Raw genomic sequence first — 447,820 nt, 5'->3', positions numbered from 1 at the left:
CGTGAAGACCATGGCGATCGGGTCGGCGCCGAGCCGCCGGGCGGTGAACAGCAGCGCGTCCAGCGAGGCGCTGTCGAGCCACTGCGCGTCGTCCACCAGGCATGCCAGCGGCCGGTCGGCGACCAGCTCGGACAGCAGGGTGAGGGTGGCGGCGCCGATCAGGAAGCGGTCCCCGGCCGGCCCGGCGGCGAGACCGAACGCGGACCGCAGCGCCGCCGCCTGCCGCTCGGGCAGCGCGTCGAACCGGTCGCGGTACGGATGCAACATGAGGTGCAGCCCGCCGAACGCGAGCTCGCTCTCCGACTCGACGCCGGTGCCGCGAATGATCTGCATGTCCCCGGCGTCCGCCGTGATCCGACCGAGCAGCGCGGTCTTGCCGATCCCCGCCTCGCCCCGGATCACCACCGTCCGGCTGCGCCCGGAACGAGCGTCCCCGAGAATCCCGGCGACACGCTCTATCTCGCGATCCCGCCCCATGAACACGCCGAAAACCCTACAAGCCGGACCACCGGCTCACCGGCCAGTGCGTCTATGAAGCTTCGAAGACAAGGTGAGGCCCCGGGGGATGGTGCTCCCCGGGGCCTCGGTGGTTGCTCTCAGAGCGTCAGATGGTGCGCGGGATTGTTACTGGTTGTCCCGCGCCTGCTGCACCTGCGCCTTGATCTCGTTCTTGCTCTGACCGGCGTTCACCGTCGTGATCGTGTGGTGGTTGCCGGGGCCGTTGAAGCCCGTCTGAACGTCGACCTGCCGGGTCGGCGATTGCTCCGCAGCCTCCTTGAGGACTTGCGCGTTCTCGTCCGGGTCCTTGTACGGTTGGTCGAAGCGCTCTTCGTTCTTCGGCATATCAGGTTCCTCTTCGTTGGCGCGTCGGGTGACCTCCGTGCTGCCACCCCTGCGGGTGATCGTTCCCGGGGGACGCCGCCGATGTCAAGGTTCGCCATTGGGATCAGGTTCCCGAGCGCGGCAGGGATCGACCAGGTGCGGGTAGGTCCTGCGAGGGGCCGGTGCGGAGCGACCAAGCGGCCGGCTCCGCGATCTCGATGCGCCTACGTACGGCCGGCGGGTGCGCTGCGGGCAACGCCACGACCAGTTCGTCCCGCCATACCGGAATCAGTTCGAGTCCCGGGCTCTGCCCTGCTCCGCGGACGAACGCGGCGTCCAGGTCACCGTCGCGCACCCGCTTCACTCGGAGCGCTCTGCGGTTCCATGTGATGCAGGCCAGCGGCGCGGTTGGACACGAGGAACACGGCGACACGGCCGACATCGGTAGCGCCGCGGCGCGCTTGAGGAGGGTGGGATGACGGCCTAGTCGCCGTGGATCGAGACCTGGCCGACCTTCTTGCCGCCCGCGATGATGTCGAAGACAAGGTGAGGCCCCGGGGGATGGTGCTCCCCGGGGCCTCGGTGGTTGCTCTCAGAGCGTCAGATGGTGCGCGGGATTGTTACTGGTTGTCCCGCGCCTCCTGCACCTGCGCCTTGATCTCGTTCTTGCTCTGACCGGCGTTCACCGTCGTGATCGTGTGGTGGTTGCCGGCGCCGTTGCTGCCGGACTGAACGTCGACCTGCCGGGTCGGCGAGTTGTCTGCGGCGTTCTTGAGGACTGCCGCGTTCGCGTCCGGGTCCACGTGCGGTTGGTCGAAGCGCTCTTCGTTCCTGGGCATATCAGGTTCCTCTTCGTTGGCGCGTCGGGTGACCTCCGTGCGGCCACCCCTGTGGGTGATCGTTCCCTGGGGGCGCCACCGATGTCAAGGTCCACTCTTGAGGTCAGGGTTGCTGGGTGCGGCAGGCGGCCAGGAGGGGGGCCAGGCGTCGGGCGGAGGCGGCCGGGCGGACGGCAAGGTAGGTCTGCAGGGCGGGTTCGGGCGGGGCGAAAGGGCGGAAGACGGTGCGGGTGCTGGGCAGGGTCGCGGCCTTGGAGGCGTAGAACACGCTCCAGGTGGGCTTTCCGCTGCCGATGGCCGCGAGGGTGTCCTGGTCCGTCGTGAAGGCGGGGCCCATGACGGGCTCGAAGCCCGCGGCCCGGCAGGCGTGGATGATCAGATCGACCAGATGCGGGTTGGCCCTGCGAGGCGCGATGCGGAGCGGCAAAGCGGCCAGTTCCGCGATCTCGATGCGCTCGTGTGCGGCCAGCGGGTGTGATGCGGGCAAGGCCACGACCAGTTCGTCCCGCCATACCGGAATCAGTTCGAGCCCCTGGCTCTGACCGGCCCCGCGGACGAATGCGGCGTCCAGGTCGCCGTCGCGTACCCGCTTCAGCCGGAGCGCGGCCGGAGCGCTGTGCAGTTCCACGTCGATCTCCGGCGCCCGTTCCGCCAGGTCCGCAAGCAGGCGCTCCAACCGCGCGCCGAGACCGGCGCTGGTGCCAAGGCGCAGCGTCGCCACCTGGCCGGAGCGGAACTCCGCCATCGCTTCCAGCGCCGCTTCCTCGGCCGCCGCGATGGCCCTGGCACGTGGCAGGAACGCCTGCCCTGCGGCGGTCAGGGTCACGGTGCGGGTGGTCCGATCGAAAAGGGGCAGGCCGAACTCGCGTTCCAGCCTGCGGACCTGCTGGCTGACGGTCGGCTGGACGATGCGCAGTCGCTCGGCGGCCCGTCCGAAGTGCAGCTCCTCGGCGACTGCCAGGAAATACCTGACCTGCCGCAGCTCCATCCCTCGCTCCTCCGCTCATCACGATCCGTGATGAGTCTATGAGCGTAGTGCGCCTTGGCCGCCGCAGTTCAAAGCGGTGGACTGGTCCTACACCACGGCGCGAGCCGTAAAGGATTAGGAGGCAGCCATGCCCGCAGTGACCGTCCAGCAGGGCCCCCGCGACGTCGAGCTCAAGCGTGAGCTGATCAAGAAGATCACCGACGCCTTCGTCGAGACCTACCGGATCCCGCCCGAGACGGTGATGGTCTTCATCGAGGAGACCCCCACCGACAGCTTCGGCGTCGCAGGCAGACTCGCCGCCGACTAGAAGACCACACCCGTTGGCTGGCGCGGGTAGGGCACACATGCGTCGCCAGCGGAGAATGCGAGGGCGCGGCCGGGGGGCCGCGCTCTCTCCCACGTCTCGGGGCTGTACTCGGGGTCCACGGGCTCGGGGTCCGTCACCATGTACCAGGCCTCTCACGTGTGGACGGCCGCCGGCAATGGACTGATCATGCCCCGCAGAAGTTCGGTCGCCTCGCCCTGGTCGCCGCTCTGTCGTGCCTTCCGGCACGTGGTCACGTCCACCGAGCAACCGCCCGTCGCTCGGCGCAGAGCGCGTCCGCCCAGGCGGACCATGTGTGCTTGTTGCCGAAGATCCTCGCCTGCACCCGCACACCCGCGTCGATCTCGAACAGGCGCGCCATCGAGGACCGATGGATGTCCGCCGACCATGTGGCGTCGACGAGGGAGGTCCGGTCGGCCTCCCACAGCACGCAGTGCCGCCGGCGTCTGCCGCCCGTGTACAGGACGTTCTCCAGCAGCAGGAGCCTCTGCCCGGTCATCAGCAGGAAGGCGCCGGCGTCTTCGAACCAGAGGCCGTCGAGCGCGACCGACGCCCACGCCGCTTGCTCGATCACCTCACCGCGGCGCATCACGGCCAATGCCCGGTCCGTGAACTCGTCCAGGTGATGGAACCCGGTGCCGTGCTCGGCCTCCCGCAACGCGCCGTTCAGAGCCACCCTGATGTTCAGCTCGGCGGCCCGCACCTCGTCGGGATCGGCGTCGCTCCAATCCGTCAGCTCGTACGACACGACCGGTTTCGGCCGCGCCGGCGGTGGAGGCGGCGGCGTGACGTCGGGCTTCCGCGATGCGGGACGTCTCCTGAACACAGCGACTTCCTCCAGTACGGCCACGGCATCGGCGGTTGAACAAACAATTGTGTTTGTTTGATAGCCCCGGTGGTCTACGGTCTCAGTGTGGCTCAGGATCTCGGGCGGTTGTTGCTCGGACGGTACCGGCTCATGAGTCCGCTGGGCCGCGGCGGCATGGGGACGGTCTGGCGCGCACAAGACGAGCGGCTCGGCCGCGAGGTGGCGGTCAAGGAGCTGCGCCTCCCCGAGGACCTGGACGCCGAGCAGCGCGCCGCGTTGACCGCACGCCTCGACCGGGAGGCACGTGCGGCGGCCCGGCTCCGGCACCCCGGCATCATCACCGTCCACGACCTCGTGACCGGCGAGGACGGGCAGCCCTGGATCATCATGGAGCTGGTGCCCGGCCGGTCCCTGGCCGACCTGCTCGCCGAGCAGGGGCCCCTTCCGCCCGAGCGTGCCGCCGCTCTCGGCCTGCGGATCTTGGACGCGCTGCGCGCCGCCCACCGAGCGGGCATCGTCCATCGCGACATCAAGCCGGCCAACGTCCTGCTGGAAGGCGACCGGGTCGTGCTGACCGACTTCGGCATCGCCGCGGTCGACGGGGACGCGACCTTGACGCGTTCGGGCGCGCTTCTCGGAACTCCGGCGTACATGTCCCCTGAGCAGGTCCGCGGCCTGCCCGCCACCGCGGAGTCGGACCTGTGGCCGCTGGGGGCGACGCTGCAGACCGCGGTGGAGGGCCGTCCGCCCTTCGCCGGTCCGAGCGCCGGGGCCGTCTTCGTCGCCATCGCGACTCAGGAGCCGGCCCCCGTCCAGAACGCGGGTCCCCTGGAACCCGTCCTGCGCGGCCTGCTGCGCAAGAGCCCGTCCGAGCGGACGACCCTCGACCAGGCGCAGCAGATGCTGGCCTCGCTCCTACCGCCCCAGGCCGCCCCCGCTCCCGCACCGCCTGGACAAACCCCACCAGACGCGCCGCACCCGCCGGTCGGTCCCGCACCGCAGCGACCGGCCGCCGGAGGCCACTGGCCGCCCCCGCACGAACCGGCTACACGAACGCAGCCTCAACGGTGGCTGGGGTTCGCCATCGCGGGCGCTGCCGCGTTGCTGCTGGTCGCGGCGCTGCTGCCGTGGCAGAAGGTGTCCGCCTCCGTTCCGGGCTTGTCCAGCGCTCGTGACCTGACGACCACCTCCACCGGCCTCGGTTCCGGCTGGGGCTGGGTGACGCTGCTGTGCGCGGTTCTGGCGGCGGCCCTCGGCCTGCTCGGCGGCATCCTGAACAAGCTCGCGGCGGCGGCGAGTGCGGCGGCCCCGGCGCTGCTCGCCCTGCTGATGCTGCTCGCCGTCGCCGTCCTGCCGCAGATCAAGACGCCGACGCTCCCGAACACGAGAACACTGCCCCCGGCCCTGGCCGCCACCGTGAACAGTCACACGAAGGCGACCCTGGAGGCCGGCTGGTACGCCGCGGTGCCCCTCACACTCCTGATCATCGCCCTGAGCCTCGCCGCCCTAGCCCTGACCCTCCGCACCCGTACTAGGCCTTGAGGTCATTGGGGACGGCCCGTGCCCCCTGCCCTCGGTCCCGCCGAGGCGGCGTACGAGGCGGACCAGGGCGGCGCGCTGGCCGTCGGGATCGCCGGTGAGGTCGGGCATCAGCATGGGCTGGAGTTGAGGGGTGGCGAACCACCAGCCGGCCAAGGCGATGACGGCGTAGAGCAGATCCTGGGGCGGCACGTCCGGGTTGAGACGCCCCGCCTGCTGGGCCTTGGCCAGGGCAGCGATCTTGTCGGCGTAGTGCGTGGTGCGTCCGGCCAGTGCCGCGACCGGTTCACCGTCGACGGCGTGCAGCCCCTCCCAGTGCAGCAGCCGGATGAAGTGCGGGTGCGCACGGTGGTAGTCGAAGACACGCCCGGCGTATTCACCCAGGTCGGAGGCGACCTGCTCGTCCAGGGGGACCGCCCGGGCCAGGCGCTCCAGCTCCTTGGTGAGCACGACGGCGAACATCTTCTCCTTGTTGCCGAAGTAGGAGTAGATGCGTTCCTTGTTCACCCCGGCGGTCGTGGCGATGCGGTCCATCCGGGCGGCCTGGGGGCCGTGGGTGGCGAACTCGTTGACCGCGGCGTCCAGGATGAGCCGCTTCGTCCGGTCCGTGTCCCATGCCATGAGCTGAGCATACGTCAATCTCCAACTCACGGGTTGGAGTTTTTGGATCATCCGTGCCAAACTCCAACCCACGAGTTGGAAATGGGTTCTCCCCTCCGGCGTTCAAGGAGATGTCATGGCAAAGATCCACGCCCAGACCCCCTGCCAGGCCGCCGCCCCCACGGCGCCGACCACCGCTCCTTCGATCCACCTGCGCGCGGTGTTCACCTGGCTGGCCGTCTACGTGATGATCACGGCCACCCAACTACTGCTGGCCCCCGTGCTCGCGTCACTCTCGCCGCCACTCCGGACCTTGGTGATCACAGCCATCGTCGTCCCCGCCGTGGTCTACGTCCTGGTCCCGGCAATCCTCCGAACCCACACCGCCCTACGCCGCCGTCTCTCCTCCTGAGGACGTGGCCTTGACACGAGCCTTCGCCGGGGGCGCTAGGGATTGAGGTCGTCGAGGACGGCGCGGAAGGTGTGGGGTGTTAGGAAGAGCTTGGGGCCGTCGGGGTCTTTGGAGTCGCGGACGGCCACGCCCCTTGGCGGGCCGGCCGGCGCACGGAGCTGGGCCGGGGCTGTCACGTCCGTGACGTCGGCGAGGTCGTAGTCGGGGAAGCGGATATCGTTCGACACTTTAGCTACCGGCGACCAAGGAGTTCGGGCATGGCGGAGGTCGTAGTGTTCCATCACGTGCAGGGGCTGACCCCCGGAGTCGCCGCTTTCGCCGGCGAACTCCGTGTGGCCGGCCACACCGTCCACACGCCTGACCTCTTCGACGGGCGCATCTTCGGCTCCTTCGAGGAGGGCCTCGGCTATGTCGAGCAGACCGGCTTCGGCGAGCTCACCGAGCGCGGTGTCCGCGCGGCCGAACCGCTGCCGCGGGATGCCTTTTACGTTGGCTTCTCGCTCGGTGTGCTGCCCGCCCAGAAGCTGGCACAGACGCGGACGGGCGCGCGGGGCGCGCTCCTGATCCACGCCTGCATCCCCGTGTCGGAGTTCGGTGCGGCATGGCCTGACCGTGTGCCGGTGCAGGTGCATGCGAAGGAAAACGATCCGTTCTTCGCCGAGGACATCGGCGCCGCCCGCGTCCTCGTCTCCGACTGCACCGATGCGGAGATGTTCCTGTATCCCGGAGACCAGCACCTGTTCGCGGACAATTCGCTGCCGTCCCACGACCCGGACGCCGCCAAGCTACTGACCCAGCGAGCGGTCGAGTTCCTCGACTCGCGGTAGTCGTCCAGCGGATCATGCGCAAAGCGGGCCAGGTGCGCGCCTTCCGCTACTTGATCAAGTCCACCGGGTGGCCTTTAGTGCTTGAGGTCGTGAAGGATGGCGCGGAAGGCGCTGGGGGTGAGGTGGAGTTTGGGGCCGTCGGGGTCTTTGGAGTCCCGGACGGCCACAGCCCCAGGGAGCCGTGCCAATTCCACGCACGCATCACCCTGGTCGCCGCTCTGGTGTGCCTTCCGCCACTTGATCACGTCCACCGGACGACCCTTAGTGTCTGAGGTTGTCAAGGAGGATCTGGAAGGTGTGGGGGGTGAGGACGAGTTTGGGGCCGTCAGGGTCTTTGGAGTCGCGGATGGCCACGGCTTCGGAGAACCGTGCCAGCTCCACGCATGCACCGCCCTGGCCGTCGCTTCGACTAGCCTTCCGCCACTTGATCACGTCCACCGAACAACCGCCTTCCTAAGGGACTCGCGGGAGTCGTCCACGCTCAGGACGCGCGCCTGCAACGCCGAAAAAGCGCCGACAATGTGCAAGATATCCTCTTGGTCGTTCGTTGTGAGCCCGCCACTGGCGGCAGGCATGTGGAGCAACTCATCGCCGCTCGGCTGAGTGGCGAGGTTGAAGGGTCCCTCAAGACCCCGGTAGTAGCCGGTTGGGGCGACCTGGAGGGTGACGTTGCTCCATTCGGAGACGGCTAGCAGGTGTTCGCACTGCTCCTTCATAACTTCGGCGCCGCCCATGCACGTCCAGAGGACGTGTTCGAGCAGGACGATGCTGAGCATCGGCGGGTTCTCGCGCTTGAGCACCTCCTGGCGGCGGAGACGGCCTTCGATCGCGGTGTCGTCCACCAGCAGAGCGCGGATGTAGGCCGGGGTCTGGAAGAGGCCATAGACGAACATCGTCTCGAAGGCGCGCAGTAGGGACGCGGTGCCCTCGGCCAGTGGGTAGTCGGCGAACCAGGGCGGGTAGCGGCTGGACTTGAGGAGGTCGTCCCAGGCGTTCGCCATGTCGCTTCCGCTTTGCAGGGCCTTGTCGAGTTCGGTCGCGAACTCCCTGGTGCAGCGGGTGGCGCCGTTCTCCACCTGGCCGACATAACTCCGGGTCACCGGTATCCGGTTTGCCAGTTCGAGTCGGGAAAGTCCGGCATCTTCGCGGAGTCGAGCCAGCTCGATGCCGAAGGCGATCGTCTGTGGGGTGGGCTTTCTCGACCGCATGGGCGTTCACCTTTCGGAAAATGCCTGCAAGCAGACGCAAGCACTCGTGCTGCGTTGCCGTGCTTTGCTGTCCATATTACTCCACGTGGTCGACTCTTTGCGTTAAGTCACGACGGAATGCGGAGGCGATCGGTGGACGAGCCGGCGACGATTGTGATCAAGGCGGACGTGAGAGCGATCCGGGAGGCTCGGGATTTCGTCGGGCTGGTGTTCGGTGCGTGGGGGCTGGAGGACTACGTCGCGCGGACGGTCGTCAGCGAGCTGGCGGCGAACGCGATCCTGCACGGTTCGCGTGACGGGGACCTGGTGGTCGTGCGGGCCCACCGGCGGGAGGACGGGTTCCCTGTGGTGGAGGCGTGGGATCGCTCCGATGTAGTGCCGGTGGTTCGTCCCGTCGACTACGCCGCCGAGAGCGGGCGCGGACTGCTGCTGATGGAGGCGCTCGTGCGGAGATGGGGGACGCGGCCGCTGAACGGGGGCGGGAAGGTCGTCTGGGCCGAAATCGAACCTGTGCCCGCGTGACCTAGGCCGTCGAGATCACCAGGACGCCCAGGAGTGAGATCAGGACGCCGGCCTGTTGCGGCCGCGCCAAGCGCTCTTGGAGGAAGACGCGGGCCAAGGCCAGCGTGACGACCGTGTGCAGGGAGCCCAGGACGGCGACCACGCCGACGAGGCCGTGGGTCGAGGCCGCCGTGTACATCGTGTCGGCGGCCACGATCAGGAAGCCCATGCCCGCGATCACGGGCAGGTTCGCCCGGCGGGGGGTCATGGGCGGACGGCGCATCGCCACCGATACGGCGATCAGAGTCAGCGCGGTCATGCGGGCGCCCAGCAGGGCCCAGGGGACGCTGGTGTCCCCGGAACGGTCCATGAAGGAGAAGAACGCCCCGAAGCCCGCTGCGGCCAGCACCCCGTACCCGATGCTCGGGCCGACTGCGGCGCGGGGCGTGTTCCCGTCCGGGGCGGCCGGGAAGGAGGCGACCACGATCCCGATGACGGCGAGGGCGATGCCGGCCCCCTGCACGGGCCCGGGCACCTCACCGACGACAAGCCCCGCCAGCAGCGGGACGACGGGAGCGGTCGCCGCGCAGGGAGCCACGATGCTCATCGTCCCGACGGCCAGGCCGCGGTAGAGCGCGGCGATGCCGATGACCTCGCTGGTCCCGGCCAGAGCGGCGGGCGCGAGCGCGGCGGTCGCGGGCGGGCCCGCGCCCCGGAAGGCCACCAGGGCCACGACAGCGACAAGGGCCGTGACCTGCGAGATGAGCAGGACCTGAAGGAGGGGGACCGTCCGGCTCTTCAGCCCGCCCAGGAAGTCGGAACTCCCCCAGCCGAGTGCCGCTCCGAGCGCGAGCGCGATGGCGAGCATGCCCGATCATCGACTGATGCGGGGGCGGGCGGCCAGTGCTCGTCCGGACGTGGCCTCCGGCCGTGGTCAGCGGGCCCGGCCGTGGTTGTGCGTCCAGGTGTTCAGGAGGCGTTTGGCGGAGCCGCCGATCGGGCCCACCGCGTCGGCGAGGGTCGCCTTGTCGGGGAGATGGGCGCCTGCGATTGCCTTCACCGCGTTCGCGGCGTCGTCGATCGTGGACGAGCAGACCGAGAGCAGGTAGTCGGGGACGCTCAACGCGGGGTCGACGCATCCGACCACCGGGGTTCCGACCGCGGCGACGAGTGGGAACACCGTGCCCGGGATGCCGATCGCGGCCTCCGCGCGTGCCGACGCCTGGACGGACGGCACGTCGCTGATCTCGTACTGCTGCCACAGCTTGCGGGCCTCGCGAGGGTGCAGCCCGACCAGGATCCGTCTGCCCGATTCGCGGAGGGCCTTCGCCGCCGCGAGCAGCAGTTCGGTCCCGGGCGCCGCGTCGCCCGTCTGGTCCGGGTGCGTGACGCTGGTGAGCACGAGCACCAGACCCGCCTCCGGCTTGCGGGCCGGCAGGTCGTCGGTCTGGGGCGAGCCGACCACCCGGATGTGCCGCCGGGTGCCCAGGTAACCGGCGAACGCCCTGCCCTCGGCGGGAGAGGAGGAGGTGATGCCGCGCAACCGCCGCCGCAGCCGCGCCGCCCCCGGGGCCTCCTGCGGTCCCAGGTAGGCGAGTGAACTGGCCATCAGCGGCAGCTTCCCGAACCGTGCCGCGCACTCCAGCGGCCAGTCTCCGGCGCCGGTCACCACGAGCAGGTCGGCGCGCGGCGCGTCGTCCGGCGTCGCCACCGGCACCGGGTCGCCCGGCGTGATCTTCGTGAGGTCCGGCACGAGCTGGGTGAGCCGCACGCCCTGGCGCTCGGCCTCGGCGAGCAGCGGCTTGACGTGGTAGGTGCCCCACGGCTCGTTCGTCGCGATCAGCACCCGCCGCCGAGACGAGGCCTCCGCAGGACTGCCCGTGCCCAGGACTGCGGCGCCAAGCGCGCTCGCCAGCACACCGCCGACCACCTGGCGCCGCGACAATTCAAGATCGTTTCTCATTCCGCGCACCTTACGTGCGGGTCCTGGCCGATGTGTGAACGTCCCGCGAACCCTCGGGAGATCACGGGACCAGACCGTCAGGCGTCCAGGAGCCGCCGGGCGAGGATGGTCGCGCCTTTCACGGCCGCCTGGTCGTCCAGTTCCGTGAGCAGCATGCGGGGTGGGGCGCGGAACTTCAGGCGGGTCGCGAGGCGCGATTCCAAGGGCTTCAGGAGCGCGTCGCCGGCCTTGGCCAGGCCGCCGCCTATGACGAGGAGGGCCGGGTCCAGGAGGAGGGTCGTGGCGGCCAGGCCGTCCGCGAGGGTGTCCAGGGCGTCCGACCAGACCCCGGCAGCGCGTTCCTCGTTCTTTCCGGCTCGGGCTATCACCTCTTCGGCCGGGACGGAATCGCCGTAGCGGCGGGAGATGGCGGCGGCGGACGCGTAGGTTTCCAGGCAGCCCTTGTTGCCGCAGGCGCAGTCCTCGCCCTTCGGGCGGACCACCACATGGCCTATTTCTCCGCTCCAGCCGACGGTGCCGGGGTAGGGCGTGCCGTTCAGGATCAGGGCGGCGGCTATGCCTGTTCCTATCGCCATGAAGACGAAGTCGCCCGCGTCGCGGCCCGCGCCGAGAACTGCTTCGGCCAGGCCGCCGGTGCGGACGTCGTGGCCTATCGCGACCGGGATGCCGAGGTGTTCGCCCGCCAGGTGCAGAATCGGGACGTCGCGCCAGCCGAGATTGGCGGAATGGACGGCCGTGCCCGTCGCCTCGTCCACGATTCCGGGCAGCGCTATACCGGCTGCGCGGGCGGGCGAGCCCAGCGAGGCGGCACGGGACGAGAGGTGGGCGGCGAAGTCCAGGATGCCGCCCACCGGGTCGGTGCGGTCGGTGGGCCGGGATTCGGTCGCGAGTACTTCGGAACCGTCGACCAGCGCGGCCTTCATCGTCGTGCCGCCGACGTCCAGGCCGATCAGGGTCATTTGACCGAGCCCGCGGTCAGGCCGCCGATGAGGTAGCGCTCGATGAAGACGAACAGGATGACGACGGGGACGATCGCGATCAGGGACGTGGCGAAAAGGTACTGCCAGTGCGCCTGGTACTGGGTCACGAAGGACGGAATGCCGACCGTCAGCGGGCGCCGGTCGGGGGACGCGGTGACCGTCAGGGCGACGATGTACTCGTTCCACGCCGAGATGAACGTGTAGACGACCGCGGTGACGACACCCGGCATGGAAATGGGCAGGGTGACGCGGGTGAGGGCGCCGACGCGGCCCGCGCCGTCCAGGAACGCGGCCTCTTCCAGTTCCTTCGGGATGCTGGAGAAGTAGCCGTGCAGGATCCAGACGCAGAACGGCAGGTTGAACGCCGCGTTCACCAGGATCAGCGACATCAGGGTGTCGGTCAGATTGAGCGCGACCATTTCCCGGTAGATGCCGATCACCAGGGCGGTCGGCGCGAACATCTGCGTGACGAGGACGAGCAGCAGGAACGCGCCGCGTCCCCGGAAACGGTTGCGGGCCGTGTAGTAGGCGGCGGGCATCGCGCAGGCGAGCGTGACCACGGTGGCGGCGGCCGCGACGGTGAGGGAGACCCGCATGTACGTCCAGACCGGCGCCGCCGACCAGACGTCCACGAAGTTCGACCACGTCCAGTGCGACGGCAGGTAGGTGCCCGGCGACTTGGTGAGTTCGCGCTCGGGTTTGAGCGCGGTGACGAACATCTGCAGGTAGGGCAGCAGGAACGCCAGGGCGACCAGCCAGCCGACGCCCGCGAGGACGATCCGGCGCGTCATCGGACCCTTCCCTTGCTTCGCCGCGGTCATCGGACCTCCTCCCGCCAGCGGGCGGCGCGCAGATACAGCAGCACCATGACGAGGATCAGGACGAAGTTGACGACCGCCATCGCGCCGGACTCGCCGACGTTCTGGTCGTAGAAGGCCAGTTTGTACATGAAGGTGGTGGTGGTGTCGGTCCTGTGGCCGGGGCCGCCGCCGGTCATCGCCCAGATGATCGGGAACGAGTTGAACACGTTGATCACGTTGATGATGGACGCGATCAGCACGGCCGGGCGCAGCAGCGGCAGCGTGATGCGGAAGTAGGTGCGCAGGGTCCCGGCGCCGTCCACGCGGGCCGCCTCGTAGACGTCGGCCGGGATCGTCTGGAGCCCGGCGAGGATCACGAACGAGGTGAACGGGAGCGAGACGAACACCGCGACCCCCATCATCCACAGCATCGCCTGGGTGGGATGGGCCAGCCAGTTCACCGGCTCGTCGATCATGTGCAGGTCCAGCAGCACGCGGTTGACCAGGCCGGAGTAGTTGTCCAGCATCCACTTCCAGATCAGCGCCGTCATCAGCACCGACGCCGCCCACGGGACGACGACGGCCCAGCGGACGACGCGGCGGCCGGGGAAGCGGGCGTTCAGCAGCTGCCCGAGGGCCAGCGACAGCGCCATCGTGACGACGACGACGCCGATGACCCACAGGAGCGTCCGCAGCACGACGGGGATCAGGTCGTCCTCGCCGAACAGGTCGGTGTAGTTCCCGCCGCCGCGGTAGCCGAGCGTGACACCGGACGAGCTGATCTTCTGCAGGGACGTGCGGACCATCTCGATCACGGGCCACAGCACCACGACCGCGATGAGCGCGAGGGACGGGCCGAGCCACAGCAGCGGCGTCAGCGCGCGCCCGAGCCGCCGGAGGAAGGAGGGGCGGGGGGCCGGGGTGGTGCCGGCCCCCCGCTCCCTGGCCTTGAGGTCGTGCACTCAGCCGGCCTTCTCCGCCGTCTCCTGGATCTTGTCCAGGACCTTCTTCGGGTCTTCGTTCGCGACGGAGGAGCCGAGATCCTGCTTGACGGCTCCCGCGACCGCGGACCACGCCGGGTTGGACGTGGGGGCGAACTTCGACGTCGGAAGCGCGTCCACGAACTGCTTCATGTACGGGTCGGAGCTCAGCGCGTCACCGGCCGACTTCGTCACCGGCAGGAAGCCCTCGGTGCTCAGGAACTTGGAGGTGTTCTCCTTCTGGTAGAAGAAGTCGAGGAACTTCTTGATGGCCTCCTTGTTCTTGCCGTCGTCCTTCTTGAACGCGGCGAGAACGTCCATGACGCCGAGCGTGTTGTGCTCGGTACCGCTCTTGCTCGGCAGCGGCGCGACGCCGAAGTTCAGGTTCTTGTTCACCGGGTCGATGAATCCGGCCTTGGTGAACGGGCCGCCGATCGCCATGCCGATCTTGCCCTGCGCGAACTGGTTGAACACCGTCTTGCGGTCGGTGGTCTCCGGGTTCGGCTGGGTCAGCCCGGACTTGTTGAGGTCCTTCAGGAAGGCGAGCGTGTCGACGTTGGCCTTCTGGTTGATGGCCCATTTCCCGGACGCGTCGACCCAGCCGCCGCCGTTGTTCATCGCCCACGAGTAGAACTCGGCCTGCGACTCCTCCGGGCCGAGCGGCAGCCCGTAGCCGGTGGTGCCCGCCTTCTTGATCTTCTGCGCGTCGGCCTTGACCTCGTCCCAGGTGGCGGGCGGGTCGGTGATGCCGGCCTTCTTGAACAGGTCCTTGTTGTAGAAGAGCAGGCGGGCGCTGGAGATGAACGGCAGGCCGTACTGCGCGCCGTCGTACTGCGCCTGCTGGACGAAGGTCGGGGTGAAGTCGCTGAGCGTGCCCGGCGACACCACGTCCGAGGCCTTGTAGATGAGGCCGTCGCGGGCGAAGTCGGAGAAGGCGTTGTAGTTGAGGATGTCGGGAACCTGCTTTGTCTGGACGTAGGTCTTGACCTTTGCGTCCATCTGAGTCCAGTCGACCATCTCCAGGTTGACCTTGTAGCCCGAGTTCTTCGCCTCGAAGTCCTTGATCAGGGCGTCCCAGTAGGGCTTGGTGTTGTCGTCGTAAATCGCGGCGACGAACTTGATGGTCTTTCCGTCGGAGTCGCCACCCGACGAGCTGCCCTTGCCGCATCCGCTGACGCCGAGGGCCACGGTCAGGCCCGCGGCGACGACGCCCATGAGGTGCCGTTTCATCTGTCTCCGCCTTCTCCGGCTTTCGCGCGTGAAAAATAGTGCGCGGTGCGATAGGCCACCGAGCACAAACGCGCGTGGTGGGGACGAAGATAAACACTGGTCCGTACCAGTTCAAGAGCCCCATTGAGCACGACTCTCAACCGTTATGCGAGGTAGCCGGGACGCCGGTCTGGTCCGGTGTCCACGCTGGACTGGTCTGGTCGTCCGACAGCAGCGTCCCGGTGTTCACTCTGAGCGCAGCAGTGCCGCCGTCCTGATCCGGCCGGCGGTGCCGCCGACCTCGTTCCTCGTTGACGGCGGTTTTGTCCCAACTTGACCGGGTAATTCGGCGCCGTACGCGAACCAGACGACGAGGTGGGCAGGACATGAACTTCCGGACCGGACTGGCGGTGGGCGCCGGCGGCGCCCTGGCGGCGCTCTCGGCCCGCCGCCTGGGACGCCGGATGCTGGACGGCCTCGCGACCCGGTTCGAGCGCCGCCTGGACCGGGAGGTCCGGCGGCTCACCGAGAAGGCCGAGCAGGCGGGTCCGCTCGCCAAGGCCGCGCTGGCCGGGATCAACGCGCTGCGCGAGGGCAGGTCCCCGTTCCGCGCGCTGATGAACTTCGGCTGGACGGCGTTGAAGGAGACGCTCGCCCGCATCTTCGGGCGGGGACGAAGGGGGCGGCCGACCAACATCGTCGAACGGACCGACGTGGGTGCGCCGCGCCGCCTCGTGTACGACCAGTGGACGCGGTTCCAGGACTACCCGTCCTTCATGAAGAAGGTCGTCAGCGTCGACCAGGCGTCCGGCACGAAGCTGAACTGGAAGGCGAAGGTCTTCTGGTCCATCCGGACGTGGGAGTCGACGATCGTCGAGCAGGTCCCGGACGAGCACATCGTGTGGCGCTCGAAGGGATCCAAGGGGCACGTGAACGGGACGGTCAGCTTCCACGAAGTGACCCCCGACCTGACCCGCGTCCTGCTCGTCCTGGAGTACCACCCGCAGGGCCTCATGGAGAGGACCGGGAACCTCTGGCGCGCCCAGGGCCGCCGGGCCCGCCTCGAACTGAAGCACTTCCGCCGTCACGTGATGACGCGCTCGCTCATCCGCCCGGACGAGGTGGAGGGCTGGCGCGGCGAGATCCACGACGGCGGGATCGTCACAACCCCCAAGTGAGGAAGCAGACCATGGCACGCGGAAGCCTGATGGGCGGCTCGCCCATCGGACAGATCACCAAACGGCTGCCGGTCGGCCGGCGCAAGCGCGGTCCCGACCTGAGCGCCATCACCAAGAGCCTCCCGAAGTCACTGCCGGGCGGGCGGGCACTCGGCACCGCCGGCGGCGTCCTGCTCGGCGCGGGAGCGGCCGTGGCGGCGAGCCGGGTTCTGGGCGGCCGTCGCGGAGACGGCGGCTCGTCCGGCCCGAGCGACCAGGAGAAGGACGCGAAGCCGGAGCAGACCGACGAGAAGGACGAGCAGCCCACGGCCGAGGAGCAGGGCCAGGGCGTGCTCGGTCGGATCAAGGACACCGTCGGCAGCGCCAAGGACACCGTCGGCGGCGCCCTCCCGGGCGGTGGGCCCAAGAAGAGCGGTGGCGGCGGCGGAAAGAAGGTGAAGGTCACCAACATCGCGGAGCACATCGACATCGGTGCGCCGCGCCGCCTCGTGTACGACCAGTGGACGCGGTTCCAGGACTACCCGTCCTTCATGAAGAAGGTCGTCAGCGTCGACCAGGCCGATGACACGAAGCTGAACTGGAAGGCGAAGATCTTCTGGTCCAGCCGGACGTGGGAGTCGACGATCGTCGAGCAGGTCCCGGACGAGCACATCGTGTGGCGCTCCAAGGGACCCAAGGGGCACGTGGACGGCACGGTCAGCTTCCACAAGCTCTCCCCGAACCTGACCCGCGTCCTCGTCGTGCTGGAGTACCACCCGCAGGGCCTCATGGAGCGGACCGGGAACCTCTGGCGCGCCCAGGGCCGCCGGGCCCGCCTCGAACTGAAGCACTTCCACCGGTACGTGATGACGCAGTCGCTCACGCATCCGGACGACGTCGAGGGGTGGCGCGGCGAGATCCACGACAGCGAGGTCGTCCGGACGCACGAGGAGGCGCTGGACGAGGAGGAACGCGACCGCAAGGAGCGCGAGCAGGAGTACGAGGACGCCCGCTGACGGAGCCGAAAGGGATCGGCGCGGTGGCCGGTCAGCGCGTGACGGTCGCCCTGACCAGCCGGAAGTAGTCGAACGGCCGCAGCGCGTCCGTGCGCCGCCACAGGTGGGCGGGAACGGCGTCGCGCACGCTCACGTTCTCGCCTACCTCGAACCCGCGGTCCTTCAGCAGCGCGTCGATCTCGTCAGGCGCGAACGCGGACCGCCGGGGCTCGCCGCCGTCCCGGACGACCTGCTCGGCGATCTCCGCGTACGCGTCGCCCTCGGCGTCCCGCAGGCCCTCCGGGAGCGCGTAGTCCAGGACGAGTTCGCTGCCGGGCGCCAGCCGGGCGATCTCGCCCAGGGTCTTCGCGACGGTGTCCCGGGTGAGGTAGAAGCTGACGCCCAGCCAGCCGACGAGCGCGGGCCGGCCGAGGTCGAATCCGCCGTCCGCGAGCCGTGCCACCGGATCCTCGGTCTCGAAGTCGACGGGAACGAGGACGACGTTCTCCGGAACCGGGATTCCGGCCGCCTCCAGCAGCCCCTTCTTCCATTCCTGGGTGGCCGGGTGATCGACCTCGAAGACGCGGACGCCGGGGTCGCCGCGGTATCCGTAGCTGTCGAGCCCGGCGCCGAGGACCACGTACTGGTCGTGCCCGGCGATCCGCGCCTCCGTGTACCGGCTCCGGACGGTCGTGACGGCCCTCGTCCCGGCCAGGATGATGTGCTCGCCGCGGGTGCGGTGATAGCCGATCATCTCGTCGGCGAGGCCGCCGGTCAGCCGGGCCGCGAGCGTGTCCTCGAACACCTTCGGCGTTCCGTCCGCGACCAGATGCGCCGCCCGCGCCGCTGCCGAAGAAAGCGCCGTCGAACTGGGTTCTCCGTCGTTCATAAGTAGGCTCCCTTTCCTTCGAAAAGGGAGCCTACAATGCCTTTTATTCAGCATATCAGAGCAAAATAAATTACCGATGAACGTGTCGTCACATTTTCGCTGTCAGCGGTCTGACAGCGATCTGCCAGGGCGTCTCCCGAGACTCGGACCGGAGAAGGGAGAACATCATGATCGACGTCCTCGTCATCGGTGCCGGCCCCGCCGGCCTCACCCTCGCGGTCGACCTCGCCCGGCGCGGTATCCGCCACCGGATCATCGACCCGGGCATCGGCGCCGGGTCGCGCGGGAAGGGGCTGCAGCCCCGCACGCTGGAGGTCTTCGACGACCTCGGGGTGGCCGGCGCGATCCTCGAAGCGGGCGCCCTGTACCCGGCCATCCGTGCGTACGCAGGCGCGGACGTCGTGTGGGAGGGGCGGATGAGTGAACCGAAGACGCCGTCCGCCGACGTCCCGTACCCGAACGTCCTGATGGTCCCGCAGTGGCGGACCGAGCAGATCCTGCGCGACCGCCTGACCGAACTGGGCGGCGAAGTCGAACGGGGAGAGCTGGTCTCTTTCACCCAGGACGCCGGCGGAGTGACCGCCACGCTGGCCGACGGGACGACCATCCGCGCCGCCTATCTCGTCGGCACGGACGGCGGCAGAAGTGTCGTCCGCAAAAACCTCGGCATCGATTTCGCGGGCGAGACGCGCGAAGAAGAGCGCATGCTCATCGGCGACGTCCGGACCGCCGATCTGGACCGCGAGCACTGGCACACCTGGGCGGACATGCGGACTCAGACGCTCCGCATCGGGCTGGTCCCGCTTCCGGGCACCGAGGACTTCCAGTTCACGGCCCCCCTCCAGCCGGGCGAGAAGCCGGACCTCGCCCTCGCCACCTATCAGAAGACCCTGGAGGAGGGCACCGGCCGCACCGACATCCGGCTGACGGAGCTCACCTGGAGCTCGATATACCGGGTCAACATCCGGATGGCCGAACGATTCCGGGACGGCCGCGTCTTCATCGCCGGCGACGCGGCGCACGTCCACTCGCCCGCCGGCGGCCAGGGACTCAACACCGGCGTCCAGGACGCCTACAACCTCGGATGGAAACTGGCCACCGTCATCAAGGGCGGTCCCGCTGCTCTGCTCGACACCTACGAGGAGGAGCGGCTCCCCGTGGCGGCCGGAGTCCTGGGCATCAGCACGAAGCTGTACGAGAAGGCCGTCGAGGGCCAGGCCGACGCCCACCAGCGCGGCGAGGAGACACAGCAGCTCCTCCTCGCCTACCCCGACAGCTCACTCTCCGACGGTCCGCTCGGCGGAACCCGCGCCCCCGACGCCGTCCTTCATGACAGGACGGGCGCCCGGGTACGTCTGCACGACCTGCTGCGAGGCCCCCACACCACCCTGCTGGCCTTCGGCACGCCGGTGAACATCGAGCACCCGGACGTCCGCGTGGTCGCGATCGGCGAATCCGGCGACCACACCGATCCCGGCGGCCAGGCCCGAGCCGCCTACGCAGGCTCCGCCCTGGTCCTGATCCGGCCGGACGGCTACGTCGCCTGCACTGGCGACGCGACCGCGATCCGGACCCACCTGGCCCGTCTCACGCGCGCGGCATAGGCGCCCGGTGCGCCCCGCCCCGCGGGTGCGGTTGGATCTGTCTCGTGTTCTTCGAGGCCGGGAGTCCGGGCCGGTCGGCCGAGGCGGTGCCGGGGCCGCGGGTCGCGCGGGTGATCGTCGGGCTGGTGATGGTCGCCTTCGCCGGGGTGTACGTGCTGGCGGCGCCTTCGCGGACGGAGGGCGCCGCCCGGGCCGCCGCCGCGGCGGTCCTCGCGGTGACGGTCCTGCTGGCGCAGCTCGTCCGGGTCGTGCCGCGCCTGGAGAGGTGGCGCGGCGGCTGGACCGTCCTCGTCCAGGGGGCGGCCGCGTACACGGGCGTGATCGCCTTCGGGACGTCCGTCGGGATCCTCGGCTTCGTCGCCGGGTCGCTGCTGCTCACGAGGGCCTGGCCGCTCGCCGCGGGGGTCGTCGCGAGCGCGGCGCTCATCGACCACCTGCGGAACGGCGCGAGCGCCGACGTCACGATCACCTGCCTGCTGACCGCCCTCGTGGTGTACGGGCTGGTGCGGCTGGCGGACCGGGTGGACGACACGGCGGCGGCCCGGCTGCCGCTCACCCTGGCGGCGGCCGAGAGGGAGCGGCTGCGGATCGCGGCGGAGCTGAACCGGGCCCTCGGGGACGGGCTCCAGGCGATCGCGGCGGGCAGCAGGCGCGCGGTCGGGCGGCCCGAGGAGATCGGCGGCGTGCTGGCGGTGGCCCGGGGGACGCTGAACGACGCGCGGGCCGCGGCGGCGGACTTCCGCAGCATGTCGCTCGCGCCGGAGGTGACGGCGGCGCGGGCCCTGCTGGACGCGGCGGGTGTCGAGGCCGAGGTGCGCGGCGGGCACCGGGAGCCGCTCGGCCCGGCCGGGGCGCTGCTGGCGATGGTCCTGCGGGAGGCGGTCACCGATGTGGTCCGCGCGGAGACGGCGCGGACCTGCGTGATCGAGACGTCGGAGGACGGCGGCCTGGTCAGGCTGCGGGTGGTCAACGACGGTGTCCGCACGGCCGAGCAGGGCGCGGGCGGGCTGGTGGAGGCGGCCGCGCGGGTCCGCGCCGCGGGCGGGGCCTTCTCCGCGGGGCTGGGGAACGACGGCCGGTTCGTGGTGGAGGCGGCCGTCGCGGCGGGGGAGCGCCCGGTGAGCCTGCCCGACCGTGCGGCGTACCGGCTGTCACTGGCGTTGCTGGCCGCGGTGCTGGCCGGGTTCTCCGTCAAGGGGCTGCTGGCGGTCCCGTGGGGACCGGGGTGGCCGGCCGCCGCCGCACTGCTGCTTCTGGCCTCGGCGACGCAGCTGTTCTGGGCCGGTCGCGGGCGTCCGGGATGGTGGCCCCTGATCCTGGCGGTGCTCAGCTTCGCGCCCGTCCCGGTGTTCGGGCAGGCATGGCTCGGCGTCGCCGGGTTCCTCGCCGGGACCTTCCTGGTCGGCCTGCCGAGACGGGCGTCCGTCCCGCTGGTCGCGGTGACCATGGCCTCGGTCGGGACGGGCGCGCGGATGCTGGGGCTCGGGACGGCGGCCGTCGTCAACTACGTGGTCAGCACGCTGGTGACGGGTCTGGTCGTGTACGGGCTCGTCCGGCTGGCGCGGCTCGTGCGGGATCTGCAGGCTGCGGGGGAGGAACTGGCCAGGGCGGCCACCGTCCAGGAGCGGCTGCGGGCGGCGCGGGACCTGCACGATCTGCTCGGGCACAGCCTGGCGGCGATCCTGCTCAAGTGCGAGCTGGCGAGACGGCTGGCCGACGTGGATCCCGCTCGGTCCCGCAAGGAGCTCGCCGAGATCGTCGACATGGCCGACCAGGCCCGCGGGGACCTGCGCACCGCGACCGGCGGGGACACCGAGCTCTCCCTCGAAGGGGAGGTCGCGTCGGCGCGGTCCGTGCTCACGGCGGCCGGCGTCGAGGTCGAGGTCGAGCCCGGACTGGAGCACCCGGATCTGGACGGCAGGGTGTCGGCGGTGCTCGGGACCGTCCTGCGGGAGGCGGTGACCAATGTGCTGCGGCACAGCGCCGCCACCCGGTGCACCATCCAGACCGGGCGGGACGGCGACGCCGTCCGGCTGGTCGTGGAGAACGACGGGCTCGACCCGGACGCGCCCAGGACTCCGCCGGGCGCGGGCATCGGGAACCTGACCACGCGGCTGGCCTCGTTCGGCGGGACGCTCAGCGCGCGCGCCGACGGTGCGGGGCACTTCCGGCTGGAGGCGAGGATCGGCTAGAGCCAGCCGGCCTCGCGGGCGATGCGGGCGGCGTCGGTGCGGTTGCGGGCGTTGAGCTTGGTGACGGCGGCGGTCAGGTAGTTGCGCACCGTCCCCGCGGACAGGTGGAGGCGTCCGGCGATCTCCGGCGCGTCGGCCCCGTCCGCGGCCAGCCGCAGGACGTCGGTCTCGCGCGGCGTGAGCGGGTTGTCGGCCAGATCCCACGCGGTCAGGGCGAGCTTCGGATCGAGGACGCGTTCGCCGGCGGCGACCTTCCTGATGCCGGCCGCCAACTCGTCCGGGGGCGCGGTCTTCAGCAGGAAACCGCGGACGCCGGCCGTGAGGGCGCGGCGCAGGTGCCCGGGCTTGCCGTGCCCGGTGAGGATCAGGACCGCGATGTCCGGGAGGGCGGCGTGCAGGGCGGCGGCCGCGGCGAGGCCGTCCATGACGGGCATGTCGATGTCCAGCACGGCCACGTCAGGACGGGCGGAACGGGCCGCGGCCTGCACCTCGTCCCCGCGCTCCACCTCGGCGACCACGGTCAGGTCGGGCTCCAGCGCGAGCAGTGCGGCGAGAGCGCCGCGCACGACGTGGTGGTCGTCGGCCAGCAGCACCTTGATCACTCCTCATGTCTACCAGCGACGCCGTCACGCCCGGACCCATGACGAGATCACGGGTGACCGGTGTTCACGTCTCTGGTCCGTGAATCTCCAGGTCAGAAGACTTGTCGTCATGAACGACGCGGTGCGCATGGAGAAGGTCAGCAAGGTCTACGGACGCGGCAGAGGCGCGGTCGCGGCGCTGCGGGAGGTGACGGCGACGATCCCGAAGGGGCTGTTCACTGCGGTGATGGGGCCGTCGGGCTCGGGCAAGAGCACGTTCCTGCACTGCGCCGCCGGCCTCGACACCCCGACGTCCGGCACGGTGCGGCTTGGCGACACGGAACTGTCCGCGATGAACGAGACGAGACTGACCGAGCTGCGGAGGCGGCGGGTCGGCTTCGTGTTCCAGGCGTTCAACCTGATCCCGTCGCTGACCGTGGAGCAGAACATCACCCTGCCGCTGCGCCTGTCACGGGCCCCTGTGGACAAGGCGTGGCTGAAGGAGGTGGTGGCCCGGGTCGGTCTGGCCGAGCGCGCGGGGCACCGGCCCTCGCAACTGTCCGGCGGGCAGCAGCAGCGGGTCGCGATAGCGCGAGCCCTGGTCACCCGTCCGGACGTGGTGTTCGGGGACGAGCCGACCGGCGCGCTGGACACGATGACGGCCCGCGAGGTGCTGACCCTACTGAGGGAGACGGTCGACGGGATGGGCCAGACGGTCGTGATGGTCACCCATGATCCGGTCGCCGCCTCGTACGCCGACACGGTGCTGTTCCTGGCCGACGGACGGATCGCCGACTCGCTGGAGGCCCCGTCCAGCGACAAGGTCGCCGCCCGCATGACCCGTCTGGGGGCGTGGAAGTGATGCTGTGGATCGTCGTCAGCACGTTGCGGCACCGCAAGGCCGGGTTCGCGGGAGCGTTCGCCGCCCTCTTCTGCGCGGCCGCCCTGGTCTGCGCGTGCGGTGTCCTGCTCGACACCGGCCTGCGCGGCTCGATCGCCCCCGAACGGTACGCGGGTTCGCCGGTCATCGTCACCGGAGACCAGTTCGTCCACCAGACGATCGTCAAGAAGAAGGGGAAGAGGAAGCACAAGGCCAAGGCGATCGCCGAGCGTGCGTGGCTGCCCGCCTCCGTCGCGGGCAGGCTCCGGGCGGCGGAGGACGTCCGGGACGTGGTGACGGAGGTGTCCTTCCCGGCCGAGATCGGCCGCGCCGACGGAGGCCGCGAATCGTGGGGGCACGGGTGGGAGTCGGCGGCGCTCACTCCGTTCACCCTCCGAGAGGGACACGCCCCCACCGCTGGCGACGAGATCGTCATCGACGCGGCGACGGCCCGCACGCGGGGGCTCCGCCCAGGCGCGACCGTGAAGGTCGCGTCGGCCGTCCCTGGCACCTACCGCGTCGTCGGCGTGACGAAGCAGTCCCTTGAGCACCAGACCGCCGTCTTCTTCTCGACCGCCGAGGCGGCGCGGCTGTCCGGGCGGGACGGGAAGATCACCGCCATCGGCGCCCGCGGCTCGGAGAGGGCGATCGAGGACGCCCTGCGCGGCACGAACGCCACCGTCCACCTCGGGAAGGACCGGGGCAGGGCGGAGTTCCTCGGCGCGGAGAAGTCCCGGATCAAGCTGATCAGCATGGGCGGCGCGCTCGGCGGGACCGCCCTGCTCGTCGCGATCCTCGTCGTGTCCGGCACGTTCGCGCTGTCGGTGCGGCAGCGGGAACGGGAGATCGCGCTGCTGCGGGCGGTCGCCGCGACGCCGCGGCAGATCCGCCGCATGATCGGGCGCGAGGCGCTGCTGGTCGGCCTCGTCGCCGGCCCGCCGGGCGCGGCGGCCGGGCTGCCGGTGGCGTTCTGGCTGCGGGACCGGTTCCGCGGGCTCGGCGCGCTGCCGCCCAACCTCGATCTCGTGCTGAGCCCGTTCCCGCCGCTCGCCGCCACCCTCGCCGCCGCCGTCGCGGCCTTCGCCGCCGCCCGGATCACGGCGCGGCGGACGGCGCGGATCCGGCCCGTCGAAGCGCTCGGCGACACCGCCCTGGACCGCGGCGGATCCGGCGCCGTCAGGGTCCTTGCCGGACTCGCCGTCACCGCCGGGGCCGCAGCCCTGACGGTCGTGCTGTCGAACCTCCACACGGAGGCGGCGTCCAGCCCGGTCACCGTGCTGACCGCGCTCGTCTGGACGGTCGCGGCCGCCCTCCTCGGCCCGGTGATCGTGCGTGCGGCGGTCGCCGTGCTCACCGTCCCGCTACGGCTCTCGCCGGTCGGCGGGCGGCTCGCGGCCGCGAACCTCGGCACGGGAGCGCGGCGGTATGCGGCCGTCGTCGTCCCGCTCACGCTGATGACCGCTCTGACCTCGACGATCCTGTTCGCTCAGACGACCACGGGCCACGCGGTGACCCGGCAGGCGGGCGACGGCGTCATCGCGGCGCACGTCGCGGGGCCGAAGGTCGCGCACACCACGGCCGTGGAGGCCCGCCGGTCGCCCGGGGTGACGGCCGTGACGGAGATCCTGCGGAGCACCGTCCGGGTGGGGCTGGAGAACTACGGCGTCCAGGGCGTCACGCCGGACGGACTGGACCGCACGATGGACCTGGACGTCCGGGCGGGCTCGCTCACGAACCTGAACCCGTCCACCATCGCGGTGAGCACGACGGCCGCGGACCGCCTCGGCGTCCGGCTGGGTGATCGGCTGCGGCTCACGCTCGGCGACGGCACCCCCGTCGCGCCCACGGTGATCGCCGTCTACGCGCGCGGTCTCGGCTTCGGTGATCTGACCGTCGCCCACGACCTGCTGTCCGCGCATGTGGACGACCCGCGCGGCACCCTCCTGATCGCGGGCAGGGCCCCCGCCGGGCTCCCGACCTCGGATCCCGCCACGGTCGCGGGGGACACGGCGTCCGCCAACGCCGAGGTCAACTACGTCGCCATGGCCCTGATCATCGCCTTCACGGCGATCGCCGTGGTGAACACCCTCGCGATGTCCACCGCCGGCCGCGGCAGGGAGTTCGCCCTGCTGCGCCTGACCGGGGCGACCCGGCGGCAGGTCATGCGGATGCTCGGCTGGGAGACCCTGGCCGTCGTCGCCACCGCCGCCGTCCTCGGCACCGCGATCGCCGTGGCGACGCTCACCGCGTTCGGTGCCGGGATGACGGGCGGTGCCCCGTACATCCCGCCGCTCGGTCAGCTGGGCGTCCTCGGCTGGGCCGCCGTCCTCGCCGTGGTCGCCACCGCCCTGCCCGCCCGGCTGGCCATGGCCGCCCGACCCGCCGACACGATCTCCGCCCGGGAATGATCAGGCGCGGGTCCTGGTGGTGCCGCCGGTGATCTGGAGGACCTGGCCGACGAGCGTGGGGAGCCGCTCGTCGGCCAGGAACGCGATCGCGGCCGCGACCTCCTCGGGCGTCGCGATCCGGCCGAGCGGCGCCCGCGCGGCGTACCGGGCGCGGATCTCCGCGACCGTCACGCCGGCGGCCGCCGCGTCCACCTCCAGCCGGGGGGTGTCGATCGCGCTCGGCGCGACGGCGTTCACCGCGATGCCGAGCGGGGCCAGCTCCCGGCCGAGCGACTTCGTGAGCGCGATGATCCCGGCCTTGGCCGCGGAGTAGGCGGTCGCGTCCGGCCATCCGATCAGCCCCCACTCGGACGCGACGAACACCATCCGGCCGCCGCCGCGGTCCACCATTCCCGGCAGCACGGCCTGCACGCACGCGAACGTCCCGCCGAGGTCGACGTCGATCGTCCGCCACCAGTCGGCGAGGTCGTGCCGGGCGAACGGGGCCATCGCCATCCGGGCCGCGCCGGTGACGAGAAGGCCGACCTGCTCGCCCGTCCGGGCCTCGACCTCCTCGACCATCGTGGTCACCGCGTCGGGATCGGCGACGTCCGCCGGCGCGGCGACCCCGCCCAGCTCTGCGGCGAGGCCGGTCACGTCCCGGCCGGGGCGGTCGTTGACGGCGACGAGGTACCCGTCGGACGCGAGCCGCCGCGCGACCGCCGTGCCGAGCCCGCCGGCCGCCCCGGTGATCAGCGCGACGGTCATCAGATCACCGCCCCGGCGTTCGGGGAGAGGATCTCGCCGATGCAGTACGTGCCGTCCTCGACCAGATAGGCGGCGGTCAGCGCGACCTCCTCCGCGGACGTCAGCCGCCCGGTCGGCAGGGTCTGCAGGTAGGACGGCCTGCGCCAGGGGGAGTCGGGCGGCAGCAGCGGCGTGTCGGTCGGGCCGGGCGCCACCCCGTTCACCCGCACCCCGGACGGCGCCAGCTCGACGGCCAGCGACCGGACGAGCCCGATCATCGCGCCCTTGGCCGCCGCGTAGTGCGCCTCGGCGTACCCGCCGCCGACGGCCAGATCGGACGTGATCGCGACCACGGCGCCCCGGCCCCGCTCCACCATCCCCGGCGTCACGGCCTTGCACACGTTCACCGTGCCGCCGAGATGCACCCGCAGCATCCGCCGCCAGTCGGCCCAGCCGATGTCGGACACCGGGACGATCGCGTAGTGCCCGGCCGCGCACAGCGCCGCCTCGACCGGTCCCATCTCCCGCTCGATCCGCCGGACTGTGGCGCACACCTGCGCCTGGTCCGCGACGTCCAGGCTCACCGAGTGGTCGGCGTCCGCGGCCGGGCGCAGGTCGAGCCCCGCCGTGCGCCAGCCCCGCCCGGACAGCTCGCGCACCATCGCGGCGCCGATGCCGCCGGCGGCACCGGTGACGAGCGCGATCCGACTGCGCATCCGCTCACCTCGAAACCTCGGAAGGCTCCAGGCAAACCCGGCATAACCGCTGGTGACAAGGGCCGTGGGGGATTCTTGGCCGAACGCACCGCGGCATGCCCGGCCTTTCGTGCCGTTCTCCAAAAAACCCGGTCACGGGCCCGGACCACCGCTTCGCGGGGGTGAGATGGTGAGGATGTGACCAGCGATCCCGAGGTGCAGCGCCTCACCGTCCGGCGGCTCATCGAGGTGCCGCGCTTCCGGCTGCGCCTGGTCGCCGGCGAGGACGGCCTCGACCGCCCGATCAGCTGGGCGCACTCCACCGAGCTGCTCGACCCCGCCCCCTACCTGCGCGGCCACGAGATCGTCCTGACGGTCGGCGCGGCCCTGCGGGACGCGGGCACCTGCACCGCGTTCGCCGACTCGGTCAAGGCCGGCCGCGGCAGCGCGATCGGCTTCGGCGTCGGGGACGTCGCCGACGCCGCGCCGGAGGCGCTGCGCATGGCCTGCGACCGCAACGGCCTCCCGCTGGTGGAGGTGCCGCCCGAGGTGCCGTTCCTCGGCTTCACCGAGTGGTTCGCCGAGCGGCTCGCGTCCACCTGGGACGAACGGCACGAACGGGAGGAGACCGGGCGGCTGCTGCGCATGGTGCAGGACGGCCTCGCGTCCGCCGAGGCGCTCCGCCCGCGGATCGACGACGCCGGGCTCGACCCCGCCTCGCTGCTGGTGATCGCGATGGACGGCGCCGAGGAGGAATTGCCCGGCGTCCTCGGCGTGGACGGCGACACGTCGCTTCTCATCACCAACGACGCGCACGCCTGGACCGAGCCCGCCGGCGTCGGCAGCGCCGGCTCGCTGGAGCATCTGCCGATGTCCATCAGCGAGAGTCTCGCCGCGCTGGACACCGCCCGCCGCACCGGCGGGGTCGTCCACGTCTCCGACCTCGCCACGTTCCAGGCCCTGCTCGGCCGGCTCGACCAGGACCAGCTGGCCCCGTTCCTGGAGCAGATCGCCCGGCCGCTCAACGACTACGACAGCGCGCACGGGACCCGGCTCGTCGCGACGCTCCGCACCTTCCTGGACATGGGCGGCGCGGTCGGCGCGACGTCCCGCGCCCTGTTCCTGCACCCGAACACCCTTCGCCACCGGCTCTCCCGGATCGAGGCGCTCACCGGCCGCAATCCGCTGCGTTTCGAGGACCGGGTGGCGCTGGCGATAGCGATCTGGGCGAGCCGCTGACGGCGCCCCGCCCGCCGAGTGCGCTTTCCGGGCCGGACCGACGAATAACCAGGAACGGGACAATGAACAACGGACGCGCGGTCAGTGAAATGTCGGAAGAGTCGGATAACAAAATGTCTGGCCTCCGAGTCCGATCGTCGTGCCGCGGGGACAGCGCACCGTGGCCGCCCCGTTAGTGATCGATCCGGTCTGGCCCGCCCGTGCGCGCCCCGGAGATTCGCCACCCGGCCAACACGCATCCCATCAGGCGCGCCCGTCACGTCAACCTCGGAGTCCTGCCCACTCTGCGTATTCATTAATGTCCTGAATTGAAATACGGACAGACCCGTATTTCGCATTTCTGGCCCGCCCCATGGCGCCCGGTCTAGGTTTGCGGGAGATGCCCGCCCTTACCGCTGAAGGAGCGTCGGACCGATGACGGATACCGCCCCCGGCCCGGAACACGGACCGGACAGCAAGATCAATACTGATGTTCCGCAGTCGGCCCGGATCTGGAACTACTGGCTCGGCGGAACCGACAACTACGAGATCGACCGGGTCGCCGGCGACCAGTACGTCGCGCTGTACCCGGGAATCGTGGACATCGCCCGCGCCGGCCGCTACTTCATGGACCGCGCGATCCGGCTCCTCGCCCGCGACCGCGGGATCCGCCAGTTCATGGACTGCGGGACCGGCCTGCCCACCGTCGACAACACCCACGAGATGGCCCGGCGCGCCGCCCCCGACGCCAAGGTCGTCTACGTCGACAACGACCCGCTCGTCCTCGCGCACGCCCGCGCCCTGATGAACGAGGGCCGTACCGCCTACATCGACTGCGACCTGCACGACCCCAAGACGATCATGGAAGCGGCGTCCGGGCTGCTGGACCTGTCCCAGCCGGTCGGGCTGATGATCATCGGCGTGATGGGGCACATCGTCGACCCCGACGAGGCGTACGGCGTCGTCCGCGGGCTGATGGAGCCGCTGGCGTCCGGCAGCCACCTCATCCTGCACGACTCCACCGACCAGAACGACGCGTTCAACGCGGCCCAGCGCGCCTACGACGAGACCGGCGCCATCCCGTTCCGGCTGCGCAGCCCCGAGTTCATCCGCGGCTACTTCGACGGCCTCGACATCGTCGAGCCGGGGCTGGTGACGAGCGGCGCGTGGCGCCCGGAGGTGGAGTCGATCGAGATCGAAGACCTCCCGACCCTGTGCGCCGTGGCCCGCAAACCCTGACACGTCACCCCGGGTACCACCCGCAGGTCCCCCTGCCTGGCGTGAAGGCTACGTCGCGCACGGTCTCCTTCCCGGCGCACAGCGTGAAGCTATAGTGAGAGCGGTCGTTCACGCCGTCCTCCGACGAGGAGTCCCCCTTGGCCTCCGTCACGATCACCGGCAGCAGGGAATCATCCACGGCACGCGCGCGATCGGTCCATGCCGCCCGGGCGCAGGGCGACCCGCTCGTACCGCGGATGCTGCTGGGCAAGCGCCTCCGCGAGCTGCGGGAGGCGGCGCGGCTGTCCCGGCGGGACGCCGGACGCGCGATCGACGGCTCCGAGTCCAAGATCACCCGGCTGGAGCTGGGCCGCACCCGCGTCCGGAGCGGCGAGGTCGCCCGGCTGCTCGACCGCTACGGCGCGGACGCCGCCGAGCGCACCACCCTGCTCGCCCTCGCCGAGCAGTCCGGCGCGCGGGCCTGGTGGTACGACGACGGCGACATCGTCCCGTCCTGGGTCCGCGACTATCTCAGCGCCGAGCAGGCGGCCAGGCTGGTCCGCACCTTCGAGGCGCAGTTCGTCCCGGGCCTGCTGCAGACCGAGGACTACGCCCGCGCGCTGATCCGCCGCGCCGGTCCCGACCCGGAGACCGAGCGGCGCGTCGAGTTCCGGATGCGGCGGCAGTACGTGCTGCGCCGCCGGCCGCGTCCGCTGAACCTGTGGATCGTCGTGGACGAGGCGGCGCTGTGGCGTCCCATCGGCTCGCCGGAGACGATGCGCGGCCAGATCCGGCACATCGCCGAGATGTGCAGGCGGCCGAACGTGACCGTCCAGGTCGCGCCGTTCGGCGTCTCCGGCCGGGTGGCCGGCGACGGGCCGCTCACCCTCGTCCGGTTCCCGCAGCAGGGCCTTCAGGACATGGTCTACCTGGAGCGGCCCGGCGGCGCCGGCTACCCCGTGCGCCGGGCGGAGATCGAGCGGCACTGGCACGTCTTCAACACGCTGGTGACCGAGGCCGCGCCGCCCGAGCGGACACCGCACATCCTCGCCGGGATTCTCACCACCTACTGACCGTCCGCCGCGGGGGACGATCACATATTCCCGCCTGACCACTTCCGGCCTATATCCATAAATGACGGAAATTCGGGAGGGTTAGCGCGGCGGTTCGGGGACGTACGCCACATGGGCCCCCTCGATGGCCATGTTTACCGGGTGAACGCCCGGTTATCGGGCATCGGTGTAGGTCCCCGCGCCGCCGCCTCCGAAGGAACGTCATGTCCGTCAGCGAGCGTTTGTGGAACGCCACCGAGGAACGCCGCACGAGGATCGAACTGCAGTCCAGGGAGAACTTCCCGGTCGCCACACGCCTTCTCCCCGCGCGCCACCGCGAACATCTGCTGAACGTGTACGGCTACGCCCGGCTGGTGGACGACATCGGCGACGAGGCGCCGCCGGGCGAGCGGGCGGACCTGCTCGACCTGGTCGAACGCGATCTCGACCGCGTCTACGCGGCCGCCGGGCCGGAGCTCCCCGTGCTGCGCGACCTCGCCCGCACGATCGTCGCCTGCCGCATCCCGGCGGAGCCGTTCCGCCGCCTCATCGAGGCCAACCGCCGGGACCAGGCCGTCACCCGGTACGGGACGTTCGACGACCTGGTCGAGTACTGCACGCTCTCCGCCGACCCGGTCGGGCACATCGTCCTGCACGTGTTCGGCGCCGCCACCCCGGGGCGGCTCCGGCTCTCGGACCGGGTCTGCACCGCTCTGCAGATCGTCGAGCACTGCCAGGACGTCGGCGAGGACTACCGGAACGGGCGGATCTACCTGCCGGGCGACGACCTGCGGCGGTTCGGCTGCGCCGAGGACGACCTCGCCGCCGTGGTCACGCCGACGAGGCTGCGCGGCGTCGTCGCCCTCCAGGCCAAGCGGGCGCGGCGGATGCTGGACGAGGGCTCCGCCCTCACCGGCGGGCTCCAAGGATTCGCGCGGGTCGCCGTCGCCGGATACGTCGCGGGCGGTCTCGCCGCGCTCGCGGCGCTGGAGCGCGGCGCCTACGACGTCCTCGCGGGCCCGTCACGGCCGGGACGAGTGCGGCTGCTCGCCGAGTGGTCGCGGACCATGGGAAGGAGATGAGGAGATGGACGCACCCAGTGCCTACCGGCACTGCGAGAGGGTCGTGCGTTCACAGGCGCGCAACTTCTCGTACGGGATCCGGCTGCTTCCCCCGCCGAAACGGCGCGCGCTGAGCGCGGTCTACGCGTTCGCCCGGCGGATCGACGACATCGGCGACGACCACGGCGCACCGCCCGCGACCCGGCTGGCGAAGCTGGCGGACGAGCGCGCCCGCCTCGCCGACGTGGACGCCCACCCGTCCGACCCGGTGCTGGTGGCGCTGGCGGACGCGGCCCGCCGGTACCCGATCCCGCTCGGCGCGTTCGGCGAGCTGATCGACGGCTGCGAGGCCGACGTCCGCGGCGGGACCTACGACACCTTCGACGACCTGCTCTGGTACTGCCGCTGCGTCGCCGGCGCCGTCGGCCGGCTGTCGCTCGGCGTGTTCGGGACGCCCGACCCGGAGACGGCGTTACCGCGCGCCGACGCGCTCGGCGTCGCGCTGCAGCTGACCAACATCCTGCGGGACGTCCGGGAGGACGGCCTGAACGGCCGCGTCTACTTACCGGCCAAGGACCTCGCCCGCTTCGGATGCACGCTCGAACGCGACGCGTCCGGCCGGCTCGCCGACGACCCCGGGCGGCTGGCGGGCCTCATCCGGTTCGAGGCGGACCGGGCGGCCGGGTGGTACGACACCGGCCTGGCCCTGCTGCCCATGCTCGACCGGCGCAGCGCCGCGTGCGCGGGGGCGATGGCGGGCATCTACCGGCACGTCCTGCGCCGCATCACGGCCGACCCGTCGGCCGCGCTGGAGACCCGCACCTCCCTCCCGGCCTGGGAGAAGGCCACCGTGTCCGTCATGGCGATGGCCGGGATCCACCGATGACGCCCGGCGCGGGCGACGCGGCCGAGGTGGCGGTCGTCGGGGGTGGACTCGCCGGCATCACCACGGCGCTGGCCCTCCAGGAGGCCGGGGTGCGGGCGACGATCTACGAGGCGCGGCCCCGGCTCGGCGGCGCCACTCACTCCTTCTCCCGGGACGGCCTTACGGTCGACAACGGGCAGCACATCTTCCTGAAGTGCTGCTCGGCGTACCAGGGCCTGCTGGCCAGGCTGGGCGCGCTGGACCGCGTCCGCGTCCAGGACCGGTTCGACGTCCGCGTCCTGACCCCAGACGGCGCGGCCGGACGGCTGCGCCGCGCGAAGGCGCCCGGCCCGCTGCACCTGCTGCCGGCACTCGCCGGGTACCGGCTGCTCTCGCCGTCCGACCGGCTCCGCGCGGTCGGCGCCTCGCTGGCGCTCGACCGCCTCGACACCGGCGACCCGTCCCTCGACCGGTCGACCATGGGCGCCTGGCTCGCCGGGCACGGCCAGCGGCCGCGGGCGCGCGAGGCCCTCTGGGAACTGTTCGTCAAGGCTGCGCTCAACATGCGGCTGGACGACGCCGCGCTCGGACCGGCCGCGTTCGTGTGCCAGACCGCGCTGCTCGGCCGCTCCGACGCCGCCGACATCGGCGTGCCCACCGTCCCGCTCGGCGACCTGCACGGCGCGATCCCGGCGGCGCGGATCGAGCGGGGCGGGGGCCGGATCCGGCTGAACGCGAAGGTGTCCGCGATCGAGGCCGGGCCCAAGCTCGTCGTGGACGGATCCCCGGTGAGCGCCGACGCGGTCGTCGTCGCGGTGCCGCACCGGGCGGCGGCCGCGCTCGTCCCCGAGGCGGCGTCCCCGGACCGGGAGAAGTGGGAGGGCCTCGGCTCCAGCCCGATCGTCAACGTCCACGTCGTCTACGACCGGCCCGTCCTGCGGGTGGACGGCGGGGACGAGCCGTTCGCCGCCGCGGTCGGCTCGCCCGTCCAGTGGGTGTTCGACCGCACCGCGGTGAGCGGCCTCACCGGCGGCGGCCAGTACCTCGCGGTCTCGGTCTCGGCGGCCGGCCGCTGGATCGGCACGCCTGCCGCCGAGCTGCGCGAGGTGTACCTCCCCGCGCTGGAGCGGCTGTTCCCGGCCGCTCGCCGCGCCCGCGTCACCGACTTCTTCGTGACGCGGGAACGGCACGCCACATTCCGTCAGAGCCCCGGCAGCGGCGCGCTGCGTCCCGCGTCCGCGACCCGGCTGCCGTGGCTGTTCCTCGCCGGCGCGTGGACGGACACGGGCTGGCCAGACACGATGGAGGGAGCCGTGCGCAGCGGCCTCACCGCCGCCCGTCTCGTCCGGCGGCACCTGCAGCAGGTGGACACCGGCGAGGTGGACGGCCGATGACCACCGTCCCGACCTCGATCACCGACGGGCGCGCCCTGGTCGACCAGGCGATGCGCGCCTCGGCGGAGCGGCTCGACCCGTGGACCCGCCGCGTCGTCGCCTACCACCTCGGCTGGACCGACGAGGACGGCAGGCCGGCCGCGGCCGGCGGGAAGGCGCTGCGCCCCGCGCTGGCGCTGCTGTCCGCGCGGGCCGCCGGGACGTCCTACGAGACGGCGCTGCCCGGCGCGGTCGCCGTCGAGTTCGTGCACGCGTTCTCGCTGCTGCACGACGACATCATGGACGGCGACCGGACCCGCCGGCACCGTCCCGCCGCGTGGACGGTCTTCGGCCCGTCCGCCGCGATCCTCGGCGGCGACGCGCTGCTGGCGCTGTCGGAGAACCTGCTGCTGGACCAGCACACGCGGGGCGCCCACTGGGCGGCGCGCGCGCTGACCGCCGCCACGCAGCGGCTCATCTCGGGCCAGGCGCTCGACATCGGGTTCGAGTCGCGCGACGACGTGACGCTCGACGAGTGCCTGACCATGGCGGCGGACAAGACCGGCGCGCTGCTCGCCTGCGCCTGCTCGATCGGGGCGATGCTCGGCGAGGGCCCCACCCGCCTCGTCACCGACCTGACCGGGTTCGGCGCAGAGATGGGACTCGCGTTCCAGCTCGTGGACGACCTGCTCGGCATCTGGGGCAGCCCGGACGCGACCGGGAAGCCGGTCCTGTCGGATCTGCGGGCCCGCAAGAAGTCGCTGCCGGTGGTGTACGCGCTGACCTCCGGGAGGCCGGAGTCGGAGCGGCTCGCCGAACTGTACGCCCACCCGGAGCCGCCGTCGGAGGACGCCCTGCGGGAGATGGCGCGGCTCGTCGAGACGGCCGGCGGCCGGGACTGGGCCGCGGCCGAGGCGGACCGCCGCGTCGCCGCCGCCGGTCGCCACCTCGACGACTCGGGCATGGACGATGCCGTGGCCGCCGAGTTCCGCGACATCGCGCTCTTCGTCACCTCCCGGGACCACTGACCCCCGACGCGCGGACGAGAAGGGAAGCGCCGAATGACCACGACCGAAGAGGCACCGGGACTCACCGGCGCCGCCTCCGCCGCCGTCGCGGCCGCCCGCGACCACCTGCTCGGCCTCCAGTCGCCCGAGGGCTGGTGGAAGGCGGAGCTGCAGACGAACGTGACGATGGACGCCGAGGACCTGCTGCTCCGCCGGTTCCTCGGCATCCATTCCGACGCCGACACCGCGGAGGCGGCGCGCTGGATCCGGTCCCAGCAGCGGGACGACGGCACCTGGGCGAACTTCCACGGCGGCCCGGCCGACCTGTCCACGACGATCGAGGCGTACGTGGCGCTGCGGCTCGCGGGCGACCCGGTGGACGCCGGGCACATGCGCAGGGCCGCCGCGTACGCACGGGAGGCGGGCGGCATCGAGGGCAGCCGCGTGTTCACCCGGATCTGGCTGGCGCTGTTCGGGCAGTGGTCGTGGGACGACCTGCCCGTCATGCCGCCGGAGCTGATGTTCCTGCCGAGCCGCGTCCCGCTGAACGTCTACGACTGGGCGTGCTGGGCGCGGCAGACGATCGTCCCGCTGACGATCCTCGGGTCGCTGCGTCCCGTCCGTGCCCTGCCGTTCGACCTGGAGGAGCTGCGCGGCGGCGTCACCCCGGCGAAGGACGCGACGGGCTGGGGCCGCGCGTTCAACGCGCTCGACCGCGTCCTGCACGTCTACGAGAAGCGGCCGGTGCGTCCGCTGCGGGCGGCGGCGATGCGCCGCGCGGCCGACTGGATCATCGCCCGGCAGGAGGCCGACGGCTGCTGGGGCGGGATCCAGCCGCCGTGGGTGTATTCCCTGATGGCGCTGCACGAGATCGGCTACGGCCTCGACCATCCGGTCATCCGGCGCGGGCTGGACGGGCTCGAACGGTTCACGATCCGGGACGAGAAGGGCCGCCGGCTGGAGGCGTGCCAGTCGCCGGTCTGGGACACGGTGCTGGCCATGAACGCCCTGGCCGACGCCGGCGTGTCCGCCGCCGACCCGGCGCTGCTGCGCGCGGCCCGGTGGGTCGTCGGCGAGGAGGTCCGCGGGCCGGGGGACTGGGCGGTGCGCCGGCCGGACACCCCGCCGGGCGGCTGGGCGTTCGAGTTCGACAACGACTGCTACCCCGACACCGACGACACCGCCGAGGCGATCCTGGCGCTGCGCAGGGTGGCCTACCGGGAGGCGGAGGAGCCGATCGGGCGGGCCGTCCGCTGGCTGAACGGGATGGCCTCGCGCGACGGCGGCTACGGCGCCTTTGACGCCGACAACACCCGCGAGCTGTGCACCAAGCTGCCCTTCTGCGACTTCGGCGCCGTCATCGACCCGCCGTCCGCGGACGTGACCGCGCACGTCGTCGAAGCGCTCGCCAAGGAGGGGCTCGCGGAGTCGGCGGTGGTCAAGCGGGCCGTCGTGTGGCTGCTGAAGGCGCAGGAGGCGGACGGCTCGTGGTTCGGACGCTGGGGAGCGAACCACGTCTACGGGACGGGCGGCGTCGTGCCCGCGCTCATCGCCGCCGGCGTCCGCCCGGGCAAGCCCGCGATCCGGCGCGCCGTGGCGTGGCTGGAGGCGCATCAGAACGAGGACGGCGGATGGGGCGAGGACCTGCGCTCCTACGACGACCCCGTGTGGATCGGCCGGGGCGAGTCGACGGCGTCCCAGACGGCGTGGGCGCTGCTGGCGCTCCTCGCCGCCGGCGAGCGCTCCGAGGCGGTGGACGCCGGCGTCCGGTGGCTCGTCGACGACCAGCGGCCCGACGGCAACTGGGACGAGGAGCACTTCACCGGCACCGGCTTCCCCGGCGACTTCTACATCAACTACCACCTGTACCGGCTGGTGTTCCCGGTCAGCGCCCTGGGCCGCTACCTGGAGGCCGCCGAGTCCACCCTGCCCGAGGAGGTCCGGACACCATGAGCATGCCGCTTCGCCAGAGCCTTCGCATCGGGGGCTACATCCTCCGGAACAAGCTGCGGGGCAGGGAGAAGTTCCCGCTGATCGTCGAACTGGAACCGCTGTTCGCGTGCAACCTCGCCTGCGCGGGCTGCGGGAAGATCCAGCACCCGCACGACGTCCTCAAGAGGCGCATGCCGGTCGAGCAGGCCGTCGCCGCCATCGAGGAGTGCGGCGCCCCGATGGTCTCCATCGCCGGCGGCGAACCGCTCATGCATCCGCAGATCGACGAGCTCGTGGGCGAGCTCATCAAGCGCAAGAAGTTCGTGTTCCTGTGCACGAACGCGCTGCTGATCCCGAAGAAGCTCGACAAGTTCAAGCCGTCGCCCTACTTCGCCTGGGCCGTGCACATCGACGGCCTCCGCGAGCGCCACGACGAATCCGTCTGCAAGGAGGGCGTCTTCGACGACGCCGTCGCCGCCATCAAGGAATGCAAGCGGCGCGGCTTCCGCGTCACCACCAACACGACGATCTTCAACACCGACACACCGCGGACGGTCATCGACGTCCTCAACTACCTCAACGACGACCTCGCGGTCGACGAGATGATGATCTCGCCCGGCTACGCCTACGACAAAGCCCCGGACCAGGAGCACTTCCTCGGCGTCCAGGAGACGCGGGAGCTGTTCAAGAAGGCCTTCGCGGACGGCAACCGCAAGCGCTGGCGCTTCAACCACTCGCCGCTCTTCCTGGACTTCCTGGAAGGCAAGGTCGACTTCCCCTGCACGGCCTGGGCCATCCCGTCCTACTCCCTCTTCGGCTGGCAGCGCCCCTGCTACCTGATGTCGGACGGCTACGCGCAGACCTACCGGGAACTCCTGGACGAGACCGACTGGGACTCCTACGGCCGGGGCCGCGATCCGCGCTGCGCCAACTGCATGGCGCACTGCGGCTACGAGCCGACGGCGGTCTTCACGACCCTCGGCTCCCTGAAGGAGTCCCTCCGGGCCGTCCGCTCCGTCTGATCAGGGCGCGGCGAGCGGACGGCCGGCGCGCAGGGCGGCGTCGGTCCAGCGGGTGATCTGGATCGCGCCGTCGCGGAGCGCGCCGAGGCCGCCGGGTGGCGGGGTGCCCTTCCTGTACCACTGGTACCGCACCTGGGTCAGGAGGTTGCGGGTGCGGAGGATCGCGACCGCGGCGTGGTCGCGGGCCTGCGCCTCCCCGGTGGTCTCGACGTAGACGATCGCATCGTCGCCGATGCCGGGGAGGGGCAGCGGGGCGCTGCGGTAGTGCCCTGGCAGCGCGCCTGTCGCGGCGTCATGCCGCAGCCGGGCGAAGTCGTCGCGGGCGGGTCTCATCGGGTCGCCGGATGGGCCCGCCTTGGCCGGCTGGGTGACGATGTCCGCGATGTAGCCGCTGCTGATCGCGCTCCGCTCGGCCCACTCGCAGGTCTCGGTCGCGGGCGCGTACCGGTGGAAGTACTCCGGCGGATCCTCCGTCAGGGCGCCGGTCACCCCGGCCTTGGGGACCAGGCGGTTCATCTGCGTCACGCTGATCAGCCCGCACAGCGAAGGCACCGACGCGATCGGGATGGGGCCGCTCGCCCGCCGTCCGGACCGGTCGTCCTTCAGCAGGGCGTATCCGGTCGCCGCGGCTCCCACCAGGCAGGCGAGGACGGCGAGGGCGATCGCGGTGTTCCGGCTCGACTTCGGCCGGACGCTCGCGGGTCGGGTGCTGGGGCCTGGGTCTTCGATCACCTCGCCGCTCTGCGCGATTCCGGCGGACTCGGCCAGCTCGCGGCGCACCTGGTCGGCGGTGGGCCGGGCGTCCGGGTCCTTGGCGAGCAGCCGGAGCAGCAGGCCGGCCAGCGGACCCGCCCGCCGCGGCGCGGCCGGTTCGTCGGCCAGGACCGCGCCCAGCACGCCCATCGGCGTCGACCGGGCGAACGGCGTCCGGCCCTCCACCAGCGCGTAGAGGGTGGCGCCCAGGGACCAGAGGTCGGAGGGCGGCCCGCCGGGCTCGCCGCGGATCCGTTCGGGCGCCATGTAGGCGGGCGAGCCGATCAGCGCGCCGGGCCGGGTCAGCGGGACGTCGCCGGCCAGCGAGGCGATCCCGAAGTCGGTGAGCACCGCGCGGCCGTCGTCGCGCAGGAACACGTTGGCGGGCTTCACGTCGCGGTGCAGGACGCCGTGCTCGTGCGCGGTGCTCAGGGCGTCCAGCATCTCGATCCCGAGCGCGGCGACGCGGCGCGGATCCAGCGGCCCGTCGTCCTTGACGATCCGGTCCAGGGACCGGCCGGACAGCAGCTCCATCACGATCCATGGCCGCCCGTCGGCGAGGACCACGTCGTGCACGGTGATGATGCTGGGATGCCGGAGTCGCGCAGCGGCGCGGGCCTCCCGCAGCGCACGCTGGACCGCCAGCTCGCGGCGCGCCTCGCTCGTCTCGCGCGGCAGGACGAGTTCCTTGACCGCCACGTCGCGGTTCAGTGTCTCGTCGCGGGCCCGCCACACCGTGCCCATGCCGCCGCGGCCGAGCTCGCCGGACGGCCGGTAGCGCCCGGCCAGGGATTCGCCGTCGTTCATCCGCGGTTCTCCAGGTGCGCGAGCGTCGCGGCGACCGCCAGGGCGGCGCGCCGGGCGCCGGCGGCGGCCGAGCCCGGCCCGGTCCGCGGGCCGCTCCACTGGAGGGTGAGGACGACATTGCCCTGGCGCAGGGTCACGTTCACCCTGTCGTACGGCGCCGAGCCGCGTTCCGTGTGGACCATGGCCTCGTCCGCGACACCCGCCAGATCCGCGAGATCGGTGGTGGAGGCGACGCGCACCTTCGTTCTGGGAAAGCCCGGGTACGTCCAGTTCCACGTGCTGTCGGGAGGGAAGTTCTTCAGCGACTGCAGGTAGCCGGCCACTTCGTTCCGCTTGATCGCCATCTGGTCGCGGCCGGCGCTGAACGAGGCGGCCACCGCGTCGGGCTTGAGGACGGTCAGCACGGCGGGGACCTTCGGGGCGAGCCAGGAGCAGTCGCCGTCGTCCGGCACGCCGCGCCGGCGCACGGCCCCGTCCAGCAGGCCGCGCGCCTGCTCATCGGTGATCAGGGCGCACGGATCGACCGACGCCACGGGCCGCGGCCCCGCCGATGCGGTGGAGTGCGCGGCCGGGGGGTCGTCGCCGTGCCCGCGAGTGAGGCCCACCCCCGCCGCCGCGACCACGACGACCGCCACGCCTCCGCCCAGCAGAATCGCCCGCCGTCCTCTCCGGACCCACCCCGCTCCCGGACTCGTCGCGGTAGGTGCGGACAGGCCGGAGGCGCCGCCTTCCGCGACGCGGTGGAGTGCGGACAGGGCGTCCGCCGCGCTGATGCGCGTCGCGGGGTCCTTGTCGAGCATGCGCGCGAGCACCGGCGCCAGGGCCCCGGCCCGTCCGGCCGGTGGGGCCGCCTCGGTGAGGACCGCGCCGAGAGCGGCCAGCGGGGTCTCCCGGTCGAACGGCGCCCGGCCCTCGACGGCGGTGTACAGGGTGGCGCCCAGCGACCACAGGTCCGACGCCGGCCCGGCCGGGTCGTCGCGCAGCCGCTCGGGCGCGATGAAGCCGGGCGAGCCGGCCAGCGCACCGGTCCGGGTGAGCGCGGGGTCGCCGTCGAGCGTGGCGATGCCGAAGTCGGTCAGGATGGTCCGGCCGTCCTCGGCCAGCAGCACGTTCGCGGGCTTGACGTCCCGGTGCAGGAGCCCCCTGCCGTGCGCGGCGGTCAGCGCGTCCAGCAGCCGGGCGCCGAGTCCGGCGACCCGGTGCGGCGGGAGCGGGCCGTCGGCGTCCAGCACCCGGTCGAGGCTGCGGCCCTCGACCAGTTCCATGACGATCCAGGGCCGGCCGTCCGGCTCCACGACGTCGTGGACGGTGATGACGCCCGGGTGGTCGAGCAGGGCCGCGGCCCGCGCCTCGCGGGCCGCCCGCGCGCGGAGCATCGCGCGCTCGTCCGGCGGGGCGTCCTCGGCGACCTCGATCCGCTTGATCGCGACGTCCCGGCCGAGCACCTCGTCGTAGGCGCGCCAGACCGTCCCCATGCCGCCCGCGCCCAGCGGTGCCACCAGCCGGTAGCGCTCGACGAGACGACGGCCGGGCATCACCGCTCCGCGACGACGTGATTTCAGGGGGCCACCGGAACTCTAACGGCTCCGCCCCGTCCGCGCCCCTCGCGCGACGGCGGCCGCGTGACGTGATTCATAGATATCATGCATAACAATCGCAGGAACTCTTGACGCGGGGGAGTCGCGCGGTATTGCATGACACCACGTCAGGGAGCGGCCCCCCGCCCCACCCTCAGCAGGAGGTTCCTATGCGGAGATGCGTGACGCTGGCGGCTGTGGCCGGATTGGCGGGCCTGTCGTTGACGGCGTGCGGGGGCGGTTCCTCCGCGGCGGACAAGGGGACGATCACCCTCGCCGTGCCGGCGGCGCCGAAGAAGTGGGACCCCTACACCTTCGACTGGGGGCCGATGGCGCAGGCCGAGCAGGCGGTGTACGACACCCTCATCCACACCAACACGGACGGGACCCCGGCGCCCGGGCTCGCCACGTCGTGGAAGTACACCGACCCGACGCACTTCGAGATGAAGCTCCGGGCGGGCGTGAAGTTCAGCGACGGCGAGGCGCTCGACGCGGCGGCCGTCAAGAAGAACCTCGACCGCGCGAAGAAGGTCGTCGGGCCGAAGACCGACCAGCTCGACGCGGTCAAGAGCGTCGAGGCCGCCGGCACGGACACGGTGAAGATCACGCTCAAGGAGCCCTACCCGTCGCTGCCGGCCGCCTTCCAGCAGGTCATGGGCATGGTCGCCAGCCCGAAGGCGCTCGACAACCCCGAGTCCCTGGACCAGGACCCGGTCGGCGCCGGGCCGTACACGCTGGACAAGTCCAAGACCGTCCCCGGGGACCACTACACCTACAAGAAGAACCCGCAGTACTGGGACGCCAAGTCCGTCGGCGTCGACACGCTCGTGCTGAAGGTGATCCCGGACATGACGGCCGCGCTCAGCGCGCTGCGCTCCGGCCAGATCGACGCGACGCTCGGCAGCGTCAGCCAGCTGGACACCGCGAAGACGCTGCCGAACGTCAAGGTCCTGTCGCAGCCGAGCTTCTTCGCCTCGCTCAACCTGCAGGACCGCAACGGCACCCAGGTCAAGGCGCTGAAGGACGTCCGCGTCCGGCAGGCGATCCAGTACGCCGTCGACCGCGCCGCCCTGCAGAAGGTGCTGGGGCCGGGGCAGCCCTCGACGCAGCTCTTCCTGCCGGGGACCCCCGGATACGACGCGTCCCTGAACAACGCCTATCCGCACGACCCGGCCAAGGCCAAGCAGCTCCTCGCCGCCGCCGGCTACCCGGACGGCTTCGACCTGCCGCTGGTCAACACCGACTACAGCAACTGGACCGACTACGTGCAGGCCGTGTCGAGCCAGCTCAAGGAGGTCGGGATCAACGTGAAGATCAAGAACCTGCCGCTGCCCACCTACCTGGAAGCGAAGTTCAAGACCGACAACCCCGCCTACGCGTGGTTCTACAACGCCTCCGACAACTACTTCGACGTCCAGTACGCGCTGCTGAAGGACTCCAAGTACAACCCGTACAAGGTCGAGTCGCCCGCCATCGAGAAGCTCGCGGCGAAGGCCGCGTCCGAGCAGGGCGAGCCGCAGGCGGCCACGCTGAAGCAGCTGTCGAAGCAGTTCGTGACCGAGTCGCCGATGGTCGTCACGAACGTCGTCGACGTCTTCTACTTCTACGACACCAAGAAGATCAAGAAGATGGAGATGACGGCGCTGCAGCCGCTGCCCTCCGTCGACGCCCTGCAGCCGGCCGGCTGAGCGGGGCCGGGAGCCGCAATCGCCATGCTCAAGATCGTCGGCAAGCGCATCCTCGTCGTCGTCCCCATGATGTGGGCGATCGCGACGATCGCCTTCTACCTCGTCAACCTGATCCCCGGGACGCCGGGCCGCACCATCCTCGGCGACGCGGCGTCCCAGGGACAGGTCGACGCGCTCAACCACGAACTCGGCTACGACCGCCCGCTCCTCGTCCAGTACGGCGACTGGCTGGCGGGCGCGGTGCGCGGCGACTTCGGGGACTCGCTGCAGTCCGGCCGGGCCGCGGTGACGGACGTTGCGGCGCGGCTTCCGATCACCCTGTCGGTCGCCATCGCCGCCACCGTCCTCAGCGTCGTCGTCGGCGTGACCGTGGGCGTGACCGCGGCCAACGGCGGGCGGTGGCTCGACCGGCTCCTGCAGAGCGGGTCCAGCGTGGCCATGGCCGTCCCGAGCTTCTGGCTGGGCGTGCTCCTCGTGTTCGTCTTCGCGCTCGGCCTCAAGTGGTTCCCCGCGATCGGCTACGTGCCGTTCTCCGAGGACCCGGCGGAATGGCTGAAATCCATCGTGCTGCCCAGCGTGTCCGTCGCCATGATCGGGACGGCGACGATCAGCCGGCAGACCCGTGCCGCGCTCATCCACGAACTCGGCCAGGACTACGTCCGCACGCTCTACGCGACCGGGGTCCCGTCGCGGTCGATCGTTCTCAAGCACGCGCTGCGGAACGCCTCGACGCCCATCGCGACCAGCGTCGGATTCCAGTTCATCGGCCTGCTGGGCAGCACCGTCATCGTGGAGCAGGTCTTCGGCATCAACGGGCTCGGGCAGCTCGTCCTCAACGCCGTCACGAGCAAGGACCTGCCCCTGCTGCTCACGATCATCATCTTCACGACGGCCCTGGTCATCGCGGTGAACCTGATCGTGGACCTGCTGACCGTCTGGCTCAACCCCAAGGCGAGGCGCGTATGAAGCCCGACCCCCGGTCGCGCGGCTACCTCTACCGGGTCGTCACGTCGCCCCGCGGCCTGCTCAGTCTCGGCTGGATCGCGGTCGTCGTGATCGGCAGCTTCCTCGCGCCGTGGCTCGCGCCGTACGACCCCCTCGATCAGGACATCGACCACGCCTACGCGCTGCCGTCGGGGGCGCACTGGGCCGGCACCGACTCGCTCGGCCGCGACCTCCTCAGCCGCATCATGCACGGCGGCTCGGTCAGCCTGCTCGGCGCCGGCGAGGCCCTGCTGGTCGCCGTCGCGATCGGGGTGCCGCTCGGCATGCTGGCCGGCTACCGGGGCGGCGTCGTCGACGCCGTCCTCAGCCGGATCGCCGAGGTCGTGATGTCGCTGCCCGTCATCGTGGTCCTGCTGGCGGTGGTCGCCGTCTACGGCAGGGCCTTCACCATCACGATGGGCGCGCTCGGCGTCATCCTCTCCGCGTCCTTCCTGCGCCTGGCCCGCGCCACCACCGAGGGCAAGCGCAACGAGCTGTACGTGGACGCCGCCCGCGTCTCCGGGCTCGGCCATCTGCGCATCGCCGTCCGGCACATCCTCCCGAACATCACCGCGCCGCTGCTGATCCAGAGCACGCTCGCGCTGAGCTCCGCGCTGCTCATCCAGTCCGGACTGGGGTTCCTCGGCCTCGGACCGGAGCCGCCCGCCCCGAGCTGGGGATCGGGCATCGCCGACGCCGCCAAGTACGTCAACCGCGACGGCTGGCTGATGGTGCCGACCGGCGCCGTCCTCATCCTGACCGTGCTGGCGTTCAACAGCCTCGGCGACACGCTCCGGGACGCCACCGGCCACGCGACCCGCTCGGTGGAGCGGCGCCGCCGGATCACGGCCGCCGCGGTGACCCGCAGCGACCCGGGGCACCTCCTGGAGGTGGACGGCCTGCGCGTCGAGTACCCGGGGCAGCGGGTCATCGACGGCGTGACCCTGCACGTGGACGCCGGCGAGGTGCTGGCGCTGGTCGGGGAGTCCGGCTCGGGCAAGACCCAGACGGCCTTCTCCATCCTCGGCCTGCTCGCCCCCGGCGGCCGGATCACCGGGGGCGGCGTCCACCTGGACGGCACCGACCTTCTCGCCCTGCCCGACAAGAAGATCGCGGCTCTGCGCGGGACACGGATGGCGTACATCCCGCAGGAGCCGATGAGCAACCTCGACCCGTGCTTCACCATCGGGTCCCAGATGGTCGAGCCGCTCGTCGCCAACCTGCGCATCGGCCGCGCCGAGGCCAGGAAACGGGCGCGGGAGCTGCTCGCCCGGGTCGGCATCGACGACCCGGTCCGCGTCCTGCGCAGCTATCCGCACGAGATATCCGGCGGGATGGCGCAGCGGGTCCTCATCGCCCGCGCCGTCTCCTGCGAGCCGTCCCTGCTCATCGCGGACGAGCCGACCACCGCCCTCGACGTGACCGTCCAGGCCGAGGTCCTGGACCTCATGCGCGACCTGCAACGGGAGAGGCGGATGGGGATCGTCCTGGTGACGCACGACTTCGGGGTCGTCGCCGACATCGCGGACCGGGTCGCCGTGATGCAGAACGGCCGGCTCGTCGAGGAGGGCCCGGTCGACGAGCTCTTCGCCTCCCCCGCCCATCCCTACACACGGATGCTGCTCGACTCGTCCCTGGAGGGACGGGAGCCGCGCAAGGAGCTGCGCCATGTCTGAGGTGCTGCGGGTCAGTGACCTGCACGTCGAGTTCGGCCGGCGCGGCCTGTTCGGCAAGGCCGTCGAGGTCCTGCACGGCATCTCCTTCGAGATCGCCGCAGGGGAGACGTTCGGCCTGGTCGGCGAGTCCGGGTCGGGCAAGACCACGATCGGGCGGGCGGTGCTCGGCCTGGTCGCCCCGTCCGCCGGGACGATCGCCCTGGACGGCCGGCGCATCGACGGCCTCCGCCGCCGGCGGCACCTGGCGCGCGAGGTCCAGGTCGTCTTCCAGGACCCCTACACCTCGCTGAATCCCGCGATGACCATCGAGGACATCCTCAGCGAGCCGCTGCGGGTGCACGGCATGTCCCGTGCCGCCGCGGCGAGCCGCGTCACCGACCTGCTCGACAAGGTGGCCCTCCCCGCCGGCGCGGGCAGGCGCTACCCGCGCGAGTTCTCCGGCGGCCAGCGCCAGCGCATCGCCATCGCCCGCGCCCTCTCCCTGGAGCCGCGGCTCATCGTCTGCGACGAGCCGGTGTCCGCGCTCGACCTGTCGACACAGGCGAGGATCCTCGACCTGCTGATCGACCTCCAGGACACCCTCGGCGTCGCCTACCTGTTCATCTCCCACGACCTCGCCGTCGTCCGCCACATCAGCCACCGCGTGGCCGTCATCCACAAGGGCGTCTTCGTGGAGACCGGCACCGCCGAACAGGTCAGCGAGAACCCTGCCGACCCCTACACGCGCCGCCTCCTGATGGCGGCCCCCGTCCCGGACCCGGCCCGCCAGCGCGAGCGCCGCGCCGAACGCCACCGCCTCGCCGACACCGCCTCCCCCTGATGAGTGGTGGCCGGGGCTGTCGCCGCTAGACCATAATGATGGTTGTCATTGATACAAGGGAGGCAACAGCGTGGCGCAGCCGCATGTCAGGCGGGGGGTGAAGGTCAGCGAGGCGATCGCGCAGGACATCGTCCGCAAGATCGGCGCAGAGGGGCTGCGGCCGGGCACGCCGCTGCCTTCCGAGGCCCAGATGATCGAGGACTACGGGGTCGGGCGCGGCTCGCTCCGCGAGGCGCTGCGCATTCTCGAGGTGCACGGGCTGATCTCCATCAAGCCCGGTCCCCGCGGCGGCCCGATCGTCGCCGAGGTCAGCGCGGCCGCCTTCGGCCAGATGGCGACGCTGTACTTCCAGGCGAGCCGGATGACCTTCCGCGAGCTGATGGAGGCCCGGCTGGTGATGGAGCCGGTCATGGCCAGGCTCGCGGCCGAGCGGAGGGACGCCGACATGGCGAAGAAGCTCGGCGGCATCGCCGAGGACACGCCCCTGGACGACGACGGCGGCTACCTGAACTACAGCGGCGACTTCCACCGGCTGGTGGCCTCGATGTCGGGCAACGGCATGCTCGACCTGTTCAGCGGCGCGCTCGGGCACATCTTCCACGAGCGCGTCAGCGGCCTGTTCTTCCCCAAGGCCCGCCGTGCCAAGGTCAGGCAGGCGCACGCCGAGATCGCCAAGGCGATCGAGGCCGGTGACGCCGACCGGGCCGAGTCGCTGATGCGCGAGCACATGCAGGAGTACGCCACCTACGTCAAGCGCCGCCAGCCCGCCCTGATGAACGAGGTCGTCGGCTGGCGGTGAGCCCGCCCGCCGGCCGCCGGTTCAGGAGGCGGTCCAGCGCGGGGCGCGCTTCTCGACGAACGCCAGCGCGCCCTCCCTGGCGTCGGCGGAGCGCCTGACCGGGTCGACGATCTCCTCCTGGCGGTCGAACTGCTCGTCCAGCGGCCAGTCCGCGGACCGCACCAGCACCTTCTTGGACGCCTCCAGCGCCAGCGGCGCGTTCGCGGCGACCTCGGCGGCCAGTTCCAGCGCCCCGGCGAGGGCCTCTCCCGGGGCGGTCAGCCGGTTGACGAGGTGGACGTCCGCGGCGTCGGCGGCGGACCACATGCGCCCGGTGAGGACGAGTTCCATCGCCAGGTGGTAGGGGATGCGCCGCTGGAGCCGGAGCAGTCCTCCGGCCGCCGCGGTGAGGCCCCGCTTCGTCTCCGGCAGCCCGAACCTCGCCTCCCGGGAGGCCACCACGAGGTCGCAGGCCAGCACGATCTCGAAGCCGCCGGCCAGCGCGTAGCCCTCCACGGCGGCGATGAGCGGCTTGCGCGGCGGGCGGCGGACGAGACCGGCGAAGCCGCGCCCCTCGACGATCGGGATCTCGCCGCGGGCGAACCCCTTCAGGTCCATGCCCGCGCAGAAGGTGCCGCCCGCACCGGTGATGACGCCCGCGGCGAGGTCGGAACGCGAGTCCAGCGCGTCGAGCGCGTCCGCGATCCGGTGCGCGAGGTCCCGCGACATGGCGTTGCGCGCGGCCGGGCGGTTCATGGTCAGGACGAGGACCCGGCCGTGCTCCTCGACGACGAGTTCTGGCTCGCTCATGCTCGGCTCTCTCCTCCGGGGTGTCAGCGGGCCGCCATGCGCATGGCGCCGTCCAGGCGGATCGTCTCGCCGTTCAGCATCCGGTTCTCGATGATCTGCAGGGCCAGCCCGGCGTACTCGCCGGGGACGCCGAGCCGGTTCGGGTGCGGGACCGTCCTGCCGAGCGACTCGCGCACCTCCTCCGGGAGCCGGGCGAGGATCGGGGTGTCGAACAGGCCGGGGGCGATCGTGGTCACCCGGATCAGCCTGGAGGCCAGGTCCCGGGCGGCGACCAGCGTCATCCCGACGACGCCCGCCTTCGCGGAGGCGTAGGGGATCTGGCCGATCTGCCCCTCGTAGGCGGCGACCGAGGCGGTCAGCACGCAGACGCCGCGCTCGCCGCCGACGGGCTCGTTGCGGGCCATCCGCGCGGCGGCGAGCCGCAGCATGTTGAAGCTGCCGATCAGGTTGATCCGGACGATCCGCTCGTAGGTCTCCAGCGAGCCCGGCGCTCCGTCCCGGCCGACCAGCCGGACCGGGCCGCCCCGCCCGGCGCAGTGCACGAGCGCGCGGAGCGGAGCCGCGGCCTCCGCGGCGTCCAGCGCCGACTCCACCGTGTCCGGGTCGGTGACGTCGGCGGGCGCGAAGGTTCCGCCGAGGTCGGCGGCGACGGCCTCGCCCGCCGACTCCGGCAGGTCCAGCACGACCACGTGCGCGCCGCGCTCGGCGAGCAGGGCGGCGGTGGCGGCACCGAGACCGGACGCGCCGCCGGTGACGACGACCGATGTTCCGTTGACGTCCATGTGAGTGTCCTCCGTGCGGTCTAGAGGCGTTCGATGACGGTCGCGTTCGCCATGCCGCCGGCCTCGCACATCAGCTGCAGTCCGTAGCGGCCGCCGCCGTCCTCCAGGGCGTGCAGCATCGTCGTCGCGAGCCGCGCGCCGGACGCGCCGAGCGGGTGGCCGAGGGCGATGGCGCCGCCGCGCGGGTTGACCCGCGCCGGGTCTGCCCCCGGGAACTCGGCGAGCCAGGCCAGCGGGACGGACGCGAACGCCTCGTTGATCTCGATGTGGGCGATCCGGTCCAGGGACAGTCCGGAGCGGTCGAGGATCCGGTGCGTGGCCGGGATGGGGGCGGTCAGCATCAGCAGGGGGTCGTCGCCGCACACGGCCATGGAGTGCACCCGCGCCCGCGGCGTCAGGCCCAGGTCCGCGCACCTGGCGGCGCTCATCAGCAGCAGGGCGGCGGCTCCGTCGGTGATCTGCGAGGAGTTCCCCGCCGTGACGTGCCATCCGATCTCGGGGAAGCGCGCCGCGACGTCGTCCCGCTCGAACGCCGGCTTGAGGGCGGCCAGCGTGGCGGCGGTGCTGCCGGGACGGATCGTCTCGTCCGTGCGGAACCGGCCCGCCGGTGTCTCGACGGGGACGATCTCGCGGTCGAACCGGCCGGAGTCGCGCGCCTCGGCGGCGAGCCGGTGCGAGCGGGCCGCGTACTCGTCGAGCTCGGTCCGGCCGAGCTTCCAGCGGGCGGCGACCAGTTCCGCCGCGACGCCCTGCGACACCAGCCCGGGCGCGTACCGCCGCGCCACCCCGGAGCCGTACGGGTCGGCGTCCATCCGGGCCGATCCCATCCGAACTCTGCTCATGGATTCGACGCCCGCGGCGATCACCACATCGTGGCAGCCGGACATGATCGCCTGTGCGGCGAAGTGCAGCGCCTGCTGGCCCGACCCGCATTTGCGGTCGATGGTCGCGGCCGGCACGTGCGGCGGCAGGCCGGCGCCGAGCCAGGCCATCCGGCCGGGTGTCGCCGACTGCTCGCCGACCTGTGAGACGCAGCCGACCAGCACGTCGTCGACGATGCCGGGGTCGAAGTCGTGCCGGTCGAGCAGCCCGCGCAGGGTGCCGGCCAGCAGGTCGACCGGGTGGACGCCGGCGAGGGCGCCGCTGGGCCGGCCGCGGCCCGCGGCGGTGCGCACCGCGTCCACGATGACGACCTCGGCGGTGCCCTGTTCTGGAAGCATGGCTATTGATTATCATGATATGCATCTTAAAGTCCACGGTCGGTGCTCCCCCGGAGCGCGCACGAACGAGAAGGCGGGATCCATGACCGCACTTGCCGAGCATCACGAGATCCGCGAGCTGGCGGCCACGGTGGCGGCCGAGATGTTCGCGCCCCGCGCCGCCGAGATGGACGCGACCAGGACGCCGGTGTCGCCCGCGCAGCGCGCCGCCCTGGGGGACCTCGGCTTCCTCGGCATCGCGCTGCCCGAACGGTTCGGCGGGTCGGGCGCCCCGCTGCCGCAGGCGCTCGCGGTGATCGAGGAGTTCGCCAAGGTCTGCCGGCCCGCCGCGTTCCAGATCTTCGAGGCCAACACCGGCCCGGCGCAGGTCATCGGCCGCCTCGCGACCGAGGGGCAGCGCGCCCGCTGGCTGCCGGACATCATCCGCGGCGCGACGACCATGGCGGTCGCGATCTCCGAACCGGACGCGGGCTCGGCCGCCACCGACATGCGCACCCGTGCCGAGCGCGCCCCCGGCGGCTACGTCGTCAACGGCGTCAAGCGCTGGATCTCCAACGGCGGCGAGGCCGACCAGTACCTGCTGTACTGCCGGCTGAGCGACGCCCCGGGCGCCAAGGGGATCGGCGCGGTCGTCGTGGAGAAGGGCATGCCGGGCCTCGGCTTCGGCGCGCCCGAACGCCTGATGGGCTTCCGCGGCATCCCGTCGGCGGACCTGATCCTCGACGGCGTCCGGGTGCCCGAAGAGAACGTCGTGGTGCCGGCCGGCGACTTCGGCAAGCTCTTCGGGGTCTTCTCGATCGAGCGGCTCGGCAACTCCACGATGAGCCTGGCGATCGGCCAGGCCGCGCTCGACGCCGCTCGGCGGTACGTCCAGGAGCGCGAGCAGTTCGGCAAGCCGCTGGTGGAGTTCCAGACCGTGCAGGTGACCCTGGCCGACATGCTGCTGCAGGTCGAGTCGGCGCGGTTGCTGGTGGAGCGGGCCGCCGCGGGCGCCGGGACCGGGCTGCCCGACCCGCTGCAGACCTCGCTGGCCAAGTGCGCGGCCAACGAGATGGCGAAGCGCGTCACCGACCTCGCCATGCAGCTGCACGGCGGCAACGGCTACACCGAGGAGTACGGGATCGAGCGCATGCACCGCGACGCGCACGGCTGGGCCATCGCGGGCGGTACTCCCACCATGCAGCGCGTCCGCATCGTCTCCGAGCTGCTCGGCCGCAGGTTCGACCAGCGCCGATGACCCCGCACCCGTCCCCAGAGGAGGTCCGCATCGTGGAAGAGGCTCCGGCGTTCGATCTGAGCGCGCGTCACCGCGAAGTCCAGGAGACCGCGCGCGCGGTCGGTGCCGCGGTGGAGGAGTTCGCCGCCGAGGCCGACGAGAGCACGACCGTGCACGCCGGCGTGCTGGAGGCCCTGCGCGCCGCGGGTCTGGCCCGCCATGTCGTGCCCGCCGCGTTCGGCGGTGCGAGCGAGACCCTGGACCCGCTGACCATCGCGGTCGTCCGGGAGGCGCTGATGTACTCGTCGGCGCACCTGGACTCGCTGTTCGGCATGCAGGGCGTCGGCAGCTACTCCCTCGCCGTCGGCGGGACGGACGAGCTGCGCGAGGAGTGGCTGCCCCGCGTGGCCGCCCTGGAGGCGATCGCGGGGCTCGCGCTCACCGAGCCCGACGTCGGCTCCGACCTGCGCGCCGTCACGACGGTGATCGAAGGCGTTCCGGGCGGCCTGCGCGTCACCGGGCGCAAGTCGTTCATCACCAACGGCGGCGTGGCCGACTTCTACTGCGTGCTCGGCCGGGAAGGGGACGGGTACTCGATGGTGCTGGTCCCGGCCGGCTCGCCGGGGCTGACGATCAGCCGGGGGCGCGACCTCATCGCGCCGCACATCCTGGGAGAGCTGGACTTCGGCGGCGTCGTCGTCCCGGAGGCCAACCGGCTCGGCGTGCCGCGCAAGGCCTTCTCGCTGATGCTGGCGACGCTCGCGGTGTTCCGCGTGTCGGTGGCCGGGTCCGCCGTCGGCCTCGCCCAGGCGGCGCTCGACGAGGCGCTGCGCCACGCCACCACCCGCGAGCAGTTCGGCAGCCCCCTCATCGGCCTCGGCGCGGTGTCGCAGCAGCTGGCCCTCTCCTGGACGGAGGTGGAGTCGGCGCGGGCGCTCACCTACCGGGCCGCCGCTCTCGCCCGGCGCGACCCGCTCGGGCGGCTGGACCTGTCCTCGATCGCGAAGGTGAGCGCCACCGAGGCGGCCGGCCGGGTCGTCGACCGGTCCGTGCAGGTCATGGGCCGGTTCGGGCTGGTGCGCGGCGCGAAGATCGAACGTCTGTACCGCAACGCCCGGCCGCTGCGCGTCTACGAGGGCGCCACCGAGGTGCTCCTGGACTCGCTGGCGCGCCGGCTGGCGAAGGGAGCCTCCTGATGGACCTGGAACTGAAGGACACCGTCGTCCTGGTCACCGGCGCCAGCCGCGGCCTCGGCGCCGCGATTGCGCTGCGCCTTGCGGAGGAGGGTGCGCACGTTGTCGCCGCGGCTCGCTCGAAGCGGAGCCTGGACGAGGTTGCGGAGCGGGGCGGCGGCCGCGTCTCGGTGATCGAGGCCGACATGCGGGACGAGGAGGCCGTGGCGGGGCTCGCCGACCGCGTCGTCGAGCGGCACGGCCGCATCGACGCCCTGGTCAACAACGCCGGGATCGCGCCCGCCGGCCGGTTCGCCGGCCAGGACCCCGCCGTGTGGAAGGAGACGATGGCCGTCAACGTCCTCGCGCCGATGCTGCTGACCCAGGCCGCGGGCCGCCACATGATCGCCCAGGGCGGCGGCCGCGTCGTGAACGTCGCCTCCACCACCGGCGTCCGCGGCAAGCCGCACCTGGTCGGCTACTCCACCTCCAAGGGCGCGGTGGTGCGGTTCACCGAGGCGCTCGCCGCCGAGTGGGCGGGCAAGAACGTCCAGGTCAACTGCATCGCGCCGGGCGCGTTCCGGACGGACGCGCAGCGGGCCGTCCTCGACTCGCCCGACCTGCTGCAGCGGCGGATCGCCAAGATCCCCGCCGGCCGGATCGCCGATCCGGCCGAGCTGGTGCCGCTGGCCTGCCTGCTCGTGTCCCCGCTGTCCTCGTTCACCACGGGCGCGATCTTCGTGGTGGACGGCGGCGAGTCCGGAAAGCTGTGAGGTGACCATGATCATCGACGCGCACAGTCACGTCTGGCCCGACAAGATCGCCGCCGCCGCGCTCGGCGGCAACCGGGTGCCCGGCCTCAAGGCGCGCGGGGACGGCACCGTGAGCGGCCTGACCGCGACGATGGACCGGGCCGGCGTCGGCATCGGCTGCTGCCTCGGCATCGCCAACGAGGCCCGGCACGTCGACCGGGTCAACGCCTTCGTGGCCGGGCTCGCGTCCGAGCGCCGCATCGGCTTCGGCACCGTCCACGTCGATCTGCCCGTCGGGGAGAACCTCGCGAGCCTGCGGAGACACGGCGTGACGGCCGTCAAGGTGCACCCGCTGTTCCAGAACTTCGCGCTGGACGACCGCCGGCTGTGGGAGATCTTCGAGGCGTTCGGCGACGAGATCGCCGTCATCACCCATGTGGGAGAGGGCGGCGACGCCCGGACCAACGCGCTCTCCAACCCCGGGATGATCGCCGACATCGCCCGGACGTTCCCCGCCCTGCGCCTCGTGGCCTGCCACTTCGGCGGCTACCGGATCCTCGACGAGGCCGAGGAGACGCTCCGCGGCGTGGACGTGGTGCTGGAGACCTCGTGGCCGCCGAGCCTGCGGCTGCTACGGCCGGAACGCGTCCGCCGCCTCATCCGCGATCACGGGGCGGAGCGGATCGTGTTCGGCTCGGACTGGCCGATGACCGACCCCGGGGAGGAGATCGCCGCCATCGAGGCGCTCGGGCTCGGCGACGACGAGACCAAGTCCGTGCTCGGCGGCACCATGGCCAGGATCCTCGGCATCGAGTCTCCCTGGACCCGGTGACTCCCCGGTCACTGCGGGCCGCCCCACACGATCGGCGCCGCCAGGACGTCGGGGAACTTGCGCTCGGCGTAGCGGACGTACTCGTCGATGTGCGCGGTCATCGCCTCGGCGGAGGCCGCCGGGTCGCGCGACGCGATCGCCTCGTAGATCCGCAGATGGGCGCGGTGGACGGCCGTCCGCCGCACCTTCGGGTAGTCGATGCCGATCGCCGAGCCGTCCAGGATGCCGAGCAGCGCGTCGACCATGTGCCCGAACAGGGCGTTGCCGGAGCCGTGCGCGATCACGTCGTGGAAGCGCTTGTTCTCCTCCAGGAAGACGGCCTGGTCGTCCAGGCCGTCGCCCATCGCGTCGACGCTGGACCGCAGATCGGCCAGCTCCCCGGGCGCCATCCGCTCGGCGGCCAGCCGCGCCATCATCGGCTCCAGGCCGGAGCGGGCCTCGGCGATCGTCCTGAACGGCGCGCCGCCGAACTGCAGCAGCAGCGTGAGCGCGGTGGCGAGGTTGCCCGCGTCCGGCCGCTGGACGACCGGCCCGCCGCCCGGACCCGGTCGCAGCGCGATGATCCCCTGCAGCTCGAGGAAGCGGAGCGCCTCGCGGAGCGTCCCCCGCCCGACGCCGTAGTTCACCAGCATCTCCCGTTCGGGCGGCAGCCGGTCGCCCACGGTGTTGCCCCGCCGGTCGATGTCGGTGACGATCCGCTGGGCGAGCAGCTCAGCGGTCTTCTTCGGCCGCACCCCGGCCGAGACCGGCTTCCGTACCCGCCGCTCCGGTGCTTTGGCCGTGCGGTCGCCGAGAGCCTCGGCGACCGCGGAGGTGAGCTCCGGCAGCGCGTCGCGCGTGGCCCCCACGGCGCCGGTGAGCCGGAAGAACCCGTGCCCCAGGCCCGCGTACTCGCGCAGGGACACCGGGACACCCGCATTGCGGAGCCGCTCCGCATAGGCGGCCCCCTCGTCGCGCAGCGGGTCGTGCCCGGCCAGCACCACGTGCGCGGGCGGCAGCCCGGCGAGGCTCACCGCGCGCAGCGGCGAGAGCGCCGGATCGTCCCGGACGGCGGGGTCGGGTGCGTAGCGGTCCCAGAACCAGCGCATCGCCTCGGCCCCGATCGGAAACGCGTCGGCTTCGCGCACGTAGGACGGACGCGTGAAGTCGTGATCGGTGACCGGATAGACGAGGAGCTGAAACGCCAGCCGGGGGCCGTGGTCGCGGGCGCGCAGGGCACAGGCGGCGGCCAGGTTGGCGCCCGCGCTGTCGCCTCCCACCGCCAGGCGGCCTCCTGCCGCGACCGCGTCGGCGGCCCACACCAGCGAGGCGTAGGCGTCGGCGAGGGGCACGGGGAACGGATGCTCGGGCGCGAGCCGGTACTCCACGCTCACGACCGCGCATCCGGCGTCGTGCGCCAGGTGCCTGCACAGCTCGTCGGAATACTCCAGGTCGCCGGTCACCCACCCGCCGCCGTGGAAGTAGACCATCGTGCACGGGGGAGTACCTGGAACGGGCCGGTAGATGCGCGCTGGGATGACGGCGCCGTCCACGGGAACCGTGACGTCCTCGACGGAGTGAAGCCTGGGCCCGCCCGAACAGAGCGCGTCTCCCCTGCGGACGCGTTCCCGCGCCTCCTCCGGCGTGATCAGGTGCAGTGGGGCGGCGCCCGAGGACGCCGCGTCCGCGGCGAGCCGCGCGAGCTCGGCGTCCATGCCTAGGCTCCCTGCGGTGCGCTGATCACGCCCGCGGCGGCCAGCTCGGTGAGCCGGTCGGCGGTCAGCTCCAGCTCCCCGGCCAGCACCTCGCCCGTGTGCTGGCCGACGGCGGGCACTCCGTCGTACACCGGCCCCGCGTAGTCCTTCACATGCAGGACGGGCCCCGGCATCACGGCGTCGCCGAGCACGGTGCCGGCCAGCCCGACGAGGGAGCGCTCGATGAAGTGCGGGTCGAGGCTGATGTCGCGCGCGTCGTTGACCGGCGCCGCGACGACCTCGTGCTCGTCCAGGACGGCGAGGATCTCGTCACGCGGCTTGGACCGCACCCAGTCCGCCACGATCTTCTGCAGGGCCTCGTTGTTGGCCATCCGCGCCCGGTTGGTCGCGTACCGCTCGTCTGCACACAGGTCGGAACGGTCCATGGCGTGGAACAGCCGCATGGCGATCGTCTGGTTCGAGGCCGCGATGGACAGCCAGCCGCCGTCGCCCGCCTCGTAGATGCCGCGGGGGGAGGCCGCGCCGGACGCGTTCCCGTGCCGCCGCATGACCTCTCCCGACGACGTGTAGTTCAGCACCGCGTCGCCCAGAATGAACATCAGCGGCTCGTACAGCGCGACGTCGATCTCCCCGCCGCATCCGTGGACGCCCCGCCGGTACAGGGCCATCGCCGTCCCGAACGCGGCGGAGATCCCGGCGATCGAGTCGGCGAAACCGAACGGCGGTGCGGTCGGCGGCGTGTGCGGCCAGCCGTTGAGGAAGGCGTACCCGCTCGCGGTCTCGGCGACGGTGCCGAAGCCCGGCCGCTCCCGGTACGGGCCGGTCTGGCCGAATCCGCTCACCCGCGTCATCACCAGGCCGGGGTTGTCCTGCGAGAGCTCCTTGTATCCCATGCCCCACGCCTCCATGCGGCCGGGCCGGAAGTTCTCGATGAGGACGTCGGCCTCCCGTGCCAGCCGCCTGACGATCTCGCGCCCGGCCGCCTGCCGCAGGTCGATGCCCACCGACCGCTTCCCCGCGTTGAGCCGGGAGAAGCCGATCGCCAGCCCCTGGTGCGCGGGCTGCCACTGCCGGGCGAAGTCGCCCGCGGCCGGGTCCTCGATCTTGACCACGTCCGCGCCGAAGTCGCGGAGCATCCGCCCGGCCGTCGGCGCGGCGTACATCGAGCCCAGCTCGATGACGCGGACGCCGGCGAGGGGACCGGCACCGGGGGGAGAACTCTCGTCGCTCACGCGCCGAACCTCCAGTAGAAGACATTCACGTGACAGGACCTCGGGGCTCCGGCGGCGGGATCAGCGCGTCTCGAAGCCGTCGTACTGCCGCGCGGCGACGTCCGCGCAGATCTGCCGGTAGCGGCCGACACCACCGACGTAGGGCATGAAGACCCGCGGCTTGCCCGGCACGTTGGCTCCCAGATACCAGGAGTTGCCGAGCGGGTAGAGGGTCGCGTTCGCGACCTCGTTGACGTGGTCGACCCAGGCGTCCTCCTTCGCCAGGACGGCTTCGGAACGCGTCAGCCCGTTCTTGCGCAGGTACTCCAGGTGATCGGTGACCCACTCGACGTGCTGTTCGATGGAGACCAGCACATTGCTGATCACCGAGGGGCTGCCCGGCCCGGCCATGAAGAACAGGTTGGGGAAGCCGTGCGTGGACAGCCCGAGGTAGGTGCGGGGGCCCGCGGCCCACTTGTCCCGGAGCGGCAGCCCGTCCCGGCCCCGGATGTCGATCTTCAGGACGGCGCCGGTCAGCGCGTCGAACCCGGTGGCGAAGATCAGCACGTCGAGCCGGTGCAGCTCCGGGCGTTCCCCGCCGGTGCGGACGCCGCCGGCCTCGACGCGCTCGATGGGGGCGGCCCGGACGTCCACGAGGCGGACGTTGTCGCGGTTGAACGTGTCGTAGTAGCCGATCTCCAGCACCAGGCGCTTGCTGCCGAACGGGTAGCCGCGCGGGCTGAGCCGCTCGGCCGTCTCCGGGTCGCGCACCAGCTCGCGGATCTTCGAGCGGACGAAGTCGGCGGCCTTCTCGTTGGCGGCCAGGTCGCGGGTGAGATCCCGGTAGGACGCCTGGATGTCGGGTCCGCCGCGGCGCCAGTACTCCTCGAACGTCTCCTGGAGCTCCTGGGGGCCGGCGTCCACGGCCAGTTGCTCGCGCAGGACGCGGTGCGTGCCGCCCGGGTGGTTGCGGGCCTGCTCGCGGTACTCCTCGAAACGGGTCTTGAGGTCGGCGGCGTACGCCTGGTCGAGCGGCCGGTTCACGGCGGGGACCACGAAGTGCGGGGTGCGCTGGAACACGGTGAGATGGCCGGCCCGCTCGGCGATCCGCGGGATCGCCTGCACGCCGGACGAGCCGGTGCCGATGACGCCGACCCGGCGGCCGTCGAGGTCGACGCCCCCGCGCGGCCAGTCGCCGGTGTGGTGGTGCTCGCCCGCGAAGTCCGCGATGCCGTCGATCTCGGGCGGCTTGGCCACCGACAGCTGGCCGGTCGCCATGATCACGTGCCGGGCGGTCACCCGGTCGCCGTGCTCGGTCGCGGCGGTCCAGGCGTCCGCGGCCTCGTCGAAGGCCAGGGCGGTGACGCGGGTGCGGAACGTGATCGCCGCGCGGAGGCCGAAGCGGTCCGCCACGTGGTTGACGTACCGGAGGATCTCCGGCTGGGACGGATAGCGCTCCGTCCAGTCCCATTCCTGGACGAGCTCGTCGGAGAAGGAGTAGCAGTAGTCGACGCTCTCGATGTCGCAGCGCGCCCCCGGATACCGGTTCCAGTACCAGACACCGCCCACGTCGCCCGCCGCCTCGACCGCGTGGACGCGATGGCCGAGCTCCCGCAGCCGGTGCAGCGCGTAGAGACCGGCGAAGCCCGCCCCCACGACCAGTACGTCGAGCTCGGCGGGCGGCGGTCCGGGGCGCGTGCGCGGTTCGGTCTGGCTGGTCACGGCCGGCGGCTCCACAACTCTAAATCCTGATAATGAAACGAATGTATTGGTAGCTCCGGCGAACGTCAAGCACTCTTCCTCCTTGCGGGAAGGCGGAACCTGCGGCTTGACCCTGCGCACAATCTAGGCGCATGATAAGCCTGAATTGTTCATCGTTACCGGAGTACGCCATGGCACTCGGCGGGATGCTCGTGCTCGCCGTCCGTCCGCGCGCGGCCGCCTGAGGCGCGCGCTCCGATCACGCCGCCCGGCGCGCGCCGCCGGGCCCGGGGAGGTGCCGAAGTGCTGAGGTTCGGGTTGGCCGTCATGAACGACTTCCCGCCGGGGGTCGTGCCGGCGGACCGCATCGCGCCGATGCGCGAGCAGGTGCGGGCGGCCCGCGAGTCGGGGATCTCCTCCGTCTGGGTGCTGCAGCACTACCTCGGGGGCATGCCGACCCTGCAGCCGGTCCCGCTGCTGGCCGCGCTGGCGGCCGACGCGGGCGACATGGTCCTCGGCACCAACATGTTCATCCTGCCGCTGCGGCATCCGGTCGCGGTGGCGGAGGAGTTCTCCACCCTCGACCACCTGACCGGCGGCCGCGCGATCGCCGGATTCGGGATGGGCTACCGGGAGAACGAGTTCGCCTCCTTCGGCATCCCGATGGAGGACCGGCGCGGGCGCTACGAGGAGGCCGTCGAGCTCGTCCGGCGGCTCTGGACGGGTGAGCCGACCACCTTCGACGGCGCCCATTTCCAGGTCCACGACCAGCGCATCAGCCTCCCGCCGGTGCGGCCCGGCGGCCCCCCGATCTGGATCGGCGCGGGCCCGCACCGGACCGGGGCGCTGCGCGCCGCCCGGCTGGGTGACGCGTGGATCGTCCCGCCGCACGTCCCCCCGGACCGGCTGCGGACCGTCCTCGGCCACTACCGGGAGGAGCGGGCCAGGCTCGGCCGCGGACCGTCCGAGCTCGTCGTGCGCCGGGAGCTCGTGCTGGACCGCGACCGGGAACGGGCGCGGGCCGTCGGCATCACGGCGCGGAGCGCCCTGACCCGCAAGTACGCGGAGTACAACGCCCCGCAGCAGGGGGATGCCTACCGACACCTGGCCGGTGGCAAGGCCGCCGAGGAGGTCGCGGACGCCTCGTACCTGTTCACCGACCCGGCCGGCGCCATCGCCGCCCTCAAGGACCTGGAGGCGGGCGGCCTGACCTACGTCATCCTGCGCGCCCAGTGGTACGAACTGGGCCAGGAACAGGTGCTGAAGACGCTGGAGCTCTTCAGAGACGAGGTGCTGCCGGCGTTCCGGTGAACCCGCCGATCACGATCGGGCCCATCCCTTCGCCAGGTCGGTGCCCATGTGGATCTCGATGGTCTTGTCGGTGAACAGCGCCGCCTCCCCCTCGACCCGCAGCCGGTCGGCGTAGGTGCCCCAGCCGATCACCGAGCCGTCGCCGCGCGCGGTGAAGAGGAAGTACGAGGCGATCTCCACGACGCCCGGCCCCGCCCAGGTCGTGCTGGGGCTGACGATGAAGTGCCGCTTCTCGGACGGGTCGGCGCCGAGCCGGTCCCGGTAGAACCCCGCGATGGCCTCGCGTCCCGCGAACTCGCCCAGCCGGGTGCGCAGGACGCCGTCCTCGGTGAACAGCGCCGCGACCGCCTCGGGCGTGGGCGCGTCGAGCGTCGCGGCGTACCGGTGGAGGTGGTTGCGCGCCGCCTCCATGTCCTCCAGCCGCCGCAGCCGCCGCAGCACGGCGGCCAGGTCCGGTTCGTTCTCCATGGGCGTTCCTCCTGTGGTCGTCGGCGGTCTATTCCCAGGTCAGCGTAGGGTTCGATAGGTGGGGGCCCTGCGCCGGCGAGGACGATCGCGCCCGTTCCGCAAGCGCGCGTCCTTGACCCTCTCGTTGGAAATACCCTATGTTTCATTATCATAGTTAGTGCCATCGCGGAGACATCTGACCAGGATCGGAGTACGGGATGATGCCTGGGCCGGGGAGCGAATATCCAGAGCTGTTCGTCGGGGGACGGCGCGTCCCGCCGCGGGACGGCCGCACGGTCCGGGTGCGCAACCCCGCGACCGGCGCGCACGTCGGCAGCGCGGCGCTGGCCTCGCCCGCCGACATCGACGACGCGGTCGGGGCCGCGCGCTCGTCCTTCGACGCGGGGGTCTGGGCGGGCACCGCTCCCGCGCGGCGCGCGGAGGTGCTGCGAGCCGCCGCCGACCTGCTGGACAAGCGGGCGCCCGAACTGGCCCGGAGCATCACGGCCGAACTGGGTTGCCCGATCTGGTTCAGCGAGCGCGCGCACGTCCCCAACCCGATCCGCCACCTGCGCTACTACGCGGAGATGGCGGAGCGGTTCGACTATGACGAGCACCGCTCCGACGGCACCAACACCAGCATCGTCACGCAGGAACCGGTCGGTGTCGTCGCCGCGATCACGCCGTGGAACGGTCCGCTCAGCACCCCCGCGCTGAAGGTCGCGCCCGCGCTGGCCGCCGGCTGCTCGGTCGTGCTGAAACCGCCGCCGGAGACCCCGCTGACGGTCCAGGCCCTGGCCGACGCGCTGGCCGAGGCCGGGCTTCCCGAGGGCGTGCTCAGCGTCGTCCCCGGGGACCGCGAGGCGGGGGCGCACCTGGTCGCGCACCCCGGCGTCGACAAGATCGCCTTCACCGGCAGCAGCGCCGCCGGAAAGAAGATCATGGCGGTGGCGGCGGACCGGATCGCACGCGTCACCCTGGAACTCGGCGGCAAGTCCGCCGCGATCATCTGCGACGACGCCGACCTCGACGCCGTCGTCCCCGCGCTGCTGCCCATGGCCCTCATGGTCAACGGGCAGGCGTGCATCGCGCAGACACGGGTGCTGGTGCCGCGGCACCGCCGCGCGGAGATCGTCGACGCGCTGGCCGGCGCGCTGCGCGGCCAGCGGGTGGGCGACCCCGCCGACCCGGAGACGACGGTCGGGCCGATGGTGAGCGAGCGCCAGCGCGACCGGGTCGCCGGGTACGTCGAGACCGGCCGCTCCGAAGGCGCGCGCGTCGTCGTGGGCGGGGAGCGGCTCGATCTCCCGGGCGACCTCGCGGGCGGCTGGTTCGTCCCGCCGACGCTGCTCGCGGACGTCCGCAACGGCATGCGCGTCGCCCAGGAGGAGATCTTCGGACCGGTGCTCGCGGTCATCGAGTACGACGGCGACGACGAGGCGGTGGCCGTCGCGAACGACTCCCGCTACGGGCTGTCGGGGTCGGTCTGGAGCCGCGACGAGGCGCGGGCCCTCGCCATCGCGCGGCGGGTCCGCACCGGCATGGTCGGCCTGAACGGGCGCCCGCAGGCGTTCGGCACCCCGTTCGGCGGCTACAAGGAGTCGGGCGTGGGCCGCGAGATGGGCCCGGAGGGCTTCCGCTCGTACCTGGAGACCAAGTCCATCGCCGTCGGGTCGTGAAGGCCGGCGGGAGTCGAGGAGGGGCATGTCCGGACGGCTGGCCGGGAAGGTCGCGGTCATCACCGGCGGCGCGAGCGGGATCGGCGAGGGCACCGCGCGCCGCTTCCACGCCGAAGGCGCCTGCGTGGTCATCGCGGACGTCCAGGAGGGCCCCGGCGCGGCCCTCGCCGCGGAACTCGGGGACGGTGCGCTGTTCCGGCGGACCGACGTCACCCGCGAGGAGGACGTGGCCGCGCTGGTCGACACGGCCGTCGAGGTGTTCGGCGGGCTCGACGTCATGTTCAACAACGCCGGCGTGATGGGCGCGCTCGGTCCCATCGACCGGACGAGGCTGGCCGACGCCGACCTCACCATCGCGGTCGACCTGCGCGGCGTGCTGTGCGGGATGAAGCACGCCGCCCGGGTGATGAAGCCGCGCCGCTCGGGATCGATCATCTCCACGTCGAGCCCGGCCGGCGTCCTCGGCGGGGTGGGCCCGCACGTCTACAGCGCTGTCAAGGCCGGGATCATCGGCCTGTCCAACTCGGTCGCCGCAGAGCTGCGGCGCTTCGGCGTCCGGTGCAACGTGATCGTGCCGGGCGCCGTCGTGTCCCCGATGACCGCCGAGCTGGTGGCGGAAGGGGCCGCCGACCTCGCCGGGGCGCAGACCGCGCTCAGCGGCACCGCCTACATGGACCGTCCGCTGCGTCCCGCCGACATCGCGGCGGGCGCGCTCTACCTGGCGAGCGACGACGCCGCGCTCGTCACCGGGACCGTGCTGCCGGTCGACGCCGGGATGACCGGCGCCGGCGGGCCGTCCCCGTTCGCCACCGGCCGGTACGAGGAGCCCGCCGGGCTGCTCGAAGCCGGCCGCCGGACGGACGCATCGACATGAGCGCCGGAGACCACCGCGACCTGAGGAGGCCGACGTGCTGACCGACAAGCGCGTGCTCGTGACCGGCGGCGGCGCCGGCATGGGGCGCGGGATCGCCGTGGAGGCGGCCCGCCGGGGCGCCGCCTTCGTCGGCGTGGCCGACATCGACGGATCCGCGGCCGAGCAGACCGCCGAGGCGGTGCGGAGCGAGGGCGCCGCGGCCCGGGCGATCAAGGTCGACCTCGCCGACTCCGCCGGGATCCCGGCCATGATCGACGCGGTCGTGGCGGCGGCGGGCGGACTGGACACGCTGGTCAACAACGCGGGCGTGCTGGACGGCGCCGTCGCCCCCGGCGCCACGTTCCTGACGCTGCCCGAGGACGCCTGGGACCGGGTGTACGCGATCAACGTCAAGGCCGTCTGGCTGGCGACGAAGGCGGCGGCCCCGCATCTGCTCGCCTCGGACCGCGGGCCCTCGGTGGTGAACGCCGCGTCCGTCGCCGGGATGACCGGCTATCCGTCGGCCGCGTACCCGTCGAGCAAGGGCGCCGTCGTCCAGCTCACCCGGTCCGCCGCCGTCGAGCTGGCGCCGCGGGTGCGGTGCAACGCCTACTGCCCCGGGTCCATCGAGACGCCGATGAGCCGTGCGCACCTGGCCGCCGCGAAGGACGAGAAGGAGGCGGAGGCCAGGATCCGGGCGATGACGGGCACGCACCTGATCCCGCGGTTCGGCCGCGTGGACGAGGTCGCCAAGGTCGTGTGCTTCCTGGCCTCCGACGACGCCTCCTTCCTCACCGGCGCCGTCGTCCCCGTGGACGGCGGCACGACCGCCTGGCGCGGCGTGCGCTCCGAATGATCATGTGCTCCGAGTGACAGGGAGTTTCCACCGATGACCGAGATGATGCGGGGCTGTCCCGTCAGCCACACCGAGTACGGCGAGGACTCCGCGCTCTTCGAGCACTACGCGCTGCTCGACGCCGAGCGCGAGGCGGCCCGGTTCCACTTCAACGACACGCGTCCGCGCGGATTCTGGATGCTGCAGCGCTACGAGGACGTGCTGGAGGGATTCCAGAAGCACGCCGAGTGGACGACGCGGGCCCGCAGCGCGCTCAACCCCGAGCCGGGGATCGCGCTGCTTCCGCAGGACCTGAACGGCCAGGAGCACGCGAAGCTGCGGCGCGTCCTCAACCCGTTCTTCTCGCCGGCGGCGGTCAAGCGGATGGAGGACCTGGCCCACGAGCGGTGCGTCGAACTGGTCGAGGAGGTCAGGCCCAAGGGCGGCTGCGACTTCGTCGCCGAGTTCGCGATCCGCTACCCGACCGACCTGTTCCTGGCCACGCTCGGCCTGCCGGTGAGCGACGGGGAGTTCTTCCTGCCCTGGTCGGAGACGCTGTTCGCCGGCTTCTTCGGCGGCGACCCGGCCGAGGCGGCCGCCGCCAAGCGCAAGATCCTCGACTATTTCGACACCGCGGTGAACGAGCGGCGCGCCGCGCCCCTCGACCCGAAATGGGACATGGTGTCCCGGCTGACCGAGGCGCGCATCGACGGGGAGCCCCTCGCGCAGGACGACATCCTCACGATCTGCATGACGCTCATGCTCGCGGGCCTGGACACCACCCGCAGCGCGCTCGGCTTCATGTTCACCCACCTCGCTACCCACGAGGAGGACCGGCGGCGGATCAGCACGGAACCCGAGGTGATCCCGGCGGCCGTCGAGGAGTTCCTGCGCCTCTACCCGCTGGTGTTCCAGGCGGGCCGCGAGGTGCAGGAACCCGGCGAATTCCATGATCTGGACCTGGAGAAGGGCGACATCGTCTGGCTCGGGATCGCCTCCGCCAACCGAGACCCTCGCAAGTACCCCGATCCCGACGAGTTCGTCATCGGGCGCAAGGGCGTCAACCAGAACCTGGCGTTCGGCGCCGGTCCGCACCGCTGCCTCGGCATGCACCTCGCCCGCCTGGAGCTGGCGGTGGTGCTGCGCGAATGGCACGAGCGGATCCCGGACTACCGGATCCCCCCGGGTACGACCCTGACAGAGCGCGGCGGTCAGCTGACCATGCCGAGCCTTCCCCTCGAATGGACGGTGTGAACGATGTTCCTGTCGATCGACGCGGACAAGTGCATGGGGCACGGCCGCTGCTACATGTCGGCCCCCGGCCTGCTCTCCGACGACGAGGAGGGCTTCGTCGCCCAGCGCGGGCAGACGGTCGAGGTCCCCGAAGGAATGCGGGAAGAGGCGCAGGAGGCGGCGGACGCCTGCCCCGAGGGCGCCATCTCGCTGCGGGTCGCCGCCGATACCGATGCTTGAGCATCTGCGCGTCCTGGACCTGACCGACGAGCGCGGGCTGCTCTGCGGCCGGCTGCTCGCCGATCTCGGCGCCGACGTGGTGCAGGTCGAACCGCCTGGAGGCTCGCCGGCGCGGTCCGCGCCGCCGGTCGCGGACGGCGGCGGGCACCCCTCGATGTTCTGGGAGACCTACGCGGCGGGCAAGCGGAGCCTGGTGGCGGACCTGGACGAAGAGTCCGGTCTCGCGCTGGTCCGCGAGCTGGCGGCGGGCGCGGACGTCTTCGTCACGTCCTACCCGGTGGACTGGCTGCGGGAGCGCGGGCTCGACCACGAGGCACTGAGAGCGCGGCACCCGTCGCTGGTCTACACGATGATCAGCGCGTTCGGGACGTCCGGCCCCAAGGCCGGCTACGCCGACTGCGACCTGGTCGTATGGGCCGCGGGCGGCCCGCTCGACCCGCACCGCGACGACGGCCGGCCACCGCTGCGGATCAGCGTGCCGCAGGCCTTCCTGCATGCCGGGGCGGACGCTGCGGCGGGCACGCTGCTCGCCGTCCTCGCCAGGGGCGGCACCGGCGCGGGCCAGGTCGTGGACGTCTCGGCGCAGGCGAGCCTCGGGGTCGCGACGCTCGCCCGCGTGCTCGCCCACGCCGTCGGCGACGAGAACCCCGAGTGGCACCAGCAGCCCGCCGAGAGCTCCGACCAGAGCGGCAGCGGCGCCGCGACCCCCAACGCCCTGAAGAAGTGGCACGTCAAGGACGGGATGGTCGAGCTGCACCTGTCGATGGGCCCGGCCGCCGGCGCGTTCACCAACAATCTCTTCGGCTGGCTCAGGGCAGAAGGCGCGGTCGGCGAGCGCATCGCGTCCTGGGACTGGAGGGCCCTCCCCGGCCTGGTCTCCGACGGCACGGTGAGCACCGCCGATCTCGAGGACGCGCGCGCCGCCGTCCGGGCGTTCCTGCGGGCCAAGACCAAGGCCGAGGTGCTCGACGCGGCGATCGAGCATCGCCTGCTGTGCGTGCCGATCTTCGACATGGCGGACGTCGCCGGCGGCACGCACCTCGCCGCGCGCGGCTTCTGGGACGAGGTCGAGGTGGACGGCCGGACGGTGCGCGTTCCCGGCCGGATCGCCCAGGTCAGGGGCGGCGACGGGCCGCGCGTCCGAGGCCGCGCCCCTCGGGCCGGTGAGCACACCGGCGAGGTCATCCGCGACTGGACGGCCCAGGAAGGGCGGGCGACCGCCTCGCCGCGCAGCGCGCCCCGCCCGGCGTCCGCGCTGGCCGGGCTGAAGGTGCTCGACCTGTCCTGGGTCGTGGCCGGCCCGCTCATCGGGCGCGCGCTCGCCGACTTCGGAGCGCGGGTCGTCCGGGCCGAGTCCAGTACCCGCATCGAGACCGCGCGGCTCATGCAGCCCTTCTACGGCGGCGTCCCGGGAACGGAGAACTCGGCGCTCTTCGGAAACTGCAACGCCGGCAAGCTCGGCCTGACGGTCGACCTGAAGAGCGAGGAGGGCCGGGCCGTCGTCCGCGACCTCGCCCGCTGGGCGGACGTGGTCGTCGAATCGTTCTCCCCGGGACTCCTGGCGCGATGGGGCCTGGACTACCCGGCGCTGGCGGCGGACAACCCGTCCCTGATCATGCTGAGCACGAGCATCGCCGGCCAGACCGGGCCGTGGACGCGGCTCGCCGGGTACGGCAACGTCGGTTCCTCCCTCAGCGGTTTCCAGGGACTCGTCGGCTGGGAGGACCGCCTCCCGATGGGACCGTTCGGCCCGTACACCGACTACGTCGGCCCGCGGCTGGCCCTCGCCACGCTGCTGGCGGCGATCGAGGACCGCCGGCGGACGGGCCGGGGCCGCTACATCGACGTGGCGCAGATCGAGGCCGGGGTGTTCTTCCTGTCGCCTCAGATCGCGCACAACGGATTCGACGGCACGGTCGCGCGGCGGAACGGCAACCGCGACGAGGCACTGGCCCCGCACGGCGTCTACGCGTGCCTGCCGGAGGACGGCCGCGAGCGGTTCGCCGCCGTCGCGGCGCGCACCGAAGGGGAATGGCGGCGGCTGGCCGAGGCCGTCGGCCGCGCCGATCTGGCCGGCCGGGCGGACCTCGCCACCGCCGCCGGGCGCGCGGCGGCCGAGGCCGAGATCGACGCGGCCATCGCGGCCTGGACGGCCGAACGGCACGCCCGCGACGTCGAAGGGACCCTGCAGGACGCGGGCGTCCCCGCGCACCTGTCCCAGTCGAGCGCGGACTTCGCCGCCGACCCGCAGCTCGCGCATCGCGGCCACATCGTGGCCCTCGACCATCCGCTGCACGGCACCGCCTACGTCGAGGGCCCGCGGTACCTGCTGTCGGAGACGCCCGGCGTCGTGGAGCGTCCTGCCCCGACCCTGGGCCAGGACAACGAGACCGTCCTGCGGGACGTCCTCGGCTACCCGGACGCGCGGGTTCGTGAACTGCAACAGGGAGGAGCGCTTCGTTGACCTCGGACACGACCGAGACCGACTGGAAGGCCGGCTGGCAGCCGGTGGTCGACGCCGTCGGCCGGGATTTCTCCGACGGGGAGACGATCTGGGGCGCCGATCCGGTCGAGCGCGGAGCGATCCGCCGCTACCTGGAGCCGCTGGAGTTCGACTGCGCGCTGCACACCGACCCGGACGTGGCGCTGCGGGCCGGCTACGACGATGTGACGATGCCGTACACGGGAGCGATGTCGTGGACCCTGCCGCCGATGTGGACGCCGGGGGAGACGCTGTTCGACAGCGACGACCGGGACGCCCAGCCGGTGCGCAGCGCCATCAACAACCAGGACATGCCGATCGGCCCGCGGACGACGGGCTTCTTCGGCACCGACATCGAGGTGGAGTTCCTGCGCCCGGTGGTGGCCGGCGAGCGGATCGGCCGCCGAGGGCGGCGGCTCGTGTCCTGCGCGCCCAAGGAGACCGCGGTCGGACGCGGTGCCTTCATGACCTGGGAGAGCGAGATCGTGACCGAGCCCGGCGAGATCGTCGCGCGGATCCGCATCGGCACCTACGCCTACGTGCCCAAGACCGGCGAGGGCGAGGAGCAGGCATGAGTGAGATGGCGCCGGCCCTGGAGGGGCGCCGGTTCGAGGACGTCACGGTGGGGGAGGCGCTGCCCGTCGTGGCGTACCCCCTGACCGTGTACCGGCTGGTGATGGCCGCGGGCGCCAACCGCGACTTCAACTCCATCCACCACAACACCCGGTACGCCCAGAAGACCGGCGCGCCGGAGATGTACGCCAACACCCAGTTCCTGCTGACGGCCTGGGAACGCTGCGTCCGCGACTGGATGGGCCTGGCCGGGACGATCCGGGCCGTCCGCGGCTTCCGGATGCGGTCGTTCAACGTCGTCGGCGACACCATGCGCGTCCTCGCCGAGGTCAAGGACGCCAGGGTCGAGGACGGACACGGCGTCGTGGAGATCGCGATCCGCTGCGAGAACTCCACCGGCGTCACGGTCGGACCGGGCGTCGTCGAGGTCGTCCTGCCCCGCCGCGGGGAGGGAGACCGATGAGGACGGACCGCACGGCGGTCATCGCCGGTCTGGGCCTGACCGGGTTCGGGCGGATCTACGGGCGCACCCCCGCCGGCTTCGCCATCGAGGCGATCGCGCGGGCCGCCGAGGACGCCGGACTGGACCTGCCCGACATCGACGGCCTGCTCGTCAACCCCGGCGTCGGCAACGACATCGATCTGCGGCTCCAGTCCGCCCTGCAGATGCGCGACACCCGCGTCCTCGCGACCATTCAGGGCTTCGGGTCGTCGGCGGGCCAGATGGTGCAGTACGCCTCGATGGCGATCGCCGCGGGGATGGCGGACGTCGTCGCCTGCGTCTACGCCGACGCTCCGCTGAAGGAGGGCAAGAGCGCGGGCGCGTCCTATGCGGGACAGAAGCGGGCGATGCGCGGTGTCGGCGCGCTGCCCGCCGCCGCCGGGCTCAAGGCGGCGCCCGAGCGGTACGCGGTCGCGGCCCGCCGCCACATGAACGCCTATGGCACGACCGGCGAGCAGCTCGGCGCGGTCGCCGTCGCGGCGCGCCAGTGGGCGGCGATGAACCCGCACGCCCAGATGCGCGACCCGATCACGCTGGACGACCACCGGAGCTCACGCATGATCGCCGACCCGCTGCGGCTGCTGGACTGCTGCCTGGTCAGCAACGGCGGCGTCGCGGTGATCCTGACGAGCGCGGAGCGGGCGGCGGGGCTGCGCCGCCCGCCGGTGCACGTCTGGGGCTGGGGGCAGGCGCATCCCGGCTACGTCAACCGGCGCGGCAGCGAGTTCGGCCTGGTCACCGGTGCTGCGCGGTCGGGTGCGGAGGCGCTGAAGATGGCCGGAGTCGGGGTGGACGACATCGACGTCCGGGAGATCTACGACTGCTTCACCTACACGACGCTCGTCACGCTCGAAGACTACGGATTCTGCGCGAAGGGCGAGGGCGGGGAGTTCGTGGCGAGCGGTGCGATCGCGCCCGGCGGAAGCCATCCCACCAACACCGGCGGCGGCGAGCTGTCCTCGTACTACATGTGGGGCATGACGCCGCTGTCCGAGGCGATCATCCAGGCCCGGGGGGACGGCGGGGAGCGCCAGGTGCCCGAGCACGACCTGATCATGGTGAGCGGGAACGGGGGAGTGCTGGACTTCCACTCCACCCTGATCCTGAGCCCGCACCCGAAGTCCGAATAGACGGCAGCAGAGGAGGCGCAGGGATGACACTGATCCCCGTGGTCCGGGACGAGCACTCGGCCCCGTTCTTCGACGGCGCGGCCGAGGGCAGGCTCATGCTCCGCTACTCGCCGAGCAGCGGCGAGTGGTCCGAGCCCGCCGCGCTCGTTTGCTCGGTCACCCAGGCCCGCGATCTGGAGTGGCGAGCCGCCGCGGGCACTGGCGAACTGGTGAGCTGGACGATCAAGCCGGGGCGTCGCGGCGAGGACGGCCGGAGGGCTCCGGACCAGGTCATCGGCATCGTCGAGCTGGCCGAGGGGCCATGGTTGACCCTGCGGCTGGTGGACGCCGAGGGCCCCGAGCTGAGGGCCGGCCTGGCCGTCCGGGTGGGCTTCGCCCGTCCCGAGGGCGGCGAGGCCATGCCGGTCGGCCACGTCGCCGGCTAGCCCCCGGAGCGCCGGCCCCGATGGTTGATTTATGATTATGAAAAGCATAGATTGCAGCCATCGAAAGTGGTGCGAACGCCGCTCGGACGACGAGGAGGGTGCCCGTGACGGCCGTCGAAGTGGAGCGCCGCGGTCCGGTCGTCTGGATCCGGATCGCCCGGCCGGACCGCCGCAACGCCTACGACCTCGACATGGCCAGGACGATGATCTCGGCCGTTGAGGACGCCGCGGGGGCCGACGCCGTCGTGCTGACCGGGACCGGCGGGGCCTTCTGCGCGGGCGGCGCCCTCGACCAGCTCGGCGACCCCGATCCGGTGGCCCTGCGGGCGCTCTTCACCGCGTCCCACCGGCTCGTGCACGCGATCCGCGCCTGCCCCCGGCCGGTGCTCGCCGCGGTCGACGGCGCCGCGGCGGGCGGCGGCAACGAGCTGGTCGTGGCCTGCGACTTCGCGATCGCGACGCGGCGCTCGACGTTCGGCCAGACCGGCCCGAAGGTGGGCTCGGCCGGGGTGCTCGGCGCGACCAACCTGCTCGCGGTCCAGATCGGCGAGAAGCGGGCGAAGGAGATGGCGATGCTGTGCCGCCGCTACACCGCCGAGCAGGCGCTCGCCCTCGGCCTGGTGAACGAGGTCGTCGACGACGGCGCACTGGACGAGGCCGTCGGCCGCTGGCTCGCCGAGATCCACCGGCTGAGCCCCCGCTACCTGGAGATAGCCAAGATCAGCTCCAACCAGTGGTGGCACCAGTCGGCCGACAACATGAGCTCCGGCCTCGGCATGCTCCTGCAGGCGGTCGGCAGCGAGGACATGCGCGAGGGCGCTCAGGCGTTCCTGGAGAAACGCGCGCCCGATTTCCGCGGTGGCCGCTGTGCCGCCGCGGCGGACGAAGGGGCCGAGCAGTGACGTTCCGGTACTACCGCGACCTGCGTTCGGTGTTCGAGGACCGCGGGGACTGGGCGCTCCCGGCCATCTTGCGCCACCACGCCGCGCAACGCCCCGGCGCCGTCTGGCTGGAGGCGCCCGAAGAGGGGGCGACCTGGACGTTCGCGCAGGCGCTGGCGGACGCCGAGGCGGTCGGCACCTCGATGCTGGCGTCGGGCGTCCAGCCCGGCGACCGGGTGGTCATCGTGGCGGCGAACTCGTCCCGGTTCGTGCGGACCTGGCTCGGCACCGCGGTCGCCGGCCTGGTCGAAGTGCCGATCAACACCGCCTACGAGCGCGACTTCCTGGCCCACCAGGTGCGCACGGTCGAGGCGACGGCCGCGGTCATCGACGACGTCTACGCCGAGCGGTTCGTCGCCGTCGCCGAGGCCGCCGCCGGCATCCGCAGGTTCTGGGTGATCGACACCGGGCGGCAGGCCGAGGCCGTCGCGGCGCTGCGCGCCGCCGGCTGGGAGGCGGCGCCGTGGGACGAGCTGCTGGAGGCCGGGGAGGCAGAGCTGCCGGCCGTCGGACCCCGTGACCTGGCGTCGGTGTTCTTCACCTCCGGGACGACCGGCCCGTCCAAGGGCGTGGCGATGCCGCACGCGCAGATGTACTTCTTTGCGCAGGAATGCGTCTGCCTCACCCGCCTCACGGCCGAGGACGCCTGGATGGCCGTCACGCCGCTCTTCCACGGCAACGCCCAGTTCATGGCCGCCTATCCCACCCTCGTCGCGGGCGCCCGCTTCGTCGTGCGCAGCCGTTTCAGCGCGAGCCGCTGGATCGAGCAGATCCGTGAAAGCCGCGTGACGGTCACCAATTTCATCGGCGTGATGATGGACTTCATCTGGAAGCAGGAGCGCCGTCCCGATGACGCGGACAACCTCCTGCGGTGCGTGTTCGCCGCGCCGACCGCGTCCTCGATCCTCGCGCCGATGAAGGAGCGCTTCGGGATCGAGGCGTTCGTGGAGGTGTTCGGGCTCACCGAGACCTCCGCGCCGATCCTCTCCCCCTACGGCGAGGACCGCCCGGCGGGGGCGGCGGGGCTCGCCGCCGACGAGTGGTTCGACGTCGCGCTCGTCGACCCCGAGACCGACGAGGAGGTCCCGGTCGGCTCGATCGGCGAACTCGTCGTCCGGCCGAAGGTGCCGTTCATCTCCAGCAACGGGTACTTCAACATGCCCGACCGGACCGTCGAGGCCTGGCGCAATCTCTGGTTCCACACCGGGGACGCGCTGCGGCGCGACGAGGACGGCTGGTTCTACTTCGTCGACCGGTTCAAGGACGCCCTGCGCCGGCGCGGCGAGAACATCAGCTCCTACGAGGTCGAGACCGCCGTGCTCAGCCACCCCGCCGTGGCCGAATGCGCCGTCATCGCGGTCCCCGCCGGCACGGAGGCCGGTGAGGACGAGGTCATGGCCTACCTGGTCACCCGCGAGGAGACGACGCCCGCGAGCGTGTGGGAGTGGTGCGAGAGCCGGATCCCCGCGTTCGCCGTCCCCCGCTACCTGCGCTTCGTCGACTCCCTGCCGAAGACGCCCTCCCAGCGCGTGCAGAAGGCCAAACTGCGCGCGGCGGGGGTCACACCGGACACGCACGACCGCCGCTGAGAGGTCCCCATGCATCCCTACCGCTCGGTGCTGTTCGTCCCCGGCCACAAGCCGGCCTGGGCGCACAAGGCGCTCGCCTCCGGCGCGGACGCCATCGTGCTCGACCTGGAGGACTCCGTCCCGGACGAGCTGAAACGCGAGAGCCGCGCGACCGTCCGGGCGACCCTCGCCGAGCTGCGCGCCCGGTCGCCGTTCGCGGGGCTGTTCGTCCGCCCGAACGCGCTGGACACCCGGCTCGCGGGCGGGGACCTGGAGGAGGTGGTGTGCCCGGAGCTCACCGGCCTGTTCACCCCCAAGATCCGGGACGCGGCGGACGTGCTGCGCTGGGAGACGCTCACCGACTGGTTCGAGACGCGCAACGGCGCGTCCGGGCTGGAGATGATCGTCCCCGTCGAGACGGTCGACGCCATCGCGAACTGCGGCGAGATCGCCGGGGCGTCCCCCCGGGTTGGAGCGATGATCGGTCCGACGTCCCGGCACGCCGACATCGCGCGGGCCGTCGGGTTCCGCTGGTCCCCCGAGGGCAGCGAGTCGCTCTACCTGCGCAGCCGCATCCTGCTGGCATGCCGGCAGTACGGACTGCATGCCCTGACCGCGCTCTGGGAGGACCTCGCCGACCTGGCCGGCCTCCGCGCCTTCGCCGACTACGGGCTCCAGCTCGGCTTCCGCGGGCAGATCGTGATCCATCCGTCGCACGTCCCCGTCGTGAACGAGGTGTTCACGCCCACAGACGACGAGGTCGACTATCACGAGAAACTGGTCGCCGCCGTGGAGGAGTCCACCGCGGCCGGCCACGGCGCCGTTCGCTTCCAGGGGCAGCACGTGGATCTCGCTCACGCCGACAAGGCCCGCGACTGGCTCGCCCACGCCCACCGCGTCCGCAACTTCGCGCGACCCTAGGCCCCCGGGCCTCACACTCTGCGCCCCGGCCGCCTACGACGCGGGTGGGAGCGGCGTGCTCCAGTCCAGCTGGCCGAGCATTTCATCGTCGGTCGGGGGAGCGGGATGGCCGGAGAGGTGGGCCGGGACGTCGGCGCCGCTCATCCGCGCGCTGGCGGCGATGTTGGCCTGCGTGCGGGGGCGGCGCAGCGATTCGTAGCGGGTCAGCGCCTGGTGGAGGCCGGTGGTGTCGCGGACGGCCTTGGCCAGCACGACCGCGTCCTCCAGCGCCATGGAAGCGCCCTGCCCGGTGGCGGGCGAGGCGGTGTGCGCCGCGTCCCCGATGATGACGATGCGGTCGGTGTGCCAGCGCGGGACGTCCGGAAGGTCATGGGCGTCGGTCACCATCAGCCGGTCGCCGGTGGCGGCGACGATGCCGGCGGCGGGCGTGGCGTCACCGCGCAGCTGGGGGAGCAGGGCGTCCCGCCAGCGCGGACCGCCTCCGGCGATCTCGCCCGGGGTCAGCTCGGGCCCGGGCACCCGCGCGAACCAGTACGTCTCCCCGGCGGGCGAGACCAGGTAGCCGAACGCCGTGGTGGTTCCCCTGATCATGTCGATCCGCTCCGGGGCGCTCGGCGGGGCGGCCCGGGTGCTGTAGCCGTAGAAGACGCGCTGGCCGACGTGGCGCGGCCGGGCGCCGTCCGGATTGATGACGGGCCGCACCGTCGATCCCAGGCCGTCGGCCCCGACGAGCAGATCCGCCCGCTCGGTGCGGCCGTCGTCGAAGCGCGCAGTGACGCCGCCGGCGTCCTCGTCGACCGAATCCAGCCGCCTGCCGTGATGGAGCGGGATCCCCCGGCGGCGCACCTCGGACTGCAGGACCCGGCACAGCGTGGCGCGGCGCAAGCACCGGTACCGGGTCAGTGGGGCGTCGTGCCCGCGCAGCGGTCTGCTGGCGAGTTCTGCGCCGGTCGCGTCGGTGAGCCGGAGCCGTGTGATCGGGAATCCGGACGCGGCGACCGCGTCGGCCGCGCCGACCTGCGCGAGCGCGGCCATGCCGTTGCTCGCGAGCGTCAGGAAGGCGCCGATGTCCGCGGCGCCGTCGGGGTGCGCCTCGTGGACCGCGACCTCGAACCCCGCCCGGTCCAGGGCGAGCGCGGCCGCGTTCCCCGCGATGCCACCGCCGACGATCATGATGCGCGTCATCTCGGTCCTTTGCTGACGAGTCACGTGTCCGGTGCGCCGTGCCGGAGCTGTTCCTGACCCTCCATCCGGCCGCCGGCGCGGAACCGGGTCCGGTACGCGGCCGGGCCGAGCGTGAAGAAGTGCCGGAACCGGCGGCCGGCGTAGTTGGGATCGTCCCAGCCGACGAGCCTTCCGATCACCGCGACGGGCAGGTCGGTCTCGATGAGGAGTGCCGCGGCGCGCTCTGCTCGCAGCCTGCCCAGATAGGTCATGGGCGGGACGCCGAGCTGCGCGGTGAACAGACGGGTCAGGTAGGGCGGTGACACGCTCACGGTGGAGGCGAGTTCGTCCAGGCTCCAGGCGCGCTGGATGTCGTCCTCCAGCAACTGCGCCGCGGCCAGCACCGAGGGGTGGACATGGCCGGTCCGGTCGCCGGCGGCGTCTGCGGGGACAGATGCCGCCGTGCCGCCCAGCAGGCAGAGCAGTATTCCCGCCCGCACGGCATACACAGGCCCGGGATCAAGGCCTGGACCGGGCCGGCCTGCGGTTTCGGCCAGGCCGGTTTCGACGATGCGCAGCGCGGCGGGATCGAGCCGTAGTGGACGGCCGGTGTCGCGGCCGGGTCGGCCGGCGGTGTGCAGTACGCGGCCGAGGTGCGGGGCTGCGCGCATCCAGGCCAGCTCGCGCCGGAACGCCTCCGGACTGACATAGAGGTTGTAGACGATCAAGCGGCGGCAGTCGTGGTAGCCGTGCCAGTCGCCCGGACGGAGCAACGTCACCGAGCCGCGGTCCAGGTGCTGTTCGCCCGCGGCCGAGACGTGCGTGGCGGTGCCGCCCGTGACGACGGCGAGCTCGATGAAGTCGTGGCTGTGGGCGGGCGTGCCGCTCCGCAGCTCGAACCGCTCGGCGGCGATGGGCGGCCCGCCCGGCGGGAAGATCTCCGCCAGCCGCACACGATGCATCGGACCTCGCTTCGACGAGTGGTCGTCAATATTGTGCTACACCTGTCGGGCTCTCGTGCTAGTGGCCTGGTCGAGAGACGGCGACAGTTGTCGAGAAGACAACCTCCAGAAGACGAGGAAGACGAGCATGACTGTCGCTACCGCAAACCCACGGACCACGCCGGCCGACCTTTCCGAGGATGTCGTATCGGCGTATCGTCGTGACGGTTTCGTCCACCTGCGCGGGGTCATCTCCCGTGCGGACGCCGCCAGGTTCGCCGACGCGGCGATGGCGGCCCGCGACACCGTCCGGGACCACCACGACGGAAAGATCTTCACGCAGCTGCTCCAGTTGTGGCGTCACGACGAGACGCTGCGCGAGCTCACCCTGAACCCGGACCTGGCCGCCATCGCGGCCCGGCTGGCGGGGGTCCCGCTGCGGTTGTGGCATGACCAGCTGCTGATCAAAGAGCCGCGGAACGGGGCCGCGACGGAGTTCCACCAGGACCAGCCGTACTGGCCGCACGCCGGCTCACGGCACGCGCTCTCGGCCTGGGTGGCGCTGGTGGACGTGCCGGTCGACCGCGGCTGCATGACCTTCATCCCGGGCTCCCAGCACCTGGACGGCCTCCGGCCGCAGGACCTGTCCGACCACGCCGACATGTTCTCCGTGGCACCCGAACTGCTGTGGGAACGACGCGTCACCGTCCCCCTGCGCGCGGGCGACTGCACGTTCCACAACTCCCGCCTCGCCCACAGCGCCACGCCCAACCTCACGGACGACCCCCGCATAGCCCACGTCATCATTTATGCGGACGCAGACCTGACCTTGGCGGCCCAACCCACGCACCCTGTCACCGAACCGCTCGGCCTCACCGTGGGCGGCCCCCTCCCCGACGAGCACTTCCCGCGCTTCAGTTGAGCGCCTCACCTCACCTTCGGGCGAGGTTGTCGATGGCGGTGACGTCCTCCTTTGTGAGCTCGAAGCCGTCCAGGTCGAAGTTGGCGGCGATGCGTTCCCGGCGCGCGGACCTGGGCAGGACGACGATGTCGTGTTCCAGATGCCAGCGGAGGACGACCTGGGCGGGAGTGGCCCCATGCCGCCGAGCGATCTCGGTGAGGACCGGATCGCGCAGATCGGTGTTCTTCAGGCCGCTGTAGCCCTCGACGACTACGCCCCGGCGAGCGTGCTCCTCCAGCAGGGCCGGATCGTGCTGCGCCGGGCTCCACGGAATCTGGTTGACCGCCGGCTGCCGTCCGGTGGCCTCGGTCAGCAGGTCGATCAGGGCCGGACTGTAATTGCTGACCCCGACGTTGCGGGCCAGTCCCGCGTCCTTGGCGGACAGCAACTCCTGCCACGTGGGGACGAGTTCCTCCCGGCCCGTCGGCCAGTGGATCAGCCAGAGGTCCACGTAGCCGGTGTCGAGCATGCGAAGGCTCGACTCCAGCGTGCGACGGGCACGCCGCGCGTCCTGCGGGCGGAGCTTGGTGGTGATGAAGACCTGCTCCCGATCCACACCGCTGTCCCTTACGGCTTGGCCGACGTCCGCCTCGTTCTTGTACAGCGTCGCGGTGTCGATGTGCCGGTAACCGATCTCAAGCGCCGCACGCACCGACTCGTACGCCGTCTTGGATCCCAGTTGCCAGGTCCCGAAACCGATCAGCGGCAGCGCGGTTCCGCCAGGCAGGTTCACAGTCCGAGTCATGCATGCATTCTCCCCCGGCCCTCCGCCTTGATCGACGATCGTGGGGAGTAGCGACTGTACCTACTGGTATGTATGCTCGTGCCGTGGATGCCAGGGAACGGCTCATCGAGAGCACGCGTGAACTGCTGTGGGAACGCGGCTACGTCGGCACCAGCCCGAAGGCGATCCAGGAGCGATCCGGAGCGGGCCAGGGCAGCATGTACCACCACTTCCGCGGCAAGCCCGACCTTGCGCTCGCCGCGATCAGCCGCAGTGCCGACGAACTGCGGGCCAGGGCGGAGGCCGCGTTCAGCGGCCCGGGCACCGTGATCGAGCGGGTCACCGGCTACATGCGGCGCGAACGCGAGGCTCTGAAGGGCTGCCCGGTCGGCCGTCTCACCCAGGACCCCGATGTGATGGCGGACCCGCTGCTGCGCAGACCCGTGGAGGAGACCTTCGCCTGGCTCACCCGGCGGCTGGCCGAATTGCTGGCCGAGGGCCGTGCCAACGACGAGCTCGACCCCAGGATCGACCCCACGGCCACCGCCACCGCGCTGGTCGCGGTAGTGCAGGGCGGCTATGTGCTGGCTCGGGCCGCCGGCTCGGCCGACGTACAGGCGAGGGCGATCGACGGTGCCCTCGGCCTGCTCGCCGGCGAGCACCGCTGACCGTCGCAGCTCCGGATCACGGGAGAAGGGAACGATCGAAATGCCGCTTGTCCGTATCGACGCCTTGAGGGCGGGAAGCGATCGCCTCGACGCGCTCGGCCGCGCCGTGCACGACGCTCTCGGCGAGACGATCGGCTTCCCGCCCGACGACCGCTTCCAGGTCCTGGTCAGCCACGATGGCACCAGCGGCACCCTGCGCTATGACGACTACCTCGGGGTGCAGCACGATGACGACATCGTCTTCATCGCGATCACGATGCGCTCCGGACGGACGCCGGAGCAGAAGCGAGCCCTCTACCGGCGGATCGTCGAACTCGCCCACGCATACGCCGGCACCGAGCCCCGCAACGTGATCATCAGCCTCACCGAGAACGAATCGATCGACTGGTCGTTCGGCAACGGACTGGCACAGTACGCACCGGCCTCCGCCGCGGCCGATCCGGTGGTCGGCGACTAGCGGCCCGGAAGATCGCCGTCTATGACGTCAATCCCAAGCACCGCTCCGCTCACCCCGCGCCAGCGTGCGGCGCTGCACGAGGCCCTCCGCGTGCTCGCCGAGAAGGAAGGGCTGCCCAGCGGCGACTGAACGCGGCTGCCCGCTCGCCGCCCCGACGCCTCGGGCGGCCATTGCTCAAGGCGAATGACGTCAACTCTAGGCAGAGTGACGTCATCTGCCGCTTGACGTGACGTCGCGATGGCGTCATAGTTGTGGCATGGACCTGATGCCGTACGTGGAGAACCTCCGCCGCGAGCTCGCCGTCGCCGCCGAGGCGGGCGGCCCGGACGCTCGCGCGCTGGCCGAGCGCCTCACCGGCGCCCTGGACTCGGCCGCCAGGCTCACCCTGCTGGAGGCGCTGTCGGCGGCGGCGGACGAGATCACCCGTGATCTCGCGCCGGGCTCGGTCGACGTGCGGCTGCGCGGCGGCGACCCGGCGTTCGTGGTGACGCCACCGCAGCCGGGGCCGTTCCCGGAGGGCGCGGCCGTCGGCGGGCCGGAGACCGCACCGGATGCCGCGCCGCCGGCCGGCCCGCCGCCCGCCGAGGAGGGCGGCACCGCGCGGATGACCCTGCGGCTGCCCGAGCACCTCAAGCTGCGGGTGGAGGAGGCCGCCGGCCGGCAGGGGATCTCGGTCAACGCCTGGCTGGTCCGCGCCATCTCCGCCGCGTTCGAGCCCGGCGCCGGGAGCCGTACCGCCGACCGGCCGCAGCAGCCCCAGAGCGGGCGCAGCTACACCGGCTGGGTGCGCTAGCGGCACCCGCCGGCCCCATCGCCCCTCACCACTCATCGCCCGGCCCCGGAGGCCGGGATATCGCACCGAAGCCACGAGGAGGGCTCCGCCATGCCTGCTTTCGAGACCCCCGAACCGATCAGCGCCGACATCCAGATCTACATCGGCCAGGTCCGCGTCCACGCCGGCGACCGCGCCGACACCGTGGTGGAGGTGCGCCCCAGCGACCCGTCCGCCGAAGCGAGCGTGCAGGCCGCCGAGCAGACGATCGTCGAACTCTCCGGCGGACGGCTGCTGGTCAAGGGCCCCAAGCCCAAAGGGCTCGCGCACCTGCGTTCCTGGCGCGGCTCCATCGAGGTGACCGTGGACCTGCCGGCCGGGTCCCGCGTCGAGGCCGAGGTCGCGGGGGACTTCATCGCCACCGGCCCGCTCGGCCGGACCGTCCTGCGCAGCTCGATCGGCGACCTGCGCCTGGAGGAGACCGGGCCCTTGGAGGCCAAGGCGTCCACCGGAGACATCTCCGTGGACCGGGTGGCCGGACCCGCCGAGGTGACCGCCTCCACCGGGGCGATCCGGATCGGGGCCATCGACGGCCCCGGCACGGTGAAGAACTCCACCGGTGGCGTCACCCTGGGCGAGGCGACCGGTGACCTGCAGTTGAAGACCGGCACCGGTGACATCACCGTCCACCGCGCGCTGGCCGGCCTCACCGCGAAGACCGCGCACGGCCGGATCCGGATCAGCTCGGCGGTGAGCGGCACCCTCCACCTGGAGGGCGGCCACGGCAAGGTCGACGTCGGCATCGCCGAGGGCACGGCCGCCTGGCTGGACCTGCACTCCAAGAACGGCGTGGTGCGCAACAGCCTGACCGCCGCCGAAGGCCCCGAGACCGCCGACGCGGTCGTCGAGGTGCGCGCGCAGACCAACTGGGGCGACATCGACGTCCACCGGTCCTGACCCTCAACACCGCCAAGGAGACCCCTCATGAGCGACGCGATCACAGCCGAAGGGCTGGTCAAGAGGTACGGCGAGGTGACCGCCCTGGACGGGCTGAGCTTCTCCGTCCCGCAGGGGACGGTGCTCGCCCTGCTCGGCCCGAACGGCGCCGGCAAGACCACGACGGTGCGGATCCTGACCACGCTGCTGCGCCCCGACGCCGGCCGTGCCACCGTCGCCGGATGTGACGTCGTCGAAGAGGCCCGGCGGCTGCGCTCGTACATCGGACTGTCCGGCCAGTACGCCGCCGTCGACGAGCACCTCACCGGCGCCGAGAACCTGGAGATGGTCGGGCGGCTGTACCACCTGGGCGCCAAGCGCAGCAGGGCCCGCGCCCGCGAGCTGCTGGAACGCTTCGACCTCGCCGACGCCGCGGACCGTCCGGTGAAGGGCTACTCCGGCGGCATGCGCCGCCGCATCGACCTGGCCGGCGCGCTGGTCGCCGACCCGCCGGTCCTGTTCCTGGACGAGCCCAGCACCGGCCTGGACCCCCGTGCGCGAGCCGCGCTGTGGGACACCATCTCCGAACTGGTCGCGGGCGGCAGCACGCTGCTGCTGACCACCCAGTACATGGAGGAGGCCGACCACCTCGCCGACCAGATCATGGTGGTCGACCACGGCCGCGCCATCGCCCGCGGCACCGCCGACGAGCTCAAGGACAAGGTGGGCGGCAACCGCATCGAGCTGACCGTGACCGACGCCACCGAGCTGGAGACCGCCCGGCAGACCCTCGCCTGGGTCGCGGTCGGCGCCATGCGGACCGTTCCGGAGTCGCTCCAGATCACCGTCCCGGTCACCGACGGCCCCGAGGCGCTCCGCCACGTCCTCGGTCGGCTGTCGGACAGCGGAGTCCGGGTGCGGGACGCCGGCCTGCGGCGGCCCACCCTCGACGACGTCTACCTCACCCTCACCGGACACCAGGCGTCCGGCACCGACGAGCAGGCCCGGGAGGCCGCCCGATGAACGCGCTCACCATGCCCATCGCCGACGGCTGGACGATCGCCCGGCGCAACACCCTGAAGATCAGGCGGTCGCCGGACCTCCTCGGCGCCGCGATCATGTTCCCGATCGTCTTCGTGCTGATGTTCGCCTACGTCTTCGGCAGCGTCATCCACGTCCCGGGGATGTCGTACCGGGAGTTCCTGCTGCCCGGCATCTTCGTCCAGGCCGTGATCATGGGCGCGCAGATCACCGGCTACACGCTGACCCTGGACCTGCAGAAGGGCATCTTCGACCGGTTCCGCTCGCTGCCCATGGCCCCGTCCGCGGTGCTGATCGGCCAGACCGTCAGCGACCTGCTGATGAACCTCGCCAGCCTGGTCGTCATGGCGGCGATGGGGCTGATCGTCGGCTGGCGGGTGCACACCTCGCCCTTCGAGGCCGTCCTCGGGTTCGGGCTTCTGCTGCTGTTCGCCTACGCGTTCTCCTGGTTCACCGCGACCGTCGCGCTGGCCCTGCGCACCCCGGAAAGCTTCAACAACATCGCCACCATGGTCTCGTTCCCGCTGATGTTCATCTCCAACGCCTTCCTCGACAGCTCCGAACTGCCGGCGCCGCTCCGCGTCGTCGCCGAGTGGAACCCCGTCTCGACCTTCACCCAGGCCGCGCGCGAGCTCTTCGGCAACACCAGCACCGCGATGAAGACCTCGGACGCCTGGCCCATCCAGCACGCCGTCCCGGTGTCACTCATGTGGATCGCCGTCATCCTGATCGTGTTCGTCCCGCTGGCGACCCGCCTCTACAAGAAGGCCGTCAGCGCCTGACCATCGACGCGACGCAAAGGCGCCCCCGAAGCACACCGGAGGGCGCCTTCAGCGTGTTCGGAACGGCATTGCTGTCACCTATGAGCGGCTTCTCGGGCGTAGTCCCAACGAAGACACCGACAGGAGGGACGCCGCATGGCGGATCGATCCGGCTTCGACGACTACGTCGAGAAGCATTCCGACCGTCTGCTGCGCAGTGCCTACCTGCTGACCCAGGACTGGGCCCGCGCCGAGGATCTGCTGCAGACCGCACTGGCCAAGGCGTGGGTCGCCTGGGGGCGCGTATCGGACGATCCCTCCCCGTACGTCTACCGGATACTGACCAACACACACGCCTCCTGGTGGCGGCGACGATGGCGTGGCGAGGTCCCGACCGCGCAATTGCCCGAACCATCCCAGCCGGACCCGACGGCCGCCTTTGACGACCGCGATGCGATGTGGACGGCGCTGGCCCGGTTGTCGGCCCGGCAGCGCGCGGTCGTGGTGCTGCATTACTTCGAGTCGCTCCCGCTCACCCAGGTCGCCGACATCCTCGGCTGCTCCGCTTCCACGGTGAAGACCCAGCTGCGCCGGGCCCTGCTGCGGTTGCAGGTCGATCCAGCCCTCCAAGCCCTCAACGAAGTGAGATGACCATGCCCAACACGGAGCAGGAACTCGTCGCCATGCTGCGGGAACGCGCCCAGGATGCACCCCCGGATCCCGGCCGCGGCGAGCGGGCGGCGGCCCTGGGCAGGCGCATGCGGCGGCGCCGCCGTGCGACCCGCACGGCCGTGACGGCCGGTACCGCAGCCGCCGTCGCCGTCACCGCACTCGCCCTGCCCGGTGGTGCGGACGGCACCGTCCCGGCAGACACCGTGCTGGCGTCGGTACGGCTTCCGGCCGAGGTGCCGCTGCCCGGCGAGGCCGACCACTTCTTCCGGGCCGAGAAGCTGCCGCTCATCGAGTCGCAACAGCATGAACGAATGGGAGAGCCGGTCCGTCTGCGGTTCACGGCGCTCAGCACCGACACCATGTACAACGTGCGGTGCTCGGTTCCCGGCTCCTGGCTGGTGATCAAGAGCGATGACCCCGCGCGGTCGGCGAGCATCGGCCGGTGCGGCCCGCAGGACCATCTGTCGCAGTACGACGGCCAGTCGGCCGGGCCGGCGTGGACGGGGCGGCCCCACACCTTGGAGGCATGGGTCCTGCCGCCGGAGGCGGAAATCGACGAGAGCAACCCGCCCGACCCGTTCACCGACGCCATCGAGAAGATCGCAGCGCGTACCGGCACCCGTCCGGGGATCTGGGCCATCGGCGTCTACGACCGCCGAGGATGATCCTCCTTCACCGGCACCGCCCCCGCCTGCCCCAGCCCTTCACCCCCGTCATGGAAACCATCCGCGGCCTCCTGCTCGACAACCCGATCGGCAACAGCGCTGCCACCGCCACCGCCTGGTGCACAGGCACCGCGCTGCTGTCCTATCTGTGGAGACGCCCAGTCGTCGATGCAGGATGCGGTCCTTCCACCCGGACGGCACCCACCGTTCTCGCCGATGACACCGATACAGTCCCATCGCGGAGAGTGGCAAACAGTCGTCCATTTCACAGGACTCATCGGTGGTCAATGCCTGGTTGGGCAAGACGGTCAACAACGCAGCGGCCAGAGCAATGGGCCGCGCCGCCCCGCGTTGCGCGGAGGCGTGTCGCAAAGAGGAGAGATACGAATGAGTGGTCGTTGGCTCAGCAAGGGCAGCCCGGACAAGGACAACACCGAAGGTCCGGATGACCCGGGTGAGACCGCGACGCAGATCTACCGGGCTAGGGTGGCGCTCGGAGACGATCCCGAGACGGCCAACCTCCATGCCGAATGCTGGGAGGACAGGCAAGGGCAGGCTTCGCCTCCACAGTCCTGACTTCCAGTTCATCCTGCATCCACTTCCCTTTCTTGATTCCTGGGAATCGGGTGACGGAAGGCTCATATAGCTCGCCGTGATGCCATGTGCGCGGCGTGTAAAGCAAGGGCGGGAGAAGTCAACGACCTCTCCCGCCTTCTCTTTCGCCGGCGGCGTCCTTGGGACGCGCGGCGAACCGAACGGGCCCTTGCATGGGCGCCGCAGGTGGCGAGCGCATCGACGACTGCCCGTCGGGTGCGCTCAGCATCGCATTACGTTTCTGTGACGATCAATGAACAGTGCGTCAAAAGCATCCTGTGGGAACGGCTTGCTGACAAGATCAGCAAGACTCGACCAAGATCGATCACAGACCGAGGGAGACGATGAAGAAAGTCCTCAGGACGGCCGTGGTGGGCGTCGGTGCCGCGACCGTGTGCTTCGCCCTGGCACAGCCGGCACTGGCCGGCTCGTTCTCGAAGAATGTCGGCGACGGCACTGTCAAGTACACCGACTCGACGGACAAGTTCTGCGCTCAGGCCCGGAACTTCGGGGGTATGCCGGTCGAGGGTACGCGCCGGACGGTGACGGTGAAGCTGACCCCGATCAGCGGGTCCGGTCCGAGGTACAAGTGGACGGACGAGTACGGCTGGAAGAACGGCTCCAAGAAGAGCAAGACCTGGGGCGCCACGTGCCGGAGTCTGGCGACGGCTTACGAAGACACCAAGTACCGCGCCGAAGTCTGGTCCTACTGGGAGAATCGGGGCACCACCGTCAAGCGTGGGACTTACACCTTCCACAGCTGATCGTCTCCTGGACGTGTCACACTCCCCGCATGCTGCCGCGCGAGCGCGCCATGCGGGGAGCGTGACATCCGGACAGCGGTGGTGGCTGATCCGCCGCAGGCGGATCGTCGGGGCGTCAGTGCGGGACGGGGCCGTTGACCTCGACCAGTGGCGGTGCGACGAAGCATGTGCAGGGCGAGGTCGTCCCGACGGCCCAGATCGACGTGCCCACGCGGGTGAGTCCCTCGACGGTCCCCTCGGCCTCCTCGCTGGTGCCGGTAGTCCAGCTGGTGCCGTTCCAGTGCAGGAACAGAGGCCGGCTCGTCACCCCGCCGTCCGTCATGCGGTAACCGCCGACCCAGACCCCGCCCCTGCCGTCCGGAGCCGCGGCGCTCAGCCACGACTCGGTGAGCGCAGGCTCCGGCAGGACGCGCCAACGAGTGCCGTTCCAGTGCATCACCAACGGCCTGCCCTCATGGTCGCCGACCGCCCACACATTCTTGGCGGAGACGGCGGTGACGCTCTGCAGTTCAGTGTTGCCCGACGGGAGGGTCACCGGGCTCTTGGTCCAAGCGCTGCCGTCCCAGTGCAGGACGAGCGCGACATTGTCACCCGCGTCACTGAGGTACCACCCGACCGCCCACGCATTCGTCGCCGACAGCGAGGCGACGCCCTGCAGGGTGTTGGTGACACCGCCAGGGCTGGGGGAGGCCACCCGCGACCACTTCGTCCCGTCCCAGCGTTCGATCAGGGTGACCGGGCCGGGGGTGTTCCTGCCGGAGAAGGATCCGACCGCCCATGCCAGCGTCTTGGAGACCGCCGCTATGTCATTGAGCCGGTCGGCCCCGACATGCGAGCCGTCGGGCGGCGCGGCGGGCTGGACCACCGTCCACGCGGCACCGTCCCAGTGCCGGATCACCGGTCCGAGGCCGGTGCTGTCGCCGACGGCCCAGACGTCGTTGGACGCAACCGCGCTGACACCGTCGAGGCTGCCCGTGCCCGTCGGAGTGTCGGGAACCGTCACCTCTTTCCAGGACGTGCCGTCCCAGTGCTCGGCGACGGGATCGGCGGACTCGTACGGCGGATGCTTCTCCCCGACCGCCCACGCGTCGCTCCCGCCGAGCACGGCGACGTCCTTGAGGGTGCCCTCCGCGCTGGAGTGCGGCACCTTCCGCCAGTCCGCCTCCGCTCCGAGGACAGGCGGCGCCCCGGCGAGCACCACCCCCGCCACAGCCGCCATGGGAATCGCGAAACGCCTCACGAACCGCACATGAACTCCTTCCCCCCGCTCCCGGCTTTGCAGTGAGGACGCCCAGGCGATCACCTCGGTTGCCGTGATCGCCAAAAGACCACCCCGACCGAAACCGGCCGGGTGCGCGCGCCGTCCAGCCCGCCGCGGCCGGTCGTCGTCGGCGTCATCGGCGCTCCTGTATGCGGAGGCCGACGGCAGTTGTTGGCGACCCTCAGTTGCACAGGGCTGCACAAATGAAAACCCGCTGGCCTTTTTCAGGTCGTAACGAGCTTCTGCCGCTTGAGCTAAGAGGCGGATGGGCGCCAACCAGGAGAGGGAATAGGGCATAGGCGCAGCGACAAAACACCGCTCCCGGGATCAGTCCTTGCGGCGCCCGGAGTGCCGCGCACAACAGCACAGAGTCCCGCCCCTGGGGCGACGGATTTTGGTGACCTCAGTACCGGGAACCTTCGAGTCGCCCTCAAGGCGAGGGGGATGGCTGGGGTGGACGGTTGAGGATGAGGTCGCCGGCGCGGGCGATGACCTGGGCGCGGGTGCGGCCGGGGTGGTCGGCGGCGATCAAGTGGCTGCCGATGGCCGCGCTGAAGGCGAGCAGGCTGCGGGCTTCGACCTCGTCGGGGTCGGGGCAGAACGTGCTGATCGCGTCGCGCAGCAGCTGCATGCGCCGGTTGTCCACGCGGCGCAGGCGCTCGGCGACGGCCTGGTCGCGGCGCGCCCAGTCGCGAATGGCCAGGTCGATGGGGAGCAGGCGATCGCTGGAGAAGGTGAGCCGCCCGGCCAGCCGGACCTTGTCCAGTACGTCGCCGCCCTCCCGTTCGGCCCGGTCGAGGACGTCGTCGACGCTCTCGCGCTCCCAGGTGTCCAGCATCTCCGTCAACAGCGCGCCACGGTCGGCGAAGTAGCCGTAGAAACCGCCCTTGGTCACCCCGAGTGCCTTGGCCAGGACCTCGACGCGCACCGCGTCCACCCCGCCCTCGGCCAGTGCCCGCAGCCCCTCCTCGACCCAGGTTTCGCGCAGTGTGCGCAACGCGCCCATCGTATGACCCACCTCACCCCTTCGACCTGTTGTACGGATCCGTACAACAGGTCTAGCCTCACTTTATACGCCACCGTATAACGATGGAGGAGCAGCAGCCGTGTCGTTCGGTCTCGCCGCCCTCCATTATCCGGTTCCCGAGCATGCCGAGGACGGAGAGTTCAAATGGTCAAGTGGGCTGGTTGGCTCATCACGCTGTTCGGAGCCGCGCACACGCTTCTTGCGCTGACGCTGGAGAAAGCCGCGAGCCACGCGGGGACGTGGTTCAGCGGAGGGCTGCGGGGGGACGATCTCACCGCGATGAGCCCCGCGAACAGCGCGTACTGGCTGAGTCTGGCCAGCTTCGGCGTGCCGCTCTTCGTGGTCGGCCTGACCGTGCTGTGGCTGGACCGCCACCACATCACGCCACCGCCGTTCATCGCCTGGACGCTGGGCACCTGGACCGTCGTCGGTGCCGTGGTCCTCGTATTCACGCCATGGCCGATCCTCCTGCTCGCGAACATCCTGCTCCTGGCCGGAGCCCGCCGCACCGCCCGTTCCCACGCCGACACAACCGGGATCTCGTAGAAGACCGGCGCAGTGATTGCGTACCGGCGCTTGCTCCTCACGGTCTTTATCGGCCCGGTTCCCCCGGCGCCGCCTCGGATCTTCGGGGCCCAACACAGACAAGCGAAGGACACGATCCCATGCGCGAGAACAACGGCACCCGCTACGCAACCGACGCAGAACGCCGGAACGTGGCTGTCGTATCGGCCGTCGCTGTGGTCATCGACCTGGCGACTCTGGCCGTCACCAAGGGTGACCTCAACGTCACCGGGGTGGTGGCGTTCGCCACCGCCGTGGTCTGCGTGGGCTACGCGGCCGTCATCGAACTCAAGCACCGCATCGGCCGGCGCCGGTCGCGCTGAACCACCTGAACGTGAATGAGGCGGTCGCCGACCGCTGAACTCACGTACACGCAACCAAGGACCCCGGGGCAGCAGCCCCGGGGCCCTTCATTTGACGGAAACCGGGGTGTCGGCGCCAACGGCCCTCCACGGGTAGCGGCACAGGACGTCAGGGACGACGTCCCCTGGCCCACGAACGACAAAGCCGGTTCCGCTGGTCAGCGCGGGAACCGGCCGATCGCTCGTAGGTGCCCCCTGCGGGTGCGGCGAGTGACCTGCAGATTCGAGGGCGCGGTCCCCGCCCTCAACGTCGCCGCCGCGGCCGTCGGCTGAACTGCGGCGGCCCCGCTTCGCGGCCAGCCGGAACGGCTGCTGCCGCTACTGACATTCCATGCTCCTCGAGACCCGGGCTATCTGGCGGGCATCAGGGTGCGGTCCGGGCCGTCCACTCCGACCACCTCCCACACCCCCGGCTCAATCTCCCGGGACCGGGCCCGCATCGTGTCGGCCATCCCCGCCGGCCACCGCGTGCCCGGCACCGTCCACCGGACCCCGTCCAGGTTCGCGCGGGTCAGGTGCGCGCCGGACAGGTTCGCGCCGGACAAGTCCGCGCGGGTCAGGACCGCGTCCTCCAGGTTCGCAAGGTTCAGGTCCGCTCCGGACAGGTGCGCGAGGGTCAGGTCCACGCCGGACAGGGTCGCGCCGTCCAGGTACGTGCCGGACAGGGTCGCGCCGGTCAGGTTCGCGCCCTCCAGGTTGGCGCGGCCCAGGTTCGCTCCGGACAGGTCCGCGGCGGACAGGTCCGCGCGGGTGAGGTGCGCGGCGGACAGGTTCGCGCCGTCCAGGTTCGCGCGGGTCAGGTTCGCGCGGAACAGGAGCGCACCGGTCAGGAGCGCGCCGTCCAGGTTGGCGCGGGTGAGGTTCGCGCGGGTCAGGTTCGCGCCGAACAGGAGCGCGCCAGACAGGTTCGCGCCGTCCAGGTTCGCGCGGGTCAGGTTCGCGGCGGACAAGTCCGCGACGGACAAGTACGCGCGGGTCAGGTCCGCGTGGGTCAACTGGGCATAAGGGCGAATGGCGTTTTGAGGCACCCCGGGGGCTACATAGCCTTCCGGGAGGAATGTGGGGTCTTCGGGGAGGCGGGCCAGTGCGGCCACCAGCCGACCCGCAGGCTTGTGTGTCCGCAGGCCTCGCGGCACGGAGCGGATGGGTTCGGGTGGGCGGGCCAGCGCGGCCACCAGCCGCCCGCGCCAGGTGTCAGGGCGCATGGGTTCCTCCTCCCGGCCGGCCCGCCGAGCCGGGCAGAGGAGCACCGGATGACGGCGGCGGCGCGGGCGCGGGCGGCGCGGGCTCCATGGTGGCCTGCACGTCCACGTTGAGTGGGACCACCCGCGCCAGTTTCTCGATCACCAGCGGCGCGGCGACCCCCAGGCCGAGCGCCGCAAGCGCGCCCGCCACCTGACCGTCCTGCGCCAGGGCGGCCGCCACCGTGCCACCGGCCCCCATCCGGATCACGACCGACACCACGAACGCGGCCATGCCCTGCGGGATCGGGCGGCGCCAGGTCCAACGGCGCGTCGAGCGGCGGATGGAGGCATACAGTTCCAGCGCCTCCACGAGGAACCCGCCGGCGATTCCCCACAGCGCCGCCTGCCACCACACCATGCCCCGAACGTACGCCCAGCCACAGATCGGCCACGACCCACCACGCCCCGACGGCCGATCCCGGACGCCACCGAGCCCATGCCACCTTGTCGTCAAGTCAGCAATGCCGGGGCCATCGCTCGCCGGCGCACCACGGCGGCCGCGACGAAATCCTCGGTACGGGGCTTGACGAGCATCGGAACTGCCGGCCGGGGGACCATGACGAGCATGAGAACGAAAAGTCGCGGTTGGTGACCGCCCGGCGGTCCCGTGGCGAGACTTCTCGTTCGAGGGCACATCGCGCGGCTGTGACCGGCCGGTGCACATAACGTCTGAGTCCGACCGCACCAGGGCCTCGCCCAGGCGCCCCGAACCCGCCGTCGGCGCTGCTGGCCCGGTTCGGGCTGGGGCGCGTGGCGTGGCGTATCAGCCTGCGGACGCGGCGGTCCGCCGGTGGAGCACGGCACGCTCCGCCGCCGTCCAGACGCCGGACACCAGCAGGTACAGCCCGGCGGCCAGCGGGACGAACGCCGTGAAGACAACCGTGCCGAACGGCGCGACCCGCGCGAGGACGCCGGCCGCGCCGGCCGGGGCCGTCCGCGCGGCCCGCCGCGACGACCACACGGCCAGCGCCGCCATCAGCGCGAACAGCCCCAAGAACACCAGCGAAGGCGGCGTGAGCAGACCACCGCCGACGAGCCCGACCCAGTTCTGCCCCAACGGCGCGCCCAGCAGGGTGTGCGCGAGCAGCGCGTTCTGGTGCCCGGCGACCGTTGCCGACGTGAACAGCCGGTACATCACCATGAAGAACGGCATCTGCGCGAACATCGGCAGGCACCCCGACAGCGGAGTCGTGCCCTGTGCCTCATACAGGGCGGCGGTCTCCCGCTGGAGCCGGCGCGGATCCCCGGCGTGCCTCTTCTGCAGGGCCTGGACCTGGGGCAGCAGCCGCGTCCGGACCCGTTCGCCCTTGGCCGCAGAGACAGCGAGCGGCAGCATCGCCAGCCGCACCGCCAGGGTGAACACGATGATCGCCGCGGCGGTGGCAACGCCGCCCACGACCGGATGGATGCCGGCGGCAAGTGCGGTGACCAGGGCGTACGCGATCGAGACAGGAACATCGAGCAGGGACATGAGAGCCTTCCGGGAAGAGGAGGAGCGATGGCGTCGCCGGCCGCGCTCAGACGGCCGCGCTCTCCGCTCCCGGTGCTCTCGGACGGGGGCGTCCCGCCGCGTCGGGGTCGCGCTGCGGCAGAAAGGCGGTCCGCAGCGTTCGTTCCCGAAGAGTCGTCCGGACCCGTGCCGGCGCCACCCGGTGTTCCCGGCCCGCCGCATGGATCCTCACCGCCCCAAGGACCAGCACCCCCGCCACGGTGAATGCGGCCAGCGCCAGCAATGCCGGCTGCCCCGGCGCCCCGATCCAGTCGGCCGCGGCGAGGCCCCGCAGAATCACGAAGATCACCATCGACCAGAGCACAGCACTGACCTTCCCGACGTTACGGACGCGCTTCAGTCTCCCATCCGTTCCCGCCCGCGCGCTATCCACAAAGGTGCGGTCTTGGCCCGGCCGTGGAACTCTCCGCCAGCCAACTGTCGGGAACAAGCACAGGGAGTCGATGCCGCTCACGGGGTGGACCCGGAGGCATGAACACGGTCCCATGGCCCTGAGTATGTCCGGGAAGAGCAGTCTGGTTCGCGAGGCTCGCCAACGATCTGGGCTGGTGTTTTGATCAAAGACGAGCGTCCAACGACGGTCGTGGAATCAGCGCAGGAGGAGGGCTGTAAGGAATGAGCGGGCCGGCTTGTCCTCGTTGTGCCCAGGTGGACCAGGTCCAGAGTGTCCAGAGCGTTTATGGCGCTCAGAGCGGCACGAGCCACTCCACCGGGGTCGCCGTCGGTGCCGTCATCGGAGCTGGGCCGGTGGCTATGGGCATGACCACGCACGGAACTCACATCAGCAAGTGGAGGCCCCAGCCAGCTGATCGCTCTTGACGTGCTTCAGAGCGTCGTCGCAGACTTCGGCACTCGCATTGCCTTGGCCGGCCGAGACCTGTCCGCGCAACAATCAATACCGCCCGGCCCGGACAGTTGATAACCGTCTGCCCCGCCGGGGTCCGGATGGTGTCCAGGATCTCGGCGGCCTCGGCGTGGCCCAACGATGTGGTTTCGGCCTGTTCTCAGTGAGACTTGCCCGCCTAAGCGAATGGTGCCGCCGTTGCGTCCCGCCTGCGGTGCGGGCGCCGCTGCAGTTCCAACGTTGCGGCGATCAGCGCTCCCAGCAGGGCGCTGAAGAGTAGGTGGACGATGTACACCAGCATCACGCCGCCGGAAGTGCCGGCCTTCTGCAAATCAGAGTGCCAGGCGCTCAAGTCGACGATATTCCACACCACATACGCCACTGTGACAACGCCACCGGTGACGAGTTCGGACCGATCTCGTCGGATGGCGGCTGCGACAACGTTGCTCACCGCCCAACCGCACGCAAGGGTGTAGGGCAGGGGTGGGAACACGCTGTTCAGCATGCCGTAGGAGAAGAAGCCCCCTCCGCGTCCACCGGTGTGCTGATAAACCTCCCAATACCCCAGATTCGCCAGGATCAGGATCAGTCCGGGAAGGAGCCAGAGGCCCAGCCGCCGCCAAGCCGCCAGGAATGCTGTAACGAGAACGGTGGCATAGGTGACCAGATCGATCCCGCCCGCCCCCACCGACATGACGGCAGGGTCGAAAACGGCGGCCAATACGCGGAGAAGCGCGCCGGTGATCACGGTGGCCATGAGCCCGCGAACAACTGGGCGGAGCCGGGATGGGACGGGCTCCGGCGAGGATCCGGCCGGCTCGACGGCGGTCGGGAACGCATCGCCCTCGTTGCGCGGCGGCCCCGCCGGGACGGCGCCGGCCGTCCTCCCGGCGTTGTCGTCCGGCCCCGCGTCGTCGTCCAGTGGGGCCTGGCCGCTGCCCAGCAGCGTGCTCAAGACCTGGCGCGCGGTCGGCCGAAGCCGCGGGTCCTTGGCCAGGCACGCGGTCAGCGTCTCGCGGAGCGGCGAGGCGATCGGGCCCAGCTCTGGCTCGCCGTGCAGCACCCGGTGGAACACGGCCGACACGCTGTCGGCGCCGAACGCGGGGCTCCCAGTGGCGGCATACACGATGGTGCAGGCCCAGGCGAAGACGTCGGCCGCGTAGCCGACCGGTTCCCCGCTGATCTGTTCGGGGGCCATGTACGCGGGTGTCCCGACGTTGCGGCTGACGGTCCCGCTCGTCGCCTCCAGACTGCGGGCGATACCGAAGTCGATGACGCGCGGTCCATCCGGCCCCAGCAGCACGTTGCCGGGCTTGAAGTCGCGGTGCACGATTTGAGCCTGGTGGATCGCGACCAGCGCGGTGGCGGTGCCGATCGCGAGCCGGTCCAGGTCCGTGCCCGTCCGGGGGCCCTGCTCGCGAACCACGCGCTGCAGCGACGGCCCGGGGACGTACTCGCTGACGATGTAGGGGACATCGCCCTCGACGTCGGCGGCGAGGATGCGCGCCGTGCAGAACCCCGCCACCTTGCGTGCCGACGCGAGTTCCCGTTCGAAATATCGGCGGGCCTGGTCGTCGTGCCCGAAGTCGGCGTGCAGGAGCTTGACGGCGACCGGCCGGCCGGACTCCGATTCGCCGAGGTAGACGATGCCCTGCCCGCCTCGCCCCAGGCGGGCGCCGATGCGATAAGCGCCGACCTGCACCGGGTCGTTCGGCAGCAGCGAGTCTCCCGCCGGCGTGGGAGGTTGCACGCCCATCCTGAAGATCCCGATCGTCCAAGAGTGATCACATCGGGGCAATGATGTCACGTTCATCCGGCGGAACACGTTGCTCGATAAGCGATTCCAGCAGAAACAATCCATGCGGCGGTACCGCGGGCCGCGCAGCATGTTCAGGCGACACCCGGGCCACCCATGGGGCCGTGCTGGGTCGGGCATCTCGTCGAAGCACACCGTGATGTCGGCCTCCAGCACCAGTGGTAATTGATGGGTTCGAGGCCAGGAAACTGCCGGCGAATCCGCTGTGGCCGTCGCGGACGGTCCGGCGGCGGCGTCCGAAGCCGCCCGCTGAGGGTGCCGGCAAGAAGCCGGTCGACGATCTGACGAGGGGGTGCCATGCGCGATGCCCTGATCGATCCCGCGGCGGTCTACGCAACCTGGCTTTCGGTGCCCTCCGCCTCGCCGGACGCACGGACGTCGGTCACAAGCGTCGCGCGACTCGCAGGTGCCGGGCGTAGTATCCGTCACCGTCCAGAATCGCTGCGCCGCCCGCGTCCCCGAACGTCGGCCCGTTCGCGCGCGTACGCGAAGACACGTACCGGCTGTCCGCGATGACCACGCCCGGCGCACCGGCCGCCATCGAGCGCGAGAACCGGCCGAGGCCGTCCGCGTGCGAGCCGGTGTCGGGGTACAGCTTGACGCCCATGTCGTGGCCGTAGACGAGCCGCACGTACCCGGAGCAGTCCAGGTCCCGGTGCAGGCGCGGATCGGGTTGGAGACCGCCCCAGGCGACGCCGAGGTAGTCGTTCCAGTCCGCGCCGCGTACCCGGTGCACGTCATCCTCGGCGTACCGGCCGAACCCGGCGTCCTCTCCGTGCCCGGTGACGTACCGCATCGCGTCAACGAACAGGTCCGGTGATGTGTCGGTCACCTCGCGCGCGAACCACGTCCGGAACGCCGGGGTGTCCTGCTGGCCGAACCGCCACGGCGCCGCCGCGAACCGGACCCACGCATCGGTGCGGACCGGTGCTGCCGCTTGCGGATCCGAGAACGTCCGCTCCCTCGGCCGGAACACCACCGTGCGGGCGCCCTCGGTCAGGGTGGCGACCAGGTGGTTCCGTTCGTCGTACACGTTCGTACGGTCCGGGTGCTTGGACCGTATGTACCGGTAACCCGGAAGCAGCGGCCGCGCCGAGTGCCCGACGCGCGCACGCTGCTTCGCATCCACGATCGCGTGGTTCATCTGCGGGACCAACGCGATGACCGCCGCGCTGGCCACGGCCACCAGTCCGATGATGGGCTTCCTCATGACAGCGCGACTCCCGCTGTGAGCATCACGCAGGTTGCCGCAGCGACCGACACCAGCGACACCAGCGTTGGCGTGATCCGCTGCTTGGACGCCTGGGAGGCGATCAGGCCCGGCGCGACCAAGCCGAGAGTGTCGTGGGGGAACAGGCCGGGGAACCGCCCCCGCAAGGTGAGGAACAGGCCGACTTCGATCAGGACACCGACCAGGACGGTCGCCGCGAACAGCCTCTTGCCGTACAGGATCGCGTTTCGGCGCAGCAGCATCATCACCAGGTACGTCACGACGGTCGCGCCGGCGCCGATGAGCAGGGTCTTGGGCCACTCGACCACCGTGAGGGCGAACCACCCCGGGACGATCAGCCCGCCCGGAGACAGTTGGTGACCAGATAGCAGATCAGTGCGCAGAGCAGGCCGATCGCCAGGATCACCGCGGACAGGGTCGGACCGACATCGATACCGACCGCTGGAATGAGCCTCATGGGGTTCTCCTAGTTCGCCGAACCCATGCCGAGGGCGTCGAGCAGGTGCTCGCCCCGGCCGTGGATGTTGCCGATCACGAGAAGGGTCGTGGCCGGTCGAATGCGCGCGCCGATGCGCTCCAGCAGTGCCGGGCCGGTGTGCTCTTCGCCGCCCAGGTCGATGACGCGGGGCTGATACGACGGGGAGATCGCGTGGTACGCCGAGCGGGTCGGGGAGCCGATCAGGTACACCTGCGACGGGTCGATCGCCGCGACGATCTCCCCCATCTGGGCGTTGCGCTCCATGCGGTCGGGCCGGCAGTTGATGACGACCTGCACGTCCTGCCCGGCAAGGTTCAGCAGCTCGATGTTCATCAGGGTTGACTGCGGGTCGTTCGCGGCGAGCAGGTTGACCGCGTGCAATTCGGCGCCGCCGACCTGCCGCTGCTCGACCCGTAGCACGCCCGGGTCCGGCGGCGCGGCGTACATCCCGGCAAGAGCCTCGCGGCGTGGGAGGCCCAGGTATTCGGCGACGGCGAGCGCGAGTACGACGTTGTCCTTGAAGGTGATCCAGTCGAAGCCGGCCATCTCGGCGTCAGTGACGTCGTCGGGGCTCACGCGGATGAGCGTGCAGTTCCGCCGCAGCGCCTCGTACGCCAGGACGTCGAACAGCTTGCGTTCGGTGGTGAAGCACACCCTGCCCCAGGGCATCGAGCGTGACAGCGACCGGGCGATGTCCTCCAGCGTCGGGCCCATCTCCTCGACATGGTCGAGACGGACATTCGTGATGATCCCGATCGTGGACTTGATGAGCTTGTTCTGGTTCAACCCCTGCAGGTCCGGCTGCACGGCCATGCACTCGGCCACCAGACAGGTGGCGTCCAGGTCGGCCGCGCGCCGTACGACGTCGACCTGCTCGATGACGTTCACCACCCCGAACCGGCGGGAGATCGGGGTCTCGGTCGCGTCCGGCGCGATGAACCGCGCCGCGGACCCGGTGGTCTTCGCGACGACCGTACGGCCCGGTCCGCGCAAGGCTCCGGCGGTGAGACGGGTGACCGAGCTCTTGCCGCGGATCCCGTTCACCATGATCCGCACGGGGATCCGCTCGAGGTTCCGGGTGTGACGGCGCTGCTCGGCCACGAGCCGACCGAACACGGCGCCGCAGCCGGCCGCGAGCAGCAGGTAATAGATCAACACGACAGATCGCGCCAGCAGGGCGCCGGCGTCCGGCCCACACCAGGTCTGGGGTCCATGCGGGGACAGGGCCGTAGCGTTCGCCGGTCTCGCGGGGGCGGCGGAGGACGGCGTGTAGGACGCTGCGTTTGGCGCCTCGGGGTGTGGAGCGGGATGGATAGGGCCCGGTCTCGGTTGGGGCCAGGAGCTGGCGGCGGGCGTCGTCGAGGGCGGTGGTGGACGTGCCTGCTCGTTCGGCTAGGAAGCGGCGGCGGGCTATCGCCGGTGCGTGTGCGCCGTCCAGGCCGGGGCGCATGAGCGTCTCGTACATCGCCCACGTCCAGATGGCCAGGCCGCTGTGGTCGGGGGAGTAGATACAGACGGCGGCTGCTGGCGGCCCTCAATTGCACCGGGCCGCACACACGAAAAAACCCGCCCGGCCTGTTTTCGCAGGTCGTAACGGGTTTCTGCTGGTGATCTAGGTGTGCCCCCTGCAGGATTCGAACCTGCGCACACGGCTCCGGAGGCTGTGTGGGTACACGCAACGTTCAACCGCTTGACCAGGCGCAAAGTGGTCAGGTCCCCATGGGTCTAGACATGTTCTCTCGCCCGTCTCTCGTGAGCCGACAGGGCGGAGGTGCGCTTGCGGGCCGCCGCTACTCTCACGCAGAGGTGGAGGCAGTTCTTGCTTTCTATGTTCAGAGGCGAGGAGCCATGCCCCTGCATGTGTGTCGCGGACCCATCAAATGGCGACGACTGATGTATGTCCAAGGTAGGCAGCACGACGAGTTTAGGTGTTAGTGTAACACTTATGAGTGACGCGCCCGCTCAAGGCAGTGGAGGCCAATCCGAGTCTATGCATTGGCGGGGGCCTGCGGCGGCCGCTGGCATGACAATCCTAGTCTCGGTCCTTGCGGTTGTAACGAATATAGCCACCGGACTCTTGCCTGATTGGGAATGGCTCAAAAACAGCCCAATCATGTGGGCCATAGTGGCCGGGCTCACAGCCATAAGTGCTGTTTTGACCTATGTAGTGCAGCGTTGGTTTTCGAGCGAGAATTCATCTACAAACCAAAGCGCCATAAATAAAAGTCGCAACGCTGATCGATTTAGAGGTATAGGGAACATTGGGAGCGCCGCTGGCGGCGCAATTGGATCGGTTCATGTCGAAAAGATTTTTGTAAATGAGCCCGGTCGTGACCGGGTAAGTGAGGATCAGAATACCCCTCAGCGGGTAATCACCAATATTCCAGCGCGAGGGCGCCACTTTGTCGGGCGCGATTCCATCTTGTCGATGATTGAGTCTCGTATCGCTGAGGGGCCGATTGCAGTGGTGGCGGTTCATGGGCTAGGTGGCATCGGCAAAACGCAGCTTGCTCTTGAGTACTGCCATCTTCATATGAATAGCTATGCCATAGTCTGGTGGGTTCGAGCTGAGACTCCCGTCACGATACGAGCGGATCTTACACGGCTCGCAGTTCGCCTTGCAGTTGGCGATCTAAACGATGAGTTAAGAGCTACCGAGTCCGCGATTGAGGCGCTCAGTAATCGTGATGATTGGCTTTTGGTTTTTGATAACGCAGAGAGTGCCTCAGCGCTTCGTCCGTACTTGCCTTCTGCATCGGGCAACATCGTCATCACTAGTCGGGCTCGCGGTTGGGAGGACACTGCGACATGTCTGGAGGTGGAGCAACTAGAGTTGAGCGAAGCCGTCCAACTGCTAAGGCAACGGACCAACAGGAACGAACCTGACGCTGCCACGGATCTCTCGGAGGAGTTGGGTTGCCTTCCTCTCGCGCTGTCACAGGCCGCCGCTTACATATCGACTCATAGCATGTCCGTACAGTCATATCTGGATCTGTACCGCGCCTCAGCAGGGAGACTGCTAGGGGAAGCTCCCTTGCCTGGTGACTACCCTAGAAGTGTGGCGGTCACATGGCGGCTGCACTTTGACTCCCTTCGGGAGAATAGTCCGGCGGCCGTAGATCTGTTGAAGGTGTGTGCTTTCCTGAACCCAGATGAGATGCCTCTGTTGCTTCTCCTTAAGAATGCTGGTGAGAATTCGCTGACAGCAGCGGTGGCGGCGGCAAATCGCGATCCTCTACTTCGAGAGCGCATGTTCGGTGCGCTTGTCGGCTCCAGTTTGTTGACTCGCTTCGACGATGAAAAGTTTCGTATTCACCGGCTTGTGCAACGGGTGCTACTTCTGGAGATAAATGAGGAAGAGGCGGTTGCGCACTGTAGGCGCATAGTCGCTCTGCTAAAAGATTCATGGCCAAAAAGAGGGGCTCGCCATCCTTCCAGGTGGTCAGTAACGGTGCAGTTGTTTCCGCACTGCCTGCTGTTGTTTCAATATGCCGAGTTGCTCGATGTGGCTAATGAAGATCTCGGTGACCTCTATTATGGAGTCGCGGATTTCAGTATCGCGGTGGACGCTGGAACGGCGATTGACCTCACCGAGCGCGCGCTAGAGGTCTTCGAAAGTCTAGAGCCGGTTCCGTTGTTGAAAACAGCAAATGTGCTCGGTAGGCTTGCTTCGCTGCTGTGGAGAGCAGGGGAAGGTGAAGCCGCTAAGGTACGTGTGCGGCAACTGCGTAATATGATTGATGCAGATCAATCATTGGCATCGCGACTCGATGTGAACGTTGAGCTTCTGCTTGCGGAGTTGGAAGATTGACGCCAACTTTCGGCCCCGTTGCTGAGGGTATCTATTTTTTGGTTCTCAGCGACGCTACGCCAATAGTCTCCCAGTTCCATGCGCGCTCTGGCCCCCACTGAACCACGAGCGTTAGCGCGTCAATCGTTGCGCTGCATTCCGGAACCTTCAGTCCCACTGCACTAATTAGCGGTTCAGATTCCTGGTTGGCTGTGCTATAGCAGATCGTCATGTGAGGTATCCAAGTACCTGGACCGCTGGTTGTAACGCCATCGCGGCCTAGAACTGTTTGAGTTGCGTCCCGTGCCGCTTGTAGTACCGGGTCTAGAGCCCCGTCTTGTTGCAGACCAAGCATGATGGCTTCTGGGTGGTAGATGACGCGACCCAGGGTGACCCTGATGGGCGCCACGTGGGCGAGCGAACACGAGGCTACCTCAAGCATCTCTCGCATCTGGTCTTGTGAGATGTCGTCAGTGCTTCCGACGACGAGAGCCGTCATGTGCAACCAGTTCAACGGCGTCATGTGAAGTCCGCCGAAATGAGTTAGCTGTTTCTGGACACGTTCGGCCGTCGAGCGAACCTCGGGATATCCACTCATGAGCATGTGCCAATAGACGGTGCCCTTGCCTGGGGGAGTCTCGGCGCGGTTCTTCCATCGGTCCCGCATCTGGGTAGGGAGTGGACTCATTTCTCCTCCATGGAATCGTCGTCCTTGAGTGCGTCCAAGTTAAACGCTTGGATATCCTCGCGCAGTTGCATTGCAGCGGCACTGCTTTGGAAGCGTCGATGACCTAGCCGTCTGTGCAGGTTTTCGAGGTAGCGAGTGACGGTTGACATGCGGAACTGTGGGTCAAGGTCGAGCATTGGCGTAACTTCGGCGATTGCTCCCTCTAGTGATCCCTTCATGAGGTGAGCGATGCCGGCGCCGACCCGGATTTGTGCCCATGTGGCAGGTATCTGTGGGTCGCCAGACGCCCATCCGGCATCAGCCATTGCAGCGGCCCGTAGGGCGCCGTCTGCGTCGCCGGTTATGGTTGCCACTGAGAGCGCGAAAAGTGCCTGTCGCTCGTTGGGGAAGGACCAGACAGACAGATCTGACGTTGCGTCCAGGCAGGTTTCCGCGGCTTGATGCGCTCGCCGTGCGGCTTCATTGGCGCGGTTGTGGTCGCCTAGAAGTGCTGCGGCATTTGCTTCGTACCAAGCAAGTTGAACCCGGATCGGTTCTTGAGGGCTACGTTCGTAGCCTTGCCGGGCCAGGTCAGCCGATTCGACGTACTTATCCTGCCAGCGGGCCGTTTTAGCTCGCGCGCCCCATGCGACAGCGCCGGTTGTCTCGGCTTCATTTGCAAAGAGCGTGGCCGCGTAGCCGTGCTGCTCGGCCAGTTCGTCCTGTTGAAGGTCGCCAAGCAACATGCAAGCGTGGGCCAAGAGGTCAGAGTTTAGCTTGTAGAGGTCTCGTGTCTCACTTAGGCGCTGTTTCCCGCTCTGAAGGATCGACTGTGTCTTTTGCTGCAGTCGAACGACTTCCGGAAGAATCTTTTTGGCCGGAGCGTTCAGATGGGCTCGGGCGAGAGACTCGGTTGCTCTAGCAATCTCGTCAATGGCGTCCCGACTCGTATTGGTGTCGGCTACCCATGCAGTCAACGAGGATAGATCTACCGTTGGCGTGACTAGTTTAGATCCGGTGTTCTGCTGCGCTCTGTCCCTGTTGATGACGAGAAAGAAGCGCGCTTTGGCGTCTTCGGGTACCTCGCGCACTAGGAACGTGTCGAGTGCCTGTTGCATTTCCGGGCTCAACGTCATGTCCGGATTTGCGTTCCACTTTGCGACTGTGCGGACAGCTACGCCCAAGCGGCCGGCGAATGACTCGTTCGTGAGCCGCATCGCGCGAAGCAGGGCCTGAGCGTGCTTCCCTGTCCAGCTCTCGACTACGTCCACGTTCGTAGCTCCGTAGGTGCGGGCAAAGGTGGGTGCATCGCGGGTGCATCGCGGGTGCACTGTCCGTTCATGGTGGCAAGCGGTGGTCTCCGTCTTCAATGGGTTGCAACGACGACAGCGGCCCGGAGGAGGTGAACATGAGACGCACGGTCATCACCGGATCGGCAAACGGGCGCGTCATTCTGCAGCCCCTCCCGGTAGGCGGGATTCGATCCGCTCGACGCGTTCGCGAAGTTCCGCCAGCTCTCGGCGTAGATCACCAAGCGCCGGCTCTGCCGTGGTGGGACCGCTCTGGACGGCTCGGCCACGCAACGACACCTCTCGGAGGTGATCCTCCGGAAGGCCGAGAGCGCGCGAGATGGCCGCGAGGGTCGCCCGAGAGCGTTGCCGCGCGACACCCTGTTGGATCTGGCGCAGCGTCGCGGGGGACACCCCGGACGTCTCTGCCAGCTCCCGCTGAGTGATCCCACGGTCCTGCATCCGGTCGTTGACGACCTTCGCGACCGCTTCCCAGTTGCCCACCGCATCCTCCTGACCGGCAGCTAGCTCAGGCACCCACCGGTCGCAGCCTACTCAAGTACACGCGCTATTGACAGCGCTTAAACAAGCGCTCATAGTAGCGCTTACGAAGCAAGGAGAGCCGCTCGTGATCCCTCAAGGCAAGAAGTCGCTCGGCCCCACCGTCGCGGGGTTCGTCCTCCTGGTCTTCGCCGTGAAGAACCCGGAGAAGGCGGCCGGTCTCGTCAACGCGATCTTCGACGCGATCGACCGTTTCTCCAGCGCACTGGGCACCTGACTCGCGCCCACCGTCCCCGCCACGTCCACCAATCGGAGGTTCTACGTGAGAGACCACGACCGTCGGCGCATCCCGCTCGCCGACCTGATCGACGAGTGCCTGTCGGGCGCCGAGTGCCTGTTTGACCCGGACCTGCACGAGGGACCGGAGGGCACCATCGAATTGCCCGCCGAGCGCGACGCTCGCGAGACGGTTGCCAAGGAGGTGTGCGCGTCCTGCCCGGCGCTGGACGACTGCCGGATCTACACGGCGCGCACTGCCCCGAAGTCCGGTATCTGGGCCGCGATGACGCCGACCGAACGGACGTCCCGCTTCGAGGTGTCGGACGGTTCGCCGCTCGACGGACGGGCGGTGGCCTGATGCTCGGCGCTGACCCGACCGTGTTCCCCGTGGCGTTCGCCGCGCTGTACGCCGCCCACGAGGTGGGAGACCACTGGCTGCAGACCCACGGTCAGGCGTGCGGGAAGGGCGCCACCGGGTGGGCCGGTCGGCTGCTGTGCGCAAAGCACGTGGCGACGCTGACCGCCGTCAAGCTCGCCGCGCTGACCCTGGTGGCCACCGTGCTTGGCCTGCCCCTCAACCCCTACGCCGTGGCCGTCGCCCTGGGCATCGACGCCGTCTCGCACTACTGGGCGGATCGGCGCGTGACGCTCCTGGCGCTCGCCGACTGGTTGGGCCGCACGGTCCTGCCGGGCAAGGGCGAGTTCGCCCGGCTCGGCGACGGCGCCGCCGCGCCGACCGGAACGGGCGCCTACGCCCTCGATCAGTCCTGGCACATCGGGTGGCTTGCGGTGGCCGCGCTGCTGGCATCCCTGGGGGTGGCGTCGTGACGATCAAGCCGACGGACCTCGGTTCGCGTGACGCGATCGAGCGCGCTCGCCTGCAGGTGGTCAAGGCCAGTCACGCGCTGGGCCACTGGCACGACGGCAGCAATGGAACCGGTGACAAGCCGTACACCGCCTACTGCCACGACACCGTCACCGCGATCGATGCCGCGTTGCGAGCGCTGTACGACGCACGGTCCGCACTGATCACCGAGTCACGGCGCGACGAAGACGCGCGCGCCGCAGAGATTGACGAGCTGCTCAGCCGGTCGCGCACGGATCGGCTGAACGCTGCCGCCGACCCGTCCCCGTCCGTCCAGGCGCCCCGATCCGACCGCAAGTCGTAGAGCGGCCCCCCGGTGCACAGCCGCCAAGCAATCCACCGGGGGCGCTCCACCTCAAGGAGAGGTACCACCATCATGAAGCACCAGTTCACCACCGTCACGCGAACGCCGGCGCCCGATGCGTCCGTGACGCCATTGGCCAGGCGCCCCGCCCTGCGAGTCAGCGCGGCCAGGCTCTGCCCGACCTGCCGCACCGGCCTGGATGGTGGGCCGGTCCGGTACCGCTGCGAGCCGTGCGGCAAGTCCGTCATGGCCGCTGACCTGGACAACGAGTTCCACGCCAGCCACGCGAACGCCACCACGGCGAACGGGAGGGCTGCCGCATGAATGCGCCCACTCCGAACCTCGGCCTGGACGTGGCCGACACGGGCCACCGTGACGAGAGCCAGGCACGGAAGCTCAGCCCCAACGAGTTCACCGCGGTTGCCGTGGTGGCCGCAATGGTGGCGATTCTCGGCCTGCTGGGATTCGTCAACAGCTTCGCCGCCGTGGCCGACGCCGCGCGCCCCTCGTTCGGCGGGTTCGCCTGGACGGTCCCGCTCGGCATCGACCTCGGCATTGCCATCTTCGCCGCGCTCGACATCGTGCTCGGCCGGCTCGACATGCGGGTTCGCTGGCTACGGCTCATCCCCTGGACGCTGACCGGCGCAACGGTCTACCTGAACGTGGCCGACGAGACCACGGCGTTCGGCAAGGTCGCCCACGCCGTACTCCCGTGCCTATGGGTCGCCGCTGTGGAGATCGGCGCGCACGTCGTACGAGTCCGCGCTGGCATCGAAGCGGGTACCCGCATGGACGGTATCCGCGCGTCCCGATGGATCCTCGCCCCCGTCCGGACGGTCTCGCTCTGGCGCCGGATGGTGCTCTGGGAGATCCGTTCCTACCCGGACGCGCTCAACCGCGAGCGGTCCCGACTGCTCGTCCGGACCGACCTGCAGGACACCTACGGCGCGGTGGCCTGGCGCTGGAAGGCACCCCGCAAGGTGCGCGCGCTATACCGGCTCGGCGAACTCGCCCCTGCTCCGACCGCGCCGAGTCTGCCGAGCGCGGACCGTCCCGCGCTGGACGCCGGACCGTCCGCACCGGGAGAGCCGGACCCGTCCGCCCCGGCAGAGAAGACCGTCCGGCGGACCGGTGGCCAGACGACGCGCGGACGGTCCGCGCCCAAGTCCGGCGGACGGTCCCGGACCGGCGCGCGGACGAGCAAGCGGACGACGAAGCGGACCGTCCCGGACGTGGACGACCTCATGCCGCTCGGTTGGCGCATCGCTGCCGACCTTGAGGCGCGCGACGTGCCGCTCAAGCGGGACGTCCTTGCCGCCGAGATCCGCAAGACCGGCCAGACGGTCAGCAGTGAGCGCGTGGGTGCGCTGCTGGACCGGCTCAAGTCCGAAGCGCCCACCGACCCGACGTCCGTCAACGCCACCGACACCGCGGTCTCTGCTGCCGCTGAGGGGAGCGATGCGCGATGAGTGCGAACCTGAACAAGCCCATGGGGGAGGTCATCGACTTCCCCGGACGCCCCGCCGACTCGACCTCGGCCGGCGCCCCGGACGACGCGCGGACGAATGCGCCGGCGGACACCTCCTATGAGATCGACCTGGACGAGACCCCGGCCGCCGACGTGGCGAGCACGGTCCCGGCGCCGGTGGACGTCCCGGAGCGGGACGCCACGCAGCGGCCGGTCATCCCCACGACGCTGCAGAGTTGGGTGAGCATCAAGGCCGCCGTCCGGCAGACGGCGAACCGGTGGGCGCACATCGCCGCGTTCCACGCGGTTCGCGTCCCCGCCTACGCCGGACTGGCCACCGTCTACGCCGCGGCCGGCGCGTTCCGGCTCGCCGGTCGGCAACTGCGGTGGTGGTGGGTCACCGAACAGTTCTCGCTTCGCAACGGCGCCGCGGCGGCCGGCGACGCCGATCTGTGGCTCAAGCTGCACCGGGAGGCCAAGAACACGCGCACGTGGCGCGGCATCGTCGTCGCCGGCGAGGCGCTCGGCGTCGCCGTGGGCGGGATGATGCTGGTCAGCGCACCGTTCTGGACGCAGGCTCTCACCGCGGGAATCGTCGTCCCGCTGCTGGCACGGTTCGGCCGCCCGGCGGACAAGCGCATCGTTGGTACTGCCGTGGTGGCGCCCCGGTTCCGCAAGCTCAACGCCGACATCGTGCTTCGCGCGTACTACGCCGCCAAGCTCGGCGACCCCGCAAAGCCCGGTCAGAACATCGAGTTCGGCTCAAGCATGTCCCGCGACGGGGAGGGAAGCCGCGTCACGGTCGATCTGCCCTACGGCAAGGGCCTGGACGACGCCATCAAGGCCAAGTCAGCCATCGCGTCCGGCCTGGACGTCTCGCTCTCGCAGGTGTTCATCACGCGCGACCCGACGTCCCACCGCCGTCACGTGCTGTGGGTCGCCGACCGTGACCCGCTCGCCGTGCCCGCTGGCCGGACGCCGCTGCTCAAGCTGCAGCCCACTGACATTTGGGACCCGGCCCCGTTCGGCATCGACGAGCGCGGACGCCCGGTGACCATCGACATGATGTGGAACTCCATCCTGGTCGGTGCCCAGCCGCGCCAGGGCAAGACGTTCTCGGCGCGCGCGCTCGCCCTGCACGCCGCGCTTGACCCCTACGTGCGCCTGAGCGTGTTCGACGGCAAGGGCTCGCCGGACTGGCGCAAGTTCAAGCTCGTGGCCGACCGATGCTCGTTCGGCCTGGCCATGGGACGCGACGGCGACCCGGTAGAGCTGTTCATCCAGGCGCTTCGCGACATCAAGGCCGACGTGCAGGACCGCTATCAGCGGCTCTCCGAGCTGCCCGCCGACGTCTGCCCGGAGGGCAAGCTCACGCGCGACATCGCCCGTGACCCGGCGTACCGCATGCCGGTCCGGCTCGTGGTGATCGATGAGTTTCAGGAGTACTTCGACACCCCCGACCCCGACGCCAACAAGGAGATTGCCGCGTTGCTGGTCTTCCTGGTCAAGGTCGCCCCGGCCGCCGGCGTGATCGTGCTCGGCGCCACTCAGAAGCCGTCCGGCATCGGCACCGGGCAGGTTGCCCAGCAGTTCAACGCCTTCCGCGACAACCACCAGATCCGTTTCAGCCTCCGCACCGGGTCATGGCAGGTGTCCGACCTGGTCCTGGGATCGGGCGCCTACTCCGAAGGGTTCGACTCCTCGACCCTGCTCCCGGATTACAAGGGCGTGGGCATCCTGCGCGGTGCCGGCGACGCGACGCCCACGACCCGCACGTTCCTCGCCGACGCTGAGGACGCTGAGAAGATCCTGACCGCGGCCCGCGCGTTCCGCGACCGCGCCGGAACCCTGTCGGGCATGGCGGCCGGCGAGGACATCGCCCGGCAGGTTCGGGACGTGCTCGCCGACGTCCGCGCCGCCGTCCAGCCCGGCGAGAAGTGGGTGAGCTGGCAGCACCTGGCGACCCGTCTCGCCGAGCGACTCCCCGACAGCTACGGCGAGGTGACCGCCGACGCGATCTCGGCTCAGGTCCGCGCGTTCGGCGTGCCGAGCGTCAACGGCAAGCGAGACGGCCAAGTCCTCAAGGGCGCCAAGCTCGACGCCATCGAGACGGCCATCGAGCGCCGCACCGAGAGCCTCGCCCGGTAGCGCACGACCCGCCACCGGTAGCGACCGCGCTACCCACCCCCGCTACCCGATCTACCTGGGCAAATAAGCCCAGGTAGCTGGTAGCCCACGCCCCCCAACCGGCCCGAAAACCGCTCTGGGAGACCCATGGAGACCCTCCACGCCGCTACCGCTACGGCTACCGGCACCCCGGCCCCGATGCTCATCCTCCTCGCCATCATCGCCACCGCCGTCTACCTCGTGTCGTGCTTCATCTGGCCGTTCCGCCCGTGCTCGCGCTGCGACGGCGCCGGCCGGTTCCTCGCCCCGTCCGGCCGCTCGTGGCGCTACTGCCACCGCTGCAAGGGCAAGGGCGCCCAACTCCGCACCGGCCGCCGCATCCTCACCTACCTCGGCAACACCCGCGACCGCGGAACCCGTCACTGACAGGAAGGACCCACCGTCATGGCCAACGAGCCCACCATCACCATCACGGGGAACCTGACCCACGACCCCGAACTGAGGTTCACCACGTCCGGCCTGCCGGTCGCGTCGTTCACCATCGCAAGCACGCCGCGATACCGCGACAGCGCCACCGGCGAGTGGAAGGACGGGGACACCTGGTTCGTCCGCTGCTCGGCGTGGCGCGACCTCGGCCAGAACATCGCCGAGTCCCTCAGCCGCGGCTCGGCCGTGGTCGCCACCGGCCGACTCCGCCCCCGCACCTACGAGGCGACGCCCGGCGACCCGACGACCAAGCGCACCGTGGTTGAGCTGACCGTGGACGACATCGGCCCGTCCCTGCGACGCGCAACGGCCAAGGTCGTCAAGACGTCCCGCGAGCGCCCCAACGAGGGCACGTCGTTCGGCGCCCCGTCGCCGTCGCAGGGCGACCCGTGGGCGACCGCCGGCAGCACCTCGCCGAGCGCCCCCGCGAGCACCGCCGGCGGGTTCTCGGACGACCCGCCGTTCTAGCCCGCTCTCGGCCCCGTGGGGCGGTTCCTGGCGCACAGCCGCCAGCAATCCGTCAGGAACCGCCCCCGGCCGCCGCTCATCACCTCAAGGAGAAAGCGTGACGTCCCGACCCTTGCCCCAGACCTTGACCTACCTCGGCGAGCGGTACCGACTCGTTGACGGTCGCATCGTGCTCAACTGGCGCGACCGGCCCGTCTCGACTCGTCCCCGCCCGTGCCACTACTGCCACAACCCGGCGCACTTCACCGACGACACCGGCCGCCCCGTCCACAAGACGTGCCACGAGATCGCCATCACGGCTGACCTCCTCGCCACCGGTCAGGACGTGGCCGCATGAGCGCCGTCCTACGTGCCGACGCCTTCATGGACCCGACCGGCGAGCGTCACGGCGTACCCACGTGGCCGTGGCGCATGGCGCCCCCGCACCTGGCGACCCGTCGGCAGTTGATCGCCATGGGGTTGCGCCCCGGCGGACAGCCCGTCCAGGGACAGGTCATGTGGCGCTCGCGCCGCTACAGCGCGCCCGGTGGCGTCCGAGTCGCCTACCTCTACGACACGCGCCTTGCACTGCCGAAGCGCACCGCGACGCCCGGCCAGTTGGCTGCGCTCGGTAAGGCCATGGCCGCGCGCCGAACCTGCCCGCGCTGCCAGACGGACGTCGGTTACGTACTGCCCCGCCGCTACGGCGCATGCCTGGACTGCCTCACAGAGTGGGAGGCGTCCGCCGCATGACGTCGCCGCTCTCGCTTGGATCGCTGTGCACCGGCTATGGCGGTCTCGACCTGGCCGTGGCCGAGGTTCTCGACGTCCGCCCGGCGTGGGTCGCCGACCCCGCCCCCGGCTCCGTCGCTGTGCTCGCCCACCACTTCCCGACCGTGCCCAACCTCGGCGATCTCACCGCCACCGACTTCCGCCAGGTGCCGCGCGTGGACGTGCTGTGCGCCGGCTTCCCGTGCCAAGACCTGTCATACGCCGGCCGTGGAGCCGGTATCCGTGAAGGGACCCGTAGTGGACTCTGGCACGTCATCGCCGACGCCGTGGGCGTCCTACGACCCCGCTACCTCATCCTGGAGAACGTCGCAGCCATCGTTGCCCGGCGTCCCGGACTCGACGTCGTGCTCGGTGACCTTGCCGACCTCGGGTTCGCTGCGGAATGGACGTGTGTACGCGCGTCCGACGTCGGCGCCCCGCACGCCCGCAACCGCTGGTTCCTCGTTGCTGAAGACCCCGACCGCGCAACTAGCGGTCAACGGCGGGTCACAGCACCCCGACAAGCGCAAGGCAGGTGGGCACGGTCCGACACTGGCCGACGAGGTGGAACACCTACTTCCGACACCACGGGCTACGGACGGGACCAAAGGCGGCCCGAACCAACGAGGGAGCAAGGGCGACCTAATGCTTCCCTCAGCAGTCGTGGCGCTGTTGCCGACCCCGGCCGCGCGGGACGGCAAGGGCAGCGACCTGCCGTCACGGACTGGCGGACCGTCCCTGCCCACGCTGCTGTGTGGGGCAGGTACGCCCCCGCCATCGCACGGTGGGAGTACGTCATCGGCCGAACAGCTCCTAATCCCACTGGACCCACCGGACGGGACGGAGCCCACCGGTTGAGCCCCCGCTTTGTCGAGTGGCTCATGGGCCTGCCGGACGGATGGATCACGGCTGTCCCCGGTCTGTCCCGCACACAGCAACTCACGTTGCTCGGCAACGGCGTCGTACCGCGCCAGGGCGCTGCAGCTCTGACCGCCCTAACCGAGCGTCTCGTCACAGACCGTCCCAACGTTGGAAGGGAGGCAGCGTGATGGCACTCGACAGCCACCCCGGCCGGTTCGCGCTCGCATGCGCTGCGCGGGGATGGCACGTCTTCCCGCTCGCACCGGGGGAGAAGCGGCCCGTTGCGGGGTTCATCGACTGGGAGGGCAACGCCACCACCGACCCAGCGCGCATTCGCGCGTGCTGGTCACGCGACCGGTACAACGTCGGGATTGCTTGCGGCCCGTCCGGTCTCGTGGTGATCGACCTCGACACGCCCAAGCCCGGCGAGCGTCCGTCTGCCGAGTGGGACGTGCCAGGCGTCAACGAGGGAGCGGACGCGTTCGCCCTGCTGTGCGAACGGCACGGCCAACCCTTCCCATTCGAGACGTTCACCGTTCGGACTCGGCGCGGTGGGTGGCATCTGTACTTCGAAGCGCCGACCGATGTTCGGCTCACCAACACGGCGGGCAAGTCGCCGCGCGCTCTGGGCTGGAAGATCGACACGCGCGCCCACGGCGGATACGTCGTCGGCCCCGGTAGCTATGTCGATCTCCCGGACGGTGCCGGATCGTACGAGGTGATTCACGGTGTCGCCCCGATGCCGCTGCCCGAGTGGCTCACCGGACTACTCAAGCCCGCCCCCGTCCCCGCTTCCGCCTTGAGTGCCTATCGAGAATCCGCGGGAGTCAGTGACCTTGACGCCTACGCACAAGCGGCACTCAAGGCGGAAGCGGATCGGGTGGCGAGCGCCGAGCGCGGTGGCCGCAACCGGGCGCTGAACAAAGCCGCGTACAACCTCGGCCGGATCATCGCCGCCGGTGTCCTGCCGGAAGACGTCGCAACGGGCGCTCTGTACGACGCTGCGAGCGTCCACTTCGGGCCGTCGCGTGAAGACGTTCAGCCCAACGAAGCGCGCGCCACGATTCGGTGCGCAATCGAAGCGGGGAAGCGCAGCCCGCGCGACATCACCAGGAGGGGCGCAGCATGACGGACGCGACCCACAGCGACCACGGCGAGCGCCAGGCGGCCGGCGGGGAAGGCGTGGCCGCGCTAAATGCGGCTCACGACTTCATCACCCGGTTCTGTGTGCTGCCCAGCGATGCGGCGTACGACGCCATGGCGCTGTGGGCCGCGCACGCCCACGTCATCGACGCATTCGACTCCACACCCCGCATGGCTTTCTTGTCGCCCGAACCCGGATCGGGCAAGACGCGAGCGTTGGAAATCCTCGCCCTGTTGGTCCCGTTCCCCATGCACGCGGTCAACGCGAGCGCCGCCGCGCTCTACCGGTCGGTGGGCAACCGCGAGCGCCGTCCCACGGTCCTCTTTGACGAGATCGACACCGTGTTCGGCCCCAAGGCCAAGGACAACGAGGATCTACGGGGATTGCTCAACGCCGGACACCGACGCGCCGGCGTTGCCTACCGCTGCGTGGGAGAGGGCACCAACCAGGGCGTTCAAGAGTTCCCGGCGTACTCTGCCGTCGCACTCGCCGGACTCGGCAACCTGCCGGACACGATTCTCACGCGGTCCGTCATCGTTCGCATGCGCCGCCGCGCCCCGCACGAACGAGTGGAGCCCTACCGCGCTCGCATTCATGAGCCTGAGGGTTGGAAGATTCGCGGAATGCTCGCCGATTGGGTCGCCACGCAGGCCGAGCGACTCGGCGACGCATGGCCTGAGATGCCGCCTGGAATCACTGACCGTCCGGCGGACGTCTGGGAACCACTACTGGCTATTGCCGATGCCGCCGGCGGAGATTGGCCCGAACGTGCACGGGACGCGTGCGTTTATCTCGTCAAGCAGGGTGCCGAGCGCGCCGTGAGTCTCGGGATTCGGCTTCTGATGGACCTTCATCGGATCCTTGACGGCGCCCGCGCTCTGTTCACCGAAACGGTACTTGAACGGCTCCACGGCATCGAAGATGCCCCTTGGGCTGAGCTTAAAGGCGTCCCGCTCGACAGCCGCGGACTTTCCCGGTTGCTCTCGCAGTACGACGTAGCACCGGTGAAGGTGAAAATTGAAGGTAGGTCCCTTATGGGATACCGCGCCGATCACCTCGCGGACGCGTGGGCGCGCTACCTCCCCGCCACCTCGGCCCAAGAACCGGAACCTGCGGAACCTGCGGAACCTGCGGAACCTGCCCAGCTCACCACGCTTGACCACGGTTCCGGCGAGCGAAGCGGTTCCGGAACCTGCGGAACCGAGCGTCCGCCACCGGTTCCGCAGGTTCCGGAACCCTGACCGGCAAACGGAACCCGATACACCCGTCCCGACCTGCACAGGTTCCGCAGGTTCCGGAGGTTCCGCACTTCTAGCCGAAGGGAGGACGACCGCTCCCCGCGCTCTGTCTGGCCCGATGCACAGCCGCCAAGCAATCCATCGGGTCAGGGAAATTCACTCAAGGAGGAGTAGCCACCGTGGCACGGAAAGACGAATTGCTCACGATATCCGAGGTGATTGCCGAACTCGGCGTCCCGCGCGCGACGTTCTACAGGTGGCGCCAGCTCGGCAAAGCGCCCCGCAGCATCAAATACCCGAACGGGGACGTTCGGATACGCCGGTCCGTCCTTGAGCGCTGGCTCTGCCAGCTTGAGGAGGCTGCGTGAGCACGGAAGAGGAACCGCGCCCTGGACGACGAGGAATCCCAGGGAGCAAGGGCCGCACGCGAGACGTACGGCGACCGTGGAAAATCGGCAAAGCCCAGAGTAAGACTCGACCGCACATGGTGCGATGGGTCGTCGCCGGCAACGTATGCACCGTCACGTTCGCCACGTTCGCACTCGCGGACGGGTTCCGCTCTGACCTCATTCAGGCCATGACGAGGGGCGAGGAATTCGACGTCGCAACGGGCTTGCCGGCGTCCATGCTCAGGGTCGCGACGGCGCGCACGTGGTTCGAGTTCTGCAAGGCATACGTCGGTGTCCGGTGGGACGGCGCCGCGGCCAAGACGCGCGACTCCATCACCGACAGCCTTGCAACGGCGACGCTCGCCATGGTGGAGGACGGTAAGGACCGGCCGTCTCACCAGGACTTGCGGAGAGCGTTCCTCTGGGCAGTCATGCCCGCCAACGAGGGCACCGACGTGCCGGACGAATTCGCCGCGGGTTTGCGGTGGCTGCGAGAGCGCTCGCTACTGCTCAAGGCGCTCGCAGAACCTCAGGTGATCCGGCGAGTAGAGAAGCGGCTCACGGTCACGCTTACGGGCAAGCGCGTGGCGACGGACACCTACAGCCGTCGCCGGCGTGGGCTCAATACCGCCGTCGTCTACGCCATGGAGCTAGGGGAACTCTCGGACAACCCGCTCAAGGCCGTGGGACGGACGCATGAGGCACGCCAGGGCGAGGTAGACCCTCGTGTCGTCATCACGCACGCCCAAGCCCGAGACCTGCTCACGGCGCTTTCCTACGTCGGTTCGTGGGGGCGGGGGAGAGGGCGCCGGTTGGTCGCTTTCTTCGCGACGCTCTACTACGCCGGACTACGGCCGGCTGAGTGCATCGCGCTGAGGGAGACCGACTGCTTCCTACCGGCTAAGGGATGGGGCCGTCTGACGCTCGTTCAGACGCTCCCGGTCACTTCGAAAAGGTGGACGGACCACGGGGAGCGCCACGAGCGACGGGGACTCAAGCAGCGTTCCGCCGAAGCGGCTCGCATCGTGCCGATACCGCCGTCCCTCGTGGCCATCCTCAAGGCACACGTCAACGAGTTCGGCACAGCTGATGATGGGCGACTGTTCCGCAACGAGCGTGGCGGCGTCCTGGGTGCCTCTACCTACTCGCGAGCGTGGGAGGAAGCCCGCCAACTCGCGTTCACGCCCTCCCAGGTCGAATCCCCGCTTGCCGGGCGCCCGTACGACCTCCGTCACGCCGCTCTGAGTACGTGGCTCAACGCCGGAGTCTCGCCGGCAGACGTGGCCAAGCGCGCGGGCAACTCGGTAGAAGTGCTGCTTAAGCGCTATGCCGGATGCCTCGATGGTCAGGAGGGGGCAATCAATAGGAAGATCGAGCAGGTTCTGAAGCAGGGCGGATAAGAGCGGCAGGGGCGTCACTGAAGAGTGACGCCCCCCTCAAATACGGATCTTAGCTTCGCCAACTGCCCCTTGGAGAACGCTCGGGCATCATGTGGGGATGCTGAAGGCGTCCTAGTGATGCGTCAGCGAACCAGCCAGCCCACCTGCTTATAAAGTCTTCTAGGTCGCCAATCTCCAGAATTTCGAAAGGCCAAGCTGCTTGATATATGGTGATGCCGGGGCCAAGGGCTGTTGCTGACTCCGATCCCGGATCTAGGGCGAAGGGTTCCTGGGGGTTGTTGCGCTGACTGAAGCCACCAAACATGAACGACGTCTCGAACCACTGATAGTAATCTTCTTGCTGCGCATCGCAGAACCAGAGCGAATGGCTTCGCCCCTCATACCCGTGGATGTCGGCGGGGAATGTGAGGGAGAGTCGACTGTGAGCGATTACGCTGAATTTCAGGCCCGGGTGCCCGCCCCATGGCGGGTTTGGCGTGCGTACGGGCAACGGAAATCTGAGTTCGGCATCCCCGAGTTTGAGATAGCTTGATCCATCTCGCATTGGGATCTGCTGCACAGTCGGAGCTGATTCCAATATGGCGGTGCGCAGAGCGTCCATAATTCGATTGAACTTTTTCTCTGCGACCGCGAAAATTTCAGCACGTCGATCTGCGTCAGACTTTTCCTGTGAGCTGGTGCGGGCTTCCTCGCTTAGACGTTTAACCTCTGTGAGGTTGGCATCCTGCAGCTTTTTCAATCCGACATTTGTCGGTTCTTGCGTCTGTCGCTGGAGCCTGGCGGAGATATTCTGTGGGCTTGGGCGAGTCTGACTTGCTTTATAAAGACACTCATCGATGAGTGCGCTGAGATTGCTTGGAATGCCTCGCAGTTCAGGTATTTCTCCATGTAGATGCTGTTCTCTGAAGTCATGCACTTCGGGGCCGGTAAAAGGCTGGTTTCCAGTCAAGAGTTCGAAGCCGATGACGCCTAGCGCGTAGACATCCGATGCTATCGTGGCTCTTTCTTCTCGCCAGCGCTCAGGGGCGACGTAGGCGGCGGACCCGCGCCACTTGTGGGTGTGGGTTGCTGTGGCTGCGGATGCATATCGTGCAATGCCGAAGTCGGCAATGCACCAGTGCCCGTCGAGTAGGAGAACGTTCTCGGGTTTGAGGTCCCGATGGACGATTCCATTAGTGTTGAGGCCTGCTAGTGCTGCTGCAACGTCTGTAAGGACTTTAACAGCTTCCGCAATCTCAAGCGTTCCCGAATTGGCGTCGAGGTAACCGCGCAAGGACGTCTCTGCCCGAGGCATGACCAGAACCCAGTATTCGTCTGTGTCGCCGCTATCGATGATTGGCACTACGTTGGGTATGCCAGCCAGGTCAACGAAGAGTAGCTCCCGCTCGGCCCCGGGAGTCTTCGGGACGAGCTTCGCGGCAGCATCCGTCGAACCGGTGGAGCGCGCTTCGACTACCTTGCCGAAGCCACCTTGACCGATAGGGGCGCCAAGTTCCCATTCGTGACCTCGGAGCTGCACCTTCACCCGACGAGCCTCCCACTAGGCAAACCGAGTGCTACCCAGGACCACTGGCGAAACTCTCTCGCGGGCCTCTCGCACGCGCTGCTGAACAGTGGCCACTGATAGGACTCAATAGGACCGAGTGCTCGCTTGCTCTTCTTGTATCTATGCTGGTCAGCAGGTGTTTTCGCTGATGACCGGCTGGTGCCCCCTGCAGGATTCGAACCTGCGCACACGGCTCCGGAGGCCGTTGCTCTATCCCCTGAGCTAAGGGGGCGTGACGCGGTAGAAGGTTACCAGGGTTGGCGGGGTGACGCGCACGTGGGAGTTCGCCGTGCGTTCTGAGGGTGGAGTGGGCTAACTTCGAGGCCGTGACCGAGCCACTGGGACGCGTGCTGGTCGTCGATGATGACGAGGTGATCCGCCAGCTCATCGCCGTGAACCTGCAACTGGAGGGGTTCGAGGTGTCGACCGCGGTGGACGGTCAGGACTGCCTGGAGAAGGTGGCCGAGGCGAGGCCCGATGTGATCACGCTGGACGTGATGATGCCGCGGCTGGACGGGTGGGTCACGGCGGTCAGGCTGCGGGAGGATCCCGGGACCGCGCACATCAGGGTCGTGATGATCACGGCGCGGGCGCAGGAGCACGATGTGCGGCGGGGGCATGAGATCGGCGTCGATGCGTATGTGACGAAGCCGTTCGACCCGAACCAGCTGATCCAGACGGTGCGGAAGCTCGCCGCGGTGTCCAGATAGTGGTCGGCTAGTCTCACCAGGGTGACTCCAGCCGGTGTGAGCGATGCTCTTGTGCGTGCGGTGCGGGATGCCGTGGCGCAGGGGGAGATCGATGTCGCCGTGCCGGAGGAGGTCGTTGTCTTCGCGCGCGGTGGCGGGGTTTTCGAGAGTCCGGTGGCGCTTCGGCTCGGGGTCGATCCGCGGGTGATCGCGCGGCGGGTCGGGGGCGTGGTCACCGGGCCCGGGTTCGTCAGGGTCGTGCTGGCGGCGGGGGAGCTGGTGGACGGGATCCGGCGTGATCCTGGTTACGGGGTCGCCCGGGTGCCGCACGGGAGCTGGCGTGAGTGGCCGCGGACGTTCGAGAACCCGGGGTTCTCGGTGCGTTATGCCTATGCCCGGGCCTGCTGGGTGGGGCGTTGGGCGGAGGAGCTCGCGGTGCGGGCGGGGCCGTTGGAGGCCGAGCCGTTGGAGCTCGAGCTCATGGGGGCGCTGGGGGACGTGCCGGGGCGGGCGAAGCAGGCGGAGCGGGAACGGGATGCCGGGCCGCTGATGTTCTGTTTGGAGAAAGTTGCCGGGGCGTACCACGAGGTGCATGAGCTGTGTCCCGCGCTGCCCAAGGGGGATGCGGAGCCCGGGGCGGTGCATGCGGGACGGGTCGGCTTGGCGGAGGCCGTCAAGGTCGTCCTCGGCAACGGGCTGAACATGATCGGTGAGACCCCTAGAGAGCGGATATGAGTCGAGTACATCCTGCCGGGCCGCGGCACGCCGATGTTCTGCCGGAGGACCATCCGGCAGGGCCGGCGGACGACCTGAACGCGCTGGAGCCCGCCGTGTGGCCGCGGAGCGCCAAGCGGGAGGACGGTGTGCTCACCGTCGGCGGCGTCGACGTCAGGGACCTGGCGAAGGAGTACGGGACGCCTCTGTACGTCTATGACGAGGAGGACGTCCGGAGCCGGGCCAGGGAGTATGCGGCCGCGTTCCATGACGGGGACGTCCACTACGCGGGCAAGGCGTTTCTCTGTACGGCCGTCGCGCGGTGGCTGAACGAGGAGGGGCTCGGCCTGGACGTGTGCAGCGGGGGTGAGCTTGCCGTGGCTTTGGCCGCGGGCTTCCCCACGGAGCGCATCACCCTGCACGGGAGTAACAAGGCGTCCTGGGAGCTGGAGAAGGCCCTGGAGGTCGGCGTCGGACGGATCGTGCTCGATTCGTTCGAGGAGATCGCCCGGCTGGGTTACCTCGCCCAGGAGATGGGGGCGAGGCCCAAGGTGATGGTGCGTGTCACCACCGGGGTCGAGGCGCACACCCATGAGTTCATCGCGACCGCTCACGACGACCAGAAGTTCGGGTTCTCCAGGAGTTCCGGGGCCGCGCTGGAGGCCGTCCGGCGGGTGCTGGCGCTGAAGCAGCTGGAGCTGGTCGGGCTCCACAGCCACATCGGGTCGCAGATCTTCGAGGTGGACGGGTTCGAGGTGGCCGCGCACCGGCTGGCCGAGCTGCTGGTGGCGATCCGGGACGAGCACGGCGTCCAGTTGCCCGAGCTGGATCTGGGCGGCGGCTACGGCATCGCCTACGTGCCGGGCGAGGAGCCGCACGACCCGAAGTCGATCGCGGACGGGCTGCGGGACATCGTGGCCCGCGAGTGCAGGGCGTACGACCTGGCGATGCCCCGGCTGACGGTGGAGCCGGGACGGGCGGTCATCGGCCCGGGCGGCGTCACCCTGTACGAGGTCGGGACGGTGAAGGACGTCGAGGGCCTGCGCACCTACGTCTCGGTGGACGGCGGCATGAGCGACAACCTCCGCACCGCCCTCTACGGCGCCGAGTACACCGGCGCGCTGGCGAGCCGGTCGTCCGACGCATCACCCATGCTCAGTAGGCTTGTCGGCAAGCACTGCGAAAGCGGCGACATTGTGGTGCGGGACCTGTGGTTCCCCGCAGATCTTGCGGCGGGGGACCTGGTGGCGGTCGCGGCGACCGGTGCGTACTGCCGGTCGATGGCCAGCAACTACAACCATGTCCCGAAGCCCGCCGTGGTGGCGGTGAGGGACGGCAGGTCGCGGGTGATCGTGCGCCGGGAGAGCGCCGAGGACCTGCTGCGGCTCGATGCGGAGGTCGAAGCGTGAAACCCGGACTGCGCGTGGCGCTGCTCGGTTGCGGCGTGGTCGGCACGGAGGTGGTGCGGCTGCTGAACGAGCAGGCGGACGATCTGGCCGCGCGTGTGGGGGCCCCGCTGGAGCTGGCCGGGATCGCCGTGCGAAGGCCGGACAGGGTGCGTGCGGGCGTCGACCCGCGGCTGCTGACCACGGACGCGCAGACCCTGGTGACCAGGGACGACGTCGACATCGTCATCGAGGTGATCGGCGGCATCGAGCCGGCCAGGACGCTGATGCTGGAGGCGATGAAGGCCGGCAAGTCCGTCATCACGGCGAACAAGGCGCTGCTGGCCGAGGACGGCGCCACGCTGTTCGCGGCGGCGCGGGAGTACGGCGCCGACCTGTACTACGAGGCGTCCGTGGCGGGGGCCATCCCGCTGCTGCGGCCGCTGCGGGAGTCGCTGGTCGGTGACCACGTGCACCGGGTGCTCGGCATCGTGAACGGCACCACGAACTACATCCTCGACCAGATGGACACGCACGGCGCCGGTTTCAACGACGCCCTGGAAGAGGCCCAGGCGCTCGGTTACGCGGAGGCCGATCCGACGGCCGACGTGGAGGGGTTCGACGCAGCGGCCAAGGCGGCGATCCTCGCGCAACTCGCGTTCCACACGCCGGTGACGGCCGCGGACGTCCACCGTGAGGGCATCACCGAGGTGAGCGCCGCCGATGTGGCGGGCGCCCAGGGGATGGACTGCGTCGTCAAGCTTCTGGCCATCTGCGAACGCGTTCCCTCCGAGGACGGACGGAACGGCCGCGGCGTGTCGGTTCGCGTCTATCCGGCGATGATTCCCAGGACGCACCCACTCGCGAGCGTCCGCGAGGCGTACAACGCGGTCTTCGTAGAGGCGGAGTCGGCGGGTTCGCTGATGTTCTATGGCGCGGGCGCCGGTGGCGCTCCGACGGCGTCCGCCATTCTCGGCGACCTGGTCGCGGTGGCCCGCAACGTTGCCGGCGGTACGCCCGGCCCTGTGGAAGTGACGTACGCGAAGCTTCCGGTGCTTCCGATGGGCGAGACCGTCACGCGCTACTACATCCAGGTGGACGTGACCGACGAGGCCGGTGTCCTCGCAACGGTCGCCGAAGAATTCGCCAGGCACGGGGTGTCGATCCAGGCCGTCCGCCAGGTCGGGCTGGGGGAAGAGGCACAGCTGGTCGTCGTGACGCACCGGGCACCGGACGCCGCGCTATCAGCGACGGTGGAGGGCCTGCGCGGCCTCGACAGCGTCCGCGAAGTGGCGAGCGTCATGCGTGTCGAGGGCGATGAGTGAGGCTCCTCCAGCCCCGGTAGACTCCGGACAACATCCCAGGTCATTCAGGGAGACCGACGTGAACGCGAACGCCCGGGCGTGGCGTGGCCTAATCGAGGAATACCGGGACCGGCTTCCGGTGACGGACGCGACCCCGGTCGTCACGCTGCTGGAGGGCGGCACCCCGCTGGTGCCCGCCGGCAGGCTGTCCCAGCTGACCGGTTGCGAGGTGTTCCTCAAGGTCGAGGGCGCCAACCCGACCGGTTCGTTCAAGGACCGCGGCATGACGATGGCGATCAGCAAGGCGGCCGAGGAGGGCGCCAAGGCCGTCATCTGCGCCTCCACCGGCAACACCTCGGCGTCCGCCGCCGCCTACGCCGTCCGGGCCGGGATGACCTGCGCGGTCCTCGTCCCCAACGGCAAGATCGCGATGGGGAAGCTGGCGCAGGCACTGGTGCACGGCGCCCGGCTCCTCCAGGTCGACGGGAACTTCGACGACTGCCTCGAACTTGCGAGGAAACTGTCCGTCGACTACCCGGTGGCCCTGGTCAACTCGGTGAACAAGTACCGGCTGCAGGGCCAGAAGACGGCGGCGTTCGAGATCGTGGACGCGCTGGGCGACGCCCCCGACGTGCACTGCCTGCCCGTCGGCAACGCCGGGAACATCTCCGCCTACTGGATGGGCTACAAGGAGTACGCCGCGGACGAGGTCGCGACGCGCACGCCCCGCATGCTGGGTTTCCAGGCGAGCGGCGCCGCGCCGTTCGTCAAGGGCGAGCCCGTCCTGAAGCCGCAGACCATCGCCACCGCGATCCGGATCGGCAACCCCGCGTCCTGGGATCTCGCGATCGCCGCGAGGGACGAGTCCGGCGGCGCCATCGACTCGGTCACCGACCGGCAGATCCTCGCCGCCTACAGGCTGCTCGCCAGGGAAGAGGGCGTCTTCGTGGAGCCCGCCTCCGCGGCGAGCGTCGCCGGCCTGCTGCAGGCGAGCGAGCGGGGCGTGGTCGCGTCCGGCTCCAAGGTCGTCTGCACGGTGACGGGCAACGGGCTCAAGGACCCCGACTGGGCCATCTCCGGCGCGCCCGCGCCCACCACGATCAAGGTGGACGCGCACTCCGCCGCGTCCGAGCTCGGCCTGACCTGAGCGTGGGCTGGACCGAAGGCCCGGTGCTGGTGCGGACCCCCGCGACCAGCGCCAACCTGGGCCCAGGATTCGACTCGCTCGGCCTCGCGCTGACGCTGTACGACGACGTCGAGGTGGAGGTGACCGGCGCCGGGCTGTCCATCGAGGTGGACGGCGAGGGCACCGAGGTCGCGGACCGCGGCGAGCGGCACCTCATCGTGAGGGTGCTCCGGCGGACCTTCGACGTCCTCGACGACCTGGCCGGATCCGGTCCCGCCCGGCCCGAGGGGATCCGGCTGCGGTGCCGCAACCGGATCCCGCACAGCCGCGGCCTCGGCTCCTCGTCCGCCGCGATCGTCGCCGCGATCGTCGCGGCCCGCGCGCTGCACCCCGGCGGCGGGCTCCTCGACGACGCGGCCGCGCTCCGCCTCGCGACCGAGATCGAAGGCCATCCCGACAACGTGGCGCCCTGCCTCGCGGGCGGCCTGACCGTCGCCTGGACGACCCCGCAAGGCCCCCGGTCGGTACGCCTGGAGTCGCGGATCACGCAGGTCGTGGCCCTCGTCCCCGAGCAGCGGCTCGCGACCGAGCGCGCCCGCGGGCTGCTGCCCGGCACGGTCCCGCACGGGGACGCCGCCGCCAACGCCGGCCGCGCCGCGCTGCTCGTCGCCGCGCTCACCGGCGGGCTGGACGCCGGCGTCCTGCTGGACGCGACCGAGGACCGGCTCCACCAGGACTACCGGGCGCCCGCCATGCCCGGGTCCGCGGCGCTGGTCGGGCGGCTGCGGGACGCGGGCGTGCCGGCGGTGATCTCCGGCGCGGGACCCACTGTCCTGGCCTTCACAACCGCATCACAAGTTGATTCGATAGGCCCTGAAGTGGGTAATGGGTGGCACGAACACCCGTTGGACGTCGCGACCCGCGGCGCACACGTCATGACCGGAGAACCCGAGGTCCTGGCCTGACGGCGCGCCGGGGGCGGGGCCGTCGCGCCGCTCCGGCCGGTGCGGGCCCCGGCTCGATCCCGTCAGGTAACGATCCGCTAGGTAAAATGCGAAGACATCGACCTCTGGGGAATAGCAGTGTGCCCTGGTGATGTTAGGCTGAATGCCGCACCAGATGCCCCGTTCGGGGCAGCGTGCTCGTCAGCCGCGCGTCGCCTGTTCGACCCTCCGGTCGTGTCGGTCCCGCGTACCAGGCTCCCCGACACCGTGACATCCCGTTGTCAGGCATTCCAGCGAAACAACTTCGGACGTGGCGGTACCGGGGACACGCACGAGCGGAACGTCCCGTCCACCATCTGGCTGTGCCCAGAACACGCAGATCCCGGTTCCATCGTGATCAGCGGAGCCCGTCCCGGCGCCCCCGCCGGGCCGCACCACCGGGTCGACTGGCCGAACGCCGGCCAACGCCCGCTCCCTGGGAAGGACCCTTAGTGAGCGAATCCAGCGAACTCCTTACGGACGCAACCAGTACGGGACCCGCCGACGCCGCCGCGGCCGGCGCGGAGCCCGCCACCCCCCGGCGCCGCCGCTCGGGCACCGGCCTGTCGGCCATGGTGCTGCCCGAGCTCAAGGCGCTCGCGTCCAGCCTCGGCATCACCGGCACGACCGGGATGCGCAAGAGCCAGCTCATCGCCGCCATCCAGGAGAAGCAGGGCGGCCAGGAGCAGGGCTCCGCGGGGGGCGAGCAGGGAGCCGCTGCCTCGGCGAAGACCGAGCGTCCGCGGCGCAGCCGCGCCGCCGCCAAGCGCGAGGTGTCCGACGACCAGGTCACCATCGCCGACGCCGCCCCGGTGGCCGAGCAGGGCCCGTCCGACGGGCAGACCGGCGCGGCCGAGAAGGGCGAGAAGTCCGAGAAGCAGGCCGACCAGGGCGAGCGGCCGGAGAAGGCCGAGCGGCAGGGCGGCCGGCAGCGGGGCGACAGGCAGGACCGCGGGGGTGCCGAGGGGCGCGGCGAGCGGCAGGGCCGGGAGCAGAACACCGAGGAAGGCGAGTCCCAGGGCGGACGGGACGGCAACCGCGACGGGCGCGAGGGCCGTGAGGGACGCGAGGGCGGCGGCCGCCAGCGGCAGCGCGGCGGCCGGGAACGCGGCGAAGGCCGCGACCGCGGCGACCGTGGGGATCGCGGTGACCGCGGAGACCGTGGCGACCGCGGTGACCAGGGCGGCGGTGGCCGGCAGCGCGGCCAGAGCCAGGGCGGCGGCGGCCAGCACGACGATGACGACGGCGGCGGCCGGGGCCGGCGCGGGCGCCGGTTCCGGGAGCGCAACCGGGGCCGTGGCCGCGAGCGCTACGAGGAGCCGGTGGTCACCGAGGACGACGTCCTCATCCCGGTCGCGGGCATCCTCGACATCCTCGACAACTACGCCTTCGTCCGGACGACCGGCTACCTGCCCGGCCCGAACGACGTGTACGTGTCGCTCGCGCAGGTCCGCAAGAACGGGCTGCGCAAGGGCGACGTCATCACCGGCGCGGTCCGGCAGGCGCGCGAGGGCGAGCGGCGCGAGAAGTTCAACGCGCTGGTCCGCCTCGACACCGTCAACGGGATGGAGCCCGACCAGGCCAAGGGCCGCGTCGACTTCACCAAGCTGACCCCGCTGTACCCGCAGGAGCGGCTGCGCCTGGAGTCCGACCCGGGCATCCTGACGACCCGGATCATCGACCTGGTGTCGCCGATCGGCAAGGGCCAGCGCGGCCTGATCGTGTCGCCGCCGAAGGCCGGCAAGACGATGGTGCTCCAGGCGATCGCCAACGCGATCACCAAGAACAACCCGGAGTGCCACCTGATGGTCGTCCTGGTGGACGAGCGTCCGGAGGAAGTCACCGACATGCAGCGGACGGTGAAGGGCGAGGTCATCCACTCGACCTTCGACCGTCCCGCCGAGGACCACACCACGGTCGCGGAGCTGGCGATCGAACGTGCCAAGCGGCTCGTCGAGCTCGGCCACGACGTCGTCGTGCTGCTCGACTCGATCACCCGTCTGGGCCGCGCCTACAACCTGGCGGCGCCCGCGTCCGGCCGCATCCTGTCCGGTGGTGTCGACTCGACCGCGCTGTACCCGCCGAAGCGGTTCTTCGGCGCCGCCCGCAACATCGAGAACGGCGGCTCGCTGACGATCCTCGCCACCGCGCTGGTGGAGACCGGGTCCCGCATGGACGAGGTCATCTTCGAGGAGTTCAAGGGCACCGGCAACATGGAGCTGAAGCTCAACCGGAGCCTGGCCGACAAGCGGATCTTCCCGGCGGTGGACGTCGACCAGTCCTCCACCCGCAAGGAGGAGATCCTCATGGCCCCCGAGGAGCTGCGGGTCGTCTGGCAGCTGCGCCGGGTGCTGCACGCGCTGGAGACGCAGCAGGCGCTGGAACTCCTCATCGAGAAGATGAAGGAGACGAAGTCCAACGCCGAGTTCCTGCTCCAGGTGCAGAAGACCACCGTCTCCGACGATCGCTGATCGTCTGCGCACGCCCCCGTCCGGAGGTCCGGGCGGGGGCGTCGCCGTCCCCGCCCCGGGAGGGTGGGGTTAGCCCCACCCCCGAACCGGCGGCGGACGTCATGGTCGCCCGGCCTGCCGCCCGGCACGCTTGGACCGTAGGTTGGAACGGGCACGGAGGGACGACGTGGGCGAGCTGAGCAGAGACCCCGGCGCCATGGGCGGCGCCGCCGTCCAGTGGGCTGCGGCCCGATGGGCCACGGCGACGCGGACCGGCGCGGACGGGCCGTCCGTCATGACCGGATCCTGGCATCCGCTCGCGATGGCGAAGTCGTCGCTGACCTGGCGTTCGGCGCTGTACCTGGGCGTCAGCCTGGCGTTCGGGATCGGCTGGCTCGTCACCCTCACCATCGGGCTGACGCTGTCGGTCGCGCTGCTGATCCTCTGGGTCGGGCTCCCGCTGCTGATGCTGATGATGATCGCGTGGCGGTTCGGCGCGATGCTGGAGCGGCAGTTCGTGCGGGCCGCGTTCGGCGTCCGGATCCCGAACCCGTACCGGCGGCCGCCCGAGGGCCGCAATCCGCTGGTCAGGCTGAGGCGGATGGCCGCCGACCCGGCGACCTGGAAGGACCTCCTCTACCTCGCGGTGCTGTTCCCTGTCACGCTGGTGGAGTTCGTCGTGTCGGTGGCGGCCTGGGCCGGGACGGGCGTGCTGCTGTTCCTGCCGGTGCTGGTGGCGGCGGACGGCGGCACCGAGATCAACTTCGGCTACGTCTCGTACTGGGCGGGCAACCCGGTGGAGGCGCTGCCGGTATCGGTCGTGGGCCTGGCGTTCCTCGTCGTGGCGATGTACGTGACGCGGGTCATGGCGATCGGGCACGCCGCGTGGGCCGTGCTGATGCTCGGCACGAGCCCCTCGCAGGCCGAGAACGCCGAGCTGCGCAAGCGGACCGAGCACCTGCAGGCCAGCCGCGCCCGGGGGGTGGACGCGGCCGAGTTCGAACGTCGCCGCATCGAGCGCGACCTGCACGACGGGGCCCAGCAGCGGCTGCTGGCGGTGGCGATGGACATCGGCCGCGCCCGCGCCAAGCTGGACGACGACCCCGAGGGCGCGCGGGCGCTCATCGAGCAGGCCCACTCGGGCACCAAGGAGGCGATCTCCGAGCTGCGGGACCTGGCCCGCGGGATCTACCCGGCGATCCTCACCGACCGCGGCCTGGACCCGGCGCTGTCCGGGCTCGCCGGGCGCGCCCCCGTCCCCGTCGAGGTGGACGTCGACCTGCCGGAGCGTCCGCCGGCGGCGGTCGAGAGCATCGCCTACTTCATCGTCGCCGAGTCGCTGGCGAACATCGCGAAGTACGCCCGCGCGACCCGCGCGTCCGTCCGCGTCGTCCGGGAGGACCGCTGGGTGGTCGTCGAGGTGATCGACGACGGGATGGGCGGCGCGGAGGCGCGGCCGGACGGCGGGCTGGCCGGGCTGGCGGACCGGGCGGCGACCATCGACGGCATGCTCATCGTGGACAGCCCGCCCGGCGGCCCCACGATCATCCGCGCGGACCTGCCCTGCAGCTGGTGACCCTGCAGTTGGTGAAACCGGCCCGGGCGCGGCCCGGGCCGGTCGCGGCGATCACCGCCCGGTCCGCCGCCGCGCCCCGGATAATGGGCGGATGCGGGTTGTGATCGCCGAGGATTCGGTGCTGTTGCGCGAAGGGCTCGTCCGGCTGCTCGACGACGCGGGGATCGAGACGGTGGCGACCGTCGGGGACGGGCCCGGGCTGCTCGGCATCGTCGACGAGCACGCCCCCGACCTCGCCATCGTGGACGTCCGGATGCCGCCGTCGTTCACCGACGAGGGGCTGCGCGCGGCCCTCGCGGTCAGGGAGCGGCGGCCGGGCACGCCGATCCTCGTCCTGTCCCAGTACGTGGAGGAGCGGTACGCGACGGACCTGATCGGCGGCGGCGCGGAGGGCGTCGGCTACCTGCTGAAGGAGCGGGTGTCGGACATCGCCGACTTCATCGACGCGGTCCGCCGGATCGCCGCCGGCGGGACCGTCATCGACCCGGAGGTGATCGGCCAGCTGCTCGGCCGGCGCCGCACCGGTGACCCGCTGGAGGCGCTGACCCCGCGGGAACGCGAGGTGCTCGGGCTGATGGCGCAGGGCAGGTCGAACGGCGCCATCGCCGCGGACCTCGTCGTCACCGAGGGCGCGGTGGAGAAGCACATCTCGAACATCTTCATGAAGCTGGATCTGCAGCCGGCCCAGGGCGGGCACCGCCGCGTCATGGCCGTGCTGGCGTATCTCGGCCGCGCGGCCGGCTGACCGGGGACGCCCGTCCGAGATCGGGAATGCCCGGTGACCTCGCCACGTTCGGGTATCTGGCACACTTGGTGTGCAACCGCTGCGGTACCGGTTCACGCCTCCCAGATCTCCCATGGCTCCGCCATGCGAGCACGGGGGCGCCCGGCGACCGCCTGAGGCGAGGAGAACTCATGAAGCCCGACATCCACCCGAACTACGTCGTCACGACCGTGACGTGCACGTGCGGCAACACGTTCGAGACCCGCAGCACCGCCGAGAACGGCGTGATCCACGCGGACGTGTGCTCAAACTGCCACCCGTTCTACACGGGCAAGCAGAAGATCCTCGACACCGGTGGCCGGGTTGCGCGCTTCGAGCAGCGCTTCGGCAAGAAGAAGGCCGGCAAGTAGGACGACCGCCGCACACATGCCAGGGACGGCCCGGGGACGCACCAGGTCCCCGGGCCTTCCGAAGTCGGCACCCGGAGGCGGCCGCCGCCGCGCGGGAACCGGTGGGGTCGCCGGGGGCCGCACAGAGAACGGCCAGGACACAGCGTGAATCTCGACGATCTGATCAGCGAATACGCGGGCATCGAGGAACGGCTCGCCGACCCGTCGGTCCATGCCGACCAGAACCTGGCGCGCAAGCTCGGCAAGCGCTACGCGGAGCTGCGGCCGATCGTCGAGACGCACCGTGAGCTGTCCTCGACCGAGGACGACCTCGGCACGGCCCGCGAACTCGCCGGGGAGGACGCGGCGTTCGCCGCCGAGGCCGAGGAGCTGGAGACCCGCCGCGGCGAGCTCGAAGAGCGGCTGCGGCACCTGCTCGTCCCGCGCGACCCGAACGACGCCAAGGACGTCATCCTCGAGGTGAAGGCCGGCGAGGGCGGTGAGGAGTCGGCGCTGTTCGCCGGCGACCTGCTGCGCATGTACCTGCGGTACGCCGAACGCGTCGGCTGGAAGACCGAGATCCTCGACTCGCACCCGTCCGACCTCGGCGGGTACAAGGACGTCACCGTCGCCGTGAAGGCGAAGGGCGCCTCCGAGGAGGGGGTCTGGACGCGGCTGAAGTTCGAGGGCGGAGTCCACCGGGTGCAGCGCGTGCCCGCGACCGAGTCGCAGGGGCGCATCCACACCAGCGCGGTCGGCGTCCTCGTGACGCCCGAGGCCGAGGACGTCGACGTCCAGATCGACCAGAACGACCTGCGCATCGACGTGTACCGCTCGTCAGGGCCGGGCGGGCAGAGCGTCAACACGACCGACTCCGCGGTCCGCATCACGCACCTGCCGACCGGCGTCGTCGTCTCCTGCCAGAACGAGAAGAGCCAGCTCCAGAACAAGGAGCAGGCGCTGCGCATCCTGCGGTCCCGGCTGCTGGCGATGGCGCAGGAGGAGGCCGACGCCGCCGCGGCCGCCGAGCGCAAGAGCCAGGTCAGGACGGTCGACCGGTCCGAGCGGGTGCGCACCTACAACTATCCGGAGAACCGGATCTCCGACCACCGGGTCGGCTACAAGGCGTACAACCTCGACCAGGTGCTGGACGGCGACCTCCACAACGTCACGCAGGCGCTCGTCGACGCCGACATGGAACGCCGCCTGGCCGAAGCCCAAAAGTCATGAGCGCAGCGAATCGGGGGGCGTGGGGGGTCGTCCCTCCTCGAAAGATAGGATCATGAACCTGCTGCTCGACGAGATCGCCAGGGCCACCGCCAGGCTCGCCGACGCGGGCGCCGCCTCCCCCCGCGCCGACGCCGAGGAGCTCGCGGCGGCCGTGCACCGGGTGCGGCGCTCGGAACTGCACGGCGTCCCCGACAGCGCGTTCGACGCCCGGTTCTGGGAGTTCGTCGCGCGCCGCGAGGCGGGGGAGCCGCTGCAGCACATCACCGGCCGCGCTTTCTTCCGCTATCTGGAGCTGAAGGTCGGGCCCGGCGTGTTCGTCCCGCGGCCGGAGACCGAGGTGATGGCCGGCTGGGCGCTGGAGACGCTGCGCGACATGGACGTCCGCGACCCCCTCGTCGTCGACCTCGGCACCGGCTCGGCCGCGATCGCGCTGTCGATCGCGCTGGAGGCGCCGCGCGCCCGGGTCCACGCCGTCGAGAAGGATCCGACCGCGTTCGTGCACGCGACCCGCAACGTCGAGGAACTGGACGAGCGGGGCCGCGTCCGACTGCACCTGGGCGACTTCGGCACCACCCTCTCCGAGTTGGACGGCACCGTCGACCTCGTCGTCAGCAACCCCCCGTACATCCCCATGAGCGAGTGGGAGTACGTCCCGCGCGACGTGCGCGACCACGACCCCGCCGACGCGCTGTGGGGCGGCGGCGACGACGGCCTGGACGCGATCCGCGTGGTCGAGCGCACCGCCCGCCGGCTGCTGCGTCCAGGCGGCTACGCGGCCGTCGAGCACAGCGACCTGCAGGGCAACGGCGTCTACTGGGTCTTCGCGGAGGAGAACGGCTGGCGGGACGTCCGCAACCGCCGCGACCTCACCAACCGCGACCGTTTCGTGACCGCCCGCCTGGCCGCCGACTAGCCGCCCGGACGCCCCGCTATCCTGGGCGATGCCATGGAGGGACGAGCGCTGCGCAGATGGGAAGACGGGCGACCGTGAGCCGACGTTATGACTGCTCTGAGCCGATGGAGCGCACGCGCGGGATCGCCGAGGCCGTCTCCGCCGTCCGGCGCGGCGAGCTGATCGTCCTGCCGACCGACACGGTGTACGGCGTCGGCGCGGACGCGTTCACGCCGCCCGCGGTGACCGCGCTCCTGGACGCCAAGGGCCGCGGCCGGGAGATGCCGCCGCCGGTGCTGGTCGGCTCGGTCCGGGCCGCGACGGCTCTGGTGGAGGACCTCGGCACCTACGGGCAGGACCTCATCGACGAGTTCTGGCCGGGCGCGCTGACCCTCGTGTGCCGCGCCAACCCCAACCTCATGTGGGACCTCGGCGAGACCAAGGGCACCGTCGCCGTCCGCATGCCGATGCACGAACTGGCCGTGGAGCTCCTGAAGGAGACGGGCCCCCTCGCCGTCAGCAGCGCGAACCTCAGCGGCCGGCCCGCCGCCAGGAGCGCGGAGGAGGCCGAGAAGATGCTCGGCGACTCCGTGTCGGTCTACCTGGACGGCGGCGCGTCCGGTCACGCCGACCCGTCGACGATCGTCGACCTGACCGGCTCGATCCCGCGCCTTCTCCGCGTCGGCGCCATCCCCGAGGACAAGATCCGCTCCGTGGTGGGCGTCCTGCTGACCGACGAGGACGAACCGGAGGAGCCGGAAGAGGCCGCAGACGCCCCGTCCGCCGCCGACGAGACCAAGCCCTCCCTCACCAAGGCGGAGCCGTCGGAAACCTCCGACACGCCCACTGAGCCCTCGGAAAAGCCGTCCCTGGCCAAGGACGCCCCGGACCCTGAGGACAAGGACGCCTGAGCCCCCGATCCGCCCCGCCCGCGGGGGTTCCAGTGGGGGTGGAGGTGCCTGGCCCGGCGGGTGTATCGACCTCGTTACGCCGACACGAGGGCGGCAACGGTGGAAGCATGCCTGACGTGCGTGGCCGTGTCCGGGGGCCCGCGATCGCCGCGGGCGTGCTGCTGCTGACCGCCGTGCTCGGGCTGCTCGCCCGGCCGGCGGGCGCCGAGCCTGCCCCGGGGGTCTCCGGCGCCGGACGGCCGCCCGGGCTCGCCTACCGCGGCGAGAGCATCCCGGCCTACGACGTCGTCCTCACCATCGGCGTCGACGGCGTGCTGTACGTCCGGGAGACGATCACCTACGACTTCGACGAGACCGGCGAGCACGGGATCGTGCGGCGCGTGCCGTTCCGCCGCGGCGACCGGCTCTACGACGTGCGGAACGTGAGCAGCAGCTCGTCCACCGGCGCCCCCGCCCGGGTGCGGACCACCCGTTTCCTGCACGACGTGCGGATCAGCGTCGGCGACCGGCGCCGCGAGGTCCGCGGACGCCAGGCGTACGTGATCGAGTACGAGGTGGGCAGGGCGTTCACCCCGCGCGCCGACCACGACGACCTGGTCTGGGACGCGATCGGGACGAGCTGGAACGTCCCGATCGGGAACGCGGCGGTCCGGGTGCAGGCGCCGGTCCCGCTGCGGCACGCGAGCTGCCGGGCGGGCGCGCCCGGCGCGACGACGCGCTGCCTGCGCGACCGCGACGGGCCCTACGCCATCGACTTCGTCCAGAACGGGCTCGCCCCGCACGAGGGGATGACGATCCGGGCCCGCCTCCCCAAGCACGCGATCGCCGTCCAGCCGCCGCGGTACGTCCCGCCGCGCTGGACGGGCGGCTGGCCGGGCACCGCCGTGCTCGCCCTCGCGCTCGGCGCCGTCCCGCTGCTCGCCCTGCGGCCGCCGCCGGAGCGGCGGGCCGGGGCCGGCCTCGTCGCGGCCGGGTTGCTGCTCGTCGTCTCGGACGCGGGGGACGACATCGCGGCGCGCGGCCCGTGGGCGTTCTCGCTGGGCGACCGGTGCCTGGCCGGCCTCGCGCTCATGATCGTCGGGGCCGGGATCATGTGCGCGCACGGGACGCGGGCCGGCCGATCGGCGGCGAACGGTCGCCCGGTGGGTCTACAGTTGGTCGGTCGCGACGTGAACAGATCGTCCCGGCGGGCCGTCTACCAAGGTGGGGGCGGAGGTGAACCCCCGCCCGGACGGGGCACGTAGGCACTGGCGACCGGCGAAGGGAGGCGCAGGGGAGTGCGGGAATACCTGCTCACGATCCTCGTCGCCGCTCTCGTCACCTATCTGCTGACTCCCTCGGTGCGCAGGTTCGCCGTCTGGTTCGGCGCGCAGGCCGTGCCGCGCGACCGCGACGTGCACGTCATCCCGACGCCCCGGCTGGGCGGCCTCGCGATGTTCGGCGGGATGATCGCGGCGCTGGTGGTGGCGACCGGGCTGCCGGAGATGCGCAAGGTCATCGGGGACGGCGGGGTCAGCGTCAGCAAGGCGCTGCTGCTGTCGGGCGGGCTGATCGTGCTGATCGGGATCGCCGACGACCGCTGGGAAGTGGACGCGCTCACCAAGTTCGCCGGGCAGGTCGCGGCGGGCGGGATCTTCATCATGCAGGGGATCCAGATCTACTCCATCCCGCTGCCGACGGGCGAGCCGTTCTCGCTGCCGCCCGCCTACGGGGTGCCGCTCACGGTGTTCGTGGTCGTCGCGACGATCAACGCGGTCAACTTCATCGACGGGCTGGACGGCCTCGCCGCGGGCGTCGTCGGGATCGCCGCGCTGGCGCTGTTCTCCTACGCCTACCTGCTGTCGAAGTCGAACGGGCTCACCACGCTGACCGCCGCGACCCTCATCGCCGCGATCCTGTTCGGGATGTGCGCGGGCTTCCTGCCGCACAACTTCAGCCCGGCCAAGATCTTCATGGGCGACACCGGCTCGATGCTGATCGGGCTGCTGCTCAGCGCCTCCACGATCATGCTGACGGGCCAGTTCAACCCGGCCGTCCTCGCCAACGGGCTGTTCCCGTTCTTCGTCCCGCTGCTGCTGATCCCGGCGGTCGCGGCGGTCCCGTTCATGGACATGCTGCTCGCGGTGTGGCGGCGCACCAGCCAGGGCCGGTCGCCGTTCTCCCCGGACAAGCAGCACCTGCACCACCGGCTGCTGCAGCTCGGGCACTCCACCCGCCGCGCCGTCCTGATCATGTACTTCTGGGTGGGGCTGCTGGCCTCCGGGCTGGTCGGCCTCGCGAAGTTCGACGCCGCGTGGATCACCCTCGGCGTCACCCTGCTGGTGGCGATCGCCGGTGTCCTGCTGATGTTCCGCATCCCCAGCCGCCGCAAGTCCCCCGGCCCGGACGCCCCGGGTTCCGGCGACCAGCCCGCCGACCGCCCCCCGATGCACGTCTGAACCTCCGGGACGGTCTTGCGTCCGCGTGGCCGATGGGAGAGGGTTTGACGTCCCGAGGGTGTCACGGGGAGTGTCCGCCGGGCGGTGTCCAGGCCGGGCGGCGCGTCCCCCGCTTTCCCACCGGCGCACGGGCTGACCTGGGCTAAAGTCCGTGGTGCGAGCGTCGCTCCGGGCCGGTCCGCGGGCTCGGCGGGGCATTACCTCTAGGGTAATTGTGGACATTCCGGACGCTTGTGATACCTTTCACGAACAACAGACGAACACTTAACGTGACCAGCCGGAGCCCTCATGCATACCTCCGACGCCCGGATGCTCCGCGGCGCCGCGATCCCGACCTCGGTGGTCGGGGTGGGCGCCGTACTGATCGGCCTGCTGGCCGCCGGCGCCAAGGGCGCCCTCGCGGCGGCACTGGCGTCCGTCGTGGTGATCGCCTTCTTCTCCGTCAGCGCGCTGGTGGTCTCATGGGCCGCCAAGTACTCCGCGCAGACCATGATGCTGGCCGCCCTCGCGAGCTACATGGTGAAGATCCTCGCGGTGATGGTGCTGGTCACGGCCATGGACGAGGTCTCGATCTGGAACACGAGGGTCTTCGGCTGGACGGTCATCGGGCTCGCGCTGCTCTGGATCGGCGCCGAGTTCCGCGTTGTCATGCAGCGGAGGCCCTACATTGACGAGACCGAGAACGTGCTGGACCGGAGTCCGTGATGAAGCGCCCGCGGACGGTGCCGGCACCAACGGACTACTCCAATATGACCACCGCATGGATGGCCTGCTATCGTCCGGAGCGCGATGAGCGAGCAGAAACGTCGGCCGGAGGACGGCCAACGCGAATTCGCCGACGTCGCCTGGTCCGTGCCCAGCTACCTCCTTTCAGGGATGATCATCTGGGGCGGGATCGGGTGGCTGCTGTCCGAATGGACGCACCAGACCTGGCTGATCCCCGTCGGCCTGGTCATCGGAGTCGGGCTCGCCGTCTACCTGGTCTACGTGAAGTACGGTCGCCACTCCTCCTGAGCGGCCCCGCCGCCGAGGAAGCCTTCGTGAAACATCAACACATTGATGAAGGGAACGCCGCGTGAACGCGCTGACGGTCCTCGCCTCCGGGGGAGATGAGTTCGAAGCCCCGGGCCCGGAGCTGTTCGACTTCCCGCCCCTGTTCGCCGGCGGGCCCGAGTGGCTCACCAAGCCGGTCGTGTTCTCGGTCGTCGGCACGCTGGTGGTCTGCGGCCTGTTCTGGAGCGCCTTCGCCAAGCCGAAGCTCGTGCCGAAGGGCATGCAGAACGTCGGCGAGATCGGCTACATGTTCGTGCGGGACGAGATCGCCCGCCCGTTCCTCGGCAAGAACACCGACCGGTGGATGCCGATGCTGATGTCGCTGTTCTTCCTGATCTGGTTCTGGAACATCTTCGCGGTCGTCCCGATCATCCAGTTCCCGATCGCCTCGCACATCGCCTTCCCGATCGTCCTGGCGGTCTTCGTCTACATCGTCAAGGTGTACCTCGGCCTCAAGAACCAGGGGCTCAAGTACTTCACGAACATGATCCCCAGCGGTCTGCCGCTGCCGGTCTACTTCCTGCTGGTGCCGATCGAGTACCTGTCGACCTTCATCCTGGCGCCCTTCACCCACGCTGTCCGGCTCTTCGCCAACATGTTCGCCGGCCACACGATCCTGGCGTTCTTCAGCCTCGTCGGGTTCTGGTTCCTGTTCGAGAAGCCGACGGTCGCCGGCTTCGGCGTGGGCATCGTGGGCGTGCTCGTCACGATCGTCCTGACCGCGCTCGAATTGCTGATCCAGTTCCTGCAGGCGTTCCTGTTCGCAATGCTCGCCGCGATGTACATCCAGAGCGGCCTGGAAGCCGAGCACTGAGCCCCAGGGGTGCAGCGCCCCCTCGGCACCGCGCCCCGACCGGAAACATCGTCAGCCAAGACCGGCGGAGACTCCGCCGGCCGACAGAAAAGGAATGAACCCATGACGGGAGAAGTTCTCGCCGCCGTCGAAGGCAACGTCACCTCGATCGGTTACGGTCTCGCGGCCATCGGCCCGGGTATCGGCATCGGCATCATCTTCGGCCAGGGCGTGAACGCCATCGCCCGCCAGCCCGAGCTGACCGGCGTGATCCGCACCAACATGCTGCTGGGCTTCGTCCTCACCGAGGCGCTCGCCCTGATCGGCCTGGTCGCGCCCTTCATCTTCCAGGGCATCTGACCAGGGTCTCATCTGAGGAAGGGCTGCAGACATGATCAGAGCAGCTTCCGTCCTTGCGGCGGAGGAGAACAACCCTCTCGTCCCGCACCCGTACGAGCTGGTCGTCGGCATCTTCTCGTTCGCCGTCGTCCTGATCGTCCTCGGCAAGATCCTCGTCCCGCGGCTGCAGAAGACGCTGGAGGAGCGCACCGAGGCGATCGAGGGCGGGCTGGTGCGGGCCGAGGAGGCGCAGAAGGAAGCCCAGCAGGTCCTGGACCAGTACAAGGCGCAGCAGAAGGCGGCCGCGGTCGAGGCGTCCAACGAGCGGCGCAAGGCCGAGGAGCAGGGCGCGCAGATCATCGCCCAGGCCAAGGAACAGGCCCAGGCCGAGGCGCGCCGCATCGTCGAGAACGCCAAGGCGCAGATCGAGGCGGAGCGGCAGCAGGCGCTGCAGTCGCTGCGGGCCGAGATCGGCGCCATGTCGGTCGAGCTGGCCGGACGCGTCGTGGGCGAGTCCCTGGAGGACAGTGCGCGGCAGAGCCGGGTCGTCGACCGGTTCCTTGAGGAGCTCGAGGAACGCGCTCGGACCCAGGAGCAGATCACATCATGACCATCACGGGAGCGGTGAGCAGGGCGTCGCTGGCCGAGGCCAGGGAACGGCTGGAGGCCGTCATTCCCTCCGCCGACCTGGCCCGGCTCGGCGCCGACCTGTTCGCGGTGCTGCACCTGATCGACCGCGAGCACGGCCTGCGGCGGGCGGTCTCCGACCCGGCGCGGGACGGTGCCGACAAGGCGCAGCTCGTCCAGATCCTGCTGGAGGGCAAGGTGTCGCCGGCCGCTCTCGGGCTGGTCGCCGACGTCGTCCGGCTGCGCTGGTCGAAGCCGTCGGAGCTGTCGGACGCGGTGGAGACCCTCGCGGTCACCGCCGAGTCCGCCCGCGCCGAGGCCGACGGCCGGATCGACGACCTGGAGGACGAGCTGTTCCGGTTCTCCCGGGTCGTCGAGGGGGAGGCCGCGCTGCGCGGCGCCCTCGCCGGTCCGGGGCTGCCGGACGACCGCAAGCTCGGCGTGGTGAACGCGCTGCTGGAGGGCAAGGTCACTCCGGCCACGCTGACGCTGGTCACCGAACTGGTGCTGCGCCCGCGAGGACGTAGCCTGGAGGGTGGGCTCGCCGAGTACGGCAAGCTCGTCGCCCAGCGCCGGCAGCGGCTCGTCGCCCTCGTCCGGACGCCCGCCGAGCTGTCGGCGGCGCAGCGGACGAGGCTCGCCGCGGTGCTCGCCGCCGCCTACGGGCACGAAGTACACCTGAACATCGAGCTCGACCCCACGGCGATCGGCGGACTGTCGATCGAGATCGGGGACGAGATCATCGACGGCACGATCGCCGGACGGCTGGACGACGTCCGCCGGCGGCTCGGCACCGGCTGACGCCGGCAGAGCTGACCCCAAAGGGAGCAAGGAAGGAATCATGGCGGAGCTGACGATCCGTCCGGACGAGATCCGGAACGCGCTGGAGCGCTTCGTCCAGTCGTACGAGCCCGAGGCCGCCGCGCGCGAAGAGGTCGGCACCGTCGTCGATTCCGGCGACGGTATCGCCCACGTCGAGGGCCTGCCCTCCGCGATGGCGAACGAACTCCTTGAGTTCGAGGACGGTACCCGTGGCCTGGCTCTGAACCTGGACGTGCGTGAGATCGGCGCCGTTGTCCTGGGTGACTTCAGCAAGATCGAGGAGGGCCAGAAGGTCCGCCGCACCGGCGAGGTCCTGTCGGTGCCGGTCGGAGACGCCTTCCTCGGCCGCGTCGTGGACGCGCTGGGCAACCCGCTGGACGGCAAGGGCGCGATCGAGACGACCGAGCGCCGCGCGCTCGAACTGCAGGCCCCGACGGTCGTGCAGCGGCAGTCGGTGAGCGAGCCGCTGCAGACCGGCATCAAGGCCATCGACGCGATGACGCCGATCGGCCGCGGCCAGCGGCAGCTGATCATCGGTGACCGGCAGACGGGCAAGACGACCGTCGCCGTGGACACCATCATCAACCAGAGGGAGAACTGGGAGTCCGGCGACGAGAAGAAGCAGGTCCGCTGCATCTACGTCGCGATCGGCCAGAAGGGCTCCACGATCGCCAACGTGCGCCGCTCCCTGGAGGAGGCCGGCGCGCTGGAGTACACCACGATCGTGGCGGCCCCCGCGTCCGAGCCGGCGGGCTACAAGTACATCGCGCCCTACACCGGGTCCGCGATCGGCCAGCACTGGATGTACCAGGGCAAGCACGTCCTGATCATCTTCGACGACCTGTCGAAGCAGGCCGAGGCCTACCGCGCGGTGTCGCTGCTGCTGCGCCGCCCGCCGGGCCGTGAGGCCTACCCCGGCGACGTCTTCTACCTGCACTCGCGGCTGCTGGAGCGCTGCGCGAAGCTGTCGGACGACATGGGCGCCGGCTCGATGACGGGTCTGCCGATCATCGAGACCAAGGGCAACGACGTGTCGGCGTACATCCCGACGAACGTCATCTCCATCACCGACGGGCAGTGCTTCCTGGAGACGGACCTGTTCAACCAGGGCGTCCGGCCGGCGATCAACGTCGGCATCTCGGTGTCCCGGGTCGGCGGCGACGCGCAGATCAAGGCGATGAAGACGGTCGCCGGCACCCTGCGTCTCGCGCTGTCGCAGTTCCGCGACCTGGAGGCGTTCGCCGCGTTCGCGTCCGACCTGGACGCCGCGTCCCGCGCGCAGCTGGAGCGCGGCGCCCGCCTGGTCGAGCTGCTGAAGCAGCCGCAGGGCAGCCCGTTCCCGGTCGAGCAGGAGGTCGTGTCCGTGTGGGCGGGCACCTCCGGCGAGCTGGACGAGGTGCCGGTGGCCGACATCCGCCGCTTCGAGCGCGAGTTCCTCGACTACGTCGAGCGCGAGGAGAGCGGCCTGCTGACCTCGATCCGCGAGACCGGCAAGCTCTCCGACGACGGCCTCACCAGCCTCAAGAACGCCATCACGGAGTTCAAGAAGGGCTTCCAGACCAGCGAGGGCGAGCTGCTGGCCGAGGAGCCCGTCGAGGCGATCGAGGACGAGGACGTCAAGCAGGAGACGATCACCCGCGTCAAGAAGGGCTGACGGCCATGGCCGCACAGCTTCGTCAACTCCGGCAGCAGATCAAGACGGTCAAGTCGACCGCCAAGATCACGCGTGCCCAGGAGATGATCGCCACGTCGCGGATCGTCAAGGCCCAGCAGGCGGTGGCGGCCTCCAAGCCGTACGCCGACCAGATCACGCAGGCTCTGACCGCGCTGGTGAGCCACAACGTCGGGATCGACCATCCGCTGCTCGCCGAGCAGCCGGCCGACAACCGCAGCGCCGTCCTGATCGTCACGAGTGATCGCGGGTTCTGCGGCGCCTACAACGCCAACGTCATCCGCGAGGCCGAGTCGCTGATCACGGCGCTGCGGGAGCAAGGCCGCGAGCCCGTCCCGTACGTCATCGGCAACAAGGGCATCACCTGGTACCGGTTCCGGGACCGGGACGTCGCGGAGACCTGGAACGGGTTCAGCGACCGTCCCGACTTCGCGAGCGCGGAACGCGTCGGGCGGCGGCTCACCGAGGACTTCCTCAAGACCGACGCCGAGGGCGGGGTCGGTGAGATCCACGTGGTCTACACCGAGTTCGTCTCGATGCTGACCCAGACCGTCCGGGTCACCCGGCTGGTGCCGCTGGAGATCGAGGAGACCGAGAGCTCCGCGGTCCCGCCGGCGTACGAGTTCGAGCCGTCCGCGCAGGCCGCGCTCGACCTGCTCCTGCCGAACTACATCGAGAGCCGCATCTTCCACATGCTGCTGCAGTCGGCCGCGTCGTTCCAGGCGTCGGTCAGGCGGGCCATGAAGTCGGCGACCGACAATGCCAACGAACTGATCGGGGTCTACACGCGCCAGATGAACCAGGCGCGGCAGGCCGCGATCACCCAGGAAATCAGCGAGATCGTCGGTGGCGCTGACGCGCTCGCCGAGTCTGGCGGGGAGTGATAATGACTGCTCAGGTAGAGACGGCGACCGCCACCGGGCGCGTCGCGCGTGTCATCGGCCCGGTCGTCGACGTGGAGTTCCCCGCCGACGCCATCCCGGACATCTACAACGCCCTCAACGCGCAGGTCACCCTGGGCGGCGAGGAGAAGACCCTGACGTTCGAGGTCGCCCAGCACCTCGGCGACAACATGATCAGGGCGATCTCCATGCAGCCGACGGACGGCCTGGTCCGCGGCGCCCCGGTGACCGACTCCGGCGAGTCGATCGCGGTGCCGGTCGGCGACATCACCAAGGGCCACGTGTGGAACGCCCTCGGTGACGCGCTGGACGTCCCGACCGCCTCGCTGGAGGTCAACGAGCGCTGGGGCATCCACCGCAGCGCCCCGGCGTTCGACCAGCTGGAGTCCAAGACCGAGATGCTGGAGACCGGCATCAAGGTCATCGACCTGCTGTGCCCGTACGTCCAGGGCGGCAAGATCGGCCTGTTCGGCGGCGCGGGTGTGGGCAAGACCGTCCTCATCCAGGAGATGATCCGCCGTGTCGCCCGCAACTTCGGCGGCACCTCGGTGTTCGCCGGCGTCGGCGAGCGCACCCGTGAGGGCAACGACCTCTGGGTGGAGATGGCCGAGGCGGACGTCCTCAAGGACACCGCGATGGTGTTCGGCCAGATGGACGAGCCGCCGGGCACCCGGCTGCGGGTGGCGCTGTCCGCGCTGACGATGGCGGAGTACTTCCGCGACGTCCAGGGCCAGGACGTGCTGCTGTTCATCGACAACATCTTCCGGTTCACGCAGGCCGGCTCGGAGGTCTCCACGCTGCTCGGGCGCATGCCGTCCGCGGTGGGCTACCAGCCGACGCTGGCCGACGAGATGGGCGTGCTCCAGGAGCGGATCACCTCGACGCGCGGTCACTCGATCACCTCGATGCAGGCGATCTACGTGCCCGCCGACGACATCACCGACCCGGCGCCGCACACCACGTTCGCGCACCTGGACGCGACCACGACGCTCGCGCGGAGCATCTCCGAGAAGGGCATCTTCCCGGCGGTCGACCCGCTCGACTCGACCTCGCGGATCATGGACCCGCAGATCCTCGGCAACGAGCACTACGAGGTCGCCCAGGAAGTGATCCGGATCCTGCAGAAGTACAAGGAGCTGCAGGACATCATCGCGATCCTCGGCATCGACGAGCTGTCCGAAGAGGACAAGGTCACCGTCCAGCGGGCGCGGCGCATCGAGCGCTTCCTGTCGCACCCGATGTACGTGGCCGAGCAGTTCACCGGCCAGGAGGGCGTGACGGTGCCGAAGGACGAGACGGTCGCGTCCTTCAAGGCGCTCGCGGAGGGCAAGTACGACCACCTTCCCGAGCAGGCGTTCTTCATGTGCGGTGGCATCGAGGACGTCGAGAAGAAGGCCAAGGAGCTGGAGAAGTAGTCCGCTCCGGCGGGGCCGTCCCCGGGCGTCGCGCCCGGGGGCGGCCCCGCCGGAACCGCTCCAGTAGTCGGAGGAGACAGACGTGGCAACCCTGAAGGTCGGGCTGGTCTCGCCGGAGCGCGAGATCTGGTCCGGCGAGGCCAGGACGGTGGTCGCCCAGACCATCGAGGGCTCGCTCGGCATCCTGCCGGGCCACGCTCCGGTGCTGGGCATCCTCCTGGACGGCAGCGTGGTGAAGATCGAGCCCGCCGACGGCGGCGAGCCGGTCCTGGCGGCGGTCGGCAGCGGGTTCTTCTCCGTCGCCGCCGACGAGGTGTCGGTGCTGGCGGAGCAGGTCGAGCGGGGCGACGAGATCGACGTGGACGACGCCAAACGCGCGCTGGACACGGCGCTCACGGGCGCCGCGGAGGACGCGGCGCCGGAGCGGCGGGCCCGGGCGCGGCTGCGCGCGGCGGGCATCGAAGCCTAGAGGCCGACGGACGGCGGGGGATTTGGGCGAGCACCTGGCACTGGACGCGGGCGGGGTGCTCGCCGCGCTCGTCCTCGTGGCGGCGCTGCTGTTCGTGTCCATGTCGGTGCGCCGCTGGTTGTTCACGCGCGGCGGCGGCACCGTGGAGTGCAGCCTGCGTGAACTGTCCCAGGAGGGCGGAGCCCCCGGGGTGTGGCGGCTCGGCATCGGCCGCTACAAGGGCGATGTGCTGCAGTGGCACCGCGTGTTCGGTTTCCGGAGAAGGCCCCGGCAGGTGATTCACCGCCGGGGCCTCGTCGTGTCCAACCGGCGCACCCCGGACCCGGGGGAGGCGGACGGCCTGCTGCCGGACGTGACCGTCATCGAGGTCAAGAGCGGCGACGTCACCGTGGAGCTGGCGATGGGCGCGGCGGCGCTCACCGGCTTCCTCGCGTGGCTGGAGGCGGCCCCGCCCGGCTTCCCCGTGGATCTGCATCCGCCGGAATGAGCGGGCCTGGAACGAGCGGGCCCGGAATGAGCGGGTAAGGCGCCGGTATCGAATTGGCGTGGCCGTGCCGCCAATGCTTGAGGCGCGCGGGACGGGGAGTGAGGATCGCGCTGGTCCGCTCCCTACTCCGTCCGCAGGAGTGCACGTGCGCAAGCTCCTCACCGGCACCCTCGTGGCGCTGCCCGCCCTCGCCCTGCCGGCCGCCCTGCCCATGGCCGGTGCCGCGCCCGCACGTCCCGACCTCGCGAAGCTGGTGACGCTGAGGGAGATCAAGGCGCACCTGGCGGCGTTCCAGGAGATCGCCGACTACAACGGCGGAAACCGCGCGGCGGGGACCGCGGGCTACGACGTCTCCGTGAAGTACGTCGTCGGGCAGGTGAAGAAGGCCGGTCTCACGCCGAAGGTGCAGAAGTTCACCTACCCGTACTGGCGTGAGCGCTCGCATGCGGTGCTGGCGCGGACGGCGCCGTCCAAGGCGTCCTACAAGCGGGGGGAGGACTTCCTCACGCTTGAGTACTCGGGGTCCGGCGATGTGACCGCGCCCGTGGTCGCGGTGGACGTGCCGGCCAAGGGGGAGGGGACGAGCGGTTGCGAGACGAGCGATTTCAAGGGCTTCGCCAAGGGCTCGATCGCGCTCATGCAGCGGGGGAAATGCTCGTTCGCGACGAAGGCGGCGAAGGCGAAGGCGGCCGGCGCCCGGGCCGCGGTGATCTTCAACAAGCCGGGTGAGAAGGGGCCGCTGAACGGGACGGTGACGAGGCCGTCCGCGATCCCGGTCGTCGGGCCCACGCACGCGGTGGGCGCCGAGCTGGTGAAGGCCGCGAAGAAGGGCGGCCTGAGGCTGCGCGTGAAGACCGGCACGGTGCAGGGGAAGAGGTCGTCGGCGAACGTCATCGCCGACACCGGGCGCGGGCGGGCCGGGAACGTGGTGCTGGCCGGCGCGCATCTGGACAGCGTTCCCGCGGGGCCGGGGATCAACGACAACGGCACCGGCGCGGCGACGCTCCTCGCCGTCGCGGGCAAGATCAAGGCGTTGGGCAAGGGTGATCTTCGCAACCGGGTGCGTTTCGTCTGGTGGGGCGCCGAAGAGGCGGGGCTGCGGGGCTCCGCGCACTATGTGAAGAGCCTGCCGGCCGCCGAGCGCGCGAAGATCGCCCTGAACCTGAACTTCGACATGCTCGGTTCGCCCAACGGCACCCGGGGCGTCTACGACGGCGACCACTCGACCCGCGCCGGCACGAGGGCGCCCGCCGGTTCGGGGGCGATCGAGAGGATGTTCCGGGAGTACTTCAGGAGACGTCATCTGCCGGTGACGGAGAGCACGTTCAACGGGCGGTCCGACTACGGCCCGTTCATTCAGCGGGGCATCCCGTCCGGCGGGATCGACACCGGCGCCGAGGGGCTGAAGACCGCCGCGGAGGCCAAGACGTTCGGCGGCAGGGCGGGCAAGGCGTACGACCCGTGCTACCACTCCAGGTGCGACCGGCTGAAGAACGTCAACCTCAAGCTGCTCGACGGCAACGCCGACGGTGTCGCGCACGTCCTCCAGCACCTGGCCCGGACGACCGTCGCCGTCAACGGCGGAGCCCGTCTCGACCCGACCCGGGACGCGTCCTACGACCCGCTCTGGCAGGGCCTGTACCTGCTCCGCTAGCCGCCGGCGTCACGCCGAAGGGAACCCGAAGTCCTCGACCGGGGTAGTGGGGTTCGCGTTGTGGGCGGGGCGCTCGGGATCGAGCATGCACCTCGCGAAGGGGCCATCGGGGGCGCGCAGGCGCGCGAGGGCGGGGTCGAGATGATCGCGGTGCCAGATGCTGGGACCGGTGTGCCCGCACGACGGTGAGTCGGTGAGCGATTGCCAGGCCAGCCAGAGCGCGTGGAGGCGGGCGAGTGCCTCGGGATGTTCCCACCAGCGTGTGCACCAGGGTCGGAGCGGGCTCACCTCGTTGACGTAGACGGGGACCAGCAGAACGTTGACCCACGTGGCCAGGGACTCAAGTTCGAGGGTGTGCTCTGGGCCGTCCAGATACAGCAGGAAGGAGGGTACGAACGGACGTTCGCCATCTGGTCGGCCGGCGGTCTCGTCGGCGTCGACGGAAGCGGTCGAGCCCAATCGGTCGCGAAGCCCCTTGATGACCTCTGCGTGCCGGGCGAGACCATGCCCGTGGATCTCGACGACCGCGCGCAGGTCGGCGAGATCTTCGGCGAGGCCTTCCGGTGAGTCGGTCATGGTGAGTCTCCATCGTGCTACTGGCTGCGAGCACCATGGATGACCGTCCGGAAACGGCGGGGTGGCTCAAGTCCGTCGCGACCGCTATTTCGGCGCGACCGCGATGGAGCCGTCGCGTGTGCTGAGCTTGATGCGCCGCTTGGACTGCGAGTCCTGGTGGACGGCAGGGTCGATCCGCTTGGCACCGTTGTCGGTGGACGCGTCGATGGCGTAGCCCTCCCCGGACGGCAGGAGAAGGCGGATCGAGCCGTTGTCCGTCGTCGCCTGGACGTTCGAGGGCGGCGCGTCGAGGCTGAGCATGATGCCGCCGTCCCGCGTCTTGGCGGTGATCCGGTCGGCGGTCAGCCCGCGGGCGTCGATCGAGCCGTTGTCGGTGTCGAGGTCGGCGAAGACGACGCGCCCGCCCACCTCGATGCGCCCGTCGCGGGAGCCCGCCTTCAGCAGGTCGGCCGTGAGGCCCGAGGCGTCGATGGAGCCGTTGTCGCTGCGCAGGTTCGCGGAGGTGGCGCGGCCCGAGACCCGCACCGAGCCGTCGAGGGAGCTGATCGTCACCGTGGAGGCGCGCAGGTCGTTCGCGGTGACCGAGCCGTTGTCGCTGTGCAGGTTCACCGCCCCGGTCAGGCCGGACGCGACGATCGCGCCGTCCCGGTTGTCGATCTCGACGGGAACGCCGCGCGGAACCCGCACGCGGTAGGAGACCCCGCACGCGGCGAACCCGATCACCTGTCTCGCGCACTTGGACGACAGCGTGAGGGTGCCCCCCTCGGTGACGTGCCGGGCCTCTGGCTTGTTCTTGTCGTTGGACCAGCGCAGCCGTTCCCGGACCGTGATGCCGGGGGAGTCGGACGCGGTGACCTCGACCCGGCTCCCGTTCGTCTTGATCTTCAACGCGGTGACGGCGGCGGGGGCGGCGTAGGAGCGGTCCTCCTGGTGCCGGCCGACGCTCACGTTGCCGCAGCCGGCCAGCGCCGCCAGCGCCGCCGCCACCGCCGCCGCGACGGTCGTGACTGTCAGGGTCCTCACGTGGTCTCTCCCGTTGTCGCCGTGCGCCCGTTCATGCCAAGCCTGCTCCAGGCGCGGCGGCGTCACCAGGAGGGGAGCCGGTCATCGGGGGGTGGGGTTAGCCCCACCCCGCCGGTCCGGTTCCCGCCGGCCGTTCAGCGTTCCCCGCCGGGCTTCCACAGGACGTCGCCGTGCTCGGCGTTCGCGACGCGGCAGAGAATGAACAGCAGGTCGGACAGCCGGTTGAGGTACGTGGCCGTCAGCGGGTTCACCCCGCGCTCCGGCGTGACGTCGGCGCTGCCGTGCTCCTCGATCGCGGCCCACGCCGACCGTTCGGCGCGTCGCGTCACCGTCCGGGCGACGTGCAGGAGCGCGCCGCCGGGCGTGCCGCCGGGGAGGATGAAGCTGCGCAGTGCCGGCAGGCCGGCGTTGTGCTCGTCGCAGGCCTCCTCCAGCCGCTCGATGTAGGACGGCTCGACGCGCAGCGGCGGATACTCCGGGTCGGGGACGACGGGCGCGCACAGGTCGGCGCCCACGTCGAAAAGGTCGTTCTGGACGCGGGTGAGCAGCGTGACGAGGTCCTCGGGCAGGGAACCGAGCGCGAGGGCCGCGCCGATCGCGGCGTTGGCCTCCTCGACGTCGGCGTACGCGGCGAGACGCGGATCGGTCTTCGACGTCCGGGACGCGTCGCCGAGCGCGGTGGTGCCGTCGTCCCCCGTACGGGTGTAGATCCGGGAGAGCACGACGGGGTTGTCCCTGTTCTTCGCCATGGGGGCAGCCTAGCCGTGCCGTCGTCAGAAGCCCGTTCGGTAGGGTTTCGGAAAGACCTCGGAGGCCGCCGTGTACGACTACATCATCGTGGGAGCGGGCAGCGCGGGCTGCGTTCTCGCCGCCCGGCTGACCGAGGATCCCTCGGTGAAGGTCCTGCTGCTGGAGGCCGGCCCGCCCGACGACGTCCCGGAGATCCACATCCCGGCGGCCGTGGCCACCCTGATCAAGGGTCCCTACGACTGGGACTACTCGACCGTCCCGCAGGAGCACGCGGGCGGGCGCAGCGTGTACTGGCCGCGGGGCCGGACGCTCGGCGGCAGCTCGTCCATCAACGCGATGATCTACATCCGCGGCGCCCGGTACGACTACGACACCTGGCGCGACTCCTACGGCTGCGACGGCTGGGGCTACGAGGAGATGCTGCCCTACTTCCGCCGGGCCGAGGACCAGCAGCGCGGCGAGCTCCCCTACCACGGTGTCGGCGGCCCCCTCCGCGTCGAGGACCTGCGCTACAAGCATCCGCTGAGCCGGGCGTGGGTGCAGTCGGCCAAGGCCTACGGGCTCGCCGCGAACCACGACTTCAACGGCGCCGACCAGGACGGCGTGGGCTTCTACCAGGTCACCCACAAGCGCGGCAGGCGCTGGTCGGCCGCCGCCGGCTACCTGCACCCGATCGAGTTCCGCCCGAACCTCACCGTCGTCACCGACGCCCTCGCCACCCGCGTCGTGATCGAGGACGGCCGGGCCACCGGCGTCCGCTACGACGCGCGCGGCGAGACGATGTCGGCCCGTGCCGAAGCCGAGGTCATCCTGTCGGGCGGGGCGGTGAACAGCCCGCAGCTGCTGATGCTGTCGGGCGTCGGCCCGGCGGACCACCTGCGTTCGCTCGGCATCGACGTCCTGGTCGACTCCCCGGTCGGGCAGCGGCTCCAGGACCACCCGTTCGTGAACGTCATGTTCGCGACGCCCCGAACCAAGCCCCTGTGGGAGCTGGCGAACGCGCGGTCCTTCGCCCTGTACCAGGCTCTGGCGCGCGGCCCCTACGCGTCGAACGTCGCCGAAGCCGGGGGCTTCGTCCGGACGGTGGAGGGCCTTCCCGCCCCCGACCTGCAGTACCACGTCCTTCCCACGCCGTTCGTGAACCAGGGCCTCACCGAGTCGTCCGAGCGGCTCCTGTCGGTCCTGGTCGCCGCGATCGCGGTCGCCGGGCGCGGTTCCCTCACCCTGCGCTCCGCCAGCCCGTACGCCAAGCCGCTGATCGACCCGGCCTACCTCGCCGACAAGGCCGACCTGGACATCCTGGTCGCGGGCGTCCGGCAGGCCCGCGAGATCGCCGCGTCCGGGCCCCTCGCGTCCCTGGTCGGCGGTGAGTGGGCGCCCGGCGAGCAGGTCGAGTCCGACGAGGCCATCACCGACTTCGTCCGCCGCGAGGTCGCGACGCTGTTCCACCCGACGAGCACCTGCGCGATGGGCGGGGACGACTCCGTGTGCGACACCGAACTGCGGGTCCGCGGTGTCGAGGGCCTTCGTGTAGTGGACGCCTCGGTCATGCCTGCCGTCCCCCGCGGCAACACCAACGCCCCCACCATCGCGATCGCCGAGCGTGCCGCCGACCTGATCCGCGGCCGCACCGCCCTCGCCCCGGCCAACGCCCGGAAGTGAGAGCCGCGCGGAAAGAGGTGGACAGGCCCGCTCGCGATCTGCCAGCATCCGGTTCCATGATCTATGGAAGGGCTGGCGCCGCCCCCGCCCGGTGAGCGCCTTCGCGCAGCGCGAAGCTGCCGGCATCCGCGCCGAATGGCTCGGGCATCTGCTCCGCACGGTGCCCGCCGACCGTCCGGCCGCCGAGACCGCGATCTCCGAGCTGTACCGGCTGATCGGGCTCGATCCACCACGATTCCACTGGGTCGCCTCACCCCTGGCCGCCCTGGAGACCGTCCCGCCCGGCGTCCGGCCACGGGCGCCGGAGACCATGGAGCGTCTCGCCGACTGGCCGCTGCCGGCGCGTTTCCGCCGGCTGATCAGCGAGTCGTCCGTCCGGCTCGACGCCCGGGTCATGCGCGGCCACCGGCCGCTGGACGGGCTGATGGGGCAACTGGTCCGATCGCCGATCATGGCCTCGGAGCGGAGCACGCTCCGCATGGCGCTCCGCTCCGTGCACGAGGCGGCCGAGCGGGGTTCCGTCTGGTACGCGGCCCTGTGCATCGCGTGGGCCGCCCACTATGACGCGATCCGCCGGACGTCCGGTGTGGTCTTCACACCCGAGCAGAACCGCCTGATCGACCTGTGGGCGGCGCCGGCCCGGTCCGCCGGCTGGTGGTGGCCGCGCGAGGACGTCTGCGTCGTCTCCGAACGGCCGGTGGAGATCCACACCGAGGTCTGGGGCGACGAGGGGCAGGTGCGGCTGCACCGCCCGGACGGTCCCGCGCTCCGGTACGCCGACGGCTGGGAGGTGCACGCCTGGCATGGGACGAGGGTGCCGTCGTGGGCGGTCGAGGACCCGAGCGTCGACCGGATCGCCCGGGAGGCCAACGTCGAGGTCCGGCGGTGCGCGATCGAGAACATCGGCTGGGCCGCCTACATCGACCGGGGCGGGCTGCGGCTGCTGGCGGCCGCGCCGGACCCCGGCAACCCCGGTTCGGAGTTGCGGCTCTACGACCTGCGAGAGGGGACCCGGGTGCTGCTCGCCGTCAACGGCTCCGTCGAACGCGACGGCCGCCGCCGCCGGTACGGGCTGACCGTGCCGGGCGCCTTCGAGGATCCGGTCGCCGCCGCGGGATGGACCTACGGGCTGTCCGCCGACCAGTACTCACGACTCGTCCGCCGAACCTGAGGTGATGCCCATGACCGTGACTCTCGCGTCCCTTACCCAGCAGACCGGGCTCGCCGTGCTCGATCATCTCGATCGGTCGGTGAGCGTCCCCGTCGTCGACGGGCTCCAGGCCCAGGGCGACCTGATCGTCATTCCCGCGTCGGAGATCTCGGCGTCCCTCTCGTTCTGGCCGGACGTCACCTGGACCGACGTGCCGCCCGAGGGGATCGAACTGCTCAGGGGTGTCGCGGGCGGCAACCCGCACACCCTGGTCGCCGACCCCGGCACCTGCAACTTCACGAAGCAGGTGTCGGATTCCGGCGGTCTTCTGATCGGCGTCTTCGAGGCGTCGGCCCCCGCCTACCTGCTGCATCCCGAGCATGGTGCCTCCGGCTGCGCGCCGGGCCGCTACGCCGTCCGGCGGCAGCGCGAGTACACCGCCGGGGGGTGGGGTTCGCGCTTCGTCGCGGACTGAACCGCGGGGCGGGCCTGGGGTGAACGAGCCCGGAAATGAGGAACGCCCCCGTCCCTTTCGGGCGGGGGCGTGGCCGTACGCGTGCGGGCCGCGGGCGTCACCGCTTGAGCGCCTTCGCGATGCGGGCGCGGCGGGTGTTCCGGGCCTGGGCCCGCAGTTCGCGGACGCGGTCCTCGATGACGACCTTCATGAACTCCTGGCTGAGCATCTGCTTCTCCTTGCTCCTGCCGGTCCCTCGTGGCCCGACATGTACAAGGTTCGTCCTAAGGCCCCATCCCCTACATCGGGACGACGCCTTATCTAGGCGGCCTTAGGACGCCTTAGAGCAGATGTCGCCTTACCGCCCGCCTAGGCGGGCGGCCGCAGGCGGCTTAGGCGACCTCTACGAAGCCGAGGTGGTCGTAGAGGCGGCGGGCGCGGCGGTTGCGGCGGGTCACGGCCAGCGTGAGGGTGTCGTGGCCCTGTTCGGCCAGTGAGTGCATGACGGCCTGGACGAGTCCCCTGCCCAGGCCGTGCCCGGCGTGTGCTGGGGCGGTGAAGAGGAACGCGAGCAGCGGGAGGTCACGGTAGAGGGTGGCCAAGGCGGCTCCTACCGGGCGACGCTCGTGTTCGGCGACGAACGAGGCGTTGCGCAGGAACATGCCGTACTCGCCGGCCAAGGTGAGATGGACTTCGCGCACTGCGCCTTGGATGTCGCCCACGTCGGCCTCGTCGGGGGTGCCGCGGTAGGCGTCCCACATCAGGGCGGCCAGCGCGGGAACGTCGTCGTCGGTGAACGGCCGCAAACCGGGCGCGGGCGGGGGAGCCGCGCCCAGGGTCGCCTGGAGGCGGCTGCGCACGGGGGCGCCGAACGTCCCGGATGTCATGGTTTCGAGTCTAGGTGGGCGCCCCGCCGGAGGCCGGTGGGGGCGCCGCGGCATCAGCGCTTGTAGCGGCGGCCGTGGATCATGTTGATCAGGCCGAGGACGCGGGCCATCTCCTTCTCGGTACGGCCGAAGCTGGTGAGGTTCATCGTCGCGAACCGCTGCCGGGTGATGGCCTTCGGACGGGCGAACTCGCGCAGCCCGTCCGCGCCGTGGATGCGGCCGAACCCCGACTCGCCGACACCCCCGAACGGCAGCGCGGCGACGCTGGCGAACGCCGCGAAGGCGTTGATGGAGGTCATGCCGGAGCGCATCCGGCGGGCGGTCTCCATCGCGCGGGACCGGTCGCCGGAGAAGATCGTCCCGGCCAGGCCGTAGCCGGTCCGGTTGGCCTTCTCGACGGCCTCGTCCATGTCCTTGACCCGGTGGACGGTGATGGTCGGGCCGAACGTCTCCTCGCACACGGCGGACGAGTCGTCCGGCACGTTGGTCAGGACGACCGGCTCGACGTAGGGCTTGCGGACGGACTCGGCGCCGCCGACGACCGCCTTGCCGCCCTTGGCGAGGGCGTCCTTGATGTGGCGCTCGATGATGTCGAGCTGGGACGGCATCGTGATCGGCCCGTACGCGGCCTCGCGGTCGAACCCGGGACGCAGGTCGCGGGCCTTCTCGGTGAGCTTTCCGAGGAACTGGTCGTGCGCCTCGTCCACGACGTAGATGCGCTCGACGCCGATGCAGGTCTGGCCCGCGTTCGACATCGCGCCCCACAGCGCGGCGTCGGCGGCGGCGTCGAGGTCGGCGTCGGAGTCGACGATGCAGGCGTCCTTGCCGCCGCATTCGGCGACGATCGGGGTGAGGTTCTCGGCGCAGGCGGCCATGACGCGCTTGGCGGTGCGGGCCGAGCCGGTGAAGGCGATCTTGTCGACATGCGGGGACGCGGCGAGCGCCGCGCCGGTCTCGCCGAGCCCGGTGACCGTCTGCAGGACGGGGTGCTCGGGCACGACCGCGGCGAACAGCTCGGCGAGGTACACGCCGACGCCCGGGGTGAACTCGGACGGCTTGAACACGACGGCGTTGCCGGCGGCGAGCGCGTAGGCGATCGAGCCCATCGGGGTGAAGACCGGGTAGTTCCACGGCCCGATGACGCCGACGACGCCGAGTGGCTGGTACTCCAGCACGCAGCGCTGGTTGATCGCCATGAGCCCCGGGTAGACGTTGCGCGGCCCGAGGGTCTTCTGCGCGTTGCGGGCGGCCCAGTCCAGATGCGTGATCGCCATGATCGTCTCAAGCTGGGCGTCCTGCACCGGCTTGCCGGTCTCCTGGTGGATGAGCTCGGCCATCCGGTTGAGGTTGCGGGCGAGCGACCCCTTCACGTTCAGCAGCCGCAGCCGGCGCTCCTTCCAGCCGAGGGCGCGCCACCAGGCGGCCGCCTCCCGGGCGCGCTCGACCGCCGCGGTCACGGCGGCGCCGTCCTGGACGGGATGCTCGGCGACGACCTCGCCGGTGGCCGGGTTCAGCGACGCGAAAGTCTCGGTGTTCTCCGTGGCCACGGACATGAGGAACCTCCCGGGAGGAGCCTTGTAAGTGATTGCTTGCGCGGCGGTACCGGCTAGTAAATCACCCTAGGCCCCGATCCGGGCGTCGGGGATCCAGCTTCCGTGGAATCCGGCCGGGACCCGGCGCGGCAGGTGCACGCTCGCGGTGTGCGACAGGTCCGACGCGTCCAGCACCCGCAGCTCCGACGCCGAGCCCTGGGTGACGATCGACAGCAGCCAGCCCTCGTCCTCCGCGCGGGCGCCGGGGGCCGGGACGAAGACGGCCTCGCCGACGTGCGTGCCGGGCTCGCAGACGTGCGCGGAGGAGGAGTCCCCGTGCAGGTCGTACTTCAGGATCGCGGTGCCGGCGGTCGTCCGGTCCCCGCCGACCGTGTACAGGTAGCGGTTCCGCAGGCCGGTCCGGGCGTCGTCGTGGGTCGGGAACTCCACGCCCCGGTCGTCCAGCTGCTCCTCGGCGGCCCTGCCGGTCGCGGGGTCCAGGGTCCAGCGGTGCAGCCGGGCGGTGTCGGACCGCGCCGCCGCCACGGCGGGGTCGGCGCTGCCGCCGATGCCCGTCCACAGGGCGGTGAAGTTCTCGGGACGGTAGCGCACCGCGTCCAGGACGATCCGTCCGGCGGCGTCCTCGTGCGCGTTGCCGACGTGGAAGACGTAGCACGGGTCGACGTCGAACCAGCGGACGTCCCCGGCGCCGTCCCGCCGCATGACGCCGAGCCGGGCGCCGTAGCCGTCGTCCCACCGGTAGGGCAGGCCCGCCATCCCGGACAGCGCCAGCTCGGCGTCGAACACCACCGGCAGATCGAGCCAGACCACGTGGTTCGCGGTGATCGCGAAGTCGTGCATCATCGTCGGCCCGGGGACGTCGATCACGCCGCTCTCGGCCAGCGTCCCGTCCGCCGACAGGCGGTGGTAGGTGAGGTAGGGCTCGAACACGCCGTAGCCGAAGGACAGCAGGTCCCCGGTGACCGGGTCCTCCTTCGGGTGCGCGGTCATCGCGGTGGTGAGCCGGCCGCCGAAGTCGCAGGGGCGGACGGTCTCCAGTTCCGGCGTCATCTCGTAGGGGAAGCCGGCCTCGACGAGCGCCCAGATCTTGCCCGCGTGCGGGATGACGTGCGTGTTGGCCTGTACCGAGCGCCGGTCGAAGGTGAGGTCCTCGCGCAGGAACGGCGTGCCGCCCGTGAACAGGTCCGTCCGGACCCAGCGGTTGCGGTACCACTCGGCGCGGCCGTCCCTCAGGCGGACCCCGTGGATCATCCCGTGGCCGCTGAACCAGTGCCTGCTCGGCTCGCCGGGCCTCGGGTTCGGCCCGTTCCGGAAGTACCGGCCGGTCAGCGCCGGCGGCAGGGTGCCGGTGACCGGCAGGTCGCGGGCGCCGGTCTCGTCGGGGACGGGGGCCAGCTGCCCGTCCAGCCAGGCGGCGGGACGCTCGGCGGTGTTCTCGCTCATCTCGATGCTCCTTTCCGGGGTGCTTCCGCGGGGTGTCAGCGGGGCGAGGGCCCGGGCGCGGCGGTGGCCGGCATCTCCGGCAGCGGTAGCCCGAGCCGGGCGAAATGGCGCCTGCGCGCGATCTCGGGGTAGCGGGCGGTGAAGACGGCCGGGACCGTGAATCCGGCAATCTTGACGGCGACCAGCAGCGCCGTGGCGTCCGGCGCCCAGTGCTGGACGCAGCCGAGGACGACGGCCATGACGGTGAAGCCCGCGGCCCACACGCCGGTGATCACCCGGTTGATCTTTCCGAAGAGCTCGGTCGCGGCGATCTCCGCGGAGACCTGCCGGCGCGCGATCCCCTCGGTGAACGGGCGGCCGAGCAGGAGCGTCCCCCAGGCCGTGACGCCCAGCCAGCCGATCGCGAGCGAGGCGCCGTAGTCCAGCACCGGCGAGCCGGAGATGGTGAACGCCAGCCCGGTGAGCGCCGCCATGAACACGGAGGTGGAGACCTCCAGGATCAGGGAGTCGGCCCGGTGGCCCCGGCGAAGGTCCTGGGCGAGGAGCGCCAGTGCCGCGACGAGTCCGGTGACGGCGCCGGCCCGGTCGTCGAAGCCGCTGACGACGGCGAGCAGGATCCAGGGAAGGAAGGTTCTGGCGTAGTACTTCAGCATGTCCGCGGGCTCCCGATGACATTCCAACTTTGACATGTCGAACTTAGAGGCTCCTCTTTCGACATGTCAATACCGACATGTAAACTTCCGGGCATGAGTTTGCGACATGCGGTGCTCGGGCTCATCGCCGAGATGGACGGTGCCAGCGGCTACGACCTGCTGAAGATGTTCGAGATCTCGCTCGGGAACGTGTGGCCGGCCCGGCAGAGCCAGCTCTACGGCGAGCTGGGCAAACTCGCCGACGCCGGGCTGATCGAGGTCGCCGAGGAGGGCCCCCGCGGTCGCAAGGCGTACCGGATCACCGAGGCCGGGCGAGTGGAACTGCGCCACTGGCTGGTGGAGGTCCCGGTCAAGGTGGGCCGGCGGGACGAGGCGCTGCTGCGGGTCTTCTTCCTGGGGCTGGCCGAACCGGGCGAAGCCCAGGGCTATCTGCGCAGGCACATGGAGGGCCTCGGGGAGTACCTCGACGAGCTGAAGGTCCTGGAGAAGAACATCGACTGGGGGGACGACGACCTGTCCGTCTACGGGCGGCTCGTCATGGAGTACGGCAAGCGGTTCGCCGCGATGCGCCGGGACTGGTTCGAGTGGGCGCTGCGGGAGGTCACCGCCCTCGACGAACGCGAATAGGGCAGGGCCGGCGGGGCCCCGCCCTATTCGCGGAACGTCAGGAGAAGTCGTCGGCGTGGTCGGCGGCCCACTCCTTGAACGTCCGGGCCGGATGTCCGGTGATGCGCTTGACCTCGGGGGACGGGTCGGACGGGTGGTCGGCGGAGCGCGCCCGCATGCGGAGCAGGACGTCCACCAGGCCCTCACGCATGTAGGGCATGGCGAGCATCTTCTCCCGCGCCTCCTCCGGAGTGATCTCCTCGAAGCGGACCGGGCGGCCGGTCGCCTCGCCGATCATCTCCACCATCTCCGGATGAGTGATCGACTCGGGCCCGGTCAGCAGCGGCCTGGCGCCGACGAGGTCGTCGGTGAGGAGGGCCTTCGCCGCCACCGCCGCGATGTCGCGCTCATGGATCGGCGTGCTGCGCGCCATCGGGTACGGCTCGCGGACGGGCTCGTCGGCGCGGATCGTCTCCCGCCAGCCGAGCGCGTTGGACGAGAACTCGCCGGGACGCGTGAACGTCCACTCCATCCCGGACGCCTCGACCGCCCGCTCGATGGCGAGGTGCTTGACGGCCAGGTCGTTGGACGGGTCGTCGCTGAGCGCTGCGCCGGACGACAGCACGACGACGCGCCGGACGCCGTGGTCGGTGGCGCGGGTCAGCAGGTCGTCCAGGCCGTTCCAGAACACGGCGGGGTTGAGGAAGATCGACGTGACGCCGTCCAGGGGCATCTCGTCGGTACGTGCGACCTGCGCCTCGTTCGGCAGGCGGGCCGTGGCGGGATCGCGGGTCAGCGCGCGGACCTCGGCCCCCGCGGTCAGGAGTTCGCCGACGAGATGGCGGCCGACGTTTCCGGTCGCTCCGGTTACGAGAATCATGGCTCCAGGTTCAACCAGATGGATGAACTTGTCAAACAGCCGGATGGTTGACGAGATCAGGCATGCGGCTACCATGGGGAACGTGACGGAAACGACGAAGCGTCCGCGGCGCGCCCCCGCCCCGGACGAGCGGACGCTCGACGCCGAGCGGTCCCGGCGTCTGCTCCTGGACGCGGCACTGGACGAGTTCTCCGCCAAGGGCTACGCGGGCGCCCGCGTCCAGGACATCGCCGACCGCGCCGGCGTCAACAAGCAGCTGATCAACTACTACTTCGGCGGTAAGGAGGGGCTGTACTGCGCGATCGGCGAACGCTGGCTGGAACGGGAGGCCGAGTTCAACGACCCGGCCGTGCCGTTCGACGAGATCGTCGTCCGGTACCTGCGGCACGCGCTGGACGATCCGCGCGGGACGAGGCTGAACGCCTGGCGCGGCCTCACCGAGAACCTGGCCGACATCCCGCCCGGGAAGCGCGAGGACCTCTCCGACATCGAACGCCGCCAGGCCGCCGGAGAACTCGCCGCCGACCTCGACCCGGCCGCGATCATGCTGGCCGTCATGGCGATGGTGTCGGCACCCGTCACGAAGCCGCTCGCCGTCCGGCACGTCTTCGGCCTGGACCCGGAGTCACCGGAGTTCCAGGAGCGCTACGCCGAGCAGTTGCGCCGCATCGTCCGCCACCTGGCAGGCCCCGGCCGGGCCTAGGTCTGCAACCGGTCCAATGCCGACCGGCTCTCATCGTCCGCGGCGCGGAAGATCACCAACCGCTGATCCGGATCTTGAAGCGGCATGAGCACTTCGAAATCCACCGCGACCACACCGACGTCCGGATGCCGCATCACCTTGCGTCCGCGGGCGTTGACCTCGATGTCCCGCTCGGCCCACAATCGCGCGAATTCCTCGTCACGGGTGATGAATTCGGCAATGAGGTCGGTCAGCGCCCGATCCTCCGGATGCGCGGCCCACGCGGCGCGCAGGTGGGAGATCCCCTCCCGTACGACACGTTCCCGGTCGACATAGAACTCGCGCATCTCCGGATGCATCAGGCACAGCCACATCGCATTGCGCCGCGACGGAGGCAGGGTGTCGAAATCCAGTAGCAGCCTCGCCATTTCGCGGTTCCAGGCCAGGATGTCGTAGCGGTGGTTCACCAGCATGGCCGGCTGCGGCGACAGGTCGGCGACCAGCCGGGCCAGCGGCGGCGCCGCGGCGGTGGCGGGCTCGCCGGCGTCGCGGGGGCGCTGCCGGGCCAGGTCGAAGAGGTAGGCGCGTTCGACGGGGGCCAGACGCAGCGCCCGGGCCAGCGCCTCCACCACGTCCGCCGAGGGCCGCGGCCCGCGCCCCTGTTCCAGTCGCACGATGTAGTCGACGCTGACCCCGGCCAGCTCGGCGACCTCTTCGCGGCGCAGTCCCGGGGTCCGCCGGGCCTGCCTGCGCGGTGGCAGACCGAGACGGCGCGGGTCCAGCCGTTCGCGCCGGGCCCGCAGGAACGCGGCCAGCTCCTGTGTCGTGTCCACGGAGTGGGTGATCATGTTCGTTCCAACAGCCAGGGTAGGACTGGCGTTCCCAGGAACCTCCTTCCCTTACCCCCGGCTCGCGGCGGTCACAACCTTGTACTCGACAACGGATCGCGAGCACAGGAGGACACGATGCCGCTCACCCTCGACACCTACCGGCTGCTGGGCCGCTCCGGGCTGCGGGTCTCACCGCTGGCGCTGGGCGCGGCGACCTTCGGCACCGACTGGGGCTGGGGAGCCGAGCAGGACGAGGCGCGCAAGCTGTTCGACCGCTACGTCGAGCGGGGCGGCAACTTCGTCGACACCGCCAACACCTACACCAACGGCAGTTCCGAGCGACTGCTGGGCGAATTCGCCCGTGGCAAGCGCGAAAGCCTGGTTCTGGCAACGAAGTACACGACGCTGCGCCGGCCCGGTGACCCGAATTCCGGGGGCGGTCATCGCAAGAGCCTGTTCGCTTCGGTGGAAGCCAGTCTGCGACAGCTCGATACGGACTACATCGATCTGCTCTACCTGCACGTGTGGGATTTCACGACACCGGTCGAGGAGATCCTGCGCGGCATGGACGATCTGGTCCGGCAGGGCAAGATCCTCTACGTGGCGATCTGCAACGCCCCGGCCTGGCAGGTGTCGCGCATGCAGGCCATCGCCGACCTGCGCGGCTGGTCGCCGCTGGTCGCGCTGCAGATCGAGTACAACCTGATCGAGCGCACCGGGGAACGTGATCTGATCCCCATGGCGCGCGAGATGGGGCTGGGGGTGATCCCGTATTCACCCCTGGCCGGCGGGGTGCTCACCGGCAAGTACAGCCGCGACGACCTGAACGCGGCGAACGTCGCCGACGACGGCACCCGCAAGGGCTTCAACCTCGCCCTGGGCGCGCTCACCGAACGCAACCTCGCCATCGCCGATGTCGTGAAGGATGTCGCCACGGACCTGGGCCGAACCCCCGCCCAGGTCGGGCTGGCCTGGACACTGCGGAATCCGGGCGTGACGGCATCGATCATCGGCGCCCGCACCCCCGCGCAATTGGAGGACAACCTGGGTGCCCTGGAGGTCGACTTCAGCGCCGCCCAACTGGCCCGCCTAGACGAGGCCGGCGCGATCGGGCTCGGCTTTCCGCACGACATGCTCGCCAGTGACCACATCCGCAATGTGACCGCGGGCGACCTGAAGATCGAAACCCGCCGCTGACACCCGGTCGAGCCCCGAGGACGGTACGGCCGCCGTCCTCGGGGCGGTCGCGGGATCAGCCGCCTAGTCGTTCCACCACTGGAACAGGTAGTGCCCCAGTTCGATCGGGAAGTGGTCGATCGAGCCGCTCACGCGGAACGGGAACTCGCCCAGCCCGATCGCGTCGGTGATGTAGTAGATGACGTTGAAGAAGCCCTGGTTGATCGGCCCGAGCCACAGCAGGGCGATCAGGATTAGGAACACGTAGCCGCCGTAGGCGTTCGCCCGGTCCGCCCAGCGGCGCGGCAGGTACGGCTCGACGATCCCGAAGCCGTCCAGCCCCGGGATCGGCAGCAGGTTCAGCACGGCGGCGGTGACCTGCAGGAACGCCAGGAACGCCAGACCCGACCAGAACAGCGCGTGGCCGCTGTCGGCGAAGTTCTTGAAGATCACCGCGAGCATCACGGCGAACAGCGCGTTCGACAGCGGGCCCGCCGCCGAGATCAGGCTGTGCCGCAGCCGGCCCGGGATGACGTGCCGGTCGATCCAGACGGCGCCGCCGGGCAGGCCGATCCCGCCCAGCACGATGAACACGACCGGGATCAGGAAGCTCAGCGTGACGTCGGAGTACTTCAGCGGGTTCAGCGTGAGGTAGCCCTTGTCGACGACGCTGCGGTCGCCCGACCGGAAGGCCATGTACGCGTGCCCGAACTCGTGCAGGGACAGCGACAGGATCCACGCGGCGATCACGAAGCCGAACAGCGCGATGCGGCCCGGCCTCTCCAGGATCGTCCCGTACCGCCAGGCGATCAGGCCGCACAGGACGGTCGCCGCCACGACCGCGAGGAACACCGGGCTCGGCCGCACGGCCGAGCTCCCTCGCATCTCGTGTGCAGTGCCCTTCATTCGCTCCGGCCCCTCTCGCCGCGCCGCTGTTCCCGGCGCCCCGTCCCGCCCGATCTTCCTCTGGACGCTACCTGCTCGCCGGAGTCGTCACGCCGCGATGACCGGAACGACATAGGTGCGCAGGAAGCGGCGCAGCCCGTCGGCGTCCCGGTCCCGGTCCATCACGATCAGCGAGGTGATGATGCGGAAGAGGAACTCGACCGTCCCCTCCACCTCGATGTCGTCCCGCAGCGTCCGCTGCCGCTGCGCCTGCTCGAAGTAGGGCCGCACGTACTCGCAGCACAGCGCGAGCACGTGCTCGGCCGCCCCCGCCACCGCCGCCTGCATGTGCCCCGCCGCCTCCGGGACGAGGAAGTGCGCGATCGTCGGCTCGTTGCGGACGTACTCGACCGCGTCCAGCGTGCCCTCGACGATCGCCTCGGACACCGACCTTTCCCGGCGCAGCCGCTCGGCGAGCCGGTCCAGGAAACGGTGCAGGTCGCGCACGACGACGGCGAGGATCAGCTCGTCCCGCCCGCCGGTGACGCTGCGGTACACGGTCGCCCGCGACAGCTTCGCGGCGGCGGCGATGTCCTCGACCGTCGTCTTGGCCACACCGAAGCGGCCGAAGCACTCCTCGGCCGCGTCGATGATGCGCTCGCGCGTCGCGTCGGCGGTGACCGGGGACATGCCCCGAACACTACCGGCCGCGCCCCGGACGCCTATTCCAGCGTGTACTCCAGCGCCCAGGTGTGGGAGCCGTCCTCGGCGACGGTGATCTGGCCGACGCCGCGGATGCCGGCGAGTTCCCCCGTCCCGGACGTGGGGACGATCAGCCACCGCAGCCACTGGGTGTCGGGCGTCCCGTCCTCGCTTCCCGCGCTGTGCTGCAGGACGAACGTCCCCTCGCGCCCGTGCAGGATCCCCTGGACGTTCTCGACCCCCACGTACGCGACCGGCCCCGCCGCCGACTCCACCGTGATCAGCTCGCTGGAGCTCGTCCCCACCAGGTCGCCGTGGAAGGTCTTGCCGACGTGCACGCGGGTGAGCTTGTTGCCGCCCTGCTCGTCGTAAGGCTTGTCGGCGTCCCAGGCCTCGATGTCGAAGCTGCCGCTGGCTTGAAAGGTCATGCCCGCCATGATGCCCGCCCCACCCGACACCGCGGGAGACCCTCGGCCATCAGCAGAAGCGCCCTTCGCTCACGCAGGAACGGGATCGATCTCGGCCCACACGACCTTCCCGCCCTCGCTCAGCGGACGAGTCCCCCAGCGGCGCACCAGGGCCTCCATGAGTTGGAGCCCACGTCCCGACTCGGCCGCGTAGTCGACCGGACGAACGACGGGCAGTGCGTCCGACCGATCCCACGCCTCAACGACCACGAACCCGTCGTCCCGCCGGTAAGCACGGACGATCACGGAGTCCCCGTTGGCCGATCCGTGCTTGATCGCGTTGGTGGTGAGTTCACTCGCCACGGTCCGCGCGACGTAGTCCTCCAACCCCCATGACCCGAAGGCGAGCGCGACAAAGTCGCGCGCCTGCCGGACCGACTGCAAATCGGCCTTGATCGCGAGTGTCTGCGGCTCGCTGGCCATGGTCACCTCACAGAAAGTTGAATTCCGGTGACACATTGCGCTTGCTCACGTAGCGTTGTCGCGTGACCGCGTAATGCTTGAAAATCTGGCGATCTTGAAGGGTCAGACCAGGTGACGAATCAACCCCCCGACCCGAAGTCGAGCATGTGGGCGTGGATCGCCTATCAGCTGCGGTTTCAACGGATCGAGCGTGGCCTCAGCGGCGACGCGGTAGCCAAGATCCTCAACTGCTCGCGCGCCACGATTTCCAGACTGGAGAGCGGAGAGGCCCGGCTGAAGGACAAGCAGGCCGCGAAGCTCGACAAGACCTGGCGAACTGGCGGTTTCTTCGCCATCGCGCTCTGGTTCGCCCAGCTAGCCCCCGATCCGCAATGGCTGCGGAGCTACACCGACTTTGAGGCCCGCGCGTCGCTGGTCCAGATGTTCGACGGGCAGGTTATCCCCGTCCTGCTCCAGACTCCTGAGTACGCGCGGGCCCTTGTGGAGGCGGGACGCAACGAAGACGTGGAGAGCATTCTCGGTGCACGTTCCGCGCGCCAGCAGTGTCTGGCCCGGACTGACCCACCGGAATTATGGGTCCTGCTGACCGAGAACATCCTCACGTGGCCCGTGGGCGGCATCGATGTCATGCTGGCACAACTCGCCCACCTACGAGAGTTGGCGGAGCAGCCGAACATCACCATGCGCATAGTCCCCAGGCAGGCGGGCGCCTCCGAGGCTTTGGACGGCTCGTTCAAGGTCATCACCGTGCGAGAGGGGGAGATCGGCTATATCGAGGCCGCCACCGGGGGCCGCCTCGTCATGGACGCGGACGGCTCCCGTGCCCTGCGGATGCGCTTCGACCGCATCGGGGCCAAGGCGATGCCCGTAGACTCCACCGCGGAGATGCTCCAGCGAGCGATGGAGGCTTTGAAATGAGCGCCCTCGTGTGGCGGAAGTCGAGTCGGTCGGCCGAAGGAACTTCCGGCCAGTGTGTAGAGGTCTCTGCCCTTCCGGGTGCGATCGGTATCCGGGACAGCAAGGCCCCGGACGGGGGCCATCTCACCCTCGATCGGCGAGCTTTTCAGGCATTGCTGGCGGATCTGAAGCGATAACCGCGAGAGCGTCGTCGACAATTCGAATTGTTTGGGCCGTCCAGTAGAATTGATGTGACGTCAAACGTCATCTGGGTTCAAAGTCGATGCCGTCATGGTCGCGGTCGACGTACCAGTCGTACTCCGGGTCCTCCCCCTTGACGTAGGGGCCGTAGTCGTGGGCGTTGGCTTCCTTGCAGGTGTCGAACCGGGGATCGAGATCCGAGTCCGGTTCCTCGCTCGGTTGGGGTTCGTCGGTGGGCGGCTGTTCCTCGGTCGGGGGAGCTTGAGCGGACGGCTCTTCGGTGGGTTCTTCGGTGGGCGTCGTTGGCGGTGCGGCCTTTCGGGTCGTGTGCTCGTCCTCGGGTGTGGTCGGTGTGGGTGAGGTGGGAGGTACGACCACCTTCTGCTTCGGCGGTTTTGTTTCCTCGCTGGGGTCCGTCGAGGGTTCCGAGGTCGAGGGCACGGCGGGGGATCCCCGGGCGGAGGGGGAACTCTGTCCTGTCTGTTGCGCCTGGCGGGACGGAGATGTGGTGAGCGGCGCGATGGCCATCATCGCGAGCAGGAAGGTCAGTGCGCCCAAGATCACCGCACGCAGAGCCCGGCGAGTCGGCGAATGGTCACGCGGGCCGAGGTAGACGCGTTTCGCCGCCCGGACGGGCCGAGAGCTCTCACGGGTCCAGAGCTGCCAGCCATGCGGTGGTGCGGGCCAGGACGGATCAGGGCTCCAGCCTGGAGGCGGTTTCCAGCCGGGAGGCGGAGTCGGCCAGCCCGGTGGCGGGTTGAAGCGTCTCGGCATGGGCAGGCATCCCCTTGCATGATGGCGTCCCGCCACGCTGAACCCTTTCAGCTCACTCCCGGCCCGACCGTCCGGGAATAGATAGCAACCCGTAATTTGGTAAATCTTGGACCAAGCTGCTGGATTTGGTTCGCTGTGCGACCGCGATGGGTTGCGGGTCGGCCTCGGTATCACCAGATGGTGAACTATCGGTGTTTTTCCGGCTCCGTTCGAATTCGTTTCCAATTCGTGGCGGCTCCTACTGTCCCCGTGGTGACAGAATTAGAACTGATTTACGGTATGGGGATGTGAGGCGGATTCGATAGTGTGTTCCCATGAATTCGGTCGTGGTTGATCTGGGTGCGGCGTCCAGTCTGGAATTGGTGGACGCCGCAGCCGCGATCGCCGCTGAATTGGCCGGACGCGTCGTGCCGGAATCCCCGGCCGCCTGCATGGAACTGGCAGAGATGCTGGCTGCGGCATCGGACAGGCAGGAAAGCGCACTGGCCGGCTTCATCGGCCGGGTGGACGCCTGCGGGGAGATGCGCCGCTGGGGCCTACCGTCCACCCAGGCATGGCTACGGTCGCGATTGGGCATGCGCGAGTCGCGGGCCAAGGAACGCATCAACCTCGCCCGGCAGCGTCACCGGCTGCCAAGGTTGACCGCGATGCTCGCAGGCGGCGAGCTCTCCTACGGCCATGCCTCCACCGTGGCAGACGCTGTCGCTCGGCTCGACGATGCCGACTGCGCAAAGGCCGAATCCCTGCTGCTGGACATGGTCGGCCAGGGCTTCTCCGCCGGGAAGGTCGCCCTGTTCGGACGCCGCATCCGTGACGTCATCGCCGAGCGAAACGGACGGGAGGCTGAGCCGAGAGAGGGAAAACGCGGCTATGACCGGTCCTGGGTCTCCTCCACCCGCTCCTTGGACGGCGGCCGTTACATCAAGGGATGGCTGAACCCGGAGGACGCCGCCATCTGGGACGGGACGCTGGCGCCCCTGGCCAAACCGGCCGGGCCCGACGATCACCGTGACACGTCCGAACGCCTAGCCGCCGCAATGACCGGAGCCCTTTCCGGCGGGCACAAGGCCACCAAGGTCAGCGTTATCTGCGACCTGGACACATTGACCGGTGGCGAAACACCGGCCCGCCTGATCGACGGCACCCCGATCCCCGCATCCCAGGCCCGCCGCATCGCGCTGGCGGCAGGCGTCTCGCCTCTCCTCCTGGGAGGCGGCCACACCCCGCTCTACTTGGGGCACAGGGTCCGATTTGCAACCGGGGCCCAACGACAGGTCCTCGAAACCCTGTACCCGACGTGCGCCGTGCGGGGCTGCGAAATCCCTGGGACGCTGTGCGAGGTCGACCACGTCCATGGCTGGGCACTCGGCCGCAACCCCACCGACATCGACAAACTCGCCTTGTGCTGCGGCTGGCACAACCGCTTCAAACACACCAACGCCCAGCAAATCCACATCACCCAAGACGCCACCGGCCGCTACATCTATCGTGTCCTCCCGCCGCCGGACAGACGAGTGGCCGGCAACGCCGTCCCACCCACCTCAACCGGGCTGCATGACCAGCCTGCGGGACCGGATCCCCATCCCGACGCACAGGAGTGCTTGTGGGGGACGCGACGCCCGATCCGCTACCGGGTGCACACCTGGGCGAGGTCGAGTACGAGAAGACCCGCACCGGATTCCGATGTTGTTGATCATGAGTAGGGTCGATGGCCATGGACCTCAGAGGGCGAACCGTGATGCTTTGTGGCCCGTTCCGGAAATTCGGAACGGGCGAGGCCGAGCGGCTGCTGGCGGCGGCCGGGGTACGTGTCGCGCGGGAGGTCTCGGCCGATCTGGACGCGATTTTCGAGGGCGAGGGAGACGTGCCGAACGGGGCGTACGCCCTGGGCATTCCGATCTTCGATGAGGCGAGCCTGCTCTGGTTGTTCGAGGAGCCCGAGCCCGTTCCGGAGACCGGCCTGTTCGGAACGCCCGACCTTGAGAGGCTGGCTGAGGCCGACTGGGAGGTGTTCGTCCCGGAAGGAGATCTGCTCCCGCTGCGCGCCCGGCTGGAGGCGCTCGAACGCGAACGCGGCGTCACCGACGCCCACCGGGTCGCCACCCGGCGAATCCTCGAACGGGGAACGACGCTGAGCCGCCCGTTCGGGCATGAGGCCGAGCTCGTCGCCTTCGCGCTCAGCCCTTGCGGCCGCTACCTCGCGACCGGGAGCTGGCTCATGGAGGGCGTGCTCGACGGCTTCGGCGCCCTTCAGGTCTGGGAGGTCGCCACCGGCAAGTGCGTCAACACCCTGCCCGAGATCGACGGCGGCGTCGGGTGGCCCGGCGAACGCCGGACGATCCAGTGGTCGGCGGACGCACGGCACCTCGGCATGGCCTTCCGGACGAACGCGGTCGGCGTCTGGGACCCGTTCGGCGAGTCCTGCGAGCCCAGGGCGGAGGCGCAGGTGACGGACGGCAGTCCGCGTCCGCCCGCGTGGGCCCTGCATCCTGACGGGTTGCGCGCCTTCATCAGTGCGGGCACGCACGAGCGGAGCGGCGTCCAGGGATGCGTCGTCCCGATGCAGGCGGGCACGCTCTTCTGGCTGCCGGAGCTCCACGAGTACAGCTTCGCCGGAGCGCTGCCTCCCGAGATCGGCAGGGAGGAACTCCGGGTCGAGCGGCCGCCCCTGTGGTCGCCCGACGGCGGCCTGCTGTACTGCCAGGAGCGAGGCGGCGCGTTCGTCGTCGACGTCGTGACCGGCCTGCCGACCTGGTACGCCGAGACCGGCTGGGTGGCCGCGTGGAGCCCCGACGGCCGGTATCTCGCCCACGTCTCCGGGCACGGGGTGGAGTTCCTGGACGCGACGAACGGGCGGCCAATGGGCCTTCGGGTCCAGGACCCGTCCCTTGACCGCTCCAACACGTCCCTGCACTGGGGCACGCGCGGCGCCGAGGTCCGGCTCGCCGTCGTGGTCAGCGAGGGCGGGGCCGAGCCGGGCGTCCGCATCGTCGACGAGCGCGGAGGTTTCCGCCTTCCGGGCGCCACACCGCTCGACGCGATCGACAAGGGGGACCGCGAGGCGTGGGCCTGGGCGCCGTCGGGCGACCGAGGCGCCCTTCTCACCGCCGCCGGCGAAGTCCAGATCTGGGACCTCGCCGGCTCGGCCCGCCTCGAGCGCGCCTTCTCCGTCCCTGAGGGGATCGATGGCGTCCTTTGGGGTTCGGGCGAGGTGATCGTCCTGGTCTCCGGTCACCGCGTACGGTTCGTCCGGGCCGACTCCGGCGAGGTCATGTCCGACTACACCTTCTCCGGCTGGGAAGAACCGGGGGACCTCGACGACGACCTTCTCGAGCACTTCTTCCGGCGCTACGTCAAGCTCACTGGCGGCGCCTGGTGCGTCCCCATCGAACCGTCCGCCGCGATCGCACCGCCCGCCCGCCGCGATGAGATCGAATCCTCCCTCGCCTGGACGGTCGACCACCGCTTCACCTGGCCCCTCCGCTGGGGCCGCTTCGACATCTGGCCCGACGTCCCCAGCGCCGCCGCGGGACTGACCTCCGACTCACCCGATGCCCGAGCCGTCAAGGAGGCGGCCCGCCCCGCCTAACCGCCCGTTGGGTTGGTGGAGCTGAGGGGCCCAGGTACGGGACGCCTCTAAGCGTCCCTTACGCGGCCGACCATGGCGCGCCCTCACCGCGGCGGGCTCGTATCGCGGCAGGTGTCAGAACAGGGTGCCTTCGTGTTCGATGCCGCGTAGGGCGTCGTAGTCGAGGGTCACGCAGTCGATGCCCCGGTCGGTGGCGAGGACACGGGCCTGCGGCTTGATCTCCTGGGCCGCGAAGACGCCGCGGACTGGGGCCAGGTGCGGGTCGCGGTTGAGCAGTTCCAGGTACCTGGTGAGCTGTTCGACGCCGTCGATCTCGCCCCGGCGCTTGATCTCGATGGCCACCGTGGCGCTGTCGGCGTCCCGGCACAGGATGTCGACCGGGCCGATCGCGGTCGGGAACTCCCGGCGGATCAGCGTGTACCCCTCGCCGAGGGTCGTGATGTGCTCGGCGAGCAGTTCCTGGAGGTGCGCCTCCACGCCGTCCTTCTGGAGGCCCGGGTCGAGGCCCAGCTCGTGGCTGGTGTCGTGCAGGAACTCCTCGATCGTCAGGATGAGGCGCTCGCCCGACTTGCCGTGCGTGACCGTCCAGCGGGCGATGGCGCCGTTCTCCTCGTAGACCTCCTCGCGCAGCGAGCAGGGCGGGTTCATCCAGTTGAGGGGCTTGTAGGCGCGGTCGTCGGCGTGGACGCTCACGCTCCCGTCCGCCTTGATCAGGACCAGGCGGGGAGCCATCGGAAGGTGGGCGGTGAGCTTGCCGGCGTAGTCGACGCTGCACCGGGCGATAACGAGACGCACGGCGACCAACCCTAGTGCGCGTCCCGGAGCCGTTCAGCCGATACCGGCGTACCGGCGGCACTCGCCGCGGTCGGTGGGCAGTCCCCAGTCGCCGAGGATCTCCATCAGGTTGATCCACTGCCAGCTTTCGGACGGAAGTTCGGCGATCGTCCGGACGGTCCGCTGCTGGGCGGTGGTGAGGTCGGCGAACGGGGGCAGCGGGAGGACGGGTGTGCGGAACGTCAGCTTGAGCGCGGCGGCGGCCATCGGAAAAGAAGCGTCGTCGGACGTGCGGGACAGCCCTTCCAGGACGGCGTCGACGGCGTCGCCCGCCGGTTCGTCCAGTGCGGCCAGTGTCAGCGCCGAGTAGAGGCGCAGGTCTCCGTTCAGGAAGGCTGCCGGTTCCTCGGGCGGGGTCGCGCTGCGGGCCGCCAGTTCGGCGATGACCGGTGGGTCGGCCGCGTCCAGCCGGGCGAGCGCGATCGCGGCGGCCCAGCGCGGCAGCGGCTCGACACCGGCCATGTGCTCTCGGAGCCGGGGGATCAGCGTCCGGCCGTCGAGCAGCCCTCCGGAGACCAGGGCGTGTGCGATGACATTCGGGTCCTGCTCGACATCGAGGAGCGCACCCAGCGCGGGGAGCGCGGTGGCCGCCTCCTCCGGGAACCAGCCGGCCGCGTACGCGGCGGTGGCCCGCACTCCGGAGTCCTGGTCGCCGAGCAGGTGCAGCACGGTGGGCAGCCCGGTGCGGACCGCGTCGTAGGCGGCGAGTCCCGCGACCCACGCGTCCGGTCGGTGCGCCTGATCGGCGGGGTCGGTCGCTCGCGGCCGCGCCGCCTCCTCCCGCCAGGCCGTGATGTCGACGCCGGACGGCAGGTGCGACTCGTCGAACCCGATCGCCAGCGCGACCGCCAGGTAGAGCGGCCAGGTGCGCTCGGGAGCGCCGGGATCGGACGCGAGCGCGAGCAGGAACGGGACCGCCGCGGCCGATGCGCTGTAGCGGCTTCCCTGGTGGTGGATGTTGGTGAACAGCTCGCTCAGCGCCGCGTTCCGCTCGTCCTCGTCGGACGAGGACAGGGCCCGGAGCAGGCCGGGCACGTCCTCCGCCGAGCCGTAGGCGTGGCGGAGGCCCGCCCAGTCGATGTCGTCCAGCCCCGCCAGCGGTTCGGCCATGCCGCGATCATGCCAGCCGCGCCTGACGTCCGCCCTGAGCATCCCTGAGCATTCCTAAGGCGCACGAAGCAGGTCAGATAAGGCGTGATGCCGATGTGGGGGCGGGTGCCTTAGGACGAGTCTCTTGGATGTCGGGCCGTGTCACGCGGCCCGGGACGTTCAGGAGGGGCCGTGTACCACCACGAGATCATGCAGGACATCGCGAGGCAGCGGGCGCGCGAGATGCGTGCCGAGGCCCGCGCCGCGCGGAACGCCCGGCTGGCGCGCCGGGCTCGCGAGTTCTGGACCGAGCGCGCCGAGCGGCTGGCCGCACGGCCGGTCCAGCGGCGGCCGCGCAAGCACGGAGCGGCGCCGGCGCGATGACCCCGCCCTCGGCCGGCCCTCACCGGCCGGGGGCGCGGCACATAGCGGAATGAAAATCTTTGTCAAGCCTGGAATTCTCCCGGGGCCGTGATTAGCGTCGGCGGGTGGGTGTTCATCCTCCGTCTGCGAAAGGACCCCCGCACATGTCTCTTGACGTGACCCCGGAACTGCTGGTGACGGCGCAGAAGGGCGAGGTCGGTGACGCGGCCTTCGTCGAGTGCATCAGGACGTCCCTCCCGTACGCGTGGGACATGATCAGCGGCCTGGTGGCCCGGCTCCAGGTGGACGGCGGCGACTTCGCCGACAACCTCACGCCCCCGCCGGACGAGCGGGCCCGCGGCCAACTCCTCCGCGTCCTCGCCAGCGACGCCATGCGCGGCGCGCTGGAGCGCTACTTCGGCGTGAAGCTGGCCTTCCAGAACTGCCATCGGGTCGCGGTCTTCCCGACCGGCGACACCACCGCCTACCGGACGTTCGTGACGGCCCGCGAACAGATCCTCAACCAGTCTCCCGAACTCCGCGACTGCTGACCCGTCCATGCGGCGTGCCGATTCCCTCGGCACGCCGCATGTTCACATGGCGGCGCGGACCTTGGGGAGGACGTCGGCGCCGAGGCGGGCGATGTTCTCAAGGGTGGCGGTGCGGGAGCCGGCGGCCTCGACCAGCAGGATCAGGTGCCTGATTCCGGTGCGCTCGGCCGTGGTCACGAGGGACTCGACGCAGTCGTCCGGTGAGCCGACGGGATGCAGGTCGCACATGAGGCGCGTGTAGGCGACGGGGTCGCGGGACGGGCGTGGACGGTCGTCCACGGCGACGTATCCCTCCAGGCCGGGGCCGAGCCAGCGCGGCATCTCGTCCATGAGGGTTGTGACGGCCTCTTCCCGTGTGTCGGCGACCTGGGCCACGTGGGTCGAGATGTGGGGCAGAGACGGGTCGCCGTGACGCGCGACGGCGGCGGCCTTCTCGTCCGGCCCCACATGCATGCCGAGAAGCATCGGCAGGCCGCGTCGCGCCGCCAATGTCTCGGTGGCAGGGGACGTGCACGCGACCGTCACCTGTGGCGGGACAGGCGCGCGCGGGACCACCGGCACCTCACGGAAGCGGAAGTGCTCGCCCGACCAGGCGAGCCGGTCCGAACGCAGCCAGGCCAGCAGCAGGTCCAGGGATTCCGCGAGGCCGTGCTCGTAGCGGGGGAGGCCGGTGCCGAAGACCTCCAGGTCGCGCCACGGCCCGCCCCGTCCGACGCCCAGCCGGAACCGGCCGCCCGACAGCAGCGACAGCATCGCGGCCTGCTCCGCCAGCGCCACCGGATGCTGGGTGGACAGCACGCTGACCGCCGTCCCGACATCGACACGGGTGGTCGTGGCCAGGATGTGCCCGGCGAGAACGGTCGCGGACGGGACGACCCCGTACGACATGAAGTGGTGTTCGGCCAGCCAGACGTCGTCGAACCCGGCGCGTTCGGCGGCGACGGCCGCCTCGACGGTGCGGGCGAGGGCGGCGGCGTCGCCATTGGCGTTCGAGCGGAGCTCGTCCTTTGATCGGTGGTGGGTGGGGGCTGGAGGACGGTCAGGGAAACGGGCGGCGAGGAGGAAGATTCCGAGGCGCACGTCCCGGTCCTACCCGGCCTCGGCGGCGCCTGCTCCCTCTGGGAGACTGCGGGTCATGACTGGTGGTTCGTTCAGCAGGGTCGGGGTCGTCGGACTGGGCACGATGGGCGCGGGCATCGCCGAGGTGCTGGCGCGCGGCGGCCTCGCGGTCGTCGGCATCGAGGTGAACCGGGACGCGCTGGAACGCGGGCGCGGGCACCTGGAGGGCTCCACCGGACGCGCCGTCAAGCGCGGGCGGCTCACCGAGGACGCGCAGCGCGAGATCCTCGGCCGGATCACGCTGTCGACCGACTTCGCCGACCTCGGCGACTGCGACCTCGTGATCGAGGCCGTCCCCGAGCGGCTCGACCTGAAGCGCAAGGTGTTCGCCGAACTGGACCGCGTGTGCCGGGACGACGCCGTCCTCGCCACCAACACCTCCTCGCTGTCGGTCACCGGCATCGCGGCCACCACCGGCCGCCCCACCAAGATCGTCGGGGTGCACTTCTTCAACCCGGCGCCGGTGATGAGGCTGGTCGAGATCATCGGGACGGTGCTGACCGAGCCGGAGGCCGTGACCCGGGTCGCCGAGCTGGTGAAGGGCCTCGGCAAGACGCCGGTCACGATCGGGGACCGCGCCGGGTTCGTCGCGAACCGGCTGCTCTTCGGCTATCTGAACCAGGCCGCGGCCATGCTGGAGTCCGGCCACGCCACCCGCGACGACATCGACACCGCGATGAAGACCGGCGCCGGGCTGCCGATGGGGCCGTTCACCCTCATGGACCTGATCGGGCTCGACACCTGCGTGGAGGTGCTGGACGCGATCTACGCCGAGTCGCGCGACCGCCGCCACGCCGCCTCACCCCTGCTCCGCGAGCTCGTCACCGCCGGGCTGCTCGGCCGCAAGACCGGCCGCGGCTTCTACACCTACGACCAGTCCGGGGACGCCGAGAAGGAGACGGCCGGCGCGCCGCCGGTCGTGGGCATCGTCGGCGTCGGCCCCCTCGCGGACGCGATCGCCGCGCTGTGCGACCGGGCGGGCGGCGAGGTCCGCGACTCCGCCGCCGGGCTCGCCGGCTGTGACCTGATCGTGGAGGCCGCGGAGGACACCGAGGCCGCCCGGGCGCTGCTGTCCGCCGCCGTCCAGGCCGCGAAGCCCGGCACGGTCATCGCCGTCACCTCCGTGGACGGCGCGGTGATCGGGCAGGCCATGGCCACCGGACGCCCCGCCGACGTTGTCGGGCTGCACCTGCCCGACCCGGCGGGCGCCCTCGCCGAGATCGCCGCCACGGTCGCGACCGCCCCGGACGTCGCGGACCGCGCCGCCGACCTCATCGGACGCCTCGGCCTGGCCGTCGTCCGCTGCCGCGACCGCGCCGGCTTCGTCGTGGACGCTCTGCGCTTCCCGTACCTGAACGACGCCGCCGCCATGCTCGGCGCCGGATACGCCGACGCCGACTCGATCGACGCCGCGATGACGCTGGGCTGCGGCTACCCGACCGGCCCCATCGCCGACCTCGACCGCCTCGGCCTCGACCGTGCCGTCACCGTCCTGCGCGCCCTGCACGCCGAGACCCGCGAACCGGCCCTCGCACCGGCCCCGCTCCTCGTCGAGCACGTCACAGCAGGGAAGCCGCTGCGTTAGCCCATGGGGCTGTGTCTACCCAGGGGGGCGATCCCCTGGAACCCCCGTCACGCCCGTTGGTGGTGGCCGAAATTTCATAGGCTGGGGGTATGAGCCCCCGGAAGAATCGCCGTAACTACACCGGACGTCCCCCCAAGCGCGAAGGCGGGCCGTGGGCTCAGGAGACCGAGGACGGGCCGGACGGGGAGTGGATCGTCCGGTCGATCGCCGGGGCCAACGCGACGAAGCCGTACCGGTGCCCCGGGTGCGACCAGGAGATCCCGCCGGGCGTCGGGCACGTCGTCGCCTGGCGGGCGGGTGACGGCGGCGACGACCGGCGGCACTGGCACCGCCCCTGCTGGCAGGCCCGCACCCGCCGCTCGCCCCGCATCCTGCGCGGCCGGAACGCGCCTCGTTACTAAGGAGACTCATGGCGGAGATCAGGGCGGCCAGCGTGCTGCCGGCGCGGCGTACGGAGATCACGCTGCACACGTCCGACGGGCTGGAGCTGGTCGGGGAGCTGGCGCTGCCGCCGGAGCGTCCGCCGGTGGCGACGCTGGTCTGCCTGCATCCGCTGCCCACGGCCGAGGGGATGATGGACAGCCACGTCCTGCGCAAGGCGTCCTACCGGCTGCCCGCACTGGCGGACCTTGCGGTGCTGCGGTTCAACACCCGCGGGACGACGTCGGCGCGCGGCACGAGCCAGGGCGAGTTCGGCGACGGCGAGACCGAGCGGTTCGACGTCGCCGCGGCGCTGGAGTACACCGAGTATCACGACCTGCCGCGCCCGTGGCTGCTCGGCTGGTCGTTCGGCACGGAGCTGGCGCTGAAGTGGGGACGCGACCCGCTGGTCGAGGGGGCGATCCTGCTGTCGCCGCCGCTGAAGCGCGCGGGCGACGCCGACCTGGACGCGTGGGGCGCCGACGGCCGCCCGGTCGTGGCCCTCGTGCCGGAGTTCGACGACTATCTGCGCCCGGCGGAGGCGCGGGAGCGGTTCAAGCGCGTCCCGCAGGCCGAGGTGATCGGGGTCGACAACGCCAAGCACCTCTGGGTGGGCGAACCGTATGTCCGGATCGTGCTGAACGAGATCGTCAGGCGGGTGGCCCCGGGTGCCTATCCGCTCCCCACGGAATGGGACGAACCGGACAGATAAACGCTTGCGGCCGATCGCGGCCACTCCTGTCCCACCGGGCGCGATCGCGGGTGACCATTGCCCAATGACGGTGCAGCTGTACGCAAGGGACGTCGGAAGCGGCACGCCGCTCGTCCTGCTGCACGCCTTCCCGCTCTCCTCGGCGATGTGGCTCGGCCAGCGCGAGGGCCTGGCGAACCGGTTCCGGGTCATCACCCCGGACCTGCGCGGCTTCGGCGGGTCGGTGCTCGGCGACGACGAGCCGTCGATCGACGCGATGGCCGACGACGTCGCCCGCATGTTCCGCGGCCTCGGCGTCCGGCGGGCCGTCGTCGGCGGGCTGTCCATGGGCGGCTACGTGGCGATGGCGCTGGGCCGGCGGCATCCGGACCTGATCCTCGGTCTCGTGCTCGCCGCCACCCGCGCCGCCGCCGACACCGCACCGGTCCGGGAGAACCGGCTGCGGCAGGCCGAGCTGCTCGAAAGCGAGGACAGCACGCGGGTCCTCGTGGACGAGGTGCTGCCCGGCCTCGTGGGCCCCACCACCTACCGGCAGCGGGCGCTGATCTACGGGCGGGTCCGGGGCCTCGTCCAGGCGACGCCGCCGCGCGCCGCCGCATGGGCGCAGCGTGCCATGGCGGGACGCGCGGAGTCGTTCGGCGCGCTCCGCGACCTGCGGGTGCCCGCCCTCGTCATGATCGGCGACGAGGACGCGCTGGCCACCGAGGCCGAGGCCCGCGCCATGGCGGACGCGATGTCCAACGCCGAGCTGCTGGTCATCCCGCGCGCCGGGCACCTGTGCGCGGTCGAGCAGCCGGACCTGTTCAACCAGGCGGTGGCCGAGTTCGCCGCCGCCCTCGCCCGCACGGCCCGCTGAGCTAGAGCGTCTCCTGGCGCGGCATGACGACCTCTCGGATCAGCAGCGAGATCGCGGCCGCCGTCGGGATCGCCAGCAGCGCGCCGACCACGCCGAGCAGCGCCGCGCCGACCAGCGCCGCGACGATCGTCACCGCGGGCTGGACGTCCACGGTCCGCTTCATGACGCGCGGATAGACCACGTAGTTCTCCACCTGCTGGTAGATCACATAGAAGATCACGCAGGCGATGAGGTCGGTCGTGTTCCCGGTGATGAACGCGACCAGGCACACGATCACCGCGCCGATCGTGGCGCCGATGAGCGGGATCAGGTCGGTCACCGCGACGATCAGCGCCAGTGCGAGCGCGTACTTCACCCCGAGGATCGACAGGAAGATGTAGGAGCACACGCCCGCGATGAACGCGATCGTGAACTGCCCCGCGACATAACCGCCGATCCGGTCGAGGATCTCGTCGCCCAGCAGGGCGACGCGGGCCCTCCGGGTGCGCGGCGCCAGCTTGTAGAAGAACGTCTTGATCTGCGGCAGCGAGCTGAGGAAGTACAGCGTCAGGATCAGGATCGTGATCGTCTGGAAGATGCCGTTGATCGCGACCTTGCCGATGCCGGTGGCGGTGTCAGTGAGGCCCTTCTGGAAGCCGTCGCTGTTCACCGCCTTCTCGGCGCGCTCCAGCAGCCCGTAGCGCTTGTCCCAGTCGGCGAGCGTCCTGTTGTCCTGAAGCTGCTGGACGTACTCGGGGATGTTGTGCCGCAGCTCGGTGACCTGCTCGGACACCGGCTGGACGAGGGACGCGACGAACCCGGCGAAGAACAGGATCACGATCAGGAACACCGTCGCGACCGCGGCACCGCGCGGCAACCCGAACCTGCGGAGCCGCTCGACGGCCGGGTTGAGCCCCACCGCGAGGAACATCGCCACGATGATCATCACGATCACGGACTTGGCGTTCGTGGCGGCCTTCACCAGCATCCACGCGGTGATCACGCCGAGCGCCGCGGTGAACCCGAACACGAACGGGTGGGCGCGGCCGAGCGGCTGACCGGGCCGTCCGAACGGGAACAGGTGGTCGACGCCCGCCTCGCGCTTGCGCTGCTCGACGTCGTGCGCCGGGTCGGGCGCGCCCGGCTCGGGCGTCACCTGCTCGGCGGCGGGCAGCGGCGCCGGGAGGGAGACCGGGGCGCCGGTCGCCGGGTCGCGTTCCCCCACGGGCTCCTCGATCTCCTCGGGCCGCAGCGCACCGCTGGGCGCGGTGGCCTCATCGTCCTCGGCCTCGCCCGCGGCCGGGGCCTGCTCGTCGTCAGGGGACCCGCCCCCGGACGCGGGCCCGGCCGGGTCGCCGTCGTCGGCGGGCGGGGCCGGAGCGGGCACCCGGCGGCCGGCCGCGCGCGGGCCCTCGCCGGACGCGGGCTCCGGCCGGTCCTCGTGGGGGGTCTCGTCGGGCACGCCGCTCTCCTCTTCCTACGCCTACGGTGTGAGACGGCGGAAAGCCCGGAGACGTTTCACCGCCTCCAGGCTTTCCGTCACGTCCTACCGTCTCAGGCGGTCACTCCTGCCACCAGTCCTCGTCGTCGTCCTCGGACTTCTTGGCCTGGGCCTGCTTGGGGGGCGCGGCCTTCGCGGCCGGCTGCTGCTTCGGCTGGGCCTGCTGCGCCGGGGCCGGCTTCGGCTCGGCCGCCGGGATCGCGGCCTTCTCCGGGGGCGCGGCCAGCTCGGCGTCGCCGCCCATCGTCGGCGCGACGCCGCCGATGAGCTGACGCAGCTGGTTGAGGTGGCTGGTGATGCTGTCGCGCTGCCGGGTGAGCTCGTCGACCTGGCGCTGCGCCGCCGTCCGGACGCGGTCGGCCTCGGCCTTGGTCTCGGCGAGCAGCTGCTCGGCCTGCGCCTTGGCCTCGGCGATCACGTTGTCGGAGTTCTTGCGGGCGTTGGCCATCAGCTGCTTGGCGTGCGAGTCGGCCTCGCGCCGGGTCTGCTCGGCCTGCTGGGTCGCCTTGGCGGCCCGCTGCTCGGCGGACGCGGCCCGCTGCTCGGCCTCGGCGACCAGCTTCTGCGTCGCGGCCTGCGCGGCGGCGTGCCGCTCGGCGTCCTGCCGGTCGGCCTCCTCGCGGCGGGCGGCCAGCTGGATCTCGAACTCGGCCTCGGCCTGGGCGCGCTGGGCCTCGCTCTCCTCCAGGATGCGCTGTGCCTGCGCGCGCATCTCGTCGGCCTGCCGCTTGGCCGTGGTGAGGATCTCGTCCCGCTCGCGCTTGGTGGACGCGCGCAGCTGCGCGACCTCGCGCTCGGTCGTGGTGCGCAGCTTGGCGATCTCGCGCTCGGCGCCGGCGCGCTTCTCGGCGACCTCGTGGTCGGCGGTCGCGCGCAGCTTGGCGACCTCGCGCTCGGTCGTGGAGGTCAGCTCGTCGGCCTCGCGGTGGGCGGAGGTGCGCACCTCCTCGGCCTCGCGCTCGGCCGCGTTGCGCATGTCGTCGCCCTCGCGCTGGGCGTTGGCGCGCAGTTCGGCGGCGTCGTTCTCGGCGGTGGCGCGCTGCTCGGCGGCGTCGACCTTGGCCGCGGCCTTGATCTCGTTCGCCTCGGAGCGGGCCGCCTGGACCAGCTCGGTCGCCTGCTCCTCGGCGAGCCGCAGCAGCTGCTCGATGCGGGCGCCTAGACCGGAGTAGGTGGGACGTTCCTGCTCCTGCAGCTGCCGGTGGGCGTCCGACAGCTCCCGCTGCAGGGCCTGGGTCTGCTCGCGGGTCTGCCGCACCTCGTTGTCGAGCGTCTTGATGTGCTCGTCGACCTGGTGCCGGTCGTAGCCGCGAAGCACCACGTCGAACTCGCGCGGGGGCGTGTCTTCAAAGAAGTTGCTGAGCTGGGCGTCGATGTCGGACTGCATGTGGCTCAATCCTGATGTGACGGGGCTACGGGTGGTTCCGGGGACCGGTTGATCGCCTGGCATGAACGGGCGCAGTGCCCCAGACCTCTTCCGGCGAATGAAGCGTACTCCGGACACTGCCGTGTTGGGGGCTCATCTTGACGCGCTGCGTGGAATGTCCCTTTTGTTCGAGCGTGCGGCAAGCCCTCGGGTACCCAGGTGCCGGGGGTGCAAATACACCAGAGGTGTCCGAACGGTCACAGAGCGGCGGTTGGTGCCCCGCCGTCCGCGACCGTGATATCGAACACGTCACGATCCGGTCGCGCCCGCGCCGCGCCCGGCGGACAAGATCATCCGGCGGCCGGGGGCTTCTGCACCAGCTCCGTCAGGACGCCGTGGCAGTCCTTGGGATGCAAAAAGTTGATCAAGGATCCCATGGAACCGTTGCGCGGCGCGTCGTACAGCACCCGCACGCCCTTGCCGGCGATGCCGGCGGCCTCGGCGGCGACCGTCCCGTCCGTGCCGAACGCGATGTGGTGGACGCCCTCGCCGTTCTTCTCCAGCCACTTGGCGACCGCCGAGTCGTCCCGGATCGGCTCGATCAGCTGCAGGTAGCTCGCCGCGCCGTCCCCGGTGTCGTTGATCTTGAGCATGCACTCCCGGACGCCCTGCTCCTCGTTCACCTCGAAATGGGCGTCGGTGAAGCCGTAGGTCGCCTTGTAGAACTCGACGGTCGCCTCCAGATCGCGACAGGCGATGCCGATGTGGTCGATACGGGTCAGCATGGGCGTTACTCCCTCTCCGGCGGCCAGGCGGGGGCGAACGGAACCGGACGGCCGTCCCCTGGGTATGGTGGCAAACGTCGCCGCAGCACCATCCTGGAGGCCCCCACATGACCGCCACTTCCGTGATCGTCGCAGGAGCGCGCACCCCCGTCGGGCGCCTGATGGGCGCGCTGAAGGACTTCTCCGCGGCCGACCTCGGGGCGCACGCGATCAAGGCGGCGCTGGAGCGCGCCGGGGTCTCCGGCGACCAGGTGCAGTACGTGATCCTCGGCCAGGTGCTCCAGGCCGGCGCGGGCCAGATCCCGTCCCGGCAGGCGGCGGTCAAGGCGGGCGTCCCGATGAGCGTCCCGTCGATCACGATCAACAAGGTCTGCCTGTCCGGGCTGGACGCGATCGCGCTCGCCGACCAGCTGATCAGGGCCGGCGAGTTCGACATCGTCGTGGCGGGCGGCATGGAGTCGATGACCCAGGCCCCGCACCTGCTGCCGAAGTCGCGCGGCGGCTACAAGTACGGCTCGGTCGAGGTCCTCGACCACATGGCCTACGACGCGCTCACCGACGCCTTCGACGACATCTCCATGGGCGAGTCGACCGACCGCTACAACGCCAAGCTGGGCATCACCCGCGAAGAGCAGGACGAGTTCTCCGCCCGCTCCCACCAGCGCGCCGCCGAGGCCATCAAGAACGGCGTGTTCGACGACGAGATCGCCCCGGTGGAGATCCCGCAGCGCAAGGGGGAGCCGGTCGTGTTCTCCGCCGACGAGGGCGTGCGCGGCGACACCACCGCGGAGGTCCTCGCCAGGCTGCGTCCCGCGTTCGGCAAGGAGGGGACGATCACCGCCGGCTCGTCCTCGCAGATCTCCGACGGCGCCGCGGCCGTCGTCGTGATGTCCAAGGCCAAGGCCGAGGAGCTCGGCCTGACCTGGCTCGCCGAGATCGGCGCGCACGGCAACGTCGCGGGCCCGGACAACTCGCTGCAGTCCCAGCCGTCCAACGCGATCAAGCACGCCCTCGGCAAGGCGGGCCTGACCGTGGACGACCTCGACCTCATCGAGATCAACGAGGCGTTCGCCTCCGTCGGCATCCAGTCGATGCGCGACCTCGGCGTCGGCCCCGAGAAGGTCAACGTCAACGGCGGCGCCATCGCGGTCGGCCACCCGGTCGGCATGTCCGGCGCCCGCATCGCCCTCCACCTGGCCTACGAGCTGAAGCGCCGCGGTGGCGGCACCGGCGCCGCCGCCCTCTGCGGCGGCGGCGGCCAAGGCGACGCGCTGTTGATTCGTGTTCCGGCCCGGGCACTCGCCTAGCGGCTCGCGCCCGACCGGACCACGTGCGATCGCTGGCATCGCTCCGGCTCGCCTTGCGGCTCGCTGCGCGATCGGATTCTCGCAAGCTCGAATCCGCCTTCGGACGCGATCGCGATACTCCAGGTCGTTGCGGGCTGGGTCGGTGGCTGATGCCGGTGCGCCCTATTGGGGGGCGGGGGTGATGGTCACCGTTTTGAAGCCGAGGGCCTTCAGCATGTTCTCCAGCATCGACTTGGTGTTGGCGTCGGCGCGTTCCTTCAGGCCGCTTTGGGCGGCGGCCGTCTGGATCTTCTGGGACGCCAGGATGTAGAGCTGCTGCTGGTTGTTCGGGTTGCTGCTGAAGAAGTCGCCGAAGCGGTCGAGCAGGCCGCGTTCGGTGGCGTACACGTAGCTGGTCTTCGAGTCCAGGTTGGTCTTCTCCAGCTCTGCGCGCGGCAGTGTGACGGTTGCGGCCGTCCGGTCGTGGTTGACCTTGACGGCGCCCGAGCCGAGCTTGGAGAAGTCCACGTAGGCGTCGACCGAGCCGTTGCCGACGAACAGCGTCCGCTTGCCGCGCAGGGAGGACGGCAGGAACTTGGCGTCCTTCTCCAGGTCCACGACGACCTGGAAGTTGCCGCTGGCCGCCTCGTAGCGGTGCATGTCGCGGATCGACTTCAGCAGGACGGGTCCGCTGCGGTCCTTCGTCTCCTCCCCGAACGGGTTCAGCCAGCCGGGCAGGCCGCGCAGCACCTGCTGCGCCACCAGCACGAGCGCGATCGTGGCGACGACGAGCACGACGGGGGTGAGCAGGCCGCGCCGGGGGGAGCGGCACCGGCCGGGGGACGACTTGCGGGGTGCGTCGTTCTTCGGTTCCGAGCGAGCCATGTACGGGACATTCCCGGCGAGGGCGCCGGCTACCTCACCCCGTCGGCCCGGGTGCGGCGGGCGACGGGCGCCGCAGGTCGGACTCGTGCGTCGCCAGCTCCACCTCGATCAGCGACTCGCTGCGGAGATGCGCCTCATGGGCGGCCCGGCCGCCGCGGACGCCGAATAGCCGTTTGGTGACGACGATGTAGACGATGAGACCGATATTGAGCACCAGCGCGCCGATGCGCAGCACGGTGACCTTCTCCACCAGCTCGTAGATCTCGATCGGCAGCCCGAAGCACGTGGCGACGACCGCGAAGTACTCGCCCCAGCGCTTCAGCAGCCACAGCCCGACCGCCTCGATCAGCTCGATCGCGCCGTACACGATCAGGCCGGCGGCGAGCCAGCGCAGCGTCCGCGCGTCCAGGTCGAAGACGTGCCGGATGGACGTGATCACCTTGGAGTGGTCGAGGTCCCAGCCGATCTGGTCGGCGATCGGGCGCAGCAGCGGGATCTCCTTCTCGAAGATCCGCTCGATCGAGCCGCGGCTGCCGGCGAACCGCCACACCCCGTATGCGGCGACCAGCACGATCAGGCCCCGGATGCCGCGCTCGACCGCGAAGAACCGCATGATGAACGCGTCCCGCAGCTCCCGGCCGCGCTTCACCAGCGGCGCCCGGTCGGCCGGGCCGGAGCCGTGCGGCTCACCGTGCACGTACGTCCCGCAGCGCAGGCAGCGCCACGCATCGCCGACGGGGGACGGGACGACGAGCCGCTCGCGCAGCCTCTCCTCGTCGGGCGCGTAGGTGATGTGCCCCTTGCGTGCGCAGGTCAGCAGGCTCCAGTCCACGCGGACACCCTAGACGTCCGTGATGCCCGGTACATGTCACGGTTCGTGCACAGTCGTGTGATCAACGTCATAGGAGGGGGCGAAACCCCGGGCCGAGTGCGATCCGTTGACGCCGCGTGGACATGATTCGTGTTTTCCGGTTCGTCTCCGTCGCCGAGGCGGTCTCGTTCCTTCTCCTGTTGCTGGTGGCGATGCCGCTGAAGTACGGGGCGGACGCCCCGGCCGGCGTCCAGCTGATGGGGCCGGTCCACGGAACCTTGTTCTTGGCGTATGTCGCCCTGGTCTTCCTCGTCCGCGAGCAGCTCCGCTGGGACGTCCGGCGCACGGTCCTCGCGCTCGGCGCGGGCGTCCTGCCGGTCGCCCCGTTCTTCGTGGAACGTCACTGGACCCGGCGGGCCGCCGAGCCCGCCGCGGAGCCGGCCGGACGCGCCTGAGCCTTCGCCGGGGGGCGGAAGTCGTCCGGGCCGAGCGCGCAGGAGCGGTACTCGGCGAAGTGGAGGCGCAGCCAGGCGCGGCGGCGGTGCTCGCTCCAGGCCGCGAAACGGCGCGCCGCGCGCGTGCCCGGGGGCGATGGGGGATCGTCTCCGAGGAGCCACGCATCGACCAGAGCCTGGTAGCCGTTGGGGTTCGTGCAGGCGTCGGAGTCTTTGAGTCCATCGCTGATCTGCCGGACTGCCCGGGCCGCGTATCCGGGGGAGAGGTCCTCGTCGAGGTGGACGGCGGCGACGCCGTTCACCACCGCGACGGCCGCCCACGCGGGACGCTGCTCCACCCTCGTGAACGCGCCGGGCGTCCCGTTCAGCCGGGCGGCGAGCGGGGTGGCCGCCGCCATCAGCGGGGGCAGCGCCGCCCGCAGGGCCGGATGCACGCAGACGGTCAGCGGCCACCGCCGGCACACCTGTTCCGCCGGGACGGGGGCGACGGTTCCGGCGCCGGAACCGTGCAGGCCGAGCGTGGCCGAGACGGTCGCGGCCATGGCCGCCGTCAGGGGGAGGACGATCAGAAGCCGCCGCGTCACCCACAACACGTAGCCGAGGATCAGAGCGGTGGTCAGCCCGGCCGCCCAGAGGACCTGGTCGGTGAACACGGCGGGGCGCAGGGTGGTGAACAGCTCGATGCGGGGGAACGCGGCGGGGGGCAGCAGGCTCCACCACGACACGCCGGGGACGCGCAGGGCGGCCCACAGCGACGTCACGGCGAGGACCAGGGCCGCTGTAGTGCGGTGCGGGACGACGCGGCCTGTCAGGTAGCCCGCGACGACATGCAGCACGAGCGCGCCCGCGCCGGCGACGACACCGAGGGGATGCGGATGCCCTGCCTGCCCCTGCACGACGGTGACCCCGACGACCAGCACCGTGACCGCGGCATAGGAGACCAGCACCGCGGACGACAGGAGCAGCAGGTCGAACAGCACGCCGGTGGCGGGCGAGCGGGCCGTGAGGCCGCGCAGGTAGTCGAGCGGCCGTTCCCGGACGGCCGTCCACGCGGCCAGCCCCGCGGCGGCGGGGCCGAGGAACCGGACGGCGTTGACCAGCGCGACGACGGTGTTGTCCCAGTAGGCGACGGACGTGGACAGCGACAGCCCGGCCGCCGCCGTTCCGAGCAGGGTGAGGACCGGCACCGCGATCAGCAGTGCCGTGCGACGGGCGTCCAGCCGGAGCACCCGCCCGAGGTCAGACACCGGTGGCGCTCCCGGCGGGCGGCCGCCCCGCCCGCACCCTCGCCAGCTGCGGCAGCGTGAGCTGCGGCAGGGACACCTGCGGCAGCGCGACGCGGGGCGGCGCCGGCCGGCCGGGGCGGCGCCGGCTCATCGCGTCGGCGGCCTGCGGTTCGAGGGCGGTCCGCGGTTCGAGGGCGGTCTGCGGCCCGCGGACGCCGCGCCGGTCGGCGGCGGAGCGGCCGCGGCGCGCGGCGGCCGAGTGCGTGGGCTGCTCGGTCAGCTTGCCGCGGGTGAGCGTGAACAGGCGGTCGCACCAGCCCGTGAGCGTCTCGGTGGCGTCGGCGGTGACGACCACCGTCGGCGCCAGCGAGCGCAGGACCGGGATCAGCTCGGCCATGGCCGCGGTGAGCGTCAGCCGCCCGGGGCACTCGATCCCGGTCGGCCACGGCTCGGCGGCGGCGCACAGCTCGCCGAACGGGTCGTCCAGGAGCACGAGCTCGGGCTCGTGGACGCAGGCGGCGGCGAGCCCGGCGCGCAGCCTGACCTCCGGCGGCAGCAGCGCCAGCTCCGTCCCGGCGGCCTCGGTCAGGTCGAGGCGCCGCACCATGGACCGCGCGGCGGACGTGCTCATCCGCTTGTAGTACGCCGCGTAGGCGACGAACTCGCCGGCCGTCATGTTCTCCGCCCGCGAGAACCGCGCGGGCAGATAGCCGATGCCGGCCCGGGCGGCCCGCTGCCCGGCGGCATTCGTTATGTCGTGTCCGAGAATGTGCAGCGCGCCGGCATTCGGCCGGCGCAAGGTCGCGAACGTGGCCAGCAGAGTGGATTTACCGGCACCAGGTGGACCGGCCAGGCCGACCACGCCTTCGGGCACGCCGAAGGTCACCGGGCGCAGGAGCCACCGCCCCCCGCGGCGGACACCCATTCCTCGGGCCACGATCACGGAATGCTCCGCGATCACAAGTGTTTCCCCCCGTTGCTCGTCATGCGGTCGCGGCGGCCGGACGGTGCGCTCCGGGCGCCGGTGGCCTCGGGTCCCCCAACCCGCCACGCGGCGCCCGCCGGGCCGGACCGCCCCCCGGCGGCGCCGGCACCGGCCGCTTTTGCCGGGCCGCGATGCATCGACATCGTGACTATAACCGGGCTTGGTGATGGCTGTCAGCAATCTTTTTGCCTTTACAGCAGCACGTCTGGATTCTTTGCCCGCCACGCCGGAGAGGAGAATTCAAGAAAGGCGGATAATTCTCTGGAAATGCCGCGGACCCGGACGGGCCGGGCGGCCGGCGCGGGCGGCGCGCTCCGCTGAGGGCGTACGGGCGTACGGCAGGGGGCGGTCATGGGGCAGGATGGACCCATGCCTTCTCAGGACTTTTCGTTGCACGGGGCCATCGACCTGGGGGCGCGCCAGGCCGCGGCAAGGAAGCAGCAGGAGCGCCGGGCGCAGGGCGGCGCCGCGCCCGCCGGCGCGGCCGGCGGGCCGTACGTCGTGGACGTCACCGACCAGACGTTCAACACCGAGGTCGTGGAGCGGTCGCAGTCCGTTCCCGTCCTCGTGGACTTCTGGGCCGAGTGGTGCGGTCCCTGCAAGCAGCTCGGCCCCATCCTGGAGAAGCTCGCCACCGAGGCGGCCGGCAAGTGGATCCTGGCCAAGGTCGACATCGACGCGAACCCGCAGCTCGGCGCGTACATGCAGCAGATGGGCGTGCGCGGCATCCCGTTCGTGGCGGCGGTCGTCGGCGGCCAGCTGCTGCCGTTCCTCAACGGCGCGGCGCCCGAGCCCCAGGTCCGCCAGGCCATCGACCAGCTCTTCGACGCGCTCCGCAAGGAGGGCATCCTGCCGGACGCCCCCGAGGGCGAGCAGCCGGACGCCGGCGCGGCGGACCTCCCCGCGGTGGACCCGGTGTACGCCCAGGCCGAGGACGCCCTGCAGAAGGGCGACCTGGACGCCGCCAAGGCCGCGTTCGAGCGGATCCTCGCCACCGACCCCGGGGACGGTCAGGCCAAGCAGGGGCTCGCTCTGGTCGACCTCAGCCTGCGCGTCCGGTCCCTGGATCCCGAGCGTGTGCTCCAGGAGGCGGCCGAGAAGCCCGGCGACGTCCAGGCCCAGATCAGCGCGTCCGACGTGGAGATGGTGTCCGGGCGCATCGACGAGGCGTTCGAGCGGCTGCTGGGCGCGGTGCGGCGCGGCGCCGGCGACGACCGCGACGCGGCGCGCAAGCACCTGCTCTCGCTGTTCGAGCTGATGCCGCCGGACGACCCGCGCGTCGGCAAGGCCCGCCGCGGCCTGCAGTCCGCCCTGTTCTGACCGGACGGCCGGCCCGCGCCGCCCGCGAAACGGCCGCTGAACGGGAGCGATCTGGGACGACCGGGACACCGGACCCCGGTGTTGAGCGTATGCTCGATGACAATGACCGCGCCCGGACGGCCTCCGTGAACCACTTCCACGGGGCCGGCCCCGCCGATCCGCGGCTCTACCACCTCGTGATCGACACCACGAGGCCGCCCGTGCCCGCGACCGTCGAACTCATCGTCGTCGCGGTCCGGGCTTTTTGAGTCGCGGGGCGGGACCGGGCCGCGGCCCCCGGACGCGCCGTCCCCGTCGGGAACGGTGCGCGCGGGACCGGACAGACCCGTAGCAAAGGGAGCTTTAGTCGTGGCGAGCGTGCCAAGCGTGTCGTACTCCATCACCGTCCGGCTCGAGGTCCCGGCCGGCGGCAGGGCCGTCAGCCAGATCACCCATGTGGTCGAGAACGCCGGCGGCATCGTCACGGCCCTCGACGTCAACACCGCCGGCCACGAGACGCTGCGCATCGACGTCACGATCGCGACCCGCGACACCCAGCACGCCGAGGCGATCGCCGGCGCGCTGGAGAACATCGAGTCGGTCAAGATCCACAAGGTCAGCGACCGGACGTTCCTGATGCACCTCGGCGGCAAGATCGAGATGCAGTCCAAGGTGCCGCTGCGCAACCGCGACGAGCTGTCGATGGCCTACACGCCCGGCGTCGCCCGCGTCTCCCTCGCCATCGCCCGCAACCCCGAGGACGTCCGGCGGCTGACGATCAAACGCAACAGCGTCGCCGTCGTCACCGACGGCTCCGCGGTGCTCGGCCTCGGCAACATCGGCCCGGAGGCCGCGCTGCCCGTCATGGAGGGCAAGGCGGCGCTGTTCAAGCGGTTCGCCGGGATCGACGCGTGGCCGATCTGCCTGGACACCCAGGACACCGACGAGATCGTCCGGACCGTCCAGATCCTCGCGCCCGCGTTCGGCGGCATCAACCTGGAGGACATCTCCGCGCCGCGCTGCTTCGAGGTCGAGGCCCGGCTGCGCGAGCTGCTCGACATCCCCGTCTTCCACGACGACCAGCACGGCACCGCGATCTGCGTCCTCGCCGCGCTGACCAACGCGCTGCGCGTCGTCGGCAAGGACCTCGGCTCAGTCCGCATCACGATGGCGGGCGCGGGCGCCGCCGGCACCGCCATCCTGAAGCTGCTGATGCACGCGGGCGCCCGCAACCTCGTCGTCTGCGACTACCGCGGCGCCGTGCACAAGGGCCGCGACGACCTGGACGACTCGCTCCGCTGGATCGCCGAGCACACCAACGCCGACGGCTACTCGGGCGAGCTGCGCGGCGCCGTGAAGGACGCCGACGTCTTCATCGGGGTGTCCGCCCCCGGCATCCTGGACGGCGACGACATCGCCACGATGGGCGACGACGCGATCGTGTTCGCGCTCGCCAACCCCGAGCCCGAGGTGTCGCCGGACGAGGCCCGCGAGCACGCCGCCGTGGTCGCCACCGGCCGCAGCGACTACCCCAACCAGATCAACAACGTGCTGGCGTTCCCGGGCGTGTTCCGCGGGCTGCTGGACGCCCAGGCCGACGGCGTCACCCTCGACATGCTCGCCGCCGCCGCCACGGCCCTCGCCGAGGTCGTCACCCCGGACGAGCTCGGCCCCAACTACATCGTGCCGAGCGTCTTCCACCCGGAGGTCAGCACCCGCGTCGCGGGCGCCGTCCGCGAGGCCGCGGGCGGCCGTCCCCGCACGGAGGCCTAGGAGTCCTTCCCGGCGGCGAACATCCGCTCGCGGCGGCGCGGCCAGATCCCGCCGTACCAGAAGATGATCACACCGGTGAGGATGACGGCGCCGCCGGTCGCGGCGCGCGCCCACAGGACGGCGTCGGGACCGGTGTGCGGCAGCTTGCCCGGCGGCGTCTCGCTCGGCGCGGCGCCGCCGCCCGCCTTCTTGCAGTTCGCCTTGACGGTGTCGCTCTGGATCCGCTTGTTCGCCCAGTTGACGGTCACCCGGGTGCTGCGGTCCTCGCGGAGTTCGACGGCGACCGTCCGGGTGGTGCCGGGCCCGATCTTGCCGGGGATCGCGGCGGTGTCGTCGTTCTTCTCGATCGAGAAGTCCTCGCTCCGCGTACCGGTGTTGCGGACCCTGACGTTCACGGTGCGGGCCGGGCAGGACACCGACCCGATGGTGGCGGTGACCGGCCGCGCGCCGGACGGGGTCGGCTTCGGCGAGGTGCCGGACGGGCTGGGGCTCGTCGACGAGGTGCTCGACGCCGGTGACGCCGACCCGTCCCCGTCGAACAGCGCCGGGATCGCGATCAGCGCCCCGATGACGATGAACACGGCGGCGATGACGACCCTGGGCAACTGCATCGCTGTCCTCCCGGCGCGCACCGAAGCGGGTGGCCGATGATCCTAGATCATTGTTAACCCAGGACCTTGTGGTGCCGATATCCCCATCGATAGGAATGCGTAACAGGCTAACGAGCGGAGGGGCGTGCCGCCGGAGGTCCGGGCAACGCATCATGGAACCCATGGAAGACGGCATCAGGGTGGGGCTCCTGCTGGTGGCGACGCCTCAGCTGGAGGATCCGAACTTTCGGCGGAGCGTCGTCCTGCTGGTCGAGCACGACATGGACGGGGGCACGCTGGGCGTTGTCCTCAATCGGCCGACCGAGGTTCCGGTCGGCCGCGTGCTGCCGCCGTGGGCCGAGCTCGCCACCGGACCGGCCGTGGTGTTCCAGGGCGGCCCGGTCGCACTGGAGAACGCGCTCGCCCTGGCCCGCCTTCCCGGTGAGGACCAGCCGCTCGGATGGCGAGCCCTGGACGGCGGCACCGAGGTCGCCAGGGTGGGCCTGGTCGACCTGGAGGCCCCGCCCGGCCTGCTGGCGGCCGAACTGCTGCAGCTGCGAGTGTTCGCCGGATACGCCGGCTGGTCGCCCTGGCAGTTGCGCGCCGAGATCGAGGAGGGCTCGTGGTACCTGGTGCCCGCCGAGGCCGGGGACGTCTTCGCCGGCGACCCGGACCGGCTGTGGCAGGAGGTCCTGCGCCGGCAGGGCGGCGATCTGGCGTTCGTCTCCACTTTTCCCGAGGACCCCACGCTGAACTAAGGTGAACGACGTGAGTACGAAGATCCTTCCCGACAGCGACACCCAGAGCGATGTCAAGCCGGACCTTTCGCACGGTGACGGCGACCACGAGCGGTTCGCCCACTACGTGAAGAAGGCCAAGATCACCGAGAGCGCGGTGACCGGCACGCCGGTGATCGCGCTGTGCGGCAAGGTCTGGGTGCCGAACCGGGATCCGAAGAAGTACCCCGTCTGCCCGGAGTGCAAGGAGATCTACGAGTCCATGAAGCCGGGCGGCGAGGGCGGCGAGTGACCGGCCGCCGAACGGCGGCCGAGGGCGCGCCGCCCGCTTAGGCGTGCGCGCGCGGAGGTCCTGCGGCATGACCGCGGGGCCTCCGCTCATGGGGCGTTTCTGACATACGGGGGATGAAATGCGGCGGTTGGCCGGGGTTTCGCTGTGCGCACTGTTGGTCACGGTGTGTAGCGCATCAGGTTCGGTAGGTGAGCGGTCGCAGGTCCGGGCCGTTCCGGTCGCCCGCGACGACGGGTGCGTGCACCCGCCCGCCGCGCGGCGGGTCCGGCAGCACGACCGGGGGGGCCTGGGGCACGACCAGGTCGTCGGCATGCTCGCCGATCTCCACCGGAGGCTCCTCGACCGGTTCGGGACGTCCGACGAGGCCCGCCTCGACTCGACACGGCGGACTGCGCGGCGCCTCGTCGTCCCGGTGCGGTTCCATGTCGTCCACAGCGGACGAACGGGGTGGGTCCCCAAGCACGTCGTCAAGCGGCAGATCTCCACCCTGAACGCCGCGTACAGCGGGAAGATGGGAGGTGCGGACACCCGCGTGAGGTTCCGCCTGACCGGCTACGACCACGCCGACGACCCGGGGTGGTTCCGTCACCCCGAGCGCTACGAGACCCCCATGAAGAAGCGCCTGCGCAAGGGCGGCCGCGGCACGCTCAACCTCTTCACCGCGGCAGTGGGGTCGGACGTGCTGGGCTTCTCCACGTTCCCGCAGTGGTATCGGCGTTCACCCGGCAAGGACGGTGTCGTCATCGACTACCGCAGCCTGCCGCACGGGTCGTACGCGCCGTTCAACCACGGGTTCACGGCCGTCCACGAGATCGGGCACTGGCTGGGCCTGATGCACACGTTCGAAGGAGGCTGCACGCCGCCCGGCGACGGGGTGGCCGACACTCCGTACGAGGCGGAGGCGGCGCAAGGATGCCCGCGGTACCGCGACACCTGCCCGCAGCGGGGCCACGATCCGGTGCACAATTTCATGGACTACGCCCACGACGCCTGCATGCGGGGCTTCACCGCAGGTCAGGGTCGGCTCGTGCGGGCATCCTGGGCGGCGTACCGGGCCCGGCGGCACGGCCGCCACCGTGTGGATCTCGGCACACGTGAGGCGCGTGCGGCACGATCTGTCGGTGGGGCTCGGTAGCCTTCGAGAACCGTGAGTACCTTCGCCGCATCGAGCATGCCTCCCGCGTTCCCCGAGCGCGCCGCCTGGGGGACCGCGTCGTCTCTGCGCGCCTGGCAGCAGCAGGCGCTGGAGGCGTACTTCGGGACGGGCGGCACCGAGCCCGGCCCGCGCGACTTCCTCACCGTCGCGACGCCCGGTGCCGGTAAGACGACGTTCGCGCTGCGGCTCGCCCGCGAGCTGATGGAGCGCCGCGTCGTCTCGGCGATCACGATCGTGTGCCCCACCGAGCACCTCAAGCGGCAGTGGGCCGAGTCGGCGGCCCGCGTCGGCATCAGGATCGACCCCGAGTACCAGAACGGCCAGGGGCCCGTCGGCAAGGACTTCCACGGCGTCGCCGTCACCTACGCGACCGTCGCCGCGCGGCCGGCGCTGCACCGCAACCGCACCGAGTCGCGCAAGTCGCTCGTCATCTTCGACGAGGTGCACCACGCGGGCGACGGCCTGTCCTGGGGCGACGCCGTCCGCGAGGCGTTCGAGCCCGCGACGCGCCGGCTGGCCCTGTCCGGCACGCCGTTCCGCACCGACATCAACCCGATCCCGTTCGTCCAGTACGAGGAGGGGCCGGACGGGGTCCGCCGCAGCCGGGCCGACTACACCTACGGGTACGGTCCGGCCCTCGCCGACGGGGTCGTCCGGCCGGTGATCTTCCTGGCGTACGCGGGGGAGATGCGCTGGCGCACCCGCGCCGGCGACGAGATCACCGCGACCCTGGGCGAGCCGCTCACCCAGGACCAGACCGCCCAGGCGTGGCGGGCCGCGCTCGATCCGAAGGGCGACTGGATCAGGCAGGTGCTCGCCGCCGCCGACCGCCGCCTCACCGAGCTGCGCCGCGTCATCCCGGACGCGGGCGGCCTGGTCATCGCCACCGACCACGAGGCCGCCCGCGCCTACGCCAAGATGCTGCGCGCGGTCACCGGCCAGGGCGCCACGATCGTGCTGTCGGACGACCCGGGCGCGTCCAAGAAGATCAAGCAGTTCGGCGAGACCGAAGACCGCTGGATGGTCGCGGTCCGCATGGTGTCCGAGGGCGTCGACATCCCGCGCCTGTGCGTCGGCGTCTACGCCACCTCCACCAGCACGCCGCTGTTCTTCGCGCAGGCCATCGGCCGTTTCGTCCGGGCCCGCAAACGCGGCGAGACGGCGTCGGTCTTCCTGCCGTCGGTTCCGACCCTGATGGGCCATGCCGCCGACATGGAGGAGGAGCGCGACCACGTCCTCGACCGTCCCGTCCGCGAGGACGGCCTGGACGACGAACTGCTCGCCGAGGCCAACCGCCAGCAGGACACCCCGGACGTCGGCGAGGAACTGCCGTTCGAGACGGTCGAGGCTTCCGCGACGTTCGACCGCGTCCTCTACGACGGCGGTGAGTTCGGGATGAACGCCGAGCCGGGCTCCGCCGAGGAGGAGGAGTTCCTCGGCATCCCAGGCCTCCTCGAACCCGACCAGGTGTCGGCCCTGCTCCGCAAGCGGCAGGCCGACCAGATCGCCAACGAGCGCAAGCGCAAGACCGGCGACCCGCGCGCCGACCGCACCGCCGCCGAGGACATCGCCACCCTCCGCCGCGAGCTCAACGGACTCGTCAACGCCTGGAACCACCGCACCGGCCAGCCGCAGGGCGTCATCCACAGTGAGCTGCGCCGCTCCTGCGGCGGCCCGCCCGTCCCCCAGGCCAGCGCCGCCGAGATCCGCGAGCGCATCGCCAAGATCCGCGAATGGGCCGCCAGGCGCCGCCACTGATCCGGCGGTGCTGCCGGCCGCCACGACTACGTCCGCGACTGAGCGGTCAGCGCGGCCGGGGAGTCATGTCCAGTGCCTTGAGGATGTGCGTGACCGTCTCCTCGGGCGTGCCGGTGATGGCGACGGAGACGATGTTCTCGTCCGGTTCCGGGGGTTCGAGGTCGGCGAACTGCGAGTCGAGGAGAGCGGCGCTGAAGAAGTGGCCCTTGCGGGCTCGCATGCGGGCGGCGATCGTCTCGCGGTCGCCGTCCAGCAGGACGAGGCGGACCTCCGCGTGCCCGCCGGTCAGCAGGTCGCGGTACCGGCGTTTGAGGGCGGAGCAGCTGACGACGCCGGGGCGGCCGACGGCGAGGCGTTCGTCGATCCAGGCGGCGATGGCGCGGAGCCAGGGGAGGCGGTCGGCGTCCGTCAGCGGGTGGCCGGAGCGCATCTTGGCGATGTTGGCCTCGGAATGGAACGCGTCGGCCTCCGCGTAGTCCCAGCCCAGGCGTTCCGCGAGGAGTGCGCCGATGGTGGACTTGCCGCTGCCGGACACGCCGGCGACCAGGATGACCTCGGGGTCCGTCATGGTCAGGCGGTCACGACCGGCGCGCCGGACAGGACGACGCCCTCCTGCGCGAGCTCGTCGAGGGCCCGGTCGACGGTCGTCTTGCTCACTCCGGCGGTGAGGTCGAGCAGGACGGTCGTGCGGAGGCCCGCGCGGGCGGCGTCCACGGCGGTGGCGCGGACGCAGTGGTCGGTGGCGATGCCGACGATGTCCACGGCGTCCACCCCGCGGGAGGCGAGCCAGTCGGCGAGGGGCGTCTCGTCGTCGGCCGAGCCCTCGAAGCCGCTGTAGGCGGCGGTTTCGCGGCCCTTGCCGAACACGGCCTCGATGGGGGCGAGGGCAAGGTTGGGGTGGAAGTCGGCGCCGGGGGTGCCGATCACGCAGTGCGGCGGCCAGGTGTCGACGAAGTCGGGCCGGTCGGAGAAATGCGCCCCGGGGTCGAGGTGGAAGTCGCGCGTCGCCACGATGTGCGCGTACTCCTGCCGGTGCTCGGCCACGTGCGCGGAGACGGCGGTGGCCACCGCGGCGCCGCCGGCGACGGCGAGCGACCCGCCCTCGCAGAAGTCGTTCTGCACATCCACGATGATCAGAGCCTTCTTGCCCACGACCGCTCCCTCCACCGGTTGCCCCGCCGGTTCTGAACCCGACCGTACCCCAGCGTTGTGCCCGCGCGGAGACGCCGTCAACGGCGCGGGCCGCCGTTGACGAACTCGGTGGGGAGGGCGGGTTCTCCCTTGGAGAGCTGGAGCGCCGTCGGGGGCAGTTCCGCGACCGACCGCGCGTGCCGGTCCCTGGCCTCGCGCAGCGACTCGCGTCCGACGACCTCGCCGTCCCGCACCAGCGGCACCTGGAGGACGCGGTCGCGGCGGCCGGGGGTCGGCTCGGTGGTGAACACGGTCTCGGCGTAGGCGACGCCGTGGCCGTCCACGCGGCGGACGGCGGTCTTGCGTCCGCCGCGGCTCGGCTTGCCCGGGGAGCGTTTCGCGACCGGACGCATGGGCGCGTCCTCGTCGGGGCTGTCCGACCGCGCGACGAGCTTGTAGACGAGGGAGGCGGTGGGGGCTCCGGAGCCGGTGACGAGGGACGTCCCCACGCCGTAGCCGTCGACCGGCGCCGAGCCCAGGGCGGCGATGCCGTACTCGTCCAGGTCGCCGGTCACCACGACGCGCGTGTCGTGCGCGCCAAGGGAGTCGAGCTGGTCGCGGACGCGGCGCGCCATCACGCCGAGGTCGCCGCTGTCGATCCGGACGGCGCCGAGCGGCGGCCCGGCCAGCTCCACCGCCGTCCCGACGGCCCGTTCGACGTCGTAGGTGTCGATCAGCAGCGTCGTGCCGTCGCCGAGCGAGGCGAGCTGCGCCGTGAACGCGTGCCGCTCGCTGTCGTGCAGCAGGGTGAACGAGTGCGCGGAGGTCCCGGCGGTCGGGACCCCGTACAACCGGCCCGCCTCCAGGTTGGACGTGGTGGTGAACCCGGCGATGTAGGCGGCGCGGGCGGCGGCCACGGCCGCGCGCTCGTGGGTGCGCCGCGACCCCATCTCGATGATCGGGCGGTCCTGCGCCGCCTGCACCATCCGGGACGCGGCGGACGCGATCGCGCAGTCGTGGTTGAGGATCGACAGCGCGAGCGTCTCCAGCAGGACCGCCTCGCCGAACGTGCCCTCGACCACCAGGATCGGCGATTCCGGGAAATAGCAATCGCCTTCGGCGTATCCCCAGACGTTCCCGGTGAAGCGATACTTCTCCAGCCATTGCGCCGTGGGCTCGTCCACGATCCCGTTGGCGGTGAGGAACTCCAGCTCGGCGGGGCCGAACCGGAACCCCTCGATCGCGTCGAGCAGCCGTCCGATGCCCGCGACCACCCCGTACCGGCGTCCGGCCGGCAGGCTCCGCGCGAACACCTCGAAGACCGCGCGACGGCCGGCCGTCTCGCTGCGCAGCGCGGCCTGCAGCATCGTCAGCTCGTACTGGTCGGTCAGCAGGGCGGTGCCGTCACCAAGGTCCACAAGTGGCACCTTAAGGCCGACTGCGGGCACCATGGGGGTGCGGGCCGTCACACCCCGGCGGGGCGTGGCACATAACATCGGATGCGGTGGGCTGCGCGTAGAGAGGGGGAGATCCGGCCAATGAGCGCCATGAGCACGGCGCCCGCACCGGTCGAGCTGGAGCGTCCGGACGTAGCGGAGGACGTGAGCGCCGACCGGCCCTGGCTGGCCATCGTCTGGAACGACCCGATCAACCTGATGTCGTACGTCACGTACGTGTTCCAGGCGGTCTTCAGTTATCCCAAGACCAAGGCCGAGAAGCTGATGCTCGACGTGCACCACAAGGGCCGCGCGGTGGTGGCCAACGGCACCCGCGAGGAGATGGAGCGCGACGTGGAGATCCTGCATTCCTACGGCCTGTGGGCCACGGTGAAGCGGGACGACTGAGCCGATGAGCCATGTGAAGAAGACCCGTGAGGGCATCAGGGTGCGGCTTGAGCCCGAGGAGGCCGCGCTCCTGCGCGCCCTGATGGAGCAGATGCTCACGCTCCTCGGTGACGCGCCCGGCGCGGACGACGAGCTCGCCTCCCTGGGCATCGCCGAGAACGCCACGACGCCGGACGACCCGGTCCTGGCCCGGCTGTTCCCGGACGCGTACCGCGACGACGGCGAGGCCGCCGGGGAGTTCCGCCGCTATACCGAGATGGGCCTGCGCGACGGCAAGCGCGAGGCCGCCGGGACGGTCCTCGGCGGACTCGGCGACCCGCACGGCCAGAAGCGGACCGAGACCTTCCTGGACGAGAAGCAGGCGCAGGAGTGGCTGCGGGCGCTGAACGACGTCCGGCTGGCGCTCGGCACCCGGCTGGACATCACCGAGGACTGGTACGAGGAGGCGGAGGGCATGGATCCGCGCGACCCCCGCGCGCCCATGTTCGCGGCCTACGACTGGCTGACCATGCTCCAGGAGAGCCTCGTCCGCGTCCTCTGGTAGGCCGTCCCGGCGTCCGCACCCGGCCAGAGCGGGCATCACCGATCGTCGGGACGCCGGTGCGGAGCGTTGTTAGCGTTGCGTCCGGGGGGAGTGACGGCCCGCAGCGGCGGGCCACCGACCACTCGGAGGCGTCCATGCCCGCAGCGAGGACCCGCGTCAAGCCGGTCGGCGCGATGGAGCTCGGGGACCATCTGGCCCTCGTCTTCGACAACGAGGAGGAACGCCGGTCGATCATGGCCGGCTACGCCCGCGACGGCGTCGCCGCGGGGCACAAGGTCATCTATATCTCGGACGGCGTCTCGGCGCCCGAGGTCCTCGACTGGCTGCTCGCCGCGCGCGCGGAGATCGCCGGGCCGGCCGCGGACGGTGCCCCGGTCGATCTCGCGGAGGCGATGGAGGCCGGCCACTTCGTCGTCCGCACGGCCGAGGAGACGTTCCTGGCGAGCGGCAGGTTCGACCCCGGCGCGAGCCTCCAGCTGATGGCGACGGAGATCGACCTCGCGCTCGTCCAGGGCTACACCGGGGTGCGGATCGCGGGCGAGGCGAGGTTCTCGCTGCGCCGCTGGCCGGGCACCGAGCAGTTCGGCGACTTCGAGCGGATGCTGGACGAGATCTTCATGACCACCGATCTGCAGGCCATGGCGATCTGCCAGTTCGACCGGCGCTGGTTCGACGAGGTCCGGCTCGCCGAGGTCGAGGCCAGCCACATGGGCCGCGTGCGCGCCGACGACTACTACGACGACGGCTCACTGCGGATCACCCCGATCTTCAGCCCGCCGGGCGTCGCGCTGGCCGGTGTCGTGGACGCCGCGACCCGCCCCGCCGTCGCGGCCGTCCTGGAGTCGATCACGACGCGCACCGGCCTGCTCTGCCTCGACCTGGGCGGCCTGACCGCCTGCGACCCCGCCGGCCTGCGGCTGCTGACCGGCGCCGACGGAGCCGGCGGGCCGGGCGGCAGGGGGCTGCTGCTGCGATCCGTGCCCGACGCCCTGCACGCCCGGCTCCACGCCGACGGCCTGGACGACGCGCCCGGCGTCGCCATCGAACGCAGCTCCGGCTGACCCGGGCGCCAGGCGAGCCGACGTCCCGGCACCGTCGACCGAGGAGGTCATGTGGGTTCCGGTCAGGTCCGCGAGGGCGGCGACCCGGCCAGCGCGGTCGGGGGCATGCGGTTCGGTGACCACCTGTGCCTCGCCTACGTCAACGACGCGGAGCGCCGCGCCGTCCTAGCGGCGTTCCTCGGCGCCGGGCTGCGGGCCGGCGACGCCCTGGTCTACCTGGTCGACGACGAGCCGGCCGAGGCCGCCGCCGCGCGGCTGCGCGACCCGTTCGGGGCGGCGCTCGACGACGGCCGCCTGGTCGTCCGGGCCACGGCCGAGACCGATCTCGGCGGCGTGATCGAATCGGCGCTGGACCGGGGCTGCCCGGGGGTCCGCGTGACCGCCGAGGCGTCTCCGTTCCTGCGCGGCTGGCCGGGGACCGAGCGCTTCGCGGCGTTCGAGGACGCCGTCCACCGCGCGGTCGGGCCCGGCGGCCGCGCGATGGCGCTGTGCCAGTTCGACCGGCGCTGGTTCGCCGGCGGCCACCTGTGCGAGATCGAGGCGCGTCATGGCGGGCAGGCCCGGGCCGACGCCGTGTTCGACGACGGAGTGCTGACGATCGTGCCGCTGTTCGCGCCGCCCGGCCTGCGGTTGTCCGGGGCGATCGACGAGTCGACCCTCCCCGCGCTGGTCGCGGCGCTGCGCGAGGTCGACCCCCGCGCCGGGCACATCTGCCTCGACCTGTCCCGGCTCGACTTCTGCGATCTGGCGGGCCTGCGCGCCCTGATCGACGCCAACGAGACGAGCAGTGTCATCGGCAGGCAGGTGATCCTGCGGTCCATGCCGGACTGCATGGAGCTGATGATGCGGGCCGCGGGCTGGAACACCGTGCCCGGCATCGTCGCGGAGGCCGCGCGGTGAACGCGCCGTCGGGAGGCACGGGCCTTCCCCTCACGGGTGACCGGGCGCTGCCGGGAACCGGCCCGGAGGCCGGCCGGGACGTGCTCGTCCACCGGGCGCTGCTCTACCGCTCCCGGCAGGAGTTCCTGCGGACCGCCGTGCCGTTCTTACGGGCCGGGCTCCATGCGGGCGATGTCGTCGTCGTCATCGTGAAGCCGCCGGTGTCCGCCGAGCTCCGCGAGCGGCTCGGGCCGATCCGTGGGGCGGGGCGGCGCGTCGCCGGAGTCGAGTTCGTCGACGCGGCGGCGTGGTTCGGCGGCCCGATGCGGACGCTCGCGTCCAGCCATGACCGCGCGCGTGACGACTGGTGGCCGAACGGGAGGCTGCGGCTGCTCGCCGAGCCCGTCTGGGACGGCCGGACGCCTCTGGAGACGCGGGAGTGGATGCGCCACGAGTGCCTGCTGAACGTGGTGTTCGCCGGCACCCCGACCATGATCGTGTGCGCGTACGACGCGTCGGCGCTGCCGCGGCACGTCCTCGACGGCGCGGCGCGCACCCATCCCGAGCTGGCCGGGCCGGGCGGGGCGACCGTGAGCGAGCGGTTCACCGATCCCGCCGAGTTCTACGCCGACTGCGACGCGGCCCCGCTGGCCCCGCCGCCGGCGGACGCCCGCCGGGCGGAGTTCGCGGCCGGCGGGCTGCCGGCGCTGCGGGACCTCCTGACCGCCGAGGCCGCCCGGCACGGCCTGCCCGGCGACCGGACGCTCCAGTTCGTCCTGGCGGTGAACGAGGTCGCGACCGGCATCGTCCGGGGCCGCGGCGGCCGCGGCTCGCTCTGGGTGTGGGCGGAGGACGGCGACCTGATCTGCGACGTCACCCACCCGGGGCGCGCCCTGACCGGGCGGTACCCCGGGCACCTGCCACCGGAGATGCAGGACGGCGACGTCGCGATGTGGGCGGTCCGGCGGCTGTGCCACATCGTGGAGATCCGGTCGGGCGTGCGCGGCACACGGATCAGGATGCGCGTCAAGACCGGCTGAGACCGGGTGCGTTCCCGGCGCCGCGCGGCGGATACCCTTCGGGCATGCTGACGATCGAACGGGCCCTGGTCGACCAGATCATCGCGCACGCGCGCGCGGACCACCCCGACGAGGCCTGCGGCGTCATCGCCGGCCCCGCCGGCTCGGACCGTCCCGTCCGGTACGTCGCCATGGTCAACGCCGAGCGCTCCCCGACCTTCTACCGGTTCGACTCGCAGGAGCAGCTGAAGGTGTGGCGGGAGATGGACGACCGGGACGAGGAGCCGGTGGTGATCTACCACTCGCACACCGCGACCGAGGCGTACCCGTCCCGCACCGACATCTCCTACGCGTCCGAGCCGAACGCGCACTACGTGCTCGTCTCGACCCGCGAGGACGACGCGACCGAGTTCCGGTCGTTCCGGATCGTGGACGGAGAAGTGACCGAGGAAGAGGTCGCCCTTGTGGACTCCTACGAGGGCTGAGGCGGCGGGGAGCGGCGCCGGCGCGGCCGGTAAACTGGCCGGCATGTGGACGAGCGGGCATGGGACGGGCGGCGTGCGGCGCCGCGCCGGGTCCGCCGCCGTGCCACCCGTACAGAGCTTCCTGTTCGGGCACTCTCGCGCCGAGGTCGTCTACGACTGTCGCTGACGCGCTGATCACGCCTGGAATCAACCCGCTGCCCGCCCGGTTGTGACGCGAGAGGGCGGGGAGCCCCGTACGACGTAGAAGGAGATCACCGCGATGGCGATCGAGGTCCGGATCCCGACGATCCTGCGCAACCTCACCGATGGCGCGAAGGCCGTCGAGGGCAAAGGCGGCACGCTCGACGAGCTGTTCGCCGACCTGGACTCCCGGCACGCCGGCCTGCGCGACCGGCTGGTGGACGACAAGGGTCTGCGCAAGTTCGTCAACGTCTACCTGAACGACGAGGACGTGCGCTTCCTCGGCGGACTGGAGACGCAGGTCGCCGACGGCGACAACGTCACCATCCTCCCGGCCGTAGCCGGCGGCTGAGCCGGGCCGGACATGCGTTTCGACTCACTGCTGGACTCGCTCGGCCGCACCCCGCTGGTCGGGCTGCCGCGGCTGTCGCCCAGCGAGGACGTGCGGCTCTGGGCGAAGCTGGAGGACCGCAACCCCACCGGCTCGGTGAAGGACCGGCCCGCCTTCTACATGGTCGAGAAGGCGGAGAAGGAGGGGCTGCTGACCCCCGGCTGCACCATCCTGGAGCCGACGTCCGGCAACACCGGCATCTCGCTGGCCATGGTCGCCAAGCTGCGCGGCTACGAGATCGTCTGCGTGATGCCCGAGAACACCTCCGCCGAGCGCCGCCAGCTGCTGGAGATGTGGGGCGCGCGGATCATCTTCTCCCCGGCGGCGGGCGGCTCGAACGAGGCCGTCCGGGTGGCGAAGGGGCTGGCGGAGGAGAACCCCGACTGGGTGATGCTCTACCAGTACGGCAACGAGGCCAACGCGCTCGCGCACTACGAGACGACCGGCCCGGAGATCCTCGCGGACCTGCCGTCGGTGACGCACTTCGTCGCCGGGCTCGGCACGACGGGCACGCTGATGGGAGTCGGCCGGTTCCTGCGCGAGCGGGTGCCCGGCATCCGGATCGTCGCGGCGGAGCCCCGGTACGGGGAGCTGGTGTACGGGCTGCGCAACATCGACGAGGGTTTCATCCCCGAGCTGTACGACGACTCGGTGCTGACCACCAGGTTCTCGGTCGGCTCCCGGGACGCGCTGCGCCGCACCCGCGAGCTGCTGGAGCAGGAGGGCATCTTCGCGGGCATCTCGACGGGCGGTGCGCTGCACGCGGCGATCGGCATGGCGAACAAGGCGGTCAAGGCCGGCGAACGCGCCGACATCGCGTTCGTCGTCGCCGACGGCGGCTGGAAGTACCTGTCCACCGGCGCGTACGGGGGCACCCTCGAAGAGGCCGAGGCCCGCCTCGAAGGCCAGCTCTGGGCCTGACCGGCCGCCGCCGCACTCGACCCGCCTCCCGTACGCCTGCCCTGGCATGTTCGGGGGGCGGTCCGGCACGGTAGAGTTCGTTCTCGAACGTGATTCTAGAATCGTGCCGGTGGGAGGAGAGATGAGCGGGTTCGGCGAGGCGACGGCCGTCGAGCGGGTCGGCGAGGGGCGCTACGAGGCCGTCCTGGACGGTGGCTACGGCATCGGCGAGGCGCTCAACGGCGGCTACCTGATGGCCGTGCTCGCCCGCGCCGCCGTGGACGCCTCGCCGCACGAGCACCCCGTCTCCACCGCGGCGAACTTCCACCGCGTCGCCAAGGCGGGCCCGGCCCGGCTGCTCGTCGAGTCGCGCAAGGAGGGACGCACGGCCGCCTCGTCGTTGGTCACCCTCCTCCAGAACGACCGTCCCGTCGTGGACGCACTGATCACGACCGGCACCCTCGACCCCGCCGCCGAGCCCGGCTACGCCGCCGGGCCGCCCGCCGCGATGCCGCCGCTGGAGGAGTGCACCGACTTCCAGCCGCCGACCGGCGGCCGAGGCTTCGCCGACCGGGTCGACATGCGCTTCGACCGGACCACGATGGGCTGGCTCGACGGGCAGCCGAGCGGGCGTCCAGAGATCCGCGCCTGGTTCCGGCACCGCTGCGGCCACGAGCCCGACGGCTGCTCCCTCGCCCTCGCCGTGGACGCGCTGCCCCCCGTCGCGCTGAACCTCGGCGCGCAGGGCTGGGCCCCGACCGTCGAGCTGACCTGGCACATGCGGGCGGTCCCGGCCCCCGGCTGGCTCGCCGTCCACGGCACCGGACGGCTCCTGTCCGACGGCTGGTTCGACGAGGGGGTCGAGGTCTGGGACACCGCGGGCCGCCTCGTCGCGCAGAGCCGTCAGATCGCCCGCGTCCCCCGCGCCCGCTCCTGAGCCGCGTGACGAGATCCACCGGCGTTTCGGCGCGTGAAACGACCGGATCGCGCGTACCGGGGGTGAGCTGGACGGTTTTCCGGCATGTGACGATGTGATGTCCAACGCATGACGCACCTGGGCGGGGCCCTGTCGCCTAGCCTTGTGCACCATGTCAGATCCATCCCGGGGGGACGGCCTCCCAGACGCGCCCATCGGGATCTTCGACAGTGGATTCGGGGGCCTCACGGTGGCCCGCGCCATCCTCGACCAGCTGCCGAACGAGCCGATCGTCTACCTGGGGGACTCCGCCCGCCAGCCGTACGGGCCGCGTCCCATCGCGGAGGTCCGCGCCTACGCCCTGGAGATGCTGGACGAGCTCGTCGACCAGGGCGTGAAGATGCTGGTGATCGCCTGCAACAGCGCCAGCTCGGCGATGCTGCGCGACGCCCGCGAGCGCTATGACGTCCCGGTGGTGGAGGTCATCAACCCGGCGACCCGGCGCGCGGCCCGCGCCACGTCCAACGGGCGGGTCGGCCTGATCGCCACCCAGGCCACCGTGAACAGCCGCGCCTACGACGACGCGTTCGCCGCCGCGCCGCACATCGAGCTGGTCAGCGCCGCCTGCCCGCGCTTCGTCGAGTTCGTCGAGGCGGGCGTCACGATGGGCGCCGAACTGCTGGAGGCCGCCCGCGGGTATCTGCGTCCGATCGTGGACGCGGGATGCGACACCCTCATCCTCGGCTGCACGCACTATCCCCTTTTGACAGGCGTCATCTCGTATGTGGTGGGAGACGGGGTCACACTGGTCTCAAGCGCCGACGAGACCGCCAAGGACGTGTACCGAGTGCTGCACGATCGGGGGCTGGCCCGCGCCGAGGCGAAGCCCCGGCCGCGGCACCGGTTCCGCGCCACCGGGGACCCCGCCGTGTTCGCCGAGCTCGGCCGCCGGTTCCTCGGTCCGGAGATCGGTTCGGTGGAGAACGTGTTGGGCAAGGCTCTGACCACCTGATTCCTCGGGGAGTCTAAGAGGAGGAGTGAGCGTGCGGGTCACTGTGATCGGCTGCTCCGGCAGTTTCCCCGGACCGGACAGCCCCGCGTCCAGCTACCTGATCGAGGCGGACGGCTACGCGCTGGTGCTCGACCTCGGCAACGGGGCGCTCGGGTCGCTGCAGCGGTTCCGCTCGCTGTACGAGATCGACGCCGTATGCATCTCGCACCTGCACGCCGATCACTGCCTGGACCTGTGCGGGTACTGGGTGGCGCGCACCTACCGGCCGAGCGGCCCGGTGCCGCGGATCCCGGTGCACGGCCCGGCCGGCACGGCCGTCCGGATGGCGCGCGCGTACGACCTCGAACCCCATCCGGGCATGTCCGGGACGTTCGACTTCCACACGCTCCGCCGGGGCCCCTACGAGATCGGGCCGTTCCGGGTGACGACCGCGCTGATGCCGCACCCGGTCGAGGCGTACGCGTTCCGCATCGAGCACGAGGGCCGGGCCCTCGCCTACTCGGGCGACACCGGCGCGTCCGAGGACCTGGTCGAGCTGGCGTCCGGAGCCGACCTGTTCCTCTGCGAGGCGTCCTTCCTGGACGGGCCCGGGCTGCCGTCCGAACTGCACCTGACCGCCCGCGAGGCCGCCGAGCACGCCGCCCGCGCCGATGTGGGACGGCTCGTCCTCACCCATCTGGTGCCGTGGAACGACCCGGACCTCTCCCTCAAGGAGGCCAAGGCCGCGGGCTACGACGGCCCCATCGACCTGGCCCGTGTGGGCGCCCAGTACACCCTCTGAGTCCCGCTAGGGTTGGGCGCATGGCTCGCCCTGACGATCGTGCACCCGACCAGCTCCGTCCCGTCCGCATCCAGCGGGGGTGGCTCGACCACGCGGAGGGGTCGGTGCTCGTCGAGTTCGGCGCGACCCGGGTGCTGTGCGCCGCGTCCGTCCAGGACTCGGTGCCCCGCTGGCGGCGCGACAGCGGCCTCGGCTGGGTCACCGCCGAGTACGCGATGCTGCCCCGCGCGACCAACACCCGCAACGACCGCGAGTCGGTCAGGGGGCGGATCGGCGGGCGCACCCACGAGATCTCCCGGCTGATCGGCCGGTCCATCCGGGCGTGCGTCGACTTCAAGGCGCTCGGCGAGAACACCGTCCAGCTCGACTGCGACGTCCTGCAGGCCGACGGCGGCACCCGCACCGCCGCGATCACCGGCGCGTACGTCGCGCTCGCCGACGCGGTGAGCTGGATGCGGGGGCGCAGGCTGCTGAGGGGCGACCCGCTCGTGACCTCGGTCGCCGCGGTCAGCGTCGGGGTCGTGGCCGGCGAGCCCCGCCTCGACCTGTGCTACGAGGAGGACGGCGCCGCCAACACCGACATGAACGTGGTGTGCACCGGCGACGGCCGGTTCGCCGAGGTGCAGGGAACCGCCGAGCGCGCCCCGTTCGACCGGGCCGAGCTGGACGCGCTGCTCGACCTCGCGGCGGGCGGCTGCGCCGAGCTGACCCGGCTGCAGAACGAGGCGCTCGGCCGATGACCCGGATCGTGCTCGCGACCCACAATGAGGGCAAGGTCCGTGAGCTGCGCCGGATCCTCGGCGGGCTCGGCATCGCCGGGCTCGACGAGTTCCCGGGCGCGCCCGACGTGCCGGAGACCGAGCTCACCTTCGAGGGCAACGCGCTGCTGAAGGCCCGCGCGATCTCCGCGTTCACCGGCCTGCCCGCCGTCGCCGACGACTCCGGCCTGTGCGTGGACGCGCTGAACGGCATGCCCGGAGTCCTGTCCGCCCGCTGGTCGGGGCGGTTCGGCGGCGGCGACCGCGACGCCGCGAACCTGCGGCTGGTGCTCGACCAGATCGCCGACGTCGCCGACGGCCGGCGCGGCGGCTCGTTCGTGTGCGCGGCCGCCCTCGTCGTCCCGGGCGGCGTCGAGCACTGCGTCGAGGGCCGGGTGCACGGCACGATCATCCGCGAGCCCCGCGGCACCGGCGGCTTCGGCTACGACCCGGTCTTCGTCCCGGACGGCGAGACCCGCACCACCGCCGAGATGACGGCGGAGGAGAAGGACGCCATCAGCCACCGCGGCCGCGCCTTCCGCGCCCTGGCGGGCATCGTCCCCGACGCGCTGTCGGCGGCCGGCCTCGCCTGACGTCCGCGAGGAAATCGCGGCGGCGTGACAACCGGACGGGGCCGGGCGGGGGTTATCGGGGGTGTAAGGAAGTCTTCCCCCGAGGAGCAACATGATCGACAAGGGTCGCATCCGCCGCGGGCCGCTGCTCGCACTGGCCGGACTGGGCGGGACGGGCCTCGTCGCCGCGGGCGTCTGGCTGGCCGCCGGCTCGGGCTCGTCCCAGGAAGCGGCGCCCGTCGCGGCGCACGAGACGCGGACGGCGACACCGTCGCCGGTGCCCCCGCCGCCCTGCGCCGAGCCGACGCCCACGGCGAGCCCCGCTCCGACGCCCACGGCGAGCCGGTCTCCGGAGCCGGTCCCCGCCGCCTGCGGGACGCCACCGGTCGTGACGCCGCCCGCGCCGGAGCCGACCGCGACCGCCAGGCCGTCCGAGCCGCCCGCGACCGTCAGGCCGTCGCCGAGCTCCGTGCGGCCGACGCCCGTCCCGTCCACGAGGCCGCCCCGCCACGACCCGGCGGCGCGGCCGGTGCCGTCCAAGCCGTCCCACGGCGGGTAGGTGCGATCTGTCCACGTTGAGCGCCCAGGAGGTCCGCGGGCCGGAGATCACGTTCGACGACTTCGTGGCCGCCACCGCGAGCCGGCTGCTGCGCACCGCCGTGTTCCTGGTCTATGACCGGCACCTCGCCGAGGACCTGCTCCAGGTCGCCTACGAGCGGGTCGCCCGGCGGTGGCGGCGCCTCGCGGACGGCAATCCCGAGGCGTACGCGCGCAGGGTGCTGGTCAACCTCGCGATCGACGAGAACAAGCGGCGGGCCCGCCGGCACGCCACGCCGGTCGGGTCGGCCGCCGACGTCGAGCGTCTCGCCGGCGGGCCCCCGGCGCCGGGGGCCGCCGGGGGCGACCTCGACGAGGTGCTGCGCGCCCTGCCGGCCAAGCAGCGGGCGGTGATCGTGCTGCGGTACTGGTGCGACCTGAGCGAGCAGGAGATCGCCGAGACGCTCGGGATCTCCCGGGGGACGGTGAAGAGCCACACCGCGCGGGCCATGGCGGCGCTGCGCGGCCACATGAGGGAGGGCCGGGCGTGAACGACGACCTCGACGCCCTGCTGCGCGACCACTACAGCGCGGCCGCCGACGGGATCCACGCGGACCCCGGCACGGTCCGCCGGTTCCAGGACGCGGGACGGGCCGCCGCGCCCGCCCGGTTCATCGCCCTGCGGCGCTGGACCTTCCCCGCCCTGGCCGCCGCGGTCACCGCCGCCGTGCTGGTCGCGGTCGCCGTGCTGTTCTGGCCGGGCGCCCGGCATCCGGCCCCGCCCCGCCCGCTGGCACCCCCGGCCTCGCCGGCGTCCTCACCCTCCCCGACACCGTCGGCCAGGCCCGGGACCGTAAGGCCCAGCCCGAGCACGACGCCGGAGGCGGCGACGCCGACCCCCACGGGGACCTCCAGCGTCGTTCCGCCGGCGGCGAGCCCGACAGCGAACCCCGAAGGCCGGCCCTCCGGCCCCGGCGCTCCTCCCGCCACTCCGGCCGGATGAACCCGGGCTACCGGCAGTGCAGCCGGACGAAGGTGCCGTCCCAGCCTGCGCGGAGTTCCATCAGGTCGACCAGGAGGCGGACGGTCCACAGGCCGAAGCCGCGCTGCAGGGCCGAATCGGGCGGGATGAACCCGGTCAGCGGGTCGGGGCCGGGACGCCAGAAGCCGTTGTCGCCGATCTCGCAGATCAGCTCGGGGCCGTCCTGCCACATCCAGAGGCCGATCGGGGGCGTGCCGTGCTGGAGCGCGTTCGCGGCGACCTCGTTCGCGGCGGTGACGAGGTTCTGGGCCTGCTGCTTGGCGAGGCCGTGCTTGTGGGCGCGATCGCCGACGAACGACCGCAGCGCGTGCAGGTCGGCGCCGTCGATGGGGAGGTACTCGGCGTCGGCCGGACGGTCGAGGCGCCCGCCGCGGTCGCAGCGGGACCCGAACGCCACCGGGTCGACGTACTCGGTGTTCGCGCCGCGCTCGCCCTGGGCCTGCAGGAGCGGATGGGTGCGGCGCGCCTCGTTGAGGATGCGGGGCGGCAGCATCTCGGTGTCGTACGGGCACAGCGCCGTCGCACCCGAGTCGGCGAACACCACGTTGATGAGGGACTCGTAGCGGATCCATTCGAGCGTCTGCCGCTCGTCCCATCCGTCCCAGACCGGCTCGGCGAGCGCGCAGACGGTGCGCGGGGCGTTCTGCTTCACGAGGTTCTGGTAGTCCCGCAGGGTGCGGACGGGGTGCCGGTAGAAGTCGGCGGAGTCGAAGTAGCTGATGTCCTCGCCGTACGGTGCGAACGTCTCCCGCAGGGCGGTCAGGTTGGGCTCGCGGACGACGACGACCACGACGCGGTCGCGCTCCATACCGGATCGCACGTAGGGGACGCTGACCGACAGGAAGTCGTCGATGCCGCCGTACAGGAAGGCCCTGTGTTCCAGACTCATCAGGCGATGCCCTCCAGAGGAAGCCCCCGCCCGCGGGCGAGGCCGGGAAGACGGTGCCAGCCGACCATCTCGATGACGCTCTCCACGTCCGGTGAGAGGTGGTCGAGGACCAGCGACGCTTCGGCGGGCAGCCGGGTGGCGTGCTTGGCCAGCAGGTGCAGCCCGCCGAGGTCGATGAAGCCGAGCCGGGAGAGGTCGAGGTGGACGCTGCCGCCGCCCGGCCGTAGCTGCCCCAGCTGCTCGGCGAACACCGTGTGCCGCGCCGCGTCCAGCTCTCCCTCGACGCGCAGCCCGTCGGGTTCGAATGTGCGCACTATCTTCAGGATCCCGTCATCGAATTCGGGGTTCACTTCCACGAGGACCTCGTGTGTGTCGCGGAGGGCGTTGAGCTGGTCGGGCGGGCACGCGCGCCGGTCGATCTGGCAGATCGCCATCGCCATCGTGCTCGGCGAGACGGCGTCGCCGACCTGGTGCTCGCAGCCCAGCATCCGGCCGAGGTCGGACCCTCCCGCCTCGTTCAGCAGCCAGCTGTAGTCGGTGGTGAGGCGGACCGCCCGGAAGCCCTGGTCGAACGCCGTGCCGACCTCGTGGCCGAGGGTGTCGACCATCATGGCCGGCTGGAACGCGCCGCTCCGGTCGAGGCAGGCGTCCCGCCGGGAGATGACCCGCAGCCGGCCCGCCGTGATGTGGGCGTGCACGTCGATCCGGTGCGCCGGCCCGAGCCCGGGCAGCCGCTCGGGCGGGGAGTCGGTGACGTACACGACCTTCTCTTCCGTCTCCAGGCCCTCCCGGACGAAGGGCCCGATGACCCGGTCGCGCTCCTCTGGACCGCTGTAGGCCAGCCAGCCGTGATCTCCGGGCCGGACGGCGCTGACGGGGCGCTTGGCGAACCAGGGTGTCTCCATGGCCTGCCCATCGGATGTGAGTCGGACCTGTTCAGCGTACGCCCGTTCGGAATATTTGGAAGCCCAACGCATGGAGTGCCTCACGCTGTGTTCATGTCGACGCTGTGCTCATCTTGACGCTGTGCCTATCTCGGTGTGGTGACGTCGGCGGGAAGGGCCAGCCGCAGCCGGACGGCGGTGCCGGCATCGCCCGTCCGGATCTGGACGATGGAGCACAGCAGCCGCACGGCCCACAGCCCGAACCGGCCGCCGGCCGCCGTGCCGTCGCCGGGTGCGCCGCCGTCCGGTTGCGGCGGGACGAGGCCGTACCCGGTGTCCGGCGCCCACCGTCCCGTGTCGGTGACCTCGCAGACCAGCGCGGCGTCCTGCGACGCGTCCGTCCACATGCGCAGGACGATGGGCGGCTCGCCGTGCCGGAGCGCGTTCGTGACGACCTCGGTGACCGCGACCAGGAGCCGCTGGCGGTCCTCCTCGGGAAGCGGGGTGCTCCGTGCGCACTCGGCGACCCACGCCCGGAGCCAGTACAGGTCGGGCCGTTCGATCGTCAGCGTCTCGGCGTCCTCGGGCGGCGGGGGCAGCGGCTCCTCGTCGCACTGGGCGCAGTACGTCCACGGGTTCACGAAGCCGGGGTTGGGCAGGGTGCGGGCGCCGCGCACGGTCTCCGGGTGCGTCTTGCGTCCGGCCGCGACGACGGAGGCGGGGAGCGCGGCCGCGTAGGGGCACATGATCGCGGCGCCGGTGCCGCGGAACGCGATGTTGAGGACGGCCTCGGCCCGCTGCCATTCGACGACCTCCAGCGGCGGCCGCGCCGCCCACACGGGTTCGCCGAGGAGGCGCAGCCGCGTGCCCTGCCGGGCGGCCGCGCAGGCGTCGCCCAGGCAGTCCGCCAGCGTGCGGGAGGGGTGCGCGTACCAGCCCGCCGCCTCGGTGAACTCGACGTCCGCCGCGGCGGGGCCGAGGGCGTCGCGCAGCAGCAGCTCCCGTCCCTGCCCGCACACCGCGAGGACGCGGTCGCCGGCCTCGACGCCGGCGCGCAGGAACGGCACGGCGCCGCCGAGGAACTCCTCCACCCCGGCGTAGGGCAGCAGGCGATGCGTCAGATCGTCGCTCACGGCGTTCCCGCCGGTTGTGTGGTCATGGTGTCACCGACTGCGCGGGGCGGACGGACGCGACCAGCCTAGGACGCCCGCCCCCGGCCTGCCGAGACCCTCTTTTCAAATATTGCGGCGGCATGTGCGGCGTCCCGTCCGGAACCTCGCGGGCGGCACGTCCCTAACCCGGACCGGCCTTCTGATCACGGATTCGGGGACGGTGCGGCGACCGGTACAGGACGGCGCGGCCCCCGGGGGCGAGCCGGTGGATTAATTCATCGGGCGCCATGGACGCGACGGGTTCCACGGCGAAGAGGTAGCGGGCGAAGATCAGCCCGGCGAGCTGCGTGCCGAACGCGCCGGCCCGCGCCCGGGCGTCGTGGCCGCCCAGGTACTCGGCGATGCGGTCGATCATCTCGCGTTCCAGGATCTCCCGCACCAGCCTGGTCAGCTCCGGGTCCTGCAGCGCGGTGCGCACCATGAAGATCAGCGGCCCGCCCCGCTCGGGATCGTCCCAGGCGGTCAGCAGCGCGTGCAGGACCCGTTCGGGCAGCGTGGCGGGGTCGCCGGGCAGCGCGCTCGCGAGCACCTCGGGCGGGTTGGCGACGAGCCCCAGCACCGCGCCGAACAGCCCCTTCTTCGACCCGAAGAAATAGCTGATCAGCGCGGCGTCCACGCCGGCCTCGGCGGCGATGGCCCGCATCGTGACGGGCGCGTAGCCATCGGCGAGGAAGCGGCGGCGGGCCACGGTGAGGATCGCCTCGCGGGTGTCGGGGCTGCCGCGCCTGCGCCCGCGCGACGCCCCGGATTTATTCATCACGGTTGAAATATAGCTCGGGCAAGGGCCAGATTCGAGGCATGAAGACCACCGATGAGGGGCCGGGCACCGTCCATCGCGCGGTGCTGCCGGCCGTGATGCTGTCCCTCGCCACGGTCGTGTCGGCCGTGGCGTCCCTCAACACCGCGGTGCCGTCGATCGCCCGCGACACCCACGCCGGCCTGACCGAGCTCGCGTGGATCATCGACGCGTACGCGCTCGCCTTCGCGGCCCTGCTGCTGCTCGGCGGCGCCATCGGCGACCGCTACGGGCGGCGCCGCGCGCTCGCCGCGGGGCTGGTCGTCTTCGGGGCGGGTTCGGCGGCCGCCGCGCTGGCCAGCGACCCGGGCTGGCTGATCGCGATGCGCGCCGTCCTCGGCGTCGGCGCCGCACTGGTGATGCCGGCGACGCTGTCGACGATCACCTCCACGTTCCCGGCGGCGCAGCGCACCCGCGCGGTCGGCGCCTGGGCCGGTGTCGCCGGCGCCAGCGCCATCTTCGGGCTGCTGGTGTCGGGCACCCTGCTGGAGGCGTGGTCGTGGCGGTCGGTGTTCTGGATGAACGTCGTCCTCGCGGTGATCGCGCTGGTCGCGACGCTCGCGGTCGTCCCGGAGTCCGCCGACCCGGACGCGCCGCGGCTCGACCTGGCCGGCGCCGTGATCACCGTCGCCGGGCTGGGCGCCGGCGTCTACTCGATCATCGAGGCGCCGACCGAGGGGTGGGGCAGCGCCCGGACGCTGCTGGGCCTTGCCGCCGCCCTCGTCATCCTCGCGGGCTTCGTCCTCTGGGAGCTGAAGCGGCCGAACCCGCTGCTCGACCCGCGGCTGTTCCGCATCCGGGCGTTCTCCGCGGGCGCCCTCACCATCACCCTGCAGTTCTTCGGCTTCTTCGGCTTCGTCTTCATCGTCCTGCAGTACCTGCAGCTGGTGAAGGAGCACAGCGCGCTGGTCGGGGCGCTCAGCCTGGTGCCCATGGCGCTCACGATGATGCCGTTCGCCCGCGGTGTCGCGCCGCGGCTGGCCGCGAAGCTGGGCCCGCGCCGGGTCATCACGGCCGGCCTCCTCCTGGTCGCCGTCGCGATGGTGATCTTCTCCCTGCTGGACGAGCAGAGCACCTACTGGCTGCTGCTCGCGGGCCTGATCCCGTTCGGCGCGGGGATGGGCCTCGCCATGACCCCGTCCACCGCCTCGATCACCGACGCGCTGCCGCCCGAGAAGCAGGGCGTGGGCTCGGCGATGAACGACCTGGCCCGGGAGCTCGGCGGCGCGCTCGGCATCGCCGTCCTCGGCAGCATCCTGCAGTCCGCCTACCGGTCGAACCTCGATGTCGGGAACCTGCCGGGCCCGGCCGCCGAGCAGGCGAAGACGTCCCTGGCGGTGGCGATGCGGCTCGGCCCGCAGGCCGCGGACCAGGCGCGGGCGGCGTTCAGCGACGGCGTCCAGTCCGCGTTCCTCACCGCGTCGGTCGCGCTGGCCGTCACCGCCGTCGTCGTCGCGGCGCTGTACCGTGCGCCCCGCCGCTCGGCCGCCGAGCCCGCCGGACGGGACGCCGTGCTCCAGGGCGGGAAAACGGCCCCGACGCCCACCGGTGACAGCCGCTAAGCTGAACGCGCCTCCTGACGGCGGCACCGGCGGGCGTGGCGAAATCAGGTATACGCGGCAGGTTTAGGTCCTGTTGGTGGCGACACCGTGGGGGTTCGAATCCCCCCGCCCGCACCGGCCCGCGCAGCGCGCGGGCCGGATCGGCGTCGTGTGGGGGCGGCCCCCACACCGGGCTCTAGAGTCCGAGCTCGCGGCGAAGGCGCTCGACGTGGCCGGTGGCCTTCACGTTGTAGTACGCCTTCTCGATCTTGCCGTCGGCGCCGATGAGGAAGGTCGACCTGATGACGCCGACCACGACCTTGCCGTACAGCTTCTTCTCCCCGTAGGCGCCGTAGGCCTGCAGGACCTCGGCGTCCGGGTCGGACAGGAGCGGGAAGGTGAGCCCCTCCTTCTCCCGGAACTTGGCGAGCTTCGCCGGCTTGTCGGGGGAGACGCCGACGACGGTGACGCCGGCGGCCTCCAGCTCGGGCAGGCTGCTCTCGAAGTCGACCGACTCCTTGGTGCACCCGGGCGTCATCGCCGCCGGGTAGAAGTAGAGGATCACGCGCTTGCCGCGCAGCGAGGCCAGCGACACCGGAGCCTCGTCGGCGTCGGGAAGTTCGAAACCGGGGGCGACGTCGCCCGGCTGCAGCCGCTCGGACACCCTGTCCCGCCTTTCGCTCGGATGGTGGGTCCAACGGTACCGGCTGGGGTGTGACGGGCGTCCGCCGGGAAGACCTGCGACACTGTTCGGATCATGCTTGGCTCGTCATGGTTTCGCCCCACGCGAGTTCGCCCGACAGGATAAGGAAACGGCATGGCTGACAGGAGCCGCGACCCGCAGGCGCTGGAACGGGAGATAGAGCGCACCCGCCAGGAGCTGGCCCGCACCATCGACGAGCTCGCCGACCGGGCCAACCCGAAGCACATCGCGCAGCGGGGCGCCGAGCGGCTGAAGGAGGAGGCGGACCACGTCGCCAAGGCCCTCGGCGCACTGGTCCGCCCGTCCGACGAGGCGAAGGGCGACGTGGACGACGAGGAGCGCGAGGGCGGTCAGCTCGACAGGCGGCTGCTGCTCGCGGGCGTCGGGGCGGCCGTCACCGTGACCGCCCTGGTCCTCTGGCGCCGTAGGCGCAAGCGCCGCTGACCCCCCTCCGGAAGGCGCCGGTCCGCGTTCCGCGGCCGGCGTCTTTGCGTCCGGGGACCGTGTCCTTGCGCGCCTGGACGGCGCCGCCCCACAGCCGGGCGGAGTACGCGAGGAGTTCGGCGACGTCGCGGAGCTCGGCGAGCTCGGCGCGGCACGGCGGGCAGCCGCGCAGATGCGCCGACAGCTCGTCCGCCTCGGCACCGGCGAGCCGCCCGATCGCGTAGACGCCGAGACCGGCGCGGTAGGTCCAGCAGTCCGTTCCTCCCACACCATGGAGTACGGGGCCGGGCCCGCGGCCGTTCAGCCGAGGTCGGGGGGCGTCGCGGTGAACCGCGCCTCGACGGTGGCGCGGACGATCTGCGTCTCGGGCTCCAGGTCGATCGGCTCGGGCTCCTCGGCGGCGGCGCCGCCCATCCCGCGCCCGTAGGCGGCGAGCGCGACGGGCCCGCCCGCGTCCACGTCGCGGCCGAGCCCCTCGTCCGACAGCTCGACCAGGCCGGTGAGCCGTGCGCCGAGCGCCTCGGCGTAGCTGCGGGCGCGCGCGACGGCCTCGTGCGCCGCCTGCCGCGCGGCCCGCCCGTACACCTCGCTGTCGCGCCGCAGCTCCCAGTCCGGCCCGGTGACGGCGGTGCGCTCCAGGTCGCCGAGCCGCGCCACCAGCTCGCCGAGCACCCCGAAGTCGCTGACCGAGATCTTGATCCAGACGGTGCCGCGGTAGGCGCGGATGTCGCCCTCGCGCCGCCGGTACTTCAGCAGGGGCGTGATCGACAGCCCGCCCGTCTCCAGCTTCTCGACGGCCTCGCCATAGGACTTGACCAGGTCGAGGCAGCGCTGGTTCCGCTCGGTGAGCCGGTCGAGGGCGGTGCGCCGGTCGGACTCCTGCGACTGCACGTGCACCGACAGCCGCGCGATCTCCGGCTCGGCCTCCAGCACCGCCTCACCGCGCACACTGATCAAAGGAGCGTCGCTCATGCTCCTCAACCTATGCCCCCGCCTGAAGCCTGACCACGGGTCGGGAGGCCGGAGGGCGCTCTGCGCCCGGAGGTCGCCCGGGAGTTGAAGGGGGCGCCCCCTTCACAGGTACGTGTGGCCCTCGCCGCGGTAGGTGGGGACGGTGCGGATGTGGCGGTCGTCCTCGATGAGGTGGAGAGCGGCGAAGCGTTCGCAGAGTTCGCCGGCCTTGGTGTGGCGGAACCAGACGCGGTCGCCGACGGACAGCAGGTCGGCGGCGCGGCCGAGCAGCGGCGTCTGCACCTCGCCCGCGCCCTCGTTGCCGTCGTAGGCCAGCCCGGTCGGCAGGTAGGGCTGCGGGAGGCGGACGGCGTCGGCCGGGCCGGACGCCAGGTAGCCGCCGCCGAGGCAGGTCGCGACGCCGGGGGCCGGGCGGCGGACGACGGGCAGCGCGAACAGCGCGGCGGGCCGCCCGGTGAAGTTGGAGTACTGGTCGAACAGGTGCGGCTGGTAGAGGCCGGAGCCCGCGGCGACCTCGGTGACGGCGCGTTCGGCGGCGGTCTTCTCGACGCTGCCGGTGCCGCCGCCGTTGACGAACTCCAGGTCGGTCAGCTCCCGCACGGCCCGGACGATCGCCGCCCGGCGCCGGGCCAGTTCCGCCCGGGACTGTCGCTGCATGGCGCGGATGACGCGGCCCCGCGCGGGGCGGCCGGGCGGGACGTCCCCGACGCCGGCGATCTGCGACTCGTAGGCCATCAGCCCGACGAGGTCGAGCGACGGCCGCTTGAGGATCCGCTCGGCGAGCGCGCGGACGTCGGCGGCGGTGCGCAGCGGGGAGCGCAGCGCGCCGATCCGGATCCGCCCGCCGAGCGGACGGTACGAGGCGTCGATGTCGATGCAGACCCTGATCGTCCGGTCGCCGGCGGCGGCCTCGATCAGGTCGAGGTGCTCGGGGGAGTCGACCATCAGCGTGATGGCGCGGGCCGCCCGGGGGTCGTCGGCCAGCGCGGCGATCGCCGTCCGGTCGGCGGTCGGGTAGGCGACGAGGATGTCGTCGCTGACGCCCTCTCCGGCCAGCCAGAGCGCCTCGGGCAGGGTGAACGCCATGATCCCGGCGAAGCCGTCCATCGCGAGGACGTCCTCCAGGAGCGCCCGGCAGCGCACCGACTTGCTCGCGACCCGGATCGGTTTGCCCGCGGCGCGGCGCACGAGGCCGGCGGCGTTGGCGCGGAAGGCCGCGAGGTCGACGACGGCGAACGGTGCCTCGATTCCGGCCGTCGCGGCGTCATAGCGGTCCCGGAGGTTCATGCTCGTCACACTGCCACACTACCGGGCAAATATGAAAACTCCTCATGTACGAGGATGTGCCGCGAAGAAGTTCCAGAGCATCGCGCCGGCCTCGTCCGGCCAGCGGTGCGTCCCGCCATCGATCTTGCAGAAGGTCACCGCGACGCCGCGCCCGCTCTTGCCCGTGCTCTCACAGCTCGTGCCGTCGCTCAGCGCCTTCACCCGCTCGTGCGGCTCGGGCAGCCCGGCGACCCTGCGCCAGAAGTCGACCGCCTCGGACACCGGCGGGAACGGACGGCCGTCGTTGAAGTCGCGATTCCCGCCGCCGTCGTAGGGGACGTTCCGGTCCGCCGTCCCGTGGAAGATCATCGCCGAGACCGGCCGGCCGGGATCGCACTTCGTCACGAGCGCGCCCTCGACGACCCCGATGGCCGCGATCTCGCCCGGCTTCTCGCAGGCCATCCGGTAGGCCATCCCGGCGCCGTTGGAGAACCCGGTGACGTAGACCCGCTTCGGGTCCGCCAGCCCGGCGCCGGTGACCTTGTCGATCAGCTTGCCGAGGAACCCGACGTCGTCGATGTGGCCGATCTTCGCGGCGCCGCAGCAGTCGCCGGCGTTCCAGGTGGTCATGAAGCCGTCGGGGTAGGCGACGAGAAAGCCGTGCTCGTCCGACAGCTTGTCGAACCCGGTCAGCTTCTCCATCTGGCTCATGTTGGCCAGGCCGCCGTGCAAGGCGATGACGAGCGCGGGCGGATCGGCGGGCTTGCCGTCCTCCCACTTGCCGTCCGCCATCTTGGCCGGGACGTGCAGCAGGTACTCGCGGTGCCCGATCGTCCCCACGTCGAGCTTCTGCTTGTGGGTGCCCTGCGAAGTGGGGATGCCGTCCACCTTCTCCGGGCGCCCGCCCTCCTTGCCCTTCTCGCCGGGCTTCTCCGTGCAGCCCGCGAGTGCCAGGGAGACCGCCAGTAACACGAGCGCGATTCGCCGCATGGGGGCAAAGGTAACCCCAACGGAAGCCCGTAAACTACTCGTCAGTAGACAAGGTGGTCACACGGACCGTCCGGGTCTCGGTGCCCGCGGCGGCGAATCCGATCAGCCGGTGCGCCTCGGCCTCCAGCGCCTCCGCGTCGTCCGCGTCGTCCGCAGAGACCTTCTCATATGTCCTGATCGTCAGGACGGCCTCGTTCCGCCCGGTCTCCAGCGTCCATTCCCCCGCGGTGACGCCGTCGAGGAGGACGATGCTGGGCGCGGGCCTTCTGGCGGGATAGTTCTGCGCGCGGTACTGCTCCGTGACGAACCGGCTGCGGTCGGCGTGCGAGAGCAGCAGGTTGTCGAAGTCGTACAGGAGGCGCGGGGGCGCCGGGGTGTCCGGGGACGGACGCGGCGCGTCCGGAAGGTCGAAGAGTTCGCGCCCGTTCTCGTCCTCGAACGTGACCAGGCGGGGGCGTAGCCCGTCCATCACGGTCTTCAGCCTTGTCAGACCGGACCATGCCTGCGCGTCCATCACGGAGGCCGGGCCGAACGCCGCCAGATAGCGCAGGATCATCTCGTCCAGCGTCGCGTCCTCCGCGAGCGGCTCGCCCAGCCACGCCTCGGCGGTCGTGTGCGCGATCGGGCCGCTCTTGCCCCAGGTGCCGCGCGGCGGCACCTGCACGAGCGCCATCCGGCAGCGTGCCGCGTAGGCGAGTGACGCCTCGGCGCGGTCGCCCCAGCCCGCCTCCCGCCCATGCTCGGCGAGCAGCGCGCCGAGCTGCCGTCCGGTCAGCGGCTTCTCCTCCAGGAACGGCCGGGCGGCGGCGACCAGCTCGTCCATGTCCAGGCCCTGGACGGGCTTGCCGTGCGTGTAATTCCGGAACAGGTCCCGGTCGAGGACGGGCTGGATCAGCGGTCGCAGCCACAGCGCGTCCCGCGCGCTGACCAGGTGGATCGTCGACCGCATCAGCGCGAGCCGGACGATCCGCCGGCCGGTCAGCAGGTCCGCGACGTCCTCGGGCGTGACGTGGTCGAGCCGGACGCCGAGCCCCGCGTACCAGGAGTGCGGGGTCTGCGCCTGGAGCCCGGCCAGCCGCTCGACGGCCTCGACCACGGACATCGCGGCCCGGGCGAGAAGGAGCTGCCGGTCCAGCGTGGCGCGGTTCAGGGCGCGCCGGGAGAGTCGCTCGCTCATGCGCCTCATTCTGGTGGAATCGCGGCCCGGTCGGCCGGGGTGGCGGCGGTGCGGGGGTGCCGGCGCGTAAGCTCGGGTGAACATCCTGAGCTGCCGATTCTCGTGCCGACACAAGAGTGAGATCCGTGAACGAATACGTGCTGACCCTGTCCTGTCCCGACCGTCCCGGCATCGTCGCCGCCGTGTCGGGACTGCTGGCCGAGCGCGGGTGCAACATCGTGGAGAGCCAGCAGTTCGGCGACGCGGAGTCCGGCACCTTCTTCATGCGGGTCCAGTTCACGGCGCTGAACGACACCGACCCGGACGAGCTGCGCGGCGCGTTCGGGGCCCTGGTGCCGGAGCTCGGGCTGGAGTGGCGGCTGCACCCGCTGGCCGAGCGGCCGCGCGTCCTGATCATGGTGTCGAAGGGCGGGCACTGCCTGAACGACCTGCTCTACCGGACGCGGTCCGGGCTGCTCGACATCGACATCGTCGCCGTCGCGTCCAACCATCCCGACCTGCGGCCGCTCACCCAGTCGTACGGGATCGACTACCACCATCTGCCGGCGGGGCCGGGCGGGAAGCCCGCGCAGGAGGCGGAGATCCTCACGCTGGTCGAGCACTACCGCGCCGACCTGGTGGTCCTCGCCCGGTACATGCAGATCCTGTCGGACGACTTCTGCGCCAAGCTGCCCGGCGCGATCATCAACATCCACCACTCGTTCCTGCCGAGCTTCAAGGGCGCCCGTCCCTACCACCAGGCGCACGCGCGCGGGGTGAAGCTGATCGGCGCGACCGCGCACTACGTCACCGCCGACCTGGACGAGGGGCCGATCATCGAGCAGGAGGTCGCGCGCGTCGACCACACCCACAGCCCGGAGGAACTGGTGGCGGTGGGCCGCGACGTGGAGTGCCTCGCCCTCGCCCGCGCCGTCCGCTGGCACGCCGAGCACCGCGTGCTGCTCAACGGTGATCGGACGGTCATCTTCCGCTGACCTGCGGATCTCCGGCCGGCGAACGCGTGAGATGTCGGCATGGCGTGTTTCACTCCGCGTGACATTGACGCACCATGGGTGACGATGTGCCGACGGCTCACGGGGGTGGCTATGGCCGAGACGCTGGTCAAGGACCTGATCGAGGAGGCGCAGGGCAGGCGGCTGGCGCGGCGGCTCGCCGTCCGCGAGCTGCGGCCCCGCCGGGTGTTCGCCGGATTCGCGGCGGCGCTGCTGGTGACCGCGGCCGGCGGGGTGACCGCGATCGAGCTGCTGGCCGGGGCGCTCGGGTCCACCGTCCATCCGGTGCCGGGCGTCGCCCCGATCGTGATCGTCCTGCGGGGCCATTCCTGGGACGACCCGAACGTGCTGACGCCGGCCGGGGCGGTGGCCTTCCTCGGTGCCGCGTTCCTGCTGGCCGCGCTGCCCGGCCGGCTGCGGGGCGTGCCGCTGGCCGGCGCCGATCCGCGGCTGGCGGGCGTCATCGGACGGGCCGCGCTGCGCCGCACCCTCGCGGACGCGGCGCTGGACGTCCCCGGCATCGAACGCGCCCGCGTCCGCGGCCTCGGCGTGCTGCGCCGCGGCCTCGTCGTCCGGGCCACCACCGGCTACCGCAACCCGGCGAACCTCGCGGAGCTGGTGCACCGCGCGATCGGCGTCCGGCTGGACCGGATCGAGCCGATGCACCGGCCGCCGGTCGACGTCCGGCTCGGCTGGCGGAAGGACTGAGATGAGGATCGCGATCGCGGCGACCGGGACGGTGCTGCTGCTCGCCGGCGGGGCCGCCCTCGCCCTCGGCCTCGGCGTCTTCGACGCGTTCGGCGACCCGTCGGCGAGGCCGCTGCTCGACCCCGCGGTGGCGAGGTTCGCCGGAGACAACGGCTGGTTCCTGCCCGCCGCGGCGGGCGCCGCCGAACTGCTGGCGCTCGCCGGTCAGCTGTGGCTGGTCGTCCAGGGCCGGGCCGTGGTCCACCAGTGGTGGCCCGACCTGGACCCGGAGACCCGCGTCCGCGCCCGCGCCGCCGCGGACGACCTGACCCGGGACGTACGCGGGCTGCCCGGCGTCCGGGACACCCGCGTCCGCCTCACCGGGACGGCCGACAGGCCGCGTCTCCGGGTGAACGTGTCCTGCGCGGGCGACACGCTGGTGAGCGAGGTTTACGGGGAGCTCGGCGCGGGTCCGGTGGAGCGGTACCGCAGCGCGGTCGGCATGCCCGACCTTCCGGTGGTGATCCGCTTCCGCCCGGTGCCCGCGCGTCCCCGCAGGCGCCGGCCGGAGCCCGAGACGGCCTGAACGGAAGTGGAAGGCCGCCCGGTGTCAGCCGCAAGGATCGCTGACACCGGGCGGCCGGTCTTCGGGCCGCGGCCCCGGTTAGACGGGTGCGCCTTCGGCGGCGGCCTGCTTCGCCTGAACGGGGACCGTTTCGGGTGCCGGCTGCGCGGCGGGCTCATGGTCGTCCAGCAGGGTCTCCTCGTTGAACGGGTCCTCGCCCGACAGGACGGCGCGGGCCTTGGCGGCGTCGAACTCCTTCGTCCACGAGCCGATCACCACGGTCGCGACGGCGTTGCCCGCGAAGTTCGTCAGCGCGCGGGCCTCGGACATGAACCGGTCGATGCCGACGATGAAGCCGACCCCGTCCACCAGCGCGGGCTTGTGCGACTGCAGGCCGCCCGCGAGGGTCGCGAGACCGGCGCCGGTGACGCCCGCCGCGCCCTTGGACGCGATGATCATGAAGAGCAGCAGCGGGATCTGCGCGCCGATCGACAGCGGCTGGTCCTGCGCGGACGCGATGAACAGCGTGGCCATCGTCAGGTAGATCGCGGTGCCGTCGAGGTTGAAGGAGTAGCCGGTCGGGACGGTGATGCCGACGACCGGGCGGCTCACCCCGAGGTGCTCCATCTTCGCGATCAGCCGCGGCAGCGCCGACTCCGACGACGACGTCGACAGGATCAGCAGGAACTCACGGCCCAGGTAGCGCAGCAGCGAGAACACGCTGATCCGGGTGACCGCCCAAAGCACCGCGCCGAGCACCACGAACACGAACACGACGCAGGTCGCGTAGAAGCCCAGCATGATCACGGCGAGGCTCTTCAGCGCCTCCCAGCCGCTCGATCCGACCACCGCCGCGATCGCGCCGAACGCCCCGACGGGCGCCGCCCACATGATCATCCAGAGGATCCGGAACACCAGCTTCTGCACGTGCTCGACGCCGCGCAGGATCGGCGCGCCCGCCCGGCCGAGCCCCTGCAGCGCGAACCCGGTGAGCAGCGCGATGAGCAGCGTCTGCAGCACCTGGCCTTCCGTCAGCGCCGACACGAGCGTGGACGGGATCATCCCGAGCAGGAAGTCGACGGTGCCCTCGCCGCCCTCCGCCTGCGACTTGGCCTCCGCGACCGACGACGGGTCCAGGTGCAGCCCGGAGCCCGGGTGCAGGATGTTCCCGACCACCAGCCCGATGGCCAGCGCGAACGTCGACATCACCATGAAGTAGCCGATGGTGACCAGGCCGATCCTGCCGACCTGGGCCGCCTTGGTGACCGAGCCGATGCCGAGCACGATCGTGCAGAAGATGATCGGGGAGATCATCATCTTGATCAGGTTGATGAAGGCCGTGCCGATCGGCTTCAGTTCCTGGGCGAAGTCGGGGGCGACCAGCCCGACGATGGCGCCGGCGACCACGGCGGCGACGACGGCCAGGTACAGATAGTGCACCCGCCCTCGTATCGGACGGGTCGGTGCGACGGTGTCAGGGGACACGGGGATCTCCTCGGCTCAGGCCACCGGGACAAGACGGCGCGGGTGGCGGCGCCCGCCCGGGTGCGGGTCCCGGGCGGGTGCCGGCCTCCCGACGGGCGCCCATGCGTTCCGGAGGGGACCGGTCGCATGCACACGGCGGGCGCCCGCACTGCGGATAAGCTCGCAGGTCAGGTGGATGGTCGGCGGCGCTGTGGCTTTGTGCACCTGTGACTATGCGTGGTTCTGTGACGGCGGTCACCTTTGTGTACATTTCGTTTACGGCGATGTCCGAATGAGGGGATGCGAGGGGTCACATGCGGCGTCCGCGATGGGCGGCGCCCGGCCGCTGGAGCCTGGCGCGGCAACTGCTCGTGCTCCAGGCCGCGATCGTCGGGCTGCTCGTGGCGGCCGGCGCCGTCCTGGCCTACGCGGACTCCGGCCGCGCCGCCAACGACAGCGCGACGCAGACGGTGACCGCGGTCGCGGCGAGCATCGCGGACTCCCCGGACGTCCAGGCGGCGCTCACGACCTCGCAGCCGACCCGGCTCCTGCAGCCGTACGCCGAGCGCATCCGGCACGACACCGGCGTCGACTTCATCACGATCATGAACCCGGCGGGGATCCGCTACACGCATCCGAACCCGTCCCGGATCGGCGGGGAGTTCGTCGGCAACACCGCGCGCGCCCTCGCCGGCCACACGTTCACCGAGACCTACACGGGCACGCTCGGCTCGTCCGTCCGGGCCGTCGCGCCCGTCTTCGGCCCCGGCCACCGCGTGGTCGCGATGGTCGCGGTCGGCATCACGGTCAAGGTGATCTCCGCCGAGCTGCGGCAGCGGCTGCTGTCCCTCGCCGTCGTCGCGATGATCGTCCTCGCCGTCGGGATGACCGGCAGCTACCTCGTCTCGGAGCGGCTGCGCCGCCAGACCCGCGGCGTCGCGCCGCGCGAGCTGCGCGAGATGTTCGAGTACTACCAGGCCATCCTGCACTCGGTCCGCGAGGGCCTCCTGATCCTCGACCGAACGGGCCGCGTCGTCCTCTGCAACGACGCCGCCCACGACCTGCTGGACCTGAACACCCCCAAGCCCCCACCCCGAGCCCCCGCACCCCCCCACCCGCCAGCGGACGTGGTGACCCCCGACCTGCCTGCGGACGTGGTGACCTGCGACCCGTCTGTGGACGCGGTGGCCCGGGACCTGCCCGCGGAAGCCGTGGCCCCCGCCCCGCCTGCGGACGCCGTGATCCCCGGTCCGTCTGCGGATGCGGTGGCCCGGGACCTGCCTGCGGGCGCGGTCACCCGGGACCTGCCCGCGGAAGCGGTGACCTGCGACCCGTCTGCGGATGCGGTGGCCGTCGGCCTGGCTGCGGGCGCGGTGGCCCGGGACCTGCCTGCGGACGCCGTGCCCCCCGGCCCGTCTGCGGACGCGGTGGCCGCGGGGCCGTCTGCGGAAGCCGGGGCCCGGGATCTGCCTGCGGATCTGCGGGGGCGGGCGGCCGGGGAGCTGGGGCTGCCGCGGGAACTGGTCGCCGCGCTCGTCTCGGCGGAGCCGCGTTCGGACGAGATCCACGTCGGCGACACGCGCGTCCTCGTCGTGAACACCTCGCCCGTCCGGTCCCGGGGGCGGGTGCTGGGCAATGTCGTCACCCTCCGCGACCACACCGAGCTGCAGGGGCTGACGGGTGAGCTCGACACGGTCCGCGGGTTCGCCGAGTCGCTGCGCTCGCAGGCGCACGAGGCGGCGAACCGGCTGCACACGGTGGTGTCGCTGGTCGAGCTCGGCCGGTCCGACCAGGCCGTGGAGTTCGCCACCGCCGAGCTGGAGTCCGCGCAGCGTCTCACCGACCGTGTCGTCGGCTCGGTGAACGAGCCGGTGCTGGCGGCGCTGCTGCTCGGCAAGTCCGCGGAGGCTGGGGAGCGCGGCGTCGAGCTCGTGATCAGCGATGACACCGCGATCGAGGGTGTGATCGAGCCCCGCGACCTGGTCACGATCCTCGGCAACCTGATCGACAACGCGGTCGACGCCGCCATCGAGGGCTCCGGCGCCCGCCCGCCCCGGGTCGTCGTCAGCGCCCGCCAGGACGACGGCGCGCTCGTGCTGGAGGTGTCCGACAGCGGGCCGGGCGTGGACCCGTCCGCCGTGCCCGACATGTTCCGGCGCGGCTGGACGACCAAGACGTCCGGCGGCCCGGTCGGCCACGGGCTCGGGCTGGCCCTGGTCGGGCAGGCCGTCCGCCGCAACGGCGGCGATGTGCAGGTGGGAACGGCCGATCCCGTCACGCACACGGGCGCGGTCTTCACCGTCCACCTCCCCGCCGGCGGGCCCGGCGAGGGGGAGCCCGGCGGCGAGGGGCTTCGCGGAGGGATCACCGAGTCATGATCAGGGTGCTCGTCGTCGAGGACGATCCGGTCGCCGCGGAGGCGCACCGGACGTACGTGGAGCGGGTCGCCGGGTTCACCGTGGCCGGGGTCGTTCACTCGGGCGCGGATGCGCTGCGGTTCTGCGAACGCACCTCCGTCGACATCGTCCTGCTGGACTTCTACCTGCCGGACACCCACGGGCTCACCGTCTGCCGGGCGCTTCGTGCCGCAGGACGGGACGTGGACGTCATCGCCGTGACGTCCGCCCGGGACCTCGCGGTGATCCGCACGGCGGTCTCGGTGGGCGTCGTCCAGTACCTGCTGAAGCCGTTCACATTCGCGTCGTTGCGCGACAAGCTCGTCCGGTACGCGCGGTTCCGGGAGCAGGCGGTGGGCAGCGGCGAGGTCACCGGGCAGGCGGACGTGGACACCATGCTCGCCACCCTGCGCACGCCCGACCGCCGGTCGCTGCCGAAGGGCATGAGCGGCGAGACGCTCCAGGCCGTCACCGAGGTGCTGGCGCGCGCCGCGGACGGCCTCTCCGCCGCGGCCGCCGCCGACCTCACCGGCGTCTCGCGGGTCACCGCGCGCCGCTATCTGGAGTACCTGGCGGAGAGCGGCCTGGCCCACCGCAAACCCCACTACGGCCAGGTCGGCCGTCCGGAGGTGCGCTTCTACCCGGGGTAACCGGGGTACCTACGGGACGACAGTGAAACGACATCGGGGGTGTTGTCGTGAAGGAGAAGCCTGGCAAGCCCGGCAAGCCCACGGGCAAGGCGCAGACCGAACCGGAGCACGAGGAGCGGCAGCCCGGCGCCGAGGAGTCCCCGGGCAAGGGGCAGAAGAAGAAACCGGGCGACGCCGCGCGCAAGATGCGGGAGATGTTCAAGGGCTAGGCGGTCACGGGACGCTCCGGATGCTTGACGACTCCTTGGGTCGCTATTTGGGACCTATGTTGGCATGCGGGGCTAATGTCCGAAGTGAACGTGACGTCGAGGGGATCGAGGAGGCACGCTTGTCCGACCGTGAACTTTCGGGCGGCTCCGCCGAGGGGCTCTTCGACGCATGGAGGGAACAGACGGACCACGGCATGGGCCCCTCCCGCTGAGCGGCCCGATGGCCCGGGGGTCGCGGCGATGCGCCGCGACCCCCGGGTTCTTTCTGCGAAGTTGTGTTGTCGAACTCACTACGGTCGGTGGGTTGTGTTTTCCAACCCGATGGCCGGATACTTCGAGGGTTAGTTGGAGAACACAACGGAGGTGGGGTTCATGCGGGACGCGGTGATCGTGGAGGCGGTGCGCACTCCGCTGGGCAAGGGCAGGCCGAACGGCGTCCTGCACGAGGACCATCCGGCCGACCTGCTGGCCCGGACGCTCACGTCGCTGGTCGAGCGGGCGGGCATCGACCCCGCGTCGGTCGACGACGTCATCGGCGGCGTCGTCACCCAGGCCGGCGACCAGGCGCTCAACATCACCCGCACGGCCGTCCTCGCCGCCGGGTTCCCCGAGAGCGTCCCCGCAATGACGGTCGACCGGCAGTGCGGCTCCTCCCAGCAGGCCCTGCACATCGCGGCGCAGGGCGTGCAGAGCGGCGCCTACGACATCGCGATCGCGTGCGGTGTCGAGTCGATGTCGCGGGTGCCGATGGGGTCGAGCGTCCTGCCCGGCAGCGACCCGTTCGGGCCGATGCTCGCCGACCGCTACCCGGACGGCCTCGTCGGACAGGGCATCAGCGCCGAGCTGATCGCCGCCCGCTGGGAATTCACCCGCGAGGAACTCGACGCCTTCGCCTACGAGTCGCACCGCCGCGCGGCCGAGGCATGGAAGAACGGGGAGTTCGACCGGGAGGTCGCCTGGGCGGGGCAGCGCGACGAGACCGTCCGTCCCGGAACCTCGCCCGAGGCCCTCGCCGGGCTCAGGCCCGCCTACCACGACGAGCGCATGGCCGCGCGGTTCCCCGAGATCGGCTGGAAGATCACCGCGGGCAACGCGTCCCCGGTCAACGACGGCGCCGCCGCCGTCCTGGTCATGGGTGCGGACGTCGCCGAGCGCCTCGGCCTGCGCCCCCGGGCGCGCTTCCACGCGTTCGCCGTCGTCGGCGACGACCCGCTGCTGATGCTCACCGCGATCATCCCGGCGACCGAGAAGGTGCTGAAGCGCGGCGGCCTCGCCCTGGACGACATCGACCTGTTCGAGGTGAACGAGGCGTTCTCCCCGGTCGTCCTCGCGTGGCAGCGCGAGACCGGCGCCGACCTCGCCCGCGTCAACGTGCGCGGCGGCGCGATCGCGATCGGCCATCCGCTCGGCGCGAGCGGCGCCCGCATCATGACCACGCTGCTGCACGCGCTCGAAGACCGCGGCGGGAGGTTCGGCCTGCAGACCATGTGCGAGGCGGGCGGCCTGGCCAACGCCACCATCGTCGAGCGGCTTTGACCGGCCGTCCGGTGGATAGGCTTCCCGGTATGCCGAAGGACGCCGACCCGCGCGAGTGCTCGATCGCCGACACCCTGGACCTGGTCGGCGAACGCTGGAGCCTGCTGGCGATCCGGGAGCTGAGCTACGGGGTGCGGCGCTTCGACCAGATCGTCTACAACACGGGCGCGTCCCGCGACATCCTCACGTCCCGGCTCCGCAAGCTGGAGGCGAACGGCATCATCCGCCGCGAACGCTACAGCGACCACCCGGTGCGGTACGAGTACCACCTGACGCCCGCCGGGGTGGAGCTGTGCGATGTGCTGCTCGTCCTGATGGCGTGGGGGGACCGGCACCTGCACCCGGACGATCCGCCGGTTCAGTGGCGGCACTCCTGCGGCGAGCCGGTCAACCCCCTGGTCATCTGCCGGCACTGCGGCAACGAGGCCCGCCGCGGCGCCCACTCGCCCACCGGCCGAGGCGCCCGGACCGCCTGACGCCGCCATATCGGAGCTCCGGCCGGCACGCCGGAAGTGCGGCCGCCGCTGAGCAGGCCCACGCCAACGAGCGCATCGCGGCTGCGGCACGCCGGGAGTGCGGGCTCACGGCACCGGATCGGCGACGGCCACCGTCGCCGGCTCGGACGGTGCGGGCGCCTCCGACACCCCGAAGCGCCGGTGGAGGCGCCGCAGGGGGCCCGGCGCCCACCAGTTGAACGGGCCCGCGAGCCGCATGAGGGCCGGGACGAGCACCGCGCGGATCAGCGTGGCGTCGACGGCCACCGCGAGCGCCATCCCGATGCCGAGCTCCTTCAGGAAGACGACCTGGCCGGTGGCGTACGCGGCGAACGAGACGGCGAGAGTGAGCGCCGCGGCGGTGACGAGGGGCGCGCTGCGCGCGATGCCGGCAGGGACCGAGGCCAGGGCGTCGCCGGTCCGGTCGTACTCCTCCTTGATGCGGGCGAGCAGGAACACCTCGTAGTCCATCGACAGGCCGTAGGCGATGCAGAACATCAGGATCGGAATGCTCGGCTCGATGGACCCCGTGGGGGTGAAGCCGAGCACACCGGACAGATGGCCTTCCTGGAAGACGAAGACGAGCGCGCCGAACATCACCGACAGGCTCAGCAGGTTGAGCACGCTCGCCTTCAGTGGCGCGATCACGCTGCCGGTCATCAGGAAGAGGACGGCGAGCGTGACCGCCACGATGAGCCCGGCCACGAGCGGCAGCCGGGAGGTCACCCCGTCCCGGTAGTCGGCCATCTCGGCGGGGGCGCCGCCGACCAGCACGCCGAACGGGGCGTGGACCGCGCGCACGTCCCTGACCAGGCCGAGCGTGTCGTTCTGCTGCCGGTCGGAGGTGGCGACCAGCACCAGCCGTGAGCCGGATCCGGCGGTGAGGCGGGCCCCGTCCGGCGCCGCGGCGGACCGGCCGCCGCTGTAGGAGCCGGCGGACGAGTCGACCCGGACGACGCCGTCCAGCCGCGACAGCCGGGCGGCGTAGGGGCCGATCTCGGCGGGGTCGGCGGAGCGGGCGACGATGTGGACGGCGTCGGCCTCCTCCTGGGCGAAGCCGTCCCGGATCCGGTCGTACATCTGCCGCGCCGGCGCGGACTGCGGCAGGACGCGGTCGTCGGGCACGCCGAAGCGCACGTCCAGGACCGGAGACCCGAGGACGAGCAGGAGCCCGAGCGCCGTCCCGCCGAACAGCAGCGGACGGCGCATGACCAGCGCGGGAAAGCGGTGCCAGAAGCCTTCGCCGGAGGGGACGGAGCGCCGTTCCACCCGGTGGCCGAGCAGCCGCAGCGCCGCGGGCAGCAGCACGGTCGCGCCGAGGACGGCGGCCGCCACCACGGCGACGCCCGCGTACGCGAACGAGTTGAGGAACGGGAAGGGGAACACCAGCAGCACCGACAGGGAGGCGGCCACGGTGACGCCGCTGAACACCACGGTGCGGCCCGCGCCGCGCACGGTCCGGGCGACCGCCTCCGGTACCTCGGCACCGGCCCGCAGTTCCTCCCGGAACCGGAAGACGACGAAGAGGCCGTAGTCGACGCCGAGCCCGATGCCCATGACGAGCACGACGTTCGAGGCGAAGGTCGAGATCTCGGTGACCGCCAGGGCGGCCCGCAACAGGGCGAGCGACCCGAGCACGGCGAACAGCCCGGTGCCGAGCGTGACCAGCGCGGCCGCGACCCGCCGGTACACCAGCCACAGCAGCACGAACACCACCGGCAGGATGATCGCCTCGGCGCGCAGGAAGTCCCGCCGGGAATGCTCCATGACCTGCCGGAACACCTCGTCGCCGCCGCCGACCTGGACGGTGACGTCGGCGCTCCGCCGGTCGAAGTCCGGCGCGAGGCGGGGCAGCAGTTCGCGGCGCACCCGGTCGGCGTCGCCCGGGGCCCAGGCCAGGACGAGGGCCTGCCGCCCGTCCTCGCTGCGCAGCGTCCGGGTGCCCTGAGTCCAGTACGACCAGGCGTCGCCGATTCCGGGCCGGGCGGCGAGTTCCCGGGTGAGCGCCCGTCCCGCCGCTGCGGCCTCGGGCCCGTCGACGGTGCCGTGCCGCGCGGTGACGAGCAGCGCCACGTTCGGGCTGCCGGTCCCGTGGTCGCGGGCCAGCGCGTCGCGTGCCCGCATCGACTCCGACCCGGGCGCCTCGAAGCGGTTCAGCGACAGCGCGCCGAGCGTGCCCGCGCCGGCGAGACCTGCGACGACCGCCACCAGGATCCCCGCGATCACGACCCACCACGACCGGCGTGCGATCGACCTGCCGAGCATGACCCACCCCCGCTAGACTGAAAACACGAGCGATCACTCGCACTCGGCAGATTACGAGTAGTTGCTCGTATTTGCAATCACGGCAGGGAGCGCGGATGGACCAGACACGGCCGCGGCGGCAGGCGCGCGGCGAACGCCGGATCGCGGGCATCCTCACCGCGGCGGCGGACGTCTTCGCGCGCATGGGGTACGAGAAGGCGACCACCAATGCGATCGCGGCGGAGGCCGGCGTCTCACCGGGGTCGCTCTACCAGTTCTTCCCGAACAAGGAGGCCATAGCCGGGGCGCTCGCCGACCGGTTCGTCACCCAGGTGCGCGCCGCGTACGAGGAGGCGTTCGGCTCCACCGGCTCCGCCGGGCTCTCCCTCGACGATGTGCTCGACCGCGCCGTCGACCCGATGATCGAGTTCAACCTCGCCAACCCGGGCTTCAAGGCGCTGTTCGCGCGTCCCGACATGCCCGCCGGCCTGGCCAAGGCGGTCGAGTCCGTGCACACCGAACTGACCGGGCGCGTCGACGGGCTGCTCGCCGCCCGCGCCCCGGACCTGCCTGCCGCCGACCGCGCCCGCACCGCCGAAGTGGCCATCCGGATCTTCCAGGCGATGGTCCCGCTGGTCGTCGGGTCAGCGGCGGAAGACCGCCCGGCCCTGATCCGCGAGCTCAAGAAGGTCCTGCACGGCTATCTGGCCCCGGTCATCGGCTGACCCGCGCCTCCGCGGAGCCCGGATCCTTTCCCGGGGTCAGCGCTCCGCGGCCAGGCGGATGCCCAGGCCGATGAACAGGGTCCCCACCGTGGCGTTGAGCCTGCGGCGGGCGGTGTGCCGGCTGCGCAGCCAGTCGCCGATCCGTCCCGCGAGGACGCCGACCGTGCCGTCCACGATGAACTCCAGCACGATCAGGATGGCGCCGAGGATCGCGAACTGCGCCCACACATGCCCGAGCCCCGGATCGATGAACTGGGGCAGGAACGCGATCGTGAAGGTGACCATCTTCGGGTTCAGCAGATTGGTCACCAGCCCGTTGAGGTAGGCCCGGCGCCCCGAGACCCCGGCCGGTGCCACGTCCTCGTCCCTGCGGTGCCGGAGCGTCTGGACGCCCAGGTAGATCAGGTAGGCGGCCCCGACGATCCGGACCGCCGTGAACGCGACCGGCACCGCCGCGAAGAGCGCGGCCAGCCCCGCCGCGGCCACGGCGACGTGCACGGCCTCGCTCGTCGCGACCCCCGCCGTCGCGAGCAGCCCCGCCCGGGGCCCGCCCCGCATGCCGCACCCGAGGATGAACAGCATGTCGGGACCGGGGATCACCATCGCGATGAGGGAGGTCACGAAGAAGATCGCGAGCAGATGAGAATCGACCGGCATGCCGCAAATCATCACACGATCCGGCCCGCGCGCGAAACCGGAGATCCCCAGGTGGGCGCCCGGGCCGTCAGCACTCGATGACGTTGACGGCGAGACCGCCGCGCGACGTCTCCTTGTACTTGTCGAGCATGTCGCGGCCGGTGTCGCGCATCGTCTTGATGGCCTTGTCCAGGGAGACGAAGTGGCGGCCGTCGCCGCGGAGGGAGATGCGGGCGGCGCTGATGGCCTTGATGGCTCCGACCGCGTTGCGCTCGATGCACGGGACCTGGACGAGGCCGCCGACCGGATCGCAGGTGAGGCCGAGATTGTGCTCGATGCCGATCTCCGCGGCGTTCTCGACCTGTTCGGGGGTGCCGCCGAGGACCTCGGTGAGACCGGCGGCGGCCATGGAGCAGGCGGAGCCGACCTCGCCCTGGCAGCCGACCTCGGCGCCGGAGATGGACGCGTTCTGCTTGAACAGGACGCCCATCGCTCCGGCGGTGAGGAGGAAGCGGACGACTCCGTCGTCATCGCAGCCCGGGACGAAGCGGTCGTAGTAGTGCAGGACGGCCGGGATGATGCCGGCGGCGCCGTTCGTCGGGGCGGTGACGATGCGGCCGCCGGCGGCGTTCTCCTCGTTGACGGCCAAGGCGAAGAGGGTGACCCAGTCCATCGCGTGGAGGGGGTCGGCGGCCTTCTCGGCCGTGAGCTGGCGGTGCAGCTGCGGGGCGCGGCGGCGGACCTTCAGCCCGCCGGGCAGCAGGCCCTCGTGGCTGCACCCCCGGGTGACGCAGGCGCGCATCACATGCCAGAGGTTCAGGAGGCCGTCGTGGATCTCACGGGACGTCCGGCCGAACGCCTTCTCGTTCTCCAGCATGAGGGCGGACACCGACAGGCCCGTCTCACGGCAGCGTTCGAGGAGTTCGGCGGCCGTGTCGAAGGGGTGGGGCAGGACGGTGTCGTCGGGCTTGATGCGGTCGGCTCCGGTGGCGTTCTCGTCCAGGATGAAGCCGCCGCCGACCGAGTAGTACACCTTCGCGCGCAGCTCGCCGCCCGAGGGGTCCAGGGCCGTGAAGCGCATCCCGTTGGGGTGGCCGGGCAGCGACTTCTTGCGCTCGAAATGCAGATGCTCGTTGACCACGAAGGGAATGTCGTGGTCGTCGAACAGGCGTAGCGCGCCGCGCTCGCGGACGGCCTGGAGACGTTCGTCCACCCGGTCGACGTCGACCAGTTCGGGTTTGTCGCCTTCGAGGCCGAGGATGACGGCCTTGTCGCTGCCGTGGCCCTTTCCGGTGAGGCCGAGCGAGCCGTAGAGAACGACCTGGACCGAGGCGGTCTTCTCCAGCAGCCCGTCCCGTTCGAGGCCGCGGGCGAAGCGGTGCGCGGCGGCCATCGGGCCGCCGGTGTGGGAGGACGACGGTCCGATGCCGATCTTGAACAGGTCGAAAACGCTGATGGCCATGCGCTGCCTCGTTGTGGCTGTGCCCCCTCCGCGGACCGGAGGGGGCACGGTGACGTCAGAGGTTCGGGTACAGGGGGTGCTTCTCGGCGAGGGCCGTCACGCGCGCCGCCAGTGCGTCCCGGTCGTAGGACGGCTGGAGGGCCAGCGCGATGACGTCCGCGACCTCGGCGAAGTCCGCGGCGGTGAAGCCGCGGGTGGCGAGGGCGGGCGTGCCGATCCGCAGACCGGACGTGACCATCGGCGGGCGCGGGTCGTTCGGCACCGCGTTGCGGTTGACCGTGATGCCGATCTCGTGCAGGCGGTCCTCGGCGTCCCGTCCGGTGAGCTCGGAGTCCACCAGGTCGACCAGCACGAGGTGCACGTCGGTCCCGCCCGTCAGCACCTTCACGCCGGCCTTGGCGGAGTCCTCGGCGAGAAGACGCTCGGCGAGCAGCCGCGCGCCCTCGACGGTGGCCTCCTGCCGGGCCCTGAACTCGTCCGACGCGGCGATCTTGAGGGCGACCGCCTTCGCGGCGATCACGTGCTCCAGCGGGCCGCCCTGCATGCCCGGGAACACCGCGGAGTTGATCTTCTTGCCGTACTCCTCGCGGGCGAGGATCAGGCCGCCGCGCGGTCCGCCGAGCGTCTTGTGCGTCGTGGTCGTGACGATGTCGGCGTACGGGACGGGCGACGGGTGCAGGCCCGCCGCGACCAGGCCCGCGAAGTGCGCCATGTCGACCATGAGCAGCGCCCCGACCGAGTCGGCGATGTCCCGGAACGCCGCGAAGTCGAGCCGCCGCGGGTACGCCGACCAGCCCGCCACGATCATCTTGGGCCGGTGCTCGGCCGCGAGCGAGGCGACCTCGTCCATGTCGACCAGGCCGTCCTCGGAGCGGACGTGGTACGGCACCACGTTCAGCACCTTGCCCGAGTAGTTCAGCCGCATCCCGTGCGTGAGGTGCCCGCCGTGCGCGAGGTCGAGGCCGAGGATGGTGTCGCCGTGCTGGAGCAGCGCGAAGTAGACCGCCGTGTTGGCCTGGGCCCCGCTGTGCGGCTGGACGTTCGCGTGGTCGGCGCCGAACAGCTCCTTGGCCCGGTCGATGGCCAGCTGCTCGGTGACGTCGACGTACTCGCAGCCGCCGTAGTAGCGCCGGCCCGGGTAGCCCTCGGCGTACTTGTTGGTGAGGACGGAGCCCTGCGCCTCCAGCACGGAGACCGGCGCGAAGTTCTCCGACGCGATCATTTCGAGGGTGTTCTGCTGCCGCCGCAGCTCGGCGGTGACCGCCTCGGCGACCTCCGGGTCCGCAGTCGCGAGCGAGTCGTACAACGTCATGACTCCTCGATCAGCTTGTCGTAGGCGGCGGAGTCGAGCAGGTCGCCCGGCTCCTCCGAGATGCGGACCTTGAAGATCCAGCCCTCGCCGTACGGGTCGTCGTTGATGACCTTCGGCTCGTCCACCACGGCACCGTTGATCGCGGTGATCTCGCCGCTGACGGGGGAGTAGATGTCGCTCACCGACTTGGTCGACTCCACCTCGCCGCACGGCTCGCCCGCCTCGACGGCGTCGCCCTCGGAGGGCTGCAGTTCGAGGTAGACGATCTCGCCGAGGGCGTCGGCGGCGTGCGCGGTGATGCCGACCGTGACGATGCCGTCCTCGCCGCCGAGGCCCGACACCCACTCGTGCTCCTCGCTGTAGCGGAGCTCCTCAGGAACGCTCACGATCACTTCTCTCTTTCAGGAACGCTTGTAGAACGGCAGCTCGACCACGTCCACCGGCTCATGCCGGCCGCGGACGTCCACGGCGAGGCCCGTCTCCCCGACGCCGCTGTCGAGGTAGGCCATGGCGATCGGCGTGCCCAGTGTGGGCGACGGGGCGCCGCTCGTCACGACCCCGCACGGCGTGCCGCCGGACGTGACGACCTGGTACCCCTTGCGAGGCGCGCGACGCCCCCGCGCGACCAGCCCCACGAGCCTACGGCCCGGCGGGGTCTGCGCCTGCGCCGCCAGGGCGGTCTTTCCCACGAAGTCGCCCGGCTTGTCCAGCTTCACGACCCGGCCGAGGCCGGCCTCGAACGGGGTGGTCTCCGCGGTCAGCTCGTTCCCGTACAGCGGCATGCCCGCCTCCAGGCGCAGCGTGTCGCGGGCGGACAGCCCGGCCGGGACGACCCCCTCCACCGCGGCGAGCGCCCTCCACAGCGCGACGGCGTCGGACGCGTCCACGAACAGCTCGAAACCGTCCTCGCCGGTGTAGCCGGTGCGGGCGACGAGCGCGTCGACGCCCGCGACCCGCCCGGCGAGGATCGCGTAGTACTTGAGGCCGGCGAGCGGCGCCTCGGTGAAGCCTTCGAGAATCGTCTGCGAACGCGGGCCCTGCAGGGCGATCAGCGCGTACGACTCGGAACGGTCCTCCACGGCGGCCTCGAAGCCCGCGGCCCGCTCGATCAGCGCCTCCCGGACGACGGCGGCGTTCGCGGCGTTCGCGACGACCATCCAGGTGTCGTCGGCCAGCCGGTAGACGATCAGGTCGTCCAGGACGCCGCCGTCCGGCCCGCAGATCATCGTGTAGCGGGCCTTGCCGACCGGCATCGGCGACAGGTTCCCGACCAGCGCGAAGTCGAGCGCGGCGCCCGCGCCCGGACCGGAGAGGAAGATCTCCCCCATGTGCGACAGGTCGAACAGCCCCGCCCCGGTGCGGACGGCCTGGTGCTCGGCGGTCTCGCTCGCGTAGCGCAGCGGCATCAGATAGCCGGCGAAGTCGACGAGATTCGCGCCGAGGTCCTGGTAGACGTCGTGCAGCGGCGTCTTCTTGGGGATCGGATCGGCGGACATGGGTTCGGCTCCTTCGTCGCGGGCGCGCGTGGTCCATCGTCCCACTCGCGCACCGGGCGTCTCGGTGCCTCCCCCTCTGTCATCGGCGCCTGAGAGCTTCACCCGCCTGCCCGGCGGGCTTTCACCTTCGGCGGGGGACCGCGGTCCCCGCTTTCCAGAGGTCGCCTGGCCCGTGCGGTCCGTGGGCCTGAGAGGTTCCGGGGAGGATTTGCTCCTTCGGCGTCCCCGGCCGGCTGCCGGGGACTCTCCCGCACGGGATCATCGGCGGTGTTGATTATTGCATTTCTCTTCCTGCAGACCCAAGAGCCCCTGCCGTGCTCATGGCAGGTTGTGGCAGCTCACCTCACAGTGGGGTGACGTAGGCGCCGGAGATGCCGCCGTCCACGAGGAACTCCGAGGCCGTGATGAAGGACGCGTCGTCCGACGCCAGGAACGCGACGGCCGCGGCGATCTCGGACGCCTCGGCGAACCGTCCCACCGGGACGTGGACGAGCCGCCGCGCCGCCCGCTCCGGGTCTTTGGCGAACAGTTCCCGCAGGAGGGGAGTGTTGACCGGGCCAGGGCACAGCGCGTTGACCCGGACGCCCTGCCGCGCGAACTGCACGCCCAGCTCCCGCGACATCGCCAGCACGCCGCCCTTGGACGCGGTGTAGGAGATCTGCGACGTCGCCGCGCCCATCTTGGCCACGAACGACGCCGTGTTGATGATCGAGCCCTTGCCCTGGTCGAGCATGTAGGGGATGACGTGCTTGCAGCACAGGTACACGCTCGTGAGGTTGACCTCCTGGACGCGTTTCCACGCGTCCAGGCCCGTCTCCAGGATCGAGTCGTCGTCCGGTGGGGAGATGCCGGCGTTGTTGAACGCCACGTCGATGCGCCCGTAGGCGTCGTGGACGGTCCGGAAGAGCGCCGTGACCTCGTCCTCCACGGTGACGTCCACCTTGACGAAGAGGCCGTCCAGCTCGTCCGCCGCGGTCTTGCCGGCGGTCTCGTCCAGGTCGGCGACGACGACCCGGGCGCCCTCCTGTGCGAAGCGGCGCGCGGTGGCGAGGCCGATGCCGCCCGCGCCGCCGGTCACGACGGCCACCCGGCCCTCCAGACGCTGCATGGATGTCACTCCTGTCATTGCTCGGTGGCGATGAAGACGTTCTTGGTCTCGGTGAACGCGTCGAGGGCGTCCGGGCCGAGCTCGCGGCCGAGGCCCGACCGCTTGAACCCGCCGAACGGCGTCCAGTAGCGGACGGACGCGTGCGAGTTCACCGACAGGTTCCCGGCCTCGACGGCCCGGGACGCGCGCAGGGCGCGCCCGACGTCGCGGGTCCAGATCGAGCCGGACAGCCCGTAGGGCGTGTCGTTGGCGAGCCGGACCGCGTCCGCCTCGTCCTCGAACGGGACGACGGTGACGACCGGCCCGAAGACCTCGTCCCGCCAGGACGGAAGCGCCGTGCAGGACGGCCCGGCCAGTACGGTCGGCGGGAACCAGAACCCCGGCCCCTCCGGCGCCGACCCCCGGATCAGCACAGGCGCGTCGTGCGGGACGTACGAGGCGACCTTCTCCCGGTGCGCCGCGCTGATCAGCGGACCCACCTCGGTCTTCTCATCCCGGGGATCCCCGACGACGACCCGCTGGACGGCGGGCTCCAGGAGTTCGAGGAACCGGTCGTACACCGGCCGCTCCACGAGGATCCGGGAGCGCGAGCAGCAGTCCTGCCCGGCGTTGTCGAACACCGCGGAGGGCGCGGTCGCGGCGGCCTTCTCCAGGTCGGCGTCGGCGAACACGATGTTGGCGTTCTTGCCGCCGAGTTCCAGCGTCAGCCGCTTCACACCCGGCGCGCACGCCGCCATGATCTCCGTGCCGACCCGCGTCGACCCGGTGAACACGATCTTCCGGACGTCCGGGTGCTCCACCAGCCGCCGTCCCGCCACCGGGCCCGCGCCCGGCAGCACCTGCACCACGCCTTCGGGCAGCCCCGCCTCCAGCGCCAGCTCGCCGACCCGCCGCGCGGTCAGCGGCGTCAGCTCGGCCGGTTTGACGATGACGGCGTTGCCCGCGGCCAGCGCCGGCGCCAGCCCCCAGCCCATGATCGGCATCGGGAAGTTCCACGGGACGATCACGCCCACGACACCGAGCGGCTCCGCGAACGTCACGTTCAGCCCGCCCGGCACCGGAATCTGCCGTCCGGCGAGCCGTTCGGGCGCCGCCGCGTAGTAGTGCAGGACGTCCCGCAGGTTCCCGGCCTCCCAGCGCGCCTGCCCGATCGGATGCCCGGCGTTGCGCACCTCCAGGGCGGCCAGCTCGTCCACATGCGCGTCCACGAGATCGGCGAACGCCCGCAACAACCGGGCCCGATCTCCGGGCGGCACGTCCCGCCAGGCAGGAAACGCCTGCCGGGCCCGCGCCACGGCCGCGTCCACGTCCTCGGCCGAGGCCAGCGGAACGCGCTCGATGACCTCCTCGGTGGCCGGATTCACGACGTCGAACTCGTCACCCGTCAACAAGAGCCTCACAACCGCTCGAAGCCGCGGAACATCTCCCAGTCGGTGACCGCTCGGTCGTAGGCGTCGAGTTCGACGCGGGCGTAGTTGGCGTAGTGCTCGACGACCTCCTTCCCGAAGGCGTCCAGGGCCAGGGAGCTGCGGCCCCAGTCGGCGGCGGCGTCGCGGAGCGTCCCGACGACGGTGTCGGCGTCGGTCGCGTAGGCGTTGCCCACGAACGGTTCGTCCAGCGGAAGCTCGTTCTCGATCCCGTGCAGCCCGGACGCGATCATCGCGGCCACCGCCAGGTACGGGTTGACGTCGCCGCCGGGCACCCGGTTCTCGATGCGCAGGGACGGCCCGTGGCCGACGAGCCGCAGCGCGCACGTCCGGTTGTCGACGCCCCACTTGATCGCCGTCGGCGCGAACGAGCCGGGCTGGTAGCGCTTGTAGGAGTTGATGTTCGGCGCGTACAGCAGCGTGAAGTCGCGCAGGCACGCCTGCTGGCCCGCGATGAAGTGCTCGCCGAGCCGGGACAGCCCGTGCGGGCCGTCCCCGGCCAGCACCGGCGACCCGTCCGACGACCGCAGCGAGAGGTGGACGTGGCAGGAGTTGCCCTCCCGCTCGTTCGGCTTGGCCATGAACGTGATCGACATGCCCTCTTGGGCGGCGATCTCCTTGGCGCCCGTCTTGTAGAGGACGTGGTTGTCGCACGTGCGCAGGGCCTCGTCGAAGCGGAACGCGATCTCGTGCTGGCCGAGGTTGCACTCCCCCTTGGCCGACTCCACGTACATCCCCGCGCCGGTCATGCCGTTGCGGATCCGGCGCAGCAGTGGTTCGACGCGGGCGCCCCCGAGCAGCGAGTAGTCCACGTTGTACTGGTTGGCCGGAGTGAGGTCGCGGTACGCCTTCCCCCAGGCGTCCTCGTAGGAGTCCTTGTAGACGATGAACTCCAGTTCCGTCCCGACGAAGGCGCCCCAGCCCCGCTCGGCCAGCCTGTCGAGCTGGCGCCAGAGGATCTGCCGGGGCGAGGGCCCCACGCCGGTGCCGTCCTCCGCGACGATGTTCGCGTGGACGAGCGCGGCCCCCTCCTGCCAGGGGATCCGGCGGAGGGTGGCGAGGTCGGGACGCATGACGAAGTCGCCATAGCCGGTGTCCCAGGACGACATGTCGTAGCCGTCCACCGTGTTCATGTCGACGTCCACGGCCAGGAGGTAGTTGCAGCCGTCCGAGCCGTGCCCGGCGACCTCCTCCAGGAAGAAGCGGGACGAGAGCCGCTTGCCCTGGAGGCGCCCCTGCATGTCGGTGATCGCGACGATCACGGTGTCGATCCGGCCCGCCGCCGCCTCCTCGCGCAACTCGTCGAGGGTGAGCGATGTGGTCACGTTCTCAGCTCCTAACCGAGCGACTGGAGTTCCTGCTCGATGGCGGCCAGTTCTTCGGCGCTGCCCTGCACCTTCGGGCCCTTGAACCACTTGCGGGCCGACACCGCCCACCACAGCGCGGCGCCGCCCAGCACCACCAGGATCGCGATCGGCGAGTAGTTGAAGGAGTCCTTGGTGATCGGGTTCGCGGGCGGCAGCATGAACACCACCGAGACGAACAGCACCCACACCACCGCGAGCGCGCCGATGGGCCTGCTCCAGCGGCCGAGGTTCCACGGCCCGGCCCGGAAGTCGGCGCCCTGCCGCAGCCGCAGGTACGTCGGGATCACGTAGGCGATGTAGAGGCCGATGACCGCGACGGACGTGACGGCCAGGTACGCGGTGAGGTTCCAGATCGCGGGCAGGGCCAGCAGGAACGCGCCCCCGGCGGCCAGCCAGATCGCGTTGGTGGGGGTCCGGCTCCGCTTGTTGATCTGGTGCCAGAACGACGAGAACGGCAGCGCCCCGTCCCGGGAGAACGCGTAGATCATCCGGGAGTTCGCCGTCACCGAGGACATCCCGCAGAAGAACTGCGCGCCGAACGACACGAGGATCAGCAGCTTGCCGGTCGTCTCGCCGGTGGCCGCGATGAAGATCTCGGCCGGGCCGCCCTCGACCGCCTTGCCGTAGTCCTGGATCGCGAACGTGACGCCGAGCAGCAGGATCCAGCCGGCCACGACCGAGATCAGCACCGAGTTCACGATGCCCTTCGGGCCGGACCGCGCCGCGTCGTGCGTCTCCTCCGTCATGTGGGCGGACGCGTCGTACCCGGTCAGCGTGTACTGCGAGAGCAGCAGGCCGATCAGCGCCGCGTAGGCCCCGTACTGCCAGCCGGTCTCGTTCACGAACTCGGAGAAGACGAACCCGGCCGACTGGTGGTGCGACGGCTTGATCGCCAGCACGCCGACGACGATCGCGACGCCGAGGACGTGCCACCACACGCTGACGCTGTTCAGCAGCGACACGATCTTGACGCCGAACTGGTTGAGCAGCGCGTGCACGACCAGCAGGACCGCGAACAGGAGGAACGTGTGGCCGAGCGACACGTCGAACCCGAACTGGAGGTCCAGCAGGGGATTCAGGAACGCGGCGGAGCCGTAGACGATGGCCGCCGTCACGGCGACCTGGCCGATGAAGTTGAACCAGCCCGTGAACCACGACCACGCGGGGCCGTTCGTCCGGGCCAGCTTGGCGGCCCAGTAGTAGAGGCCGCCCGCGGTCGGGTAGCTGGAGCAGACCTCGGCCATCGCGAGCGCGACCAGCAGCGTCATGGCGCCGACGCCGAGCCAGCCCCAGGTGATGACGACGGGTCCGCCGCCCTTGAGGCCGATGGTGTAGGACGTCAGGCAGCCGCTCAGCACCGAGATGATGGTGAACGAGACAGCGAAGTTGGAGAAACCGGACATGGACCGGCTGAGCTCCTGGGCGTAGCCCAGCTCGTGCAGCCGTTTCTCGTCGTCGGACATGGGGTCGGGGCCGGCGGAAGCCTTGTGCTCGTCGATGCTCACGAGCACCTCCTCGTCCAGGGGGTCGTGCCGCCCTTAATGGGCTAACGACAGACCATTAATATTTGTGACGGCGCTCCCGTCAAGACCCTGAGCGCGACGAAACGCACCTGTAACGTGGAACTCCCCGACCCCCGCGGCCCCGAAGGACGGTCATGCCCGAGCCGGATCAGGCCCTGCCCGACCTCGCCGCGAGCGCGGTGTTCCGTCCCGTCCGGACGGGAAACGCCTTCGAGGAGACCGTCGAGCGGCTGCTCCAGGCGATCAAGCTCGGCGTCGTCGACCGCGGCGAGCGGCTGCCGCCCGAACGCGAGCTCGCGCCGCTGCTCGGCGTCAGCCGCGTCACGCTGCGCGAGGCGATCCGGGCCGTCCAGCAGGAGGGGTACGTGGAGTCCCGCCGGGGACGGTTCGGCGGGACGTTCGTCACCTACCAGCGGCCGAAGCCGCGCCAGTCCGATCTGAAGCGCGCCCTCGCCCAGATGGGCGATGACCTCAACGACACACTCACCTTCCGCATGGCGGTGGAGACCGGCGCCGCCCAGATACTCGCCACGACCCGGCTCACCGAGGCGCAGCGCGAGCTGCTGCGCATCCGGCTGGCCGAACTGGACGCCGCCGGGCCGGACGCCTACCGCCGCCTCGACACCCTCTTCCACCTGACGATCGCCGAGATGACCGGGTCGGCGCTGCTCTCGGCGGCCTGCGCGGACGCCCGGATGCGGGTGACCGACCTGCTCAACGCCATCCCCGTCCTCGGGCCCAACATCGAGCACGCGTCCTTCCAGCACGCCGCGATCGTCGAGGCCGTCCTCGCCGGCGACCCGGAGGCCGCCCGCCGCGCCGTCGCCGAGCATCTGGAGGGCACCGCCGCCCTTCTGCGCGGCTTCCTCGGTTAGCGTCTCTGATCAGCTTAGGGATCCGTAGTCGTGTTGAGTATTGCGACTGGTGGATCTGCCCATCGTGGTGGGGTGGCGTGGGCGTGCAGGTGGAATCCTGCGCCCAGTGCCGCCCCCCGCGGCCGATGCCGTGGTCGGGTGGTGGGTGTACTGATCGCGGTCACGCCCTGGTTCCGGCGGTGCGCCGCGCGGGGCAGCCGCCCCGGCATGGCCGTCCGGCCCTTGGGAGCGTGTCCCTCCGGACGCTGGCCCGCCTGGCCCGCCGGATGGGCTCCGGGGTGCCGGGCGAGGGAGGGAACCCCACGTCGCCTGGGCGCGGGGCGGGTGGTGAGAGATGGCTTGTTGCGGGACCGGGTGGGTCCGATCTTCGACCGGTCCGTCCGGCCGTCCTGGCAAGTGGTGGAAGCCGCGGCCTTGGTCGTGGCCGCAGTGACCACTGCGCCTGCTTCGAGCTTGTCGACCACCGAGCGGATGGCCGGCTCCCCCGTAACCCGGTCGGTGACGGTCTTGACCTGGTGAATCAGGCCACGGGCGGCGATCCGCCGCCACGCCCCCTGATCACGGTCGCCCTGAGATGGGTTCGCCGCGCCGACAGCCGCCGCTCAGCCGCGGTCAGCCGGGTGTACCGAGCCGCCAGGTGCCCGGTCTCGGTCGTGCGCCCGCCGCCGTTCGCGGCCGCCTGCCCGTCGCCGGTGTCGCAGGCGTCCCGGTAACCGCCCGTGTCGTCTCCCAGCCGGGGATCAAGGCGCTGGTGCTGGTCGAGTCTGGCCTGCAGGCGCTCGGACTGGCGGCGCAGCCGATGCTGCTTGCCCAAGACCCCGGCGGCGCGGAACATGCCCCCGGCGCCCAGCCCGGCGACGGCGCCGTCTTCGTGCAGCTTGCACGCCCCGGCCGACAACAGGGTGTTGACTCCCCAATCCACGCCGAGGGCCGTGGTGCGGCCTTTGCTCTGGATTGCGGGGACGGCATGGGTGAACGCCAGATCCGCCCGCACCCGGGCGCCCTGAGGACGCAGGGTGGGCAGATGCAGCACCGCCCCCGCCGGGACCGTCGGCGGGAGGGCGAGGGGGCAGGCCACCCAGGTCCAGTCCGCATACGACCGCGGGTCGGGGCGGGTCGGCAGCTGCACTCGCAGCAGCGCCCGCCCACCCTCGTCCTCGACGCGCCGGAGGGTGGCCTGCTGGGCGTCGGCGGCGGCCAGGCTCAGCAGGCGCGCCGCGTTCGGCACACCTTCGAGTTCGAACACATCCTCCGGAAGCCGCCCATGCTTGTCGATGAAGGCGGTGATCTGACGGGTGCGGGCCTTGATCACACTGCTCGGCAGGAACCGGCCGTCCGGCACCGCGGCGCGGACGGCGTCCCACTCGGCCCCAGTGCGCTTGCCCGGGTCGGCGGGCCGGCTCGCCAGGATCCCGCCGACCAGCTTGGCCCGGTGCGTTGCCCCGCGCAGGATGCGCCCGGCCTGCTCTTGGGCCATCCGCACGATCCTGTCATTCACCCTCACCCTGTCCGGGACGGACGGGTGCCAGCCCAGCCTGCGCAGCGCCATCCACGCGTTCGACGGCAACGATCGCCCGTCGGGCCCCACACCCGACGCCAGCACACCCACATCAGCGGCGTTCCAATGCCGGGCCAGCAGGCCGGCGGCCATCCTCTGGGCCAGATGGCCATCCTCTGGGCCAGATCGGCAGCCCAGCCCATCCTGACCGCCAGCACCGGCGTTGTCAGCGCCTCACCTGTCCGCTCCTCCACCCCGCCGCGCAGCGCCATTGGCACACACGCGACACGAGAAGTCTCCCCCTCGGCCAGAGGAAGCTTCCGGCTCACCGATACAGGGGTCCTTCCCAGTCAAAGGGACCGACGCCAGCCCCAAATACCCAAACATATGTTCGACGGCACCACGCTACCTGCACCAACCCCGACCCGCACTCCAATCCCCGAACTCCACCCGTGATCGTCGAAGAAAGCCGTAGCCTCAACCGGATCGGGGCCGGTGACGTACTCTGAGGTGATTGCTGGAGATCACCCCCCGGCGCGGGGTGCACGACCGGAGGGGCATGCCGCATGGTCTACTACCTGGCTGGAGCGTTGATCCTCTTCTTCGGCCTGCTGGTGTCCATCGCGTTGCACGAACTCGGGCACTTCTCGTTCGCCAAGCTCTTCAAGGTGCGGACGACCCAGTTCATGGTCGGCTTCGGGCCGACGATGTGGTCGAAGCAGAAGGGCGAGACGGAGTACGGGATCAAATGGATCCCGCTCGGCGGCTACATCCGCATGATCGGGATGCTGCCGCCGCGCAAGGGGGACGCCCCCGGGCAGGTCCGGCGGATCAGCACGGGCCCCTGGCAGGGGCTCATCGAGTCCGCCCGCGGCGCGGCGCTGGAGGAGGTCCGCCCCGGCGACGAGGACCGCGTGTTCTATGGCAAGAAGTGGTGGCAGAAGCTGCTCATCATGTTCGGCGGGCCGGCGATGAACCTGCTCCTGGCGGTGTTCTTCTTCTCGATCCTGCTGATGGGCATCGGCACCAGCCAGCCCCAGCCGGTGATCAAGGAGGTCGCCGCGTGCATGGTGCCGGCGAGCGCCAAGGTCACCACCTGCCCGGCCAACGCGGCGCCGACCCCCGCCGGGAAGGTCGGGCTCAGGGCCGGTGACCGGATCGTCGCCTTCGCCGGACACAAGATCGACGACTACGAGCAGCTGCAGCAGCTGATCCGCGGGGCCGGCGGGCAGACGGTCCCGATGACCGTCCGGCGCGACGGCCAGGACGTGCGGCTGAACGTGCCGATCACCCGCAACCAGATGTACGACCTGAAGGACCCGGACAAGGTCGTCAACGTCGGCTTCCTCGGCATGACGCCGGCCAGCGCGATCGAGCGCGAGGGCCCCGGCGCGGTCGCGAGCACCATGGGCGACCTCACCGGCCGCACCGTGGGCGCCCTGGTGCGGATGCCGCAGAAGATGGTCGGCGTCTGGAACGCGGCGTTCGGCGGCGGGGAGCGCGACCCGAACGGCCCGATCGGCGTCGTCGGCGTCAGCCGGATCGGCGGCGAGGTCGCCGCGTCCGACGACTTCACCGGCACGCAGAAGGTCTCCTTCTTCGTGATGCTGCTCGGCTCGCTCAACCTGGCGGTCGGGCTGTTCAACCTCGTCCCGCTGCTGCCGCTGGACGGCGGTCACATCGCCGGGGCCCTGCTGGAGGCGATCAAGAAGCTGTTCGCCCGGATCTTCCGCCGGCCCGACCCCGGCTACGTGGACGTCGCCAAGGCGCTGCCGGTGACATACGTGATGGCGGTGGTCCTGATCGTCATGGGCGGCCTGCTGATCTACGCCGACCTGTTCAACCCGGTACGCGTCACGGGCTAGGGGGCCGTGGCCGGCCGGGTCATGGCATGTCCGGCATCTCGCCGGTCTTCAGGAAGACGTTCAGCGCGGCCAGGTAGGGCGCGATGTCGAGGCCCCGCGCGGCGAGCCACGCGTCCGACCCGTAGGTGCCCGCGTAGCGTTCCGCGCCGTCGCAGATCAGCGTGACGACGCTGCCGCGCTCCCCGCGCGCCCGCATCTGCGCGATCAGCTCCGCCGCGCCCCACATGTTGGTGCCGGTGGAGCCGCCCACGTCCCGTCCGCCGACCTCGCTCGTCCAGCGCATCGCCGCGATCGACGCCGCGTCCGGCACCCGGATCATCCGGTCGATCACCGTCGGCAGGAAGGACGGCTCGACCCGCGGCCGGCCGATGCCCTCGATCCGCGAGCCGGCCGCCGTCCGCTCCGGGTCGCCGTCGGCGAACGAGCCGTGGAACGCCGAACCCTCGGGGTCGACGACCGCGAGCCGCGTCTGGAACATCCGGTAGCGGGCGTACCGGCCGATCGTCGCGGACGTCCCGCCGGTGCCGGCGCCGACCACGATCCAGGACGGCTCCGGGAACCGCTCCAGCCGCATCTGCTCGAAGATCGACTCGGCGATGTTGTTGTTGCCGCGCCAGTCCGTCGCCCGCTCGGCGTAGGTGAATTGGTCCATGAAGTGCCCGCCGCACTCGGCGGCGAGGCGCCGCGACTCGTCGTAGATCGAGGACGGGTCGTCCACCAGATGGCAGCGGCCCCCGTGGAACTCGATCAGCTGGATCTTCTCCGGGCTGGTCGAGGCGGGCATCACCGCGACGAACGGCAGGCCGAGCAGCCGCGCGAAGTACGCCTCCGACACCGCCGTCGACCCGCTGGACGCCTCGATGATCGTCGTGTCCGCGCGGATCCAGCCGTTCGCCAGCCCGTACAGGAACAGCGACCGCGCGAGCCGGTGCTTCAGCGAACCCGTCGGGTGGACGGACTCGTCCTTCAGGTACAGGTCGATGCCCCACTCCGGCGGCAGCGGGAACACGTGCAGGTGCGTGTCGGCGCTGCGGTTGGCGTCGGCGTCGACCCGCCGGATCGCCTCGGCGATCCACGCCCGGTACCCGGGATCGCAGCGGTCCACGATGCGGCTCACAACGGTTTGCTCCTGGATCGTCGATGATCGGCAGGTCCCACGATATCCGCGCATGTCACCGGGCATCATGGAGGCTGCGGGGGGAGATGATCGAGATGTTCGACGAACGCATCGTGGAGGCCGGGCGGCTGCCGCTGTTCGGTTTCTTCGTCGCGTTCCTGGTCACGTTCGTGCTGACGCGGGTGAACGTCCGGCTGATCCGCGCGAACGTGCGCTGGTGGTTCCGCAACGTGACGGCCGGTGACCTGCACATCCACCACGTCGTGTTCGGCGTGGTGCTGATGCTGCTGGGCGGCGTGGGGAGCCTCGCCGTTCCGGACGCCTATGTCGGCCTCAACGTGGCCGCGGCGGTCGTGTTCGGGACCGGCTCCGCGCTCGTCCTGGACGAGTTCGCGCTGATCCTGCATCTGAGCGACGTCTACTGGACGGAGAAGGGCCGCGCGTCCGTCGACGCCGTGTTCGTCGCCATCGCGGTGACCGGGCTGCTGCTGCTCGGCATCCGCCCGCTCGGATACGAGGGGATCGCGCCCGACCCGGGCACCGGCATCCTGACCCGCGTCTATGTCGCGTCCCTCGTCGTCAACCTCGTCTTCGCCGTGATCACGCTGTTGAAGGGCAAGATCTGGACGGGCCTCATCGGGCTGTTCGTGCCCGCGCTGCTGATCGTCGGCGCGGTGCGGGTGGCGCGGCCGGGCTCGCCCTGGTCGCGCTGGCGGTACGCCCCGGACTCGCGCAAGTACCAGCGGGCCGTCCGGCGGGAGAGGCTGTTCCGGCGGCCGCTCATCCAGGCCAAGATCTGGGTGCAGGAGTTCATCGCGGGACGGCACGACCTCATCCCGCCCGAGCTGCTGCAACGCCGCACCGAGGCCGCCGAGCGGGCCCGCCGCCGGCTGGCCCGCGCCGAACGCAAGGCCGCGGCCCGCGCCGAACGCCGGGGCGGACGCCGGTCCGAGCGCCGTGCGGCGCGCAGGGCCGCGACGGACGGCGAGCGCGGAGCCGTTCCCCGCGCCCAGCGCACGGCGGCCAAGTGGGCCGAGCGGAGGGCGGAGGCCCGTACGCAGCGGCGCACCCCTTCCCGCGGCAGGGCCGCGTCCCCGGCGAGAACGCGCGCCGCGTCCAGGCGGAGGCGGCGGGGTCCAGAGGAGGAACCCCCGCCCGGCCCTCAGCCCGGGGAACGGGCCCGGCCGGGCTAGTCCATGAGGGGGGCGACGGCGCGCACGGTTTCGATCGTGTCGGCCTCCGACGCGGACTTGTCGGGCCGGTACCGCAGGACGCGGGCGAACCGGAGCGCGATGCCGCCGGGGTAGCGGGGGCTGTGCTGGACGCCGTCGAAGGCGATCTCGACGACCAGCTCGGGGCGGACGTGGACCGTCCAGGAGTCCTCCCGCACGGCCAGCTCGCGGAGCTTCTCCGTCTGCCATGCGAGCAGTTCGTCGGTGAGGCCCTTGAACGTCTTGCCGAGCATGACGAAGCCGCCGGTCTCGGGGTCGCGGGCGCCGAGGTGCAGGTTGGACAGCAGCCCTTCGCGGCGGCCGTGCCCCCACTCGACCGCGAGGACGACGAGGTCGAGGGTGTGCCGCGGCTTGACCTTGATCCAGCCGGCGCCGCGCCGGCCGGCCGTGTACGGGGTGTCGAGCGACTTGATCACGACACCCTCGTGCCCGCGCGCCACGGCCTCGTCGAACACCTCCTTGGCTCTGGCGGGGTCGCCCGTCACCACCCGCGGCATCCGCAACTCCTCCGGCACCACCCGCACCAGCGCCGCGTTCCGCTCCGCCCCGGGCGCGTCCAGCAGGTCACCCCCCGGACCGCCGCCGGCCGGGACGAGGTGAAGCACATCGAAGAGGAACACGCTGAGGGGGACCGGCTCGGTGTTCTTCGCGGTCCGGGTGGCGGTGCGGGCGGCGGTCACCTGGAAGGGGTGCGGGCGGCCGTCCGGGCGCAGGGCGATGAGCTCGCCGTCGAACACGGCCTCGCGGACGGGCAGGCCGCGCACGGCCTCGACGACCTCGGGGAGCCGCGAGGTGATCTCGTCCAGCGTCCGGGTGAACACCCGCACCTCGCCGCCGGACACGTGCACCTGCGCGCGGATCCCGTCGAGCTTCCACTCGACCGCCGCCTCGGCCTTGAGCTTGCCGAGCGCCTCCTCGACGGACGGCGCCGACGCCGCGAGCATCGGCTTGACGGGCCGTCCGACCTCCAGGCCGAACCCGCGCAGCCCCTCGACGCCGTCGCCGAGGGCGGCCGTGGCCACCGGTCCCAGCGACCCGCGCAGCATGACCGCCCGCCGCACCTCGGCGGCGGGTACCCCGGCCGCCGCCGCGATCGCCTCGGCCATCACCCCGTCCAGCGCACCCTGCCGCAGCTCGCCCGCCAGGAGCCGGATGAGGAATCCCTGCTCGGCGCGGGTGGCGCGGCCCAGCACCGCCGCGACCAGCTCGCGCCGCCGGGCGACCGACCCCGCGCCCGAGACCGCACCGATCTCGGTGAACGACGCGTCCACCTCCAGAACGGTCAGGGACGGCTCCGGTGCCGGCGGCGGGACGTCCCGCAGCGACGCGTACCCGACCCCGATCTGGCGTTGCGGCAGCTCACCGGACAGATGGGCGACCACGATCGCGGCCTCGCCCGGATCGGCCGCGCGCAGGCACTCGGCGAGCGCGGATACCTTGGCCTTGCGGCCGGAGGTCCCGGCGACCGCCTCTGACGTCCGCGTGATGTCCGCTATCAGCACACCCTCATTGTGACCACGGGGTCCGACAAGGGGCATCGGGCGGGGGCCTGGTCAGGGGCGGCGGGGCCGCCTACGTCGAAACCGGCCGGTGAACCGAGACGGGGGAGTGAGGAGCGGGGCGGCGTTCCCCCGGCAGGTGATCACCGTCCTGCCCGCGCCGTGCGGGACGGTGGGCGCAGGCGCACGATGCCTCACCCGCCCGGACGATCGGCCTGGACCGCGAGCCGGGCATCGGGGACGAGGCGTACCACTGGTCCAAGGCCGACGCCGGGGAGCAGAACGTCATCGGGCAGGTCACGGCGAGGACCCGCAACGCGGTCTTCACGGTCGGCTACAGCGAGCGGGCGCCGGGCAGGGCCGCGCAGGACGAGCGGGAGCCGGCCTGCCTCGGCACGGCGGCCGCCGTCGCCCGCGAAGTTCTCGCCGTGCTAAATCGTTTCTGACCTGAATCGGCCGATCGTGGCATGTTTTCTGTCAACAGCTTCTAGGGTGTTCGGGAAAGGGGAGGGGTGCGCCGATCAAGCTCCCGCGCCAGGCTTGGGATCGGTGTGCTGACAGCGCCTGGGAGGAGGAGGTCGACGACGTGACCGTGCAGGCGTCAGGAGTGTCCTGGGTGAGGTGAGTCCCAGGTCAGCCAGCCCGAACTCGCCGACGGGCCGCGGAGTGGACCCCGCTCCGCGGCCCTTCTGCTGTTCGTCGTCCGGACCAATGACGGCCATTCATGAACCATTTTCTAAAAATCGGTTCGACGTCGAGAGAAATGGCCGTGCGGCGGAACTCCTAGCCCGCGGCGGAACTCCTAGCCCCCGGCGGGGATCCGGGCCAGGAGGCGCAGAGAGGCGGGGGACACCCTCGACAGGGTGTGCAGGAGGTGGCCCTCGAAGTTGACGGGGACCACCGGCTTGTTCTTGACGATGGCGTGGACGACCCGCTCGGCCACCTTCTCCGGCGGGTAGTTGCGGAGCCTGATCCCCTTGTTGCCGCGGCTGCGGATGCGCTCCCTGGCCTGGGCGTCGCCCTCGACAAAGGTGCCGTGCTCGACGATGCCGGTGCTGACGAAGCCGGGGCACACGGCGGTGACGCCGATGCGGGAGCCGGCCAGCTCGGCGCGCAGGCACTCACTGAGCATGAGGACCGCGGCCTTCGTCGTGCAGTAGGCGGGCAGCGCGCGCGACGGGGTGTACGCGGCGGCGGACGCGATGTTGACGATGTGCCCGCCGAAGTTCGGCTTGTCGGGCTTGTTGGGCAGGGCGTGGACCCGGTCGCGCATCTGCCTGCCGAACAGGCGGCAGCCGTGCACGACGCCCCAGAGGTTCACGCCGAGGATGCGGTCCCAGTCCTCCACGCCGGTGTCGAGGAAGGAGCCGGCGACCGCGATGCCCGCGTTGTTGACGACGATGTCGGGGACCCGGTGGGCCTCCTTCACCTCGGCGGCGAAGGTCTCCATCGCGGCGCGGTCCGCCACGTCCACCTCGTAGGCGGTGCCGCCCGCGCCGAGCGTCTTGGCCAGGGTGGCCGTCCGCTCGGCGGCGGGCAGGTCGATGTCCGCCGCGACGACGCTCGCGCCGCTCTCCGCCAGCGCGAGGGCGATGGCCCGGCCGATCCCGCTGCCGGCTCCGGTGACGACGGCGAGCGCTCCATCGAAATGCGCCAGTGGCATCCAGACCTCCGAGGTGTGCGGATCGACTGAACCAAACGTACTCAGCCCGCCGCCGCGTCCGCGATGACGTCGTCGACCTCGGCCTTGCGGGCCGCCTCCTCGGCCGCGAACCGTTCGGTGTCGAGCTTCTCGGCGATCTCCTCGTCCTGGTTCATGAGGGCGTCGAGGTCGGCCTTGGACATGTCCAGGACGCCCATGTCGTCGTAGGTCCGCCGGATGCGCTCGCTCCAGAGCCCGATGTCCTTCACGCACGGGACGATGCGGCTGAACAGCAGGCTCTGGAACATCCGCATGTACGGCGAGTTCTCGACCATCTCGTCGACCTCCTTGGGGTCGATGCCGAAGTTGGTCCAGATCTCCCGGCCGCGGATGCGGTCGCGCATCAGGTAGCAGCCCTCGATGACGAAGTCCTCGCGTTCGCGCAGCTCGGCCGGCGAGAGCTGCTTGTAGTAGTCGCGGAGGGCCAGCCGGCCGAACGCGACGTGGCGCGCCTCGTCCTGCATGACATAGGCGAGGATCTGCTTGGGCAGCGGCTTGGTGGTGATGTCGCGGATGACGCCGAACGCTGCGAGCGCGAGACCCTCGATGAGCACCTGCATGCCGAGGTAGGGCATGTCCCAGCGGGAGTCGGTGAGGGTCTCGTTCAGCAGGTCCTGCAGCTTGGTGTTGATCGGGTAGACCATCCCGACCTTCTCGTGCAGGAACCGTGTGAACAGTTCGACGTGGCGTGCCTCGTCCATGGTCTGGGTGGCGGAGTAGAACTTGGAGTCGAGGTCCGGCACCGACTCCACGATCCGGGCGGCGGTGACCATCGCGCCCTGCTCGCCGTGCACGAACTGGGAGAACTGCCACGACGTGGAGTGCTGCCGGAGTTCACCGCGCTCCTTCTCCGACAGCATGTCCCAGTACTTCGTCCCGTAGATGGCGAGAGACTGGTCGGGGACGCCGAGGATGTCGTGCGGGTCGACCTCAAGGTCCCAGTCGATGCGCTTGGCGGAGTCCCACTGCTTGTCCTTGCCCTTCTGGTAGAGGGCTAGCAGGCGGTCGCGTCCGTCGTCGTACTCCCAGGTGAACCTGGCGTCGCCGGTCATCGGCACCTTCCAGGTCTCGGACGGGACGGGAGCGGTGTACAGGTCATGGGTCGACATTGGGCGTCCTCCCCGAGCCGGAGACGTACAATGTACGTCTCACGTACAATGTACGTACGGTGGCACGCGGCACTCGGCCGTGTCAACGGCGAGAAAGGGCGGAAGTCAATGGCGGGGCGTGTGACCTCCGACACTCCGCGCCCGGGCCTGACCCGTGCGCGCATCGTCCAGGCGGCGGTCGCGCTGATCGAGCGGGAGGGCGCGGACGCGCTGTCGATGCGCCGGGTGGCCGCCGAACTGGACGTCGCCGTGATGTCCCTCTACAACCACGTCCCGAACAAGGGCGCGCTGCTTGAGGGCGTCGCCGAGCACGTGGTCGCGGGGCTGGAACTGGAGGACGACCCGGCCGAGCCCTGGCAGGAACGTGCGCGCGCTCTCGTCCGGGCGTTCCGGAAGGTCGCCCACGACAATCCGCGCTGCATGTCGATCGTCCTCACCCACAAGGTGGACACACCGGTGGGGCTGCGTCCCGCCGAGCGCGCCCTGGCGCTCGCGGACGCGGCGGGCTTCGACGGCGAGACCGCCGTGCGGATCATGCGGGCGCTGATCGCCTACGCGCTCGGCGCGCAGATGCGCGAGTTCGGGGTGGCGAAGATGCTCGGCCACCTGGCCGAGACCGGCGCCGAGTCATGGGCCCGCCTCGACCCGGAGGAGTTCCCGCATGTCATCGCCTACCGGCCAGTGCTGACCGCGCACGATCCCGAGACCGACTTCGAGTTCGGCCTCGACCTGCTCATCGGGGCTCTGGACGCGCTTCCCCGGAGACCAGATAGGGGCTGAGCCCCTTCCAGCAGAAGTCGGTCATGTAGCGGGCCGCGTCCTCCGCCGACACGTCGGGACGGCTCGTCTGCCACAGCGCCAGCCGCTCGCTCGCACCCATGATGATCTGCGTGTACGCCTCGATCGCCGCGGCGGGCGCGACCGGCGCGAACGTCGCCAGCACTCCGGCGATCAGCGTGCTCTGCTGCCGCCGGGTCTCCTCGACGGCCGTGATGGCCTCGGCCGAGGCGGCCATCGGTTCGCGCAGCAGCATCGCGAACGACCTGCTGTGCTCGTCGATGAACCGGAAGTAGGCGGCCATCCCGCACCGCAGGATGTCCTCGGGAACGGTGGCGGCGGCCATGGCCTTCTGGGTGACCTCGAACAGCTCGGCCTTGGAGCGGCTCACGCACGCCACGAGCAGCCCGTCCTTGGAGCCGAAGTACTCGTACAGCATCGGCTTGGAGACCCCGCAGCGCTCGGCGATCTCGTCCATCGAGGCGGCCTGGTAGCCGCGCTCGCCGAACACCTGCTCCGCCACGTCCAGCATCTGCCGTTCGCGCTCGGCCCGGGACATCCGGCGCCTGCGCGACGGTGGCCGCGGTGTGGCGCCACTCATATCTGTTGGACCTACCGTCAGTAACCTACTCCGGGTAACTTACTCGAAGTAGGTTATCCGAGAGGAGGGGTCATGAGCGAGCGCGCCCCGGCGATCGTCATCATCGGCTCCGGCTTCGCCGGCCTCGGCATGGCGATCCGGCTCAAGCGGTCCGGTTTCCACGACTTCGTCGTGCTGGAGAAGAGCGAGGCGCTCGGAGGGACCTGGCATGACAACACCTACCCCGGGTGCGCCTGCGACGTTCCCTCGCACATGTACTCCTTCTCCTTCGAGCTGAACCCCGGCTGGACGCGGATGTTCGCGCCGCAGCCCGAGATCCGCGCCTACCTGGAGCGCACCGCCCGCAAGTACCGGGTGCGCGAGCACATCCGCTTCGGCGCGGCCGTCGACTCCATGGAGTACGACGACGACGCCAGGCGCTGGAACGTGGCGCTCGCGGACGGGACGGTCCTCACCCCGAAGGCCATCGTGTCCGGCGTCGGCGCGCTGCACGTCCCGTCCTATCCGGACCTGCCCGGCATCGAGCGGTTCCGCGGCACGGCGTTCCACTCCGCCGAGTGGGACCACTCCTACGACCTCACCGGCAAACGCGTCGCCGTCATCGGCACGGGGGCCTCCGCGATCCAGTTCGTTCCGAAGCTGGCCGAACGGGCGTCCGAGCTCGTCGTCTTCCAGCGGACGCCGCCGTGGATCCAGCCGAAGCCCGACGTCGCCATCCCGGCGCCCGTCCGCACGGCGTTCGCGAAGATCCCGGGTGCCGCGCGGGCGTTCCGGGGCGGCATCTACTGGGCGCTGGAGGCCCGCGCCGTCGGCTTCACCATCGACCCGAGGCTGTCCGCCCCGCAGGAGCGCCTCGCCCGCCGGCACATCGAGAAGCACATCGCCGACCCGGAACTGCGCGCCAAGGTCACACCGGACTACACGATCGGCTGCAAGCGGATCCTGTTGTCCAACGACTACTATCCGGCGCTCACCCGCCCGAACGTCGAGGTCGAGACGTCCGGGGTCGCGGAGGTCCGCGAGAACTCCATCGTCACCGGGGACGGGCGTGAGCACGAGGTCGACTGCATCATCTACGGCACCGGCTTCAAGGTGACCGACGCCCTCAACGAGCTGCGCGTCACCGGCCGGAACGGCACCAAGCTCCAGGAGATCTGGGCGGACGGCATCGAGGCGCACCGCGGCACCACGATCCCCGGCATGCCGAACTTCTTCATGCTGCTCGGCCCGAACACCGGACTCGGCCACAACTCCGTCGTCTTCATGATCGAGGTGCAGATCCAGCACGTGCTGAACTGCCTGCGCCTGCTGCGGGAGTCCGGCGCGGACACCATCGAGCCGAAGCCCGAGGCCGCCCGCCGCTTCAACGACCGCATGCAGAAGCGCCTGCGCCGCGCCGTCTGGAACGAGGGCGGCTGCGACAGCTGGTACCTGGACGACAAGGGCGTGAACCGCACCATCTGGCCGGGCCACACCTTCGAGTTCTGGGCGGGCTCCCGCAGGGCGAGGGCCGAGGAGTTCGTCCTCATCCGCTGAGGACCGGCGCGGACGTGCTAACCATGGAGGCATCATGAAACCGCTGATGCCGCGATCGGTCGCCCGTTTCAACAAGGTGGTCACGAACCGGGTGCAGGGCGTCTACGCGCCCTACCTGCCGCCCTTCGCCGTGATCGTGCACCGGGGGCGCCGCTCGGGACGCGAGTACCGGACGCCGGTGACCGCGTTCCGCAGCGGCGACCGGCTCATCGTCGGCCTGCCGTACGGGCGGGACGCCGACTGGGTCCGCAACCTTCTCGCCGAGGGACGCGGCGGGGTGGAGCGCCTCGGCCGCGCCCGCCGGATCGGCAACCCGCGCGTGCTGACCGCCTCCGACGCCGCCGAGCTCCCGCCGCCGGCCCGCTACGCCGCCCGCCACATGGACGTCCTCGTCGCCGACATCGAGGACTGACCCGACGCGAGGGGCGGCCTGGGCGGACGGTCAGGCCGGGGCACGGTCGGTGAGGTCCCAGAGGCGGACGGACCGGTCGTGGCCCGCCGTCGCCATGCCCGTCCCGTCCGTGTTCACGGCGAGGCCGGTGACAGGGCCCCGGTGGCCGGTCAGGGTGGCGACGTGCGCGGTCTCGGGCCGGTCGCGGGTCGCGGCCAGTGGGTTCCACACCCGCACGGTGCCGTCGTCGGAGGCCGTCATCGCGATCCGGTCGCGCAGCCCGAAAGCGACCCGGTTGATGTCGGCGGTGTGGCCGTCGAGCCGCGCCACCGGGCCGTCGCCCTGCCGGGCCGTCCACAGCAGCAGGGTCGCGCCGTCGGTCGTGGCCAGGTGCTTCGCCCATGCGAACGCCTGCGCGGGGCGCGGCGCGGCGTGGCCCCTCAGCGTGGCGAGGAGCGGGCTGCGGAACCGGCGCGACGGGTCCCACAGCTGCGGCTGCCCGCCGCACCCCCAGGACAGGAGACGGGAGCCGGTCCAGGAGAAGATCAGGTTCCGCGGGGTCTCGCGCTGCCCGGCGAGGATGTTGCGGCGCTCCATGAGCCCGGTGTCCCAGAACTCGATCCGGTGCTCGGCCGTGCCGGGGGCCCGGGCTGCGACCGCGAGGTACCGGGCGTCCGGGGCGAACGCCATCTCGCCGGTCTCGTGCTCCTCCGCGCCGGGCCGGGTGATCGAGAATCTGGCGCCGTCCCCCACGATGAGGCGCCCGTCCGGGAGGAAGACGGCCCGCGCGTCGTCCTCGCAGTCCTCCGAGCGGGGGACGGCGTGCAGGAGGCGGCCCGTGTCCACGTCCCAGATCCAGGCGGCCGGGAGGCCGTGCCCGGCGGGCAGCGCCGTCACGAGCGTCCGCCCGTCCGGGGCGAACACCAGCGTCTCGACCGGGCACGGCAGGTCGTCCAGCGACGGGGCGCCCGTCACCAGAGCGGGCGGCGGGAGGACGACCCGGGCCTCGGCGCGGGCGGCGTCCGAGAGGAGGGCCGCTGCCTCCTTCCCGTCCATGCGGCGAGAGGGGTCCTTGCACAGCAGCCCGTCCAGGACGGGACGCAGCGGTCCCGCGTTGAGGGGCGGGCGGGGATCCTCGGTGAGCAGCGCGGACAGGATCGCGACCGCGGTCGGCCCGGTGAACGGCGGGCGCCCCTCGACCGCCGCATAGAGCGTCGCGCCCAGCGACCACAGATCGCTCGCGGCGGAGGCCGTGCCCGAACGCGCCTGCTCCGGCGCCATGTACGAGGGGGTGCCCAGGATCGCCCCGGACGCGGTCAGCGCGGTCATGTCCTCGGCGACCGCGATGCCGAAGTCGGTGAGTATCACGCGGTCGCCGTCCAGCAGCACGTTGCCCGGTTTCACGTCGCGGTGCGTGACGCCGGCGGCGTGCGCGGCGCGAAGCCCGGCCAGCATCAGGGATCCGATCTCGGCGGCCCGCGGCGGCGGCAGGGGGCCGCCCTTCAGCACGTCCGAGAGCGCGCGGCCCGGCACGAACTCCATCACGATCCAGGGCCGCTCGTCGTGGGTGACGACGTCGTACACGGTGATGATGGACGGGTGCCGCAGCCGCGCCGCCGATCGCGCCTCCCGCATCGTCCGCGCGTACCGGCGGGCGTCCCGTCCGGCGGGCTCCGCGGACGCGCCGGGCGGTGTCAGGACCTCCTTGACCGCCACCTCGCGGTCGAGAACGTCGTCGCGGGCCCGCCAGACCGCGCCCATGCCCCCGCGCCCGACCACGTCCAGGAGCCGGTACCGGCCGGCCAGGAGGACGTCGGGCATGCGGCCGCGCGGGTCACTTGCCGGGGGCGAACATCGGGCGGAAGCCCGCGAGGAGCTGCCGGATCACCGGACGCTGCTCGGCCGGGGTACGGCCGCGCAGGTCGTGGATCGGGTCGAGGCCGTCGTAGTAGGGGGCGAGCGCGAGGAGGGGCAGGATCATCATCAGCCAGGTGGCGAGGACTTCGAGGTCGGCGTCCTCGCGGATGCCGCCCTGCGCCTTCCACACCTCCAGCGTCGGGTGGATGACCTGCAGGTAGTGCTGGTTGGCGGTGTCGCGGACGACGGACCGGACGTTGTTGTCGAGCTCGAAGTTCGTGGCCGCGGTGACGCCGCGCTCCAGCGGGTGGTCGGCCATGTACTCGGTCCAGTCGCACAGGACGTCGAACAGCCACTCGTCGATGCTCTGGTCGAAGTCGATCCGTTCGATGCGGCGTTCCATCTCCTCGCGGATGCGGCGGGACGTCTCGTCGCACACGAACGCGAAGAACTCCAGCTTGTCGCTGAAGTACTGGAAGAGCGAGCCCTTGGCGATCCCGGCCTCGCGCGCGATGGTGTTCAGGCTGCCCGTCGAGTACCCGTGTTCCCCGAACTCGCGCATCGCCACTTCGAGCACCCGCTCACGTTTGGCGACGTTGAGGCGGAACCAGGTCGACGTCGGCATGGACCCCTTCGACTTTCCGTCAGGAACCGGTAACCAGAACGTCAGGATAACGGTCCACCGCGTCCCGTGTGACCCAAAACATCACCCGCGCCAGCCGTTCAGCCCAGGTAGGGGAGCGTGAACTCGGCAGACGCGAAATCGCCGCCCTGCGGCACGCCGTCCCTGACAAAAGTGTCCGGGATGTCGTAGGACGCCGCGTCGTCGCGCGGCTCGTAGCCGAGCCGCGCATCGAGTTCCCAGAATCGGCGTGCGTTGGCGGACACCGCGTAGGCGGCGAGGAACCCCGGCGACGGGACGGTCAGCGCGGCACGGACGAACCCCGCGCAGTCGCGGTGGCTCAGCCAGGTGGCGAGGTGCCGGGGCTCGGACGGATGCAGTTCGAGGCTGCCGATGCGCAGGCACACCACGTCAAGGCCGAACTTGTCGGCGTAGAGGCGGCCGAGGGCCTCGACGGCGACCTTGCTCACCCCGTACAGGCCGTCCGGCCGCGGCGGCATGGCGGGCGACACGGTCTCGGTGGACGGGTAGCAGCCGGTCAGCCGGTTGCTGCTCGCGAGCACGACGCGCGGGACGCCGGTGACCCGCGCGGCCTCCAGGATGCGCTGGGTTCCGAGGATGTTGCCCTCGACCAGGTCGGGGAACGGCGCCTCGTCCGGCACCCCGGCCAGATGGACGATCGCGTCCGCGCCCTCGACGATCCGGGCCGGGTCCGAGAGGTCCGTGCGGTGGACGACCTCGTTGGGCGCCTCCACGTGCAGCGGCGCGCGGTCGGCGAGCACGAGCCGCTCCGCCTCGTCGCGCAGCGGCGTCCGCAGCGCGGTGCCGACCCGTCCGGCCGCGCCGGTCAGCACGACCGTCCCGAGCGCCATCAGCGGGCCAGGCGGATCAGGATGCGGCACACCTCGTCGATGATCTCCGCGGACTCCGCCTCGTTCTCCGCGGTGGCGATCTCCCGGCCGGCCTCGCCGATCACCGTGGTGAGCACGAGGCTCAGCACCTGCTCCGGGCGTCCGGCGGGCTCCCCGGCGGACGAGCCGCGCAGCAGCTTGGTGTTCTGCGCGATCCAGTGCTGGGCGCGGCTGCGGCGCATCAGCGAAGACCCGGACGGGCCCTCGCCGGCGAGGAACAGCCGGGCCGCCTCCCGCCGCTCCCAGCACACCCGCAGATAGGCGCGGGCGCCCGCGATGAACAGCGCGATCGGGTCGGACTCGCCGTCCTTGCGCGCGGCGGACACGGCCTGCGCGGCGCTCGCCTCCTGCTCCGCGGTGAGCTCCTCCCAGAGCGCCACGTACAGTCCGGCCTTGCCGCCGTAGTGGTGGTAGAGGCTGCCGACGCTGATGCCGGAGCGCTCGACGATCTCGGCGATGCCCGCGTCGGCGTAGCCGCGGTCGGCGAACACCCGCAGAGCCGCGGTCAGCAGCGCCTGCCGGGTCGCGTCGGCGCGGGCCCACTGGCGGCCCTCGCCGTTGCCCCGCGACGCGGGACGGCTCCCGGCGCCCTCCTCCGGAGCGCCTTCGGCGCGGTCCCCGCCCTCACCCGCGCCGTTCGCCTGGCGCGCCCTGCTCGTCCGCATGCCTCCATGGTGCCAGTTCGGGGGCTCCGGGACCCGGCGGCGGCGCGAGTCCGGTGCGGCTCAGTACCAGTTGTGGGCCTGCCACCAGTCCCACGCGCCGCACGGGTCCTTGTAGCGGGCCTTGATGTAGCCGAGGCCCCAGGCGATCTGGGTGGGGGAACTCGTGCGCCAGTCGGCCCCGGCGCTCGCCAGCTTGGAGCCGGGCAGTGCCTGCGGGATGCCGTAGGCGCCGCTGCCCGGGTTCTCGGCCCGCTCGTTCCAGCCGCTCTCGTGGTTCCACAGCGTCAGCAGGGACGGCCAGCAGCGGTCCCATCCCTTGAGCGCGTTCATCTTCTTGCCGTACGCCTTGTTCTGCCCGGCGCTCGGGTTCAGCTTGGCGAGCCGCTCCTTCTCCTGCTCCGCCTTCAGCTTCGCCCGCGCCGCCGCGTCCCGCTTGGCCTTCTCCTTGAGCCGCTTCAGCTCGCGCTGGTGCTCCTCGTAGGCCCGCTTCTTGGCGTTCGCGATGACGTCGGCCGCCACCTTGTCCATGTCGGACGCCGAGGTCAGCTTGGTGAGCATGTCGTTGGTGGACAGGCCGGCGGAGGCGGCCTTCGGCGGCTTGGTCCCGCCGTCCACGAAGCTGCCGAGGTCGACCACCGTCAGCGCCGCGCCCAGCACCCCGATCGCCGCGACGGTGATGGTGACGTTGCTGGTGAGCGCCCGCCGCACCCGCCGCTTCCCGCGCGGGGAGCGGCCGGGGCCCTCCGCCGGTTCGCGGGGGTCGTCCGGCCCGTACGGGCCGGACCCGTACGGATCCGGGCCGCCGTGCGCCTCGGGCGCCGTCCTCGGTGGCGGCACCCGTCCGGAGCGGGTGTTCTGCCTGGTGGCGCCGCGTTTCGAGGAGCGACGACCCCGCGCGCCCCCCGAAGCGCCGTCGGCCTTTTCAGTGGGACGTCTGCGAGTGCCGTGACTCTGTGGCATAGGAGAAGACTGCCTTATCGCCCGGGTGTCGTGTCGTCGAAGAGCAGATACGTGGACCGTAGGGTACGCGGTTCACCCATCGCCGCGGGACCGTCTCCGTCCCGCACCCGGGTTCAGCAGTTCCACATCGCCGGCGGCGAGGCGCGCCGGCTGCAGCGCCTCGAAGAGGTCGCGGTGCATCCCGCCGAACACCGCCAGGGCGCCGCCCGGCGACTCCAGCGCCAGGCTCACCTCGTTGGCCCGCTCGCGTCCCGCGGCCGTGATCTCGACGAGAGTGGCGCGCCGGTCGCGGGGGTGCCGGGCGCGGCTGACGAGCCCGGCCGCCTCCAGCTGGTCCACGGTGAGCTTCACCGTCGTCGGGTGCATCATCAGGATCCGGCCGAGCGTGCTCAGCCGCGCCCGCCCGTGGACGGTCAGCGCGAGGGTGGTCAGCAGGAAGTACCCCGTCCGGGTCAGGTCCAGCCGCTTCAACTCGATGTCCAGGGCCTTCTTGAGCAGCTGGTTGAGCCGCCCGACCGAGCAGATCGCCAGGAACGGCCAGGGATCGCCGTGCAGCCCCTGGCCCTCCCACCGGTCCCGCACGCCCATGACCAGCGGGTCCACGCCGTCGTCCATGTCCTCGTCTACGCTTCGTCGCGCCTTCGTCTGCACCGGCTGATCGTAGCTTCGGACAAAACCAGATGTAAGTACTCGCTTCTTAGACCTTCTTCCAATAGAGTGCCTCAAATCACAGGCGGTGCCCGTGTGCTCTGTAGGGTGCGCGGAGCCGGATGTGGTAGCCGGTCTCGGCCGAGACCGCGGTGGCGCGCAAGGAGCACGACAAGGGCGCCGCCGTGGCACGACGGGATCCGGAGTTTCGGATGGGCGCCGACGTCCGAGCACTAAGGAGGCTGGAGTGAACCTTCACCAACCCCCTTTGGGGGAGGTCACCGGCTGATGGCCCTGAGCCTGACGAAGGCCCCGGACCTGGCACGCAGACGCGTCGAGCGGGCGCTCGACGAGACCGGACTGCTGTGCGTGACCCTTCTCGAAGGGCTGCGCCGCACCTGGGACCTGCGCCAGTGGTGGGGCGAGTTCATCGAGCAGTGCTGGTTCCTCGCGCGGGTGACCAGCGTGCCGGTCATGCTCATCGCGGTGCCGCTCGGCGCGACCATCTCCCTCCAGGTGGGCGACATCGCCCGGCAGCTCGGCGCGCAGTCGGGGACCGGCGCGCTGCTGACCGCGGCGATGATCCAGCAGGTGGCGCCGCTGGCGGCCGCGCTGCTGGTCTCCGGTGTCGGCGGCTCGGCCATCACCGCGGACATGGGGGCCCGCAACATCCGCGACGAACTCGCGGCGATGGAGGTCATGGGCATCAACCCGATCCACCGCCTGGTCACCCCCAGGCTGTGGGCGGCGAGCATGGTGTCCGGGCTGCTGTGCTCGGTGGTGATCCTGGCGGGCGTCATCGGCGGCTACTACTTCAACGTCATCCAGCAGGGCGTCAGCCCCGGCGCGTTCTTCGACGGCGCGACCGCCCTGCTGCAGTTCTCGGACCTGGTGATCACCCTGTTCAAGGCGTGGGTGTTCGGGTTCATCGCCGCCGCGGTCGCCTGCTACATGGGCATGAACTGCGACTTCGGGCCGGTCGGCGTCGGCCGCGCGGTCAACCGGGCGGTGGTGGTCACCTCGATCGTGGTGTTCGCGACGAACTACATCCTCACCATGATCTACCAGGTCCTCTTCCCCCCGAGGTTCTGATGGTCGCCATTTCCCCCGTCCGCAAGCTGGGCCGTGCCGTGAAGGGCCGGACCGCGGGCCTCGCCGCGTCGGCCGACCTGCCGGTGTTCCTCGGCCGGGTCCTCTACCACCTCTTCGTCGACATCATCCTGCGGCGCAAGTACGGCAAGACGCTCGCCAAGCAGGTCAGCGACATCACCGTCGGCGTCGGCGCGCTGGTCATCGGCGGCGGCATGATCTTCGTCATCGCGACGATGTCGCTCGCCACCGGCGCGATGGTCGGCCTGCAGGGCTACCCAGGGCTGGAGCGCATCGGCGCGGAGGCGTTCACCGGGCTGGTCGCGAGCTACTCCAACGTCCGCGAGGTCACCCCGATCATCGCGGGCGTCGCGCTGGTGGCACAGGTCGGCACCGGGTTCACCGCGGAGATCGGCGCGATGCGGATCTCCGAGGAGATCGACGCGCTGGAGGTCATGGGCATCAACTCGCTGGCCTACCTGGTGTGCACCCGGGTCGCGGCCGGCGTGATCGCACTGGTGCCGCTGTACCTGGTGTCGCTGTTCATGGCGTTCTTCGCCACCAGGTTCATCACGATCCAGTACTTCGGGCTTTCGCCCGGCATCTACGACTACTACTTTCACCTCTACCTGCCGCCGATCGACGTGTTCTACAGCGTCATCAAGGTCGCGGTGTTCGCGTTCATCATCATGTTCATCCACTGCTACCGCGGCTACTACGCGGCGGGCGGACCGGTCGGCGTCGGCGTGGCCGCGGGCCGCGCGATCCGGGAGTCGACCATCCTGATGATCCTCATGAACCTGGTCCTGTCGTACATCTTCTGGGGCCACGGCAGCACAGTGAAGTTGACCGGATGAGCGACGAGACGCTCTCCAGCCGCTCCCGGACGCTCTTCGGGCTGGCCGGCGCGGCCGTGATCGCCGCCGCCGCGGCGTTCGTCGCGATCGGCTCGACGCCGTCCCACGCGGGCTCCACCTACTTCGACGCGACGTTCGGACGGGCCGGGCAGGGGCTGGACCCGGGCAAGTCGGAGGTGAAGATCCGCGGCATCGCGGTCGGCGACGTCGACCGCATCAGGCTCGACGACAGCGGCCGGGTCACCGTCCGGTTCCGGATCGACAAGGGAGTGAAGATCGCCGACACGGCCGCCGCGACGGTCGAGCCGGTCTCGGTGTTCGGCCCGAAGGACCTCGCCCTCGACCTCGGCTCGCACGAGCTGACCGGCCCCTACCTGAAGGACGGCGGGAAGATCGCGAAGACGCACGACCCGCAGGAGCTGTCCGACACGGCGTGGCCCACCTACCGGCTCACCAAGGCGATCGACCCCGACGACGTGGCGACGATCCTGCGCACGTTCGGCTCCGGCCTCTCCGGCCAGGGGCCCGCGCTCCGCCGGACGATCGACAACGGCGCGATCGTCGTGGACGCGACCTACCGGGACCGGGCGGCGATCCAGTCGCTGCTGAACGACATCAACGGCCTGTCGGGAACGTTCGCCTCCCGCGGCGACACCATCACCCGGTTCGCCGGCGACTTCAACCGGCTCGCGCAGGTGATCAACGAGCGTCCCGACAAGGTCACCCAGCTGCTGGACGAGTCCAGCCGGCTCGGCGAGACGGTCGGCACCAACCTGCAGCAGCACGGCCGCAACCTTGGCAAGATCATCGACACGGGCGGCGACGTCGTGCACGTGCTGAACGGCCAGCGCCGCAACATCCCGGTGCTGCTGGACAGCCTGAACGGCTTCTTCGGCCTGCTGTCGCAGATCATCCGCGTCCCGGGGCCGTCGGGCACCCTGATCGCCCAGGCCCGCGACGACCTCCCGCTGGACATCTGCCAGATCTTCATCGACATCTGCCCGTCCACGCCGCAGGCCACGGCGTTCGACCTGCAACTCCCCGGCAGGACGGGCGGGCAGCGCAAACAGGGCGGCGCGGCGACGGGAACGCGGCCGTGAGCCCGCGGATGCGCGGCAAGGCCGCGCGCGGGCCCGAGTACTCCACGATCGTCAAGTTCCTGGTGTTCGTGGCGCTGACCGGGATGCTCACGTTCTACATCGGCCAGCAGATCCTCGGCACCAGCTTCAGCGACCGCTACAAGCTGACCGCCACCTTCGACGACGTCACCGGCCTGCTGGAGGGCGACGCCGTGAAGGTCGCCGGGACGCCCGTCGGCCAGGTCAAGAGCATCAAGGTGGTGCGAGGCAAGGCCGTGGTCGGCATGGCGGTCGACAAGGACGTCCGGCTCCCGTCCGACTCCACCGCCGCGATCCGCTGGCGCAACGTGATGGGGCAGCGGGTCGTCTACCTGGAGCCGGGAACGAGCCAGGGCAGGCTCGGCGACGGCGACCGCGTCCCGCACACGAGGTCGGTCGTGGACCTCGGCGACATCGTCAACAGCCTCGGCCCGCTGACCCGCAACCTGGACCCGAACCAGCTCAACAAGATCCTCTTCGCGTTCTCCCAGGCGCTGGACGGCAACGAGCAGAACATCTCGGTGCTGACCGACAACCTGGACATGCTGCTCCAGACGTTCGCGGCCCGGAAGAACACGATCAAGGGGATGATCGACGACTACGAGACGGTGAGCGACGCGATCGCCACCCGGGACCGGCAGATCGCCGCCAGCATCGACAACCTCGAATCGCTCACCAAGGTGTTCGCGGGCAACCGCAGACTGCTGGAGAACGCGGTCGTGGAGATCTCCGGCGTCACCACCAACCTCAACCAGGTGCTCGGCGGCAACGACGCGCAGCTCGCCCGCATCATCGACAACCTCGGCAGGTTCAGCGAGACGTTCCGGCTGAACGTCGACCAGCTGGAGAAGATGGTGCGGCAGCTCCCGCTGACGCTCCGGCAGCTGTTCGCGTCCGCGAACGGCGGCCACTACCTGCGCACCGACGCGCTCTGCCTGAACATCGTGCAGGGCCCGTGCCCGTTCCCGATGTCGCTGCCGAAGTCCCCCGGCGCCGGCGCCCCCAGCAAGGACGACCTCACCAAGCTGAAGAAGATGCTGCTGGGGGGTGGCGGCTGATGGCGCTGAAGTCCCTGCGGGACGTCAACCACAAGATCGTCGCGATCGTCACCCTGACCGCGCTCGCCGCCGGCTGCGTGTTCGCGTTCGCCATCGGCCAGCTGCACCTGCTCGACCGCGGCTACACGATGAGCGGCGAGTTCAGCGACGCCGCCGGGCTCAAGAAGGGCCAGGACGTGCGGGTCGCGGGCGTGAAGTCGGGCCGGATCACCGGGGTCGAGCCGGACTTCCGGCACGGCAGGATCATCGTCACCTGGCACGTGAACGCCGGGATCGACCTCGGCCCGAAGACCCGCGCCGAGATCCAGACGACGACGCTGCTCGGCGGCCGGTACCTGCGGCTGTCCGGCCCGGTCTCCAAGCCCTACCTTGCGGACGTGCCGGAGTCCCGGCGGCGGATCCCGCTGTCGCGCACCAGCGTCCCGTTCACCGTCCCGGACGCCCTGGAGGGCGCGCAGAACATCGTCGGCAAGCTCGACCAGAAGAGCATCGACAAGCTGCTCACCGAGGTCAACAAGATCAAGTCTCCCGGCGCGGCGAAGCTGCACCGGATCCTGGTCAACATCCAGGACCTGTCCCGGATGCTGAACGACTCCTACCCGGAGATCCAGCGGCTGATCGAGAACAGCAAGACGATCACCGGCACGCTGGCCGGCAAGGACGAGGAGCTCCGCCAGATCATCAACGCCAGCCAGGTGCTGCTGCAGTCGCTCGTCCGGCGCCGCAACGAGCTCGCCGCGACGATCGGGCAGGGCAACCGCACCGTCCGGACGCTGTCCAACGTGATCTCCAAGAACCAGAAGGAGCTCGACACGCTCCTGGACAACCTGCACCTGCTCACGACACGGCTCGCGCCCAACATGGACGCGCTGAACACCGACTTCTCGCTGCTCGGCCCGACGTTCCAGCAGGTCGCCAACCTGAAGGGCAACGGCGCCTGGATCGAGGGCCTGCTCACCGGGCTCGGCCCGCTGCAGCCCCCCGGCCCGATCTCCACGCGGCGGCCGCAGGGAGGCAACTGATGAGCAGAGGGAAAGGAATCGCCGTCGCGCTCGTCCTCGCACTGACGGCGTCGCTCGGCGGCTGCTCGCTCGCCCCGTCCGCGAGCGGCGACCGCACCATGGTCGTCTACGTCCCGAAGGCCCGCTCCTTCTACGAGAAGTCGAAGGTCAAGGTCATGGGCGCCGACGTGGGCCTGGTCGACAAGGTCGAGAACCAGGGCGACCGGGTCAAGGTGACGTTCCACCTGCGCCGGGACGTCCCGCTGCCGAAGGGCGTGCAGGCGTCGATCGTCCCGCTGAACCTGATCGGCGAGCGCAACCTCGTCCTGCATCCGGCGTGGAAGCCGGGCGAGGTCAAGGAGACCTCGGACGTCATCCCGATCGAGCGCACCCACGTGCCCGTCGAGGTGGACGACGCGCTCAGCTCGTTCACCAACCTCGCGAACGCGCTCGACCCGACCAAGATGCAGAACGCGCTCGGCACCGCCGCCGACACCGTCCGGGGCAACGGCAAGGAGTTCAACGCCACCCTGGAACAGAGCGCCCGGCTCGTCGAGAACGTCGCCGGCCAGGACAAGGAACTGATCGAGGTCGCGCAGAACCTCAGCCGGCTCGCCGGCGTCGTGCGCGGACGCGAGCAGGTCCTCGGCACGGTGATCCGCGACTTCGGCACCGCCAGCCAGGTGCTCAGCTCCGAGCGCGGCGAGCTGCAGCAGCTGATCGGCGGCATCCTGGAGCTGTCCAAGAACGGCGACAAGCTCCTGCAGAAGTACAAGGGGAAGCTGCCGTACGACCTGGCCGTCCTCACCCGGACGGCGCTCGTCCTCAAGGGCAACGCCAAGGAGCTGGCGCAGCTGATCCGCGTGCTGCCCGGCATCAGCGACGCGCTCATCGGCGGCTTCAACCCGAAGAACAAGTCGCTGCAGATCCGGTTCGCCTCGGACGCGTTCCTGCGCACCTGGCTCAAGGGCCTGATGAACAGCGACGAGGTCGGCTGCCCGCTGCCCGCGCCCAACTCCAACTGTCCCTGGCAGAACGGAGGCAACTGATGAGCAGGAAGGTGCTGATGCTCATCGTCGCCATGGCGCTCGCGGTCTCGGGCTGCTCCTACAAGACGGCGGGCGCGCCCAAGGGCGACCTGAAGCTCACCGCCACGTTCGACGACGCGCAGGGCCTCGTCGCCGGCCACAGCGTGAAGATGTCCGACATCACGATCGGCACCGTCACGAAGGTCGAGCTCGCCGGCTACAAGGCGAAGGCGACGCTGTCCATCAAGGACGGCATCAAGATCCCGAAGGGGACGCGGGCCGAGATCAAGGTGACGTCGCTGCTCGGCGAGAACTACGTGGACCTGCAGATGCCGCCGGGCGCGAGCATGGACCGCGGCCCGTTCTACGCCACCGGCGCCGCGATCACCGACACCAGCGTCCAGCCCGCGTTCGAGCAGGTCGTCGGGCAGGCCGGCCCGCTCATCCAGGCGCTCGCCGGGGACGACGTCGCCACGGTCGTCAACGCCGGGGCCACCGCCCTGGACGGCGAGGGGCAGAAGCTCAACAAGACGATCGCGCAGGCCGGCGAGCTGCTCAGGATGTTCGCCGAGCAGCGCCGCGAGCTGGGCGAGTCCGTCGACCGGTTCGCGAAGCTCGGCCGGTCGCTCGCCAACGGCAGCGATGCGCTGGGCCGGCTTCCGGGGCAGCTCGAACGCACCACCCGGCTGCTGAACCAGGACAAATACAAGATCATCAAGACGGTCGACCGGCTCACCATGATGGCCCGCGAGCTGAACGACAAGGTGCTGGAGGGGCGCATCCTGCGGTTCCGCACGCTGCTGCGCGACCTCGACCCCGTCCTGCAGCAGCTCGGCGGCAACCGCAAGCGGCTCACCGACCTGGTGAACGGGCTGGTCACCTTCACCGACAAGCTCCCGCGGGCCAGCTACGACGGCCAGCTGCTGCTCTACCCGATCGTCCGCCTCGTCTGGCCGGACGGGACGCCGATCTTCCCGGGTCTCAGCGAGAACCCGAAGAAGAAGCAGCAGAAATCCGCCCGGTCGCCCGAGATCCCGAAGCAGCTCCAAGGCGCGCTGCCGGACCTCGACAAGATCCTGGAGCCGCGCGGATGAACAGGCGACTGACGATCAACCTGGCGGCCTTCGGCGTGCTCGCCGCGGTCATGGTCCTGTGGGCGTTCAACAACGTCATCCGGTTCGACTTCATCGACCGGCCGTACCACATCACCGCGGAGTTCGAGTCCTCGCCCGGACTGCACCCGAACTTCGAGGTCGACTATCTCGGCCTGCGGGTCGGCAAGATCGACTCGGTGCGGCTGGAGAAGGACCGCGTCGTCGTCAAGCTGGACATGGACCGCGGCGTCAAGATCCCGCAGGGGGTCACCGCGGCCGCGGCCCGCAAGTCCGCGGTCGGTGAGCCGGTGGTCGAGCTGACCCCGGGCGCCGGCAGGGCGGACGCCCCGCCGATGAAGCCCGGCACCGTCATCCCGGTCTCGCAGACCAAGGTCCCGCCCAAGTACGGCGACCTGTTCGGCGCGGTCATCGACACCCTCAAGGCGATCAACCCCGACGACGCCAAGGTGCTCACCCACGAGCTGGCCGAGGGCTGGGCCGGACGCGAGGACTCGCTCCGGCAGATCATCAACGGCAGCGACGACCTGACCCAGACGTTCGCGCAGAACACCGAACTCCTCGACGGCCTGACCAAGGACCTCGGCCGCATCACCCACGTGCTGAACCAGAACCGCGGGTCGCTCGGCGCCGGCGTCGACAACCTCGCAGCGCTCACCGCGGCGCTCAGCCAGGTCCGCGGGCAGATCGCGGAGCTGCGCGACCGCGGCCCCGACCTGCTGAACACGGTCAACGGCCTGCTGGACAAGACCGCCCCCGACTTCGGCTGCGCAGTGGACATGCTCGGCAACCTGGGCGTGTCGACCTACGACCCGAACTACCTGTACGACCTGAACCGGACGCTCGCGCTGGCGCCGCGCCTGAAGGTCGTCCTGGACAACGTGATCGGGACCGACCAGGGCAAGCCCGTCCTGAACGTGGTCTTCCAGGTCACGACGAAGAAGCTCGCGGCGCTGGAGTACAGGTACCCGCTCGCGCAGCCGCAGGTGAACAAGGTCCCGACCTGCCCCGGCGGGCGGACCCCGGCGGTGACCAAGCAGAAGACCTACAAGGCCAAGAACCCGGGCGAGACGATCCCGACCCACGATCCCGCGCTCGACCGGCGGAACGTGCAGGCGAAGAACGCCGCGAACAACAGCGGCTCTTCTGGCGGGCCTCCGGTTTGGCTAGTGTACGTTCCCCCGGTCATCGCCCTGCTGGTGCTGATCAGGGTCATGATGGGCTCGGTGCCCGTGGTGTCCCGCCTGACCCGACGACGTCGGGGCAAGGACTGACCCCAATCCCGAGGAGTGCCCGAAGTGACAGCCAAGACCACCAGGGACGAGGTCGACGAGGTCGAGGCGGTCCCGGCCGAGGAGGAGGCGGCGGCCGAGGAGACCGAGGCCGCGGAACGGCCGGCGAAGCCGAGGCGCAAGCGCCGGGTGCGGGTCATCGAGGTCATCGACGACGAGGACCTCGACGAGGTCCTGGAGGCGCTCGACGCCGAGGACGAGGAGGACGAGGAGGAGCCCCCGGCGCGTCCGGCCAAGGCCGCGAAGCCGGCGGCCAAGCCGGCCACCGCGAAGGCGAAGCCGCGTCCCACCCGGCTCGAACCTCCGGAGGAGGAGGCCGAGGAGGAGGAGCCGAAGAAGGCCCCGACCCGCGCCAAGGTCGCCGTGCAGGCGGACGGGCAGGCGGGGCTCTTCGGCCTCAGCGTGGTGCAGACGGTCGTGATCGTCGTCCTGGTCGCCCTGCTGGCGAGCCTGGCCATATGGAAGTGGACGAGCGCGAGCTCCCTGACGTCCAAGCAGGACGAGAGGGCGGCCGTGGGCAAGGTCGCCTCCGCCTATGGCGACGTCGCGCTCAACTACAACGCGCAGAACTACCAGACGCAGATGGACAAGGCGCAGAAGCTCATGGGCGGCGACCTCCTGGACAGCTTCAAGAACACCACGCTGCCCAGCCTCGGCGAGACGTTCAAGAGCAACCCCGAGCTGTCGCTGACGTCCAAGACGAACCAGGTGTTCGTGGGCAGCGTGGACGGCAGGTTCGCCACCGCCGTCGTCATGGTCGACATCGACGTCAGGACGAAGGACGGCGCGACCTCGGCCCCCGCGACGTTGCTCCGGCTGGCCCTCGCCAAGATCGACGGCAAGTGGAAGGTCACCAAGCAGTACGCGTCGGGGACCAACGACCAGAACCAGAACCAGCAGCAGAGCCAGCTCCCGACCGTGCCGAGCGGCGGCACGTCCAAGTCGCCGAAGGCGGAGACGAGCGGGAAGCCGAAGAACTGACCCGCCCTAACGGGAGTAGTGCTCGACGACGAGCTGCTCGTCGCAGATGACGGGGATCTCGCTTCGCTCGGGGAGGCGGGCGAGCCGGGCCGCGAGGGCGTCGTGCCGGACGTCGAGGTAGGGCGGGACGTTCTCGGCGTGCCCGCCGGCGGCGGCGACCTGGAAGGGGACCATCGAGCGGCTCCGCTCGGCGACCGTGATCACGTCGCCGGGACGCAGCCGGTACGACGGCCGGTCCACCCGGCGGCCGTTCACCAGGACGTGCCGGTGGACGACGAACTGCCGGGCCTGGTAGATCGTCCGGGCGAAGCCGGCGCGCAGGACGAGCGCGTCCAGCCGGCGTTCGAGGTCGACGAGCAGGGCCTCGCCGGTCTTGCCGCCCGTCCTGGCGGCCTTGGCGAAGGCGTTGCGGAGCTGCGCCTCGCGGATGTTGTACTGCGCGCGGAGCCGCTGCTTCTCGCGGAGCCGGATCTTGTAGTCGGTCTCCTGCTTGCGGGCCCGGCCGTGCATGCCGGGCGGGTAGGGGCGGGCCTCGAAGTACTTCACGCTCTTCGGCGTCAGCGGTATCCCGAGCGCCCGCGAAAGCCGCACTTTGGGACGGGGGTTGTTCATCGCTCTCCTTGGTGGTTAGGTATGCCTAAGTTAGGCAAGCCTAACCTACTAAATCAAGGAGGCATGGTGCCGAGAGCGGAGACCACGCAGAGTACGCAGACCGTGGAGGGCCCGACGGCGGCGGAACGGGCGCGGACCCTCGCCTACGGCATCGCGGACGGCGTGCTCGTCGCCCCGGGCGTCCCCTATGCGCCCGTCCCGGCGCACACGACCGACCGCGACGGCAGGCCCTTGCTGCTCGTCCGGGCGGACGCGCCGGTCGTGGCGGCGCTGGCCGGTGAGGACGACGTGCCCGCCACACTGCGGATCTCCGACGTCGCGCCGGTGCCGCTGCCGGACCGCGTCCGGGGACGGGCCTGGCTGCACGGCTGGCTGAGCGAGATACCGGACGGGGAACTGCGCGCCGCCGCGCTCCGGCTCTCGCACGCGCACCCGCGCCCGGAACTGCTCGACCTCGGCGCCGAGCGGGACGGCGAACGCGAGTGGACGGTCCTCGCGCTCGAAATCGCGCAGGTCGAGGTCGACGACGCATGGGGGAGCGCCACCCTCGAACCCGAGGAGTACGCCGCCGCCGCGCCCGACCCGTTCGTCGCCGTCGAGGCGGGCATCCTCACGCATCTGGATGCGTCCCACCGGGGCGAGCTGCCGCGGCTGCTGCCCGAGTCCGTTCCGAGCGGGCCGGTCCGGCCGCTCGCGCTCGACCGGTACGGAATGTGGCTGCGCTGCTCCGCACCGTCGGCGGACGGGCCCGCGTCGTTCGACGTGCGGCTCGGTTTCGCCGAGCCTGTCAGTGATCTCCACGGTCTCCGGTGCGTGTACCGGCGGCTGTTCGCCCGGGCCACCCCGTAGTACGTACGCCTGCGAACACGGAGAAACCCGGCAATTTGCCGGTGGTCTCCCGGATACCGCGAGCGGGCCCCGCCGGGTGATGCTCGGGTCTCCGGTCGAGGGACGCCGATCGTCACCCCGTCCGGGACGACCCCGGTCGCCGGTTCGCCCTCGCGGGGTGGGTGAGCAGGCGACGGGACCGTACCGGGCGACCCAGGGGACGGAGGCGCCCCCGGCCGGGCCGGTTCCCGGAACGGAGCGCCAGCGGAGTGCAGGGGGGCGGCCTGGCCCCGTTCTTCCGGGGGGTGTGGGGGTCGTCCCCACAGGGGACCGGGCCGGCTCCGTCGGGGATGTGGGGGGCGTCTCCCACAGGGGACCGGGGCCGGTGGTCCGGCGCCGCGGAGCACGAGGGCGGGGGCGTGGTCCGGGCCACTGGTCGGAATTGGCCGTTTCCGCCGTCCCGATCCCGGACCAGGCTGGGGACATGACCGGACACGATCCCCAGACCCGAGCCGTCCACCCGCCCGTGGTCACGCCCGCGGGCAGCCGCCCGCTCGGCGTCCCGATCTACCAGGGCCACCTGTTCTCGTTCGACGCGGCCGACGACCTCGCCGCCGCGTTCCGGGGCCCGGACGAGGCGTTCTTCTACGCCCGGATGGGCAACCCGACCGTCCGCTCGCTCGAACGGCTGCTCACCGAGTTGGAGGGCGGCGCCGGCGCGCTCGCCACCGCGTCAGGCATGGGCGCCGTCAACACCGTGCTGATGGGGCTGCTCCAGAGCGGCGACCACGTCATCGCGCAGACCGCCCTCTACGGCGGCACCTACGCGCTGCTCCAGGACCTCGCCGCGCGATGGGGCGTCGATGTCACCTTCGTCTCCGGCGACGACCCGGCCGAGGTGCGCGAGGCGCTGCGCCCCACCACCCGGCTCCTCTACCTGGAGACGGTCGCCAACCCCACCACGCACGTGACGGACCTTCCCGCGTTCGCCGAGGCCGTCCGCGGTACGGGCGTGCTCACCGTCGTCGACAACACGTTCGTGCCGCTTCTCTGCAGGCCCATCGAGCACGGCGCCGACATCGTCATCCACTCGACGACGAAGTACGTCGGCGGGCACGGCGACGTCATCGGCGGCGCCGCCGTCTTCGCCGACTCGTCCGTGCACCAGCGCGTCTGGGAGCACGCCACCGAACTGGGCGCCACCGCCGACCCGTTCGCCGCCTGGCTGACCGTGCGGGGCTTCGCGACGATGCCGATGCGGGTGGCCCGGCAGAGCGCGTCCGCCCTGGACATCGCCGGCCGCCTCGCCGCGCACCCGTCCGTCGCCCGCGTCCACTACCCGGGGCTGCCCGGCCACCCGCAACACGAGGTCGCCGAGCGCCTCCTGCCGGACGGCGCCGGCGGCGTCCTCGCCTTCGAACTGACCGGCGGCCGCGAGGCCGGGCGCACGTTCTCCGAGGCGGTCGGCCTCATCTCCCTGGGCCCGTCACTCGGCGCCATCGCGACGCTGGTGATGCACCCGGCGAGCACGTCGCACCGGCAGATGGACGCGGCCTCCCTCGCCGCCGCCGGTATCGGCGAGGGGACCGTGCGCCTCGCCGTCGGCCTCGAACACCCCGACGACCTCTGGCAGGACATCGACCAGGCCCTGCGGAAGGCGACCTGACCGGCTCAGAGATAGAAGCCGGTCGCCGTGGTCGAACCCTCCTGGGTCTCGGGGCGCTTCTCGCCCTTGCGGAGGGCGGCCAGCTCGGCGAGGGTCGCGCCGTCGGCGCCGATCTCGGCGGGCGGGACGTCGGTGCCGTCCAGCCAGGACAGCGACTCGGCGCGGGTGAGGCGGCCGACCTCGATCTGGGCCAGGCAGCGGCCGGGGCGGACGACCGCCGGGTGGAGCATGGCGAGGTCCTCGTTGGTGGTGATGGCCACCAGCACGTCCCGGCCCTGGCCGAGCATGCCGTCGGTGAGGTTGAGCAGTCGCGACAGGCCCTGACCCGTCGACTGCTTGGCCTCGCCGCGGATCAGCTCGTCGCAGTCCTCCAGGATGAGCAGCCGCCAGCGGCGGTTCTCGTCCTCGTCGTCGCCGACCGCGACCTCCATGAGGTAGCTCGGCGTGCCGAACAGCGCCTCGGGGTCGAGGACGCAGTCGGCCTGGCACCAGTCGTTCCAGGAGCGGGCGAGGGCGCGCAGCGCGGTGGTCTTGCCGGTGCCGGGCGGCCCGTGCAGGAGCAGCAGCCGGCCCGCGACCTCCTCGCGGGTCAGGCTCATGACCTGGTCGAGCGCCTCGGCGACCGGCGCGGTGTAGTTGCGCCGGATGTCGTCCCAGGAGTCGGCCGTGATCGCGCGCTCGCTGCGGACGGGGCCGTGCGTCCCCATGTGCCAGAAGCCCATCTCGACGCTGGTCTCGTCCACCTTGGGCGGCTCGGTCGCGTCCTTCACCGACGCTTCGAGGACGGTCTCGGCGAGCTCGTCGGTGATGGCGGACACGGCGACGTAGGCGACGCCGCTCTTCCAGCGGTTCGTCAGCAGCGTCCAGCCGTCGCCCTCGGCCAGCACCGACTCCTTGCCCTTCTCGTGCGCGACCCGCACGAGCCGGGCGTCGTCCGGGCGCAGCGGGGCCTCCGACCGGACGTTCTCCAGCCGCGTCGACCGCGACCAGGGCTGCTCGCCGGAGGCGAACGGACGCAGCGACAGCACGTCCATCACGTCGGCCGGCGAGTTGTTGTCGCTCAGGTTGAAGACCACGGGCAGCGTGGAGTCAGGCCCGGGCTCCATGACGTTCCGGGGGGTGTGGGGGGTCGTCCCCTCACCAAGATCCGCGACGTTCTCCCGGGGCTCGATGAGATGCAAGACCTCCTGCGGCCTCTCCTGCGACATGGTCATGACATCGATGATCACGCCATCCGGCGGAGCGCGTCCACCGAATTAGACGGGTTCGCCCCGGTCAGGAGCCGCCCTCCTCGGTGTCGCGTGCGGCCTTGCGGGCCTCCGCCTCCTCCAGGTCGAGCTTCTCGGCCTCCTCCGGCGTCGGCGCCGTGCCGCCGAGGTAGGCGGGCTGCCACCACGTCTCGTCCGAGCGGGGGACGTCCGGGTACTCGCGCTGCGCCTTCTCCAGCAGCGCCTCCATCTGGGCGCGCAGGTCCCGGGTGACCTGGTCGTAGTCGTCGCCGCGCTTGGGGTACATCGGCTCGCCGACGAGGATCGTCACCGGCACGTTGCGCTGGAGGAGCCGGCGCTTGCGGCCCTTGGTCCACATCCGCTGCGGGCCCCAGAGCGCGACCGGGATCAGCGGGGTCTTGGACGCCACCGCCATCCGCACCGCGCCGCTCTTGATGTCCTTGATCGTGAACGAGCGGCTGATCGTCGCCTCCGCGAACACCCCGACGATCTCGCCGCCCTTCAGCGCCTTCAGCGCCGCCGCGTAGGACGAGGCGCCCGCGTCCCGGTCCACGGGGATGTGGTGCATGCCGCGCATCAGCGGCCCGCCGATCCGGTTGTCGAAGATCTGCTTCTTCGCCATGAACCGCACCAGCCGGCCCGCCGGGTGGGCGGCGAGACCGGCGAAGATGAAGTCGAGGTAGCTGACGTGGTTGCTGACGAGCACCGCGCCACCGGTGCTGGGGATCCGGTCGGTCCCCTCAAGACGGAACTTGATGTTCAGGGCCTTGAACACACCACGAGCCGTCATGATCACCGGTGGGTACACGAGTTCGCGCATGAAGGCACCGTACTTGAGCGGCTCATGATCAGCGAGTGCGAGCCGGGGATCGCGATGCATCGCACAACCGGGCCGAACTCTGAGAAGGTGGGGTGTACCTGATCCGCCGAAGGCTGAGGGAGGATGAGCTCCATGGAACCGTTGGACGCGGCGGCGGACGTGCACGCGCTCATCCGCGACGTGCTGCCCGCCCTGGCGCCCAGCGCCTGGTTCGACCCCGGTACCTCCGAGGTGGTGCTGCCCGTCGGCCGGTCGGAGGCGCGGGCCTCCAGCTGGACGGTGCTGGAGCGGTGCGCCCGCGAGCCGCGCTCGGCGTGGCCGAAGGTGGTGGACGAGTGGGTCCGCGAGGTCGGCGACCGCGCGTTCCTCGCGGTCGGTGAGATGGAGCTGTTCGGCGACGTCCGGGAACTGCTGCGGCTGCGCATCGTGCCGAAGCTCGCGCCCCGCGACCGGGAGGGCCTCGTCGTCGTCCCGGCCGGCGACCACTTCGACGCGATGGTGATGATCGAGCATCCGCGCTTCGGGGGTCCGCTCACCAAGGCCCGCGCCGGTCTCCTCGGTCTGCACAAGCTCGGCTACGTGATGACGAACACCCACGACCGCGAACTGGCCGACGTGTCCGTGCACGACCAGCCGCTCCTGCCGGGCCGCAACGTCCGCGTCGTCAGCAAGCCCGGCAGCCGGTACGTGTCGGCGCTGCTCAGCGAGGTCGACCAGTTCCTCCCGTGGCCGAACGAGCACGGTGCCCTGGTCGGCGTCCCCTGTCACAGCTCGCTGCTGCTGTACCCGATCTCGTCCAGGTCCGTCCGCGAGGTGCTGCCCGTCTTCGCGGACGTCGTCCGGGAGATGCACGCCGCCGCCGACGATCCGTGCGCCCCCGGCGTCTACTGGAGCCACGGCGAGCGCCGCCTGACGCCCCTCCCCACCGCCGCGTCCCTGGACGGCACCGACGAGTTCGCCGCCCTCCTGCGCCGCCTTCCCGAAGACGCCTAGGGCAGCTTCCACTCGACCGGCGACGCGCCCTGCTGTTCCAGAAGCTGGTTGGCCCTGGAGAACGGGCGCGAGCCGAAGAAGCCGCGGTCGGCCGACATCGGGCTCGGGTGCGGGGACTCGATGCACGGGACGTCGCCGAGCATCGGTTTGAGGTTGCGGGCGTCGCGTCCCCACAGGATGGCGACGAGGGGCCGGTTCCGGGCCGCTAGGGCTCGGATGGCCTGCTCGGTGACCTCTTCCCAGCCCTTGTCGCGATGCGAGCCGGGCTTGCCCGGCATGACGGTGAGCGACCGGTTGAGCAGGCAGACGCCCTGCTCCGTCCACGGGGTGAGGTCGCCGTTGGACGGCTCCGGGTGGCCGAGGTCGGCGCAGTACTCGCGGAAGATGTTGACCAGGCTGCCGGGCAGCGGCCGGACTCCGGGGGCGACCGAGAAGCTGAGGCCGACCGGGTGACCGGGTGTCGGGTAGGGGTCCTGGCCGACGATGAGGACGCGGACGTCGTCGAACGGCTGGGTGAATGCCCGCAGGATGTGGTTCCCGGCGGGCAGGTAGCGGCGCCCGGCGGCGACCTCGCCGCGCAGCCAGTCGCCGGCCGCGGCGATCGTCCCGGCGACCGGTTCCAGCGCGGTCGCCCACCCCGCTTCGACGATCTCCGAGAGTGGTCGTGCCGTCATGGCGCACCACCCTAGTGCGGCGATCGCGTCGCCGCTCCGCCCCCGCCCGGAATGTGAAGTTTTTTGACCGCAAGAGGTCGAGCGTCGGGCAAATGTTTTCAAGCGCCGTGGAAAGTGCCCGGTGAACTGGGTGAAACGCCCCGTTAAGTCGCTGTTACTTCCTGGCGGCTCGCGTTGACCTGGGCCCGTGGAGCGCATAACTCCTAGAGAGTAAGGACGGCGCAGGACGAGCGGACGGAACGAGAGCATGAGCCAGCTGACCACCGTGGACGCCACCTTCCTCCATGCCGAGAACGGAACCACCCAAGCCCACATCGCCGGGCTGGGCATCGTCGACGCCGGGACGTGCCCCGGCGGCCGGCTCACCGTCCCGCTGGTCGCCGAGCTGATCCGCAACCGCGCCCACCTCGCCGCCCGCCCGCTGCGCCAGCGGCTCGTCCAGGTGCCGCTCGGCCTGGACAACCCCTACTGGGAGGACGATCCGGACTTCGAACCCGAGCGGCACATCTCCGAGTTCGGGCTGCCGGAGCCCGGCACCGACCGGCAGCTCGCCGACCTCGTCGCGATGCTGCACGAGCAGCCGCTCGACCGGTCCCGTCCGCTGTGGGAGATGGTGCTCATCCAGGGGCTCGCCGGCGGCCTGACGGCCGTCTACGTGAAGGTGCACCACGCCGCGATCGACGGCGTGATGGCCGCCGAGACGCTCGCCGCGCTGCTCGACCTGTCGCCCGAGCCCCGCGACCTGCCCGCCGACGAGGCCGCCCCCGCCCGCGCGCCCGGCACGGCGAGCATGCTGGGCACGGGACTGCTCAGGGCCGCGACGCATCCGGTCCGGTCCGCCATGTCGGCCGCGCGCACCGCTCCCTATCTGGACGAGATCCCCGGCCTGTCGTCCATCCCGGGCGTCGGGCTCGTGTCGTCGATGGTGCAGGGCGCCCTGCGCCGGCCGGAGCTGCCGAGGGCGCCGCGGGTGAGCGCGCCGCCGACGCCGTTCAACCACCCGATCGGCCGCCGCCGCTCCGTCGCGTGCGGGGAGCTGCCGCTGGCGGAGATCAAGGAGATCCGGCGGGCGCTCGGCGGCAGCGTCAACGACGTGGTCATGGCGCTGTGCGCGACGGCGCTGCGGCAGTGGCTCGACAAGCGCGGCGACCTGCCCGACCGTCCGCTGGTCGCGGCCGTGCCGGTGTCGCTGCGACGGCGTGCCGACGCGGCCGCCGAGCCGGGCAACCAGGTCTCGATCATGACGGCGCCGCTGGCCACGCACGTCCCGGACCCGGCCGAGCGGTACACCTCCGTCCGCCGTGACATGGACGTCGCCAAGCGGCGGTTCACCGGGTCGTCCGGCGGCTGGGTGCGGGACATGAGCGAGCTGGTCCCGGTGCCCATCGCCGGCGCCGTCACGCGGCTCGCGCTGCAGGCCGCGCCGGCGGTCTCGCTGCGCCCGGTCAACCTCGTCATCTCGAACGTCCCAGGCCCGCAGTTCCCGCTGTACCTGTGCGGGGCGAAGGTGCTCGGCTACTACCCGATCTCCGTCATCACGGACGTCAGCGGCGGGCTGAACATCACCGTGTTCTCCTACGACGGGAAGGTGGACGTCGGCATCGTCGCCTGCCGCGACCTCGTCCCCGACCCGTCCGAGATCGTGGACCACCTGGTGGACGCGCTGGACGAGCTGAAGTCGCTCAGCCGCGAGTGAGGCCGAGCGCCGCCCGGTGCCGCCACGCCAGGTTCAGCGCGGCGGCGCCGGCCGGCTGCATCGGCCGCGGGACGGTCCCGTCGAACGGCGCCATCGACACCTCCCCCTCGGCGTTGACCGCGACGAGGCCTCCGAAGAGCTCGGTGAACAGGTCGCCGTCGATGACGACGGCCGTCAGGAGGTCGAGCGCGAACGTCAGGGGGTCCACGCCCAGACCAAGGAAGTGCGCCCGGATCCGTCCTTCGTCTCGGGCGGCGGTCAGCGTCCTGTGGAAGGGCCACTCGTCCTGGACGAAACCGTCGCCGTAGTCCTCCTCCGCCCCCAGGAGTTCTTCGGCGTACTCGCGGACCATGCACCACCACAGGTCGGGCGCCTCGTCGCCGAGCGGCTGGAAGACGCCGACCGGCATCACCTGGTAGAGCCCGCCGGCATGCGCGACCTTCGCGGGGTCGCGCCAGTGCAGGACGTACCTCCCGGACGTCGTCACCGTCACGGTGGTGATCGCGGGCAGCGCCGCCCGCCGGGTGAGGTCGCACGGGTCGCCGATCCGGTTCCGCAGCGGCAGGCCGCGGACGCCGGCGGCCAGCTCGTGCGCGGCGGACTCGCCCACGTTCACGGCGTCGAAGTAGCGCGCGGAACCGAGCCGCAGGAACTCGGCTCCGGCCTCCAGCAGCCGGTAGCTCGGGCGGTCCTCGAAGATCCTCGGCGGTGCGAGCGCGGCCAGGGCCTCGGCGTAGGTCCGGTAGCCGTCCGGCAGGCCGTCGGGCGGATCGGCGACGGCGGGCGGGGCGGGGTGGGCGTCCCACTCCAGCCGGACCGACTCCAGCGGGATCGGCGCTTCCGGAACCCACCCGTCCCGGCACAGCAGCGGCGTTCCCGCCACGCGCGGCATGTCCGGATACAGGGCGCTCGCGACCTCGCCGAGCCGCCCGCGTCCGGCGTTCAACGCCGCCCGCGCCTCCTGCCACTCCCGCTCGTCCACCTCGCTCACCCTAGGCGGCGAGCCGCCGCGCGACGTCCTCCTCGACGAGGTCGGCGTTGATCATCGCGGCGGCCATCGAGCCGGCCGCCGCCGCCATGATGACCTGGCCGGCCGGGGTGACGACGTTGCCCGCGGCCCACACGCCGGGGACGCTCGTCCGCCCGGTCGCGTCCACCTTCACGAAGCCGTCGTCGCCGATCTCGCAGCCGAGATCGGTGAGCGGCCCGTCCTTGGCGACCCAGGTCGGCGCGAGGAACACGGCGTCGCAGGCGAGCACCGGGCCGTCGGCCAGTTCGAGCCCGGTCAGCCGGTCGTTCTCGACGACGACGCGCCGCACTTCGTCCGCGACGACCGGGATGTCGCGCGCGTCCAGACGGGCCGCGTCCTCGTCCTCAGGGGCCCGCGCGGCGACGAACGTCACGTCAGGCGACCACTGCCGGATCAGCGACGCCTGGTGGATCGAGTTCGGGGACGTCCCCAGCACCACGATCTTCCTGTCGCGGACCTCCCACCCGTGGCAGTAGGGGCACATCTGCACTTCGCGGCCCCACCTCTCCCGCAGCCCGGGGATGTCGGGAAGGACGTCGGTCACCCCGGTCGTGACGAGCAGGCGCCGCCCCTTCAGCCGGGACCCGTCGGCCAGCGTGAGGACGAAGCCCTCCTCGGCGCGCGTGACCGCCCCGTCGACGATCTCGCCGCCGTAGCCGCGCACCTCGGTGCGGCCGGTCTCCAGAAGGCGGGCGGGCGGCATGCCGTCGCGGGTGAAGAAGCCGTGCATGTGCCCGACACCCGCGTTGCGGGGCTCGCCCGCGTCGACGACGGTGACGGTGCGGCGGGCCCGGGCGAGGACGAGGGCGCCGCTCAGCCCGGCGGGGCCGCCGCCGATGATCAGTACATCTCGTTCATCCATGCCACGAGGGTGCGACGGCGCCGGCGGGTTTGACAAACTTCTTTGCCGAAACTGCAATGAACGGCATGGAGACGACCGAGGACGTCCTCGCCGGGGTCGGGCCCAGGCTCCGGCGGCTGCGGCAGGAGAGAAACGTCACACTGACCGCGCTCGCGGAGGCCACCGGCATCTCGGTGAGCACGCTGTCGCGGCTGGAGTCCGGCAAGCGGCGGCCGAGCCTGGAGCTGCTGCTCCCGCTCGCGCAGGCGCACCAGGTCCCGCTGGACGAACTGGTCGGCGCCCCGGACGTCGGAGACCCGCGGATCAGGCCGCGCCCGCAGCGCATGCACGACATGGTCGTCCTGCCGCTGACCAGGCGTCCCGGCGGGGTCCAGGCGTTCAAGATGGTCGTCCCGGAGCGGCTGCCGGAGCCGGAGCCGCGGGTCCACGAGGGCTATGACTGGCTGTACGTCCTGAACGGGCGGCTCCGCCTCCATCTGGCCGGACGCGACATGATCCTGGAGCCGGGGGAGGCGGCCGAGTTCGACACCCGGCTTCCGCACTGGTTCGGCGGCGCCGGCGGGCCGGTCGAGGTGCTCAGCCTGTTCGGGCCGCAGGGTGAGCGGATGCACCTGCGCGCGAGGCCAAAGAAGTCGTGACATAACGTGTGTACTCGTGCAGACCGCCTAACCTCCCCTTGAATCCCCGCAAAAACAGAAGGCCGCCCCGATCGCGTGGGCACTGTGGAGCGTCGGCGTCCTCGCCTACGCCGTGGCGGTACTGCACCGGACGTCCTTCGGCGTCGTCGGCCTCGACGCCGTCCACCGGTTCGACGCGTCCGCCGGGATCCTCGCGTCCTTCACCGTCCTGCAGCTGCTGGTCTACGCGGGCCTGCAGATCCCCGTCGGGCTCCTGCTCGACCGCGTCGGCCCGCGCTGGATGGTCGCCGGCGGCGCGCTGCTCATGGCCGCCGGGCAGGCGCTCATGGCGGTCTCCACCGACGTCGGGACGGCCGTCGCCGCGCGCGTGCTGGTCGGCGCGGGCGACGCCATGACGTTCATCAGCGTCCTCGGCATCGTCGCGACCTGGTTCCCCGGCCGGTACGTCCCGGTCGTGACGCAGCTCACCGGGCAGCTCGGCCAGCTCGGGCAGGTGCTCAGCGCCATACCCCTCGTCGCCCTGCTGCACGGCCCCGGATGGGGCACCGCGTTCGGCTCGGCGGCCGCGCTCGGCGTCCTCATGGCGGTGCTCGCCGTCGCCTTCCTCCGGAACGGTCCAGGCCGCGCCGACGTCCCGTCGCTGCGCGAGACGGGCACGAACCTGACCGAGGCGTGGCGCCATCCCGGCACCCGCCTCGGGCTCTGGTCGCATTTCGTCACGCAGTTCTCGTCCAACACCTTCGCGCTGATGTGGGGCTACCCGTACCTGGTGTCGGGGCAGGGCATGCGCCCGTCCGCCGCGTCCACACTGCTGACGCTGTTCGTGCTGGTCAACGTCGTGTCCGGCCCGTTCATCGGACGGCTCGTCGCGCGCTACCCGCTGCGCCGGTCCTGGCTCGTCCTCGGCATCGTCGCGCTGAACGTCTCCGCCTGGACGGTCGTCCTCGCCTGGCCGCCGCCCGCGCCGTCCTGGCTGCTGGTGCTGCTGGTGCTGTGCGTCGCCCCCGGCGGCCCCGGCTCGATGATCGGCTTCGACTACGCCCGGACGTTCAACCCGCCCGGCCGGCAGGGCACCGCGACCGGCATCGTCAACGTCGGCGGCTTCTGCGCCTCGCTCGTCACGATCCTGCTGATCGGGCTCGTCCTGGACGCCCTGTCGCCCCCCGGCGAGTTCACGCCCGGAGCGTTCCGGGCGGCCTGGACCGTCCAGATCGGGATCTGGGTGATCGGCGTGGCGGGCGTCCTGCGCACCCGCGCACTCGCCCGCCGCCGCCTTGCCCTCGACCAGCGCTAGGAGCGCAGCTCCAGCGTGCAGCACTTGGGTCCGCCGCCCGCCTTCCGCAACTCCGACAGATCGATCGGGACGGGCTCGTACCCGTGCGCCCGCAGCGTGCCGATCAGCTCGGCGGCCTCGGCGTTGATGACGACGTTGCGGCCGTCGCACACGGCATTGAGGCCGAGCACCGCCGCGTCCTGCTCACCCGCCAGGATCGCGTCGGGGAACAGCCGCTCCAGCACCGCGCGGCTGCCGGGGGAGAACGCGCCTGGGTAGTAGGCGACGTTGTCGCCGCCGAGGGGGAACAGCGCCGTGTCCAGGTGGTAGAAGCGCGGGTCGACGAGCCGCAGCGTCACCACCGGACGGCCCAGGAACTCCTGCGCCTCCTGGTGCGCGGCGATCTCCGTCCGGAACCCGGTCCCGGCCAGGATCACGTGGTCGAGCGTGAGGAAGTCGCCCTCGCCCTCGTTCGTGTGCTCGGGCTCCAGCACCTCGGAGAACCCGTTCTCCAGCATCCACTTGGCGTACGCGGGGCCTTCCGCCTGCCGCTCCGCGTGGGTGAACTTGGCTCCGTACACCCGCCCCCCGACGACCAGCGCGCCGTTGGCCGCGAACACCATGTCGGGCAGCCCCTCGATCGGGTCGATGAGGCTCACCTCGTGCCCGAGCGCGAGATACGCCGCCCGCAGTTCCTCCCATTGCCGCACGGCTGTGCCCGCGTCGGCGCCGGCCGCCGGGTCCATCCACGGATTGATCGCGTAAGTGACGGCGAAGTGCTCCGGGCGGCACATCAGGTAGCGCTTCCGCAGCGCGGTGCGGACGACGCTCGGCTCAATCGCCGGCATGACGGTCATACGTGTCTCCAGGGGACATCCGAAGGGGGATCGACTAGCGAAAGCCTAGAAACGAAACCGCCGCAAACCAATGCGCGAACCTTGTGCTGAGCAGGCATTTCGTTGCGTCTCTGCGGCCCCTGTGCGCTAATCGTTGCGTGCGTGCAGAGCGCTGAGCTGAAGCCGGACGGCCAGCCGGACGCGAGGCGACGCGAGGTCCATCGCAGTCACCTCGGACATCCTTCGCAGGCGGTGCCGGAGGGTGTTGGGGTGGACGTCGAGCGCCTGCGCGGTCCCCTTCGTGTCGCCGTAGTGGTCGAGCCAGGCGGCAAGGGTGGGGAGGAATGCCGTTCCATGCCTCTCGTCGTGGGACCGGAGGGCGGGCACGGGGCCGCCCAGCAGGTCGCCGCCGCCCGCCTTTCTGGCGCGTTCGACGATGAGGGCGTCCCAGGCGTCCTCCAGGCGCAGGGAACCGGGGGCGAGGCGGCCGGTGGCGATGAGAGCGGCGAGTTCGGCGGCCTCGTCGCGGGAGCGGGGGAGGTCCGCGGGGGAGCGGGCGAGGCCGCCCGCCGCCGCGTACAGGGTGCGGTCGTGCGAGCGCACCTGGGCGAGGACGTGGTGCAGCCAGGGCATCGTCCCGGCGTCGCGGCGCGGGCCGGGCGGGTCGGTCAGGACGGCGAAGAGCGTGTCGTCGACGTCGGTGAGGAGCGGGCGGTGCCAGCCGAAGCGGTGCACGATCGCGTCCCAGAGGTCGAGGCGCTGCCGGACGTCCTCGGTGTCGTCGCCGCTGCCCAGAGCCACGACGCGCCACGGCGGCGGTGCCGGGACGGGGTGGGCGCCGTCCCGGAGCGCGGCGCGCAGCCGGTCCGCAGAGACGCGCCGTGCGACCCCGGCCTCGGCGCGCATGCGCAGCAGGTGCAGGGCGAGGACGGACGCCAGGTCGGCCAGGCGCCGGACGCGGTCCGCAGGAATCGGCGTCCTCGCCACGACCCAGATCGAGCCCAGCCACTCGCCTCCGGCGCGGACCGGGACGACGAGGCGCGGCAGCATGCCGTCCGGGCCCTCGGGGACGAGGACCGGGTCGCTCGAACGCGCCAGCTTGCGGAACACCCCGGAGGCTCGCAGGTGGGCGATGACCTGCGGCGGGACGCGCCGCCCGACGATCGTCGAGACGCGCGCGGGGTCGGTGCTGTCCTGGCGTCCCGAGTAGGCGAGCACCCGCGACCGGGCGTCCTCCAGCGTCACCGGGGCGTCCGCGATCTCCGCCGCGGTGTCGGCGAGGGCGAACAGGTCGTCGTGCGGGCCGGACGGCCCCGGGAGCGGCGCGTGGGCGCGGTCGATGGCGCCGCGCACCAGCCAGATGACGTGCGTCCAGGACGTGTCCGGCTGGAGTTCGACGAGCGCCGGCCGCAGCCGCCGCGCGGCGGCGACGACCTCCGGCGCGCCGGCCAGGGGCGCCTTCAGGACGACACCGGCCGCTCCCGCCGAGCCGGCCCGCTCCAGCAGCGCCACGGCGTCCGCCGGGCCGGTCAGCCCCACCCCGAGGACGAGCTCGCCGGGCTGCCCGGCCGCTTCGCCCGGCTCGGCCAGGACGACGTCGTGCACCGGGGCGTCGCGGCCGTCCTCGACCATCCGCAGCAGCCCGGGGCTCAGCGAGTCGACGAGGTCCGTCAAGCCGATCATTGTGCCTTTCACACTATGTGATCCGCTCGGATTGGCCGAATGCGACAGGGGGCATCGGCGGGTGGGCGTACCACCATCGGAGTGACCGGTTTCACGAGGAGAGGAGTCGCCATGGCTCTGGAGACGGAGCCGCGGCGGGTGGCCGTCGTCGGCGCGGGCATGGTCGGGCTGTCCACCGCATGGTTCCTGCAGGAGCACGGCGCGGACGTCACCGTGTTCGACCGGCGGGACGTCGCCGCCGGGGCGTCCTGGGGCAACGCGGGGTGGCTGACGCCGGGACTCGCGACCCCGCTGCCCGAACCGGCCGTCCTCTCCTACGGCGTGCGCGCGGTGCTCAGCCCGTCGTCGCCCGTCTACGTCCCGCCGAGCGCGAACCCGGACCTGCTCAGGTTCCTCGCGGGGTTCGCCCGCAACAGCACCGCGGCCCGGTGGCGGCGCGCGATGGAGTCGCTCGTGCCGATCAACGGCCGGGCGCTGCCGAGCTTCGACGCGCTGCTGGCCGGCGGCGTCCAGGCGGAGACCCGCGACGCCGGGTCCTTCCTCGCCGCGTACCGGACGTCCGCTGAGCGGCGCGTCCTGCTGGAGGAGATCGAGCACATCCGCGCGGCCGGTCAGGAACTGGAGTACGACGTCCTCACCGGCGACGAGGCGCGCGAGGTGGAGCCCGCCCTCTCGGAGGAGGTCGGCGCCGCGATCCGGCTGCGCGGCCAGCGCTTCATCGACCCCGGCGTGTTCGTGCACGCCCTGGCCGACTCCGTCCGCGCCCGCGGCGGCAAGATCCGGGCGGGCGCCGCCGTCACCGGTGTCCGCGACGAACCGGGCGGCGTCGCCGTCCGGACGACCGGGAGCGACTTCGAGGCGTTCGACACGGTCGTGATCGCGAGCGGCGTGTGGCTCGGTGAACTCGCCAAGCGGTTCGGTGTCCGCTCCCTGGTCCAGGCGGGCCGCGGGTACAGCTTCAGCGTGCCGATGGACCGCGTCCCGGACGGTCCGGTCTACTTCCCCGCCCAGCGCGTGGCGTGCACGCCCTTGGGCGACCGGCTGCGCGTCGCCGGGATGATGGAGTTCCGCCGCCCGGAGGCCGCGCTCGACCCCCGCCGGATCAAGGCGATCGTCGAGGCCGCCCGTCCGCTGCTGCGCGGCGCCGACCTGGACGCGCGCCGGGACGAGTGGGTCGGGTCCCGTCCCTGCACGCGCGACGGCCTCCCCCTGATCGGCGCGACGCGCTCCCCGCATGTCTTCGCCGCCGGCGGCCACGGCATGTGGGGCATCACCCTCGGCCCGGCCACCGGGAACCTGCTCGCCGAAATGATCGCCACCGGCCGCCGCCCGGTCGAACTGGCCCCTTTCGACCCCCTTCGCTGACGACTGGGGGATATTTGCCGGTTTCGTCCGGGACAGCGCTGTACCGTCACTGGGTGATCCAGACATCCCGTGCGGGAGGGACGCCGATGGACGAGCCGCGGACGATCCAGCCGCTGACCCGGGCCCAGCGTGTCCTGGCCGGGGTCGGCGGCCTGTTCTTCGCCGGCCTCGCGGGACTGGGCGGCTACGGCTCGTTCGCCTCCGTCCGGGACGTCGCCGAGCCCTGGTTCGGCGACCAGGCGTGGATCGTCCCCGCCGGGGTCGACCTCGGCATCCTCGCCCTGGTCTCCGTCGCGCTCCTGCTGGAATGGCTGGCCATGCCGATGCCCGCCCTGCGCTGGATGGCGTTCGCCTTCACCGCCGCCACCGTCTGGCTCAACGTCTCCGCCGCACACGGCGACGCCACCGGCATGGTCATGCACGCCGCCATGCCGGTCCTGTTCATCACCTTCATCGAGGCCGTCCGCCACGCCATCCGCCGCCGCGCCGGAATCGCCGCGGGCACCGTCCGCGAAGGCATCCCGTTCGCCCGCTGGCTGCTGGCCCCGCCGTCCACCTTCCGGCTCTGGCGCCGCATGGTGCTGTGGCAGGTCACCTCCTACCCGCAGGCTCTGACCACCGAGCAGCGCCGCCGCCACGCACTCGCCCTCCTTGACGCCCACTACGGCCGCAAATGGAAGACCAGGGCGCCCGCCGACGTCGTCTGGATGCTGTCCGACGGCGTCATGCTCGACCAGGCCCTCACCCGCGTCACCGAACTGACGGCACCGGAACCGGCGCCGAAGCCGGTTCCCCAGCGCAAGGCTCCGGCCAAGAAGTCTCAGCGAGTGCCCCGAAGCGTCGCCACCGACAACGAGGCCCGCGCCCTCTCCATCATCGACGCCGAGCCCGGCATCAGCGGAGCCGAACTGGCGCGCCGCCTGGAGATCAGCCCCCGCCAGGGCCAGCGCCTCCTGAGCCGCCTGGCCAGGCCGGCTCCGGCCCGCACGCCCTGAGCGGTCACGTTCGCCTCTCCCGTTCCGTCAATGCGGTGAACGAAGGAGGAAGCGTGACCAATTTCGACATGACCCTGATGTACGCCATGCACGACGCGCTGCGGCGGGAGCTGGAGCACCTGGCCAAGGTCACCGCCCGCGAGGGCGACGACCCCCGCCGCATGCTGGCGGCGGCGGCCGGCTGGGAGCTGTTCAAGATTTCCCTGCACGCCCACCACACCGCCGAGGACGAGGCCCTCTGGCCGGTTCTCCGCGAGACCCTCGCCGACCGTCCCGACGACCTGGCCCTGCTGGACGCGATGGAGGCCGAGCACGCCGCCATCGACCCCGTCATCGAGGCCATCGACACCGGCACCGAGCCCATGGGCGAGCTCGTCGACGCCCTGACCACCAACCTCACCGCACACCTCGCCCACGAGGAGAAGGAGGCGCTCCCCCTGATGGACGTCACCCTGACCCTCGAACAGTTCCAGCACTTCGGCCAGGTCCACGCCGTACGCGTCGGCCCCAACGGCCCGCGTGTGTTCCCGTGGCTTCTCGACGGCGCCGACGACGCGACTGAGACGGCCCTGCTGGCCGTCCTGCCCGAGCCCGCCCGCGCCGCCTTCGAGGCGGAATGGCAGCCCGCCTACAAGGCCCTGACCCGCTGGCCGACGCACTGACGACCCCTCCGCGGCGGTGTGCCGCGCCCGGCCGCCGCCGCGGAATGAGCCGCGGCGGCGGCCCGGAGCCGTGCCGGGTCAGAGGTTGATCATGTGGCCGGCCAGGCCGTGCACGGCCTCCTTCATGGCCTCGCCCAGGGTCGGGTGGGCGTGGACGTTCCGGGCGACCTCGTTGACGGTCAGGTCCCACTGCTGCGCCAGGGTCAGCTCGGGCAGCAGCTCGGTGACCTCCGGGCCGATCATGTGCGCGCCGAGGATCTCGCCGTACCGGGCGTCGCTGATCACCTTGACGAAGCCGTCGCCCTCGCCCATGCCGAGCGCCTTGCCGTTGGCGCTGTAGGGGAACTTGGCGGTCTTGACGTCGAAGCCCTGCTCCTTCGCCTGCGCCTCCGTCCAGCCGAACGAGGCGACCTGCGGCTGGCAGTAGGTGGCGCGGGGGATCATCACGTAGTCGAGCTCCATCGTCTCGGCGTCCGCGATGGTCTCCGCAGCGACGATGCCCATGGCCTCGGCCGCGTGCGCGAGCATCAGCTTGGCGGTCACGTCGCCGATGGCGTAGATGTGCGGGACGGACGTGCGGCAGCGGCCGTCCACGTCGATGGCGCCGCGGTCGGTCAGCGCGACGCCGGTCTTCTCAAGCCCGTAGCCGTCCACGTTCGGCTGGAAACCGATCGCCTGGAGCACCTTGTCGGTCTCGATGACCTGCTGGGCGCCGTCCTTGCCGGTGACGGTCACCTTGACCTTGTCGCCGGAGTCGTCGATCGCGTCCACCCGCGTGGAGGTCAGCACGTCCACGCCGAGCTTGCGGTACCGCTTCGCGAGCTCCTTCGAGACGTCGGCGTCCTCGTTCGGGACCATCCGGTCGAGGAACTCGACGATCGTGACCTTCACCCCGTAGTTGTGCAGGACGTAGGCGAACTCGACGCCGATCGCCCCCGCGCCCGCGATCACGATGCTCTCGGGCAGCTCGGAGCTGAGGATCTGCTCCTCGTAGGTGACGACCCGCTCCGACAGCGACGTGCCCGGCAGCAGCTTGGTGTGCGCCCCCGCGGCGATGATGCAGTTGTCGAACGTCACCGTCTCGCCGGAGCCGTCCGCGCGGGCGACCTGCAGCGTGTTCGGGTCGGTGAAGGTGCCCCGCCCGTCATAGGACGTGATCTTGTTCTTCTTCATCAGGAACTGGACGCCCTTGACGAGCTTGTCCGAGACCTGGCGGCTGCGCTGGTAGGCGACGCCGTAGTCGAAGGACACGCTCCCCTCGACGTTGATCCCGAACGTCTTCTGCTCCTGGGTGAAGATGTGCGCCAGCTCCGCGTTGCGCAGCAGCGCCTTCGAGGGGATGCAGCCGACGTTGAGGCACACCCCGCCCCAGTACCTCTCCTCGATGATCGCCGTCTTCAGCCCGAGCTGTGCCGACCGGATCGCGGCGACATATCCACCCGGGCCCGCGCCCAGGACCACGACGTCAAAGTGTTCGCTCATATCCAAGGACGATATTCGCCCTGAGCTGGTGTTCGCATCCCGGCTGCCGAGCGGGGCGCGCGGAGCGCCTCGTAAGAGGCCGGCGTCACGTCCTGTTAGTGTTTCGAGAGATCTCCCGGCGGTCGCGAATCGCGGGAGGCGGGGCGGCGCGCCTGCGGCGCGAGCCCAGACCCGTCCCGGCCGCGGAGCCCGGCGGCGTCCCCAGGAGCAGCGGTGGCACGGCGATGGAACACCACGCCGCGGCCCGGTCGTTGTCCCCGTTCCGAACCGAGTGGAGGAGAAGGCGAGTGAGGATCCCCAAGCGCGTCAACACCGTCCTGGACTGGATGGAGCAGCACTATCTCGCGCTTGCGGTGGTCCTCGCGCTGGTCGTGGTCGCGCTGGTGGCCACGCTCGCGCCGCCGGCCGCCGGCTTCCCGGCCGCCGGGTTCGTGCTCGGCGGGGCGGCGGGCGGCCTGCTCGTGCACGTCCGGCTGAGCCGCCGCATCGCCCGCGCCCGCGCCGACGTCGACAACCTGCTCCGCGAAAACGGCGCGCTGCGGCACCGCAACACCGTCCTCGCCAGCGGGGTGATCACGCGGGAGGCGCAGGAGACGCAGGCCCTCGTCTCCATCCCGGAGGAGGACCCGCTGGACGAGCCCGGCCCCGGCCCCCAGGCCACCGCCACCCTCGACGAGCTGCTGGACGGCGACGACCCGCAGACCACCGACGAGCTTCCCGGGCAGGACGGCGAACCCCAGACCACCGACGAGCTGCCCGATCAGGGTGGCGACCCGCAGCGCACCACCGTCCTGCCCGCGTTGCCGGACATCCTCGGCGACGACGCCGAGGACACCGCGAGGGCGCGGCGCAGGTCCCGGAAGGCGTGACCCGGGGCACTTCGCGTCGGGTCACGGCGGTGTCCTATCTCACTCGGTGTCCCGTGTCACTCGGTCGCGTCGAGGTGCTGTTCGAGAGCGTCCAAGCGTGAGCTCCATGCGCGTCTGTAGGGGGCCAGCCACGCGTCCACCTCGGCGAGCGGCTCCAGGCGCACCTCGTAGACGCGGCGTTGCGCGTCCTGCCGCGATTGCACGAGCCCGGCGTCGCGCAGCACTCGCAGGTGCTTGGACGTTCCCGGCTGCGTGAGCCCCAGCCGCTCGACGAGTTCGCCCACCGGGCGGGGACGTTCCAGGAGCAGGTCCAGGATGTGGCGGCGGGTCGGCTCTGCGAGCACGGCGAACGCGGACGACATGGCCTCATCATAACCGGTCGTTCATATGTCCTATGAGGCATATATGGGTGCACCATCGCGTGCCAGTGCGACTTGTGTGGCGGTCCGGGAGAGCAGAGGTGGTGGACATGGCTTATTGCGATCTGACGATTACCGTCTGTAGCGTCGCCGTTGGCCGAAGACGGCCGCCTCCTGCCAGACCCACGACGAATCGGTGGTGTGGACGTGACGGAACAACAGCAGCAGCAGTTGAGCCTCGGTACCGCGGCGGCGCGCAACCTGGCGACCACGACCAAGTCCGTCCCGCAGATGCAGGGCATCACGTCGCGGTGGCTGCTGAAACTGCTGCCCTGGGTGCAGGCGGCCGGCGGCGCCTACCGCGTCAACCGGCGGCTCACCTACACGCTCGGGGACGGCCGGGTGACGTTCGTGACGACCGGTGCCGACGTCCGGGTCATCCCGCGCGAGCTCGGCGAGCTCGCCCCGCTGCGCGGCTACGACGACGACCTGACCTTGGACGCCATCGCGGGGCGGTTCACCCAGCAGGAGTACGAGCCGGGCGACGTCGTCGTGGAGCGCGGACGTCCCATCGACCGTGTCGTCCTCGTCGCGCACGGCAAGCTCAGCAAGATCGGCGCCGGCGAGTACGGCGCCGACGCCGTCCTCGGGACGCTGGCCAACGGCGACTTCTTCGGCGAGCAGGCCCTCCTCGGGACGGACGAGGGCGAGGAGCCGGCCGAGTGGGAGCACACCGTCAAGGCCGTGACCGCCTGCACGATCCTCAGCATGAGCGACGCCGACTTCCAGGAGACGCTCGGCCAGTCCGCGTCCCTCCAGGCACACCTGGAGGAGTACCGGGCCAGCCCGTCGCGCGCGCACAACGCACATGGCGAGGCGGCGATCGAGCTGGCGTCCGGGCACGACGGCGAGCCGGTCCTGCCGGGGACGTTCGTCGACTACGAGGGCTCGCCGCGCGAGTACGAGCTGAGCGTCGCCCAGACCGTCCTGCGCGTCCACACCCGTGTCGCCGACCTCTACAACCAGCCGATGGACCAGGTCGAGCAGCAGCTCCGGCTGACCATCGAGGCGCTGCGCGAGCGGCAGGAGAACGAGCTGGTCAACAACCGCGACTTCGGCCTGCTGCACAACGCCGACCTGTCGCAGCGCATCCACACCCGCTCCGGCCCGCCCACCCCCGACGACATGGACGACCTGCTCACCCTCGTCTGGAAGGACCCCGCGTTCTTCCTCGCGCACCCGAAGGCGATCGCCGCGTTCGGACGCGAGTGCAGCGCGCGCGGCATCTACCCCGACAGCGTGGACGTCGGCGGCCACAAGGTGCCCGGCTGGCGGGGCGTGCCCATCTTCCCCTGCAACAAGATCCCGGTCAGCCGGACGCGGACCAGCTCGATCCTGCTGATGCGCACCGGCGAGGCGGCGCAGGGCGTCATCGGCCTGCACCAGGTCGGGCTGCCCGACGAGTACCAGCCGGGACTGTCCGTCCGGTACATGGGCATCGACGAGAAGGCCCTCATCAACTACCTGGTCAGCGCCTACTACTCGGCCGCCGTCCTCGTTCCGGACGCGCTCGGCATGCTGGAGTCCGTCGAGATCGCGCAGGGCGGTACCGGCGCGTGACGGAGGAACCGCTGGCCCTCGGCACGCGGGCCGCACGCAATCTCGCGACGACGACCAAGTCCGTCCCGCAGATGCGGGGCGTCACCCCGCGGTGGCTGCTGACGCGGCTGCCGTGGGTGCGGGCGGACGCCGGCACCTACCGGGTGAACCGCCGCCTCACCTACCGGCTCGGCGACGGGCTGGTGACGTTCCTCAACGACGGCGCGCGGGTCAGGGTCGTCCCGCCGGAGCTGGCCGAGCTGCCGCCGCTGCGCGGCCTGCCCGACCCCGCGATCCTGGACGGCCTCGCCGCGCGGTTCGAGCAGCGCGAGTACGGACCCGGCGAGGCGATCGCGGAGGCGGGCCGGCCCGCCGACGCGGTCCACCTCATCGCGCACGGCAAGGTAGAGGAGAGCGCGCCGGGCGAGTACGGGGCCGGCAGCCGGATCGGGATCCTCGCCGATGGGCGGTTCTTCGGCGAGGGGGCGCTCCTCGACGCGTCCGGCGCGTGGCCGCACACGTTCCGCGCTCTCACCCCGGCGACCGTCCTGTCCCTGCCGCGGGAGGCGATCGAGGAGCTGACCGACCGGTCCGAGGCGCTGCGCGCGCACCTGGAGGAGTACCGGGACGCGCCCGTCCCGGCGCAGACGAGGCACGGCGAGGCGGCGATCGCGCTGGCGTCCGGGCACGACGGCGAACCCGAGTTGCCCGGCACGTTCGTCGACTACGAGGCGTCGCCGCGGGAGTACGAGCTCGCCGTCACCCAGACGCTCCTGCGCGTCCACACCCGCGTCGCCGACCTCTACAACCAGCCGATGGACCAGGTCGAGCAGCAGCTCAGGATCACGATCGAGGAGATCCGGGAGCGGCAGGAGGACGAGCTGGTCAACAACCGCGACTTCGGCCTGCTGCACAACGCCGACCTGCGGCAGCGGATCCAGACCCGCGGGGGCCCGCCGACCCCGTACGACATGGATGAACTGCTCGCGCGGCGCCGCAAGACCCGGTTCTTCCTCGCCCACCCGAAGACGATCGCCGCGATCGGCCGCGAATGCACCCGCCTCGGCGTGTACCCGTCCCCCGTGGAGGTGGACGGACGCCGGGTGCAGGCGTGGCGCGGCGTCCCCATCTACCCGTGCGACAAGATCCCGGTCACCCCGCGCGGGACCAGCTCGATCCTCGCGCTGCGCACCGGCGAGGACGACGGGGGCGTCATCGGCCTCCATCGTACGGGCCTGCCGGACGAGGTCCGGCCGGGCCTGTCGGTCCGGTTCACCGGCATCGACGACCGGGGGCTCCTGACCTACCTGGTCAGCGCCTACCAATCGGCCGCCGTGCTGGTGCCCGACGCCCTCGGCGTCCTGGAGAACGTCGAGATCGCCCGCTGACGAGAGGGGACGTGCCGTGCCCGCCTGGAGAGACGACCCGGCCGTGGTCCGCTGCGACCACCGTCCGGGGCCGGAACACCGGCCCCGGACGGCGGCCGAGGTGCTCACCTGGAGCCGACGCCTGCTCGACCCCGCGCTGCGGCGCGCGGTCGGGGCCATGCCGGACGCGATGCGCGGCGTCGCCTCGTTCCACTTCGGCTGGTGCGACGAGCGGGGCCGCCCGGCCGCCGGGCCGGCCGCCGGGGCGGGCGGCAAGGCGATCCGTCCCGCGCTCACGCTGCTCGCCGCGGAGGCGGCCGGCGGGACGGCCGCGGCCGCCCTCCCGGCCGCCGTGGCGGTCGAACTGGCGCACAACTTCTCGCTCCTGCACGACGACGTGATGGACGGCGACGTCACCCGGCGGCACCGCCCGACCGCCTGGACCGTCTTCGGGACGAACGCCGCGGTCCTGGCCGGGGACGCCCTCCTCGCCGCCGCCTACGAGATGCTCGCCGAGGAGCCGTCCCCGGCCGTCGCCCGAAGCGTCCGCGTCCTCGCCCGGGCCGTCCTCGACCTGGTCGAGGGCCAGCACGCCGACCTGGCCTTCGAGGAGCGCACCAACGTCACGCTCGACGAGTGCCTGGCCATGGCGAGCCGCAAGACCGGCGCGCTCATCGGCGCGGCGTGCGCGCTCGGCGCCCTCCACGGCGGCGCCACCACCGCCCGGACCGACCGCTTCCGCGTCTTCGGCGAGCGCCTCGGCCTCGCCTTCCAGCTCGTGGACGACCTGCTCGGCATCTGGGGCGAACCGGCCGTCACCGGCAAACCCGTCCACTCCGACCTGCGCAGCCGCAAGAAGTCGCTGCCCGTCGTCGCGGCCCTCACCTCCGGCACCCCCGCCGGGGCCGAACTGGCCGGGCTCTACCACCGCGACGCCCCCCTCACCGCCGAGGAGGCGGCACACGCCGCGGCCCTCATCGACGCCTCCGGCGGACGCGACTGGGCCGCCGCCCACGCCGGGGAACTCCTCGCCGACGCCCTCACCGACCTCGACGCCGCCGGCGCGGACACCGCCCCCGCCGCCGAACTACAGGCCCTGGCTCACCTCATCACCCATCGCGATCACTGACCCGGCCCCTACACTGCAAGGCGTGCCGCCCCTCGAACCCGCCGACCCGCGACGGCTCGGCGCCTACCGGCTCACCGCCCGGCTGGGCGAGGGCGGTCAGGGTGTCGTCTACCTCGGCCAGGGGGACGACGGCGCCGACGTGGCGGTGAAGGTCTTCCACGGGCAGCTGGCCGGGGACGCCGACGCCGCCGACACGTTCACCCGTGAGCTGGAGGCGGCCAAGCAGGTCGCGCGGTTCTGCATCGCGCAGGTGCTCGACTTCGGGACGGAGGGGGAGCGCCGCTACATCGTCAGCGAGTACGTCGACGGGCCGCCGCTCAGCCGGGTCGTCGCCGAGGACGGTCCCCGCACGGGCAGCGCGCTCGACCGGCTGGCGATCGGGACCGCCACCGCCCTGGTGGCCCTGCACGACGCCGGCGTGGTGCACCGCGACCTCAAGCCGCACAACGTGCTGATCGGCGCGGACGGCCCGCGCGTCATCGACTTCGGCATCTCGCGCGCGCTGTCCGGGGCGCAGACCATGGTCAGCCGCGCGGTCGGCACCCCCGCCTACATGGCGCCCGAGCAGCTCCGGCCGGGTGAGCTCGGTCCCGCCGTGGACGTCTTCGCGTGGGCGTCCACGATGGTCTTCGCGGCGACCGGGCGCGCGCCGTTCGGGAACGAGTCGATCCCGATCGTCTTCAACCGCATCGCGAACGAGGAACCGCCGCTCGACGCCGTGGAGGAGCCGTTGCGCGGACTCCTCACGGAATGCTTCGCCAAGGACCCGGCGGGCCGTCCGTCCGCGCAGGAGGTCCTCGACCGTCTCGTCCGCCGGACCGGCCGCTCCCCGGCCTCACCCGCCGCCCTGGCTTCACCCGCCGAGGCCGCGCCGCCGGTCTCGCCGCCAGTGTCCTTGCCGGTACCGCCGCCGGCGCCGCCTCCCGTGCTCCCGCGGGACGCCCCGCCGGCACCCGCACCCATGCCCGAAGGGGTGGCGGCCGGCGAGGTGACCGTGCCGCCGCAGGGTCGCGGTGCGCGGAGGGCGGGCGTCCTGGTCGGTGCGGGCGCGGCGGTGGCCGCCGTCGTCGCCGCCGTGTTCGCGGTCGCCGTGTTCGCGGACGGCGGCTCCGCGAGCGATGACGACAGCGGCGTGGCGTCGCGGCGCTCGGCCGGTGCGGCCGCCACGCCGTCGGCCGACGCCACCCGGGCGGGAAGCGGACGCGCGACCTCGGCGGCGGGACCGGGTGCGACACCGTCCGCCACGTCCAAGCAGCCGTCCACGCCGAAGCCGAGCCCCTCTGCGTCGCCGACCCGGCGCCCGAAACCCGTCCGGGTGGAGCTGGGGCCCGGACACTTCACCGCGTACTGCCAGAAGCTCGGCTGGGAGTGGGTCGAGTACCGGGAGACGCCGACCGCGGGCGCGTACTGCGTCAAGCGCAAGGGCGACACGATGAAGCTGACGCAGGCCCAACTCGACGCGGGATGCCAGTGGCGGTACAGCGACTCCAGGGCCCGTCACTACTTCAAGGGAAAGTCGAACTACTGCTATGCGATGAAGCCCGCTTCCTGATCGAGCATTTGTTCGACTAGGGTGGTGTGCCGTGCAGGCGAACCGGGCGGGTGTCACCCGTGAACATGTGCCGGTCCTGTGTCCGGCGGGGCATCGGCTCGAACCGGGGCGGGTCATCGTCGGCTGGTCGCCGTGCGTGTGCCCGCCCTGCGAGGGGCGCGGCCGCGGGCTGCGGGGCCACCGCACCTATCTGTGCCTCGACTGCAAGGACGAGCACGTCACGACGAAGTGCTACCTGCCGCACCACGTCCCGTCCGAGAACGCCGTCTACCGCTGGCCCTGAGCCCGGGCGATCGGTACGGCCCGGGCCAAGGGCCGGCGGTCAGCCCTTGATCTGGGTCCAGGCCTGCGCCCAGCGGGAGTATTCGACGCACTTGCTCCCGCGGTCGTCGCCGCAGTTCTTCACCGGGGTCTTCCAGAACGCCAGGCGCTTGTAGAACTCGGGGTCGCCGACGTGGTAGGTCGAGCAGAAGCCCTTGGCGGTGTAGTTGCACGCCTTCGGGTTGGCGGGCGCCTCACCGAACCACTGCGCGACCTCGGCCTGCACCTTCGGCATCGTGATCCAGTTCATCCACTTGTACATGCAGGTCGGATGCTGGGCCTTCGAGGAGATCATCCAGGTGTCGGACCAGCCGGTGGCGCCCTCGTTCGGGATCGTCGTCGCGACCGGCGCCTTGTCCGTCATGGCCAGGTTCGCGGTCACCTGCCAGGCGGTGCCCGCGTAGTTGTAGCCGCTCTTGAACGACTGCAGTTCGTCCAGGTAGTTCGCCCAGTACTGGTTGACGTTCGGGCGCTGCTGCTTCAGCAGGTCGACCGCCGCGGTGAACTGCTTCTCGTCCAGCGCGTACACGTCGGTGATCTTCAGGTCGGGGCGGTGCGTCTTCAGGTACAGCGCCGCGTCCGCGATGTAGATGGGGGAGTCGTAGGCGACGACGTGCCCGGCCGCGGGGGAGTCCTTGTCCCACACCACGCTCCAGGACGTCGGGCGTTGCGGGATCTTGTCCGTCCGGTACATCAGCATGTTGGCGCCGTAGCCGTGCGGGGCGCCGTACATCTGGCCGTCGACGGAGTTGTACGGCTGGTTCTTCAGGTACTTGGCGATGTCGTCGTAGCTCGTGAGCAGCCCGGTGTTGATGGGCGCGACCGTCCCGCCGTAGATGAGCCGGAGGCTGGCGTCGCCGGACGCCGACACGCCGTCGTACCGCCCGGTCTGCATGAGCGAGACCATCGAGTCGGACGTGTCGGCCACCTTCGTGTACACCTTGCAGCCGGTCGCCTTGGTGAACGGCGTGACCCAGTCGACCTTCGGATCGTTCGAGCCGTTCTCGGCGTACCCCGCCCAGGCGACCAGGTCGAGCCGGCCCTCGGGGGTACCGAGCTCCTGCATCATCGGGACGTCGGGCACCGCCGCCGTCTCGCCGGAGCCGTCGCTGCATCCGCCGGCGAACACCGCCGCGATCAGCGCGCCCGCGGCGAGCAGGACCCGGCCGCGGCGGGCCGGAGGCCGGACGGGAGTTGTCGCGTGCGGAGTACGAACCATCACGGTGAGGCATCGTAGGGGTATTTAGGGCAGTCTGTACGCACAAAACGTGATGAGCTGGAAACTGTCGACACGCAACGCCGTACAGTCTTAGGCTCTCCTGCGTTCCGCCCGCGCGACCCGTTCCGCGCAGTCGTTTCGCCCGACCGTCCCGAGTGGAAAGTTCAGCCGCAGTGCCAAATCGAGGCCGCACCACGGACTCAGCCGCAGGTCACCGGCGGGCCCCCAAGGCCGCGCGATTCCGATCCATCCGCTTCAAGGTCGTGCTGATGGTCACCGTCTCGGTGGTCTCGCTCGGCGTGCTGTGGGCGTTCGCCGCGAGCATCGCGCTCGGCGAGGGTCTCAACCTCCGGCATGTCAAGACCGTCCAGGAGCACTACGGTTACCCGTCCGGCGCGCTCGGCAGCGCGCTGCAGGCCGAGCGGCGACTGTCGATGGTCTACCTCGGCAGCCGCACGGAGGGCGACCGCGCCTCCATGGAGTCCGGCCGCCTGGTCACCGACCGGCAGACCGACCTGTTCCGCCGGCTCGCCGCGGACGCGGGCGCTCGCGGCGTCGCGCCGGAGAACACCCGGCGGCTCGCCGACAAGATCGTCAAGGAGCTGGACGGGCTGGACGACCGGCGCCGTTCCATCGACACCGGCAGGACGGACCGGGCGCGCGCGTTCGACGACTACACCTCACTGCTCGGCGACGTCGGCTCGCTGCAGGGCTCCCTCTCCACGCTGGACAACTCCGAGGTCGCCAAGGACGCCCGCAACGAGGCGTCGCTGACCCGCGCCCGCGAGGTCCTCGCGCAGGAGGACGCGCTGCTCGCAGGAGCGCTCGCCGCCGGCGGGATGACGGCCACGGAGCACGCCCAGTTCGTCAAGCTCGTCGGCACCCAGCGCAGCCTCTACCAGTACTCGGCGACCGAGCTGCGCCCCTCCGACCAGGACTACTACCAGCGCGTCGTCGGGATGCCCGAATACAGCCGGTTCCGCGTCCTGGAGGACCGGTTCGTCGCGTCCTCCCGGCTGGTCCGGTCCTCCGCCGCCGACGGCGGCGTCCTGTGGAAGACCACCGCGGACTCCAACCTCACCCGGCTCCGCGGCCTCGAACTGGCGGTGTCCGCGGGCGCCGAGAAGCGCGCCGAGCCGATCTCCGAGGGCATCATCACCCGCGTCGTCCTCTCCGGGGTGCTCGGGCTGGTCGCCGTCGTCGCCACCCTCGTCCTCGCGGTCTGGGTCGCCCGGTCCATCATCCGCGAGCTCCGCCGGCTGCGCCGCGAGGCGATCGACCTGGCCGACGTCCGGCTGCCCGGGGTGATCCGTCGGCTGCGGCACGGCGAGGAGGTGGACGTCGCGGCCGAGGCACCGCCGCTCGCCTTCGGGACCCGCGAGATCGACCAGGTCGGGGACGCGTTCAACGCCGCCCGGCGCACCGCGATCCAGAGCGCGGTCGAGGAGGCCACGCTCCGCCGCAACGTCAGCGACGTGTTCGTCAACCTCGCCCGCCGCAGCCAGACGCTGCTGCACCGCCAGCTCAAGCTGCTGGACTCGATGGAGCGCCGCATCGAGACCCCGGACGACCTGGAGGACCTGTTCCGGGTCGACCACCTCGCCACCCGCATGCGCCGGCACGCGGAGGGCCTGATCATCCTGTCCGGGCAGGCGCCCGGCCGCGGCTGGCGCAGCCCGGTCGCGATCGTGGACGTCGCCCGCGCCGCGGCGTCCGAGGTCGAGGACTACACCCGGGTCAACGTCGCCCCGATGACCCGCGCCGCGATCGTCGGGCCCGCCGTCGCGGACGTCATCCACCTGCTCGCCGAGCTGATCGAGAACGCCACCGCGTTCTCGCCGCCGCACACGACCGTCCAGGTGCAGGGTCAGGCCGTCTCGCACGGCTTCACCCTGGAGGTCGAGGACCGCGGCCTCAGCATGGACGAGCAGAGCCTCGCCGCCGCCAACCAGCGGCTCGCCACCGCCGCCGAGTTCGACCTGTCCGACAGTGCCCAGCTCGGCCTGTTCGTCGTCGGGCGGCTCGCGCGCCGGCACGGCATCAAGGTCACGCTGCGGACCTCCCCGTACGGCGGCATGACCGCGATCGTGCTGCTGCCCGAGGATCTCGTCGTCCCGGACGAGGGGGACGTGCCCCACGTGCCGCCGGCCCTCACCACCCGCCGCGCGGAGGACGCGCTCGTCCCCGTCGGCACGGTCCTCGGCGACGCCCGCCACCACGCCCCGCAGCCCGGCCTTGAGCAGGGCTACGACCAGGGCGGTTCCGTGCTGCGGCTGCCGTCCGGACGGCACGCGGCGGCGGCCCCGCCGGAGGACCCGCTCGTCCAGCCCCCGCCGCCCGCCGGCCCGTTCGGGTCACCCGCCGCGCCTCCGCCCACGCCCATGGCTCCGCCGACGCCCATGGCTCCGCCCACGCCCGTGCCGCCGCCCGCGGCCTCGTCCACACCGCCGCCGGAGGATCCGGACGCGCTGACCGGGCCGATCCCGGTGTTCGAGGAGCCGATGCAGGGACCGGTGCCGACGCCGCGGCCGGCCCCCTCGCCCTGGGGCGACGCACCGGCCGTGCCCGAGGCCCAGCCGGCGCGGCCCTCCGCCGCCCCGCCCGCCTCGCCCGGCGTCCCGCGCTCGCCCCGCGAGGTCCGCCGCCGCCCGCCCGGCGGCTCCGGCGGGGCGGAGCGTCCCCCGTTGCCGAAGCGCGCACGGCAGGAGAACATGGCCTCGCAACTGCGCGAGGACCAGTCCGCGACGCCCGCGCCCGCTCCCGCGGCGCGCGCCGGCCGGTCGCCCGAGGAGCTGCGGTCGATGATGTCGTCCATTCAGCAGGGCACCCGGCGCGGCCGCGCCGAGTCCCTCGACAACGAGGAATCGTGACGGACCATGACCGGTCCTGGCAGCGAATGGCTCGATGACGAGGCGGGGCCGATCGTCCGGTCGTACGCGCTCACCCGCGGCCGGGCCAGGCCCGCGACCGGCGAGGCCTTCGACATGATCACGATCGTCTCGACCACGGCGCGGCCCCGGTCGGGTTCGCCCGGCATCGGCCCCGAGCACCTGGACATCCTGGAGATGTGCCTCCAGCCGCAGCCGGTCGCCGAGATCGCGGCCCGGATGCGGCTGCCCCTGGTCGTCGTGCGGGTGCTCCTCGGCGACCTCCTGCACCACCGGCTCATCACGGCCGCCCGCCCCCAACAGGAGAGCGCGCTCTCCAAGGAACGTCTGCTGAGGGAAGTGCTCCATGGTCTCCAAGCCCTCTGAGAACCCGGAACCCGGAGGGGTCGCCGGGGGGCGTGGGGGGTCGTCCCCCCACACGGGACAGGTTCCCGTGGCCCCGGTCGCGGTGAAGATCCTCATCGCCGGGGGATTCGGAGTCGGCAAGACGACTCTCGTCGGCGCCGTCAGCGAGATCCGCCCGCTGCAGACCGAGGAACTGCTCACCGACCGCGGCGTCGGCGTCGACGACACCGCGGGCGTCGAGCAGAAGACCACCACCACGGTCGCGATGGACTTCGGCCGCATCACGATCCGCGACGGCCTCGTCCTCTACCTGTTCGGCACCCCCGGCCAGGACCGGTTCTGGTTCATGTGGGACGAGCTGTCCTACGGCGCGCTCGGCGCCGTGGTGCTCTCGGACACGCGGCGGCTCGCGGACTGCTTCCCCGCCGTCGACTACTTCGAGAACCGCGGGCTGCCGTTCCTCATCGCGGTGAACTGCTTCGACGACGGCTACGACTACACGCCCGACGAGATCCGGGAGGCGCTCGACCTCGCCGACTCGACCCCGGTCGTCCTCTGCGACGTCCGGGAGCGCTCGTCCGGCAAGGAGGTGCTGACCACCCTGGTGAGGCACCTCCTCGCCGTGCACGAGGCCGAGACCCAGGCAGGCGCCTCGGCGCTGTAGGCTGCCGGGCGAGATGAACCGGACACGCGCACGGCTTTCGGACGGCCGCGAGATCATTTACTACGACGAGGCGGCGGGCCGGGTGCCCGTCCCGGATCCGCGCGGGCTGCCGCCCGTCGAGCCTGTGTGCGAGACGCGCCGCGACCCGCTGACCGGCGACCACGTCACGATCACCGCGCACCGCAACACGCGCACGTTCCTGCCGCCCGCCGACCAGTGCCCGCTGTGCCCCGGCGGTCCCGCCTCGGAGATCCCGGACGCCTCCTACGACGTCGCGGTGTTCGAGAACCGCTTCCCGTCGTTCGACGTCCGCACGCCGCCGGTGCCGCCCGCGATCGACGGCGTGGAACGTGCCCGCGGCGCCGGACGCTGCGAGGTCGTGTGCTTCACCGACGACCACTCGGCCTCGATGTCGCGGCTGCCGGTCTCACGGGTCCGGACGGTCGTCGACGCGTGGGCCGACCGCACCGCCGACCTGTCCGCCGTCCCCGGTGTGTCACAGGTCTTCGTGTTCGAGAACCGGGGCGTCGAGATCGGCGTGACCCTGCACCACCCGCACGGCCAGATCTACGCCTACCCGTTCGTCACCCCACGCACCGAGCGCATGCTCGCGATGGCCGCCGCCCGCCCCGGGCTGTTCGGCGATGTCCTGAAGGCGGAGGCCGCCGGTAGCCGGGTGGTGCTCTCCGGCGAGCACTGGACGGCCTACGTCCCGGCCGCCGCCCGGTGGCCGGTCGAGGTGCACCTGATGCCGCACCGGCACGTTCCCGACCTCACCGCCCTCGACGCGGGCGAACGCGACGAGCTGGCCGTTCTCTACCGGGACCTCCTGCGCCGCTGCGACGCCCTCTACGGCACGCCGCTCCCGTACGTCGCGGGCTGGCACCAGGCACCGGTCGGGGAGGGCCGCGACCTGCTCCGCCTGCACCTGGAGCTGTTCTCCGTCCGGCGCGCCCCCGACAAGATCAAGTTCCTGGCCGGCTCGGAGTCGGGCATGGCCGCCTGGATCAACGACGTCCCGCCGGAGGACGTCGCCGCGCGGCTCCGCGCCGTCACCGCCGGCTGAGCGGGGGACCGTCCCGGGGCGACCGCGTTTTCGCGACTCCGTGGAACGATCTCAGCCGGGTGGCCTACTCTCCCTCGCATGCCGGAAAGCGGGCTGGCGGAACTGCTGGCGCAAGGGTCCTTCGACGGCGTCGCCGCCACCGCGGAGGGGCCGCCGCTGGCATTCGCCTCCCAGGCGGGCCAGGGCGCGAACACCGGACGGGCATGGGACCCGGCCGCGGGGTCTCCGCTCGGCCCCCCGCTTCCCGACTTCCCCGCCGACCGGGCGGCGTGGGTGTTCGGCGCCCCCGCCGGCTCGCCGACCGTCGCGTGGACGTACCGCGACCGCCTCCACGTCCACGACCTGCACACGGGCCACGAGCTGACCTTGGACGGGCAGCCCGACCTCCTCGCCTTCGCCGTCCACCACGGGCGCGCCGCCGTCGTCGCGGTCTTCGGCCCCGCGAACGACGCCCAGGTCGTCGTCCGGGACGCCCTCACCGGCGACGGCCTGGCCGACTTCACCGTCTGGCTCGGCCACCGGACCGCCATCGACCGCTCGGTCCTCCACTCGGCGCCCGCGTCCGGCCCCCTCATCGGCCTGCCAGGCGACTCCGCGGTCGGCCTCCTGGACGTGGAACGCGGGGAGGAGATCGCCGCCCTGCCGTCCACCTGCGTGCTCCTGGCCCCGTCCCCGGACGGCTTGGTCGTCGTCGAGCCGACGTCCACGGCGCTGACCGTCCGCGGCCTGGACGGCGACCGGCTGGCGACTCTGCCGACACCCGTCCCCTGCGACCACGTGACCGCCGCCCTGGTGGACGGCCGCCTCCTGGTCGCCGCCGTCCGCCGAGACGACCCCCGCGCACTCCTGGCCTGGAACCCTGAGTCGCCCGAGCCGTCCCACCACATCGAGCTCCCGGCCCCAGCCAACGACCTGGCCCTGACCCCGACCGGCACCCTCCTGGCCGCCACCGAATCCGGCCTCTACAAGACCCACCCATGCCTCTAGGCACCGCCCCGCGTCCCGGCAGCCGGAAGGGCCGGCCGCTCCTCTACCTGGACGTGGACGGGGTCCTGAACCCTGAGGCGCCCCTGGAAGGCTTCGCCGAACACGCCATCGGCCGCCTCACCGTCCGGATCAACCCGGACCACGGCACATGGCTCCGCGACCTGTCGGCCCACTACGACCTGGTCTGGGCGACCACATGGGAGGAGCACGCCAACGAGTACATCGCCCCGCTCCTCGACCTTCCGCCGCTTCCGCACGTGGCGATCTCCGCCTACGAGCCGCAAGACGGCGATCCTCGGACGCCACTCCTGCAACTCCCGCGCATGCGCAAGTGGGCTCCGATCCTCCGCCACGCGGACGGCCGTCCCTTCGCCTGGGTGGACGACGTCATCCCGCTGACGGTCCGGCGTCAGGCGCTCCCGTACCGCCGGGGCCTGCGCTTGGTGCGCGTCCGTCCAGAGGAGGGCCTGACCCGCCGCCATGTCGACGGTCTCCGCCGGTGGGCCGGGCGGCTGGAGCGGCGCTAGGAGGTGATGGAGAGGTCGGGTGAGGAGGCGAGGGTCTGGAGGACCACGCAGTAGCGCTCGGTCAGGCGGAGGAGCGTGGCCATGTCCTCGTCGGTGGCGTCGGTGTCCAGGTCGAAGCTCAGCCGGATCGCGCGGAAACCCACGGGGGTCTGCTTGTCCACGGCGAGGGTGCCGCGGAAGTCCAGGTCGCCCTCCGCCCTGACGGTGCCGCCGCGGACGTCGATCTCCAACGCGGTCGCGACCGAGCGCAGCGTTACTCCGGCGCAGGCGACCAGTGCCTGCAGCAGCATGTCACCGGAGCACAGGGCGGTGCCGTCGCCTCCGGCCGCCGGGTGCAGCCCGGCCACCGCCAGCGCGCGGCCCGTCTCCACCGAGCACGCGATGCCCTCGTCCAGACCACCCGACGCGCGCAAGGTCACGAGGGCCGAGCCGGGGTCGTCCCGGTACCGGGCCTTGAGCGGCCCCTGCAGGTTTCTCAGCTCCTGGCTCTTCATCACGCCCCCGTTCGGTGTCCGGCACTTTCGATGATGCCCCGTATGCCCGGCTCGGCAACGCCGTCAGGTGCGGCCCATCGAGGCAATGAACGCGGCCGCCCCATGGACCGGAACGCGTCCTGGTCCATGGGGCGGCCGGGTCGAGCGGCGGCTGGTGTCAGCCCTTCGCGAACTTGTACTGGATAGCCGCCTCCTTGGCGCTGATGGCGCGGTCCAGGAACATCAGGCCGTCCATGCGGCAGTTGCAGGGGTTCCTTTCGACGGTGTTCTGCGGGAAACTGCCGCCGATCTTGATGCCGCGGGGGTCCGTGGCGGACGTGAGGTCGGGTTCGGGGGCGCCTTCGAGCTTCCACGGGTCGCCGGCCACGGTGTAGAAACCGGGGAGCGGCTCGCCGTCCTTGTAGAGCGCCATCTGCCCGGTGTCGTAGTCGAACGTCGCGGCGAGATGCACCCAGGTGTTCTGGGGGAGGATGCTCTGCCAGTCCTCGTTCGCCGCGAACGTCTGGGAACTCGATCCGTCCACGCGGCGGCCCAGCGCGACGACGTGGAGCGTGCCGCCGACGTCGATGATCTCCAGCAGGGCGCGGACGGCGTGCCCGTCGGAGTCACCGGTGAGCAGCCCGGAGAGCCCGATCGCGTTGTACATGTCGTTCGGGTTGGACGTGACGGTGTTGGGGCTCGGGTTCGTCCCGGTCATCTTGAACCAGCCCATGAGGGTGGCGCCCTTGGCGGCGTTGAACGCGCGCAGGGACGGGACGCCGGTCGCGGAGTAGGTCCCCGCCTTCCAGTCGTCGTTCCCGGTCGCGGTCGGGTCCACCTGCTTGAGCTGGATGGCGTGCCGCCGCGCGCCGTCGCGGACCCGCATCGCGGCACCGCCGTTGATCAGGTCGATCGTGGTCCCGGACCGTCCGCGGTCGGCCTCCCGGGACGGGTCGCCCGGCACGGGATGCTCGAAGTCGTAGTAGGAGATCAGGTTCTTCTTGAGGGGCGGGAAGACGCCGCCGGTCGAGGCCTGGGCCGGGGCGGCGACGGAGAGGGAGGCACCCAGCAGCACGGTCACGAGTGCGGCGGGGCCACGGCGAATGAGCATTTTTCTGTCGACTCCTTGGAGCCCTCCGGGCGGGCGACGGGGGGCCGAAGCCCGCCCGGAGGAGGCCGTTACTTCGCTGGGGTTCCGTGGACCGTGAGGTCGCGGAGCCGGCCGATGTTGTCGAACGAGCCGAAGCCCACCCGGCCGGAGCCGAGCGTCTTGTCGATGGTCGTGAAGACCGGGCGGGACGCCCCGTCCACGTACACGGCCGTCTCGCCGGTGTCCGCGCAGCGCGTCACGCTGACCCGGTGCCAGGCCTCGTCCTTGATGGACGGCGGGGCGCCGTGCGACCGGTTCGCGTTCCACTGCTGGTCGATCCGCAGCCGGTCCGCGCCGTTCACCAGGAAGATCCCGTTGTGCGGGTAGATGGTGTTGTCGCTGGACAGATGGGCGTAGTAGAAGTGCGTGTCGTCCTGGTAGCCGAAGACGACGATCACGTCCCGGTTGCTGACCGACACCGGTGTGTCGAGCCGTACCTGGGCGTCGATCCGCGTCGAGGTGAGCGCCGGTCCCTTGTTGAGCACCGCGTACTCGAACGGGCGCCGCGGCCCGGGGCGCTGCTCACCGGCCTCGGCGAGGATGACCTGGTCACCCGGGAACTGCCACTTGGACGGGGTGACCGGCGACCAGTTCTCGCCGTCCATCACGTGGCCGATCCTGACCGGGCCCGCCTTGCAGGACGCGAACCGCTTCGTCCCGACGACCTTCCAGATCTTGCCGTTGGCCTTGGAGAGCAGATACGGCTCGCCCTGCGCGTCCGACCCGTACCGCAGGTCGACGCGCTTGTCGCCGGCCAGCTCCTGCATCGTGACGGGCTTGCCGGACGTGTCGTACGCCGTCATCGAGTAGATCTGCGCGCGGTTCGTGCCCGTCGCGTCGTGCTTCATCTCCGACTCTTCGGTGTACATGAGCCGGCCGTCCACGATGTCGGTGAACAGGTACTTGCCGCGCAGCGCGGGCAGCTTGGCGCCCCGGTAGACGTAGCCGCCGGAGATGGCGTGGCCGGTGTCGCTGCTGCAGTTCCAGTCGGCGGGCGGGTCGTGGTCGTAGGCCGCGACGGGGTACTCGTACTTGTTCTTGGCGTCGTCCGCGGGCAGCGGGTACAGGTGGCAGCGGTCGTCCTTGCGGAACGTGAACGCGCCCTCCCGCTCGCTCCACCCGATGTTCGCGCCGGCGTAGAGCTCGTGGATCGACTCGATCTCGTGCTCGCCGATGTGCGCGAGGAACATCCGGTGCGTCCCGCCGGTGTCCCAGCTGAACCGGTGCGGGTCGCGCATGCCGTAGGCGAAGATCTCGCCGACCTTGCCGGCCTGCCCGGCGTACGGGTTGTCGGCGGGGATGCCGTACTTGCCGTTGGCGCTGTTGTTCCCGGCCGGGTCGATCCGCAGGACCTTGCCCTGCGGGACGCCGAGGTTCTGCGGGTCGCCGCCGTTGTCGCCGACGTTGCCGTTGCCGCCGTCGCCGACCGACATGTAGAGCTTGCCGTAGTCGGCGTCGCCGGGACGGGCGTTGGGGTTGAAGTCGATCTGCTGCAGGTTGTGGATCCGCCCGGCGAACCCGATGCGCAGGAGTTCCCGGTGCGTGCCGGAGAAGGTGTTCGACTTCGGGTCGGACGCCGTCCACTCGTCGATGACGCCGTGGTAGGCGGTCTTCGGCTGCGGCGTGAGGTCGGGCGTCTTCGTCGTGAGCGCGTTCCCCGCCTCGACGTGCGCGGTGTAGAACTTTCCGTTCTTCGCGTAGTCGGGATGGAACGCGACGAATCCGAAGCCCTGTCCGAGCCCGGCCTGGGAGAAGAAGTCGGGCGCGAAGGTGGCGCCGACGTCGAGGTAGACGTGCTGCTTGCGGGTCTTCTTGTCGAGCAGGTACAGCTTGCCGTTCAGGTCGGGCACGTAGAGGCGGCCCGAGCGGTCGGGGACCTCACCGACGTAGTTGATGCGGTTCCACCGCAGCAGCCGCGGGTCGGTCGGGGTTCCGGTCGGCGTCGACTTCGGAAGCTGCGCGACCTCCTGCAGCACGAGGCCGAGGCCGGAGGGGGCGGGGTCGTCGGGGATCGGGTCGAGGATCGGCGCGTCGTCCCGCGCCTGCGCCGCCGGCGGTACGGCGAGCAGCGGCAGCAGCAGCGCCGCGATCGTGAGGAGACACCATTTGAGGTTTCTTCGCATTCCGGCCGTCCAAGGGTGGGGGTAGTGGTGGCTGGAAAGCGCTTTCTGGAAGCGCTTTCCCGAAACTACGACCGCCTCCGCCCCACGTCAAGAACGAATTTGGTCCCGCCACATGTGGACATCGCGTCACGTCCGCATCCGGAGCGCCCACGCGCGGACGAGCGTCCCGGCCACCGAGACGACCAGGCCGATGAGCGCCGCGGCCGTGTGCCCGGCCAAGGTCAGCGCCACGGCCACGGCGGCGCCGGGCGCCCAGATCCACGTCGCCACGGGCCGCCCCGGACGGCCGCGCCGCCGCCGCGCCGCCTCCGCCGCCATCGGCGGCACGAGCGCCGGCAGCGCCGCCGCCAGGACGGTCAGCCACTCAAGCAGCATGCGGTCGATCCGCAGGGCGGCGAGCACCGCCCCCGGCACCGAGATCGCCAGAACGGCGACGGCCTGCCGCCGGTCGATCCGCGGCCGCCGGAACCGCGCACCGCCGCCTGCTGCGACGCGACCCGGAGTCCCCGTACCGGCCTCACCCGCCACACCGGACGTGCTCACTCCGGGCAGGAAACGGCGGACCGCGAGGGTGCCGGAATGGACGGCGGCCAAGGTCGGAGCGATGACCGAGGCGGCGACGAACAGGTTCGCGGCCGGCAGGCCGTCCGGGCCCGCCAGCACCGCGACGACGTCGGTGGATCCGCTGGCCGCCGCGACCCCGGCGCCGACGACGGAGGCGCCGAGCGCCGGGCAGACGAGGAGCGCGACGCAGGCCGCGAGGTCGCCGCGTCCCCGCAGGCCGACCGTGAAGTCGGGGGCCCGCACCGAGAACACCGACACGTACCCGACGTACCCGGCGAGGTCGGCGACCAGGACGCCGGGCGGGCCGTCCCTGGAGAACGTCACCGGCGCCGCGGGCGGCGCGAGCCGCACCGCGACGATGCCGATCAGCGCGATCGCGGTGAGAGTGGTGACGACCGCGACCGCGTTCCACCGTCCGCCGCCCGCGACCAGCACCGCGACCAGCGGGACGGTCAGCACCGCGACGCCGGCCGCGTCCGGGACGCCGCCGAGCGCCGCGGCGGCCGCCCCGCCGAGGCCGACGTTGAACCCGAACCAGCCGACCATCGCGACCGCGAGCAGCGCGGTGAACGCGCGCTCGGCGACCGGCGGCAGGTAGCGGGGTGCCAGCTCGGTCATGCCGGCGTCCTCTCCGGCCGGCGGCCGCAGGCCGAGCAGCCCCTGCGCGGCGAGCAGCGCCGCCATGACGGCGCCGCCGACCGCGAGGACGACCACGGGCAGCGCGCCGTCGTGCCGCCCGCCGATCTGCGCGCCGAGGACGAGCGCGCCCGGCGCCGTCCCGATCCCGAGCCAGGCGCCCGACGCGGCCCGCCAGGTCCGTCCCGTCTCGGGCGACCCGGACCTGCGGCGCGCCGTCCGGGCGGTCACGGCACGGCGCCGGAGGGCGCGTGGCGGCGCGTCACGCGACGTGCTCGTCGTAACGGGTCAGGGCCAGGGCGAGGGCCTCCGGGCCGGGCATGGCCCAGACGGCGTCGTTGAAGATCTCCACTTCGATCGGCCCGGTGTAGCCGGTGGCGTCGACCGCCTCGCGGAAGCGGCGCAGCTCGACGCAGCCGTCGCCGAGCATGCCGCGCCCGGTGAGGACGCCCTCGGGCAGCGGCGTCACCCAGTCGGCGACCTGGAACAGGGACAGCCGGCCCTCCTCGCCCGCGTGGGCGAGGCCGGTCCAGACGTCCGGGTCCCACCACAGGTGATAGGTGTCGATCATGACGCCGACCTGGGAGGACGGGAAGGGCGTCGCCATGTCGAGCGCCTGGCCGAGGGTGGCGACCACGCACCGGTCCGAGCAGTACATCGGGTGCAGCGGTTCGAGCGCGAGCTGGACGCCGTGCTCGCCCGCGTAGGGCGCGAGCTCGCCGAGGAGGTCGGTGACACGCGCCCGCGCGCCGTCCAGGTCGCGGGATCCGTCCGGCAGCCCGCCGCTCACCAGGCAGAGGACGCCCGTGCCCAGTTCGGCGGCTTCCTCGATGGCGCGGCGGTTGTTCTCCAGCGCGTCCGGCTCCTGGAAGAAGCCGCCCCTGCACAGGGACGTGACGGTCAGGCCGTGGTCGCGCATGAGCTTCCCGGTGCGCGCCAAGCCGTACTCGGCGACGGGCTCGCGCCAGAGGCCGACACCCGTCACGCCGGACGACGCACAGCCCGCGGCAAGGTCGGGCAGCGGCCAGTACCGGGTCGTCCACTGGTTCAGGCTGAATCTCATCAGGCGGCTCCCTGGACGGTCAGCCACGCGCGCATCCGGTCCGCCGCCAGGCCGGGGTCGGGGAAGAGGCCGGCGGCGTCGGCGAGCTGGAAGAGGCGGACCATGTGCGGCACGGAACGTGCGGTCTCCAGCCCGCCGACCATGCGGAAATGCCGCTGGTGGCCGGTCAGCCAGGCCAGGAACACCACACCCGTCTTGTAGTAGTAGGTCGGGGTCTCGAAGAGATGGCGGGCCAGTGGCACGGTCGGGGCGAATATCTCTTCGTAGGACGCGGTGGCGCCGCCGTCCAGCGCCCGCAGGGCCGCGGCGGCCGCGGGTGCGATCGGGTCGAAGATGCCGAGCAGCGCGTCGCTGTACCCCTCGGAATCGCCCTGGATCAGCTCCGGGTAGTTGAAGTCGTCCCCGGTGTAGAGCCGGACGCCGGACGGCAGCCGGCGGCGGAAGGCGATCTCCCGCCCCGCGTCCAGCAGCGAGATCTTGACTCCGTCGATCCGGGACGCGTGCTCGCCGATCAGGGCGAGAAGCGCGTCGGCCGCGGCGTCAATGTCGGGTGAGCCCCAGTAGCCCTCCAATGCGGGGTCGAACATCGGGCCGAGCCAGTGCAGGACGGCGGGCCGCTCGACCTGCGCCAGCAGCCTCCCGTACACGGCGGCGTAGTCGTCCGGGCCCCGCGCGGCGGCGGCCAGATGGCGGCTGGCCATCAGGACCGGAACCGCGGAGACCGACGCGATGACGGCGAGCTGCTCCTCGTACGCGGCGACGATGGCGTCCAGCGACGCGGGCCCGGCGGGCAGCTGGTCGGTGCCCGCGCCGCAGACGATCCGGCCGCCTTCTGAAAGCGCTTCCTGACCGCTCCGCACGATGAGCTCGCGGGTCGTCGTCCAGTCCAGGCCCATGCCGCGCTGCGCGGTGTCCATCGCCTCCGCGACGCCCAGCCCGTACGACCACAGATGGCGGCGGAACGCCAGCGTCGTGTCCCAGTCGAGCGAGTCGCCGCCGGGCACCACATGCGCGGCCGCGTACGCGACCCGCGACGAGCTGGGCCCGGGGGGCGGCTCGTAGGTGCGCGGCTCGCCCATCGTGTAGGGGGCGAGCGACCCGGGGAGATCTATCTTCACAGCTCCGGAACCTCCAGGCGGCGCCCTTCGCGCCAGGCCCGCAGCCCCAGTTCGGCGAGCTGCACGCCGCGCGCGCCGGCGTAGAAGTCCCAGGGGAACGGGCCGTCGTCGGCCACGTGCCGCAGGAACATCTCCCACTGCGCCTTGAACCCGTTGTCGAACTCGACGTTGTCCGGGATCTCCTGCCACTGCGAGCGGAAGTCCTCGGTGGCGGGCAGATCGGGGTTCCACACCGGCTTCGGCGTCATCGACCGGTGCTGGACGCGGCAGCGCCGCAGCCCGGCGACCGCCGAGCCCTCCGTCCCGTCTACCTGGAACTCGACCAGCTCGTCGCGGAAAACCCGTGTCGCCCAGGACGAGTTGACCTGCGCGACGATCCCGCCGTCCAGCTCGAAGATCCCGTACGCGGCGTCGTCGGCGGTCGCCTCGTACGGCTTGCCGTCCTCGTCCACCCGCTCGGGGATGTGGGTCGCCCCGAGCGCCTGGACGGACCGCACCGGCGCGATCACCCCGTCCAGCACGTACCGCCAGTGGCAGAACATGTCGAGGATGATCCCGCCGCCGTCCTCGGCCCGGTAGTTCCAGCTCGGACGCTGCGCGTCCTGCCAGCCGCCCTCGAACACCCAGTAGCCGAACTCGCCGCGCACGGACAGGATCCGGCCGAAGAAGCCGCCGTCCACCAGGCGTTTCAGCTTCAGCAGACCCGGCAGGAACAGCTTGTCCTGGACGACGCCGTGCTTCACGCCCGCCTCGTCCGCGAGCCGCGCCAGGGACAGCGCGCCCTCAAGGTCCTCGGCGAGCGGCTTCTCGGTGTAGATGTGCTTGCCCGCCGCGACGGCCGCGCGGATCGCGTCGGCCCGCGCGCCGGTGACCTGCGCGTCGAAATACACCTCGATCTCCGGACGCGCCAGCGCCTCGGCCAGGTCGGTCGTCCAGGCGGTCAGCCCGTGCCGCTCCGCGAGGTCGCGCAGCTTGGCCTCGCTGCGCCCGACGAGCACGGGCTCCGGCCACAGCACGGTGCCGTCGGCCGTTCGGACGCCGCCCTGCTCCCTGATCGCGAGGATCGAGCGGAGGAGATGCTGGCGATACCCCATGCGGCCGGTGACGCCGTTCATGACGATCCCGATGGACCTGCGTGCCATCCCGTTCCTTCCTAGCCTGTCGTTTATTCGTTCGTCGGCGTGTTGCTCTCAGGGGCGACCCCCGGCCCCGGAGGGCCGGCCGGTCGCCTTCTTTCGGGCCCGCTGGGGGGCCGCCGGTCAGTCCGCTGCCGCACCCGTGCCGAGGAGCCCCCGGACACGGCTCGTGACACGGGCGAACTCGGGCTGCGCCATGGTGGCCGCGTAGTCGCGCTCGGCCGGCAGGTCGACGTCGATGATCTCGGCGATCGAGCCGGGCCGGTCGGTCATGACCACGACCCGGTTCGCCAGGTACGCCGCCTCCGCGATCGAGTGCGTGACCAGCAGGACGGTCGTCCCGGTCTCCCTCCAGATCCGGTTCATCTCGATGTTGAGCTGCTCCCGGGTGAGCGCGTCGAGGGCGCCGAACGGCTCGTCCATCAGCAGGACGGGCGGCTCGTGCAGCAGCGCCCGGCACAGCGCGACCCGCTGCTGCATCCCGCCGGACAGCTCGTGCGGCAGCGCGTCCTCGAACCCGGTCAGGCCGGTCATCTCGATCAGCTGGGCGGTCCGCTTCCGGGCCTGCTCGGACGGCATCTTGCGCATCTCCGCCTGGAGCAGGATGTTCTTGCGGGCGCTGCGCCACTCCAGCAGCGCGGCCCGCTGGAACACGTACCCGATGTCGTGGCGCGGGCCGGCGACGTCGTCGCCGCGGAGCCGGACGCTCCCGGACGAGGGCTTGAGCAGCCCCGCGACCAGCTTGAGCATCGTGGACTTGCCGCAGCCGGACGGCCCGACGATCGCGACGAACTCGCCCATCGGGACGTCCAGAGAGACCTCGCGCAGGGCCGTCACGTCGCGCTTGCGGGTGCGGAACCGGACGGCGACGCCGTCGAGGCTGACGGCGGTCTCCCGCTCGGTCTCGTCCGTTCCGGTGGCTGACTCGCTCATGGTCCTCATCGCTCGTCCCGTCATGCCTGCGGCGCGGCCGACGCCTGCCAGTACTCCGACGGCGCCTGCGCCTTCCCGATGACCCCGGCCTGCTGGAAGGTGGCGATCGTGGTCTTCCAGTCGTCCTCGGTGTTGACCCCGGGCGCCTTGCCCTGCGTCGCGGGGGTGTGCAGCAGCGTCAGCGTGGTCTTGAACTGCTCGGCGAGGACCTTGCTCGGCGGGAGCTGCTCGGACGCGCCGGCCATGCTCGCGACGGCGCCCGCCTGGTCGCCCTCCGCCGCCGTCCACGACTCGCTCGTGGCCGCGACCATCTTCTTGACGACGTCGGCGTCGCTCTTCAGCTTCCGCTCGCCGACGATCAGGCCGTTGGAGTAGAAGTTCAGCCCGAAGTCGGAGTACCGCAGGTACGAGATCTCCTTGCCGGACTTGTCGGCCATCGTCGGGCCCTGGTCGTTCGCGAAGCCCATCAGCCCGGCGGTCTTGCCGGACAGCACCGCGGCCATCTTCCCGGCCGGGTCGGTGTTCTGGACCGGGACGTCGCTCTCGCTCAGCCCGTTCTTCTTCAGGAACACCGGGAAGGTGCGCGCCAGCGCGTCCCCGGCCGTCCCGGCGATCTTCTTGCCCTTCAGGTCGGCCGGCTTCTTGATCCCGGCCGAGGCGAACGACTGCACCGACGCGGGCGTGGTCTGCAGGAAGACCCCGACGCTCTTGACCGGCAGCCCCTTGTCGACGGCGGACAGCAGCGCGGGCGTGTCGGCCCAGCCGAAGTCCGTCTGCCCGGCGCCGGCGGCCTGGACGGTCTTCTGCGAGCCCTGCCCCGCCTTGATCTCCAGGTCGATGCCGTGCTTCTCGTAGATGCCCTTCTTCTTGCCGTAGTAGAACGGCGCGTGCTCTCCGTAGGGGTACCAGTTCAGGGTCAGCGTGACCTTGGTCAGCTTCTTGCCCGAAGCGCTGGTGGTCTCGTCGGAGTCCCCGCCGCAGGCGGCGCCGGCGAGCGCCACGACCGGAACCAGTGCGGCGATGGCGAGAGTGCGGAGTTTCATTCGGACGGCCCTCCGTAAAGGGGTGGGTTGTTCTCGGCCGTTGGTGTGTCGGACGGTCTGCCCGGCGGATTCCGGGCGGACGTTCTGTGAGGCGGGTTCAGTAGGTGGTCGTGACCGCATCGCCGCGGCGGCTGGCGTGCCACGGGAGCAGCAGTTTCTCCGCGACTTCGACGATCACGAACATCACGACGCCGATGGCGGACATGACGAGCAGCCCGGCGAACAGCATCGGGGTGTCGATGTTGCCGTTGGCCTGCAGGATCACGTAGCCGAGCCCTTCGTTCGCGCCGACGAACTCGCCGACGACGGCGCCGGTGACGGCGAGCGTGACCGCGACCTTCAGGCCGGAGAACAGGTGCGGCAGCGAGGCCGGCAGCCGGATCTTGACGAACGTGGCCATCGGGCCCGCGCCCATCGTGGCGGACAGCTGGAGCATCTCCGGGTCCACCGCCTTGAGCCCCGCGACCATCGAGATCACCACCGGGAAGAACGCGATCAGCACCGCCACGACGATCTTGGGACCGATGCCGAAGCCGAGCCAGACGACGAACAGCGGGGCGATCGCGATCTTCGGGACGACCTGCGCGAACAGCAGGATCGGGTAGAGGGTGCGCTCGACCGTGGTCGAGTACACCATGATCACCGCGGCGGCGACCCCGATGAGCACCGCGAGCGCGAAGCCGATCAGGGTCTCGTACGTGGTGACCCAGGTGTGGTGCCAGATGTAGCCCCACTTGTCGGCCATCACGCGCAGTGTCGCGCCCGGCGAGGGGACGAGGTACGCCTCGACCAGCTTGAACGCGCTGACCGCCCACCAGGCGGCGAAGCAGGCCAGCAGCAGCGCGACGGGCCGCCACGACCGTTCCAGGCCGTCGCGGATCCGCTCGCCCGCGCCGGGCCGGCCGCGTTCGACGACGCCCGCCGCGTCCGCCTTGGGCGTCGCGGTCGTCGTGCCCTGACTCACCATGGGTTCCTCCGGGACGGGTGCCTGTGAAAGCGCGTTCAGAAAGCGCTTTCTGATGTACCGTAAGAAGCGGCGCACGGTGCGGTCAAGAGGGTCTTCGCCAGGAACCCGCCGCGCTGACCCGCGTCGACCTAGGGGGCGGTGATGACGGAAGCGGCCGAGGAGGAGCGCGCCGGCGACCGGGCGTACGTGACCCTGCAGGACGTCGCGCGGGAGGCCGGCGTCTCGCTCGCCACCGCGTCCCGCGTCCTGAACGGGACCACGCAGGTCCGCGCCGACCTGCGGGAACGCGTCCTCGCCGCGGCGGCCGAGCTCAGCTACACGCCGAACGCGCACGCGCAGGCGCTGGCCAGCTCGTCCAGCAAGTCCGTCGGGGTGATCTGCCACGACGTGAGCGACCCCTACTTCGCCGCCGTCGCCCGCGGCGTGATGCGCACCGCCGCCGAGCACGGGATGCTCGTGATGCTCGCCAGCACGTTCCGCGACCCGTCCCGCGAGATCGAGTACGTGGCGATGCTGCGCGCCCAGCGGGCCCGCGCGATCCTGCTCATCGGCTCCGGCTTCGAGGACCGCGACTGGGAGCGCTCGATGGCCGCCGAGCTGGACCCCTACCAGCGCACCGGCGGCCGCGTCGCCGTCCTCAGCCGGCACCGCAGCCTCAAGGTGGACGCCGTCCTGCCGCAGAACCGGGAGGGCGCCGCCGCCCTCGCCCGCGCGCTGCTCGACCTCGGCCACCGCTCCTTCGGCGTGCTGAGCGGCCCGCGCGAGCTGACAACCGTCTCCGACCGCCTCGGCGGATTCACCGAGGCCCTTGCCGACGCGGGCGTCCAGGTCGCGCCAGAGCATGTCGTCGAGGCCCCGTTCACCCGCGACGGCGGCTACGCGGCGGCGACCGGGATGCTCCGCCTAAAGAACCGCCCGACCTGCGTGTTCGCCGTCACGGACGTGATGGCGATCGGAGCCCTCGCCGCGTTCCGCGACAACGCCGTCTCCGTCCCGGGCGACATCTCGCTCGCCGGCTTCGACGACATCCCGATCGTCCGCGACCTGACTCCGCCGCTGACCACCGTCGCGCTTCCGCTGAACGTGATGGGCGAGCGCGTCATGGGGCTGGCGCTGCGCGAACCGGCGGCCCGCCGCAGCCGCATCGAGCGCGTCGCCGGCGAGGTCGTGCTGCGCGCGAGCACCGCCCCGCCCAACTGACCCGCGGCGCGCCCGCCGTCCCACCGTCCAGGACGCCGCAGGGCGCGCCGCCCCACCCGGAGGCGCGAATGAAGATCGAACGGGTCGAGACGTTCTGCGTGGCGCTGCCGACGCGGCGGTCGTTCGGCGTGTCCGGCGGCTCGGTCGCCGTGGCCGGACGGCCCAGCCTGCGCGTCCTGGTCAGGGTCGGCGCCGACGGCGTGCACGGCTGGGGCGAGGCGACCCCCATCCCGGCCTGGACGTACGAGACCGCCGAGTCCATCGTCACGACGATCGACCGCTACCTCGCACCCGCGATCATCGGCCGTCCCGCCTGGGACCTGGACGGCGTGACGACCGCCTTCGACCGGGCCGTCAACCGGGGCTTCAGCATCGGTGCGCCGCTCGCCAAGTCGGCCGTGGACGTCGCCCTCAACGACCTGCTGGGCCGTGCCGCCGGCGTTCCGCTGGGCGTCATGTGGGGGCAGCGCCGCCGCGAGGCGATCGACCTCGCCTGGGTCGTGTCGGGCCAGTCCCCGGACGAGGTGGCCGACAGCGTCGCCGAGGGGCGTGACCTGGGGTACCGCGCCTTCAAGGTCAAGGTCGGCCTGCATGCCGACGACGCGGCCGTGGTGGAGGCCGTCCGGGTCCACGCGGGTGACGACGCGGCCCTCTGGGTCGACGCGAACCAGGGCTACACGGTGCATTCGGCGCTGCGGATGGCGCGCCGCCTGGAGGACCTTGGCGTCTCGGCCTTCGAGCAGCCGCTGCCGGCCAACGACATCGCCGGCCTGCGCCGCCTCCGCGACACCTGCCCGATCCCCGTCGCACTGGACGAGAGCCTCCGCCACCCGTCCGACCTGGCCACGTTCGTCCGGCTGGAAGCGGTCGACATCGCGATCGCGAAGGTCCAGCGCACCGGCGGCCTGACGCTCTCCCGGCGGCTCTGCTCACTCGCCGAGGACTGCGGCGTCCCGCTGATGGGCTCGGGCCTCACCGACTCCGACCTGGGCCTGGCCGCGTCCCTGCACCTTTTCGCCGCCTACGGTCTCGGCACGCCGGTCGACCTGAACGGCCGCCAGTTCATCGAGTCCCCGTACGCGGGCCCGACCGTCCAGGTCTCCAAGGGCACCGCCCATGTTCCGGACGGCCCGGGCCTGGGCGTGGAAGTGGACGAGAAGACCGTCCGCGACCTGGCGGTCAACGTCCTCTAGAGACGAAGAACCCGCCCGGAGATCCGGACGGGCCCTGATCTATCGTCAGCGCGCGGCGAGTTCGTGCTCGGTCGCCTCGGGCTCCGCGGGACGCTCGGAGTCCGAATCCGCCGGCCGCCGCTCGGGCCACACGACGATCTTGGTGCGACGAGGGTTCGCCAGAGCATTGTCCATTGTTACTGCCGTCCTCCTGTTCGGGCCGGGCCGAATCAGAAGATGGTCCCGACGACCCACCCGGTTTCGCAAAATGGTCTAGACCGCGAGCCCTCACCCGGCCCGCGACATCCGTTTTCAACCCCGCGAAACGATCAATCATTCCGGTGAACCCAGTGGTCTGCGCCACCCCGCGCCTGGCACCCTCTCTGCATGGACGTAGCCGAGCTGACCCGCCTCCAGAACCAGGGCACCCGCCTGAAGTTCCTGTTCTTCTGGGGGCACCAGACCCCGGGCCGCGGCTACCTCAGCCAGTGGTGGCCGTCCCCCTTCACCGTGGAAGGCACCGTCTACGCGACCGCGGAGCACTACATGATGGCCGAAAAGGCCCGTCTCTTCGGCGACGAGGAAACGGCCGCGGCCATCGTCGCCGCCGCCCATCCCCGCCGCGCCAAAGATCTTGGCCGCCGCGTCCGTGACTTCGACGAGCGGATCTGGCAGGACAATCGCGCGGCGATCGTCACAAGAGGCAACGAGGCCAAGTTCGCCCAGAACAAAGATCTTCGCGACTACCTGCTGGGCACCCGCGACCGCATTCTCGTGGAGGCGAGCCCCCTGGACCGGGTCTGGGGCATCGGCCTGACCGCCGACGATCCCCGCGCCGAAGACGTGACCGCCTGGCGCGGCCTGAACCTCCTGGGCTTCGCCCTGATGACCGCCCGCGACTCACTGCCGTCCTGACGGCCTGGCGGTGGTCAGGAGCGCCGAGGCCCGCCGCCGCGCGAGCGGGGCGGGCCGTGGGTGCGGCGGTCGGCGCGGTCAGCTCGTGGGGGGCGCGCTGGGCTCCGCCGGAGGGCTCGACGGGACCGGGGCTCCCGGCGTCCCCGCTGGCTGTCCCTGTTCCGCGGTGGGCTTGGGACCGACGAAGAGCAGCACCTGACCGTCCGCCCATGGGACGGCGTCATGGACGTACCAGTCCCCAGGCACCTGACCCGGGTAGCGGGCCTGGGTTTGGTCGCCCACTTCGACCCGGTACTCGGGCACGGTGACGTTCCGCTTCTTCAGCGCTGCCAGCACCTTCGACAGGCGCTGCTTGCGGTACACCATCCCGTGCATGGCCTCTCCGGGCGCTTCCGCCTGGGCGGTGCTCGTGTACTTCTCACCGCGGCGTGCCGCGCGGCCGAAGACGATGGCGGCGCTGCCCTTGTAGCCGATCCGGACCCGCACACCCACCGTGCAGTCGTTCCCGCCGCTGGGGACCTTGCAGGCGCCCTTGATGCGGATGTCGCGGATGTCGTCCGGGCGAGTGCCCTCGCTGGTGTCCTCCATCACGACGGTCCCCACGATCGAGGGCGAGACGGGCACCAGACTCAGGCCGACGTTCAAACCGTGCTTGGCGAACTCCTCCTTGTAACGCTTGGGGTCGGCGTAAGGGTCGCGAATCCGCACGTCGAGGTAGCGGCCCTTGCGGGTGAAGCTGAGCGCGGAGGCCAGCTGGAAATTCGGGCCGTGCGTGGCCTGGGTCGGCGTGGACCGCCCGGGGGCCCCCGGGTCCCCGGACTGCGTGACCAGCGCGACGGCGACCGCCGCGGCGGCCACCCCCGTGGCGAGCAGCGGCAGCCCGATGGTCAGCTTGCGCCGGCCCCGGGCCGGGACGGCGGCGGGTTCGTCGCTCCCGGCCGTCGCGGTGGTGATCCGCCTGGCGAGGTCGTCGGCGGCGTCGTCGGTGAGCAGTTCGGCGGCACGGGCGTCGGTGACGGGGGTGATACGGCCGATGAGCGTGTCGATGTCGTGGTTCATGCGCGTTCTCCGTTGATGACCGCTGCGGACATTGCGTGGGTGCGCGGGTCGTGGGCGCCGTGGCGGTCGAGTCCGCGAGCGAACCGGCGCCGGGCCCGGTGCAGCCTGATCCGCACCGCGTTGCGCGAGCAGCCCAGCACGGCGGCGATCTCGCCGTGGTCCAGCCCCTCCCAGCCGACCAGGGACAGCAGCTCCCGGTCGCCCTCGGACAGCTCACCGAAGGCCGCCGCGATCGCGGCCGGTTCCCCCTCCGGCCGGGGCACACGGTGCGCGGCGAGATCGATCCGCAACTGCCCGGCCAGATCGGCGGCCAGCGCGGACCGGCGGCGCTCGCCGCGGTGGTGGTTCGCCAGGACGCGGCGGGCCACCCCGTACAGCCACAGCCGGGCCTGATCGCCGGGCGGGACGTCGTCCAGCCGCCGCCAGGCGGTCAGGAACGTCTCGGCCAGGACGTCGGCGGCGTCCTGCGGATCGGCTGTGCGGCGCAGCGCGTACCCGAGGATCCGGGCGCGATGGGCCGTGTAGACCGCCTCGAAACGCCGCCGCCCGTCATCGGGCGGATGGGAGTCCTGCAAGGAGGATGGCAAGCCCGCTCCTCTCGTCGCGCGCCCCTGGGCGCGGCGAATTGACCATACGCAGGACACATGTCCGCATGCGGGCCGGCATTTCGCCCTTTCTCCGCATGTCGATGATCAGTTGGGAACGCGGCGGCGGAAGGTCAGCGACCCGACCGCGTGAACAGGTGGAACGCGGACATGCCGAGCCCCGAGGGCGCGGGTGGTCGCGGAGCGGTCTCCCGTGCGTCGTAGCGATCGGACTCGCGGTGCCATGTGAGGATCCCGGCCATCCAGTCGCGCAGTTCCTCGACATGGTCGGACAGGGCGGTGCGGGCGGTGGCGTCCAGGCCGAGTTCGTCGCACAGGGCCGGGAGTTCGGCGGAGGCCAGGTGCTCGAACTGGCGCCGGCGTGAGGTGATGAGGTCGTTGACGATGGGCAGCGCCTCGTCGCGCCCGCAGCCGAAGAAGTTCTCGACGGCGAGGACGCCGTTGTTCAGCTCGCCCTCGTACTCGATCTCCTTCTGGTAGGAGAAGCAGTCGTTCAGCAGGCAGCCGACGTCCATCGCGGAGACGGCGATCTCGCGGAGGGTGCGGGTTTCGAAGACGTGCTCGGGGATCTCGTGCTCGTGCCCGATGCGGGAGAGTTTCATCGTCATCTCGGACCCGAACGTGTGCCGCCGCATCTCGATGTAGTCGACGGGGTCGGGGATGCGCGCCTGCAGATGGTTGTTCAGCTCCCACAGCCAGCTTTCCACCATGCGCTCGACGGTCGCGCGGAACTCACGGCGGCCGCGGCCGGACATCGGAGCGGCGGTGCGCCGCCACAGGTCGGCGAGGCCCTTTTCGAAGGCGCTCTCCGGCGGCGGGGTGGCGCCGCACCCGAGGGGCAGGAAGCCGGGGACGCGGGCATTGAAGAGTTTCGCGCCCGCCATGTCGCGGTCGCGGTTGAAGACGGCGGGAAAGAAGTCGTCGCCGTAGGTTCCGACGGCCAGCCACTGGGTCGCGAGGTCGAGAGCCTCGGGGTCGGCGTCGGGAGACAGGGCGGCGGCGCAGATCTCCAACGCCATGCCGGTGAGCCGCTCCGCGTTCCAGATCGGGACGGGCAGGCGGGGATGAGGGTCGAACATGCCCATCTCGCGCGCCCAGGCGATGACGTTCCGCCCGGCGCGTTCGCGGTGCGGGTTCACCCGGGGCGGGTAGGGGACGTCGAATTCGGGCAGCGGGGTAGGCCCCACTTTCTGGAACGGCACATGGGGGAGGCTGATCCGCGCCGACCTCAGCAGCGCCGGGATGCGGGCGGCGGACATGCCGAGGGACTTCTTGTTCATGTACCGGCTGGAGCGCAGGTGCCATTCGTGGCCGCCGGACTGCCAGTCCTGGAGCGCCTTCACATAGGCGGCGACGCTCGCCCGCTCGGCCGGATCCAGCGCGTGGTCCTCGAAGACCTGCGGCAGTTCCGTCAGGGCGGTGTTCTCGAACTGGCGCAGGCGGGAGGTCAGCAGATCGTTCACCGTGTCGGCGGCGATCTGGGGCGCCACCGACAGGAAGTGCTCCATCACCAGGACGGAGTTGTTCACCTCGCCCTCGGACTCGGTTTCGCGCTGGTAGGAGAAGATGTCGTTCCGCAGGTGCACGGCGTCCGAGAAGGTGTCCTTGAGGACGCGCAACGGCCGTGTCCCCACCACGCGCTCGGGGATTTCGACGCCCGCCGCGTGCTCCGCCAGGTCCGCCGACCAGGGCGCCCCGCCGACCTTGCGCCGCATCTCGATGTACTCGACCGGGTTCGGAATGCGCCCGGCCGAGATGTTGGACAACTCCCACAACGACTCGCGCAGCAGATTCAGTGTGCTCACGGCGAAACGGTGCCGCCAGGCGTCCGACCTCGCCGGGACGGTCCGGGCCCACAGGTCGGCCAGCCCCCGCTCGACGGCGTTCACCGGTTCCGGGGAGGCGAGCGCCATGAACAGCGGCAGCCGGTCGAGATAGACCCGTGCGCCCTCCTGGTCATGCGGCTTCTTGAACACCTCCAGGAAATGGTCGTCGAAGTAGAACACCCAGACGTACCAGTCGGTGATGAGGTCGAGTTCCGGGCCGTCGCAGTCGGGGTGCGTGTAGGCGCACAGCAGGGGGTAGTCCATCGCTTCGAGTGCGCGTTCGTCCCAGATGTCCGGGGTGCCGGGGTCGCGGACCTCGTCCAGCATCCTCATCTCCCGCGCCCACGCCATCGTGTGCGTCCGCGCGGCCTCAAGGTTCGGGTTCAGCCGGGCCGGATACGGGACGTAGAAGTCGGGCAGCTCGAACGGTTGCATCGGCCGGCCTCTCTGTCGGGGTCCGGTTCGGCAACTTACAGCACATGCAAAGTTACTTACGGTGAGACATTGCTCGCCCGATTCCACCCTTCGTCTCCGGGTAAAGCGAGGTCATGACGGAGTCGCGTGAACCGGTGCAGGCCGGCGACCCGCTGGAGCAGAACCTCGCGCTCGTCCGGCGGGTGGCCGAGGCGGCGCAGCAGGAGATGATCGACAAGGCCAGGCAGCGCGTCCCCGCGCTCCGGCTGGGCGCCGTCGCCGGGACCCTGGGGGTCCTCGCGACGGCGGCCACCTACCGGATGAACGTGCTGCTGCTGGAGAAGAAGCTGCCGCCCGAGCTGGCGTCCTTCGTCGCCGCCGCCGTCTACGGGGGCGGGGCGGGCGCCGCCGCGGTGGCCGCCTCCCGCAGATGGAAGGGGCTGCCGGCGCCGCTGCCGACGGAGACGGCCCGGCAGGTCGTGGAGATCGTCTCTGACTCCGGCTGATCGGCAGGCGTGGCGGGGCGTCAGGAGGCTCGGCGGGTGCGCATCAGCGAACTGACCGGCGTGCGGGCCGCGCGGCCCGAGGCGGTCGCCGAGGCGGCGGCCGGACGCGAGCGCCGCGAGCGTCCGGTGGGCGCGTCCGGCCGGCTGCTGGTCATTGCGGCGGACCATCCGGCGCGCGGCGCGGTGAGCGTCGGCGACGACCCGGTGGCGATGGCCGACCGGAGCGAACTGCTCGACCGGCTCTGCGTCGCCCTCGACCGGCCCGGGGTCGACGGCGTCCTCGGCACCCCCGACGTCCTGGAAGACCTGATGCTGCTCGGCGTCCTGGACGGCCGGCTCGCGATCGGCTCGATGAACCGGGGCGGCCTCGCCGGGACGTCCTTCGAGATCGACGACCGGTTCACCGCCTACGACGCCGACGCGATCGCCGCCGCGCGGCTGGACGGCGGCAAGATGCTGCTGCGGATCGAGGACGCCGATCCGGCGACCGCCCGGACGCTGGAGGGCTGTGCGCGGGCGGTGTCGGGGCTCGCACGGCACCGGCTGATGGCGATGGTGGAGCCGTTCGTCGCGCACCGGATCAACGGCCGCGTCCGGAACCTGCTGACGCCCGAGGGGATGATCCGCGCGGTGTCGGTCGCGTCCGGCCTGGGGACCACGTCGGCGTACACATGGCTGAAGATCCCGGTCGTTGCGCAGATGGAACGTGTCGTGGCGGCGACGACGCTTCCCGCCCTGCTGCTCGGCGGTGAGGTCGCCGGCGACACGCGCGCCGTGCTGGACGGCTGGCGGCGCGCGATGCGCATCCCGGGCGTGATGGGGCTCGTGGCCGGTCGTTCACTGCTGTATCCGCCGGACGGCGACGTCCGGAGCGCCGTGGACGCGGCCGTCGACGTCTTGTGACCGACGGCAGATCCGGGGTAGGCACCCGGGCATGGACAGCGAAGCCACTCCGGTACACGCCGGTATCACCCTGCTCGTGAACGGTACAGAGCACCGGCTCAACGTCGACACACGCGCGTCTCTGCTGGACGTTCTGCGTGAGGATCTAGGGCTGACGGGTTCGAAGAAGGGGTGCGACCACGGCCAGTGCGGGGCCTGCACCATCCTGGTCGACGGACGCCGCGCCAACGCGTGCCTGGCGCTGGCCGTCGCCCATGACGGCGCGGAGATCGTCACGGTCGAAGGGCTGGCGCAGAACGGACGGCTCAGTCCCGTACAAGAGGCGTTCATCGAGAACGATGCCTTCCAGTGCGGCTATTGCACTCCAGGCCAGCTCTGCTCTGCGACGGGAGTACTGGACGAGGCCGAACGCGGCTGGCCCAGTGCGGTGACCGACGACCTTGGCTCCGAACCGGCGCTGGACGACGACGAGATCCGTGAGCGTATGAGCGGCAACCTGTGCCGGTGCGGCGCCTACGTCGGCATCGTCGCGGCCCTGAGGCAGGCTTCGCAGCGCAAGGAGGCGGCGGAAGCATGAGGCCCTTCGCCTACGAGCGCGCCACAAGCGCCGAAGACGCCCTACAGAGGCACAACGACGGAGCCGTCTATCTTGGTGGCGGTACCAACCTTGTGGACCTGATGCGGCTCGGAGTGGAGGAGCCGTCCAGGCTCGTGGATGTCGCGCACCTCCCGTACGACCAGATCGAACTGCGCCCGGACGGAAGCCTCATCGTCGGCTCGGCCGTAAGCAACAGTGCGCTTGCCGCAGACCGGACCGTGCGCGAAGGGCATCCCGTCCTGGCGCAGGCCGTTCTCGCGGGGGCATCCGGACAGATCCGCAACCTCGCGACGGTCGGCGGGAACCTGCTCCAGCGCACACGCTGCTCCTACTTCCAGGACGCCTCCAAGCCCTGCAACAAGCGGAACCCAGGCAGCGGGTGCCCGGCACGGGAAGGCGAGCACCACAACCTGGCGATCCTGGGTCATTCGGAGGCGTGCGTGGCGACGCACCCGTCCGACATGGCGGTTGCCCTGGCGGCCCTTGGCGCGTCCATACGGATCCAGGGGCGCGGTGGCGAGAGAACGATCCCCATTGAGGATTTCTACAGGCTGCCCGACAACGAGCCACAACGCGACACCACGCTGGAACCAGGCGACCTCATCACCGCCGTAGAGGTTCCTCCGCTGGGCGTGCCGTCGCGCTACCGAAAGGTCAGGGAACGCGCGTCGTTCGCCTTCGCGCTGGTCTCCATTGCGGCGGCCCTAGACGTGGACGCCGGCCAGGTACGAGACGTGAGGCTGGCCCTAGGCGGCGTAGCCCACAAGCCGTGGCGGGCGTGGCGCGCAGAAGAGATCCTCCGCGGCGCCCAGGCGACACGAGAGTCGTTCCTGCGCGCCGCCGAAGCCGAACTGGAAGCGGCGGAACCGCTGCGCGACAACGCCTACAAGGTGCCGCTGGCGCGCAACCTGATCGTCCAGACGCTCACCGAGCTGGGGGAGGGGTCATGACCGACCGGCTGGAGAGCCGCGAGAAGGTCACCGGGGCGGCGCGGTACGCGTTCGAGTATCCAGTGGAGAACGTCGCGTATGTCGCCGCGGTCCAGGCGAGCGTGGGGAAAGGCCGGATAACGGCGGTCGACACCGAGGCCGCGCTGAGGCTCCCGGGGGTGCTCGCCGTCCTGTCCTGCGAGAACGCCCCCGAGCTGAGCGACGTCTCAGACGGCGAGCTGGCCGTGTTCCAGTCGCGGACGGTCTCCTACCGCGGCCAGTTCATCGCGGCCGTGGTCGGCGAGACGCTGGAGACCGCCCGGGAAGCGGCCCGGCTCCTCCACGTCGAGTACTCGGAAGAGGCGCCGGATGTCAGGCTCCGCGCCGACCATCCGGGCCTCTACAAGCCCGACAGGGTGAATCCCGTCTTCCCCGCGGACACCGAGCAGGGCGAACCCGAGGACGCCTTCAGGGACTCGGCGGTGCAAGTGGACGTCACGTACACGACTCCTGCCGAGCACAACAACCCGATGGAACCGCACACCACGATCGCCCAGTGGAACGAGGACGGAACCCTCACGCTCTACGACTCGAACCAGGGCGCATCGGCTGTCCAAGCCACGCTGGCCAAGGTGTTCGGTCTTGACCCGACCCAGGTGCATGTCGTGTCGCCGCACGTCGGCGGCGGGTTCGGTTCCAAGGGGCTGCCCAGGCCGAACGCCGTCATCGCGGCGATGGCCGCGCGCGCCGCAGGGCGTCCGGTCAAGTTCGCCGTACCGCGCCAGCAGATGTTCGCCACCACCGGCTACCGGACTCCGACCATCCAGCGCATCAGGCTCGGCGCCGACCCGGACGGACGGCTGAACGCGATCCTGCACGAGGCCTCCGAGCAGACGTCCACCGTCAAAGAGTTCGCCGAGCAGACCACGACACCGACCCGCATCCTCTATCAGGCCGCACACCGGCGTACGTCTCACCGTGTGGTGGCCTTGGACGTGCCATCACCCTCCTGGATGCGTGCCCCAGGCGAGACACCCGGCGTGTACGCACTCGAATCGGCGATGGACGAACTCGCCGTCGCCGCGGGCATCGACCCCATCGAGTTCCGCATCCGCAACGACACCGACCGCGACCCGGAGAGCGGCCTGCCGTTCAGCTCGCGCAACCTGGTCGCCTGCCTCAGGGAAGGCGCGGAGCGCTTCGGATGGGCGGCCCGCAACCCAGTACCCGGTATCCGCTGGGAGGGGCGCAAGCTCGTCGGCATGGGCGTGGCGTCGTCCACCTATCCCGCCTACCAGATGCCCAACCAGGCCTTGGCACGCGCGGAGTCCGACGGGACGTTCACCGTCCGGATCGCCGCCGCCGACATCGGAACCGGCGCCCGTACCGCCCTGGCACTGATCGCCGCGGAGACGCTCAAGGAGGACCTCGGAAACATCAACGTCGAGATCGGCGACAGCACGTTCCCGAGGGCGTCCGTCGCGGGCGGCTCCGCCGGGACCGCGAGCTGGGGGACTGCCGTCGTCCGAGCCTGCGAGGCCCTGCGCGGCAAGCTGAACGGTGCGGGTGCCGGGGGGCGTGGGGGGTCGTCCCCCCACACGGAAAAGGGCTCGGTGCCGCCGGAGGGCGTCGAGGCGTCCGCCGACACCGCCGCGGAGCTCAAGGCGCGGGAGGACTACTCCCGGCACGCGTTCGGTGCGCAGTTCGCCGAGGTCGAGGTGGACGCCGACACCGGTGAGGTCCGCGTCCGCCGGATGCTCGGCGTGTTCGCCGCCGGCCGGATCATCAACCCGAAGACCGCCCGCTCCCAGTTCATCGGCGGGATGACGATGGGCATCGGCATGGCGCTGATGGAGGAGAGCGTCATGGACACCGAGTTCGGCGACTACCTCACCCGCGACCTCGCCCAGTACCACGTCCCGTCCTGCGCGGACGTCCGCGACATCGACGCGATGTGGGTGGAGGAGTCCGACCCGCACCTGAACCCGATGGGCTCCAAGGGCATCGGCGAGATCGGCATCGTCGGCGCGGCGGCCGCCGTCGGCAACGCCGTCCATCACGCGACCGGCGTCCGGGTCCGCGACCTGCCCATCACCCCGTCCCGGCTCCTGCCGGACCTCTGACCGATTGAAAAGTTCACTATCAAGGTGATCCACGTCATGGACGTGGGTATCGATCACGTGCTCGGGGGCGCTTCCTACCCGCGAGGTGATCGCCGTGTACCAGCAGGTCCTCGATCCCGTCGCCGACTCGCTCGGCTGGAGCTCCCTGGTCGCCGCGCTGCCGCTGGCCGTGCTGTTCGTCCTGCTCGGCGGCGTCCGCATGCGCGCGTGGCCGGCGTCCCTGATCGCGCTGGCCGTGTCGCTGGCCGTCGCGATCTGGACGTACGGAATGCCGGCCGACCAGGCGTTCCTGGCCGGCACCGAAGGCGCCGCGTTCGGGTTCTACCCGATCCTGTGGATCGTCATCAACGCGCTCTGGGTCTACAACATCACCGTCACGACCGGCCACTTCGACGTGCTCCGCCGCTCGTTCGCACAGGTCAGCGACGACAACCGGCTGCAGGCGGTGCTGATCGCGTTCTCGTTCGGCGCGCTGCTGGAAGCGCTTGCCGGCTTCGGCACGCCCGTGGCGGTCACGTCCGTCATGCTGATCGCGCTCGGCTTCCAGCCGCTCAAGGCCGCCGTCCTCGCCCTCACCGCCAACACCGCGCCGGTCGCGTTCGGCGCGATGGCCACGCCGATCCTCACGCTCGGCAAGGTCACCGGCGAGTCCAGCGACACGCTCGGCGCCATGGTCGGCCGGCAGACCCCGATCCTCGCCCTGTTCGTCCCGCTCGTCCTCGTCTACATCGTGGACGGGCGGCGCGGCTTCCGCGAGACCTGGCCCACCGCCCTGTTCTGCGGCGCCGCGTTCGGCGTCGCCCAGTACGTCACCGCGAACTTCATCTCCGTGCCGCTCGCCGACGTCGTCGCGTCCCTGGTCTCGGCCGCCGCCGTCGTCCTGGTCGTCCGGCTGCGGCCCTCCGCGGCCGCGGCGAGGCCCGCTCCGGTCGCCGGCGGCGCCGCCGACGAGCCCACCCCCGAGTTCGCCGCCCGCGTCGAGGGCGGCGACACCGGGGACTCGCGCGCGGAGGTCGCCCGCGCCTACGCCCCCTACGCGATCATCATCGCGGTCTTCGTCGTCTGCCAGATCGACCAGGTCAAGGACTTCCTGGACAAGGCCACACGGACGTTCTCCTGGCCCGGACTCGACCTCACCGGCCCGACCGGCAAGCCGCTGACCCTGCCCACCTTCAACTTCAACTACCTGACGACGCCCGGCACGCAGATGCTCGTCGCGGGGCTGATCACCATGGCCGTCCTCGGCGTCGGCTTCGGCAAGGCCGTGCGCGCCTACTGGACGACCCTCGTCCAGCTCAGGTGGGCGATCATCACCGTGATGGCCGTGCTCGCGCTCGCGTTCGTGATGAACGCGTCCGGGCAGACCGTCACGCTCGGCACGTGGATGGCCGGGGCGGGCGGCGGCTTCGCGCTGCTGTCCCCGATCCTCGGCTGGCTCGGCACCGCCGTCACCGGCTCGGACACCTCGTCCAACTCGCTGTTCGGCGCCCTGCAGGTCACCGCCGCCAACAAGGCCGACCTGTCGACGGTGCTGATGGCCGCGACCAACAGCTCCGGCGGCGTCCTCGGCAAGATGGTGTCCCCGCAGAACCTCGCCATCGCGGCCGCGGCCGTCGGCCTGGACGGACGCGAGGGCGACATCTTCCGCCGCGTCGTCCTCTGGAGCCTGCTGTTCCTCGCCGGCATGTGCCTGCTGTCGGGCCTCCAGGCCACCGGCGTCCTCGGCTGGATGGTCCCGTGACGGCCTACTGCCGGTAGTTCTCCACCTCGGCGGCGGGACGGACCTGGGCCTCGTCCGGGTTCTGTCCCGCCGCGACGCGGGCCCGCCGCTGCCGGAGCAGATCCCAGCACTGGTCCAGTGCCACCTCGAGCCGGCGGAGCCGCTCCTGGGCATCGGCGTTCGTCGTTTCTGACCGCTCATGCGCCTGCCGGAGGGCGTGTTCCTCTTCGATGAACTCGTTGATACGTTCCAGGATCGACTTCTCGTCCATGAAATCCGTCCGGTGGGGTTCAGAAGGTGCCGACAGGTGAGAGCCTGGCATATACGGGGCCGCGCCCGGTAGCGGCGCCCCGTCGAGGGCGAGGAGCAGATGACGGTCTGGCGGATCACCGACGGCGAGGGCGGCCTCGAATCCGGTGCGCGGGCGGAGCCCTGCTACGACATCGTCGAACACGAGACCGCGCTGCTGCGCATCGCCGCGGCGTCGGCCTCGCCCCGGTTGCTGCTGTCCGGTGAGATCGACGTGTCCAACGCCTCCGACGTCGCCCACGCGCTGCACGCCGTCCAGGCCCGCCAGCGCGGCGACCTGCACGTCGACCTGGCCGCGGTCGAGTTCATGGACGTCGCCGGCCTGCGCGCGTTCACGAAGGCCGCGCGCGACCTGCACGACCATGACCGCCTCCTCGTCCTGCACGCGGTCTCGCCGCACATCGACCGGCTCTTCACGCTGATCGGCTGGAACACGTCCCCCGGCCTGGAGATCCACTGCCGCCCCCGCCGCTGACCGCGGCCGCGGGAGCCGATGGTCATCGGATCATCACGTAAGACTGATTTCGCCGCAAATGTTCCGATTTGCTCCCGTACAACGCGTCTGTCCGATTGTTTGACACCCCAACCCCGGGTTAGGAGGCACTGAAAGCTCTCCGATCCAAAGGGGGGATCATGGCAAGGCGTAGAGAGCATGCGGCTTCGCCGTCGTCGGGCGAGCACACCGGATCCGCGATGGGCGGCCAGGGCGCGGCCATGCCGGCGGAAGGCGCGGCCACGGCCGTTCCCGGCAGAGGGGACGGCGGCACGGCCGAGCATGCGCTGTGGGAGGACCGGACCCGCGTCTTCCTGCAGCCGATCGCGGCGCCGTCCATTCTCGGGCTCTTCGGGTTGGCGGGGGCGGCCATGATGGTGGGCGCCTGGCAGGCGGACTGGTACGGCGGGGTCGGCACCCCGCTGATCCTCTGGCCGTTCGTGCTGACCTTCGGCGGCATCGCGCAGTTCCTGGCCGGCATGTGGGCCTACCGCGCCCGTGACGGCCTCGCCACCGTGATGCACGGCATGTGGGGCGCGTTCTGGATCGGCTGGGGGCTGTTCTTCATGCTGGTCAGCATCGGCGCGGTACCGCTGGCGCTGGTGCCGACCCTCGGTACCCTCCGCGAGGGTTACGCGTTCTGGTTCGTGGCCCTGGCGGCGATCACCGCCATCGGCGCGTTGGCCGCGCTCGGCGAGAGCATGGCGCTGTCGCTCATGCTCCTCTGCCTGGCCGGCGCCGCGGGGTTCACCTCCGGCGGCTTCTTCTCGCCGTCCGACTGGGCGCTGAAGACCGGCGGCTGGCTGTTCGTCGTGGCCGCGGTGCTCTGCCTCTACATCGCAGCCGCGCTGATGTTCCAGAACAGCTTCGGTCGCACGATCCTGCCCCTTCTCAAGACGCGGAGGGGCGCCGCCGCCGCGGGCGGCCGGGCGACCTGGCCGCTGGAGTACCCGATGGGGGAGCCCGGCGTGAAGATCGGGCAATGATCTTCGGCGTGTCGCCTTGACATTCCCGTTGCCTTATCCTGGTCCGATCGGGAACGTTCGGCTCGGGAGGGAGCGGGAATGTCATCGGCGGTCCGGCGGACGTGGCGGCGCCTCGTCCAGACCTACACCCTGCTCTGCGCGCGCGACGACGCGGCCGCGCGCGGTTTCACCGTGCCCAGCGGCGTCTGGGCCTGTGCCCGTTGCCACCAGCCGCACCTTGAACTGGCCACCCTCAACCACCACCTCCGCACCGAGCACGCCTGACGCCCGTCCCCTCAGAGGAACCGGGCGATGGCCTGTTCCAGGCGGTGGACGGAGAGGGCGTCTCCGGCGAGCCCCTTGGTGACGTCGACCAGTTCCTTCAGCGCGCCGGGGTAGTCCAGGCAGGTGTTGAGGATCGAGACGCAGTCCATGCGCGCCTCCGGCTGCCGGGAGATGGCGCCGGCGACGTCCCGGCGGAGGAGGCCGACGACCTGGTCGCGGCCCCGCGGGGACGACAGCAGCGGTATCTCCAGCATCCGGTCGACGAGATCGAAGATCGTCGGCCGGTCCGCCCCGGCATGGACCGCCGGTGGGCTCATGGTCGCCAGTTCCCCCGCGGAGACCGGACCGCCGTCCGGGCCTTGGACCCGTGCGCCCTGGACCCGGATCCAGGCCGGCCCGTCGGTCTCCTTCACCGACACGTCGATCCGCCGGTAGTCGTCCGGGACGATCCGTCCCGTCGCGTGCTGGACGACGTCCTCGTAGACCCGCTGGGACACGATCAGCGCGAACCACGCGCCGGACTCCCGCAGCGACTCCTTGAAGGCGGGTGCCTCAAGGATCCGGAACGCGTGGTTCACGGCCGTCCCGACCAGGCCGCGGCCGTCGAACCCGGCTTCGCCGGTGTGCACCGAGACGCGCAGCCGGATCCGCGCGATCTCGGCGGCGGTCTTGTTGTAGCGGCTCAGCTCGGCCCGCAGCATGTCGGCGACGTCGACCAGGAGCGGCTCGACGGGGACGCCGGGCGGGACGGCGATCATGGCGCCGTCGCCGCGGTCCTCCCAGTAGCAGCCGGCCAGGGTGATCCCCCCGGCCGCGAGACTGACGTCCAGCCGCCGGTACAGCGCGTCGCGCATGTGCCGCCGCACGTCGTCGGTGCGGGCCGTGTCGCCGAACCCCGCGATGTCGCAGGCGACGATGGCGCAATGCCCGGAAGGGTGCCAGCGCGGACCTTCGACCCCGGCATCCGGCATATGACCGAAGCCCCTCCCGTGAGCGCCCCACGACCCGGTTTCACTCTGCCCCGTCCCGGTCGTCCCGGCAAGCGTTCCGCCGGACTACCGTAGGCACCAGGATGTTCATCGGGTGATCGGCCAGAGAGGAGGGCGCTCCGTGGCCTGTGCGGACGACCCGATCAAGACGGAGACCCTCGATGTCAGCGGCCTCAGCCTGACCCGGCTGCGCGCGTACGAGGGGACGGTGCTGGGCGAGGCCGTGCGGCGGGTACGGGAGGAGAGCGCCGGCCGCGGCGAGGTGGTGGCGGGCTTCGACTCCAACATGCCACCGGCGGACCGGGTGCCGGAATAAACTGCACGCGTGGCTGAAAACGGTCAGGCAATCGGTTTCCAGGCCGGTAATGAATGGCCGGAAAATGGGTTGGACGTCGCCGCTCTGACGGCCTTCGGCTGGCGTCCGGTGCCGTTCCGCGAATTTGTTCTCAAAATCAGCAGCCGGTGCAACCTGGCCTGTGACTACTGCTACGTCTACGAGGCCGCCGACCAGAGCTGGCGATCCCAGCCGAGGCGAATGCCGGCGGAGGTCCTGCGCAGCGCGGTGGCCCGCATCGCACGGCACGCCGAGACTCATCGCCTCAAGGAGATCGAGGTCGTCCTGCACGGCGGTGAACCGCTCCTCGCCGGCGTCGACTACATCGATTTCGCCGCTCGGGAGATCCGCGCCGCGATCCCGTGCGGCGTCCGCATCAGCATGCCGACGAACGGGGTCCTGCTGACCGACCGGGCGCTGTCGGTGCTGGACGCGCATGACATCGGCGTCTCGGTCAGCGTGGACGGGGACCGGGAGGGGCATGACCGGCATCGCCGGTACGCCGACGGCCGCGGCAGCCACGCCGTCGTGGCGCGCGGGCTCGACCGCCTGGCCGGGCGTTACCGGCACCTCTACCGCGGCGTGCTGTGCACGGTCGACACGGCCAACGATCCCGTCGCCGTCTACGAGGACCTGCTGAGGACCGGCCCGCCGAAGATCAACTTCCTGCTTCCGCACGGGACGTGGTCCGCCCCGCCGCCCGGCCGGGACCCCGGCAGCGACGACACCCCCTACGCGGACTGGCTCATCGACCTCTTCGACCGCTGGTACGGCAGCCCCGCGCGGGAGACGGGCATCCGGTTCTTCGAGGAGATCATGCACCTGATCCTCGGCGGCCAGAGCCGCAGCGAGAGCATCGGCCTCTCTCCGGTGGCCCTGGTCGTGGTCGACACCGACGGGACGATCCAGCAGGTCGACACGCTCAAGAGCTCCTTCTCCGGGGCTCCGCGGACCGGGTTCACGGTGACCGGCCACGATTTCGACGAGGTGCTCGGGCATCCCGGCATCGTGGCGCGGCAGATCGGGCGGTCCGCGCTGTGCGTGGAATGCCTCGCGTGCCCCGTCCGCGATATCTGCGGGGCGGGCAATTACCCGCACCGCTACCGGGCCGGCCGCGGCTTTCACAATCCCTCGGTGTACTGCCGCGACCTCATGAAGATCATCGATCACATCGGAGGCCGGATGCGGGCCGATCTCTTCCCGTCCCGCGCGGTGACCGGATGATGCGCAACCACGAGATCCCCCTCGCGCACTTCGAGGCGCTGGCGGCGGGCGACGGCGACGACTCGACCGTGCGGCTGCTGTGGAAGGCGGAGTACAGCACGCAGCTGCTCCGGCTCCGCGCCCTGCTCGACTCGGGGCCCTCACTCGATCGGGACGCCTATGATCTGCTGGCCGCCGCGCAGGCCAGGGCGCCGCGCCAGGTCGAGGAGCTCATGCTGTACCCGCATGTGACCGCCTGGTCGGCCGCGTGCCTCCGGCGGCTGCGCGAGGGGGGCGCCGCCGCCCGCGCCGACCTCGCGCACTTCGCGAACGTGGCGGTCGCCGCGGCCATCCGGTCCGGCCTCACCTTCACCGCGACCGCCGTGGTCCGGGACGGCATGGTGAACCTGCCCTCGCTCGGCCGTGCGGAGGTGGCGCGGCCCGGTCACGACGGCACCGCGGCGGTCCGGTGCGATGGCGGGGAGGCCGAGGTCTCGGCGGGGGACCGGCGGGTCGCTCTCCCGGCCGATCCGCACGCGGACGCGCCCGGGTGGCGGGGAGTGCACCGGCTCCGCGTCTCGCACGCCGGCCGCGCCCTCGACGTCCATCTCGACGATCTCGACCCGTACCGGGACAACCACCGGCTGGGGCCCGCGGGCCGCCTGGACGCGGCGGCCGCCGAGGGGTGGCGGCGCACCCTGGACGGGGCGTGGTCCTTCCTCGTCCGGAACGACCCCGGCCGGGTCGCCGCGATGACCGCGGGCCTGAACGCGCTCGTCCCCCTGACGACCCGCGGAGGCCGGCGCGGGCTGAGCGCCACCAGCGCGGACGCGCTCGGCGCCGTGGCGATCACGCAGCCCGAGGACGCGCTGCTGTTCGCCGAGTCCCTGGTGCACGAGTTCCAGCACGTCAAGCTCTGCTCGCTGCTCGACCGTGTTCCGCTCTACGCGGACCGCCACGGCGAGCGGCACTACTCGCCGTGGCGCAACGATCCACGACCGATCGGAGGTCTCCTCCACGGCGCCTACGCCTATCTCGGCGTGACCGGCTTCTGGGGGCGGCAGCTTGAGGCGCTGACGGGCGGCGACGCCGCGTACGGCGAGTACGCCTTCGCCCTCTCGCGCGACCAGACCTCGTACGCGATCCGGCGGCTCGAAGCGTCGGGGCGCCTCACCGGGGCGGGGGAACGGTTCGTCGAGGGGATGCGCACCGCCCTGGACCGCTGGACGGACGTCCCGCTCGCCCCCGAAGCCCGGAGGCAGGCGAGGAGCAGCGCCGCGGACCACGCCCTCGTCTGGCGCCTGCGCAACCTCCGGCCGGACCCGGAGGAGGTGCGGCCGGTCGCCGGTCGCTGGCGCTCGGAGCCGCCGGGTGCGCTGCACAAGGCCCCCGTCCTGCGGCCCGCCGACGTGAGGCCCGGTGTCCCCGACACGCGCGCGGACCTGCGGTGCCTGTCACTGCGCGATCCGGCCGCCTTCGCGCGCCTCTGCGAGCGGGAGGGGGCGGGCGCCTCAGCGGAACTGACCGCCGGCCTCGCCCAGGTGAGGGAACGGCACGACGCGGCCCTGGCCTCCTACCGCGCTCTCATCGCGGCTGAACCGGCGCGCCCCGAACACTGGGCGGGGCTCGTCCTGTCGCTCAGGGGCAGCGGGGGGCACGCGGCGCAGCCGCTTTCGGAGTTCCCCGAAATCGTGGCCGCCGTGTACCGGCACATCGTCCAGGATCAGGCAGACGCGCCCGATCCCGTGGAACTCGCCGAATGGCTGGCACCGGCCCTGCAGAGCGTGAGAGCGACCGGAACCTCAGAGTGGGGTCGGCGCGATATCGCAGTCGAGTAGCCGTCCCTCCACAGCCTGCTTCACGTCGGGATGCTCGGGGCCGAGCGCGCTCGCCAGAGACCGGACCGCGTCCGAGCCCGGGGTGTCCAGGCCGAGGGCCTTACAGATCACCTCGTGATTGTGCTCGCACGCCACGGTGTAGACGTGAGCGGCTCCGTGGCGACTCCTGAACCGCTCCAAGGTCTCGGTGGACCGCATGCGAGCCGCCTCCAGCCTCCCCATGTGGAAGAGGTCCTGGATGAGGCCGGCCGAGCAGCACAGCGAGAAGTAATGGTCGGCGCCCAAGGCGTCGCGCAGTTCATGCACCGAGTTGTCATCGTGGACGAGTGCCGCCTCATGGTCGCCCAGCCGCCGCAGCACCATCGCGAGGTCGGCCGCGCAGGCGTGGGTGAACGGATGCTCCACGCCCATGACCCGGCGGTGTCCTGCCAGGGCCGCCTCGCCCAGCCCGCGCGCCTTGTCCGCGTCGCCGGTCGCCAGGCACGCCGTGACCAGGACCCGCTGGGCCGCGAGGGTGTCCGGATGGTTCTCGCCGTACCGCTGCCGGTGCAGCCGCAGCGTGTCCTCGGCGAGGTTCCGCGCCGAGGCGTGGGCTCCGAGCTTGCGCAGGGTTCCGGCATGGCTCATCTCCGTGTGCAGCACGAACGCGTGGTCGGGCGCGAGCGCCTCCCGCATGATCGACAGAACGTCGTGCTGCAGACTCGCGGCCTCCCGGTACTCGCCCAGCCCGTGGAGATCACGGGCGAGCTGGCTCATGGCCAGCAGGCAGTTGCGGTTTCGCGGCCCGAGGTTCGCCCGGAGCTGTTCGAGGGCGTCGGCGTCGATCGCGCGGGCCTTCTCGAAGTCGCCCAGAAGGCGCAGGTCGATGCCCACGTTGTTGGCGACGCGGAGCGTCTCGACGTGACCGTTCCCGAACAGCCGGGCCATCCGGCGCAGCGTGTCCTGGTCGAGGTCGAGCGCGGCCCTGAAATCGCCCTGGAAGCGCCGGTCCGCCGCCACGTTCCGCGCGGCGTGCATGGTGATCGAGTGGCCGGGCCCGAAACGCTCGGTCGTCCGCCGGTAGATGTCGGCGTTCTGCGCGTTCGCCGCGGCCACGTCCCCGAGGGCGCGCAGCACGGTGCCGAGTTCGCGGCCCGCGACGAGGACCGACTCGTCGTAGGGGCCGAGCTCCCGCTGCCAGTGCTCCAGGGCGATCTCGGCGAGCACCCGGCTGCCCTCGAAGTCCCCGAGCAGGTACAGGTAGCGCATCTGGTCGAGGGCGACCCGCCGGACCTCGGTGGACGCGCCGCCGATGACCCCCGCCGGCACCACGTGGGGTGCGATCTCCGCCCGGACGTCCCAGGTCGTCTCGTCGTCCGGCGGGGCCTGCGGCGTCGCGGCGGCGAGAATCCGGTGCACCCGGTCCTGGACGGTGCCGCGGTCGCTCTCGGACAGCCTGTTCTGCAGCATCGTCCGGACGAGCCGGTGGACCTGGAGGCTGCACAGGCCCGGATCATGCCGGCCCAGGGCATGCCGATCGATGTCGGCCATCGCCGTCCGGAGCAGGCCGGTGTCCGCCAAGGTCTCTTGGAGTTCCGGCGGAAGCCCGTCGACGGCGCCGGCCGACAGCAGCCCCCGGGCGACCGGCTCGGGGCCGAAGAAGGCCCACAGCTCCAGCAGCCTGCCGGCCGCGGGGGCGTCCTCCAGGAGGCGCTCGAAGGCCAGGCTCAGCGTGGCGGCCAGCTCCGCCGGATAGTCGAGTGGGAGGCTCGTGCCGGCCTCCTCCCGGAGCCGGCGGTCAAGCAGCCGCAGGTACTCCCCGGACGTCCGGCCGGTGACGGCCTGCCACGCGGCGGCCTGCTCGACCGCCAGCGGCAGGTCGCCGATCCGCTTGGCGAGCCGGTCGGCGTCCCCCGGGGTCAGGCCGGGCACGCGGCGGCACAGCAGCGCGATGCTCTCCCGGCGCTCGAACACACCGACGTCCTCGGCGACCGTGCGCTCCGCCCAGCGCCGGTCCCGGGAGGTGACCAGCACATGCCCGCCGGGGGCCGCCGTCGTCAGCAGACCGTCCGGTGCCTCGGGACGGACGGGCATGAGCGGCGCGATCTCGTCCGGGTCGGTGGCGTTGTCGTAGATGAGCAGCCAGCGCCGGTACTCCCGGCCCCGGCGCAGCGCGTCCAGCAGCCGCTCGACGGTGCGGTTGACGTCGTCGCTCAACGGCGTGCCGAGCCGCCGGGCCAGCTCCGCGAGCGACGACCTGGCCAGGGTGATCTGCTCGGCGGGAACCCACCAGATGAGGTCGTAGTCGCCGGCGTAGCGGTGTGCGTACTCCACGGCGAGCTGCGATTTGCCCTGTCCGCCGAGCCCGCGCGGTTCCGCCGGCAGGAGCGAGATCACCGCGCCGGACAGCTTCGCCCGGATGTCGTGGAGCAGGGAGTCGCGGCCGGTGAAGTGCGGGTTGCGCGCCGGAAGCCCGCCGCCCTGCAGCAGCGTCGGCGCCTCCTCCCCGGGCTCCTCCCGTGCCGGGTCCTCGTCGGCCGCCGACCCGGGGTCGTCCGGAGCCGGCTCCCCGGGACGGTCCGCGGCCGCCTCCGCCAGCCGTTCGGCGATCTGCGCGTACCGTCCGCCGAGCCGGGCCAGCACCCGCGCCGCGACCTGCGCGAACGGCGGGTCCTGCCGCAGGTCCTCGGTTCCCTGCTGGACGGCTCGCAGCAGCGCCGGGAAGTCCTGGGGCGACCCCCACCGCCCGCGGACGACCTCCCAGACGTTCCGCAGGACGCTCATCGCCTCCGCGCGGCCGAGCCCGCCGATCAGGACGTCCCGCACCCCGTCGTGGAACTCGTACTCGATCCCGTCCGGATCGGTGGCCCGCCGGGCCCGGCGCAGCAGGCCGCCGAGGAACACCTCGGCCAGGTGCGCCGAGTTCGACTCCGGCAGCATGGCCTGCTGGACCAGCGACATGACCTCCAGCCGCAGCGGGGCCGCCGCGAGATAGCCGGCCAGCCGGAACGCCGTCGGCGAGGAGGCGGCCCGGAACCGCATCACCCGTTCCGCGGGCGCCGGGTCGCCGTCGCCGTCCCGCCGGATCTCGCGGGACGGCGAGCCGGTGAAGACGGCCTTGGCGGCGATCCGCCCGGCCCCGCCGCCGACGAGCTCGGCCCACGGCCGCAGCCAGCGGGGCTCCAGCTCCATCACGGGGATCGCGATGCCGGGGGGCGTGCGGGGCTCGTCCCGGGACCGGACGTCGAGCCGGTCGTTGGGCAGCCCCGCCTGGTCCGCGCCGATCCACACGGGTTCCGCCGGCGTCGCGCACCGCCCCCACAGCCGCTGGGGGAGCGGCTGGAGGATCGCCACCGGTGCGGACCGCGCCCAGCGTTCGAGGAGCGCGGCGGCCCGCCCGTCGCCCCAGGCCGGGCCGATGCAGTCGGAGAAGACGAGGACCACGCGGCGGCGGGTGGGGTCGATCAGCTCGTCCGGACTGCGTCCAGGGCCGGCCGAGGCCGTTCCGGTGCGCAGGACGAGCGAGTCGTCGTCGGCGTTCAGCCGCCACACGCGCACGTCGCGGAAGGCGCCCAGCTGCTCCATGAGCGTCCGCAGCTCGGCGGCCTGCCGGGTCCAGACGATCATGGACGCGCTGCCGTCGACCACGAGCGCGAGGTCCAGCCACCGTTCCGGGGCGGGCTCCATCACCGGTTCCCAGATGCCCGTCTCCGCGATCCGCTGCGCCGTCGCCTCCTCGACGAGGTTCTCGACCGTCCGGGAGGAGAACCGGCCGCGCAACGGCCGCAACGCGCGGGCGAGGCTCAGCGCGTGCGGGATCGCCGGCGCCGCCGGAGCGCGGACGGGGTCGCCCGCCCCCGGCTCCGGCGCCGCGAGGTGCAGGCCCGCCTGCGGGGAGGCCGCCGCCGGGCGGACCGGCCGGTGCGGTGCCCGGCCGGTGACCGCGGGCTCCGGGGCGACCGGTTCGGGCGGCGAGTCCCGCGCCGGCTCCCTGCCGGGCCGCGGCGGGGCCGCCGCGGCGGCCGGCTCCGGCGCCGGCAGCGACCGCGCCAGCCAGAGGGCGTCCGCGACCTCCTCCGCGGTGGGCTGGGGATCGAGCGCCTCCAGCGCCTCGATCAGCCGCCGGATCATCCCGATCCGGCGGCGCCCAGCGGGCGCAGGATCGCGGTGACCAGGTCGTGCAGCGTGGCCTCGGGCGGCCGGGAACCGGTCGTGCACAGGTAGACCGCGTTCAGCAGCTGGTCCGTGGCGAGGTCGCCCTGCTCGCGGCGGTCCAGGAACTCCTGGATGAGGTCCGCGCTCGCCGTGCGCGCCGCCCCGCCGAGATGGGCCTCGACGATCTCGGCGAGCTGCTCGGGGCTCGGCGGCTCGATCACCAGCCGGACGCAGCGGCGCAGGAACGCCGGGGGGAACTCCCGCTCGCCGTTGCTCGTGATGACGACCAGGGGGAAGGCGGTGCACTGGACCCTGCCGCGCCCGACCGGCACCCGGTCGGGCCCCTTGGCCGGCATGACGTGCACGACCGGCTGGTCCTCGGGGAGGCGTTCGAGTTCCGGAATCGTGTACCCGCCCTCCTCGAACACGTTGAGCAGGTCGTTGGGCAGGTCGATGTCGCTCTTGTCGAGTTCGTCGATGAGCAGCACCCGGGGGCGCGGCTGCGGCAGCAGCGCCGTCCCGAGCGGCCCGAGCCGGATGTAGCGGCCGATGTCGGGGGCCTCGGTCGCGGCGCCCGGCGCGACCGCCTGGCGCAGGCTCGTCTCGTGCAGGCGGCCGATGGCGTCGTAGCGGTACAGCCCTTCCTGCAGGGTCGCCCGGCTGGTGATCGGCCAGTCCAGGACGGGGCCGAGACCCAGCTCGTGGGCCACGTTGTAGGCGAGCGTCGACTTGCCCGTTCCCGGCTTCCCGGTGACCAGCAGGGGCCGCCTGAGGTGGAGGGCGACGTTCACCATGGTGACCACGTTCGGGCCCGGACGATACGACAGGGCCCGCTCCAGGCCGCCTCCGTGGAGCCGCGCCGGACCGTCGTCCACGTCGAACCGCCGCCAGGGCGGCGGTTCGGGCAGGCGCGCCAGGCCGTCGTGCGGCGTGCCGTCACCCCGGTAGATGAGCCAGTCGCCGGATCCTTCGCCCGGAGGCGTGTCCGTCGTCGCCACAGGAACCTCCCAGGAATGAGCTCAGGCCGGCGCCTTCAGCCGAACGTAGGGTTCGGGCAGCCGGTCCGCGTCATCGAAGATCAACGTCAGATCGAGGCCGAGATGGTCGCCCCCGGGATCCTCGTCGAGCGCGCGCAGTGCCTGCCGGCGCAGCGTCAGCACGGTGTCGGGCAGCGCCAGGGCCCCCATGTCCAGCAGGTCCTGGAACTCCTGGACGAACCGCCCCGGATCGCGTCCCCGCCTGCACCAGGCCACGATCGGCGCCCCCGCCTGGAGCGCGGCGCGGAGCTCGTCGGAGGAGTCCGGGCCGTCCGGCCGGGGCGGGAACGCCATGGCCAGGCACACGGACGACGGCTCTGACAACAGCATGTTGTAGAGGCTTTCACCGCCGTACTGCCCGGGCTGTGTCACCCAGCACACCTTCGCGCCGCGCGGATTCTCCCGGAGCCAGTGCCACTTGCGGCGCCAGGGGTGGTGGTACGCCTGCCGCCGCATCCGGTCGAGGCTCCGGACGACCACCGGATGCTCGATGCCGAGCCGCCGCTCCAGCCCGTCCACGGTGATCCGCAGCTGGTCGAGGGGCGTCCCGAGCAGGTCGACCGGCAGGACGAACTCCAGCGTCAGCTCGGGCGTCGGCCGGTTGACGACCTGCTGGTTCTCGCTCAGCAGCTCCTTGACGAGGACGGGCAGCCGGTCGAAGGGCAGGGGATCGTCGTCGCAGTGGAGCATGAGTCCGTGCTCGCCCTCGACCTGCAGCCAGGCGGAGGTCAGGTACCGGTCGGGGACGGCCCCGTCCGGGCGGAACTCGATGATCAGGTAGCTGCGCGGCTGCCTGCGCTGGGACGCCTGCGCGGCGCGCCGCCGCGCCGCGGGGAGGCTGCGTGCCAGCCCGAGCCGGTGCGCGAGGCCGTCGGCCCAGCTCTGGAGGTCGACGGCGGGGCGGCCGTTCGCGCCGGCGGCGAGTTCCTCGACGAAGGCCAGCAGCGGCGGGACGCCGTCGACGCTGACCGTGAGGTCCTCCAGCCGGGCCAGGACGCCGCGCAGATCGCCCGGGTCGGCGTTCAGGGCGGGGCCGGACGGACCGGTGACCTCCCAGTAGAGGGCCCGGATCACGTCGGGCGCCACGACCTCGGGGGCGCGGGCGGCCAGGGTTCTGAGGAGCCCGTCGAGCTCCCTCCGCTCCCGCGGATGGAGCAGCGGTTCGGGCAGGAGCTCGTCGACCAGGTTCCGGAGTTCCTCCATGGGGATGCTGCCGCGATGGAACTCCTCGACGACCGTCATCAGGGCGTGGAACGCGCCGGCATAGGAGAGGCACGAATCGACGAGCTGCCAGACGTCGTTGATGTCGCTGTCGTCGCGCGTCAGGGGCAGCGGATGGCCGAGCTGCCGTTCGAGCAGGGAGACACACAGGTCACGGGCGTTGCGCTTGCGTATCGCCTCAAGCCGCCACAGGGCCTTCACCAGGCGAGACTGATCCTCGAATGACAGTGACCAGGCCACGTCCGACATTCATCCCCTCCGACATCGAACCGCACCGGCACCCCCATCGGTGGGCACATCGTACGCGTTCAGCGCGGGCCTATCGTCTGGGGTATTTCCGGTTGCGCGGAAGTGTCATAAAGGGCTGTGTCGCGTTCGGCGGGAGCGAGGGGCCGGTTCAGTTTCAGGTAGGCCCGATCCCAGGCCGGGCATCGGGGGAGCCGCGGTACGAGCGCCTGCGCCAACGCGCCGCGCACCGTCCGCAGGATCCGCCCGAGAACGATCCCTGGCCATTTGAGCGGGAACCAAAGAAGGCATGTGCTGGTCACGGCGACGCACAGGGTGACCGCCATGACGACCGCGGTCACGATCCTGGTGCTCGACACGAGCGACAACAGGTAGCCGGAGAAGAGCGACCCCAGCGGCACCGCGCTCTGGGTGACGAGGTTGTTGATGCTGGCCACCCTCGCCAGCATCTCGTTGGGGACCCAGATCGCCTGGTAGACGGTCAGCGTCACGTTGATGTGCGCGCCGATGAAGCTGATCCCGCCCCACGCGGCCAGCCCGGTCAGCGGATGGTCGCCGATCGTCACGATGGAGGTCATGGCGGACCACCCCCACACGCAGCAGAACAGGACGAGCATCGGCCGGTTGCCGTGCGCCAGCCTGAAGCGCCGGAAGAGGCGCGGGGCGACGACTGCGCCCAGCGTGCCTCCCAGCCCGGACGCCGCGAAGAGGATGCCGATCATCGAGGTGGAGTCGAATTCCCGGTCCGCCTGCACGACGAGCATGAGGAAGACGGTCTGGAACGCGAAATTCGTCACCGCGCAGATGACGAGCACCATGCGCAGGAAGGGATCTCGCCTGAGAAACTCCAGGCACTTGCGGAAGTCGGCGGTCGGCACATCGTCTCGTTCCCTGGCTTTGAACTCCTTGTTCTTCATGCAATGCAGGGTCAATGCGGAGAAAAGTGAGGACAGTGCGTCCGCGGTGAAGGGAAGTGCGCGATTGACGCCGTACAGAAAACCGCCGAGTGGGCGACCGAGAAGGAGCGCGATGTGGCTGCGCGCCTCGTTTCTCGCCATGGCCTCGGGGAGGGCGTCGTAGCTGACGACCCGGCGCACGACGGCCACCTCGGCCAGGTTGTACAGGGCGGCCAGCGCGCCGTCCGCGGCGGCGGCACCGACCAGCAGATGGCCGGGATGGAAGTGCAGGACGAGTCCGATGGCCAGCAGCACCGACACCGTGAACCGGGTGTACTGGCAGGTCAGCATGATCCGGCGCCGGTCGAACCGGTCGACGAGCATCCCGGCGGGCAGGTAGAGCAGCAGGCGGGGGCCCGTGCCCGCGGCGGCGACCCAGCCCGCGAAGACGGGGGAGCGGGTGAGCGACAGGGCCAGCAGTGGAAGCGCGATGGCCGCGTTCATGGTGCCGAGCTGGGATGCCGCGGATCCACTCCACAGGAAGGTGAAATCCCGCGGCAAGGAAGCCCGCGGTTTCACGCGGACCTGCTTGCACCATCCGTAGCGGCCACCTACTGTATCCTCCTCACGACTTATGGTGGCCGGTTTCGCCGTGCTGAAACTCGGTCGCCCACCAGGGGCCGGCAGGCGGGCGCCGACTCCGGAAGGTCCCTGCTCAGCGACTCTGGCGACTAACGAAAATCACCCACAATGCCACGAAAGACGCACCATTGCGCCGAGTGGAAACCTACGGCGCCGTAGCCTTCGGGCCGCACGCAGACTCTAGTGGAGATCGCGACAGAATCGGGCTGATTGTCGAGAAAGGGCTTACGCCCAGCGAGTCTCGTGCGATTCTTGACCGCCGTATGTCGCCCGCTGGGCTGTGCGTGAGGCTCGCCCCGGCTGTCCATCAGGGCGGGAGGCATCTCGGCAGTCATCGTCGGCCGCCCGCCCTGTGGCGCGAAGCGCACCGGTGATGCCCGCCGGTCCGGTCTCAGGCGAGGGGTCTCCCTGCGCCGGTCCTGCGGCTCAGCGTCCGGCGGATATGGGGTCTTCGGCCAGATCGCTGCTGAAGCTGGCGGCCACGAAGTCGCCGCGAGCCGGGTCGAGGGCCTCGCGGAGGGCCTGCTCGATGGCCGACTCCCCGAGCAGGTCGTCCAGCTGGCGAAGCGAGAGGTCCGACACATCGATGAGGTCGTTGTGAAGGGTGATTTCCTGCTTCTGCATGAAGTCTCCTCAAGCGCGGTCCCGCTCGCCGGCCGCAGTCCTGCACACGAGTCAGGTAAGGCTGAGCATTGACAGCAACATATCAATGAAGGCAGAAAAATCCTAGTTCGGCCGTCGAGGCTCCGGCCGGCCGTCGAATTCCGGCGCGTTCCGGCGCGGCGTTTTACGGCGCAGTCGAAACCGCTTCGGGCGTTGACCGAAATCCACGGCCTTAACGTCATCCGATCGCGCATCTGTGTCGCGTGACCTGTTCCGCCACTCACTCTAATGCGATATTACGGTAACTGAGTACAGGTGAGAGATGAACCGTCTGGTCATGTGATGATCGGCGAAATGCGGAGGTGGACGCATGACGCTCCCGGTGACGGCCCCGGCGATCTGGGGGAGGATCCCGCCGCGGAACAAGAACTTCACCGGACGTGAGGAGTTGCTCACCAAGCTCAAGGCCGGTATTTCGGACCAGGTCACCGCCGTGCTTCCGCACGCCCTGCACGGCCTGGGCGGGGTGGGCAAGACCCAGATGGCGGTGGAGTTCGCGCACCGGTTCCGGTTCGACTACGACCTGGTCTGGTGGGTGCCGGCCGACCAGCCGTCCCTCGTGCGGCCGACGCTCGCGGCACTCGCGCCCTCGCTCGGTCTGCCGCCCGCGACCACGCTGGGGGTCGAGGACGCCGCCAACGCGGTGCTCGACGCGTTGCGGCGGGGGGATCCGTACCGCCGCTGGCTGCTCATCTTCGACAACGCCGACCAGCCGGAGGACCTCCAGGACCTGCTGCCCCAGGGCGGACACGTGCTCGTCACCTCGCGCAACCCGCGGTGGGACGGGGTCGGCCACACGGTCCAGGTCGACGTGTTCGCCCGCGAGGAGAGCATCGCGTTCCTCAACAAGAGGCTCCCGCGGGCCATCAGCGAGGACGAGGCCGACCGGCTCGCGCATGAGCTGGGGGACCTGCCGCTCGCCCTGGAGCAGGCGGGCGCCCTTCAGGCCGAGACCGGCATGTCCGTCGCGGAGTATCTGCGACTGCTGGCGGAGTGCACCAGCCAGCTGCTCGCCGAGGGCAAGCCGAGCGAGTATCCGGTCTCGATGACGGCGGCCTGGAGGCTGTCGGTGAACAGCCTCGCCGAGAAGGTGCCGGAAGCGGTCGAGCTGCTCCGCTGCTGCGCGTTCTTCGGCCCCGAGCCGATCCCCCGCGAGGTGTTCTCCCGGACCCCGCCCGGAATGGGGCAGCCGCTGGGCGGGCTCCTGCGCAATCCGATCCGGCTCGCGCGGGCGTTCGGCGAGGTGGGCCGGTACGCGCTGGCGAAGATCGACCCGCCGAGCCGGACCATCCAGGTGCACCGGCTGATCCAGGCGCTGCTGCGCGACGAGCTGTCCCAGGCCGACCAGGCGCGCTTCCGCGGCGAGGTGCACATGCTCCTCGTGGCGGCGATGCCGGCGGAGGACGCGGAGTCCCCGTCGAGCTGGCGCCGCTACTCGGAGCTGATCGGCCACGTGGGGCCGGCCGCCGTCGCGGAGAGCCACGACCCCGAGGTCCGCAAGTTCGCCGTCAACATCGTCCGCTATCTGCGTCTGTCCGGCGACTTCGCGTTCGCGCAGCACCTGATCGAGCGTCTCGTCGACCAGTGGACGGCCGACTCGGGGGAGAACGACCTCGATCTCCTGGAGGCCAAGCGGCAGTTCGGCAACATCCTCCGCGACCGCGGCGAGTACGGCGCCGCGTACGAGTCGAACCTCAACGCCATGGAGCGGACGGAGGCACTCGTCGGCCCGAGACACCGGATGACGTTGCAGCTCCTGAACTCGCTCGGCGCCGACCTCCGGGCGCGGGGGGACTTCGCGGACGCCCGGGATCACGATCTCCGTTCGCTGGAGCGGCATCGGGAGGCGTTCGGCGAGACGTCGATCGACACGCTGCGGGCCATGCACAACCTGGCGCTGGACCACGGCCTGAACAGCGACTACACGAAGTCCAAGGATCTCCACGAAGCCGTCTACCTGCTGTTCGGGGAGTCCCCGGAGGCCAACGCGACCCACATCACCAACGCGCTCGGCGGGCTGGCGCGCGCGGTCCGGCTCTGCGGAGACTACGGAGAGGCGTGCGACCTCGGCGAGGAGGCGTACGCCAAGGCCGTGGACGAGCTGGGCGCCGAACATCCGCTGACGCTGCTCGTGGCCAAGGACCTGGCCATCGCCCTGCGCAGGGCCGGCGAACTGGAGCGGTCGCTCGAACAGGCGCAGGAGGTCAACGCGCGCTCCGTCCGGCTCTTCGGGCTGGACCACCCCGACACCCTGGCCGCGGCGATGTGCCTCGCCAACGGCCTGCGGAGCACCGGTGATCTGGACTCGGCCCTGGAACTGGCCGCCGACACCGTCGTCCGGTATCCGAAGGTCTACGGTTCCGAGCATCCCTACAACCACGGATGCGGCGGGAACCTGGCGCTGCTGCGCCGCGTGTTCGGCGATGCGGAGTCCGCGCGCAGGCTCAACGAGAAGGCGCTCGCGGGTCTGGAGGTCAAGCTGGGCCGCGATCACCACTACTCGCTCACCGTGGCCACCAATCTGGCCAGCGACCTCAAGGAGCTCGGCGAGGTGGAGTCGGCGTGCAAGCTCGGCCGCGGGACGCTGCGGCGGCTGCGCGCGACCGTCGGGGACGAGCATCCGATGACGCTGGCCTGCGCCGCCAACCTGTCGGTCTCCCTCCGGGAACTCGGTGAGGAGGAAGAGGCGAACGGACTGTACAAGGAGACGATGGACGTCTACGCCAGGACGGTCGGCCTGGAGCATCCGGACGCCGTCGTCGCCGCTGAGTCGCGCCATCTCGACTGCGACTTCGACCCGCCGCCCATCTAGGCGGTGCCGGGGAGCGAGGGGTGCGCGCCGTATCGGCGGCGCCAGGCGACCACGTGCCGTCCGGCCGTGTCCCGGCTGCGGCGCAGCGCCTCGTCCCGGACCGGTTCGTCCAGCCAGGCACGGACCGTGCGGCCCATCTCGCCGACGAATACCTCGCCCTCGGGGGTGAGGCGTCCGGTTCCGGCGAGGGTGCGGATCACGAGGTCCGTGGCGGCGCGCCAGCGCGCGAACTCGCCGTCCGCCTCCAGCGCGGCCGCGCCCGTCTCGTGATGGCGCTGGGTGCGCCAGAAACCGGCGATGCCGAGGTGGGCGTAGGCGCCCTGCAGCAGCCCGGCGACGGGCCTCGGGTCGTCCCGCCAGGGCGCGTAGTAGGTGGCGCCGTCGTCGGGTTCGGTCAGGTGGACGACGTCCAGCAGCCCGGTGAGCTTGGTGTGCTGGACCTCATGGGCCAGCGTGACGGCGAGGAAGCGGGCGTCAGGCGGGCTGGAGAGGCCGATGCTGCCGAAGGCGTGCCTGGGGGTGGCGCTCGCCTGCCGGTACACCGGTGACACGAGCGGGGTCAGGACGGAGATGAAGGCGGCGACGTCCTCGGCGACGCTCGGGTGGTGCCGGGTCAGGATGCGCCAGGCGTCGTCGAGGGTCGACCGCCAGTGCTCCAGTTCGGATCTTCCCAGCCGATGCGGGAGCCAGTCGGCGCCGGGCATGCGGTCCGGGTCGTGCTCGTCCAGGAGGAAGACGCCGTCCGCTCCGCGGTGCTCCACCGTCAGTCGGCGTATCGCCTCCCAGCCGGGCGCGTCCCGGTGGACGTCGCGGGGGAGGCGCGTCCGGGCGTCCCCGGCCACCACCTCCGCGCCGCCTGGCCCGGACCGGACGAGCGCGCTCGCCCGGCCGGGGACGAGGGCGCGCCCCAGCCCCGGGAGGACGATCGCGCCCGAGCGCGCCGGCACCTCGATCTCGCAGCGGAACCCGGCCTTGATCGCCGCGCCCGCGGCGAGGGCCGCGAGCTCGCCCGGACAGGCGGTTCCGTCCTCCTTGCCGGACAGGACGACGAGGGTGCGCCGGGTCCATTCGCCGACGGTCGGATAGCGGAGCACGGCCTCGACCGCCTCGGGGGCGTCCTCCTGGATGCGTGCGAGCAGGTCATAGGCGCGGGCGGTCTCCGGGCCGCCCGCGTTCCGCACGCCGCGCAGCAGCAGGAGGCGCTTGCTGTACTGGGCTCTGCGGAGGAGTTCGACAGCGGTCGTACCGCCGCCGCCCGCGGCGAGCGCCAGGAAGACCTTTTCGGGGATCCGGTGCACGCCGAGGTTCATCCACTCCGCTCCCTGGAAGACGCCTTGCGCTTGTAGTCGGCCACGTCCTTGGAGACCGCGTCCCGGATGTGGGTGATGAGGTGAAGGAGGTCGCGGCAGTAGACGGACGGGTTGGCGAAGCCGGTGCCGGAGCGGTACCGGTGCGTGTAGAGACCGCCGCCGCAGACGCGGTGGACGGGGCAGGCCGCGCATCCGGGGGCCAGCGCCCGGCGGCCGATCTGGCGGGCGGCCATCGCGGGAAGCATCAGCGCCGCGTCGAACGGGTCCCGGCCGACGTGCAGCGCCGTCCGCGTCGCGCCCTCGTAGGCGGACTTGAGCGTGTCGACCTGTTCGATGCTTCCGTCCGTCTCCACGACGGTGACGGCGACCGGTGACAGCCCGATCGACTCGCTGTGCGAGGGGCGGCCGAGGAGGAGCCGGATGATCTCGGAGAACAGCCGGACGCGGGTCTCCCGGGCGGGTGCGCGGTACCAGCGGTCGAAGACCGCGACGAGCCAGTCGCCGTACGGAGTCGCGTCGCCGTCGTCGCGGCCCGGTGGAGGGGTGTCCCAGTTCCCGTGCGGGAGCAGGAAGTCCACGGCAGGCGGGCGATGGGCGATCAGCGCCTCGTAGGTGGCGATCGGGTCGTTCTCCAGGTCGATCGTGCTGAGCAGCCCGCTGAACAGCCTCCGGTACGCGGGCGTCGCCAGGCCGTGCAGCCCGGTCATGACGTCCCGGTGGCTTCCGGTGCCGTTGGCGCGGCGGCGATGGCGGTCATGGCCGTCCTCGTCGCCGTCCAGGCTGACGCTGACGAAAATGTCGAGTTCGTCGAAGAGTTTCAGGTAGACCGAATCCAGCAGGACGCCATTGGTCTGCACATGGAAACTCACCGACGTCCGCGAATCGACCGCCGAATTCACGGCGTCCACCGCGTACCTGATGTGTTCCGCGCCCGCCAGCAGGGGTTCGCCGCCGTGCAGGATGATCCCGATCCAGGGCAGGTCGTTGGACTGCGCGTGCTCTGCGATCCGGGTGGCCGTCCGGTCGATGGTGGCGCGCGACATCCGCCGCGGCTGCCGACGCCAGCTCTGGTCCGCCATCTCGTACATGTAGCAGTAGTCGCAGGCCAGATTGCAGCGGCTGTGGATTTTCAGTACGAATTGGCGGAACGGAGTCGGCCGCCACCCCTGCTCGAGCAGCGCCTGGACGCTCAGCGTGGCCGGCCATTCGTTTTCGGTGGTCGGCCGTGCCGCGTCGACGCTCACACCGATCATCTCCCAAGCCGGGTTCTGGCGCGGCACTGCGCGATACCTCAATACTTTTATATACGCAATGTCATGATCATCAAATGCTGTTCTGTGCCCGGCCGGGCGCGCCGGCGAGGACGGTCGTAGGCTCGGAGGGTCGATGGAGGGGTTGACATGAACGAGCAGATGCGCGCGAACACCGCCGCCTTCGAGCAGACGGTCCGCTCGGCCCTCGCGCTCGCCGGGACGCTCGGTGAGGCCGACTGGGCCCGGCCGACCGAGTGTCCCGGCTGGACGGTCAAGGACCAGTTCGCGCACCTCGCCGGGGTGGAACGCGACCTCCTCGGCGACCCGGGGCCCGAGGTCGAGGTTCCCGACCTCGACCACATCCGCAACGACTTCGGGCGCTACCTCGAGATCGCGGTCCATGCGCGGCGTCCCGTCCCGGGCCCGGACGTCGCCGCGGAGCTGGCGGACGTCCTGGAACGCAGGCTGGCCCAGCTCCCCACCCTGGACCCCGACCGCGTCGTCATGTGCCCGGACGGCAAGGAGGGCCCCTACTCGCGGCTCATGAAGTTCCGCGCCATGGACTGCTGGACGCACGAGCAGGACGTCCGCCGCGCGGTCGGCCGTCCCGGCAACCTGGACGCCCCGGCGGCGCGCTGCTTCTGGGAACTGCTGAGCCGCGGCCTTCCGCTCGTCGTCGCCCGCCGCGCGAAGGCCGCCCCCGGCGAGTCCGTGGCCTTCGCGATCGCCGGCCCGCCCGACTTCCACGTGACCGTCGGCGTGGACGAGAACGGCAGGGGCCACTGGTCCGAATCGGCGCCCCCCACTGCCGAACTGGCCATGGACTGGGAGACCTACGTCCGCCTCACCGCGGGCCGCTGCACGCCCGGGGACGCCGCCGTTGAGGCCAAGGGCGACCAGGCGCTGAGCGGCAGAGTCCTGGCCGCCATGGCCATCACCCCCTAGGGCGGATCTCACCGGAGGCTGTGGATCCGGCGCTGGTGGAAACACGTTCTATCGCTGCACCCGGTGCGACCTGGGGCGTCGTCCTGATGACGCATGCTCGCGCTGACCTGGGCTTACTCACCCCCTTCCGTTGTGACCAAGCGGTTGCTACATTCCAGGTAACAAGAATTCATTTCAGTCTGGTTCCAGGAGGTGCGATGACCGAGGCCATGACGCCGGAGGCAGCGACGCCGGAGACCATGACGGCGGCGTCGGCGCGCCGGGAGTCCCCGCCGTCGATGATCGAGCGGATGACCCTGATCCTCGACGCGTTCAACGGGCCGACCGCCCGGCTGACCCTGGAGGACGTCGCCCGCCGCACCCGGCTGCCGCGTTCCACCGCGCACCGGATCCTCGACCAGCTCGTGAAGCAGCGCTGGCTCGCGCACCACTCGTTCGGCTACGGGCTCGGCCAGCGCGCCCTCGGCCTCGGCGGGCAGGACGGCGGGCACGGCAAGATCCGCGAGGCCGCCGCGCCGCTGCTGCACGAGCTGCAGGTCACCACCGGCCTGGTCGCGCACCTGGCCGTCCTGGACGGCGCCGAGGTCCTCTACCTGGACAAGCTCGGCGGGCGGCTCGCCACGTCCGTCCCGTCGCGGGTCGGCGGGCGCGCCCCCGCGCACTGCACGGCGCTCGGCAAGGCGATGCTGGCGTGGCTGGAGCCGGAGCGGGTGGACGCGCTGCTCGGCGCCGGCATCAGCCGGTTCACCAGCCGCACGATCGGCGAGCTGGGCACGCTCCACCAGGAGCTGCACCGGGTCCGGCAGCGCCGCGGCCTGGCGTTCGAGCGCGGCGAGTCCTACCCCGGCATCGCCTGCGTGGCGGCGGCGATCCGCGGCGCGGAGGGCCCGGTCGCGGGCATCTCCCTGGTCGGCGACATCCGCGCGCCGCTGGAGAACGTCGCGCCGCTGGTGGTCACCGCGGCACGCGAGGCGTCACAGATCCTGTTCCCCGGCTCGGCGCCCGGCCGGCGCGCGGGACGCGCGGGCGTGCGCACCCGGCGCGGCGCCGCCCGGACGGGCGAGGAGACGACCTGGTCGCCGGAGACGATGAACCGGCTGCTCGCGGTCGACGGGCGCGGCGACTGGATGTGAAGCCGGTGCCGGACGTGCCGTCAGCCCCAGCCCCACCGGTCGCCGATGCCCCACGGGTCGGGGGCGATCGGCGCGTCCGGCTCCCCGACGCCGAACCGGCTGCGGAAGAACACCATCGGACGCCGCCAGGCGCCGTTCACCACCTCGTGCCGCTCCACCGCGAGCACCCGGCCGATCACCACCTCGTGGTCACCGGCCTCGTGGATGTCGTGGACGACGGCGTGCACGGCGAGCAGGACGTCCGGCAGCGCCGGGGTGCCCCACTCGGACACGCCCCATTCCAGGCCCTCGAACTTGGCGCCCCGGCTCGATCCGAAGCGCTCGCAGAGCTCGCGCTGCTCCTCGCCGAGCACGTTGACGCAGAACCGCCCCGCCGAACGGATCCGAGGCCACGACCGGCCGCGCTTGTCGGCGCAGAACAGGATCAGCGGCGGTTCCAGCGACACGGACGTGAACGACTGGCAGGCGAAGCCGACCGGCTCGCCGCGGTCCAGGGCGGTGACCACGGTGACGCCGGTGGCGAACTCCGCCATGGCCTTCCGGAAGTCCGCCGGCTCCGGCGCGGCCGCGGCGGCCTCGGAGACGGGCGTGAGCGCTGGCTCGGCTGGCATCTGTTCACCTCGGGGCTGCGAACGGTTGTGCGGTCATATCCAATATGCGACATGTCCAATAAGCGGCACGGACGCGGTACCGGTCAAGCGCGGCCGGCGAGCCCGAACGTAGGCACGTCCGGTGCGGCCCGGGCACCCCGATCCCGATGAGTGGAAGGGGAGACCGGGCCTGCGCCGGGAGACCGCCGTGAGACGCGCGTCCCGCTGATCGGGATCCGCCGGGTGACCGTGCCGCCCCGCCGATTACGTTCCGGACAAGCCATCGTCGAAGGACTGGGAGATCATGCCTGCGGAGCTGACCTACGAGTCGACGTTGCGCGAGCTCGCCACCGACCGCGGCGTCCTGCGCTACCACGAGGCCGGCGAGGGACCGCCCCTGCTGATGCTGCACGGGTCGGGTCCGGGCGTGACCGGCTGGCGGAACTACCGCGGCAACCTCGCCGGGTTCGCCGAGCACTTCCGGTGCCTGGTCCTGGAGTTCCCCGGGTTCGGGGTCAGCGACCCGACCGACGAGCACCCGATGATGGCGGCCGGCGGCGCCGTCGTCCGGTTCCTGGACGGCCTGGGCCTCGGCCAGGTCGACGTGATCGGCAACTCGATGGGTGGCGTCATCGCGACGCAGGTGGCGCTGCGGCATCCCGACCGGATCCGGCGGCTGGTCAGCATCGGGGGGATCGGGACGAACGTCTTCAGCCCGGCGCCCGGCGAGGGCATCAGGCTGCTGGCGGAGTTCACGGACAACCCGACCCGCGAGGGCCTCGTCCGGTGGCTGAACTCGATGGTCTTCGACCCGCGGACGGTCACCGAGGAGATGGTCGAGGAGCGCTGGCGGCAGGCCACCGACCCCGACACGCTCGCCTCCGCCCGCCGCATGTACGGGTCCAGGGCGATGGCCGCCCGCGCGAAGGCGATGGCGGCCTCGGACGAGCCGCCCTACTGGGCGATGCTGCACAGGCTCAAGGCGAAGACGCTCATCACCTGGGGACGGGACGACCGGGTCAGCCCGGTCGACATGGTGCTCGTGCCGATGCGCACGATCCCGGACGTCCAGGTGAACATCTTCCCGAACTGCGGGCACTGGGTGATGATCGAGCAGAAGTCCGCCTGGGAGAGCGCCGTGCTGGCGTTCCTGACCAGGAAGGACGACCAGTGACCGGTGAGTGGGATCACGAGTTCGACCTCGTCGTCGTGGGCAGCGGCGGCGGTGGGATGACGGCCGCGCTGACCGCGCACGACGCGGGCCTGAGCGCGCTGGTCGTGGAGAAGGGCAAGAAGTTCGGCGGCTCCACCGCGCTCTCCGGCGGCGGCATCTGGATCCCGAACAACCCGACGCTGAAGGAGCGCGGCCACGACGACAGCCGCGAGTCGATCCGCCGCTACCTGGACCTGCTCACCGAGGGGCGCGTCCCGGCGGCGCGGCTCGACGCCTACGTCGACAACGGCCCCGCCGCGATGGAGCTGATCTGCAAGAGCAGGTGGATGCGGTTCTTCTGGACGAAGGGCTACGCCGACTACCACCCCGAGCTGGAGGGCGGGCGCGCGCTCGGCCGGTCCATCGAGGCCGAGCCGTTCGACACCCGCAAGCTCGGCGAGGACGAGAAGTACCAGCGGCCGAACAACATGAAGGGCCCGCTCGGCCTGTGGGTGACGGCCAAGGACTACCACGACCTCGCGATGGCGAAGCGCACGTGGGCGGGACGCCGCGCGTCGCTGGTCGCGGCGTGGCGCGTCTCGTCCAACATGGTCCGCCGCCGCCACATGTCGACCGGCGGCCGGGCACTGGTCGCCCGCCTGCGGATGGCGTTGAAGGACGCGGGCCTCCCGCTCTGGCTGCGGACCACCATGACCGGCCTGGTCACGGACGAGGACGGCCGCGTCACCGGCGTCGTCGCCGCACGGCCGGACGGCACGACCCTGCGCATCAGGGCCCGCAGGGGCGTGCTCCTGGCGTCCGGCGGTTTCGACCACAACCAGGAGATGCGCGACAAGTACCTCCCGAAGGGCGGGCAGGAGGACTTCGCGATGGGCGCCCGCGAGAACACCGGCGACGGCATCCGCGCGGGCGAGGCCCTCGGCGCGGCGCTGGACCTGATGGACGACGCGTGGTGGATGCCCGCCGTCCGCCACCCGGCCGGGGCGACGATCCCGCTGGTGTCGGAGCGCGCCATCCCCCGGCAGGTCATCGTGTCGCAGGACGGGACGCGCTTCACCAACGAGGCGGCCCCCTACGTCAACTTCGTCCACGACCAGCTGGCGGGCGGGCACGTCCCGGCCTGGTTCGTGATGGACGCCAAGGCCCGCGCCCGCTACCCGTTCGCGCAGATCCTCCCCGGCGCGCCGATCCCGGAGGCGTTCTACGAGAAGGGCGTCGTCTTCAAGGCGGACACGCTCGCCGAACTCGCCGGCCGGATCGGCGTCCCGGCGGACGCGCTGGCCGGGACCGTCGAGACGTTCAACGGGTACGCCCGCACGGGCAAGGACCCCGACTTCGGCCGCGGCGACTCCGCCTACGACCGCTACTACGGCGACCCGAACCTGAAGAACCCGAACCTGGACGTCATCGACACGGCCCCGTACTACGCGTTCCGGCTGGAGGTCGGCGACCTCGGCACCAAGGGCGGCCTGGTCTCCGACGAGCACGCCCGCGTCCTGCGCGGGGACGGCACGGTCATCGAGGGCCTGTACGTGACGGGCAACGCGTCGTCGTCGGTGATGGGCAACGAGTACGCGGGGCCGGGCGCCACGATCGGCCCGTCCATCGTGTTCGGCTACATCGCGGCCCGGCACGCGGCCGGGAAGGCCACAGGACGGTCATGACGGCACTCAAGGCGCGGGTGGTGGAGGTCGTCCACGAGACGGCCGACGCGCACTCGCTCGTCCTCGAACCGGCCGAGGGTGACCGCGACCGGTTCACCTACCGGCCCGGGCAGTTCCTCACCGTCCGGGTCCCGGCCGCGGACGGCTGGGCGGCGCGCTGCTACTCGCTGTGCAGCTCGCCGCACACCGACGACCGGCCGAAGGTGACCGTGAAGCGCGTCGAGGGCGGCCTCGGATCCAACTGGATCTGCGACAACGTCACGGCCGGCGACGTCCTTGAGGTGCTGCGCCCGGCGGGCACGTTCACCCCGTCCTCACTGGACGACGACCTGCTGCTCGTCGCGGGCGGCAGCGGCATCACCCCGGTGATGTCGATCCTCAAGTCGTGCCTGGCCGGCGGGCGCGGGAAGGTCGCGCTCCTCTACGCCAACCGGGACGAGCGGTCGGTGATCTTCGCGGACGAGCTGCGGGAGCTCACCGAGCGGCACCCCGGCCGGCTCACCGTCGTCCACCTGCTGGAAACGGTGCAGGGCCTGCCGACGGCCGCCGCCGTCAGGTCGCTGGCCGCCCCCTACACCGGGCGCCCCGCGTACGTGTGCGGGCCCGAGATCTTCATGGACCTGGTCACGGAGACGCTCACCGGCCTCGGCGTGCGGGTGCACGTCGAGCGCTTCTTCTCGCTGGAGGGCGACCCGTTCGAGGAACCGGAGGCCCGGAGCGAGGAGGCCGGCGACGGCGACGCCGGCGAGATCGAGGTCGAGATGGACGGCGAGACGCGCACGGTGCCCTGGCCGAAGTCCGAACGGCTTCTCGACGCGCTGCTGCGCGCCGGGGTGGACGCCCCGTTCTCCTGCCGGGAGGGCAACTGCTCGGCCTGCGCCTGCGTGCGGCTGGAGGGCGAGGTCACCCTCGACGCCAACTCGGTCCTCGACGAGCAGGATCTCGCCGACGGCCTCATCCTCGCCTGTCAGGCGAGGCCGGTCACCGACCGGCTGAAGATCACCTACGACGGCTGACGACACCCACGGGAGACAGGCGATGGCGAACCGCGTGCTCGACACGATCATGGAACGGGCGGAGCAGATCCGCGAGCTCGGCCCCGCCAACGAGGCCCTCGGCAGGCTCGACGACAAGGCCGCGCGGATCCTGCGCGACGCCGGCGTCATCCGGCTGCTGCAGCCGGAGGCGCACGGCGGCCTGGAGGTGCACCCCCGCGAGTTCGCCGAGACGGTGCTGGGGATCGCCTCCCTCGACGGCTCCACCGGCTGGATCGCGGGCATCGTCGGCGTCCACCCGTGGGAGATGGCCTACGCCGACCCGAAGGTCCGCGAGGAGATCTGGGGCGAGGACCCCGACACGTGGATCGCGTCCCCGTACGCGCCGATGGGCATCGCCCGGCCGGTGGACGGCGGCTACGTCTTCAACGGCCGCTGGCAGTTCTCCTCCGGCACCGACCACTGCGACTGGATCTTCCTCGGCGGGATGCTCGGCGACGACGACGGCAAGATGGCGATGCCGCCCCGGTCGCTGCACCTCATCCTGCCCCGCTCCGACTACGAGATCGTCGAGGACTCCTGGGACGTCGCCGGGCTGAAGGGCACCGGCAGCAAGGACATCATCGTCAGGGACGCGTTCGTCCCCGCCTACCGGACGCTGGAGTACACCAAGGTCGTGGACGGCTCGGCGCCCCGCGAGGCCGGGCTGACCAACCCGTCCTACCTGATGCCGTTCTCCTGCGTGTTCCCGCTCGGCATCTCCGCCGCCGTGATCGGCATCGCCGAGGGCGCCCTGTACCACCACATGGCCTACCAGCGGAACCGCGTCCAGATCACCGGCACCAAGATCAAGGACGACCCGTACGTGCTGTACGCGATCAGCGAGGCCGCCGAGGAGATCAAGGCGTCCCGCACCGCGCTGCTCGACAACTGCTCGCGGATGTACGACATGGTCGCCGCCGGGCACGTCCCGACCTTCGCCGAGCGCGCCGCCGGGCGCCGCACCCAGGTCCGCGCGGCGTGGCGGGCCGTGCAGGCGATGAACGAGATCGTCGTCCGGTCCGGCGGGAACGCGATGCGCACCGACAACCCGATCCAGCGGTTCTGGCGGGACGCGCACGTCGGCCTCGCGCACGCCATCCACGTCCCGGGCGCCGTCTACCACGTCTCCGCCCTGACCGACCTGGACATCGAGCCCCCGCAGGGCCCGATGCGCTCGATGATCTGACGGACGAGCTCCGCTCGACCGTCCTCCAGCCCCCGCCCACCACCATTCAATGGACGAGCTCCGCTCGACGACCGCCCGCACAGGAAGGACCGAGAAGGTGACACAGATCCGAGGGCTGGGATATCTCAGGGTCCAGACCCGGCACATCGACCGGTGGCGCGAGTTCGCCCTCGACGGGCTCGGCTTCGCCGAGGGGAGCGGCCCCGACCCCGAGGGCCTGTACCTGCGCATGGACGAGCGGCGGTCGCGCCTGCAGCTGCTGCCCGGCGACAGCGACCGGGTGCTGGCCGTCGGCTGGGAGGTGCGCGACCAGTACGCCTTGGCCGCCGTCCGCGAGGCCGTGGAGAAGTCCGGGACGGCCGTGACGACGCTGAAGCCCAAGGAGGCCGCGGAGCGCGACGCCGAGGAGGTCGTCGCGTTCACGGACCCGGGCGGCACTCCGGTCGAGGTGTTCTTCGGCCCGGTGCTCGACCACAGCCCGGTCCGCACCGGCTTCGCGCAGACGTTCGTCACCGGTCCGATGGGAATGGGACACGTCGTCCTTCCCACGCCGAAATTCGCCGAGACCGCCGCGTTCTACAACGAGGTCCTCGGATTCCTGCCGCGCGGCGCGATGAAGGTCGGCGGGCCGGTCCGGATCCGCTTCATGGGCGTCAACCAGCGGCACCACAGCCTGGCGATCTGCCCGGCGCCGCATGACGGCGACCCGGGCCTGGTCCACCTGATGGTGGAGGTCGACACCCTCGACGCGGTCGGCATCGCGCTGGACACGGTCAAGGAGAAGGGATTCTCCATCTCCTCCACGCTCGGCCGGCACACCAACGACAAGATGGTGTCGTTCTACGTCCGGGCGCCAGGCGGCTGGGACGTCGAGTACGGCTGCGAGGGTCTGCTCGTGGACGAGACGTACTACACCGCCGAGGAGATCACCAAGGACAGCTACTGGGGCCACGACTGGTCGGGGTCCGAGCCGCTGGCCGCGTTCACCCCACCCGGGAAGTGATCGTGTCTTCCTCTGTCGAACCGGTCGCGTTGAGCGACATCGGCGAGTTCGACCACGAATGCGACGTGCTCGTCGTCGGCTTCGGCTGCGCGGGCGCGGCGGCGGCGTTCGAGGCGGCCCGCGCCGGGGCGGACGTCCTGGTGCTGGAGCGCGCGAGCGGCGCCGGCGGGTCGTCGGCGCAGTCCGGCGGCGAGCTGTACCTCGGCGGCGGCACCGAGGTGCAGAAGGCCTGCGGGTTCGACGACGACCCCGACAACATGTACGCGTACCTGGAGGCGGCGCTCGGCCCGAACGCCGACACCGCGAAGCTCCGGCTGTACTGCGACGGCAGCGTGGAGCACTTCGATTGGTTCCGCGAGTGCGGGGTCACGTTCAACCACAGCCTCCACCCCTCGCCGACGTGGATGCCCATGTCGGAGGACGGGCTGATGTGGCTGGGGGAGAACTCCTGGCCGTACAACACGATCGCCGGGCCCGTCCCGCGCGGGCACCGTCCGGCGGCACCCGGGTTCGGCGGCGGGGTGCTGATGGAGAAGCTGTCCGCCGCCGCGACCGAGGCGGGCGCCGTCACGCACGTCGACACGCAGGCCACGAACCTCGTCCTGGCCGAGGACGGCCGAGTCGCGGGCGTCGTGGCGCGCATGTACGGCAAGCCGGTCACCTACCGCGCCCGGACGGCGGTGATCCTCACGACGGGCGGGTTCGTCGACAACGAGGAGATGCTCGCCCACCACGCCCCGCTGCTGCTCGGGCACGACAAGGTGAGCGACGGCCTGGACGACGGCTCCGGCATCCGGATGGCGACCGCGATCGGCGCCGCCACCCGGCGCATGGCGGTCGTCGAGATCGCGCTCACCGCGCTGCCCGCGATGGTGTGCCGCGGCATGCTCGTGGACGGCATGGGGCGCCGCTTCATCAACGAGGACGTCTATCCGGGCCACTACAGCGTGCACGCCGTCAGGCACCAGCCCGGCCCCTACTGGACGATCATCGACGAGGAGGGGTACGAGTCCGTCCCCGAGGCGGACCGGTGGGGCGTCCTCCCCAAGTACGCGGCCGAGACCCTCGCCGAGCTGGAGGAGTCGCTCGGCATGCCCGCCGGGTCCCTGGAGACCACGGTCGAGACCTACAACCGGCACGCCGAGAAGGGCGAGGACCCCTACTTCCACAAGGACCCGAAGTGGCTGCGCCCATTGAAGTCCCCGTTCGCGGCGATCGACCCGGCGGCGGGCTTCTTCGGCGGCGTCCCGGGCAAGGGCACGGGCGCGGGCGGGTTCACCCTGGGCGGGCTGCACACGACGGTCGACGGCGAGGTCCTCAACAACTCGGGCGACCCGGTGCCGGGGCTGTACGCGGCGGGACGGGCCGCGTCCGGCATGCACGGCGAGGGCTACATCAGCGGGACGTCCCTCGGCGACGGCACGTTCTTCGGCCGCCGCGCCGGACGCGCCGCCGCCGCTCTGAAGAAGGGCTCTGCGTGAGGCACGCCGTCCTGGGCGACGACCGTCCGGCGCGTGAGACGGCGTTCGCGGAGCTGGTCGCGGCACGCGGTGACGACGACCGGACCGGCCTGTGCTTCGAGGACCGGTCCTGGACGTGGCGCGAGGTCGTGGAAGAGTCCCGGCGCCGCGCCTTGTTCGTTCGCGATCTGGACGGTCATGCAGGCCTCTTCCTGGAGAACGGCCCCGAGCACCTGTTCTGGCTGCTGGGCGCGGCGCTCGCAGGCGTCCCGGTCGTGGAGCTGAACCCGACGCGCCGGGGCGCCGAACTGGCCCGCGACATCACCCACACCGACTGCGCCCTGCTGGTCACCGAGACGTCCCGGGCACCGCTGCTCGAAGGACTGGCGGACGTCCCGGTGCTGACCGTGGACACCCGCGCCTACGTACAGCGCCTGGCCGGGGCCCGTCCGGCGGAGGACGTGCCGGCCGACCCGGCGAGGATCTTCTCGCTGGTCTTCACGTCCGGCACCACGTCCGCGCCCAAAGCGGTGATCTGCACGCAGGGCAGGCTGGGCCGGATCGCCGTCCAGCAGCGCGACCGGCGCGGCCTCACCCGCGACGACGTCTTCTACGTCGTGATGCCGATGTTCCACTCGAACGCCCTGATGGCCGGGATCGCGCCCGCGGTCGCGACGGGCGGCCGCATCGTCCTCCGCCGCAAGTTCTCGGCCTCCGGCTTCCTCCCGGACGTCCGCCGCTACGGCGTCACATTCTTCAACTACGTGGGCAAACCGCTCAGCTACATCCTGGCTACCGCAGAGAAGCCGGACGACGCCGACAACCCTCTCCGCATCGCGTTCGGCAACGAGGCGAACGAACGCGACATCGCCGAGTTCGCCCGCCGCTTCGGCTGCACGGTCATCGACTCCTACGGGTCGAGCGAGGGCGAGATCCGCCTCAACCGCGTCCCCGGCACACCACCCGGCTCGCTGGGCGTCGCAGAGCCGGGCACGATCGTGATCGACCCGGAGACCCTGCAGGAATGCCCGCCCGCGCGATTCGACGAGCACGGCGTGCTCCTCAACGCCGACGAGGCCATCGGTGAGATCGTCGACACGATGGGCGCCGCGAAGTTCGAGGGCTACTACAACAACCCCGAGGCGACGGCGAAGCGCGTCCGCAACGGCTGGACGTGGTCGGGCGACCTCGCCTACCGCGACGCGGACGGTTACTGGTACTTCGCCGGCCGCGACGAAGACTGGCTGCGCGTGGACGGCGAGAACTTCGCGGCGGCCCCCGTCGAACGCCTCCTGGCCCGCTTCGAACCCTTCGCGGACGTCGCCGTCTACGCCGTCCCGGACGAGCACGTAGGCGACCAGGTGATGGCGGCGGTCGCGCTCGCCCCGGGCCACGCCTTCGACCCGTCCGCCTTCACCGCCTTCCTGGCCGCCCAACCAGACCTGGGCACGAAGTGGACGCCCCGCTTCCTCCGCCTGATCGAGGAACTACCCCGCACCCCCACCAACAAAGTGATCAAGCGCCCCCTACGCGCCGAAGCGACCAACACGACCGACCCCGTCTACGAACACCACAACGGCGCCTACATCATGAGCCCCCGAGAAGTGCGGGCGGGTCGTCGGTGATCAGGCCGTGTCGTGTCCGAGGTCCAGGACGACCTTGCCGCGGCCGTGGCCGGTCGCTACCTCGCGGTGGGCGTCGGGCGCGCGGTCGAGGGGGAACACGCCGCGCACGTGGACGCGCAGCCGTCCCTCGTCGTAGAAGCGGGCGGTCTCGGCGATCCGGGCGGCCGACCGCTTGTCCGGTGTCGTCCGCACGCCGAGCTCGGCGGCGCGGCCGTGGTCGACCAGGGTGATGATGCGGTTCCGGTCCTCGACGAGGTCGAGGGATACGTCCAGCGCGTGGCCGCCGGCGCCGTCGAGCGCGGCGTCCACGCCGTCCGGGGCGAGGGCCCGCACGCGCTCTTCGAGGCCGTCGCCGTAGGCGACCGGTGTCGCGCCGATCGACCGCAGGTAGTCGTGGTTGCCCTCGCTCGCCGTGCCGATGACCGTGGCTCCGGCGATCCGGGCGAGCTGGACGGCGACCGTTCCGACCGCTCCCGCCGCCGCGTGGACCAGCAGCGTGTCACCCGGCCCGACCCGCATTTCCTCAAGGGCGATGTGCGGGGTCATCACCGCGGCGGGGAAGCCGCCCGCCACGTCCCACGGCATGCTCGCGGGCTTGGCCGCCAGCACCCCGGCCGGGACGGCGACGTACTCGGCATAGGCGTTCAGGCGGCAGTTGCCGATCACCTCGTCGCCTGCCTTCACATCCGTGACGTCCTCGCCGACCTGGTCGACCACGCCGGCGAACTCGTTGCCGGGCACGCGCGGGAAGCCCTCGGGGGTCCCCGGCGGTGACCACCCCTCGCGGATGGCCAGGTCGTACGGCTGCACCCCGGCCGTGCGCACCCGGACCCGGACCTCGCCAGGCCCGGCCTCCGGCGTCGGAACCTCCATCGTCCGCAGCACGTCCGGCCCGCCCGGCTCATGGAAACCCGAAACCCTCATCAGCGTCCTCCTTCATCGTCGATCGGGAGGAACGCTAGGACCTCAACCAATCCTGAGGTCAAGCCGGACGATCAGCGGAGCCGGGCGCGGAGCAGGCGCGGCCAGCCGGACGGGCGGCGGAGCCCGGTGAGCAGCACGGGGAGTGGATCCGAGAAGGACCGGCGCGCCCGGATCGTCCCGCCGTCGATGACGAACCGGTCGCAGACCGGGAACGCGACGGGCCCCCGGCCGAGGGTCGCGGTGCAGTCGGACTCGATGAAGACGGTGTCCCCGTCGACCGCGCTGCGCCGGACGGTGAGGGTCAGGTCCGGGAAGAGGACGAACAGGCGCCGGAACAAGTCGTCGACCGCCGCGATGCCGTGCGCGTCCGGGAACATCGGCTGGGTGAAGACCGCCTCGCTGTGGATGAGCGGGAGGAAGTGGTCGAGGAACGCGCCGGGCTTCGGCAGGGCCCAGCCCTCGGCGAAGACCGCGGGGAAGTCGTGCGGCGTCATCGGTTCTCCTGACCTGCGAGGAAGGCCTCGAGCAGTTCGGCGAGCCGCTCCGGCCGGTCGTGCGGGACGAACGTGCCGGAGCCCTCGACCACCTCGAGCCGGCCGTCCGGGAAGGCGGCGGCCAGCCGGCGGCCGAGCGAGCGGGGGAACAGGCGGTCCCGGTCCGCCCACACCACGAGGACGGGACGGTCGAACCCGCCGAAGGTCCGCGCGGCGGCGAGCGTCTGGGCGCGGGAGGAGCCGGTCATGAGCTTGGCGATGTCGCGGCGCACGCCGGGGTCGGCGGCGAGCGGGGCGGCCCAGTGGCGCACCGAGCCGGGATCGTGCTCGATGACGGCGCCGAAGCCCAGCCGCGAGGCGGCGAAGGCCGGGACGTTCATGGCCGCCGCCATCAGCCGCACGAACCCGGGGACGGCCGCGAGGCGGAACAGCAGCCGGTAGGCGCCCGGCGGGAACGTCTCGAACGCGTCGCAGGCCACCAGCGCCAGCGCGGCGACCCGCTCGGGACGTGCGGCCGCGACCAGCTGCGCGACGACTCCGCCGCTGTCGTTGCCGACCAGCACGGCCCGCGGCTCGTCCAGCCCGTCCAGGACCTCGACGACGAGCTCGGCCAGGCCCGGCGGGGACAGGTCGGCGTCCGCGCGCATGGGACCGCGGTGCGCGCCGAACGGCCAGTCGACCGTGACGCACCGGTGCGAGCCGGCGAGCCCGTCGATCACCTCGGACCACACGTCCGGGCCGGCGAGGAACCCCTGGAGGAACACTACGGCGGGACCCGGCCCGTCGCCGTGCCGCCGGTAACGGATGGTGCCGCGGCTCGTCTCCAGCTCTTCATGACCAACAGTCGAAAACTGACTCACAGTCAAAGACTGTAACCTGGTCGGCATGTCCGTCAAGAGCCGCCGTGCCGAATACAAGGAACTCACCAGGGACGCGGTGCTCCAGGCGGCGCGACGCCTGTTCACCGAGCGGGGCTTCGCGGCGACCACCATCGACGACGTCGCCCAGGCGGCGCGCGTCAGCAAGGGGTCGGTCTACTACCACTTCACCGACAAGGCCCGGCTGTTCGAGGCGGTGTTCACGGACCGCCAGGCCAGGCTGGTGGAGGCCGTCGCCGCCGCGGCCGGACGGCACGACGACCCCTGGGAGCGGCTCGTCGCCGCGCTTGAGGCGTACCTGGACGGGACCGTCGCGGACGCCGCCCACCGGTCCCTGCTCCAGCAGGCCCCCGCGGCCCTGGGCGTCGAACGCTGCCGGGAACTCGACGCGGAGATGGGCCTCCCCGCCGTCCGCGCGCTGCTGGACGACCTGTCGGCCACCGGCGAACTCGCGGTGGACTCGAACGCGATGCTCACGCGCCTGATGTTCAGCGCCCTCTGCGAGGCGGCGATGACCGCCGGCGCCGCTCCGGACCCCGCCCATGCCCGGGACGAGGCGGCCACCGTCCTCAAAGCGATCACGGCCGGTCTCCGCCGCCCCCAAGGCCGGGCGGGCGCTACTCGACGACCGTGATGGCGCCGTTCAGCGCCGCCTCCTGGATCGCCGAGCGGAGCGCCGGGCAGGTCGCGTGCGGATCGTCCAGGCCCACGCACGCGCCCCTCGCCTCGGCGTTCCACTGGATGCTCGTCTGCTCCCAGCTCGACTTGCGCACCAGCACCTCGGCCGCACAACGGCGGCACCGGACCGGAAGCAGCGGGCCGTCCAGGAGGCGCTCGTCCTGCCGGGCCGTCATGTCGAGGCTCCCTGGGCCTGCCGGCGCGCGAGGTTGTCCTCGACCTCCTTCTGCCACGATTCGACCGGGCGGGTCGTGTCGATCTCGAACTCGAACCGGTCGGTCATCTCCGGCCTGACGTCCGCGACGTCCACGTAGAACTGCTCGTACCAGCGGCGCAGCTGGTAGACGGGCCCGTCCTCCTCGCACAGGAGCGGGTTGTCGATGCGGGCCTTGCGCCGCCAGATCGCGATGTCCTGCTCGAAACCGGTCAGGATGAAGTCCGACAGCTTCTGCGCGGTCGCCTCGGCCGCCTCGGGCGGCAGCGCGTCGCTGTGCCGGACGATGATGCCCGAGTGCAGCGCGAACGAGTTCTCGTCGATCGGGTAGTGGCAGTTGATCAGGACGGAGTTCAGGTCGTACCCCTCGTAGTGGTACGTCAGCTCGTCGATCATGAAGGAGGGGCCGTGGTAGGAGGCGACGGAGGTGTTGCCGAGCATCCGCGGCCCCCCGCCGCCGCCCTCCCGGCGGGCGTCCTCCCGGGTCCGGCCCTTCATGATCTGCGTGGCGACCTGGCCCTCGAAGACGTTCTTGAAGTAGGTCGGGAACGACTTGTGGATGTAGAAGAAGTGCGCCATGTCGACGACGTTGTCGATGATCTCGCGGCAGTTGGCGTGGACGACCGTCTCCGTCCAGCGCCAGTCGGTCCAGTCGTCGCGGGAGGCGCCCTCGATCACCGGGATCGTGACGTCCTCCGGGGGCCTGTTTCCCTCCGGGTCGTTCCAGACGAAGAGCATCTTGTCCTGCACCATCGTCGGCCACGCTGCGGTCCGGGCACGCAGCGGCACGCGGCGCGAGTACGGGATCTTCTTGCAGCGGCCGTCGCCGCCCCAGCGCCAGTCATGGAACGGGCAGGCGATCTCGTTGCCCTTGACGGTGCCGTCGGAAAGGTCGCCGCCCATGTGCCGGCAGTAGCCGTCCAGGACGTTCGTCCTGCCGTCCTCACCGGTGAAGACCACGAGCTTCTGCCCGAACGCGTTGACCGTGTGGGGCTTGCCGTCCCGGAACTTCTCGGCCAGCCCGAGACAGTGCCACCCCCGGGCGAATCGGCGGGAGATCGCCTCCGCCTCGATGGCGCGGACGGCGTCCGACTCGGTTGCGGTCACGTGGATCATCCCTTCGGCGACGCATGGGTGATTCGAACATTAGGTCGCAGACCACCGGCCCGATCGGTGAGTCCCGGTGGCCGGGACGCCCGTGCCCGCGCGGACACGCGAGCATGGTCTCCTGCAATGGCCGTACGAGGGAAGGAACGGGGATGAGCAACGAGGTCCTGGACGCCGTTCGGGAGCTGCTGCCGGGCATCGCGGAGCGGGCCCGGTCCGTGGACGAGAAGGGGCGCATCCCCGCCGGGACGATCCGCGAGCTGACCGCCGCCGGGGTGTTCCGGATGCTCCAGCCGACCCGCTACGGCGGCGCCGAGGACGACCCGGTCGCGTTCTACGAGGTGATCCGCGCGGTCTCCGGCGCCTGCGGCTCGACCGGCTGGGTCGCGGCCGTGCTCGGCGTGCACTCCTGGCACCTCGGCCTGTTCGCCGACGAGGCGCAGCGCGAGGTGTGGGGCGCCGGCCCGGACACCCTCATCGCCTCGTCCTACGCCCCGATCGGCCGCCTCACCCCGGTCGACGGCGGCTACGAGCTCACCGGCCGCTGGTCGTTCTCGTCCGGCTGCGAGTTCGCCTCCTGGGCCCTGCTCGGCGCCCTCGTCGTCGGCGCCGAGGGCCGCCCGGTCGACTTCATGACCGTCCTCGTCCCCAAGCGGGACTACGAGATCGCCGAGGTCTGGGACTCGATGGGCCTGCGCGGCACCGCCAGCGACGACATCGTCGTCGAGGGGGCCTTCGTCCCGTCGCACCGGGCGATGCGCAACTTCGAGCAGGCCCAGCTCCGCAACCCCGGCCGCAAGGTCAACACGGGCCCGCTCTACCGCATGCCGTTCGGGACGATCTTCACCAGCACCGTCGCCGCCAGCGTCATCGGCATGGCCGCCGGCTGCCACGACCTCTACGTGACGAGGATGCGCGACCGGATCCGCCTCAGCCTCGGCGGCGGCCGCTTCGTCGAGGACCAGTTCACCCAGGTGGCCGTCGCCCGCGCCGCCTCCGAGATCGACGCCGCGATCCTGCAGACCGACCGCAACGTCCGCGAGATCCACGACTACGCCGTCCGCAACGAGAAGATCCCCATGGAACTCCGCCTGCGCGCCCGCCGCGACCAGGTCCGCGGCACCGAACGCGCCATCGAGGCCATCGACATCCTCTTCAAGACCGCCGGCGGCAACTCCCTCCACCGCGGCAACGTCATCGAACGCGCCTGGCGCGACGCCCACGCCGGCAGCGTCCACGTGGCCAACGACGTGGAACACGCCTTGTCCATGTATGGCCGCGGCGAATTCGGCCTGAAGGTAGAAGACAACCTGGTCTGACCAGAATCCGCGGGAAAACGCCGCGCTGGATGGGAAACGACGGGTCGGCCTCCCACACACAAAAGGAGGCCTTCCCGGGTCGAACGATTCCGATATCGGGATACGCGGGATGGACCGAAATATTTTACGACTTGCTCGATTAGATCGTCTCCGCGTGGCGTGCAAATATCGAGCAAAGTCCGGAGTTTGATCATTTCATTGAATTATATTTGAAAGTCGACGCACTGGGATCACTGCGAAACTTTGAGGGAGTCATGCCGCGATCTCCGTCCGGGAAAGATTTGAACGCGGCCTTTATGGGCCGGTTCTTCAGGAGGTGGGTCGGCGGGAATTCTCGAGTTCCGGAACCGCGCAGTTCCGCTCACGATGAAGCGGTCACGGTGACCATTGACGCGGCACGCCACGACGGCGGGCCCATCGATGAGAGCCCGGCCGAGCGGACCATACGCAACTTCCTCGAACTCCTGCAGGGCTTCCGGGTCGCGGTCACAGGGGTGCAGGTTCTCTTCGCCTTCCTGCTGACCGTCCCGTTCGCTCCGGGATACGACCGGCTCGACGTCGCGGAGCGCTGGCTGTGGTACGTCGCACTGGTCGCGGCCGCCGTGGCCTCGATCTTCTTCATCGCCCCGGTGGCCCAGCACCGGGTCCTGTTCCGCCGAGGGGGCAAGGAGGCGCTGGTCCGGCGGTCGAACGTGTACGGCATCGTCGGGACGTTGGCGCTGGCCGTGACGATGACCGCCTCGACCATGGTGGTGGTCGGCTACCTGTTCGCCGGACCGCTCGCGCTCATCACCACCGCCTGCCTCGCCGTCCTCGCCGGCTGGCTCTGGTTCGGGAAACCCATGCTCACTCGGCGGCAGCATGGGCCGACGCCCGGCCCGTGTTGTGAGGCCCGGGGGGACGTGGTTGCGGACTCCGGCCACACCGACGATGAGCCCGACCTCTGGGCGTGAACACGATCGGCTTCCGCTCGGGCCGCCGCCCTGGCCCGCTCAGCAGTAGTAGAGCAGGTCTCGCCGCCGTTTCCGACGTTTAGCATCGGAATGGCCACTGGAGTGTCGGCCGCTAGGACGGATCTCCAAGCGCGGAAGACCGATCGGCGCTTTCCCGGCAGGGATCGGCGGCATGCGAGAGACGACCGGACGAAGGTTCATCGGTTCCCCCGAAATCACTGTGCGGCATTCGACAAGTTCATGCTCCACGGCGCTCCTGAGGCCAGGCTGAACAATCCTGAAAACCCCTTCAGGATTTGCCGACCGAGTCGGACAGTGCTCACGTCGAGATGTGCTGGACGGCGCGGTAGGCGAAGGCCATCGCGGATCCGATCGGAACGCCGGGCCCCGGGTAGACGGGTCCCGTGAAGGAGGCGCTGGTGTTGCCGGCGGCGTAGAGACCGGGGATCGGACGGTCCGAACCGTCCAGGACGCGGCCGTCAGGGTCGGTGCGCAGGCCGCCTTTCGTCCCGAGGTCGCTCAGGACGACGGCGGCCGCGAAGTACGGCGGCCGGTCGACGGCGACGACGCATGACCTGCCGCCGGAGAAGTACCGGTCGTAGGGGTCTTCGCCGCGGTGGAAGTCCTCGTCCGCGCCCTTGCCGGCGAAGCCGTTGAAGCGCTCGACCGTGACGGCAAGGGCGTCCGCCGGGAGGCCGAGCCTGTCGGCCAGCTCGTCCAGCGTGGCCGCCTGGACCCATGCGCCTGACGCCAGTTGCTCGTCCGGCCTCAACGGCGGGACGGAGATCGCCGGGAGCCCGTCGAACCGGGTGTCCCAGATCAAGTGGAACGGGGCCAGCGCGCCCGCCATCCGCCGGCCCATCCGGTCGTAGGGCAGAGACTCGTTGGCGAACCGGCGCCCCGACCCGTCCACGATGAGCCCGCCCCGGAACCCGAGCGTGAACGCGGGGCGTCCGTCCGGAGTGAGCAGGCCGGGGCAGAACCACGCCTGATCCAGGAGCCCGGTGGACGCGCCGACCCGGACGGCGGCCTCGATGGCGTCACCCGTGTTCGCGCCGTCCGGAGCCATCGTCCAGTGCGCGCCGCCCGGCACGCCGCGCTCCGCCCGCAGGGAGGCCGAAGCCTCGAAACCTCCGGTGGCCAGCAGCACGCCCCGCGACGCCCGCATCCGGAGACCCCCGGCCTCCACACCGGCGACCCGGCCGTCCTCCATGATCAGCCCGGTCAGCGGGGTCTCGGTGCGGATCTCGCCGTTGCCGGTCGCGACGATCGCCGGCAGCAGCCGCCCGATCAGCGAGCGGCCCTGCGTCATCGGCCTGGAGGCCGAGTGCCCGCGGCCCGCCCGGTCGCGATCCACGGGCGGGCGGACGAGCCCGGCCAGCTCCCCGAGCCGCTCCAGGGGCAGGTCCGGCGGAACGAACGACCGGCCCATTTCCAGGCGTCCGGGCGCCGCGTAGTAGTCAGTCCTTTTCCAGGAATTCCACCAGCTCTGGAGCGGTCGAAAGAAATGCCTCCCGGTGCGCGGCGGCCTCGTCGCCGAGCAGCGCACGCAGATACGCCCGGGCCCCTTCGGTCGAGTCGCCGATATCGGCGCGCTTCTGCACCCGCGTCCCCGGCAGCCAGATGGCCGAGCCCGAGTAGGCGGACGTCCCGCCCAGCAGGCCGGTCTTCTCCAGGACGACGGTCCGGAGCCCGTTCGACGCCGCGGCCAGCGCACCCGTCATGGCGCCGGCGCCAGAACCGGCGACCACCACCTCGTATTCGGCGTCCCACTCGGCTCGTCCCACGTGACTTCCCTCCGAGCTCGGGATTCCGGCGCGCGCACAACGTAAACGCGCCGGTCGCCGCGGTGGGACGACCCGTCCCACTGACCGGTATCGAGGTTCGCGGGGACGGCTTCGGCCCCGGATATTGGTCCCTGTCGGTACGGGAATGGTCGGGACACGAACGGACCGGGGAGGACCGTGGCGAGGATCGCATCCGCCAGGCTGTCCGCCGAGCCCAGCTCGCCGGAGCAGCACGACCGGCGCCAGCGCATTCTCCGCGCCGCGTCGCGCATCGGCGCCGAGAAGTCTCTCGAACGCGTCCAGATGCACGAGGTGGCGAAGGGGGCCGGGGTGGCGATCGGCACCCTTTACCGGTACTTCCCATCGAAGGTTCATCTGTTCACCGCGGTCATGGCCGCGCAGGTCGACCGGCTCCGCGAACAGGTCTCCGAGCCGGAGCCCGGCACCAGCCCCGAGGACGCGGTCGCCGACCTGCTGGTGGAGGCCAGCCGGTACCTGATGGCGCAGCCCGTCCTGTCCACGTCGATGCTGCACGCCTCGAACACCGCCCACGTCGCGACCGTCGCCGACACCGTCCACATCGACAACACGTTCCGGGAGGTCCTGCTGCGGGCCGTGGGCATCGAGGTGCCTACCGCACAGGACGTCACCCTCGTCCGGCTGGTGATGCAGTGCTGGTACGGCGTGCTGCAGTCCAGTTTGAACGGCCGCGCGTCCATGGCGGACGTCGAGGGCGACATCCGGCTGGCCTGCCGGCTCCTGCTGGCCCCCCGCTCCAACGCCCCCCAGTGACCCGGAGGAGAGACCATGGCACGCACCATCGCCGTCAGCGGGTCGGCGTCCGGCATCGGCAGGACCCTGGCGGGGCTGCTGCGAGAGCAGGGCGACGAGGTCATCGGCGTCGACCTTCGCGACGCCGACGTGTGCGCCGACCTCGGCGGACCCGAGGGCCGGACGCGGGCTGTCGCCGAAGTGCTCGACCTGTGCGGCGGGACGCTCGACGCCGTCGTGGCCTGCGCCGGCGTCTCGCACTTCACCGAACTCCCCGTCAAGGTCAACTTCTTCGGTGCCGTCGCCCTGCTGGACGGCCTACGCGCGGCGCTGGCCGCCGCCGAGGCGCCGCGCGCCGCCGTGGTCGGCTCGATCGCCGGGACGCAGCCGGTGGACGACGCCATCGTCCGCGCCTGCCTGGACGGCGACGAGACCGCCGCGCTCGAAGCCGCGGCCAAGGTCGTCCAGGCCGGGGACGGGTACAAGACGTACCCGTCCTCGAAGTCGGCGCTGGCGCAGTGGATGCGCCGCGTCTGCGTCACCGCCGGATGGGCGGGTGTGGGCATTCCCCTCAACGCGATCGCGCCCGGCGTCGTCAGGACGCCGATGACGGCGCCGCTGTTCGGGGACGAGGCGATGCTCAAGGCGATGAACGAGGCCGTCCCGATGCCGCTGAACGGGTACGCCGACCCCGAGGTGATCGCCGAGGCGCTGCGCTGGCTGGTCTCCCCGGCCAACACCCACATGACCGGCCAGGTCGTCTACGTGGACGGCGGCGCCGAGGCGACCCTCCGAAACCAGGACGTCTTCTGAGCGGCCGCCACCGGCACGAGGCGGTCGTCGCCGGTCAGTACTTGCTCGTGCCCGTGTCGTCGAGCGCCGCGACGCTGTAGGCGGCGTAGGTCTTGTGCGCGGCCCGTCCCTCGAAGTACGGGGTGATCTGCTCGCCGAACTCCTCGACGGAGAAGACGCCGTCCGCCGCGGTGAACTTCCGCTCCACGGTCGGCGCGGCCATCAGCGCGACCATGTCGCCGTACACGATGAACACCTGACCGCTGATCTTCTCGGACGCGGGGGAGGCGAGGTAGCCGACGAACGTCCCGACGCGTTCGGGCGCCATGACGTCCAGCCCGCCGGGCGCGGTGCCCTCGGTGAACGTCGCCTCGGTCATCGCCGTCCGTGCGCGGGGGCAGATCGCGTTGGCGCGCACCCCGTACCGGCCGAGCCCCGCGGACGTCGACAGCGTGAGCGCCACGATGCCGGCCTTCGCCGCCGAGTAGTTCGGCTGGCCCGCCGACCCGAAAAGGAACGCCTCAGACGCGGTGTTGATCACACGCCCGTAGACCGGGCCGCCCGCCGCCTTGCTCGCCGCGCGCCAGTGCACGGCCGCGGCGCGGGACACGGCCGCGTGCCCCTTCAGATGGACGCGGACGACGTCGTCCCAGTCCGGCTCGGACAGGTTGAACAGCATCTTGTCGCGCAGCACGCCCGCGTTGTTGACGAGGACGTCCAGCGAGCCGAACGTGTCGACGGCGGCCGACACCAGCGTGTCGCCCATCGACCAGTCGCCGACGTCCCCGGTCACCGCGACGGCCTGACCGCCAGCCTCCTTGATCTCGGCGACCACCCCGTCGGCGGCCGGCCCCACGTCGTTGACGACGACGTTGGCGCCCCGCGCGGCCAGGGCGAGGGCCTCGCAGCGGCCGAGCCCGGCGCCGGCGCCGGTGACGACGGCGGTGCGGCCCGCCAAGGAGAGGTCAGCGTTCATCGGAGCCTCCGGTCGGTGTTCAGGATCGCACGCCGGAGGCTAGTGCCTCTTCTCCTTCTGCCCGGGATGCCGTCCCGCTCACCGGGTGTCCGCACTCTCGGTTCCTTCAGTAGCTTGCGTCTATGTAGACTGCATCTATGTAGATTGAAGCTACATAGAAGGGAGGGCGAGGTGTTCATCGGTAGGAAGGCCGAGCTGGCGTTGCTGGGCAAGCGTCTGGAGCGGGTCGCGGCCACGGGGGCCGGGACGGCGGTCGCCTTGCGCGGTCGCCGCCAGGTCGGCAAGTCGCGGCTCGTCCAGGAGTTCTGCGACCGCGCCGGGGTGCCGTACCTCTTCTCGGCCGCCACCAAGGGGGCGTCGCCCGTCGAGGCGGTGGCCTCGTTCGCGCGCGACCTCAGGGAATCAACGCTGCCGAGCGACCCCGACCTCGTCCCCCGGCTGGACGGCGGCAGCTGGGCCGACGTGTTCAGGGTGCTGGCGTCAACGCTTCGGGACACCCCCTCGATCGTCGTCCTGGACGAACTGCCGTGGCTCGCGGAGCAGGACCCCGTGTTCGACGGCGCACTGCAGACCGGGTGGGACCGGCTGCTGTCGTCCAAGCCCATCCTGCTCCTGCTCCTGGGCAGCGACCTGCACATGATGGAACGCCTCACCGCTTACGACCGCCCGTTCTACGGGCGGGCCGACAACCTGGTGCTCGGTCCGCTGAATCCGGCCGACCTCGGTCGGTCGCTCGGACTCGACGCCGCCGATGCCATCGACGCGCATCTCGTCTCCGGAGGCCTGCCGGGCATCGTCCGGACCTGGCCCCATGCCACGCCCGCGCTGGACTTCATGCGGGACGAGTGCGCCGACCCGGCCGCGGCCCTGTTCAGCGTCCCGGAGGCGTCCCTCCTGGCGGAGTTCCCCAACCCCGACATGTCACGGCGCGTGCTGGAGGCCGTCGGCTCCGGCGACCGGACGCACGCCAACATCGCCGCGGCGGCCGGTGGCCGCGGCGAGGCGCTCCCGTCCGGGACCCTGTCGCCCCTCCTACGCCGGCTGACCCGGGAGAAGCACGTCCTCGCCGAGGACCAGCCCCTCTCCGCTAAGCCCGGCAAACCCGCCCTGTACCGGATCGCCGACAGCAACATGCGCCTGTACCTGGCGGTCCTCCGGGCGGCCCACGAGCAGGCCCGCAGGGGACGGCCGGAAGCAGGCTTCCGCCTGGTCGAACGCCGCTGGACGTCCTGGCGCGGCCGGGCCGTGGAGCCGCTCGTCCGGCAGGCCCTGGAGCTGTCGGACCTGCCCTGGCCGGACGTCGGCGCGGTCGGCGGCTGGTGGAACCGCCGCTTCGACCCGGAGATCGACCTCGTCGGCGCCGACCGCGCCCCCGTGGCGAACCGGATCCATTTCGCCGGCTCGATCAAATGGCTGAACGGCCCGTTCGACGACCGCGACCTGGCGAACCTCCGCCGGGCCGCGACCGAGGTGCCCGGCCTGGACCCGGCGACCGTGGGTCTCGCCGTGGTGTCGCTTTCCGGCACGGACATCACTGGCGATGTCGCCCTGAACTGGGGCCCGGACGATGTGGTGGGCGCCTGGCATCGGTGAGCGAAGGTCTCCGGAGCCGTGCACGAGGCGGGGTGGCAGAGTCAGCCGCATCGGAACCGCGGGCGGGCCGACCGCCATGACCGCCAGGGTGCCGAGGCCGATCTGCCGGGGCCCACGATCTCGATCAATGATGACCAGGCCGTCATCGTCACCGGCGCTCATTCGCGGGTCGTGATGTCAGTCTGATCCTTCCGGCGGGCGTAGCGCTTCGCAGGCACGTCACATTCCGGAGCACTGGGCACGTCTTGGGGGGCAGATCCTAAAGGAGGAACCATGACGTCGACGATCCTGGTCACCGGTGGTACGGGCACACTCGGAAGCCACGCGGTGCCGTTGCTACGGGCCGCCGGGCAGGACGTGCGGGTGCTCAGCCGCCGCACGCGCGAACCCGCGGACGGCATCGAGTACGTGACCGGTGACCTGCTCAAGGACGAGGGGATCGAGGCCGCGGTGGACGGCGTCGATGTCGTCCTGCACCTGGCGGGCGGCAAGAAGGGCGATGAGGCCGCCGCCCGGAACCTGATGCGGGCCGCGTCCGAGGCCGACGTGAAGCACCTGGTGCTCATCTCGGTCATCGGCGCCGACCGGGTGCCGGTGGCCTGGGTGAGGTCCCAGCTGGACGTGGAGCAGGCCGTGATCGATTCGGGTGTGCCGTACACGATCCTGCGGGCGGCCCAGTTCCATGACCTGGTGCTGAAGGTCGTGCAGAGCATGGCGAAGCTGCCGGTCGTCCCCAAGCCGGGCGGCCTCCGGTTCCAGCCGGTCGACTCCCGGGACGTCGCCGAGCGGCTGGTGGGACTGGCGCTCGGAGCCCCGTCCGGGCGCGTCCCCGACCTGGCCGGGCCCAAGGTCTACGGGCTGGGCGACCTCGTTCGCGGCTACCTGGAGGTGCGCGGCAAGCGGCGCCCGATGCTGCCCGTCCGCATCCCCGGGAAGGCGGGACGCGCCTACCGCGCCGGCGACAACCTGACCCTGGACGGCGCCGACCAGGGCACCCGCACCTGGGAGGAGTTCCTGGCCGAACCGTCAGACGGCCCAGCCGGCCGGGTTCGAGCAGGACTCGCGTGAGATGCCCGAACCCGTGTCCGGGAACGTCCCGAAGCGTTTGTTGTGCAGGTGGGCGAAGAAGTAGCACATCGACTCGCATTCGCCGTCCAGCACGGCGATGCGCGGGTCGGCGGCCACCGCGGTGTAGAAGTCGCGGCCCAGCGCGACGATGAAGCCGCGCGCGTAGAGGAAGCCGTCGTCGGAGCCGTCCGTCACCGCCTGGACGTCGGCCCGGTCGATGTCGTGGAGCATCCGCTCGCACACCCGGTCGAGATCGGTCAGTTCGTCGGCGGGCAGGTCGCGGGCGGCGGTGGCGAGGTTGCCGAGGAACGCGTCCAGGGCCTTGTCGACCACGGAGAGCTCGGGCATCTCCCAGACGTCGGATTCGGGGTCGCGGGTGGTGAGCGCCCGCCGTGCCGCGCCGACCTTGGCGCCCAGCGGTGCCCACGCCGCCTCGATCAGGTCCCAGAAGCGCTCTTCGTTCATGGCGGGAAGCCAACCAGCGACCTCCGACAATCTCAGAAGTCCGTTCCCGGGAGGGGGTTTCTCCATGCCGCCACTGTCGCTGGTCGATCAGTGGCGGCCAAGGCGGTGGACGCTCCCGGTCAGCGGGATGCCGGGAGTGCTCGGGCGTCCCGCTGATTAACGTTTTCCGAATGAACGACCCGATGCCCGACGTGCTCGCTCCGGCGAGGCTCGGCCCGGTCACGTTGCGGAACCGCGTCATCAAGGCGGCGACGTACGAGGGGCTCAGCAGGAAGGGCCTCGTCACCGACGAGCTGATCGACTTCCATGTGCGGCACGCCGCCGGCGGCGCCGGCATGACGACGGTCGCGTACTGCGCGGTCGCCCCCGACGGGCGCACCGACCGCAGGCAGATCCTCTGGACGGACGAGGCGCTCCCCGGCCTGCGGAGGCTGACCGAGGCCGTGCACCACGAGGGTGCCGCCGTCGCCGCGCAGATCGGGCACGCGGGACCGGTCGCCGACCCCAGGAGCAACGGCCACCCGGCGATCGCGCCCACCCGCCGTTTCCACGCGGCGACCGCCGGCCTCGCCAAGGCCGCGACCCACGCGGACCTGGACCGCGTCGTCAAGGGGCACGCCCATGCCGGGAAGGCGGCCATCGAGGCGGGTTTCGACGCCGTCGAGATCCACCTCGGCCACGACTACCTGGCCAGTTCGTTCCTCAGCCCGAAGGTGAACCGCCGCAAGGACGAGTACGGCGGCCCGCTGGAGAACCGGGCCCGGCTGTCCCGCGACATCGCCCGCGCCGTCCGCGACGCCGTCGGCGACCGTATCGCCCTCACCGCCAAGCTGAACATGGACGACGGCGTCCCCGGCGGCTTCCGGCCGGACGAGGCGATCCAGGTGGCGCGGTGGCTGGAGGCCGACGGGTCGCTCGACGCGCTCGAACTCACCGCCGGAAGCTCCCTGCTGAACCCGATGTACCTGTTCAAGGGGGACGCGCCGCTCCGCGAGTTCGCCGCCGCCATGCCGCGGCCGATCAGGCTCGGCGTGCGGCTGTTCGGCCGCCGTTTCCTGCGCGAGTACCCCTACGAGGACCTCTACCTGCTGAAGGACGCCCGCCGGATCCGCGCCGCGGTGAAGATGCCGCTGATCCTGCTCGGCGGGGTCACGGACAGGGCCGGCATGGACACCGCCATGGCGGAGGGCTTCCAGTTCGTCGCGATGGCGCGGGCGCTGCTCCGCGAACCCGACCTGATCAACCGGATCAAGGACGAGCCGGGCACGAGGTCGCTCTGCGTCCACTGCAACAAGTGCATGCCGTCGATCTACAGCGGGACGCGCTGCGTCCTCGTCGAGCAGCCCGCCTGAACGGGGAGGGAGCGGGAGTGCGAGACGAGACGATCGCGGCGATGCTGCTGGCCCGGCTGGGCGACGACCGTCCCGGCCTGCGCAGCCGCGAACGGACCTGGTCGTGGGACGAGGTGGTCCGGGAGAGCGCGGCCCGCGCGTCGCTGGCCCGTGAGCTGCGGCGGGACGGGCCGTTCCACATCGGCGTCCTGCTGGAGAACGTCCCGGAGTACATCCTGTGGCTCGGGGCGGCGGCGCTGAGCGGAGCGACGATCGTCGGCGTCAACCCGACCCGGACCGGCGCCTATCTGGAGCAGGAGGTCCGGCACACCGACCTCCAGCTGGTCGTCACCGATCAGGCCGGGCTGAAGCTGCTGGACGGTCTCGACATCGGCGTCCCGCGCGACCGCTTCCTCCTGATCGACGACGACGGCTACGAGGCGGCAGTCGCGGCAAACGCGTGCGAACCGGAGCACGACGGGTCGATCACCCCGCTGACGCAGATCCTGCTGCTGTTCACCTCCGGGACGACCGGGGCCTCGAAGGCGGCGCGCTGCTCGCAGGGACGGCTCGCCGAGCTGGGCCGCGCCAACAGCGCCAAGTACGACGTCAAGCGCGACGACATCAGCTACTGCTCGATGCCGCTGTTCCACGGGAACGCGCTGATGGCGTTGTGGGCGCCGTCCCTGGCCGTCGGCGCGACCGTCGTCCTCGCGCGGAAGTTCTCCGCGTCCGGGTTCCTGCCGGACGTCCGCTACTACGGGGCGACGTTCTTCACCTACGTCGGCAAGGCGATCGGCTATGTCCTCGCCACGCCCGAGCGGCCGGACGACGGCGGCAACACGCTCACCCACGGGTTCGGGACGGAGGCGTCGCCCGAGGACAAGGCCCGGTTCCTGCGCCGCTTCGGCGCGAGGCTGGTCGAGGGATACGGCTCCAGCGAGAGCGCCGGCATGATCAAGCAGGTGCCGGGCGCGCCGCCGGCGGCGCTCGGGCGTCCCGCGCACGACGGCGTCCGGGTCGTCCACCCGGAGACCCGCGAGACCTGCGCCCCGGCGATCCTGGACGAGCACGGCCGCGTCACCAACGCCGAGGCCGCCGTCGGCGAGATCGTCGACATGCACGGCGCCGCCAGGTTCGAGGGCTACTACAAGAACCCGGAGGCCGACGCGGAACGGGTCCGGCACGGCTGGTACTGGACGGGCGACCTCGGCTATGTCGACGACGACGGGTTCCTGTACTTCGGCGGGCGGTCGGGCGACTGGATCCGGGTCGACTCGGAGAACATCTCCGCGCTGCTCACCCAGAACGTCGTCCGCCGCCACCCGAAGATCGTGGACGCGGTCGCGTTCGGCGTCCCCGACCCGCGCTCCGGCGACCAGGTGATGGCGGCGATCGAGATCCCCGAGGGCGTCGAGTTCGAGGACCTCGACCTTCCCGGGTTCCTCGCCGCCCAGGACGACCTCGGCACCAAGGGCGCGCCGCGGTTCGTCCGCGTCTCGCACGCGCTGCCGACGACCGGCTCGGGCAAGCTCAGGAAGAGGGAACTGCGGCTCGACGGCTGGCGCACCGGCGACCCCGTGTACCGGTGGGCGGGCCGTGCGGTCGACGGGACCGGCGCGCCCGGCTACGCGCTGATGACCGAGGCGGACAAGGCCGCGCTCCACGCGGAGTTCGCCGCCGCCGGACGCCGGCGCTTCCTCCCGTGAACCCCAGAAAGGGCAGGTATGGATCTGCGTGAGTCCGAGGCGCACCGCGAGCTGCGCGCGGAACTGAGGGCGTACTTCGCGGGCCTGCTGCCCGCGGACGTCCGGCGCCGCGCCGGCGAGCAGGGCGCGGGCGGCGAACGGTTCCGCGAGATCGTCAAGATGCTCGGCAACGACGGCTGGCTCGGCTACGGCTGGCCGGCCGAGTACGGGGGCCAGGGAAGGTCGGTCGCCGAGCAGTACGTGTTCTTCGACGAGGTGCAGCGCGCCGGGCTGCCGTTCCCGTTCGTCACCGTCAACACGGTCGGCCCGACGCTCATGCGGTTCGGGACGGACGAGCAGAAGAAGCGCTTCCTGCCCGGCATCCTGTCCGGCGACATCGTCTTCGCGATCGGCTACACCGAGCCCGACGCCGGCACCGACCTCGCGTCGCTGCGCACGAAGGCGGTCCGGGACGGCGACCGGTTCGTCATCGACGGCAGCAAGGTCTTCACGAGCGGCGCCAACACCGCCGACCACATCTGGCTGGCGGCCCGGACGAACCCGGACGCGCCGAAGCACAAGGGCATCTCGATCCTCACCGTGCCGACCGACGCCGACGGGTTCTCCTGGAGCCCGATCCGGACGGTCGGCGGGATGGTCGTGACGGCGACGTACTACAACGGCGTCCGGGTGCCCGCGTCGTCGGTCGTCGGGGACGTCGACGGCGGCTGGAGCCTGATCACCACCCAGCTCAACCACGAGCGCATCGGCCTGGCCGCGCTCGGCGGCCGGATGATCCGGCTGTGGGAGGACGTCCGGGACTGGGCCCGCGAGAACGGCGCGCTCGACCTGCCCTGGGTGCGCGCCGACCTCGCCCGGACGCACGCCAGGCTCGAAGCGATGCGGCTGATGAACTGGAAGATGACCATGGCGGTGGAGGCGGGGACGCTGACGGGCGCCCAGGCCGGGGCCGCCAAGTCGTACGGGACGGAGACGCACATCGACGTCCAGCGGACGCTGACCGGCGTGCTCGGCGCCGCCGGGCGGATCCGCCCCGAATCGCCGGGCGCCGTGCTGTACGGGCAGATCGAGCAGCTGTCCCGGCAGGGCATCGTCAACACGTTCGGCGGCGGCGTGAACGAGGTGCTGCGCGACATGGTCGCCGTCCAGGGGCTGGGTCTGCCGAGGTCGAGGCGGTCATGAGCGAATACGAGGCACGTCTTCAGGCGTGGGTCGGACGTCAGGTCGGAGCGCCCCGCGTCGGGCAGGACCCGGTGAACATCCCCATGATCCGGCATTGGGTCGAGGCGATGGAGGACGACAACCCCGTCTACCTGGACGATGCGGCCGCCCGCGCGACCGGGCGCGAGGGCGTCGTGGCGCCCGCGTCGATGATCCAGGCGTGGACGATGCGCGGCTACGCGGCGTCCGTCCGCGAGGACCCGGCCGGCCCGGACGAGCTGACCGACCTGCTCGCCGAGGGCGGATACACCTCCGTGGTCGCCACCGACTCGGAGTTCGAGTTCCACCGCGAGCTGGTGCCGGGCGACCACGTCAGCGTCGAGGAGACCGTCGAGTCGATCTCCCCCGAGAAGAACACCGCCCTCGGCGCCGGACGTTTCGTCAGCACGGTGAAGACGTACCGGGACGCGTCCGGCGAGGTCGTCGCCACGCAGCGCTGGCGGCTTCTCCGCTTCCGTCCCGCCGCGAAGCCCGAGCCGAAGCCGCTGCGGCCGCGGCCCGCGATCAACCTCGACAACGCGTTCTGGTTCGAGGCGGCCCGCGAGCACCGGCTCGTCATCCAGCGCTGCGCCGACTGCAAGTCGCTGCGGCACCCGCCCGGCCCGTGCTGCCCGCAGTGCGGCTCGTTCGACTGGGACACCGTCGAGGCGCAGGGCGAGGGCCACGTCCACAGCTACGTGGTCAACCACCACCCGCGCCATCCCGCCTTCGACTATCCGCTGGTCGTCGCCGTGATCGAGCTGGCCGAGGGCACCCGCCTCATCACGAACATGACCGGGGTCGCGCCGGAGGACGTCGAGATCGGCATGCCCGTCGTCCTCGACTGGATCGACCCGGACCCCGACCTGTCCCTGCCGGCGTTCCGCCCGGCCGAACCCAAGGAGCGCTGATGGACTTCACGCTTGGCGAAGAGTTGGAGACGGTCAGGGACCTTGCCCGGCGGATCTTCACCGACCGGGCCACCCAGGCACGGATCAGGGCCGCCGAGGAGTCCGGGCACGGTTTCGACGAGGGCCTGTGGAAGGAACTGGGCGACACCGGCCTGCTCGGCGTCGCGCTTCCCGAGTCGGCCGGCGGAGCCGGGCTGGGCGTCGCCGGGCTGGCCGTCCTGCTGGAGGAGCAGGGCCGCGTCGTCGCGCCCGTCCCGATCTGGCCGGCCGTCGTCGCGGCCCTGACGCTCGCGTCGCACGGGACGGCTTCGCAGCAGGAGGTCCTCCCGGGCGTCCTGGACGGGACGGTCCGGCTGACCGTCGCGCTGGAGGAGTTCGGCGCCGCGGATCCGGCGTCGCCGGGGTGCGTCGCCGTCCGCGACGGTTCCGGCTGGCTGCTGTCCGGCACGAAGGCCGTCGTTCCGACGCCGTTCGGCACGCGTCATGTCCTGGTCTCGGCCTCCTCGCCGGAAGGGCCCGGCCTCTTCATGGTCGAGACGTCCGCCGGGTCCTGGGAGCGTGCCGAGACCACGAGCCGGGACGCCGCCGGTCATCTCACCCTCGACGGCGCCCCGGCGCAGGCCCTGGGCGACGGCGCTCTGGCCGCGGTGTTGCGGCTCGCCCGCGTCTCCCTGGCGGCCGTCCAGGTCGGCGTGGCCGATGGTGCGCTGCGCATGGCCGCCGACTATCTGGCCGGACGTGAGCAGTTCGGCCGTCCGCTCGCCACGTTCCAGGCCGCCCAGCATCAGCTCGCCGACTGCTACATCGAGATCGACGCGCTCCGCGTCTGCCTCTGGCACGCGCTCTCGCTCATCGCCGCCGGGGAGGACGCCGAGACTGCCGTCCTCGTCGCCAAATGGTGGTCGGACCAGGGCGGGCTGAACGTCGTCCACCGCGTCCAGCACCTGCACGGCGGCATCGGCGTGGACGTCGACTATCCGGTGCACCGCCACTTCCTGTGGGGCAAGCAGATCTCCGGGACGCTCGGCGGCGCCTCCGCCGACCTCGAACTGCTGGGAGCCGCCCTGTGATCACGGGCAGGGGCAAGCGCTTCGAGGACCTGGCGGTGGGCGAGGAGCTCCCCGAGCTGAGCATCCCGCTGACCCGCACGATGATCGTCGCGACGGCCATCGCGAGCCGCGACTACCAGGACGTCCACCACGACCCGTCGCTCGCCGTCGAGCGCGGCTCCAAGGACGTCTTCATGAACATCCTGACGACGAACGGGCTCGTAGACCGCTACGTGACGGAATGGGGCGGGCCGGCCGCCGTGGTGAAGGCCATCAGGATCCGTCTCGGCGCGCCGAACTACCCCGGCGACACGATGGTGCTGACCGGCACGGTCTCGGCCAAGGAGGCCGGGGGCAGGGTCGAGATCAAGGTGCGCGGCGTCAACACCATCGGCCCGCACGTCACCGGCACGGTGGTCCTCCAACTGCCCGTCGTTCAGGAGCAGGGGAGCGGCACATGAGCGTGCTGCCGGGGGCGGCCGCGGTCGCCGGGATCGGCGCCACCGAGTTCTCCAAGGAGTCCGGCCGCAGCGAACTGCGGCTGGCCTGCGAGGCGGTGCTCGCCGCCATCACTGACGCGGGTCTCCAGCCGTCCGACGTGGACGGCATGGTGACCTTCACCGCCGACACCAGCTCGGAGATCCACATCGCCCGCAACCTCGGCATCGGCGAGCTGAGGTTCTTCTCCCGCATCGGGCACGGCGGCGGCGCCGCCTGCGGCACCGTCCAGCAGGCCGCGATGGCCGTTGCGACCGGCGTCGCCGACGTGGTCGTCTGCTACCGCGCGTTCAACGAGCGCTCCGGCACCCGCTACGGTCTCGGCCAGGCGGACCGGCCCGCGGACGTCAGCGCCGACAGCGCCGCCTACGCGTGGATGAATCCGTTCGGGCTCTCCACCCCCGCCCAGTGGGTCGCGATGTTCGCCCGCCGGTACATGTACGAGTACGGCGCCACCAGCGAGGACTTCGGGCGTATCGCCGTCGTCGACCGCAAGCATGCGGCCCGGAACCCGGCCGCGTGGTTCTACGGGCGTCCCATCACGCTGGAGGACCATCAGGCTTCCCGCTGGATCGCCGAGCCGCTCCGCCTCCTGGACTGCTGCCAGGAGAGCGACGGCGGCCAGGCCCTCGTCATCGTGTCCGCCGAACGCGCCCGCGACCTCCCGCACCGTCCCGCGGTGATCTGGGGCGCGGCGCAGGGATCGGGCAACGACCAGCACATGATGACGAGCTATTACCGCTCCGAGATCACCGGCATCCCGGAAATGGGCCTCGTCGGACGGCAGCTGTACGCCCAGTCGCGTCTGACCCCGGCCGACGTCCAGGCCGCAATCCTTTACGACCATTTCACGCCACTGGTGCTGCCGCAGCTCGAAGAACTCGGTTTCTGCCCCAAGGGCGAAGGCAAGGACTTCGTCGCGGACGGCAATCTGGAAATCGGCGGCAGGCTCCCGTTCAACACCCACGGCGGCCAGCTCGGCGAGGCCTATATCCATGGCATGAACGGCATCGCGGAGGCCGTCCGGCTCGTCCGGGGAACGTCGGCGAACCAGCCGGGGGACGTCCACAACGTCCTGGTCACCGCCGGGACCGGCGTCCCGACGAGCGGCCTGGTCCTGGGGGCGGACGAATGATCGGGGTCAGCAGACGACGATGCGGTCCCCGTCGCTCTGGGTGATCGTGCGGCAGCCCGAGGGTTTGCGCGTGGCGGGCGGGGATGACGGGGACGACGGGCCGGGCTGCGCGGACGTCCCGGGCAGGATCGTGATCATCGGCAGGGTCCCCTCGGTGTAGGCGCCCACGGACTGCGGGGACACCGGGCTGCCTTTGATCGTGACCTGGGTGAACACGGGCGGCATGAACGGGCTCACCAGGTAGCGTCCAGGGCGCAGGGCGCCGTTCGGCGGGACGGTCAGCGTGTACGTGTAGGCGAAGTCGGTGAGGCGCCAGCCGCCGGGCGCCTCGCCATGGTTCTCGCGGCCCGGTTTCGTCGCGCTGGGGAACGCCTGGGTGGTGCCGGTGGGCAGCGCTCCCTCGGCGGACGGGGGCACCGGGTAGAACGCGAGCTGCTCCGTCCGCGAAGGGCTGCCGATCATCAGGGTGTGCGCGCCGGGCGGGTTCCTGGACGACGACTTCGCGACGAGCGAGAGCGTCGTCCCCGGCTTCACCCGCGCGGGGGTGACCGTGAACTGGTAGCCGATGCTCGGCCCCTGGGACGTGCCGAACGGCGCGGGGTTGCGGAAGCCTCCCCGGAGGGTGCCGGTCGCCTGGCCTCCGACGGTCGTGGGGGTCGGGGCGGCGCCGGTCCGCGTCCCGCCGTCGGCCGTGTCGGTGGTGTCGGACTCCAACTGGCCCCGCAGCAGCACCCCGGCCGCGACGATGGCGGCGGTGGTCACCGCGGCCGCCGCCGTGACGGCCGTCTTCGTCCCGGCCGCGCGCCGGAGGAATCCGCGGCCGTGCCGTGCCACCGCTTCGCCGGCACCCTGCTGGAGGGAAGCGGTCCCGGGTGCCGCGGGCGCCGTGCCGGATGCCGTGCCAGTGGTGAAGGAGCCCAGCATCGCGACGGGAGCGGCGGCGGCGAACGCGGCGACCGCCATGGCCAGAGCGCCCAGCCCTCGCCGCTCCCAGTCGGGGCCGTAGGCCGCCACGGCGGTGCGCTCCAGTTCCGTGACGAACCGGGTGGCGTCCCACGCGCGCTGCGCCGGGTTCTTGGCCATGCCGCGCGCCACCAGTGGACGCACCGGCTCGGGCACGGCCTGAATCGGGACGGGGGCGTTCAGATGCTGCGCCATGAGCTGCGCCGTGCCGCCGCCCTGGTAAGGCTTCGCGCCGGTGAGGCATTCGAACAGCACGCAGCTCGCGGCGTAGAGGTCGGTGGCGGGGGAGGCGGGGCTGCCCTGCCACTGTTCGGGCGCCATGTAGGCGGGGGTGCCCGCGCGGGAGCTCTGCCCGGACAGGACGGCGATGCCGAAGTCGATGAGCTTGCTGGTGCCGTCCGGCCGGACGACCACGTTGGCCGGTTTGTAGTCCCGGTGCACCACCCCGACCGCGTGGGCCGCGGCCAGCCCCAGCAGCGAACCCTTCAGCACGGCGAGGGCGCTCTCCGGGGGAACGGCCCCGCCGCCCTCCCGGCGCCGCGCGTCCAGCACCTGCCGCAGGGACGCGCCGTCCACGGCCTCCATGACGATCGCGGCGCCCCGCTGCTCCTCCACGTACCGGTAGAGCCGGGCCACGTGCGGGTCGGCGACCCTGGCGAGGGTCTCGGCCTCCCTCCGGAAGACCGCGAGGCTCCGCTCGTCGGCGAGCATCGCCGGCGCCAGGTATTTGATCGCCACCCGGCCTCGCCCGCCCGGCGGGACGGCGAGCACGACGCGGCCCTGGGCGCCCGCTCCGAGTTCGCTGATCTCGCTGAATCCGTCGACCTGCCACCCGTTCACCGGCGCCTCCGGCCCATGCGTCATGCCCCGTTTGGAACGGTAGAGGGAAGGTGCGGAAAAAGCCACAAGATTGGCGTCCGGCGCTATTTCTTGATCATTTGGCGATGAATTCCACTGCCGTCCGGATCGCGTGGTCAGCGGGGTCCGTCGGTGAGCCGGTTGCTGAAGCGGGCGAGGAGCGTGGTCTGGGACGTCTCCGGGAGGTGCCGGCCGATCAGCGGCGGAACGCGCCAGTTGGCGGGGTTGCGCTTGGCCATCCGGGAGACCCGCGAGATGTGCCGGTAGCGGGCCTTTTCGTAGGCGCGCAGCCCCGCGACCGGGTCTCCGCCCTCCCTGCCGAGTTCGCGGCCGAGCACCCACGCGTCCTCAAGGGTCTGATTGGCGCCCTGCCCGAGGGTCGGCGGCATCGTGTGGGCGGCGTCGCCGACCAGGGTGACGCGGCCCTCTCCCCACGCCCGGCGGACCTTGTTCCAGTGGTGCCCGAAGAATTCGAGGTCGTCGTCGGTGGCGGCGGCGAGCACCTCGGAGACGGGGGACGCCCAGTGCCCGAAGCGGCTGCGCAGTTCGTCCAGCGGGGAGGCGGGACGCGGGTCCGCGGGCGACCAGCGGACGTCGAACCACCACTGCAGCAGGCCGCCGCCCGCGGGCATCAGCCCGCACGCGCCCTCCCGCCCGGAGACCATGAGATGGCGGTGCGTGTCGGTGATCTCGATGTCGACCGGGCCGAGGCCCTGCCAGGTGCCGAAGGTCGCCGGCCGGACGCCGCTCTCGCCCCACAGCAGGCGCCGCACCACCGAGTGATGGCCGTCGGCCCCGATGAGCAGGTCCGCGGTGTCGGTCGTCCCGTCGGCGAAGACGGCCGTGACCCCGTCGGCGTCCTGGGTCACGCTCCGGCACTCCATGCCGAACCGGATCAGGTCGTCGGGCAGCCCGGCGGCCAGGCGTTCCAGCAGGTGCCGGCGGGGGATCGCCTGGGTGACGAAGCCGAAGCGCGCGGCGGCGTGGGCGATGTCCTGGCCGATGCGCAGCCGGCCGTCCGGGGTCAGCGACTCGATCCGGTCGATGCGGTTGCCGGCGCCGTCCAGGCTGATGCCGAGATCGTTCAGGACGGCGTTCCCGTTGCTCCAGACGAGCAGCGCCTTGCCGCCCGTCCGCCGGGCGGGGGCCTGCTCGTAGACCCGCACCCGGTGGCCTGCGGCCAGCAGCACCTGCGCGGTGGCCAGGCCGCCCACCCCCGCGCCGATGACGAGGACGTCCATATCGCCTCCAAACTGAAGTGTTCCTGATCGCGGTGCTGCTGCACAACGAGGCGGTCGCCGACCGGCTCGGCGACCCGGCTGGTCGACCGGCTGGAGAAGGCCGGCTACGTGCGGCGGGTGCGCGGCGAGCACGATCGGCGCACGGTCACGGTGGAACTGGTCGAGGGCGGCATGGACGACTACCACTCCGCCTGCGCGGGCTCCAGGCGGCATCTGGACGAGGTCGGCGCCCACTTCGGACCGGAGCAGGCATCCCTGCTGCTCGACATGTTCAACCGCGTCGCCGGGGCGTACCGGGCGGCCACCAGGGAACTGCGGGAGTCCTGAGCGGCCCGGCGGGCGGGATGATCATCGCTGCCGGTTCCGGATGCGGCCCCATGGCTTGGCCACGCCGAGGACGGTCGCGAAGGTCAGCGCCGTCAGCGACACGGCTGGCGGGAAGAACAGGGTCGAGATGAAGTCCGGCTCGGGCGCTCCCGAGGCGAGGGTCCGGCCGTAGTCGCCCACGTCGCCCATGCCCGGCTGCAGAAGGACCAGGATGAGCGTGCACAGGACGAGGTTGAGGACGAGTTTGGTCGCGACCCACCAGTACCGCAGCAGTCCCCACCGCGTGCCGAGCCCCAGCAGCATGCCCGTTACGAGGCAGATGAGCCCGGACGTCAGCATCGGCCACACCACGAACGTAGCCAGCGCCTGGTAGGCGAGGCCGCGCACCTGGTCCGAGGTGCCGAAGCGTCCCGTCAGGACCAGGACCGCCACCATGACGTCGATCCCGATCCACGCGCCGGCGGACACGATGTGAACGATAAGCGTCGCCTTGCGCCACTTCCTGCCCAGGCGAAGGCGAGCGTCCGGCCGGGCACGGACGCGGTCCTGTTCCTGTATCGCCATGTCTCCAGGTCCCTTCTGGACGTCATCCCTCTCAGGACGTGACGATGCTGGGCAGGTTCGGCATGTGTCGTCCCGTGCGCGGCGACACCCCGCGTACCACGCGCGGCGCAGCCGGGCCCGGCCGCTACCACGGGCGGAGTACCGGATCCGGTCGCGGTCCCTGCGCGACCCCTCGAAAGTGAGGGCGCGGGAAAGCAGAATCACAGGGTCATCGACTTTCACGCGACGAGCTGGTCGTACCGCTCACCGGGACCGCGGGGTCTCCGGGCGGTGCGGATCGGGAAGATGGGCTTTCATGAGCGAGCTGACGATTCCGGGGCTGGTGGCGCGGGCCGCGACGGAGTTTCCGGACGCGGAGGCCGTCGTGGACGGCGACGTCCGGGTCACCTATGCCGAGCTGCGCGAACGGGTCCGGGAGGCGGCGGGCGCGTTCATCGGCGCCGGCATCGCGCCGGGGGACCGGATCGCGATCTGGGCGCCCAACGGCCTGCCCTGGATCGTGACCGTGCTCGGCGCCCTGGGCGCGGGCGCGACGCTCGTGCCGCTCAACACGCGCTTCAAGGGCGACGAGGCCCGGTGGCCCCTCGACAGGGCGGGCGTGAAGGTCCTCTTCGTCGAGGACGGCTTCCTCGGCATCGACTATCCCGGCATGCTCGGGCTGGACGGGTCGGGCACCCTCCCTGGATTGCCCGCGCTGGAGACCGTCGTCACGTTCAACGGGACGGCGCGTCCGGGCGTCGTCACCTGGAACGAGTTCCTCTCCAAGGCCGTGCCGGGTGAGGAGGCCGACGCGCGGGCCGCGGCCGTCCGGCCGGACGACATCGCCGACATCCTGTTCACGTCCGGGACGACAGGCAAGCCCAAGGGCGTCATGTGCACGCATGAGCAGAACGTCCGGACGTATGAGGCGTGGACGGGACGCACCGGCGTGCGGGCTGGCGACCGGTACCTCATCGTCAACCCGATGTTCCACTCGTTCGGCTACAAGGCGGGCATGCTGGCGTGCGTGCTGAAGGGCGCCACGATGGTGCTCCAGCGCACGTTCGACGTCCCGGAGACGCTGCGGCTGATCGAGCAGGAGAAGATCACCGTGCTGCCCGGGCCGCCGACGATCTACACCTCGCTGCTGGACGCGCCGGGCAGGGAGGAACGCGACCTTTCGTCTCTGCGGCTGGCCGTGACGGGCGCGGCGGACGTCCCGGTCGCGCTGGTGCGGCGCATCAGGGCCGAACTGTTCCCGCAGGTCGTCACCGCCTACGGGCTGACGGAGTCGTCGGGCACCGTGTCCGCCTGCTCGGTGGACGACGACGACGAGACGATCGCGACCACCTGCGGCAAGGCCATCGCCGACGTCGAGATCGCCATCGTGGGCGAGCAGGGCGAACGGGTCCCGGCGGGCACGGACGGCGAGGTCATGGTCCGCGGCTACAACGTGATGAAGGGCTACCTCGGCGATCCCGAGGAGACCGCGAAGACCATCCGCGACGGATGGCTCGACACCGGCGACCGGGGGCGTCTCGACGAGCGCGGCAACCTCACCATCACCGGGCGGACGAAGGAGATGTTCGTCGTCGGCGGCTTCAACGTCTACCCGGCCGAGGTCGAGGACGTCCTCGCCCGCCACGAGGCCGTCGCCGAATCGGGCGTCGTCGGCGTCCCGGACTCGCGCATGGGAGAGGTCGGGCGCGCCTACGTCCGGCTGCGCCCCGGCAGGACGGCCACGGCGGACGAGCTGGTCGCGCACTGCCGTGAGCGGCTCGCGAACTTCAAGGTCCCCCGGGAGGTCGTCTTCGTGGAAGACCTCCCGAAGACCGCGTCCGGCAAGGTCCGCCGCGTCGACCTCAAAGCGCGGACATGACCCGGGCCCTGTGCTCGGCCACGGACCCCCACGCCGAGTACAGGGCGCGCGCCTTGCGGATCCACAGTGACGGGTCGTACTCGTCGGTGTAGCCGATCGCGCCGTGCACCTGGAGGGCGGTCTTGGCGAGCCCGTAGGACGCCTCGGACGCGGCGACCTTGGCGGCGGACACGTCCCGCGCGAAGTCCGGCGTCCCGTACGACAGCGCCGCCCCGTACAGCAGCGGGCGGGCGAACTCCAGCTCGACCATCGCGTTCGCCAGGTGGTGCTTGACCGCCTGGTACTCGCCGATCGGACGGCCGAACTGCTGCCGCGTCCTGGCGTACTCGACGGACACGTCCAGCAGCGCCTGTCCGAGCCCGACCTGCTGGGCCGCGCAGAGCAGCACACCGAGGTCGGTGCGGCCGGACGCGCCGCCGACGCGGAACAGCCGCCGCGCCGGGTCGAGCGACGCGACCGCCTCGCCGGCCTGCCGCTCGGTCCCGTCCGCGGTCAGGACGAGGTCGGCGACGTCGGCGTCCAGCGCGTACGGGACGGCCAGCGAAACGATCGCCTCCCCCTCGGCGATACGCGAAGCCCATGGCGAATCGCCCAGCAATTCAGCGGCGGCGAGCGTCTCCACGTAGGGCCCGGGCGCGGCGGCGCGGCCGAGCTCCTCCATCGCGACGACCAGCTCGACGGGAAGCAGCCCGGCGCCGCCCGACTCCTCCGGGACGGCCACCGCGAACACCCCGGCCTCGGCGACGGACGACCACAGCGCCCGCCCGGGCCCGGTGTCCCCGGCGGCCCAGGCCCGGACGATCTTCGCGGTTCCCGCGTCGGCCAGCAGCCCGCGCAGCGACTCGCGGAACATCCGCTGCTCGGCGGAGAGAACGAACTTCACCGCGACCCCCTCGGCAGGCCGAGCAGCCGCTCGGCGATCACGTTGCGCTGGATCTCGTTGGTGCCCGCGTAGATCGGGCCCGCGAGCGAGAACACGTAGTTCTCCAGCCACTCCGACTCCAGCTCGCCGTCCGGGCCGAGCAGGTCGAGCGCGGTCTCGTGCAGCGCGACGTCCAGCTCCGACCAGAAGACCTTGTTGAGGCTGGACTCCGCGCCGATGTCGTCGTCCCGCGAGATCGTCTCGAACCCCTTGAGCCGGTAGGCCCGCGACCTGATCCAGGCGTCCGCGACCCGGTCCCGCAGCGCCGTGCCGGAGGTGTCGGCGCGCTCCTTCCACAGCGCGACGAGCCGCTCGGCCGCCGCCGTGAACCGTCCGGGGGAGCGCAGCGTGAGCCCGCGCTCGTTGCCGGCCGTGGCCATCGCGACCCGCCAGCCCTCGCCCGGTGCGCCGATGACGTCCTCGTCCGGGACGAAGACCCTGTCGAGGAACAGTTCGGCGAACGCGGGCTTGCCGTCCAGCCGCCCGATCGGGCGGACGGTCACCCCCTCCGCGTCCAGCGGGAACATCAGGTAGGTCAGCCCCTTGTGGCGGGACTCTTCGGGATCGGACCGGAACAGCCCGAACCCCCGGTCGGCGAACGCCGCCCGCGAGCTCCAGGTCTTCTGCCCGTCGAGCAGCCAGCCGCCGTCCGTCCGCGTGGCCGTGGACCGCAGCGCCGCGAGATCGCTGCCCGCTCCCGGCTCCGACCACGCCTGCGCCCAGATCACCTCGCCGGCCGCCATCGGCGGCAGGATCCGGGCGAGCTGCTCCGGCGTCCCGTGCTTCATCAGCGTCGGAGCCAGCAGGTTGATGCCGTTCTGGCTGACCCGTCCCGGTGCGCCCGCCGCGTAGTACTCCTCCTCGAAGACGAGCCACCGCAGCACGGAGACGCCGCGCCCGCCGTACTCCTCGGGCCACGACACCACCCCCAGCCGTGCCGCGCCGAGCGTCCGCTCCCACTCCCGGTGGGCCGCGAAGCCCTCCTCGGTCTCCAGCGACGGCAGCGGCTCCGCCGGGACGTGCTCGCGCAGCCACGCCCGCACCTCGGCGCGGAACTCCTCGTCCGCCGCCCCGAACTCAAGATCCATGCCCGACCTCTTTCTAACAACTGTTTGGTAGAGTAACGCCTCCCGGCTCCTCTACCCGCGCGCCCTCCCGTCCAGTGAGATCTCCGGAACGCCGATCGCCGTGCTCAGCCCGCGAACGCGGCGGCGTCCTCCTCGCCGACCTCGCCGGGAGCGGCGCAGACGGCGCAGTCGTCCAGCGGATGGAGCAGCGCGCCGTACCAGCGCAGGACGCTCTGCTCGTCGATGGAGACCCCCAGCGGCCGCAGGCCCGCGTGCCCGAACTCCCGCCGGTTGATCCACTGGTGGATCGGCGCGACGAGGTCGGCCGCGAGCGGGGCGAAGGTGGGCGACTCCCCGCCGAGCAGCTCCAGCAGCGCGAGTTTGGCCATGTGCAGGGCGATCGGGACGATGTCGGACGACAAGCCGGGCTGCGGGGCCACCTGCCGGTCGGTGTAGGAGACCTGCGCCGCGTCGCCGTCACTGCTGATCTCGTTGTCGCCGGCCTGGGCCGGCAGCGCCTGCACGAAACACTGGTAGCAGGGCGTCAGCCCGGGGATCACGCGCTGCACGATGCCGCCGTACGCGCGGCGGTAGACGCCGCCGAGGATCAGCGGCAGGTCCTCCTCGACGCAGAGGCGGTTGACCAGCAGGCGGCTCTCCCGGTTGTCGGTCGCGCAGACGACGAGGTCGGCGTCCACCTGGCGCAGCAGGTCGCGCAGTTCGTGCCGGGTCGTACCGCTGATCCGCAGATCGCTGGTGTGCACGCGGGCGGCGGGATGGTGGTCGCGGACGAGGTCGCGCATGGCGTTGGCCTTGAGCCGGCCGACGTCGGAGAGTCCGCACTCGTGCCGCGAGACGTTGCCGACCTCCAGCCGGTCATGGTCGAGGAGGAGGAAGCGGCCCACTCCCGCCCTGGCCAGTTCCCGGGCGATGAAGCTCCCGCCTGAACCGAGACCGAGGACGGCCACCGACCTGCGGCTCAGCACGTCGGTCTCCAGGATGCCCTGGACCCGCTCCATCGCGTCGGCCTCGGCGGGGACGCACATCGTCCCGATCCGCTCGCCGAGCGTCCCGGTCGTGATCCGGTGCGCGCGCACGCCGGGACCGTCCGGCCAGCAGACGATCAGCGCCCCCGGCTCCGTGAGGTCCCGGCCGTCCTGCGGCTCCTCGGGCAGTGCGAGGACGTCATGGCCCGCCGTCCCGTCGACGACACCGAGGTCGCCCCGGTCGCGCAGGGTGAGCGCGAGCCGGACGGGGGCGTGCCCGGCCATGGCGGCGCCGGCGCCCGTGAACACCAGTTGCCGCGGCCACCGGTCACCCACGGCCGAACGCCTTCATGTCCTCGACGTCGAACTGCGGGATGTCGTCGCCGAGCCGCTCGCCGACCGACCGGACCTCGAACTTGCCGGTCTGAGGGTTCTGCACGAGCCGCTTCCCGGCCGGCGGGCGGCCGCCCTGCTTGCGCGTCTCTTCCATGAACTGCCGGATGTCGTCGTGCTTGTCACTGGCCATGGGGGCTCCCGTGGTGTCGATCGTGGCCGTCAGGCGTCCAGGAGGAAGTTCTGCAGGGGCTGCCCGTCCTGCAGATGGCACTCGTAGGCGAAGATCCACAGCTCCGCCTTGCGGATGACCTTGAGCATCGAGTGGGCGGCCGACCACCGCGTGGGCTGGTAGGTGCAGATCTTCGGCCAGCCGGGCCGGTCGGACTTCCACACGTGCATGGCGTGGCTGGTCCCGTACGACTCGATGGTCCTGGTCCCGGTCCGGTCCATGAGCGGGCTCGGGGACACGATGTAGGTGCTCGGGCACTCGTCCGGATACCCGGGAGGCACGTCGATCCGCACGCCGTAGACGCGGTCGGTGTTGCTCGTCCAGTACCCGGAGACATAGGTCTTGCCGAGCGTGTCGTAGAAGCTGAACGACGGGCAGTACTCACGCAGGCCCGCGCGTTCGTGGGCGAGCCGCATCTGCTGGTAGCCGTCCCAGGCCAAGGTGTTCTCCTCTTCCCCGTCTTCCGCTCAGTACAGGCGCTCGAGCTGCCGGATCCCCCAGTAGAGCGGTTCTCCCAGCTCGAACGTCAGGCGTCCGCCCTGGCCGGGCGGCCAGTCCAGGTGGCTGCGGCGGTCTTCGACCCTGCACTGCGTGGCGACGGCCCGGTCGCCGTCCCAGCCGGCACGGATCATGAGCTTCGCGTGCCCGCCCTTGAGCGAGACGATGACGAAGAGCTCGTGCGGCCCGCCCGGCTGCAGCTCCACCTCGAACTTGCCGCCCAGCCGCCGCGTCACCGGCTCGACGTGATTCACGATGTATTCGGTGAGGTCGGGGATCGGCCGCAGCGTCGGATGCGCCGGGCCGGCCCCGTCCTGCTCGGCCGGTCGGTCCTGCTTGCCCGCCCCCTCCTGTTCGCTCGCCTTCTCCTGCTCGTCCGGCGTCTTCTCCTCCGGCGGCGGCGTGTCCTTCTGCCGGTCGTCCGCCACCTCGTCGAAGTCCTCGGCGGGCGCGTCGCCGGCATGCTGGCCGGGCAGGAACCGCCGCCAGCCGGAGAGACCGGGGGAAGGGGGCGTCCCCCGTGACGCCGCCAGCCGGTAGACGTTCTCCGGAAGCCGTCCGGGGGGACGGAGCGCCTCGCGGAGAAGCGGCTCCACCTCGACGTCGCCGAGCGCCCGGCGGAGCGGGCTCATCCCGGGCAGCACCTGGATGACCGTCTCGGCGCGGGTCAGCTGCCGCGCGTCCAGGTACCAGAAGGGGGTGAGCTGGACGGCCGTGCTCTTCCGATCCCCCCGCGTGCCGACGAAGTTCGCGAGGATCTCGGTGTACTGGGGGCGGTGGTGCCGCTCGGCGTACCGGCGGGTGCGCTCCCGGTCGCCGCCGCTCGGCTCCATCAGGCCGATCCAGTGGTGGGAATGCCACATGCCGATGAACTGGACGCCGAACCGGCCCCAGGCGAGTTCCTCCAGCGGTCGCGTCACCTCCGGATCGAGGCTCATCGACGTCGCGGTCTTGTGGACGTCGCCCGCGGGCCGGGTGGCGAGGAACACCGTCGGCCCGCCGCCGTGGCTGAACAGGCCGAAGAGGTTCCCGCCGGTCTCCAGCTCCTGATGGCCGAGCGTCTCATGGGTGATCAGGTCGAGTTCGGACTCGAAGACTCGGACGATGTAGTGCTCGCTCACCGGAGCGCCTCCACGATTTCGGCCAGGGTGTGCTCTGGCGACCAGACCGACGGGTCGAGTGCGACGTGCTCGCGGGCCCCGGCATCGACGTAGAAGACCTCGGGCGGGCTCGCGGGGAAGTCCGGGTCGAGGACGAAGGAGACGGCGAGGTCGTCGCGCGACGCGATGAGCGCCACCTGGTCCGGTCCGTACTCCACGGTCTCGATCGGCTGGAATCCCAGGTTCAGCAGTGCCAGCGCCTCCGTCTCAACACGGTGGCCGAACACCGAGCCGGTGTCGGTCACGCGGTCGATGAGCGCCCCCCGGCGCGGAGCGGAGGACGGCAGCGCGGGGATCGTCCCAAGCCTCAGATCGCGGACGCCCTGCAGGCTCCAGAACGCCTCCACGCAGCTGACCACGAAGGAGGCGACGAGCGCCGCGATCACCAGTTCGTCCGGGTGGTCGAGTTCGCTCAGGTTGACGTGCGGCCAGACGGGCAGGGAGCCGTCCGCCCTGGTCGTGGTCCCGCCGCCCCTGCTGAAACTGGCGATCCGGACGGGGAACCCGGCCGGGCCGTCCGCCGCGGGGAAGACCGATCCGAGGTAGGCGAACGCGTTGAGCCGGTCGCCGTCGGCCTCGAAGTACACCAGGATCGCCGGACGACCGGAGAACTCCAGCGCGCTGATCTCGGCCGCGCCGACCGACCCCTCGATGGCCCGGCTGACTCCGCCGTCGCTCACGAACCCGCCGGTGTGCAGCGCGGCGTACCGGACGAAGTCGTTCACGTCGTGCAGCGCGTCGTGCACCAGCCCCGGAATCCTCAGCCGGACGGTGTCGCTCGCGCGGACCGGCGGGGAGACGAGCACCGCCGGCCGGTGGTCGTCCCCGGCGAGGTCCCGCAGCCGCCCGATCTCACCCAGCGGGTAGCGCGCGGTCTGGTACCGGTAGCGTTCCAGCAGTTCCCGGCGCCTGTGCTCCTCTTCCAGATAGGCCAGCTGCGCGGCATTCCTGCGGCGGTCGGCGATCTCGCTGAGTCGCGCCTCTTCCCGCTGCCGGCGCAGCACTCCCCGCGTCCGGAGCTCTTCGGTGAGCGCTTCCGGAATCATGCTTATCAGACCGGTGATCAGAGATCCGCCGATCAGCGTCCAGAACTCCACCCGCTGCAGCCCCCTGTGCTCCGCCCCCCGGCCCTTCGCCGTAATCGCTATTAATAGCACTCGCCCGGGGGGCCTATCGTTTCGCTGGGGCCATATTTCCGGCGGTTCGCGAGCTCGTCCAACGCTCCTGCATACCTGCCACCGGAAGGGGTAAGCACGCCTTTCCGCAGGTTATGAGGGTCGCTGTGCGCTGGTCAGGGCGTCTTCACCCGGTAATCGCGTGATCCGGGTGGATGGCCAGATCAGGCCGTCCGAGCGACCGGTTCGAAAAGCAGGTCCACTGATCCTTCTGAATGGCCTGAAAAAGATCTTCACGCGGCCAGGGCGTACCACCGGGTAAATGCGGGACATTGGTCCCTTAAGGGCCGGGACGCATGTCCCGAATGGCTTCCGGGTTTTCCCCGTACCGCGCCGGGCCGTCCGCTCGGGACAGGGCGCCTTCGCCCGCCGCCGTCACGGCCGCGGCCGGGTCGGGCCGGCCTTCGACGAGGTGGCCGCCCTGCCCCCGGTCAACTGCCCGGAGCGCCCACTCTGAATACGCCGATGCCGTTGGCGACGGCGCGTTCCGTCCCGTCCGACGGGGTGTTGCGGACGGCCACCGACGTTGCGCCGGGCACCCGGCTGACGAAAGTGGAAGAGCCTCCGCCGTCGAGGTTCACGGCATCGTCGGCGCCGGCCTTGTCCAGGAGGGACGCCACTTCGGCGATGGTCAGGCCGCCGCTCTGCAGCGACCGGCCGTCCGCCACCACGAGGTACAGATGCCGCCCGTCGCGGCTGACGCCGGCGGCGGTGCGCGGCGCCGGGCCGTTGGGGCTCAGGCCGTGCAGCGGCGTCCCGTCCCGCAGGATCGGGAACCCGCCGACGGCGAACCGGAACCGGACCGGCCCGGTGAGGCGGTAGGACACCCGCACCCGGTCACCGGGCCGGAGCCGGCGCAGCGCGTCGGCGCCCTTCTCCCGCCCGACCAGCACTGCCGTGCCCTCGGGGATCGCGCCCGCGCCCACCTGGTCGGACACACCCGTCACCACGCCCCGCCGGACGGTCACTTCGGCTGTCTTCGTGCTGCACGGGCCGCTGCGCGCCTCGTCCGTCCCGCACACGGCGCGCTGCCGGGAGACCTCACCCCACCGGGCATCGAACAGGCCGACGGTCCCGACCCGCAGCGCGTACTGGTTGAGCCCCCGCAAGGCGATGGACGCGCGCTTGGACCGGACGCTCCCGGCCAGGCGCAGCCGCGCGACATGCCCGCGCCGGTCGGTACCGACGCCGATGACGTCCTCGGCGGACGTGCCGGGCGGCAGCGCAGGTCCGAACCGCTGCCCGTCCGGTACCGCCCCTTTGCGCGGATGCCCGCCGTCCACCTCGGGACCGGACGACGCCCCGGTCGGCACCACCCCGGGACGCGTCTCGCTGATGTTGAAGAAGTCGCCGTTCACCCCGGCCACCGCGCGCTGCGCGACCGCCATCTCCGACACTGTCCGCCGCGCGGCGACGACCGGCGGATGCAACAGGCCCACGGAGACCCGCCGGTCGCGCAGATCGACGTCCAGCAGGTCGCCCAGCACCCGCCCGCCAGTCCCGGACGTCTCGAACGTCCGGAACGTCACCCCGGGCGCCGTCCGCTCCACCGAGGTGAACCGGACCTCCCCGACATCGGTCGACGAAGGCAGCGCCAGTGCCCGCGCGTCCGGCCGCTCGCCGGACCCGGCCCCGCCCGCCCCCGGCGCCGGACCCGTCTCCGCGGTGGCCGGCAGGCTCCCGGCCACCGCCACCCCTACGACAACAACCCCGGCCACGACCCTGCGCATCGGCGACGCCCCTCTCAGCGGAAACAGCCCGCTGATCATGACGCGCCCCTGGTGAAGCCCTCACCCGCCGGGCGTCAACGCTTGCGCAAGACCGCGTAATGAACCGCAGAACGGAAGACGCCGCCCCAGCGACCTTCCCTAACCTGAGCCGGGCCGACCGTTCAGCCAGCCCGGCGTTCGACCGGCCCTGCTCACAGGTACCCGGACATGCCAGCGGCCCCGCCAAAGGCGAGGCCGTTGCGTGCGCTATTCGGGAGGTAACGGGGATTACAGGTGCAGCTCTCCCCGCTTCACGGCGGTGATGAGCTGGGCAAAGCTCTCTGAGGAGAGAGTGAGGTGTCCGGCGTCGGGGGCCTTGCTGTCCCTGATGCCGCACCCCTCGGCGAGGGCGGCAACTTCGACGCAGTCTTGCCCTCCGCCAGCACCCGAACCGCTTCGGCTTGATTTGCGCCATACGGGTGGGTTCACTTCATGGCCTCCATCAGCTCACGCAGGAGACTCCGGGTCGAGTCTCGGGACAGGGCATCGTCCCCTATGAGATTCCACCGTAGCCGGTAGTCCCTGATCTTCGCCGGGTCGGAGACGAGCCGCCCGCCGTGAACAGCGGGCGACCAACCGTGCTCCGTCTCGCCGATTCTCAAGATCGTAAATGAGCCGTCAACCCCGGGATGCGCGGCTGTGGCCTTCGGGAGAACCCTCACGACAATCCCCTTACGCCGGCTCAAGTCCAGCAGGTGGCCAAGCTGCGCCCGCATAACGTCGGGTCCGCCCACCGGGTCTTCAAGGGCAGATTGCCGTACGAGTAGCCGCAGGTCGGGGACTTCGCGGGCGTTCAGGATCTGTTGCCGTGCCATGCGAGCAGCAAGAGTGCCCTCAACGTCGTCAGCAACCTGTGCGCCCTCGATGAGCGCCCGAGCATAATCCTCGGTTTGAAAGAGGGCGTGTATGACGAGTGCCGAGTAGGCGCTGATCGCCTCGGCCCGCTCCTCGTACTGCGTGTACTGGTCGAACCAGTTCGGATCGTGGGCGGACTCTGCCAGTCGGCGGAGGCGGGCGAAATGCCCTTTAGTCTTCCATATCCGGTCAAGAGTTTCGGCGTGGGTCTGCGGTAGTTTCGCGCTGGCCGATTCCCAGTTGGCAACCCGAGAATTATCGACGCCGCAAAAACGTCCCACTTCGGCCTGTGAAAGATTCTCTCGGATGCGCCATACCCGCAGGTCAACGGCCAGCCAATGCCAGGGGTTGTTGTCCGGGTCGAGAGTGTCCGCCCTTGCCATTCAAGATCTCCTCGATTGTGATCTCCAAACGCAATGGGACAACCATACTCGCCGACGTCAGTCTGTGGGCAGAAAACGCAGACCGCGAGAGGTGGACCGATGTCCGCGACACCCGTAATGGACATATATCCACAAGACCTATTCAGCTCGACTTTCCGGGCCTGTCCCGAGACCGTCTGTCTCGCGCGCGAACTTGTGCGCGGCGCGCTCGCCTCCTGGGGGCTCGGCGCCTTCGAGGGGGACGCCTGTCAGATCATGTCCGAGCTCGCGTCCAATGCGGCCCGGCTCTGCGAGGGCAGGGACATCCGCGCATGGGTCAGCCGAATCGACCAAGGTGTCGAAATGTGCGTGTGGGACGACCACCCCGGCCGGCCCGCGATCCAGCAGCCGCACCCGTTCGGCACGTCCGGGCGTGGCTTGGTCCTCGTCCAGGCGTTCGCGTCCGGCGGCTGGGGATGGTTCGAGCTGGGCGAGGGCAAGGCCGTGTGGTCGCGGATCGCGATCGACTACGGCTACATGCTGGGCGCCGCTCGCACCGTGGGCTGCCCGATCACCAGGCCCCTGCGTCACGTGGACAGACCGCACATCCCGCTGCACTCATAGACCGCCCCCGCCCTGCGGAGCGGATCCCCACCGGTTCCCCCAGCCTGATGGGTTCCCCCAACGCCCGCAGGGCGGGCGGCCAACAACTCGACTCGGCGTCAAAGTCACTCCACGGCCCCGGGGAACCACACGCCTCATGGCCGTCCAGGAGAATCCAAGGCCTGAATTCGCACACGGTCGTGTGCAGACCTTGTTCAGGGGATATTCAGTGGGCCTGCGCCAGTAAGGGGTCGGGCCGGGCCCTCGGCGCACTGCGGTTGACCACTGCGAACCCCCGCGCCGGGGGCTCGGAAATGCTCGGCAGCTCAGCCACCGGCCCGAACAGCGGAGTCGCGGGTATGAGCAGCCCGGCAGTTGACGCTTCGGCAAGTTGTTCGGCCTGTAGGTGGAGATCGAGCGTTCGCCCGTTCTCCAAGCGCGGGACGCCACGATCTCACCGCATGACGACCTCGGTCCCCGGCGATCGTCTGCACCGGACTGGCTCAGCGCGCAGGCTCAGACGCCACCGGTGCCGACCTCGGTGAAGATCTCGAGCATGAGGGCGGCGTCCTGGCGGACAGCCGGATCGGGATCGTCGCTGCCAAGCAGGGCCAAGAGCGGTTTGTAGCGTGTGGAAGGCGAGTAACTCGCCGCGTGGACCGCCGCCCTGCGAAGTTCGGGCTCGGAGGCGTGAGCCACGTCCTGAATGCGTTGGTAGACGGCCTCGTCGAGGGAATGCGAGCTGCCAAGGGCCGCCATGAGCAAGGCTCGCCGTCGCTCGGCGAAACCGCGAGCGGAGTCGACGGCGGCGAGGAGTTCTGCGCGGGAGTACACCTGAAGTCGATCAGCCGCCAGCGCGGTGAGTGATCGCGCGTCGTTGGCCATGCCAGGCGAAGTCGGCAGCGAAGGAGTCGAGCCGAGCCTCGGGGGCGCTCTCGCGCAGGATGAGACGCGGGTCCAGGTGGGTGAACGGCGCCATTCCAAACTCCAAGATCGTTTGCAGGAACCGCAGACCGGCCGCCCCGGCGGGGGTGGCCGGTCTGCGAACGTGGGGAGCGGCGCGGGACGGAGATCTCCGACCCGCCCCGCTCCCGGGCTTGGTCCGTTCAGGTGCAGAGTCGCGTTATGTGCACATCACCCTTCTGCTGGACCTCGCACTTCTGCACCTTGGTCGGGACGGCCGTCATGTGCACGCCCTCGGCCGCATTCGCCGGCGTGGCGCTCGACGCCGCCAATATGACGACCGCGCTTGTCGTCGTGAGGATGTATTTCTTCACTTGTGTCCGTTCAGGGGACGAATTAGCTGGGTACCTCCCAGCTTCTGGCGAGAAAGTCTACATAGCTCGAAGAGTCTGTGTAGTGAACTTAGCTCCTCTTGTAGTTGGCCGACTGAGATGTCGCTTTGTGTAGGGGCCGGGCAGCTCCCCCTGCTGAAGGAATCTCACGTTTCGCCGTTTTGTCCTGGATCGTGTCCAGGTGGTTCCAGGCCCTGGCTGGGCATACGTGCGGCGGGCGTGTGAATTGGAATGTGCTTCTAATGTGCGTCAGGTGCCGGCGGCGCGGTCCAGGGACTGCAGGCGGGTTCTCAGGCGCTGCGCCTCGGGGAGGTTGAGGCTGGTGAAGACGTGGAGGGCTTCTTGCCAGGGGTGGCGGGCGGCTTCGGCGCCCTGGACGTGCAGGAGGGCCGTGCCCAGGCTTTCCAGGGCCTTGGCCGTTTCGTCGGGTACGCCTATCTCGGTGGATAAGGCACAAGCCCGTTGCAGGTGGTCCACGGCGGCGGGGTAGCGGCCGGAGGCGGTCAGGGTTTCGCCCAAATGGCGGAGGGCGAGTGTTTCCTCATAACGCTCACCGATAGAGCGTGAGATGGCCAGGGCACGCTCGTGGTGAATGAGTGCCTCGCCGTAGCGGCCGGTGTTGTGAAAAGTGGCGCCGATGCCGATGAGGGTCTCGACCTGGTTTCGCCGGTCGCCCAATTCCATCGCTATCGCGAGCGCCGCACGGTAATTGGCCAGCGCCGTTTCGTGGGCCCCGGTGCGGCGGTGGACGTTGGCCATGTTGATGAGCGCGATGGCCTCGTGCTGGCGGCTCAGCTCGGCGGTGCCGGCGGTCTGCGCGTAGTACTCCGCGGCGCGGTCGACGTCGCCCATGCGGATCATCAGGTCGCCCATGTTGTTGAGCGCCATCGTCCGGCCGTGCTGGTCGTCGATCTCGGTGAAGATCGCGAGGGCTTCGAGGCGGAGCCGTTCGGCCTCGCGGTAGTCGCCGGTGAATTCCAGGAATATCGCGGTGTAGTCGAGGCTTTCGGCCTCGCCATGCCGGTCGCCGAGGGAGCGGTGGATTTCCAGTGCCTCCCGGCAGCAGGCCAATGCCTCGAGGAAACGGGACTGATGCCAGTGGATGAGGCTTATGTGGCCGAGGACATCGGCCTCTCCGGGGCTGTCGCCGGTCGAACGATGGATTGCCAGTGCCTTTTCCGCATTTTCCATGGCGGTGTCGTAGTCGCCGACGCGGAAACGGATGTGGCTCAGGTCGGCCAGGGCGCGGGCGGTGCCCGGGTCGTCGTCCAGGCCCTGGAGCGCTTCGACCGCCCGGATGTGCAGGCGTGCGGCGGCGTCCCAGTGACCCCGCGACTCCAGGTGCCCGGCGAGCACGCGGGCGAAGCGGGCGACGTGTTCCGGCGAGCCGATGCGGTGGGCTTCGGCGGCGGCGTTCAGGAGGCAGGCGTGCTCGGTGGCGAACCACTCGGTCGCTTCCGCCTCATTCGCCAGGGACGGCAGGCCCGGCAGCCGATCGGGCCGGACGCCGTCCGGGCGGTGCGGGGACAGCAGGCGGTTCGCGCGGTCGGCCGCCGCGAGGTGGAAATCGAGGACTCTGCGGACGGTCCGGCGGCGCTCCTCCTCCGGATCGGTCTCGCGGGCGAGGCGGCGGGCGTAGTCCTGGACGAGGTCGTGGAAGCGGTAGCGGCCGCGGGCGGGCTCGGTGATCAGGTGCCGGTCGAGAAGGTCCTCCAGGATCCGTTCGGACTCCTGGACGGGACGCGCCAGCGCTGCCGCGGCCGCGTGCGCCGTCAGGTCGGGGCCGGGAAGCAGCCCGAACGCGCGGAACGCGTCCCGCAGCAGTGGCGGGAGCCCGCGATAGGAGACCTCGAACACGGTGGTGATCTCGCGTCCCTCGTCGCGCAACTCGTCCAGCCGCCGGTCGCCCGAGGTCAGCCGGGTGAGCAGGTCGCGGGTGTCCCAGGCGCGGCGGTGGCGCAGCCGGCTCGCCGCCATGCTCACCGCGAGCGGCAGGCGGCCGCAGCGCTCCACCACCGCGGCGACATCGTCGTCGGCCGCCGTGCGCTCCGCCCCCGCGATGCCGGTGAACAGGACCATCGCGTCCGGGACGGTCAGGATGTCCAGCGACAGCGCCCAAGCGTCGTGCAGCCCGGTCAGCCGGCGCCGGCTGGTCACGATCACCAGGCACCCCGCGGAGGCGGGCAGCAGCGGCTCGACCTGGTCGCGTCCGGCGGCGTCGTCCAGGACGATGATCGCGCGGCTGCCCGCCAGCTCGGAACGCCAGAGCGCGGCCCGCTCGTCCAGCGCCCGCGGCACCCGCGTCGCCGGGACGCCGATCATGCGCAGCAGCGTGTCCAGCGCGTCCGCGGGGCCGACCGGCTTCTGCCGGGCGTCGTGCGCATGCAGCTGGAGGAACATCTGGCCGTCCGGGTAGTGCTCGGCCAGCCGGTGCGCGAGGTGGACGGCGAGCGTCGTCTTGCCGACTCCGCCCATGCCGTCGAGGGCGATGACGGTCGCCGCGGCTCCGGTGGGCGGGCCCGCGACGCCCGGCGCCGTGTCCATGAGCTGCCGCAACTCGTCCTCGCGCCCGACGAACACCCGCGCGTCGGGAGGCAGGTTGTGCGGGCGCCGGTCGACGCTCAGCTGGGTGCCGGGAACGCGCAGTAGCGCCGTATCGCTCCGCAGGATGCGCTGCTGGAGCTGCCGCAGCCCGGGGCCGGGGTCGGTCCCCGACTCCGCCACGAAGAGATCGTGCGTGCGCCGGTAGACCTCCAAAGACTCGGCCTGCCGTCCGCAGCGGTAGAGCGCGACCATGAGCCGCTCGACCGGCCGCTGGTCCTGCGGATGGCGTTCGGTGAGGTCCGACAGCTCACGGAGCAGGTCGGCGTGGTTGCCGCGCTGCAATTCCAGGTCGATGCGGTCGAACGCGGCCACCAGTAACTCTTGCTCCAGGTTGTGCCGGGTGCGGTCGGCCCATCCTCCGGTCAGATCGGCGAGCGGCTCGGCCCGCCACAGCTCCGCGGCCCTGCGATGGTGGTCGAGGGCGTATTCGTCGTCGCCGCTTTCGGCGATGGCCCGGGCCTGGTCGCGCAGCAGCCGGAAACGGTGCAGGTCGACTGATTCGTTCGCGACATCGATCAGATAGGAGCCCTGCCGGGACACCAGTGCCACGCCTTCGACGTCGTCGAGCCGGTGACGCAGCCGCGTCATGTAGGAGTAGAGACTCTGCCGCGCCTTGGCGGGGGGCGCGTCGTCCCACACTCGGCGGATGAGGGTCTCGGCGGGCACCGGCTGCCGCGGATTGAGCAGCAGCACGGCCAGCACGCACCGTTCCTTGGTCGTTCCGAGGTCGCGCCGCCGGCCGTCAATCCACAGCTCAACGGGCCCTATGACGCGGAACTCCACCGGTTCCCCTTTGTGGAAATCTCCTCCTGAGCCGATTTTGGCATCGTGCGTACCGAATCGCCAGAGCAGAGGCGAGTTTCACCTCGCCACCTCGGGATCTCACTTCTCACAAAGTCAGGACGATTGCAAGTTTTCATCAAGCTCCTCGATCGACACTCGATTCCGGAGGGCAGATCCATTCGATCTGCGACGGAGGAACGGATGTCCGCATCCAAAGGTCACAGGGGGTTCGTTGACAAGGATGACCGGCTTCGAATGGCGTCGGGCCCTGACCGGGTTCGACCCTGACTGGTGGGGACGGCTGGGGGACCGGCGCACCGTGCTGGCGGTGGTGGGCTCACCCGTGCCCGGGCAGCCCGCGCTGGACGTGGCACGGCTCGCGGGAACCGACCCGCGGCTTCGCGTGCTCTTGACGGCGGCCCCCGGGCCGTCCTCGGACGCCGTGGAGGTGATGCTCAAAGACGCGGGCGCAGCACCGCTGCCCTGGTCTGAACTTGAGGACGGTGACGTCGGCCTGGTCGTCACCGCTTCCCGAGTCCCGGCGCGCCTTCCGAACGCACCGCTCATCGTCCTGCCGGGAGCGATCCCGGAGGACGTCGCGCACCGGCGTGCGCGGACCGTGCTCACCTACGCCCACCGCCTGGACCGTCCCCCCGATACCGAGGACGACCATGGCGTGGTGGTCGGAGACTCCGACCATGATCGGCTGGTGGCGAGCCTGCCGATGCGCGACTTCTACCGGCGCGCTCTGGGCGTGGACGGGCGGCGCGGGCTCGTCGTGGTGTCCCTGCCCGCGGCCGGCGCGTGCATCCGCTGCCGGTCACTGGACGTCGTGGGCCGCCTGCTCGCCGACCTGCCGTCCGACCGGTACCTCGTCCTCGGTCTCCCGGAACCGGGCGGATGCCCGGGCGGGCCCGGACTCGCCGTCCATCTGCGGGACGGCCTGAGCCTCATGCCGCCGGAGGCGGACTGGCGTGCCGCGGTCGTCGCCGCCGACTGGATCGTCGGGCCCCCGGGAGCGGTCACCCGATACGGGACGATCATCGGTGTACCGGTGCTCGTCACCGGCCCGGCGCCGGGTGACGCCCTGCGCCTCCTCGCCGTCCGGCTGGCGGCGCACCGGCCCGTCCGGCCGCAGCTGACCGAGGCGGCGGCGCGGTGGCGGCCGGAGCGGGTCCGGCCGGTCCTCGGCCGGATCACGTCCGAGCCGGGACGGTTCGACCGCAACGTGCGCAGCCTGATGTACGGGCTGCTGCGGCTGCCGCAGCCCGCCACGATCCCCGTGGCGGACCCGGTCTCGCCGCCCTTCCGCATCGGCTGCCGGGACGGGGAGCCGCTCGGCTTCGTCCCCCAGGGAGGCTGAGATGGACTTCTCGGCGGACGCGTGGGTGCCCGGCCCGTTCGGCCTGGACGCCCTGAAGGGTTCGACGGTGCAGGCGGGTCGGGCGGTCCTCGCCGTGGCGCACCACGTGACGGCGGCGACCCGGCTCGCCGACGTCATGCCGCTGCTGGAGACCGACCGGCGGGTCGCGGTCGCCTACACGGCCGCGCCGGCGTCGGCCAACACCGGCGGCCTGGACGCGCACCTGCGGGGCCTCGGCGGGCTGGTGCTGCCCTGGCGTCAAGCGATCAGCACCCGATGGGATCTCGTCGTGGCGGCGGGGCACGGGATGCTGGAGAAGCTTCACGGGCCGGTCATGACCGTGTCGCACGGCATCGGTCCGGGCAAGCTCCACCCTCGCAACGCCGGCTCCGGACCGCCCGCCGCGCGTCCGGTCAGCGACCTGATCAGGGAGCGGCTCGTCGTCGGGGGACGGGTCGTGCCGTCGTCGATCGTCCTGGCACACGACCGGCATCTGGACATGCTCGAACGGGAGTGCCCCGAGGCGCGCCCGGTGGCGTTCGCCGGCGGTGACCCGTGCCTGGACCGGCTGGTGGCGAGCCTGCCGTACCGGAGGGAGTACCGCCGGGCGCTCGGCGTGCCACCCGGCCGGCGGCTCGTGTTCGTCAGCTCCACCTGGAACGAGGACTCGCTGTTCGGCCGCCACCCCGACCTGCTGCTGCGCGTCGCGGCCCGGCTCCCGCGCGACGAGTACCAGGTCGTCGCCGCCCTGCACCCGAATGTGTGGTCCTTCTACGGAAGACGCCAGATCGTGGCGTGGCACGCGGACTGCCTGCGGCTCGGCGTCCGGCTGTTCCCGCCGGAGGAGGGGTGGCGGGCGGGCTTGGTCGCCGCCGACGTGCTCGTCGGCGATCACGGGTCTGTCACCTGCTACGGGGCCGCGATCGGGGTGCCGGTGCTGCTCGGCACCTTCCCGGAGGACGCCGTGGCGCCCGGGACCCATGTGGCCGGGCTCGGCGCGTTCGCGCCGCGTGTCGACTGGGAGCGTCCGCTGGCCCCGCAGCTGGAGGAGGCGACGCACGCCTTCTCTGGACGGATCCATGCCGCGATGCGGGGCGCCATCAGCTCCCGGCCGGGTGAGGCGGCCCGCCTCATCCGCGGGGAGATGTACCGGCTGCTGCGGCTGCCGGACCGGGAATGCCCGCCGGACGTCCCGCCCGTGCCGCTGCCGGTTCCCTGCGGACTGCGGGCCGCGTGATGGTCGCGGTGGTACGGGTGTGGGACGACCTGCCGGGCACGGAGCGCGTGCTCATCGGCGGGCGGACGCTGACGCTGCGGCGCCCGCCCGCCGGCGCCGCTTCGCCGCCCTGCGACGAGCACCTCGTGGCCGGGCCCGGTGAGACGTCCAAGGCCTGGCTGGCCTGCGCGGACGTCATCGTCGGCGAGGCCGAGGACCCGGCGCGGCTCCTCGGGGCCTACCCGGGGTGCCTCGTCGCGGTGGCCGTCGCCCGGCAGGGCTGCCTGGTGGCCGCCGGCGATCTGGAGGCGCGCCTCGACCCGGTCCTCGGCGGAACGTGCCCGCCCGTCGATGCCGCCATGGCCGCGTCCGCCCTGCACACCTGGCTCGTAACTGGCGGCCCGCTCGGCGCGCTAACCCGGCTCACCCTCGTCCGAGGCAACGCGGTCACGATGGTCGGGATGCGGCATCACCGGGTGGCACGGCCTGCAACTCGGCGAGCCGCTCTCTGACCGGCGACGCCTGGGGAGAACCCAACTCTGCATAGATGGCCAGCGCCTGTTCCAGGAACAGGCGCTCGGCCGCCGGATCGCCCTGGTGCCCGGCGACCCGGGCGAGCTCGTGCAGTGCGCCGGCCTCTACGTGCGGCGCGTCCATCTCCCGAGCGATGTCGCGGGCCTCGCGGAGGGCGGCGGCGGCCTCGTCCGGGCGTCCGGCCCGCAACCGGGCCTGGCCGAGGCACGTGAGCGTCCGCGCGACGTGGTACGGCTCGTCCAGCCGCCTGAACGTCTCCAGGGCGCCGGTCAGTGCGTCGTCGGCCTCGGCGTGCCGGCCCGCCACGCTGAGCGCCTCGCCGATGTGCCGGTCCATCAGCGCGATCCCGCGCGGACGTCCCTGGTCGACGTGCACGTCCCGCGCCTGGGCGAACAACTCGACCGCGCGGGACGGGGCGCCCGTGGCGAGCGCCACGACGCCGAGTCCTTCGAGCGCCGACCCCTCGCCGAGCCGGTGACCGGACTGACGCTCCAGGGTGAGGGCCGACTCGTACAGGCCGTTCGCCGTGCGGAAGTCCTGCAGGTTGAGGTGAGCGATCCCGAGCCCTTCCAGCATCCGCGCCTGGGCTTTGAGGTCGCCGCAGGATTCGGCGGCGGTGGCCCCCAGCTCGTACATCCGGATCCAGGACGGGTAGTGCTTGCGCTGCAGGAACAGCGGCCACATCGCCTCGGCGAGCTGCCAGGCGATCGCATGCAGCCCGGTCTCGTGGGCTTCCTGCGCGACCGCGGCCAGGTTCGGTCGCTCCTGTTCGAGCCATTCCAGTGCCGCAGCGCGGGACGCGAACAGCTCGTCCGGCGGGTCCGCGTACCGGTCGCCGAGGTGCCATCGGCCCGGCATCAGGGTGAGGTCGGCGGCCACGGCGGTCGTCAGGTACCAGTCGGCGAGCCGGGCGAACGCCGCCTCGCGGTCCGCGGGGGCGCCGAAGGACGCGTCCCGCGCGTGCAGGCGCACCAGATCGTGGAAGCCGTACCGGTCGCCGTTGCCTTCGATCAGCAGGTTGGCGTCGGCCAGGCCGTGCAGCAGGTCCGCGGCGCGGTCCTCGCCCGTCCCGATGAGGGCGGCCGCTGCGGCGACGCCGAAATCGGGCCCCGGATGGACGCCGAGCAGCCGGTAGGCCGTGGCGTGCTCCTCGTCGAGCGCCTGGTAGGAGGTGTTGAAGACGGCGCTCACCGAGATGTCGCCCTCGCCCGTGCGCAGCGCGGCGAGCCGCCGCGCCTCGTCGCCGAGCTCCGCCACCGCGCGGGCGATCGGCCAGCGCTGCCGTGCCGCGAGCCGGGCACCGGACGCGCAGACCGCCAGCGGCAGCGTCCCGCACAGCGTCACCAGCGACCGGGCGTGGTCGCTCTCGGCGTCGATCCGGTCCGCGCCGATCAGGTGTCCCAGCAGTTCCAGCGCTCCCGGTACTCCGAGCGGATCGACGTCCAGGAAGCGCGCCCCGTTCACGACGAGGCCGGTGAGGCGGTGCCGCGAGGTGACCACGACCAGGGACGGCCCGGCCCCGGGCAGCAGCGGACGGACCTGCGCCGCCGAGACGGCGTTGTCGAGCATGAGGATCAGGCGGCGTCCGGCGGTCATGGATCTGAACAGCGCGGACTGCTCGTCGACGCCGGGCGGGATGCTCTCCGGGGACGCGCCGAGGGCGCGCAGGAAGCGTTCCAGCGGTTCGTCGGGCGGGAGCGGCTCCGTCCCGGAGAAGCCGCGCAGGTCGACGAACAGCTGGCCCTCGTATCCGTCCTTGATCCGGTGCAGCCAGTGCAGCGCCAGCGTCGTCTTCCCGACGCCGCCGGGACCGGTGATGACCAGGAGCCCGGCGTTCTCAGCCAGCGCCTCCAGTTCTTCCAGCTCGTTGAGCCGATTGGCGAACAGGCCGGGCGGCGGCAGTTGCGCGGGGGCGGGAAGGGGCGTCGCGCCGGGCGCGGTGATGTGCACCCCTCCGGCGATGGATCCGGCCTGGACGCTGGAACCCGCTATCCTCCCCGTCAGTTCGTTGGTCCACCGGTCCCGTTCGTCGGGAGACTGCACGATCGATCCATCCCATTGGTTCGGTGGCGTGTTGATCGCCCCGTTTTACGGTAAACCTACCCGGACGCCCGGTTCTGTCGATAACAGCTTACATTTATTTGTAATTTCGGTCGTGCCATTTATAGATGCCAGTCAGAATGGCGATTGGTTTCCCTGTCAAGACGTGATGAACTGTGACGGTGACAGATCCGATGACCGTCGCCGTCGCCACCGCCATGGCGGGCAAGGCCGTTGAGGTCGCGGGGGAACCGGTCCGGGCCGCCGTGGCCGAGTTGTCCCGGCGGGTCCGTGAGCGCTTCCGGGGCCGTCCGTCGGCCGAGGAGGCCCTGGCACGAGCGTCCGGTGACCCGGCGCCCGAGAGGATCGAAACGCTCGCCTCCGCCATCGAGTACCTCATGGCCGAGGACACCGAGTTCGGGGCGGAGGCGCGCAACCTCTGGAACCAGGCCCAGACCAACGCCGCCGCGACGAACGACGGCGTGGTCAACGTCCTCAACGGCCAGGCGGGCAGGATGATTCAGCTCCGGGACGTGCATGGGGATCTGAACATCGGGTGACGCGGGGTCAGGCGCCGGTGGGGAGGCCGTAGCGTTCCTGGTCGGAGGGGCGGGGGGACTCGGGGCCGTCGCGGCCCAGGCGGAGCATGCGGCAGACGCGGACGGTGCGGAACTCGCGGCCGCGGACGCTGAAGGAGTGGCCCGGCGTCGCCCTGATGCCGTCGGCGATCGCGGTCCATTCGGCGAGTTCGGCGGCCGACGCGGGGTCGCCCTGGAAGTCGCGGAACCGGGGGAGCAGGTCGGTGAAGTGGCGGGCCAGCCGGTCGCGGGTCTCCTCCGGGTCGTCGCCGCCGGTGAGGGGGCCCCAGGCGTGGTCCTCGATCTCCAGCGCGAGGAAGGTGGGCGGGAGCAGCACCACCCCGGGGTGGGTGCGGATCGCGTGCCGCGCCTCGGTCCGGATGATGTCCGGGACGGTGCCGGGCACCGGCATCCGGCCGACGAGGTTCAGCCGGAGCTGCGCCTCCCACTGGCCGCACGGCGCCGCCGGGTCGAGCGGGTGGTCGCGCAGCAGCCCGTCGGGACCGAGGTCGGCGTCGGTGGAGCGGGGCGGCTCCATCACGCGGTCACCGATCAGGATGAACTTCTCGATGCGGATGATCCGGTATCGGCGGTCGCCGGTCTCCCACTCGTCCTTGGCGAGCTGCTCGCCGTCCTCGGGGTCGAGCCGGGCGGCCGCAGCCTGCATGGCCCGGGCGGTCGCGGGGGCGTTCACCTCCCCCGCCGCCGTCCGCAGGTCGATGGCGAGGCTGAAGCGGGCCGAAGAGGGATCGTCCGCGCCGAGTGATCCGATTCGCCACTCCTTTCCGAACTGCACCGCGTGACCGAAATCGGGGGAGCCGGCGGGGAAGATCTTCGGATATCGCAGCATCCGCTCGCCGAGTTCCCGGTCGCGCACGGCCGCGACCGGATCGAGCCGGGCCGCCACATTGATGTGGTCGAACCCGCGCATCAACGGGAAGGTCATGCCCCGCATCCTGGCCGGACAGCCCAGGCCCGCGCTTGGTTTTCCGTGGAGTCGGCTGCCCGGAAGAATAGCTTTCGCGGGAAATTGAGGCGATTATTCGACCGGGTTTTCGGTCAGGTTCATTCGTCCAGCGCCTCCCGGCTGCCGGGCCTTGCGGAGAATCTCTCCGGAACGCGTCCGGCACGGCGGCCTGGGAGCTGCCGCCGTGCCGGACGTCCGGGGCGGTGAGAGGTCAGGGACTGCCGCAGGTGACGGACGGGGCGGCCATGTTCCCGCCCGCCGCGTTCACCTGCTGCCTTCAGCGTGGAGGCCTCGTCCTTCAGGACGTGAAGGAAACGCGGCACGGTGCCACCGATGTTCTGTGGGTTTTGGCGGTGCGGGTTTGTCGGTGGGGTCCGGTAGCTTTCCGGGCATGACCCGCTACCGTCTGCAGCCGAGCCCGGTGCAAGAGCAGGCGTTGCTGGAGCATTGTGGGCATGCCCGGTTCGTGTGGAATCTGGCGGTGGAGCAGCATGCGTGGTGGCGGCCAGGGCGCGGTTCGGCGCCGGGGTTCGCCGAGCAGTGCCGCCAGCTCACCCAGGCGCGGGCGGAGTTCGGGTGGCTGCGGGGCGGGTCGGTGACGGTGCAGCAGCAGGCGCTCAAGGACTTCGCCCAGGCCATGGCGGGCTTCTTCGCCGGTACCCACCGGCGTCCGACCTGGCGCAAGGCCGGACGGCACGAGGGGTTCCGGATCGTGGCGGTCAAACCCGGCGATGTGCGGCGGGTGTCGCGGCGGGTGGGTCAGGTGAAGGTGCCGAAGGTGGGGTGGGTGCGGTTCCGCTGGTCCCGGCCTGTCCCCGATGCTGCCAAGTCCTTTCGTGTGACCCGGGACCGGGCGGGCCGGTGGCATGTGGCGTTCGCCGCGCTCCCCGACCCGATCCCCGCGCCCGGCACGGGCAAGGTGGTGGGGGTGGACCGGGGCGTGGCGGTCAGTGCGGCGTTGTCGACCGGTGACCTGCTGCATGTGCCCGGGCTGCGGGAGAGCGAGCGGGCCCGGCTGGCGCGGCTGTTGCGCAGACTCGCCCGCGCCCGGCCGGGCTCGAAGCGGCGCGCCCGGGTCAAGGCCGCGATCGCCCGGCTGCGGGCCCGTGAGTCCGACCGGCGTAAGGACTGGATCGAGAAGACCTCCACCGGCCTGGCCCGCCGGTTCGACGTGATCGCCGTCGAGGATCTCAACATCCGGGGCATGACGCGATCGGCGCGCGGGACAGTGGAGGCGCCGGGCCGCAACGTGCGGCAGAAGGCGGGGTTGAACCGGGGCATTCTGGCCGCTGGCTGGGGCGCTCTGGTGACCCGGTTGGAGCACAAGGCGCCCGGACGCGTCATCAAGATCAATCCGCGGTACACGTCGCGGACCTGTAGCGCCTGCGGGCATGTCGCCGGGGAGAGCCGCAAGAGCCAAGCGGTCTTCTCGTGCGTGGCCTGCGGGCATCGGGTCAACGCCGACGTGAACGCGGCACTGAATATTCGTGATACGGCCGCAGGGCATGCGGTCGCTGCACGGGGAGGCCCGCCGCTGGGCGGGCCGGAGAACCGTGAACCTCAACACGACCTGCCCCTCACGGGGTAGACGGTCGCTGTTGGAATTCCCCTCGTTCACCGTTCACGAGGGGGAGGATGTCAACACGTCCCAGTAGGCGAGCGTGCTTTCCGGGGGCCCGAGATATGAGGTCCTGAGTCCGCCTGTGTCGACCACGATCTTCTGCACGATCACGGTCGGGTCGACCATCCAGAACTTCAGGGTGTGCGTCCCCGTTCCGGTGATGGTGTGCGTGGTCACCGTGCGGTTCACGTTGTCGGACGTGTTCCGCTCCCATTGCTTGTTCATGGTGGTGTCGTTCGCGCCGGTCGCCGTGGTGACGTTCACTAGCTGCGGCTGTTCGCCATCGATCGAGACGGCGTACCTGAGGCCCTCGGTCGACAGGACGCTGTTCCTCGGTGAGAGATAGGCCCAGACCTTTACCGGTCCGGTGGTCGTCAGCGTCATGTCGTATTCGAGCCGCGGGCCCGTACCGGGTTCCAGGCTGGACGCGGTGACGGGGGATGGCTCCATTCCGGCGTCCGTCCGGCCGATTCCCGGGATGCGATTCCATTGGGCCTGGGCGGTGCCGGTCGCGCGGGTGTAATGGTCGGCGTTCATGGAGACATAGCCGCCGGCCTCCACGAAACCGTGCACGTTGGAGGATGCCGGATTCTTCACGACGGCCTGGACGGTCACGGTGCGGCCGTTGGGCCCGGATATCTCGATGGGAACGCGGCTCGTGCCCTTGGGTGCGCGTGACCAGTCGATCGACACGGTGGCCCGTATCTGCTTGTCGACGCGACCGTGGGCGCGGCTGACCTTCACCCATGGCTGGGCCGGTGAGATGCGGTAACCGAAGGGTTCGGAACCGCGGTTGAACACTTCGATGTACTGCGCGGGCGCACTCTGGTAGGGGCTGAACTCCGGCAGGACGGCCTCTGATTTCGCCTCGGGCCACCATTCGTCCGAGCCGTCGATGGCCACGCCCATGTCGGAGCCGTCCGGGACGTCGATACGCTTGAGCTTGGGGAAGATCTCGTCCGGCAGGGCCTCGTTGTTGAGCTCGGGCTGCTGCCAGGGCGCGTTCGGCCCGTAGCGCTCGACGTCGCCGTAACCGATGTGCGGCTGGGTCTGGAAGCCGTCCCATTTCCCGCCGGCGAGCCGGGTGTTGTAGTGGTTCGACATGGCCTGGTCGTCGGCGAACCGCGCCTCGGCGAGGTCGGCGTAGTCGTTGGTGGCGGCCCGTCCTTGCTTCGCGTAGAGGATGTTGGTGAACTCGGCGTCACGCAGTTCGTACAGGTTCGCGGTCGCCTTCACCTGGTAGTAGACGAGCTGGTAGTAGGCGTCCCGATAGGCAGCCGGAAGCCGCCTGCCTATACGTTCGGCATCGGCGGCCAATTGCTTCCATCGCGCGGTGACACCGTCCATCTCCCGGTATTGGTTCAGGTAGAACGGTGTCTGCTGGTCGTCGTACACGACTGCGCCGGAGTCCGTCGGAAGATCCTTGCCGGGATCGACGGTGATGCGCCGGTTCAGCAACTCCGGCTTGCGGAGCGCCTGGAGGTTGCCGTAGCCGTCGAGCACATCGGCGATCTCGGCCGCGTGCTCGGAGCCGAAGCTCTGCGCCGCGTACCGCCGCTCCCATTCCTTCAGCCTGCTCAGCGGCCACCGGCCGGGATCCCACGCGTAGTCGAGGAAGAACTGGAGCGGCAGCTCGTTGTTCTTCATGTCACCGACGTTCGCGACCCACAGATTGCGGATGCCGTACTGGTACGACTGGTTCAGTTGCTCCCAGGTGTTGCCGAGTTGCGCGGTGTCGACCCACTTGTAGTTGCGGCCGCCGCCCACGTAATCGAAGTGGTAGTAGAGCCCGTATCCGCCAGCCCGTTCGGGCAGGTTCCGATCGGGCATCTTGCGCATGTTCCCCCCGTTGTCGTCGGTGAAGACGACCGTCACATCGTCGGGAACGCGCAGACCCCGGTCCCAGTACCGCTGCACCTCCTTGTAAAGGGTCCACACCTGCGGAGTGGCGGACGGGTCCTTTCCGGTGGCGTCGCCCAGGATCCGCCGCTCATTGGCGATGATGTTCTGCATCAGCTCGATGCCGTCGCCGTCCGGCAGGCTCGTGTCGCCGTTACCGCGCATTCCCAGGGTGACGACACCTTCGAAGTCCTCGCGGACCATCCGCTCGATGCCGTCTTTCCAGTACTTCTCGATGGCCTCGGCGTTGCGGCGGTAACTCCACTCGCCCGTCCCGCCGTACGGGTCGTGGCCGGGCATGGCGTGCCGGTTCCACTCCTCGATGCCCCGCATCATCGGCGCTTCATGGGACGTGCCCATGACCACGCCGTACCGTTTCGCCGTCGCGTGGTTCTGCGGATCGTCCTCGGCGAACGCCCGGCCCCACACCGCCGGCCACAGGTAGTTGGCCTTCAGGCGCAGCATCGTCTCGAAGACCCTGGCGTAGAACCCGGCGTTGAAGCCTCCTGGATGTCCCGCGGCCTTTCCGGGCCCGAACTGCTTCGGCGCCCAACGGCCGAGCGCCGGGTTCTCGTCATTGATGAAGAAGCCCCGGTACTTCACCGCCGGAGTGCCCTGCGTGTGCCGTCCGGGCTTGACGTAGACCGCGCCCCGGTGCCGGGACGGGACGTCGTCCCACCAGTACCAGGGGGAGACGCCGATGTTCTTCGAGACGTCGTAGGCGCCGTAGATGGTGCCGCGCTGGTCGCTGCCGGCGATCACGAACGCGCGGCGGACGCCAGGCATCGGGTGGTCCACCACCTGTTCGAGCGTCGTCTCCCACTTGCCCGCGATGCCCTTCACATCCAGCTTGCCGGACTTGACGAGACGGTCGATGAGCGGGCTCTGGCCGATCGTGCCGACGATGACGACGTCCTGTCCGGACGGCGCCCCGTCCCGTGCGACGGCCGGCTTGACGCCGGTCACGCGCTCGATGTCGGACCGGAGATCGCCGACGACGCGGACGACCCCGGCGTGGTCGGCCGCGCTGACCACCAGCGGAGCGGCCTTCCCCTCCTCGACCAGCGGGAAGTACCCGCGCCCGTCCCGGAAAGAGATGTAGGACGCGGGGTCCTGGCCCTGTCCCGGCCGGGCGGGCGCCCGCGCGGCGGCGGGCGCGGCGGTGAAGGCGACGACGGTGGGGACCAGGGTCAGGAGAACCTTCCACATCCGCGGGGATCCGCCCATCGGCTGTCTCCTCTGCAGGGAAACGGGCTTCGAAATGTTTCGCTAGCCTTTCGATGGCCGACAGGAAAATATCCCCATGGATCCCCTTAGTCAACTACTTGCACGGGCTTTCAGAGGTCAGGATCGAGATGGTCGATCGGGCGACTGTGATCATCCTTCGAAATCTTTCGACCCCGTCTAAAGGGGCGTCCGCCCGGGCATCTACCAGGAAGGCAAGCGGAACGCGCTTCCGGGGGGCTTCCCGTTCCTCTGCCGAATGCGGACCGCGCCCTCGGCGGCGGAGGGAGATCGACCATGAACGGTTATGCGGACCTTGTCCTTGAGGGCGGCGGCGTCAAGGGAATCGCTCTCGTCGGCGCGATCGCGGAGATGGAGGCGCGGGGATACCGGCTCGGCGCGCCCGCCCGCGTCGCCGGGACGTCCGCCGGCGCGATCGTCGGGTCGATGCTGGCCGCCGGCATGCCGGTCCCGGACATGGTCCGCGTCATGCGCGAGCTCGACTACCGGTCGTTCCAGGACGGTTCGCGGTTCGCCCTCGTCCGGGGGCTGTCCCTGCTGACCACGCTCGGCATGCACAGGGGCGACGCGCTGCACCGCTGGATCTCCGCTCGCCTGAAGGAATGCGGTATCGAGACATGGGGGCAGCTGAAACTGCGCGACCCGGACTCCGCGCTGCCGCCAGGCCACGCCTACCGGCTGGTCGTCGTGGTCTCGGACATCAGCAGCGGGCGGATGGTGTGCCTGCCATGGGACTACGAGCGCTACGGCCTGAACGCCGACGACCAGTCCGTGGCGGACGCCGTGCGCGCCTCGGCGTCCATTCCGGTCTTCTTCCGGCCGTGCCGGATCGGCCGCGGCGACGGCCGGAAGTGCGTGCAGGTGGACGGCGGCATGCTGTCCAACTACCCGATCACCATCTTCGACCGGGAGGACCGCGAACCCCGCTGGCCGACGTTCGGCGTGAAGCTGTCCGCGCGTCCCCCGGCCGGCGGCGTGTTCCGGCAGTGGCGCGGCGTCCGCGGGCCCATCGGCTACGGGCGGGCACTGGTCCAGACGATGGCCGAGGCGCACGACCGGGTGCAGATGGACGAGCCGTCCATCGTGGCCCGCACGATCTTCGCCCACACCGGCGGTGTCCTCGCGACCGACTTCGACCTCGACGCGGCGACCCGCGACCGCCTCTACGCCGCCGGGCGGAAGGCGGCCGGGGAGTTCCTCGACCGCTGGAACCACCACGACTACCTGGACACGTACCGCCGCGGAGGCCCGCTGCAAAGGCCGGTCACCTCCGGCTAGCCCACGAGATGCCTTGCCTGAGTGGGTCTGTGGGCGATGGCGGGGCGGGTCGCGCGGCTGGAGGAGAGGGTGGCCGCGTTGGAGGGCACGGCACCCGGCGCCGAACGCCCGGCGCCGAACGACACGTTCTGGGCGCTGAACGCGCTCAAGGACCGTGTCGGCGACCCGGGCGCGGTGCTGTTCACCGGCTCGGTGACGCTCCCGGGCGGCGAGCACTACGAATGGCAGCAGGGGCACACGGTCGACGACCTGCTGCAGGACGACTGGTCGCGGGCCGCCGAGACGCTGTCGGCGCTGGCGCACCCCGTACGGCTCCTTCTGCTCCGGGAGATCCTGCACGGCGCCCGCACCACCGCCGAGCTGGCCGCCCACGAGCGTCTCGGCACGACCGGGCAGCTCTACCACCATCTGCGCCAGCTGGTCGCGGCCGGCTGGCTGCGCACCACCGGGCGAGGGCGGTACAGCGTTCCAGGCGAGCGGGTGGTGCCGATTCTCACGGTGCTCGCGGCGGCCCGCCGCTGACCGACCCATCATCGGAGGAGAGATGCACAGGACGATCGCGCGCTTCAGCGTCCTAGGCGCCGCTGGCCGCTCGCGGCCCGGCCGGACGCGTTCCCTGCGTTCGGCCGGGACGTCCTCGCGCCCGCCGACGGGGTCGTCGTCCAGGCGAGCGGCAGGCAGCGCGACCACTGGAGCCGGAATTCCTGGCCCGGCGTCCTCTACCTGCTGGTGGAAGGGATGGTGTTCCGCCAGTTGCTGTCGCTGATGACCCTGTCGGCGGGCCGGTTCGTCGTCGGCAACTCCGTGGTGCTGGACCTCGGCGACGGGCGGACCCGCACGGGCGTGCCGGGCTCCCGGGTCCCCTTCACGGCCCCGTGATGTGTCACGGGGCCGTGCCTGAGCAGGCAACGCGGAGTCAGGACACCCAGGGAGAGGCGACGGCCCAGCTGACATCGGCCGCCCAGTTCGCCGAGGCGTCGAAGGTGTGCGAGCCGCCGTTGCTGGCGATGTACAGCGTGTTGCCGTAATGGCGGAGGAACCGGTCCGGGTAGTTGTATGAGGCGAAGGACGTCCCGCTTCCGCTCTGGCCGGTCTGGGGGCAGAACGTGGCGTCGGCGCGGAACTGCGAGGTGCCGTCCATCGGCTGCCGGTAGAGCTGGAAGCTGTAGTGCCGCAGGAAGTCGCCGGGGTAGTTGCGGGATTCGAACGACACGCATGAGTCCTTCGCCAGCCCCCGGCGCACGATCCACGTCGCGTCGTTCTTGTCGAGCGATGAACTGCCCGACGAGATTTCCGAGGTCACGACACCGTCGTTCTGGTGACGGACATACCGCGTGGTACAGCAGGCCGTCGTCGCGCGCAGGGAGATGGTCGAGCCCGGAGTGAGCGTCCCGGCCGCGACCGGGCTCGGGCCGCCGTAGCCGACGGACACGATGTCGGCCTGCACGGCGTTCTCGGCCGCGTCGGTGGGCAGCCCCGACGTCATCACGCCCTCGAAGAACGAGCCGATGGCGGTGTTGCTGTTGTCACCGCCGATGCCGAGGATGATCGCGCCCTCCTTGCGCATCGGTGAATAGCCCGAGGGGGAGGTCGGCAGCGCGCCGGAGTAGCGGGTGGAAAGGCCGCCCGACTGGCCGTTGCCGTCCTTGAGAGCGAAGAAGTTCGTCCCGTTGTTCTTCAGCATCGTGGTCGCGAACGGACTGCGGTTGCCGGTGTACGCGGAGTTCTGGCTGCCGCCGGTGTTGGACTGGAACAGGCCGTTCTCCAGATCGGCCATCACCCACGGTCCCGAGCCGTTGCACGGCGAGAACCAGCACAGGGTGCCGAAGTAGATGGCGTCCATGTGGCCATTGCCGTTGTCCAGGTTGTTGGTCTCGGCGTTGCCGTAGTCGAAACAGCAGCTGCTGTTGAAGTGCGTGCCGGAGGCGACCATGTACATGCCCTCGGGCTGGCTGCCGGTCGCCACGCCGGACGTGGAGTTGTCGCGGTACCCCATGCGGCCTGAGAACGACGCGCCGTAGACGGTGTGGCCGCCGGCGGTGACCGGCAGCGCGTCCGCGGGCACCGGGTCGTCCTGGCCGCCGACGCCGCCCGGTGGCGCCGGGGTCAGATCGTTGTGGCGGGACGACTGGTCGTAGATGATCGTGATGACGCACGTCGTGCCGGCGCAGAAAGCGTCCTGCGCCGCCGCGTCGGCGTACCCGCCGGCACCGAGCACGCCGATGTCGCGGGTCGCGCCGTTCGACGCGCGGCGCACCTGGTAGAGGCGGCCGCTGTACGAGGCGAACAGCGCCCGCGTCGTGCTGTGCGCGGCGACGCAGGGCGTGCCCGCGGAGGCGTAGATGTCGCACGGGAGCGGCCCGGCCGCCTGCGATTCGCCCGGCGTCCCGACCACGTTCCCTAAGACGAGCGCGACGAGCGCCGCCGCGCAAAGCAGTGTCCTTTTCCAGCGCGCGGGTCGTGACCGATTCATCGTGTGCACCTTTCGTTCCTGCTGGTGAACTCTGATGACAGCCGAGGGCGCGGCGGCCGTCGCCGCTCAGGCATGACCGACCGAACCGAGTTAGCGCTCACAGATAAACAGCGAGGCCGGACACGGCTCTGAGTCGAGATCGGGAGCTTCTGTCGCCCTCAGGCGAGAACAGACTTTGTTATCGCTAACATTCGTCAATCGGTGGGAGCCCTCCCTTATCGGGTGGTGGTCCAGGACGGTGCTGTGAGCGAATACCAAGCCGCGAGCCCTGTCAAGACCGGATTGCGAACCGTCAGGTCAGGCTCGACTCGTCGCGATCCTCGATGACCAGTCCCTTGGTCTTGAGGACGTCGACCAGGTTGCACAGCTCGATCGTCGTCCTGCCGCACGACGACGACCCCGTCTTGAACCCGACCAGGTTCGGGCAGGCGTCCAGCAGGGCGGCCACCGTCGTCGCCGTGTAGGCGGCGTTGGCCCGGTGGTAGACGATCAGGCCGAGCGAGGTGGCCGCGCACACCGCCTTGACATGCGCGATCAGGCCGTCTCGGCGACCGCCGCCCGCGTCACCCGTTCAGTAGGGCACCATGGCCGGGCTGAACGTCACCGGCAGCGAGGCCAGGCGGCGGACCCAGAACGACGGGAGCCACAGGAGCTCGTCCGGATCGACCGCGAGCTCGATGTCGGGCAGCCGGTCGAGCAGCACCTCGACCGCCGTCCGGGCGACGACCTCGGCGAGCTCCGGGGCGGGGAACGGGCATCCGTGGTCGCCGTGCCCGAACGACAGGTGGGCGCGGTTGCCCGCGCCGGCGCCCTGCGCGGGCGGCTGCACCTGGGGGTCGGCGTTCGCCGCGGCCCACCCGAGGATCAGCATGTCGCCCGGACGGATCCTGCGCCCGGCCAGCTCGCAGGCGTGCACGGCGAAGCGGCCGATGTTGTTCTGGGACGGCGTGTCCTCCCACAGCACCTGGTTGAGCGCCTGCGAGACACTGCCGCGGCCGCCCTGGAGCGTCACGGCGAACTGGTCGTCGACCAGCATCAGCCGCAGCGTGTTGCCGATCCAGTGGCCGGTGGGCAGGTGCCCGGCGCTGATCATCGGGATCAGGTCGCTGACCAGCTCGTCGACGGTGTAGTTCGCGGAGTGCTGGAGCAGGCGGGACGTGACGTCCGGCCCGGGATGCGCCCTGCGTGACTCGGCCAGCCTGCCCATGCTCTCCTGGAGCCGCTGGTACGCCGCGACGGCGTTCTCGTCGGAGCCCGCCACGTTCTGGATGTCCCGGATCATGTCGGGCACCTCGGCGTCGGGAACGCCGAAGAGCCCCATCATCACCAGCGGCGGGAGCCGGTCGGCGAACTGGCTGCCCAGGTCGGCCTCGCCGTCCCCGGCGAACTCGTCGATCAGCTGGTCGGCGATGCGCTCGCAGTTGTTGCTCAGCTCGGTGCGGTCGACGGCGTCCAGGGCGTCGCTGATCGCGGCGCTGCGCCGCTTGTGGTCCTCCCCCTCGGCGAGCATCACCGACGGGTTCCAGCCCACGAACGGCAGTAGGGACCAGTTCTCGGGCACCATGTCCCAGGCGTTCCAGCGGCGGGTGTCGCGGGCGAACAGGCCGGGGTTGGAGGTGACGTGGTTGACCTCCCGGTACCCGATCACGTACCAGGCGGGGATGTCGCCTTCCAGCAGGACGGGCACGACCGGGCCGTGCTCGCGCCGCATCCGCTCGAAGAAGTCCCTGGGCCGCTGGTCGAACTCCGGCCCGTACAGGCGGACGGCGTCCGCGTCGGCGGGCGGCCGGACGGTCTCGTCGGTCACTGCACGGCCTCCTGGAGTGCGGCGGGATCGTGGAGCGTGGTGAGGTGCCGGACGAGCGTGATCAGCACGCTCTTGCAGGAATCCCGGACCCGGGCGTCGCAGTCGACCAGGGGAACGTCGTCGGCCAGCGACAGCGCTTCGCGCACCCGTTCGAGCGAGGGCTGCGGACCGGGGCCGTCGAACCGGTTGACCGCCACCACGAACGGCATCTTGTGGTGCTCCAGCCGGTCGAGCGGGTAGAAGGAGTCCTCCAGGCGGCGCGTGTCCACCAGCACCACCGCGCCCAGGCTGCCGGAGAACAGCTGGTCCCAGATGAACCAGAACCGCTTCTGGCCGGGGGCTCCGAAGAGGTAGAGCACGCGGTGGTCGTCCAGGGAGATGCGGCCGAAGTCGAAGGCGACCGTGGTGGTCCGCTTGTCGGCGACGCGGCTCGGGTCGTCGATGCCGACCCCGGCCTGCGTCATGACCTCCTCGGTGCTCAGCGGCCGGATCTCGGAGATCGAGCCGACCATGGTGGTCTTCCCGACGCCGAACCCGCCCACGACCACGATCTTCAACGCGTCCCGTGCGGTGCTGCGCAGCGGCACGCCGCCGGCGGGTCCGGGCCCCGCCGCCTGGTCAGAGTTCTTCGAGTCCAACGAGCACCTGCTTCAACGTTTCCAGGTCGGCCAGGTGAGTCGTCGCGGTGGCCGACGTCGGATGACGGACGGTGATATGGCCGGTGTCGCGCAGATCGAGCAGCAGGATCTTCACCACGCTCACCGGCAGTCTCAGATGGGAGGACAGCTCGACCACCGCCACCGGCTCGCTGCGGCACAGCCGCAGGATCGCGACGTGCTCGGACTGCATGCCGGGCGCCGGGTCGTTCTCGGCGACGACCAGGGTGACGAGGTCGAGGTCCTCGTCGCCGACCCGGCTGCGGCCACCGGTCACGGTGTAGAGCCGGTCGGGATCATCGAGGTCCAGGGGACGCGGGTTCATCTCGACGCGGCGGTGCGCGGCGCCGCGGTCAGGTAGCCGCCGATCTGCTCCACCAGTTCGTTCATGCTGTGCCCGACCAGGCCGACGTCGGCGTTGTCGTGGGCCACGACGGCCAGGTGCGCCCCCTCGCCGGCCGGGATGATCAGCAGCAGCCCGCCGGCGAACTCCACCATCGACTGGCCGGCGCCGACGCCGGAGCCGAACTCGTGGGAGGCGGTCAGGGACAGGCTCTGGATTCCCGAGGCGATGGCCGCGAGCTGGTCGGCCCGGTCGTTGTCCAGTCCGCGGGTATGGCAGATCTTCAGGCCGTCCCTGGACAGCACCAGGACGTGCTGGATGCCGGGGGCCCGGTCCACAAGGGAGGCCAGAAGCCAGTCGAGTTGGCGCTCATCGGTGCTCATTCGGGATCAGCCCTGCTCATCGGTGTCTTCGGTGGACGGGATTTCGTGCTGCCCGGATCCGCCCGCGGTGTCGTCGGCCGGCCGGTGGCGCCCGGAGGCGGACTGGCGGAACGCGGCGAACCGCGCCCCCGGGTCGCGGGGCTTGGGAGCCGGCGCCGCCTGCTGCTGGACCGTCCCGGCGAGGGTGGCGCCGCGGCGGCGTTTGGGCAGGTACGCCGACTCGTCGGGGCCGCCCGGGCCCGGCGCCGCGGCCATGGCCGCGGCGGGTTCGCGGGCGACCACGGGGGTGCCCCTCGGCGCGCTCAGGATGGACTCCGACAGGGTCCCCCGCGAGGCATCGCCGGAGAGGTGGGTGATGAGCTGGCGCGGGATCAGCACGACCACGCCGACGCCGCCGCGCGACGACGGCCGGAAGCTGACCTTCAGGCCGTGCTTGCCCGCCAGCCGTCCCACCACCGCGAGTCCCAGCCGGGTGCCGGGCAGCGACGTCAGGTCGGCGGCCTCGGAGACCAGCCGCTCGGCGCGCTCCCGCTCGCGCTGCCGCATCCCGAGGCCGCTGTCCTCGACGGTGACGACGACCCCGGCGTCCTCCTCCTCGGCGTAGACGTGCACGGCGGTGCCGTGCGGGGAGAAGTTGGCGGCGTTGTCCATCAGCTCGCCCAGCGCGTGCATGACGCCTTCGGCGGCGAACCCGGCGACGGCGGCGGTGCTGGTCGAGTGGTACTGGACGCGCTGGTAGGAGGCGATCCGGCCCATGGCGCCCCGGATGATGCTCTCCAGCACGATGGGCTTGGTCCAGCGCCGCCCCGAACGTCCGCCGCTGAGCAGCGCGATGCTGTCGGCCAGGCGTCCCATCTGGGAGACGTGGTGGTCGAGGTCGAGCAGATCGCCGAAGACCTCGTCCTCGTTGTACCTGTCCTCCAGGTCGCGCAGCTGGGCGAGCATGCGCGTGGTCTGCGCCTGGATCCGCGCCGCCGCGCTCGCGGACGCCGCCATGGCCGACGCTCTGGTGCGCTCGCCCGCGGCCAAGGCGTCGGCGAGTTCGCGCAGGAGCCGTTCCAGTTCCGCGTACGAGGGCGTCGGGAGCTCGGCCAGCACGGACGCGGCCGAGGCGCGGTCGCCGCGGATCCGCTCGATCAGGACGGGCAGCGTCGAGTCGGCCAGCCGCGTGACCTGGCCCTCCAGGGCGGCCAGCTCGGCCCTGGCCCGGGCGCCGCCGCGCTCGCTCTCCGCGACGCCCTCGGCCACCATGCGCACCAGACGGCCCAGCAGATGGTCCGGCACGGTCCGCAGTTCGGCCAGGGTCTCGTCCGGCGACGCCCCCTGGTGGAGCCGCTCGATCAGCGCGGGCAGCGGCCCGTCGACCAGTTCCTGGAGCCTGCGCGCCAGCCGGTCGTCTTCGCCTTCCACCCTGGTCAGCCGGTTGCGGAAACCCTTCGCGCACTCGGCGTAGTAGGCCGCCGCCCCGATGGCCAGGCTGACGGCCAGCGCCGCGATGCCGCCGCCCACCGCGACCAGCGTGCGCGACTGCCCGTCAACCGCGAGGAGCGTGCCCAGCCAGGCGCCGCCCGTGACGATCGCCGCGACCAACCAGATCCAGAACGCGCGTTCCAGCGCGACGCGCTCGATGCGTGCCCGATCTGCTCGTGTTGCCATCCATCGTGTCCTTGTGAGCGTTGGCGACTGGCGCGCAGGACTTCCTCGGCCCGTCGCACGGCGGCCATAACGGAATAAGGCAAGATCAGGATGCACCATAACGCTCGTGCGCACAGGTATTTGCAAAAATCCCGATCTTTCCCAGACGCGGGCCGGACCCCTGTGGGGGGACGACCCGCCGCACCCCCGGGGAGGAGCCGGAATACCGTCTCTCAGGGCTTGACGGTGCCGAGGGTGATCGGGATGGAGAGCGGGCCGATCGTGAAGAACGACGGCGAGTAGGGGATGTCGTCCGGGTCGATGGCGAGGGCGAGCTCGGGCAGCCGCCGGTAGAGCGCGGCGAGCGCCACCCGGCCCTCCAGCCGGGCCAGTGACGCGCCGATGCAGTACCGGGGGCCGTGGCCGAAGCTGAGGCGCCCGCCCTGTTCCCGGGTGATGTCGAACCGGTCCGCGGTCTCGCCGTACTCCGCCGGGTCGAGGCCGCTCGCCTGGTAGAGCACGCCGACGGCCTGCCCCTTGGGTATGGGCACGCCGGCGATGGTCACGTCCTCCGCGGTGAAACGGAAGCTGGTCATCATCACCGAGTGGCGGTAGCGCAGGGTCTCCTCGACCACGTCGGCCCACCGGCCCCCGGCCACGGCCAGTTCGCGCTGTCCGGGGTTCTGGTGCAGCGCCACGACGGCGTTGCCGAGCAGGTGGACGGTGGTCTCGTGCCCGGCGACGAGCATCAGCCACAGCACGCCGACCAGCTCGTCGGTGGTGAGCCTGTCGCCTTCGTCGCGGGCCTGGACCAGGCTGGAGGTGAGATCGTCGCTGGGTGTCCGCTGCCTGCTCTCCGCCAGTTCGTGCAGGTACGCCTGAAGGGCGTTCTGCGTCGCGAACGCCTCCTCCGGCGGAGTGGTGTGCGCCAGCAGTGTGGCGGTCCACCTGCGCATCCGCGGCCGGTCCTCGGCGGGCACGCCGAACAGCTCGCAGATCACCCACATCGGCAGCGCCTCGGTGAAGGCGGGGACCAGGTCGACGCCGTCACCGGCGGCCACCACGTCGTCGAGCAGGCCCTCCACGATCTGCTGGATGCGCGGCTGCAGCGCCTGCACGCGCGCGGGCGTGAACGCCTTGCCGACCAGGCCGCGCAGCCGCCGGTGGTCGTCGCCGTCCTTCGTGGACAGGTGCCCGCCCTGGACGATGGCGCGTAGCGGCCAGTCCTCGGGGATCGATCCGTCGTGCAGGGCGGGCCAGTGCGCCGGCTCCCGCAGGAAGGTCCTGTTGTCCCCGGCGAGGATCTCCCGTACCGCGTTGTGGGTCAGCGCCAGGTAGGCGGGGACGCCTCCGGGGAACTCCACTTCGACCACGGGGGCGATCTCCCGCAGCCGGATGCAGGTGTCGAGGGGTGCTTCGCCCGCGGCGGGGAAGGAGGGCAGGCTCGTAGTCATTCGATCCCATTGAGAGGTGAGAAGGCGGTAAGTGACGGACCGGTCCATGAATATCCTCTTGATCGCCCCGAGACAAGGCATTCCCAAAGATCAATGATGTGACGAATGTGGTGTATAGAACTTCCCGATTCGGACTTACGCTAAGTGACCGTTATCGGCGCGCTGATATCCGGCCGTTCGGCTTCACCCCGGCGACCGCATCCCGTTGACCACGGCCGACGGGTTGCGGTCGGCCCGGCTCACCGGCCCTTGCCGCTTCGCGCCGGACTAGCGGACAGTGTTCATCGCCACTTGGGTAAATAACCGAAATAGGGGATCCGGTCGGTCTCCGCTCCCTATGATCTCGGCCATGGCGAAGATCATCGACTACGGGCGGTTCGCGGAACGGCTCGCCGAGGACCGGCCTGTTCTGGAGCTGCTCGGCGAGGTGCAGCGCGAGTGGGGCTACGAGGATCCGGGCGGCGAGCCCCTCGTGACCAGGGAGGGCGAGGCCCCCGGATACGAGCCGGACGAGTCCGACCCCGTCCCCGCGGCGCTGATCGAGTGGTGGGACTCCCCGGTCAACTCCTTCGCCTTCCGGCCGAGGCTCTACTGGACGCACTCGGTGTGGCCGCCGTCCGGGCCGGATTCGGTCGACGACCCGCCCGGTGACGAGATCCGGATGTTCATGGCCGAGTACGAGTACGTCAACCAGTGGGGATACCTCGCCTCCGAGGCCCGTCTGCCGGATCCGAAGGTCCTGGTCAACTCCTCCGAAGGCTGGGTCGTGCAGAGCCGGTCGATCTCGGAGTTCTTCCTGCAACTGGCGATGGAACGGCTGCCCGGGACCTTCGGCTGGTCCTTCCGGGTGAGCAGGGAAGACGTCGAGGCCGACCCCGCGATCGTCGAGCGCCTCCAGGAGACGTACCGCGACGTCGGCCTGCTGCCCTGGCAGGAGGCCGGCACCGACGCCCTCACCTTCGGCGGCCCGGACGTGCTCATCCGGCACGGCCGCGGACCCGGAGCCGGCTACGCCGTCGTGGTCCACGGCCGGACCCGCGAGGCGCTCGTCCAGGCGCTGGACACCCTCGGGATCACGTGGACGGACAAGGAGATCTCGGCCCCGAGCGAGGTGCCCCTCCCGACCGAGGACCTGGAACCGGCGTCGTTCACCGACGGGGACGCCGACGACCGGCTGCGCTGGACGGTGGCCTCGGCCGCCGCCGCGTCGGGGGTCCCCGCCGTGCCGGACGTCCCGGCGCTGCGCGGGCTCGCGGACCGGACGGCCGCCGCCGCCGACCGCGAGGCGACGACGGTAGTCGCGGGCGACTCGGCCGGCCACGTGCACGTCTGGGCGGCCGACGGCGAGGAACTCGCCGTCCAGAAGCCGCACCGCGCTCCGGTGACCGCCGTCGCCTGTTACCGCGGGAGCGACGGCACCCGGGTGGTCGTCAGCGGCGACGAAGCCGGGGTGGTCCGGCGGTGGGCCGCGCAGGGGGATCTCCCACGGGTGCCGCTCGACCGGCGGAGGTCGCCCGTCTCGGCGCTGGCCGCCGCGCGCCTGGAGACGGGCCCGGCCTTGGCCGCCGCCTGGGCGGACGGGCTGGTGCGCGTCTGGGACCTGGTCTCCGGCGAGATCGCCGATCTCCGGATCGGCACCGGGATCGAGGCCCTGGCCCTGCGAAAGGAGGGCTCGCTACACGTGTCCACCGCGCAGGGCAGCGCCGAACTGCGGCTCGACCTGGAGCGGCTGTGGCCCGCCCGGCCGCTGCGGCTGCGCCTCCGCGAGATCGACTGGGGGTCGCTCTGGGCGGCGCGCGGCCCGGCCCACGAGGTTCCCGGCCTGATCGCCAAGGTGGCGTCCGACGACGAGGACACGGCGCAGGCCGCCGTCAAGAGGCTGTACGAACTGCTCGCCTACCGGGGCGACGCCTCTCCGAGCGCGGCCGTCCAGGCGGTGCCGTTCCTGGTCGAGCGGATGCTCATCCCGACGAACCGGGCGCGCAACACCCTGCTGCTCCTCATCGCGGACATCGCCGACGGCCCCGGCGACGCGCACGACGCGGTCAAGGAGGCCCTTCCCTCGCTGCTGCATCTGCAGGACGACGAGAACTCGTCCATCCGGTGGGCCGCGGCGGAACTCGTGCGCAACTGCGGGGCCGCGGCCGGCACCTCATGACGGCTCGCGCCGGAAGGTCAACGTGCTACTTATTTCTTACGCGAGGCTTATTAACAGTTGACATACGGTGGCCCGGAGCGCACCCTGTGGGGAGCCGGGTGTGACGCGTGACACACCGTCGCGTGGTGCGACCTCTGCGGACGGGAGGTCATCGTGGTCGACCTGCGGGATCTGGACGACAAGATACGTGATCCCCTTCGCCCGGAGATCGCCTCGTCGTGGCGGCGTTCTCAGCTGAGCGGGCTGGACCCCGGCGACCCGGTGGGCCGGCTGACCTTCGAAGAGGTGAACGACCGCTGCCGGCTGGTGGTCGCCGCCGATCCGGTGCTGGACGACATGGAGCGCACCCTCGACCGCACCGGCTTCGCGGTGATCCTCGCCGACCGGCAGTCGCGCATCCTCGACATGCGCTGCGGCGACCGTCCGGTGCGCACGGCGCTGGAGCGCACCGGCGGGATGCGGGGACGGCTGTTCAGCGAGGAGAACACCGGCACCAACTCGATCGCCACCGCCTACGAGCTGCGCCGCGGCATCGCCGTGCACGGCACCGAGCACTACCTGGAGGCGTTCAAGAAGTTCTCCTGCTACGGGCACCCGATCCTGCACCCGGTCACGCACCGGCTTGAGGGCGTGCTGGACATCACCTGCCTCGCCGTCGACGACAGCCCTCTGCTGGCGCCGTTCCTGATCCGCGCCGCCCGCGACATCCAGGCGCGGCTGCTGGAAGGGTCGCGGCACGCCGAGCAGCGGATGCTCGCCCGCTACCAGGAGGCCGCCACGCAGCACCGCGACCGGCCCGTGCTGGTCCTGGGCGACGGCGTCGTGCTGGCCAACCCGGCCGCGGTGGACCTGCTGCAGGCGTCCGACCACGCCGTGCTGCGCGCGCTGACCGGCGACCTGCGCGACGACCGCGGCCGTCTCCGCGACATCGAGCTGGCCTGCGGCCGGACGGCGCGGGTGAGATTCGAGCGCATCCCCGGCACGGGCGGCGGCGCGCTGTTCGAGCTGGACGCCCTGGACGACCCGCCGCGGCGATCCCCGCCGGTCCCGCGCGGCCGGGCCGCGAACGTCCGGCGCCCCGGCCGTGCCGGCGAGCTGAACCGAATCCGCACGCACCGCCTGCCCGTGCTGATCACAGGAGAGCCGGGGACGGGACGCACCACCACCGCCCGCGAGCTGGCCGGTGACGCGCCGGTGCGGCCGGTGGCCGCGGCCCGGCTGGACGAGGAGGGCGACTCGGCCTGGCTGGCCCGCCTGGCCGAGTCGCTGCGCGCCCCGGACGGCCTCACCGTGCTGGACGACGTCCACCTTCTCCCGGCGGACACGGCCGCTCGTGCCAACCGGCTGCTGGAGGGACGGCCGGGATGGTTCGCGATGACCGGCGCCCCCGCCGACGGGCTCGGCGCCGAGCAGCGCGCCCTGGCGGCCCGCTGCGTCGAGCGGATCGACCTGCCCCCGCTGCGCCGCCGGATCGACGAGCTGCCCCAGCTGGTCGCGGCGGCGCTGTCTGAGGCGGGCGCCGCCGGCAACGTCCGCTTCACCGCGGCCGCCCTGGAGGCCCTGGCCAGCCACTCCTGGCCGGGCAACCTGCGGGAGCTGGACGCGGTGGTGCGCACGGTGCTGGAGCACCGGTCGGGCGGCGACATCACCGTGCGCGACCTGCCCGGGCCGTACCGGATCAGCGCCCGGACGCGGCGGCTCGGCGACCTGGAGCGGGCCGAGCGGGACGCGATCCTCACCGCGCTGCGCGCCTGCGGCGGCAACAAGGTGCACACCGCCGAACGGCTGGGCATCAGCCGCACCACCCTGTACAACCGCATCCGCGCCCTGGGGATCGTCGCCTGACCTGCCGGCTGTCCAGAAGTTGAACAGTTGGGCCGGCGCGCCGGGGTGACGATTCCCCCATGGAGCGACACGACGCGCTGTTCATCGGCGGCGGCTGGGCAGAACCGCAGGGCGACGACCACATCACGGTCGTCTCGGCGAGTACCGAGGAGGTGATCGGGCGGGTGCCCGAGGCCTCGGAGGCGGACGTGGACGCCGCGGTCGCGGCGGCCCGCGGCGCCTTCGACGACCCCGGCGGCTGGCCGGACTGGGAACCGGCCCGCCGGGCGGACGCCATGGAGCGGCTGGCCGACGCGCTGGACCGCCGCAAGGACCGGATCGCGCGGCTGGTCAGCGCCCAGAACGGCATGCCCGTCGCGATCGCCGAGCAGCTGGAGGGCGTGTTCCCCTCGGTGGTGCTCCGCTACTACGCGGGCCTGGTCAGGGCGTCGGCGGTGGAGGAGCGCCGTCCCGGGCTGATGGGCGGCACCACGCTGGTGCGCCGCCGCCCCGTCGGCGTGGTCGCGGCGATCGTGCCGTGGAACTACCCGCAGACCCTGGCCTCGTTCAAGATCGCACCCGCACTGGCCGCCGGCTGCACGCTGGTCGTCAAACCGTCCCCGGAGACCGTGCTGGACGCCTACGCGCTGGCCGAGGCGGTCATGGAGGCCGAGCTGCCGCCGGGCGTGCTCAACATCGTGCCCGGCGGCCGGGAGGTCGGCCGCTACATGATCACGCATCCGCGGATCGACAAGGTCGCCTTCACCGGCTCGACGGCGGCGGGGCGAGAGATCGCCGAGACCTGCGGCCGGCTGCTGCGCCCGGTGACGCTGGAGCTGGGCGGCAAGTCGGCGGCGATCGTGCTCGACGACGCCGACCTGGGCGCCACCATGGAGAACATCTTCGGCGCCACGCTGCTCAACAACGGGCAGACCTGCTACCTGGGCACCCGCGTGCTGGCCCCGCGCAGCCGGTACGCCGAGGTGGTGGAGGCGTTCAGCGCCTTCGCCGGGTCGCTGCGGGTCGGCGACGCCCTCGACGCGGCGACGCAGATCGGGCCCATGGCCAGCGCGAGGCAGCGCGACCGGGTCGAGTCCTACATCGGCAAGGGCCGCAGCGAGGGCGCCCGCGTCACCGTGGGCGGCGGGCGGCCCGCCGGGCTCGACAAGGGCTGGTTCGTGGAGCCCACCGTCTTCGCCGATGTGGACAACGCCTTCACCATCGCCCAGGAGGAGATCTTCGGCCCGGTGCTGTCGGTCATCCCCTACGGCGACGTGGACGAGGCGGTCGCCATCGCCAACGACACCGACTACGGCCTTGGCGGCAGCGTGTGGACCAGCGACCACGAGCGCGGCGTCCAGGTGGCCTGCCGGGTGCACACCGGCACGATCGGCATCAACGGCTACCTGCCCGACCCGACCGCCCCGTTCGGCGGCGTGAAGGCCAGCGGAATCGGCCGCGAGCTGGGCCCCGAAGGACTGGCCGCCTATCAGCAGAACCAGTCCGTCTACCTGTGACCGGCCCCCGGAAGAGAACACATCGAACGAAGAGGTAACCGCCATGGTCTCCATCAGAGCGGCCGTCGTCCGCGACAAGGGCGCCCCATTCGCCATCGAGGAGCTCTCGCTGGCCGAGCCGCGGCCCGACGAGGTGCTGGTGCGCACCGTCGCCACCGGCGTCTGCCACACCGACCTGCTCACCCGCGACCAGATCCTCCCGCCGGGGCCGCCGGCCGTCCTCGGCCACGAGGGCTCGGGCGTCGTCGAGGCGGTCGGGCCGGCCGTCACCTCGGTGGCGGTGGGCGACACGGTGGTGCTCGGCCCGATCAGCTGCGGCGGCTGCCGCAACTGCCTGCGGGGCCACCCGATGAGCTGCGAGACGTTCATGCCCATGAACTTCGGCGGCCGCCGCGCCGACGGCTCGACCGGTTGCACCGACGCCACCGGCGCCGAGGTCAACGCGCACTACTTCGGGCAGTCGTCGTTCGGCTCGCACATGCTGACCCACCAGCGGTGCGTGGTGAAGGTGCCCGCCGGGGCGCCGCTGGAACTGCTCGGGCCGCTCGGCTGCGGGCTGCAGACCGGCGCGGGCGCCGTGCTCAACTCGCTGAACCCGCCGGCGGGCAGCAGCATCGCGGTGCTCGGCGCGGGCGGCGTCGGCCTGGCCGCGGTGATGGCCGCGGCGGTGACGGGGTGCTCCACGATCATCGTGGTGGACCTGCAGGACTCCCGCCTGGCGCTCGCCCGCGAGCTGGGCGCGACCCACACGGTCAACGCGGGCGCGGAGGACGCGGTGGCGCGTATCCAGGAGATCACCGGCGGCGGCGCCGACTTCTCCCTGGACGCGGTGGGCCTGCCGCTCACCGCGCGCCAGGCGGTCGACGCGGTCAACATCGGCGGCACCGCCGGGATCGTTGGCGCCGCCGGGTTCGGGTCGGAGATCCCGATCGACCTGGCGACGCTGCTGACCAGCCGCACGGTCAAGGGCATCGTCGAGGGCGACAGCGTGCCGCAGCTGTTCGTCCCCACCCTGATCGAGCTGTACCAGGCCGGCCGGTTCCCGTTCGACCGGCTCGTGCGGACCTACGCGTTCGACGAGATCAACAAGGCGGTCGAGGACGCCGAGTCCGGCGAGACGATCAAGCCGGTCCTGGTCTTCTGAGACCGTCCCGCGAGACAGGGCGCCGCCGGGAGTCCCGGCGGCGCCCGGACGGCATCGGCCGGGATTCAGGCGCGCCGGACGCGGCGCAGGCCGAACGCGATGAGCACCCCGCTGAGCGCCACATAGAGCGCGGTCTCGCCGGACTGGAACGCCCAGTAGCGGTCGCTCGGCTGGTACTGGACGTCGACGTGGAGGTCGAGCTTGGACAGGCACACCGCGGCGTCGCCGAACGTGCCGCGGGCACCGGTCTTCGGCGGCGTGTTGAGGCACGCGTTGAACGTGGTCTCGCCGAGCGTCCGCCCGTCCGCGGTGCGCATGGGGCTCACGTCGCTGATCCACGCGTCGGGGGAGCCCGGCACCTCCAGGCCGCCGATGGCGGGGGCACCGGTGATGCTGCCCAGGTTCCTGGCCCGGTTGATGGTCTCCGCCGTCATCGGCAGGGTCGCCTTCTCGGACGGCATGAGATGCGGACGCACCAGGTTCGGCACGGCGAACTGCAGGACGAGGAAGACGACGCCTGTGACGGCCATCGCGGGGAGCGTCCGGCGCACGAGCAGGCCGATGACGGTGCCGAGCGTGAAGGCGAGGACGGCGTGGCCGATGGGGGCGATGTCGCGGGCGCCGAACTCCACGGTGCCGAACCGGTCCCCGGTGACCTCGTCGTACGGCGAGGCCGCCCACGTGAGCAAGAGGCTCGCCAGGCCCGTGAGGACCATCGCGACCAGGCCGACGAACGCCATCCTGCCGAGCAGCCAGCGGTGGCGGGCCACGCTCTGGTTCCACACGAGCCGGTGGGTGCCGGTCTCCAGCTCACGTGCGACGAGCGGCGCGCCCCAGAACACGCCGATGACGACGGGAATCAGGCCGAGTCCGGCGGCCAGGAACAGCAGCGTGTTCTGGTAGGCGCTCTGGAACTGGCTCCTGGCCTGGGCGCAGTCGCCGGGATCGCCGCAGCGGGACCGGTAGGCGTCGTAGCCGTCCCGGATGTCCCCGCCCAGGTAGAGCAGGTAGACGGCGATCAGGGCCAGCGCGATCGCGGCGACGAGCGCTTGGAGGCGGAACTGCCGCCAGTTCAACCAGATCATCGCGGACCTCCCATGGCCGCGGCGCCGAGCCGGGTGGCGGGCGCATCCGCCCTGGACATGTAACCGAGCACCAGCTCTTCGAGCGTGACGGGTTCCACCGTGCATGGAAGCGACGACGGCGGAACGCCGGTGCGCGCGACCGCGCTGCTGTACCGGTCGTCGTGCTCCATCCGGATGACCTCGACCCCGGCGGGCAGCCGGTCGAGCCCACCGCGGGGCGCGACCAGCCGGCGATGGCCGGCCAGCAGGTCCCGGACCTCGCCGGCCACCTGGATCCGCGAGTCGCACAGCACGATGAGGTAGTCGCAGACCCGCTCGATGTCACCGAGCAGGTGGGACGACAGCACGGCGCTGGCACCGAGCTCGGCGACGAACTCCATCAGGTTCGCCAGGAACCCCTGGCGGGCCAGCGGGTCCAGCGCGGCGGCCGGCTCGTCGAAGATCAGTAGTTCGGGGCGCTTGGCGGCGGCGATGGTCAGCGCCAGCTGCGCGCGCTGGCCGCCGGACAGCCGTCCCGCCTTCTGGGCAGGGTTCAGCCCGACCTGCGCGATGCGCCGCTCGGCCAGGCCCCGGTCCCACGACGGGTTCAGCCGCGCGCCCAGGCGCAGATGGTCGGCCACGCTGAACGACGCGTACACCGGCGTGTCCTGCGCAACGAAACCCACCCGTGCCAGATGGGCGGCGCTCTCCGCCGGACGGGACCCGAGGACGCGCAGCGAGCCCGACGTCGGCTGCAGCAGCCCGCAGGCCAGATGCAGCAGCGTCGACTTGCCGGCCCCGTTCGGGCCGACCAGGCCGATGACGCGGCCGGACGGAACGGTGAGGTCGACGGCGCTCAACGCCACGCGGCGGCCGTACCTCTTCGTCAGACCCTCCGCCTGCAGAACCAGGGGGGAACTCTCATTCGACATGGTTCCCATCCTGGAAACCGGTGCCGGGCCGGGCATCGGTCCAAGGCACGGTCGGTGCCGCGGCGACCGTACTTTCGGCCGGTTCGGCCCGCCGTCAGGTGCTCTCCACGATGCGGTTCTCCCACGCCCACGCCGCGATCTGGACCCGGTTGCTCGTCCCGAGCTTGGCCTGGATGCCGGACACGTGGCCCTTCACGGTGCTCAGCGAGATGAACAGCTCGGAGGCGATCTCCTGGTTGGTGCGGCCGCGCGCGACGGCCCGGACGACCTCGATCTCGCGGTCCGACAGCGGCGAGCGCACTGCGGAGCGCGGCTTCGCGGTGGCCGTCATGTGGCGCAGCAGGCGGAGGGTGATCGACGGCGAGACCAGCGCCTCGCCGTTGTGGGCGGCGCGGACCGCCTCCACGAGCAGCGCGGGCCCGGCGTCCTTGAGGACGAACCCCACCGCGCCGCCGTGCAGCGCGCCGTACACGTACTCGTCGAGGTCGAACGTGGTGACCACGATGACCCGCATCGGGTCGCGCACTCCTGGGCCGGCCAGTGCGCGGGTCACCTCGATGCCGTCGAGCAGGGGCATCCTGATGTCCACCACGCAGACGTCGGGGCGCAGCCGCCGGGCCATGGAGACCGCCTCGGCCCCGTCCGCGGCCTCCCCGACGACGCCGATGTCGGGCTGGTCCTCCAGGAGCAGCCGCAGGCCCCGGCGGATCATCGCCTGGTCGTCGGCGAGCAGGACCGAGATGGTCATCCGGGCTCCCTGGTCGGGGCGGGCAGGGCCGGGGCGGGCAGGGTGGCCCGCACGGACCAGCCGCCACCGGTCCGCGGCCCGGCGGACAGCGAGCCGCCGAGCGTCTCGACGCGTTCGCGCATGCCGGTCAAACCGTATCCGCCGCGGTGGTGCCGCCCGGAGCCCGGCGGGCCGTCGTCGACGACCTCGACCGTGACACCCCGCCGGTCCCGGCCGACCGTGACGCCGACCGACCGGGCGTGCGGCGCGTGCCGCAGCACGTTCGTCAGCGCCTCCTGGACGATGCGGTAGACGGTGCTGTTCACCTCCGGCGGCCAGGCCGCCTCCTCGTCCGCGACGCTCAGCCGCACCGGGGGACCCTGCCGGCCGAAACGCTCGACCAGCGCGCCGAGCCGCTCCGGTCCGGGAGACACCGGGGCCGCGTCGTCGGCGTCGCGCAGCAGTCCGACGACCCGCCGCATCGCGGCCAGGGCGTCGGTCCCGGCGTCCTCGATCTCGACGAGGGAGCCGGTCACCTCTCCGGGGTTCCGCCGCGCGACCACCTGGGCCGCCTGCGCCTGGATCAGCATGCCGGTGATGTGGTGGGCCACGACGTCGTGCAATTCCCTGGCGAGCTCCAGCCGCTCGGCCCGGCGCACGCGCTCGGCGGTGGCCCGCGCCCGGGCGTCGAGCAGCCGCAGCGACATCCCGGCCGCCACGGCGGCCAGCCAGACCACGCCGTCCAGCGCCGGCACCGACGAGCCTCCGGAGGACGGCGGCCCGGCGGCGAGCTGACCGGCGGCGATCACCACGAGCCCGCCGCCCGCGACGGCTCCGGCCGGCACGGGCCGAAGGGCACGGATCGCGGAGCCGACCAGCACCGCCAGGCCCAGGGCCATGGCCGGACTGGGTTCGGCGGGCAGGTCCGGGCCGGCCAGGCCAGTGGCCACGATCGTGGTCGCCGCGACACCGAGCCCCGCGACCGCCGTCCAGGCGGGCGAGCGCCGCCGAAGCAGGGCCGGCACGCACACCGCCGCGGCCGCGGCGCAACCCGGGATCCAGTACCACCCGCCCCAGGTCTGCGCGACGGCGACGGCCTGGACGGCGATCGCCGCGAGGAGCGCGGCACCGAGCCCGGCGGCCCAGGCGACCCTGACCCACCGGTCCGGAATGGTCACGTCGGCCAGGCTACCGACCCGCCGGCGCGCCGGCCCTTGTCGTAGAGCCGCAGCGCCGGCCCGAGGACGAGGCCCGCGACCAGGGCCGCGGTGGCCAGGGCCGTCACGCCGTTCGGCCCGGAGAGCCAGGCCGGCATGATGACCATGACGCCGCCCGCGGTGATGGCGACGGCCGGCCACGCCGACAGCGTCCGGAGCGAGGAGCCGACGAGCACGGCGAGGGCCAGGGCCGTCACGGGCGCGGGCTCCTGCGGCCAGTCCGCCGCCGAGGACACCACGGTGGCGGCGGCCGCCACGGTCACACCCGCGGCCGCGGTCCACACCTTCCGCCGCTCGCGCAGCAGCGCAAGCGCACACACCACGACCGCGACGGCGGAGTCATAGGCCCAGTAGGCCTTCCCCCAGCTGGTGACGAGCATGTACGCCGTGAAGGCGATCCCCAGGGCGAACACCACGCCAAGCCCGATATCGGCCACCATTGCGCCCGGCCTCATCGGCCGTTCCACAGGATCCATGCCGTGGAGGCTAGGAAGGGGCGGCGCCGGGAGAATCGGCCGAAAGTACGGGAGCCGGTCGTGCGAGCCGCACTTTGGACCGGTTCCGGTTCCGGTGGCCGGCCGTCGGGCCACGGTTTACGCACACGGGTTGGCCATCGTGAACAGGCCGTGTGAACGACAACGAACCGGTCCGTCTCCGAGAGGGCGGGCCCGTCCTTCGGCGGTCAGCGGGCCTCTGCGTCGGCGGCGGCACGCAGGGCATCGAGGGTGGCCGCGATGGAGGGGCGGTGGGCGGTGCCGCGGCGGGTGGCGGCGAAGACTCGCCGGCATCCGGCAGGGTGCTGGAGTGGCCGGACGGCGGCGCCCGCGAGGTTCTGCCGGACGGCGAGTTCGGGGACGAGCGCGACGCCGAGCCCCGCCGCGACGAGGGCGAAGACCAGCGGATGGGTGTAGGCGTGCGACCCCAGTACGGGCTCGAACCCGGCGGAGCCGCACAGGCGGTGCAGCTCCTCCAGGCAGGTGAGGCCGTCGGGCGGGGCGATCCAGCGCTCGTCGGCCAGGGCGGCGAGATCCACGCCGGCGGCGTCCGCGAGCGGGTGACCCGGCGGCAGGGCGACGCGCAGGGGCTCGGTGTGCAACTCGACGCGGTGCAGGGCCGGGTCGGCGCGGCGCGGCACCAGGTCGTACTCGTGGGCGACCGCCAGGTCGAGGTTGCCGCTCTTCAGCAGGTCCAGGGCGCGTTCAGGTTCGAGTTCCTCGACGTGCACGCGAACCATGGGCAGGCGCGGAGCGAGTTCCGCCAAGGCCACGGCGACGAAGGAGGCCGCGGCGGTGGGGAAGGCGCCGATGCGCAGGCTGCCGCCGTAGCGGCCCTCCATCGCGGCGATGTCGGCGGCGGCCGCTTCGAGCTGGGCAAGGATCGTCTCGGTGTGCGCGACGAGCGTGTGCGCGGCCTCGGTGAGAGCGACCTTGCGCCCCTCGCGTTCGAGCAGCCGCACATCGGCTTCCCGTTCGAGCGCGGCGAGCTGCTGGGAGACGGCGGGCGGGGTGAGGTGCAGCGCACGGGCGGCCGCCGCGATCGTCCCCTGACGTGCGACTTCCCGCAGCACACGGAGACGCCGTACATCGAGCGTCATAAGCTCAGCTTACGTCGATGCGAAAAAAGAACAACTTGTCCTTTCGATGTCCGCGCCTTGAGACTCGCCGTGTGACAGATCTGCGCAGCGACACCCTGACCAGACCCACGGCCGCCATGCGCGCCGTCATCGCCGCCGCGGAGGTGGGCGACGAGCAGCGCGGCGAAGACCCCACCGTCAACCTCCTGCTTGAACGAGTCCGCGCGCTGCTGGGCAAGGAGGCGGCGCTGTTCCTGCCGGGCGGCACCATGTGCAACAACCTCGCCATCGCGGCGCACACTCGCCCCGGCGACGCGATCCTCGCCCACCGCTCCGCGCACATTCTGCGCTCCGAGAGCGCCGGGGCCGCCAGGCTCGCCCAAGTCCAGACCGAGGCTCTCGATGGTGCCCACGGCCGCTTCACCGCGCGGCAGGTCGAGGACGCGGTGACCGCCGGGTCGCGCTACGAACCGGCGACCCGGCTGCTGTGCGTTGAGCAGACCCACAATTTCGGCGGTGGCGCCGTATGGCCGCTGGCAGAGCTGGGCGAGGTCTGCACTGCCGCCCACGCACACGGCCTCGCCGTCCATATGGACGGTGCCCGCCTGCTCAACGCCGCCGTCGCCACCGGCGTCCCCGCCCACGACTTCGCCGCGCATGTGGACTCGGTGTGGATCTGCTTCACCAAAGGCCTCGGTGCGCCCATCGGCGCCGTGCTGGCCGGCACCGAAGAGTTCATCGCCCGCGCCCGCCGGCTGAAGCACGCCTTCGGCGGGGCGCTGCGTCAGGCCGGGATCGCGGCCGCCGGTTGCCTGTACGCGCTCGACCACAACGTCCGGCGCCTCGCCGACGACCACGCGCTGGCCCGGCGCCTCGCCGAGGGCCTGCGGCCCATCGAGGCCGTACGGCTGCACACTCCTCGGCCCGACACCAACATGGTCTTCTTCGACGTGGACGGCTGGAACCACGCCGCGCTCCTGGACGTGCTGGCCACCTACAAGGTCAAGCTCGGGGCCGTGGGCCCACATCTGCGGGCGGTCACCCACCTCGACGTCACCGCCGACGACATCGACCGGGCTCTCGAAGCGATCGTGCTCACCCTGGAGACGCCGCGCCGCTCCTCCTCTCCGGGACGGCCCTGACTCGCACCGCTGTTCATTTGACCCTGCGAGCTGGGGGATGTCCACGATGGCCGCGTGAGTCAACCTTTGCGGCCGGACGCCGCCCGCCGGCGCCGCCGGGGGGACGCGGCCCCGAGCATCAGGGACGTGGCGGCCGCGGCCGGCGTGTCCTACCAGACGGTGTCGCGAGTGCTCAACGACTCGCCGCGGGTGCGCGAGGACACGCGGCGTCAGGTGCTAGAGGCCATGGAGCGGCTGGGGTACCGGCCGAATCGCGCGGCGCAGGCCCTGGGGCTGGGCCGGGCGCGCGCGGTGACCGTGGTGACGTCGAACACGACGCTCTACGGCTAGGCGGCCACGTTGCAGGGCATCGAGGAGTTGGCGCGCGGGCAGGGGCTGGCGGTGGGCGTCCGCGTGATCGAGTCGTGAGCGCCGCCGACGTCAAGCAGGCCGTCGAGTACGCCCGCGATCCCACCGCGGGCGGCGTCGTGGTCGTGGCCTTCGACGCCGATCTGCTCTCGCTGGGGCACCGGACGGTGCATCACGTGGCGATCCCCTCGGAGTCGGGGACGCGGGGCCGCGAGGCCGGGTGGCGGCAGGCCCCCACCGAGACCGCCGCGCCGGCCCCCGAGGCCGTGCACGCCGGATGGGACGCACGGTCGGCCTACGAGGCGGGCCGCGTCCTGGCGGAGGACGGCGACGTCACGGCGATTCTCTGCGGCAACGACGACACCGCGCCGGCGGTGCGCCGGGCGCTGTACGACGCCGGCCGCGACGTCCCGGGGGAGGTGAGCCTGGTCGGTTTCGACGACGTGCCCGGCTCCGCCTACTTTCGTACTGCCGCTGCGTCAGTTCGGGCTCGCCGGCAGCGCGGTCGGGATGATCGGCGTCTACCCCTGCTGCGTCCCGTGCTGGCGACCGCGACGATCCTGGTCTGCCTGTATCTCGGGAATCACCAGCGGCGCGGTGAAGTGGGGCGTGACACCGCTCAGGGGCCGCATTTGCCGACGGGGACGCCGTAGAGCGCACGCATCCTCTTGTGCTCGGCGACCGTCCAGATGCGTCCCTGGGCGCGGTAACAGGCCAGGTCTTCGGGGCCCTTGGCGAGAGGCTGGGTGCCCTTCTTCTCCCATCGGCCCTTGCTCCGGCTCCACACGGCATGCAGGAGGACCCCCGGGTGGGGGCCCTTGCCCTCGCCCTTGGAGTAGTGGCCGAACCACGCGTGTTCATTCCCGCCGCCGCGAATCGCGGTCGCACCGCCCTGGACCCGCTTGACCGGCAGGGGCGAGACCGCGAGCGCGCGGGCGCGCCCGTCGCCGCCGGTCCGGGGCTTCCCGTTCCGCAGCGCCCAGGTGGCCATACGGCCGTTCGGCCCCTTCTTGCGCGAGTCCTTCGGCTCAGGGCAGTACTCGCCGGTGACCAGGGAGTCCACCGAGCTGCGGTCGACCGACACCCAGGACCATTTGGGCGGGCCACCGGTCTCGCACTTCTTCAGCGGCCCCTTGCCCTTTGCGTTCACCCAGCTGCCGACCTGCGGCATCACATACCGGTAGCCGTGTCCGTAGTAGGTCTTGCCGTGCAGGCCGACCCGGCCCTTCTTCTTGGTGGTGCCGTTCTTGCTCTTGCCGAGGTCGTAGATCTGCCGCATGTCGAACACCCGCAGACCGAGCCGGGTCTCGGCGACGTAGAGGTAATTGCCGTACCAGGCGACGCCGCCCGCGTGGCTGTCGATGTCCCTGTAGCTGGGCTTCTTGCCCTTCATGCCGGGCATGACCAGCAGCACATGCCGATACGTGCGCTTTTGAAGGTTGACGAACGTCACGCGGATGTTGCCGGCTTTCGGTGCGTACCAGGTGACCACCATGGTGTTCCTGGCGCTGCCCCATTTCTCGTTGTCCTTGGCGTCGGAGACGCTCGAAACGCCCTGCGGGATCCACTTCGCCTTGGTGGAGTCCGCACCGCCCGCCCAGCAGTACGCGAGCGCCTTGCGCGGAACCTTGGCCGTTCGCGGCGGGCAGCCTTTCGAACCCCTCGCGCGGAGCCTGCGGTTGCCCTTTTTGAGCAGCGACTGGACGCCGCTCTTCTTCAGCTTCCTGTCGAGCGCTTTGACGACCTTGACCTTGCTTTTGCCCCTCTTGATCACGAAGTCGGCCTTGTCGGGGGCGGCGGCGGAGATTTTGGCGTTGGAGCCGTCCGATGTCGCAGGAAGAGCGTGAACACCGCCGGTCGCCATGACCGGCAGGGCCACGCTCACGGCGCCGACACTCAGTGTGCGCCGGTAGTTCACTCGATCACCTCCAGGGGAAGCAAGGACCGTAACATTCGCTGACTCCTCACCCAAGAACACGCTTTGTAAGGAGGAAACGACCCTGCGACGACAAGAGGAGGTCGGGCGCTCATTCCGGGACCGTGTGATCACGGTCGGTGATAAATTATTTGGATCGCGATCTTTCGAATGGGGCCGTTCGTCCGACCCGGGTCGGAGCGAACGGCCCCATCGAGCGCTCAGCGTCAATGGTGAGCGGAGGTGCGGCCGGGGGTCAGCTCGACGCCCAGAGCTGCTCGCCGTTGGCGCCGACGAGCTGGTAGGTGGCGTTGACCGTCGCGGTGGCCGGGCAGAGGCCGGATCCGCTCTTCTTGTTCACGGTGCCATTGCTGATCTGGGCCTGCGCCTGGGCGACCGAGGTGTTGGGCCGGTTGGGGTTGTCGGGGTTGTACCCGTTGCCGGTGAGGGTTCCGCTGTAGACGCAGCTGATGCCGAAGACGGTCGCGCCGACGGTGAAGTTGCCGACGGTGATGGTGCCGTCCCTGCCGCCGGAGACCGGGGCGTAGACCACTGAACCACCCGTCCAGGGCAGGCTCTGGGCGGTCACGGTCACGCTGCCCAGGCTGCTGGTGCAGCCGCTGAAGGACGCGGATGTGACGTTCAGGTTGGTGCCGTCCGAGTTGACCGTGCCCGACTGGACGGCGGAGGTGCAGGTGGCGTTGCTCAGCGAGGTCGTCACGGTGACGTTGCCCAGGTTCGTGGCGGTGACGCCGCCGGAGTAGAGGGGGCCGCTGATGCTGCCGCTGTGGATGGTCGTCCCGGCGGCGGACGCCGGCGACATCATCAGGGCGAAGGCGGAGGCGGATGCGGCTCCTACCACGGCGAGGGTGCGGATGCGTGACACCTGTGGCTCCTTTCGGGAGGTGCCAAAATGGGGTGGTGACGAAACTTATTTCATTTTTGTCATGCAAATTCAAGTGCGTTACAAAATTGAGACACTTGCACGTGTCCAAAGTGTTGACGGCAATTGGATTTGGGCATGCGGAGTCGCACGCGTCGGAATCGACGCGTGTTCGGGTTGGGCGTGGGTTCTAGGCGGAGAGCGGTTTTCGAGCCATTCCGCTCAGCGTGAACGACAGGGCGCTCGGCGGGATTTCGAGGCGGCACCACTGATCGATCCGGGATCACCGCGGCTCGGCGACACCCGTGTCCGGTCGACGTCGCGTGCGGTCGCGCGTCCGGTACCGTGCGGCGCGGCCGCACCCGCACAGGCGTCCGTGGCCGTCGTGATCGGTCTTCTCCAGTGCACGCGTGCTCCCACGGGTCCCGGGTATGCGGCAGGAACCAGTACGAGGCACGCGCCGTTCGACGCTGGAAATCACGGCCGGGATACGGCCGGGATGTCAGCGAAGATGCCTCACGTGATGACCACAATGAAGCGCGAAGTCGAACCGGTCAAGACCGGCTGTCATTTTTCATCAAAGGTCCGCAGAATGTGGTCGCACATGTTCGCTGTGCACACAGGTCGGCATACGGACTTCCAGCGGATTGATCTGCGAAAAGGTCGTGTTCCCGGCGCGGCCGGCGGGTGCGTCAATGCGGCGAGGTCAGAAACCTGCAGGAACTTCTTGGTTTCGTTGAGTAGACGCCTCGGCAGGAGTGCGGGCCACGGCTCATGCACGCCGCTTGAGGCGACGGGTGGCGGCTCGGTCGTCCGGGGTTCCCTTTCCGCTGAGCGCCGGCACGGTCTGCTCGTCGCGGGTGAGCGATGTCGCGGCCTGGCGGAACTGGGTGAGCTTGTCGATGACGGTCTGCCCCACGGGCGTGTGGCCCCAGATGCTGATGCCGCGGTGGGTGCTCGGCTCCCAGGTGGTCTCGTCGATGACGAGGGGATTCCAGCCGACCTCCCATTCGAAGCCGGACGGCGTCACGGCGTAGTAGGAGAGCTCCCGGTCGTTCGTGTGCTGTCCGATCGACAGGGCCGTCCGGAAGCCGAGTTCTTTGACGCGCTGGTAGGAGCGTGTCATGTCGTCGAGTTCGGCGACCTGGATGTTGAGGTGCTGGACGCGGGTGCGGATCGGATCCAGGCGCAGGCCGCGGGTGGCGGCGATCGCGATGGAGTGGTGGCGGCGGTTGACCCGCAGGAAACGGATCTTGAGTTTGACGCCGCTGATGGTCTCGTCGATGTAGTCGGTGAGGCGGGCGTCGAAGACCGTGGTGAAGTAACCGCGCAGTTCGGCGGGTCTGGTGGAGGTGAGCGCGATGTGACCCATGCCGTCCTCGCCGGTCACGAAGCCGCCGGTGCGCAGTGCAGGTGGTTCGGACGCCAGGCGCGGGCGCGTGAAGATCTCCTGGGTGATTCCCTTGGGGCCGGGGAAGCGCCAGAGGCGTTCGACCCCGCGCAGGGCCGCTTCGTCCGATGTGCCTTCGGAGAGAGGGACGCCGTTGTCGCGCACCCGGGCGAGGATCCGGTCGAAGGCGGCGTGGTCGTCGATGTGCCAGCCGACGGCGGTGACGTCCTCGGCCGGTCCGCGTTTCAGCAGGAAGCGGCACTGGTGGTCGTCCAGGCGGAACCGCATGGCGGAGGCGTCGAGAGGGTCGGCGTGCATGCCGATGGCGTCGGCGCCGAAGCGGTGCCAGTCGGCGAACCTGTCGGTCTCGACCACGATGTATCCCAGATGGGTGTGGCCGAAGAGGGAGTCATCGTCCATCGAAGAACTCCCGAACGGTCTTGTTGAACAGCTCGGGCCGCTCCCACTGCACCCAGTGGCCCGTGTTCGCCAACATCAGCAGGTCGCAGTCGGGCATTGTCGCGGCCAGGGTGGGGCCGCCGCTCGGGCGGTTGACTTTGTCTCCGGCTCCCCAGATGACCAGGGTGGGCGTCTTCAGCGTGGCCAGGCGGCGGTCACGGGTGAAGTCCATGCGCCACAGAGTGCGCAGCGCGAAGGGACCGGACGGGCGCCGGAGCGGCGGGTCCGCCATGACCGCGGGATCGATGCTGTCTCGATAGCGGGCCTCGATCACCTCGTCCGGAATGGCGGATCCGTCATGGACGAGATAACGACGAATGAACGTTGCGAGCTTGTCGCGTGACGGGCCGTTTCCGCCGTAGTAGGACAGCAGGCTCCGAAGTCCCGGGGTGGGGAGCGCCCGGGTGGTGCCGACGCCGCCGGGGCCCATCAGGACCATCCGGTCCACGCGGTCGGGGGTGTCCAGCGTGAGACGCAGGGCCGCGGCGCCGCCGTAGGAGTTGCCGACCAGGTGGGCCGATTGGAGCCCGAGCTCGTCGAGGAGGCCGCGGACGGCGGCTGCGAGGTGGCCGAAGGGGTCACGCTGATCGACGTGCTTGGTGGAGCGGCCATAGCCGGGCAGGTCCGGCACGATGACCCGGTAGTGCTCGGCCAGGGCGTCGATGTTGCGGACGTAGTTGGACACGCCGGATGCTCCCGGCCCTCCGCCGTGCAGCAGGACCAGGGTCGGACCACTCCCGGCCTCGGCGACGAAGACGTCCTGCCCACCCGCGTGGACGGTCTTCTCGGACAACGGTGTGCTGGTCATGAGGTCTGCTCCGGTAGTGCATGAGTCGGTGTGAGCGGGGAGAGCGGAGGGGAGGGCAAGGGGCGCCGCGCGGTCGCGGCGGCGTAGACGACGCGGTCCGGCCGGAGCACCAGCGACACGGCCCGCATGCGCCGCATCCACCTGGTCAGCGTGCCGTCGGCGTCCACGATCGCGCCCGCGCGGGGAGCGGAATCAGCGGGCAGAATCTGCATGACGACGTCCGCCGCGGCTTGCCAAGCCCCGTGCGGGACGGGGCCGAGATGGAGCACTGACCAGCCCGCATACAGGACGTCGTCCAGCCGTCGCCGGGTCCCGGACTCGTCCAGAACCCAGGGCTGGGGCGCCTTGCGGCCGGGAGCCGTCGTGCCGTGCGACTTGTGGAAGAAGCCGCTGCGGTAGCGGCAGGCCGGGATCCATGCGGCGCCCTGGAAAGCGCGGTCGACGCGTCCCAGCCTGCGCAGTCCCCGGAAGGCGGGATCGCGGAGCGCGGTCAGCCACGCCCGCCGCTCGGTGATGATGTGCCCGACCAGGACGGCACGCCTGGTCATGTTCCGCACGTGCGGGGCGCGTTCCTCCTGGTAGCTGTCCAGAAGCGGGTCCGGCGACGCTCCGGCGAGGACGGCGGCCAGCTTCCAGCACAGGTTCGCCGCGTCGCGGACGCCGGCGGCCATGCCCTGCCCGATCCATGGCGGCATGACGTGCGCGGCGTCGCCGGCCAGGAAGATCCGCCCGATCCGCCAGCGGTCGGCGAAGCGGACGTGGTGGCTGTAGACGACCGCGCGCAGGACCGACACGTGTTCGCCGGTGATGCCCTGCCGGCCCAGCAGCCGCCAGACGGCCGCGTCGGTCACCAGTTCCTTCTCGTCCTCGCCCGGCAGAACCGGGAACTCCCAGCGATGGTGTCCGAGCGGTGTCGGGCAGTCGACCGCCGGACGGTCCGGGTCGCAGTGGAAGCGCAGCCGGTCGTGGCCGGGCCATTCCTTGACGAGCTCGGTGTCGATGACCAGCCAGCGGTCCTCGTAGGTACGTCCCTCGAAGCCGACGCCCAGCCGGCCCCGGGTGGGGCTGGAACCACCGTCGGCCGCGATGGCATAGGACGCCCGCACCCGGGTCAGCCGGTCCTGCCCCGACCGGGCGATCAGCAACTCGACGCCCTGGTCGTCCTGGCTCACCCGCAGGCACTCGTGCTCCAGCAGCACGTCCACATTCGGGTACCGCTCGACGCCCTCGCGAAGCGTGCGTTCCAATGCCGGTTGGTAGATGAACATCTGCGGCGGATGCCCCTGACCGCGCGGCGTGGGGACGGCGCTGATGAACGACCGGCCGCCGGCGTCGACGAAGTCGATCGGCCTGTCGGGCAGCATGTCCCGCTTCAACCGTTCCGCGAGCCCGATCTCCTGCCAGACGCGCATCACCTCCTCGTCCGTCGAGATCGCCCGCGCGCGGCCGAAGACGGACGCGTCGCGCTCCACGACCACGACGGACACGCCCAGCGCGCCGAGCAGGTTCGCGGCCGTCACGCCGGTGGGGCCATAGCCGATCACGGCCACGTCGTACTGCGGACATTCGGACACGACGGTGCGCCTCCCTGCGGTGTCTCCGGCACTCGGCAGCCTGTAACGATCGGTACAGTCCGGAACGATGGTTCCAGAGAGTATGTGCCCGCGAAGACGGCGTCAACAGCCCCGGCATGCGGCCCGATGAGTTCTGGTGACGGCGCTGGTCGAATCCGGTGAGCACTGTTCGTCGCGATGTCCGAGGAGCATCAGGATGCGGAAGATCACTGCAGGGCTGTTCATCTCGATCGACGGAGTCGTCGAAGACCCGCAGGACTGGCATTTCCCGTACTTCAACGAGGAGATGGGCCAGGCCGTCGACGCCCAACTGGGTTCGGCCGGCACCCTCCTGCTCGGCCGCAGGACCTACGACAGCTTCGCGGGGGCGTGGCCGGACCGGGAGAAGGCGGGCGGCGAAGACGCCGACTTCGCCAAGAAGCTCGGGGACGCCCGCAAGATCGTGGTGTCAGGCCAGGAACTCCACTTCACCTGGCGCAACTCCGAGCAGCTCCAAGGCGACCTCATCGAGGCCGTGACCGCGTTGAAGAAGGAACCGTCCACGTCGGACATCGGGATGAGCGGGTCGGTCTCGATCGTCCGCCGGCTCCTGGCGGCGGGCCTCCTCGACGAGCTGCACCTGCTGGTGCATCCGATCGCCGTGCGCAAGGGAATGCGGCTGTTCGAGGACGCCGACACGCCGCTGCCGCTGAAGCTCATCTCCTCCAAGACCTTCGCGACCGGCGTCGTCCACCTGGTCTATCGCCTGGACGACGACGCTCCGGCCGGCGACTACGAGACGGCCAAGGCGAGCCTTCCGCAGTCCGACGAGTAGGGCGTGCCGCCCCGACGCTGAGCGCCATGTGGCAGGCCGTCAGCGAGCCAGCAGTCCGTTGGCGATGATGTCGGTGGCGGTGTGCACCAGCCTGCGGAGTTCGGGCTCGGAACGTCGCAGGCTGTCGGGCCGCCAGCCGAGGCTGATGACCCCGTTCCAGGCCGCCCACAGGACGGTGGCGGCTTCCTCCGGGTCGACGGCCCGTATCGCGCCCGCGTCCATCGCACGGCGAAGGGCCTCCACCATCCGCCGGTTCTGTCCGTCGACCGAACGGGCCAGGCGTTCGGCGACCTCGCGTCCGGCCGGATATTGCCCCGGTTCGCCCGGGAAGGCCAGCATCCGGAAGTACTCCGGATACGCCAGGTAGAACTCCAGGTACTCGTCCGCGGCGGCGTACAGCTGTTCGACCGGCGTGCGCTCCTCCCCGTAGGCGCGGTCCATGTGGTCGCGGTCGACGCCGAGGGCCTGCTCGACGACGGCCGCGTGCAGCCCCGACTTCGACCCGAAATGGTTGTAGATCGAACCGACGGCCACCCCGGCCTTCCGGGCGATCTCCTCGACGGTCACCTCGTCCGCGCCGCGCGTGCTGAAGATCTCCTCAGCGGCCCGCAGCAGGGCCTCGACCGTGCGCTGTCTCCGCGGATCCATGTCGTCTGCTACCGTACCCGGCAGGTTCTTGTAATGATTACAAGATCATCCGAAAGGGTGGGCGAGAAGCCATGACCGTCACCGAAAAGGAACTCCTGCGGATCGTCGACGACTACGGCCAAGCGTGGAATTCCCACGACGTGGACGAAATCATGGCGATGCATACCGAGGACACCGTGTTCCGCCTGCATTTGCTGGGCTCGTCCGAGGTCACCGGCAAGGCCGAAGTCCGTGAGGTCTTCGCGGGGCTGCTGGCACTTTGGCCGGACATCCATTTCGCCACGGACAGGATCAGCGTCGGACCCGATTTCTTCGTGCACCAGTGCTCGATCACCACGACTCTGGCCGCCCCGCTTCCGCTCGGCGGATCGGTCCTCCAGCCGACCGGGAAACCGATGCGGTTCAGCGGGGTCGATGTGATCGGCATGTCCGGGAAGCTGGTACACCGCAAGGAGACCTACCTCGACGTCGCCGCCGCGATGCAGGAGCTCGGAGCGCTGTAATGGTCGACTGGCGCAGCGTTCACCAGACCCTCGTCGAGGGTTTCGCCGCGAGCTGGGACAAGCCACACCCTCGTGCCTGGGATGACTTCCTGGTCGAGGACGTCGAGCTCAACCAGCCGCTGATACCCAAGATCAGGGGGCGACGCAAATGGTGGGAGGAGTCCGGTCGGCTCCTCGCGCTCCTCCCCGATCTCCGCAGCGACGTCGTGGGGTGGTCCGGATGCGATGACATTCTGTTCATCGAACACCGGTTCAGCGCAACCGTCGGTCGGATACCTGCACAGATCCCTGCCGTGGACAAAATCTGGATGACCGAATCCGGAAAAGTCCTCCGCCGGGACGCGTTCTTCGACCCGCTTCCATTCGCGCAACTGGTACTGCGGCAGCCCTCCGCCTGGCTGCCTTGGTGGCGATCCGGCCTCGAACCTCTGGCCGCCCGCCGTCGCTTCCGCACCAATCGCGCGTAACGAAGGGGAGCGTCAGTCCGGGCTCCAGTAGCGGTCGGGGCCGCCCTCGTCGGCGGTCAGGCCCAGTCGCCGCTTCCGTCTCTCTTCGGCCTTGCGTTCCCGCTCAGCGGCCTTCTGCTCACGGGCCTGCTGCTTCCGTGCGGCCTTCTGGTCCCGCCTGAGCAGGCGTTCCGCGACCGGGTCGTCCGGGGCGGCCGCGGGCGGGCCGTCATACGGCGTGAGGAGGTCGAGAAGCCTGGACACGTACGGAACGAGGGAGGCGTCGGGCAGGAACGGACGGGCGGAGACCGCCATGTCCTCCAGCACGTTGATGAATTCCTCACGGTGCCGTGGAGGGACGTGGACCCCCGGAACCGCAAGTCTCTGCAGCAACTCCAGACCCTCGCCGACATACGCCCGCGCGGTGCCGTCGCGCCATCTGCAGGCCTCTTCCTGCAACGAGGCCAGCTGCTCCGCGAGTCGCTCGTTGCGTTCGAGGGCCACACACCAAAGCGTAGCCAAACGGTCGCACCCCGAAAACCCCGCGCCGACGCCGCGCGACCGCGACACGGGAGCCGCGCCCGGCGGGACGACGGAGCGGTTGCGGGTCGTCGGGACGGGGTCAGTTGCGGGTGGTGGAGCGTGGGCGCTCGTACTCGGTGTCGGTGACCTTTTCGCCCCAGATTGTGTCGGGTGCGTCCGGGTTGCCGCTGCCTTCCCAGAGGGCCAGATGCTCCATGAAGGAGTCGGGGGCGGCGCCGTGCCAGTGCTCCTGACCGGGCGGGGTATAGATCGTGTCTCCCGGGTGGGCCTCGATGAGCTGCCCGCCGCGCTCCTGCACCAGCGCGACCCCCGACACGATGTGCAGCGTCTGCCCCAAGACGTGTGAATGCCAGTCGGTGCGGGCGCCGGGAGCGAATCGGACCCGGTTCAGACGGGCCCGGGACGGCTCCTCCCCGGCGTAGATCACATCCAACCAGGCCTCGCCGGTGAACCACTCGGCGGGCACTCTGCCGGTCGGCCGTCGCTTCAAGATCTCCATGGTCGGCTCCTCCTTGGCCGGGCTGGGCGGCCACGTCGACGGATCTGCCGAACCCCTACCCGCGGTGCGCGCCCCTCTGCTCATTTCCGGTGACGACCTGCGACGTCCTTGTCCAGGTCTTGGCCGGGGCGTGCACCTGCCCCGCACGTCAGCCGAGGCCGGCGGTGTCGATGACGAACCGGTAGCGGACGTCGGAGGCCAGGACGCGTTCGTAGGCCTCGTTGATCCGGTCCGCCGTGATCAGCTCGATGTCGGCGCCGATGTGGTGCTCGGCGCAGAAGTCCAGCATCCGCTGCGTCTCGGCGATGCCGCCGATCATCGACCCGGCGTAGGAGCGCCGGGCGGTGATGAGGGAGAACACGTCGAGGCTCAGCGGCTCGCCCGGGGCGCCGACGTTGACCAGGGTGCCGTCGACCGCGAGCAGGCCCAGGTAGGCGTCGACGTCGACGGTGGCGCTGACCGTGTTGACGATCAGGTCGAAGCGGCCGGCGAGCTGCTCGAAGGTGCCGGGGTCGCCGGTGGCGTGGTAGTGGTCGGCCCCCAGCCGCAGGCCGTCCTCCTGCTTCTTCAGCGACTGCGAGAGCACGGTGACCTCGGCGCCGAGCGCGTGGGCGATCTTGACGGCCATGTGCCCGAGTCCGCCGAGGCCGACGACGGCGACCTTCCTGCCCGGGCCGGCCCCCCAGCGGCGCAGCGGCGAGTAGGTGGTGATGCCGGCGCACAGCAGCGGCGCCGCGGCCGCCAGGTCGATGCCCTCGGGCACCGACAGGACGAAGTCGGCGTCGACGACGATGTGGGTCGAGTAACCGCCTTGGGTGGTGGTGCCGTCCCGGTCCACGCCCGCGTAGGTGGGCACCATCCCGTCGAGGCAGTACTGTTCGTCGCCGTTGCGGCAGTTGGTGCACTGACCGCAGGAGCCGACCATGCAGCCGACCCCGACGCGGTCGCCCACCTGGTGGCGCGTGACGTCGGCGCCGGTCTCGGCGACGATGCCGACGATCTCGTGGCCGGGGACCACCGGATAGGGCTGGGGACCCCAGTCGCCGTTGACGGTGTGGATGTCGGAGTGGCAGATGCCGGCGTACTTGATCTCGATGAGCACGTCGTTGGGACCGACGTCACGCCGCTCGATGACCGTGGGCTCCAGCGGCGCGGCGGCGGCCGGTGCGGCGTAGGCGTGAACGCGCATGAAGAACTGCTCCTCTCGTCATGGGCCTCGCCGTCCGAGGCCGCGTGGGCCGGGCGAGGTGGCCATCACCCATCGAAAGCGCTGATCAGGGGAGGAGAAAGGCACTGGTGAAAGGTGTACCGGCAGGGCACCCCTCGCGGGCGGGGGGCCGCCTAGCCTGGGGAGGGTGGATCACCGCAGCCGAGTCCGCGAGTTCCTGACCTCCCGCCGGGCCAAGATCAGCCCGCAGCAGGCCGGGCTGCCCTCCTACGGCACCCGCCGGGTCCCCGGGCTGCGCCGCGCGGAGGTCGCCCAGCTCGCGGGCGTCAGCGTCGAGTACTACTCCCGGCTGGAACGCGGCGACCTGTCCGGAGTCTCCGACCACGTCCTGGACGCTCTGGCCCGCGCCCTCCGGCTCAACGACGAGGAACGCACCCACCTGGAGGACCTGGCCCGCACCGCCGGTCCCGGACCGCGCCGCCGGCGCCGCTCGGCCCCGCAGCAGGTGCGGCCCACCGTGCAGCGGATGCTGGACTCCATGACCGACGCACCCGCGTTCGTGATGAACGGCCGCGGCGACATCCTGGCCACCAACCCCCTCGGCCGCGCGCTGTACGCCCCCATGATCGACGCCGCCCGCGGCGCCGCCCCCAACCACGCCCGTTTCATCTTCCTGGATCCCCGATCCCGCCAGTTCTGGGGCGACTGGAACCGCGCCGCCGACGACACCGTCGCCCTCCTGCAAGGCCAAGCCGGCCGCGATCCCTACGACAAGGCCCTCACCGACCTCGTCGGCGAGCTGTCCACCCGCAGTGACGACTTCCGCGCCCGCTGGGCCCGCCACGACGTCCGGCAGCACCACATCGGAAGCAAGCCCTTCCACCACCCCGTCGTCGGTGACCTGCACCTCAACTACGAGTCACTGGACCTGGCCGCCGACAACCTGACCCTGGTCGTCTACGGCACCGAACCCGGCAGCGACTCCGAGGACAAACTCCGCCTGCTGGCCAGCTGGGCCACCACGCTCGACACCCCGTCCGGCCAAGACGACCGCCTCGAGCCCCGGGACCGTGCCGCGGGCCCAGGCGGCGACTCGTAGCGCGAAGCGTTCGACGGCAGGCCTCGCTCGCATGGAGCGAGGCCTACCGTCGGCGACCGGCGTGCTCTACTCGCAGTCGCCCCTGGTCCACGGCCAGTTGCGGACGGGGGTGTCATGTGTCATGGCGCAGATGATGGTGTTGCCCTTCACCTCGCCGTACCGGGCCTTGATCTCGTCGCGCATCGCCGCCCACTGACGCCGGGTGTCGTTGATCGCCCATTGGACGGCGCGTTCCTCGTTGTCGAGGATGGAACCGCGAGCGCTGGTCCCGTCCCTGGTGACCTTTCCGGTGCGCGGGTCGATCTGCGCGACGTCCTTGTTCAGTTCCTCGTCGTGGCGGATTCGGCCATCACATTCGTCCGACGGGTAGCAGCCGGTGGCCAGCTGCTCGGGAACGTCGGACGGCGGTGACAGCGGCAGCCGGAAGCTCATCAGCGGGAACACCTCGCTCCGGTGCATGCCGGGCGGGTTGCCGACGCTTGTCGGCTTGGACGGGTCGGAGGAGTCGACCCAGTTGGAGTGGGAGTAGAAGTCCTGGACGCCGTGCAGGGTGCGGCCGAACAGGTCGACGAACCGGCACTTGGCGCGCGCCCGCTGTCCCGGCGGCCCGTAGTCGGCGCAGCTCGAAAGGGTCTCGTAGCGGGACAGGTCGCCGTCGCCGTCGAAGACGGTCCCGGCCTGCTCGGCGGCGCCGTGGAACCGGCCGCGCAGGTGCCGCAGGCAGGCGACCAGCTGGTCGGAGGCCTGCGCCCGGGTGCGCACGTACGTCTGGCCGCCGTTGTCCTCCGGCCGGATGTAGTCGGCGTTGTCGCAGTGGGCCGACGGGTCGTCCAGCTCGCCGCCGCTCGCCCACGAGTCGGGGGCCCCGACCCCGCCCAGGTAGGTGCGGTATCCCGCGAGAATGTCCATCGAGTCCGGTTCGAAACAGGTGCCGTCGGACGGCTGGTCCTCCGGGCATTCCAGCGCGGCCCGCGTTATCTTCTCGTGCTCCCCGTGCCCCGAGGAGAACCAGTAATAGGTGGCGAACGCCTCCGCTTTCGGAGGGCGAACGACCTGGACCGCCACGGCGACTCCCAGGACCGTCATGATCACCATGACGGCGGCCAGGCTGCCGCGCGGCGAGTACCCCCGTGTCACTTTGTGCCCCTT

The 447,820-nt window shown here is 71.2% G+C and carries 445 protein-coding genes, 3 tRNA genes, 1 pseudogene and 2 riboswitches (1 of these 451 cut by a window edge); of the genes and pseudogenes, 250 read left to right on the top strand and 199 right to left on the bottom strand.

Translation table 11 applies throughout. From position 1 onward, the window contains the following. The 5 genes from ACQPZP_RS36800 to ACQPZP_RS36780 form a co-directional block, all read right to left on the bottom strand. Positions 1 to 477, bottom strand: partial view of an ATP-binding protein gene (locus ACQPZP_RS36800; RefSeq protein WP_433479735.1) — the beginning only. It extends 2,205 nt beyond the left edge of the window; 477 of the gene's 2,682 nt are visible here — the first part of the coding sequence; the start codon lies at positions 475 to 477; the stop codon falls past the left edge of the window. Positions 478 to 624: 147 nt separating this feature from the next. Further along, positions 625 to 843, bottom strand: a complete 219-nt coding sequence (locus ACQPZP_RS36795; protein ID WP_433474279.1) for a hypothetical protein — start codon at positions 841 to 843, stop codon at positions 625 to 627. A gap of 103 nt (positions 844 to 946) precedes the next feature. Continuing rightward, positions 947 to 1,264, bottom strand: coding sequence for a LysR substrate-binding domain-containing protein (locus ACQPZP_RS36790; RefSeq protein WP_433474278.1), 318 nt, complete (start codon positions 1,262 to 1,264; stop codon positions 947 to 949). 178 nt (positions 1,265 to 1,442) lie between these two features. Further along, a complete protein-coding gene (locus ACQPZP_RS36785) occupies positions 1,443 to 1,661 on the bottom strand; it encodes a hypothetical protein (RefSeq protein ID WP_433474277.1) in 219 nt (72 codons plus the stop codon). Positions 1,662 to 1,764: 103 nt separating this feature from the next. Continuing rightward, complete coding sequence (locus ACQPZP_RS36780) at positions 1,765 to 2,649, bottom strand: LysR substrate-binding domain-containing protein (RefSeq protein WP_433474276.1); 885 nt, start codon at positions 2,647 to 2,649, stop codon at positions 1,765 to 1,767. A 127-nt stretch (positions 2,650 to 2,776) separates the two neighbouring features. Here ACQPZP_RS36780 and dmpI point away from each other — a divergent pair, with 127 nt between their 5' ends. Then, positions 2,777 to 2,956 (top strand): 4-oxalocrotonate tautomerase DmpI, encoded by a 180-nt coding sequence (gene dmpI / locus ACQPZP_RS36775; RefSeq protein WP_433474275.1) that lies wholly within the window; start codon positions 2,777 to 2,779, stop codon positions 2,954 to 2,956. Between the two features lie 250 nt (positions 2,957 to 3,206). Here the strand turns inward: dmpI and ACQPZP_RS36770 are convergent, their stop codons facing one another. Next, positions 3,207 to 3,800, bottom strand: a complete 594-nt coding sequence (locus ACQPZP_RS36770; protein ID WP_433474274.1) for a hypothetical protein — start codon at positions 3,798 to 3,800, stop codon at positions 3,207 to 3,209. Positions 3,801 to 3,887: 87 nt separating this feature from the next. Between ACQPZP_RS36770 and ACQPZP_RS36765 the strand changes: the two genes are divergently transcribed. Beyond that, on the top strand, positions 3,888 to 5,324 hold the full coding sequence (locus tag ACQPZP_RS36765; protein ID WP_433474273.1) for a serine/threonine-protein kinase: 1,437 nt from the start codon (positions 3,888 to 3,890) through the stop codon (positions 5,322 to 5,324). On the opposite strand, the gene ACQPZP_RS36760 is transcribed toward ACQPZP_RS36765, so the two are convergent. Further along, positions 5,289 to 5,942, bottom strand: a complete 654-nt coding sequence (locus ACQPZP_RS36760) for a TetR family transcriptional regulator (RefSeq protein WP_433474272.1) — start codon at positions 5,940 to 5,942, stop codon at positions 5,289 to 5,291. The two genes, ACQPZP_RS36765 and ACQPZP_RS36760, sit on opposite strands and share 36 nt — an antisense overlap. A gap of 115 nt (positions 5,943 to 6,057) precedes the next feature. Between ACQPZP_RS36760 and ACQPZP_RS36755 the strand changes: the two genes are divergently transcribed. Further along, a complete protein-coding gene (locus tag ACQPZP_RS36755) occupies positions 6,058 to 6,333 on the top strand; it encodes a hypothetical protein (RefSeq protein WP_433474271.1) in 276 nt (91 codons plus the stop codon). 35 nt (positions 6,334 to 6,368) lie between these two features. Here the strand turns inward: ACQPZP_RS36755 and ACQPZP_RS36750 are convergent, their stop codons facing one another. Continuing rightward, positions 6,369 to 6,560 (bottom strand): DUF397 domain-containing protein, encoded by a 192-nt coding sequence (locus ACQPZP_RS36750; RefSeq protein WP_433474270.1) that lies wholly within the window; start codon positions 6,558 to 6,560, stop codon positions 6,369 to 6,371. 30 nt (positions 6,561 to 6,590) lie between these two features. Between ACQPZP_RS36750 and ACQPZP_RS36745 the strand changes: the two genes are divergently transcribed. Beyond that, a complete protein-coding gene (locus ACQPZP_RS36745; RefSeq protein ID WP_433474269.1) occupies positions 6,591 to 7,160 on the top strand; it encodes a dienelactone hydrolase family protein in 570 nt (189 codons plus the stop codon). A gap of 74 nt (positions 7,161 to 7,234) precedes the next feature. Here the strand turns inward: ACQPZP_RS36745 and ACQPZP_RS36740 are convergent, their stop codons facing one another. Genes ACQPZP_RS36740 through ACQPZP_RS36730 form a run of 3 tightly spaced genes read right to left on the bottom strand, consistent with a single transcriptional unit; the run spans position 7,235 to position 8,368 of the window. Then, the gene (locus ACQPZP_RS36740; protein WP_433479734.1) at positions 7,235 to 7,405 is read right to left on the bottom strand and encodes a DUF397 domain-containing protein; all 171 of its coding nucleotides are present in this window, start codon (positions 7,403 to 7,405) and stop codon (positions 7,235 to 7,237) included. Between the two features lie 16 nt (positions 7,406 to 7,421). Next, positions 7,422 to 7,592 carry a DUF397 domain-containing protein gene (locus ACQPZP_RS36735; protein ID WP_433479733.1) on the bottom strand — a complete coding sequence of 57 codons (171 nt, stop codon included), beginning with the start codon at positions 7,590 to 7,592 and terminating at the stop codon, positions 7,422 to 7,424. Then, positions 7,589 to 8,368, bottom strand: a complete 780-nt coding sequence (locus ACQPZP_RS36730) for a helix-turn-helix domain-containing protein (RefSeq protein ID WP_433474268.1) — start codon at positions 8,366 to 8,368, stop codon at positions 7,589 to 7,591. Before ACQPZP_RS36730 ends, ACQPZP_RS36735 begins: the two co-directional genes overlap by 4 nt. 132 nt (positions 8,369 to 8,500) lie before the next feature. On the opposite strand from ACQPZP_RS36730, the gene ACQPZP_RS36725 reads away from it, so the two are divergent. Then, positions 8,501 to 8,890: an ATP-binding protein gene (locus tag ACQPZP_RS36725; RefSeq protein WP_433474267.1), complete on the top strand. Its 390-nt coding sequence runs from the start codon at positions 8,501 to 8,503 to the stop codon at positions 8,888 to 8,890. Between the two features lies 1 nt (position 8,891). On the opposite strand, the gene ACQPZP_RS36720 is transcribed toward ACQPZP_RS36725, so the two are convergent. The 6 genes from ACQPZP_RS36720 to ACQPZP_RS36695 all read right to left on the bottom strand — a co-directional run bounded on the left by ACQPZP_RS36720 (position 8,892) and on the right by ACQPZP_RS36695 (position 14,822). Beyond that, entirely contained in the window at positions 8,892 to 9,737 is an 846-nt protein-coding gene (locus tag ACQPZP_RS36720) for an EamA family transporter (protein WP_433474266.1), read from the bottom strand. Between the two features lie 66 nt (positions 9,738 to 9,803). After that, positions 9,804 to 10,832, bottom strand: a complete 1,029-nt coding sequence (locus tag ACQPZP_RS36715; protein WP_433474265.1) for a hypothetical protein — start codon at positions 10,830 to 10,832, stop codon at positions 9,804 to 9,806. 77 nt (positions 10,833 to 10,909) lie between these two features. After that, positions 10,910 to 11,791: an ROK family protein gene (locus tag ACQPZP_RS36710; RefSeq protein WP_433474264.1), complete on the bottom strand. Its 882-nt coding sequence runs from the start codon at positions 11,789 to 11,791 to the stop codon at positions 10,910 to 10,912. Next, positions 11,788 to 12,633: a carbohydrate ABC transporter permease gene (locus ACQPZP_RS36705; protein WP_433474263.1), complete on the bottom strand. Its 846-nt coding sequence runs from the start codon at positions 12,631 to 12,633 to the stop codon at positions 11,788 to 11,790. The genes ACQPZP_RS36710 and ACQPZP_RS36705 overlap by 4 nt, the downstream gene beginning before the upstream one ends. Continuing rightward, positions 12,630 to 13,574: a carbohydrate ABC transporter permease gene (locus ACQPZP_RS36700; RefSeq protein ID WP_433474262.1), complete on the bottom strand. Its 945-nt coding sequence runs from the start codon at positions 13,572 to 13,574 to the stop codon at positions 12,630 to 12,632. The genes ACQPZP_RS36705 and ACQPZP_RS36700 overlap by 4 nt, the downstream gene beginning before the upstream one ends. After that, on the bottom strand, positions 13,575 to 14,822 hold the full coding sequence (locus ACQPZP_RS36695; RefSeq protein WP_433474261.1) for an extracellular solute-binding protein: 1,248 nt from the start codon (positions 14,820 to 14,822) through the stop codon (positions 13,575 to 13,577). 365 nt (positions 14,823 to 15,187) lie between these two features. On the opposite strand from ACQPZP_RS36695, the gene ACQPZP_RS36690 reads away from it, so the two are divergent. Both ACQPZP_RS36690 and ACQPZP_RS36685 read left to right on the top strand, forming a co-directional pair. Beyond that, on the top strand, positions 15,188 to 15,979 hold the full coding sequence (locus ACQPZP_RS36690) for an SRPBCC family protein (RefSeq protein WP_433474260.1): 792 nt from the start codon (positions 15,188 to 15,190) through the stop codon (positions 15,977 to 15,979). 11 nt (positions 15,980 to 15,990) lie between these two features. After that, positions 15,991 to 16,974 carry an SRPBCC family protein gene (locus ACQPZP_RS36685; protein WP_433474259.1) on the top strand — a complete coding sequence of 328 codons (984 nt, stop codon included), beginning with the start codon at positions 15,991 to 15,993 and terminating at the stop codon, positions 16,972 to 16,974. 31 nt (positions 16,975 to 17,005) lie between these two features. Here the strand turns inward: ACQPZP_RS36685 and ACQPZP_RS36680 are convergent, their stop codons facing one another. Beyond that, positions 17,006 to 17,842 (bottom strand): class I SAM-dependent methyltransferase, encoded by an 837-nt coding sequence (locus ACQPZP_RS36680; RefSeq protein ID WP_433474258.1) that lies wholly within the window; start codon positions 17,840 to 17,842, stop codon positions 17,006 to 17,008. Positions 17,843 to 18,009: 167 nt separating this feature from the next. Here ACQPZP_RS36680 and ACQPZP_RS36675 point away from each other — a divergent pair, with 167 nt between their 5' ends. Both ACQPZP_RS36675 and ACQPZP_RS36670 read left to right on the top strand, forming a co-directional pair. Beyond that, a complete protein-coding gene (locus tag ACQPZP_RS36675; RefSeq protein WP_433474257.1) occupies positions 18,010 to 19,446 on the top strand; it encodes an FAD-dependent monooxygenase in 1,437 nt (478 codons plus the stop codon). A gap of 44 nt (positions 19,447 to 19,490) precedes the next feature. After that, positions 19,491 to 21,638: a histidine kinase gene (locus tag ACQPZP_RS36670; RefSeq protein ID WP_433474256.1), complete on the top strand. Its 2,148-nt coding sequence runs from the start codon at positions 19,491 to 19,493 to the stop codon at positions 21,636 to 21,638. Here ACQPZP_RS36670 and ACQPZP_RS36665 read toward each other — a convergent pair. Then, positions 21,635 to 22,240: a response regulator transcription factor gene (locus ACQPZP_RS36665; RefSeq protein WP_433474255.1), complete on the bottom strand. Its 606-nt coding sequence runs from the start codon at positions 22,238 to 22,240 to the stop codon at positions 21,635 to 21,637. The two genes, ACQPZP_RS36670 and ACQPZP_RS36665, sit on opposite strands and share 4 nt — an antisense overlap. A gap of 109 nt (positions 22,241 to 22,349) precedes the next feature. Between ACQPZP_RS36665 and ACQPZP_RS36660 the strand changes: the two genes are divergently transcribed. Together ACQPZP_RS36660 and ACQPZP_RS36655 are read left to right on the top strand one after the other, a co-directional pair. Next, positions 22,350 to 23,081 (top strand): ABC transporter ATP-binding protein, encoded by a 732-nt coding sequence (locus ACQPZP_RS36660; RefSeq protein ID WP_433474254.1) that lies wholly within the window; start codon positions 22,350 to 22,352, stop codon positions 23,079 to 23,081. After that, positions 23,081 to 25,507, top strand: a complete 2,427-nt coding sequence (locus tag ACQPZP_RS36655; RefSeq protein WP_433479732.1) for an ABC transporter permease — start codon at positions 23,081 to 23,083, stop codon at positions 25,505 to 25,507. Before ACQPZP_RS36660 ends, ACQPZP_RS36655 begins: the two co-directional genes overlap by 1 nt. On the opposite strand, the gene ACQPZP_RS36650 is transcribed toward ACQPZP_RS36655, so the two are convergent. Both ACQPZP_RS36650 and ACQPZP_RS36645 read right to left on the bottom strand, forming a co-directional pair. Beyond that, entirely contained in the window at positions 25,508 to 26,254 is a 747-nt protein-coding gene (locus ACQPZP_RS36650; RefSeq protein WP_433474253.1) for an SDR family NAD(P)-dependent oxidoreductase, read from the bottom strand. Then, positions 26,254 to 26,949: an SDR family NAD(P)-dependent oxidoreductase gene (locus ACQPZP_RS36645; protein ID WP_433474252.1), complete on the bottom strand. Its 696-nt coding sequence runs from the start codon at positions 26,947 to 26,949 to the stop codon at positions 26,254 to 26,256. The genes ACQPZP_RS36650 and ACQPZP_RS36645 overlap by 1 nt, the downstream gene beginning before the upstream one ends. A gap of 177 nt (positions 26,950 to 27,126) precedes the next feature. Here ACQPZP_RS36645 and ACQPZP_RS36640 point away from each other — a divergent pair, with 177 nt between their 5' ends. The 9 genes from ACQPZP_RS36640 to hpnH all read left to right on the top strand — a co-directional run bounded on the left by ACQPZP_RS36640 (position 27,127) and on the right by hpnH (position 37,676). Beyond that, positions 27,127 to 28,167 (top strand): PucR family transcriptional regulator, encoded by a 1,041-nt coding sequence (locus ACQPZP_RS36640; RefSeq protein ID WP_433474251.1) that lies wholly within the window; start codon positions 27,127 to 27,129, stop codon positions 28,165 to 28,167. A 414-nt stretch (positions 28,168 to 28,581) separates the two neighbouring features. Beyond that, complete coding sequence (locus tag ACQPZP_RS36635; protein WP_433474250.1) at positions 28,582 to 29,385, top strand: SAM-dependent methyltransferase; 804 nt, start codon at positions 28,582 to 28,584, stop codon at positions 29,383 to 29,385. 137 nt (positions 29,386 to 29,522) lie between these two features. Continuing rightward, on the top strand, positions 29,523 to 30,437 hold the full coding sequence (locus tag ACQPZP_RS36630) for a helix-turn-helix domain-containing protein (RefSeq protein WP_433474249.1): 915 nt from the start codon (positions 29,523 to 29,525) through the stop codon (positions 30,435 to 30,437). Positions 30,438 to 30,640: 203 nt separating this feature from the next. Further along, positions 30,641 to 31,498, top strand: a complete 858-nt coding sequence (gene hpnC, locus ACQPZP_RS36625; RefSeq protein ID WP_433474248.1) for a squalene synthase HpnC — start codon at positions 30,641 to 30,643, stop codon at positions 31,496 to 31,498. A 4-nt stretch (positions 31,499 to 31,502) separates the two neighbouring features. Beyond that, positions 31,503 to 32,363 carry a presqualene diphosphate synthase HpnD gene (hpnD, locus tag ACQPZP_RS36620; protein ID WP_433474247.1) on the top strand — a complete coding sequence of 287 codons (861 nt, stop codon included), beginning with the start codon at positions 31,503 to 31,505 and terminating at the stop codon, positions 32,361 to 32,363. Continuing rightward, positions 32,360 to 33,736, top strand: coding sequence for a hydroxysqualene dehydroxylase HpnE (hpnE, locus tag ACQPZP_RS36615; protein WP_433474246.1), 1,377 nt, complete (start codon positions 32,360 to 32,362; stop codon positions 33,734 to 33,736). The genes hpnD and hpnE overlap by 4 nt, the downstream gene beginning before the upstream one ends. After that, positions 33,733 to 34,743, top strand: coding sequence for a polyprenyl synthetase family protein (locus ACQPZP_RS36610; RefSeq protein WP_433474245.1), 1,011 nt, complete (start codon positions 33,733 to 33,735; stop codon positions 34,741 to 34,743). The genes hpnE and ACQPZP_RS36610 overlap by 4 nt, the downstream gene beginning before the upstream one ends. 33 nt (positions 34,744 to 34,776) lie before the next feature. Beyond that, a complete protein-coding gene (shc, locus tag ACQPZP_RS36605) occupies positions 34,777 to 36,675 on the top strand; it encodes a squalene--hopene cyclase (RefSeq protein ID WP_433474244.1) in 1,899 nt (632 codons plus the stop codon). Then, positions 36,672 to 37,676, top strand: a complete 1,005-nt coding sequence (hpnH, locus tag ACQPZP_RS36600) for an adenosyl-hopene transferase HpnH (RefSeq protein ID WP_433474243.1) — start codon at positions 36,672 to 36,674, stop codon at positions 37,674 to 37,676. The genes shc and hpnH overlap by 4 nt, the downstream gene beginning before the upstream one ends. On the opposite strand, the gene ACQPZP_RS36595 is transcribed toward hpnH, so the two are convergent. Together ACQPZP_RS36595 and ACQPZP_RS36590 are read right to left on the bottom strand one after the other, a co-directional pair. Continuing rightward, positions 37,677 to 39,236, bottom strand: coding sequence for a serine/threonine-protein kinase (locus tag ACQPZP_RS36595; protein ID WP_433474242.1), 1,560 nt, complete (start codon positions 39,234 to 39,236; stop codon positions 37,677 to 37,679). It lies immediately after the preceding gene. Then, complete coding sequence (locus ACQPZP_RS36590) at positions 39,233 to 40,771, bottom strand: serine/threonine-protein kinase (protein WP_433474241.1); 1,539 nt, start codon at positions 40,769 to 40,771, stop codon at positions 39,233 to 39,235. Before ACQPZP_RS36590 ends, ACQPZP_RS36595 begins: the two co-directional genes overlap by 4 nt. Before the next feature lie 224 nt (positions 40,772 to 40,995). On the opposite strand from ACQPZP_RS36590, the gene ACQPZP_RS36585 reads away from it, so the two are divergent. From ACQPZP_RS36585 to ACQPZP_RS36565, 5 genes are all read left to right on the top strand, one after another. Further along, positions 40,996 to 42,501, top strand: a complete 1,506-nt coding sequence (locus ACQPZP_RS36585) for an ABC transporter substrate-binding protein (RefSeq protein WP_433474240.1) — start codon at positions 40,996 to 40,998, stop codon at positions 42,499 to 42,501. A gap of 24 nt (positions 42,502 to 42,525) precedes the next feature. After that, entirely contained in the window at positions 42,526 to 43,467 is a 942-nt protein-coding gene (locus tag ACQPZP_RS36580) for an ABC transporter permease (RefSeq protein WP_433474239.1), read from the top strand. Further along, positions 43,464 to 45,161, top strand: a complete 1,698-nt coding sequence (locus tag ACQPZP_RS36575; RefSeq protein ID WP_433474238.1) for a dipeptide/oligopeptide/nickel ABC transporter permease/ATP-binding protein — start codon at positions 43,464 to 43,466, stop codon at positions 45,159 to 45,161. The genes ACQPZP_RS36580 and ACQPZP_RS36575 overlap by 4 nt, the downstream gene beginning before the upstream one ends. After that, positions 45,154 to 45,981, top strand: coding sequence for an ATP-binding cassette domain-containing protein (locus tag ACQPZP_RS36570; protein ID WP_433474237.1), 828 nt, complete (start codon positions 45,154 to 45,156; stop codon positions 45,979 to 45,981). The genes ACQPZP_RS36575 and ACQPZP_RS36570 overlap by 8 nt, the downstream gene beginning before the upstream one ends. Before the next feature lie 70 nt (positions 45,982 to 46,051). After that, entirely contained in the window at positions 46,052 to 46,780 is a 729-nt protein-coding gene (locus tag ACQPZP_RS36565) for a FadR/GntR family transcriptional regulator (RefSeq protein ID WP_433474236.1), read from the top strand. 21 nt (positions 46,781 to 46,801) lie between these two features. Here ACQPZP_RS36565 and ACQPZP_RS36560 read toward each other — a convergent pair whose 3' ends face one another. Genes ACQPZP_RS36560 through ACQPZP_RS36550 form a run of 3 tightly spaced genes read right to left on the bottom strand, consistent with a single transcriptional unit; the run spans position 46,802 to position 49,571 of the window. After that, a complete protein-coding gene (locus ACQPZP_RS36560) occupies positions 46,802 to 47,569 on the bottom strand; it encodes a crotonase/enoyl-CoA hydratase family protein (protein ID WP_433474235.1) in 768 nt (255 codons plus the stop codon). Between the two features lie 23 nt (positions 47,570 to 47,592). Further along, positions 47,593 to 48,351: an SDR family NAD(P)-dependent oxidoreductase gene (locus tag ACQPZP_RS36555; protein ID WP_433474234.1), complete on the bottom strand. Its 759-nt coding sequence runs from the start codon at positions 48,349 to 48,351 to the stop codon at positions 47,593 to 47,595. Positions 48,352 to 48,371: 20 nt separating this feature from the next. Continuing rightward, positions 48,372 to 49,571: a thiolase family protein gene (locus tag ACQPZP_RS36550; RefSeq protein ID WP_433474233.1), complete on the bottom strand. Its 1,200-nt coding sequence runs from the start codon at positions 49,569 to 49,571 to the stop codon at positions 48,372 to 48,374. Between the two features lie 82 nt (positions 49,572 to 49,653). Here ACQPZP_RS36550 and ACQPZP_RS36545 point away from each other — a divergent pair, with 82 nt between their 5' ends. Genes ACQPZP_RS36545 through ACQPZP_RS36530 form a run of 4 tightly spaced genes read left to right on the top strand, consistent with a single transcriptional unit; the run spans position 49,654 to position 53,543 of the window. After that, positions 49,654 to 50,808: an acyl-CoA dehydrogenase family protein gene (locus ACQPZP_RS36545; protein WP_433474232.1), complete on the top strand. Its 1,155-nt coding sequence runs from the start codon at positions 49,654 to 49,656 to the stop codon at positions 50,806 to 50,808. A gap of 32 nt (positions 50,809 to 50,840) precedes the next feature. Beyond that, positions 50,841 to 51,983, top strand: coding sequence for an acyl-CoA dehydrogenase family protein (locus tag ACQPZP_RS36540; protein WP_433474231.1), 1,143 nt, complete (start codon positions 50,841 to 50,843; stop codon positions 51,981 to 51,983). Beyond that, positions 51,983 to 52,732: an SDR family NAD(P)-dependent oxidoreductase gene (locus ACQPZP_RS36535; protein WP_433474230.1), complete on the top strand. Its 750-nt coding sequence runs from the start codon at positions 51,983 to 51,985 to the stop codon at positions 52,730 to 52,732. The genes ACQPZP_RS36540 and ACQPZP_RS36535 overlap by 1 nt, the downstream gene beginning before the upstream one ends. Before the next feature lie 7 nt (positions 52,733 to 52,739). Beyond that, complete coding sequence (locus ACQPZP_RS36530) at positions 52,740 to 53,543, top strand: amidohydrolase family protein (protein WP_433474229.1); 804 nt, start codon at positions 52,740 to 52,742, stop codon at positions 53,541 to 53,543. Positions 53,544 to 53,551: 8 nt separating this feature from the next. Here ACQPZP_RS36530 and ACQPZP_RS36525 read toward each other — a convergent pair whose 3' ends face one another. Genes ACQPZP_RS36525 through ACQPZP_RS36515 form a run of 3 tightly spaced genes read right to left on the bottom strand, consistent with a single transcriptional unit; the run spans position 53,552 to position 58,170 of the window. Then, complete coding sequence (locus ACQPZP_RS36525) at positions 53,552 to 55,237, bottom strand: alpha/beta hydrolase fold domain-containing protein (protein WP_433474228.1); 1,686 nt, start codon at positions 55,235 to 55,237, stop codon at positions 53,552 to 53,554. A 2-nt stretch (positions 55,238 to 55,239) separates the two neighbouring features. After that, entirely contained in the window at positions 55,240 to 56,469 is a 1,230-nt protein-coding gene (locus ACQPZP_RS36520; RefSeq protein ID WP_433474227.1) for a CaiB/BaiF CoA transferase family protein, read from the bottom strand. Between the two features lie 60 nt (positions 56,470 to 56,529). Further along, entirely contained in the window at positions 56,530 to 58,170 is a 1,641-nt protein-coding gene (locus ACQPZP_RS36515) for a flavin-containing monooxygenase (protein ID WP_433474226.1), read from the bottom strand. 282 nt (positions 58,171 to 58,452) lie between these two features. Between ACQPZP_RS36515 and ACQPZP_RS36510 the strand changes: the two genes are divergently transcribed. Beyond that, on the top strand, positions 58,453 to 59,460 hold the full coding sequence (locus ACQPZP_RS36510; protein ID WP_433474225.1) for an LLM class flavin-dependent oxidoreductase: 1,008 nt from the start codon (positions 58,453 to 58,455) through the stop codon (positions 59,458 to 59,460). A gap of 9 nt (positions 59,461 to 59,469) precedes the next feature. Here the strand turns inward: ACQPZP_RS36510 and ACQPZP_RS36505 are convergent, their stop codons facing one another. Beyond that, complete coding sequence (locus tag ACQPZP_RS36505; protein ID WP_433474224.1) at positions 59,470 to 59,928, bottom strand: nuclear transport factor 2 family protein; 459 nt, start codon at positions 59,926 to 59,928, stop codon at positions 59,470 to 59,472. A gap of 197 nt (positions 59,929 to 60,125) precedes the next feature. Here ACQPZP_RS36505 and ACQPZP_RS36500 point away from each other — a divergent pair, with 197 nt between their 5' ends. From ACQPZP_RS36500 to ACQPZP_RS36440, 13 genes are all read left to right on the top strand, one after another. Continuing rightward, positions 60,126 to 61,586, top strand: coding sequence for an aldehyde dehydrogenase (locus ACQPZP_RS36500; protein ID WP_433474223.1), 1,461 nt, complete (start codon positions 60,126 to 60,128; stop codon positions 61,584 to 61,586). A 25-nt stretch (positions 61,587 to 61,611) separates the two neighbouring features. Next, complete coding sequence (locus tag ACQPZP_RS36495; RefSeq protein WP_433474222.1) at positions 61,612 to 62,460, top strand: SDR family oxidoreductase; 849 nt, start codon at positions 61,612 to 61,614, stop codon at positions 62,458 to 62,460. A gap of 34 nt (positions 62,461 to 62,494) precedes the next feature. Next, positions 62,495 to 63,295: an SDR family NAD(P)-dependent oxidoreductase gene (locus ACQPZP_RS36490; protein WP_433474221.1), complete on the top strand. Its 801-nt coding sequence runs from the start codon at positions 62,495 to 62,497 to the stop codon at positions 63,293 to 63,295. 33 nt (positions 63,296 to 63,328) lie between these two features. Beyond that, positions 63,329 to 64,528: a cytochrome P450 gene (locus tag ACQPZP_RS36485; RefSeq protein WP_433474220.1), complete on the top strand. Its 1,200-nt coding sequence runs from the start codon at positions 63,329 to 63,331 to the stop codon at positions 64,526 to 64,528. 3 nt (positions 64,529 to 64,531) lie between these two features. After that, on the top strand, positions 64,532 to 64,747 hold the full coding sequence (locus ACQPZP_RS36480) for a ferredoxin (protein ID WP_433474219.1): 216 nt from the start codon (positions 64,532 to 64,534) through the stop codon (positions 64,745 to 64,747). Beyond that, on the top strand, positions 64,740 to 67,211 hold the full coding sequence (locus tag ACQPZP_RS36475) for a CoA transferase (RefSeq protein ID WP_433474218.1): 2,472 nt from the start codon (positions 64,740 to 64,742) through the stop codon (positions 67,209 to 67,211). Before ACQPZP_RS36480 ends, ACQPZP_RS36475 begins: the two co-directional genes overlap by 8 nt. Further along, complete coding sequence (locus ACQPZP_RS36470) at positions 67,208 to 67,804, top strand: FAS1-like dehydratase domain-containing protein (RefSeq protein WP_433474217.1); 597 nt, start codon at positions 67,208 to 67,210, stop codon at positions 67,802 to 67,804. Before ACQPZP_RS36475 ends, ACQPZP_RS36470 begins: the two co-directional genes overlap by 4 nt. Further along, a complete protein-coding gene (locus tag ACQPZP_RS36465; RefSeq protein ID WP_433474216.1) occupies positions 67,801 to 68,265 on the top strand; it encodes an acyl dehydratase in 465 nt (154 codons plus the stop codon). Before ACQPZP_RS36470 ends, ACQPZP_RS36465 begins: the two co-directional genes overlap by 4 nt. Beyond that, complete coding sequence (locus tag ACQPZP_RS36460; RefSeq protein ID WP_433474215.1) at positions 68,262 to 69,434, top strand: thiolase family protein; 1,173 nt, start codon at positions 68,262 to 68,264, stop codon at positions 69,432 to 69,434. The genes ACQPZP_RS36465 and ACQPZP_RS36460 overlap by 4 nt, the downstream gene beginning before the upstream one ends. A 23-nt stretch (positions 69,435 to 69,457) precedes the next feature. After that, the gene (locus ACQPZP_RS36455; protein WP_433474214.1) at positions 69,458 to 69,859 is read left to right on the top strand and encodes a Zn-ribbon domain-containing OB-fold protein; all 402 of its coding nucleotides are present in this window, start codon (positions 69,458 to 69,460) and stop codon (positions 69,857 to 69,859) included. Between the two features lie 104 nt (positions 69,860 to 69,963). Beyond that, on the top strand, positions 69,964 to 70,761 hold the full coding sequence (locus ACQPZP_RS36450; RefSeq protein ID WP_433474213.1) for an enoyl-CoA hydratase/isomerase family protein: 798 nt from the start codon (positions 69,964 to 69,966) through the stop codon (positions 70,759 to 70,761). After that, positions 70,758 to 72,389 carry an AMP-binding protein gene (locus ACQPZP_RS36445; RefSeq protein WP_433474212.1) on the top strand — a complete coding sequence of 544 codons (1,632 nt, stop codon included), beginning with the start codon at positions 70,758 to 70,760 and terminating at the stop codon, positions 72,387 to 72,389. Before ACQPZP_RS36450 ends, ACQPZP_RS36445 begins: the two co-directional genes overlap by 4 nt. A gap of 9 nt (positions 72,390 to 72,398) precedes the next feature. Then, complete coding sequence (locus ACQPZP_RS36440; protein WP_433474211.1) at positions 72,399 to 73,289, top strand: HpcH/HpaI aldolase/citrate lyase family protein; 891 nt, start codon at positions 72,399 to 72,401, stop codon at positions 73,287 to 73,289. Positions 73,290 to 73,322: 33 nt separating this feature from the next. Here the strand turns inward: ACQPZP_RS36440 and ACQPZP_RS36435 are convergent, their stop codons facing one another. Both ACQPZP_RS36435 and ACQPZP_RS36430 read right to left on the bottom strand, forming a co-directional pair. Continuing rightward, a complete protein-coding gene (locus ACQPZP_RS36435; protein ID WP_433474210.1) occupies positions 73,323 to 74,474 on the bottom strand; it encodes an FAD-dependent monooxygenase in 1,152 nt (383 codons plus the stop codon). Between the two features lie 20 nt (positions 74,475 to 74,494). Next, entirely contained in the window at positions 74,495 to 75,415 is a 921-nt protein-coding gene (locus tag ACQPZP_RS36430; RefSeq protein WP_433474209.1) for a helix-turn-helix domain-containing protein, read from the bottom strand. 127 nt (positions 75,416 to 75,542) lie between these two features. Here ACQPZP_RS36430 and ACQPZP_RS36425 point away from each other — a divergent pair, with 127 nt between their 5' ends. Further along, on the top strand, positions 75,543 to 76,316 hold the full coding sequence (locus ACQPZP_RS36425) for a phytanoyl-CoA dioxygenase family protein (protein ID WP_433474208.1): 774 nt from the start codon (positions 75,543 to 75,545) through the stop codon (positions 76,314 to 76,316). 10 nt (positions 76,317 to 76,326) lie between these two features. Here the strand turns inward: ACQPZP_RS36425 and ACQPZP_RS36420 are convergent, their stop codons facing one another. Continuing rightward, complete coding sequence (locus tag ACQPZP_RS36420) at positions 76,327 to 77,100, bottom strand: aldo/keto reductase (RefSeq protein ID WP_433474207.1); 774 nt, start codon at positions 77,098 to 77,100, stop codon at positions 76,327 to 76,329. A gap of 83 nt (positions 77,101 to 77,183) precedes the next feature. Between ACQPZP_RS36420 and ACQPZP_RS36415 the strand changes: the two genes are divergently transcribed. The 9 genes from ACQPZP_RS36415 (at position 77,184) to ACQPZP_RS36375 (ending at position 84,409) form a co-directional block, all read left to right on the top strand. Then, positions 77,184 to 77,747, top strand: a complete 564-nt coding sequence (locus ACQPZP_RS36415; RefSeq protein WP_433474206.1) for a TetR/AcrR family transcriptional regulator — start codon at positions 77,184 to 77,186, stop codon at positions 77,745 to 77,747. 40 nt (positions 77,748 to 77,787) lie between these two features. Further along, positions 77,788 to 78,204 carry a tautomerase family protein gene (locus tag ACQPZP_RS36410; protein WP_433474205.1) on the top strand — a complete coding sequence of 139 codons (417 nt, stop codon included), beginning with the start codon at positions 77,788 to 77,790 and terminating at the stop codon, positions 78,202 to 78,204. A 256-nt stretch (positions 78,205 to 78,460) separates the two neighbouring features. After that, positions 78,461 to 78,997, top strand: a complete 537-nt coding sequence (locus tag ACQPZP_RS36405; protein ID WP_433474204.1) for a toxin-antitoxin system HicB family antitoxin — start codon at positions 78,461 to 78,463, stop codon at positions 78,995 to 78,997. A gap of 90 nt (positions 78,998 to 79,087) precedes the next feature. Continuing rightward, a complete protein-coding gene (locus ACQPZP_RS36400) occupies positions 79,088 to 79,933 on the top strand; it encodes a DUF4097 family beta strand repeat-containing protein (protein ID WP_433474203.1) in 846 nt (281 codons plus the stop codon). 27 nt (positions 79,934 to 79,960) lie between these two features. Continuing rightward, positions 79,961 to 80,935 carry an ATP-binding cassette domain-containing protein gene (locus tag ACQPZP_RS36395; protein ID WP_433474202.1) on the top strand — a complete coding sequence of 325 codons (975 nt, stop codon included), beginning with the start codon at positions 79,961 to 79,963 and terminating at the stop codon, positions 80,933 to 80,935. Next, positions 80,932 to 81,735 carry an ABC transporter permease gene (locus ACQPZP_RS36390; RefSeq protein WP_433474201.1) on the top strand — a complete coding sequence of 268 codons (804 nt, stop codon included), beginning with the start codon at positions 80,932 to 80,934 and terminating at the stop codon, positions 81,733 to 81,735. Before ACQPZP_RS36395 ends, ACQPZP_RS36390 begins: the two co-directional genes overlap by 4 nt. A gap of 135 nt (positions 81,736 to 81,870) precedes the next feature. Beyond that, positions 81,871 to 82,365, top strand: coding sequence for a SigE family RNA polymerase sigma factor (locus ACQPZP_RS36385; protein WP_433474200.1), 495 nt, complete (start codon positions 81,871 to 81,873; stop codon positions 82,363 to 82,365). A 2-nt stretch (positions 82,366 to 82,367) separates the two neighbouring features. Further along, entirely contained in the window at positions 82,368 to 83,051 is a 684-nt protein-coding gene (locus ACQPZP_RS36380) for a hypothetical protein (RefSeq protein WP_433474199.1), read from the top strand. Between the two features lie 938 nt (positions 83,052 to 83,989). Next, the gene (locus ACQPZP_RS36375; protein WP_433474198.1) at positions 83,990 to 84,409 is read left to right on the top strand and encodes a hypothetical protein; all 420 of its coding nucleotides are present in this window, start codon (positions 83,990 to 83,992) and stop codon (positions 84,407 to 84,409) included. A gap of 115 nt (positions 84,410 to 84,524) precedes the next feature. Here the strand turns inward: ACQPZP_RS36375 and ACQPZP_RS36370 are convergent, their stop codons facing one another. Together ACQPZP_RS36370 and ACQPZP_RS36365 are read right to left on the bottom strand one after the other, a co-directional pair. Then, a complete protein-coding gene (locus tag ACQPZP_RS36370) occupies positions 84,525 to 85,658 on the bottom strand; it encodes a hypothetical protein (protein WP_433474197.1) in 1,134 nt (377 codons plus the stop codon). A 442-nt stretch (positions 85,659 to 86,100) separates the two neighbouring features. Next, positions 86,101 to 86,676, bottom strand: coding sequence for a TetR/AcrR family transcriptional regulator (locus tag ACQPZP_RS36365; protein WP_433474196.1), 576 nt, complete (start codon positions 86,674 to 86,676; stop codon positions 86,101 to 86,103). Positions 86,677 to 86,841: 165 nt separating this feature from the next. On the opposite strand from ACQPZP_RS36365, the gene ACQPZP_RS36360 reads away from it, so the two are divergent. After that, positions 86,842 to 87,243, top strand: a complete 402-nt coding sequence (locus ACQPZP_RS36360) for a DUF6463 family protein (protein ID WP_433474195.1) — start codon at positions 86,842 to 86,844, stop codon at positions 87,241 to 87,243. A gap of 119 nt (positions 87,244 to 87,362) precedes the next feature. Next, a complete protein-coding gene (locus ACQPZP_RS36355) occupies positions 87,363 to 87,584 on the top strand; it encodes a hypothetical protein (protein WP_433474194.1) in 222 nt (73 codons plus the stop codon). Between the two features lie 389 nt (positions 87,585 to 87,973). Here ACQPZP_RS36355 and ACQPZP_RS36350 read toward each other — a convergent pair whose 3' ends face one another. From ACQPZP_RS36350 to ACQPZP_RS36305, 10 genes are all read right to left on the bottom strand, one after another. Beyond that, positions 87,974 to 88,618, bottom strand: coding sequence for a pentapeptide repeat-containing protein (locus ACQPZP_RS36350; protein WP_433474193.1), 645 nt, complete (start codon positions 88,616 to 88,618; stop codon positions 87,974 to 87,976). 199 nt (positions 88,619 to 88,817) lie between these two features. Beyond that, on the bottom strand, positions 88,818 to 89,225 hold the full coding sequence (locus tag ACQPZP_RS36345) for a hypothetical protein (protein ID WP_433474192.1): 408 nt from the start codon (positions 89,223 to 89,225) through the stop codon (positions 88,818 to 88,820). A 405-nt stretch (positions 89,226 to 89,630) separates the two neighbouring features. Further along, complete coding sequence (locus ACQPZP_RS36340) at positions 89,631 to 90,338, bottom strand: YidC/Oxa1 family membrane protein insertase (RefSeq protein ID WP_433474191.1); 708 nt, start codon at positions 90,336 to 90,338, stop codon at positions 89,631 to 89,633. 46 nt (positions 90,339 to 90,384) lie between these two features. After that, positions 90,385 to 90,669 (bottom strand): DUF6412 domain-containing protein, encoded by a 285-nt coding sequence (locus ACQPZP_RS36335; RefSeq protein WP_433474190.1) that lies wholly within the window; start codon positions 90,667 to 90,669, stop codon positions 90,385 to 90,387. A gap of 730 nt (positions 90,670 to 91,399) precedes the next feature. Beyond that, on the bottom strand, positions 91,400 to 93,193 hold the full coding sequence (locus ACQPZP_RS36330; RefSeq protein ID WP_433474189.1) for a serine/threonine-protein kinase: 1,794 nt from the start codon (positions 93,191 to 93,193) through the stop codon (positions 91,400 to 91,402). Positions 93,194 to 93,419: 226 nt separating this feature from the next. Further along, a complete protein-coding gene (locus ACQPZP_RS36325; RefSeq protein ID WP_433474188.1) occupies positions 93,420 to 94,247 on the bottom strand; it encodes a hypothetical protein in 828 nt (275 codons plus the stop codon). Next, entirely contained in the window at positions 94,244 to 94,576 is a 333-nt protein-coding gene (locus ACQPZP_RS36320) for a poly-gamma-glutamate biosynthesis protein PgsC/CapC (protein WP_433474187.1), read from the bottom strand. Before ACQPZP_RS36320 ends, ACQPZP_RS36325 begins: the two co-directional genes overlap by 4 nt. A 26-nt stretch (positions 94,577 to 94,602) precedes the next feature. Further along, a complete protein-coding gene (locus ACQPZP_RS36315; protein WP_433474186.1) occupies positions 94,603 to 94,725 on the bottom strand; it encodes a hypothetical protein in 123 nt (40 codons plus the stop codon). A 9-nt stretch (positions 94,726 to 94,734) separates the two neighbouring features. Further along, positions 94,735 to 95,904, bottom strand: coding sequence for a poly-gamma-glutamate synthase PgsB (gene pgsB, locus ACQPZP_RS36310; protein WP_433474185.1), 1,170 nt, complete (start codon positions 95,902 to 95,904; stop codon positions 94,735 to 94,737). Between the two features lie 461 nt (positions 95,905 to 96,365). Then, positions 96,366 to 96,446: transfer RNA gene (locus ACQPZP_RS36305), tRNA-Arg, on the bottom strand. Positions 96,447 to 96,691: 245 nt separating this feature from the next. Here ACQPZP_RS36305 and fxsT (ACQPZP_RS36300) point away from each other — a divergent pair. After that, entirely contained in the window at positions 96,692 to 98,557 is a 1,866-nt protein-coding gene (fxsT, locus tag ACQPZP_RS36300) for an FxSxx-COOH system tetratricopeptide repeat protein (RefSeq protein WP_433474184.1), read from the top strand. 31 nt (positions 98,558 to 98,588) lie between these two features. Here fxsT (ACQPZP_RS36300) and ACQPZP_RS36295 read toward each other — a convergent pair whose 3' ends face one another. The 3 genes from ACQPZP_RS36295 to ACQPZP_RS36285 all read right to left on the bottom strand — a co-directional run bounded on the left by ACQPZP_RS36295 (position 98,589) and on the right by ACQPZP_RS36285 (position 100,996). Next, complete coding sequence (locus ACQPZP_RS36295) at positions 98,589 to 99,059, bottom strand: 2'-5' RNA ligase family protein (RefSeq protein WP_433479731.1); 471 nt, start codon at positions 99,057 to 99,059, stop codon at positions 98,589 to 98,591. A gap of 161 nt (positions 99,060 to 99,220) precedes the next feature. Beyond that, positions 99,221 to 100,474, bottom strand: coding sequence for a hypothetical protein (locus ACQPZP_RS36290; RefSeq protein WP_433474183.1), 1,254 nt, complete (start codon positions 100,472 to 100,474; stop codon positions 99,221 to 99,223). Between the two features lie 177 nt (positions 100,475 to 100,651). Then, complete coding sequence (locus ACQPZP_RS36285) at positions 100,652 to 100,996, bottom strand: helix-turn-helix domain-containing protein (protein WP_433474182.1); 345 nt, start codon at positions 100,994 to 100,996, stop codon at positions 100,652 to 100,654. Between the two features lie 124 nt (positions 100,997 to 101,120). Between ACQPZP_RS36285 and ACQPZP_RS36280 the strand changes: the two genes are divergently transcribed. The 16 genes from ACQPZP_RS36280 (at position 101,121) to ACQPZP_RS36205 (ending at position 112,772) form a co-directional block, all read left to right on the top strand. Continuing rightward, the gene (locus tag ACQPZP_RS36280; RefSeq protein WP_433474181.1) at positions 101,121 to 101,270 is read left to right on the top strand and encodes a hypothetical protein; all 150 of its coding nucleotides are present in this window, start codon (positions 101,121 to 101,123) and stop codon (positions 101,268 to 101,270) included. Between the two features lie 45 nt (positions 101,271 to 101,315). After that, positions 101,316 to 101,630 carry a WhiB family transcriptional regulator gene (locus ACQPZP_RS36275; protein ID WP_433474180.1) on the top strand — a complete coding sequence of 105 codons (315 nt, stop codon included), beginning with the start codon at positions 101,316 to 101,318 and terminating at the stop codon, positions 101,628 to 101,630. Further along, complete coding sequence (locus ACQPZP_RS36270) at positions 101,630 to 102,100, top strand: transcriptional regulator (RefSeq protein ID WP_433474179.1); 471 nt, start codon at positions 101,630 to 101,632, stop codon at positions 102,098 to 102,100. The genes ACQPZP_RS36275 and ACQPZP_RS36270 overlap by 1 nt, the downstream gene beginning before the upstream one ends. Beyond that, complete coding sequence (locus ACQPZP_RS36265) at positions 102,097 to 102,441, top strand: hypothetical protein (RefSeq protein WP_433474178.1); 345 nt, start codon at positions 102,097 to 102,099, stop codon at positions 102,439 to 102,441. Before ACQPZP_RS36270 ends, ACQPZP_RS36265 begins: the two co-directional genes overlap by 4 nt. 72 nt (positions 102,442 to 102,513) lie before the next feature. Next, positions 102,514 to 102,765, top strand: a complete 252-nt coding sequence (locus tag ACQPZP_RS36260) for a hypothetical protein (RefSeq protein ID WP_433474177.1) — start codon at positions 102,514 to 102,516, stop codon at positions 102,763 to 102,765. Beyond that, positions 102,762 to 103,910, top strand: coding sequence for a DUF2637 domain-containing protein (locus ACQPZP_RS36255; RefSeq protein WP_433474176.1), 1,149 nt, complete (start codon positions 102,762 to 102,764; stop codon positions 103,908 to 103,910). The genes ACQPZP_RS36260 and ACQPZP_RS36255 overlap by 4 nt, the downstream gene beginning before the upstream one ends. Then, positions 103,907 to 106,057 carry a hypothetical protein gene (locus ACQPZP_RS36250; RefSeq protein ID WP_433474175.1) on the top strand — a complete coding sequence of 717 codons (2,151 nt, stop codon included), beginning with the start codon at positions 103,907 to 103,909 and terminating at the stop codon, positions 106,055 to 106,057. The genes ACQPZP_RS36255 and ACQPZP_RS36250 overlap by 4 nt, the downstream gene beginning before the upstream one ends. A gap of 126 nt (positions 106,058 to 106,183) precedes the next feature. Further along, on the top strand, positions 106,184 to 106,462 hold the full coding sequence (locus tag ACQPZP_RS36245) for a hypothetical protein (protein WP_433474174.1): 279 nt from the start codon (positions 106,184 to 106,186) through the stop codon (positions 106,460 to 106,462). Between the two features lie 18 nt (positions 106,463 to 106,480). Then, positions 106,481 to 106,990, top strand: coding sequence for a single-stranded DNA-binding protein (gene ssb, locus ACQPZP_RS36240; RefSeq protein WP_433474173.1), 510 nt, complete (start codon positions 106,481 to 106,483; stop codon positions 106,988 to 106,990). 97 nt (positions 106,991 to 107,087) lie between these two features. After that, positions 107,088 to 107,327 carry a hypothetical protein gene (locus ACQPZP_RS36235; protein ID WP_433474172.1) on the top strand — a complete coding sequence of 80 codons (240 nt, stop codon included), beginning with the start codon at positions 107,088 to 107,090 and terminating at the stop codon, positions 107,325 to 107,327. Continuing rightward, positions 107,324 to 107,722 carry an RRQRL motif-containing zinc-binding protein gene (locus tag ACQPZP_RS36230; RefSeq protein WP_433474171.1) on the top strand — a complete coding sequence of 133 codons (399 nt, stop codon included), beginning with the start codon at positions 107,324 to 107,326 and terminating at the stop codon, positions 107,720 to 107,722. Before ACQPZP_RS36235 ends, ACQPZP_RS36230 begins: the two co-directional genes overlap by 4 nt. Further along, the gene (locus ACQPZP_RS36225) at positions 107,680 to 108,789 is read left to right on the top strand and encodes a DNA cytosine methyltransferase (RefSeq protein WP_433474170.1); all 1,110 of its coding nucleotides are present in this window, start codon (positions 107,680 to 107,682) and stop codon (positions 108,787 to 108,789) included. Before ACQPZP_RS36230 ends, ACQPZP_RS36225 begins: the two co-directional genes overlap by 43 nt. Then, entirely contained in the window at positions 108,789 to 109,730 is a 942-nt protein-coding gene (locus tag ACQPZP_RS36220; RefSeq protein WP_433474169.1) for a bifunctional DNA primase/polymerase, read from the top strand. Before ACQPZP_RS36225 ends, ACQPZP_RS36220 begins: the two co-directional genes overlap by 1 nt. Further along, a complete protein-coding gene (locus ACQPZP_RS36215) occupies positions 109,727 to 110,986 on the top strand; it encodes a DUF3631 domain-containing protein (protein ID WP_433474168.1) in 1,260 nt (419 codons plus the stop codon). Before ACQPZP_RS36220 ends, ACQPZP_RS36215 begins: the two co-directional genes overlap by 4 nt. 176 nt (positions 110,987 to 111,162) lie before the next feature. Further along, positions 111,163 to 111,351 carry a helix-turn-helix transcriptional regulator gene (locus ACQPZP_RS36210; protein WP_075024635.1) on the top strand — a complete coding sequence of 63 codons (189 nt, stop codon included), beginning with the start codon at positions 111,163 to 111,165 and terminating at the stop codon, positions 111,349 to 111,351. A 116-nt stretch (positions 111,352 to 111,467) separates the two neighbouring features. Then, positions 111,468 to 112,772, top strand: a complete 1,305-nt coding sequence (locus ACQPZP_RS36205; RefSeq protein ID WP_433474167.1) for a tyrosine-type recombinase/integrase — start codon at positions 111,468 to 111,470, stop codon at positions 112,770 to 112,772. A 49-nt stretch (positions 112,773 to 112,821) separates the two neighbouring features. Here ACQPZP_RS36205 and ACQPZP_RS36200 read toward each other — a convergent pair whose 3' ends face one another. Together ACQPZP_RS36200 and ACQPZP_RS36195 are read right to left on the bottom strand one after the other, a co-directional pair. Then, positions 112,822 to 114,297 (bottom strand): protein kinase domain-containing protein, encoded by a 1,476-nt coding sequence (locus ACQPZP_RS36200; RefSeq protein WP_433474166.1) that lies wholly within the window; start codon positions 114,295 to 114,297, stop codon positions 112,822 to 112,824. Positions 114,298 to 114,475: 178 nt separating this feature from the next. After that, positions 114,476 to 114,550 (bottom strand) — tRNA-Arg (locus tag ACQPZP_RS36195). Between the two features lie 115 nt (positions 114,551 to 114,665). Here ACQPZP_RS36195 and ACQPZP_RS36190 point away from each other — a divergent pair. From ACQPZP_RS36190 to ACQPZP_RS36060, 27 genes are all read left to right on the top strand, one after another. Beyond that, complete coding sequence (locus ACQPZP_RS36190; protein ID WP_132194489.1) at positions 114,666 to 115,028, top strand: response regulator transcription factor; 363 nt, start codon at positions 114,666 to 114,668, stop codon at positions 115,026 to 115,028. 36 nt (positions 115,029 to 115,064) lie between these two features. Beyond that, the gene (locus tag ACQPZP_RS36185; protein WP_433474165.1) at positions 115,065 to 115,742 is read left to right on the top strand and encodes a DALR anticodon-binding domain-containing protein; all 678 of its coding nucleotides are present in this window, start codon (positions 115,065 to 115,067) and stop codon (positions 115,740 to 115,742) included. After that, positions 115,739 to 117,130 carry a diaminopimelate decarboxylase gene (gene lysA, locus ACQPZP_RS36180; RefSeq protein ID WP_433474164.1) on the top strand — a complete coding sequence of 464 codons (1,392 nt, stop codon included), beginning with the start codon at positions 115,739 to 115,741 and terminating at the stop codon, positions 117,128 to 117,130. The genes ACQPZP_RS36185 and lysA overlap by 4 nt, the downstream gene beginning before the upstream one ends. Then, positions 117,127 to 118,431 (top strand): homoserine dehydrogenase, encoded by a 1,305-nt coding sequence (locus ACQPZP_RS36175; protein ID WP_433463893.1) that lies wholly within the window; start codon positions 117,127 to 117,129, stop codon positions 118,429 to 118,431. Before lysA ends, ACQPZP_RS36175 begins: the two co-directional genes overlap by 4 nt. A gap of 58 nt (positions 118,432 to 118,489) precedes the next feature. Further along, complete coding sequence (gene thrC, locus ACQPZP_RS36170; protein WP_433474163.1) at positions 118,490 to 119,557, top strand: threonine synthase; 1,068 nt, start codon at positions 118,490 to 118,492, stop codon at positions 119,555 to 119,557. A 2-nt stretch (positions 119,558 to 119,559) separates the two neighbouring features. Next, positions 119,560 to 120,501: a homoserine kinase gene (thrB, locus tag ACQPZP_RS36165; RefSeq protein WP_433474162.1), complete on the top strand. Its 942-nt coding sequence runs from the start codon at positions 119,560 to 119,562 to the stop codon at positions 120,499 to 120,501. A gap of 470 nt (positions 120,502 to 120,971) precedes the next feature. Then, entirely contained in the window at positions 120,972 to 122,990 is a 2,019-nt protein-coding gene (gene rho / locus ACQPZP_RS36160; RefSeq protein WP_433474161.1) for a transcription termination factor Rho, read from the top strand. Between the two features lie 166 nt (positions 122,991 to 123,156). Continuing rightward, positions 123,157 to 124,545, top strand: coding sequence for a sensor histidine kinase (locus ACQPZP_RS36155; RefSeq protein WP_433474160.1), 1,389 nt, complete (start codon positions 123,157 to 123,159; stop codon positions 124,543 to 124,545). A gap of 91 nt (positions 124,546 to 124,636) precedes the next feature. Further along, positions 124,637 to 125,290, top strand: coding sequence for a response regulator transcription factor (locus ACQPZP_RS36150; RefSeq protein ID WP_433463888.1), 654 nt, complete (start codon positions 124,637 to 124,639; stop codon positions 125,288 to 125,290). Positions 125,291 to 125,460: 170 nt separating this feature from the next. Continuing rightward, positions 125,461 to 125,679, top strand: a complete 219-nt coding sequence (gene rpmE, locus ACQPZP_RS36145) for a 50S ribosomal protein L31 (protein WP_021598595.1) — start codon at positions 125,461 to 125,463, stop codon at positions 125,677 to 125,679. Between the two features lie 144 nt (positions 125,680 to 125,823). Beyond that, positions 125,824 to 126,888, top strand: coding sequence for a peptide chain release factor 1 (gene prfA / locus ACQPZP_RS36140; protein ID WP_433474159.1), 1,065 nt, complete (start codon positions 125,824 to 125,826; stop codon positions 126,886 to 126,888). 52 nt (positions 126,889 to 126,940) lie between these two features. After that, positions 126,941 to 127,801 carry a peptide chain release factor N(5)-glutamine methyltransferase gene (gene prmC / locus ACQPZP_RS36135; RefSeq protein WP_433474158.1) on the top strand — a complete coding sequence of 287 codons (861 nt, stop codon included), beginning with the start codon at positions 126,941 to 126,943 and terminating at the stop codon, positions 127,799 to 127,801. 74 nt (positions 127,802 to 127,875) lie between these two features. Next, complete coding sequence (locus ACQPZP_RS36130) at positions 127,876 to 128,691, top strand: L-threonylcarbamoyladenylate synthase (protein ID WP_433474157.1); 816 nt, start codon at positions 127,876 to 127,878, stop codon at positions 128,689 to 128,691. Positions 128,692 to 128,798: 107 nt separating this feature from the next. After that, positions 128,799 to 129,935, top strand: coding sequence for a DUF2207 domain-containing protein (locus ACQPZP_RS36125; RefSeq protein WP_433474156.1), 1,137 nt, complete (start codon positions 128,799 to 128,801; stop codon positions 129,933 to 129,935). A gap of 33 nt (positions 129,936 to 129,968) precedes the next feature. Beyond that, positions 129,969 to 131,129 carry an MraY family glycosyltransferase gene (locus tag ACQPZP_RS36120; RefSeq protein ID WP_433474155.1) on the top strand — a complete coding sequence of 387 codons (1,161 nt, stop codon included), beginning with the start codon at positions 129,969 to 129,971 and terminating at the stop codon, positions 131,127 to 131,129. 288 nt (positions 131,130 to 131,417) lie between these two features. Further along, positions 131,418 to 131,834: a hypothetical protein gene (locus ACQPZP_RS36115; RefSeq protein WP_433474154.1), complete on the top strand. Its 417-nt coding sequence runs from the start codon at positions 131,418 to 131,420 to the stop codon at positions 131,832 to 131,834. Positions 131,835 to 131,918: 84 nt separating this feature from the next. Continuing rightward, positions 131,919 to 132,143 (top strand): AtpZ/AtpI family protein, encoded by a 225-nt coding sequence (locus ACQPZP_RS36110; RefSeq protein WP_433463881.1) that lies wholly within the window; start codon positions 131,919 to 131,921, stop codon positions 132,141 to 132,143. Between the two features lie 61 nt (positions 132,144 to 132,204). Beyond that, positions 132,205 to 132,996 carry a F0F1 ATP synthase subunit A gene (gene atpB, locus ACQPZP_RS36105; RefSeq protein ID WP_433474153.1) on the top strand — a complete coding sequence of 264 codons (792 nt, stop codon included), beginning with the start codon at positions 132,205 to 132,207 and terminating at the stop codon, positions 132,994 to 132,996. A 102-nt stretch (positions 132,997 to 133,098) separates the two neighbouring features. Next, positions 133,099 to 133,335, top strand: coding sequence for an ATP synthase F0 subunit C (atpE, locus tag ACQPZP_RS36100; RefSeq protein ID WP_433463879.1), 237 nt, complete (start codon positions 133,099 to 133,101; stop codon positions 133,333 to 133,335). 31 nt (positions 133,336 to 133,366) lie between these two features. Further along, entirely contained in the window at positions 133,367 to 133,924 is a 558-nt protein-coding gene (locus ACQPZP_RS36095; protein ID WP_433463878.1) for a F0F1 ATP synthase subunit B, read from the top strand. Continuing rightward, on the top strand, positions 133,921 to 134,742 hold the full coding sequence (locus tag ACQPZP_RS36090; protein WP_433474152.1) for a F0F1 ATP synthase subunit delta: 822 nt from the start codon (positions 133,921 to 133,923) through the stop codon (positions 134,740 to 134,742). The genes ACQPZP_RS36095 and ACQPZP_RS36090 overlap by 4 nt, the downstream gene beginning before the upstream one ends. A 40-nt stretch (positions 134,743 to 134,782) precedes the next feature. Then, positions 134,783 to 136,417, top strand: a complete 1,635-nt coding sequence (atpA, locus tag ACQPZP_RS36085; RefSeq protein ID WP_433463876.1) for a F0F1 ATP synthase subunit alpha — start codon at positions 134,783 to 134,785, stop codon at positions 136,415 to 136,417. Between the two features lie 5 nt (positions 136,418 to 136,422). Further along, positions 136,423 to 137,319: a F0F1 ATP synthase subunit gamma gene (locus ACQPZP_RS36080; RefSeq protein WP_433474151.1), complete on the top strand. Its 897-nt coding sequence runs from the start codon at positions 136,423 to 136,425 to the stop codon at positions 137,317 to 137,319. A 2-nt stretch (positions 137,320 to 137,321) separates the two neighbouring features. Further along, on the top strand, positions 137,322 to 138,752 hold the full coding sequence (gene atpD, locus ACQPZP_RS36075; protein WP_433463874.1) for a F0F1 ATP synthase subunit beta: 1,431 nt from the start codon (positions 137,322 to 137,324) through the stop codon (positions 138,750 to 138,752). 82 nt (positions 138,753 to 138,834) lie between these two features. After that, positions 138,835 to 139,221 (top strand): F0F1 ATP synthase subunit epsilon, encoded by a 387-nt coding sequence (locus ACQPZP_RS36070; RefSeq protein ID WP_433463873.1) that lies wholly within the window; start codon positions 138,835 to 138,837, stop codon positions 139,219 to 139,221. Between the two features lie 22 nt (positions 139,222 to 139,243). Further along, entirely contained in the window at positions 139,244 to 139,708 is a 465-nt protein-coding gene (locus ACQPZP_RS36065) for a DUF2550 domain-containing protein (RefSeq protein WP_433463872.1), read from the top strand. Between the two features lie 145 nt (positions 139,709 to 139,853). Next, positions 139,854 to 141,362 (top strand): M28 family peptidase, encoded by a 1,509-nt coding sequence (locus ACQPZP_RS36060; protein ID WP_433474150.1) that lies wholly within the window; start codon positions 139,854 to 139,856, stop codon positions 141,360 to 141,362. 9 nt (positions 141,363 to 141,371) lie between these two features. Here ACQPZP_RS36060 and ACQPZP_RS36055 read toward each other — a convergent pair whose 3' ends face one another. The 3 genes from ACQPZP_RS36055 to ACQPZP_RS36045 form a co-directional block, all read right to left on the bottom strand. Continuing rightward, positions 141,372 to 141,938, bottom strand: a complete 567-nt coding sequence (locus tag ACQPZP_RS36055) for a DUF4913 domain-containing protein (protein WP_433474149.1) — start codon at positions 141,936 to 141,938, stop codon at positions 141,372 to 141,374. An 84-nt stretch (positions 141,939 to 142,022) separates the two neighbouring features. Further along, positions 142,023 to 142,961, bottom strand: coding sequence for a DUF4097 family beta strand repeat-containing protein (locus ACQPZP_RS36050; RefSeq protein WP_433474148.1), 939 nt, complete (start codon positions 142,959 to 142,961; stop codon positions 142,023 to 142,025). Between the two features lie 134 nt (positions 142,962 to 143,095). Further along, complete coding sequence (locus ACQPZP_RS36045) at positions 143,096 to 143,710, bottom strand: cob(I)yrinic acid a,c-diamide adenosyltransferase (protein WP_433474147.1); 615 nt, start codon at positions 143,708 to 143,710, stop codon at positions 143,096 to 143,098. A gap of 70 nt (positions 143,711 to 143,780) precedes the next feature. On the opposite strand from ACQPZP_RS36045, the gene ACQPZP_RS36040 reads away from it, so the two are divergent. From ACQPZP_RS36040 to ACQPZP_RS36030, 3 genes are all read left to right on the top strand, one after another. Then, positions 143,781 to 145,373, top strand: coding sequence for a GMC family oxidoreductase (locus ACQPZP_RS36040; RefSeq protein WP_433474146.1), 1,593 nt, complete (start codon positions 143,781 to 143,783; stop codon positions 145,371 to 145,373). A 91-nt stretch (positions 145,374 to 145,464) separates the two neighbouring features. Continuing rightward, on the top strand, positions 145,465 to 146,544 hold the full coding sequence (locus tag ACQPZP_RS36035; RefSeq protein ID WP_433474145.1) for a DUF6745 domain-containing protein: 1,080 nt from the start codon (positions 145,465 to 145,467) through the stop codon (positions 146,542 to 146,544). 10 nt (positions 146,545 to 146,554) lie between these two features. After that, positions 146,555 to 146,998 (top strand): hypothetical protein, encoded by a 444-nt coding sequence (locus ACQPZP_RS36030; RefSeq protein ID WP_433474144.1) that lies wholly within the window; start codon positions 146,555 to 146,557, stop codon positions 146,996 to 146,998. A gap of 371 nt (positions 146,999 to 147,369) precedes the next feature. On the opposite strand, the gene ACQPZP_RS36025 is transcribed toward ACQPZP_RS36030, so the two are convergent. The 4 genes from ACQPZP_RS36025 to ACQPZP_RS36010 form a co-directional block, all read right to left on the bottom strand. Then, complete coding sequence (locus ACQPZP_RS36025) at positions 147,370 to 147,864, bottom strand: N-acetyltransferase family protein (protein WP_433474143.1); 495 nt, start codon at positions 147,862 to 147,864, stop codon at positions 147,370 to 147,372. A 53-nt stretch (positions 147,865 to 147,917) separates the two neighbouring features. Then, entirely contained in the window at positions 147,918 to 149,417 is a 1,500-nt protein-coding gene (locus tag ACQPZP_RS36020; protein WP_433474142.1) for an aldehyde dehydrogenase family protein, read from the bottom strand. A gap of 66 nt (positions 149,418 to 149,483) precedes the next feature. Beyond that, a complete protein-coding gene (locus tag ACQPZP_RS36015; RefSeq protein ID WP_433474141.1) occupies positions 149,484 to 150,860 on the bottom strand; it encodes a carotenoid oxygenase family protein in 1,377 nt (458 codons plus the stop codon). A 35-nt stretch (positions 150,861 to 150,895) separates the two neighbouring features. Then, positions 150,896 to 151,513: a hypothetical protein gene (locus tag ACQPZP_RS36010; protein WP_433474140.1), complete on the bottom strand. Its 618-nt coding sequence runs from the start codon at positions 151,511 to 151,513 to the stop codon at positions 150,896 to 150,898. Positions 151,514 to 151,606: 93 nt separating this feature from the next. Here ACQPZP_RS36010 and ACQPZP_RS36005 point away from each other — a divergent pair, with 93 nt between their 5' ends. Continuing rightward, positions 151,607 to 152,140 (top strand): PadR family transcriptional regulator, encoded by a 534-nt coding sequence (locus ACQPZP_RS36005; protein ID WP_433474139.1) that lies wholly within the window; start codon positions 151,607 to 151,609, stop codon positions 152,138 to 152,140. A gap of 37 nt (positions 152,141 to 152,177) precedes the next feature. On the opposite strand, the gene ACQPZP_RS36000 is transcribed toward ACQPZP_RS36005, so the two are convergent. Further along, a complete protein-coding gene (locus ACQPZP_RS36000) occupies positions 152,178 to 152,999 on the bottom strand; it encodes an NAD(P)H-binding protein (protein ID WP_433474138.1) in 822 nt (273 codons plus the stop codon). 82 nt (positions 153,000 to 153,081) lie between these two features. Here ACQPZP_RS36000 and ACQPZP_RS35995 point away from each other — a divergent pair, with 82 nt between their 5' ends. Continuing rightward, positions 153,082 to 153,702: a TetR/AcrR family transcriptional regulator gene (locus ACQPZP_RS35995; RefSeq protein WP_433474137.1), complete on the top strand. Its 621-nt coding sequence runs from the start codon at positions 153,082 to 153,084 to the stop codon at positions 153,700 to 153,702. On the opposite strand, the gene ACQPZP_RS35990 is transcribed toward ACQPZP_RS35995, so the two are convergent. Further along, positions 153,699 to 154,529, bottom strand: a complete 831-nt coding sequence (locus ACQPZP_RS35990; RefSeq protein ID WP_433474136.1) for a helix-turn-helix transcriptional regulator — start codon at positions 154,527 to 154,529, stop codon at positions 153,699 to 153,701. The genes ACQPZP_RS35995 and ACQPZP_RS35990 overlap by 4 nt on opposite strands. Before the next feature lie 117 nt (positions 154,530 to 154,646). Between ACQPZP_RS35990 and ACQPZP_RS35985 the strand changes: the two genes are divergently transcribed. Then, a complete protein-coding gene (locus ACQPZP_RS35985) occupies positions 154,647 to 155,708 on the top strand; it encodes an aldo/keto reductase (RefSeq protein ID WP_433474135.1) in 1,062 nt (353 codons plus the stop codon). Positions 155,709 to 155,771: 63 nt separating this feature from the next. On the opposite strand, the gene ACQPZP_RS35980 is transcribed toward ACQPZP_RS35985, so the two are convergent. The 4 genes from ACQPZP_RS35980 to ACQPZP_RS35965 all read right to left on the bottom strand — a co-directional run bounded on the left by ACQPZP_RS35980 (position 155,772) and on the right by ACQPZP_RS35965 (position 158,164). Then, positions 155,772 to 156,554, bottom strand: coding sequence for a site-2 protease family protein (locus tag ACQPZP_RS35980; RefSeq protein ID WP_433474134.1), 783 nt, complete (start codon positions 156,552 to 156,554; stop codon positions 155,772 to 155,774). 126 nt (positions 156,555 to 156,680) lie between these two features. Further along, on the bottom strand, positions 156,681 to 157,262 hold the full coding sequence (locus ACQPZP_RS35975; RefSeq protein ID WP_433474133.1) for a TetR/AcrR family transcriptional regulator: 582 nt from the start codon (positions 157,260 to 157,262) through the stop codon (positions 156,681 to 156,683). Between the two features lie 32 nt (positions 157,263 to 157,294). Then, positions 157,295 to 157,702 carry a DUF3224 domain-containing protein gene (locus tag ACQPZP_RS35970; RefSeq protein ID WP_433474132.1) on the bottom strand — a complete coding sequence of 136 codons (408 nt, stop codon included), beginning with the start codon at positions 157,700 to 157,702 and terminating at the stop codon, positions 157,295 to 157,297. A gap of 69 nt (positions 157,703 to 157,771) precedes the next feature. Then, positions 157,772 to 158,164: an ATP-binding protein gene (locus tag ACQPZP_RS35965; protein WP_433474131.1), complete on the bottom strand. Its 393-nt coding sequence runs from the start codon at positions 158,162 to 158,164 to the stop codon at positions 157,772 to 157,774. Between the two features lie 111 nt (positions 158,165 to 158,275). On the opposite strand from ACQPZP_RS35965, the gene ACQPZP_RS35960 reads away from it, so the two are divergent. Next, positions 158,276 to 159,082 (top strand): helix-turn-helix domain-containing protein, encoded by an 807-nt coding sequence (locus ACQPZP_RS35960; RefSeq protein WP_433474130.1) that lies wholly within the window; start codon positions 158,276 to 158,278, stop codon positions 159,080 to 159,082. Beyond that, the gene (locus tag ACQPZP_RS35955) at positions 159,079 to 159,258 is read left to right on the top strand and encodes a DUF397 domain-containing protein (RefSeq protein WP_433474129.1); all 180 of its coding nucleotides are present in this window, start codon (positions 159,079 to 159,081) and stop codon (positions 159,256 to 159,258) included. The genes ACQPZP_RS35960 and ACQPZP_RS35955 overlap by 4 nt, the downstream gene beginning before the upstream one ends. A 67-nt stretch (positions 159,259 to 159,325) precedes the next feature. On the opposite strand, the gene ACQPZP_RS35950 is transcribed toward ACQPZP_RS35955, so the two are convergent. Next, entirely contained in the window at positions 159,326 to 159,820 is a 495-nt protein-coding gene (locus tag ACQPZP_RS35950) for an excalibur calcium-binding domain-containing protein (protein WP_433474128.1), read from the bottom strand. Positions 159,821 to 160,350: 530 nt separating this feature from the next. On the opposite strand from ACQPZP_RS35950, the gene ACQPZP_RS35945 reads away from it, so the two are divergent. Both ACQPZP_RS35945 and ACQPZP_RS35940 read left to right on the top strand, forming a co-directional pair. Continuing rightward, complete coding sequence (locus ACQPZP_RS35945; RefSeq protein ID WP_433474127.1) at positions 160,351 to 161,739, top strand: DUF222 domain-containing protein; 1,389 nt, start codon at positions 160,351 to 160,353, stop codon at positions 161,737 to 161,739. A 35-nt stretch (positions 161,740 to 161,774) separates the two neighbouring features. Further along, the gene (locus ACQPZP_RS35940; RefSeq protein WP_433474126.1) at positions 161,775 to 163,625 is read left to right on the top strand and encodes a WD40 repeat domain-containing protein; all 1,851 of its coding nucleotides are present in this window, start codon (positions 161,775 to 161,777) and stop codon (positions 163,623 to 163,625) included. A gap of 114 nt (positions 163,626 to 163,739) precedes the next feature. Here ACQPZP_RS35940 and nucS read toward each other — a convergent pair whose 3' ends face one another. Together nucS and ACQPZP_RS35930 are read right to left on the bottom strand one after the other, a co-directional pair. After that, positions 163,740 to 164,420 (bottom strand): endonuclease NucS, encoded by a 681-nt coding sequence (gene nucS / locus ACQPZP_RS35935; protein ID WP_433474125.1) that lies wholly within the window; start codon positions 164,418 to 164,420, stop codon positions 163,740 to 163,742. Positions 164,421 to 164,453: 33 nt separating this feature from the next. Next, a complete protein-coding gene (locus tag ACQPZP_RS35930) occupies positions 164,454 to 165,569 on the bottom strand; it encodes a HEAT repeat domain-containing protein (protein ID WP_433474124.1) in 1,116 nt (371 codons plus the stop codon). 171 nt (positions 165,570 to 165,740) lie between these two features. Between ACQPZP_RS35930 and ACQPZP_RS35925 the strand changes: the two genes are divergently transcribed. Both ACQPZP_RS35925 and ACQPZP_RS35920 read left to right on the top strand, forming a co-directional pair. Then, on the top strand, positions 165,741 to 165,932 hold the full coding sequence (locus ACQPZP_RS35925; protein ID WP_433474123.1) for a hypothetical protein: 192 nt from the start codon (positions 165,741 to 165,743) through the stop codon (positions 165,930 to 165,932). 143 nt (positions 165,933 to 166,075) lie between these two features. Then, a complete protein-coding gene (locus tag ACQPZP_RS35920; protein WP_433474122.1) occupies positions 166,076 to 166,462 on the top strand; it encodes an SCO5389 family protein in 387 nt (128 codons plus the stop codon). 42 nt (positions 166,463 to 166,504) lie between these two features. On the opposite strand, the gene ACQPZP_RS35915 is transcribed toward ACQPZP_RS35920, so the two are convergent. Next, the gene (locus ACQPZP_RS35915) at positions 166,505 to 167,542 is read right to left on the bottom strand and encodes an LLM class flavin-dependent oxidoreductase (RefSeq protein WP_433474121.1); all 1,038 of its coding nucleotides are present in this window, start codon (positions 167,540 to 167,542) and stop codon (positions 166,505 to 166,507) included. Between the two features lie 55 nt (positions 167,543 to 167,597). On the opposite strand from ACQPZP_RS35915, the gene ACQPZP_RS35910 reads away from it, so the two are divergent. The 4 genes from ACQPZP_RS35910 to ACQPZP_RS35895 all read left to right on the top strand — a co-directional run bounded on the left by ACQPZP_RS35910 (position 167,598) and on the right by ACQPZP_RS35895 (position 171,154). Continuing rightward, the gene (locus ACQPZP_RS35910; RefSeq protein WP_433474120.1) at positions 167,598 to 169,166 is read left to right on the top strand and encodes a 3-hydroxyacyl-CoA dehydrogenase family protein; all 1,569 of its coding nucleotides are present in this window, start codon (positions 167,598 to 167,600) and stop codon (positions 169,164 to 169,166) included. An 89-nt stretch (positions 169,167 to 169,255) separates the two neighbouring features. Further along, entirely contained in the window at positions 169,256 to 169,567 is a 312-nt protein-coding gene (locus ACQPZP_RS35905; RefSeq protein ID WP_433474119.1) for an ATP/GTP-binding protein, read from the top strand. Positions 169,568 to 169,575: 8 nt separating this feature from the next. After that, positions 169,576 to 170,298, top strand: coding sequence for an alpha/beta hydrolase (locus ACQPZP_RS35900; RefSeq protein ID WP_433474118.1), 723 nt, complete (start codon positions 169,576 to 169,578; stop codon positions 170,296 to 170,298). Between the two features lie 64 nt (positions 170,299 to 170,362). Next, entirely contained in the window at positions 170,363 to 171,154 is a 792-nt protein-coding gene (locus tag ACQPZP_RS35895) for an alpha/beta fold hydrolase (protein ID WP_433474117.1), read from the top strand. A 1-nt stretch (position 171,155) separates the two neighbouring features. On the opposite strand, the gene ACQPZP_RS35890 is transcribed toward ACQPZP_RS35895, so the two are convergent. The 3 genes from ACQPZP_RS35890 to mce all read right to left on the bottom strand — a co-directional run bounded on the left by ACQPZP_RS35890 (position 171,156) and on the right by mce (position 174,785). Next, entirely contained in the window at positions 171,156 to 172,595 is a 1,440-nt protein-coding gene (locus tag ACQPZP_RS35890; protein ID WP_433474116.1) for an AI-2E family transporter, read from the bottom strand. A 100-nt stretch (positions 172,596 to 172,695) separates the two neighbouring features. Beyond that, on the bottom strand, positions 172,696 to 174,021 hold the full coding sequence (locus ACQPZP_RS35885) for a DivIVA domain-containing protein (protein ID WP_433474115.1): 1,326 nt from the start codon (positions 174,019 to 174,021) through the stop codon (positions 172,696 to 172,698). Positions 174,022 to 174,350: 329 nt separating this feature from the next. Continuing rightward, positions 174,351 to 174,785: a methylmalonyl-CoA epimerase gene (gene mce, locus ACQPZP_RS35880; protein ID WP_433474114.1), complete on the bottom strand. Its 435-nt coding sequence runs from the start codon at positions 174,783 to 174,785 to the stop codon at positions 174,351 to 174,353. A gap of 107 nt (positions 174,786 to 174,892) precedes the next feature. On the opposite strand from mce, the gene ACQPZP_RS35875 reads away from it, so the two are divergent. Further along, positions 174,893 to 176,092: an acetyl-CoA C-acetyltransferase gene (locus ACQPZP_RS35875; protein WP_433463839.1), complete on the top strand. Its 1,200-nt coding sequence runs from the start codon at positions 174,893 to 174,895 to the stop codon at positions 176,090 to 176,092. A 162-nt stretch (positions 176,093 to 176,254) separates the two neighbouring features. On the opposite strand, the gene ACQPZP_RS35870 is transcribed toward ACQPZP_RS35875, so the two are convergent. Next, the gene (locus ACQPZP_RS35870; protein WP_433474113.1) at positions 176,255 to 176,956 is read right to left on the bottom strand and encodes a DUF4230 domain-containing protein; all 702 of its coding nucleotides are present in this window, start codon (positions 176,954 to 176,956) and stop codon (positions 176,255 to 176,257) included. A gap of 34 nt (positions 176,957 to 176,990) precedes the next feature. Beyond that, positions 176,991 to 177,788, bottom strand: coding sequence for a DUF2127 domain-containing protein (locus ACQPZP_RS35865; RefSeq protein ID WP_433474112.1), 798 nt, complete (start codon positions 177,786 to 177,788; stop codon positions 176,991 to 176,993). 122 nt (positions 177,789 to 177,910) lie between these two features. Here ACQPZP_RS35865 and ACQPZP_RS35860 point away from each other — a divergent pair, with 122 nt between their 5' ends. After that, on the top strand, positions 177,911 to 178,222 hold the full coding sequence (locus ACQPZP_RS35860; RefSeq protein WP_433474111.1) for a DUF3817 domain-containing protein: 312 nt from the start codon (positions 177,911 to 177,913) through the stop codon (positions 178,220 to 178,222). On the opposite strand, the gene ACQPZP_RS35855 is transcribed toward ACQPZP_RS35860, so the two are convergent. Together ACQPZP_RS35855 and ACQPZP_RS35850 are read right to left on the bottom strand one after the other, a co-directional pair. Continuing rightward, the gene (locus tag ACQPZP_RS35855) at positions 178,168 to 179,469 is read right to left on the bottom strand and encodes a hypothetical protein (RefSeq protein WP_433474110.1); all 1,302 of its coding nucleotides are present in this window, start codon (positions 179,467 to 179,469) and stop codon (positions 178,168 to 178,170) included. The two genes, ACQPZP_RS35860 and ACQPZP_RS35855, sit on opposite strands and share 55 nt — an antisense overlap. Continuing rightward, complete coding sequence (locus ACQPZP_RS35850) at positions 179,462 to 180,391, bottom strand: ATP-binding cassette domain-containing protein (protein WP_433474109.1); 930 nt, start codon at positions 180,389 to 180,391, stop codon at positions 179,462 to 179,464. The genes ACQPZP_RS35855 and ACQPZP_RS35850 overlap by 8 nt, the downstream gene beginning before the upstream one ends. A gap of 411 nt (positions 180,392 to 180,802) precedes the next feature. On the opposite strand from ACQPZP_RS35850, the gene ACQPZP_RS35845 reads away from it, so the two are divergent. The 3 genes from ACQPZP_RS35845 to ACQPZP_RS35835 all read left to right on the top strand — a co-directional run bounded on the left by ACQPZP_RS35845 (position 180,803) and on the right by ACQPZP_RS35835 (position 183,505). Then, complete coding sequence (locus tag ACQPZP_RS35845) at positions 180,803 to 181,753, top strand: tetratricopeptide repeat protein (protein ID WP_433474108.1); 951 nt, start codon at positions 180,803 to 180,805, stop codon at positions 181,751 to 181,753. An 89-nt stretch (positions 181,754 to 181,842) separates the two neighbouring features. Then, the gene (locus ACQPZP_RS35840; protein WP_433474107.1) at positions 181,843 to 182,001 is read left to right on the top strand and encodes a hypothetical protein; all 159 of its coding nucleotides are present in this window, start codon (positions 181,843 to 181,845) and stop codon (positions 181,999 to 182,001) included. A gap of 100 nt (positions 182,002 to 182,101) precedes the next feature. Beyond that, entirely contained in the window at positions 182,102 to 183,505 is a 1,404-nt protein-coding gene (locus ACQPZP_RS35835; protein ID WP_433474106.1) for an NAD-dependent malic enzyme, read from the top strand. Here ACQPZP_RS35835 and ACQPZP_RS35830 read toward each other — a convergent pair. After that, positions 183,502 to 184,116: a hypothetical protein gene (locus ACQPZP_RS35830; RefSeq protein WP_433474105.1), complete on the bottom strand. Its 615-nt coding sequence runs from the start codon at positions 184,114 to 184,116 to the stop codon at positions 183,502 to 183,504. The two genes, ACQPZP_RS35835 and ACQPZP_RS35830, sit on opposite strands and share 4 nt — an antisense overlap. 161 nt (positions 184,117 to 184,277) lie before the next feature. Here ACQPZP_RS35830 and ACQPZP_RS35825 point away from each other — a divergent pair, with 161 nt between their 5' ends. Both ACQPZP_RS35825 and ACQPZP_RS35820 read left to right on the top strand, forming a co-directional pair. After that, positions 184,278 to 184,853: a YqgE/AlgH family protein gene (locus ACQPZP_RS35825; protein WP_433474104.1), complete on the top strand. Its 576-nt coding sequence runs from the start codon at positions 184,278 to 184,280 to the stop codon at positions 184,851 to 184,853. 10 nt (positions 184,854 to 184,863) lie between these two features. After that, entirely contained in the window at positions 184,864 to 185,124 is a 261-nt protein-coding gene (locus tag ACQPZP_RS35820) for a DUF3039 domain-containing protein (protein WP_433463828.1), read from the top strand. 175 nt (positions 185,125 to 185,299) lie between these two features. On the opposite strand, the gene ACQPZP_RS35815 is transcribed toward ACQPZP_RS35820, so the two are convergent. Next, a complete protein-coding gene (locus ACQPZP_RS35815; protein WP_433474103.1) occupies positions 185,300 to 185,452 on the bottom strand; it encodes a hypothetical protein in 153 nt (50 codons plus the stop codon). Here ACQPZP_RS35815 and ACQPZP_RS35810 point away from each other — a divergent pair. Together ACQPZP_RS35810 and ACQPZP_RS35805 are read left to right on the top strand one after the other, a co-directional pair. Further along, complete coding sequence (locus ACQPZP_RS35810; RefSeq protein ID WP_433474102.1) at positions 185,435 to 186,259, top strand: zinc metalloprotease; 825 nt, start codon at positions 185,435 to 185,437, stop codon at positions 186,257 to 186,259. The genes ACQPZP_RS35815 and ACQPZP_RS35810 overlap by 18 nt on opposite strands. A gap of 36 nt (positions 186,260 to 186,295) precedes the next feature. Further along, on the top strand, positions 186,296 to 188,038 hold the full coding sequence (locus ACQPZP_RS35805; protein ID WP_433479730.1) for a DEAD/DEAH box helicase: 1,743 nt from the start codon (positions 186,296 to 186,298) through the stop codon (positions 188,036 to 188,038). A gap of 46 nt (positions 188,039 to 188,084) precedes the next feature. On the opposite strand, the gene ACQPZP_RS35800 is transcribed toward ACQPZP_RS35805, so the two are convergent. The 3 genes from ACQPZP_RS35800 to ACQPZP_RS35790 all read right to left on the bottom strand — a co-directional run bounded on the left by ACQPZP_RS35800 (position 188,085) and on the right by ACQPZP_RS35790 (position 190,620). Next, the gene (locus ACQPZP_RS35800) at positions 188,085 to 188,606 is read right to left on the bottom strand and encodes a gluconokinase (protein WP_433474101.1); all 522 of its coding nucleotides are present in this window, start codon (positions 188,604 to 188,606) and stop codon (positions 188,085 to 188,087) included. 2 nt (positions 188,607 to 188,608) lie between these two features. After that, positions 188,609 to 189,190, bottom strand: coding sequence for an isochorismatase family protein (locus tag ACQPZP_RS35795; protein ID WP_433474100.1), 582 nt, complete (start codon positions 189,188 to 189,190; stop codon positions 188,609 to 188,611). Between the two features lie 77 nt (positions 189,191 to 189,267). Further along, a complete protein-coding gene (locus ACQPZP_RS35790; RefSeq protein WP_433474099.1) occupies positions 189,268 to 190,620 on the bottom strand; it encodes a nicotinate phosphoribosyltransferase in 1,353 nt (450 codons plus the stop codon). A gap of 96 nt (positions 190,621 to 190,716) precedes the next feature. On the opposite strand from ACQPZP_RS35790, the gene clpS reads away from it, so the two are divergent. The 17 genes from clpS (at position 190,717) to ACQPZP_RS35705 (ending at position 202,051) form a co-directional block, all read left to right on the top strand. Next, entirely contained in the window at positions 190,717 to 191,013 is a 297-nt protein-coding gene (gene clpS / locus ACQPZP_RS35785) for an ATP-dependent Clp protease adapter ClpS (RefSeq protein ID WP_433470117.1), read from the top strand. Between the two features lie 4 nt (positions 191,014 to 191,017). Next, positions 191,018 to 191,557 carry a DUF2017 domain-containing protein gene (locus ACQPZP_RS35780; protein ID WP_433474098.1) on the top strand — a complete coding sequence of 180 codons (540 nt, stop codon included), beginning with the start codon at positions 191,018 to 191,020 and terminating at the stop codon, positions 191,555 to 191,557. Positions 191,558 to 191,691: 134 nt separating this feature from the next. After that, a complete protein-coding gene (locus ACQPZP_RS35775) occupies positions 191,692 to 192,618 on the top strand; it encodes an MEDS domain-containing protein (RefSeq protein ID WP_433474097.1) in 927 nt (308 codons plus the stop codon). A 51-nt stretch (positions 192,619 to 192,669) separates the two neighbouring features. Then, positions 192,670 to 193,518 carry an MEDS domain-containing protein gene (locus ACQPZP_RS35770; RefSeq protein WP_433474096.1) on the top strand — a complete coding sequence of 283 codons (849 nt, stop codon included), beginning with the start codon at positions 192,670 to 192,672 and terminating at the stop codon, positions 193,516 to 193,518. Next, on the top strand, positions 193,515 to 194,537 hold the full coding sequence (locus ACQPZP_RS35765) for an anti-sigma factor RsbA family regulatory protein (RefSeq protein WP_433474095.1): 1,023 nt from the start codon (positions 193,515 to 193,517) through the stop codon (positions 194,535 to 194,537). Before ACQPZP_RS35770 ends, ACQPZP_RS35765 begins: the two co-directional genes overlap by 4 nt. 44 nt (positions 194,538 to 194,581) lie before the next feature. Continuing rightward, complete coding sequence (locus ACQPZP_RS35760) at positions 194,582 to 195,001, top strand: Mov34/MPN/PAD-1 family protein (protein ID WP_433463818.1); 420 nt, start codon at positions 194,582 to 194,584, stop codon at positions 194,999 to 195,001. A gap of 43 nt (positions 195,002 to 195,044) precedes the next feature. Continuing rightward, on the top strand, positions 195,045 to 195,167 hold the full coding sequence (locus ACQPZP_RS35755; protein ID WP_433463817.1) for a hypothetical protein: 123 nt from the start codon (positions 195,045 to 195,047) through the stop codon (positions 195,165 to 195,167). 93 nt (positions 195,168 to 195,260) lie between these two features. Continuing rightward, positions 195,261 to 195,533, top strand: a complete 273-nt coding sequence (locus tag ACQPZP_RS35750; protein WP_433474094.1) for a MoaD/ThiS family protein — start codon at positions 195,261 to 195,263, stop codon at positions 195,531 to 195,533. Positions 195,534 to 195,545: 12 nt separating this feature from the next. Further along, positions 195,546 to 196,493 carry a PLP-dependent cysteine synthase family protein gene (locus ACQPZP_RS35745; protein ID WP_433463815.1) on the top strand — a complete coding sequence of 316 codons (948 nt, stop codon included), beginning with the start codon at positions 195,546 to 195,548 and terminating at the stop codon, positions 196,491 to 196,493. Positions 196,494 to 196,602: 109 nt separating this feature from the next. Further along, complete coding sequence (locus ACQPZP_RS35740) at positions 196,603 to 197,409, top strand: thioesterase family protein (protein WP_433474093.1); 807 nt, start codon at positions 196,603 to 196,605, stop codon at positions 197,407 to 197,409. A 151-nt stretch (positions 197,410 to 197,560) separates the two neighbouring features. Further along, the gene (gene murI, locus ACQPZP_RS35735; RefSeq protein WP_433463813.1) at positions 197,561 to 198,400 is read left to right on the top strand and encodes a glutamate racemase; all 840 of its coding nucleotides are present in this window, start codon (positions 197,561 to 197,563) and stop codon (positions 198,398 to 198,400) included. 31 nt (positions 198,401 to 198,431) lie between these two features. Further along, positions 198,432 to 199,181, top strand: coding sequence for an MBL fold metallo-hydrolase (locus ACQPZP_RS35730; protein ID WP_433474092.1), 750 nt, complete (start codon positions 198,432 to 198,434; stop codon positions 199,179 to 199,181). Positions 199,182 to 199,201: 20 nt separating this feature from the next. After that, complete coding sequence (gene rph / locus ACQPZP_RS35725; RefSeq protein WP_433463811.1) at positions 199,202 to 199,921, top strand: ribonuclease PH; 720 nt, start codon at positions 199,202 to 199,204, stop codon at positions 199,919 to 199,921. Continuing rightward, positions 199,918 to 200,532 (top strand): RdgB/HAM1 family non-canonical purine NTP pyrophosphatase, encoded by a 615-nt coding sequence (gene rdgB, locus ACQPZP_RS35720; RefSeq protein WP_433474091.1) that lies wholly within the window; start codon positions 199,918 to 199,920, stop codon positions 200,530 to 200,532. The genes rph and rdgB overlap by 4 nt, the downstream gene beginning before the upstream one ends. 91 nt (positions 200,533 to 200,623) lie before the next feature. Next, the gene (locus ACQPZP_RS35715) at positions 200,624 to 201,070 is read left to right on the top strand and encodes a hypothetical protein (RefSeq protein ID WP_433474090.1); all 447 of its coding nucleotides are present in this window, start codon (positions 200,624 to 200,626) and stop codon (positions 201,068 to 201,070) included. A 16-nt stretch (positions 201,071 to 201,086) separates the two neighbouring features. Continuing rightward, positions 201,087 to 201,599, top strand: coding sequence for a SigE family RNA polymerase sigma factor (locus ACQPZP_RS35710; protein WP_433463808.1), 513 nt, complete (start codon positions 201,087 to 201,089; stop codon positions 201,597 to 201,599). After that, complete coding sequence (locus ACQPZP_RS35705) at positions 201,596 to 202,051, top strand: hypothetical protein (protein ID WP_433474089.1); 456 nt, start codon at positions 201,596 to 201,598, stop codon at positions 202,049 to 202,051. Before ACQPZP_RS35710 ends, ACQPZP_RS35705 begins: the two co-directional genes overlap by 4 nt. A gap of 7 nt (positions 202,052 to 202,058) precedes the next feature. Here the strand turns inward: ACQPZP_RS35705 and ACQPZP_RS35700 are convergent, their stop codons facing one another. From ACQPZP_RS35700 to ACQPZP_RS35685, 4 genes are all read right to left on the bottom strand, one after another. Further along, positions 202,059 to 202,979, bottom strand: coding sequence for an anti-sigma factor RsbA family regulatory protein (locus ACQPZP_RS35700; protein WP_433474088.1), 921 nt, complete (start codon positions 202,977 to 202,979; stop codon positions 202,059 to 202,061). Beyond that, positions 202,979 to 203,884, bottom strand: coding sequence for an MEDS domain-containing protein (locus ACQPZP_RS35695; RefSeq protein WP_433474087.1), 906 nt, complete (start codon positions 203,882 to 203,884; stop codon positions 202,979 to 202,981). The genes ACQPZP_RS35700 and ACQPZP_RS35695 overlap by 1 nt, the downstream gene beginning before the upstream one ends. Positions 203,885 to 204,009: 125 nt before the next feature. Further along, the gene (locus tag ACQPZP_RS35690) at positions 204,010 to 204,996 is read right to left on the bottom strand and encodes an anti-sigma factor RsbA family regulatory protein (protein ID WP_433474086.1); all 987 of its coding nucleotides are present in this window, start codon (positions 204,994 to 204,996) and stop codon (positions 204,010 to 204,012) included. Between the two features lie 160 nt (positions 204,997 to 205,156). Next, a complete protein-coding gene (locus tag ACQPZP_RS35685) occupies positions 205,157 to 205,792 on the bottom strand; it encodes a TetR family transcriptional regulator (protein ID WP_433479729.1) in 636 nt (211 codons plus the stop codon). Positions 205,793 to 205,833: 41 nt separating this feature from the next. Between ACQPZP_RS35685 and ACQPZP_RS35680 the strand changes: the two genes are divergently transcribed. Together ACQPZP_RS35680 and ACQPZP_RS35675 are read left to right on the top strand one after the other, a co-directional pair. After that, positions 205,834 to 207,393 carry an MFS transporter gene (locus ACQPZP_RS35680; RefSeq protein ID WP_433474085.1) on the top strand — a complete coding sequence of 520 codons (1,560 nt, stop codon included), beginning with the start codon at positions 205,834 to 205,836 and terminating at the stop codon, positions 207,391 to 207,393. 29 nt (positions 207,394 to 207,422) lie between these two features. Then, positions 207,423 to 207,507 (top strand) — tRNA-Leu (locus tag ACQPZP_RS35675). A 61-nt stretch (positions 207,508 to 207,568) separates the two neighbouring features. On the opposite strand, the gene bcp is transcribed toward ACQPZP_RS35675, so the two are convergent. Further along, a complete protein-coding gene (gene bcp, locus ACQPZP_RS35670) occupies positions 207,569 to 208,036 on the bottom strand; it encodes a thioredoxin-dependent thiol peroxidase (protein WP_433463801.1) in 468 nt (155 codons plus the stop codon). Positions 208,037 to 208,189: 153 nt separating this feature from the next. On the opposite strand from bcp, the gene ACQPZP_RS35665 reads away from it, so the two are divergent. Further along, complete coding sequence (locus ACQPZP_RS35665; RefSeq protein WP_433474084.1) at positions 208,190 to 208,519, top strand: DUF3618 domain-containing protein; 330 nt, start codon at positions 208,190 to 208,192, stop codon at positions 208,517 to 208,519. Here the strand turns inward: ACQPZP_RS35665 and ACQPZP_RS35660 are convergent. From ACQPZP_RS35660 to ACQPZP_RS35640, 5 genes are all read right to left on the bottom strand, one after another. Further along, positions 208,470 to 208,787 carry a zf-HC2 domain-containing protein gene (locus ACQPZP_RS35660; RefSeq protein ID WP_433474083.1) on the bottom strand — a complete coding sequence of 106 codons (318 nt, stop codon included), beginning with the start codon at positions 208,785 to 208,787 and terminating at the stop codon, positions 208,470 to 208,472. The two genes, ACQPZP_RS35665 and ACQPZP_RS35660, sit on opposite strands and share 50 nt — an antisense overlap. A 32-nt stretch (positions 208,788 to 208,819) precedes the next feature. Next, positions 208,820 to 209,491: an SIMPL domain-containing protein gene (locus ACQPZP_RS35655; RefSeq protein WP_433474082.1), complete on the bottom strand. Its 672-nt coding sequence runs from the start codon at positions 209,489 to 209,491 to the stop codon at positions 208,820 to 208,822. A 102-nt stretch (positions 209,492 to 209,593) separates the two neighbouring features. Next, positions 209,594 to 210,778 (bottom strand): amino acid deaminase/aldolase, encoded by a 1,185-nt coding sequence (locus ACQPZP_RS35650; protein ID WP_433474081.1) that lies wholly within the window; start codon positions 210,776 to 210,778, stop codon positions 209,594 to 209,596. A 42-nt stretch (positions 210,779 to 210,820) separates the two neighbouring features. Beyond that, a complete protein-coding gene (locus tag ACQPZP_RS35645; protein ID WP_433474080.1) occupies positions 210,821 to 211,747 on the bottom strand; it encodes an alpha/beta hydrolase family esterase in 927 nt (308 codons plus the stop codon). 34 nt (positions 211,748 to 211,781) lie between these two features. Then, entirely contained in the window at positions 211,782 to 212,924 is a 1,143-nt protein-coding gene (locus ACQPZP_RS35640) for a winged helix DNA-binding domain-containing protein (protein WP_433474079.1), read from the bottom strand. A gap of 125 nt (positions 212,925 to 213,049) precedes the next feature. Between ACQPZP_RS35640 and purU the strand changes: the two genes are divergently transcribed. The 3 genes from purU to ACQPZP_RS35625 all read left to right on the top strand — a co-directional run bounded on the left by purU (position 213,050) and on the right by ACQPZP_RS35625 (position 215,189). Continuing rightward, positions 213,050 to 213,898: a formyltetrahydrofolate deformylase gene (gene purU / locus ACQPZP_RS35635; RefSeq protein WP_433474078.1), complete on the top strand. Its 849-nt coding sequence runs from the start codon at positions 213,050 to 213,052 to the stop codon at positions 213,896 to 213,898. Positions 213,899 to 214,009: 111 nt separating this feature from the next. Next, the gene (locus ACQPZP_RS35630) at positions 214,010 to 214,624 is read left to right on the top strand and encodes a DUF6286 domain-containing protein (protein WP_433474077.1); all 615 of its coding nucleotides are present in this window, start codon (positions 214,010 to 214,012) and stop codon (positions 214,622 to 214,624) included. Position 214,625: 1 nt separating this feature from the next. Further along, positions 214,626 to 215,189 carry a hypothetical protein gene (locus ACQPZP_RS35625; RefSeq protein WP_433474076.1) on the top strand — a complete coding sequence of 188 codons (564 nt, stop codon included), beginning with the start codon at positions 214,626 to 214,628 and terminating at the stop codon, positions 215,187 to 215,189. A 78-nt stretch (positions 215,190 to 215,267) separates the two neighbouring features. On the opposite strand, the gene ACQPZP_RS35620 is transcribed toward ACQPZP_RS35625, so the two are convergent. After that, a complete protein-coding gene (locus tag ACQPZP_RS35620) occupies positions 215,268 to 216,653 on the bottom strand; it encodes a cation:dicarboxylate symporter family transporter (protein ID WP_433474075.1) in 1,386 nt (461 codons plus the stop codon). Positions 216,654 to 216,946: 293 nt separating this feature from the next. Here ACQPZP_RS35620 and ACQPZP_RS35615 point away from each other — a divergent pair, with 293 nt between their 5' ends. The 5 genes from ACQPZP_RS35615 (at position 216,947) to ACQPZP_RS35595 (ending at position 221,899) form a co-directional block, all read left to right on the top strand. After that, positions 216,947 to 219,010, top strand: a complete 2,064-nt coding sequence (locus tag ACQPZP_RS35615; RefSeq protein WP_433474074.1) for an ATP-binding protein — start codon at positions 216,947 to 216,949, stop codon at positions 219,008 to 219,010. Further along, on the top strand, positions 219,007 to 219,678 hold the full coding sequence (locus ACQPZP_RS35610) for a response regulator (RefSeq protein WP_433474073.1): 672 nt from the start codon (positions 219,007 to 219,009) through the stop codon (positions 219,676 to 219,678). The genes ACQPZP_RS35615 and ACQPZP_RS35610 overlap by 4 nt, the downstream gene beginning before the upstream one ends. Positions 219,679 to 219,725: 47 nt before the next feature. After that, positions 219,726 to 219,887 (top strand): hypothetical protein, encoded by a 162-nt coding sequence (locus ACQPZP_RS35605; RefSeq protein ID WP_433474072.1) that lies wholly within the window; start codon positions 219,726 to 219,728, stop codon positions 219,885 to 219,887. A 372-nt stretch (positions 219,888 to 220,259) separates the two neighbouring features. After that, positions 220,260 to 221,423 (top strand): thiolase family protein, encoded by a 1,164-nt coding sequence (locus ACQPZP_RS35600; protein WP_433474071.1) that lies wholly within the window; start codon positions 220,260 to 220,262, stop codon positions 221,421 to 221,423. A 29-nt stretch (positions 221,424 to 221,452) separates the two neighbouring features. Beyond that, positions 221,453 to 221,899, top strand: a complete 447-nt coding sequence (locus tag ACQPZP_RS35595) for a winged helix-turn-helix transcriptional regulator (RefSeq protein ID WP_433474070.1) — start codon at positions 221,453 to 221,455, stop codon at positions 221,897 to 221,899. Positions 221,900 to 222,004: 105 nt separating this feature from the next. Here ACQPZP_RS35595 and ACQPZP_RS35590 read toward each other — a convergent pair whose 3' ends face one another. Continuing rightward, positions 222,005 to 224,182, bottom strand: a complete 2,178-nt coding sequence (locus ACQPZP_RS35590) for an MMPL family transporter (RefSeq protein ID WP_433474069.1) — start codon at positions 224,180 to 224,182, stop codon at positions 222,005 to 222,007. A 95-nt stretch (positions 224,183 to 224,277) separates the two neighbouring features. Here ACQPZP_RS35590 and ACQPZP_RS35585 point away from each other — a divergent pair, with 95 nt between their 5' ends. Beyond that, the gene (locus ACQPZP_RS35585) at positions 224,278 to 224,886 is read left to right on the top strand and encodes a TetR/AcrR family transcriptional regulator (RefSeq protein ID WP_433463785.1); all 609 of its coding nucleotides are present in this window, start codon (positions 224,278 to 224,280) and stop codon (positions 224,884 to 224,886) included. Between the two features lie 36 nt (positions 224,887 to 224,922). On the opposite strand, the gene ACQPZP_RS35580 is transcribed toward ACQPZP_RS35585, so the two are convergent. From ACQPZP_RS35580 to ACQPZP_RS35540, 9 genes are all read right to left on the bottom strand, one after another. Next, a complete protein-coding gene (locus ACQPZP_RS35580) occupies positions 224,923 to 225,543 on the bottom strand; it encodes a LysE family translocator (protein ID WP_433463784.1) in 621 nt (206 codons plus the stop codon). Between the two features lie 67 nt (positions 225,544 to 225,610). Further along, positions 225,611 to 226,984, bottom strand: a complete 1,374-nt coding sequence (locus tag ACQPZP_RS35575) for an L-serine ammonia-lyase (RefSeq protein ID WP_433474068.1) — start codon at positions 226,982 to 226,984, stop codon at positions 225,611 to 225,613. A gap of 55 nt (positions 226,985 to 227,039) precedes the next feature. After that, on the bottom strand, positions 227,040 to 228,296 hold the full coding sequence (glyA, locus tag ACQPZP_RS35570) for a serine hydroxymethyltransferase (protein WP_433474067.1): 1,257 nt from the start codon (positions 228,294 to 228,296) through the stop codon (positions 227,040 to 227,042). Then, positions 228,293 to 228,682 carry a glycine cleavage system protein GcvH gene (gene gcvH, locus ACQPZP_RS35565; protein ID WP_433463781.1) on the bottom strand — a complete coding sequence of 130 codons (390 nt, stop codon included), beginning with the start codon at positions 228,680 to 228,682 and terminating at the stop codon, positions 228,293 to 228,295. Before gcvH ends, glyA begins: the two co-directional genes overlap by 4 nt. 15 nt (positions 228,683 to 228,697) lie before the next feature. Continuing rightward, the gene (gene gcvT, locus ACQPZP_RS35560; RefSeq protein WP_433474066.1) at positions 228,698 to 229,792 is read right to left on the bottom strand and encodes a glycine cleavage system aminomethyltransferase GcvT; all 1,095 of its coding nucleotides are present in this window, start codon (positions 229,790 to 229,792) and stop codon (positions 228,698 to 228,700) included. Positions 229,793 to 229,865: 73 nt separating this feature from the next. Next, positions 229,866 to 229,953: riboswitch (glycine riboswitch) on the bottom strand. A gap of 4 nt (positions 229,954 to 229,957) precedes the next feature. Then, positions 229,958 to 230,053: riboswitch (glycine riboswitch) on the bottom strand. An 82-nt stretch (positions 230,054 to 230,135) separates the two neighbouring features. Next, positions 230,136 to 230,900 (bottom strand): 3-oxoacyl-ACP reductase, encoded by a 765-nt coding sequence (locus ACQPZP_RS35555; RefSeq protein ID WP_433474065.1) that lies wholly within the window; start codon positions 230,898 to 230,900, stop codon positions 230,136 to 230,138. Positions 230,901 to 230,914: 14 nt separating this feature from the next. Then, on the bottom strand, positions 230,915 to 232,288 hold the full coding sequence (locus tag ACQPZP_RS35550) for an aldehyde dehydrogenase family protein (RefSeq protein WP_433474064.1): 1,374 nt from the start codon (positions 232,286 to 232,288) through the stop codon (positions 230,915 to 230,917). Between the two features lie 8 nt (positions 232,289 to 232,296). Beyond that, the gene (locus ACQPZP_RS35545) at positions 232,297 to 233,652 is read right to left on the bottom strand and encodes a glutamine synthetase family protein (RefSeq protein WP_433474063.1); all 1,356 of its coding nucleotides are present in this window, start codon (positions 233,650 to 233,652) and stop codon (positions 232,297 to 232,299) included. Positions 233,653 to 233,663: 11 nt separating this feature from the next. Continuing rightward, complete coding sequence (locus ACQPZP_RS35540) at positions 233,664 to 235,199, bottom strand: amino acid permease (RefSeq protein WP_433474062.1); 1,536 nt, start codon at positions 235,197 to 235,199, stop codon at positions 233,664 to 233,666. 152 nt (positions 235,200 to 235,351) lie between these two features. On the opposite strand from ACQPZP_RS35540, the gene ACQPZP_RS35535 reads away from it, so the two are divergent. Continuing rightward, the gene (locus ACQPZP_RS35535) at positions 235,352 to 236,092 is read left to right on the top strand and encodes a FadR/GntR family transcriptional regulator (protein ID WP_433474061.1); all 741 of its coding nucleotides are present in this window, start codon (positions 235,352 to 235,354) and stop codon (positions 236,090 to 236,092) included. 520 nt (positions 236,093 to 236,612) lie between these two features. On the opposite strand, the gene ACQPZP_RS35530 is transcribed toward ACQPZP_RS35535, so the two are convergent. Then, the gene (locus tag ACQPZP_RS35530) at positions 236,613 to 237,569 is read right to left on the bottom strand and encodes a hypothetical protein (protein WP_433474060.1); all 957 of its coding nucleotides are present in this window, start codon (positions 237,567 to 237,569) and stop codon (positions 236,613 to 236,615) included. A gap of 587 nt (positions 237,570 to 238,156) precedes the next feature. Between ACQPZP_RS35530 and ACQPZP_RS35525 the strand changes: the two genes are divergently transcribed. Next, positions 238,157 to 239,455, top strand: a complete 1,299-nt coding sequence (locus ACQPZP_RS35525) for a M50 family metallopeptidase (protein ID WP_433474059.1) — start codon at positions 238,157 to 238,159, stop codon at positions 239,453 to 239,455. 19 nt (positions 239,456 to 239,474) lie between these two features. Here the strand turns inward: ACQPZP_RS35525 and ACQPZP_RS35520 are convergent, their stop codons facing one another. Further along, the gene (locus tag ACQPZP_RS35520) at positions 239,475 to 240,572 is read right to left on the bottom strand and encodes a PLP-dependent cysteine synthase family protein (RefSeq protein WP_433463773.1); all 1,098 of its coding nucleotides are present in this window, start codon (positions 240,570 to 240,572) and stop codon (positions 239,475 to 239,477) included. A gap of 86 nt (positions 240,573 to 240,658) precedes the next feature. Here ACQPZP_RS35520 and ACQPZP_RS35515 point away from each other — a divergent pair, with 86 nt between their 5' ends. Then, positions 240,659 to 241,765: a hypothetical protein gene (locus ACQPZP_RS35515; protein ID WP_433474058.1), complete on the top strand. Its 1,107-nt coding sequence runs from the start codon at positions 240,659 to 240,661 to the stop codon at positions 241,763 to 241,765. On the opposite strand, the gene ACQPZP_RS35510 is transcribed toward ACQPZP_RS35515, so the two are convergent. The 3 genes from ACQPZP_RS35510 to ACQPZP_RS35500 form a co-directional block, all read right to left on the bottom strand. Continuing rightward, positions 241,762 to 243,306: an ATP-dependent DNA ligase gene (locus ACQPZP_RS35510; protein WP_433474057.1), complete on the bottom strand. Its 1,545-nt coding sequence runs from the start codon at positions 243,304 to 243,306 to the stop codon at positions 241,762 to 241,764. The two genes, ACQPZP_RS35515 and ACQPZP_RS35510, sit on opposite strands and share 4 nt — an antisense overlap. A 799-nt stretch (positions 243,307 to 244,105) precedes the next feature. Further along, a complete protein-coding gene (locus ACQPZP_RS35505) occupies positions 244,106 to 244,966 on the bottom strand; it encodes an SDR family NAD(P)-dependent oxidoreductase (RefSeq protein WP_433474056.1) in 861 nt (286 codons plus the stop codon). A 41-nt stretch (positions 244,967 to 245,007) separates the two neighbouring features. Then, entirely contained in the window at positions 245,008 to 246,114 is a 1,107-nt protein-coding gene (locus tag ACQPZP_RS35500) for a ferritin-like domain-containing protein (RefSeq protein WP_433474055.1), read from the bottom strand. A 120-nt stretch (positions 246,115 to 246,234) separates the two neighbouring features. On the opposite strand from ACQPZP_RS35500, the gene ACQPZP_RS35495 reads away from it, so the two are divergent. After that, positions 246,235 to 246,894: a TetR/AcrR family transcriptional regulator gene (locus tag ACQPZP_RS35495; RefSeq protein WP_433474054.1), complete on the top strand. Its 660-nt coding sequence runs from the start codon at positions 246,235 to 246,237 to the stop codon at positions 246,892 to 246,894. Here the strand turns inward: ACQPZP_RS35495 and ACQPZP_RS35490 are convergent. Continuing rightward, positions 246,848 to 247,450: a TetR/AcrR family transcriptional regulator gene (locus ACQPZP_RS35490; protein ID WP_433474053.1), complete on the bottom strand. Its 603-nt coding sequence runs from the start codon at positions 247,448 to 247,450 to the stop codon at positions 246,848 to 246,850. The two genes, ACQPZP_RS35495 and ACQPZP_RS35490, sit on opposite strands and share 47 nt — an antisense overlap. Before the next feature lie 114 nt (positions 247,451 to 247,564). Here ACQPZP_RS35490 and ACQPZP_RS35485 point away from each other — a divergent pair, with 114 nt between their 5' ends. Then, complete coding sequence (locus ACQPZP_RS35485) at positions 247,565 to 249,028, top strand: flavin-containing monooxygenase (protein ID WP_433474052.1); 1,464 nt, start codon at positions 247,565 to 247,567, stop codon at positions 249,026 to 249,028. Positions 249,029 to 249,062: 34 nt separating this feature from the next. Continuing rightward, on the top strand, positions 249,063 to 249,440 hold the full coding sequence (locus ACQPZP_RS35480) for a nitroreductase family deazaflavin-dependent oxidoreductase (protein WP_433474051.1): 378 nt from the start codon (positions 249,063 to 249,065) through the stop codon (positions 249,438 to 249,440). Positions 249,441 to 249,470: 30 nt separating this feature from the next. Here ACQPZP_RS35480 and ACQPZP_RS35475 read toward each other — a convergent pair whose 3' ends face one another. The 6 genes from ACQPZP_RS35475 to ACQPZP_RS35450 form a co-directional block, all read right to left on the bottom strand. After that, entirely contained in the window at positions 249,471 to 251,240 is a 1,770-nt protein-coding gene (locus tag ACQPZP_RS35475; protein WP_433474050.1) for a WD40 repeat domain-containing serine/threonine protein kinase, read from the bottom strand. 13 nt (positions 251,241 to 251,253) lie between these two features. After that, on the bottom strand, positions 251,254 to 251,901 hold the full coding sequence (locus ACQPZP_RS35470) for a TetR/AcrR family transcriptional regulator (protein ID WP_433474049.1): 648 nt from the start codon (positions 251,899 to 251,901) through the stop codon (positions 251,254 to 251,256). Between the two features lie 98 nt (positions 251,902 to 251,999). Further along, complete coding sequence (locus tag ACQPZP_RS35465) at positions 252,000 to 252,800, bottom strand: NAD-dependent epimerase/dehydratase family protein (protein ID WP_433474048.1); 801 nt, start codon at positions 252,798 to 252,800, stop codon at positions 252,000 to 252,002. Continuing rightward, complete coding sequence (locus ACQPZP_RS35460) at positions 252,770 to 253,474, bottom strand: TetR/AcrR family transcriptional regulator (RefSeq protein WP_433463761.1); 705 nt, start codon at positions 253,472 to 253,474, stop codon at positions 252,770 to 252,772. Before ACQPZP_RS35460 ends, ACQPZP_RS35465 begins: the two co-directional genes overlap by 31 nt. A gap of 60 nt (positions 253,475 to 253,534) precedes the next feature. Continuing rightward, entirely contained in the window at positions 253,535 to 254,311 is a 777-nt protein-coding gene (locus ACQPZP_RS35455; RefSeq protein WP_433474047.1) for a lytic transglycosylase domain-containing protein, read from the bottom strand. A gap of 195 nt (positions 254,312 to 254,506) precedes the next feature. Continuing rightward, a complete protein-coding gene (locus ACQPZP_RS35450; RefSeq protein WP_433474046.1) occupies positions 254,507 to 255,085 on the bottom strand; it encodes a MarR family winged helix-turn-helix transcriptional regulator in 579 nt (192 codons plus the stop codon). A gap of 285 nt (positions 255,086 to 255,370) precedes the next feature. Between ACQPZP_RS35450 and ACQPZP_RS35445 the strand changes: the two genes are divergently transcribed. From ACQPZP_RS35445 to ACQPZP_RS35405, 9 genes are read left to right on the top strand one after another with little or no spacing between them, the layout of a single operon-like run. Continuing rightward, positions 255,371 to 256,174: an MlaE family ABC transporter permease gene (locus ACQPZP_RS35445; RefSeq protein ID WP_433463758.1), complete on the top strand. Its 804-nt coding sequence runs from the start codon at positions 255,371 to 255,373 to the stop codon at positions 256,172 to 256,174. Further along, on the top strand, positions 256,174 to 257,028 hold the full coding sequence (locus tag ACQPZP_RS35440; RefSeq protein ID WP_433463757.1) for an ABC transporter permease: 855 nt from the start codon (positions 256,174 to 256,176) through the stop codon (positions 257,026 to 257,028). Before ACQPZP_RS35445 ends, ACQPZP_RS35440 begins: the two co-directional genes overlap by 1 nt. Beyond that, entirely contained in the window at positions 257,025 to 258,128 is a 1,104-nt protein-coding gene (locus ACQPZP_RS35435) for an MlaD family protein (protein WP_433474045.1), read from the top strand. Before ACQPZP_RS35440 ends, ACQPZP_RS35435 begins: the two co-directional genes overlap by 4 nt. After that, complete coding sequence (locus tag ACQPZP_RS35430; protein WP_433474044.1) at positions 258,125 to 259,204, top strand: MCE family protein; 1,080 nt, start codon at positions 258,125 to 258,127, stop codon at positions 259,202 to 259,204. The genes ACQPZP_RS35435 and ACQPZP_RS35430 overlap by 4 nt, the downstream gene beginning before the upstream one ends. Beyond that, entirely contained in the window at positions 259,204 to 260,226 is a 1,023-nt protein-coding gene (locus tag ACQPZP_RS35425) for an MCE family protein (RefSeq protein WP_433463754.1), read from the top strand. Before ACQPZP_RS35430 ends, ACQPZP_RS35425 begins: the two co-directional genes overlap by 1 nt. Further along, positions 260,226 to 261,254, top strand: a complete 1,029-nt coding sequence (locus ACQPZP_RS35420; protein ID WP_433474043.1) for an MCE family protein — start codon at positions 260,226 to 260,228, stop codon at positions 261,252 to 261,254. Before ACQPZP_RS35425 ends, ACQPZP_RS35420 begins: the two co-directional genes overlap by 1 nt. Further along, positions 261,254 to 262,327, top strand: coding sequence for an MCE family protein (locus tag ACQPZP_RS35415; RefSeq protein ID WP_433474042.1), 1,074 nt, complete (start codon positions 261,254 to 261,256; stop codon positions 262,325 to 262,327). The genes ACQPZP_RS35420 and ACQPZP_RS35415 overlap by 1 nt, the downstream gene beginning before the upstream one ends. Further along, positions 262,324 to 263,619 carry an MCE family protein gene (locus ACQPZP_RS35410; protein WP_433474041.1) on the top strand — a complete coding sequence of 432 codons (1,296 nt, stop codon included), beginning with the start codon at positions 262,324 to 262,326 and terminating at the stop codon, positions 263,617 to 263,619. Before ACQPZP_RS35415 ends, ACQPZP_RS35410 begins: the two co-directional genes overlap by 4 nt. 24 nt (positions 263,620 to 263,643) lie before the next feature. Continuing rightward, positions 263,644 to 264,618 carry a hypothetical protein gene (locus ACQPZP_RS35405; protein WP_433474040.1) on the top strand — a complete coding sequence of 325 codons (975 nt, stop codon included), beginning with the start codon at positions 263,644 to 263,646 and terminating at the stop codon, positions 264,616 to 264,618. Positions 264,619 to 264,624: 6 nt separating this feature from the next. On the opposite strand, the gene rpsD is transcribed toward ACQPZP_RS35405, so the two are convergent. Then, positions 264,625 to 265,230: a 30S ribosomal protein S4 gene (rpsD, locus tag ACQPZP_RS35400; RefSeq protein ID WP_433474039.1), complete on the bottom strand. Its 606-nt coding sequence runs from the start codon at positions 265,228 to 265,230 to the stop codon at positions 264,625 to 264,627. A gap of 63 nt (positions 265,231 to 265,293) precedes the next feature. Here rpsD and ACQPZP_RS35395 point away from each other — a divergent pair, with 63 nt between their 5' ends. Together ACQPZP_RS35395 and ACQPZP_RS35390 are read left to right on the top strand one after the other, a co-directional pair. Further along, positions 265,294 to 266,079, top strand: a complete 786-nt coding sequence (locus ACQPZP_RS35395; protein WP_433474038.1) for a DUF2470 domain-containing protein — start codon at positions 265,294 to 265,296, stop codon at positions 266,077 to 266,079. A gap of 463 nt (positions 266,080 to 266,542) precedes the next feature. Continuing rightward, positions 266,543 to 267,724: a trans-sulfuration enzyme family protein gene (locus ACQPZP_RS35390; RefSeq protein ID WP_433474037.1), complete on the top strand. Its 1,182-nt coding sequence runs from the start codon at positions 266,543 to 266,545 to the stop codon at positions 267,722 to 267,724. Positions 267,725 to 267,729: 5 nt separating this feature from the next. On the opposite strand, the gene ACQPZP_RS35385 is transcribed toward ACQPZP_RS35390, so the two are convergent. Both ACQPZP_RS35385 and ACQPZP_RS35380 read right to left on the bottom strand, forming a co-directional pair. Next, a complete protein-coding gene (locus tag ACQPZP_RS35385) occupies positions 267,730 to 268,938 on the bottom strand; it encodes a DUF5925 domain-containing protein (RefSeq protein WP_433474036.1) in 1,209 nt (402 codons plus the stop codon). 61 nt (positions 268,939 to 268,999) lie between these two features. Then, positions 269,000 to 269,773 (bottom strand): lysophospholipid acyltransferase family protein, encoded by a 774-nt coding sequence (locus ACQPZP_RS35380; RefSeq protein ID WP_433474035.1) that lies wholly within the window; start codon positions 269,771 to 269,773, stop codon positions 269,000 to 269,002. 132 nt (positions 269,774 to 269,905) lie between these two features. On the opposite strand from ACQPZP_RS35380, the gene ACQPZP_RS35375 reads away from it, so the two are divergent. Further along, complete coding sequence (locus ACQPZP_RS35375; RefSeq protein WP_433474034.1) at positions 269,906 to 270,766, top strand: hypothetical protein; 861 nt, start codon at positions 269,906 to 269,908, stop codon at positions 270,764 to 270,766. On the opposite strand, the gene ACQPZP_RS35370 is transcribed toward ACQPZP_RS35375, so the two are convergent. Then, entirely contained in the window at positions 270,763 to 271,440 is a 678-nt protein-coding gene (locus ACQPZP_RS35370) for a uracil-DNA glycosylase (RefSeq protein ID WP_433474033.1), read from the bottom strand. The two genes, ACQPZP_RS35375 and ACQPZP_RS35370, sit on opposite strands and share 4 nt — an antisense overlap. A gap of 247 nt (positions 271,441 to 271,687) precedes the next feature. Here ACQPZP_RS35370 and ACQPZP_RS35365 point away from each other — a divergent pair, with 247 nt between their 5' ends. Continuing rightward, positions 271,688 to 273,136 (top strand): WS/DGAT/MGAT family O-acyltransferase, encoded by a 1,449-nt coding sequence (locus ACQPZP_RS35365; RefSeq protein ID WP_433474032.1) that lies wholly within the window; start codon positions 271,688 to 271,690, stop codon positions 273,134 to 273,136. Here the strand turns inward: ACQPZP_RS35365 and ACQPZP_RS35360 are convergent. Both ACQPZP_RS35360 and ACQPZP_RS35355 read right to left on the bottom strand, forming a co-directional pair. Continuing rightward, complete coding sequence (locus ACQPZP_RS35360; protein WP_433474031.1) at positions 273,123 to 274,118, bottom strand: hypothetical protein; 996 nt, start codon at positions 274,116 to 274,118, stop codon at positions 273,123 to 273,125. The two genes, ACQPZP_RS35365 and ACQPZP_RS35360, sit on opposite strands and share 14 nt — an antisense overlap. Positions 274,119 to 274,128: 10 nt before the next feature. Then, positions 274,129 to 275,028 carry an NAD(P)/FAD-dependent oxidoreductase gene (locus ACQPZP_RS35355; protein WP_433474030.1) on the bottom strand — a complete coding sequence of 300 codons (900 nt, stop codon included), beginning with the start codon at positions 275,026 to 275,028 and terminating at the stop codon, positions 274,129 to 274,131. 65 nt (positions 275,029 to 275,093) lie between these two features. Between ACQPZP_RS35355 and ACQPZP_RS35350 the strand changes: the two genes are divergently transcribed. Further along, positions 275,094 to 275,666: a helix-turn-helix domain-containing protein gene (locus ACQPZP_RS35350; protein WP_433474029.1), complete on the top strand. Its 573-nt coding sequence runs from the start codon at positions 275,094 to 275,096 to the stop codon at positions 275,664 to 275,666. 112 nt (positions 275,667 to 275,778) lie between these two features. Further along, a complete protein-coding gene (locus ACQPZP_RS35345; protein WP_433474028.1) occupies positions 275,779 to 276,960 on the top strand; it encodes an MFS transporter in 1,182 nt (393 codons plus the stop codon). Here the strand turns inward: ACQPZP_RS35345 and ddaH are convergent. Next, positions 276,957 to 277,796 carry a dimethylargininase gene (gene ddaH / locus ACQPZP_RS35340; protein WP_433474027.1) on the bottom strand — a complete coding sequence of 280 codons (840 nt, stop codon included), beginning with the start codon at positions 277,794 to 277,796 and terminating at the stop codon, positions 276,957 to 276,959. The two genes, ACQPZP_RS35345 and ddaH, sit on opposite strands and share 4 nt — an antisense overlap. Positions 277,797 to 277,922: 126 nt before the next feature. Further along, positions 277,923 to 279,449 (bottom strand): helix-turn-helix domain-containing protein, encoded by a 1,527-nt coding sequence (locus tag ACQPZP_RS35335; protein WP_433474026.1) that lies wholly within the window; start codon positions 279,447 to 279,449, stop codon positions 277,923 to 277,925. A 120-nt stretch (positions 279,450 to 279,569) separates the two neighbouring features. Between ACQPZP_RS35335 and ACQPZP_RS35330 the strand changes: the two genes are divergently transcribed. The 3 genes from ACQPZP_RS35330 to ACQPZP_RS35320 are packed head-to-tail and all read left to right on the top strand — an operon-like array spanning position 279,570 to position 282,480. After that, on the top strand, positions 279,570 to 280,823 hold the full coding sequence (locus ACQPZP_RS35330; RefSeq protein ID WP_433474025.1) for an NAD(P)/FAD-dependent oxidoreductase: 1,254 nt from the start codon (positions 279,570 to 279,572) through the stop codon (positions 280,821 to 280,823). A 53-nt stretch (positions 280,824 to 280,876) separates the two neighbouring features. Next, positions 280,877 to 281,818, top strand: a complete 942-nt coding sequence (locus ACQPZP_RS35325) for a DUF2637 domain-containing protein (RefSeq protein ID WP_433474024.1) — start codon at positions 280,877 to 280,879, stop codon at positions 281,816 to 281,818. Positions 281,819 to 281,871: 53 nt separating this feature from the next. Continuing rightward, positions 281,872 to 282,480, top strand: a complete 609-nt coding sequence (locus ACQPZP_RS35320; RefSeq protein WP_433474023.1) for a hemerythrin domain-containing protein — start codon at positions 281,872 to 281,874, stop codon at positions 282,478 to 282,480. A 78-nt stretch (positions 282,481 to 282,558) separates the two neighbouring features. Here ACQPZP_RS35320 and lpdA read toward each other — a convergent pair whose 3' ends face one another. After that, positions 282,559 to 283,962: a dihydrolipoyl dehydrogenase gene (gene lpdA / locus ACQPZP_RS35315; protein WP_433474022.1), complete on the bottom strand. Its 1,404-nt coding sequence runs from the start codon at positions 283,960 to 283,962 to the stop codon at positions 282,559 to 282,561. Between the two features lie 287 nt (positions 283,963 to 284,249). On the opposite strand from lpdA, the gene ACQPZP_RS35310 reads away from it, so the two are divergent. Further along, positions 284,250 to 284,831: a hypothetical protein gene (locus ACQPZP_RS35310; RefSeq protein WP_433474021.1), complete on the top strand. Its 582-nt coding sequence runs from the start codon at positions 284,250 to 284,252 to the stop codon at positions 284,829 to 284,831. A gap of 56 nt (positions 284,832 to 284,887) precedes the next feature. On the opposite strand, the gene ACQPZP_RS35305 is transcribed toward ACQPZP_RS35310, so the two are convergent. Continuing rightward, entirely contained in the window at positions 284,888 to 285,193 is a 306-nt protein-coding gene (locus ACQPZP_RS35305) for an ArsR/SmtB family transcription factor (protein WP_433474020.1), read from the bottom strand. Positions 285,194 to 285,391: 198 nt separating this feature from the next. On the opposite strand from ACQPZP_RS35305, the gene ACQPZP_RS35300 reads away from it, so the two are divergent. From ACQPZP_RS35300 to ACQPZP_RS35280, 5 genes are read left to right on the top strand one after another with little or no spacing between them, the layout of a single operon-like run. Beyond that, entirely contained in the window at positions 285,392 to 286,810 is a 1,419-nt protein-coding gene (locus tag ACQPZP_RS35300; RefSeq protein ID WP_433463730.1) for a family 2B encapsulin nanocompartment shell protein, read from the top strand. Further along, positions 286,807 to 288,177 carry a family 2B encapsulin nanocompartment shell protein gene (locus tag ACQPZP_RS35295; RefSeq protein WP_433474019.1) on the top strand — a complete coding sequence of 457 codons (1,371 nt, stop codon included), beginning with the start codon at positions 286,807 to 286,809 and terminating at the stop codon, positions 288,175 to 288,177. The genes ACQPZP_RS35300 and ACQPZP_RS35295 overlap by 4 nt, the downstream gene beginning before the upstream one ends. A 43-nt stretch (positions 288,178 to 288,220) precedes the next feature. After that, positions 288,221 to 289,285, top strand: a complete 1,065-nt coding sequence (locus tag ACQPZP_RS35290; RefSeq protein WP_433479728.1) for a family 2 encapsulin nanocompartment cargo protein polyprenyl transferase — start codon at positions 288,221 to 288,223, stop codon at positions 289,283 to 289,285. A 22-nt stretch (positions 289,286 to 289,307) separates the two neighbouring features. Next, on the top strand, positions 289,308 to 290,837 hold the full coding sequence (locus ACQPZP_RS35285; protein ID WP_433474018.1) for a serine/threonine-protein kinase: 1,530 nt from the start codon (positions 289,308 to 289,310) through the stop codon (positions 290,835 to 290,837). A 31-nt stretch (positions 290,838 to 290,868) separates the two neighbouring features. Then, positions 290,869 to 291,120: a hypothetical protein gene (locus ACQPZP_RS35280; protein ID WP_433463727.1), complete on the top strand. Its 252-nt coding sequence runs from the start codon at positions 290,869 to 290,871 to the stop codon at positions 291,118 to 291,120. A 39-nt stretch (positions 291,121 to 291,159) separates the two neighbouring features. Here ACQPZP_RS35280 and ACQPZP_RS35275 read toward each other — a convergent pair whose 3' ends face one another. Continuing rightward, the gene (locus tag ACQPZP_RS35275) at positions 291,160 to 292,377 is read right to left on the bottom strand and encodes an ABC transporter substrate-binding protein (RefSeq protein WP_433479727.1); all 1,218 of its coding nucleotides are present in this window, start codon (positions 292,375 to 292,377) and stop codon (positions 291,160 to 291,162) included. A 269-nt stretch (positions 292,378 to 292,646) separates the two neighbouring features. Here ACQPZP_RS35275 and ACQPZP_RS35270 point away from each other — a divergent pair, with 269 nt between their 5' ends. The 6 genes from ACQPZP_RS35270 to ACQPZP_RS35245 all read left to right on the top strand — a co-directional run bounded on the left by ACQPZP_RS35270 (position 292,647) and on the right by ACQPZP_RS35245 (position 298,854). After that, the gene (locus tag ACQPZP_RS35270; protein ID WP_433474017.1) at positions 292,647 to 295,247 is read left to right on the top strand and encodes a sensor histidine kinase; all 2,601 of its coding nucleotides are present in this window, start codon (positions 292,647 to 292,649) and stop codon (positions 295,245 to 295,247) included. 6 nt (positions 295,248 to 295,253) lie between these two features. Beyond that, positions 295,254 to 295,631 (top strand): DUF742 domain-containing protein, encoded by a 378-nt coding sequence (locus ACQPZP_RS35265; protein ID WP_433474016.1) that lies wholly within the window; start codon positions 295,254 to 295,256, stop codon positions 295,629 to 295,631. Then, positions 295,612 to 296,274, top strand: a complete 663-nt coding sequence (locus tag ACQPZP_RS35260; protein ID WP_433474015.1) for a GTP-binding protein — start codon at positions 295,612 to 295,614, stop codon at positions 296,272 to 296,274. The genes ACQPZP_RS35265 and ACQPZP_RS35260 overlap by 20 nt, the downstream gene beginning before the upstream one ends. A gap of 13 nt (positions 296,275 to 296,287) precedes the next feature. Beyond that, positions 296,288 to 297,340, top strand: a complete 1,053-nt coding sequence (galT, locus tag ACQPZP_RS35255) for a galactose-1-phosphate uridylyltransferase (protein ID WP_433474014.1) — start codon at positions 296,288 to 296,290, stop codon at positions 297,338 to 297,340. 78 nt (positions 297,341 to 297,418) lie between these two features. Beyond that, on the top strand, positions 297,419 to 298,327 hold the full coding sequence (locus ACQPZP_RS35250; protein ID WP_433474013.1) for a hypothetical protein: 909 nt from the start codon (positions 297,419 to 297,421) through the stop codon (positions 298,325 to 298,327). After that, positions 298,318 to 298,854: an HAD domain-containing protein gene (locus tag ACQPZP_RS35245; protein WP_433474012.1), complete on the top strand. Its 537-nt coding sequence runs from the start codon at positions 298,318 to 298,320 to the stop codon at positions 298,852 to 298,854. Before ACQPZP_RS35250 ends, ACQPZP_RS35245 begins: the two co-directional genes overlap by 10 nt. On the opposite strand, the gene ACQPZP_RS35240 is transcribed toward ACQPZP_RS35245, so the two are convergent. The 10 genes from ACQPZP_RS35240 to ACQPZP_RS35195 form a co-directional block, all read right to left on the bottom strand. Further along, positions 298,851 to 299,348 carry an OsmC family protein gene (locus ACQPZP_RS35240; RefSeq protein ID WP_433474011.1) on the bottom strand — a complete coding sequence of 166 codons (498 nt, stop codon included), beginning with the start codon at positions 299,346 to 299,348 and terminating at the stop codon, positions 298,851 to 298,853. The genes ACQPZP_RS35245 and ACQPZP_RS35240 overlap by 4 nt on opposite strands. A 157-nt stretch (positions 299,349 to 299,505) precedes the next feature. Beyond that, complete coding sequence (locus ACQPZP_RS35235) at positions 299,506 to 300,438, bottom strand: LamG-like jellyroll fold domain-containing protein (RefSeq protein ID WP_433474010.1); 933 nt, start codon at positions 300,436 to 300,438, stop codon at positions 299,506 to 299,508. Positions 300,439 to 300,506: 68 nt separating this feature from the next. Further along, positions 300,507 to 302,600, bottom strand: coding sequence for a PQQ-dependent sugar dehydrogenase (locus tag ACQPZP_RS35230; RefSeq protein WP_433474009.1), 2,094 nt, complete (start codon positions 302,598 to 302,600; stop codon positions 300,507 to 300,509). A gap of 126 nt (positions 302,601 to 302,726) precedes the next feature. Continuing rightward, positions 302,727 to 304,031, bottom strand: a complete 1,305-nt coding sequence (locus ACQPZP_RS35225) for a hypothetical protein (protein ID WP_433474008.1) — start codon at positions 304,029 to 304,031, stop codon at positions 302,727 to 302,729. A gap of 31 nt (positions 304,032 to 304,062) precedes the next feature. Continuing rightward, positions 304,063 to 304,863: a sugar phosphate isomerase/epimerase family protein gene (locus ACQPZP_RS35220; protein WP_433474007.1), complete on the bottom strand. Its 801-nt coding sequence runs from the start codon at positions 304,861 to 304,863 to the stop codon at positions 304,063 to 304,065. After that, the gene (locus tag ACQPZP_RS35215; RefSeq protein WP_433479726.1) at positions 304,863 to 305,942 is read right to left on the bottom strand and encodes a dihydrodipicolinate synthase family protein; all 1,080 of its coding nucleotides are present in this window, start codon (positions 305,940 to 305,942) and stop codon (positions 304,863 to 304,865) included. Before ACQPZP_RS35215 ends, ACQPZP_RS35220 begins: the two co-directional genes overlap by 1 nt. A gap of 35 nt (positions 305,943 to 305,977) precedes the next feature. Then, positions 305,978 to 307,123 (bottom strand): Gfo/Idh/MocA family protein, encoded by a 1,146-nt coding sequence (locus tag ACQPZP_RS35210; RefSeq protein WP_433474006.1) that lies wholly within the window; start codon positions 307,121 to 307,123, stop codon positions 305,978 to 305,980. Positions 307,124 to 307,240: 117 nt separating this feature from the next. Beyond that, entirely contained in the window at positions 307,241 to 308,050 is an 810-nt protein-coding gene (locus ACQPZP_RS35205) for an ABC transporter ATP-binding protein (protein WP_433474005.1), read from the bottom strand. Positions 308,051 to 308,070: 20 nt separating this feature from the next. After that, complete coding sequence (locus ACQPZP_RS35200; RefSeq protein WP_433474004.1) at positions 308,071 to 309,093, bottom strand: ABC transporter substrate-binding protein; 1,023 nt, start codon at positions 309,091 to 309,093, stop codon at positions 308,071 to 308,073. Between the two features lie 97 nt (positions 309,094 to 309,190). Then, the gene (locus ACQPZP_RS35195) at positions 309,191 to 310,060 is read right to left on the bottom strand and encodes an ABC transporter permease (RefSeq protein ID WP_433474003.1); all 870 of its coding nucleotides are present in this window, start codon (positions 310,058 to 310,060) and stop codon (positions 309,191 to 309,193) included. Positions 310,061 to 310,201: 141 nt separating this feature from the next. Between ACQPZP_RS35195 and ACQPZP_RS35190 the strand changes: the two genes are divergently transcribed. Continuing rightward, complete coding sequence (locus tag ACQPZP_RS35190; protein WP_433474002.1) at positions 310,202 to 311,260, top strand: LacI family DNA-binding transcriptional regulator; 1,059 nt, start codon at positions 310,202 to 310,204, stop codon at positions 311,258 to 311,260. A gap of 68 nt (positions 311,261 to 311,328) precedes the next feature. After that, the gene (locus tag ACQPZP_RS35185) at positions 311,329 to 312,453 is read left to right on the top strand and encodes a mandelate racemase/muconate lactonizing enzyme family protein (RefSeq protein ID WP_433474001.1); all 1,125 of its coding nucleotides are present in this window, start codon (positions 311,329 to 311,331) and stop codon (positions 312,451 to 312,453) included. A gap of 45 nt (positions 312,454 to 312,498) precedes the next feature. On the opposite strand, the gene ACQPZP_RS35180 is transcribed toward ACQPZP_RS35185, so the two are convergent. Then, positions 312,499 to 312,627, bottom strand: a complete 129-nt coding sequence (locus ACQPZP_RS35180; RefSeq protein WP_433474000.1) for a hypothetical protein — start codon at positions 312,625 to 312,627, stop codon at positions 312,499 to 312,501. 192 nt (positions 312,628 to 312,819) lie between these two features. Between ACQPZP_RS35180 and ACQPZP_RS35175 the strand changes: the two genes are divergently transcribed. Continuing rightward, complete coding sequence (locus tag ACQPZP_RS35175) at positions 312,820 to 313,347, top strand: NADAR family protein (RefSeq protein WP_433473999.1); 528 nt, start codon at positions 312,820 to 312,822, stop codon at positions 313,345 to 313,347. A 78-nt stretch (positions 313,348 to 313,425) separates the two neighbouring features. On the opposite strand, the gene ACQPZP_RS35170 is transcribed toward ACQPZP_RS35175, so the two are convergent. From ACQPZP_RS35170 to ACQPZP_RS35160, 3 genes are all read right to left on the bottom strand, one after another. After that, on the bottom strand, positions 313,426 to 314,406 hold the full coding sequence (locus tag ACQPZP_RS35170) for a hypothetical protein (protein ID WP_433473998.1): 981 nt from the start codon (positions 314,404 to 314,406) through the stop codon (positions 313,426 to 313,428). Continuing rightward, positions 314,403 to 314,993 carry an RNA polymerase sigma factor gene (locus ACQPZP_RS35165; protein WP_433473997.1) on the bottom strand — a complete coding sequence of 197 codons (591 nt, stop codon included), beginning with the start codon at positions 314,991 to 314,993 and terminating at the stop codon, positions 314,403 to 314,405. Before ACQPZP_RS35165 ends, ACQPZP_RS35170 begins: the two co-directional genes overlap by 4 nt. A gap of 131 nt (positions 314,994 to 315,124) precedes the next feature. Then, positions 315,125 to 317,272 (bottom strand): terpene synthase family protein, encoded by a 2,148-nt coding sequence (locus ACQPZP_RS35160; protein ID WP_433473996.1) that lies wholly within the window; start codon positions 317,270 to 317,272, stop codon positions 315,125 to 315,127. A gap of 113 nt (positions 317,273 to 317,385) precedes the next feature. On the opposite strand from ACQPZP_RS35160, the gene ACQPZP_RS35155 reads away from it, so the two are divergent. From ACQPZP_RS35155 to ACQPZP_RS35130, 6 genes are all read left to right on the top strand, one after another. After that, complete coding sequence (locus tag ACQPZP_RS35155) at positions 317,386 to 317,757, top strand: phage holin family protein (RefSeq protein ID WP_433473995.1); 372 nt, start codon at positions 317,386 to 317,388, stop codon at positions 317,755 to 317,757. 36 nt (positions 317,758 to 317,793) lie between these two features. Further along, a complete protein-coding gene (locus ACQPZP_RS35150) occupies positions 317,794 to 318,660 on the top strand; it encodes a Cgl0159 family (beta/alpha)8-fold protein (protein ID WP_433473994.1) in 867 nt (288 codons plus the stop codon). A 31-nt stretch (positions 318,661 to 318,691) separates the two neighbouring features. Beyond that, positions 318,692 to 319,237 (top strand): 2Fe-2S iron-sulfur cluster-binding protein, encoded by a 546-nt coding sequence (locus tag ACQPZP_RS35145; protein ID WP_433473993.1) that lies wholly within the window; start codon positions 318,692 to 318,694, stop codon positions 319,235 to 319,237. Next, complete coding sequence (locus ACQPZP_RS35140) at positions 319,234 to 320,208, top strand: FAD binding domain-containing protein (RefSeq protein WP_433473992.1); 975 nt, start codon at positions 319,234 to 319,236, stop codon at positions 320,206 to 320,208. The genes ACQPZP_RS35145 and ACQPZP_RS35140 overlap by 4 nt, the downstream gene beginning before the upstream one ends. Further along, positions 320,205 to 322,310, top strand: coding sequence for a xanthine dehydrogenase family protein molybdopterin-binding subunit (locus ACQPZP_RS35135; RefSeq protein WP_433473991.1), 2,106 nt, complete (start codon positions 320,205 to 320,207; stop codon positions 322,308 to 322,310). Before ACQPZP_RS35140 ends, ACQPZP_RS35135 begins: the two co-directional genes overlap by 4 nt. A 94-nt stretch (positions 322,311 to 322,404) precedes the next feature. Next, a complete protein-coding gene (locus ACQPZP_RS35130) occupies positions 322,405 to 324,051 on the top strand; it encodes an L-lactate permease (protein ID WP_433473990.1) in 1,647 nt (548 codons plus the stop codon). A gap of 4 nt (positions 324,052 to 324,055) precedes the next feature. Here ACQPZP_RS35130 and ACQPZP_RS35125 read toward each other — a convergent pair whose 3' ends face one another. Then, positions 324,056 to 324,301 (bottom strand): DUF2630 family protein, encoded by a 246-nt coding sequence (locus ACQPZP_RS35125; RefSeq protein WP_433463701.1) that lies wholly within the window; start codon positions 324,299 to 324,301, stop codon positions 324,056 to 324,058. Between the two features lie 99 nt (positions 324,302 to 324,400). On the opposite strand from ACQPZP_RS35125, the gene ACQPZP_RS35120 reads away from it, so the two are divergent. The 3 genes from ACQPZP_RS35120 to ACQPZP_RS35110 all read left to right on the top strand — a co-directional run bounded on the left by ACQPZP_RS35120 (position 324,401) and on the right by ACQPZP_RS35110 (position 326,082). Then, positions 324,401 to 324,814: an STAS domain-containing protein gene (locus ACQPZP_RS35120; protein ID WP_433473989.1), complete on the top strand. Its 414-nt coding sequence runs from the start codon at positions 324,401 to 324,403 to the stop codon at positions 324,812 to 324,814. A 158-nt stretch (positions 324,815 to 324,972) separates the two neighbouring features. After that, complete coding sequence (locus ACQPZP_RS35115) at positions 324,973 to 325,818, top strand: acetate uptake transporter family protein (protein ID WP_433473988.1); 846 nt, start codon at positions 324,973 to 324,975, stop codon at positions 325,816 to 325,818. A 78-nt stretch (positions 325,819 to 325,896) separates the two neighbouring features. Continuing rightward, positions 325,897 to 326,082, top strand: coding sequence for a hypothetical protein (locus ACQPZP_RS35110; RefSeq protein ID WP_433463698.1), 186 nt, complete (start codon positions 325,897 to 325,899; stop codon positions 326,080 to 326,082). An 11-nt stretch (positions 326,083 to 326,093) separates the two neighbouring features. Here ACQPZP_RS35110 and ACQPZP_RS35105 read toward each other — a convergent pair whose 3' ends face one another. Then, entirely contained in the window at positions 326,094 to 327,053 is a 960-nt protein-coding gene (locus ACQPZP_RS35105) for an effector-associated domain 2-containing protein (protein ID WP_433473987.1), read from the bottom strand. A gap of 139 nt (positions 327,054 to 327,192) precedes the next feature. On the opposite strand from ACQPZP_RS35105, the gene fxsA reads away from it, so the two are divergent. The 3 genes from fxsA to ACQPZP_RS35090 all read left to right on the top strand — a co-directional run bounded on the left by fxsA (position 327,193) and on the right by ACQPZP_RS35090 (position 330,446). Further along, a complete protein-coding gene (gene fxsA, locus ACQPZP_RS35100; protein WP_433463696.1) occupies positions 327,193 to 327,387 on the top strand; it encodes an FxSxx-COOH cyclophane-containing RiPP peptide in 195 nt (64 codons plus the stop codon). 69 nt (positions 327,388 to 327,456) lie between these two features. Next, positions 327,457 to 328,629, top strand: a complete 1,173-nt coding sequence (locus tag ACQPZP_RS35095) for an FxsB family cyclophane-forming radical SAM/SPASM peptide maturase (RefSeq protein WP_433473986.1) — start codon at positions 327,457 to 327,459, stop codon at positions 328,627 to 328,629. Beyond that, the gene (locus ACQPZP_RS35090; protein WP_433473985.1) at positions 328,626 to 330,446 is read left to right on the top strand and encodes an HEXXH motif domain-containing protein; all 1,821 of its coding nucleotides are present in this window, start codon (positions 328,626 to 328,628) and stop codon (positions 330,444 to 330,446) included. Before ACQPZP_RS35095 ends, ACQPZP_RS35090 begins: the two co-directional genes overlap by 4 nt. Here the strand turns inward: ACQPZP_RS35090 and fxsT (ACQPZP_RS35085) are convergent. The 5 genes from fxsT (ACQPZP_RS35085) to ACQPZP_RS35065 all read right to left on the bottom strand — a co-directional run bounded on the left by fxsT (ACQPZP_RS35085) (position 330,411) and on the right by ACQPZP_RS35065 (position 339,246). Further along, positions 330,411 to 334,556: an FxSxx-COOH system tetratricopeptide repeat protein gene (gene fxsT / locus ACQPZP_RS35085; protein ID WP_433473984.1), complete on the bottom strand. Its 4,146-nt coding sequence runs from the start codon at positions 334,554 to 334,556 to the stop codon at positions 330,411 to 330,413. The genes ACQPZP_RS35090 and fxsT (ACQPZP_RS35085) overlap by 36 nt on opposite strands. Continuing rightward, entirely contained in the window at positions 334,553 to 335,578 is a 1,026-nt protein-coding gene (locus ACQPZP_RS35080) for an AAA family ATPase (RefSeq protein ID WP_433473983.1), read from the bottom strand. Before ACQPZP_RS35080 ends, fxsT (ACQPZP_RS35085) begins: the two co-directional genes overlap by 4 nt. Before the next feature lie 21 nt (positions 335,579 to 335,599). After that, positions 335,600 to 337,039: an effector-associated domain 2-containing protein gene (locus tag ACQPZP_RS35075; RefSeq protein WP_433473982.1), complete on the bottom strand. Its 1,440-nt coding sequence runs from the start codon at positions 337,037 to 337,039 to the stop codon at positions 335,600 to 335,602. A gap of 107 nt (positions 337,040 to 337,146) precedes the next feature. Then, positions 337,147 to 338,559, bottom strand: coding sequence for an MFS transporter (locus tag ACQPZP_RS35070; protein WP_433473981.1), 1,413 nt, complete (start codon positions 338,557 to 338,559; stop codon positions 337,147 to 337,149). A gap of 489 nt (positions 338,560 to 339,048) precedes the next feature. Then, positions 339,049 to 339,246, bottom strand: coding sequence for a hypothetical protein (locus ACQPZP_RS35065; RefSeq protein ID WP_433463689.1), 198 nt, complete (start codon positions 339,244 to 339,246; stop codon positions 339,049 to 339,051). Positions 339,247 to 339,595: 349 nt separating this feature from the next. Between ACQPZP_RS35065 and fxsT (ACQPZP_RS35060) the strand changes: the two genes are divergently transcribed. Further along, positions 339,596 to 342,097 carry an FxSxx-COOH system tetratricopeptide repeat protein gene (gene fxsT, locus ACQPZP_RS35060; protein WP_433473980.1) on the top strand — a complete coding sequence of 834 codons (2,502 nt, stop codon included), beginning with the start codon at positions 339,596 to 339,598 and terminating at the stop codon, positions 342,095 to 342,097. Here the strand turns inward: fxsT (ACQPZP_RS35060) and ACQPZP_RS35055 are convergent. Together ACQPZP_RS35055 and ACQPZP_RS35050 are read right to left on the bottom strand one after the other, a co-directional pair. Further along, complete coding sequence (locus ACQPZP_RS35055; protein ID WP_433473979.1) at positions 342,094 to 343,407, bottom strand: HEXXH motif domain-containing protein; 1,314 nt, start codon at positions 343,405 to 343,407, stop codon at positions 342,094 to 342,096. The genes fxsT (ACQPZP_RS35060) and ACQPZP_RS35055 overlap by 4 nt on opposite strands. Then, positions 343,404 to 344,651 (bottom strand): FxsB family cyclophane-forming radical SAM/SPASM peptide maturase, encoded by a 1,248-nt coding sequence (locus ACQPZP_RS35050; RefSeq protein ID WP_433473978.1) that lies wholly within the window; start codon positions 344,649 to 344,651, stop codon positions 343,404 to 343,406. The genes ACQPZP_RS35055 and ACQPZP_RS35050 overlap by 4 nt, the downstream gene beginning before the upstream one ends. A gap of 156 nt (positions 344,652 to 344,807) precedes the next feature. Between ACQPZP_RS35050 and ACQPZP_RS35045 the strand changes: the two genes are divergently transcribed. Then, positions 344,808 to 345,605 (top strand): maleylpyruvate isomerase family mycothiol-dependent enzyme, encoded by a 798-nt coding sequence (locus tag ACQPZP_RS35045; RefSeq protein WP_433473977.1) that lies wholly within the window; start codon positions 344,808 to 344,810, stop codon positions 345,603 to 345,605. Positions 345,606 to 345,802: 197 nt separating this feature from the next. Next, a complete protein-coding gene (locus tag ACQPZP_RS35040; RefSeq protein ID WP_433473976.1) occupies positions 345,803 to 346,738 on the top strand; it encodes an IclR family transcriptional regulator in 936 nt (311 codons plus the stop codon). Positions 346,739 to 346,758: 20 nt separating this feature from the next. Here ACQPZP_RS35040 and ACQPZP_RS35035 read toward each other — a convergent pair whose 3' ends face one another. Next, positions 346,759 to 347,349, bottom strand: coding sequence for a flavin reductase family protein (locus ACQPZP_RS35035; RefSeq protein WP_433473975.1), 591 nt, complete (start codon positions 347,347 to 347,349; stop codon positions 346,759 to 346,761). 283 nt (positions 347,350 to 347,632) lie between these two features. Between ACQPZP_RS35035 and ACQPZP_RS35030 the strand changes: the two genes are divergently transcribed. From ACQPZP_RS35030 to ACQPZP_RS35000, 7 genes are all read left to right on the top strand, one after another. After that, positions 347,633 to 348,502, top strand: coding sequence for an alpha/beta fold hydrolase (locus ACQPZP_RS35030; RefSeq protein ID WP_433473974.1), 870 nt, complete (start codon positions 347,633 to 347,635; stop codon positions 348,500 to 348,502). Continuing rightward, on the top strand, positions 348,499 to 350,166 hold the full coding sequence (locus tag ACQPZP_RS35025) for an FAD-binding protein (protein ID WP_433473973.1): 1,668 nt from the start codon (positions 348,499 to 348,501) through the stop codon (positions 350,164 to 350,166). Before ACQPZP_RS35030 ends, ACQPZP_RS35025 begins: the two co-directional genes overlap by 4 nt. Further along, on the top strand, positions 350,163 to 351,182 hold the full coding sequence (locus ACQPZP_RS35020; protein ID WP_433473972.1) for a 2Fe-2S iron-sulfur cluster-binding protein: 1,020 nt from the start codon (positions 350,163 to 350,165) through the stop codon (positions 351,180 to 351,182). Before ACQPZP_RS35025 ends, ACQPZP_RS35020 begins: the two co-directional genes overlap by 4 nt. A 22-nt stretch (positions 351,183 to 351,204) precedes the next feature. Further along, positions 351,205 to 352,389, top strand: a complete 1,185-nt coding sequence (locus ACQPZP_RS35015) for an acyl-CoA dehydrogenase family protein (protein ID WP_433463679.1) — start codon at positions 351,205 to 351,207, stop codon at positions 352,387 to 352,389. A 97-nt stretch (positions 352,390 to 352,486) separates the two neighbouring features. After that, positions 352,487 to 353,392 carry a VOC family protein gene (locus ACQPZP_RS35010; RefSeq protein WP_433473971.1) on the top strand — a complete coding sequence of 302 codons (906 nt, stop codon included), beginning with the start codon at positions 352,487 to 352,489 and terminating at the stop codon, positions 353,390 to 353,392. A 2-nt stretch (positions 353,393 to 353,394) separates the two neighbouring features. Continuing rightward, the gene (locus tag ACQPZP_RS35005; protein ID WP_433473970.1) at positions 353,395 to 354,873 is read left to right on the top strand and encodes an FAD-dependent oxidoreductase; all 1,479 of its coding nucleotides are present in this window, start codon (positions 353,395 to 353,397) and stop codon (positions 354,871 to 354,873) included. After that, entirely contained in the window at positions 354,870 to 356,477 is a 1,608-nt protein-coding gene (locus ACQPZP_RS35000; RefSeq protein ID WP_433473969.1) for an AMP-binding protein, read from the top strand. The genes ACQPZP_RS35005 and ACQPZP_RS35000 overlap by 4 nt, the downstream gene beginning before the upstream one ends. Here ACQPZP_RS35000 and ACQPZP_RS34995 read toward each other — a convergent pair whose 3' ends face one another. The 3 genes from ACQPZP_RS34995 to ACQPZP_RS34985 form a co-directional block, all read right to left on the bottom strand. Next, complete coding sequence (locus ACQPZP_RS34995; RefSeq protein ID WP_433473968.1) at positions 356,478 to 357,401, bottom strand: NADP-dependent oxidoreductase; 924 nt, start codon at positions 357,399 to 357,401, stop codon at positions 356,478 to 356,480. A gap of 71 nt (positions 357,402 to 357,472) precedes the next feature. Continuing rightward, entirely contained in the window at positions 357,473 to 357,895 is a 423-nt protein-coding gene (locus ACQPZP_RS34990; RefSeq protein WP_433473967.1) for a nuclear transport factor 2 family protein, read from the bottom strand. Continuing rightward, positions 357,892 to 358,755: an alpha/beta fold hydrolase gene (locus tag ACQPZP_RS34985; protein ID WP_433473966.1), complete on the bottom strand. Its 864-nt coding sequence runs from the start codon at positions 358,753 to 358,755 to the stop codon at positions 357,892 to 357,894. The genes ACQPZP_RS34990 and ACQPZP_RS34985 overlap by 4 nt, the downstream gene beginning before the upstream one ends. 25 nt (positions 358,756 to 358,780) lie before the next feature. Here ACQPZP_RS34985 and ACQPZP_RS34980 point away from each other — a divergent pair, with 25 nt between their 5' ends. Continuing rightward, complete coding sequence (locus ACQPZP_RS34980) at positions 358,781 to 359,407, top strand: TetR/AcrR family transcriptional regulator (protein WP_433473965.1); 627 nt, start codon at positions 358,781 to 358,783, stop codon at positions 359,405 to 359,407. On the opposite strand, the gene ACQPZP_RS34975 is transcribed toward ACQPZP_RS34980, so the two are convergent. Together ACQPZP_RS34975 and ACQPZP_RS34970 are read right to left on the bottom strand one after the other, a co-directional pair. Further along, the gene (locus ACQPZP_RS34975) at positions 359,391 to 359,627 is read right to left on the bottom strand and encodes a ferredoxin (RefSeq protein ID WP_433473964.1); all 237 of its coding nucleotides are present in this window, start codon (positions 359,625 to 359,627) and stop codon (positions 359,391 to 359,393) included. The two genes, ACQPZP_RS34980 and ACQPZP_RS34975, sit on opposite strands and share 17 nt — an antisense overlap. Beyond that, positions 359,624 to 360,781 (bottom strand): Rieske 2Fe-2S domain-containing protein, encoded by a 1,158-nt coding sequence (locus ACQPZP_RS34970; RefSeq protein ID WP_433473963.1) that lies wholly within the window; start codon positions 360,779 to 360,781, stop codon positions 359,624 to 359,626. The genes ACQPZP_RS34975 and ACQPZP_RS34970 overlap by 4 nt, the downstream gene beginning before the upstream one ends. A gap of 143 nt (positions 360,782 to 360,924) precedes the next feature. On the opposite strand from ACQPZP_RS34970, the gene hsaA reads away from it, so the two are divergent. Both hsaA and ACQPZP_RS34960 read left to right on the top strand, forming a co-directional pair. Next, entirely contained in the window at positions 360,925 to 362,091 is a 1,167-nt protein-coding gene (gene hsaA / locus ACQPZP_RS34965; RefSeq protein ID WP_433473962.1) for a 3-hydroxy-9,10-secoandrosta-1,3,5(10)-triene-9,17-dione monooxygenase oxygenase subunit, read from the top strand. Between the two features lie 380 nt (positions 362,092 to 362,471). After that, positions 362,472 to 363,044, top strand: coding sequence for a DUF6328 family protein (locus ACQPZP_RS34960; protein WP_433473961.1), 573 nt, complete (start codon positions 362,472 to 362,474; stop codon positions 363,042 to 363,044). Positions 363,045 to 363,363: 319 nt separating this feature from the next. Here ACQPZP_RS34960 and ACQPZP_RS34955 read toward each other — a convergent pair whose 3' ends face one another. Both ACQPZP_RS34955 and ACQPZP_RS34950 read right to left on the bottom strand, forming a co-directional pair. Further along, entirely contained in the window at positions 363,364 to 364,476 is a 1,113-nt protein-coding gene (locus ACQPZP_RS34955; protein ID WP_433473960.1) for an FAD-binding protein, read from the bottom strand. A gap of 28 nt (positions 364,477 to 364,504) precedes the next feature. Beyond that, a complete protein-coding gene (locus ACQPZP_RS34950; protein ID WP_433473959.1) occupies positions 364,505 to 364,831 on the bottom strand; it encodes an FAD-binding protein in 327 nt (108 codons plus the stop codon). Positions 364,832 to 365,008: 177 nt separating this feature from the next. Here ACQPZP_RS34950 and ACQPZP_RS34945 point away from each other — a divergent pair, with 177 nt between their 5' ends. Then, a complete protein-coding gene (locus ACQPZP_RS34945) occupies positions 365,009 to 365,623 on the top strand; it encodes a TetR family transcriptional regulator (protein ID WP_433473958.1) in 615 nt (204 codons plus the stop codon). Positions 365,624 to 365,638: 15 nt separating this feature from the next. Continuing rightward, positions 365,639 to 366,415 carry an SDR family oxidoreductase gene (locus ACQPZP_RS34940; RefSeq protein ID WP_433473957.1) on the top strand — a complete coding sequence of 259 codons (777 nt, stop codon included), beginning with the start codon at positions 365,639 to 365,641 and terminating at the stop codon, positions 366,413 to 366,415. Between the two features lie 34 nt (positions 366,416 to 366,449). On the opposite strand, the gene ACQPZP_RS34935 is transcribed toward ACQPZP_RS34940, so the two are convergent. Beyond that, complete coding sequence (locus ACQPZP_RS34935) at positions 366,450 to 367,370, bottom strand: SDR family NAD(P)-dependent oxidoreductase (protein WP_433473956.1); 921 nt, start codon at positions 367,368 to 367,370, stop codon at positions 366,450 to 366,452. A 171-nt stretch (positions 367,371 to 367,541) separates the two neighbouring features. Between ACQPZP_RS34935 and ACQPZP_RS34930 the strand changes: the two genes are divergently transcribed. Together ACQPZP_RS34930 and ACQPZP_RS34925 are read left to right on the top strand one after the other, a co-directional pair. Beyond that, complete coding sequence (locus ACQPZP_RS34930) at positions 367,542 to 368,963, top strand: AAA family ATPase (RefSeq protein WP_433473955.1); 1,422 nt, start codon at positions 367,542 to 367,544, stop codon at positions 368,961 to 368,963. Positions 368,964 to 369,236: 273 nt separating this feature from the next. Then, positions 369,237 to 370,031 (top strand): SDR family oxidoreductase, encoded by a 795-nt coding sequence (locus tag ACQPZP_RS34925; protein ID WP_433473954.1) that lies wholly within the window; start codon positions 369,237 to 369,239, stop codon positions 370,029 to 370,031. Here the strand turns inward: ACQPZP_RS34925 and ACQPZP_RS34920 are convergent. Next, complete coding sequence (locus tag ACQPZP_RS34920) at positions 369,990 to 370,496, bottom strand: DUF4240 domain-containing protein (RefSeq protein ID WP_433473953.1); 507 nt, start codon at positions 370,494 to 370,496, stop codon at positions 369,990 to 369,992. The two genes, ACQPZP_RS34925 and ACQPZP_RS34920, sit on opposite strands and share 42 nt — an antisense overlap. Positions 370,497 to 370,666: 170 nt before the next feature. Here ACQPZP_RS34920 and ACQPZP_RS34915 point away from each other — a divergent pair, with 170 nt between their 5' ends. From ACQPZP_RS34915 to ACQPZP_RS34885, 7 genes are read left to right on the top strand one after another with little or no spacing between them, the layout of a single operon-like run. After that, positions 370,667 to 371,848 (top strand): NADH:flavin oxidoreductase, encoded by a 1,182-nt coding sequence (locus tag ACQPZP_RS34915; protein WP_433473952.1) that lies wholly within the window; start codon positions 370,667 to 370,669, stop codon positions 371,846 to 371,848. 17 nt (positions 371,849 to 371,865) lie between these two features. Continuing rightward, positions 371,866 to 373,536 carry an AMP-binding protein gene (locus tag ACQPZP_RS34910; RefSeq protein ID WP_433473951.1) on the top strand — a complete coding sequence of 557 codons (1,671 nt, stop codon included), beginning with the start codon at positions 371,866 to 371,868 and terminating at the stop codon, positions 373,534 to 373,536. 18 nt (positions 373,537 to 373,554) lie between these two features. Next, on the top strand, positions 373,555 to 374,718 hold the full coding sequence (locus tag ACQPZP_RS34905) for an acyl-CoA dehydrogenase family protein (RefSeq protein ID WP_433473950.1): 1,164 nt from the start codon (positions 373,555 to 373,557) through the stop codon (positions 374,716 to 374,718). Beyond that, positions 374,715 to 375,647 (top strand): bifunctional MaoC family dehydratase N-terminal/OB-fold nucleic acid binding domain-containing protein, encoded by a 933-nt coding sequence (locus ACQPZP_RS34900; protein ID WP_433473949.1) that lies wholly within the window; start codon positions 374,715 to 374,717, stop codon positions 375,645 to 375,647. Before ACQPZP_RS34905 ends, ACQPZP_RS34900 begins: the two co-directional genes overlap by 4 nt. Further along, a complete protein-coding gene (locus ACQPZP_RS34895; protein ID WP_433473948.1) occupies positions 375,647 to 376,717 on the top strand; it encodes an acyl-CoA dehydrogenase family protein in 1,071 nt (356 codons plus the stop codon). Before ACQPZP_RS34900 ends, ACQPZP_RS34895 begins: the two co-directional genes overlap by 1 nt. Then, on the top strand, positions 376,714 to 377,157 hold the full coding sequence (locus ACQPZP_RS34890) for a MaoC family dehydratase (RefSeq protein WP_433473947.1): 444 nt from the start codon (positions 376,714 to 376,716) through the stop codon (positions 377,155 to 377,157). The genes ACQPZP_RS34895 and ACQPZP_RS34890 overlap by 4 nt, the downstream gene beginning before the upstream one ends. Beyond that, positions 377,154 to 378,329 carry a lipid-transfer protein gene (locus ACQPZP_RS34885; protein ID WP_433473946.1) on the top strand — a complete coding sequence of 392 codons (1,176 nt, stop codon included), beginning with the start codon at positions 377,154 to 377,156 and terminating at the stop codon, positions 378,327 to 378,329. The genes ACQPZP_RS34890 and ACQPZP_RS34885 overlap by 4 nt, the downstream gene beginning before the upstream one ends. A gap of 6 nt (positions 378,330 to 378,335) precedes the next feature. On the opposite strand, the gene ACQPZP_RS34880 is transcribed toward ACQPZP_RS34885, so the two are convergent. Further along, positions 378,336 to 380,156, bottom strand: a complete 1,821-nt coding sequence (locus ACQPZP_RS34880; RefSeq protein ID WP_433473945.1) for a serine/threonine-protein kinase — start codon at positions 380,154 to 380,156, stop codon at positions 378,336 to 378,338. Between the two features lie 110 nt (positions 380,157 to 380,266). Next, entirely contained in the window at positions 380,267 to 381,391 is a 1,125-nt protein-coding gene (locus ACQPZP_RS34875) for an FAD-dependent oxidoreductase (RefSeq protein ID WP_433473944.1), read from the bottom strand. A gap of 69 nt (positions 381,392 to 381,460) precedes the next feature. On the opposite strand from ACQPZP_RS34875, the pseudogene ACQPZP_RS34870 reads away from it, so the two are divergent. After that, positions 381,461 to 381,718, top strand: a pseudogene (locus tag ACQPZP_RS34870) (MarR family winged helix-turn-helix transcriptional regulator); the annotation flags it as partial. A gap of 21 nt (positions 381,719 to 381,739) precedes the next feature. On the opposite strand, the gene ACQPZP_RS34865 reads toward ACQPZP_RS34870, so the two are convergent. Then, positions 381,740 to 382,186, bottom strand: coding sequence for a hypothetical protein (locus ACQPZP_RS34865; RefSeq protein WP_433473943.1), 447 nt, complete (start codon positions 382,184 to 382,186; stop codon positions 381,740 to 381,742). Between the two features lie 391 nt (positions 382,187 to 382,577). On the opposite strand from ACQPZP_RS34865, the gene ACQPZP_RS34860 reads away from it, so the two are divergent. After that, complete coding sequence (locus tag ACQPZP_RS34860; protein WP_433473942.1) at positions 382,578 to 384,140, top strand: FadD3 family acyl-CoA ligase; 1,563 nt, start codon at positions 382,578 to 382,580, stop codon at positions 384,138 to 384,140. On the opposite strand, the gene ACQPZP_RS34855 is transcribed toward ACQPZP_RS34860, so the two are convergent. The 10 genes from ACQPZP_RS34855 to ACQPZP_RS34810 all read right to left on the bottom strand — a co-directional run bounded on the left by ACQPZP_RS34855 (position 384,124) and on the right by ACQPZP_RS34810 (position 393,520). Then, on the bottom strand, positions 384,124 to 385,023 hold the full coding sequence (locus tag ACQPZP_RS34855; RefSeq protein WP_433473941.1) for an acyl-CoA dehydrogenase family protein: 900 nt from the start codon (positions 385,021 to 385,023) through the stop codon (positions 384,124 to 384,126). The two genes, ACQPZP_RS34860 and ACQPZP_RS34855, sit on opposite strands and share 17 nt — an antisense overlap. Beyond that, on the bottom strand, positions 385,020 to 386,150 hold the full coding sequence (locus ACQPZP_RS34850) for an acyl-CoA dehydrogenase family protein (RefSeq protein ID WP_433473940.1): 1,131 nt from the start codon (positions 386,148 to 386,150) through the stop codon (positions 385,020 to 385,022). Before ACQPZP_RS34850 ends, ACQPZP_RS34855 begins: the two co-directional genes overlap by 4 nt. Positions 386,151 to 386,254: 104 nt before the next feature. Then, complete coding sequence (locus tag ACQPZP_RS34845) at positions 386,255 to 387,451, bottom strand: HesA/MoeB/ThiF family protein (protein ID WP_433473939.1); 1,197 nt, start codon at positions 387,449 to 387,451, stop codon at positions 386,255 to 386,257. Beyond that, positions 387,444 to 387,641 carry a hypothetical protein gene (locus ACQPZP_RS34840; RefSeq protein WP_433463645.1) on the bottom strand — a complete coding sequence of 66 codons (198 nt, stop codon included), beginning with the start codon at positions 387,639 to 387,641 and terminating at the stop codon, positions 387,444 to 387,446. Before ACQPZP_RS34840 ends, ACQPZP_RS34845 begins: the two co-directional genes overlap by 8 nt. A gap of 29 nt (positions 387,642 to 387,670) precedes the next feature. Continuing rightward, positions 387,671 to 388,120: a hypothetical protein gene (locus ACQPZP_RS34835; RefSeq protein ID WP_433463644.1), complete on the bottom strand. Its 450-nt coding sequence runs from the start codon at positions 388,118 to 388,120 to the stop codon at positions 387,671 to 387,673. Between the two features lie 27 nt (positions 388,121 to 388,147). Further along, the gene (locus tag ACQPZP_RS34830) at positions 388,148 to 389,299 is read right to left on the bottom strand and encodes a hypothetical protein (RefSeq protein WP_433473938.1); all 1,152 of its coding nucleotides are present in this window, start codon (positions 389,297 to 389,299) and stop codon (positions 388,148 to 388,150) included. Further along, positions 389,296 to 390,384 carry a hypothetical protein gene (locus ACQPZP_RS34825; protein ID WP_433473937.1) on the bottom strand — a complete coding sequence of 363 codons (1,089 nt, stop codon included), beginning with the start codon at positions 390,382 to 390,384 and terminating at the stop codon, positions 389,296 to 389,298. Before ACQPZP_RS34825 ends, ACQPZP_RS34830 begins: the two co-directional genes overlap by 4 nt. Positions 390,385 to 390,944: 560 nt before the next feature. After that, a complete protein-coding gene (locus tag ACQPZP_RS34820; protein ID WP_433473936.1) occupies positions 390,945 to 392,243 on the bottom strand; it encodes a phosphodiester glycosidase family protein in 1,299 nt (432 codons plus the stop codon). 267 nt (positions 392,244 to 392,510) lie between these two features. Next, positions 392,511 to 392,711, bottom strand: coding sequence for a DUF397 domain-containing protein (locus ACQPZP_RS34815; RefSeq protein ID WP_433473935.1), 201 nt, complete (start codon positions 392,709 to 392,711; stop codon positions 392,511 to 392,513). Continuing rightward, on the bottom strand, positions 392,708 to 393,520 hold the full coding sequence (locus ACQPZP_RS34810) for a helix-turn-helix domain-containing protein (RefSeq protein ID WP_433473934.1): 813 nt from the start codon (positions 393,518 to 393,520) through the stop codon (positions 392,708 to 392,710). The genes ACQPZP_RS34815 and ACQPZP_RS34810 overlap by 4 nt, the downstream gene beginning before the upstream one ends. Before the next feature lie 255 nt (positions 393,521 to 393,775). Between ACQPZP_RS34810 and ACQPZP_RS34805 the strand changes: the two genes are divergently transcribed. Continuing rightward, a complete protein-coding gene (locus ACQPZP_RS34805) occupies positions 393,776 to 394,123 on the top strand; it encodes an ATP-binding protein (RefSeq protein WP_433473933.1) in 348 nt (115 codons plus the stop codon). Positions 394,124 to 394,618: 495 nt separating this feature from the next. Here the strand turns inward: ACQPZP_RS34805 and ACQPZP_RS34800 are convergent, their stop codons facing one another. From ACQPZP_RS34800 to ACQPZP_RS34790, 3 genes are all read right to left on the bottom strand, one after another. After that, positions 394,619 to 394,987, bottom strand: coding sequence for a hypothetical protein (locus tag ACQPZP_RS34800; protein WP_433473932.1), 369 nt, complete (start codon positions 394,985 to 394,987; stop codon positions 394,619 to 394,621). A gap of 221 nt (positions 394,988 to 395,208) precedes the next feature. After that, positions 395,209 to 395,379, bottom strand: a complete 171-nt coding sequence (locus tag ACQPZP_RS34795; protein WP_433473931.1) for a hypothetical protein — start codon at positions 395,377 to 395,379, stop codon at positions 395,209 to 395,211. 267 nt (positions 395,380 to 395,646) lie between these two features. Beyond that, on the bottom strand, positions 395,647 to 398,784 hold the full coding sequence (locus ACQPZP_RS34790; RefSeq protein WP_433473930.1) for a tetratricopeptide repeat protein: 3,138 nt from the start codon (positions 398,782 to 398,784) through the stop codon (positions 395,647 to 395,649). Between the two features lie 241 nt (positions 398,785 to 399,025). Between ACQPZP_RS34790 and ACQPZP_RS34785 the strand changes: the two genes are divergently transcribed. From ACQPZP_RS34785 to ACQPZP_RS34775, 3 genes are read left to right on the top strand one after another with little or no spacing between them, the layout of a single operon-like run. Continuing rightward, complete coding sequence (locus ACQPZP_RS34785) at positions 399,026 to 400,147, top strand: hypothetical protein (protein ID WP_433473929.1); 1,122 nt, start codon at positions 399,026 to 399,028, stop codon at positions 400,145 to 400,147. 1 nt (position 400,148) lies between these two features. Further along, positions 400,149 to 401,384: a hypothetical protein gene (locus ACQPZP_RS34780; RefSeq protein WP_433473928.1), complete on the top strand. Its 1,236-nt coding sequence runs from the start codon at positions 400,149 to 400,151 to the stop codon at positions 401,382 to 401,384. Next, positions 401,381 to 401,875, top strand: a complete 495-nt coding sequence (locus ACQPZP_RS34775; protein ID WP_433473927.1) for a hypothetical protein — start codon at positions 401,381 to 401,383, stop codon at positions 401,873 to 401,875. The genes ACQPZP_RS34780 and ACQPZP_RS34775 overlap by 4 nt, the downstream gene beginning before the upstream one ends. Here the strand turns inward: ACQPZP_RS34775 and ACQPZP_RS34770 are convergent. Then, entirely contained in the window at positions 401,811 to 403,940 is a 2,130-nt protein-coding gene (locus tag ACQPZP_RS34770; RefSeq protein ID WP_433473926.1) for an ATP-binding protein, read from the bottom strand. The two genes, ACQPZP_RS34775 and ACQPZP_RS34770, sit on opposite strands and share 65 nt — an antisense overlap. A gap of 179 nt (positions 403,941 to 404,119) precedes the next feature. On the opposite strand from ACQPZP_RS34770, the gene ACQPZP_RS34765 reads away from it, so the two are divergent. Continuing rightward, positions 404,120 to 404,497 carry a hypothetical protein gene (locus tag ACQPZP_RS34765; protein ID WP_433473925.1) on the top strand — a complete coding sequence of 126 codons (378 nt, stop codon included), beginning with the start codon at positions 404,120 to 404,122 and terminating at the stop codon, positions 404,495 to 404,497. A 7-nt stretch (positions 404,498 to 404,504) separates the two neighbouring features. Here the strand turns inward: ACQPZP_RS34765 and ACQPZP_RS34760 are convergent, their stop codons facing one another. Continuing rightward, positions 404,505 to 405,461: a DUF5954 family protein gene (locus tag ACQPZP_RS34760; protein ID WP_433473924.1), complete on the bottom strand. Its 957-nt coding sequence runs from the start codon at positions 405,459 to 405,461 to the stop codon at positions 404,505 to 404,507. Between the two features lie 412 nt (positions 405,462 to 405,873). On the opposite strand from ACQPZP_RS34760, the gene ACQPZP_RS34755 reads away from it, so the two are divergent. Next, positions 405,874 to 407,070 carry an RNA-guided endonuclease InsQ/TnpB family protein gene (locus ACQPZP_RS34755; protein ID WP_433473923.1) on the top strand — a complete coding sequence of 399 codons (1,197 nt, stop codon included), beginning with the start codon at positions 405,874 to 405,876 and terminating at the stop codon, positions 407,068 to 407,070. A 33-nt stretch (positions 407,071 to 407,103) separates the two neighbouring features. Here the strand turns inward: ACQPZP_RS34755 and ACQPZP_RS34750 are convergent, their stop codons facing one another. Continuing rightward, positions 407,104 to 410,229, bottom strand: a complete 3,126-nt coding sequence (locus tag ACQPZP_RS34750; protein ID WP_433473922.1) for a glycosyl hydrolase 115 family protein — start codon at positions 410,227 to 410,229, stop codon at positions 407,104 to 407,106. A 294-nt stretch (positions 410,230 to 410,523) separates the two neighbouring features. On the opposite strand from ACQPZP_RS34750, the gene ACQPZP_RS34745 reads away from it, so the two are divergent. The 3 genes from ACQPZP_RS34745 to ACQPZP_RS34735 all read left to right on the top strand — a co-directional run bounded on the left by ACQPZP_RS34745 (position 410,524) and on the right by ACQPZP_RS34735 (position 412,404). Next, positions 410,524 to 411,525, top strand: a complete 1,002-nt coding sequence (locus ACQPZP_RS34745; RefSeq protein WP_433473921.1) for a patatin-like phospholipase family protein — start codon at positions 410,524 to 410,526, stop codon at positions 411,523 to 411,525. A gap of 21 nt (positions 411,526 to 411,546) precedes the next feature. After that, positions 411,547 to 412,047: an ArsR/SmtB family transcription factor gene (locus tag ACQPZP_RS34740; RefSeq protein WP_433473920.1), complete on the top strand. Its 501-nt coding sequence runs from the start codon at positions 411,547 to 411,549 to the stop codon at positions 412,045 to 412,047. Positions 412,048 to 412,254: 207 nt separating this feature from the next. Then, the gene (locus ACQPZP_RS34735; protein ID WP_433473919.1) at positions 412,255 to 412,404 is read left to right on the top strand and encodes a hypothetical protein; all 150 of its coding nucleotides are present in this window, start codon (positions 412,255 to 412,257) and stop codon (positions 412,402 to 412,404) included. A 37-nt stretch (positions 412,405 to 412,441) separates the two neighbouring features. Here the strand turns inward: ACQPZP_RS34735 and ACQPZP_RS34730 are convergent, their stop codons facing one another. The 8 genes from ACQPZP_RS34730 to ACQPZP_RS34695 form a co-directional block, all read right to left on the bottom strand. Further along, positions 412,442 to 413,998 (bottom strand): alpha-L-arabinofuranosidase B, encoded by a 1,557-nt coding sequence (locus tag ACQPZP_RS34730; RefSeq protein ID WP_433473918.1) that lies wholly within the window; start codon positions 413,996 to 413,998, stop codon positions 412,442 to 412,444. A gap of 292 nt (positions 413,999 to 414,290) precedes the next feature. After that, a complete protein-coding gene (locus tag ACQPZP_RS34725) occupies positions 414,291 to 414,533 on the bottom strand; it encodes a hypothetical protein (RefSeq protein ID WP_433479725.1) in 243 nt (80 codons plus the stop codon). Between the two features lie 36 nt (positions 414,534 to 414,569). Next, positions 414,570 to 415,805 carry a cytochrome P450 gene (locus ACQPZP_RS34720; RefSeq protein ID WP_433473917.1) on the bottom strand — a complete coding sequence of 412 codons (1,236 nt, stop codon included), beginning with the start codon at positions 415,803 to 415,805 and terminating at the stop codon, positions 414,570 to 414,572. Next, on the bottom strand, positions 415,802 to 416,443 hold the full coding sequence (locus tag ACQPZP_RS34715; RefSeq protein WP_433473916.1) for a GTP-binding protein: 642 nt from the start codon (positions 416,441 to 416,443) through the stop codon (positions 415,802 to 415,804). The genes ACQPZP_RS34720 and ACQPZP_RS34715 overlap by 4 nt, the downstream gene beginning before the upstream one ends. After that, the gene (locus ACQPZP_RS34710; RefSeq protein ID WP_433473915.1) at positions 416,424 to 416,786 is read right to left on the bottom strand and encodes a DUF742 domain-containing protein; all 363 of its coding nucleotides are present in this window, start codon (positions 416,784 to 416,786) and stop codon (positions 416,424 to 416,426) included. The genes ACQPZP_RS34715 and ACQPZP_RS34710 overlap by 20 nt, the downstream gene beginning before the upstream one ends. Beyond that, positions 416,783 to 417,187, bottom strand: a complete 405-nt coding sequence (locus ACQPZP_RS34705) for a roadblock/LC7 domain-containing protein (protein WP_433473914.1) — start codon at positions 417,185 to 417,187, stop codon at positions 416,783 to 416,785. Before ACQPZP_RS34705 ends, ACQPZP_RS34710 begins: the two co-directional genes overlap by 4 nt. A gap of 6 nt (positions 417,188 to 417,193) precedes the next feature. Further along, positions 417,194 to 418,843 carry a sensor histidine kinase gene (locus tag ACQPZP_RS34700; protein WP_433473913.1) on the bottom strand — a complete coding sequence of 550 codons (1,650 nt, stop codon included), beginning with the start codon at positions 418,841 to 418,843 and terminating at the stop codon, positions 417,194 to 417,196. A 212-nt stretch (positions 418,844 to 419,055) separates the two neighbouring features. Then, entirely contained in the window at positions 419,056 to 420,276 is a 1,221-nt protein-coding gene (locus ACQPZP_RS34695; RefSeq protein WP_433473912.1) for a cytochrome P450 family protein, read from the bottom strand. Positions 420,277 to 420,625: 349 nt separating this feature from the next. Between ACQPZP_RS34695 and ACQPZP_RS34690 the strand changes: the two genes are divergently transcribed. From ACQPZP_RS34690 to ACQPZP_RS34675, 4 genes are all read left to right on the top strand, one after another. Then, positions 420,626 to 422,434, top strand: coding sequence for a WD40 repeat domain-containing protein (locus ACQPZP_RS34690; protein WP_433473911.1), 1,809 nt, complete (start codon positions 420,626 to 420,628; stop codon positions 422,432 to 422,434). Between the two features lie 153 nt (positions 422,435 to 422,587). Then, complete coding sequence (locus tag ACQPZP_RS34685; RefSeq protein ID WP_433473910.1) at positions 422,588 to 424,279, top strand: sigma-54-dependent Fis family transcriptional regulator; 1,692 nt, start codon at positions 422,588 to 422,590, stop codon at positions 424,277 to 424,279. 59 nt (positions 424,280 to 424,338) lie between these two features. Further along, complete coding sequence (locus ACQPZP_RS34680; protein ID WP_433473909.1) at positions 424,339 to 425,775, top strand: aldehyde dehydrogenase; 1,437 nt, start codon at positions 424,339 to 424,341, stop codon at positions 425,773 to 425,775. Between the two features lie 43 nt (positions 425,776 to 425,818). Next, positions 425,819 to 426,919 (top strand): NAD(P)-dependent alcohol dehydrogenase, encoded by a 1,101-nt coding sequence (locus ACQPZP_RS34675; protein WP_433473908.1) that lies wholly within the window; start codon positions 425,819 to 425,821, stop codon positions 426,917 to 426,919. A gap of 65 nt (positions 426,920 to 426,984) precedes the next feature. Here the strand turns inward: ACQPZP_RS34675 and ACQPZP_RS34670 are convergent, their stop codons facing one another. From ACQPZP_RS34670 to ACQPZP_RS34645, 6 genes are all read right to left on the bottom strand, one after another. Continuing rightward, positions 426,985 to 428,004, bottom strand: a complete 1,020-nt coding sequence (locus tag ACQPZP_RS34670) for an ABC transporter permease subunit (RefSeq protein ID WP_433473907.1) — start codon at positions 428,002 to 428,004, stop codon at positions 426,985 to 426,987. Then, positions 428,001 to 428,915, bottom strand: coding sequence for an ABC transporter ATP-binding protein (locus ACQPZP_RS34665; RefSeq protein WP_433473906.1), 915 nt, complete (start codon positions 428,913 to 428,915; stop codon positions 428,001 to 428,003). The genes ACQPZP_RS34670 and ACQPZP_RS34665 overlap by 4 nt, the downstream gene beginning before the upstream one ends. Before the next feature lie 94 nt (positions 428,916 to 429,009). After that, on the bottom strand, positions 429,010 to 429,663 hold the full coding sequence (locus ACQPZP_RS34660; RefSeq protein WP_433473905.1) for a response regulator: 654 nt from the start codon (positions 429,661 to 429,663) through the stop codon (positions 429,010 to 429,012). Beyond that, positions 429,660 to 430,820, bottom strand: a complete 1,161-nt coding sequence (locus tag ACQPZP_RS34655) for a sensor histidine kinase (protein ID WP_433473904.1) — start codon at positions 430,818 to 430,820, stop codon at positions 429,660 to 429,662. Before ACQPZP_RS34655 ends, ACQPZP_RS34660 begins: the two co-directional genes overlap by 4 nt. Then, complete coding sequence (locus ACQPZP_RS34650) at positions 430,817 to 431,335, bottom strand: hypothetical protein (RefSeq protein ID WP_433473903.1); 519 nt, start codon at positions 431,333 to 431,335, stop codon at positions 430,817 to 430,819. The genes ACQPZP_RS34655 and ACQPZP_RS34650 overlap by 4 nt, the downstream gene beginning before the upstream one ends. 206 nt (positions 431,336 to 431,541) lie before the next feature. Further along, on the bottom strand, positions 431,542 to 432,453 hold the full coding sequence (locus ACQPZP_RS34645; protein ID WP_433473902.1) for a LysR substrate-binding domain-containing protein: 912 nt from the start codon (positions 432,451 to 432,453) through the stop codon (positions 431,542 to 431,544). 71 nt (positions 432,454 to 432,524) lie between these two features. Between ACQPZP_RS34645 and ACQPZP_RS34640 the strand changes: the two genes are divergently transcribed. The 3 genes from ACQPZP_RS34640 to ACQPZP_RS34630 all read left to right on the top strand — a co-directional run bounded on the left by ACQPZP_RS34640 (position 432,525) and on the right by ACQPZP_RS34630 (position 434,575). Continuing rightward, complete coding sequence (locus ACQPZP_RS34640; RefSeq protein ID WP_433473901.1) at positions 432,525 to 433,574, top strand: threonine aldolase family protein; 1,050 nt, start codon at positions 432,525 to 432,527, stop codon at positions 433,572 to 433,574. 54 nt (positions 433,575 to 433,628) lie between these two features. After that, entirely contained in the window at positions 433,629 to 433,904 is a 276-nt protein-coding gene (locus ACQPZP_RS34635; RefSeq protein ID WP_433473900.1) for a LacI family DNA-binding transcriptional regulator, read from the top strand. Between the two features lie 74 nt (positions 433,905 to 433,978). Further along, entirely contained in the window at positions 433,979 to 434,575 is a 597-nt protein-coding gene (locus ACQPZP_RS34630) for a substrate-binding domain-containing protein (RefSeq protein ID WP_433473899.1), read from the top strand. Here the strand turns inward: ACQPZP_RS34630 and ACQPZP_RS34625 are convergent. From ACQPZP_RS34625 to ACQPZP_RS34605, 5 genes are all read right to left on the bottom strand, one after another. After that, positions 434,542 to 435,807, bottom strand: coding sequence for a hypothetical protein (locus ACQPZP_RS34625; protein WP_433473898.1), 1,266 nt, complete (start codon positions 435,805 to 435,807; stop codon positions 434,542 to 434,544). The two genes, ACQPZP_RS34630 and ACQPZP_RS34625, sit on opposite strands and share 34 nt — an antisense overlap. Before the next feature lie 286 nt (positions 435,808 to 436,093). Then, a complete protein-coding gene (locus tag ACQPZP_RS34620) occupies positions 436,094 to 436,723 on the bottom strand; it encodes a hypothetical protein (RefSeq protein WP_433473897.1) in 630 nt (209 codons plus the stop codon). A gap of 769 nt (positions 436,724 to 437,492) precedes the next feature. Then, the gene (locus ACQPZP_RS34615) at positions 437,493 to 438,530 is read right to left on the bottom strand and encodes a VOC family protein (RefSeq protein ID WP_433473896.1); all 1,038 of its coding nucleotides are present in this window, start codon (positions 438,528 to 438,530) and stop codon (positions 437,493 to 437,495) included. Further along, a complete protein-coding gene (locus ACQPZP_RS34610) occupies positions 438,520 to 439,377 on the bottom strand; it encodes an alpha/beta fold hydrolase (RefSeq protein WP_433473895.1) in 858 nt (285 codons plus the stop codon). Before ACQPZP_RS34610 ends, ACQPZP_RS34615 begins: the two co-directional genes overlap by 11 nt. Next, positions 439,374 to 440,951, bottom strand: coding sequence for a bifunctional 3-(3-hydroxy-phenyl)propionate/3-hydroxycinnamic acid hydroxylase (locus tag ACQPZP_RS34605; protein WP_433473894.1), 1,578 nt, complete (start codon positions 440,949 to 440,951; stop codon positions 439,374 to 439,376). The genes ACQPZP_RS34610 and ACQPZP_RS34605 overlap by 4 nt, the downstream gene beginning before the upstream one ends. A gap of 196 nt (positions 440,952 to 441,147) precedes the next feature. Between ACQPZP_RS34605 and ACQPZP_RS34600 the strand changes: the two genes are divergently transcribed. Then, the gene (locus ACQPZP_RS34600; protein ID WP_433473893.1) at positions 441,148 to 441,765 is read left to right on the top strand and encodes a dihydrofolate reductase family protein; all 618 of its coding nucleotides are present in this window, start codon (positions 441,148 to 441,150) and stop codon (positions 441,763 to 441,765) included. Between the two features lie 39 nt (positions 441,766 to 441,804). Here ACQPZP_RS34600 and ACQPZP_RS34595 read toward each other — a convergent pair whose 3' ends face one another. Continuing rightward, positions 441,805 to 442,413, bottom strand: coding sequence for a TetR/AcrR family transcriptional regulator (locus ACQPZP_RS34595; protein WP_433473892.1), 609 nt, complete (start codon positions 442,411 to 442,413; stop codon positions 441,805 to 441,807). 71 nt (positions 442,414 to 442,484) lie between these two features. Between ACQPZP_RS34595 and ACQPZP_RS34590 the strand changes: the two genes are divergently transcribed. Together ACQPZP_RS34590 and ACQPZP_RS34585 are read left to right on the top strand one after the other, a co-directional pair. Next, positions 442,485 to 442,916: a nuclear transport factor 2 family protein gene (locus tag ACQPZP_RS34590; protein WP_433473891.1), complete on the top strand. Its 432-nt coding sequence runs from the start codon at positions 442,485 to 442,487 to the stop codon at positions 442,914 to 442,916. Next, positions 442,916 to 443,383, top strand: a complete 468-nt coding sequence (locus ACQPZP_RS34585) for a nuclear transport factor 2 family protein (RefSeq protein ID WP_433473890.1) — start codon at positions 442,916 to 442,918, stop codon at positions 443,381 to 443,383. The genes ACQPZP_RS34590 and ACQPZP_RS34585 overlap by 1 nt, the downstream gene beginning before the upstream one ends. A 12-nt stretch (positions 443,384 to 443,395) precedes the next feature. Here ACQPZP_RS34585 and ACQPZP_RS34580 read toward each other — a convergent pair whose 3' ends face one another. From ACQPZP_RS34580 to ACQPZP_RS34570, 3 genes are all read right to left on the bottom strand, one after another. After that, complete coding sequence (locus ACQPZP_RS34580; protein WP_433473889.1) at positions 443,396 to 443,866, bottom strand: hypothetical protein; 471 nt, start codon at positions 443,864 to 443,866, stop codon at positions 443,396 to 443,398. A gap of 118 nt (positions 443,867 to 443,984) precedes the next feature. Next, complete coding sequence (locus tag ACQPZP_RS34575) at positions 443,985 to 444,404, bottom strand: (R)-mandelonitrile lyase (RefSeq protein ID WP_433473888.1); 420 nt, start codon at positions 444,402 to 444,404, stop codon at positions 443,985 to 443,987. Between the two features lie 148 nt (positions 444,405 to 444,552). Further along, on the bottom strand, positions 444,553 to 445,593 hold the full coding sequence (locus ACQPZP_RS34570) for an NAD(P)-dependent alcohol dehydrogenase (protein ID WP_433473887.1): 1,041 nt from the start codon (positions 445,591 to 445,593) through the stop codon (positions 444,553 to 444,555). Between the two features lie 166 nt (positions 445,594 to 445,759). Here ACQPZP_RS34570 and ACQPZP_RS34565 point away from each other — a divergent pair, with 166 nt between their 5' ends. Beyond that, positions 445,760 to 446,671, top strand: a complete 912-nt coding sequence (locus ACQPZP_RS34565; RefSeq protein ID WP_433473886.1) for a helix-turn-helix transcriptional regulator — start codon at positions 445,760 to 445,762, stop codon at positions 446,669 to 446,671. A gap of 66 nt (positions 446,672 to 446,737) precedes the next feature. Here the strand turns inward: ACQPZP_RS34565 and ACQPZP_RS34560 are convergent, their stop codons facing one another. Beyond that, entirely contained in the window at positions 446,738 to 447,808 is a 1,071-nt protein-coding gene (locus ACQPZP_RS34560; RefSeq protein WP_433473885.1) for a hypothetical protein, read from the bottom strand. Between the last annotated feature and the right edge of the window lie 12 nt (positions 447,809 to 447,820).

The sequence above is a fragment of the Spirillospora sp. CA-142024 genome (genome assembly GCF_050942325.1).
Classification (GTDB): Bacteria; Actinomycetota; Actinomycetes; order Streptosporangiales; family Streptosporangiaceae; genus Spirillospora.
The sequence above is the reverse complement of the archived record's forward strand: the minus strand, read 5'-3'. Positions and strand labels throughout refer to the sequence as shown.

Coding starts and splice junctions, on each gene's coding strand:
- ACQPZP_RS36745 (WP_433474269.1), top strand. CDS start 6,591: ATGGCGGAGGTCGTAGTGTTCCATCACGTGCAGGGGCTGACCCCCGGA.
- ACQPZP_RS35380 (WP_433474035.1), bottom strand. CDS start 269,773: ATGCGCGAACTCGTGTACCCACCGGTGATCATGACGGCTCGTGGTGTG.
- ACQPZP_RS35160 (WP_433473996.1), bottom strand. CDS start 317,272: ATGCAACCGTTCGAGCTGCCCGACTTCTACGTCCCGTATCCGGCCCGG.
- ACQPZP_RS34600 (WP_433473893.1), top strand. CDS start 441,148: ATGCGGAAGATCACTGCAGGGCTGTTCATCTCGATCGACGGAGTCGTC.
- ACQPZP_RS35610 (WP_433474073.1), top strand. CDS start 219,007: ATGATCAGGGTGCTCGTCGTCGAGGACGATCCGGTCGCCGCGGAGGCG.
- ACQPZP_RS35830 (WP_433474105.1), bottom strand. CDS start 184,116: ATGCAGTTGCCCAGGGTCGTCATCGCCGCCGTGTTCATCGTCATCGGG.
- ACQPZP_RS34880 (WP_433473945.1), bottom strand. CDS start 380,156: ATGACGCATGGGCCGGAGGCGCCGGTGAACGGGTGGCAGGTCGACGGA.
- ACQPZP_RS36500 (WP_433474223.1), top strand. CDS start 60,126: ATGATGCCTGGGCCGGGGAGCGAATATCCAGAGCTGTTCGTCGGGGGA.
- ACQPZP_RS36205 (WP_433474167.1), top strand. CDS start 111,468: ATGGTGCGATGGGTCGTCGCCGGCAACGTATGCACCGTCACGTTCGCC.
- lpdA (WP_433474022.1), bottom strand. CDS start 283,962: ATGAGCGAACACTTTGACGTCGTGGTCCTGGGCGCGGGCCCGGGTGGA.
- ACQPZP_RS35395 (WP_433474038.1), top strand. CDS start 265,294: ATGGTGCCGAGAGCGGAGACCACGCAGAGTACGCAGACCGTGGAGGGC.
- ACQPZP_RS35905 (WP_433474119.1), top strand. CDS start 169,256: ATGAGCCCCCGGAAGAATCGCCGTAACTACACCGGACGTCCCCCCAAG.
- ACQPZP_RS35250 (WP_433474013.1), top strand. CDS start 297,419: ATGCCGGAAAGCGGGCTGGCGGAACTGCTGGCGCAAGGGTCCTTCGAC.
- ACQPZP_RS34730 (WP_433473918.1), bottom strand. CDS start 413,998: ATGAATCGGTCACGACCCGCGCGCTGGAAAAGGACACTGCTTTGCGCG.
- ACQPZP_RS35840 (WP_433474107.1), top strand. CDS start 181,843: ATGCTCGATGACAATGACCGCGCCCGGACGGCCTCCGTGAACCACTTC.
- ACQPZP_RS34745 (WP_433473921.1), top strand. CDS start 410,524: ATGAACGGTTATGCGGACCTTGTCCTTGAGGGCGGCGGCGTCAAGGGA.
- ACQPZP_RS35370 (WP_433474033.1), bottom strand. CDS start 271,440: ATGACGGCACGACCACTCTCGGAGATCGTCGAAGCGGGGTGGGCGACC.
- ACQPZP_RS35440 (WP_433463757.1), top strand. CDS start 256,174: ATGGTCGCCATTTCCCCCGTCCGCAAGCTGGGCCGTGCCGTGAAGGGC.
- ACQPZP_RS34645 (WP_433473902.1), bottom strand. CDS start 432,453: ATGACGCTCGATGTACGGCGTCTCCGTGTGCTGCGGGAAGTCGCACGT.
- ACQPZP_RS36090 (WP_433474152.1), top strand. CDS start 133,921: ATGACCATCACGGGAGCGGTGAGCAGGGCGTCGCTGGCCGAGGCCAGG.
- ACQPZP_RS34975 (WP_433473964.1), bottom strand. CDS start 359,627: ATGACGGCCCGGCAGGACGAGCGCCTCCTGGACGGCCCGCTGCTTCCG.
- dmpI (WP_433474275.1), top strand. CDS start 2,777: ATGCCCGCAGTGACCGTCCAGCAGGGCCCCCGCGACGTCGAGCTCAAG.
- rpmE (WP_021598595.1), top strand. CDS start 125,461: ATGAAGCCCGACATCCACCCGAACTACGTCGTCACGACCGTGACGTGC.
- hpnD (WP_433474247.1), top strand. CDS start 31,503: ATGGACGCACCCAGTGCCTACCGGCACTGCGAGAGGGTCGTGCGTTCA.
- ACQPZP_RS36325 (WP_433474188.1), bottom strand. CDS start 94,247: ATGAGGAAGCCCATCATCGGACTGGTGGCCGTGGCCAGCGCGGCGGTC.
- ACQPZP_RS36645 (WP_433474252.1), bottom strand. CDS start 26,949: ATGCGCAGTCGGATCGCGCTCGTCACCGGTGCCGCCGGCGGCATCGGC.
- ACQPZP_RS36365 (WP_433474196.1), bottom strand. CDS start 86,676: ATGGGCGCGTTGCGCACACTGCGCGAAACCTGGGTCGAGGAGGGGCTG.
- ACQPZP_RS36410 (WP_433474205.1), top strand. CDS start 77,788: ATGCCGCTTGTCCGTATCGACGCCTTGAGGGCGGGAAGCGATCGCCTC.
- ACQPZP_RS34955 (WP_433473960.1), bottom strand. CDS start 364,476: ATGGGCCGGTCGTTCGTTCCGCCGGACCTGCCCCTGGAGCGGCTCGGG.
- ACQPZP_RS35755 (WP_433463817.1), top strand. CDS start 195,045: ATGTGGACGAGCGGGCATGGGACGGGCGGCGTGCGGCGCCGCGCCGGG.
- ACQPZP_RS35760 (WP_433463818.1), top strand. CDS start 194,582: ATGCTGACGATCGAACGGGCCCTGGTCGACCAGATCATCGCGCACGCG.
- ACQPZP_RS36405 (WP_433474204.1), top strand. CDS start 78,461: ATGGACCTGATGCCGTACGTGGAGAACCTCCGCCGCGAGCTCGCCGTC.
- ACQPZP_RS35930 (WP_433474124.1), bottom strand. CDS start 165,569: ATGGCCGAACCGCTGGCGGGGCTGGACGACATCGACTGGGCGGGCCTC.
- ACQPZP_RS35420 (WP_433474043.1), top strand. CDS start 260,226: ATGAGCAGAGGGAAAGGAATCGCCGTCGCGCTCGTCCTCGCACTGACG.
- ACQPZP_RS36355 (WP_433474194.1), top strand. CDS start 87,363: ATGCGCGAGAACAACGGCACCCGCTACGCAACCGACGCAGAACGCCGG.
- ACQPZP_RS36125 (WP_433474156.1), top strand. CDS start 128,799: ATGCCTGACGTGCGTGGCCGTGTCCGGGGGCCCGCGATCGCCGCGGGC.
- ACQPZP_RS34760 (WP_433473924.1), bottom strand. CDS start 405,461: ATGACCTTCCCGTTGATGCGCGGGTTCGACCACATCAATGTGGCGGCC.
- ddaH (WP_433474027.1), bottom strand. CDS start 277,796: ATGACCGTCATGCCGGCGATTGAGCCGAGCGTCGTCCGCACCGCGCTG.
- ACQPZP_RS35970 (WP_433474132.1), bottom strand. CDS start 157,702: ATGACCTTTCAAGCCAGCGGCAGCTTCGACATCGAGGCCTGGGACGCC.
- ACQPZP_RS35445 (WP_433463758.1), top strand. CDS start 255,371: ATGGCCCTGAGCCTGACGAAGGCCCCGGACCTGGCACGCAGACGCGTC.
- ACQPZP_RS35460 (WP_433463761.1), bottom strand. CDS start 253,474: ATGCGGACGAGCAGGGCGCGCCAGGCGAACGGCGCGGGTGAGGGCGGG.
- ACQPZP_RS35200 (WP_433474004.1), bottom strand. CDS start 309,093: ATGAAACTCCGCACTCTCGCCATCGCCGCACTGGTTCCGGTCGTGGCG.
- ACQPZP_RS35600 (WP_433474071.1), top strand. CDS start 220,260: ATGCGGGACGCGGTGATCGTGGAGGCGGTGCGCACTCCGCTGGGCAAG.
- ACQPZP_RS34885 (WP_433473946.1), top strand. CDS start 377,154: ATGAGCGTGCTGCCGGGGGCGGCCGCGGTCGCCGGGATCGGCGCCACC.
- ACQPZP_RS35140 (WP_433473992.1), top strand. CDS start 319,234: ATGAGGCCCTTCGCCTACGAGCGCGCCACAAGCGCCGAAGACGCCCTA.
- ACQPZP_RS34780 (WP_433473928.1), top strand. CDS start 400,149: ATGGACTTCTCGGCGGACGCGTGGGTGCCCGGCCCGTTCGGCCTGGAC.
- ACQPZP_RS35015 (WP_433463679.1), top strand. CDS start 351,205: ATGGCGAACCGCGTGCTCGACACGATCATGGAACGGGCGGAGCAGATC.
- ACQPZP_RS36020 (WP_433474142.1), bottom strand. CDS start 149,417: ATGTCCGTGGCCACGGAGAACACCGAGACTTTCGCGTCGCTGAACCCG.
- rdgB (WP_433474091.1), top strand. CDS start 199,918: ATGACCCGGATCGTGCTCGCGACCCACAATGAGGGCAAGGTCCGTGAG.
- ACQPZP_RS36535 (WP_433474230.1), top strand. CDS start 51,983: ATGGACCTGGAACTGAAGGACACCGTCGTCCTGGTCACCGGCGCCAGC.
- hpnC (WP_433474248.1), top strand. CDS start 30,641: ATGTCCGTCAGCGAGCGTTTGTGGAACGCCACCGAGGAACGCCGCACG.
- ACQPZP_RS35105 (WP_433473987.1), bottom strand. CDS start 327,053: ATGCCGGATGCCGGGGTCGAAGGTCCGCGCTGGCACCCTTCCGGGCAT.
- ACQPZP_RS35655 (WP_433474082.1), bottom strand. CDS start 209,491: ATGAGCGACGCTCCTTTGATCAGTGTGCGCGGTGAGGCGGTGCTGGAG.
- ACQPZP_RS35685 (WP_433479729.1), bottom strand. CDS start 205,792: ATGAATAAATCCGGGGCGTCGCGCGGGCGCAGGCGCGGCAGCCCCGAC.
- ACQPZP_RS35715 (WP_433474090.1), top strand. CDS start 200,624: ATGATCGACAAGGGTCGCATCCGCCGCGGGCCGCTGCTCGCACTGGCC.
- ACQPZP_RS36430 (WP_433474209.1), bottom strand. CDS start 75,415: ATGCATCGTGTGCGGCTGGCGGAGATCTTCCCGCCGGGCGGGCCGCCC.
- ACQPZP_RS35825 (WP_433474104.1), top strand. CDS start 184,278: ATGGAAGACGGCATCAGGGTGGGGCTCCTGCTGGTGGCGACGCCTCAG.
- ACQPZP_RS36785 (WP_433474277.1), bottom strand. CDS start 1,661: ATGCCCAGGAACGAAGAGCGCTTCGACCAACCGCACGTGGACCCGGAC.
- ACQPZP_RS34905 (WP_433473950.1), top strand. CDS start 373,555: ATGGATCTGCGTGAGTCCGAGGCGCACCGCGAGCTGCGCGCGGAACTG.
- ACQPZP_RS35945 (WP_433474127.1), top strand. CDS start 160,351: ATGAATTCGGTCGTGGTTGATCTGGGTGCGGCGTCCAGTCTGGAATTG.
- ACQPZP_RS36380 (WP_433474199.1), top strand. CDS start 82,368: ATGCCCAACACGGAGCAGGAACTCGTCGCCATGCTGCGGGAACGCGCC.
- ACQPZP_RS35055 (WP_433473979.1), bottom strand. CDS start 343,407: ATGAACCTCGGCGTGCACCGGATCCCCGAAAAGGTCTTCCTGGCGCTC.
- ACQPZP_RS35040 (WP_433473976.1), top strand. CDS start 345,803: ATGACCGAGGCCATGACGCCGGAGGCAGCGACGCCGGAGACCATGACG.
- ACQPZP_RS36555 (WP_433474234.1), bottom strand. CDS start 48,351: ATGGACGTCAACGGAACATCGGTCGTCGTCACCGGCGGCGCGTCCGGT.
- ACQPZP_RS35475 (WP_433474050.1), bottom strand. CDS start 251,240: ATGCCCGACGTCCTCCTGGCCGGCCGGTACCGGCTCCTGGACGTGGTC.
- ACQPZP_RS34920 (WP_433473953.1), bottom strand. CDS start 370,496: ATGAACGAAGAGCGCTTCTGGGACCTGATCGAGGCGGCGTGGGCACCG.
- ACQPZP_RS36295 (WP_433479731.1), bottom strand. CDS start 99,059: ATGACGCCGTTGAACTGGTTGCACATGACGGCTCTCGTCGTCGGAAGC.
- ACQPZP_RS34805 (WP_433473933.1), top strand. CDS start 393,776: ATGTCCGAGCTCGCGTCCAATGCGGCCCGGCTCTGCGAGGGCAGGGAC.
- ACQPZP_RS36690 (WP_433474260.1), top strand. CDS start 15,188: ATGAACTTCCGGACCGGACTGGCGGTGGGCGCCGGCGGCGCCCTGGCG.
- ACQPZP_RS36695 (WP_433474261.1), bottom strand. CDS start 14,822: ATGAAACGGCACCTCATGGGCGTCGTCGCCGCGGGCCTGACCGTGGCC.
- ACQPZP_RS36270 (WP_433474179.1), top strand. CDS start 101,630: ATGCTCGGCGCTGACCCGACCGTGTTCCCCGTGGCGTTCGCCGCGCTG.
- ACQPZP_RS36525 (WP_433474228.1), bottom strand. CDS start 55,237: ATGGACGCCGAGCTCGCGCGGCTCGCCGCGGACGCGGCGTCCTCGGGC.
- ACQPZP_RS36230 (WP_433474171.1), top strand. CDS start 107,324: ATGAGCGCCGTCCTACGTGCCGACGCCTTCATGGACCCGACCGGCGAG.
- ACQPZP_RS36115 (WP_433474154.1), top strand. CDS start 131,418: ATGCATACCTCCGACGCCCGGATGCTCCGCGGCGCCGCGATCCCGACC.
- ACQPZP_RS35305 (WP_433474020.1), bottom strand. CDS start 285,193: ATGTCGTCCGCGTTCGCCGTGCTCGCAGAGCCGACCCGCCGCCACATC.
- ACQPZP_RS34820 (WP_433473936.1), bottom strand. CDS start 392,243: ATGCGCAGGGTCGTGGCCGGGGTTGTTGTCGTAGGGGTGGCGGTGGCC.
- ACQPZP_RS35210 (WP_433474006.1), bottom strand. CDS start 307,123: ATGGCACGCAGGTCCATCGGGATCGTCATGAACGGCGTCACCGGCCGC.
- ACQPZP_RS35775 (WP_433474097.1), top strand. CDS start 191,692: ATGCCCGCAGCGAGGACCCGCGTCAAGCCGGTCGGCGCGATGGAGCTC.
- ACQPZP_RS35115 (WP_433473988.1), top strand. CDS start 324,973: ATGGCAAGGCGTAGAGAGCATGCGGCTTCGCCGTCGTCGGGCGAGCAC.
- ACQPZP_RS36245 (WP_433474174.1), top strand. CDS start 106,184: ATGGAGACCCTCCACGCCGCTACCGCTACGGCTACCGGCACCCCGGCC.
- fxsT (WP_433473980.1), top strand. CDS start 339,596: ATGACGCTCCCGGTGACGGCCCCGGCGATCTGGGGGAGGATCCCGCCG.
- ACQPZP_RS36250 (WP_433474175.1), top strand. CDS start 103,907: ATGAGTGCGAACCTGAACAAGCCCATGGGGGAGGTCATCGACTTCCCC.
- ACQPZP_RS35235 (WP_433474010.1), bottom strand. CDS start 300,438: ATGCTCATTCGCCGTGGCCCCGCCGCACTCGTGACCGTGCTGCTGGGT.
- atpD (WP_433463874.1), top strand. CDS start 137,322: ATGACTGCTCAGGTAGAGACGGCGACCGCCACCGGGCGCGTCGCGCGT.
- ACQPZP_RS36420 (WP_433474207.1), bottom strand. CDS start 77,100: ATGACTCGGACTGTGAACCTGCCTGGCGGAACCGCGCTGCCGCTGATC.
- ACQPZP_RS34925 (WP_433473954.1), top strand. CDS start 369,237: ATGACGTCGACGATCCTGGTCACCGGTGGTACGGGCACACTCGGAAGC.
- ACQPZP_RS35145 (WP_433473993.1), top strand. CDS start 318,692: ATGGACAGCGAAGCCACTCCGGTACACGCCGGTATCACCCTGCTCGTG.
- ACQPZP_RS36580 (WP_433474239.1), top strand. CDS start 42,526: ATGCTCAAGATCGTCGGCAAGCGCATCCTCGTCGTCGTCCCCATGATG.
- ACQPZP_RS36395 (WP_433474202.1), top strand. CDS start 79,961: ATGAGCGACGCGATCACAGCCGAAGGGCTGGTCAAGAGGTACGGCGAG.
- ACQPZP_RS35575 (WP_433474068.1), bottom strand. CDS start 226,984: ATGGCCATCAGCGTTTTCGACCTGTTCAAGATCGGCATCGGACCGTCG.
- ACQPZP_RS35090 (WP_433473985.1), top strand. CDS start 328,626: ATGATGCGCAACCACGAGATCCCCCTCGCGCACTTCGAGGCGCTGGCG.
- ACQPZP_RS35390 (WP_433474037.1), top strand. CDS start 266,543: ATGACCGGACACGATCCCCAGACCCGAGCCGTCCACCCGCCCGTGGTC.
- ACQPZP_RS36635 (WP_433474250.1), top strand. CDS start 28,582: ATGACGGATACCGCCCCCGGCCCGGAACACGGACCGGACAGCAAGATC.
- ACQPZP_RS34570 (WP_433473887.1), bottom strand. CDS start 445,593: ATGCGCGTTCACGCCTACGCCGCACCGGCCGCCGCCGCGCCGCTGGAG.
- ACQPZP_RS36505 (WP_433474224.1), bottom strand. CDS start 59,928: ATGGAGAACGAACCGGACCTGGCCGCCGTGCTGCGGCGGCTGCGGCGG.
- ACQPZP_RS34935 (WP_433473956.1), bottom strand. CDS start 367,370: ATGAACGCTGACCTCTCCTTGGCGGGCCGCACCGCCGTCGTCACCGGC.
- ACQPZP_RS35125 (WP_433463701.1), bottom strand. CDS start 324,301: ATGGACGAGAAGTCGATCCTGGAACGTATCAACGAGTTCATCGAAGAG.
- ACQPZP_RS36440 (WP_433474211.1), top strand. CDS start 72,399: ATGCATCCCTACCGCTCGGTGCTGTTCGTCCCCGGCCACAAGCCGGCC.
- ACQPZP_RS36080 (WP_433474151.1), top strand. CDS start 136,423: ATGGCCGCACAGCTTCGTCAACTCCGGCAGCAGATCAAGACGGTCAAG.
- ACQPZP_RS35615 (WP_433474074.1), top strand. CDS start 216,947: ATGCGGCGTCCGCGATGGGCGGCGCCCGGCCGCTGGAGCCTGGCGCGG.
- ACQPZP_RS35275 (WP_433479727.1), bottom strand. CDS start 292,377: ATGGTTCGTACTCCGCACGCGACAACTCCCGTCCGGCCTCCGGCCCGC.
- ACQPZP_RS35190 (WP_433474002.1), top strand. CDS start 310,202: ATGACGGAAGCGGCCGAGGAGGAGCGCGCCGGCGACCGGGCGTACGTG.
- ACQPZP_RS36005 (WP_433474139.1), top strand. CDS start 151,607: ATGAGTTTGCGACATGCGGTGCTCGGGCTCATCGCCGAGATGGACGGT.
- ACQPZP_RS35700 (WP_433474088.1), bottom strand. CDS start 202,979: ATGAGTCTGGAACACAGGGCCTTCCTGTACGGCGGCATCGACGACTTC.
- ACQPZP_RS36705 (WP_433474263.1), bottom strand. CDS start 12,633: ATGACCGCGGCGAAGCAAGGGAAGGGTCCGATGACGCGCCGGATCGTC.
- ACQPZP_RS35350 (WP_433474029.1), top strand. CDS start 275,094: ATGGAGACGACCGAGGACGTCCTCGCCGGGGTCGGGCCCAGGCTCCGG.
- ACQPZP_RS36255 (WP_433474176.1), top strand. CDS start 102,762: ATGAATGCGCCCACTCCGAACCTCGGCCTGGACGTGGCCGACACGGGC.
- hpnE (WP_433474246.1), top strand. CDS start 32,360: ATGACGCCCGGCGCGGGCGACGCGGCCGAGGTGGCGGTCGTCGGGGGT.
- ACQPZP_RS36790 (WP_433474278.1), bottom strand. CDS start 1,264: ATGTCGGCCGTGTCGCCGTGTTCCTCGTGTCCAACCGCGCCGCTGGCC.
- ACQPZP_RS34610 (WP_433473895.1), bottom strand. CDS start 439,377: ATGACCAGCACACCGTTGTCCGAGAAGACCGTCCACGCGGGTGGGCAG.
- ACQPZP_RS35745 (WP_433463815.1), top strand. CDS start 195,546: ATGCGTTTCGACTCACTGCTGGACTCGCTCGGCCGCACCCCGCTGGTC.
- ACQPZP_RS35625 (WP_433474076.1), top strand. CDS start 214,626: ATGAGGATCGCGATCGCGGCGACCGGGACGGTGCTGCTGCTCGCCGGC.
- ACQPZP_RS36150 (WP_433463888.1), top strand. CDS start 124,637: ATGCGGGTTGTGATCGCCGAGGATTCGGTGCTGTTGCGCGAAGGGCTC.
- ACQPZP_RS35045 (WP_433473977.1), top strand. CDS start 344,808: ATGAACGAGCAGATGCGCGCGAACACCGCCGCCTTCGAGCAGACGGTC.
- ACQPZP_RS36425 (WP_433474208.1), top strand. CDS start 75,543: ATGACTGTCGCTACCGCAAACCCACGGACCACGCCGGCCGACCTTTCC.
- ACQPZP_RS36570 (WP_433474237.1), top strand. CDS start 45,154: ATGTCTGAGGTGCTGCGGGTCAGTGACCTGCACGTCGAGTTCGGCCGG.
- ACQPZP_RS36710 (WP_433474264.1), bottom strand. CDS start 11,791: ATGACCCTGATCGGCCTGGACGTCGGCGGCACGACGATGAAGGCCGCG.
- ACQPZP_RS36360 (WP_433474195.1), top strand. CDS start 86,842: ATGGTCAAGTGGGCTGGTTGGCTCATCACGCTGTTCGGAGCCGCGCAC.
- ACQPZP_RS36780 (WP_433474276.1), bottom strand. CDS start 2,649: ATGGAGCTGCGGCAGGTCAGGTATTTCCTGGCAGTCGCCGAGGAGCTG.
- ACQPZP_RS36225 (WP_433474170.1), top strand. CDS start 107,680: ATGCCTGGACTGCCTCACAGAGTGGGAGGCGTCCGCCGCATGACGTCG.
- ACQPZP_RS34980 (WP_433473965.1), top strand. CDS start 358,781: ATGTCCGTCAAGAGCCGCCGTGCCGAATACAAGGAACTCACCAGGGAC.
- ACQPZP_RS36375 (WP_433474198.1), top strand. CDS start 83,990: ATGAAGAAAGTCCTCAGGACGGCCGTGGTGGGCGTCGGTGCCGCGACC.
- ACQPZP_RS36465 (WP_433474216.1), top strand. CDS start 67,801: ATGAGTGAGATGGCGCCGGCCCTGGAGGGGCGCCGGTTCGAGGACGTC.
- ACQPZP_RS36485 (WP_433474220.1), top strand. CDS start 63,329: ATGACCGAGATGATGCGGGGCTGTCCCGTCAGCCACACCGAGTACGGC.
- ACQPZP_RS35385 (WP_433474036.1), bottom strand. CDS start 268,938: ATGACCATGTCGCAGGAGAGGCCGCAGGAGGTCTTGCATCTCATCGAG.
- ACQPZP_RS35435 (WP_433474045.1), top strand. CDS start 257,025: ATGAGCGACGAGACGCTCTCCAGCCGCTCCCGGACGCTCTTCGGGCTG.
- ACQPZP_RS36610 (WP_433474245.1), top strand. CDS start 33,733: ATGACCACCGTCCCGACCTCGATCACCGACGGGCGCGCCCTGGTCGAC.
- ACQPZP_RS35185 (WP_433474001.1), top strand. CDS start 311,329: ATGAAGATCGAACGGGTCGAGACGTTCTGCGTGGCGCTGCCGACGCGG.
- ACQPZP_RS35555 (WP_433474065.1), bottom strand. CDS start 230,900: ATGCAGCGTCTGGAGGGCCGGGTGGCCGTCGTGACCGGCGGCGCGGGC.
- ACQPZP_RS35975 (WP_433474133.1), bottom strand. CDS start 157,262: ATGTCCCCGGTCACCGCCGACGCGACGCGCGAGCGCATCATCGACGCG.
- ACQPZP_RS35215 (WP_433479726.1), bottom strand. CDS start 305,942: ATGGGCGAGCCGCGCACCTACGAGCCGCCCCCCGGGCCCAGCTCGTCG.
- ACQPZP_RS34995 (WP_433473968.1), bottom strand. CDS start 357,401: ATGAGGGTTTCGGGTTTCCATGAGCCGGGCGGGCCGGACGTGCTGCGG.
- ACQPZP_RS35415 (WP_433474042.1), top strand. CDS start 261,254: ATGAGCAGGAAGGTGCTGATGCTCATCGTCGCCATGGCGCTCGCGGTC.
- ACQPZP_RS35220 (WP_433474007.1), bottom strand. CDS start 304,863: ATGAGATTCAGCCTGAACCAGTGGACGACCCGGTACTGGCCGCTGCCC.
- ACQPZP_RS35135 (WP_433473991.1), top strand. CDS start 320,205: ATGACCGACCGGCTGGAGAGCCGCGAGAAGGTCACCGGGGCGGCGCGG.
- ACQPZP_RS36480 (WP_433474219.1), top strand. CDS start 64,532: ATGTTCCTGTCGATCGACGCGGACAAGTGCATGGGGCACGGCCGCTGC.
- rph (WP_433463811.1), top strand. CDS start 199,202: ATGGCTCGCCCTGACGATCGTGCACCCGACCAGCTCCGTCCCGTCCGC.
- atpE (WP_433463879.1), top strand. CDS start 133,099: ATGACGGGAGAAGTTCTCGCCGCCGTCGAAGGCAACGTCACCTCGATC.
- ACQPZP_RS36795 (WP_433474279.1), bottom strand. CDS start 843: ATGCCGAAGAACGAAGAGCGCTTCGACCAACCGTACAAGGACCCGGAC.
- ACQPZP_RS34585 (WP_433473890.1), top strand. CDS start 442,916: ATGGTCGACTGGCGCAGCGTTCACCAGACCCTCGTCGAGGGTTTCGCC.
- ACQPZP_RS35240 (WP_433474011.1), bottom strand. CDS start 299,348: ATGAAGAGCCAGGAGCTGAGAAACCTGCAGGGGCCGCTCAAGGCCCGG.
- ACQPZP_RS36495 (WP_433474222.1), top strand. CDS start 61,612: ATGTCCGGACGGCTGGCCGGGAAGGTCGCGGTCATCACCGGCGGCGCG.
- ACQPZP_RS36000 (WP_433474138.1), bottom strand. CDS start 152,999: ATGATTCTCGTAACCGGAGCGACCGGAAACGTCGGCCGCCATCTCGTC.
- clpS (WP_433470117.1), top strand. CDS start 190,717: ATGAGCACGGCGCCCGCACCGGTCGAGCTGGAGCGTCCGGACGTAGCG.
- ACQPZP_RS36590 (WP_433474241.1), bottom strand. CDS start 40,771: ATGCCCGGCCGTCGTCTCGTCGAGCGCTACCGGCTGGTGGCACCGCTG.
- ACQPZP_RS35955 (WP_433474129.1), top strand. CDS start 159,079: ATGAGCGCCCTCGTGTGGCGGAAGTCGAGTCGGTCGGCCGAAGGAACT.
- ACQPZP_RS35515 (WP_433474058.1), top strand. CDS start 240,659: ATGATCGAGATGTTCGACGAACGCATCGTGGAGGCCGGGCGGCTGCCG.
- ACQPZP_RS35175 (WP_433473999.1), top strand. CDS start 312,820: ATGGACGTAGCCGAGCTGACCCGCCTCCAGAACCAGGGCACCCGCCTG.
- ACQPZP_RS35525 (WP_433474059.1), top strand. CDS start 238,157: ATGGTCTACTACCTGGCTGGAGCGTTGATCCTCTTCTTCGGCCTGCTG.
- ACQPZP_RS35585 (WP_433463785.1), top strand. CDS start 224,278: ATGGACCAGACACGGCCGCGGCGGCAGGCGCGCGGCGAACGCCGGATC.
- ACQPZP_RS34660 (WP_433473905.1), bottom strand. CDS start 429,663: ATGACCATCTCGGTCCTGCTCGCCGACGACCAGGCGATGATCCGCCGG.
- ACQPZP_RS34800 (WP_433473932.1), bottom strand. CDS start 394,987: ATGGCCAACGACGCGCGATCACTCACCGCGCTGGCGGCTGATCGACTT.
- ACQPZP_RS36015 (WP_433474141.1), bottom strand. CDS start 150,860: ATGAGCGAGAACACCGCCGAGCGTCCCGCCGCCTGGCTGGACGGGCAG.
- ACQPZP_RS34705 (WP_433473914.1), bottom strand. CDS start 417,187: ATGAGCACCGATGAGCGCCAACTCGACTGGCTTCTGGCCTCCCTTGTG.
- ACQPZP_RS36675 (WP_433474257.1), top strand. CDS start 18,010: ATGATCGACGTCCTCGTCATCGGTGCCGGCCCCGCCGGCCTCACCCTC.
- ACQPZP_RS35860 (WP_433474111.1), top strand. CDS start 177,911: ATGATTCGTGTTTTCCGGTTCGTCTCCGTCGCCGAGGCGGTCTCGTTC.
- ACQPZP_RS35245 (WP_433474012.1), top strand. CDS start 298,318: ATGCCTCTAGGCACCGCCCCGCGTCCCGGCAGCCGGAAGGGCCGGCCG.
- ACQPZP_RS34695 (WP_433473912.1), bottom strand. CDS start 420,276: ATGACTACGAGCCTGCCCTCCTTCCCCGCCGCGGGCGAAGCACCCCTC.
- ACQPZP_RS35990 (WP_433474136.1), bottom strand. CDS start 154,529: ATGATCACCCACTCCGTGGACACGACACAGGAGCTGGCCGCGTTCCTG.
- hpnH (WP_433474243.1), top strand. CDS start 36,672: ATGAGCATGCCGCTTCGCCAGAGCCTTCGCATCGGGGGCTACATCCTC.
- fxsT (WP_433474184.1), top strand. CDS start 96,692: ATGAGTGACGCGCCCGCTCAAGGCAGTGGAGGCCAATCCGAGTCTATG.
- ACQPZP_RS34665 (WP_433473906.1), bottom strand. CDS start 428,915: ATGTCGAATGAGAGTTCCCCCCTGGTTCTGCAGGCGGAGGGTCTGACG.
- ACQPZP_RS36660 (WP_433474254.1), top strand. CDS start 22,350: ATGAACGACGCGGTGCGCATGGAGAAGGTCAGCAAGGTCTACGGACGC.
- ACQPZP_RS35020 (WP_433473972.1), top strand. CDS start 350,163: ATGACGGCACTCAAGGCGCGGGTGGTGGAGGTCGTCCACGAGACGGCC.
- ACQPZP_RS35535 (WP_433474061.1), top strand. CDS start 235,352: ATGCCCGAGCCGGATCAGGCCCTGCCCGACCTCGCCGCGAGCGCGGTG.
- ACQPZP_RS34650 (WP_433473903.1), bottom strand. CDS start 431,335: ATGGATCCTGTGGAACGGCCGATGAGGCCGGGCGCAATGGTGGCCGAT.
- ACQPZP_RS35490 (WP_433474053.1), bottom strand. CDS start 247,450: ATGTCCCGGGCCGAGCGCGAACGGCAGATGCTGGACGTGGCGGAGCAG.
- ACQPZP_RS35265 (WP_433474016.1), top strand. CDS start 295,254: ATGACCGGTCCTGGCAGCGAATGGCTCGATGACGAGGCGGGGCCGATC.
- ACQPZP_RS35180 (WP_433474000.1), bottom strand. CDS start 312,627: ATGGACAATGCTCTGGCGAACCCTCGTCGCACCAAGATCGTCGTGTGG.
- ACQPZP_RS36720 (WP_433474266.1), bottom strand. CDS start 9,737: ATGCTCGCCATCGCGCTCGCGCTCGGAGCGGCACTCGGCTGGGGGAGT.
- ACQPZP_RS36595 (WP_433474242.1), bottom strand. CDS start 39,236: ATGAACGACGGCGAATCCCTGGCCGGGCGCTACCGGCCGTCCGGCGAG.
- ACQPZP_RS35790 (WP_433474099.1), bottom strand. CDS start 190,620: ATGGTGCCCGCAGTCGGCCTTAAGGTGCCACTTGTGGACCTTGGTGAC.
- ACQPZP_RS34755 (WP_433473923.1), top strand. CDS start 405,874: ATGACCCGCTACCGTCTGCAGCCGAGCCCGGTGCAAGAGCAGGCGTTG.
- ACQPZP_RS36400 (WP_433474203.1), top strand. CDS start 79,088: ATGCCTGCTTTCGAGACCCCCGAACCGATCAGCGCCGACATCCAGATC.
- ACQPZP_RS34900 (WP_433473949.1), top strand. CDS start 374,715: ATGAGCGAATACGAGGCACGTCTTCAGGCGTGGGTCGGACGTCAGGTC.
- ACQPZP_RS36010 (WP_433474140.1), bottom strand. CDS start 151,513: ATGCTGAAGTACTACGCCAGAACCTTCCTTCCCTGGATCCTGCTCGCC.
- ACQPZP_RS34750 (WP_433473922.1), bottom strand. CDS start 410,229: ATGGGCGGATCCCCGCGGATGTGGAAGGTTCTCCTGACCCTGGTCCCC.
- ACQPZP_RS35590 (WP_433474069.1), bottom strand. CDS start 224,182: ATGCTCGGCAGGTCGATCGCACGCCGGTCGTGGTGGGTCGTGATCGCG.
- ACQPZP_RS36530 (WP_433474229.1), top strand. CDS start 52,740: ATGATCATCGACGCGCACAGTCACGTCTGGCCCGACAAGATCGCCGCC.
- ACQPZP_RS35580 (WP_433463784.1), bottom strand. CDS start 225,543: ATGCCGGTCGATTCTCATCTGCTCGCGATCTTCTTCGTGACCTCCCTC.
- ACQPZP_RS35910 (WP_433474120.1), top strand. CDS start 167,598: ATGACTGGTGGTTCGTTCAGCAGGGTCGGGGTCGTCGGACTGGGCACG.
- fxsT (WP_433473984.1), bottom strand. CDS start 334,556: ATGATCCGGCGGCTGATCGAGGCGCTGGAGGCGCTCGATCCCCAGCCC.
- ACQPZP_RS36680 (WP_433474258.1), bottom strand. CDS start 17,842: ATGAACGACGGAGAACCCAGTTCGACGGCGCTTTCTTCGGCAGCGGCG.
- ACQPZP_RS36575 (WP_433474238.1), top strand. CDS start 43,464: ATGAAGCCCGACCCCCGGTCGCGCGGCTACCTCTACCGGGTCGTCACG.
- gcvT (WP_433474066.1), bottom strand. CDS start 229,792: ATGTCCGCCGATCCGATCCCCAAGAAGACGCCGCTGCACGACGTCTAC.
- ACQPZP_RS35875 (WP_433463839.1), top strand. CDS start 174,893: ATGACCGCCACTTCCGTGATCGTCGCAGGAGCGCGCACCCCCGTCGGG.
- ACQPZP_RS36550 (WP_433474233.1), bottom strand. CDS start 49,571: ATGCTTCCAGAACAGGGCACCGCCGAGGTCGTCATCGTGGACGCGGTG.
- ACQPZP_RS36340 (WP_433474191.1), bottom strand. CDS start 90,338: ATGTCCCTGCTCGATGTTCCTGTCTCGATCGCGTACGCCCTGGTCACC.
- ACQPZP_RS36475 (WP_433474218.1), top strand. CDS start 64,740: ATGCTTGAGCATCTGCGCGTCCTGGACCTGACCGACGAGCGCGGGCTG.
- ACQPZP_RS34710 (WP_433473915.1), bottom strand. CDS start 416,786: ATGAACCCGCGTCCCCTGGACCTCGATGATCCCGACCGGCTCTACACC.
- ACQPZP_RS35425 (WP_433463754.1), top strand. CDS start 259,204: ATGGCGCTGAAGTCCCTGCGGGACGTCAACCACAAGATCGTCGCGATC.
- ACQPZP_RS35780 (WP_433474098.1), top strand. CDS start 191,018: ATGAGCCATGTGAAGAAGACCCGTGAGGGCATCAGGGTGCGGCTTGAG.
- ACQPZP_RS34590 (WP_433473891.1), top strand. CDS start 442,485: ATGACCGTCACCGAAAAGGAACTCCTGCGGATCGTCGACGACTACGGC.
- ACQPZP_RS35680 (WP_433474085.1), top strand. CDS start 205,834: ATGAAGACCACCGATGAGGGGCCGGGCACCGTCCATCGCGCGGTGCTG.
- ACQPZP_RS35695 (WP_433474087.1), bottom strand. CDS start 203,884: ATGGAGACACCCTGGTTCGCCAAGCGCCCCGTCAGCGCCGTCCGGCCC.
- ACQPZP_RS36110 (WP_433463881.1), top strand. CDS start 131,919: ATGAGCGAGCAGAAACGTCGGCCGGAGGACGGCCAACGCGAATTCGCC.
- ACQPZP_RS34825 (WP_433473937.1), bottom strand. CDS start 390,384: ATGATTCCGGAAGCGCTCACCGAAGAGCTCCGGACGCGGGGAGTGCTG.
- ACQPZP_RS36025 (WP_433474143.1), bottom strand. CDS start 147,864: ATGACATCCGGGACGTTCGGCGCCCCCGTGCGCAGCCGCCTCCAGGCG.
- prmC (WP_433474158.1), top strand. CDS start 126,941: ATGAACCTGCTGCTCGACGAGATCGCCAGGGCCACCGCCAGGCTCGCC.
- ACQPZP_RS35665 (WP_433474084.1), top strand. CDS start 208,190: ATGGCTGACAGGAGCCGCGACCCGCAGGCGCTGGAACGGGAGATAGAG.
- ACQPZP_RS34840 (WP_433463645.1), bottom strand. CDS start 387,641: ATGGCCAGTGACAAGCACGACGACATCCGGCAGTTCATGGAAGAGACG.
- ACQPZP_RS35750 (WP_433474094.1), top strand. CDS start 195,261: ATGGCGATCGAGGTCCGGATCCCGACGATCCTGCGCAACCTCACCGAT.
- ACQPZP_RS34680 (WP_433473909.1), top strand. CDS start 424,339: ATGGAGCGACACGACGCGCTGTTCATCGGCGGCGGCTGGGCAGAACCG.
- ACQPZP_RS34785 (WP_433473929.1), top strand. CDS start 399,026: ATGACCGGCTTCGAATGGCGTCGGGCCCTGACCGGGTTCGACCCTGAC.
- mce (WP_433474114.1), bottom strand. CDS start 174,785: ATGCTGACCCGTATCGACCACATCGGCATCGCCTGTCGCGATCTGGAG.
- ACQPZP_RS34860 (WP_433473942.1), top strand. CDS start 382,578: ATGAGCGAGCTGACGATTCCGGGGCTGGTGGCGCGGGCCGCGACGGAG.
- ACQPZP_RS34675 (WP_433473908.1), top strand. CDS start 425,819: ATGGTCTCCATCAGAGCGGCCGTCGTCCGCGACAAGGGCGCCCCATTC.
- ACQPZP_RS35805 (WP_433479730.1), top strand. CDS start 186,296: ATGCCTCCCGCGTTCCCCGAGCGCGCCGCCTGGGGGACCGCGTCGTCT.
- ACQPZP_RS36685 (WP_433474259.1), top strand. CDS start 15,991: ATGGCACGCGGAAGCCTGATGGGCGGCTCGCCCATCGGACAGATCACC.
- ACQPZP_RS34595 (WP_433473892.1), bottom strand. CDS start 442,413: ATGGATCCGCGGAGACAGCGCACGGTCGAGGCCCTGCTGCGGGCCGCT.
- ACQPZP_RS36655 (WP_433479732.1), top strand. CDS start 23,081: ATGCTGTGGATCGTCGTCAGCACGTTGCGGCACCGCAAGGCCGGGTTC.
- ACQPZP_RS35630 (WP_433474077.1), top strand. CDS start 214,010: ATGGCCGAGACGCTGGTCAAGGACCTGATCGAGGAGGCGCAGGGCAGG.
- ACQPZP_RS34940 (WP_433473957.1), top strand. CDS start 365,639: ATGGCACGCACCATCGCCGTCAGCGGGTCGGCGTCCGGCATCGGCAGG.
- ACQPZP_RS34575 (WP_433473888.1), bottom strand. CDS start 444,404: ATGGAGATCTTGAAGCGACGGCCGACCGGCAGAGTGCCCGCCGAGTGG.
- ACQPZP_RS35845 (WP_433474108.1), top strand. CDS start 180,803: ATGCCTTCTCAGGACTTTTCGTTGCACGGGGCCATCGACCTGGGGGCG.
- ACQPZP_RS34700 (WP_433473913.1), bottom strand. CDS start 418,843: ATGGCAACACGAGCAGATCGGGCACGCATCGAGCGCGTCGCGCTGGAA.
- ACQPZP_RS35485 (WP_433474052.1), top strand. CDS start 247,565: ATGAGCGAGCGCGCCCCGGCGATCGTCATCATCGGCTCCGGCTTCGCC.
- ACQPZP_RS34615 (WP_433473896.1), bottom strand. CDS start 438,530: ATGGACGATGACTCCCTCTTCGGCCACACCCATCTGGGATACATCGTG.
- hsaA (WP_433473962.1), top strand. CDS start 360,925: ATGAGCAACGAGGTCCTGGACGCCGTTCGGGAGCTGCTGCCGGGCATC.
- ACQPZP_RS36345 (WP_433474192.1), bottom strand. CDS start 89,225: ATGGTGTGGTGGCAGGCGGCGCTGTGGGGAATCGCCGGCGGGTTCCTC.
- ACQPZP_RS36095 (WP_433463878.1), top strand. CDS start 133,367: ATGATCAGAGCAGCTTCCGTCCTTGCGGCGGAGGAGAACAACCCTCTC.
- ACQPZP_RS35205 (WP_433474005.1), bottom strand. CDS start 308,050: ATGAGCGAGTCAGCCACCGGAACGGACGAGACCGAGCGGGAGACCGCC.
- ACQPZP_RS36650 (WP_433474253.1), bottom strand. CDS start 26,254: ATGACCGTCGCGCTGATCACCGGGGCGGCCGGCGGGCTCGGCACGGCG.
- ACQPZP_RS34850 (WP_433473940.1), bottom strand. CDS start 386,150: ATGGATCTTGAGTTCGGGGCGGCGGACGAGGAGTTCCGCGCCGAGGTG.
- ssb (WP_433474173.1), top strand. CDS start 106,481: ATGGCCAACGAGCCCACCATCACCATCACGGGGAACCTGACCCACGAC.
- ACQPZP_RS36045 (WP_433474147.1), bottom strand. CDS start 143,710: ATGGCGAAGAACAGGGACAACCCCGTCGTGCTCTCCCGGATCTACACC.
- ACQPZP_RS35375 (WP_433474034.1), top strand. CDS start 269,906: ATGGAACCGTTGGACGCGGCGGCGGACGTGCACGCGCTCATCCGCGAC.
- murI (WP_433463813.1), top strand. CDS start 197,561: ATGTCAGATCCATCCCGGGGGGACGGCCTCCCAGACGCGCCCATCGGG.
- ACQPZP_RS35505 (WP_433474056.1), bottom strand. CDS start 244,966: ATGCCACTGGCGCATTTCGATGGAGCGCTCGCCGTCGTCACCGGAGCC.
- ACQPZP_RS35640 (WP_433474079.1), bottom strand. CDS start 212,924: ATGAGCGAGCGACTCTCCCGGCGCGCCCTGAACCGCGCCACGCTGGAC.
- ACQPZP_RS35330 (WP_433474025.1), top strand. CDS start 279,570: ATGGCTCTGGAGACGGAGCCGCGGCGGGTGGCCGTCGTCGGCGCGGGC.
- ACQPZP_RS36435 (WP_433474210.1), bottom strand. CDS start 74,474: ATGACGCGCATCATGATCGTCGGCGGTGGCATCGCGGGGAACGCGGCC.
- ACQPZP_RS35920 (WP_433474122.1), top strand. CDS start 166,076: ATGTCTCTTGACGTGACCCCGGAACTGCTGGTGACGGCGCAGAAGGGC.
- ACQPZP_RS35530 (WP_433474060.1), bottom strand. CDS start 237,569: ATGGCCCAAGAGCAGGCCGGGCGCATCCTGCGCGGGGCAACGCACCGG.
- ACQPZP_RS35065 (WP_433463689.1), bottom strand. CDS start 339,246: ATGCAGAAGCAGGAAATCACCCTTCACAACGACCTCATCGATGTGTCG.
- ACQPZP_RS36755 (WP_433474271.1), top strand. CDS start 6,058: ATGGCAAAGATCCACGCCCAGACCCCCTGCCAGGCCGCCGCCCCCACG.
- ACQPZP_RS35895 (WP_433474117.1), top strand. CDS start 170,363: ATGACGGTGCAGCTGTACGCAAGGGACGTCGGAAGCGGCACGCCGCTC.
- ACQPZP_RS36730 (WP_433474268.1), bottom strand. CDS start 8,368: ATGCGGTCGAGAAAGCCCACCCCACAGACGATCGCCTTCGGCATCGAG.
- ACQPZP_RS35170 (WP_433473998.1), bottom strand. CDS start 314,406: ATGAACCACGACATCGACACGCTCATCGGCCGTATCACCCCCGTCACC.
- ACQPZP_RS36560 (WP_433474235.1), bottom strand. CDS start 47,569: ATGAGCGAGCCAGAACTCGTCGTCGAGGAGCACGGCCGGGTCCTCGTC.
- ACQPZP_RS35480 (WP_433474051.1), top strand. CDS start 249,063: ATGAAACCGCTGATGCCGCGATCGGTCGCCCGTTTCAACAAGGTGGTC.
- ACQPZP_RS34895 (WP_433473948.1), top strand. CDS start 375,647: ATGGACTTCACGCTTGGCGAAGAGTTGGAGACGGTCAGGGACCTTGCC.
- ACQPZP_RS35470 (WP_433474049.1), bottom strand. CDS start 251,901: ATGCCGACGTCGACCTGGTTCCGCCTCAACGTCGCCAAACGTGAGCGG.
- ACQPZP_RS35355 (WP_433474030.1), bottom strand. CDS start 275,028: ATGGATGAACGAGATGTACTGATCATCGGCGGCGGCCCCGCCGGGCTG.
- ACQPZP_RS35810 (WP_433474102.1), top strand. CDS start 185,435: ATGCTCGCCGATCTCCACCGGAGGCTCCTCGACCGGTTCGGGACGTCC.
- ACQPZP_RS36335 (WP_433474190.1), bottom strand. CDS start 90,669: ATGGTGATCTTCGTGATTCTGCGGGGCCTCGCCGCGGCCGACTGGATC.
- ACQPZP_RS36545 (WP_433474232.1), top strand. CDS start 49,654: ATGACCGCACTTGCCGAGCATCACGAGATCCGCGAGCTGGCGGCCACG.
- glyA (WP_433474067.1), bottom strand. CDS start 228,296: ATGACGTTGTACGACTCGCTCGCGACTGCGGACCCGGAGGTCGCCGAG.
- ACQPZP_RS35800 (WP_433474101.1), bottom strand. CDS start 188,606: ATGACGGACCCCGAGGTCATCCTGGTCGCCGGCGTGTCCGGCAGCGGC.
- atpA (WP_433463876.1), top strand. CDS start 134,783: ATGGCGGAGCTGACGATCCGTCCGGACGAGATCCGGAACGCGCTGGAG.
- ACQPZP_RS36055 (WP_433474149.1), bottom strand. CDS start 141,938: ATGACCGACTCACCGGAAGGCCTCGCCGAAGATCTCGCCGACCTGCGC.
- ACQPZP_RS34670 (WP_433473907.1), bottom strand. CDS start 428,004: ATGATCTGGTTGAACTGGCGGCAGTTCCGCCTCCAAGCGCTCGTCGCC.
- ACQPZP_RS35110 (WP_433463698.1), top strand. CDS start 325,897: ATGTCATCGGCGGTCCGGCGGACGTGGCGGCGCCTCGTCCAGACCTAC.
- lysA (WP_433474164.1), top strand. CDS start 115,739: ATGAGTCGAGTACATCCTGCCGGGCCGCGGCACGCCGATGTTCTGCCG.
- ACQPZP_RS35120 (WP_433473989.1), top strand. CDS start 324,401: ATGACGGTCTGGCGGATCACCGACGGCGAGGGCGGCCTCGAATCCGGT.
- ACQPZP_RS34810 (WP_433473934.1), bottom strand. CDS start 393,520: ATGGCAAGGGCGGACACTCTCGACCCGGACAACAACCCCTGGCATTGG.
- ACQPZP_RS35155 (WP_433473995.1), top strand. CDS start 317,386: ATGACGGAGTCGCGTGAACCGGTGCAGGCCGGCGACCCGCTGGAGCAG.
- ACQPZP_RS34915 (WP_433473952.1), top strand. CDS start 370,667: ATGAACGACCCGATGCCCGACGTGCTCGCTCCGGCGAGGCTCGGCCCG.
- ACQPZP_RS35035 (WP_433473975.1), bottom strand. CDS start 347,349: ATGCCAGCCGAGCCAGCGCTCACGCCCGTCTCCGAGGCCGCCGCGGCC.
- ACQPZP_RS36455 (WP_433474214.1), top strand. CDS start 69,458: ATGACACTGATCCCCGTGGTCCGGGACGAGCACTCGGCCCCGTTCTTC.
- ACQPZP_RS35230 (WP_433474009.1), bottom strand. CDS start 302,600: ATGCGAAGAAACCTCAAATGGTGTCTCCTCACGATCGCGGCGCTGCTG.
- ACQPZP_RS35500 (WP_433474055.1), bottom strand. CDS start 246,114: ATGTCGACCCATGACCTGTACACCGCTCCCGTCCCGTCCGAGACCTGG.
- ACQPZP_RS36385 (WP_433474200.1), top strand. CDS start 81,871: ATGGCGGATCGATCCGGCTTCGACGACTACGTCGAGAAGCATTCCGAC.
- ACQPZP_RS35260 (WP_433474015.1), top strand. CDS start 295,612: ATGGTCTCCAAGCCCTCTGAGAACCCGGAACCCGGAGGGGTCGCCGGG.
- ACQPZP_RS34875 (WP_433473944.1), bottom strand. CDS start 381,391: ATGGACGTCCTCGTCATCGGCGCGGGGGTGGGCGGCCTGGCCACCGCG.
- ACQPZP_RS35365 (WP_433474032.1), top strand. CDS start 271,688: ATGAGCCAGCTGACCACCGTGGACGCCACCTTCCTCCATGCCGAGAAC.
- ACQPZP_RS34970 (WP_433473963.1), bottom strand. CDS start 360,781: ATGATCCACGTGACCGCAACCGAGTCGGACGCCGTCCGCGCCATCGAG.
- ACQPZP_RS35410 (WP_433474041.1), top strand. CDS start 262,324: ATGAACAGGCGACTGACGATCAACCTGGCGGCCTTCGGCGTGCTCGCC.
- ACQPZP_RS36220 (WP_433474169.1), top strand. CDS start 108,789: ATGGCACTCGACAGCCACCCCGGCCGGTTCGCGCTCGCATGCGCTGCG.
- ACQPZP_RS36315 (WP_433474186.1), bottom strand. CDS start 94,725: ATGAGGCTCATTCCAGCGGTCGGTATCGATGTCGGTCCGACCCTGTCC.
- ACQPZP_RS35965 (WP_433474131.1), bottom strand. CDS start 158,164: ATGGCCAGCGAGCCGCAGACACTCGCGATCAAGGCCGATTTGCAGTCG.
- ACQPZP_RS36030 (WP_433474144.1), top strand. CDS start 146,555: ATGACCGTGACTCTCGCGTCCCTTACCCAGCAGACCGGGCTCGCCGTG.
- ACQPZP_RS35940 (WP_433474126.1), top strand. CDS start 161,775: ATGCTTTGTGGCCCGTTCCGGAAATTCGGAACGGGCGAGGCCGAGCGG.
- ACQPZP_RS34690 (WP_433473911.1), top strand. CDS start 420,626: ATGGCGAAGATCATCGACTACGGGCGGTTCGCGGAACGGCTCGCCGAG.
- ACQPZP_RS35195 (WP_433474003.1), bottom strand. CDS start 310,060: ATGGTGAGTCAGGGCACGACGACCGCGACGCCCAAGGCGGACGCGGCG.
- ACQPZP_RS36760 (WP_433474272.1), bottom strand. CDS start 5,942: ATGGCATGGGACACGGACCGGACGAAGCGGCTCATCCTGGACGCCGCG.
- shc (WP_433474244.1), top strand. CDS start 34,777: ATGACCACGACCGAAGAGGCACCGGGACTCACCGGCGCCGCCTCCGCC.
- ACQPZP_RS35900 (WP_433474118.1), top strand. CDS start 169,576: ATGGCGGAGATCAGGGCGGCCAGCGTGCTGCCGGCGCGGCGTACGGAG.
- ACQPZP_RS35985 (WP_433474135.1), top strand. CDS start 154,647: ATGCCGCTCACCCTCGACACCTACCGGCTGCTGGGCCGCTCCGGGCTG.
- ACQPZP_RS34990 (WP_433473967.1), bottom strand. CDS start 357,895: ATGACGCCGCACGACTTCCCCGCGGTCTTCGCCGAGGGCTGGGCCCTG.
- ACQPZP_RS35645 (WP_433474080.1), bottom strand. CDS start 211,747: ATGCGGCGAATCGCGCTCGTGTTACTGGCGGTCTCCCTGGCACTCGCG.
- ACQPZP_RS35870 (WP_433474113.1), bottom strand. CDS start 176,956: ATGGCTCGCTCGGAACCGAAGAACGACGCACCCCGCAAGTCGTCCCCC.
- ACQPZP_RS36215 (WP_433474168.1), top strand. CDS start 109,727: ATGACGGACGCGACCCACAGCGACCACGGCGAGCGCCAGGCGGCCGGC.
- ACQPZP_RS36260 (WP_433474177.1), top strand. CDS start 102,514: ATGAAGCACCAGTTCACCACCGTCACGCGAACGCCGGCGCCCGATGCG.
- ACQPZP_RS36390 (WP_433474201.1), top strand. CDS start 80,932: ATGAACGCGCTCACCATGCCCATCGCCGACGGCTGGACGATCGCCCGG.
- ACQPZP_RS35030 (WP_433473974.1), top strand. CDS start 347,633: ATGCCTGCGGAGCTGACCTACGAGTCGACGTTGCGCGAGCTCGCCACC.
- ACQPZP_RS36460 (WP_433474215.1), top strand. CDS start 68,262: ATGAGGACGGACCGCACGGCGGTCATCGCCGGTCTGGGCCTGACCGGG.
- ACQPZP_RS35270 (WP_433474017.1), top strand. CDS start 292,647: ATGGTCACCGTCTCGGTGGTCTCGCTCGGCGTGCTGTGGGCGTTCGCC.
- ACQPZP_RS35595 (WP_433474070.1), top strand. CDS start 221,453: ATGCCGAAGGACGCCGACCCGCGCGAGTGCTCGATCGCCGACACCCTG.
- ACQPZP_RS36715 (WP_433474265.1), bottom strand. CDS start 10,832: ATGAGAAACGATCTTGAATTGTCGCGGCGCCAGGTGGTCGGCGGTGTG.
- ACQPZP_RS35885 (WP_433474115.1), bottom strand. CDS start 174,021: ATGCAGTCCGACATCGACGCCCAGCTCAGCAACTTCTTTGAAGACACG.
- rpsD (WP_433474039.1), bottom strand. CDS start 265,230: ATGAACAACCCCCGTCCCAAAGTGCGGCTTTCGCGGGCGCTCGGGATA.
- galT (WP_433474014.1), top strand. CDS start 296,288: ATGAACCGGACACGCGCACGGCTTTCGGACGGCCGCGAGATCATTTAC.
- ACQPZP_RS35650 (WP_433474081.1), bottom strand. CDS start 210,778: ATGAACCTCCGGGACCGCTATGACGCCGCGACGGCCGGAATCGAGGCA.